General features: G+C 45.1%; 396 protein-coding genes, 4 tRNA genes, 2 rRNA genes, 8 pseudogenes, 4 riboswitches and 2 other annotated features (1 of these 416 running past the window's edge). Of the genes and pseudogenes, 96 read left to right on the top strand and 314 right to left on the bottom strand.

Annotation, left to right across the window (positions count from 1 at the left end):
* The 14 genes from QFZ78_RS32230 to QFZ78_RS32165 form a co-directional block, all read right to left on the bottom strand.
* Window positions 1–110 carry the 5' end (the start) of an Ig-like domain-containing protein gene (locus QFZ78_RS32230; RefSeq protein WP_307553418.1) on the bottom strand. It extends 6,235 nt beyond the left edge of the window, so 110 of the gene's 6,345 nt are visible here — the first part of the coding sequence; the start codon lies at window positions 108–110; its stop codon lies beyond the left edge, outside the window.
* 256 nt (window positions 111–366) lie between these two features.
* Complete coding sequence (locus QFZ78_RS32225; RefSeq protein WP_307553417.1) at window positions 367–1,869, bottom strand: sulfatase-like hydrolase/transferase; 1,503 nt, start codon at window positions 1,867–1,869, stop codon at window positions 367–369.
* Between the two features lie 41 nt (window positions 1,870–1,910).
* The gene (locus tag QFZ78_RS32220; RefSeq protein ID WP_307553416.1) at window positions 1,911–2,786 is read right to left on the bottom strand and encodes an SMP-30/gluconolactonase/LRE family protein; all 876 of its coding nucleotides are present in this window, start codon (window positions 2,784–2,786) and stop codon (window positions 1,911–1,913) included.
* A complete protein-coding gene (locus QFZ78_RS32215; RefSeq protein WP_307553415.1) occupies window positions 2,783–4,093 on the bottom strand; it encodes a neutral/alkaline non-lysosomal ceramidase N-terminal domain-containing protein in 1,311 nt (436 codons plus the stop codon). Before QFZ78_RS32215 ends, QFZ78_RS32220 begins: the two co-directional genes overlap by 4 nt.
* Window positions 4,090–4,866, bottom strand: a complete 777-nt coding sequence (locus tag QFZ78_RS32210) for an IclR family transcriptional regulator (RefSeq protein ID WP_307553414.1) — start codon at window positions 4,864–4,866, stop codon at window positions 4,090–4,092. The genes QFZ78_RS32215 and QFZ78_RS32210 overlap by 4 nt, the downstream gene beginning before the upstream one ends.
* 46 nt (window positions 4,867–4,912) lie before the next feature.
* Entirely contained in the window at window positions 4,913–5,698 is a 786-nt protein-coding gene (locus QFZ78_RS32205) for an AAC(3) family N-acetyltransferase (RefSeq protein WP_307553413.1), read from the bottom strand.
* A gap of 30 nt (window positions 5,699–5,728) precedes the next feature.
* Window positions 5,729–6,112 (bottom strand): RidA family protein, encoded by a 384-nt coding sequence (locus QFZ78_RS32200; RefSeq protein WP_307553411.1) that lies wholly within the window; start codon window positions 6,110–6,112, stop codon window positions 5,729–5,731.
* A gap of 27 nt (window positions 6,113–6,139) precedes the next feature.
* Window positions 6,140–6,973: an amidohydrolase family protein gene (locus tag QFZ78_RS32195; RefSeq protein WP_307553410.1), complete on the bottom strand. Its 834-nt coding sequence runs from the start codon at window positions 6,971–6,973 to the stop codon at window positions 6,140–6,142.
* The gene (locus tag QFZ78_RS32190; RefSeq protein WP_307553409.1) at window positions 6,970–8,073 is read right to left on the bottom strand and encodes a DUF4432 family protein; all 1,104 of its coding nucleotides are present in this window, start codon (window positions 8,071–8,073) and stop codon (window positions 6,970–6,972) included. Before QFZ78_RS32190 ends, QFZ78_RS32195 begins: the two co-directional genes overlap by 4 nt.
* Window positions 8,074–8,099: 26 nt before the next feature.
* Window positions 8,100–9,221, bottom strand: coding sequence for a mandelate racemase/muconate lactonizing enzyme family protein (locus tag QFZ78_RS32185; protein WP_307553408.1), 1,122 nt, complete (start codon window positions 9,219–9,221; stop codon window positions 8,100–8,102).
* Entirely contained in the window at window positions 9,218–9,988 is a 771-nt protein-coding gene (locus QFZ78_RS32180; protein ID WP_307553407.1) for an amidohydrolase family protein, read from the bottom strand. The genes QFZ78_RS32185 and QFZ78_RS32180 overlap by 4 nt, the downstream gene beginning before the upstream one ends.
* Window positions 9,989–10,015: 27 nt before the next feature.
* Window positions 10,016–10,756: an amidohydrolase family protein gene (locus tag QFZ78_RS32175; RefSeq protein WP_307553406.1), complete on the bottom strand. Its 741-nt coding sequence runs from the start codon at window positions 10,754–10,756 to the stop codon at window positions 10,016–10,018.
* On the bottom strand, window positions 10,753–11,781 hold the full coding sequence (locus QFZ78_RS32170) for a Gfo/Idh/MocA family protein (RefSeq protein ID WP_307553405.1): 1,029 nt from the start codon (window positions 11,779–11,781) through the stop codon (window positions 10,753–10,755). The genes QFZ78_RS32175 and QFZ78_RS32170 overlap by 4 nt, the downstream gene beginning before the upstream one ends.
* A gap of 41 nt (window positions 11,782–11,822) precedes the next feature.
* The gene (locus QFZ78_RS32165) at window positions 11,823–12,758 is read right to left on the bottom strand and encodes a hypothetical protein (RefSeq protein WP_307553404.1); all 936 of its coding nucleotides are present in this window, start codon (window positions 12,756–12,758) and stop codon (window positions 11,823–11,825) included.
* 133 nt (window positions 12,759–12,891) lie between these two features.
* Here QFZ78_RS32165 and QFZ78_RS32160 point away from each other — a divergent pair, with 133 nt between their 5' ends.
* From QFZ78_RS32160 to QFZ78_RS32150, 3 genes are all read left to right on the top strand, one after another.
* Window positions 12,892–13,686, top strand: a complete 795-nt coding sequence (locus QFZ78_RS32160; RefSeq protein ID WP_307553403.1) for a creatininase family protein — start codon at window positions 12,892–12,894, stop codon at window positions 13,684–13,686.
* A gap of 47 nt (window positions 13,687–13,733) precedes the next feature.
* Window positions 13,734–15,185 (top strand): aldehyde dehydrogenase family protein, encoded by a 1,452-nt coding sequence (locus tag QFZ78_RS32155; RefSeq protein ID WP_307553402.1) that lies wholly within the window; start codon window positions 13,734–13,736, stop codon window positions 15,183–15,185.
* A 161-nt stretch (window positions 15,186–15,346) separates the two neighbouring features.
* Complete coding sequence (locus QFZ78_RS32150; protein ID WP_307553401.1) at window positions 15,347–17,800, top strand: hypothetical protein; 2,454 nt, start codon at window positions 15,347–15,349, stop codon at window positions 17,798–17,800.
* Between the two features lie 115 nt (window positions 17,801–17,915).
* Here QFZ78_RS32150 and QFZ78_RS32145 read toward each other — a convergent pair whose 3' ends face one another.
* The 29 genes from QFZ78_RS32145 to QFZ78_RS32005 all read right to left on the bottom strand — a co-directional run bounded on the left by QFZ78_RS32145 (window position 17,916) and on the right by QFZ78_RS32005 (window position 57,903).
* A complete protein-coding gene (locus QFZ78_RS32145) occupies window positions 17,916–20,369 on the bottom strand; it encodes a hypothetical protein (RefSeq protein ID WP_307553400.1) in 2,454 nt (817 codons plus the stop codon).
* 28 nt (window positions 20,370–20,397) lie between these two features.
* Window positions 20,398–21,708: an aspartate aminotransferase family protein gene (locus QFZ78_RS32140; protein ID WP_307553399.1), complete on the bottom strand. Its 1,311-nt coding sequence runs from the start codon at window positions 21,706–21,708 to the stop codon at window positions 20,398–20,400.
* Between the two features lie 50 nt (window positions 21,709–21,758).
* On the bottom strand, window positions 21,759–24,629 hold the full coding sequence (locus tag QFZ78_RS32135; protein ID WP_307553398.1) for a family 78 glycoside hydrolase catalytic domain: 2,871 nt from the start codon (window positions 24,627–24,629) through the stop codon (window positions 21,759–21,761).
* Window positions 24,630–24,640: 11 nt separating this feature from the next.
* The gene (locus tag QFZ78_RS32130) at window positions 24,641–25,540 is read right to left on the bottom strand and encodes a Gfo/Idh/MocA family protein (RefSeq protein WP_307553397.1); all 900 of its coding nucleotides are present in this window, start codon (window positions 25,538–25,540) and stop codon (window positions 24,641–24,643) included.
* Window positions 25,516–26,805 (bottom strand): DegT/DnrJ/EryC1/StrS family aminotransferase, encoded by a 1,290-nt coding sequence (locus QFZ78_RS32125; RefSeq protein WP_307553396.1) that lies wholly within the window; start codon window positions 26,803–26,805, stop codon window positions 25,516–25,518. Before QFZ78_RS32125 ends, QFZ78_RS32130 begins: the two co-directional genes overlap by 25 nt.
* A 24-nt stretch (window positions 26,806–26,829) precedes the next feature.
* Window positions 26,830–27,855, bottom strand: coding sequence for a Gfo/Idh/MocA family protein (locus QFZ78_RS32120; protein WP_307553395.1), 1,026 nt, complete (start codon window positions 27,853–27,855; stop codon window positions 26,830–26,832).
* A gap of 103 nt (window positions 27,856–27,958) precedes the next feature.
* Entirely contained in the window at window positions 27,959–29,137 is a 1,179-nt protein-coding gene (locus tag QFZ78_RS32115; protein WP_307553394.1) for an N-acetylglucosamine-6-phosphate deacetylase, read from the bottom strand.
* A gap of 64 nt (window positions 29,138–29,201) precedes the next feature.
* Complete coding sequence (locus tag QFZ78_RS32110) at window positions 29,202–30,782, bottom strand: extracellular solute-binding protein (RefSeq protein ID WP_307553393.1); 1,581 nt, start codon at window positions 30,780–30,782, stop codon at window positions 29,202–29,204.
* 94 nt (window positions 30,783–30,876) lie between these two features.
* Window positions 30,877–31,749 carry a GNAT family N-acetyltransferase gene (locus QFZ78_RS32105; protein ID WP_307553392.1) on the bottom strand — a complete coding sequence of 291 codons (873 nt, stop codon included), beginning with the start codon at window positions 31,747–31,749 and terminating at the stop codon, window positions 30,877–30,879.
* Window positions 31,750–31,780: 31 nt separating this feature from the next.
* Window positions 31,781–32,524, bottom strand: coding sequence for a creatininase family protein (locus QFZ78_RS32100; protein WP_307553391.1), 744 nt, complete (start codon window positions 32,522–32,524; stop codon window positions 31,781–31,783).
* Window positions 32,525–32,528: 4 nt separating this feature from the next.
* On the bottom strand, window positions 32,529–34,217 hold the full coding sequence (locus QFZ78_RS32095) for a polysaccharide deacetylase family protein (protein WP_307553390.1): 1,689 nt from the start codon (window positions 34,215–34,217) through the stop codon (window positions 32,529–32,531).
* A gap of 68 nt (window positions 34,218–34,285) precedes the next feature.
* Window positions 34,286–35,563 (bottom strand): DegT/DnrJ/EryC1/StrS family aminotransferase, encoded by a 1,278-nt coding sequence (locus QFZ78_RS32090; RefSeq protein WP_307553389.1) that lies wholly within the window; start codon window positions 35,561–35,563, stop codon window positions 34,286–34,288.
* 40 nt (window positions 35,564–35,603) lie between these two features.
* Window positions 35,604–36,599 carry a Gfo/Idh/MocA family protein gene (locus QFZ78_RS32085; RefSeq protein ID WP_307553388.1) on the bottom strand — a complete coding sequence of 332 codons (996 nt, stop codon included), beginning with the start codon at window positions 36,597–36,599 and terminating at the stop codon, window positions 35,604–35,606.
* Entirely contained in the window at window positions 36,596–38,350 is a 1,755-nt protein-coding gene (locus QFZ78_RS32080; RefSeq protein WP_307553387.1) for a polysaccharide deacetylase family protein, read from the bottom strand. Before QFZ78_RS32080 ends, QFZ78_RS32085 begins: the two co-directional genes overlap by 4 nt.
* A gap of 54 nt (window positions 38,351–38,404) precedes the next feature.
* Window positions 38,405–42,106, bottom strand: coding sequence for a hypothetical protein (locus QFZ78_RS32075; protein ID WP_307553386.1), 3,702 nt, complete (start codon window positions 42,104–42,106; stop codon window positions 38,405–38,407).
* Window positions 42,107–42,143: 37 nt separating this feature from the next.
* Window positions 42,144–43,259, bottom strand: coding sequence for an alanine racemase (locus QFZ78_RS32070; protein ID WP_307553385.1), 1,116 nt, complete (start codon window positions 43,257–43,259; stop codon window positions 42,144–42,146).
* A 14-nt stretch (window positions 43,260–43,273) separates the two neighbouring features.
* Window positions 43,274–44,032: an SDR family NAD(P)-dependent oxidoreductase gene (locus QFZ78_RS32065; RefSeq protein WP_307553384.1), complete on the bottom strand. Its 759-nt coding sequence runs from the start codon at window positions 44,030–44,032 to the stop codon at window positions 43,274–43,276.
* A 37-nt stretch (window positions 44,033–44,069) separates the two neighbouring features.
* Window positions 44,070–44,465: a Rid family detoxifying hydrolase gene (locus QFZ78_RS32060; protein WP_307553383.1), complete on the bottom strand. Its 396-nt coding sequence runs from the start codon at window positions 44,463–44,465 to the stop codon at window positions 44,070–44,072.
* Between the two features lie 6 nt (window positions 44,466–44,471).
* Entirely contained in the window at window positions 44,472–45,758 is a 1,287-nt protein-coding gene (locus tag QFZ78_RS32055; protein WP_307555985.1) for a M20 family metallopeptidase, read from the bottom strand.
* A 1-nt stretch (window position 45,759) separates the two neighbouring features.
* Window positions 45,760–47,085 (bottom strand): hypothetical protein, encoded by a 1,326-nt coding sequence (locus QFZ78_RS32050; protein WP_307553382.1) that lies wholly within the window; start codon window positions 47,083–47,085, stop codon window positions 45,760–45,762.
* 16 nt (window positions 47,086–47,101) lie between these two features.
* Window positions 47,102–47,938: a sugar phosphate isomerase/epimerase family protein gene (locus tag QFZ78_RS32045; RefSeq protein WP_307555983.1), complete on the bottom strand. Its 837-nt coding sequence runs from the start codon at window positions 47,936–47,938 to the stop codon at window positions 47,102–47,104.
* 107 nt (window positions 47,939–48,045) lie between these two features.
* Complete coding sequence (locus tag QFZ78_RS32040) at window positions 48,046–48,984, bottom strand: GNAT family N-acetyltransferase (RefSeq protein WP_307553381.1); 939 nt, start codon at window positions 48,982–48,984, stop codon at window positions 48,046–48,048.
* Window positions 48,985–49,001: 17 nt separating this feature from the next.
* A complete protein-coding gene (locus tag QFZ78_RS32035) occupies window positions 49,002–50,072 on the bottom strand; it encodes a response regulator transcription factor (protein WP_307553380.1) in 1,071 nt (356 codons plus the stop codon).
* On the bottom strand, window positions 50,065–51,879 hold the full coding sequence (locus QFZ78_RS32030) for a sensor histidine kinase (RefSeq protein ID WP_307553379.1): 1,815 nt from the start codon (window positions 51,877–51,879) through the stop codon (window positions 50,065–50,067). The genes QFZ78_RS32035 and QFZ78_RS32030 overlap by 8 nt, the downstream gene beginning before the upstream one ends.
* Before the next feature lie 115 nt (window positions 51,880–51,994).
* Window positions 51,995–53,968, bottom strand: a complete 1,974-nt coding sequence (locus QFZ78_RS32025; RefSeq protein WP_307553378.1) for a DUF4838 domain-containing protein — start codon at window positions 53,966–53,968, stop codon at window positions 51,995–51,997.
* A gap of 13 nt (window positions 53,969–53,981) precedes the next feature.
* Complete coding sequence (locus QFZ78_RS32020; protein WP_307553377.1) at window positions 53,982–54,848, bottom strand: carbohydrate ABC transporter permease; 867 nt, start codon at window positions 54,846–54,848, stop codon at window positions 53,982–53,984.
* Between the two features lie 31 nt (window positions 54,849–54,879).
* Window positions 54,880–55,848, bottom strand: a complete 969-nt coding sequence (locus QFZ78_RS32015) for an ABC transporter permease (protein ID WP_307553376.1) — start codon at window positions 55,846–55,848, stop codon at window positions 54,880–54,882.
* 110 nt (window positions 55,849–55,958) lie between these two features.
* Complete coding sequence (locus QFZ78_RS32010) at window positions 55,959–57,578, bottom strand: extracellular solute-binding protein (RefSeq protein ID WP_307553375.1); 1,620 nt, start codon at window positions 57,576–57,578, stop codon at window positions 55,959–55,961.
* A 133-nt stretch (window positions 57,579–57,711) separates the two neighbouring features.
* Window positions 57,712–57,903, bottom strand: a complete 192-nt coding sequence (locus QFZ78_RS32005) for a hypothetical protein (RefSeq protein WP_307553374.1) — start codon at window positions 57,901–57,903, stop codon at window positions 57,712–57,714.
* Window positions 57,904–58,192: 289 nt separating this feature from the next.
* Between QFZ78_RS32005 and QFZ78_RS32000 the strand changes: the two genes are divergently transcribed.
* Window positions 58,193–60,775 (top strand): LamG domain-containing protein, encoded by a 2,583-nt coding sequence (locus QFZ78_RS32000; RefSeq protein ID WP_307555981.1) that lies wholly within the window; start codon window positions 58,193–58,195, stop codon window positions 60,773–60,775.
* An 88-nt stretch (window positions 60,776–60,863) separates the two neighbouring features.
* Here the strand turns inward: QFZ78_RS32000 and QFZ78_RS31995 are convergent, their stop codons facing one another.
* From QFZ78_RS31995 to QFZ78_RS31940, 12 genes are all read right to left on the bottom strand, one after another.
* A complete protein-coding gene (locus QFZ78_RS31995; protein WP_307553373.1) occupies window positions 60,864–61,694 on the bottom strand; it encodes a carbohydrate ABC transporter permease in 831 nt (276 codons plus the stop codon).
* Window positions 61,691–62,590, bottom strand: a complete 900-nt coding sequence (locus QFZ78_RS31990) for a carbohydrate ABC transporter permease (RefSeq protein ID WP_307553372.1) — start codon at window positions 62,588–62,590, stop codon at window positions 61,691–61,693. The genes QFZ78_RS31995 and QFZ78_RS31990 overlap by 4 nt, the downstream gene beginning before the upstream one ends.
* Window positions 62,591–62,662: 72 nt before the next feature.
* Complete coding sequence (locus tag QFZ78_RS31985) at window positions 62,663–63,967, bottom strand: ABC transporter substrate-binding protein (RefSeq protein ID WP_307553371.1); 1,305 nt, start codon at window positions 63,965–63,967, stop codon at window positions 62,663–62,665.
* Between the two features lie 61 nt (window positions 63,968–64,028).
* Window positions 64,029–65,795 (bottom strand): histidine kinase, encoded by a 1,767-nt coding sequence (locus QFZ78_RS31980; RefSeq protein ID WP_307553370.1) that lies wholly within the window; start codon window positions 65,793–65,795, stop codon window positions 64,029–64,031.
* Window positions 65,792–66,619: a response regulator transcription factor gene (locus QFZ78_RS31975; protein ID WP_307553369.1), complete on the bottom strand. Its 828-nt coding sequence runs from the start codon at window positions 66,617–66,619 to the stop codon at window positions 65,792–65,794. Before QFZ78_RS31975 ends, QFZ78_RS31980 begins: the two co-directional genes overlap by 4 nt.
* 90 nt (window positions 66,620–66,709) lie before the next feature.
* Window positions 66,710–67,315 carry a FumA C-terminus/TtdB family hydratase beta subunit gene (locus QFZ78_RS31970; RefSeq protein WP_307553368.1) on the bottom strand — a complete coding sequence of 202 codons (606 nt, stop codon included), beginning with the start codon at window positions 67,313–67,315 and terminating at the stop codon, window positions 66,710–66,712.
* Window positions 67,316–67,330: 15 nt separating this feature from the next.
* Window positions 67,331–67,978, bottom strand: a complete 648-nt coding sequence (locus tag QFZ78_RS31965) for a fumarate hydratase (RefSeq protein ID WP_307555979.1) — start codon at window positions 67,976–67,978, stop codon at window positions 67,331–67,333.
* A gap of 1 nt (window position 67,979) precedes the next feature.
* Window positions 67,980–68,237 carry a fumarate hydratase gene (locus tag QFZ78_RS31960; RefSeq protein ID WP_307553367.1) on the bottom strand — a complete coding sequence of 86 codons (258 nt, stop codon included), beginning with the start codon at window positions 68,235–68,237 and terminating at the stop codon, window positions 67,980–67,982.
* A gap of 22 nt (window positions 68,238–68,259) precedes the next feature.
* A complete protein-coding gene (locus tag QFZ78_RS31955) occupies window positions 68,260–68,622 on the bottom strand; it encodes a succinate dehydrogenase/fumarate reductase transmembrane subunit (RefSeq protein WP_307553366.1) in 363 nt (120 codons plus the stop codon).
* Window positions 68,623–68,710: 88 nt separating this feature from the next.
* Window positions 68,711–69,124, bottom strand: coding sequence for a succinate dehydrogenase, cytochrome b556 subunit (sdhC, locus tag QFZ78_RS31950; RefSeq protein ID WP_307553365.1), 414 nt, complete (start codon window positions 69,122–69,124; stop codon window positions 68,711–68,713).
* A gap of 27 nt (window positions 69,125–69,151) precedes the next feature.
* The gene (locus tag QFZ78_RS31945; protein WP_307553364.1) at window positions 69,152–70,888 is read right to left on the bottom strand and encodes an FAD-binding protein; all 1,737 of its coding nucleotides are present in this window, start codon (window positions 70,886–70,888) and stop codon (window positions 69,152–69,154) included.
* Complete coding sequence (locus QFZ78_RS31940) at window positions 70,888–71,610, bottom strand: succinate dehydrogenase/fumarate reductase iron-sulfur subunit (RefSeq protein ID WP_307553363.1); 723 nt, start codon at window positions 71,608–71,610, stop codon at window positions 70,888–70,890. Before QFZ78_RS31940 ends, QFZ78_RS31945 begins: the two co-directional genes overlap by 1 nt.
* A 125-nt stretch (window positions 71,611–71,735) precedes the next feature.
* Between QFZ78_RS31940 and QFZ78_RS31935 the strand changes: the two genes are divergently transcribed.
* The 6 genes from QFZ78_RS31935 (at window position 71,736) to QFZ78_RS31910 (ending at window position 76,969) form a co-directional block, all read left to right on the top strand.
* On the top strand, window positions 71,736–72,482 hold the full coding sequence (locus QFZ78_RS31935; protein ID WP_307553362.1) for a GntR family transcriptional regulator: 747 nt from the start codon (window positions 71,736–71,738) through the stop codon (window positions 72,480–72,482).
* A gap of 32 nt (window positions 72,483–72,514) precedes the next feature.
* The gene (locus QFZ78_RS31930) at window positions 72,515–73,300 is read left to right on the top strand and encodes a sulfite exporter TauE/SafE family protein (protein ID WP_307553361.1); all 786 of its coding nucleotides are present in this window, start codon (window positions 72,515–72,517) and stop codon (window positions 73,298–73,300) included.
* 122 nt (window positions 73,301–73,422) lie between these two features.
* Entirely contained in the window at window positions 73,423–73,701 is a 279-nt protein-coding gene (locus QFZ78_RS31925; RefSeq protein ID WP_307553360.1) for a UxaA family hydrolase, read from the top strand.
* 3 nt (window positions 73,702–73,704) lie between these two features.
* On the top strand, window positions 73,705–74,862 hold the full coding sequence (locus tag QFZ78_RS31920) for a UxaA family hydrolase (RefSeq protein ID WP_307553359.1): 1,158 nt from the start codon (window positions 73,705–73,707) through the stop codon (window positions 74,860–74,862).
* A gap of 204 nt (window positions 74,863–75,066) precedes the next feature.
* On the top strand, window positions 75,067–75,819 hold the full coding sequence (locus QFZ78_RS31915) for a FadR/GntR family transcriptional regulator (protein WP_307553358.1): 753 nt from the start codon (window positions 75,067–75,069) through the stop codon (window positions 75,817–75,819).
* Window positions 75,820–75,919: 100 nt separating this feature from the next.
* Window positions 75,920–76,969, top strand: a complete 1,050-nt coding sequence (locus QFZ78_RS31910) for a YeiH family protein (RefSeq protein WP_307553357.1) — start codon at window positions 75,920–75,922, stop codon at window positions 76,967–76,969.
* 377 nt (window positions 76,970–77,346) lie between these two features.
* Here QFZ78_RS31910 and QFZ78_RS31905 read toward each other — a convergent pair whose 3' ends face one another.
* Window positions 77,347–77,634, bottom strand: coding sequence for a hypothetical protein (locus tag QFZ78_RS31905; protein WP_307553356.1), 288 nt, complete (start codon window positions 77,632–77,634; stop codon window positions 77,347–77,349).
* A gap of 616 nt (window positions 77,635–78,250) precedes the next feature.
* Between QFZ78_RS31905 and QFZ78_RS31900 the strand changes: the two genes are divergently transcribed.
* On the top strand, window positions 78,251–78,814 hold the full coding sequence (locus QFZ78_RS31900; RefSeq protein WP_307553355.1) for a spore coat protein: 564 nt from the start codon (window positions 78,251–78,253) through the stop codon (window positions 78,812–78,814).
* 752 nt (window positions 78,815–79,566) lie between these two features.
* Here QFZ78_RS31900 and QFZ78_RS38670 read toward each other — a convergent pair.
* The 6 genes and pseudogenes from QFZ78_RS38670 to QFZ78_RS31875 form a co-directional block, all read right to left on the bottom strand.
* Entirely contained in the window at window positions 79,567–79,683 is a 117-nt protein-coding gene (locus tag QFZ78_RS38670; protein WP_373461149.1) for a hypothetical protein, read from the bottom strand.
* A complete protein-coding gene (locus tag QFZ78_RS31895) occupies window positions 79,652–79,819 on the bottom strand; it encodes a hypothetical protein (protein WP_307553354.1) in 168 nt (55 codons plus the stop codon). The genes QFZ78_RS38670 and QFZ78_RS31895 overlap by 32 nt, the downstream gene beginning before the upstream one ends.
* A 184-nt stretch (window positions 79,820–80,003) precedes the next feature.
* Window positions 80,004–80,622, bottom strand: a pseudogene (locus QFZ78_RS31890) (ABC transporter ATP-binding protein).
* An 80-nt stretch (window positions 80,623–80,702) separates the two neighbouring features.
* Window positions 80,703–81,404 (bottom strand): RNA polymerase sporulation sigma factor SigK, encoded by a 702-nt coding sequence (sigK, locus tag QFZ78_RS31885; RefSeq protein ID WP_307553353.1) that lies wholly within the window; start codon window positions 81,402–81,404, stop codon window positions 80,703–80,705.
* 209 nt (window positions 81,405–81,613) lie between these two features.
* Window positions 81,614–83,569, bottom strand: coding sequence for an endonuclease MutS2 (locus QFZ78_RS31880; RefSeq protein ID WP_307553352.1), 1,956 nt, complete (start codon window positions 83,567–83,569; stop codon window positions 81,614–81,616).
* A gap of 577 nt (window positions 83,570–84,146) precedes the next feature.
* Window positions 84,147–84,941, bottom strand: a complete 795-nt coding sequence (locus QFZ78_RS31875; RefSeq protein WP_307553351.1) for a helix-turn-helix domain-containing protein — start codon at window positions 84,939–84,941, stop codon at window positions 84,147–84,149.
* A gap of 229 nt (window positions 84,942–85,170) precedes the next feature.
* On the opposite strand from QFZ78_RS31875, the gene QFZ78_RS31870 reads away from it, so the two are divergent.
* The gene (locus tag QFZ78_RS31870) at window positions 85,171–87,741 is read left to right on the top strand and encodes an Ig-like domain-containing protein (protein WP_307553350.1); all 2,571 of its coding nucleotides are present in this window, start codon (window positions 85,171–85,173) and stop codon (window positions 87,739–87,741) included.
* A gap of 416 nt (window positions 87,742–88,157) precedes the next feature.
* On the opposite strand, the gene QFZ78_RS38665 is transcribed toward QFZ78_RS31870, so the two are convergent.
* Both QFZ78_RS38665 and QFZ78_RS31865 read right to left on the bottom strand, forming a co-directional pair.
* The gene (locus tag QFZ78_RS38665) at window positions 88,158–88,277 is read right to left on the bottom strand and encodes an S-layer homology domain-containing protein (RefSeq protein WP_373461148.1); all 120 of its coding nucleotides are present in this window, start codon (window positions 88,275–88,277) and stop codon (window positions 88,158–88,160) included.
* 164 nt (window positions 88,278–88,441) lie between these two features.
* A complete protein-coding gene (locus QFZ78_RS31865) occupies window positions 88,442–88,981 on the bottom strand; it encodes a YbhB/YbcL family Raf kinase inhibitor-like protein (protein ID WP_307553349.1) in 540 nt (179 codons plus the stop codon).
* A 139-nt stretch (window positions 88,982–89,120) separates the two neighbouring features.
* Here QFZ78_RS31865 and QFZ78_RS31860 point away from each other — a divergent pair, with 139 nt between their 5' ends.
* Window positions 89,121–89,999 carry a LysR family transcriptional regulator gene (locus tag QFZ78_RS31860; RefSeq protein ID WP_307553348.1) on the top strand — a complete coding sequence of 293 codons (879 nt, stop codon included), beginning with the start codon at window positions 89,121–89,123 and terminating at the stop codon, window positions 89,997–89,999.
* A gap of 73 nt (window positions 90,000–90,072) precedes the next feature.
* Here QFZ78_RS31860 and QFZ78_RS31855 read toward each other — a convergent pair whose 3' ends face one another.
* From QFZ78_RS31855 to QFZ78_RS31815, 9 genes are all read right to left on the bottom strand, one after another.
* Window positions 90,073–91,680, bottom strand: coding sequence for a response regulator (locus tag QFZ78_RS31855; RefSeq protein ID WP_307553347.1), 1,608 nt, complete (start codon window positions 91,678–91,680; stop codon window positions 90,073–90,075).
* Window positions 91,673–93,514 carry a cache domain-containing sensor histidine kinase gene (locus QFZ78_RS31850; RefSeq protein WP_307553346.1) on the bottom strand — a complete coding sequence of 614 codons (1,842 nt, stop codon included), beginning with the start codon at window positions 93,512–93,514 and terminating at the stop codon, window positions 91,673–91,675. The genes QFZ78_RS31855 and QFZ78_RS31850 overlap by 8 nt, the downstream gene beginning before the upstream one ends.
* Window positions 93,456–94,610, bottom strand: a complete 1,155-nt coding sequence (locus QFZ78_RS31845; protein WP_307553345.1) for an extracellular solute-binding protein — start codon at window positions 94,608–94,610, stop codon at window positions 93,456–93,458. The genes QFZ78_RS31850 and QFZ78_RS31845 overlap by 59 nt, the downstream gene beginning before the upstream one ends.
* Window positions 94,611–94,971: 361 nt before the next feature.
* Window positions 94,972–96,018, bottom strand: a complete 1,047-nt coding sequence (locus QFZ78_RS31840; protein ID WP_307553344.1) for a glycoside hydrolase family 43 protein — start codon at window positions 96,016–96,018, stop codon at window positions 94,972–94,974.
* 29 nt (window positions 96,019–96,047) lie between these two features.
* A complete protein-coding gene (locus QFZ78_RS31835; protein ID WP_307553343.1) occupies window positions 96,048–96,878 on the bottom strand; it encodes a carbohydrate ABC transporter permease in 831 nt (276 codons plus the stop codon).
* Between the two features lie 6 nt (window positions 96,879–96,884).
* Entirely contained in the window at window positions 96,885–97,784 is a 900-nt protein-coding gene (locus QFZ78_RS31830; protein WP_307553342.1) for a carbohydrate ABC transporter permease, read from the bottom strand.
* Window positions 97,785–97,853: 69 nt separating this feature from the next.
* Window positions 97,854–99,182 (bottom strand): ABC transporter substrate-binding protein, encoded by a 1,329-nt coding sequence (locus QFZ78_RS31825; RefSeq protein WP_307553341.1) that lies wholly within the window; start codon window positions 99,180–99,182, stop codon window positions 97,854–97,856.
* A 417-nt stretch (window positions 99,183–99,599) separates the two neighbouring features.
* Window positions 99,600–100,259 carry a FusB/FusC family EF-G-binding protein gene (locus QFZ78_RS31820; protein ID WP_307553340.1) on the bottom strand — a complete coding sequence of 220 codons (660 nt, stop codon included), beginning with the start codon at window positions 100,257–100,259 and terminating at the stop codon, window positions 99,600–99,602.
* A gap of 243 nt (window positions 100,260–100,502) precedes the next feature.
* The gene (locus QFZ78_RS31815; RefSeq protein WP_307553339.1) at window positions 100,503–101,237 is read right to left on the bottom strand and encodes an MBL fold metallo-hydrolase; all 735 of its coding nucleotides are present in this window, start codon (window positions 101,235–101,237) and stop codon (window positions 100,503–100,505) included.
* Window positions 101,238–101,317: 80 nt separating this feature from the next.
* Between QFZ78_RS31815 and QFZ78_RS31810 the strand changes: the two genes are divergently transcribed.
* Both QFZ78_RS31810 and QFZ78_RS31805 read left to right on the top strand, forming a co-directional pair.
* Window positions 101,318–103,060, top strand: coding sequence for a sensor histidine kinase (locus QFZ78_RS31810; RefSeq protein ID WP_307553338.1), 1,743 nt, complete (start codon window positions 101,318–101,320; stop codon window positions 103,058–103,060).
* Between the two features lie 74 nt (window positions 103,061–103,134).
* Window positions 103,135–103,233: riboswitch (purine riboswitch) on the top strand.
* Between the two features lie 58 nt (window positions 103,234–103,291).
* Window positions 103,292–104,725, top strand: coding sequence for an NAD(P)/FAD-dependent oxidoreductase (locus QFZ78_RS31805; protein WP_307553337.1), 1,434 nt, complete (start codon window positions 103,292–103,294; stop codon window positions 104,723–104,725).
* A gap of 241 nt (window positions 104,726–104,966) precedes the next feature.
* Here the strand turns inward: QFZ78_RS31805 and QFZ78_RS31800 are convergent, their stop codons facing one another.
* The 9 genes from QFZ78_RS31800 to QFZ78_RS31760 all read right to left on the bottom strand — a co-directional run bounded on the left by QFZ78_RS31800 (window position 104,967) and on the right by QFZ78_RS31760 (window position 113,723).
* Window positions 104,967–105,443 (bottom strand): MgtC/SapB family protein, encoded by a 477-nt coding sequence (locus QFZ78_RS31800; RefSeq protein ID WP_307555977.1) that lies wholly within the window; start codon window positions 105,441–105,443, stop codon window positions 104,967–104,969.
* Window positions 105,444–105,541: 98 nt separating this feature from the next.
* Window positions 105,542–106,630, bottom strand: coding sequence for a phage baseplate protein (locus tag QFZ78_RS31795; protein ID WP_307553336.1), 1,089 nt, complete (start codon window positions 106,628–106,630; stop codon window positions 105,542–105,544).
* A gap of 3 nt (window positions 106,631–106,633) precedes the next feature.
* On the bottom strand, window positions 106,634–107,431 hold the full coding sequence (locus tag QFZ78_RS31790) for a glycerophosphodiester phosphodiesterase family protein (protein ID WP_307553335.1): 798 nt from the start codon (window positions 107,429–107,431) through the stop codon (window positions 106,634–106,636).
* A gap of 48 nt (window positions 107,432–107,479) precedes the next feature.
* Window positions 107,480–108,808: an ABC transporter substrate-binding protein gene (locus tag QFZ78_RS31785; RefSeq protein WP_307553334.1), complete on the bottom strand. Its 1,329-nt coding sequence runs from the start codon at window positions 108,806–108,808 to the stop codon at window positions 107,480–107,482.
* Window positions 108,809–108,861: 53 nt separating this feature from the next.
* Window positions 108,862–109,629, bottom strand: coding sequence for a carbohydrate ABC transporter permease (locus tag QFZ78_RS31780; protein ID WP_307555975.1), 768 nt, complete (start codon window positions 109,627–109,629; stop codon window positions 108,862–108,864).
* A gap of 101 nt (window positions 109,630–109,730) precedes the next feature.
* A complete protein-coding gene (locus QFZ78_RS31775; RefSeq protein ID WP_307553333.1) occupies window positions 109,731–110,609 on the bottom strand; it encodes a carbohydrate ABC transporter permease in 879 nt (292 codons plus the stop codon).
* A complete protein-coding gene (locus tag QFZ78_RS31770; RefSeq protein WP_307553332.1) occupies window positions 110,602–111,654 on the bottom strand; it encodes an ABC transporter ATP-binding protein in 1,053 nt (350 codons plus the stop codon). The genes QFZ78_RS31775 and QFZ78_RS31770 overlap by 8 nt, the downstream gene beginning before the upstream one ends.
* A 131-nt stretch (window positions 111,655–111,785) precedes the next feature.
* Window positions 111,786–112,880: an alcohol dehydrogenase catalytic domain-containing protein gene (locus QFZ78_RS31765; protein ID WP_307553331.1), complete on the bottom strand. Its 1,095-nt coding sequence runs from the start codon at window positions 112,878–112,880 to the stop codon at window positions 111,786–111,788.
* A gap of 81 nt (window positions 112,881–112,961) precedes the next feature.
* Complete coding sequence (locus QFZ78_RS31760) at window positions 112,962–113,723, bottom strand: DeoR/GlpR family DNA-binding transcription regulator (RefSeq protein ID WP_307553330.1); 762 nt, start codon at window positions 113,721–113,723, stop codon at window positions 112,962–112,964.
* A 676-nt stretch (window positions 113,724–114,399) separates the two neighbouring features.
* Here QFZ78_RS31760 and QFZ78_RS31755 point away from each other — a divergent pair.
* Complete coding sequence (locus tag QFZ78_RS31755) at window positions 114,400–114,762, top strand: LytTR family transcriptional regulator DNA-binding domain-containing protein (RefSeq protein ID WP_307553329.1); 363 nt, start codon at window positions 114,400–114,402, stop codon at window positions 114,760–114,762.
* A 105-nt stretch (window positions 114,763–114,867) separates the two neighbouring features.
* Here the strand turns inward: QFZ78_RS31755 and QFZ78_RS31750 are convergent, their stop codons facing one another.
* The 7 genes from QFZ78_RS31750 to QFZ78_RS31720 all read right to left on the bottom strand — a co-directional run bounded on the left by QFZ78_RS31750 (window position 114,868) and on the right by QFZ78_RS31720 (window position 122,168).
* Window positions 114,868–115,266 (bottom strand): hypothetical protein, encoded by a 399-nt coding sequence (locus QFZ78_RS31750; RefSeq protein ID WP_307553328.1) that lies wholly within the window; start codon window positions 115,264–115,266, stop codon window positions 114,868–114,870.
* A gap of 114 nt (window positions 115,267–115,380) precedes the next feature.
* A complete protein-coding gene (locus QFZ78_RS31745; protein WP_307553327.1) occupies window positions 115,381–116,649 on the bottom strand; it encodes an MFS transporter in 1,269 nt (422 codons plus the stop codon).
* Entirely contained in the window at window positions 116,646–117,095 is a 450-nt protein-coding gene (locus QFZ78_RS31740) for a MarR family winged helix-turn-helix transcriptional regulator (protein WP_307553326.1), read from the bottom strand. Before QFZ78_RS31740 ends, QFZ78_RS31745 begins: the two co-directional genes overlap by 4 nt.
* 366 nt (window positions 117,096–117,461) lie before the next feature.
* A complete protein-coding gene (locus tag QFZ78_RS31735) occupies window positions 117,462–118,547 on the bottom strand; it encodes a lactonase family protein (RefSeq protein WP_307553325.1) in 1,086 nt (361 codons plus the stop codon).
* 137 nt (window positions 118,548–118,684) lie between these two features.
* Window positions 118,685–119,296 (bottom strand): DUF2238 domain-containing protein, encoded by a 612-nt coding sequence (locus QFZ78_RS31730; RefSeq protein WP_307553324.1) that lies wholly within the window; start codon window positions 119,294–119,296, stop codon window positions 118,685–118,687.
* 71 nt (window positions 119,297–119,367) lie between these two features.
* A complete protein-coding gene (locus tag QFZ78_RS31725) occupies window positions 119,368–119,526 on the bottom strand; it encodes a hypothetical protein (protein WP_307553323.1) in 159 nt (52 codons plus the stop codon).
* A 164-nt stretch (window positions 119,527–119,690) separates the two neighbouring features.
* The gene (locus tag QFZ78_RS31720) at window positions 119,691–122,168 is read right to left on the bottom strand and encodes an HAD family hydrolase (RefSeq protein WP_307553322.1); all 2,478 of its coding nucleotides are present in this window, start codon (window positions 122,166–122,168) and stop codon (window positions 119,691–119,693) included.
* A 102-nt stretch (window positions 122,169–122,270) separates the two neighbouring features.
* On the opposite strand from QFZ78_RS31720, the gene QFZ78_RS31715 reads away from it, so the two are divergent.
* Window positions 122,271–123,086 (top strand): glycosyltransferase family 2 protein, encoded by an 816-nt coding sequence (locus QFZ78_RS31715; protein ID WP_307553321.1) that lies wholly within the window; start codon window positions 122,271–122,273, stop codon window positions 123,084–123,086.
* On the opposite strand, the gene QFZ78_RS31710 is transcribed toward QFZ78_RS31715, so the two are convergent.
* Window positions 123,075–123,920 (bottom strand): AraC family transcriptional regulator, encoded by an 846-nt coding sequence (locus QFZ78_RS31710; RefSeq protein ID WP_307553320.1) that lies wholly within the window; start codon window positions 123,918–123,920, stop codon window positions 123,075–123,077. The two genes, QFZ78_RS31715 and QFZ78_RS31710, sit on opposite strands and share 12 nt — an antisense overlap.
* 131 nt (window positions 123,921–124,051) lie before the next feature.
* On the opposite strand from QFZ78_RS31710, the gene QFZ78_RS31705 reads away from it, so the two are divergent.
* From QFZ78_RS31705 to QFZ78_RS31695, 3 genes are all read left to right on the top strand, one after another.
* Window positions 124,052–125,053: a Gfo/Idh/MocA family protein gene (locus QFZ78_RS31705; protein WP_307553319.1), complete on the top strand. Its 1,002-nt coding sequence runs from the start codon at window positions 124,052–124,054 to the stop codon at window positions 125,051–125,053.
* Between the two features lie 33 nt (window positions 125,054–125,086).
* Window positions 125,087–126,025 carry an aldo/keto reductase gene (locus QFZ78_RS31700; protein WP_307553318.1) on the top strand — a complete coding sequence of 313 codons (939 nt, stop codon included), beginning with the start codon at window positions 125,087–125,089 and terminating at the stop codon, window positions 126,023–126,025.
* A gap of 843 nt (window positions 126,026–126,868) precedes the next feature.
* The gene (locus tag QFZ78_RS31695) at window positions 126,869–127,624 is read left to right on the top strand and encodes a DeoR/GlpR family DNA-binding transcription regulator (protein WP_307553317.1); all 756 of its coding nucleotides are present in this window, start codon (window positions 126,869–126,871) and stop codon (window positions 127,622–127,624) included.
* A 58-nt stretch (window positions 127,625–127,682) separates the two neighbouring features.
* Here the strand turns inward: QFZ78_RS31695 and QFZ78_RS31690 are convergent, their stop codons facing one another.
* The 14 genes from QFZ78_RS31690 to QFZ78_RS31625 all read right to left on the bottom strand — a co-directional run bounded on the left by QFZ78_RS31690 (window position 127,683) and on the right by QFZ78_RS31625 (window position 144,326).
* Complete coding sequence (locus QFZ78_RS31690; protein WP_307553316.1) at window positions 127,683–127,877, bottom strand: YbdD/YjiX family protein; 195 nt, start codon at window positions 127,875–127,877, stop codon at window positions 127,683–127,685.
* Window positions 127,878–127,881: 4 nt separating this feature from the next.
* Window positions 127,882–129,942 carry a carbon starvation CstA family protein gene (locus QFZ78_RS31685; protein WP_307553315.1) on the bottom strand — a complete coding sequence of 687 codons (2,061 nt, stop codon included), beginning with the start codon at window positions 129,940–129,942 and terminating at the stop codon, window positions 127,882–127,884.
* A gap of 132 nt (window positions 129,943–130,074) precedes the next feature.
* Window positions 130,075–130,818: a LytR/AlgR family response regulator transcription factor gene (locus QFZ78_RS31680; RefSeq protein WP_307553314.1), complete on the bottom strand. Its 744-nt coding sequence runs from the start codon at window positions 130,816–130,818 to the stop codon at window positions 130,075–130,077.
* Between the two features lie 6 nt (window positions 130,819–130,824).
* Window positions 130,825–132,432 (bottom strand): LytS/YhcK type 5TM receptor domain-containing protein, encoded by a 1,608-nt coding sequence (locus QFZ78_RS31675; RefSeq protein WP_307553313.1) that lies wholly within the window; start codon window positions 132,430–132,432, stop codon window positions 130,825–130,827.
* A 138-nt stretch (window positions 132,433–132,570) separates the two neighbouring features.
* Complete coding sequence (locus tag QFZ78_RS31670; protein WP_307553312.1) at window positions 132,571–133,827, bottom strand: MFS transporter; 1,257 nt, start codon at window positions 133,825–133,827, stop codon at window positions 132,571–132,573.
* Between the two features lie 163 nt (window positions 133,828–133,990).
* Window positions 133,991–135,094: an ROK family protein gene (locus QFZ78_RS31665; protein WP_307553311.1), complete on the bottom strand. Its 1,104-nt coding sequence runs from the start codon at window positions 135,092–135,094 to the stop codon at window positions 133,991–133,993.
* A 40-nt stretch (window positions 135,095–135,134) separates the two neighbouring features.
* Complete coding sequence (gene nagZ / locus QFZ78_RS31660) at window positions 135,135–136,727, bottom strand: beta-N-acetylhexosaminidase (RefSeq protein ID WP_307553310.1); 1,593 nt, start codon at window positions 136,725–136,727, stop codon at window positions 135,135–135,137.
* Between the two features lie 23 nt (window positions 136,728–136,750).
* Window positions 136,751–137,566, bottom strand: coding sequence for a carbohydrate ABC transporter permease (locus QFZ78_RS31655; RefSeq protein WP_307553309.1), 816 nt, complete (start codon window positions 137,564–137,566; stop codon window positions 136,751–136,753).
* Window positions 137,563–138,447, bottom strand: coding sequence for a carbohydrate ABC transporter permease (locus QFZ78_RS31650; RefSeq protein ID WP_307553308.1), 885 nt, complete (start codon window positions 138,445–138,447; stop codon window positions 137,563–137,565). The genes QFZ78_RS31655 and QFZ78_RS31650 overlap by 4 nt, the downstream gene beginning before the upstream one ends.
* A gap of 11 nt (window positions 138,448–138,458) precedes the next feature.
* On the bottom strand, window positions 138,459–139,814 hold the full coding sequence (locus QFZ78_RS31645) for an extracellular solute-binding protein (RefSeq protein ID WP_307553307.1): 1,356 nt from the start codon (window positions 139,812–139,814) through the stop codon (window positions 138,459–138,461).
* A gap of 94 nt (window positions 139,815–139,908) precedes the next feature.
* Window positions 139,909–141,507, bottom strand: coding sequence for a response regulator (locus tag QFZ78_RS31640; protein ID WP_307553306.1), 1,599 nt, complete (start codon window positions 141,505–141,507; stop codon window positions 139,909–139,911).
* Window positions 141,504–143,318: a sensor histidine kinase gene (locus QFZ78_RS31635; protein WP_307553305.1), complete on the bottom strand. Its 1,815-nt coding sequence runs from the start codon at window positions 143,316–143,318 to the stop codon at window positions 141,504–141,506. Before QFZ78_RS31635 ends, QFZ78_RS31640 begins: the two co-directional genes overlap by 4 nt.
* Before the next feature lie 138 nt (window positions 143,319–143,456).
* Window positions 143,457–143,900, bottom strand: coding sequence for an OsmC family protein (locus tag QFZ78_RS31630; RefSeq protein ID WP_307553304.1), 444 nt, complete (start codon window positions 143,898–143,900; stop codon window positions 143,457–143,459).
* 24 nt (window positions 143,901–143,924) lie between these two features.
* The gene (locus QFZ78_RS31625; RefSeq protein ID WP_307553303.1) at window positions 143,925–144,326 is read right to left on the bottom strand and encodes a DMT family transporter; all 402 of its coding nucleotides are present in this window, start codon (window positions 144,324–144,326) and stop codon (window positions 143,925–143,927) included.
* Between the two features lie 1,010 nt (window positions 144,327–145,336).
* Here QFZ78_RS31625 and QFZ78_RS31620 point away from each other — a divergent pair.
* Window positions 145,337–146,035 carry a DUF559 domain-containing protein gene (locus QFZ78_RS31620; RefSeq protein ID WP_307553302.1) on the top strand — a complete coding sequence of 233 codons (699 nt, stop codon included), beginning with the start codon at window positions 145,337–145,339 and terminating at the stop codon, window positions 146,033–146,035.
* A gap of 647 nt (window positions 146,036–146,682) precedes the next feature.
* Here QFZ78_RS31620 and QFZ78_RS31615 read toward each other — a convergent pair.
* Window positions 146,683–148,455 carry a methyl-accepting chemotaxis protein gene (locus QFZ78_RS31615; RefSeq protein WP_307553301.1) on the bottom strand — a complete coding sequence of 591 codons (1,773 nt, stop codon included), beginning with the start codon at window positions 148,453–148,455 and terminating at the stop codon, window positions 146,683–146,685.
* A gap of 263 nt (window positions 148,456–148,718) precedes the next feature.
* On the opposite strand from QFZ78_RS31615, the gene QFZ78_RS31610 reads away from it, so the two are divergent.
* Window positions 148,719–148,979, top strand: coding sequence for a diacylglycerol/lipid kinase family protein (locus QFZ78_RS31610; protein WP_307553300.1), 261 nt, complete (start codon window positions 148,719–148,721; stop codon window positions 148,977–148,979).
* Between the two features lie 85 nt (window positions 148,980–149,064).
* Here QFZ78_RS31610 and lplT read toward each other — a convergent pair whose 3' ends face one another.
* The 4 genes from lplT to QFZ78_RS31590 all read right to left on the bottom strand — a co-directional run bounded on the left by lplT (window position 149,065) and on the right by QFZ78_RS31590 (window position 153,855).
* Entirely contained in the window at window positions 149,065–150,234 is a 1,170-nt protein-coding gene (lplT, locus tag QFZ78_RS31605) for a lysophospholipid transporter LplT (protein WP_307553299.1), read from the bottom strand.
* A 15-nt stretch (window positions 150,235–150,249) separates the two neighbouring features.
* Window positions 150,250–152,409: an AMP-binding protein gene (locus tag QFZ78_RS31600; RefSeq protein WP_307553298.1), complete on the bottom strand. Its 2,160-nt coding sequence runs from the start codon at window positions 152,407–152,409 to the stop codon at window positions 150,250–150,252.
* 289 nt (window positions 152,410–152,698) lie between these two features.
* On the bottom strand, window positions 152,699–153,082 hold the full coding sequence (locus QFZ78_RS31595; protein WP_307553297.1) for a VOC family protein: 384 nt from the start codon (window positions 153,080–153,082) through the stop codon (window positions 152,699–152,701).
* 41 nt (window positions 153,083–153,123) lie between these two features.
* On the bottom strand, window positions 153,124–153,855 hold the full coding sequence (locus QFZ78_RS31590; protein ID WP_307553296.1) for a glycerophosphodiester phosphodiesterase: 732 nt from the start codon (window positions 153,853–153,855) through the stop codon (window positions 153,124–153,126).
* 209 nt (window positions 153,856–154,064) lie between these two features.
* Between QFZ78_RS31590 and QFZ78_RS31585 the strand changes: the two genes are divergently transcribed.
* From QFZ78_RS31585 to serC, 4 genes and pseudogenes are all read left to right on the top strand, one after another.
* Window positions 154,065–155,021, top strand: coding sequence for a carbohydrate ABC transporter permease (locus QFZ78_RS31585; RefSeq protein WP_307553295.1), 957 nt, complete (start codon window positions 154,065–154,067; stop codon window positions 155,019–155,021).
* Window positions 155,018–155,839 carry a carbohydrate ABC transporter permease gene (locus QFZ78_RS31580; RefSeq protein WP_307553294.1) on the top strand — a complete coding sequence of 274 codons (822 nt, stop codon included), beginning with the start codon at window positions 155,018–155,020 and terminating at the stop codon, window positions 155,837–155,839. Before QFZ78_RS31585 ends, QFZ78_RS31580 begins: the two co-directional genes overlap by 4 nt.
* A 95-nt stretch (window positions 155,840–155,934) precedes the next feature.
* Window positions 155,935–157,319, top strand: a pseudogene (locus QFZ78_RS31575) (ABC transporter substrate-binding protein).
* 395 nt (window positions 157,320–157,714) lie between these two features.
* A complete protein-coding gene (gene serC, locus QFZ78_RS31570; protein WP_307553293.1) occupies window positions 157,715–158,803 on the top strand; it encodes a 3-phosphoserine/phosphohydroxythreonine transaminase in 1,089 nt (362 codons plus the stop codon).
* Window positions 158,804–158,900: 97 nt separating this feature from the next.
* Here the strand turns inward: serC and lpdA are convergent, their stop codons facing one another.
* The 4 genes and pseudogenes from lpdA to pdhA all read right to left on the bottom strand — a co-directional run bounded on the left by lpdA (window position 158,901) and on the right by pdhA (window position 163,847).
* On the bottom strand, window positions 158,901–160,316 hold the full coding sequence (gene lpdA, locus QFZ78_RS31565) for a dihydrolipoyl dehydrogenase (protein ID WP_307553292.1): 1,416 nt from the start codon (window positions 160,314–160,316) through the stop codon (window positions 158,901–158,903).
* A 4-nt stretch (window positions 160,317–160,320) separates the two neighbouring features.
* Window positions 160,321–161,656: pseudogene (locus QFZ78_RS31560) on the bottom strand (dihydrolipoamide acetyltransferase family protein).
* Window positions 161,657–161,687: 31 nt separating this feature from the next.
* Complete coding sequence (locus tag QFZ78_RS31555; protein ID WP_307553291.1) at window positions 161,688–162,668, bottom strand: alpha-ketoacid dehydrogenase subunit beta; 981 nt, start codon at window positions 162,666–162,668, stop codon at window positions 161,688–161,690.
* Between the two features lie 96 nt (window positions 162,669–162,764).
* Window positions 162,765–163,847 carry a pyruvate dehydrogenase (acetyl-transferring) E1 component subunit alpha gene (pdhA, locus tag QFZ78_RS31550; protein ID WP_307553290.1) on the bottom strand — a complete coding sequence of 361 codons (1,083 nt, stop codon included), beginning with the start codon at window positions 163,845–163,847 and terminating at the stop codon, window positions 162,765–162,767.
* Between the two features lie 265 nt (window positions 163,848–164,112).
* On the opposite strand from pdhA, the gene QFZ78_RS31545 reads away from it, so the two are divergent.
* Window positions 164,113–164,844 carry an alpha/beta hydrolase gene (locus QFZ78_RS31545; RefSeq protein ID WP_307553289.1) on the top strand — a complete coding sequence of 244 codons (732 nt, stop codon included), beginning with the start codon at window positions 164,113–164,115 and terminating at the stop codon, window positions 164,842–164,844.
* Between the two features lie 57 nt (window positions 164,845–164,901).
* Here QFZ78_RS31545 and QFZ78_RS31540 read toward each other — a convergent pair whose 3' ends face one another.
* On the bottom strand, window positions 164,902–165,726 hold the full coding sequence (locus tag QFZ78_RS31540) for a lipoate--protein ligase family protein (protein WP_307553288.1): 825 nt from the start codon (window positions 165,724–165,726) through the stop codon (window positions 164,902–164,904).
* A gap of 297 nt (window positions 165,727–166,023) precedes the next feature.
* Between QFZ78_RS31540 and QFZ78_RS31535 the strand changes: the two genes are divergently transcribed.
* Window positions 166,024–167,238: an ATP-binding protein gene (locus QFZ78_RS31535; protein ID WP_307555973.1), complete on the top strand. Its 1,215-nt coding sequence runs from the start codon at window positions 166,024–166,026 to the stop codon at window positions 167,236–167,238.
* On the opposite strand, the gene QFZ78_RS31530 is transcribed toward QFZ78_RS31535, so the two are convergent.
* From QFZ78_RS31530 to alaS, 10 genes are all read right to left on the bottom strand, one after another.
* Window positions 167,224–169,038 carry a peptidoglycan D,D-transpeptidase FtsI family protein gene (locus QFZ78_RS31530; protein WP_307553287.1) on the bottom strand — a complete coding sequence of 605 codons (1,815 nt, stop codon included), beginning with the start codon at window positions 169,036–169,038 and terminating at the stop codon, window positions 167,224–167,226. The two genes, QFZ78_RS31535 and QFZ78_RS31530, sit on opposite strands and share 15 nt — an antisense overlap.
* Before the next feature lie 151 nt (window positions 169,039–169,189).
* The gene (locus QFZ78_RS31525; protein WP_307553286.1) at window positions 169,190–171,355 is read right to left on the bottom strand and encodes a methyl-accepting chemotaxis protein; all 2,166 of its coding nucleotides are present in this window, start codon (window positions 171,353–171,355) and stop codon (window positions 169,190–169,192) included.
* Window positions 171,356–171,542: 187 nt separating this feature from the next.
* Complete coding sequence (locus QFZ78_RS31520; protein ID WP_307555971.1) at window positions 171,543–172,826, bottom strand: peptidase U32 family protein; 1,284 nt, start codon at window positions 172,824–172,826, stop codon at window positions 171,543–171,545.
* Window positions 172,827–172,852: 26 nt separating this feature from the next.
* On the bottom strand, window positions 172,853–173,782 hold the full coding sequence (locus tag QFZ78_RS31515) for a peptidase U32 family protein (RefSeq protein WP_307553285.1): 930 nt from the start codon (window positions 173,780–173,782) through the stop codon (window positions 172,853–172,855).
* A gap of 46 nt (window positions 173,783–173,828) precedes the next feature.
* A complete protein-coding gene (gene mltG / locus QFZ78_RS31510; protein ID WP_307555969.1) occupies window positions 173,829–174,926 on the bottom strand; it encodes an endolytic transglycosylase MltG in 1,098 nt (365 codons plus the stop codon).
* A gap of 114 nt (window positions 174,927–175,040) precedes the next feature.
* Complete coding sequence (locus tag QFZ78_RS31505; RefSeq protein ID WP_307553284.1) at window positions 175,041–175,343, bottom strand: DUF1292 domain-containing protein; 303 nt, start codon at window positions 175,341–175,343, stop codon at window positions 175,041–175,043.
* Complete coding sequence (locus QFZ78_RS31500; RefSeq protein ID WP_307553283.1) at window positions 175,340–175,648, bottom strand: DUF1292 domain-containing protein; 309 nt, start codon at window positions 175,646–175,648, stop codon at window positions 175,340–175,342. Before QFZ78_RS31500 ends, QFZ78_RS31505 begins: the two co-directional genes overlap by 4 nt.
* 6 nt (window positions 175,649–175,654) lie before the next feature.
* Window positions 175,655–176,071, bottom strand: coding sequence for a Holliday junction resolvase RuvX (ruvX, locus tag QFZ78_RS31495; RefSeq protein ID WP_171644688.1), 417 nt, complete (start codon window positions 176,069–176,071; stop codon window positions 175,655–175,657).
* 18 nt (window positions 176,072–176,089) lie between these two features.
* Window positions 176,090–176,350 carry an IreB family regulatory phosphoprotein gene (locus QFZ78_RS31490; RefSeq protein WP_028555746.1) on the bottom strand — a complete coding sequence of 87 codons (261 nt, stop codon included), beginning with the start codon at window positions 176,348–176,350 and terminating at the stop codon, window positions 176,090–176,092.
* 112 nt (window positions 176,351–176,462) lie between these two features.
* Window positions 176,463–179,090: an alanine--tRNA ligase gene (alaS, locus tag QFZ78_RS31485; protein WP_307553282.1), complete on the bottom strand. Its 2,628-nt coding sequence runs from the start codon at window positions 179,088–179,090 to the stop codon at window positions 176,463–176,465.
* Between the two features lie 497 nt (window positions 179,091–179,587).
* Between alaS and QFZ78_RS31480 the strand changes: the two genes are divergently transcribed.
* Complete coding sequence (locus QFZ78_RS31480; protein WP_307553281.1) at window positions 179,588–179,818, top strand: DUF3951 domain-containing protein; 231 nt, start codon at window positions 179,588–179,590, stop codon at window positions 179,816–179,818.
* Window positions 179,819–180,038: 220 nt separating this feature from the next.
* On the opposite strand, the gene QFZ78_RS31475 is transcribed toward QFZ78_RS31480, so the two are convergent.
* From QFZ78_RS31475 to cymR, 5 genes are all read right to left on the bottom strand, one after another.
* Window positions 180,039–181,109 (bottom strand): AI-2E family transporter, encoded by a 1,071-nt coding sequence (locus QFZ78_RS31475; protein ID WP_307553280.1) that lies wholly within the window; start codon window positions 181,107–181,109, stop codon window positions 180,039–180,041.
* 157 nt (window positions 181,110–181,266) lie between these two features.
* A complete protein-coding gene (locus tag QFZ78_RS31470) occupies window positions 181,267–181,470 on the bottom strand; it encodes a hypothetical protein (RefSeq protein WP_047676263.1) in 204 nt (67 codons plus the stop codon).
* 7 nt (window positions 181,471–181,477) lie between these two features.
* Window positions 181,478–181,999 (bottom strand): PRC-barrel domain-containing protein, encoded by a 522-nt coding sequence (locus tag QFZ78_RS31465; RefSeq protein WP_307553279.1) that lies wholly within the window; start codon window positions 181,997–181,999, stop codon window positions 181,478–181,480.
* Window positions 182,000–182,027: 28 nt separating this feature from the next.
* Complete coding sequence (locus QFZ78_RS31460; protein ID WP_307553278.1) at window positions 182,028–183,176, bottom strand: cysteine desulfurase family protein; 1,149 nt, start codon at window positions 183,174–183,176, stop codon at window positions 182,028–182,030.
* A gap of 9 nt (window positions 183,177–183,185) precedes the next feature.
* The gene (gene cymR, locus QFZ78_RS31455; RefSeq protein ID WP_029196904.1) at window positions 183,186–183,605 is read right to left on the bottom strand and encodes a cysteine metabolism transcriptional regulator CymR; all 420 of its coding nucleotides are present in this window, start codon (window positions 183,603–183,605) and stop codon (window positions 183,186–183,188) included.
* A gap of 310 nt (window positions 183,606–183,915) precedes the next feature.
* Here cymR and mnmA point away from each other — a divergent pair, with 310 nt between their 5' ends.
* The 3 genes from mnmA to QFZ78_RS31440 all read left to right on the top strand — a co-directional run bounded on the left by mnmA (window position 183,916) and on the right by QFZ78_RS31440 (window position 186,306).
* Window positions 183,916–185,004, top strand: coding sequence for a tRNA 2-thiouridine(34) synthase MnmA (gene mnmA / locus QFZ78_RS31450; RefSeq protein ID WP_307553277.1), 1,089 nt, complete (start codon window positions 183,916–183,918; stop codon window positions 185,002–185,004).
* A gap of 30 nt (window positions 185,005–185,034) precedes the next feature.
* Window positions 185,035–185,736: an AlkZ-related protein gene (locus tag QFZ78_RS31445; protein WP_307553276.1), complete on the top strand. Its 702-nt coding sequence runs from the start codon at window positions 185,035–185,037 to the stop codon at window positions 185,734–185,736.
* 156 nt (window positions 185,737–185,892) lie between these two features.
* Window positions 185,893–186,306: a DUF3889 domain-containing protein gene (locus tag QFZ78_RS31440; RefSeq protein WP_307553275.1), complete on the top strand. Its 414-nt coding sequence runs from the start codon at window positions 185,893–185,895 to the stop codon at window positions 186,304–186,306.
* On the opposite strand, the pseudogene QFZ78_RS31435 reads toward QFZ78_RS31440, so the two are convergent.
* From QFZ78_RS31435 to QFZ78_RS31405, 7 genes and pseudogenes are all read right to left on the bottom strand, one after another.
* Window positions 186,301–187,621 (bottom strand): annotated as a pseudogene (locus tag QFZ78_RS31435) (replication-associated recombination protein A). The gene QFZ78_RS31440 and the pseudogene QFZ78_RS31435 overlap by 6 nt on opposite strands.
* 184 nt (window positions 187,622–187,805) lie before the next feature.
* Window positions 187,806–189,341, bottom strand: a complete 1,536-nt coding sequence (locus tag QFZ78_RS31430; protein WP_307553274.1) for an MFS transporter — start codon at window positions 189,339–189,341, stop codon at window positions 187,806–187,808.
* Window positions 189,342–189,348: 7 nt separating this feature from the next.
* The gene (locus QFZ78_RS31425; RefSeq protein WP_307553273.1) at window positions 189,349–189,888 is read right to left on the bottom strand and encodes a PadR family transcriptional regulator; all 540 of its coding nucleotides are present in this window, start codon (window positions 189,886–189,888) and stop codon (window positions 189,349–189,351) included.
* A 409-nt stretch (window positions 189,889–190,297) separates the two neighbouring features.
* Window positions 190,298–191,053 (bottom strand): tRNA threonylcarbamoyladenosine dehydratase, encoded by a 756-nt coding sequence (locus tag QFZ78_RS31420; protein ID WP_307553272.1) that lies wholly within the window; start codon window positions 191,051–191,053, stop codon window positions 190,298–190,300.
* Between the two features lie 25 nt (window positions 191,054–191,078).
* Entirely contained in the window at window positions 191,079–192,860 is a 1,782-nt protein-coding gene (aspS, locus tag QFZ78_RS31415; RefSeq protein WP_307553271.1) for an aspartate--tRNA ligase, read from the bottom strand.
* A gap of 152 nt (window positions 192,861–193,012) precedes the next feature.
* Window positions 193,013–194,278, bottom strand: a complete 1,266-nt coding sequence (gene hisS, locus QFZ78_RS31410; RefSeq protein ID WP_307553270.1) for a histidine--tRNA ligase — start codon at window positions 194,276–194,278, stop codon at window positions 193,013–193,015.
* A gap of 446 nt (window positions 194,279–194,724) precedes the next feature.
* Window positions 194,725–195,030: a winged helix-turn-helix transcriptional regulator gene (locus QFZ78_RS31405; RefSeq protein WP_056836252.1), complete on the bottom strand. Its 306-nt coding sequence runs from the start codon at window positions 195,028–195,030 to the stop codon at window positions 194,725–194,727.
* Window positions 195,031–195,152: 122 nt separating this feature from the next.
* On the opposite strand from QFZ78_RS31405, the gene QFZ78_RS31400 reads away from it, so the two are divergent.
* A complete protein-coding gene (locus tag QFZ78_RS31400) occupies window positions 195,153–195,545 on the top strand; it encodes a DoxX family protein (RefSeq protein WP_307553269.1) in 393 nt (130 codons plus the stop codon).
* A gap of 290 nt (window positions 195,546–195,835) precedes the next feature.
* On the top strand, window positions 195,836–196,129 hold the full coding sequence (locus QFZ78_RS31395; protein WP_307553268.1) for a hypothetical protein: 294 nt from the start codon (window positions 195,836–195,838) through the stop codon (window positions 196,127–196,129).
* Between the two features lie 105 nt (window positions 196,130–196,234).
* On the opposite strand, the gene QFZ78_RS31390 is transcribed toward QFZ78_RS31395, so the two are convergent.
* The 10 genes and pseudogenes from QFZ78_RS31390 to QFZ78_RS31345 all read right to left on the bottom strand — a co-directional run bounded on the left by QFZ78_RS31390 (window position 196,235) and on the right by QFZ78_RS31345 (window position 208,136).
* Window positions 196,235–198,190 (bottom strand): FAD-dependent oxidoreductase, encoded by a 1,956-nt coding sequence (locus tag QFZ78_RS31390; protein WP_307553267.1) that lies wholly within the window; start codon window positions 198,188–198,190, stop codon window positions 196,235–196,237.
* 205 nt (window positions 198,191–198,395) lie between these two features.
* On the bottom strand, window positions 198,396–198,569 hold the full coding sequence (locus QFZ78_RS31385) for a hypothetical protein (RefSeq protein WP_154669611.1): 174 nt from the start codon (window positions 198,567–198,569) through the stop codon (window positions 198,396–198,398).
* 74 nt (window positions 198,570–198,643) lie between these two features.
* On the bottom strand, window positions 198,644–199,084 hold the full coding sequence (dtd, locus tag QFZ78_RS31380; protein WP_307553266.1) for a D-aminoacyl-tRNA deacylase: 441 nt from the start codon (window positions 199,082–199,084) through the stop codon (window positions 198,644–198,646).
* 34 nt (window positions 199,085–199,118) lie between these two features.
* Window positions 199,119–201,306: pseudogene (locus QFZ78_RS31375) on the bottom strand (RelA/SpoT family protein).
* A 188-nt stretch (window positions 201,307–201,494) separates the two neighbouring features.
* Window positions 201,495–202,007 (bottom strand): adenine phosphoribosyltransferase, encoded by a 513-nt coding sequence (locus QFZ78_RS31370; protein ID WP_307553265.1) that lies wholly within the window; start codon window positions 202,005–202,007, stop codon window positions 201,495–201,497.
* Window positions 202,004–204,451: a single-stranded-DNA-specific exonuclease RecJ gene (recJ, locus tag QFZ78_RS31365; RefSeq protein ID WP_307553264.1), complete on the bottom strand. Its 2,448-nt coding sequence runs from the start codon at window positions 204,449–204,451 to the stop codon at window positions 202,004–202,006. The genes QFZ78_RS31370 and recJ overlap by 4 nt, the downstream gene beginning before the upstream one ends.
* A gap of 66 nt (window positions 204,452–204,517) precedes the next feature.
* Entirely contained in the window at window positions 204,518–205,471 is a 954-nt protein-coding gene (locus QFZ78_RS31360) for a cation diffusion facilitator family transporter (protein ID WP_307553263.1), read from the bottom strand.
* Window positions 205,472–205,536: 65 nt separating this feature from the next.
* A complete protein-coding gene (gene secF / locus QFZ78_RS31355; protein WP_307553262.1) occupies window positions 205,537–206,463 on the bottom strand; it encodes a protein translocase subunit SecF in 927 nt (308 codons plus the stop codon).
* The gene (gene secD, locus QFZ78_RS31350) at window positions 206,453–207,685 is read right to left on the bottom strand and encodes a protein translocase subunit SecD (protein WP_307555967.1); all 1,233 of its coding nucleotides are present in this window, start codon (window positions 207,683–207,685) and stop codon (window positions 206,453–206,455) included. Before secD ends, secF begins: the two co-directional genes overlap by 11 nt.
* A 100-nt stretch (window positions 207,686–207,785) precedes the next feature.
* On the bottom strand, window positions 207,786–208,136 hold the full coding sequence (locus tag QFZ78_RS31345) for a post-transcriptional regulator (RefSeq protein WP_307553261.1): 351 nt from the start codon (window positions 208,134–208,136) through the stop codon (window positions 207,786–207,788).
* A 165-nt stretch (window positions 208,137–208,301) separates the two neighbouring features.
* Here QFZ78_RS31345 and spoVB point away from each other — a divergent pair, with 165 nt between their 5' ends.
* Window positions 208,302–209,867, top strand: coding sequence for a stage V sporulation protein B (gene spoVB, locus QFZ78_RS31340; RefSeq protein ID WP_307553260.1), 1,566 nt, complete (start codon window positions 208,302–208,304; stop codon window positions 209,865–209,867).
* Between the two features lie 8 nt (window positions 209,868–209,875).
* Here the strand turns inward: spoVB and QFZ78_RS31335 are convergent, their stop codons facing one another.
* The 3 genes from QFZ78_RS31335 to QFZ78_RS31325 all read right to left on the bottom strand — a co-directional run bounded on the left by QFZ78_RS31335 (window position 209,876) and on the right by QFZ78_RS31325 (window position 212,007).
* A complete protein-coding gene (locus QFZ78_RS31335) occupies window positions 209,876–210,556 on the bottom strand; it encodes a DUF421 domain-containing protein (RefSeq protein WP_307553259.1) in 681 nt (226 codons plus the stop codon).
* 109 nt (window positions 210,557–210,665) lie between these two features.
* Window positions 210,666–211,541 (bottom strand): SLC13 family permease, encoded by an 876-nt coding sequence (locus tag QFZ78_RS31330; protein WP_307553258.1) that lies wholly within the window; start codon window positions 211,539–211,541, stop codon window positions 210,666–210,668.
* A complete protein-coding gene (locus tag QFZ78_RS31325) occupies window positions 211,507–212,007 on the bottom strand; it encodes an SLC13 family permease (protein WP_307553257.1) in 501 nt (166 codons plus the stop codon). The genes QFZ78_RS31330 and QFZ78_RS31325 overlap by 35 nt, the downstream gene beginning before the upstream one ends.
* Window positions 212,008–212,115: 108 nt before the next feature.
* Here QFZ78_RS31325 and QFZ78_RS31320 point away from each other — a divergent pair, with 108 nt between their 5' ends.
* Window positions 212,116–212,496, top strand: a complete 381-nt coding sequence (locus QFZ78_RS31320) for a TIGR04086 family membrane protein (RefSeq protein WP_307555965.1) — start codon at window positions 212,116–212,118, stop codon at window positions 212,494–212,496.
* Window positions 212,497–212,591: 95 nt separating this feature from the next.
* Window positions 212,592–213,428 carry a phosphatase PAP2 family protein gene (locus QFZ78_RS31315; RefSeq protein WP_307553256.1) on the top strand — a complete coding sequence of 279 codons (837 nt, stop codon included), beginning with the start codon at window positions 212,592–212,594 and terminating at the stop codon, window positions 213,426–213,428.
* 71 nt (window positions 213,429–213,499) lie between these two features.
* Here QFZ78_RS31315 and yajC read toward each other — a convergent pair whose 3' ends face one another.
* The 8 genes from yajC to QFZ78_RS31275 all read right to left on the bottom strand — a co-directional run bounded on the left by yajC (window position 213,500) and on the right by QFZ78_RS31275 (window position 221,871).
* Window positions 213,500–213,811 (bottom strand): preprotein translocase subunit YajC, encoded by a 312-nt coding sequence (gene yajC, locus QFZ78_RS31310; protein WP_307553255.1) that lies wholly within the window; start codon window positions 213,809–213,811, stop codon window positions 213,500–213,502.
* A gap of 15 nt (window positions 213,812–213,826) precedes the next feature.
* Complete coding sequence (gene tgt / locus QFZ78_RS31305) at window positions 213,827–214,966, bottom strand: tRNA guanosine(34) transglycosylase Tgt (protein WP_307553254.1); 1,140 nt, start codon at window positions 214,964–214,966, stop codon at window positions 213,827–213,829.
* Between the two features lie 42 nt (window positions 214,967–215,008).
* Window positions 215,009–216,094, bottom strand: coding sequence for a tRNA preQ1(34) S-adenosylmethionine ribosyltransferase-isomerase QueA (queA, locus tag QFZ78_RS31300; RefSeq protein ID WP_307553253.1), 1,086 nt, complete (start codon window positions 216,092–216,094; stop codon window positions 215,009–215,011).
* A 9-nt stretch (window positions 216,095–216,103) separates the two neighbouring features.
* On the bottom strand, window positions 216,104–218,302 hold the full coding sequence (locus QFZ78_RS31295) for a SpoIID/LytB domain-containing protein (protein ID WP_307553252.1): 2,199 nt from the start codon (window positions 218,300–218,302) through the stop codon (window positions 216,104–216,106).
* Between the two features lie 509 nt (window positions 218,303–218,811).
* Complete coding sequence (gene ruvB / locus QFZ78_RS31290) at window positions 218,812–219,819, bottom strand: Holliday junction branch migration DNA helicase RuvB (protein ID WP_307553251.1); 1,008 nt, start codon at window positions 219,817–219,819, stop codon at window positions 218,812–218,814.
* 117 nt (window positions 219,820–219,936) lie between these two features.
* Window positions 219,937–220,566, bottom strand: coding sequence for a Holliday junction branch migration protein RuvA (gene ruvA / locus QFZ78_RS31285; protein WP_307553250.1), 630 nt, complete (start codon window positions 220,564–220,566; stop codon window positions 219,937–219,939).
* On the bottom strand, window positions 220,563–221,066 hold the full coding sequence (ruvC, locus tag QFZ78_RS31280) for a crossover junction endodeoxyribonuclease RuvC (protein WP_057306137.1): 504 nt from the start codon (window positions 221,064–221,066) through the stop codon (window positions 220,563–220,565). The genes ruvA and ruvC overlap by 4 nt, the downstream gene beginning before the upstream one ends.
* A 124-nt stretch (window positions 221,067–221,190) precedes the next feature.
* Window positions 221,191–221,871 (bottom strand): BofC C-terminal domain-containing protein, encoded by a 681-nt coding sequence (locus tag QFZ78_RS31275; RefSeq protein ID WP_307553249.1) that lies wholly within the window; start codon window positions 221,869–221,871, stop codon window positions 221,191–221,193.
* Between the two features lie 560 nt (window positions 221,872–222,431).
* Between QFZ78_RS31275 and sigW the strand changes: the two genes are divergently transcribed.
* Entirely contained in the window at window positions 222,432–223,043 is a 612-nt protein-coding gene (gene sigW, locus QFZ78_RS31270; RefSeq protein WP_060648579.1) for an RNA polymerase sigma factor SigW, read from the top strand.
* A 72-nt stretch (window positions 223,044–223,115) separates the two neighbouring features.
* Here the strand turns inward: sigW and QFZ78_RS31265 are convergent, their stop codons facing one another.
* The 5 genes from QFZ78_RS31265 to QFZ78_RS31245 all read right to left on the bottom strand — a co-directional run bounded on the left by QFZ78_RS31265 (window position 223,116) and on the right by QFZ78_RS31245 (window position 228,342).
* On the bottom strand, window positions 223,116–224,447 hold the full coding sequence (locus tag QFZ78_RS31265; protein ID WP_307553248.1) for a LysM peptidoglycan-binding domain-containing protein: 1,332 nt from the start codon (window positions 224,445–224,447) through the stop codon (window positions 223,116–223,118).
* 230 nt (window positions 224,448–224,677) lie between these two features.
* Window positions 224,678–225,541 (bottom strand): prephenate dehydratase, encoded by an 864-nt coding sequence (gene pheA / locus QFZ78_RS31260; protein ID WP_307553247.1) that lies wholly within the window; start codon window positions 225,539–225,541, stop codon window positions 224,678–224,680.
* On the bottom strand, window positions 225,538–226,515 hold the full coding sequence (thrB, locus tag QFZ78_RS31255; RefSeq protein ID WP_307553246.1) for a homoserine kinase: 978 nt from the start codon (window positions 226,513–226,515) through the stop codon (window positions 225,538–225,540). Before thrB ends, pheA begins: the two co-directional genes overlap by 4 nt.
* A gap of 27 nt (window positions 226,516–226,542) precedes the next feature.
* The gene (locus QFZ78_RS31250; RefSeq protein WP_307553245.1) at window positions 226,543–227,829 is read right to left on the bottom strand and encodes a homoserine dehydrogenase; all 1,287 of its coding nucleotides are present in this window, start codon (window positions 227,827–227,829) and stop codon (window positions 226,543–226,545) included.
* Window positions 227,830–227,859: 30 nt separating this feature from the next.
* Window positions 227,860–228,342: an ACT domain-containing protein gene (locus QFZ78_RS31245; protein ID WP_307446599.1), complete on the bottom strand. Its 483-nt coding sequence runs from the start codon at window positions 228,340–228,342 to the stop codon at window positions 227,860–227,862.
* Between the two features lie 167 nt (window positions 228,343–228,509).
* On the opposite strand from QFZ78_RS31245, the gene QFZ78_RS31240 reads away from it, so the two are divergent.
* The gene (locus tag QFZ78_RS31240) at window positions 228,510–229,019 is read left to right on the top strand and encodes an NUDIX domain-containing protein (protein WP_307553244.1); all 510 of its coding nucleotides are present in this window, start codon (window positions 228,510–228,512) and stop codon (window positions 229,017–229,019) included.
* Between the two features lie 61 nt (window positions 229,020–229,080).
* On the opposite strand, the gene QFZ78_RS31235 is transcribed toward QFZ78_RS31240, so the two are convergent.
* The 20 genes from QFZ78_RS31235 to QFZ78_RS31140 form a co-directional block, all read right to left on the bottom strand.
* Complete coding sequence (locus tag QFZ78_RS31235; protein ID WP_307555963.1) at window positions 229,081–229,857, bottom strand: C40 family peptidase; 777 nt, start codon at window positions 229,855–229,857, stop codon at window positions 229,081–229,083.
* A 248-nt stretch (window positions 229,858–230,105) separates the two neighbouring features.
* Window positions 230,106–231,179, bottom strand: a complete 1,074-nt coding sequence (locus QFZ78_RS31230) for an anthranilate phosphoribosyltransferase (RefSeq protein ID WP_307553243.1) — start codon at window positions 231,177–231,179, stop codon at window positions 230,106–230,108.
* Between the two features lie 555 nt (window positions 231,180–231,734).
* Window positions 231,735–233,036 carry a GTPase ObgE gene (gene obgE / locus QFZ78_RS31225; protein ID WP_307553242.1) on the bottom strand — a complete coding sequence of 434 codons (1,302 nt, stop codon included), beginning with the start codon at window positions 233,034–233,036 and terminating at the stop codon, window positions 231,735–231,737.
* A 52-nt stretch (window positions 233,037–233,088) separates the two neighbouring features.
* Window positions 233,089–233,883, bottom strand: coding sequence for a Spo0B domain-containing protein (locus QFZ78_RS31220; protein ID WP_307553241.1), 795 nt, complete (start codon window positions 233,881–233,883; stop codon window positions 233,089–233,091).
* Between the two features lie 310 nt (window positions 233,884–234,193).
* The gene (gene rpmA, locus QFZ78_RS31215; RefSeq protein WP_307553240.1) at window positions 234,194–234,505 is read right to left on the bottom strand and encodes a 50S ribosomal protein L27; all 312 of its coding nucleotides are present in this window, start codon (window positions 234,503–234,505) and stop codon (window positions 234,194–234,196) included.
* Window positions 234,506–234,509: 4 nt separating this feature from the next.
* Window positions 234,510–234,863, bottom strand: coding sequence for a ribosomal-processing cysteine protease Prp (locus QFZ78_RS31210; RefSeq protein WP_307553239.1), 354 nt, complete (start codon window positions 234,861–234,863; stop codon window positions 234,510–234,512).
* 11 nt (window positions 234,864–234,874) lie between these two features.
* Window positions 234,875–235,186 (bottom strand): 50S ribosomal protein L21, encoded by a 312-nt coding sequence (gene rplU, locus QFZ78_RS31205; protein ID WP_029194673.1) that lies wholly within the window; start codon window positions 235,184–235,186, stop codon window positions 234,875–234,877.
* Window positions 235,187–235,198: 12 nt separating this feature from the next.
* Window positions 235,199–235,287: a sequence feature (ribosomal protein L21 leader region), on the bottom strand.
* Between the two features lie 52 nt (window positions 235,288–235,339).
* Window positions 235,340–236,503: an Rne/Rng family ribonuclease gene (locus QFZ78_RS31200; RefSeq protein WP_307553238.1), complete on the bottom strand. Its 1,164-nt coding sequence runs from the start codon at window positions 236,501–236,503 to the stop codon at window positions 235,340–235,342.
* 23 nt (window positions 236,504–236,526) lie between these two features.
* A complete protein-coding gene (locus QFZ78_RS31195) occupies window positions 236,527–237,402 on the bottom strand; it encodes a M50 family metallopeptidase (protein ID WP_307553237.1) in 876 nt (291 codons plus the stop codon).
* Window positions 237,395–238,288 (bottom strand): M23 family metallopeptidase, encoded by an 894-nt coding sequence (locus tag QFZ78_RS31190; protein ID WP_307553236.1) that lies wholly within the window; start codon window positions 238,286–238,288, stop codon window positions 237,395–237,397. Before QFZ78_RS31190 ends, QFZ78_RS31195 begins: the two co-directional genes overlap by 8 nt.
* Window positions 238,289–238,399: 111 nt before the next feature.
* On the bottom strand, window positions 238,400–239,548 hold the full coding sequence (locus tag QFZ78_RS31185; protein WP_307553235.1) for an FtsW/RodA/SpoVE family cell cycle protein: 1,149 nt from the start codon (window positions 239,546–239,548) through the stop codon (window positions 238,400–238,402).
* A 7-nt stretch (window positions 239,549–239,555) separates the two neighbouring features.
* Window positions 239,556–240,350: a septum site-determining protein MinD gene (gene minD, locus QFZ78_RS31180; protein ID WP_307553234.1), complete on the bottom strand. Its 795-nt coding sequence runs from the start codon at window positions 240,348–240,350 to the stop codon at window positions 239,556–239,558.
* Window positions 240,351–240,390: 40 nt separating this feature from the next.
* The gene (gene minC / locus QFZ78_RS31175; protein WP_307553233.1) at window positions 240,391–241,050 is read right to left on the bottom strand and encodes a septum site-determining protein MinC; all 660 of its coding nucleotides are present in this window, start codon (window positions 241,048–241,050) and stop codon (window positions 240,391–240,393) included.
* 72 nt (window positions 241,051–241,122) lie between these two features.
* The gene (gene mreD / locus QFZ78_RS31170) at window positions 241,123–241,650 is read right to left on the bottom strand and encodes a rod shape-determining protein MreD (RefSeq protein WP_307553232.1); all 528 of its coding nucleotides are present in this window, start codon (window positions 241,648–241,650) and stop codon (window positions 241,123–241,125) included.
* A gap of 13 nt (window positions 241,651–241,663) precedes the next feature.
* Window positions 241,664–242,527 carry a rod shape-determining protein MreC gene (gene mreC / locus QFZ78_RS31165; RefSeq protein ID WP_307553231.1) on the bottom strand — a complete coding sequence of 288 codons (864 nt, stop codon included), beginning with the start codon at window positions 242,525–242,527 and terminating at the stop codon, window positions 241,664–241,666.
* A 21-nt stretch (window positions 242,528–242,548) separates the two neighbouring features.
* The gene (locus QFZ78_RS31160) at window positions 242,549–243,583 is read right to left on the bottom strand and encodes a rod shape-determining protein (RefSeq protein ID WP_056836326.1); all 1,035 of its coding nucleotides are present in this window, start codon (window positions 243,581–243,583) and stop codon (window positions 242,549–242,551) included.
* A 36-nt stretch (window positions 243,584–243,619) separates the two neighbouring features.
* Window positions 243,620–244,309 carry a RadC family protein gene (gene radC / locus QFZ78_RS31155; protein WP_307553230.1) on the bottom strand — a complete coding sequence of 230 codons (690 nt, stop codon included), beginning with the start codon at window positions 244,307–244,309 and terminating at the stop codon, window positions 243,620–243,622.
* A 111-nt stretch (window positions 244,310–244,420) separates the two neighbouring features.
* On the bottom strand, window positions 244,421–244,870 hold the full coding sequence (locus QFZ78_RS31150) for an RrF2 family transcriptional regulator (protein ID WP_307553229.1): 450 nt from the start codon (window positions 244,868–244,870) through the stop codon (window positions 244,421–244,423).
* Window positions 244,871–244,990: 120 nt separating this feature from the next.
* Window positions 244,991–245,593, bottom strand: coding sequence for a Maf family protein (locus QFZ78_RS31145; protein ID WP_307553228.1), 603 nt, complete (start codon window positions 245,591–245,593; stop codon window positions 244,991–244,993).
* A gap of 55 nt (window positions 245,594–245,648) precedes the next feature.
* Window positions 245,649–245,891 carry a DUF4321 domain-containing protein gene (locus tag QFZ78_RS31140; RefSeq protein ID WP_307446653.1) on the bottom strand — a complete coding sequence of 81 codons (243 nt, stop codon included), beginning with the start codon at window positions 245,889–245,891 and terminating at the stop codon, window positions 245,649–245,651.
* 146 nt (window positions 245,892–246,037) lie between these two features.
* On the opposite strand from QFZ78_RS31140, the gene QFZ78_RS31135 reads away from it, so the two are divergent.
* Window positions 246,038–247,282: an N-acetylmuramoyl-L-alanine amidase gene (locus tag QFZ78_RS31135; RefSeq protein WP_307553227.1), complete on the top strand. Its 1,245-nt coding sequence runs from the start codon at window positions 246,038–246,040 to the stop codon at window positions 247,280–247,282.
* Between the two features lie 49 nt (window positions 247,283–247,331).
* Here QFZ78_RS31135 and QFZ78_RS31130 read toward each other — a convergent pair whose 3' ends face one another.
* The 6 genes and pseudogenes from QFZ78_RS31130 to QFZ78_RS31105 all read right to left on the bottom strand — a co-directional run bounded on the left by QFZ78_RS31130 (window position 247,332) and on the right by QFZ78_RS31105 (window position 256,908).
* On the bottom strand, window positions 247,332–248,681 hold the full coding sequence (locus tag QFZ78_RS31130; protein WP_307553226.1) for an SPOR domain-containing protein: 1,350 nt from the start codon (window positions 248,679–248,681) through the stop codon (window positions 247,332–247,334).
* A 160-nt stretch (window positions 248,682–248,841) separates the two neighbouring features.
* Window positions 248,842–250,230 (bottom strand): UDP-N-acetylmuramate--L-alanine ligase, encoded by a 1,389-nt coding sequence (gene murC, locus QFZ78_RS31125; protein ID WP_307553225.1) that lies wholly within the window; start codon window positions 250,228–250,230, stop codon window positions 248,842–248,844.
* A gap of 7 nt (window positions 250,231–250,237) precedes the next feature.
* Window positions 250,238–251,623 (bottom strand): bifunctional folylpolyglutamate synthase/dihydrofolate synthase, encoded by a 1,386-nt coding sequence (locus QFZ78_RS31120; protein ID WP_307553224.1) that lies wholly within the window; start codon window positions 251,621–251,623, stop codon window positions 250,238–250,240.
* 61 nt (window positions 251,624–251,684) lie between these two features.
* Window positions 251,685–254,354 carry a valine--tRNA ligase gene (locus QFZ78_RS31115; protein ID WP_307553223.1) on the bottom strand — a complete coding sequence of 890 codons (2,670 nt, stop codon included), beginning with the start codon at window positions 254,352–254,354 and terminating at the stop codon, window positions 251,685–251,687.
* A gap of 99 nt (window positions 254,355–254,453) precedes the next feature.
* Window positions 254,454–254,706 (bottom strand) — a binding site (T-box leader).
* Between the two features lie 843 nt (window positions 254,707–255,549).
* Window positions 255,550–255,924: pseudogene (locus QFZ78_RS38790) on the bottom strand (LysM peptidoglycan-binding domain-containing protein); the annotation flags it as partial.
* 96 nt (window positions 255,925–256,020) lie between these two features.
* On the bottom strand, window positions 256,021–256,908 hold the full coding sequence (locus tag QFZ78_RS31105; RefSeq protein WP_307553221.1) for an RluA family pseudouridine synthase: 888 nt from the start codon (window positions 256,906–256,908) through the stop codon (window positions 256,021–256,023).
* Between the two features lie 281 nt (window positions 256,909–257,189).
* Between QFZ78_RS31105 and QFZ78_RS31100 the strand changes: the two genes are divergently transcribed.
* Window positions 257,190–258,698 carry a phosphodiester glycosidase family protein gene (locus QFZ78_RS31100; protein WP_307553220.1) on the top strand — a complete coding sequence of 503 codons (1,509 nt, stop codon included), beginning with the start codon at window positions 257,190–257,192 and terminating at the stop codon, window positions 258,696–258,698.
* Between the two features lie 63 nt (window positions 258,699–258,761).
* On the opposite strand, the gene hemL is transcribed toward QFZ78_RS31100, so the two are convergent.
* Entirely contained in the window at window positions 258,762–260,060 is a 1,299-nt protein-coding gene (gene hemL / locus QFZ78_RS31095) for a glutamate-1-semialdehyde 2,1-aminomutase (protein WP_307553219.1), read from the bottom strand.
* Between the two features lie 70 nt (window positions 260,061–260,130).
* Between hemL and QFZ78_RS31090 the strand changes: the two genes are divergently transcribed.
* On the top strand, window positions 260,131–260,790 hold the full coding sequence (locus tag QFZ78_RS31090; RefSeq protein ID WP_307553218.1) for a Crp/Fnr family transcriptional regulator: 660 nt from the start codon (window positions 260,131–260,133) through the stop codon (window positions 260,788–260,790).
* Here the strand turns inward: QFZ78_RS31090 and hemG are convergent.
* The 15 genes from hemG to lonB form a co-directional block, all read right to left on the bottom strand.
* Complete coding sequence (hemG, locus tag QFZ78_RS31085) at window positions 260,787–262,253, bottom strand: protoporphyrinogen oxidase (protein WP_307553217.1); 1,467 nt, start codon at window positions 262,251–262,253, stop codon at window positions 260,787–260,789. The genes QFZ78_RS31090 and hemG overlap by 4 nt on opposite strands.
* Window positions 262,250–263,197: a ferrochelatase gene (hemH, locus tag QFZ78_RS31080; RefSeq protein ID WP_307553216.1), complete on the bottom strand. Its 948-nt coding sequence runs from the start codon at window positions 263,195–263,197 to the stop codon at window positions 262,250–262,252. Before hemH ends, hemG begins: the two co-directional genes overlap by 4 nt.
* 1 nt (window position 263,198) lies before the next feature.
* The gene (hemE, locus tag QFZ78_RS31075; protein WP_307553215.1) at window positions 263,199–264,263 is read right to left on the bottom strand and encodes a uroporphyrinogen decarboxylase; all 1,065 of its coding nucleotides are present in this window, start codon (window positions 264,261–264,263) and stop codon (window positions 263,199–263,201) included.
* A gap of 211 nt (window positions 264,264–264,474) precedes the next feature.
* Entirely contained in the window at window positions 264,475–265,467 is a 993-nt protein-coding gene (hemB, locus tag QFZ78_RS31070) for a porphobilinogen synthase (RefSeq protein WP_307553214.1), read from the bottom strand.
* Window positions 265,468–265,534: 67 nt separating this feature from the next.
* Entirely contained in the window at window positions 265,535–267,067 is a 1,533-nt protein-coding gene (gene cobA / locus QFZ78_RS31065) for a uroporphyrinogen-III C-methyltransferase (RefSeq protein WP_307553213.1), read from the bottom strand.
* Window positions 267,068–267,072: 5 nt separating this feature from the next.
* Window positions 267,073–268,020: a hydroxymethylbilane synthase gene (hemC, locus tag QFZ78_RS31060; protein WP_307553212.1), complete on the bottom strand. Its 948-nt coding sequence runs from the start codon at window positions 268,018–268,020 to the stop codon at window positions 267,073–267,075.
* 80 nt (window positions 268,021–268,100) lie between these two features.
* Complete coding sequence (locus tag QFZ78_RS31055; RefSeq protein WP_307553211.1) at window positions 268,101–268,772, bottom strand: precorrin-2 dehydrogenase/sirohydrochlorin ferrochelatase family protein; 672 nt, start codon at window positions 268,770–268,772, stop codon at window positions 268,101–268,103.
* Between the two features lie 5 nt (window positions 268,773–268,777).
* Entirely contained in the window at window positions 268,778–269,608 is an 831-nt protein-coding gene (locus QFZ78_RS31050; protein WP_307553210.1) for a cytochrome C assembly family protein, read from the bottom strand.
* Window positions 269,609–269,641: 33 nt separating this feature from the next.
* Window positions 269,642–271,045: a glutamyl-tRNA reductase gene (hemA, locus tag QFZ78_RS31045; protein ID WP_307553209.1), complete on the bottom strand. Its 1,404-nt coding sequence runs from the start codon at window positions 271,043–271,045 to the stop codon at window positions 269,642–269,644.
* 221 nt (window positions 271,046–271,266) lie between these two features.
* Window positions 271,267–271,803, bottom strand: a complete 537-nt coding sequence (locus QFZ78_RS31040; RefSeq protein WP_307553208.1) for an S-adenosylmethionine decarboxylase — start codon at window positions 271,801–271,803, stop codon at window positions 271,267–271,269.
* 126 nt (window positions 271,804–271,929) lie between these two features.
* Window positions 271,930–272,337 (bottom strand): adenosylmethionine decarboxylase, encoded by a 408-nt coding sequence (gene speD, locus QFZ78_RS31035; RefSeq protein ID WP_057306176.1) that lies wholly within the window; start codon window positions 272,335–272,337, stop codon window positions 271,930–271,932.
* Window positions 272,338–272,590: 253 nt separating this feature from the next.
* Complete coding sequence (locus tag QFZ78_RS31030) at window positions 272,591–273,178, bottom strand: non-ribosomal peptide synthetase module (RefSeq protein WP_171644806.1); 588 nt, start codon at window positions 273,176–273,178, stop codon at window positions 272,591–272,593.
* 244 nt (window positions 273,179–273,422) lie between these two features.
* Window positions 273,423–274,082 (bottom strand): ribosome biogenesis GTP-binding protein YihA/YsxC, encoded by a 660-nt coding sequence (gene yihA / locus QFZ78_RS31025; RefSeq protein ID WP_307553207.1) that lies wholly within the window; start codon window positions 274,080–274,082, stop codon window positions 273,423–273,425.
* Between the two features lie 23 nt (window positions 274,083–274,105).
* Window positions 274,106–276,451, bottom strand: coding sequence for an endopeptidase La (gene lon, locus QFZ78_RS31020; protein ID WP_307553206.1), 2,346 nt, complete (start codon window positions 276,449–276,451; stop codon window positions 274,106–274,108).
* 127 nt (window positions 276,452–276,578) lie between these two features.
* Window positions 276,579–278,297: an ATP-dependent protease LonB gene (gene lonB / locus QFZ78_RS31015; protein ID WP_307553205.1), complete on the bottom strand. Its 1,719-nt coding sequence runs from the start codon at window positions 278,295–278,297 to the stop codon at window positions 276,579–276,581.
* Between the two features lie 250 nt (window positions 278,298–278,547).
* Here lonB and QFZ78_RS31010 point away from each other — a divergent pair, with 250 nt between their 5' ends.
* Window positions 278,548–279,222, top strand: a complete 675-nt coding sequence (locus QFZ78_RS31010; RefSeq protein ID WP_307553204.1) for an N-acetylmuramoyl-L-alanine amidase family protein — start codon at window positions 278,548–278,550, stop codon at window positions 279,220–279,222.
* On the opposite strand, the gene QFZ78_RS31005 is transcribed toward QFZ78_RS31010, so the two are convergent.
* The 6 genes from QFZ78_RS31005 to QFZ78_RS30980 all read right to left on the bottom strand — a co-directional run bounded on the left by QFZ78_RS31005 (window position 279,215) and on the right by QFZ78_RS30980 (window position 286,077).
* Window positions 279,215–280,033 carry a divergent polysaccharide deacetylase family protein gene (locus QFZ78_RS31005; RefSeq protein ID WP_307553203.1) on the bottom strand — a complete coding sequence of 273 codons (819 nt, stop codon included), beginning with the start codon at window positions 280,031–280,033 and terminating at the stop codon, window positions 279,215–279,217. The two genes, QFZ78_RS31010 and QFZ78_RS31005, sit on opposite strands and share 8 nt — an antisense overlap.
* Window positions 280,034–280,482: 449 nt before the next feature.
* The gene (gene ispG, locus QFZ78_RS31000; protein ID WP_307446734.1) at window positions 280,483–281,580 is read right to left on the bottom strand and encodes a flavodoxin-dependent (E)-4-hydroxy-3-methylbut-2-enyl-diphosphate synthase; all 1,098 of its coding nucleotides are present in this window, start codon (window positions 281,578–281,580) and stop codon (window positions 280,483–280,485) included.
* Between the two features lie 96 nt (window positions 281,581–281,676).
* Window positions 281,677–282,945 (bottom strand): ATP-dependent protease ATP-binding subunit ClpX, encoded by a 1,269-nt coding sequence (gene clpX, locus QFZ78_RS30995; RefSeq protein ID WP_307553202.1) that lies wholly within the window; start codon window positions 282,943–282,945, stop codon window positions 281,677–281,679.
* A gap of 12 nt (window positions 282,946–282,957) precedes the next feature.
* Window positions 282,958–283,548: an ATP-dependent Clp endopeptidase proteolytic subunit ClpP gene (gene clpP / locus QFZ78_RS30990; RefSeq protein WP_307446742.1), complete on the bottom strand. Its 591-nt coding sequence runs from the start codon at window positions 283,546–283,548 to the stop codon at window positions 282,958–282,960.
* Between the two features lie 199 nt (window positions 283,549–283,747).
* The gene (gene tig / locus QFZ78_RS30985) at window positions 283,748–285,049 is read right to left on the bottom strand and encodes a trigger factor (protein ID WP_307553201.1); all 1,302 of its coding nucleotides are present in this window, start codon (window positions 285,047–285,049) and stop codon (window positions 283,748–283,750) included.
* Between the two features lie 110 nt (window positions 285,050–285,159).
* Window positions 285,160–286,077 (bottom strand): hypothetical protein, encoded by a 918-nt coding sequence (locus tag QFZ78_RS30980; RefSeq protein ID WP_307553200.1) that lies wholly within the window; start codon window positions 286,075–286,077, stop codon window positions 285,160–285,162.
* A 157-nt stretch (window positions 286,078–286,234) separates the two neighbouring features.
* Here QFZ78_RS30980 and QFZ78_RS30975 point away from each other — a divergent pair.
* The 5 genes from QFZ78_RS30975 (at window position 286,235) to QFZ78_RS30955 (ending at window position 289,461) form a co-directional block, all read left to right on the top strand.
* Window positions 286,235–286,308 (top strand) — tRNA-Arg (locus QFZ78_RS30975).
* Window positions 286,309–286,420: 112 nt separating this feature from the next.
* A riboswitch (cobalamin riboswitch) is annotated at window positions 286,421–286,614 on the top strand.
* Between the two features lie 147 nt (window positions 286,615–286,761).
* Entirely contained in the window at window positions 286,762–287,517 is a 756-nt protein-coding gene (locus QFZ78_RS30970; RefSeq protein ID WP_307553199.1) for an energy-coupling factor ABC transporter permease, read from the top strand.
* Window positions 287,518–287,538: 21 nt separating this feature from the next.
* Window positions 287,539–287,823, top strand: coding sequence for an energy-coupling factor ABC transporter substrate-binding protein (locus QFZ78_RS30965; RefSeq protein ID WP_307553198.1), 285 nt, complete (start codon window positions 287,539–287,541; stop codon window positions 287,821–287,823).
* Window positions 287,820–288,608, top strand: coding sequence for a cobalt ECF transporter T component CbiQ (gene cbiQ / locus QFZ78_RS30960; RefSeq protein WP_307553197.1), 789 nt, complete (start codon window positions 287,820–287,822; stop codon window positions 288,606–288,608). Before QFZ78_RS30965 ends, cbiQ begins: the two co-directional genes overlap by 4 nt.
* Window positions 288,609–288,624: 16 nt before the next feature.
* On the top strand, window positions 288,625–289,461 hold the full coding sequence (locus QFZ78_RS30955; protein WP_307553196.1) for an energy-coupling factor ABC transporter ATP-binding protein: 837 nt from the start codon (window positions 288,625–288,627) through the stop codon (window positions 289,459–289,461).
* 371 nt (window positions 289,462–289,832) lie between these two features.
* Here QFZ78_RS30955 and QFZ78_RS30950 read toward each other — a convergent pair whose 3' ends face one another.
* The 4 genes from QFZ78_RS30950 to QFZ78_RS30935 form a co-directional block, all read right to left on the bottom strand.
* Entirely contained in the window at window positions 289,833–290,201 is a 369-nt protein-coding gene (locus tag QFZ78_RS30950; RefSeq protein ID WP_307553195.1) for a (2Fe-2S) ferredoxin domain-containing protein, read from the bottom strand.
* A 32-nt stretch (window positions 290,202–290,233) separates the two neighbouring features.
* A riboswitch (cobalamin riboswitch) is annotated at window positions 290,234–290,436 on the bottom strand.
* Between the two features lie 134 nt (window positions 290,437–290,570).
* Window positions 290,571–290,702: a hypothetical protein gene (locus QFZ78_RS30945; RefSeq protein WP_307553194.1), complete on the bottom strand. Its 132-nt coding sequence runs from the start codon at window positions 290,700–290,702 to the stop codon at window positions 290,571–290,573.
* 164 nt (window positions 290,703–290,866) lie between these two features.
* Window positions 290,867–290,980: a DUF4023 family protein gene (locus tag QFZ78_RS30940; RefSeq protein WP_307553193.1), complete on the bottom strand. Its 114-nt coding sequence runs from the start codon at window positions 290,978–290,980 to the stop codon at window positions 290,867–290,869.
* 46 nt (window positions 290,981–291,026) lie between these two features.
* Window positions 291,027–291,383, bottom strand: a complete 357-nt coding sequence (locus tag QFZ78_RS30935) for a hypothetical protein (RefSeq protein ID WP_307553192.1) — start codon at window positions 291,381–291,383, stop codon at window positions 291,027–291,029.
* Between the two features lie 178 nt (window positions 291,384–291,561).
* Between QFZ78_RS30935 and asnB the strand changes: the two genes are divergently transcribed.
* Window positions 291,562–293,406, top strand: a complete 1,845-nt coding sequence (gene asnB / locus QFZ78_RS30930) for an asparagine synthase (glutamine-hydrolyzing) (protein WP_307553191.1) — start codon at window positions 291,562–291,564, stop codon at window positions 293,404–293,406.
* Between the two features lie 51 nt (window positions 293,407–293,457).
* Here asnB and QFZ78_RS30925 read toward each other — a convergent pair whose 3' ends face one another.
* From QFZ78_RS30925 to QFZ78_RS30915, 3 genes are all read right to left on the bottom strand, one after another.
* On the bottom strand, window positions 293,458–294,105 hold the full coding sequence (locus QFZ78_RS30925; RefSeq protein WP_307553190.1) for an XTP/dITP diphosphatase: 648 nt from the start codon (window positions 294,103–294,105) through the stop codon (window positions 293,458–293,460).
* Window positions 294,089–294,847, bottom strand: coding sequence for a ribonuclease PH (rph, locus tag QFZ78_RS30920; RefSeq protein WP_171644825.1), 759 nt, complete (start codon window positions 294,845–294,847; stop codon window positions 294,089–294,091). Before rph ends, QFZ78_RS30925 begins: the two co-directional genes overlap by 17 nt.
* Window positions 294,848–295,043: 196 nt before the next feature.
* Window positions 295,044–296,006, bottom strand: a complete 963-nt coding sequence (locus tag QFZ78_RS30915) for a GerMN domain-containing protein (protein ID WP_307553189.1) — start codon at window positions 296,004–296,006, stop codon at window positions 295,044–295,046.
* Window positions 296,007–296,335: 329 nt separating this feature from the next.
* Here QFZ78_RS30915 and QFZ78_RS30910 point away from each other — a divergent pair, with 329 nt between their 5' ends.
* Together QFZ78_RS30910 and QFZ78_RS30905 are read left to right on the top strand one after the other, a co-directional pair.
* A complete protein-coding gene (locus tag QFZ78_RS30910; RefSeq protein WP_307553188.1) occupies window positions 296,336–296,530 on the top strand; it encodes a hypothetical protein in 195 nt (64 codons plus the stop codon).
* Window positions 296,531–296,534: 4 nt separating this feature from the next.
* Entirely contained in the window at window positions 296,535–297,299 is a 765-nt protein-coding gene (locus tag QFZ78_RS30905) for a phosphatidylglycerophosphatase A family protein (RefSeq protein WP_307553187.1), read from the top strand.
* 444 nt (window positions 297,300–297,743) lie between these two features.
* Here the strand turns inward: QFZ78_RS30905 and QFZ78_RS30900 are convergent, their stop codons facing one another.
* From QFZ78_RS30900 to QFZ78_RS30890, 3 genes are read right to left on the bottom strand one after another with little or no spacing between them, the layout of a single operon-like run.
* Window positions 297,744–298,721: an MBL fold metallo-hydrolase gene (locus QFZ78_RS30900; protein WP_307553186.1), complete on the bottom strand. Its 978-nt coding sequence runs from the start codon at window positions 298,719–298,721 to the stop codon at window positions 297,744–297,746.
* Window positions 298,722–298,731: 10 nt separating this feature from the next.
* Window positions 298,732–299,463: a class I SAM-dependent methyltransferase gene (locus QFZ78_RS30895; RefSeq protein ID WP_307553185.1), complete on the bottom strand. Its 732-nt coding sequence runs from the start codon at window positions 299,461–299,463 to the stop codon at window positions 298,732–298,734.
* Between the two features lie 19 nt (window positions 299,464–299,482).
* Complete coding sequence (locus QFZ78_RS30890; RefSeq protein ID WP_307553184.1) at window positions 299,483–300,184, bottom strand: DUF6483 family protein; 702 nt, start codon at window positions 300,182–300,184, stop codon at window positions 299,483–299,485.
* 194 nt (window positions 300,185–300,378) lie between these two features.
* Between QFZ78_RS30890 and QFZ78_RS30885 the strand changes: the two genes are divergently transcribed.
* The gene (locus tag QFZ78_RS30885) at window positions 300,379–300,600 is read left to right on the top strand and encodes a helix-turn-helix domain-containing protein (RefSeq protein ID WP_028556998.1); all 222 of its coding nucleotides are present in this window, start codon (window positions 300,379–300,381) and stop codon (window positions 300,598–300,600) included.
* A 202-nt stretch (window positions 300,601–300,802) separates the two neighbouring features.
* Window positions 300,803–300,988: a hypothetical protein gene (locus tag QFZ78_RS30880; RefSeq protein ID WP_307553183.1), complete on the top strand. Its 186-nt coding sequence runs from the start codon at window positions 300,803–300,805 to the stop codon at window positions 300,986–300,988.
* 607 nt (window positions 300,989–301,595) lie between these two features.
* On the opposite strand, the gene QFZ78_RS30875 is transcribed toward QFZ78_RS30880, so the two are convergent.
* Window positions 301,596–303,614: an S-layer homology domain-containing protein gene (locus QFZ78_RS30875; RefSeq protein WP_307555961.1), complete on the bottom strand. Its 2,019-nt coding sequence runs from the start codon at window positions 303,612–303,614 to the stop codon at window positions 301,596–301,598.
* Window positions 303,615–303,847: 233 nt separating this feature from the next.
* Between QFZ78_RS30875 and QFZ78_RS30870 the strand changes: the two genes are divergently transcribed.
* The 11 genes from QFZ78_RS30870 (at window position 303,848) to QFZ78_RS30820 (ending at window position 322,150) form a co-directional block, all read left to right on the top strand.
* Entirely contained in the window at window positions 303,848–308,221 is a 4,374-nt protein-coding gene (locus QFZ78_RS30870) for a DEAD/DEAH box helicase (RefSeq protein ID WP_307553182.1), read from the top strand.
* Between the two features lie 225 nt (window positions 308,222–308,446).
* Window positions 308,447–310,744, top strand: coding sequence for a helix-turn-helix domain-containing protein (locus QFZ78_RS30865; protein ID WP_307553181.1), 2,298 nt, complete (start codon window positions 308,447–308,449; stop codon window positions 310,742–310,744).
* Between the two features lie 182 nt (window positions 310,745–310,926).
* Window positions 310,927–313,572, top strand: coding sequence for an exo-rhamnogalacturonan lyase family protein (locus QFZ78_RS30860; protein ID WP_307553180.1), 2,646 nt, complete (start codon window positions 310,927–310,929; stop codon window positions 313,570–313,572).
* A 3-nt stretch (window positions 313,573–313,575) separates the two neighbouring features.
* Complete coding sequence (locus tag QFZ78_RS30855; RefSeq protein ID WP_373460161.1) at window positions 313,576–314,679, top strand: glycoside hydrolase family 88/105 protein; 1,104 nt, start codon at window positions 313,576–313,578, stop codon at window positions 314,677–314,679.
* Between the two features lie 205 nt (window positions 314,680–314,884).
* The gene (locus QFZ78_RS30850; RefSeq protein ID WP_307553178.1) at window positions 314,885–315,853 is read left to right on the top strand and encodes an ABC transporter permease; all 969 of its coding nucleotides are present in this window, start codon (window positions 314,885–314,887) and stop codon (window positions 315,851–315,853) included.
* Window positions 315,854–315,943: 90 nt separating this feature from the next.
* Window positions 315,944–316,825, top strand: coding sequence for a carbohydrate ABC transporter permease (locus QFZ78_RS30845; RefSeq protein WP_307553177.1), 882 nt, complete (start codon window positions 315,944–315,946; stop codon window positions 316,823–316,825).
* Between the two features lie 133 nt (window positions 316,826–316,958).
* The gene (locus QFZ78_RS30840) at window positions 316,959–318,029 is read left to right on the top strand and encodes an extracellular solute-binding protein (protein ID WP_307553176.1); all 1,071 of its coding nucleotides are present in this window, start codon (window positions 316,959–316,961) and stop codon (window positions 318,027–318,029) included.
* Window positions 318,030–318,051: 22 nt separating this feature from the next.
* Window positions 318,052–318,516, top strand: coding sequence for a type 2 periplasmic-binding domain-containing protein (locus QFZ78_RS30835; RefSeq protein ID WP_307553175.1), 465 nt, complete (start codon window positions 318,052–318,054; stop codon window positions 318,514–318,516).
* A 116-nt stretch (window positions 318,517–318,632) separates the two neighbouring features.
* A complete protein-coding gene (locus QFZ78_RS30830) occupies window positions 318,633–319,832 on the top strand; it encodes an oligogalacturonate lyase family protein (protein ID WP_307553174.1) in 1,200 nt (399 codons plus the stop codon).
* Window positions 319,829–321,415: a sulfatase family protein gene (locus tag QFZ78_RS30825; protein WP_307553173.1), complete on the top strand. Its 1,587-nt coding sequence runs from the start codon at window positions 319,829–319,831 to the stop codon at window positions 321,413–321,415. The genes QFZ78_RS30830 and QFZ78_RS30825 overlap by 4 nt, the downstream gene beginning before the upstream one ends.
* Before the next feature lie 33 nt (window positions 321,416–321,448).
* Window positions 321,449–322,150 carry a DUF1961 family protein gene (locus tag QFZ78_RS30820; protein WP_307553172.1) on the top strand — a complete coding sequence of 234 codons (702 nt, stop codon included), beginning with the start codon at window positions 321,449–321,451 and terminating at the stop codon, window positions 322,148–322,150.
* Window positions 322,151–322,229: 79 nt separating this feature from the next.
* Here the strand turns inward: QFZ78_RS30820 and QFZ78_RS30815 are convergent, their stop codons facing one another.
* The 4 genes from QFZ78_RS30815 to QFZ78_RS30800 all read right to left on the bottom strand — a co-directional run bounded on the left by QFZ78_RS30815 (window position 322,230) and on the right by QFZ78_RS30800 (window position 328,723).
* On the bottom strand, window positions 322,230–324,338 hold the full coding sequence (locus tag QFZ78_RS30815) for a molybdopterin oxidoreductase family protein (protein WP_307553171.1): 2,109 nt from the start codon (window positions 324,336–324,338) through the stop codon (window positions 322,230–322,232).
* Window positions 324,339–324,412: 74 nt separating this feature from the next.
* Complete coding sequence (gene nirD, locus QFZ78_RS30810; RefSeq protein ID WP_307553170.1) at window positions 324,413–324,763, bottom strand: nitrite reductase small subunit NirD; 351 nt, start codon at window positions 324,761–324,763, stop codon at window positions 324,413–324,415.
* A 32-nt stretch (window positions 324,764–324,795) separates the two neighbouring features.
* Window positions 324,796–327,213, bottom strand: a complete 2,418-nt coding sequence (gene nirB / locus QFZ78_RS30805; protein WP_307553169.1) for a nitrite reductase large subunit NirB — start codon at window positions 327,211–327,213, stop codon at window positions 324,796–324,798.
* Between the two features lie 268 nt (window positions 327,214–327,481).
* Window positions 327,482–328,723, bottom strand: a complete 1,242-nt coding sequence (locus QFZ78_RS30800) for a nitrate/nitrite transporter (protein ID WP_307553168.1) — start codon at window positions 328,721–328,723, stop codon at window positions 327,482–327,484.
* Window positions 328,724–329,184: 461 nt separating this feature from the next.
* Here QFZ78_RS30800 and QFZ78_RS30795 point away from each other — a divergent pair, with 461 nt between their 5' ends.
* Together QFZ78_RS30795 and QFZ78_RS30790 are read left to right on the top strand one after the other, a co-directional pair.
* The gene (locus tag QFZ78_RS30795; protein WP_307553167.1) at window positions 329,185–329,835 is read left to right on the top strand and encodes an ANTAR domain-containing response regulator; all 651 of its coding nucleotides are present in this window, start codon (window positions 329,185–329,187) and stop codon (window positions 329,833–329,835) included.
* Window positions 329,832–330,863 (top strand): anthranilate phosphoribosyltransferase, encoded by a 1,032-nt coding sequence (locus QFZ78_RS30790; protein ID WP_307553166.1) that lies wholly within the window; start codon window positions 329,832–329,834, stop codon window positions 330,861–330,863. The genes QFZ78_RS30795 and QFZ78_RS30790 overlap by 4 nt, the downstream gene beginning before the upstream one ends.
* A 51-nt stretch (window positions 330,864–330,914) precedes the next feature.
* On the opposite strand, the gene QFZ78_RS30785 is transcribed toward QFZ78_RS30790, so the two are convergent.
* On the bottom strand, window positions 330,915–331,679 hold the full coding sequence (locus QFZ78_RS30785) for a peptidoglycan-binding protein (protein WP_307553165.1): 765 nt from the start codon (window positions 331,677–331,679) through the stop codon (window positions 330,915–330,917).
* A gap of 219 nt (window positions 331,680–331,898) precedes the next feature.
* Between QFZ78_RS30785 and QFZ78_RS30780 the strand changes: the two genes are divergently transcribed.
* Entirely contained in the window at window positions 331,899–332,888 is a 990-nt protein-coding gene (locus QFZ78_RS30780) for a ketoacyl-ACP synthase III (RefSeq protein ID WP_307553164.1), read from the top strand.
* Here the strand turns inward: QFZ78_RS30780 and QFZ78_RS30775 are convergent.
* The 8 genes from QFZ78_RS30775 to QFZ78_RS30740 all read right to left on the bottom strand — a co-directional run bounded on the left by QFZ78_RS30775 (window position 332,854) and on the right by QFZ78_RS30740 (window position 338,881).
* Window positions 332,854–333,153 (bottom strand): hypothetical protein, encoded by a 300-nt coding sequence (locus tag QFZ78_RS30775; RefSeq protein WP_307553163.1) that lies wholly within the window; start codon window positions 333,151–333,153, stop codon window positions 332,854–332,856. The two genes, QFZ78_RS30780 and QFZ78_RS30775, sit on opposite strands and share 35 nt — an antisense overlap.
* On the bottom strand, window positions 333,153–333,500 hold the full coding sequence (locus QFZ78_RS30770) for an alpha-helical endospore appendage domain-containing protein (RefSeq protein ID WP_307553162.1): 348 nt from the start codon (window positions 333,498–333,500) through the stop codon (window positions 333,153–333,155). The genes QFZ78_RS30775 and QFZ78_RS30770 overlap by 1 nt, the downstream gene beginning before the upstream one ends.
* Window positions 333,501–333,511: 11 nt before the next feature.
* Window positions 333,512–333,802, bottom strand: a complete 291-nt coding sequence (locus tag QFZ78_RS30765) for a nucleoside-diphosphate sugar epimerase (protein WP_307553161.1) — start codon at window positions 333,800–333,802, stop codon at window positions 333,512–333,514.
* 163 nt (window positions 333,803–333,965) lie between these two features.
* Window positions 333,966–334,706, bottom strand: coding sequence for a glycosyltransferase family 2 protein (locus QFZ78_RS30760; protein WP_307553160.1), 741 nt, complete (start codon window positions 334,704–334,706; stop codon window positions 333,966–333,968).
* 6 nt (window positions 334,707–334,712) lie between these two features.
* Entirely contained in the window at window positions 334,713–335,786 is a 1,074-nt protein-coding gene (locus QFZ78_RS30755; protein WP_307553159.1) for a glycosyltransferase family 2 protein, read from the bottom strand.
* Window positions 335,787–335,790: 4 nt separating this feature from the next.
* Window positions 335,791–336,555: a glycosyltransferase family 2 protein gene (locus tag QFZ78_RS30750; protein WP_307553158.1), complete on the bottom strand. Its 765-nt coding sequence runs from the start codon at window positions 336,553–336,555 to the stop codon at window positions 335,791–335,793.
* Between the two features lie 115 nt (window positions 336,556–336,670).
* Window positions 336,671–338,005 (bottom strand): peptidase G2 autoproteolytic cleavage domain-containing protein, encoded by a 1,335-nt coding sequence (locus QFZ78_RS30745; protein ID WP_307553157.1) that lies wholly within the window; start codon window positions 338,003–338,005, stop codon window positions 336,671–336,673.
* Window positions 338,006–338,020: 15 nt separating this feature from the next.
* A complete protein-coding gene (locus QFZ78_RS30740) occupies window positions 338,021–338,881 on the bottom strand; it encodes a sulfotransferase family protein (protein ID WP_307553156.1) in 861 nt (286 codons plus the stop codon).
* 177 nt (window positions 338,882–339,058) lie between these two features.
* On the opposite strand from QFZ78_RS30740, the gene QFZ78_RS30735 reads away from it, so the two are divergent.
* A complete protein-coding gene (locus tag QFZ78_RS30735; protein ID WP_307553155.1) occupies window positions 339,059–339,823 on the top strand; it encodes a sulfotransferase domain-containing protein in 765 nt (254 codons plus the stop codon).
* A gap of 59 nt (window positions 339,824–339,882) precedes the next feature.
* On the opposite strand, the gene QFZ78_RS30730 is transcribed toward QFZ78_RS30735, so the two are convergent.
* The 6 genes from QFZ78_RS30730 to QFZ78_RS30705 all read right to left on the bottom strand — a co-directional run bounded on the left by QFZ78_RS30730 (window position 339,883) and on the right by QFZ78_RS30705 (window position 344,431).
* A complete protein-coding gene (locus QFZ78_RS30730; protein ID WP_307553154.1) occupies window positions 339,883–340,308 on the bottom strand; it encodes a hypothetical protein in 426 nt (141 codons plus the stop codon).
* 207 nt (window positions 340,309–340,515) lie between these two features.
* A complete protein-coding gene (locus QFZ78_RS30725; protein ID WP_307553153.1) occupies window positions 340,516–341,499 on the bottom strand; it encodes a glycosyltransferase family 4 protein in 984 nt (327 codons plus the stop codon).
* A 68-nt stretch (window positions 341,500–341,567) separates the two neighbouring features.
* Window positions 341,568–342,296 carry a glycosyltransferase family 2 protein gene (locus tag QFZ78_RS30720; protein WP_307553152.1) on the bottom strand — a complete coding sequence of 243 codons (729 nt, stop codon included), beginning with the start codon at window positions 342,294–342,296 and terminating at the stop codon, window positions 341,568–341,570.
* On the bottom strand, window positions 342,289–343,281 hold the full coding sequence (locus QFZ78_RS30715) for an SDR family NAD(P)-dependent oxidoreductase (RefSeq protein ID WP_307553151.1): 993 nt from the start codon (window positions 343,279–343,281) through the stop codon (window positions 342,289–342,291). The genes QFZ78_RS30720 and QFZ78_RS30715 overlap by 8 nt, the downstream gene beginning before the upstream one ends.
* Window positions 343,282–343,295: 14 nt before the next feature.
* A complete protein-coding gene (locus tag QFZ78_RS30710) occupies window positions 343,296–343,895 on the bottom strand; it encodes a hypothetical protein (protein WP_307553150.1) in 600 nt (199 codons plus the stop codon).
* Entirely contained in the window at window positions 343,892–344,431 is a 540-nt protein-coding gene (locus QFZ78_RS30705; RefSeq protein WP_307553149.1) for an NAD-dependent epimerase/dehydratase family protein, read from the bottom strand. The genes QFZ78_RS30710 and QFZ78_RS30705 overlap by 4 nt, the downstream gene beginning before the upstream one ends.
* A 280-nt stretch (window positions 344,432–344,711) precedes the next feature.
* Between QFZ78_RS30705 and QFZ78_RS30700 the strand changes: the two genes are divergently transcribed.
* Window positions 344,712–345,785 (top strand): glycosyltransferase family 4 protein, encoded by a 1,074-nt coding sequence (locus tag QFZ78_RS30700; protein WP_307553148.1) that lies wholly within the window; start codon window positions 344,712–344,714, stop codon window positions 345,783–345,785.
* A gap of 65 nt (window positions 345,786–345,850) precedes the next feature.
* Here QFZ78_RS30700 and QFZ78_RS30695 read toward each other — a convergent pair whose 3' ends face one another.
* From QFZ78_RS30695 to QFZ78_RS30610, 18 genes are all read right to left on the bottom strand, one after another.
* Entirely contained in the window at window positions 345,851–346,750 is a 900-nt protein-coding gene (locus tag QFZ78_RS30695; protein WP_307553147.1) for an NAD-dependent epimerase/dehydratase family protein, read from the bottom strand.
* On the bottom strand, window positions 346,747–347,574 hold the full coding sequence (locus QFZ78_RS30690) for an SDR family oxidoreductase (RefSeq protein WP_307553146.1): 828 nt from the start codon (window positions 347,572–347,574) through the stop codon (window positions 346,747–346,749). The genes QFZ78_RS30695 and QFZ78_RS30690 overlap by 4 nt, the downstream gene beginning before the upstream one ends.
* Window positions 347,571–348,557 (bottom strand): polysaccharide biosynthesis protein, encoded by a 987-nt coding sequence (locus QFZ78_RS30685; protein ID WP_307553145.1) that lies wholly within the window; start codon window positions 348,555–348,557, stop codon window positions 347,571–347,573. Before QFZ78_RS30685 ends, QFZ78_RS30690 begins: the two co-directional genes overlap by 4 nt.
* Window positions 348,550–349,650 (bottom strand): non-hydrolyzing UDP-N-acetylglucosamine 2-epimerase, encoded by a 1,101-nt coding sequence (gene wecB / locus QFZ78_RS30680; RefSeq protein ID WP_307553144.1) that lies wholly within the window; start codon window positions 349,648–349,650, stop codon window positions 348,550–348,552. The genes QFZ78_RS30685 and wecB overlap by 8 nt, the downstream gene beginning before the upstream one ends.
* Window positions 349,650–351,461 (bottom strand): glycosyltransferase family 4 protein, encoded by a 1,812-nt coding sequence (locus QFZ78_RS30675; protein WP_307553143.1) that lies wholly within the window; start codon window positions 351,459–351,461, stop codon window positions 349,650–349,652. The genes wecB and QFZ78_RS30675 overlap by 1 nt, the downstream gene beginning before the upstream one ends.
* An 8-nt stretch (window positions 351,462–351,469) precedes the next feature.
* The gene (locus tag QFZ78_RS30670) at window positions 351,470–352,648 is read right to left on the bottom strand and encodes a glycosyltransferase family 2 protein (protein ID WP_307553142.1); all 1,179 of its coding nucleotides are present in this window, start codon (window positions 352,646–352,648) and stop codon (window positions 351,470–351,472) included.
* Window positions 352,649–352,665: 17 nt separating this feature from the next.
* On the bottom strand, window positions 352,666–353,265 hold the full coding sequence (cysC, locus tag QFZ78_RS30665) for an adenylyl-sulfate kinase (RefSeq protein WP_307553141.1): 600 nt from the start codon (window positions 353,263–353,265) through the stop codon (window positions 352,666–352,668).
* Between the two features lie 168 nt (window positions 353,266–353,433).
* Window positions 353,434–353,973, bottom strand: a complete 540-nt coding sequence (locus QFZ78_RS30660; RefSeq protein ID WP_307553140.1) for a GNAT family N-acetyltransferase — start codon at window positions 353,971–353,973, stop codon at window positions 353,434–353,436.
* A 61-nt stretch (window positions 353,974–354,034) separates the two neighbouring features.
* Window positions 354,035–355,168 carry a DegT/DnrJ/EryC1/StrS family aminotransferase gene (locus QFZ78_RS30655; RefSeq protein WP_307553139.1) on the bottom strand — a complete coding sequence of 378 codons (1,134 nt, stop codon included), beginning with the start codon at window positions 355,166–355,168 and terminating at the stop codon, window positions 354,035–354,037.
* Window positions 355,169–355,193: 25 nt separating this feature from the next.
* Window positions 355,194–356,327 carry a glycosyltransferase family protein gene (locus QFZ78_RS30650; protein ID WP_307553138.1) on the bottom strand — a complete coding sequence of 378 codons (1,134 nt, stop codon included), beginning with the start codon at window positions 356,325–356,327 and terminating at the stop codon, window positions 355,194–355,196.
* Window positions 356,328–356,359: 32 nt separating this feature from the next.
* Window positions 356,360–356,605 (bottom strand): hypothetical protein, encoded by a 246-nt coding sequence (locus tag QFZ78_RS30645; protein ID WP_307553137.1) that lies wholly within the window; start codon window positions 356,603–356,605, stop codon window positions 356,360–356,362.
* A 5-nt stretch (window positions 356,606–356,610) separates the two neighbouring features.
* Window positions 356,611–357,990: a glycosyltransferase family 2 protein gene (locus tag QFZ78_RS30640; protein WP_307553136.1), complete on the bottom strand. Its 1,380-nt coding sequence runs from the start codon at window positions 357,988–357,990 to the stop codon at window positions 356,611–356,613.
* 26 nt (window positions 357,991–358,016) lie between these two features.
* Window positions 358,017–358,994 carry a GT-D fold domain-containing protein gene (locus tag QFZ78_RS30635; RefSeq protein ID WP_307553135.1) on the bottom strand — a complete coding sequence of 326 codons (978 nt, stop codon included), beginning with the start codon at window positions 358,992–358,994 and terminating at the stop codon, window positions 358,017–358,019.
* Window positions 358,995–359,106: 112 nt separating this feature from the next.
* Entirely contained in the window at window positions 359,107–360,237 is a 1,131-nt protein-coding gene (locus tag QFZ78_RS30630; RefSeq protein ID WP_307553134.1) for a CgeB family protein, read from the bottom strand.
* A gap of 36 nt (window positions 360,238–360,273) precedes the next feature.
* Complete coding sequence (rfbD, locus tag QFZ78_RS30625) at window positions 360,274–361,116, bottom strand: dTDP-4-dehydrorhamnose reductase (protein ID WP_307553133.1); 843 nt, start codon at window positions 361,114–361,116, stop codon at window positions 360,274–360,276.
* Window positions 361,113–362,126, bottom strand: a complete 1,014-nt coding sequence (rfbB, locus tag QFZ78_RS30620; protein ID WP_307553132.1) for a dTDP-glucose 4,6-dehydratase — start codon at window positions 362,124–362,126, stop codon at window positions 361,113–361,115. The genes rfbD and rfbB overlap by 4 nt, the downstream gene beginning before the upstream one ends.
* A 4-nt stretch (window positions 362,127–362,130) precedes the next feature.
* Window positions 362,131–362,847, bottom strand: a complete 717-nt coding sequence (locus QFZ78_RS30615; RefSeq protein ID WP_307553131.1) for a sugar phosphate nucleotidyltransferase — start codon at window positions 362,845–362,847, stop codon at window positions 362,131–362,133.
* Between the two features lie 150 nt (window positions 362,848–362,997).
* Window positions 362,998–367,797: a WIAG-tail domain gene (locus QFZ78_RS30610; protein ID WP_307553130.1), complete on the bottom strand. Its 4,800-nt coding sequence runs from the start codon at window positions 367,795–367,797 to the stop codon at window positions 362,998–363,000.
* A gap of 285 nt (window positions 367,798–368,082) precedes the next feature.
* Between QFZ78_RS30610 and QFZ78_RS30605 the strand changes: the two genes are divergently transcribed.
* Entirely contained in the window at window positions 368,083–369,183 is a 1,101-nt protein-coding gene (locus QFZ78_RS30605; RefSeq protein WP_307553129.1) for a YheC/YheD family endospore coat-associated protein, read from the top strand.
* Window positions 369,184–369,230: 47 nt separating this feature from the next.
* Here QFZ78_RS30605 and nagZ (QFZ78_RS30600) read toward each other — a convergent pair whose 3' ends face one another.
* A complete protein-coding gene (gene nagZ / locus QFZ78_RS30600) occupies window positions 369,231–370,502 on the bottom strand; it encodes a beta-N-acetylhexosaminidase (RefSeq protein WP_307553128.1) in 1,272 nt (423 codons plus the stop codon).
* A gap of 69 nt (window positions 370,503–370,571) precedes the next feature.
* On the bottom strand, window positions 370,572–370,868 hold the full coding sequence (locus QFZ78_RS30595; RefSeq protein WP_307553127.1) for a transposase: 297 nt from the start codon (window positions 370,866–370,868) through the stop codon (window positions 370,572–370,574).
* Window positions 370,869–371,456: 588 nt separating this feature from the next.
* On the opposite strand from QFZ78_RS30595, the gene asd reads away from it, so the two are divergent.
* Window positions 371,457–372,245, top strand: coding sequence for an archaetidylserine decarboxylase (gene asd, locus QFZ78_RS30590; protein WP_307553126.1), 789 nt, complete (start codon window positions 371,457–371,459; stop codon window positions 372,243–372,245).
* 30 nt (window positions 372,246–372,275) lie between these two features.
* Window positions 372,276–373,535 (top strand): MFS transporter, encoded by a 1,260-nt coding sequence (locus QFZ78_RS30585; RefSeq protein WP_307553125.1) that lies wholly within the window; start codon window positions 372,276–372,278, stop codon window positions 373,533–373,535.
* 556 nt (window positions 373,536–374,091) lie between these two features.
* Here QFZ78_RS30585 and QFZ78_RS30580 read toward each other — a convergent pair.
* Together QFZ78_RS30580 and pdxR are read right to left on the bottom strand one after the other, a co-directional pair.
* The gene (locus tag QFZ78_RS30580) at window positions 374,092–375,531 is read right to left on the bottom strand and encodes an NAD-dependent malic enzyme (protein ID WP_307553124.1); all 1,440 of its coding nucleotides are present in this window, start codon (window positions 375,529–375,531) and stop codon (window positions 374,092–374,094) included.
* An 84-nt stretch (window positions 375,532–375,615) separates the two neighbouring features.
* Window positions 375,616–377,112: a MocR-like pyridoxine biosynthesis transcription factor PdxR gene (gene pdxR / locus QFZ78_RS30575; RefSeq protein WP_307553123.1), complete on the bottom strand. Its 1,497-nt coding sequence runs from the start codon at window positions 377,110–377,112 to the stop codon at window positions 375,616–375,618.
* Between the two features lie 385 nt (window positions 377,113–377,497).
* On the opposite strand from pdxR, the gene QFZ78_RS30570 reads away from it, so the two are divergent.
* The 3 genes from QFZ78_RS30570 (at window position 377,498) to speD (QFZ78_RS30560) (ending at window position 380,116) form a co-directional block, all read left to right on the top strand.
* Window positions 377,498–378,088 carry a GNAT family N-acetyltransferase gene (locus tag QFZ78_RS30570; RefSeq protein WP_307553122.1) on the top strand — a complete coding sequence of 197 codons (591 nt, stop codon included), beginning with the start codon at window positions 377,498–377,500 and terminating at the stop codon, window positions 378,086–378,088.
* 114 nt (window positions 378,089–378,202) lie between these two features.
* The gene (locus QFZ78_RS30565) at window positions 378,203–379,513 is read left to right on the top strand and encodes an aminotransferase class I/II-fold pyridoxal phosphate-dependent enzyme (protein WP_307553121.1); all 1,311 of its coding nucleotides are present in this window, start codon (window positions 378,203–378,205) and stop codon (window positions 379,511–379,513) included.
* A 231-nt stretch (window positions 379,514–379,744) separates the two neighbouring features.
* Entirely contained in the window at window positions 379,745–380,116 is a 372-nt protein-coding gene (gene speD, locus QFZ78_RS30560; RefSeq protein ID WP_307553120.1) for an adenosylmethionine decarboxylase, read from the top strand.
* Window positions 380,117–380,187: 71 nt separating this feature from the next.
* Here the strand turns inward: speD (QFZ78_RS30560) and metK are convergent, their stop codons facing one another.
* From metK to QFZ78_RS30515, 9 genes are all read right to left on the bottom strand, one after another.
* Window positions 380,188–381,396 carry a methionine adenosyltransferase gene (gene metK / locus QFZ78_RS30555; protein WP_373461079.1) on the bottom strand — a complete coding sequence of 403 codons (1,209 nt, stop codon included), beginning with the start codon at window positions 381,394–381,396 and terminating at the stop codon, window positions 380,188–380,190.
* A gap of 31 nt (window positions 381,397–381,427) precedes the next feature.
* Window positions 381,428–382,645 (bottom strand): S-methyl-5-thioribose kinase, encoded by a 1,218-nt coding sequence (gene mtnK, locus QFZ78_RS30550; protein ID WP_307553119.1) that lies wholly within the window; start codon window positions 382,643–382,645, stop codon window positions 381,428–381,430.
* Window positions 382,646–382,904: 259 nt separating this feature from the next.
* Window positions 382,905–382,986, bottom strand: a tRNA-Leu gene (locus tag QFZ78_RS30545).
* 17 nt (window positions 382,987–383,003) lie between these two features.
* A tRNA-Gln gene (locus QFZ78_RS30540) sits at window positions 383,004–383,075 on the bottom strand.
* 16 nt (window positions 383,076–383,091) lie between these two features.
* Window positions 383,092–383,164: transfer RNA gene (locus tag QFZ78_RS30535), tRNA-His, on the bottom strand.
* Window positions 383,165–383,230: 66 nt separating this feature from the next.
* Window positions 383,231–386,146 (bottom strand): 23S ribosomal RNA (locus tag QFZ78_RS30530).
* A 284-nt stretch (window positions 386,147–386,430) separates the two neighbouring features.
* Window positions 386,431–387,972: ribosomal RNA gene (locus QFZ78_RS30525) — 16S ribosomal RNA — on the bottom strand.
* Together the 16S and 23S rRNA genes with 3 tRNA genes alongside form the textbook arrangement of a ribosomal RNA operon.
* Window positions 387,973–388,251: 279 nt before the next feature.
* Entirely contained in the window at window positions 388,252–388,530 is a 279-nt protein-coding gene (locus tag QFZ78_RS30520; RefSeq protein WP_307553118.1) for a hypothetical protein, read from the bottom strand.
* A gap of 148 nt (window positions 388,531–388,678) precedes the next feature.
* Entirely contained in the window at window positions 388,679–390,100 is a 1,422-nt protein-coding gene (locus QFZ78_RS30515; RefSeq protein ID WP_307553117.1) for an S-layer homology domain-containing protein, read from the bottom strand.
* 203 nt (window positions 390,101–390,303) lie between these two features.
* On the opposite strand from QFZ78_RS30515, the gene QFZ78_RS30510 reads away from it, so the two are divergent.
* From QFZ78_RS30510 to QFZ78_RS30495, 4 genes are all read left to right on the top strand, one after another.
* Entirely contained in the window at window positions 390,304–391,959 is a 1,656-nt protein-coding gene (locus QFZ78_RS30510) for an FAD-dependent oxidoreductase (protein ID WP_307553116.1), read from the top strand.
* Between the two features lie 178 nt (window positions 391,960–392,137).
* On the top strand, window positions 392,138–392,914 hold the full coding sequence (locus QFZ78_RS30505; RefSeq protein WP_307553115.1) for a DeoR/GlpR family DNA-binding transcription regulator: 777 nt from the start codon (window positions 392,138–392,140) through the stop codon (window positions 392,912–392,914).
* A complete protein-coding gene (locus QFZ78_RS30500; protein ID WP_307553114.1) occupies window positions 392,907–393,731 on the top strand; it encodes an HAD family hydrolase in 825 nt (274 codons plus the stop codon). The genes QFZ78_RS30505 and QFZ78_RS30500 overlap by 8 nt, the downstream gene beginning before the upstream one ends.
* Window positions 393,728–394,906: an MFS transporter gene (locus tag QFZ78_RS30495; RefSeq protein ID WP_307553113.1), complete on the top strand. Its 1,179-nt coding sequence runs from the start codon at window positions 393,728–393,730 to the stop codon at window positions 394,904–394,906. Before QFZ78_RS30500 ends, QFZ78_RS30495 begins: the two co-directional genes overlap by 4 nt.
* A 46-nt stretch (window positions 394,907–394,952) precedes the next feature.
* Here the strand turns inward: QFZ78_RS30495 and QFZ78_RS30490 are convergent, their stop codons facing one another.
* The 4 genes from QFZ78_RS30490 to QFZ78_RS30475 form a co-directional block, all read right to left on the bottom strand.
* Complete coding sequence (locus tag QFZ78_RS30490) at window positions 394,953–395,498, bottom strand: hypothetical protein (RefSeq protein WP_307553112.1); 546 nt, start codon at window positions 395,496–395,498, stop codon at window positions 394,953–394,955.
* Between the two features lie 48 nt (window positions 395,499–395,546).
* Window positions 395,547–396,968 carry a DEAD/DEAH box helicase gene (locus tag QFZ78_RS30485; RefSeq protein ID WP_307553111.1) on the bottom strand — a complete coding sequence of 474 codons (1,422 nt, stop codon included), beginning with the start codon at window positions 396,966–396,968 and terminating at the stop codon, window positions 395,547–395,549.
* A gap of 111 nt (window positions 396,969–397,079) precedes the next feature.
* Window positions 397,080–397,589, bottom strand: coding sequence for an RNA polymerase sigma factor (locus QFZ78_RS30480; protein WP_307555957.1), 510 nt, complete (start codon window positions 397,587–397,589; stop codon window positions 397,080–397,082).
* 162 nt (window positions 397,590–397,751) lie between these two features.
* A complete protein-coding gene (locus QFZ78_RS30475) occupies window positions 397,752–398,585 on the bottom strand; it encodes an alpha/beta hydrolase family protein (protein WP_307553110.1) in 834 nt (277 codons plus the stop codon).
* Window positions 398,586–398,668: 83 nt separating this feature from the next.
* Between QFZ78_RS30475 and QFZ78_RS30470 the strand changes: the two genes are divergently transcribed.
* On the top strand, window positions 398,669–398,926 hold the full coding sequence (locus tag QFZ78_RS30470) for a DUF2573 family protein (protein WP_307553109.1): 258 nt from the start codon (window positions 398,669–398,671) through the stop codon (window positions 398,924–398,926).
* Window positions 398,927–398,980: 54 nt separating this feature from the next.
* On the opposite strand, the gene QFZ78_RS30465 is transcribed toward QFZ78_RS30470, so the two are convergent.
* Together QFZ78_RS30465 and QFZ78_RS30460 are read right to left on the bottom strand one after the other, a co-directional pair.
* Entirely contained in the window at window positions 398,981–399,757 is a 777-nt protein-coding gene (locus QFZ78_RS30465) for an SDR family NAD(P)-dependent oxidoreductase (RefSeq protein WP_307553108.1), read from the bottom strand.
* A 97-nt stretch (window positions 399,758–399,854) separates the two neighbouring features.
* The gene (locus QFZ78_RS30460; protein ID WP_057307491.1) at window positions 399,855–400,313 is read right to left on the bottom strand and encodes a chemotaxis protein CheX; all 459 of its coding nucleotides are present in this window, start codon (window positions 400,311–400,313) and stop codon (window positions 399,855–399,857) included.
* A 283-nt stretch (window positions 400,314–400,596) separates the two neighbouring features.
* On the opposite strand from QFZ78_RS30460, the gene QFZ78_RS30455 reads away from it, so the two are divergent.
* Both QFZ78_RS30455 and QFZ78_RS30450 read left to right on the top strand, forming a co-directional pair.
* The gene (locus QFZ78_RS30455) at window positions 400,597–402,261 is read left to right on the top strand and encodes a PAS domain-containing sensor histidine kinase (RefSeq protein ID WP_307553107.1); all 1,665 of its coding nucleotides are present in this window, start codon (window positions 400,597–400,599) and stop codon (window positions 402,259–402,261) included.
* Between the two features lie 25 nt (window positions 402,262–402,286).
* A complete protein-coding gene (locus tag QFZ78_RS30450; protein WP_307553106.1) occupies window positions 402,287–403,081 on the top strand; it encodes a TIGR01457 family HAD-type hydrolase in 795 nt (264 codons plus the stop codon).
* A 125-nt stretch (window positions 403,082–403,206) separates the two neighbouring features.
* On the opposite strand, the gene QFZ78_RS30445 is transcribed toward QFZ78_RS30450, so the two are convergent.
* Window positions 403,207–403,785: a PadR family transcriptional regulator gene (locus QFZ78_RS30445; protein ID WP_307553105.1), complete on the bottom strand. Its 579-nt coding sequence runs from the start codon at window positions 403,783–403,785 to the stop codon at window positions 403,207–403,209.
* Between the two features lie 16 nt (window positions 403,786–403,801).
* The gene (locus QFZ78_RS30440; RefSeq protein WP_307553104.1) at window positions 403,802–405,328 is read right to left on the bottom strand and encodes an MDR family MFS transporter; all 1,527 of its coding nucleotides are present in this window, start codon (window positions 405,326–405,328) and stop codon (window positions 403,802–403,804) included.
* Between the two features lie 253 nt (window positions 405,329–405,581).
* Here QFZ78_RS30440 and QFZ78_RS30435 point away from each other — a divergent pair, with 253 nt between their 5' ends.
* Window positions 405,582–406,484, top strand: a complete 903-nt coding sequence (locus tag QFZ78_RS30435) for a LysR family transcriptional regulator (RefSeq protein WP_307553103.1) — start codon at window positions 405,582–405,584, stop codon at window positions 406,482–406,484.
* A gap of 145 nt (window positions 406,485–406,629) precedes the next feature.
* Window positions 406,630–407,436 (top strand): histidinol-phosphatase, encoded by an 807-nt coding sequence (locus tag QFZ78_RS30430; RefSeq protein ID WP_307553102.1) that lies wholly within the window; start codon window positions 406,630–406,632, stop codon window positions 407,434–407,436.
* A 52-nt stretch (window positions 407,437–407,488) separates the two neighbouring features.
* Here QFZ78_RS30430 and QFZ78_RS30425 read toward each other — a convergent pair whose 3' ends face one another.
* The 3 genes from QFZ78_RS30425 to QFZ78_RS30415 form a co-directional block, all read right to left on the bottom strand.
* A complete protein-coding gene (locus QFZ78_RS30425) occupies window positions 407,489–409,801 on the bottom strand; it encodes a bifunctional diguanylate cyclase/phosphodiesterase (RefSeq protein ID WP_307553101.1) in 2,313 nt (770 codons plus the stop codon).
* Between the two features lie 280 nt (window positions 409,802–410,081).
* Window positions 410,082–410,222 carry a hypothetical protein gene (locus QFZ78_RS30420; protein ID WP_307553100.1) on the bottom strand — a complete coding sequence of 47 codons (141 nt, stop codon included), beginning with the start codon at window positions 410,220–410,222 and terminating at the stop codon, window positions 410,082–410,084.
* Window positions 410,219–410,767 carry a GNAT family N-acetyltransferase gene (locus QFZ78_RS30415; protein ID WP_307553099.1) on the bottom strand — a complete coding sequence of 183 codons (549 nt, stop codon included), beginning with the start codon at window positions 410,765–410,767 and terminating at the stop codon, window positions 410,219–410,221. The genes QFZ78_RS30420 and QFZ78_RS30415 overlap by 4 nt, the downstream gene beginning before the upstream one ends.
* Before the next feature lie 98 nt (window positions 410,768–410,865).
* Here QFZ78_RS30415 and QFZ78_RS30410 point away from each other — a divergent pair, with 98 nt between their 5' ends.
* Window positions 410,866–411,906, top strand: coding sequence for a ParB/RepB/Spo0J family partition protein (locus QFZ78_RS30410; RefSeq protein WP_307553098.1), 1,041 nt, complete (start codon window positions 410,866–410,868; stop codon window positions 411,904–411,906).
* 4 nt (window positions 411,907–411,910) lie between these two features.
* Here the strand turns inward: QFZ78_RS30410 and QFZ78_RS30405 are convergent, their stop codons facing one another.
* The 6 genes from QFZ78_RS30405 to QFZ78_RS30380 form a co-directional block, all read right to left on the bottom strand.
* The gene (locus QFZ78_RS30405) at window positions 411,911–412,432 is read right to left on the bottom strand and encodes a GNAT family N-acetyltransferase (protein WP_307553097.1); all 522 of its coding nucleotides are present in this window, start codon (window positions 412,430–412,432) and stop codon (window positions 411,911–411,913) included.
* A 37-nt stretch (window positions 412,433–412,469) separates the two neighbouring features.
* Entirely contained in the window at window positions 412,470–412,928 is a 459-nt protein-coding gene (locus QFZ78_RS30400; protein ID WP_307553096.1) for an aminoglycoside phosphotransferase/kinase family protein, read from the bottom strand.
* 197 nt (window positions 412,929–413,125) lie between these two features.
* Window positions 413,126–416,374: a response regulator gene (locus tag QFZ78_RS30395; RefSeq protein ID WP_307553095.1), complete on the bottom strand. Its 3,249-nt coding sequence runs from the start codon at window positions 416,372–416,374 to the stop codon at window positions 413,126–413,128.
* 31 nt (window positions 416,375–416,405) lie between these two features.
* Window positions 416,406–417,116, bottom strand: a complete 711-nt coding sequence (locus QFZ78_RS30390; protein WP_307553094.1) for a response regulator transcription factor — start codon at window positions 417,114–417,116, stop codon at window positions 416,406–416,408.
* 411 nt (window positions 417,117–417,527) lie between these two features.
* The gene (locus tag QFZ78_RS30385; RefSeq protein ID WP_307553093.1) at window positions 417,528–418,022 is read right to left on the bottom strand and encodes a CYTH domain-containing protein; all 495 of its coding nucleotides are present in this window, start codon (window positions 418,020–418,022) and stop codon (window positions 417,528–417,530) included.
* A gap of 93 nt (window positions 418,023–418,115) precedes the next feature.
* Complete coding sequence (locus QFZ78_RS30380) at window positions 418,116–418,943, bottom strand: AraC family transcriptional regulator (protein ID WP_307553092.1); 828 nt, start codon at window positions 418,941–418,943, stop codon at window positions 418,116–418,118.
* 205 nt (window positions 418,944–419,148) lie between these two features.
* On the opposite strand from QFZ78_RS30380, the gene QFZ78_RS30375 reads away from it, so the two are divergent.
* The gene (locus QFZ78_RS30375; protein WP_483874834.1) at window positions 419,149–420,762 is read left to right on the top strand and encodes a glycoside hydrolase family 2 protein; all 1,614 of its coding nucleotides are present in this window, start codon (window positions 419,149–419,151) and stop codon (window positions 420,760–420,762) included.
* Between the two features lie 86 nt (window positions 420,763–420,848).
* Here QFZ78_RS30375 and QFZ78_RS30370 read toward each other — a convergent pair whose 3' ends face one another.
* The 11 genes from QFZ78_RS30370 to QFZ78_RS30320 form a co-directional block, all read right to left on the bottom strand.
* Window positions 420,849–421,691, bottom strand: coding sequence for a carbohydrate ABC transporter permease (locus QFZ78_RS30370; protein ID WP_307553090.1), 843 nt, complete (start codon window positions 421,689–421,691; stop codon window positions 420,849–420,851).
* Window positions 421,692–421,707: 16 nt separating this feature from the next.
* Window positions 421,708–422,592 (bottom strand): carbohydrate ABC transporter permease, encoded by an 885-nt coding sequence (locus QFZ78_RS30365; protein WP_307553089.1) that lies wholly within the window; start codon window positions 422,590–422,592, stop codon window positions 421,708–421,710.
* 78 nt (window positions 422,593–422,670) lie between these two features.
* Window positions 422,671–424,014, bottom strand: a complete 1,344-nt coding sequence (locus tag QFZ78_RS30360; RefSeq protein ID WP_307553088.1) for an ABC transporter substrate-binding protein — start codon at window positions 424,012–424,014, stop codon at window positions 422,671–422,673.
* A 72-nt stretch (window positions 424,015–424,086) separates the two neighbouring features.
* Entirely contained in the window at window positions 424,087–425,886 is a 1,800-nt protein-coding gene (locus tag QFZ78_RS30355) for a cache domain-containing sensor histidine kinase (RefSeq protein ID WP_307553087.1), read from the bottom strand.
* Entirely contained in the window at window positions 425,876–426,700 is an 825-nt protein-coding gene (locus tag QFZ78_RS30350) for a response regulator transcription factor (RefSeq protein WP_307555954.1), read from the bottom strand. The genes QFZ78_RS30355 and QFZ78_RS30350 overlap by 11 nt, the downstream gene beginning before the upstream one ends.
* 182 nt (window positions 426,701–426,882) lie before the next feature.
* The gene (gene cynS / locus QFZ78_RS30345; protein ID WP_307553086.1) at window positions 426,883–427,326 is read right to left on the bottom strand and encodes a cyanase; all 444 of its coding nucleotides are present in this window, start codon (window positions 427,324–427,326) and stop codon (window positions 426,883–426,885) included.
* Between the two features lie 33 nt (window positions 427,327–427,359).
* A complete protein-coding gene (gene tatC / locus QFZ78_RS30340; protein ID WP_307553085.1) occupies window positions 427,360–428,094 on the bottom strand; it encodes a twin-arginine translocase subunit TatC in 735 nt (244 codons plus the stop codon).
* Window positions 428,095–428,202: 108 nt separating this feature from the next.
* A complete protein-coding gene (gene tatA / locus QFZ78_RS30335) occupies window positions 428,203–428,400 on the bottom strand; it encodes a twin-arginine translocase TatA/TatE family subunit (protein WP_307553084.1) in 198 nt (65 codons plus the stop codon).
* Between the two features lie 45 nt (window positions 428,401–428,445).
* Window positions 428,446–429,267 carry an ABC transporter ATP-binding protein gene (locus QFZ78_RS30330; protein WP_307553083.1) on the bottom strand — a complete coding sequence of 274 codons (822 nt, stop codon included), beginning with the start codon at window positions 429,265–429,267 and terminating at the stop codon, window positions 428,446–428,448.
* A gap of 4 nt (window positions 429,268–429,271) precedes the next feature.
* The gene (gene ntrB / locus QFZ78_RS30325; protein WP_307553082.1) at window positions 429,272–430,126 is read right to left on the bottom strand and encodes a nitrate ABC transporter permease; all 855 of its coding nucleotides are present in this window, start codon (window positions 430,124–430,126) and stop codon (window positions 429,272–429,274) included.
* Window positions 430,127–430,131: 5 nt separating this feature from the next.
* Entirely contained in the window at window positions 430,132–431,406 is a 1,275-nt protein-coding gene (locus QFZ78_RS30320) for a CmpA/NrtA family ABC transporter substrate-binding protein (protein ID WP_307553081.1), read from the bottom strand.
* A gap of 659 nt (window positions 431,407–432,065) precedes the next feature.
* Between QFZ78_RS30320 and QFZ78_RS30315 the strand changes: the two genes are divergently transcribed.
* Window positions 432,066–433,439: an erythromycin esterase family protein gene (locus QFZ78_RS30315; protein ID WP_307553080.1), complete on the top strand. Its 1,374-nt coding sequence runs from the start codon at window positions 432,066–432,068 to the stop codon at window positions 433,437–433,439.
* Between the two features lie 430 nt (window positions 433,440–433,869).
* Here the strand turns inward: QFZ78_RS30315 and QFZ78_RS30310 are convergent, their stop codons facing one another.
* Window positions 433,870–434,628 carry a hydroxypyruvate isomerase family protein gene (locus tag QFZ78_RS30310; protein ID WP_307553079.1) on the bottom strand — a complete coding sequence of 253 codons (759 nt, stop codon included), beginning with the start codon at window positions 434,626–434,628 and terminating at the stop codon, window positions 433,870–433,872.
* A gap of 108 nt (window positions 434,629–434,736) precedes the next feature.
* Here QFZ78_RS30310 and corA point away from each other — a divergent pair, with 108 nt between their 5' ends.
* A complete protein-coding gene (gene corA / locus QFZ78_RS30305) occupies window positions 434,737–435,687 on the top strand; it encodes a magnesium/cobalt transporter CorA (RefSeq protein WP_307553078.1) in 951 nt (316 codons plus the stop codon).
* On the opposite strand, the gene QFZ78_RS30300 is transcribed toward corA, so the two are convergent.
* Window positions 435,680–436,591, bottom strand: coding sequence for a helix-turn-helix domain-containing protein (locus tag QFZ78_RS30300; RefSeq protein ID WP_307553077.1), 912 nt, complete (start codon window positions 436,589–436,591; stop codon window positions 435,680–435,682). The two genes, corA and QFZ78_RS30300, sit on opposite strands and share 8 nt — an antisense overlap.
* Before the next feature lie 128 nt (window positions 436,592–436,719).
* On the opposite strand from QFZ78_RS30300, the gene QFZ78_RS30295 reads away from it, so the two are divergent.
* The gene (locus QFZ78_RS30295) at window positions 436,720–437,826 is read left to right on the top strand and encodes a glycoside hydrolase family 172 protein (RefSeq protein WP_307553076.1); all 1,107 of its coding nucleotides are present in this window, start codon (window positions 436,720–436,722) and stop codon (window positions 437,824–437,826) included.
* A 233-nt stretch (window positions 437,827–438,059) separates the two neighbouring features.
* Here the strand turns inward: QFZ78_RS30295 and QFZ78_RS30290 are convergent, their stop codons facing one another.
* The 5 genes from QFZ78_RS30290 to QFZ78_RS30270 form a co-directional block, all read right to left on the bottom strand.
* Window positions 438,060–439,712: an ABC transporter substrate-binding protein gene (locus QFZ78_RS30290; protein ID WP_307553075.1), complete on the bottom strand. Its 1,653-nt coding sequence runs from the start codon at window positions 439,710–439,712 to the stop codon at window positions 438,060–438,062.
* Between the two features lie 51 nt (window positions 439,713–439,763).
* Window positions 439,764–440,660, bottom strand: coding sequence for a carbohydrate ABC transporter permease (locus QFZ78_RS30285; protein WP_307553074.1), 897 nt, complete (start codon window positions 440,658–440,660; stop codon window positions 439,764–439,766).
* Window positions 440,661–440,684: 24 nt separating this feature from the next.
* Window positions 440,685–441,644: an ABC transporter permease gene (locus QFZ78_RS30280; RefSeq protein WP_307553073.1), complete on the bottom strand. Its 960-nt coding sequence runs from the start codon at window positions 441,642–441,644 to the stop codon at window positions 440,685–440,687.
* A 164-nt stretch (window positions 441,645–441,808) separates the two neighbouring features.
* Complete coding sequence (locus QFZ78_RS30275) at window positions 441,809–444,136, bottom strand: helix-turn-helix domain-containing protein (protein WP_307553072.1); 2,328 nt, start codon at window positions 444,134–444,136, stop codon at window positions 441,809–441,811.
* Between the two features lie 313 nt (window positions 444,137–444,449).
* Complete coding sequence (locus QFZ78_RS30270; protein WP_307553069.1) at window positions 444,450–447,617, bottom strand: ATP-binding cassette domain-containing protein; 3,168 nt, start codon at window positions 447,615–447,617, stop codon at window positions 444,450–444,452.
* Window positions 447,618–447,707: 90 nt separating this feature from the next.
* On the opposite strand from QFZ78_RS30270, the pseudogene QFZ78_RS30265 reads away from it, so the two are divergent.
* From QFZ78_RS30265 to QFZ78_RS30250, 4 genes and pseudogenes are all read left to right on the top strand, one after another.
* A pseudogene (locus tag QFZ78_RS30265) lies at window positions 447,708–448,028 on the top strand (tyrosine-type recombinase/integrase); the annotation flags it as partial.
* Between the two features lie 169 nt (window positions 448,029–448,197).
* Complete coding sequence (locus QFZ78_RS30260) at window positions 448,198–448,386, top strand: SDR family NAD(P)-dependent oxidoreductase (protein WP_373461078.1); 189 nt, start codon at window positions 448,198–448,200, stop codon at window positions 448,384–448,386.
* Window positions 448,383–448,622, top strand: a pseudogene (locus QFZ78_RS30255) (SDR family oxidoreductase); the annotation flags it as partial. The gene QFZ78_RS30260 and the pseudogene QFZ78_RS30255, both read left to right, overlap by 4 nt.
* Before the next feature lie 193 nt (window positions 448,623–448,815).
* Window positions 448,816–449,781: a cation diffusion facilitator family transporter gene (locus tag QFZ78_RS30250; protein ID WP_307553067.1), complete on the top strand. Its 966-nt coding sequence runs from the start codon at window positions 448,816–448,818 to the stop codon at window positions 449,779–449,781.
* Between the two features lie 60 nt (window positions 449,782–449,841).
* On the opposite strand, the gene QFZ78_RS30245 is transcribed toward QFZ78_RS30250, so the two are convergent.
* Window positions 449,842–450,900, bottom strand: a complete 1,059-nt coding sequence (locus QFZ78_RS30245) for a LacI family DNA-binding transcriptional regulator (RefSeq protein WP_307553065.1) — start codon at window positions 450,898–450,900, stop codon at window positions 449,842–449,844.
* Between the two features lie 186 nt (window positions 450,901–451,086).
* On the opposite strand from QFZ78_RS30245, the gene QFZ78_RS30240 reads away from it, so the two are divergent.
* Entirely contained in the window at window positions 451,087–451,974 is an 888-nt protein-coding gene (locus QFZ78_RS30240; RefSeq protein ID WP_307553063.1) for an EamA family transporter, read from the top strand.
* A 102-nt stretch (window positions 451,975–452,076) separates the two neighbouring features.
* On the opposite strand, the gene QFZ78_RS30235 is transcribed toward QFZ78_RS30240, so the two are convergent.
* The 6 genes from QFZ78_RS30235 to QFZ78_RS30210 form a co-directional block, all read right to left on the bottom strand.
* Window positions 452,077–452,883 carry an ABC transporter ATP-binding protein gene (locus QFZ78_RS30235; RefSeq protein WP_307553061.1) on the bottom strand — a complete coding sequence of 269 codons (807 nt, stop codon included), beginning with the start codon at window positions 452,881–452,883 and terminating at the stop codon, window positions 452,077–452,079.
* 3 nt (window positions 452,884–452,886) lie between these two features.
* Window positions 452,887–453,705, bottom strand: coding sequence for an ABC transporter permease (locus QFZ78_RS30230; protein ID WP_307553060.1), 819 nt, complete (start codon window positions 453,703–453,705; stop codon window positions 452,887–452,889).
* 23 nt (window positions 453,706–453,728) lie between these two features.
* Window positions 453,729–454,748: an ABC transporter substrate-binding protein gene (locus QFZ78_RS30225; RefSeq protein ID WP_307553058.1), complete on the bottom strand. Its 1,020-nt coding sequence runs from the start codon at window positions 454,746–454,748 to the stop codon at window positions 453,729–453,731.
* A 64-nt stretch (window positions 454,749–454,812) separates the two neighbouring features.
* Window positions 454,813–454,921, bottom strand: a riboswitch (guanidine-I (ykkC/yxkD leader).
* 725 nt (window positions 454,922–455,646) lie between these two features.
* Window positions 455,647–456,411: a succinate dehydrogenase iron-sulfur subunit gene (gene sdhB, locus QFZ78_RS30220; RefSeq protein WP_307553056.1), complete on the bottom strand. Its 765-nt coding sequence runs from the start codon at window positions 456,409–456,411 to the stop codon at window positions 455,647–455,649.
* Between the two features lie 2 nt (window positions 456,412–456,413).
* Entirely contained in the window at window positions 456,414–458,177 is a 1,764-nt protein-coding gene (gene sdhA / locus QFZ78_RS30215; RefSeq protein WP_307553054.1) for a succinate dehydrogenase flavoprotein subunit, read from the bottom strand.
* Between the two features lie 16 nt (window positions 458,178–458,193).
* On the bottom strand, window positions 458,194–458,850 hold the full coding sequence (locus tag QFZ78_RS30210) for a succinate dehydrogenase cytochrome b558 subunit (protein ID WP_307553052.1): 657 nt from the start codon (window positions 458,848–458,850) through the stop codon (window positions 458,194–458,196).
* Between the two features lie 288 nt (window positions 458,851–459,138).
* On the opposite strand from QFZ78_RS30210, the gene QFZ78_RS30205 reads away from it, so the two are divergent.
* A complete protein-coding gene (locus QFZ78_RS30205; protein ID WP_307553050.1) occupies window positions 459,139–460,035 on the top strand; it encodes a LysR family transcriptional regulator in 897 nt (298 codons plus the stop codon).
* Between the two features lie 130 nt (window positions 460,036–460,165).
* On the top strand, window positions 460,166–460,528 hold the full coding sequence (locus QFZ78_RS30200; RefSeq protein ID WP_307553049.1) for a hypothetical protein: 363 nt from the start codon (window positions 460,166–460,168) through the stop codon (window positions 460,526–460,528).
* Window positions 460,529–460,591: 63 nt separating this feature from the next.
* On the opposite strand, the gene QFZ78_RS30195 is transcribed toward QFZ78_RS30200, so the two are convergent.
* On the bottom strand, window positions 460,592–461,329 hold the full coding sequence (locus QFZ78_RS30195; protein ID WP_307553047.1) for a response regulator transcription factor: 738 nt from the start codon (window positions 461,327–461,329) through the stop codon (window positions 460,592–460,594).
* Window positions 461,330–461,373: the final 44 nt, after the last annotated feature.

Genomic DNA, 461,373 nt, shown 5'->3' with positions numbered 1-461,373 from the left:
CCATCTTCGTTAGAAATACTAGGATGCGCCGAGACGGGTATGACCATCGTCATTACAATGACAATTGCAATGACAATACTAAGTACCTTACGAGTAAAACCTGTCCTCACGTTAAACCCTCCTCATATAATCGTAGTAGACCTATAAGTAGACACTTTCACCCCTTATCGTAAATCTTCCTCTTATTTTGAGGTATGGGTGAAATTTCAGAAGCATGGCATTTTATGAATAAATTTGAAAGAAAGAGAAAAGGGACGACCCCCTCGGCCATCCCTAGTTCATTGCACATGTTTCAATTTACTGTATAAAAAATTCGTTCATTGTACTGCATGTTCGAATTCCAGGGCTTCTTTATGTCATTCATCCTTACACTTCCCTCATTCGTTTGAAAAGCTTTAGCAATCCGTCTTGGTGCTCGTTCATCCATTCCGCTAACTTTCCTCTCATGAACGCGAGTGTGGATGCGTATGTTCGATTAGCGACCAGATTGGACATTTCATGTGGGTCCTGATTAAGGTCGTATAGTTCGTCCAAGTCACCGCAGTTGAAAACGTACTTTAGATTGCCGTGCCGAATCATCCGCTGTGTGAATAGCACATTTTCAAGGCCGGAGCATTCCGTCACGACGCAATCCGGCCAATCGATGTCGGATTCCCCATCCAAAAGCGGCACAAACGAACGACCGTCACGGGAGTTTGCCGTTTCCCGAGGTACCCCAGACAACTCCAGAATCGTGGAATATAAATCGCAGGAGCCGATGAACCGATCTTCTCTTCGTATCTCTTGTTTGGACCCGGCTGGCTTTACGAGCAGCGGAATACGGCAAGTCTCTTCATACATGAAGAACGCTTTATCGCTCAAGCCACCGTGTATGCCAAGCGATTCGCCATGGTCGGCTGAGAAAATGATCGTCGTATGATCAAACAAATCGTTTCGCTTCAAATAATCGAGAAGTCTCCCGATTTGTTCATCAATCGAGCTCATAAAACCGTAATAGTGCTTGACGTAAGGCTCAAAAGCCATCCAATCCTTGGAATTGGCCATCCGGGCTTTATGAATCGACGGCTTATTCTCGTTGTTGTCATAAAAATTAGGCCATGGTTCCAGCTGCTGATCCCTGTATAGATCGAGATGCTTCGTAGGAGCCATATAGGGCTCGTGAGGCCCCCAAAAATTCAAGGCGAAGAAGAACGGGCTCTTGCGCCGACGGAAACGGTCGATGTAATGAATAGCCCTCTCGGTTAAATAAAACTCCACTGTAGATTCGATTGGAGACACGACCTCCGATGCGGTATGTACATCAAAATTGCCGGATAACGTGTTTACTGTTTCGAAGTGGAGATTGTTTTCCTCCAAGTAATGAAGATATTCCGGATATTCGTAACCGCCGTCCCCGTGCCCAGGGAAATCGTCGCCTTCGTACCCCAAGTCGGTAGGCAGGCTGCGGATATTGTATTGAAATTCGGGGAACGTAATTGATTTCTTGCCATATCTACGGAAATCCTCGGTTTCGACAATCTCTTTTCCATGGCCTAGATGCCATTTACCGGTGTATCCAGCACTATAGTCTTGCTTCAAAAGCTGGCGGCTGAGCAGCATTGGGTCATCAGGTAGCTCACGGATCAGACAATGAGCTCCATATGTATTGGCCTGCATTCCGACGTTGAACGGATAATATCCTGTTTGCAAAGACGCTCTGGCCGGCGTACAGATGGGGCAGCTTGCATACGCATTATCAAATACAATGCTCCCTTCCGCCAATAGGTCGAGATTAGGCGTCTGACATACCGTGCCCCCATAGCATTTCATCGTATCGATACGCTGCTGGTCGGTCAAAATCAACAAAATATTTGGGCATTTCTCGTTCATTTCGCCTTTCTCCTTTGCCAACGAATTACGGGCTATGAATTCTACCCTCTGAAGAGATGTATTGGACGGCCCTTGATGCCGATTTTCGCACGGAACAAACCGCCTGCCGATGGTTGTTCTGCTTGGGCATCCTCCGATAAAGGGGAACTGGCCGACGTGATGTACAATTCGTCCATATCCTTACCACCAAAAACGCAAGATGTTACATATTTTACCGGCAATTCAACGACGGCCAATCGCTCTCCCGTAACAGGATTCCACCTGCTCACTTTCCAGCCACCCCATTCAGCCACCCAGATCATACCCTCTTCGTCAGAGGTCATCCCGTCAGGTAAAATATCCGTTCCTTGATAAGGGATCACCGCACGTTTACCGGTCACTAGTCCCGTTTCTATGTCGAAATCAAACGCATCCACTCGGTAGGCAAGTGAATCGATATAGTACATCGTTTTTTCGTCAATGGACCAAGTAATACCGTTGGAGCAACCAATGCCTGAATCCAATTGCCTGTAACTCCCATCCGGATAGAAGACATACAGTGCCCCATCCCGCACATTTCCCTTAGATGCAGTACCCGCAAAAAAACGGCCTTTCGGATCACATTTTCCGTCGTTGAACTGGGTCTGGGGAAGGTGGCTTTCCGGATCGCATACAAACTCCATGGTTTCATCTTCCGGATTGTAAAAAGCCAGTCCCCGGTCACCTGCAATGAGGATGCCTCCGCCCTCCCTTAGTGCAAATGAAGCGACCTTCATCGGCAGCTTTCGTATGCGGTGAACCCCGCTGGAAGGTATATAATCGTGCATTGTTCCTTCGTCGTAATCTATCCAAAGTACCTGTTGCCCGGAGGGGTCCCATACAGGCCCTTCCCCTAAGGAACAATGTGCGTCAACAGCAAGTTCAGCCGTGTATTTCATGGCGTCTCCCCCATTTTCAACTTTAACAATACGGTTTCCGCTGTAGATTCAAACAATTGCTCAATGTTACGATCCCAACGAGACGGATAGCCCCAAGTCCTCCAAGCATCCACTTCGTAGCCCCCCTCATCGTACATGGATCGGCGCGGAATATAACCGATCTGAGAGTGGCAATAACCTAAGGTGATCAAACGAAGTTTGGGGTGACGCTCCTTTAGACGCAGACCATATGCAGCAACGACCTCACCCGGATGACCTAGAAAGTAAATATCGCCGAGTCGAAGTCCGTGAACGCGTGCTTCGATGTTTAGTGGCCAGATTGGTTCATCTGGAAAGCGCTGCAAAAGAAAGTTCGCCCAGCGGGAATCTCCAACATGCTCCCCTTTTGCACGCTCTTCAAGTTCAATTCTCGCGGGGAAATATTCGAAGGTAGGATAACAACTTTCTGTAAAGCCTGCTAGTGTATCATCTATTACAGGCTCCATTTGATGAGCTAATGTGAGCAGCACCTTCCAGGCTAAACTCCGTCCGGCAGCCTCTACATCCTCCCACTGATCTTGGAGAAGATAGCGTTCCTTCTCGCTGCTCACTACGCCTACAACGGCATCAGCCCCACAGCCTTGAAGAAACATCGCTTGGGTCCCCGGGATGCGTTTCTCAATCAAACTCCGTGCCACACCCGGAAATTCTGCAGAAATGAGAAGCCCATTGGTTATGGTGGGGTGACAGGCATAGCTAAACAGGACGAGCTTGCAGCTTCCGTCGGAACGACTAGCTTTCACCACAGGAACATCATGGTCTACTACGCCGTAAGGATTTGCTGCAAATACATTTTGACCGTCAACAATGAGACGTCTGGAAAACGCTAAATCGCTGCTGCCGGTGCCGAAAAATAACGAGACGGGTTCCATGTCGTCCCGGGCGGATCGGCTTACTTCAATAATTGCATCTATAAGTCCATTGAAATAATCCGATGAAAATACCGCGTGCTCAAAGCCCGGAGTCGGCTCCCGATAAAGCGGTGCACAGTGGGTGTGAGTCCAGTGAACCAACACTTGATCAGAACGAAGACCCCATAGATGTTGGAGCCGCTCCTGCAGCGTATCCGTCCAGCTTCGGGTTAAGCCAACTTGATCGACTACGACGACTACATGCTCTTCTTCACGATCCGTGCTTTCCAGCCACATGACCTGGGCACGGAGGTGGTCTCTCACCCCTGTTGACGGTGCCGTCCGGTTGGAAAATCCTCCGAGCCAAATCCCCACGGGAGGTGTAACGGTGCACTCGGAAAAACCTAGCTTTATCATCTTGAACCTCCGAGCGCTGATGAAATCTCCCCTGCCGTATGAATAACCTTAGTGCTGAGCTCGGAAAAACGGGCTGCCGGCATCTCACGAGAAAGGGCGATGATACTGATGGATGCCGTCACATTACCTTCGTAATTCCGTATAGGTGCTCCTATACAGCGTACTCCGAGCACTTCTTCCTCGTCCTCAAGCGCATAGCCTTGCTCCCGTACGGCTTGCAGCATCGCCTTGAATTCGGTCAAAGTAGCGGCCGCCTTTTCCGTTCCTCCTCCTAGCCCTCGAGCCGCAAGGATCTCATCCGTTTGCGGCTCAGGCAGAAAGGCGGCGATAGCCTTGCCTACTGCCGTTAAGTGCAACGGGGAGCGCTTGCCTATATAAGTGTCGAAGCGAATGAAGCTCGTGCCCTCGACTTTTTCCAAATAAACGACATCCAATCCATCCAGCATTGCCAAGTGGACAGGAAAACCTGTATCGTCGCGTAAAGCAGTCATAAAGGGAAGTGCAATCGTGCGGATATTCATATTTTTCAAAACTTGACTGCCTAAATGAAAAAGCCTCAGCGTCGCCCGATATTTACCCTCGGACATCTTCTCGACATACCCTTTCATCTCCAAGTTATCTAGGAGAACAAAAGCGCTGCTTTTAGCTAGGGAAAGTCGTTCATAAATATCGACAAACCGAAGCCCGTCAGGGGATGCGCTTAAAAGCTCAAGAATTTTGAACGCCCGATCAACATTTGGAATTAATTGGGATTTTGATACTCGTTTATTCATTCAAACTCACCTTCTCTATCTCTTTGATGCTGATTAAACCAGCGTTCTATCGCCATAATCTCTCACGACTCTTGCTGCAGCGATAACAAGTTGGATCACTGCAGAGCAGGGCTGCATCGTCCATACGCAAAAGCTCTGTCGTGGCAGATATCACTTCCTCGCCTGATATCCACTGGACTAGAGCTTTGCCAATTAGGCCATCTTGAATGGCGCTGCGCTTCCGCAGTAAAGCCTCAATGACTCCAAAAGCTCGGCTGCACCCAGGAGGATCAAGTAATTCCACCTCCATTTGAACGGAACCGAGAATCGGAATACTAATTGGATAACTCGGACGAAAAGGAATGTCCAAATAGGACATTTTGGCATAAGCTTCACCTACATGGACCGTTGAATTGCTCGTATGACCAACACCAAGCAAAAGAATTCCGCCGCCCATTTTGGCCACTAGATCTAACGGACTGTTTATACCAAGGCCTGGTTTCAAAAAATGATCCTCGCAAAGAGCGACAGCCCCGTCCCCTATCGCAGTAATGGAATGTGTAGGATGTAGTGACCTCACGGCATCGGGACGTTTACGAAGCAGTTCGGATAATATGCCTGTTTTACTTGGGGAAATATCCGGATTAAATCCTTCGTTCTGATAGGTAAACGTAGGCATTACAAGCAAGCCTTCGCTACCGATACAAGATATTAGCGCATCTAGGACGGTATCCGCACCGCCATCAATAGGCCCAAGATTGCGTAAAGAACTATGGACGACAAGACGAGTCCCAGTGCGAATCCCCAAGCTATTAAAAGACTCGATTAGTGATTCTCTCGTGAGTGGCTCCACCATCATACCTCCCCATTCCAGCTTTAGGAACTAATTTTGAATCGGTGCATAGGCAACGACGTCAATTTCCACCAACGCTTTGGGCAAATAACTGCCCACTGTTGTCCTTACAGGTTTGGGATCCGGAAAATAGCTATCATATACTTCATTAAAAGGGACAAAATCAGTCATATCTTTCAGGTGAACGGTCGACTTCACCACATCTTCAAAAGTCGCTCCGCCTGCCTGAAGAATAGCTAGGACATTTTCCAATGTACGCACTGTTTGCTCCTTTATGCCTTCAGCAAGCTCTCCAGTTACGGGATGACGCCCCACTTGACCGGAAACATACACAAAGTCTCCCACCCTTAACCCTTGCGAGTAAGCCCCAACGGGTAACGGCGCTCCATCGGTTAATATGGCTTGCTTTTTCATCTTGCCGCCTCCTTTTATTCTAAGAATTTATACTAAATTCAGCTCTGCCAAAATATCATTGTTCAGCAGCGCTTCCATATCCTCTGTCGTAAAGCCTGGAAAAGGCATTTGTTGGGCGTATTCCGTCATTTTGCGAAGCCCTTTAACCGAGTCTTCAAAGTTGCAAATCGGATAATCCGTTCCGAAGATCAGCTTTTTCCAAACGCCATACTCTTTGCAAAGCATCAAGGAATTATAAAGCTGCCATGGTCTATAGTAAAGTGCCGATACATCCGCGTACACATTTGGATGTTTGCGAATTACACTGATCGTTTCAGCTTCCCACGGATGACCTAGGTGAGCGATAATGATCCGCAGCTCAGGGTAGGCTAGAGCAACTTGTTCCAATTGTTCGGGGTGAGCCCATTTCATGGGAGCCCTTTGGGGAAAGGTCGTACCTTGATGGGTGAGAATTGGAAGCCCGTTGTCCTCACAGAATCGATAAATGCGCAGCATACGCTCATCCATAGGATCGTAGGCTTGATAGATGGGGCTCGTCTTCAAACCCTTCATGCCCAGATTGAAATGGCATTCCTTCAATTCATCCAACGCATTGTAATCATGGGGGTCGACGCATGCAAATCCGATCAGCTTCTGCGGGTCCCTTTGGCAATATTCCGCTACATATTCGTTAGGGACATTAAAGCCCAGATGTCGGCTGCGAAAAGCTAGCACAATACATTTATCCACGGCTTTCATCGCTTCATAGTGTTCATCCGGTGTCGTGCGCTGTACCGGCTTGCCTCTCATTTTGAAGCCCTCTGCTAAATACGCTGGACTGTAATGCTTAGGCTCACCCAAGTGAGTGTGATAATCAATCATAGGTCCTCGCCTCCATCCTGCCATTGTACGTTCCCATCCGGCGTAATCCGTTGCAAATTCCCTTCATAGGCAAAAGCTACCGCGTTAAATGTGATGGATTTCTTTTCGAATGGGGTAAAAAGCGTAGCGGTACCATTGGCAATCGCGCCAGTAAGTCCAGGCAACTCCGACCCTGGAATGCTGCTGAAAGGCTCGATCCCCATCGTGTAGGCCCGACCGAACCAAGGCGCGCCGGTCGTTCCGCCGAACTCTTGCCAAATCCACAGATGCGGCCAAACCTCGAGAGGCCAGCTCATTCCAAACCCCAGTCCGAGCTGTGGGTTACATGCCGCTACCCAACCTTCTTCTAGCTCAGCAGCAAAAAACATATCCGCAGCCAACTGCTCGCGAGGCGGCATTTGTCTTAAATCGACTGGCTGACCGTCTCTTCCCAGCAGAAAGGGCCATTCGCCGGATGTTCCAGGCACAACCCGTCCCGGCAAGTCTTCTCCTCCTGCCGAACGAGTAATACGACAAGGCGGCAAATGCAGCTCCATTTCCGGACCGAGGAAAGGCTCACCAAGCGCTGGATGTTGGCCCCACATGCAATGAACTTCGACAGGGCTTACATTTTCTACCGTTTCACGAATTTGTAAAGCGCCGCTTCCCCGCTTGAGCCGCAGCTCCCTTTCCATACGGAAAGGCAAACGTTGTGTTTCTACACGCATCAAGAGGGCGACCTCGTCGGGCGTATCTAAGATCACTTCATACTCCCAAGCCATCAGACTGGCCTCGCCATGCATGCCCTGCTCAGCCCCCTTGTAAGTAGAAGCCGTACTCCCCGCAGGAAATATCACTTGCCAGCCGCCTGGATAATGGTCTATCCAGTTGCCGCGAGGGTTGGATGTGGTAGGAACCCAGTTCCCCCAAGTCCGCATTCCCCATGGAGCCCGGTACATCACATCTATATCTAAAGGTTTGTATCGAAATTCTACAATACTGCCCCCTTGATCTAATAACAGAGTGACAGCCAATTGTTCATTCTCCAGCACAGCCAGTCGATGCCCTTGATACATGACATCACAGCTGATACGTACACCGTTGCTCCTTGGTAAATACATAGCTTCTCCTCCGATTCCCTCGGGCGTTATTTGACTCGGTAATGCTTGACCTTTTCATCGTCCAACTCCACACCTAAACCAGGCCCCTCGAGAGGTCGCGCCTCGCCTCCTTGGATTGGCAACGGTTCTGCTAAGAGCATGTCTGCATAGAAAAATGGTCCCAAAATATCACAAGGATACTCTTCTGCACCGATCCCTGGAGTAGACATGGCAAGGTGAATCATCGCGCTACTTGCTACACCCAGCTCCAAATTGCTGCCCACCGTGCAGGTAAGTCCGGCTGCTTCCGCAACTGCGGCGGCTTTTCTCGCTGGTCCGATGCCTCCGCCTTTTCCAATATAGAGGGAGAACACATCTGCAGATCTTGATCGTGCCAAAGCCATAGCATCTTGCAGAGAGTACAGACTTTCGTCGGCGATGATCGGCACGTTCACTTGATTTCGCACATCGGCTAACCAAGACATATCCAGCGAAGGTACCGGTTGCTCAGCAAAATATATGCCTTCTTCGGATAGTCTTCTAATCGTAGTAACTGCCGCACGGGGCGTCCAACCGCCATTTGCATCAACGCCTAATCGAATGGATGGTCCAATCGCATTCCGAACTGCTTTTACTCGAGCAATATCGTTCTCAGGTCCTGTTCCAACCTTGACTTTCATGGTGCGAAAACCTTGTTCCATAGCCCATACAGCGATTTCCGCAGCCTGTGCGGGCTCAACTCCCGTAATAGAAAATTTAGTAGGCACGAAATCTCGTACGGGTCCTCCTAAGAGTTGATAGATTGGCAAATTAGCGACTTTCCCCAAAATGTCCCATAAAGCCATTTCCAATGCTGCCTTCGTGAAGACATTATGCGCAATGCGTTTCTGCATTTTTTGCGTTAACCGCTCAATATGTAACGGATTTTCCCCGATCAACAAGGGACCCAAAAAATTGCGGATGAAATGAGCTGCCGTAACGTTATCCTCTCCGCTCCATCCTGGTGTGCAGGACACTTCACCTAGACCGGTGATCCCTTCATCCGTATGAACTTTAACCAATAGAAACGGTGAAACCAGATGGCTTCCCCGACCTGATCGGATCGCACGCTCCGGATGTATGGGAACCTGAACGGGAATCGTTTCGATGCTGGTGATCTTCATATTCATTGCGTGGTCTCCTTCTTATCCATCCCTAATAGACGAAGGGCATTGGGACCTAGAATCTGTGATTTCGCTTCTTCGGGAATATCGAGTAAATCAAATTCTCGGAACCGGTAATCAACATAAGGTTGTTGTGGCTTATGAAATAAACCTCCATCTGTGCCGAATACGATCTGTGTAAGCGGAACTTCAGCCACAATCTGTTCCATGGCAAAAGGAGGCGTTGAACACATGCATAAGTAAACGTTACGGTGCCGTTTTCCTGCAGCAATCGCTTCCGGCCAAAGATCATGCAAACCTGCGTGTCCAAGCAACACTTTAAGCTTAGGATGCCTAACAGCCAGCTCGGCGATTTGCAGGGAGGAGGCGTATGGCGGTGTGCCGTCATGAAAAAGGATAGGAATGCCCAGCTCTGAGGCTATTTCACATACTGGTGCCATAAAGGACTCTAATGGGCTAAACCCCTGCAGCCAGTTGTGCAGCTTCACACCACGCATCCCTAGTTCGGTTACACAGCGGTATACTTCATCAGCTGCTCCTTTTCGCCTAGGGTCTACCGTACAGAACGGAACAAAGCGATCCGGAAATGGCGAGCACCAGTCGGCTAAATAATCGTTGCACGCTTTGGCGTTCTGCCAAAAGCCGTCAATTGTAAATATCACGCTAATGTCGATGCTCAGCTCGTTCATATAGGCAACATACTCTGCAGCCGAAAAAGGATAGGTACCGTCCTCCCGCCTAGCGGGTTGGTGTACGTGAAAATCTATTTTCATTCATATGCCTCCTGTCTGGGAAGTCGCTCATTGGCGAAATCGTTCAGCTAGCAATCTCTCAACATTTCCACCTAAGATGGCAGACTTATCGGAATCGGGCACATCCATGTCTCGTACCTTATCGACTTCAAGACCCATGCGGGCAACAGGGTGATTACTGGAAAAGATCATTCGTTGTGACCCAATCCCTCCATACATGCGCGCCATCCCCCGTTCCGGAAAATCATGGGCTGTGTCGCCGTACAAATTAGGCGCCCGTTCAAATGCCGGCATGACATCCATCCAGAAGTCAGATTTTCCATTTTTCCCCATTATGAAAGGTACTTCTGGATAAGTCAGAGCCAATTCGGTAAGCTGCAAAGGTAGAGCAAACGCAGGAGTCCCTGTATGCACATAGACCGGCGCATGGTGGCGTGCTGCTACTTCGATTAATGGATGAACAAGTTTTTCGAGAATCATAAAACCTTGCAAAGGTGGGTGAAGCTTGACCGCAGCAGCACCTTCTCCCAAGGCCCGCTCTAGCTCAGCTACAGCCCCACCCTCAAACCATGGATTCGCTGTGGCATAAGAGAGAAACCTCCCTTCAAACTGACGGGAAAGTGCTAGCACACGGTCATTGCCCTCTCGGTTATGAACCGCCATCTCACGATCTATCGGGCTAATTAAGGCCATGTCGATCCCGCTTCGATCCATTTGATCGATCAATTGTTCTGGATCTATCTGATGATACTGTCCTACACCAGCAAGCACATGAGCGTCAATAATCACGTTTCTCTCTCCTCACTTATCCGCACCGACTCACCGGTTTCCATAGCTTTTACGAAGGCTAGTGTTAGACGCAGGCTTGAGATACCTTCCCGGCTGCCAGGTATAGGCTTTTGGTGTAACTCTATGGATTCCAGAAATTTCTGTAGCTGAGCCCGAAAACAAGATCTAACTCGGTTCTCGGACAGCTGAACGCGCTCGGTTAACCGATCACTGATCAATACGGCTTCCCCTTTGGCTCGATCTAGATAGGCCATTCCTTTGGGACCAAGAATCTGAAATTCACCAAGAGGAAATCCAGGATAGAACCATCCGATTTCCAGCTTAGCTTGATCTCCATTAGCGAATTCAATCAGAGCTGAATTGTAATTAGGTGAGGGAAACTCCGGTCTGCTAGTCAGACCCCGAGCAGTAATCCTTACTGGAGAGGAGCCTGTCAGGAAAGCAAGGTGATCAGCTGCGTGAGCTCCGTCATGTATACATGGCGGTCCGTGACGTAAGGTGTTTAAAATTCGCTCATAGTGCTCCTGATTACCCTCAGGATCCCACACTTCATCAAATGTGGCTAATCGAATCTGCAGCGGACGCCCAAGACTGTCGCTCTCTATCCATCCCCGCAATGCATCCATTAACGGGCCGTGCCGATAAGTGAAACCTACCTGCAGAAGACGCCCGCTCAAGCGTTCTGCTTCAGCCATTTGTTGGGCAGCTTCAAGCGAAGTAGCCATCGGCTTTTCACAAAGTACATCTTTACCAGCCTGTAAAGCCTCCATGGTGATAACCGGTGTTGCCCAAGGTGGCGTACAAATCAGAACGGCCTGCACTTCTTTGTCTTCTAAAATTCGTTTATGGTCGGTTGTATGATAAGAGCTGCCAAAAGCAGCTCCAGCAGCCGCAGCTCGAACCGGATCTTTATCACAGACCGCCGTTACGTGAACAGACGGGTGCTCAAGAAGAGTCGGAAGATGCTGCCCCATCACAATGTCTCCGCATCCGATCACGGCTAGTTTTACAAGGTTTCCGGACAACTGAATTCCCCCCGCTATTGTTTAAATACCTACCATTAACTTCATTTACGGAGTACCGGGACAGCCAAGCCTGCTGCTCCTGGCTTGGATATGATTGCTTCAGGATAATAGCGCTGTAAAATTTCCAACCCTAATGCAGCCCGTCGTACCTTCTCCTTGCATTGGGCTATTGCCATATGTTCAATGTGCATACCGCTTGGATAGACATTAGCCGCATTGCGAAGCCCGAATTTTACATAAACCGGTGAAACGACCCGGACAATCTCCGGAATTTCGTAAAAGCGAATAGCACCGCCAAAATCGTCCGGTGCTTCCACATAAATATCAATTGGCATATCAACGGCTTCGCGAATTGCCCCCAATCGGGCTAGTGTAAGAGAAGTTGGTACATTGTAGGTGTCTGCGCCGAGCGTCTCCATTTGCTTAATGGAAACAGGGTTTGCTGCTCCAAGTGAGACAGAGCCTTTTACGACCAAATCAACTGGCAGTTGTCCGGCCTTTTTCATTTGGCCCACAATAGCAAGAAGACCCTCATCGGCAATGAGTACTCCCCTCAGTCCCAAACGGCAGCCCCGCTTAATATCTTCGACGGCATAGATTAACTGATCCATCCCTTCATGTCGCAATGCTTGGCCTTTTCCTGCGGGTGTGTGACTAGCTGCCGTAATGTCCCATGTCGTACGGGGCCCTACAAACAGACTGACCTCAACACCATCAGCCTCTGCAAGCTCGAGCATCTCACGAATTTCCGAATCGGTGTTCATCATAATTCCGCTGCCTTGCGATACACGGTGTATGGTTACGCCGTACTCCTTGGCTGTTTCCAAAGTAGCCGCGAGAGCGTTAGGTCCTTCTACACTCGGAATTTCAAATCGAACCTGCGCCCCATCTGCAAAACGTTTAGATGAAGTCGGATGATGATGAGCATCTCCCGTTGGATAACCTAAACTGGCCAAAAACTCACGCGTTTCTTTCATAACAGCACCCCCGGTTTTATTGTAAATAATTCAGAAGAAAAAAATTAGTTCAGTATTTTGAAACCCACTTCAAAAATGATGATATACCAAGTATAATAGGAGTGAGTTCGGGTGTAAAGGAGGATTTTTCCAAATGTATTCGTTTTCAGATCGACCAGGAAGCCTGCTTTTTCAAGAGTTGAACCGGGATGAAATCGGGAAATGGGCCCCTGAAGCAACCATCATCTTACCCGTGGCTGCCATTGAACAACACGGACCGCACTTACCCGTTTGGACGGACTCCCTTCTAGCGGAAAGCATCACCCTTCAAGCAGCAGTACGAGCAAGAGAAGAGATTCCAATCTTGGTCTGCCCCGTCGTGACCTATGGCTCCTCGCACCATCACCTTATCTATCCTGGAGCGATGTCGCTTTCCAACGACACGTTAATTGGGGTGCTGCGCGACCTGACTGACTCTTTAGTGAGCAGCGGTTTTCGCCGAATTTATTTGATCAATTCCCATGGCGGAAATGAAGAATGCGTGCGACTCGCTGCTCGTGAACTTGCACTACGTCACCCCGTTATAGCTGGAGCCGTCTCTTATTGGACAATTGCCTGGGACCAAATCGTACAGGAAGGGCAAGCTGGGAGTTTGGGAATCGTCCCCGGCCACGCCGGTGGTTTCGAAACTTCTTTACTTCTTGCATTACGACCGGATTTAGTGAGAACCGAGTTACTTCCTTTACCAAACCGCCGCAACATCCCTTTAACACCTAGAGATCCCTCTACTGGACCGCTAATTCAACGCCACGGTAGTTGGGCAGCGATTGACGGCTACAGCGACGACGCAGGCTCAGCAAGCGCGGAAAGCGGGCAAAAACTTCTCGAAATCATATCCCGATCCCTTGCTGCTGAATTCGTTAGATTCCATCAACTTAAGCTGAACTAAATCAATTATTCTTAATGATAATCCACTACGGAAGGATGTTGGAATCGTTGAAAAGTTATCATAATCTTATTGCCGGACACTGGGTCGGAACCCAATCCGGACGCCTGCGTCCTAATTTAAATCCTACTAAATCATCAGAGATTTTGGCTGAATTTCCAGACAGCGATGTCCAGGATCTTCAGAATGCTACAACTGCTGCGTCAACTGCTTTCCCCAAATGGCGCAGCATGAGTCTTGTCGCTCGCGGTGAGATTCTATACCGCGCAGCCGAATTGCTTACAGCTCGTGCCGAACTCATTGGCAAAGATTTGGTTTTGGAAGAAGGAAAAACATTACCTGAAGCCATAGGAGAAACGATGCGGGCTGCAGCGATTTTCCGTTACTACGCAGGAGAAGCCCGTCAGGAAACTGGCGAAGTCTACGCTGCATCCGATCCGACCACACTTCTTTACACTCGTCGGGACCCAATTGGCGTAGTCGGTGTCATAACACCATGGAACTTCCCTATTGCAATTCCAGCTTGGAAAATCGCACCCGCACTCATTTACGGCAACACTGTGGTCTGGAAGCCGGCAGATCTAACTCCGCTGACAGCCTATCATTTGGCAAGTGCTCTAGTGGATGCCGGGCTTCCGGAAGGCGTGCTCAATGTCGTGTTCGGTCGAGGATCCGTTCTCGGACCCGCTCTAACCACAGACAATCAAGTGCGTGGAATCTCTTTTACCGGCTCCAATGGTGTTGGTCGCAGCATTGCAATTGCCAGTGCTGAGCTCGGCAAGAAGTATCAGCTAGAAATGGGCGGGAAGAATGCCGTCGTTGTTCTAGCAGATGCTGATTTAGATTTAGCCGTTGAGATGACGATCCGCGGAGCAATGCGCTCTACCGGACAAAAATGTACCGCTACCAGCCGTGTCATCGTTGAAGCTCCATTGATGAGCGCATTCACCGAAGCGCTGGCCGAGCGTTGCCGAAAGCTTACCGTGGGTAACCCGTTCGATTCGCAAACCTACATGGGACCTCTTGCCTCCCTTGAACAGCAAAGAACCGTATTGAACTATATCCAAATCGGAAAAGAAGAAGGAGCTCGACTAGTAACTGGAGGTGATTCTCTCGGTTCTGAAGGTTTCTTTATAACACCAACGGTGTTCACCGATGTGGATCCTAACAGTCGCCTAGCTACCGAAGAGATCTTCGGGCCTGTAGTCTCCGTCGTGCCTGCAGCTAATCTAAGTGATGCCATCTCTCTCGTTAATACAAGTCGATTCGGCCTAAGTACAGCTGTATTCACTCGTGATATTGGTAAGGCCATGCGTTACGTCGATGAGATCGAATGCGGTATCGTGCATGTGAACTCCGAAACAGCCGGCGCGGAACCGCATGTTCCGTTCGGGGGCATGAAGGAATCAAGTTCCAATTCCCGAGAGCAAGGAAAGTCAGCTAAGGAATTTTACACTCAGATCAAGACCGTCTACCTCGACAGACCGTCCATAAAAGAATAAGCAAAGAGTTCCGGCGAGCAACATTTCTACTCCTTCTTGCAACCGACGTCAGTTCCTTGATTCATCGTGTTTAGATGAAGGGATGTGATCATCATGTAAAATTGGTCGCTTATGTCTATAAACTACAACCCTAATATGTGTAAAGGAGTGAGTTATAGCTAATGCAAAAATTAATCAAACCAATGTTCATGAGCTTCATGATTCTGTGCCTATTCCTAACGGCTGCTCTTCCGGCTTATGCAGCAGGTTCAGAATCGGCGATCGCGATAGGACTTAACCCCGGAACAATCGGGTGCCCGCCCGGTACAGAGCAACCGACACTGAGCGCCCAGTACAAGAACCGTGTAGTTGAGGCATTGACTACAACACAGGATGTTTACGGTCAACAGATGCTTGCCAAGCCTGAGGGTCCCACTTTTGACAATGTAAAGGACTTCTTTAATCCCATCATGTACGCGATTGCCCCCGCTGCGCAGGGAGGGTTTTTGACGGATACGGGAGTCTATTACATCCCGTTCGGGCAGCCGCAACAGCTTACAGCCCGCGGAGATTTGGCTTTGACATCAGCCGATGGCAGTCAGATTATCTCGAATAAAGTCGATAACCTTAGTCTTAGCACTAGAATTTATGTAGGTGCGGGTGGTCAAGAGCAATTCGGCTCTTGTTTGGCCAACCTAAGCACTCCTGCATTGTATAAGGGATATCTCCCGGTTCTTCAGCTGCAATACCGAGATCATGACGGACACGAGTATCAGCAGGAGTCGCTCGCGACCAACCTTCCAGGTACCAATCTTGTAGCCAGCTACATAAAAATTACAGCCCAACGCGGCCTTGGAAAAACGGAACACAAGCCTATTAACATCAGATTCCAGGTATGTAGCAACTGTAATCTTCACCAAGAGGGGAATCAACTGATCGACGATCAGGGTCGCACCTATCTGTATTTCAGCCCCGGTGCCACGTTCAGCAATTCTGATTTGGTCTACAACCTTGATAAACTAAATAATGGAATTGGTGATTCCGTCTACATCGTGAGACCGGTCACCCCGATCGCCAATGCACCCGCGGTCCAGGCGGATAAAAGCGGACAGGAACAGGCACGGGCCGATTCTACGACATACTGGGAGAATAGGTTGTCGGAAGGAAATCTCTTCCAAGTCCCTGAGAGTAATATCATGGATGCTCAGCGTAACCTTTTGATTCAGGATCTGCTTATGACTTGGCGCTATAGCTTGGGAAATGCTTACGAGGCCTTTTATCAGCCGGAAAGCAGTACCACAATGGGGACGCTTGGACGCTATGGATACACCAACGTTTATAAACAAGCTCTGCAGGACTTATTGCCCAAATCCAAAGGCATCATCCGTCGCAACTGGGAAATTGGCGAGAAGCTTTCTCATGCAGCTGACTATTACCGATTAACGGGCGACCCTTCTCTGATTATCGAAAATCTGGAGGCGTACAAAGCTTATGCAGTCGATCTGGCAAACCAACATGCTGGCGATCCCAATCATCTGCTGGAACGTCAGCAATACTCCAGTGATGTTCCGAACAAAGTCTATGGACTGCACCAAATCGGGACGGCGCTCTTCGGCTTGCAAAATATGGTTTCCGTATGGAGAGAACTGGGTCAAACAGATCTGGCCAACCAATACGGCCCGATTGCAGACGATCTGCGTGTCTGGTTTGATAAAGCCATAAAACAATCTAGCAATTTAATGCCGGATGGCAGCCTATTCACGCAGGCGATGCTGCTGGATAAGGAAGATCCTTATGACCATCTGCCAGTAACTGTACTGGGCAGTTATTGGAATCTGGTTGCTCATTACGGATTTGCAGCTCAGGCATACGCTCCTGGTACTCCTGAGGCGAAAACAACGCTCCAATATCTCTATAACCATGGATCTCGTCTGATGGGGCTGCTAAAGGTTCGGGACGGCGCGATCAACAGCGTTTACGAGGCTGAGCACATTAAGTTTTTGGCAGATAACGACCAACCCGATCAGATGGTTCTGAGCCTTTACAATCAACTGGCTCACGGCATGACAAGAAACACCTTTATTACCGGCGAAGCGGCTAACGTTGGACCACTTGCCTCCAAATGGCCAAAGCAGTTCGGCATCTGTGCAAAAGACCCCTGCCCGCCGCCTAGCTTTGATACCGGCTGGGGATCAAACGAGTATTACCGGGGAATGTACCTCTCGCCGAACTCCGCCAACAACGGCTTCTTCTTGAGACTATTGCGGCTTATGCTGATCAATGATGTGACTAACAACAAGGGGGAACCGCAAAGCATGCAACTGGCCTTTTCTACGCCGAGGGGCTGGCTTGAGAACGGCAAGAACATTCAAGTTAACGATGCCCCTAGCCTGTTCGGATCTGTCAGCTATACCATTACATCCAATATCAAGCATAATCAAGTCATGGCCAATCTTGATGTGCCAAGCCAAAAACCCATTGGAAACCTCCAGCTGCGGCTTCGGGTTCCTGGAAACAAGCAGCTTATCGGCATCGAGTTGAATGGTCAACCTTACACCAAATTCAATCCTAGCACCGAGACGATTGATCTGACTGGACTTACGGGCAAACTCATTATACGTGCTGACTATCGTTAAAACGGTTATAAATAGGAAAAAAGCCCTCGATACTTCCGTCAGGAGGTATTCGAGGGCTTCTTTATGTTGTTCCGTGGTAATACACGACATCTCCTCCTTGTCACTAAGGCTTTGTTTAAAAGTCCAAAACTTCCGTCATGCCTGGCGCAAGCTCCATCATTCGCCGATGCCCTTCATCAGTATGCTGAAGCACAATCGAGATGCTTTCCTCTCTCCGATTCGTCACATAAAGGCGATCAGGCAGTAAAGAAATCTCTATTATACATGTACCCTCTTGCCCAGTCCCCAAGGTTTCCAGCGTCCATTCACTTGTTCGAAATCCGCTCGTAAACGCGTTCAATCTGCCGCTCCAAAAGTAGGTATGCCCTTCAATCCGATTCATTCCTTCGTATAAGGGGAGTTTGTTCAGGTAAAACTCACTTTCCCTTTTGGCATGGACCGTCAAAGCAGTCGTATTGAAATTCGCAAATATGAACTGCCTTTCACAACCGAGTAACACAACCCCCTCTTCTTCACAAGTAAAAAGGTGCGCGAGCGTCGCAATTTCATTCGTCTCTTCCTTGGTTCGATTTGGCAATGTGACCACCACGAAAGGCTCCAATGTAGTTGGACCTTTGTACGTTTCTTCGCTGCGCCGGTTTAAAATGAGAATATCCTCGACGCCCTTCCATTTCTTATATTCATGCTGATTGATGTACCGTAATCCTTGGGAACCGAACAGTATATATCCGATTTCCTCATCTACCTGTACCCAGTTCGTTGGGTCAAAATCTGTAATCCCATTTGGTTCACGACCGTAAAATCCTTCGTATGAAACGGTTCGATCTGGGAAGTAAATCGTCTTGCGTCCTTGTGCCAAGTCCGGTATTGCACTGTAACGTTCATTACGGATTCCAATCATCCCCGTATTCATTTCAGCAATCTTACAAGATTTCAACACTTGAATACATTCTATATAAACGGTTTTCCCATCTGGCAAAGAAACGAAAGCGACATCCTGACGAAGCTCTTCGACACCACGCATTAGTGAAGCTATCGCACCAAAACCATCCTCATAGTCACGAATGTTTTCCTTCTCGGTTTGCAGAACATATCGCTCGTTCGAGTGTAGGGTTCTCTGCGAATCCACCTCAATCTCAAACTGGGCCGTACCCGTGTAACTAGCGGGCAGTGGCGTGATGCTCCAACATCCTTTTATAGGGATCGTAAGTCCCATCACGCGGTTGCGCCAACTGAAGCTCGAGAAGCTGTTACGCGTCCTGTGAATCACTGAGCAGCCATAAGGATACACATAAACTCCAATCAGCCTAGCATTCATTTCGTCACCATCACTGGGTTCCGCACCTGCCCCTCCAAACAAATGAAGCAGGTAGGAAGCGACCAAATCCTTCGCGGATGTATGCTCCATATCTTTTGCCGTTTGATAACCGGAGATCATGCATTGCTCCCCGTTTTCCTCAAGAAGGCAACCCTGCCCATTACTATTCTGTATGCCTTCAATAATGGCAAGAGCACTGCGCTCTAATAAAGACGCATCTCTGTCCCGATGAATCACATTCATAAAAGCATGGGTGAATTGACGTTCGTGCTGCCTGTTATACCACCAATCCTGACCCTGTACGGGTACAGCTAAGCCGTCAAACTGCGCCCACACTTTTATCGTTCTATTGTAGAGAAGTTCGTTGTTATACAGGATCGTTTCCGCTATGGGTTCATCTCCCATTAAGGAAAAAACGGCATGAATCCCTCGAAGATTAATGCCAGCACAAATATATCCGGGGTGAGCAAACCCATGGTTTTCCGTCGTAAAGTCTGGGTGAAACGTAACGGTTTTTATGGAACGCGGTTCCCTCGCTCGATCGATTGGCGTCGTGATGGCGTTTAGTGACCAAGCTTCAAAGCTTTTTTTCCAACTTTCATGCCGTGGGTGGTCAGGAAACAGCGCAAGTGCCGCTGCAATTCCACCTGCCGTCCAAGCATTTTCCTCGGTCTGTGTGTCGAAATAAGTGCCATTTCGCGGATCTTCTTCGCACCAGCGGTCCGCATAATCGGTCAACACATTTCGGCTCAAACAGCGTGTTTCTTCGTCTAGATCTTCCCAAAGCAGCCACGCCGATAACCCGAAGGAAGCAATTGTCACTCCGATTTGGCTGGCGGGAAAAAACTTTTGCCCTCTCCCCCCCCATTTCGTCAGGCTGCAAAAACGGTTCCTCCCTTCAGCCCGCACACAATCCTCCGGGCCTGTATCATGGGTGAAACCTAAATAGCGGATCGCTGCAATTGCTTTCCGCTTGACCTCTTCTCGAGGGATTCCAGTTAACTTTTCCTCATAATTCGGAAGCTTCGCAAGCAAAGCATAGACGGATGCTGTATAGGCGGTTTCAAGCCCATACCAATAGGCACCGTCAAAAAAATGCCCGCACGAAGGGCGCCCAGACCAATCTGCAAACTGCTTCTCGGCATAAGGCAGCCACTTTTGCAATATGCGGCGTATTCGTGCGGACATCTCGTTTTCGGTAGCTTTGTGCCAAGCGATCGTTCGAATACGCATGCTCTCTTCGTTGGACATGAACGAATCCCCCATCTGCGTTACGATGTTAAAGGCCGCTTAACACAAGGTCAGCGGCATGGAGCGTTTGAGTCACTTCTTTTTCTCCATGGACTGCGGAAACGTACCATAAGCCATTTGGCCTTACTAATACACCTTGCTGCAGCATTCGCTCCGCAAATGTCGCATATTTCCCAGCATCCCGTTTGGAGAACGTAGCGAAATCACTCACCTCCGGAAGGTCGACGAACATCATGTGAAATACCGGCCCTACCTGATTCACTACCCCGGGGATTCCGTGTTTCTGCAGCAGCCCGCGAAGACCGTCGACCAAGGCATTAGCCGTGTTTTCCATCTGTTGAAAAGCAGCTCCTCCGCCTCGTGAAAGCACATCTAAAACCGCTAGGGCCGCTGAAGTGGAGATACAATTGCCGTTCAACGTCCCTAAGTGGCTGACCTCTCCTGTAGCGATTAGATTCATCCATTCCCTCTTACCGGCTATTGCACTTAACGCGATACCGCCAGCTAAAGCTTTTCCCATGACAATTAAATCAGGCAGGATGCCGAAACGACCATGAGCCCCTCCAAGTCCAAGCCGGAATCCAGTAATCACTTCATCGAAAATAAGCGTAATATCGAGCTCTTCGGTCAGCTTCCGCATTGACTCCAAGTAACCAGGCCGAGGCGCGAGGCAGCCAGAGTTGCACATGACAGGCTCTGTAATGACTGCGGCAATCTCATCGTGATGCTTTCTCAGCGTGTCCTCCAGCGCTTGCGGATCGTTCCAAGGCAGCAAGATGACTTCCTGCAGACTAACCTCGCTCTGTCCTCCTGTTCCTGGAAGGATGGCAGCATCTGCATTCGCCTGCCCGGCTCCTTTTTTCATGTCGGCACTCGGGAATGAGGTGAATATAGAATCCGACCATCCGTGGTAATGACCGTGGAACCGTACGATTTTGCGTTTACCGGTATAAGCCCTTGCTACGCGCAACGCAAGCATGACAGCCTCGGTGCCGGAACCGCTGAATGCTGCAAGTTCCGCACCTGGAAGCACCTCTAAGAGACGCTTCGCCAGTTCAATTTCTCCTTTGTGCTGAAGCCCGTATGTGAATCCGCCCTGCATTGCCATGTGGACGCGATCCGTTAGCTCCGGATGGGCATGACCCAGAATAAGGGGTCCATAAGCGAGCAAATAATCGACATATTCATTGCCGTCGACATCACGAATATAGGCGCCGGAAGCACTATCGGCGAATAGCGGAGCAGGCTTCATCGCCGCCCGAAGCGAACTGGCTACTCCCCCAGCTAAATATTGAGAGGATGTTTCATAGTGGGACTTCGATTGAGCATAGCTTTTCATGGGTGTCCCCTCCGTTTATCGCTGTATTTTGTATAAGCTCTACACGTCCTTCATAGCCGTTTCGGCACTCGAATATCAACGTGAATATGAGATGGGGCCTCGACCCGGATCGCGATCTTACCCTGTTCCTCCACTTTCCAAAACACATCGATTCGTCCCTCCACAGGCAGAGGCACACTGCCTCGCGCCCATTCCAAACCGCAAGGGTTCGGTTCAACGATAAGCTCCTGCCAACCCGGGACCCTGCTTCGAACACCGAGAACATAAGCGCTAAAAAAATATCCAGGCGCAGCCGACCAGGCATGACAGTGACTGCGAGAAAGAAACTTCTCATTTTGCCGATTTGTAGAATTCGGGAACATTTCCCAACAAGCCGTTGCGTCATGCTCGATCATCTGCCCGAACCGTGTTCGGATGTCTTCTAACATCTGACTGTAGAGACCTTTTTGGGCTAAAGCTTCATAGTAAAAAAAGGACATGAACGGACTTCCAACCTGCACATACTCAGAAGGTGAATCCACGAGGTAACGATCGATGATCGCTTCACGATCTCCTTTTGCAGCCTCACATAAGGAAGCCACTACCTGGGTTTGCATACTGAAGCGGTCCGACTTACGCCCATCCGCATGGATACAATCCAAATAGGCCTTTCCATCCTCCGACCATAAGTGAAGGTTGATCGCTTTCAACAGCTTTTCGGCAGCCTGATCGTAAATCACTGTTGTTTGTTGGTCACCCGCTAGTTGTGCTAACTCCGAGGCCTCTTGCAGGGCCTTCATCAAAAATAAATTTTGATGTGTGACAACCCCGTCATTAGGCTGATCTATTTCAGCCCAGTCAAAGAAATTCCAACCTTGGAAATCAAATAAACCTTGTTCATTCAGATGAGCTAGATAATGATCTAAGGTAAAACGGATGTGAGGCCAAATCTGCTCTACGAAAGCCACATCAGCCGTACGTTGATAATATTCCTTGCAAGCCGTTACCCAGAAAAACGTCCAATTCGGAATGACGGAGCTCCAACCGCTTGGGACTTGACTGACATAGTATGGTGTTTGTCCTGCAGAGCCCGGTACTAAGCCCAGAGAGTGACGAACGAGCGGTTCCGCATCAAACAAGTAATACCCAATTAATGCTTCGTTGCGAGCGTCTCCAACCCAGAACGTCTGCTCATAGGTGGGACAATCCACAAAGGTATCTTCCATACACAACCGGACAGTACGCTGGCTAATATCCCATATTTTTGTAAGCAGCGCATCGGAGCATTGAAACCGTCCAATGTCTGTAACAGGATAAGTGCTTTGCTTCATTCCAATGTTGTACAGTAGAATGGGCCTTTCACCTTCCATTTCCCCACGACGTACAGTCACCATCAAATAGCGAAGACCTCTGCGAATCGAAGATACATAGGATTGAAAACCATCTCGGCACACATAACGAAGTGTATTGTTTAACTTGTAAGTTTCCTGCCGCCATCCGTCTTCCATAAATTCGAATCCATAAAAGTCTAGGATCGTACCGGCGGGACATTCCGCCTCAAATGTAATAAAACCGGAGGTTAATCGTCCGAAATCGATGATCATTTCCGTATCTTGTCCATTAAACAAGGGTATTTCAGCAGGCATAGGGCTTGCTTTAACGATATTTTGCAGCTGATTCGACACAGCGAGCGCTTCCGTCCGATTTTTCCACACACTTAGCGTAAACACATTATCCTCATCGACGAGCACCTTCGGTACCGGCCGCAGCCACTCTTGAAAGTCAGTTAACTGTTCTTTAGAAGATAACCCCTTCGCCTGGATATAATCAGGATGAGTACACACCACTTTTCGGTCGACGGGGCGGCTGGCAACAACATTATACTCAAACGGCCCTAACGTAACGAACGGGGATTCTGATTCACCAGAGGTATGTGGGGATACGACTTTGAAAGGCTCCTCACAGTCAATTCCCATGTAAAAGCCTACCGCATGATCAGCACCGGTGATGTCCATATAAAACAGGTTGTCGCCTTCCGATAGCTCAACCGCCACATATTTTTCCGGTGCATCTCCGTAGAACTGCTCGGCTGTATAGGTAACTCCCCCTAAGGTAAGGGGACCGAATATACTTGAGTTGGGAAAACCAAGTATAGCTTTCGTCTTTTTCGGAACACGAATGACCGTGGCCAGATATCCGCCAAACGTGACCGCGTTCATGTGACTCTCACTGCCGGGGATCATTTGATTGCGAATGTCGATATAAGCGTTCCATCGAATTGGCTTAACTTTGCTTAAGCGTTCAACTCGCGCAGCATAAATGGGCTCTTCTGTCAGGAAAGGAATATCTCGAGGAACAAGCCGTGTCCACGGTTCCATTCCTACAGGCCCTATTAGGGTTGCCTGCGTCCAATCGGTGTCATCATAGTCAGGATTCACCCATGCGTTATCCCACTGTCTTGCATCGATTCGTTCTGCAAAAGCGTTCTGCGTTGACATCCTTGGCGCACGAGGGTCCTGCCCCAGATGGCGAGACGTCAGCCACGACCCATCCGTACCTATTGCTTTAACCTTCTGATCCTGCGAATGGAGCTCAAGCAGTGCAACCAGGCCGCCCCGTCCCCTCAAATAATAAAAAGTGGACAAGCCGAAATGCTGCACTAGAACAGCAACCGTATTACTCTTTCCAGGCTTTAGAAGCCTTCCAATATCATATACATCATAAAATTGCTCGGAGGGCCACGAGCGAGCAGGGCCACGGCCCAATAGTTCCCCGTTAATGTAAAGCACGTATCGCGAATCAGCTGTGATTGCTATTTTAGCTGAATCCCAACCTTTAGTCGGCACCTCAAACGATTTGCGAAAACATCTCCACTCGTTGCGTGGACTCTCATCACCGTCTGACCAGATCCATTGTGCTAAGCCATCCGCTTGTAATTGCATATGAATTCCCCCTAGAGCGATACGGTTTTTCCGCTTTCTCGACTTTCGTTGACCGCTTCTATGAATCGGATAATTTCCAAAGTCTCCTGCGGGTTAATGCGGGTCTCTCCCGTTCGAAACATATGCAGTATATCCTGCATTAAATTAGCATACTTACGCAGCCCATCAGTGGCTGTGTCAACGTACTCCGAAGCTTTATCACGATGAATCCAAGTTCCATGTGTGCCATTGTGCAGATTCCCCCGTAAAGTTCCGATACGACCGTCTTGCCAGACGGCAGTAACCGTTTCATGACCCTGCCCAGAGAAAGCCGTGACAGAACGGCAGCCGGTTCCAAGTACCCGATAAAGCACGTCGACAAGATGAATGCCGTACCAGTAATAGCCTGGCTGAGTAGGTGTGAACTCGATCGGTCCATAGCAGTCAGCCCCAGTGATGTTACTGCAGTCCTCCTTGCTCAGCGCCATGTTCAAGGCATCCGCATAGCGACGTACTGAACCGCTCATCCATCGAACACCGAACTTCTCTGCCGTATGAGCAATCATTTGTGCTTCCGCCAGACTAACAGCTAAAGGTTTATCGATAAAAACAGGCTTTCCAAAAGGAGCAATCTTGGCAAATTGCTCAGGATGCACCCGACCGTCTACCGAAGTAATAAGTATCGCGTCGCAGCTCGAGGCTACCTCTTCCGGTGATTCCGCAATGTGAACCCCCAGCCCATCTCGAAGCTCGGCTGTATATCCCTCCACGCGCGTTGCACTCGCTTTAAAGTCCGGTGATCCACCGGGAAAAGCCGCAATTATGCGGCCCCCCGAGATATGATTTGGATCATTCGGATCGTTCAAAATTTTGGAGAACACTTTACAATGGGAAGTGTCTAAGCCAATTAAGCCAAGCTTGAGTTCGGCCATGAGATTCCCTCCAGCTTCAGACCTTTACACACTTTAACCACTGCGTTGATGATATCTTGAGTGTCTTCGTCTGTCATAATTGGGCTTACTGGTAGAAGCGTAGTCCGCTGAAGTAAGTCTTCCGCATGCGGGCACATTCCTTTGCTATAGATGACCGGTTTTTGAAACGGATAGTTGAATGGAAAGTTGTCTTTATCCGTTGTTCGCTGATTAAGAATAAAAGATTGCATGTAAATCGGCTCTCCGCCGTACATTTTGAAGCAGAAAATGTTCTCCGCGTTCATCGCTTCCACAAAAGAATCCGCAGCAGCCTTCGTTGCATGCTGCAGGGCAAAAACGCAGTCGACATCACCCTGAAGATCAACCGAAGGACGAATTCGAATGCCTGGAACTTGCTTATTTAAAGCTTCGCGAATAGTTAGGTGATGGCTCCGCATAGCGGATATAACAGTATCAAGCTTTTTCCATTGCTCTATCATGACGGCACCGGTCATTTCATTCATCCGGTAGTTTTGACCGATGAGTGAGAACTGAGGCGTAATTTGATACTTGCCTTTGTCTCGGAAATTACCCTGATCATGGTATCGAGCTGCCCTTTCGAATAATTCCGGTGAATTCGTAACCACAGCTCCGCCTTCTCCAGCAGTGAGAATCTTTTGCATTTGAAAGCTATATACGCCGATATCCCCGATCGTGCCACAGTAGCGTCCCTTATAGGTACAGCCAAGTGATTGCGCAACGTCTTCAATTACCGGAAGATCGTACTTACGAGCAAACGCCATAACGCGGTCCATATCGCAGGGGCTGCCATTAATATGAACAGCGATTATCGCTTTCACTTCGTCATCCATGACCCTTTCCAAATCGTCCACGTCCATATTTAACGTGTCGTCCATATCAACAAACACAGGTACAGCGTTCGCACACACAACCGCTCCCGCTGTTGCTGTGAAAGTGTTTGCTGGAACAATGACTTTATCTCCATAGCCAATGCCGAGCGCCTTTAATGCAACAATAAGTGCCGCTGTACAAGATGAAACGCCAAGAACATAGGAGACATTCAACCGTTCCGCCATAAGTCTCTCAAACTCCTCAACCGCTCCCTGCAAGTCCGGTCCGTAATAGCGGAACGGAGAGCCTGCGGCAACGACCTTGGCTACATGCTCTGTCTCTTCTTCCCCGTAAAGCATTGCACCTCTCAACATCGGCGGAAGCGGTTTACTGCGAACCGGTTCTCCACCATTGATAGCCAATTGCTCTTTCATGGACTATTCCTCCTTGACTGGTTATTATTCAAATGGAACTGGTATCCCGCCCTGCTCAGATGAGCGGTGAATCAACTCAACAAGGCGAACCGCGTCTCTGCCCGCTTCACCCGTCACGGCTGGCTTTCGCCTCTGGCTGATGGATTCAATAAAATCGATGATTTGCATGCTATGATAAGCGGAGTTAAGATTTCGGGGATCAGCACCGGCATTTCCACTTAACTTGTCATTTTCATATTTTGGAAGTGGGATGCCAGGAACCGTCCAATGGGTGATTTCTTGACCTACAATTTTAATAGTGCCCTTTTCTCCGTAAACATTAATACTAGGTGGAAATCCAGGTAATGCGGAGGTTGTGCACATAAGGGTGGCAAAGCCTCCGTTCTCCATGGTTAACGTAGCGAGCCCTATGTCTTCGGATTCCATATGATGCGTTTGCGTCGCTGTTCGCCCAGCTACAGACTTCACCTTACCGGCAAGCCAGAGCAGCAAGTCAATCGAGTGGATACCTTGATTAAGCAGGGCCCCGCCATCTTCAGCTTTCGTTCCCCGCCAATCCGCTTCATCATAATAGGCTTGGGATCGATAAAACGGTCGAGATACCTCTACAAGGAGCAACTTTCCGATATTTCCTTCTTCAATCGTCTGCTTGAGAAGCTGATGATGCGGAAAGAATCGTGTCTGTGACACGACGGATAGAGTCAGTTGTTTCTCCTCAGCTATGCTGATCATCGCCGAAGCCTCATTAACCGACATGGCGATAGGTTTCTCAACCAGCACGTGTTTTCCCGCTTGAAGTGCTTCCATACCGATGTGCCCATGACTGCCGCTGCCTGTCGTAATGCAGACGATATCAATATCCCGATTAGCCAAAATTTCGTGGTAATCGGTCGTCCATCCACAATCATGGCGTTCGCTCGTCTCCCGTGCACGTTGCTCTGTTCTACTGGCAACCGCAACAATCCGAGCATGCTCGATACCGCTTAAAGCTTCTAAATGAACGTCAGCAATGGAACCGCAGCCTATCAGGCCAAACCCCCACTTTTTCATGTTCATTGCCACTTCCCGCTCAGTTCCATCATAGAAAGCACCCTTTCCCCAAATTCATCTTCAGATTAGTCAATTTGAGCGGGTTTGAACATGGTTTTTAGCGTTAAAACATGTCATTTTGTGCTTCAATCGCATATCGGGAAATGCCCTGTTTGTAGGTCTCGCATATGGATATCCCTCCGTTCGCCTCTTTTTTAAAGCGCACAAGATCAGCTGGACCTCCTACTTTCAACCCGCTGCTTGTTGACAATTTCATCAAAGTCGACGGACGAACAGAAGCCATATCCCAAGCTTCATGCAAGGAGCATAGCTTCTTACGAGTCAAATGAGCGATGCCCCATGGCAGCATCTGTGCTGAACCGGCTAGAAGTTGAGGCTCTTCCGCTAAGTGTAGTCGGCCTTCGTTTGTTTTCACAACATGAACGCGATTGTGAGAGTAGTAGTTGCCAGGAGGCATCCCGCTTAGATGCACCGCATCACTTACGAGAATGGCACACTCCTGCTTCACGCGCATGACGACTTTAAGAAAAGATTCAGGCAAGTGAAAACCATCCGCAATTAAAGAGACCCATAGTGAGTCTTGTGCCAGTTGTTCCCATAAGTAATTAGGGTGACGGGGAAGTGTTAAATGAGCTCCGTTTCCAAAATGGGTCGCCATTCGGGCACCGGCAGAGACCGCATCCCGAATTTGCTCCGAAGATGCGGCCGTATGTCCAATAGCGACTATAATGCCGCTTTCAGTGCAGCGACGAATGAAATCAGTTGAACTTGGCCACTCCGGGGACATAGTAACGATCCGAATTCGCCCCCTTGCCGCCTCCTGCCATCGTAAAAATGCATCCCAATTGGGCGCGCAAACATATTCCTGTTTATGAGCTCCTCGAGGACCATTTTCAGGTGAGATGAAGGGTCCCTCTAGATGGATGCCGCCTATTGTGGCATTCGTTGAAGAATCTTCATCGCAGGCCTTAGCAATCGCTGTCATCGCTTCCGAAATGTTAGCCACCGAATTCGTAGTGATCGTCGGAAAAAATGTCGTAACCCCCTCTTTCCACACCTCGTGAACCATCGCATGGACGCGCTCTAAATCCATGGGGAACACGTTTAAATCAATGCCCATGCAGCCATTCATCTGCAGATCAACAAGCCCGGGTGCAATCAACCATTGGTCATTGGAATCACAGTCATCAGGTACGATGCGGATATCAGTAATAATGCCCTTATTCACAGTAACGATGATCGATTCACCAGTTGTATAATGAGTACCCATAATCTCATGCATAGTGTTCTCCTCCTATATAAACAGCCCGTTTATCGATTGCATAAACGGGCTGTTTAACAAATTATTATTTTTTGTAATAGCTTTTATACCATTTCGTTGCCTCTTGAATAACCTGTTCCCCGCCTTGCTTTTTCCAGTCAATTACGAACTTGTCAAATGCGGTTTCGAGAGGTTCACGATCCGTTAACACTTTTATGAACATGTCCATATATAATGAACCGTCTCGATATCCCAACTCAGGCTTCGCTTTCAGTATGTCCGGGGTTGGCATATACATGGACTCATCTTTAAAGAAATTCATCTTCGTATATTCGATCCCCTTCTGGGTCAAGGCGGCAAATTTACCAGCGTTAATGACTAGCGAAGACATACGGGAATCACCAGCTGGGTTAATCATAACTTGGTAAAAGGCCCTTGTGCCTTTGTCCATATTGACTTTTGCATTCGGATCCCATTCGACATTTCCATTCGTTACCTTATAATTGACACCTTCAATCCCATAAGCAAAAAACTTATTTTTAGCCGGATCATCCGAATGGACCCAGTCAAAAAACTTAATAATATCTTCTGGATGGGCAGCATTAGCCGAGATGGTATAGACATTGTTCACACCTGTTCTTTCGGGAACCAGATTCACTTTCCCTTGCGCATTGACTGGGCCTGGCAGCACCCCGACACTGGCCTTCGGATCTGTGAACAAATATTCTTGACCTCCACTAGTCAGAACCTGCACTTGATGAAACCACATGCCCACTTTGCCTTGATGAATCAGGTCTCCCCAATCATTATCCTTCATCGTGAACATGTCTCGGTTAACGTAGCCCTTATCGTAGAGCATTTTGTAAAAACGGATTGCATCCTTCATTTCAGGTACAATCAAATTCGGAACAAAACGTCCATCACGATATTGCCAGGCATCCGGATGGGCACCAAAATATCCGAAGAAGGCTTCGGAGAACGCAAGTCCTTTGCGCATGGCAAAAGGCACCTCATCGCTCGTGTTGCCATCGCCGTTCATATCGAGATTCTTAATTGCATCGAAGAAGGCCAAATAGTCATCCATCGTTTTCGGTTCTATCATGCCTAACTTGTCCAGCCAATCTTTGCGGTATAATAAAACAAGCATGTTCGGAAGTGCTGACATTTTGGGAATTCCGTATACTTTTCCATTTTTGCTTACACGCGGATCTTTCCAGGCTTCAGGAGGAATGTTCTTTTTTAAATTCGGACCATATTTGTCAATGAGCGGCCCGAGTTCTAGAAACACACCGTCCTCGACCGCGTTCGGATGACTCGGATTGTCGATGCGGGACGACCACATAACTTCGGGAATATCACCGGAAGCAAAACGAATGGCAAGCTGTTTGTCATAAATGCTGGAGCTGACCATTTCAAACTTAACATTGTAGGGGGTTCCGGTATATTGACTGAAAAGCCTCGACATTTCCTTGAAATACTTATCGTCCTCGGTTATGTTCTGGGCGTATTGGTTACCGCCGTCCTGCATGAGAATGGTAATGTCAATCGGCTTTTTAGAAGACTTACTTTCAGATTGCTTAAGTGCTTTATCCGCACCTTGGCAAGCTGTTAGCAGGGTGCACGTGCCTATTGCTGTGATAAGAAAAATAAGAAGGCGTTTACTCATGATCCCCTCGTTCCCCCTTCGAAGAAAAGCGGTTTGCATCTCCTCTTATACTAACGAATAAGCTATCATTTCGTAAACACATTTATTAGAATTTTCAGCCTTTTTCAGCACCTGATGTACCATAGATATGCTCCGGTTGCCCAGGATACCGGTTCTCTCCTAAAAACATACGCCAAAACCCTCTCTGTACTTCAAAACCGTACTTTGCCATCAAGGCAGTACCTGATAAGTTCGGTTCGGGAACGTCCAAAAATATGCCTCTGCCTGGGATGCTTCGCAAGACCTCAACAAAGAGCACCTCTGCCGCCAATTCATTGACAGCTGCCCATGGGCCGATCTGCACCGCATCGAAACCAACTCTGGCAAGCAGGTATCCAAGAACAACGCCGTCCTTCTTTACATAAAAGGCCAGTTCTTCATGACGCTTATATAAGGTACTTAGAATTTCACCGCGATTAGCTCCAAAGCTATGTGCATCAAAGGCAATGATCTCATCCAAATTTCCCGGGGTGAGGGGCTTCGCAGACAGGTCCGTGACCAATCGATTAACCGGCATATTAGGTGCCCTGCCTTGATATCTCGTAACTTCATACTCATCCTGAAAACCGAGTGGGATGTAAACCTTCTTACCCATTGGCGTGGCGTCCAGCTTAATACAGTCAACGCCATGTTCCTCTAGGAAAGTAATCGTCTTGTGGAGAAGGGCAGTCCCTATGCCGTATCTTCGTTGAGCCGGATGCACGAGTACCATGCCTACCCAGCCGAATCGGTTCTCATAAGGGATGGCCGTCGCAGTACCCGCTTTCTCTCCTCCCATTTCCGCGAGAAAACAGCCGTCCTTGGCAAAGCGCATATATCCTCGCCAATCGTTCTCCACTTGATTCCAACCAGCTAAATTCTTCAATTCCATGGCAAAAGGAAGATCTTCCTCGATCATGGCCCGAACGCTCAAACCGCTCTCATGCATGAATGTCCCTCACTTCGTGACAGATTGAGCTTTAGTTCTTCAGTTTGCGGATTCTTTCTTTTTCCTTCTCTATTTGTTGCAAATACGCTAAAGAGCATTCTACCATTAAGTCCATCATTTTGAGGCCTTTCTCCGCACTAGCAGCCTCCGGATAACCCCAGTAACCGTCTTCCGTCAATTCTGTAACGTCGAAGTAATCCATGAAGTCCTGGGGTACAGCCGTCGGTGCAGCTTGCGGGACATAGTCCTTTACATGCTCAGGACATAGATGCAGAATATGTGAGGTTTCCTTTTCCCCACCGTGGATATCGAGCTTCGTATGCTCCATCACTTCATGGTGCCGTCCCAAAGCGACCGATGTATGGATGAGAATGACTTCCATCTCTTCTGAGCGGTCTGAGAAGTCTCGATTAAGCTGCCGAATCGTCGGTTTTAGGATCCAGTTGCCACCGTGGCCGTTAACAAGAAGAAGGCGTTTGAAGCCAGAGTATAGCAGGGATTCAGCAATATCTCTTATCACAAGCGCAAGCGTATCAGCCTTGAGATAAACGGTCCCTTTGGCAGCGCGGTGCTCAATAGAAGACGCAATGTTAATTGGAGGCAGTAGATAAGCATCTAGCGTCACAGCTAGTCTCTCGGCCAGCGCCCCGGCAATAATATTGTCTGTCCCGTAAGGAAGATGACTTCCGTGCTGTTCCAGTGCGCCCACTGGCAAAATCGCTGTATCACATTCGGTATTCTGAAAATCATTTCGATTATTATACATCGTTAGCATAAGTTCACCCTCTTTTCAGTTGTACGCACTTAAGGCCAAAGCGTTCTTTGACAAGCTGCTCAGCCCCTGGTTCCTCTTCCGAAAGAATCGGACGCCAAAAAATGGCCTTCTCAGCTCCATGCTCATCGTACTCAGTTCTGATGATGACATCCCCTTTTTCATCCAAACCAGTAATTATCATTTGCCTTCGTTTACGCTCCCAGTTGTTAATTTGCCCCCCGGTCCAGAAAGTGAATCCACGTTCTTTGGCTATATGCACCGTTTGGAGCAACGCCTCACGAACTTCGGGAGAGCTGTGAATACGTCCTTGATGATATAAAAAATGCGCTACACCGCGAACCTTTTCCACCTCCTCTAAAAAGGGGACAATTACGCTCGCATCGGTAAACTGCGGAATATCCTGCGTCAAAAATCCGATTTCCATCACATCATAAAGCCGATTGCTTTCATTGGACCAAGACATTGGAAAATACGGTTGGCAGGTTCCGAAAAGGAACCCAGCCGCACCCGATTTGCTCGGCCCCCGCGTCTGATCCGATTCGATTCCGCATTCTTCACACCACTGGAACAACTCACCCCAGCCTTCAAATCGGGTAAAATGGTTTTTATTGCTGATCACTTTACCCTGGATGTTGTCCCTAAGCCACTCGAATTGCCGATTAAAATCCGTTTGATTCCATCTGCCACCCTCGTTGATATTCGAATTAAAATGAAGGGCAAGCTCATGACCAGCTTCCTCAATTTGCGGGTAAAGCCAAGCACTGTAACCAGGCTTCATCATGCACCAAGAGGAGTGAATACCCGCGGTTGCTAGCGTTTGCAGGGTAGTGTCCGCGTCTTCGTCAAAATTCCGGTCGCTATCATGTGAAATCATGGCTACTCTATCTATACCATCTGGCCAGTAGTCGGAAAAAGGCACAGGTTTTTGTTTTTCAACCATTCGTCCGAGAATATGTGAAACAACGGCTTCCCGCCATAAATCCGCGTACGGATGTGCGAAGTAAGCCATTCCAGTTTCTGTCGTTTTTCTGTCATACTCCCAGTTCATCTCTAGCCCGTCCTCAGCTTTAAGCAACCCATCATTCAAATTCCCAGTCCCATCAGCAGCTGGTGTACCGTCTTCCAGAACGGGGCCAGTTCCCTGCTGCAAACCAACAATCGTTCCCATCACATCGACGCTCCAACGTTCGACCGTTCCTAAACCGATTGTAAATTGTTGCAGCAGTGGTCCCGCTGAAACACCTAGAGGAACATGAGTAATCGTCCCCCATTCCTTGCATGCTTCTGCTGGCTCTTTCTGTTTTACCCAAGGTGAGGCACCTAGAAACCGCAGCGGTCTCGTGTCCCCCATCCCCTCCGGCAAATGCGCATAGCCTGCGGTAAGTGGTTCAGTTCCGGCGAAGCCTAGCCGACGTGCGAGCCCATTTAATCCGGCGAAGGTGACGACTATTCCTCCACGCTCCGCATAACGCCATATGGTGTCATTAGCAGTCTCGTGACTTGGTGCTGCAGCAATGAGGATGAGATCAAACTTGTTCTCCAGAATCTGATGCAACTCATCAATCCATTCGAACGGGATGCCTGCATGGGAAAGCACTTCGCCAACATAAAGCCCGAACGTATTGAGCCCGTAAGTCAATCGCTGCTCAATGGATCGTTTGTCCCGCAGTATCCCGATTCTCGCTATGTTCATTCGTCGTTCTTCCTTTCCAATCAAGTAGGATGACTACGGCTGCCTTCAATCTCGGCAAGATCCTCTCATCAACCGTGAGCCTTGGCGCTTTCTTTGGCTTCCAACGCCTTTAACACTTTAACGGCTGCAGTAGCGATTTCATCCGCTTCTTCATCGGTGAGGATTGGGCTGATCAATGTGATCGTTATTCTACCCAGTAGGTCATCGCATTTTGGACACATGTCTTTTGTATATACGACCGGGTTCTTGAATGGATAATTATACGGAAAATTGTCCTTCTCGGCTGTACGCTGCTCGAAGAAACATGGGATCATATAACAAGGTATACCATCGTACATCGCATGAGTAGAGACATTTTCCGCTTTCATCGCGGCTGCGTATTCTTGTGCCCTTTCCAGCGTAGAATGAACGATGCCAAGTACACAGCCGGTATCGCCGTCATCGTCAACGGCCGCGCGGAACCTCACTTTAGGCATCTCAGCCAAAATGTATGAGCGAATTTTACGGTGATGTCTTCTCATCGTTCCGATCACGGTATCGAGCTTCTTCCACTGTTCGATCATGACGGCTCCGGTCAGCTCGCTCATCCGGTAATTTTGTCCGGACATCACGTATTGGGGTTCGATTTGGAAGCGGTCCTTGTCCCGGAACATGCCTTGGTCGTGATAGCGCACAGCACGTTCGAACAGCTCGGGATTCGAGGTAATGACCGCTCCGCCTTCGCCTGCCGTCAACATTTTATTCATTTGGAAGCTGAACACGCCGATGTCTCCAATTGTGCCGCAAATCTTTCCTTTGTACGTGCAGCCTTGGGATTGGGCTACGTCTTCAATCACGTAGATGTTACGCTTTTTGGCGAACGCCATTATTTTATCCATATCACACGGACTGCCGTTGATGTGTACCACGATGATCGCTTTGACTTCATCATCGTAAACCCGTTCTAGATCGTCAGCATCCAAGTTGAGCGTTTCGTCCATGTCGACGTATACGGGCACTGCATTGCTGCTTACGACGGCTCCTGCCGTTGCGATGAACGTATTTGCCGGCACAATTACCTTGTCGCCGTATCCAATTCCTAGAGCCTTCATAGCAACCACCAAGCCGGCCGTACATGAGGATACGCCCAGCACATACGGGATATTCAAGTCCCGTGCAATCATGTCTTCCAAAGCCTTTACCGCATACTGCATATCCGGACCATAATAGCGGAACGGTGATTTGGCGGCAAGTACCTTCGAGACCGAATTGATTTCCTCTTCTCCGATTAGCATTGAGCCTCGGAAAGGTGGAGGCAGCGGTGTGCTCCTAATCGGTTTTCCGCCGTCGATCGCTAACTTTTCCATATTTCAGTTCCTCCTTCAACTATAAAATCAAAAGTGGTTCTTACACACTTGTTAGCTTTGTGCTCGCACGGTCGATCTTCAGCACGGCCGCATTCGCGCGATAAATGTCCTCCGCCGTCAACCGGTGGGGTTTGCCTGCAATTTGATTCAAGAAATCCTCAGCCAGTGTAGCGGGAGGGATCTTAATCTCCCAGCGAGTCGTCTTGTTATGATGATCGGTAAAGGCAATGAATGGTCCCGGTTGCCCAAGCGGGTCTCCGGATGTCCGAATTTCTGCCCTGCCTTTGGTACCGGAAACAAAGATACGCCCGTCTCCCCAAGATTCGAACGCTTCGGGCATCAACCAATCTGATTTCATCGTAGCGGTTATATGGTCCTCCAAAAGCACGTTGACAACAGCGTTTTCAAACAGACTAGGATACTCCGGAAACCGATTTTTGATCAACATGCTGTTGTGCCCAACAATTTCCTTGCCCGTAAACCACCACAGCATATCAACGTCGTGAATCATCAGATCGATGATCAGACCTCCGTTCAGCGTTTTATCGAAAAACCACGCAGGTCTGGTGGCCGGATGAAGTTTATGAGGCTTCAAGAAGGTGAAATCCTCGATTTCGCCTAGCAGTCCTTCGTCGATCATTGATTTCAGCGTAAATTGGGCCGGTGCAAAGCGAGCGGTCAGCATCATCCCTAGTTTGATTCGCTTCCGGTCGATCACCTGGCGGAGTCTGGTTAACCCGTTCTGGTCGATGACAACCGGTTTATCCGTCATGACATGGATCCCATGTTTTTCTGCCCATTCGATCACGTCGATTTTGCTAACATTTGGTCCGGCGCTGCCAATGATTTCTACTCCCTGTTCAATAAGTTCATCAATGGACTGGAACAATGGTACGCCATAAGAAGCTGCGTACTGTCCTGGGACATTATAATCGCTTTGGTCGAATATTCCTGCAAATTGATGCCCTTCTTTGATCATTTCTTCGATAAATGACTTGATATGGTAGTGCTGGCAACCGACAATAGCAAATTTCATGTTTGTTCAACTCCTATTTTTGATTTGCTCCTCGACATTCGTTTGCAAACAATTCCGAACTTTATTGCAACTACGTCTTCCAGGCTTGCCTGTTCATTCTCGCGAAGCGGCCGCCAGAAAATAGCTTGAGCTGCATGGTCAGCAACGCCCAGGATGACGGAATCGTCTTCCGTCACGCCAATGATGCGTACGGTTCTTCGAGCTCGTTCCCACTCGTTGATCTGACTGCCGGTCCAGAAAGTGAAGCCTCGCTCCCGCGCTTCCTTGACGACTTGTCGAAACGCTTCCCGCACTTCGGGGAACCTTTGAATGCGCCCCTGATGGAATAGGAAATGAGCTACTCCCCGAACAAGACTTACCTGCTCCAAGAAAGGAACAATTACACCCATATCGGTAAATTGGGGAAGGTCCTGTGTAAGGAAACCGATTTCCAGAATATTGTACAGCCTATTCCGTTCATCCGACCAGGCAATCGGGAAATAAGGGTGGCACGTTCCGAACAAGAAGCCGGCATTTCCTTTCTTGCTCGGTCCCCGCGTCTGATCCGATTCGATACCGCAGGCTTCACACCACAAGAACAGCTCTCCCCAACCCTCGAGGAGGGTGATGTGATTTTTGTTGGTTACTGCCTTTTGTACGACGTTATCCTGCAGCCATCGAGCTTGCCGCTTGAAGTCCTCTTGTGTCCAACTTCCGCCTTCATTCACATTTGAGTTGAAATGAAGGGCAAGTTCATGTCCTGCTTCCCTAATCCGCGGATAGACCCATGCGCTATAGCCTGGCTTCATCATGCACCATGTCGATTGGATCCCGTGTTCCTCGAGAATTTCCAAAGTCGCAATGGCGTCTTCGTCCCAATTGCGGTCGCTGTCATGGGATAGCATGGCTATCTTTGAAATGCCTTCAGGCCAATAGTCGACGAATGGCAATATTTTGCCCTTCTGCGCCATTCTTCGCATAATGTGGGAAACGATGGCCTCTCGCCACAAATCAGCGTAAGGATGGGCGAAGTAGGGAGCCCCTGGTTCCGTTATCATGCGGTCGTGCGTCCAATCCAGCTCAACTCGGTCGTCTGCCTTCCACAGTCCTTCATCAACGGGTGCGCTTCCGTCCGGAGCAGGAACTCCGTCGTCGAAGACAGGTGCTGTCCCCTGCTGCAGACCGACGATTGTGCCCAGTAGATCGATACTCCATCGTTCGATTGAGCCTGAGCCGACCTGAAATTGCTGCAGCACCGGTCCGAGCTTCGTGCCCTTCGGCTCGCAGGCGATCGTGCCCCATTCCATACCCCCAGAAAGCGATCCATTCGAGGTATTGACGCCAGGTCCCCAATCGCCCTCTACCGCAAGTTGCTGAGGGCGGCCCCAAGGAACAGCGCCGAGAAATCGGAGCGGTCGGGTGTCTCCTAGGCTTTCAGGCAATTCGGCGTATCCTATCGGTAGTGAGACTGATTTCATATAGCCGAGCCGCCTAGCCAATGCGTTGATTCCCGCGTAACTGACGACGATTCCGCCACGCTCCGCGTAAGCCCAGATCGATTGAGATGTCGCTTCATCATTCGGGGCTGCTGCTACGATAATCAAATCATAGAATCTTTCCAACATATGATGGACGCTGTCCAACCATTCAAACGGAATTCCAGCATGGGAAAGCACTTCCCCTATGTACCGTTCGAACACGTTTAAACCGTATTTATACCTTTGTTCTTCTATGCGCCGATCCAGTAAAATTCCGATTCTCGCGAAGTTCATATTCGGCCCCCTCCATAGAAAAGCTCCAACCTTGCTATTATCTCGCTAACTTGCTTAGCTTAAGTTAAGGCGGAGTATGTTCGAAAGTGTAAACGAATCCCCGATCTTCACGTCCATGTGCACCCTTTTACCTCGATATTCGATGACCTGTTTATTCCCCAATCCAAGCCGCTTATGCGGAGAAGGCCATCCTTCTTCCAACTTTATGAGCGTCATGTCGGAGCTAAACTTCAGAGATCGTCCGTCGATCTGCGGATCAAACAGGTAGTAGGCAGATGGCTTCAAGTAATCCGCAGAATCAATTAGCGCTGCCTGCCTTTTAAATGCTTGTTCCAAGCTCTCGTCGACTCGATCGAGCTCGACTCCAATGGTTCTGGTTTCTGCAATCACTTCGGTTACAACCCCTCGATAAGCAGAAGCGTCCGCTGTCCACTCTCCGTCTGATGTGCGGATAACCGAGTAACGTACAGCTTCAAGTTGAACGAGCTGGTCGTCCCGATAGCGCAGAACCAAAGCCTTGGCATCCGTTTCAAAGATTCGTCCTTGGGAATCACAGTAACGGACCATTTCCCCTTCCGTATAAGAACTGAGTACAATATCATGATGAATCCCATCCCGATACCGAATCTCCATGCCTGTCGACATAGGGTGATGAGGGACTGTGTTCGAGTCCGGCATCAGCGGAAGAACAGATTGCAGGAACGACGTACCCTCAAACGGCTCCAATACGCTAATAAAACCTGTTGTATGGGTTGCTGCATCTACATTGTCTTCATCCCGCCATAATACATAGGGTTCCCATAGGGATTTCTGCATTTCCTCCCCACCCTTTTCTCCAAGGCACAGGATGAGCTCGCGTTGCTCCCCTTTTGGAACGGTATGGATTTTCATGGAAGGAGCACCATATGGGAATGTCCAGGAAATAGGACCATTCACCTTCGCCTTTCGTAAAGCCTTCATCCATCCGAAGCCAGGTTTGCTGTATAAAGGAACATCCGCACCAGCTAGTGTGCCTTCCATCGGCATCCACTCTGATTCCTCGATGCCTTCGAATTGCACGGATTCGGGCTTACAGTCCATTCCTACCGTGTTATAATCAAACGTTTTCCCGCCTGTTAAACCATTAAAATCAACGATATAGGCGTTTTCCTGATCAGGAGCCTGAACGACCCAACACCAACGCTCGTAATGTGTACCTGGGTAAGCAATCGTATTATCAAGTCCCGCCATTTGGAGAATATTACCCTCGTAGTGGCCTTTTTGACGTGAATAGGAAGGCACCTGATCTTTACCATCGACTAAAGCAACTGTACAAGCCGCCGAATGTGTTTCCCACGCCTCATATTTGGGACTGAGCCAAGTAAACGGATATCTACCGCCTGAGGCTTGCAGATGATACCCGTAGCCCCCAATCCACAATCCCAGCTTATCGCCATGTCGGTGTCCGGCGGATGGCTGTCCGTACAGCATCACATGCTTGCTGTTGTGAGCATTGGTCCCTACACGGAACATACTCGTTTCAGAGTCTTGCAGAAGGAAAGAAGGTTGAAGTTGATCGGACTTCGCCTCATATTGCTGGTATTCCTCCCACTCGGCCGCCGTAGCAAGCAATAATAAAGAGTGCTTATTGTTTGTATCTCGAACGCTCCGGAGGCGATATGCGGTTAACTCCTCCTGATCATATCGGGATAAAAGCCCGCCTATTACCGAACGAAGCGATGGCGAACGGCGGTAAATGATTTCATAGGAAGGTGTATAAGTGATTTTGCCTTTCCTTCGATCTTCAGAGATCGGCTCCACATTATCCGCAAGCGTGTCGCCAAACATAGGAATCAGGCTTCCCGAACGCAGCTTCGCAAAAAGTCCAATCACCTGTTTCAGACTGAAATCCGAGTCTTCAAACAGATCGATTCCATTTGGAAAATGCTCCTCATCCGTGAACCCGTAGTTGTTGTTCGCCATCATGGACACTTGCTCACAAATTGCTGCAATATAGCCCAGTGAATCGTAAATATATCGGCCATCTCGGAAAAAGTTATTACGAAACTTCGATTCCAAGCTATATTTTCCACCATATAAAATATGACGCATTAGCTTACCGCTTCCCATATACGAAGCGATAAGCAACTGTAGATAAATCCAACGCAGGGACCAATCGGCGTCGCGGGTTTTCTCAATTTCGCAACTGTACAAAATGTAAGGAATCATTTCGTGGACAGCCGTGTTCACACGGAATGGAGATGTCCTCGTTTTATTTTCTGCATCGGGTTTGGCTGCAAAAAAGCGTTCTAAATCAGGACGAAATTCCTCCCCTGCTTCATAAAGCAGGTCTGCTGCTTCAAAGAAGTTAGATAGCCAGTGGGATTCCGTCGTTGTCGGCTCGGATATTTGCACAGTATCGTAGTAACCCGATCCATAGTTGCCGTTCATATATGGCACAAGCTCGGCAATACGCCCAATCAACAGTAATGCTTTGAAGGCATATTTCGTATCGCCAGTAAGCAGGTAGGCATATGCCAAGTTGTTAATCGCACCGGAGTTCTGCATGCCGGTCGTCTCTTCGCAGATATTTTTATCCTCCAAAACGGAGCAATACGGGTTTCCCATCAACATGGAGAGGATGAATAAACGGTACGAAGCCGTAAACATATACCGTACTCCCGGATTTGGAAATCCTTCTGGTGCTAAGAACCCTTGACCGTCATCGTCCATTATGACATCTTCGCCCGTTGTTGGGTTTTGCAGTGTCATCCCGTTATACCACCATGTTTGGGTAGTAGGGTTATAATATTGGTAAGGCCGCTCTAGACAAAGCTGATATGCAGTCCGCTTGCCGCCTGTAAGAGGATCCCCGAAATATTGCCCCACGGAAAGCGCCCTAGGGTTGCCCACGGGTACCAGCTCGAACAGCTCATCGTCGCTCTTGGCAGCCCAGTAATCTGCAATCTGCAAGATCTCATTTTTCACCCGCCCGCCCCAAAGCGTCGTGTTTGCGGACTTCCGAGCTTGGTCAACGTCGGCTCTAGATAATCTAGCAGTAAAGCCCTTACGTTTCTCGGTCACAAAGCCGTATATGTCTTGAGGAATCTTCCACTTCTCCCATCGCGTAAAAAAGAGCGTACTATCCGCTTGAACCTTTTGCTTCCTCGTCTCGATCTCATCTTCGGTCAGCCCCCGAGTCAGCAGCAAATCACCCATCCCTAAACCCATCGTCGGCCGATCGCCTGGAATACCCGACCACGTAATCAGCGTAGTTTCATCTTCGCTTTTTACCGTACGAACCGCGTTGAACCCGAGGATTCGCTGCTCTGGTGACTCAATCCGCAAGAGCCGTAACGGCATTCTCAAAGATAGGTCTACAAAGCCTTCCGAAGTCGAAATCGAATACGCTATGTCGGGAGGAATCTCCAATTTTTCAATTTCATACAGGAATTCCTCATACACCACGCTGCCATCCTCTTTAAACTTTATCGAAAATGCCCCATGACGTTTCCTACGCGTATGGCCAAAATCGAAAAAAAGCACGACTTCGCCGTCGGCTTCGGGTGGGACAGATTCATAACGCAAATTCAGGCAGAATTGATCCAATTCCGTGTACGCACGGAATGATATAGCGTGATTCGAGTCCTTTAGTTGAACAATCTTCGCTCGGAAACCCAGATCGGCAACCTTAAACTTCCCCGAATGGGGTGCTTCGAAGAAGCTGTTTTGTTCATGTACCAAATAAATGGGATAACGGTTGACAGCTGTTGTCATGATGGACTGCTCTCCTTTCGGCGCCAGAGTCTCTCGATTACTGAACTTTTCCACGCGCATCTACAGTTAGCACCCTTTCCATTCGGCCGTTACGAATGCCGATTAACTGATCATGCATGTTAGTCGTCGTGCAGCAATGGTTCGGGAGAAACAGAAGCTGCTGCCCAACAGATAGCTTCATTCCTTCTGGAACTCTTACTGTTCCATGTTCTTCGCTTAATCGTTCAATGATGACGTCCACACGCCCGTATAACGTTCCATAGCCCTTCCGATGGGGATTTAAATCACTGGAAAAAGTCTTGGAACCCCCATCGATGATGACCATCCCGTCACGCGGAGCGCTCACAACTGTAGCTGCAACATATAGGGCACAGTCGTCAGCTCCGGCTACGCCAAGATCCCGTTGGGTGCCGTCGTTAAACACATAGGAACCGGGACGCATTTCGGTTACACCTATTTGTTCCGCTATAAAGGCTGCTGTTGGGGTCGAACCAACGCTAATTTGTTCGATATGGATCCCGTCTCTCTTCAACATCACCTGCGTCATGACTAACAGTTCGGCTTCGTTTCTGGCTGCAACCCGGAGCTCTTCTGTACTTTTGGAGCCATATGAATTTCCAGCATGAGTCATGAGCCCGGTAACTCTCAAACCGGGAAGACGGCTCATTTCCTTCACTAGTAGCGCTGTTTCTTCGCCAGGCTCTCTGCCGCAGCGACCCAGCCCGGTATTAACGTCAACGTAAACCGCCACTTTGCAGCCCATGGCCTCCCCAAGATGAGACAATCCACGTGCCACCTCGAGGTCATCTGTACTGACTGTCACATCCGCACGAAGCATTAATTGGCGCAAGCGCGCAAGCTTTGTCTTCCCTACAATAGGATAGGCAATGAGGATATCCCGAATTCCTGCATTTGCCATCACTTCCGCTTCACTAAGTTTGGCCACAGTAATCCCGGTTGACCCTAATTGGAGCTGTTTATGGGCAATCCATGTATTTTTGTGTGTTTTTGTATGAGGTCGGAGCTTAACCCCAGCGGTCTTAGCTGATTCTGCCATCCTATGGAGATTGCGCTCCATGATGTCCAAATCTACTAAAACACTAGGTGTTTCGAGTGTTTGAAGAGCCTCTGGCAGTTCATAGATTTCACTCATAATCGATCCTCCTATTACGCAAGTTTGATGACTTGGCCGCCATCAACAACTAGGTTGTGGCCGGTCATGTAACGAGATTCGTCTGATGCTAAAAACAAAGCAGCATCCGCTATCTCTTCCGGCTGTCCGACTCGGCCCATCGGTATCGTCTTGACATAGTCAGCTATGGCCGGAGGGTCGTCAATCAACGACTTCGTAAGTCGAGTTTCTATGAAGCCAGGACATAACGCATTCACTCGGATTCCGTAAGGTGCCAACTCAAGTGCCATGGACATGCTGAGCAGGTTCATACCGCCCTTTGTCACATTGTAATGTGCCTGCATGGCTTCCGCGTTAATACCATTCACACTTGACATATGAATGATAGATCCACCCGTCCGACGTTCCATCATCTCTCGAGCAACTCGCTGACCGGCAAGAAATGAACCCTTCAAATTCACGTTCATGTGGTCATCCCAATCTTCCTCGGTGATGTCTAGGAATGCGCTTAATCCACAAATGCCTGCATTGTTAACCAATATATGTACAGCACCCCAATGTTCAATGACTTCGTCTACCAATCGGTCAACTTGACTCTTCACCTGCACATCAACCTGGGATGTCATAACTTCGCCGCCATCGCTTCTAATAAGGCTCGCTGCCTCTTCTAGGGCGGTAAGGCTTCGTCCTGCAATCGCTACCTTGGCACCTTCTTTAGCGAAACGAATAGCCGTTGCCAATCCAATGCCGAGCGAACCTCCTGTAATGATCGCCACTTTACCTTCAAGCCTCATTGCGATTCCTCCTAGTCAACACCTTATCCAGCGGATCTTAACCCTCCGGTATGACAGCTACAACGTCCACTTCCACGCGTACAGTTAATTGGCTGCCGACCGTCGTGCGAACCGGACGAACGGGTCCAGGAAAAATCTCCTTGTACACACTGTTAAAGCGTTCAAAATCATTTATATCTGCAAGATGTGCCGTTACCTTAACAACATCTTGCAAAGTTGCTCCTGCCGCATTTAGAATCGCTTCCAAGTTGCGAAACACAAGCCGTGTCTGCTCTTCAATCGTACCCTCCACAATCTCTCCCGTTACGGGATCTAACGGACCTTCCCCCGATGTATAAATAAGATTCCCTACCCGAATTCCCTGTGAATAAGGCCCCGTATTTTGTGGCGCTCCGGCAGTGCTAATCTCTTCTTTGACCCACTTGTCTGCCATTTGAAATTACCTCCCGCTTTCTACTCCGCACCATTCAACAATGGCGGTGATATAAATTTTGGTTAGCTTGATCAAGCTCTCAATGTCCACAAACTCGTCTGAAGCATGGGCATTCTCGCCGACCGGTCCAAGGATGACCGCTGGCGTGTCAGAGTGACAATTGAACATAAAAGCGTCACAAGCAAATGGCGCCGTATAAGTTCCAACTGGCATTCCCCATTCCTCTTCCGCCTGTTGCAGCAAAATGTTAGTAAGAGGTGTTTCAGCATGGCTTCCGGGAATAAATCGGGTGATCAGCTCCCAATCGACCTCAAGCCCAGCCAGTTCCGGTTGTGTAATTAAGGTGCGAATCACTCCAATAAATTCTGACTCCAAAGCGGAGAACGACTCACCTGGCAAACATTCGACCCAAATTTCAATCATACAAGTTTCCGGGATCCCGTCTGCCATGCCAGGCTCGAAGCCACCTCCTTGGATCATCGAAAGCACGACCGCAGGACTTTGGGACTCGCCCGTCGGTGTAACGAAACATTTTCGTATCTGCATGTCTTTCTGGTAGCTCTCGATTGCTCGGATAAGGTGTGCCATTCCGTAAACCGGATTTCGCAGCTCCTCACCGCCGAATCCCATGCCCCCTTTGCCTCGAACACAGATCCTCCAGGCAGCTCCACCCATGTGTGAAGCACAGACCCGCAAGTTAGTAGGTTCGGGAACGATCGCAGCATCAGCTCGATTTCCTCGAATCCGCCCTGCCAAAGTTCCGTTGGCACCGCCCATCTCTTCATCGACTACGCTCTCGAAGCTGAGATCACCGAGCAAGTGGATACCTATTTCCTGCAAATATTTAAAAGCAAGCAAGACGGCAGCGATACCGCCTTTCATGTCGTTTGAACCGCGACCATACAAACGGCCCCCTATGATAACAGGTTGGAAGGGGTCTTCTGCCGTTTTGCCGGTAATGCCTGGCACGACGTCCGCGTGAACGGCGAAGAGCAGCGACCTACCTTCGCCATTTCCCATTTTGGAAGCATACAAATTCGGTCTATCTGTATAGTTGCGATCCCCCCAGAAAGCCTGATTTGTCCTCAGTCCATCTACACTAGATAATGCATACAGCTCTGTATCGAAATCGAGCTCCTTTAACACCTTTTCTAGGTATATCTGCATGGGCAATTCATTCCCATTTGGAGGTACATTTTCACTTGGAATGGCTACCATTTCCAAAAGCATCTTCACTAAATGGTCTTTTTGATTCCGTACCCAGCTTTCCAAATCTTGGTCGGTAAATATCACTTTACTCAATGTTATTCCCTCCATCCGAATCGCATAATTGTTGTAAGAGCCCAAGCACCGTGTCGACCATTCGTTCGCCAGAGTCAGGGGCCAGCCGAGTTCGAGACGTCAACCGAGTCTCGTATCCGCCCTGAACGAACGCTTCTCGAGTTGCTACATATCCGTTAACGCCATTCGCATAAGTAGCGATTAGTGTATGGGGGGAGGGTGATCTTTGTTTAAGGTCGTGACCGAATTCCACGAATAATTCACATGGAAAAGCTGCAATCGCAGACGCTCCAATTCGAAGTACTTGAATTTCAACGAACACTTCCGTTTCCTGCCGCTCACTGAGCGTGAGAAGTTGCCTGGCAAAAAAGGAGTCCGCCTCCGTTATTACTTTCTTATTCTCAGGATGTTCAGTCGCACGGAGATGTTCTTCAGCTTTCTGGAGATCCTCTGGTGACGGCTTACGTACAGAAAGCGAAAGCAGCTCGCAACGCCCTTCTACTTGAAGCGAATTCTCCGTGACGGCTTTTTCTCTAGTTTTGATAACTTCACCCGCTAATACTCTCCCCAATTGGCGAAAGGCGTCAGGCTCGGGTCGTAAGGAATGCATAAAATCAAGATGATTAATATTCCCACAAGCCCCGTTAAGAAAAAGACTTATGAACGAATCACCGTAAACCGCTTTCAATACACGGCTAATTTCTCCAGGATAGTCTGCGCTATACCGTTTTCCACCAATCGTGTCAGGATGACAGGCGAAATTCGTTATGACTCCAAGAGGACTGCCGTCCTCACCATCTAGTCGAATCACGAATACGTCTGAATCGATGGGACCTGCCGGCTCTACGATGTCTGGATTGTTAAAACCTGGATTCGTTCGCAGACTTCCATCCCGCATAAAATAACGACGATTAAACGAGATCCCGTCCGCTTCCCCTTTGGCGAAACCAATTTGGGCATTACACTTGTTCTCATAAGCCAAAACTGTTGCATCTGCAGCCTTTTTGACTAAGTACGCTGTGTACTTATCACCATCTGGACCGCGATCCCGATAAATGGGTCCACCTGTATGGGTATGTGTAGCAGCAACCAAAATATGGGATGCTGGAATTCCGGTCCCCTCTGTCACCCGTTTGCGGATGGCAGCCACTTCTTCCTTCTCAATACCGATCGTATCGAGTACGATAATGGCCGTGAAGTTATGACCGTCTCCGATTACAACGGCTTTGACGTACAGGTTGTCTTTGATCCCAATGGCAGGTCTAGGAGTAAAATAACCTGGAATGGCAAACCCCAGCGGGGGTGTGATATCCATTTCATATATGCCGCATTCCATCATGACTCGTTCCTCTCTTTCACATCCGATTGCTAACAGGTATACCAAGCTTCTGCTCGACATAATCCCTGCAGATCGTCAGACTGTTCAGAGGGGTGCTGGTTGACTGATCAATTTCAATCGTCATCCAGCCATCATATTGGATTTCCTCCAAAAGGCGAACAACAGCCGGAAAATCAATAGATCCAAGCCCTAGTTCACAAAAAATCGGCAGCGCCTCGTCCCCGGTCAAAACAGGAAATTTGCTGCGATCAGGTTCGTCCGGAGTGACGTCCTTGATATGCATATAAGCGATTCTATCCTTATATTTCCGCATCACTGCAACAGGATCCATGCCCGCCTTCGTTAGATGGGCTGTATCCGGGCAAAAGAAGACAAAGTTCGGGTCTGTCATTTCCATAATGGCATCGATTTCGTTTTCATCTTGAATTTCCGTATGCAGATGCGGGTGCACACAGGCTTTCACACCTAGATCGTAGCATCGTTTGGCAGATTCATTAATCGCTCTTGCGGCGGTCTTTAATTCCTCTAACGTCGTACCTCCCTCTGTTCGCGGTCCTCTCGGTCCAAGAACAATCCGATCACTGCCGTTCTGAGCGGCAAATCTAGCCACACGCGTATTATATGCCACGGTTTCATGGAATTGCGAAGCATCGCTGAATCGACCCCCACCGTATAATGCGGACAAACCAAGACCATATCGCTCGAATAATGCTTTGAATTCATGAATTCGATCTTCGTATTTCAATGCGATTCTTGTAAAAGTTTCACAAGCTCGGAAGCCCAGAGACGACGCTTCCTCCATCCCTTCAACGAAATCCTCTTCCCATGTAATTAAGTGGCAGGATATTTTCATCTTCAACAGAGTTACTCCTCCTAATAAAGAGCCTTATAAGGTAACATCCTAAGATTATCCTATTTTTTTCTGAATCGGGATGGTATTTTATATGGAAATATGTCATTTCATGAGTGATCTTCTTTGGCATATAGATGGTAGGTTTTCCAAATCGAAAAACCTGTTTTGGCATAGAAATCGACCTCCGTCGTCCAATCGATAACCATCAGGTGATGATTCTGTTCCTGTAATACCCGCATGCCTGCTTGAAGAACTGCTATTCCGTACCCATAACCACGATATGGAGCCGCAATGCCCAGTGGACCGATTCCACCGCATGGCTCTTGAAAACATGGACTCCAGAATTGATTGCCGGCCAGAGTTGGAGAATACTCGTCATTAATACGGTAAAAGCCAATAATCTTACCGGACTTACGCATGAGGACAAACTCTCTGCCTGTCCCCCCTAATGCCAAATACCGGTTCGTCGTCTCTTTCCAACGCCCAGGAAAGTATATGTTCATGAAAGCGAGCAAATCTTCACGATCTGCTTCTCCTGCAACAGACAACGTGACTTCCGGTCCAACATCGTTCTCTACAAGCACCTTCCCACGAAAATCACCTAATAGATCGTAAGTGCTACCGCGTTGCTTAAACCCACGTTTCTCAAACCAGCGTTTCGTACCAACGTATTGGGAGGGTACTCCGGGAAAGAAATGTCCAGAATCCCCGCCTAGGGCAATAGAGCTCATTCCTACGTCCTTTAACGCTTTTTCAGCCAATTTAAGCAATGTATCGCCAATACCTAAATTTCTATAGCGAGAATCAACGAGCAGTATGGAAATATAACCCACACCGAATCGCTGAACTTTGCTTATGACAACCCCCACCGTATAGTCGGACGATTCTTCCTCAACGACAAAAGAACCCTCCGATAAAAAATCCGGGTGGCTCAAACTGTTTTGATGCAATAGACGTGTGCGGAGCGGAAAATCGCTCCCTATCTCCCGATTCCACAGTTCACAAATTCCTTCCAAATGGCTAGGTTTTAGCTTCACTGTTCGCATTTCTAACCTCCTCATCCTTAATTAAGCCCGTTTTGGCATATCTCTAAGGAATGTCGGTAATCTGTCGGAGAAAACTTGTAATACTTTTTGAACACTTTAGCAAAATGAGCGTATTCATTGTAGCCGACCGCATAGGCAACCTCGTACACCTTATTGTTCCGATCACTCAATAGCTCGATCGCCTTGTCCATTCGCAATTTGGCTATATATTGGGTGTAGCTAACGCCCACTTCTTCTTTGAACGACTTACTGAAATACGTAGGCGACATCCCTGCAAGTTCAGCTGCATTCATCATGGAAAACGATTCGTTCGCAAAATTCTGATTGATCTGTTTCACGGATTCCAGCATATTTTTGTGCGAACCCCAATTCCGAATATGCCGGATTTCTTCCGTTGCACATTGCAGCACCAGCTTAATATGTCGGTTCAATAGCTCGGCTTGACCGTTCCATTCATAGTCGGGAAGAGCTTTTAATTTAATTCTGTTGCCGCTCAGACCCGCTATTTCCGCTTGCAGCAAGTAAAACAAGTGAATATACATCTCCTTGAGTCTCGCTGAATTTGCTCGATACGTCTGCAACCGTTCGTGTATCCCTTCAAGCTGCTCCCATACGGCGGTCATGTTGAGGACCCACATGTGTTTCGCCATCGTCTCCGCTTCTACTTTACAAACAGCGATCCATTCACTCCGCTCAACGATGCCTTTACGTTCATTGCCCAGTTTCTTCTCGGTCAAAGAAAGCACTCTTAATACTTCGTCTACATCAAGCGGCTTAAGCAGATAATCGGAGACTCCATGCCTTAGTGCCTGTTTGGCATAGCTAAAATCGCTGTATCCGGAAATGATAATCACTTCAGTCTGAATCCCACGGCTTACGATCTCCTCAGCCAGTCGCAACCCATCCATCACTGGCATTCGAATGTCTGTAATGACAACGTCCTGTATAGATTCGCTAATGAGGTCTAGCGCTTCTTGACCGTTCTCTGCAAATGCACTTACTTCAAATGAAGAAGTCTCCCGTTCAATAATGGCCTTCAAACTACGTTTCACAGAAGGCTCATCATCCACAATGATCACTTTATACATGCCTTTTCCTCCCTGGCAATGTAATGTCCATCTGAGTACCGTTTGGTCCTGACTCTCGGATATATAAGCCGTACGGCTCACCATACGTTAAGCGAAGGCGGCTGTGTACGTTCCACATCCCAAGATTTTCCTCTTGAAACTGATGCTCACGAACCATTTGCTTAATAGTGACCTCCGTAAATAATCGGTTCAACCTGTTCAACGTCTCCTCAGTCATCCCATTCCCTCTGTCAATTAACGAAATGACATACGCCCGATCATCTGTAAAACATCCAGATATTTTCAAATACTCCGGCTTGCGATCATGATCTTCGTAACCGTGCTGAAAGGCGTTTTCCACAAGCGGTTGTAAAATGAGACGTACGGTGGAAACTTGCATCGCTTCACCTTCATCAACATCCCATTCAACTTTGAGGCGTTCATAGCGCTCTTTTTGAATAGACAAGTATGTCTGCATATGCTCAATTTCTTCCAAAAGTGTAACCGTTTTTTGTGGATTCCCGACGTTATAACGGAACATTTTGGCGATGGAGGTCACCATTTTACTAATCGGCCGAACCCCTGCTTCAATGGCATACGAATTCACTACCTCTAACGTGTTATACAGAAAGTGAGGATTAATTTGCGATTGCATGATAAGGAGGCTTGACTCCATTTGCTTGATTTCCATTTCCTTTTGTTTCAACTCAGCTAGATGTACGACTTCAATTAGTCTTTTGATTTCGGAGACCATGTTGTTAAAGCTCCCGAACAAGCTGCCAATTTCTTTGCCATTATGCACAGGAGCACGAACATCCAAATTACCGTCTTCAGCTTTGCGCATAAGCTTCTGCAGAAGGAGCAATGAACGTGTTAAGGAGAGTGTAAAAGTCCCAACCGCAGCTAGAACCAAAATAACTAAAACTAAACCAATTCCAAGCGTAAGATAACGCAGATTCATCAAGCTGCCGATGAGCTCCTCTAGCGGAAGCTCATCCACAATGACCCAGCCTGTAGATTTAAGATCATCGTAAATGACGAGTTTCTTTTTGCCTGATGATTGATCGATATAAAAGCCGCTTTTCTCTTCTCCTTGCAGACCCGTGTAAGTTGGAACTGCCTCATTAACGTACTTTCCCCACAACTTTTCATCCTGGTGATAGATGATTCGATTCTCTGAATCCATCGCCCAAATCAAATCGGAATTACCTAGCTTTACGTTTTCCAACAAACGAGGAATTACTTTATAGTTCACATCAATGATGAGCATTGCTCTTATTTTGTTTTTGGAGATATCCCGCAAATCGCGCGTGATCGTCAGTACATTCGTGGAGTTAACTTTTCGGACACCTTCGATGTTGAAGTTCTTGAATGTCCGGTTCGTTGTACGATTCCCCTTATATTCGCTGAAAGCTTCAAGAGAACCGCGGTCCTCGTAGCTGCTAACGATCAAACCGTCATCCGAGACAATGGAGAGATTAATAATGTCTGTTCGCACTGACAATATATTTAAAAATAGCTCATTGTCTATTTTTCTTTTCATAAGGTACATGTCATAAGTGTCTGCATTTTTTGAATTTAAAAACTGACTCACTAATGGAGAAGTTAAAACAGGTGATGTGATGGTGCTTAACTCCACGAAGTAAGAGTCGAGGTTATCATTAATTTGTTCCACAATTTGACGGCTGTAGTGTATCGCGTTGTTTTCGATACTTTGGGTAGACTTCTCGTACCAGATCATGCCAGAAACTAAAAAAGGGATACAGACAAATCCAAGAACCAGGATGGCCAATTTCACATGCATCGATAGCTTCCTAATCCGGACCATCCTTATCCCACCTAACCGTGTTTAAAACTAATTATACCATGGAAGCGTTTCATTTTGGACAACCTTTTTACGTATAAGGAGTATGTCCGATAAAACTACTTCGGCGGGCAGACACTTAGGTGACTTCTCCGCCGAAATGAGTTTTTGTTTCATCATCAAACATCTTGTGCAGCGTTTGAATATACAGGAAAACATCAAAAACTGGCTGGTACAGATCTTCATTCCGCTGGACATAATCGGATGTCTGTGCCCAAAGTTGTCGCGCTTCCTCCGCCCTGCCATCCGCTCTGGCCTCTAAAGCAAAAGCAAGAAGACTTATGATATTCGCATGTATTTGTAAATAATCCCATGATTTTGCGATCGTTGGATGGAGCTCGGAACCTAGGTTTCTCTCCAAAACAGGTCGAAAAGCGTTCACTACCTCTTGTACAGACCGCAGTTTGTCCGCTGCTTCGCTGCTGACCCTCGGCTTCTCCCCTCTCATATAAGGTGGATCAAATAGGTCTGAGATCGTCTCCAAATAAGTTAAACAAGCTTCACCCTCGTCTCCGAACGAAGCAATGAAATATTCTTTGGCTAATTGTCTAAAGTCCGCTTCATCGTTCCATAATGTTTTTCCAAGCACATACATGCCGAGGCCAGTTGGGAAAAAAGATCGCTGTGTTTGATCACTGATGATTCCGTTTAATCGAAGCAACTTTAAATTTTTCACGTCTTGGCTAATCATATCCGCCATTTGGAAATATCCTGGATCCAGATAATGATCCCACATATGATGATACTCGTAGGTAAAGCCATCCCCGTCAAATAAATGTTGCCACGCTTTCAGGAAGGCGACGTTCTCTCGGATGTTCGTCGGGAACTTCAACCGATTTCGAACAAAAGGTTGGATTTCGATACCCGTTGTATCCGAATCGTAGCTTTGGCTGTAGGTTCGGCTTATCGGTGCGAACAAAAGCATGAAGCGACTCGGATTTTTCAATGTTTCGGTCTCTGGTACCCAAAGTAGATCCAAATATAGCAGGAACACGACTCTGGTGCTCAGATTCCTTAAAGTCAATTCCTCATCCAATTCGTTTAACATCATTAAATAAAAATCTGACGGCAGCGTCTTTACACAGTTTTCACATTCGCAGTGGTTATTGAACGCATCTGCTAACCACAGATGCAGCATATCGATATGGGGGTTATTCTGTGCATGATCAGCTGCGTATTGGACGACCAGCCTTCTCGCTTCTGGATTCGAAAAACATAAATTCGTATTCAACGGTACACCGTGCCATAGCTCCCGTTTGCCATCCACTAAGGCCAAAAAGCGAGATTTATCTTCATCCACCGCATAATCTACTGCATCCCAACCTAAACAAGGAAGTCCAAGCGGTTCTCCTGTCCAGCCGTGACCTACAGCATGGTAGAGAAGACCGCGCTTTTTGATTTCTTTCTCCATTTCGACCGTAAAGGCGTCCACTTGTTCGATTGTAATGGTCTCGGGTTGTTTGTACTTGTTATGCCGATGACCGTACCAGCGGTCAAAAAATGTAAAGGGAGTTTTGAATTCCAAGAAGTAGGAATTGAAGCCTGCTTTCGGCGCCCAATCAATGTTATCAAGCATATTCTCTATGCTCACAGCTCCCTCAATGCAAAGCCCTCGATGCCGATAGGTTGCTTTTTCGTTAACCTTAACATCGATGGTCTCAAGAGCTTTCTTGGGTACATAATCTCCATCTGCTCCAGGTCGTAGAAAGCGGCATCCGGCCTCTTCGAGAAACCTATACACGCCTAACAGAACACTTCGTGGATTGGAACCGGCAATATGGCCCTTTCCTTCTGTTACATCGATATAGATGGCATCGTCCAACTCAGGAGCAGCTAATACTGGCATAGAAATGCCCAATTCACCGAACAAGCCTACCCGAAGGTAAGCCGCTTCACTCTCGGTATGGGTGGCTTCTTTAAGTGAATCAATTCGGTAATCGGGGGACATGAGAAGTAAATATTTCGAAAGCTCTTCAATGGCAAAAAGAATTGTTGGTTGATTATTCTTTGTCACAATCGTCATTATTTTAACCTCTGCATTGTTCAATGCCATGTGCGACCTCCTCCTATTCCTTTAAGGAGCCCACATTGGCACCTTTGACAAAATACTTTTGTATGAATGGATAGACGAAAATAATGGGGCCTGTTGCAAATATAATGACAGCGGACTTCATGGATTCGACGGTGTGTTCTTGAATTTGTGATTGGTCGAACTCGAGTGAAAGTTGACTATCCTGGACGATCCCCCGCAATATAATTTGCAGCGGATACATCTGTTTGTCTCGAATGTAGATCAACGCATCAAAATATGAATTCCACTCGCCTACCGCATGAAAAAGCCCTAACGTCGCGAATACGGGCAGAGATAGCGGGATCGTAATTCGGGCAAAAATCCCGAATTCAGAACATCCATCAATTGAAGCAGCATCGAACAACTCTGCAGAGATTCCCTGAAAGAACGTTTTCATAATAATGACGCCGAACGCGCCCACCGCTCCTGGAATAATTAGAGCCCAGTACGTATTGATCATACCTAAGTTTTTGATTACTAGAAATTTAGGTATTAACGGCACTGAGAAAACGAAAGTCACAATAAGGAGTTTCAATATTAGTTTACGTGCAGGCATCATCGATCTTGAAAGCGCATAAGCCATCGTGGAGGTGAAAAACAAATAAGTAAGCGTCCCCGCAATCGTGATGTAACAAGTAACTGCCATAGCCCTCCACATATGGGATTCTGTAAGAATAATTTGATACACGGACGTATTGAACCCTTTAGGCCACAAGAAGACTTGATCTAACTTCACAAATTCGTTAGAACTTAGAGAAACCGCAAGCACATGCAGCATAGGAGCAAGCATGGATAAGCTAAGCACTGCAAAAAACAAACCATTAATAAAATGAAACAATCGTTCAGATTTATAAATTGGCAATGTACAGTCCCTCCTCTTGCAAAAAGATCCCTTAGTAGATACTCTCACCTGTTACGCGTTTAGCTAATTTGTTCATTCCCAAAATCAATATAAGTCCTACGATCGCTTTGAAAAAGCCGAGGGCTGTCGTATAACTGTATTGTGCCCCTTGAATACCAACGCGATAGATATAGACATCAAATACATCCGCAACGTTCCGGTTAAGCGAGTTGGCATAAATCAACATTTCTTCAACACCGGTATCCAGTATGTGACCGATCCGCAACAGGAGCAAGATGACGAGTGTGGGCATTAAGCTAGGCAGCGTAATGAACCACATTTGCTTCCAGCGGTTCGCACCGTCAACAGTAGCAGCTTCATATATATTAGGGTTGATTCCAGCAATAGCTGCTAAATACAGAATCATGCCCCAGCCAACCTCTTTCCATATGGCAGAACTAACTACAATGGCCCGGAAAAACCGAGAATCTTGCAGGAAGATGATTCTTTCCATACCGAACCATGCGAGGAGATCATTAATCATCCCTTTAGGATCTAGTAGCTGATAGAAAATCCCTCCAACGATGACCCATGACAAGAAGTGAGGGAAATATAACATGGTCTGTATCGTACGTTTGAACAGCATGTGCCTGATTTCGTTCAGGAATAAAGCTAGAATAATCGGTGCTGGAAAACTAAAAATCAACCTATAAAAGCTCATAATGAGCGTGTTTTTAAGAAGATGATAAAAATCATATAACGAAAACATGCTCTTAAAATGCAAAAAGCCTACCCATTCACTACCGAAAACACCTTTGAAAATGTCATATTTTTGAAAAACAATGACATTCCCAAACAAAGGGATATATTTGAATATTGCAAAGTGTATTAATCCAGGCAAGCAAATAAGGAATAGAGCCAGCTTGCGATTGGAACCGATCTTGTTAATTAGAGATGGGATGTTAAAACGTGACAGCTTCCGATTTGGAGCGATATTATTAGTTGGGGAAGTGTTGCTCATCAGAAAACCACCTTTACTTGATTGCTCAGTGCGTATAACGTATTGTCATGAAATGATGGAAATTAGAGATGAAAGGGGAAGTTTTCACTTCCCCCCCAAGTTGATAATCATTATTTCTTTTTGTTTTTAGCATACCAGTCATTTGCTTCCTTGATTGCCTGATCTCCACCGCGTTTTTTCCAATCAGCCACGAAATCGTCAAAGCCTTTGTCAGGATCAATCTTGCCAATCATAATTTGAGTAAGTGTATCTAGGAACAATGAACCTGCAGCGAAACCAAGTTCTGGTTTTGTTTTGATCGACTCTGGCGTTGGCATACTCATACTTGGAATCTCGAATAAGTTCTTCTCTTCGTATCCTATGCCTTTTTTAACCAACTCAGGATCGACTAAACCTTCTCTTTTAACCACTTCAGGATCCATCCGTGTATCGCCAGCCGGGTTCACGAGTGTCTGGTATTGCAGCTTTTCATTCGCGTTAACAGGAGCTTTAGGATCCCAAGTAATTTGACCGTTTGCTTCTGTGTAGTTACGGTCTTTGATACCGTAACGGAAGAAAGTGTCTTTCTTCGCGTTATCCGAGTAAGTCCAGTCAAGGAATTGGATGAAGCGCTCTGGATTTTTCGCGTTTTTGGTCAGAATATACACTTTGGCAATTCCAGTTCCTTTTGGACCGAGTAAATATTTGCCATCGGTTTGTTTCATACCTGGCAGCAAATCGATTTTCGCGCTTTTACCAGCAAATCTGTCCGGCGTCCACTGGTTCAAGTTCCGTAAATCGTGGCTCCAAGTTGCGACTTTATCGTCATAAATTGCCTTCTGCCAATCAGCGTCTTTTACGTTAATGAAATCTTTGTTCATGTAGCCTTTGTCATACAGCATCTTGTAGAACTTCATAGCCTCTTTCATCTTCGGATTAATAATATCCGGGATAAACATGCCGTTTACATCGTGCCAAACAAGCGCTCCATTTTCACCCGGTGAAAGACCGTGAGCATAGAAGAAGAAGTTACTGAATCCAAACAAACCACGAATTTCATAACCGACTTCATCATTTTTTCCATTGCCATTTAGATCGGTAGTTTTCACCTTTTCGAAGAAAGCGAGATACTCTTCCATCGTCTCAGGTTGTTTCATGCCTAATTTATCGAGCCAGTCCTTACGGATCAGAAGTGCTTGAGGGTTAATTGGAGTTAACAGCTTCGGAATCCCATAAATTTTTCCATTCTTGCTCAGAGAGGGAAGAGCCCAAGTCGTATCAGGAACTTTCGCCTTAATATTTTTCCCGTACTTGTCAATCAAATCGTTCAATGGAAGAAATATGCCGTTCTCCACCGCAGTAGAATGCGCAGAGTTAAGAATGGAGTCCGATGTAACAACCTCTGGAATGTCACCAGATGCGAACCGGACCGTCACTTGCTGCGTGTAATCAGCAGATGGGATAAATTCATACTGAATCGTCGTAGGCTGACCAACAAACTCGGAGAATAACCTTGCCATTTCCGTGTGATACAAGTCATCTTTTTTCGCCGTTTTGGTGTAAGCATATCCACCGTCGTTGGACAAAACGTTAAACGTTGCCGGGACTGGCGCCTTGGGTGCTTCGGATACCTTAGCATCTGTTGCTTTAACATCTGTTGCTACAGGCGTATCTTTCGAACATGCTGTAAGCAATGCGGAAATACTCATCGTGACCGTCAGTGTTACGGGTAACCACTTTTTTGATCTCATGTACTTTCCCCCTTCGCCTTGCTTCAAATTGGATGATGCTTGAACGCCTCAGCGTTTCTTCAAGCTTAAAAGAAATAGATTCGTTCGAATATGGAAGAAATAGTTGATGTTATGTGCTTTTATGACTAATTTACTATGTTCTCTCCTCTTTTGGAGTATGAAGTCTTTCCTCTGCCTCTATAACGGCACCTAGGATAATCCATTCATTCTCCGGTACGAAAGGACCGCGATACCCGTGAAGGACGAAGGCCTCCGCTTCATATCCGCCTTCTTTCAGTAGTTGACGTGTATATTTATTATTTTTATTGATTAAGCGCTTCCACAATCGATATCGCCATGAATTTATAAAAAAACACATATACAAGTCAATCCATTTCCGCTATATCTAGAGATGCAGGGAACCTATTTCATGGAAAGGAGGCCTTAAGTAAGGAAGATGAGTTCCAACTCATACAACTAGTTTCGAAGGTCAAGGTTTCAAATGTGCCAATTACACATTGGTCGGATGCACATCAAGTTTGTAGTCATCGTATATTTTAATACTGACTGCCATCAAGAGATGATTGCATCTGGATGTCCCGATCACAAATCCGGAATTGGAGTGTGAAACGGTGATGAGATTGAAGTCTTTCAAATTGTTTAAGAAGTCTGTAATATCCGCTGCTGTTACTCTTCTAACTGTTGCTTCCGCTGTCCTAATTCTCCCTCCTCAGAACGCACTTGCTGCATCCGAATTCACAGTAAATACAGGTACCGTGTTGCAATCCGATTTCGTCGGTAGCGGTACGGAGTACAATCAGAATCTATACTCTACGATTAGCGCAGTAGACGGAATTACTACTGGTAACGTTGGTCTGTTGGAGAGTAAAGTAAGGGCTCTCGATTCGCAGATCGTCCGAATATTCTACGATTCCAGAGGCGAAGATACCGTCAATTATCCGGATTATATGGCTTCCTTCGAGCAAACTGTGGCGTTAGCGCAAAGCTCCGGTGCTGAAGTTAACATCACCTATTGGCATGGTCCTTACACCAATATCACGACGCAGATGCAGGCCTTTGCCAACGAGTTGTACCGTCTGAAAGTGACGCTGGGTTATTCCAACGTCAAGTACGTAACGATTCAGAACGAAGTCAACTCGACCTCGATTACGCAAAGCGATTATGAAACATTCTACCGCACTCTGAACACGCAGCTTACAACGCTTGGAATAAAGAGCGGTATCAAGTTTATCGGTGGCGATCTGTTGCTTACAAATCAACAGTCCTGGTTCGATTACATGGATGACCACATGACCGACATCCTTGATGGCTACTCCATTCACATCTACTGGGATTATGATGATGTGCAGTATGGGATAGATCGTTTAGATGGCGTCCGCACCATTATTAATGGTTTATCGCCGGCTGGGCAGAAGCCAGTGTACATCATGGAGTACGGGGTGCGTGGCGAGAAGACCACTTGCACTTACGACCCGGGTTGCTTAAACGGCACATCTACCCCTATCGGAGATACCATAGTCAGCGCTTATGAGCACGCCGAATTTACGATGAATGCCATGAAGAGGAAGTTCGTTGCCTTGACTAAATGGGATGCTTACAAAGCGAAGTATGATAATGGTACGCAGTACCACAGCGAAATCGGCAGTGGAACAGATGGCTACCCATTGAAGCCAGTGTACAACGCAACGCGGTTGTTCACACACACGGCTAACAGCCACTGGAACCTGGTTAGTGTTACAGGATCGGTTAGCGGCAAGATTGTGAATGCCCTCAAAGATCCAAACTCTAGCAACTTGGCAGTTTACGCACTTAATGACACTGGCGCTACGACAACCATCTCTTTTAACGGAGTTGGCGCTAATACAGCGTTCCGTTTGTTCGTTTGGAATGAGAATGGCGATGGTGGTATTACCGATAAAGGTACCGTTTCAGCTGACTTCATCGGACATACCCAAGTGCGCCTAAATTCGCAAAGTTTTGCAGTGTTTACGACACTAAATGTTACAGACTTGGAGCGTCAAGCTTATTGGAAGTTCAACGAAACCAGTGGTGCAGTTGCGGCTGACAGTACGGAATACGTTCGTAATGGCACAGTAGTAAGCGGTGGCGGTTGGATCGGTGGTAAGATTAGCAACGCCTTGGATTTCAACGGTTCTTCCACTTATGTGACTACTCCTCACATCTTGAACCCAGTTTCCCCTTCGAACTACGGCGCATTTAGTGCATCGGGTTGGGTGAGACCGGACACGGACACCGGCGTTTCACAATACATCCTCCAGCAGGACGGAACCAATGGAAAGGTCTGGTTGTTGCGTTACCAAGACGGTCGCCTGGAAACATTCCTCGGCGGTACTGGAACCTTCTCGACTGGCACAATTCCACTCAATTCGTGGACACACGTTGCCGTGACCTATGATGGTACGACGGTCCGCCTGTTCTTGAATGGTGTACAGGATGGTTCTCGCACGATCGCAATGAATTCTGAACCTACTGGCGGAATGATTATCGGTGCAAGTAAAACTCTCGGCAACCTCTTCAACGGTGGCATCGACGAAGTTTCTATCTACAACCGTCAGCTGACCGCGAATGAGATCAAGGATCAGTACAATAGCACTTGGTGGAAATTCGACGAGACTTCCGGTACTGTAGGCAGCGACTCCGCAAGCTATAGTCAAGCAGCCACATTGATCAATGGTGCTAGCTTCGCTACAGGTCGAGTTGGTAATGCCCTTTACTTGGATGGTGTAAACGACTACGCTACTTCTCCCAATGTTGCAAATCCAGGCACTAGCAGCTTCACTGCAACCGCTTGGGTGAAACATGATGGTACTGCAAGTACAGCGAAATATGTACTACAACAGGATGGAACCAACGGGAAAATTTGGTTGTACCGTGATAGCACAGGCGTTGTAGGAACATTCCTCGGCGGGTTGGCGCTAATCGGTACTACGAACATTCCAGTTAACCAATGGGTCCACCTTGCAGTAACATACGATGGTACGACGGCGAAAGTCTACATGAACGGTGTTCTGGAGAATTCCGCTGCTAGAACCGTCACCTCCGAAGCTAGTGGTATGATCATTGGCGCTAGCAAAACTTTCGGGAACCTTTGGAAGGGTTGGATCGATGATACGCAAGTATTCAATCGCGCACTAAGTAGTACCGAAATCTCGGATCAATACGAGCTGGGACGTTAATTCCAGTAACTGTAATATACGCACAAAGAAGCCAGCCCACTAACTGTGGGGATGGCTTCTTTGTGCATCTTACTCCTCTTACGTTAGCCTAACCTTTTAAAGCTCCCGCCTGCAGCCCGCTGACAAAGTATTTTTGCAAAAATAAGAACATGACGATAACCGGAGCCAATACGAGTATAAATCCGCCAAATAGCAAGCTTAAATCGGTCTGACCAAGGTCTGAGAAAAACTTGTACAGACTTAATGTGACTGTGGGATATTTATTCGAGGTCAGTAGTACAAGGGGCAGCAACAGGTCATCCCATATGTGTACGAATTGAAAAATAAATAGTGTGGCGCTAATCGGCTTCATCAGCGGAAATACAATTTGAACGAATAAACGGATCGTCGAACAGCCTTCTATCTTCGCGGCTTCCTCCAACTCGATGGAGATACCCCGGATAAATCCGACAAACATAAAAATGCTGAACGAGGAAAGCACACCGATATAAACTGCGGAGATGCCGAACAAGCTATTATACATATGAAACTTTTTCAAAACGAAGATAAGCGGGATGAAAGCCGCCTGAATCGGCATCAAAATGAGCGATACATAAAACCAGTATACGGACCGAAAAAACCAGTGATTGATTCTAGCGATAGCGTACGCAGCCATGGCGGAGAAGAAAATGATATACGTTAAACTCATCATGGCAATGGAAAAAGTGACGGCATACGCTTTAAGTATTTCCATTGCTTTAAACGCTCTAACAAGGTTATCCAGTCCGATGCTGAAATCTGGAAAAGATAATGGGTGCTGTTGAATTTGATTATTGGATTTCAGCGAATTGACCACTATTAAATACAATGGGATGCTGTATACAAGAGCTAATAGTAGGACGGATCCTTCGAACAGTCTTTTTTTCATTCGCGGATTCATTCGTAAGCCCTCCCCTCATACTTCTTGGTCACGACGACGAACAATAGCGTAATGACCAACACAAATATGACCAATACGCAGGCTGCCGCCATTCCGTAGGCCAAATCAAGCGATTGAAAAGCGTTTCTGTATATGCGGATTGCCAGCGTCTCGCTAGCACGTGCAGGACCTCCACCCGTCAAGGCAAATGGCAGATCAAACAGCTTGAGTCCGGACGCCAATCCGATCAGCGTGTTTACAGTAATGCCCGGTGCGATCATCGGCAGGATGATGCTGAAAAATTTTCGACTAGGCGAAGCCCCGTCCATGATGGCCGCTTCTTTGATCTCGTTGGGTACGAACTGAAGGGCAGCCAAGTAGACGATCATGATCGGCCCAGTCAGCTGCCAAACCGCTACCAGGATGATGGTGTATGCCACAAAGTCGGGTGAATCAACCCATAAAACTTTTACCTGTTTTCCCATAAGACTGCTGAGAATTTTGTTCATTAACCCGTTATTCGTGTCCAAAATATAGCCCCATACGTACGCCCCTAAAACGATTGGAAGTAGTTTAGGGAAATAAAACAGCGTCCGTATCAAATTTTTCGTCTTGAATGCCTGGTTGACGGCGAGGGCGAGCAGCATACCGATAACATTCGTCAGCAAGGCGATGGCAACTCCCATCCATAGTGTACGATACAACGTCTTGACGAAAGACGCGTCCGAAAATATTCGCTGATAATTTCTGAAGCCAATAAAACGGTACTCGCCCAGTCCGTCCCAATTCGTTAAGCTGTAGTACATGGTTTGAAATATGGGGACGAGCATAAACGTGACGATCATGACAGAAATAGGAAGCAAAAATAGAATGCCGATCCAAAACGTTTTGAGGTTTAATGTTCCTTTGCTTCTCATGTACGCATTCCTCCAAACTTTTAGCAAAAAAGGAGAGAAGCATGAAGTCTTCCCTCCAGCGGAAATATTGGTTTATTTTTTAATTTTATCGTTGTATTCCTTGATCCACTCGTCTGCCGCCTTATTCACATCGCCGCCAAATGTAACACCTTGCGCCGTCTCAGCCAACTTGATGAAAACCGGGTTCGTTATCGGTTTCAGGTTGGCGAATGTAATAACTCTTCCGGATTTCAGCCAATTCTGCGTATCGGCAAATACCGGTTTGACTTCGCCAATGCCAGGCATCGCCGACATATTTTGTTTGGCCTTAATAATCTTGGCGAAATTTTCTTTGCTAAAGAACCAGTTCATGAACGTTTTGGATTCTTCCAGATGCTTCGACTTCGCATTGATCGCCAATCCGTCCTCAATTGTGTAAACGTAGCTGTTATCCTTCTCTGGCGCGTACGGTAAGTTCATGAAACCCCATTTGAAGTTCGGGTTATTCAGATCGATATTTGCCGATGACCACGTTCCGGCCAGCACCATCGCCGCCTGACCTTTCGCAAACGCCTGAAAACCTTGTTCAATGGCATAAGTAAAGCTTCCGGTCAGCACGTATTTATTCAACTTGTTGAAACGGTCATAGCCTTCCAACAAGACATCCCTATTTTTTGCCCAATCTACTTTATTGGTTAGATACGCTGTCTGGAAATCTTTATCCTGAAGCCCCTTATTCCCGAACGTCCAATGGAACACGTTGCCGATGGCCGTCGCCCATTTGCCGGCGTACACTAGGAGCGGTACGTTCTTCGCTTTCAGCTTTTCTCCGGCATCCATCAATTCCTCCCAAGTTTGCGGCGGCTTCGAATAGCCGATAGATTCAAATAGGGGGATGTTGTACGCAAATCCCACGAAACCAAGACCGGTTGGAAATACGACCAATTTCCCGTCCACAGTAACGCCACTGCGAACATCCTCAGAGAAATTTTTGGCTGCTTCCAACTGACTCATATCGTACAGATAACCCGCCTGGTTAGACAATGCGGTTAATTCGTGTTGAGCATTGAGCTGGTAAATGTCCGGCATTTCAGCAGTCGTGATCATCGTTTGCAGCTTTGCATTTCTTTGATCGGCGGGAAGAGTCTCCAATTCCACATTGATTTCCGGATGCACTTTCTTGAATTCGTTGATCATGCTTAATACCATATCCTTGTTGACGATCAAACCTTCAGCGATCTGCATTTTGAGAGTAACTGGATCCTTCTTCACCTCGGGCTTTATGCTGCTTTGCGGCTTGTCTGTGCTGGCATTGGACGATTCGTTGCTTGAACACCCTACCGACAACACTAGCAGCAACGCACAGATGACACCCCATGAAATAGATTTACGGAACAAAGGCACAACCTCCTTTTATATATTATTTTTATTATAAAAGGCTTTCATTTTTCGTTCTATCCTACGGAATTAGCATATCATTCGTACAGATTTGCTGAGAAACATAATCTTGCTTCATTACGACGTACGTACCCTCACTAGATACACTGTGTAAATGGATAGTTGCATTGTCAGACTGAAGTAAAAAACGTTGTGCTGTCACGTATAGCCCGGTTCCCCAATTTTTCAACTCGTCTACGTTGTCCCGGGTCAACTGCAGATCGATCGGCTCCGGAAAACCTCGGCCGTTATCCCTTACTTCAAAGAAAAGTCGGCCGGCATCCTCATAGACTTTTATCAGCAGTTTGGCGTTTTTCTTTATCTGTTCGAACCCGTGAATGAATGCATTCTCGATAATGGGTTGTAGAATGAGCTTATTCACCTTATAAGACATGATCCGGTCCTCGAATTCAATCTGAACGTCCACCCGCTTGCCAATCAACTGCTGCTGTAAAAAGATATAATCTCTCAACCATTTGAGTTCTTCTGCGCACGTCACCTTCTCCCCGGGACGGGTCGTCGTATACCGTAAAATAACGGACAGCGCTACGATCAAATCCGATGATTTATCCGGATCTCCCTCGTATACACGGCATTGAATCAAGTCGAGCATATTATAGATAAAGTGAGGGTTGATTTGCGACTCCAGTGACTTCATTTGGAAATAAAGCTTTTCCTGATATTCCTTCTTCTGATTTTCGAATAGACGCTGAATCTCCGTCGTCATTTCATTGAAAATATCACTTAGCATCCCGAGCTCGTCGGTTGAATATTTTCCGATTTTCACATGAAAATGACCTTCCTTGGCCTTCTCCATCTTGTCCGCCAATATGTACAAAGGCTTTAGCTGACGAGTTACAAACACGATAATCACAGCCAGCATGAGGATGTTAGCAATGACAAATAGCCCGTTGTTCTGGATTAAAGGCACGATGTAACTCCGTGAAAGACGCTCACTAGAGAGATAGGCCCTGACTTCCCAGTTGTAAGGTTGGATCGTTTGCTTAAATATGTGGGAAGCATCCACCGGGATACGCTCGGTATGGTCATTCGTATAAATGGGCTTCTCTTGCGAGTCGGTTACAACCGTTTTGATCAATTTGTTATCTGAAGGCGACTTTAGTAATTGCTCGAACATGGAGGTATTTACAGTTATCAAACTAACACCCAAGAGCCGCAGATCGACCGGGCTGCGAATCACCTGACCAAATGAGATGTAAGTGGATGGATCATCAGCTTGAAAATAGGATCCATGAGCCGTGAACACCGAATTGACCGGACCGTTTGCCTTTATTTGTTGAAACCAGGGTTCTTCCTTGTATGATGACAAGAAGTTTGAAACATGCACTTGTGCGGATCCATTGGAGCGTTGATATATAATATTACCTTGCATAGAGAGGTAGGTGAACATTAACTGAGCATTCATTTGACTGAAGAACTGATTGCTTAGTTGAGTAAATACAGCGTTCACATAGGAGTCATTTGTTAGAGAAGGGTTGTCCGATAACAATTTCAACTTGTCGAGAAGCAAGTTATCGTATTGATAATCGCGGTAAATAGTATCGTTCATTTTCTCTATGGAAACGAGATTTTGACGAAGAGATTGTATGGAATCCCCGAGAATCGTTTCATACTGATGGACAACAATCCCCCGAGTAGTGCCTAGCCAAGAGCGAAACAGGACAATTTCAAAGAATAAGAGAGGAATGCTAATAAATACAATAAAACCAATCACAATCTTTTTGCGGAGGGACGACTTCATATGGGATGGATATAATGAATCCCTCATCTCGAAAACTCATTGGGTTTAATAGAATATTGTTTGTATTCCGAAGCGGATAAACTCGTTTGTTTACGAAATAGCCGGCCAAAGTAGGTGATATTGCCAAAACCTATCATTTTGGCGATGTCGCCGATTTTCATTTCCGTATCGTCCATAAGGGTTTTAGCAAGATTGATGCGAAAACTGTTCAGAAATTGAATTAAGTTCATCCCTACCTTTCTAGAGAATATGCGGCACAAGTGACTCTCACTGACATGTAATCTCTCAGCCAAACTGCTCAGTGTAATAGCATGCATGTACTCTGTACTGATAATTCTTAGCACTTGTAGGACGACCTCATCCGTAATTTTCTTCTCATGAATCAATAAGTTTAACTGCTTTTCTGCATATGCTCCCAGCGGATATTGGGGCAAACCGAACACAGTTGACGTGCTGGCTGTAATCAATCCGATTCGCGCATCTATGTCATCCGCCAGCCGTACCAGCACCTCTTCAAGAATAGAATTGGATATAGGCTTCAATAAGTAATCGAACGCACCGCTGCGAATAGATCGTTGCGTGTACGGGAAATCGGAATAGGCCGATAAAATAATGCATTTCGTTTGCTGCTTCTCTTCCTTGCTTAACCGTTCCAATAGCTCCAAGCCATCCATAAAGGGCATGCGGATATCAATAAAGGCCGCATCCGGTCGCGTTACTTGAATCAACTTCAAACCATCCAAACCGTTGTACGCCTTGCCAACAATCTCGTAGTCATCGTGCAGCCAGGAAATCCGTTTGGCCAACACGTTGCACAATTCCTGTTGATCTTCCACAACTACAATTCGCATACAGAGCACCCCATTCCCGATAGGTAAAATCTGGATACTACTGAAAAGTTAAAAACGGAGCCTGTAATCTCGCTGGCTCCGCTTTGGTTGCTATTTTATACCTAACCGCTCATAAATCTTATCGAGATTATTCACTGCCTGGGTTTTCACATCTTTATACAGATTTCCACCATAGCTGTCCACGGAAACGAGCAGTGGACCGAAGTCTTTAACTCGCAGTTTCCAAATCGCTTCCGGCATTAAATCTTCCCACCACACATCTTCAATTTCTTCAATCTGTGTGGTTTCTAGCGCTGCTGCTCCCCCTACGATGGAGAAATAAACACCGCCCACATTGACACAAGCTTGTGCACCGGGTTGAAGCATACCGCCTTTTCCGGTAATCGCCTTGACGCCGAATCGCTCGAACAATCCTTCTACAAAACGATCCATTCGCGTACTTGTTGTTGTACCAATACATACCTTTTCGTACTTTCCATTTTCCAGTTTTTTGACACCTGGAGCTGTATGAATGGTTACGGCGCCTCTAAGTTGTGGGATTAAATCTTCCGGCGGATCAATCTTATGATCAAACATTCGGATCAGGTTCGCATCGCGAATACCGAAGATATGTCCGTTGACTGTAACGGTATCTCCTACATGAAGCTGCTTAACAAATTCGTCTGTCATAGGCGTTTGAAGATGATGGTGTGCCATGAGAATCTCCCTTCATTAATAACTAATTACAACCGGTTGACTTTCTTCAAAGGTAGCTCTTATCCGGCGTGCAGGCCAGCACATCATATTGACAGCAACCGGATTCATCGTAATATGTGTATCAGCCGTTTCGATATGAACGGCTAGTGCCGTAACAGCTCCTCCCAATCCATTCGGACCAATTCCAGTCAGGTTGATCGCATCTAGCAGTTCTTCTTCAAGTGCCGCAATGGTTGGATCAGGATTAGGTTTACCAATCTCTCTTGCCGCAGCTTTCTTGGCCAATGCCGTACAGAGATCTGCCGTACCGCCCATACCAACACCTACTAAGGTTGGAGGACATGGATTTGCTCCTGAATTGATTACGCAGTCAACAATAAACTTTTTCGCGCCGTTAAGCCCTTCAGCCGGATATAACATTTTGAGATAACTCATATTTTCAGATCCGGAGCCTTTGGGCAGCGCCATTAACTCGATGGACGATCCCTCAATAAATTCCCAATTGAGCACTGGAACTTTCTTACCAATAGCAGTTCCTGTATTTTTACGAGTAATCGTATCGCATACACTTGATCGTAAAGGATGCTCTAGGGTGGCCCTTTTCGTTCCTTCACGAATGGCTTCTTCCAGTCGAATCCCATCGAAACGAACATTTCTGCCAATTTTAATGAAAAAAACAGGTATGCCCGTATCCTGGCATAATCAGCATATTTTCTTCGTCCGCCACATCTATATTTTTTAAGATCGTACTCAAAATTTGTTTTCCGGTCTCATACGTTTCTTTATCATAAGCCCGCTGTACGGCTGCCCGAATATCAGGAGGAAGATCTTTTAATGACCGAATATATATTTCTTTACATGCGTTCTCTATTTCCTTATAAATGTTTTCCTCGACTTGCCAGATCGTTTGCTTGTTGCTCATTCCCATACCCTCCCCCGTTTTGTTAACCCATGGTCATAATTTTAATTAAAGCAGCCCCGCCCCAAAGGGAAAATACAATTCCGACAGTCATCAAACCAAGGCTCCAGCGCTTAATTACACGACTGTTGCTTGTATAATCAAGAACGATATTGCGGACTCCGTTTAACCCATGAAATAACGAAAGAGCTAACAAGCTAAAATCCAAGGCGATATACCCGATTGTACGTAAACGTTCGATTAAATTCGGATAACTTGGATGTACGTCGGGATGAGCATAATGCAAGTTCCACATATGAATCACTATTAAAAAAATAAGGGCGACACCGCTGACTCTTTGAAAAAACCAAGTGAGAACATTTCTTCTTATTTTAGATGTCGTATCCATGGGGATATCTCCTTCCTAATTAGGTATGGTGTCCCCGAAAAGTAATAGGAATAAGCTACAAAGCATAACGTCACTTTTTGGGGTTTAGTTAAAGGAATGCTCGAGTAAACAGCCAAATAAATATACCTACTGCAAGACAACAAATGAGCGCAAACAACTCTTTTTGTCTTTTTACAAAATAACCCATATCCATTAACACCAATCGAATCCCATTTAAAGAATGAATTATAACACCGGCAAGAATGATTAAATCGAAAAAGAGAAAGACAGGATTATGAAACAAAACTTGAAAAACTCCCTGAAAAGCGTCCTCCCCCATGAACATCGCTGTTCCCATCGTGCCAATATGAGCTAATAAATATAATAATAATCCTACTCCGGAAATACGATGAACCAGCCAAGCTTTCATCCCTACGGAATGGCGTCGCAAGACATCTACCTTTAAGACCTGCGGGTCTACGTCAACTAACCTGTGATCTTTGGTTATTTTTACTTCTGGCATCTGTTCACTCTCCTAACATTTGCTAAGTTAACTTGCTGCCACTTTAACTCTGGCAACTTCGCCAAAAATTTCTTCAGGCTGCACATGAGTAAATTCAACAGGATGAATCTCTGTCTCAGGCCCTTTCTGACCTTGTTTTATGAAAATATTTTTGTACCAGTTCACATTATCCGTTACCGGGCAATCAGTCCGATAATGAGAACCTCGACTCTCCGTTCGCGAATAAGAAGCAATGGCAATCATTTGTCCGATTTGCACGATGTTTTTCACATTTAACACTTCATGCCAAGCAAGGTTATAATCACGCACCCCAGCTACACTAATTTGATTAACACGTTCAGCATATTCGGCTAACTTCTCAATGGCTGCTTTAAGATTGGGGCCATTCCTTACGAGACCTACCTTTTCCCACATCAAGTCGCTAACTTCTTTTCGTAATTGAAAAGGATTCTCGCCTTTTTCCCGTTTGAACGGCTGTATCAATTGGTGAACAAACTGATCCACCTGACTTTCAGATACTTGCTGGCGTTTTACCGTTGTCACATATTCAGCAGCCGCATCACCCGCTCGTGCACCGAATACCGTGGAGTCAGCCACTCCGTTACCACCTAGGCGATTGGAACCATGAATCCCACCTGCATCCTCACCAGCTACAAACAATCCGGGTATTCCGCTAAAGCAATCCTTATCTATGGTAACTCCACCCATGTGAAAATGTCCGGTAGGACTTACATCCACTGGCTCCATGCTCAGATCGCGACCAACATCCTTGCATCGATCTACCATTCCCGGGAACATTCTTAATACATTTTCGCGACCCAAGTGGGCAACCGATACTTGAATTCCGCCCAATCGAGTTCCGCGTCCAGCCATTATTTCCATATAAGCTGCCCGTGCCACACGATCCCGCGTAGAGCGCTCCATCTTTTCCGGATCATAATTTTGCATAAATCGTTCACCGAGTGAATTGTAGAGATGGCCACCTGCACCCCGCAGTCCTTCCTCCAAGACTCCGCCATTCAGGCGCGAATTTTCTGCTAGTAGTCCTGTAGGGTGGAATTGCATCATTTCCATATCTATGAAATTAGCCCCTGCCCGATAAGCCATTGCCATGCCGTCCGCGGCTTTTTCCAGGGATGGCGCAGCAATCTTGTACATACTAGCTCCGCCTCCTGTCCCGATAATGACAGCCAGCGATTCTACCACTATAAATTTTCCATTCCGAAGATTTAACATTAAACACCCAGCTATAGCGCTGAGATTGTCGTTATATAGAAGTTCAACAGCACGTACTTCATCCCAACAAATAACACTTTCCTTTGCGTAAAGCTGATCCCTTAGCCGATTTATGATTTCAATGCCCGTTAAATCGCCTCTATGTACAGTTCGGTCAAATGATTGTCCGGCAAAAGCTTTCTGATGTACCGTTCCATCCGGATTGCGGTCAAAAAAGCAACCCATTTTCGTTTCCAGTTCACGAATTCGTTTTGGCGCATCGCTGACCAACGTCCAGGCCAATTCTTGATTGTTGATCATACCGCCGCCCTTAAGGGTATCTTTGAAATGCATATCGATGGAATCGTTCGGATTCAGAACGACATTATAACCGCCCTGAACCATTCTTGTGCATCCGCTTTTTCCTACCAGACCTTTGGCAGCGACAATAATCTTCAATTTCGAATTACTGTCATAAGCATGATGGGCGGCGAATAAACCGGCGCCTCCGCTGCCAAGAATGAGAATATCACATTGGACACGTTCCATTATTTGCTTCCTCCCTTTAATGCAGCGGTAACTGCGCGCGTTTTCAGCTTCTGAATGGACCAAGTAGGAGCTAGCTTTTTCGGGCAAACTTCCATGCAGTTGAACAGAGTATGACATCGAAGAACGCCATCCTCACCAGCAGCCACCTCCATCCGCTGCCCAGTCCCTTGATCCCGTTCATCCGCTACTAGTGTATAGGCTCGATTTAATGCGGCAGGACCGATATAGCTATCGTCCAAAGATACTAACGTACAGGCCGAATAACAGGCTCCACAGGTAATACAATCGATGTTCTGATCAATAATTTCACGACGTCCAGAGTCCGGGGGAATAACGGCAAAGTCAGTTGCTGCTTCTGCAGTTGGTACAAAATATGGTTTGATTCGCTGCCATTGTTTAAAGAACGGATCCATATTCACGGCAAGATCTTTAATGATCGGCAAATTCCTCAGTGGACGCACAGTAATCTCCGAGCCCAACTTTGCAATTTTTGTCCGGCAAGCGAGACCTTCTTTATTATTCATGATCATGCCACAGGATCCGCACATGCCAAGACGGCAAGAGCACCGAAATGAAATCGATTGATCCTGTTCGGTAAGAATAATAAATAGTGCATCCAATACTGTCATATTCTCTTTCGCATCCACCGTATAGGTATCATACCTTGCCTCCGAATCGACATCCGGAAGATAGCGAAGCACTTTGATTTTGACATCTGCCACAAAGGATCCCCCTCATTTCAAAATCTTTTCGTCAATACATTGTATTCAATCGTTATAATTTGTATTATAATGTTATAGAACGATTCGTCAATCATTAATTTTTTGATTAGGAGGCTTATTTTTATATGATAGATCGCACTAGTCACGTCAGCATGTATGCTCAAATTGCAGCCATTCTCGAGTCTGCCATTCAATTGGGAGAGCTTCAACCCGATCAGAAAATCCCTACTGAGGCAGAGCTTATGGAAACATACAATGTAAGCCGTATGACCTCCCGTCAAGCCATTGAAATTTTGCATGAAAAAGGATTAGTGGTCAGAAAGCAAGGGAAAGGAACTTTCGTTATTGGTCCGAAGCTTAAACAAGAGTTAGGCGGCATGGAGGCGTTCTACGATTCTTTTTTGCAAAAAGACCTCGAACCCAAACTTCTTGAAATGAAGGTAACAGATACGCCTGATGATGTCATAAGCATTCTAGGGGAACATTTTACACAATCCCTATTCCTTAAAAGGATCTACTACCGAGATGAAGAAGTTTTTGGTTTCAGCCTCATGTATTTGCCAGTGAACCTGGCATCCATCGTAACTTGGCCATTGGCCGAACAAAATGCTGGCTATACACTGCTTACTAAGCATGGAGGATACACGCTGAAAAATGCTAACCTTACCATTCGTGCCCTATCTGCCAATAAAGAACAAGCTGAACTCTTGAAAATTGCGGCTAAGGAGCCTTTGATCCAATTGTCGCGAACTAGCTTTACTGCAGAAGAGCAGGCCATCGAGCATATCAAGCTTTATTTGCGGGCTGACTTGTGTGAACTGAATATGAATGTACCGGGCAATTCCTTTTTGGTTGATGGGATTAGAAAATAGGACAAATAAGTAACTAATGAGGAGATGATGACATGTCATTTGCTTTGATTCTCATTGGATTTACAGGTGGTATTTTAACGGGGTTGATGTCAGTTGGAGGCGGGTTAATTCTCACTTTTTTATTGCTGCTCATCCCTCCTATCTTCGGACAGGAATACAGCATGCATATGATAGCTGGAATGGTCATTGTGCAGACTCTTTTTTCCTCAAGCTCTGGATTGGTTACTTATTGGAGAAGTCGTCTCATCGATAGATTCCTAATTCGGAATATGGGACCTCCATCTTTGATCGGCGGAGCTTTAGGCAGCGCTTTATCGGAACAGATGAGCAATGAGCTGCTAACCGCCATTTTTGCCATACTTGCCCTGTTTGCAACGGCCTTCATGTTTATGCGTCGGGTTGAAGAGAACTCCACTCCCTACCGAAGTAGAACTTGGGCTATTTGTTTGGGCCTCGGTATCGGATTATTAGGCGGTATGTTTGGATTAGGAGCTGGTTTTTTATATTTACCTGTCATGATGAATATATTTAAAATCGAATCTAGAACTGCTGTTGGTACTGGACTAGCGGTTGGATTACTTCTTGTATTCGGTGCCCTCATCGGAAAAACGGTTGGAACTGCTGGAACAGAATTCCCTTGGTTCGATGGTTTAATTTTAGCCATAGGTGCGATTCCTGGAGGACTAATCGGATCGCGACGCGGGAAAAGGATGAAATCTAAATCTCTTCATTCCATCATGGCTGTTGCGATTATTATTGTTTCGATCAAAATTTGGGCGGATCTACTTCATATATATGGACTCGTACCAAAATTTTGAAAATGGTATTGCTAAAACCAAGTTGTCAGATTATACTGATTTCATAATTGGTATTACCACTTACCACTTACCTATTACCCTTATGATAGGTACCAAAAATCATCTTAAAGGAGGCTTACACGATGCACAAGTTTCTAATTCACAAACAAGGTGATCATGTCGGTGTAGCTACGTCTGACATCGAATCCGGCGAGAAAGTGATCGGCGTCTTTATGGATGACGAATCAACCATTGAGGTTATAGCCAATAGCTCTATCCCTCTTGGTCATAAAGTATCCATAGCCGAGTTGGCTCCAAAAGGTCATGTTCTGGAATACGGCTTGCCAATCGGTTATGCGCCAGACGGTTTTAAAATCGGTGATTATGTTCATACCCATAATATCAAAACTTTGAGGTGGTAGAAGATGACAAAACAACTTTATGGTTATCGTAGAGAAAACGGCGATGTAGGTATTCGCAATCATGTAATTATTCTTCCTGTAGACGATATTTCCAATACGGCTTGTGAAGCGGTAGCTCGCAATATTCAGGGCGTTATGTCCCTTCCCCACGCTTACGGGCGCCTTCAATATGGCAAAGACCTAGAGTTGCATTTCCGCACCATGATCGGTACAGGTTCTAATGCTAACGTAGCTGCAGTGATCGTTATTGGAATTGAGCCGAATTGGACCAAAGTCATTGCTGATGGTATTGCCAAAACCGGAAAGCCAGTTGCCTCTTTCTCCATCGAAGGAACCGGAGATCTGGAAATCATTCGCCAAGCTTCGTGGAAAGCAAAAGAATTCGTTCAATGGGCTTCCGAGTTGCAGCGTGAACCTATCGAATTAAGCGAGCTAAAGGTAAGTATTAAATGCGGTGAGTCCGATACGACGACAGGTCTAGGCTCCTGCCCTACTGTCGGTCAGGCCGTTGACCGTCTGGTCGATGCCGGTGCAACTGTATTCTTTGGGGAAACCTCAGAGCTGACAGGCGGCGAGCATCTGATTGCTGATCGTTGTGCAACTTCAGAAGTCCGCAATAAGTTTATGTCCATTTACGATGATTACATTACGGAAATTAAATCCCAAGGAGTTGACCTGCTGGGTTCTCAACCGACGCAAGGTAACATTGCCGGCGGATTGTCAACGATCGAGGAAAAAGCACTTGGCAATATCGAGAAAACCGGCAGCAAGCCTGTAATTGGTGCTCTTGAACCAGGTGAAATGCCGCAAAACGGGCCTGGACTCTACTTTATGGATACTTCGTCCGCTGCCGCAGAGTGCATCACGCTAATGGCCGCAGGTGGGGCGGTTCTCCACTTCTTCCCTACGGGACAAGGCAATATTATCGGCAATCCGATTGAACCCGTTATCAAAGTTACAGCAAATCCAAAAACAGTAAACACAATGAGTGAACATATCGATGTTGACTGCAGTGGTCTGTTATCTCGTGAAATCAATTTAACTGAAGCTGGCGATCTGCTGATGGATTACCTCTGCCGTGTTGTAAACGGCCGTTTGACTGCTGCAGAAGCGCTTGGACATAAAGAATTCGTTATGACCAAGCTGTATAGAAGCGCTTAAGATACCTGAGTTCACATTCACAGCAATACATCATAGTTGGATGCCCTTCGAGGTATCCAACTATACATTTATTTGTGAGCTCCATCCTTCCGAATATCGTGAAATGGATGTCTTTAGTTTCGCTATTTTGCTATAATGGAGCCGTTCATTCACGAAGTTACGTCTGTCCCTTGTACAGGGTTAAGAGAAAGAAGGTTGGTATGCTTGTTTAAATCGATTAATGAGGAACGTAAAACATTTTCACGCAAAGTGGTCGATCATATCCATGAACTGCTCGCTTCCGGTCAGCTTAAACCGGGTGATAAACTTCCCTCTGAACGTGAGTTGGCGGAAATGATGAATGTCAGTCGGCCAACCATTCGGGAAGCGTTCAAAATTTTATCAGCCATGAATTTACTTAAAATTCGTCAGGGACACGGCGTTTTTGTTGCAGACCAAAGCGCGCGTCTTGACAATTTGGCCTCCTATTTGTTTCTGCAGACCGACACGATATATGAATTATTCGAAGTTCGAAAGATGATTGAAACGGAGAGCGCCGCCAAAGCGGCTAAGCGGGGAACGTCAGACTTCTTGGAACAAATCTACGAAACGACACGAGACTGTTACAATAAAGTTATCGTAGAGCAACAGTTTCAAACCAAAGAAGAACGTGACAAGTTTTTGTCTGAAACCGATCAGCAGTTCCATCTGTCGGTCGCAGAGGCGGCTGGTAATGAAGTTGTCATCCGGGTAATGACGAATTTGATTGATTTGCTGCGGGAAAGCAGGATGCAATCCATAAAAATTCCGGGGCGGGTTGAGCAATCTCTTAAGGAGCATATGTTAATCGCTGAGGCCTTAATTCAACGAAACACAAAGCTGGCCCGTTCTAGGATGTTCGATCATTTGAGCAGTGTCGAGAAAACCCTTCTGCTTGAACTGGAGTTAGCCGCTAAATCAACGGACACGAATATATAGAAGAAAATCTAAAATGCATCGGAATTGTCCAGAGACTCCAGGAAATCGCATTATATTATAGTGCACGTAGAAATGATTACTGCGTTAGGAGATGTTGGACTTGCAAATCCCAAATGTTCAGCCTAGTCCCATTGGAAAAACCGTTATCAATGATTCAGCGAGATGGAAAAAGCCCCTAAAAGGTATCGCTTTGACGGCGACTCTCGCTGTTTTGGCCGGCCGTATAGCGGAAGCTCCATTCTTTTCAATTATGGGCATCATGATTATTTCTATTATGCTAGGTGTATTATGGAAATCCGTGATGGATGTTCCAGCAGATGCAAGTATCGGCATAACGTTCAGCAGCAAGTTTTTACTTCGGGCGGGAATCATTTTGATGGGAGTTCGCTTAAATTTCAATCAAATTTTGGATGCTGGAATACGAGTCGTGTTAATCGACATGATCGTGATTGCATTTACTTTGACTATTATGATCTTCTTGGGTAAATGGTTACGGGTGGATAAGACGTTAGGAGTTTTAATTGCCGTAGGTACAGCGGTTTGCGGAGCGGCTGCCATTGTCGCTGTTGCACCTTTAATAGGCACAAAAAAAGAGCAAACGGCTATTTCCGTTGCTTGTATCGCAATCTTAGGGACACTTGGTGCGGTATTTTATATTTTTCTTTACCCATATTTAGGGCTCGATTCCTATTCATACGGAGTTTTTGCAGGTTCTACCTTGCATGAATTGGCACACGTTATTGCAGCTGGGGCTCCTGGCGGAGATATGGGAAGCGAGACCGCTATACTGGTTAAATTGGGCAGGGTGGCACTCCTTATCCCTGTCGCCCTAGTATTAGGTTATTTTTACCGTTCTACCGAGCGCATGGAAAATGATAAAAAAAGTTGGAGAAAACTCCCTATACCTTGGTTCATTTTCGGGTTTTTGGCCATGAGTTTGGTGAATACGACGGGTTTACTGCCTCAATCGGTTATTCACGTAATGATTGCTGTGAGTGTTTTCTTAATGTCAATAGCAATGGCAGGCCTTGGACTGAGTATTAACATGACAGATTTTAAAAAAGTGGGGAAAAATACGGTTGTTGTAGCCATTGTTGGATTTGCTGCGTTGATAGTTCTGGGGCAAGTACTCGTTGTGGCATTTTACTAGTCTTTCTCATAAACAAGATTCACAAAAGTTGTTCAACATTAACGGAATCCGTCATCATATGATGGATTGCCGTTTTTTTGTTATAGAACTGCTTCACTTTTGCCTATTACCCTTCCGATCCCCAATCACCTTGCTTAAACTCCTTAAAATAACAAAGGAATGCGACGCATAGCAACAAACTGCATACAATTTCTTTAAGTAAAAACATTGGGATCACCCTCACATTTATTTAATTCCGATTGGTTTACTTGTATTAATAATACATGTAATTATTAATTTTGTCAATCAACTATGCTCATGATAGATATGGGGTACTACCACAAATTCATGATTTGTCAGACGAAAAAAGCCACCTTGGCAAGTGGCTTAGTAATCATTTAAACAAGACCCCGATTTTTTATCAGAAATAAAGTTCCTGATTTATGTCGCACGCGATTTCTTTGTTGTATACGTTCTGCTTTAGCCGCATTAATTACCTCTTCATGTCCTTCTCTTACTATACAATTCCATCTGAATGAACACGCGCTGATACTGCTTCCAATTCGCTCAGCAGCTTCTGAAAATGCCTTTAATTCGTAGCTGCCTTGACGGATATGCTTAAGTGTAATTTCTGCTAAAATTGCGTCATCTTCGGGGATCATCCAGTCATCATTTCGTTGTCTCATTATCTCACCTTCATTTCCTTTTTCTCCATTTTCGCCTACTTAGATGCATTTTATTCTCACTCATAGAATTTGTGCCTATTGAGTCGAATATGTCTAAAATCTTGCGGGTTGAGACTGTCGCCCAATTATCTACCGAATCATTGAAAGATGTATGAATTGCTAAGTCCGGATATTCAAGCCGAAATCAATAAGTATAATACTGAGATACTCGACTAATTTTCCTTAAGGATCATAATGAAAGAGTAGTTGCTGAAAGTCAGGCAGCTTCTCGTAGAGCGATTGCAACCTAGTGGGCTGCATGGTAATAGCTTCCTCCAATGTAGTCTTGCCTCGAATGGCGCAAGTTTCTCCTCGATATTCGGTAGCATTGTGATCTATATTTTAATATTTAATTAGATAACAGAGCCTGTAAACCCCACACGATTCCATTTTTGTTGTTGCAGAATACGTTGGAATTTGGTGTATGTATAAATATACAGTAAAATATTTGATAGTTAGCCCCATTGCCAGAAATTGAATAAATTTTTAACTCCAGAACACAATAAACCAGATGAGCATAAAAAATGAGTAATTAGATAGAATATGGTTCAACGAAAATTTTAAGGGAGTGCGTTAAATGAAGCTTAGTATTCAAGAAGCCAATGAATTGAACGAACTACTTATGAGTTGTACCAAGACAATAAACTGCATGGCATTGTTCATCCATCAAGTTAAAGATACAGAGTTAAAGAATTTGATCACAAGTCACCTTTCCACTCATTTACAGGATTACAATATTAAGGTCGAATTCGCTTCTCTACCCAACGGATCCACGGATCAATTGAATTTTCCTCCATTAAAAACCACATCATTATCTATGAACGCTACTAAAAAATATGAAGCCATACAACCTCAAACCAAATTATTCGAACTGGACGATCGGTCGATTGCTACGGCGTACTTACTCACTTTAAATCGTGCTGGTAAAGACAATGCATGGTCAACTTTTAATTGCTCTGTACCACAGTTGCGTTCTTTTTTGGAAGATTCTTTCAAGATGTGTTCCCATCAGTCTTTCGAAGTGCTGGAGTATATGGTTCGTAAGGGATGGTATCAAAACCATGAAGCTCCAACCGAAATGTTGCAAGCCATGGAACAGATCTATCAAAAAGCTCAGCCACTTGTAGCCGACCACCAGTAATGTTGCTTTTGCTAACCGAGTTTAAAAATGAGAATGCAATTAAGGACGCTCAGCGAATAAATGTACTACAACGATATTTAGCCGTGTTGATACAGAATTACTTAAAAGTGATAGCGGACCAAAAGTTCCAGATAGTTTTAGGCAAATAATCAAGCTGCTTAAAAAATGACTATAGAATGAAGATTAGGAATGTTTCGTATTATGAGTTCAGCCAGTATTTAATGGTTGAACTCTTTTTCATTAAGGGGTTTAGTACGGGTAGCCGGGGTAGAACGTCTTTGCCCGTGGAGCTTGAACCATTGTGCTAAACTGTTCACCCCCTACTTGTAGAAATATGTTTGAGGCTGGTTGAGACATTGATCTCGAATAACAAGCGAAGCTATGACACTACAAGCGGGACTAAGGGCTGCCGGCAAATACATTCAAAGCGAAGGTGATCTTATGAATCCTGTTGCTGGTCTAGATATTGCGAAAGGAGAAAGTCAGGGCCAGCCTTACGGCAAAAGCTTCACTGTTTATCATACTCAAGAAGGTTTGAAGGCCTTTCATTGAGGAAGCTACTAATAAACAACCGATGATGATTTCGAGTCTACAGGTCATTACTATCTCCCCCGTCACTAGGTTCCTAGAGGAGCATAACTTCCTGTTTGTTGTGGTTGACTTCGAGCATCACAAGACAAGAGGCATTCAGCTACTATATCTCCGAAACTTGACGAGACAGCACTATACGTTCAACGGTCTATATATTCAAATCAAGTTGCAGTTCCAAGCCTGATTCTGATCCAAATGAATGTTTCAGCATGATAATGCTCTGACTTCCCAACCCCAAAGTACTTTTTAAATAATCTTGAAAAATACGTACGTTCCATATAACTCAGCTTTAACGCAATCATTTCGATATTTGCGTAAAGCTTCGGACTTCGAATCAAAGATTTGCTCTACTTTATCCTCCATTAAACCTGCTTCAACTGCCTTGTTCACAGCTTCTTCGGTCCAAGAAGACACTGTGCTTCCTCTGCCCAAACAGCCTTCTAAATTACTGTGAATGCAAAAAAAGCATACTTAATCAATGATAAATTCACTGATCCAGTATGCTTCAAGTATAATTTCATATTATTTATCGAATACTGCAATTTTAAACACTCTCCAACAACCGCCCATCCCGAAACCTTACAACCCGCTTCTCCTGCTACGCAATCGCATGATCATGCGTGATGAGAATAATCGTCCTACCTTGATCATTCAACCTCGTGAAAATATCCATAAATCTCAATGCCGGTCTTCGAATCCAACGCACCCGTCGGCTCATCCGCCAAAATAATCGCCGGATCTCCAGCCAACGTACGCGCGATCGCAACATGCTGTTGCTGGCCACCGGATAATTCCGAGGCATATGCTCCCTTCGGTCAATTAAATCCACCGCTTCCAACACCTTCATAACAAGCGGCTCCCTTTCCATCCTCATCATCCCCTGATAAATCAGTGGCAGCTCCACATTCTCGTATGCGCTTAATCGCGGTAGCAAATTACAGCTCTGAATAACGAATCCGATCTTCCGATTCCGAATCTCCGCCAACTGGGAATCCTTCAGCTGGTTAATTGCCCTGCCATCTAGAACGTATGTTCTAGTATCTGATACATCCAAACACCCAATGATGTTCATCAGGGTAGACTTCCCCGAGCCTGACGGGCCCATTATCGCTACAAACTCGCCTTGTTCGATCTCCAAAGACATCGTCTAAGGCGCGAATCGTTTCCCCACCCATCACATATTGCTTACAGACATGCTCAATTTGAATTAAGCTCATTCCGTTCGCCTCCATTTCGTGATCCCAAGATCCCAAACAATGAAGTATGCGATTCATTCTAACTCTGTTAGCCCGCCGTTTTACCGCTTCGCCTTATAAAACTCATGATACAGCTTCATGAGCGCCCTTTTCTCAATCCGCGACACATAGGACCGCGAAATGCCCAGCTCCTTCGCAATCTCCCGCTGCGTCCGTTCCTCCCCACCTAACTCTAACCCAAACCTCCCAACAACGACTTCTTTCTCCCGATCGTCCAATATCTCGAGATTACGATAGATTTTGCTCTTCTCTATCTTGAGCTGCACCTTATCCACGACATCATCCGCTTCCGTCCCGAGGATGTCGATCAAGGTAATCTCATTCCCCTCTTTGTCCGTTCCGATGGGATCATGCAGGGACACATCTTTACGCGTTTTCTTCAATGAACGCAGATGCATCAGAATCTCGTTCTCGATACAACGCGCCGCAAAAGTCGCGAGCTTGGTCCCTTTGTTCGGCGAAAACGATTCAATGGCTTTGATCAGACCAATGGTGCCGATCGAAATCAGATCCTCAAGATCTTCCCCTGTGTTATCGAATTTTTTTACTATATGGGCAACTAACCTTAAATTATGCTCAATCAGTTTGTTTCTGGAATGATCATTACCTTCTGCCATGAGCCTGAGATGTGTTTCTTCCTCTGCCTCGGTAAGAGGTTGTGGAAATGCATTATTTTTGACATAGGATACAAGCAAGGTCAATTGCTTGATCAAGATTGCAATAGCACTAAAAATTCCTGCCACTCCAGCCACCCCCTTCAATGTTTGCGGATCATTGCTGTTTGGAGCCTCCGCTTAGCGCTTAGTATTAGTCTATGTAGGTGGTTGCCTAGAAGTGCATGTACCTATTACTTTACATGAGTTAGCCAATTGATTCTGGCTTATCCTCACTACACATAAAATAGTCCCCACCTTTTACTAGGAAGGGACTTTTATGTGCCTCGACAATTCTGCTAGGAGCGTGGTTTCTCGGGCTCTGTTGTAATTTGAAGTCCAGGTACATATTTTCGATGCATTTGTTTTCTTTTTTTACGGTTCTCCTTTGTATCAAAGACAATATCCATATCATAGTCTCCTTCTGGATAAAGCTTCGATTTGGGAATATAGAGGGACAGACGTTTGCGATTAAACGTCATTTTGCTCTTCTGCACTTGAACCAAAATGTCGCCTCGTTCATCCGCTGGCTTGAATACAATCCCTGTCCTCTTCAAAGGATGAATCCAAACACAATCACCTACTTCAAAAGGTTTAGAGGGTGGTTTACTTTCTTTCGGTTTTACGGTTGTTTTCCCCTCATGATAATTCTTTGGTAAACTTTGTCCGTTCTTATCCTTCTCTGGACTTTTTTCCTCTTGAGGAGCCCCACTCCCCAGCTCTTTCATCGTATATGCAGAAGCTCTATGCTCTGCACGCCTAACGATTGTCTCCGGCAGTCCAAAGCGTCTGGCAATTGCAAAGGCGTAGCTATCTCCGGCTTCACCGATTTCGAGTCGGTACAAGGGAATAAGCGTTTCAGCGTTAAACGCCATACGAGCATTCATACATCCTTCCTGCTGGGCAGCGAAGCGTTTGATTTCGTTAAAATGTGTCGTTGCTGCTACAAGCGAGCCTCTTTCCAGCAGCTCCTCCAATACCGCAATAGCTAGCGCAATCCCTTCTCCAGGGTCTGTCCCTGCAGCCATTTCATCAAGCAGCAGCAAGGTATGACCGTTTGCTGCTTGAAGTATTTCTCTCAGACTCTCCATATGAGCGGAGAAAGTGCTCAGCGAATGCTCGATGCTTTGACCATCGCCTACATCTGCCAATATATGTTGGAACAAGCCAAATTCGGTTCCCTTTTCCGCTGGAATAAGCAGACCCGATTGAACCATAAGCGCGAGCAATCCTATGGTCTTTAGGGTAACGGTTTTGCCCCCAGTATTCGGACCTGTAATGATGAGCTGCTTCCAGGCTCCACCGAGTTCGGCATATAAAGGGACACAATTGGATGCCAACATTGGGTGTCTCGCTCCAACTAATTTGACATAAGGTCGTTCAGAGAGTACAGCTGAAATCCCATCGTACGTTCTTGATAATTTGGCTCTAGCAAAAATGAAATCAAAAGTAGCCATCGCTTCCAGATTCCACCGCAGCCGCTCTCCTTGCTCTTCTGCAAGATCGGACAATGACGACAAAATAATCATCCGCTCCCGTTCCTCTTCAGCTTTCCACATTTGCCATTCCACCTGAAGTTCGGCCAGATCAACCGGCTCGACGAAGAGCGTTTGTCCACTCGAAGATTCATCCCATACAGTACCAGGCACCTGCTTGCGCTGCTCACGTTTAACAGGAAGAACATAATGACCATTTCGTTTACTAACCAATTGATCCTGAAGAGCTGCTTTGTACTTGCTTAAGGTTTGCGTCAGTTTTCTCTCGATTCGATCTTCGATTACAGCTAAATGTTTGCGGATATCACCAAGATCGTGGCTTGCTTGATCTGTTAATACGCCATAACGAATACAGCGTTCCAATTCCTTACGAAGCTCTGGACAATCGTACATTGAATTCGCATAGCCGCTTATGGTCGGAGCCGACAATCGTTTCGCGTCCATATATCGTTTCATTTGAGCCACAGCAGTAAGCCATGCGGACAAATGACTGAGCTCCTGTTCGGTATAAACCTTTGACTTGCCGAGCAAAGCTATGAACGGCTCAATACCTTCCATTGCGGATAGCGGCACGCTCGCACCAGTTTTCAACAATTGCGTCGCTTCCTCAGTTTCAAGCAGCCAAGCCCTGACCTGCGCCCGATTGACGCTAGGTTTATGTTTCATCATTAGCTCTCTGCCGGAATTCGATACCGTGTACCCTATAAGCATTTGTTTGATTTTGTCATACTCGAGCTTCTTCAAACTGGATTCGTTCATCGTTCCCGTCCTCCTGTATGCTTATGCCTCAGAGCATAAGTAAAATGAAATTGGCAATCAGTCTTAAAAAAAAGATATAAAAAAACAGGAACAGAACGCATACGCGTCCCATTCCTGTTCGTTTAACGGCACTTAATCGAACAAAAGCTGTTTGTCCTTGCGGAATAGACAAAACCCTTTGCTCTATTAAAAAAAGCGTGCTCGAAAGAGCACGCAGATTTGCCGTCCGGCAGGCGGAAATCGTTATGTCCTTAACTCTTGGTTGACGCGGATTGAATGCAACTTAACAAACATGCCCATAATGCGGACATGCCGATTTTGTTACCCTTCAACTTTTTTTGTAAAGAATTGAATTCCCTACAGCGTCGTTATCCAATTATGAGTTAAGAACACCAACAAACATTAAAATTTCCCCCTGCTATATGAAGTTATTGCTATCATATCTATATTCGGACACCAAAGTCAAGGGGCTTATGTCGTCGTAACGAACATGAACATAGATTTTATCCCACAGATCTGCTTGATGTGGAATTAAGCTTTCCTTTTATTTGAAAGCATCACTTCAGTCGGGAGAACTTTATATCACCTCCTGGGCATTCCTCCTGAAATCATTGGGTGTAATCCCATATTCCTTTTTAAAGGCACGATAAAACGAACGCAAACTGTTAAATCCGGAGTCAAACGCAATCTCTGTGACCGGGTTCGTGGTGGATAGCAGCAGCATCTGGGCAAGGGCTACCCGTCGGCCATTCACATAATCCCGAAATGATGTGTGGAGTTGGTCAGAGAAGATTCGTGAGATATGAAATTTGCTGACCCCTAATTCCCTTGAAAGCATATCCAGGGTTACAGGCTCTAGGAAATGAAGGTCCACATAGGCAAGAATCCTTTGAATACTGTCCAGATCTTGGGTGTACTCTATTTTTTCCAAGGATAATAATGGCAAAACATGTCCTACTATGACAGAGGTGTAAGCCTTAAGCAGACGGTTATCACAATTTTCCATATATCGCTCGTATAATGCTTTCAGCATGATCGGGACGTTATAAACCAAGTGTTCCTTGGGAACCATCGGTTGATTTGGAATATGCTTCATTAAATCTCCCGTAAAATCCCCTGGGAATGCAGCATCGAAAAAAAACAGCAGGATCCGATTGCTCTCTGTTGTTTTGTAGCTATGGGGTTGATTGGGGAAAATAACCACCATGTCTCCTTCAGACAGAACATACTCCTTCTGATTGATGGTAATTTGGATCTTGCCAGATAGGACTATTGTAATTTCAACGTGTTTATGAAGATGAAGGGGATAGGTATTATCGGTAGATATAAATGTGTGAAACGGTTGATGACGATGCTGATATTGGATTTTCACTTCTAAGCCTCCATAAAGGTAATTGGATTTCCCTATAAGCAGTGAAGTGTTTCTCATCTCTTCAATAAAACCTTAGTTCTATACTAGCATATTGGCACAAGTACAAGAATTGGCGCAAAAAAAATTTTTTTTGGCAGGTGCGAAATACTTACAAGGTATAAAATGATGGAAGTAAGCAGCTTGAGGCTTACTACATTTTCCAATAGGGAAGGGAGGATGTATAACAGGGTTGCAGAAGAGTCACGAAAGCTTGCATCCATGTTATACAGAAAACCAGATGAAAAGTAAGGATACGAAATTTAGAAGAGTCATGGCCGTCCTCTTAAGTATTGCGATTGCATTTTCATTGAGCTGGGTACTACCCGGTGGTACGGGTTCAGCCCAATCAAATGAAAGCGGTTTCTATGGAGTACCCCTCGTCGCGTTTCCTGGTGCAGAAGGTGGTGGCGCCTATACCAGTGGTGGTCGTGGCGGTGACGTATACGTCGTAACCAACCTTAAGGATTATAGCGATAATGATGAACCTATCGAAGGGTCCCTTCGTCATGGGATTTTATCCACCCCAGTAGAGGGTCGTACGATTGTTTTTAACGTATCAGGAACGATTGAACTGAAGAATTCCTTAAGATTCAAGAACATCAAAAACCTGACCATCGCCGGGCAAACCGCACCGGGTAACGGCATTACCATTGCAGGATGGGAAACCAATATCAGTAATTCTGAGAACATCATTATCCGGTATATCTCTTTCCGTCCAGGTGCATCGAATGTATTTAACGGCAGTGATTCCATGGATGCCCTGTGGGGAAGAGACAACAAACAATTCATCCTTGATCATTGTTCCTTTAGTTGGAACACGGATGAGACCCTTTCTACATACAGGGGCGAAAACGGTACAATACAGTGGTCTATTATTTCAGAAAGCTTGACGCTCTCGGGACATTCGAAAGGTAGACATGGCTACGGTGGTATAGCAGGCGGAGATAAAACCACCTTCCATCACAATCTTTATTTGAACCATACCTCACGTAATCCAAGACTCGGCGGCGGATATGCCGGTGCAGCAAATGCAGACCATGTAGCCGTGCTTCAATTCTCCAACAACGTTATCTATAACTGGGGCTTTAATGGGGTTTATGGCGGCGGCTATAATTTCACTAATTTTATGAACAATATTGAGATTGCGGGACCGGGCACAAGAGACAGTGTTGTCAATCAGGTTATTGACGCAGGGGAACGTGGGAAGCTTGGCGGTTTCTACATCTCAGGGAATAGGATTAACGGTGAGGAGACAGGCTTGTTGGATGGATCATCAGAATACGTCAAGTTTTCCGGCGACATTAGCGGTAATAATAAAACAACTATCGCAACAGAACCGTATCTATCCGCAGATAGCACAGGAGTCAATAACGGGATTACCAATCCAGCGTTTGACGATTATGTACTAAACGGTGTAGAGGAAGCTAGTGACCAATTGCTGAACATCATTCTACGGCAGGCAGGCGCAACCTATCCGCGTCGTGATGCTATTGATGCAAGAGTGGTTGCAGAAGTGGAAAAAGGACTTGGAAGATATGTCAATACCGAGCATGAAGTTGGCGGATACATATCGGACTTTGGTGTCATTGAAGAACAGCGTGCCGCTGATTTTGATACGAATCACAACGGTATTACCGACGAATGGGAAAAGGAAAAAGGGATCTGGGGCACCGAAGATGCCTATAAAACCATTACAGACAGCGGCTATACCTGGCTTGAGCTTTATATCAACGGTCTTGTAGATAGTGGGCATGTAGCTGAAAACCCTAATGCTGAAATAACGACACCAGCGAACAATGCGCAGTTTGCATTGGGCGAAGCGATACCCGTGAAAATTAAAGCTTCTTCCGAATTCGGACACCGTATAGAAAAGGTAGCGGTATACAATGGTTCTGAATATCTGGGTGACGCTGTATTAAAAGGAAACCATTATGAATATACCATCAAGGGACTTGAGGATGCTTCTTACTTTATTTCCGCAAGAATTATAGATTCAAAAGGAAATGAGACTCAAACTACTGCAGCCAACGTTCATATCAACACCGATAACCGTACATTAGCTGTTGGAGATTGGTCATCGGTTGACATCGGCAAGCCGGACATCCAAGGTTCTGCAAGCCTGACTAATAATGTGATCACTGTAAAAGGAAACGGAAAGCTTGGCATTAGCGAGGGCAGCACGGAACAATCAGAAGAATCGGACGCTTCCAAAGATGATTTTCATTTCGTCTATAAGAAAGTGACTGGAGATATGGAAATCACTGCAAAGCTAGAGGAAATTGGATCCGTTGACAACCATGCATTCACAGGCCTGATGGTTCGCAATGACCTGAAAGATGACAGTGCAACCGCAGCCCTGGGACTTTCCTGGGTGAAGCTCTCAAAAACATACAGCTGGTCAACCTATTTGGCAGGAAGGGAAACACAAGGTGGAGACTTTAATGAATTGACCGAAACACTGGACAGCGCTTCTAATGCCGAAAAGGCGGGCATTCAGCTTGTACCAGACATTCCATTCAAGATCAACGGTGTCGAACAGGGTTACTGGCTCAAGCTTAGCCGCAAGGGCGATACCTTTTATGCTTATGGCTCCATGGACGGTAAAGAATGGACACCGATCGGTGAGAAAACTGTAGCGATGAAGGGTTCAGTGTATGTTGGTTTTGCCGTAGACAGCAATGATGTTTCAAATGATATCGAGCAGTTGAACTATGCGAAGTTCTCAAATGTTAGCTTTATGGATAGCTTAAAATCCAAATAGCAATGAGATTGAAATGGGTGATACCCTGTATGCCATTACAAAACAGTTCTACGGTGACGGGAATTTGAATGCCGATCATTTATGAGGCAAACAAGAATATCATTCATACTCCTGAGTTGATCTTTATAGGACAAGAGCATAACAAATATAACCCTGATTAAACCAGTATTGGTTGATCAGGGTTTTTGTTAGTATCTACACAGTCTTAAGGTTTTACAGTCAATTATTATTTGAGCTCTTCAAATTCCGATCGTTTCTACAGTAATGGATCAAATCTTAAGCGCAGACAGCATTCCACATGTGTGGAGACTTCATATTTGAAATAAGACAAGGGTTATCCCTCAAGCAGTTATAATGCCGCCTAAAGGAAAACCCCGTTATTTAACTATAAATCAGTTCGGACTGACGATTTCACTTTACTTGTTCTCTAGCACCAGCATCTTCAGCAGAACCGTTACAGCCTCTGCCCTTGTTGCTTGGGCGTTCGGATTGAATTGGTATGTACCTGTACCTTCTATAAGGCCAAGCTTCTTTATTGCTGAGCTTCTTTCCGGTATATATCGTTCTGCAAGCTCGAAGTAATCCGAAGCCCGCGAATAGTCTTTTTGAAGAATGGAGGCGATAGCACAATAGAAATAGATATTGCCTATGCCTTTTCCCAGTCTTCATCTTGTCGCGCATTTAACTTTCAAAACATTAATTATCTTTCAAACGTTGCTACTATTACCGCTCTGCCTAGAGTATGGGTGAGCATATTAAAGCCTAGAAAAGCTGGTGTTGCATTAGCCTTAACACCTAAATCCTCAACATCCAAAGCATGAACAATAAAATAATAGCGGTGCGGTCCATCTCCAACGGGTGGCGCAGCACCAATATAACCTGCAAACGAGGCATCGTTGTTCAATTGAATAGCTCCGTTTGGCAAACCAGACCCGTCCTCACTTCCTGCTCCAGATGGCAATTCTGTCACGTTAGCGGGAATATTAGAGACAGACCAATGCCAAAATCCTGATCCAGTAGGAGCATCCGGGTCATACACCGTAACTGCATAACTTTTTGTCCCTTCCGGGGCACCGGACCATTTCAATTCAGGTGAAATATCTTGCCCGCCTTCTACCCCAAATTTTCCTGAAAGCTGTGGAGCGGATAATACATTATTTTCAGGGATATCCGAACTTGTCACATTAAAGCTGGCTACTTCCGGCAATCTTGCAAACGGATTATTTAGCTCATTTTTCATTTTGAACCTCCATGTTATGGGTTTTATATTTGGAGACGACCTCTCCTTGCTTCGAAGTATATCAAATATCAAATCATTGTAAAAATAGATAGTTTGAATTACAATCATTGTAATTTTGAATGATTGGAGAGAGATAAATATGGAACTGAGGCACCTGGAGGCATTTAAGGTTGTTTGCGAACAGTTGCATTTCACGAAAGCGGCGGAACTTCTAAACATAGCACAGCCAACTTTAAGTCAGCAAATCAAAGCGTTAGAGTATGAGATCGGGACGCCTCTGTTTGATCGTATGGGCAAGCGAATTGCAATAACAGAAGCGGGACAGATTCTTTACGAACAGTGTAGCCAAATTTTCAGAAACTTGGACTATGCTCATGATGCGATTAACGACTTGCGCACGATGCAGCGCGGAAAATTAGTCTTGGGAGTACTACCATGTGATTTGGATGAACTTTTGACACCCGTGATGATTGAATTCCATCAAGAGTTTCCTAACATCCAGCTCCTGATTCAAGATTCTAATCGAATTGTTGAGGAAGTATTGGAAGGAAACATCGATATCGGCATTACTATAATTCCTGTTATGGAAGACAGCAAGCTTGTCCGTGTGCCTTTATATACAGAAAAATTTGCAGTGGCAGTATCGAAAAGTAGTGAATTGTCTGTACGCTCGCAAATATGCTTGAAGGAACTCAAAGATTTGAGTCTCGTGATGTTTCCTGATCATCATCATTGCCGCAAGTTGGTAAATTCCTATTGTGAAGACCAGAACTTTGATTTGACCCCAATTATCGAAACATCAACAATGATTTCATTAAAACGATTTGTTAAAAACAATATTGGCGGGACCGTTTTGCCCAAACCGCTTTTGAAAACCTGGGATGACCGATTCTATCATATAATAAATTTGGTTGAGCCTACACCCAAACGAGATATTGGCATCGTGTATCGGTCTGACAGATTCCTAGGTCAAGCTAGTAGAATGTTTATTAGTAAAGTAAAGGAGCAATTCACGTAAAAGTGCCTTCTGCTTGATCGACAATTTGTGCACGCGGCGATATGGTGCCCAGAGCACGTACACAAAAGTTCACCTAATTCACTCCGATATTCTTACCCTCACGGTATTCTGTAGGGGTTCGATTCGTAAGCGTTTTAAACACGCGATTGAAATGCCGAATATTCGTAAAGCCCGTTGAATCCGAGATCACTTGAATTTTTTCATCCGAGTAGAGCAGCATCGTTTTCGCTTTTTCAATTCGTTTTTCCGTAAGAAAATCGATAAAAGACTGACCTTGCTTGCTTTTAAACAAGCTGCTTAAATAGGACGGGCTCAGATAAACGATTTCCGCCATCATGTTTAGGGTGATAGATTCAGCATAGTGTTCTTCGACATATCGCACAACCAATTCAACTGGACTGGTTACAAACTTTTTCTTGCGATTCGCCATGCAAACACTTAAATCACCTAACAGCTTCTGGCAGCGTTCGATCAATTCTTTACTGGACGAAATGGAGTAAATATCCATCAACACCTGCTTCACATCGGTAGCCTGCAGCCACTGTTTAACCACAGCCAAATTGACTGCCTGTTCATAGAAATGCAGCAGCATTTTGCAAATTTGCTGTTGAATGATCTCTGGGTCATGCCATTGTTGGCAAAGCTTGGTTACGAATTGACTTGCTTGGTATTGTACATTAGCCAAATCGCCTTCTTGGACAAACTGATTGAGCAGGTTCCAATCGGAGGAATGCCATTCGAACTTCTCCATTTTCATTTCGGCAATGGTCTCACTTGAAAGCAAGCGATCTCCGCCAATAACCAATCGGTACAATAATGCTAATCCCGCTTCCTTGTAGGATTTAGAAATAGACTCCAAGTCCTTGGCAGGACTGCCTAGTCCAAACGTGATTGTAAAATTGGATTGCCCGCGGATTTCCTTGCGTATTCGGTTCGTTAATTTCTCTATTTCTGAAAACGAGGATTCCCCTTCCTCATGATTGATTAAAGCAACAACCTCGTTATCATGCAAAATAAAAACATGTCCAAGTAGGGATTTGTCGATGCTCTCCTGAATAAATTGCTGCATGTAGACGGTAAACAAAGATGGATTCAATTGGTAATATCTTTCATCTGTTACGGAATCTCGGTCAAGCTTAGCAACCAAACAGCTAGTATTAGGATGTGGAAATAGAATTCCTACATTCTCAAGCAGCTCTGTCTCCGCATGATGAATGCTCCCCGTTAGTAGACCGGCTAATACATGGTGACGCATTTGATTCTGTACTTGTCTATCTTTGGCATTTACTTTATTTTGCTGCTTTTCAAGCGCAAACTCTTCCTGCAGCTTGCCTAGCAAATCATATAATTCTTCTCTTTCGAACGGTTTCATTAAGTAATCTTTTGCTCCTAATCTTAGAGATTCACGAGCGTATTGGAAATCGTTATACCCGCTCATCACAACACAAGCAATCTGCGGATACCTTTCCTTCACAATATACTGCAGCTGGATACCATCCATCCGTGGCATTTTGATATCTGTAATTATCAAATCGGGCTGTAGTTCCTCTATTTTTTCTAAGGCTTCCACGCCATCCATAGCTTCCTCAATAACGATCCATTCAGAGTGCATATCTGCAATCATTAGCCGAATGCCTTTACGAAAAATGGCTTCGTCATCTACGATTAGGATATTAGGCATCCCTTTTACCCCCTTCAAGATGATCTTCTATGAGCGGTAAAGTAAGGAATATGGTTGTTCCTTGTTTAAGACTGCTCTCTATCTTAATGCCATACTGATTGCCATAGCGCAAAGCAATTCTTCGATGTACATTCATTAAACCATGACCGCCTGTGCCCTCCTCAGAGGAGGCAAAATCGAATTTTTTATCCAATAAATGTTGCAATTGAACCGCACTCATACCCGCTCCATCATCTTGAATGGTGATCAGCATATTATCATCCTGCTTCTTTCCTGTAAGGATAATGTTGCCATATCCATTCCCCTTATCAATGCCATGCACAATACTATTCTCAATGATCGGCTGTAAAATAAACCGAATAACGGAATAGGAAAGCAGTTCAGGCTCAATATTTACGTGGAACTGAATTTTATCCTCAAAACGGATTTGCTGTATAGCCATATAGCCTTTCACATGCTCTAGTTCCATATTAAGCGGCACTTGGCTTTTGTGACTATTGATACTGTAACGCAGCAGCTTGCTTAAATTATTAGTCATTTTAACCACTTCACGGTTGCCTTGTATTTCTGCGTACATGCTAATCGAACCTAGGGTATTATATAAAAAATGCGGGTTAATTTGGCTCTGCAAAGCCGATATTTGCGCATTCTTCTCTCTAATTTCCGATTCATAAAGACGATAACCTAAGTCACTTAGCTTTGATACCATGATATTAAACGATTGACTCAGCTGCCCAATCTCATCACGGCTGCTGATGGGAATTGATACATGTAAGTCTCCGACTACAACCTTTTTCATTAAATTACGCAATTCGCTAATCGGATTCGTAATACGCAGGGCGAAAATAGTGAAAATAATGAATGCAAGGAGCAAACAAACCGCTCCGATCAGGATGATATAGTTCCTAACATATACGGTGTCCTGAAGCAAAGTGGCAAGCGGTACCATTTCGATCATCGTCCAGCCCGTAAAGGGTGAAGTATAGTAGGATAAGAGCTCCGTATCATTGTTTTGCTTATAAACAACAGTCCCCGCACCTTTATATGGCAGTAATTTATCGGAATCAATCCAATATTCCATGCTTTTATAGATCATCGATCCCTCGTTATCGACGATCATAATGTTCTTCTTATCGTTGGAAATAGCTTCAATTTTGTTGCGAATCATATTCTTATCCACATCCAGCACTAGATAGCCTAGAACCTTACCCGTATCTACGCTGCGGATTTTTCTGGCAAAGGAATACACCTGGTTATTTGTGTCTAAGGCATTTTTGTTGAAGGTGCCGATATAAACGATTTTTCCTGTCTTGGATACTTTTTCATACCATGGCTCACCTTCAACCCTTTTTAGTGAATAATTAGCTTGCTCCTCCAACATGGCCGTGTAAGTACCGCCAGAAACTCTATAAAGGGTTAACCCTGAAATATCCACTCTTCCATTAGCAAATACCCGCTTCGTAAAATCCTCGATCGTCACCCTTTCATTAAACGAAAGATTCGCATCCGATCGCCCGCCAGTTTCCAAATATTTCAATATTTGCTGTGATTGGTAAGGCAACAGAGTTAACAAATTGAGTTCATTCATATAGGTATCGATATTAGCGGTTAATTCCTTCACGACGTCCATTTGATATTTGCCGGTATTTTTTTGAATCGATGCGGAATAGCTCGTATAAGTCAAATAACTGGCAATTCCGAGCGGAACGGCAATAAGTATAAAGCTAATAACAATAAGCTTAACGGCAATAGGCAGGTTTTGGATCCACTGCAGCCTATTTTGGAGCTGTATTCTGCTGAATCTGAAGATTGGTATTAATGATCTTTTGCGCATTATGCAGCACCTCTTGTGGTGTTGTTTGACCCACCATCATCTTTTCAAACTCACGCACAAGTTCATCATTAATCGTTCCCTGTCGCGGTTGATTTGGAAAATATTTCACATCATCCGCCGAGCTGGCATAGTCCGGACGATATTTAAGCTGCTGAAACTCTTTCGATTCTACAGCTTTCTTCACAGCCGGGATATGACCGGCCTTCGCCCAGCTTGCACCGTGAGCCGCTACCCAATTGGCAAATTTAATGGCTGCTATCTGCTTTTGCTTATCCGGCTTCTCATGATAGGGAAGAGAAAACGTGTGAGAGTCTCCCCAAACCGCTGGATGATCGTAGATTTGAGGTATTTTGGTAACACCAAAATTCAAGTCTGCAGCTTTTTCAAAAGTACCCGTTGCCCAAACGCCCGTAATTAAAATGGCTGCGTTTCCTTTAGCAAAGTTCTGAACCGTATCGTTAATATTAGGATGGATGAGCTTACTAGTATAAAGAGAATTCACAAATTGCAAGGATTGCAGCGCAGAAGGATTATCAATGGCTGCCGCTTTTCCATCGTCGGTATAGAATCGTCCACCATCCATGCTCATCTGATTATAGAAGGAATACCATAACCAGAAGGAGTCAATTCGCACATTCGGCTCAGCCAGAGGAGAGATATGTTCCGGTACACTCGCACGGATTTTTTGTAGAAATTGAATGAACCCTTCTTCACCATTGGATAAAATAGGCTTTTCTTTCTCATCTAGAAGGCCAGCCAGCTTCAGCCAAGTTTTGTTATAGTACATGACTTCTAGATGTGTATCTAGTGGAATTCCTAAATGCTTATCTTCGGCAACCGTGCTTTTCAAAATCGTCGGATTAAAATCGTTCCAATTAACGCCAGCCTCGACAGCCAGTTCATTCAAATCTGTCAAGAAGCCCGCTGGCGCATATTGTGAATATTTGGCTGAGTGAACAATCGCAATATCGGGCGCTTCTTCTGTCACGATTGCCGTTGAGAGCTTAGGATAATAATCACCAGAATTATTGTTAATCTGTTCTATTTTAACGTGATCTTTATTCTCATTATTATATTGCTGGATTAATTCGGCCATAAATTGTCCATCGCCTCCACTAAACGGAGACCAAAAGGTGATTCTCAGCTTATTAGAGCTGACTTCTTCTGAATGGGTGCTCAGCTGTGGACTGCAGCTTATTGTGAAAGAACTCATTAGGATAAGGAGTAATGTGGCGCTTAATCTTGATCGTTGCTTACCGCTCACTTGAATCCCCCGATTAAAAATATAGTATCTTTTAATTATACAAATTAGGGCAGGTGAATCCAATGACCTAATTACTCCAGTAATGGACATATTTTTAGATATCAAGGGCAGATATTCGCATATTTAGCAGAAAACAAAATAAGACTATCCCATAAGGTCATAGACCTTGAGGACAGCCTTGTTTTAACAAATTCTATTCACCGCTAGGCACAACAATTGGAACACCTTCCGCAATCGGAGTCCCAAAATTAGGCGATCCATCAGGATTCCACCCAAAAGGCTGCATACGCACGTTGCGATTCCAGCCAGAGCCTTGCGTTTTCGCGCCATGATACAAAATCCAGTCCTCTTTCCCGTCTGGCGATTTCGCAAAAGAGTTATGACCGGGTCCGAATACTTGATCTGTTTTTGAAAATACGGCTTTATCATGTTTTTTCCATGAGGCAGGATTCAACAAGTCACTTTTCATCTGTGTACTCAGCATTCCTAAACAATAGTCATCGGTCCAACTGCCGCTTGCCGAATAAATAACAAAAATTTGATCCTTATGCATCAATACCTGCGGACCTTCATTAATCGTAGGATTCCCGACCAATTCCCAATCATAGGTGGGTCTTGAGATTTCTACTGGTTTTCCGCTAATCGTGTACGGATTACTCATCGGTGCAATGTACAAATGTTGACTTACATTCACCGTACCTTCCCAGCCGGACCAAATGAAATATAACGTTCCATCTTCTTTTTGCAGTGGTGTTCCATCGATTGCCCATCTGCCAGAAGTATCCATCATTCCCCTATCTATATATTTCCCTAGAGGATCATCTGTCTCCGATTCAAGCACGAACATCCGATGGTTCTCATTCTGACCGTCATCTGCTGCGTAGTAGATATACCATTTTCCTTTATGATAATGTAACTCAGGTGCCCAAATGTTTGAAGTATTAGGTCCTGAAACAGGTGGAAACCAGACGTTTTTATATTCAGCATTTGAAAGCCCTGTTAATGTTTGCGACTTCCATATCCGAATCGAGTTTCCCGTTGTATGCGTATAATAATAGGTCCCATCCTTCGAAGTGACCCATGGATCGGCTCCGTTGTCCAGTATAGGATTCGTAAACGTTTTCGCTTCCTTTGCCCGTGATACCGTACTTTTGGTTTCCTTCACAGCTTCCTCTACAACCCCTTTCGAACATCCCGAAAATAGCAAAATACAACCTAATAAAGCAATCAATATGCGCATATGAAAACCACCTTTGACAGCGTTCCTTTTTACTGTTTAACCCCTGTGGCTGTAATGGATTGAATGAATTGCTTCTGACCAATCAAAAATATAATGAGTGTCGGGATCGTTGATAATGTGGCTAGAGCCATCAATTTACCATAGGAAGCCGTAAAGCTGCCGGTTGCCATAACGGCAACTCCCGCCGTAAGTGTTCTCATTTCCAAGTCTGTAACCGTGAAGAACGGCCATACGTAATCATTGAAAACATTCATAAATGTGAAAATAGCGAGCGTTGTAACAATTGAAACAGAAGAAGGCAGCAGTACGGACGTGAAAACGTGCCATTTATTAGCCCCGTCGATTCTCGCAGCTTCAATAATTTCATGTGGAAAGGATTGGAAAAATTGAATTAACAAAAATACACCGAGAGCCCCACCGGAATACGGCAATATGAGTACATAATACGTATTGATCAAATTCAAATTACTGAAACTCAAATATTGAGGCAGGAATGAAATAATCCCTGGAACCATTAATGAGCTTATGAATAAAGCAAACAATGTTTTTTTGAAAGGAATGTCCAGCTTAGTTAATGCATAAGCAGCCATGGTATCTAGCAATAGAACTAGGACTGTCGCGGCAAAGCCTACAAAGAATGAATTAAAAATCCAGCGAAAGATCGGAACCTCAACATCTCCCCCCACAAAAATAGTATGGAAATTATCCCATGTAAATTCTTGAGGCAGCAAATGAAACACGGGCGCCATCACTTCAGCATCTGTTTTAAATGAATTTGAAAACATCCATAGCATCGGAAGGATAAAAATGATACCTAGCAGCGAAGCCAACAGCACATAAAAAATCTTCGAAGGTTTCATCGTCCTCTACTCCTTTCTATTTGTGACTTTGAATTGAATAATAGAAACAATCATAATCATTAATCCCATTAAAATAGCCATGGCAGAAGCAGAACCAATTTCTCTGGCTGTGTAAGCCGTTTGCAGAATACCTATTAATAAAACCTTCGTCTCTTCAACCTTATCCCCCATCATTAAATTGGGCTGGGCGAAGACGTTATAGGAGGCAATGGTGGAAGTAATTAGTACAAAGATGATTACGGGTCTAATAAACGGGACTGTGATGCTTTTAAGTCTGTCCCAGCCATTGGCTCCATCTATTTTTGCTGCTTCATAAAGATCCTCAGGCACGCCATTCAGTGCATTTACAAAGATAATCATATTGAAGCCAATGGTCCACCAAAGCGTAGCAATAACTAATGCGAACCATACGAAGGGGCTATCCAGCAGCCATGGAACGGGGTCAAACTCACGAATTCCCAGCTTTGCTATAAACATATTGATAAATCCGCCAGTAACATCGAACATTCGCTTCCAAATCACGGCCATTACCGTTGCCGAAACCGCATAGGGAATAAAATAAATCGATCGAAAGAGTGACCGAAGTTTTGCGGGAAGTGCATTTAGCAGCAAAGCAAAGCCTAAGCCTACAATAACTAAAAATGGAACCGAAAAGACGACAAACTTCAAAGTCGCTTCCATCCCAATGAAGAAGAGGTCATTAGGTTGCGTACCCTTCGTAAAAATCTGCTTATAATTGTCTAATCCAACAAACGGATGTACAGGATCCAGTAAATTATATTGCTTGAAACTAATGATAAAGCCATAAATGATTGGAAAGAGCGTAAACGCTAAAAAGGCTAGAAAATACGGCAATATGAATAAGCTTGAAGTCAGCTTTGATTTCCAATTTGATGTTGTTGACAACGGATTCCCTCCTATACTTAGAATTGAAGACGGGTAAAAGATACCCGTCTTCCTTCCTTTCACTATGAATTACTTTTTCATCGCTTGTGTAGATTTGGCTGCTGCATCATCAAGCGCAGCTTTCGGATCCTTCTTACCTTGTAAAGCATTCGCTAATTCTGTCCAAATACTGTCGGAAATGGGACCCCAATTTAATACTTTAGGTGCAAATTGAACATAATCAAAAGACTTAGCAACTTCTGTTTGTTGCTGTGTCATAGCTTTAAACGCCGCGCTGTCACGTACGACTTTGGAAGCAACCGCTTGACCGGACTCTGCCCAATCAATCGAATTGGCAGATACGAATTTCAAGAAATCACCTGCACCTGCAAGAACATTGGCATCTGTCGTTGTTTTAGGAATCACGAAGTTGTGTGATCCGCCGAAAACGGCTTGTTTAACGGTTCCTAATTGTGGAACGGGTGCAACACCATAGTTAATCTTGGCTTTATCGAAAGCATCCTTGGACCAAGGACCATTGAAGTGCATAGCGCTTTTCCCTTGTTGGAACAAGTTAAAGTCACCATCTTGCGCCACAGTAGGAGGGGAAACTTTCATCGTCGATAAGCTTCTCATAAATGTAACGGCTTCTACACCTGCTGGTGAGTTGTAAGCAATATTCCCTTTATCATCTAAAAAGTTTCCGCCATTTTGGAATAGGATGGTCGGGAACAAGAAATTTTGAATCCAGAAAGTTGGCATTGCCGCTCCCCAAACACCTTTGGAAGGATCGGTTAGCTTTTTCGCAGCATCTACAAATTCTTGACGATTAGTTGGAGGCGCAGTAATACCGGCAGCTTTGAACAAATCTTTATTGTAGTACATAATTAATGGATGAACGTCCAAAGGAATGCTGTACCATTTGCCATCTTTTGTTGAGTAATCTACGGTTGCAGCTGGGAAGTTGCTTTTTTCAACACCAACGGATTTTGCGACTTCGTCCAATGGCTGCAGCAAATCTTTCGCAATATACGTAGGGGTTTGGTCAAGATGCATGATCGCTACATCAGGAACTCCTTTTTTCGTTGCGATCGCTGTATCAAGCAGCTTATAGTAATCTCCATTAGGTTGAATCGTCATTTTCACGGTATATTTTTCTTGTGATTTATTGTAATTGTCGACGATTTTTTTCATAAATGGACCATCATTACCTGAGAATGGCGTCCAGAAGTTCACGGTCACTTTTTCCGCGCTTTTTGCAGGTTCAGGTGCTTTGGTTGCTGCCGCTGAAGCTGCTGGTGCTGGTGTTGCCGCAGCTGGAGACGAAGTCGCCGTTTTAGTTGAAGAACAACCTGATAGCACCATTGCCATGGATAGCCCAGCTAAACCAATCATTTGAAACCTTTTCATCTTAACCATGTATATAATCTCCCTTCAATTTGAACACACAATAATGGACTTGCTTCTCTGGCTTGATTTGTGTCAACATTGTAGTGATGATTGAATTTCGCAAGAATTCAGTCTCACTACCGATGAGCGATCAAAAGGAGAACCCACGCCAATGGAGCCTTTTATCGCTCTTCTTTTCAACTCCCCCAACCTTTGAACACTCCAGTTATCCTTACATTCTCTTATATCTCATCACCTCTTCGTTCATTTGTTAACACAACCTAACTATAATGGCTTTGCGAAAGCGTTACCATGACGATATTCAAGGACCATTGGACATATTTTCAGGTAAGCAGCACATTTGAGAAAAGGAGCTGTCCCTTAGGTCTGGATGACCTTCGAGGCAGCTCCTTTATTGATTTTTTCTTCATTTATACAACTCGGCAATTACGGACCAATCAACACGCCCTGTATGAATTTCTCCAACACGGCAACATCGGTTATATTCTTGTTGCAAGCCTCGCTGTTCACACACAAGTAATTGCCGATTGCTCTGTAGTAATCAGGCGTAGCGCTTGCCGGCTTCCATTTGGTCACCGCCGTAAATAACGCAACCTCTTCATGCCGATTACACACAAAGCAAATGCCTTTCTTATTCGTCGGCGTATATTTCCCTTCTATTCCAACGAGCTTCCCGTTCAGATGATAAACGAGAAACAATTTATTCGTCGCGATATCGGTCCAGCCGAGATACGTCACGTACCGATAGTCGATGGCCGTTAAATCGGGTACCTTTAATTTTTTAATTTTGGGAAAAAGCTTCTTCAGCTGATTTTCCGTCACGTGCGCAAATTCCGCCAAATAAGGCTCCAAGGAACGCAAATAGTACTGAAACTCGCCTGCTGTTTGCAGCAGCGTTATATTCCCCAGTGCTTGCTTTTGCAGCCCATTCGCATCCGGAAACACCTCGTTAAGTTTGGCTTGCGCGTTATATCGCACCGACTCCACCACTTTCCGATCGGAAACGGAGTTACAGGTACTTTGCAGCAGATTGACCTGCTTCTTGATATCATTATACTGATGGTTTCTAATGAATGGTTGATTCATTGTTTTTCAGCCCCTTATTTTTGATAAAAATAAAATAAGTTGCAAAGCCCCATTATTAGAAACGATTTAAGCTTCTCGGGCGATCACGACTTCCAAATCACCCCATGCAAAGATCGCCCTAATGTAAGGCTTTGCATGAGTCGTTACTTATTCCGGCAAATTGATTTGCCATATTTACCGCCTCCCTTGTAAGAACTATTATAATGTAGGTCCTTCATTAGCTGCAAGATATACACTGACACACTACGTATACTCTAGCAAAGGCTCAGCCAACCGAAACTTATATTGCTGATGAAATTTCTCCCTTAGCTTCGGTTCCAAATAATCATCCACGTAATGCATAAGAATCATCTTCATTTGAATGGATTCCGGCAGCGTCAGTAGTTCTTCGAGTGACGTATGCGACGGCAGCTGATCATCCTGCATATGACATTCGTGATAAATGGTTTGTACTTCATCGGCGATATTCCGAATGTAGTTTTCATCCAATCTAGTATCCCCGCTAAAGTAAAAGTACGGCTTGCACAGAAGACCGTAACTAAGCATGTCCGGCACATGCAACGTAGGGACAAGTTCGAATTTCACACCCGCTACCGTAAACACACTATCCACACATTCAACGTCAAAATAGTCCTCAAACACGCGTTTTCCCCGCGTTGTCAACTCCAATCCGTGGCGCAAAATTTGCCATAAATCGTCTTTTAAACCGGTAGGTACATAAAGCTTCGGCTTCATTCTGCCCGGATACACCCGGTGATACAAAGCGAGCTTCTGCAAGCCATTCACGTGATCCTCATGCAGATGAGTGATAAAAATATGCTCAATCTGATTGAGCTTCATTCCCAATTGATGCAGCCCAAGGTGATTAGACTCAGGGAAATCTATACATAAATTCGTATCTGCAAAGGTAAGAAGAGCACTATTATGCCCTTGCTCGATACTAAAACCGTCCCCACAACCCAGAAATGTTACTTTCATATAACCTCCATTTTTCGTATGTGATTCGATGTATTTTTATACTATGATAGTTGATAGATATGGCATATTAGGAGGATAACATGAACAAACTACATAAACCGAAGCCAAAAATTCACCTGCGCTCTTCCATCTTTATCCTAATGATTTCCTTAATTATTGTACTACTTACGGATAGCGTATTCTACTATTATACGAAGAGAATGCTAACATCTGAGCTTGAAACCAAGCTGCAGCTTATCGCCGATAACGTCGCCATCTCGATTAAACATTCCAAAACGGGAGAGAAATATGTTGAAAACCTAATCGGTCAAAATCTGCGTACAGCCTCTTTAGCAGCACAATACCGACTCGATCCCGACATTGAGAAAGTAACTAATGAAGAGCTTATTGTTCTCAGTAAGGAGTTAATGGTCGATCATATTACGCTAATGAAACGAAGCGGTGATGATATTATTGGCTATAAATCCTCTGAGCCCAAGGAAATTAACATGAGCACCAAATCCTGGTCCAGAGATTGGTTTCAAGCGTTCAATCAGCTTCTAGACACCAAAGCAACGAATGTACAAAGCGGTCAAGCGCTGCCTCATTATTGGTCAGGACCCATGAATACGTCCATTTCGAACCCTCAGTCTGTTGACAAATGGGGCTATTATTACGATGGTCGCACGAATTATATTCTCGATCCCTACGTGCATGATACGTTCTTCCGAGATTATCAACGGGAAACAGGTGTCGATGCTGTTATTAATGAAATGATTCATGGCTATACCAACCATGGCGTCAAAGAAATTGCCGTTTACAATCCCCCTTTCTTCCTGAAACAACAGGAACAGAATATTAAGGAAGGCTATACCTGGTTCACAGATCGGGAAATATTGTTCGGATCCTATACGATGAAAGATAATCGGGATCAAGAAATGGTTCAAGACGTCATGCAATCGAAGCAAACAAAGGAACTTATTACTAGGATCGACGGAAAAACTTATCTCAAAATGTTCATCCCGCTCCAATTTGATTCTCCAGTCGTTATCGGTCTGACGGCCGATTATGAAACCGTACAAAAATCAATTCAACAACAGCAAGTGAACCTGCTCATTCTAATCGGATCAACTGCACTAATCGCATTCATCCTAGTTATTCTAAGCATTCGCTTCATCAATCGGAATCGTGAAGCGACCGCGGAAAGTATCCAAGAAGTATACGTTGATCATATCGGCTCACTGTTCCGCTCCATGAAAGAACAGCGCCATGATTTCAATAATCATGTGGCTACGATACATTCCCTCGTTCATTTGAAAGAATATAAGGAATTGGATCGTTATACCACTGAGATTATAGGTGAAACGACCGCTTTGAATGACATTATTCAAATTAACGTGCCCGCATTATGCGCGATTGTACAATCTAAGGTTATACAGGCCGTTGAACGCAAAATTACATTCATTCATGAAGTCGGTAATTTAAATCAGATCAACCTTGGAGCTGTCAAAGCGACAGATTTGGTTCGAATCATCAGCAATTTAATCGATAACGCGTTTGATGCTGTTACTGTTTCCAAAAAGGCAGAGGACAAAGAAGTCCGTTTAACGGGTGTTTTGGAAGGAACTTTACTTACATTCAAGGTGATCAACAACGGAGACCCTATCCCAAGCGATCGTCTAAAAAGGTTATTTGAGCCTGGCTTCTCTACGAAACAAGAATCCGGACTCCACGCCGGTTTAGGTTTGAGCATTGTCAAAAAACTAGTGGACAAATATGACGGAACCGTCAATGTCAGCAGCTCAGAAGCCGAAACCAGTTTTACGATTTCCATAGTTGTATAAAGATGATTATACGAACATTATCTATTTGACATCATTTAATGTTCGTATTATGATAGTCAAGGCAGTAAGTAATAGCCACATACGTTTAAATCGTTCGTATATCCTTGAGGATTGGCTTAAGGGTCTCTAGAGGGAGCCATAACTTCCTAGCTACGACGGGTACTTGCTTTCGCATACCCGTGTGGCTGGGTTTTTTTGTGTCCAAAATTGAATGATCCAGAGGAGATTGCAATGAAAACATATGATTTTATCGTTGTTGGTGCAGGACCTGCCGGTATTTTTGCCTGTTATGAAATGACATTGCTTCACCCTAGCGCTAAAGTATTGCTCGTGGACAAAGGCCATGATATATACCATCGCAGTTGTCCGATCCTGGAAAGTAAAATCAAACTGTGTCCTCCCCCAGCAGGCAAAAAGGACTTCTCTGGCTGTCTTCCTGCCTGTTCAATCACGGCTGGCTTCGGCGGTGCGGGCGCTTATAGCGACGGCAAATTCAACATCACCACCGAATTCGGCGGCTGGATGACAGATTATTTGGCACCAACCAAAGTGATCGATCTGATTCGCTATGTGGATAGCATTAATCTACAGCATGGTGCAACCGAGAATATGACGGACCCTACGACTGAAGCTGTAAAAGATATTGAACAGCGCTCCTATGCTGCAGGCTTAAAGCTGCTTCGCGCTCAGGTTAGACATCTGGGAACCGAGCAAAATTTGATGATTTTGAAATCTATCTATGAACATTTGAAAACACGCATCGATATGCAGTTCAAAGCTGAAGTTGAAGATATCCTAACTTTCAAAAGGGAAGACAAGCATGTCATCCAAGGCATTCGGATGAAGGATGGTACTGAAATTCATAGTAATCAAGTGATGTTAGCGCCAGGTAGAGACGGCTCTGCATGGTTAACGCAAGTACTCAAAAAGCGCAGACTCAAAATGTATAACAATCAAGTCGACGTAGGCGTCCGCGTAGAAACGTCGGATGTCGTTATGCGCGAAATCAACGAACATCTTTATGAAGGTAAATTTATTTATAATACATCGGTGGGTACACGAGTACGTACATTCTGTAGCAATCCATCCGGTCATGTTGTGGTCGAGAATCACAGCGGCGTCATGGCAGCGAACGGCCACTCTTACAAGGATCCAGCCCTAGGTTCCAGTAATACGAACTTCGCCCTGCTCGTTTCTCATAAATTCACTGAGCCTTTCGATAAGCCGAATGAATATGCGAGGGAAATATGTAAACATGCGAATGACTTATCCAGCGGCGGCGTTATCGTGCAGAAATTTGGGGACATCACTCGCGGACGCAGGTCAACGGCTGATCGGATTCGCGAAGGCTTCCTTGAGCCGACTTTATCGGAAGCTGTTCCTGGAGATCTAGGACTTGTGCTTCCTTACAATACCATGAAAAGTTTAATTGAAATGATTCATGCGCTTGAAAAGGTAACGCCAGGTATAGCTTCTGAGCATACTCTTTTCTATGGAGTTGAAGCGAAATTCTATTCCGCGCGTCCTAAACTTAATGAAAGTTTTGAAACCGAGATACAAGGCTTGTTCTGTGGTGGTGACGGGGCAGGCATTACAAGAGGGTTGGCCCAAGCTGGGGCTGCAGGTGTCTGGGTGGCACGCAACGTGGTCGGCCGTATAAAGTAAACGATTTAACGTCAGAATCGGAATAAGCATGATGCAAAAATCATCTTGTTGTCTAGCAGATTTACAGCAGTTTTAACGACTCGATTTAAAAAAGAAAAAGGGCAACCCCTTAGGTTATTTTTGACCTTTTGGGATAGCCCTTTCTCATTCTTTTGTTTCTGTCGAAGTAAGGAAAAGTCATTCGACCTCTTTAGCGGAACGTCGTTCCTCTTCATCATGATTTCGAGTGTTTTTCGTACAATTAGCGCATCGACGTTCCCTCAGCTATCCCGCCATTCTCCGCCTGAACGACCTTTGACTTCGCAAGTCGGTTGGTTTCGATATAATTGCCTACTCTGGCCATAACCATTGAGGTTAGCACCGTAAAAACGACGAGTCCGTAGAAGCCGGCACCGATACCAATGCCAACTCCACCTACAAATAAAATCATCGCTGCTGATGTTAGTCCCTTCACTTGAAAGCCGTCCTTCAAAATCACGCCCGCACCCAAAAATCCAAGGCCGGCTACAATTTGGGCCGCTAGACGCATGGGGTCCATCATGGTCCGATTTGTCTCAGAACTGTACTTCTCCACACTGTATATGGAGATAATTGTTAATAACGCACTGGATACACAGACATACATAAATGTTTTAATTCCGGCCGGTTTATTTTTGGTTTCCCTGTCCAATCCAATGATAAAGCCTACAAAAGCACTTATAAGGATACGGAGATACATTTCCAAGTGAGTTGCTGAATAGACGTTATACCACAAATCGCTCAATTCTAGTCCCTTCCTTCAGTGTGCATTCCTCCAGATCAACAACAGAAGCATCATTAAGGATGCTCGCTATTCACAATGGCTTCCGCTGGTAGTAAACGGTCCACGTAATAAATATTTGCCAGCCTGTTAGGCGTGAAATTGGAAGCAAAGCCGAAGCTTAATTGAGCTTTCTGCGGGTGCTTCCTATCTGTTAGATGAATGCCCAGACCCTCCGGTTCTCTGAAAGAGAGCGTATCCCCCGCAGTTATCAACTGCTTGTCAATGACTTCACCCGTATTTAAATCTACTGCTGTAATGTAAGTATTCCCTGTAGGCGCAACCGATCCGCCCGAACCGTAGGAATTACCTTCCAAAAGGTATAAATATCCCCCATAGGAAGCGAAACCTTGAAAAGTACCAACCACAGGTTGAGGAACGTCAGCCAAGGGCTTGTAATGATTCCGTTTGATTTCCTCCAGCTCATATACACCGAAACGGAATGAGCCGTCAATGCGATACCGCATGGTCAACAATCCGCTCTCCGCATCAATATTGACGGTCGTTCGATCCGCACCTTCCACAAGGCGGTGTTTTACTATCTCCGGCGATTCGGAGCTAAGAATCTTCCCATTCTCGAAAGGGAATCTGGCAATTTGCGTTCCCCAGCCGCTGCTGCCTTCTTTGACGGAGTCCGTTTCCGTCCATAAATAGGCAGTTTCACCCACTGTTTCCACACCGATCTGGACCCCATGTCCGAACCCCTTCAAGTACATGTAGCCGAGCTTGTTCCCCTGCATGTCTAGCTGCGTCAATGCCAGATCGCCGTTTGCATCCCTTTTTGCACCGCTAACCACAGCCGTTTCCCCTGGCAGCTGCTGCCCGCCTGCCATCAATTGAACCACATAAATGTGCTGATTCACATTATCGAAAGCAAACGATTGCAGAACCGTACCGTTTTGCAGCGCTTTTTCATGTACCAACTCAGAAGCAGGTTCCGAAAGGACAAACATTTTGGATTTTAATGCATCACGTTCTGCGTGGATAGAGGAAGATGAGAAAGGGAGAACACTTATAACTGCCACTCCAATTACAATTGTCGCAAAATGTCTTGCACCAACGGCCTTCCGAAATGCCTGTTTCATCTTTCCTTTAAAGGTATTCATAGGTCAACTCATCTCCTTGTTTAAAGGTTGTGCAGCGGTTGCTATCTCGTGCCTAATCCGCATAGCCGGGCGCGGGTTATTACAGGTCATTAGAGCTACTCCGCATTCCAACGAATAATACACCTGCTGATCAACGTCTGGGCAGTAACTCCATGACTTAATGCCAAGATCCAGAAAGTCCTTGACGATCTTTGGCGTCAACAGCTTCATACTAATACCTACCACCCACATCTTGGAATAGGTGCCATCGGGTCCGGAATCAAAATTTGTCATCAGCTCTGCCGGGAAACCTTGTGTCTTTAACTGGTAGGAATCGTGTAAATATGCGATGATCGCCGCATCAAAGCTAGTGAATACACAGCGTTGAAGATAGCCGTAATCCTCCAGCATCGCAACCGCTTTATCCGCAACCTCTTTTGCATGACGACTTGGCTTAACCTCTACATTTAAAAGCACTTCCGGATAGGCGTTAAGAAGTGTGCACAGTTCCTCAAGGGTAGGAATCTTCAGCCCCTCAAACACGGGATCAAACCAGGCTCCCGCATCCAATTGTTTAAGCTCAGCCAACGTGTAGTCACTCACTTGACCGGAACCATTCGTTGTGCGATCTAATGTATCATCGTGTATGACAACGACCACGCCATCCTTGGATAGCCGGAGGTCGAACTCCAGCATATCCACTTCTGATTCTAAAGCTTTTTGAAAGGCAAGCAGCGTATTTTCCGGATAATCAGATTTCAATCCTCTATGTGCAGCTACAATGATATCGGTATTATTTTCAAGATGTTCAATCTTGTTCATCTCATCTTCCATCCTTTCCTGAAAGCCGACAATACTAGCCTGCGTGACCTACTTTTTAATAATCCGCTCTGTTTCTTTCTTAAAGGTATCCAGGGTGGCCTCAATATTTTTGTTATCATACATAATGGCCTGGATGGCTTTGTTAAACTCCTGCATAACCTGTGTCCAAGCTACATGCTTATTCGTATCGACCGCATATTGAAGCTGATCATAAGCCACTTTACGATTCGGCTGTTTGGCCCAAAGATCCTTCATTTGCTGGGACTCCACCATCTTTTTAGTAAAAGGAAGATAGCCAGAATCCAAAATAAACTGTAAGCCGCCTTGAGGATCAGTCATGGTCCAACGAATAAACTCCCATGCGGCCTCTTTATTTTTCGAGTTGGACATTAACGCAACATTCGCCCCACCCGTAGGGTTCGCATACACTTGATCCATTGGCAGGAAGGCCGTAACATAATTAAATTTTGCCGTATCTGTTAAACTGCCGATGACACCGGTGGATTGGAACATCATACCGATCTTGCCGCTCGAAAACATTTGGTTGACGATATTGCCTGAATCCTGGGCTGGAGGGTAATATAAGGCACCGGTGCTTTGCATATCCTTCAGGAATTTAAAAACTTTCACGCCTTCCCCATTGTTAAATCCGATTGAGGTATTGGCATCATTGAAAAACTTGCCTTTTGCTTGAGTGATCATAGCAATGGGATACCATGTATCGTATGGCATGCTGTATCCGTAGCGCTTAGTCTCTCCATTTTCTTTAATCACCAGCGCGTTTGCGACTTTATTCAATTCATCCCACGTTTTAGGTACAGCGAGTCCTTTCTCATCCAGCATCGTCTTGTTTATATGTAAAATCGGTGTTGAACGATTTAATGGCAAAGACACCAATTTATCATTGAAAATCGAATGCCCTAGAAGGCCGGCTGTAAAGTCATCCTTGCTTAAACCTGACTTCTTAAGAAAAGGATTCATGTCTTCCAATACCTCTGAATCTGCAAACAGTTGTACATAGGCCCGCTCAAGCATGGCTACATCAGGTCCGGTTTTAGCGGCAACAGCCTGTTGAAGCTTGGTAACGGTTTCATCATAAGAACCCTGAAAGGTTCCAACCACCTCAATTTTATCCTGAGAGGCATTAAAGCGTTTGATCATGGCATCCGTGTATTCGCCGTTTTTGCCGCCTAAGGAATGCCAGAATTGAACGGTTGTTTTACCTCCCGCACCGGTCGGTGTCGTCGGTGCAGTTGTCGAGGATTGGGGATTTGACTTGGGTTCAGTTGTTTGCTGTGGCTGACCGCTGGTACAAGCTGCAAGTAGAGTTGACAGCATAGTCATCGACAACAAAACAGTCGAAAGCGCTTTCTTCATAACGGATGACCTCCAAATAGGTTATAGTTTTTCTAGCAAGGAAAATTCAAGCTTCATTTTATCCCAGAATAAACAAATGCTTTGACGATTTGCTTGGAAGCAAACAGATATACGATAAGAATAGGTACAACCAATACAACGTTTCCTGCCATGATGATATGCCAGTTGCTTATTCCCTCGGTTTCCCTCAACATCGCTATTCCCATCGTTAAAGGCCGAACCTGCGCCGAATCGGTCATGACCAACGGCCAGAAATAATCGTTCCAATGGCTGACAAAGCTGAATAAGGCAATCGTTGCTAAAGCTGGCATTGACATGGGGATCATGATTTTCATAATAATTTTAAATTCACTGGCGTTATCCAATCTGCCTGATTCTATTATTTCCTGTGGAATTTGCATAAAATATTGGCGCAGCAGAAATATCCCAAATGCGTTTGCCATGAAAGGAATAATTTGCGGCAAAAGCGAGTTGATCACTCCCCATTCTGCTAACATCAGGTATACTGGGATAAACGTTACCTGTCCGGGAATCATAAACGCCAGCAAAACCAACGCAAATATAATCTCTTTCCCTGCAAACTTATACTTAGCAAACGCATACGCGGCTGGGATCATCACAATAAACTGCAGGATAATGATGGAGAATGTGATAATAAGAGAGTTTCTTGCATAGGTCAAAAACGGACCCGCCCTCATAGCTTCCACAAAATTAATCCATTGCGGCCATGCTGGAATCCAGGTAGGCGGAAACGCCAATGTTTCTTGAAAGGTCTGCAGCGAAGTTGAAATCATCCATAAAAACGGAAATATAAACACCATCAAAATTGCTGCTTTACATATAAATCCAAATGTCCATTTGATGGATTTCAGATTGAATGTCACCGATTGTACACCCCCTTTGTCTTGGTCATTTCTGCTGATTATTGATAATGAACTCTTTTGGACAGCAATCGGAAATAAATGAACGTCAGAATTGCAATAATCGCCATCAAGACGACGCCAGTAGCCGAAGCGTAACCGATACTATTTGTTCTAAATTCGTAAATATAGTAAACGAGAGTCGTAGTCGCATTATTGGGACCGCCTGCTGTCATGATTTTTACGGTATCAAACACCTTAAAGGAACCGATGGTCATAATGATCAATATAAAAAACAGCTGCGGAGAAATAAGCGGTAAAGTAATCTTGTAGAACATCTTGAACCTGCTAGCGTTATCCAGTGCAGCGGCTTCGTAAATGCTCGGCGGCACGCTTTGAAGCGCAGCAACGATGATTAACGTATAGTATCCGATATTTTGCCAGACGGATACGATAATCACGGAGAGCATTGCTGTATTAGAGCTCTGCAACCACGAAGAAGGCGGGAGACCAATAGCCTTTAGCAGAAAATTCAGTATGCCGTGATTAGGCTCCATAAGCCACATCCATACTAAAGCGACAGACACAATGGAAATGATATGTGGAGTGAAAATTCCGGCTTGCACAACCGCGTTGAAGCGTGTTTTTTTATTTAACCAGATGGCAATCAGCAGAGATAGAAGCATCGTGAGCACGACAACCCCTACCGTGTAGACAACCGTATTGCTTAGAGCCTTGTAGAAATCTTCACGAGTGAATATTTGTGTGAAATTGTCAAAGCCGATGAATTTGCTTCTATCTTTATTCATTAAGTTGTATTTATAAAAACTTAATTGAATTAAATAGATCACCGGATATATGACGAAAAGAATAATGCCTGTCATAGCGGGTAAGACCATCACATAGGGTCGAATCGCTTCCCATATTCGCTTTTTATCCATTTTGCTGCCCTCTCAGCATCTTTAAATAGTTACCAAAACGGGCATCGCTCTCATCGATCCGGTTCTCATCCGCTCCAAAGAAAAAGATCTTAGCCGCATCCACTCCGACATAAACTTTCTGATCAAAAGAAAACAAATCTTCGGTGCATTTGATCATAAACGTATACTCGCTAGATTTGACCTGATAGATCGTTTCAGACCCAAGCATTTCTCTCGTGGCAACCACACCCTGCATAGAAAAATGAAAGTCTCCTGGTTCAGCGGATAGCATGGCACTCTCCGGGCGAAAGCCGAACTTTACCCTGTCTACGCCCAAGTCACCAATATTCATCGGTGGAACTCCGATAAATTGTGCTGCAAAGAGGTTGTTCGGCCGGCGATAAATGACCTCGGGAGGGGCTTCCTGCTGAATCCGTCCGCGATTCATCAGTACAATGGTGTCCGCCATTGACATGGCCTCTACTTGATCATGAGTGACATAAACAAAAGTCGTACCGAGTTTTTTATGCATCTCAATGAGTTCAATCCGCATCTGGACCCTTAGCTTGGCATCGAGATTGGACAGCGGCTCATCCATAAGAAATACGGATGGTTTTTTCACCATGGCGCGGGCCAGAGCCACACGCTGGCGTTGTCCCCCAGATAAAGTGGACGGTTTACGGTCCAGATACTCATATAACCCTACGGTTGCGCTGATTCCCTCTACCAATCGGGTTCTTTCCTCTTTGGCTACCTTATTGTTCTTCAAACCAAATTCAATGTTTTCCCTTACGGACATCGTGGGGTAAATGGCATAGTTTTGAAATACCATGGCTACGCCTCTTTGACCTGGAGCAACTCGTGTTACATCCTTACCGTTGATAAGTACAGATCCTGATGTATGGGGATCAAGCCCGGCAATCATTCGGAGTAGTGTTGTCTTCCCGCAGCCTGACGGACCTACCAATACAGTGAATTTGCCATCCTCAATCTTTAAATCCAAACCTTCAATAATAATGTTTTTGTCAAATGACTGTGTGACTTGTACGAATTCAATGGATGCCAAGAGCAATCCTCCTCACCAATTATTCCCAGACTCAAATATGATTGCGTTTACAAATTGGAATAGGTGTTCAATTGCACTTATTAACAAATATTCAGTTTTATGATACAATCCTATATACGACTTTCACTGTGTCACCAGTGAAAGTCTAGGATTGTTTTTTTCCAGTCCCTGTGAGACATGGCAGATTCCATAGCGCCAGCGAGGTCTTCTGCCGTGCTCACCACCGTATACTTCTCCGGAAGCAATTTTCTTAATGTATCCTGACAATCCGGGCTTTCCATAACTTTCAATACTTGTTTGAAATCGCTCACCGAGCTGCGACTGCTGCCGTGGAGTGTAATTCCCTTCTCCAGCACGTCTCTTGTATTGATCGGTACAAGATCCTCGCTAACCCCCATCGCTATGAGATGACCCCCTGGTTTTAGAATATCAATACCCTGATTGATAGCGCTTTCGCTAAATCGCCCGCCTGTACATTCCACCACGATATCGACTTTCTCACCGGATAGAAAATCGTAGTTCTGCACCATTTCAGTCGTTCCAAAGGTGAATTGATCCAGCTTTTCTCTTACCGCCCCAAAGACGATTAAGCGATCACTGCCGATCTTATACACGTGATGCAGCATGGCTGCGGTCAAATATCCCACCGGTCCATCACCAAACACAGCGATTCGGGCCTGATCCAACAAGGGACTGACTCCTCTTAAAGCTCTGTACGAAACGCTGCATAATTCCGACAATACGGCGATCTCGTCGGGTATCAGATCGGGAATCGGAACCGCGCATTCCTCAGGAAGCACCAATCGGCTCTGGGCGATCCCATCCGTACCGCTTCCTAGAAATTCCGAATGATAGCAATAGTTATCTTCTATCTCATTCCTACATGCCGGACAACATTGCTCAGGTTCGATTCCTCGAAGTAAATAGCCCGGTAAGTTCGGAACAATAAGCACTCGCTGACCTTCAGAGAGTTTGTTTGACTTACTTTCGACCACGATTCCGATGCCTTCATGCAGCAAAGCCATTGGTAGTTTTCTGGCCAACACCTCCGGCTTTCTCTGTCCGCTAAAGTAACGCAGATCGGCGTGACAGATACTGGCAATGGTTGGCTCCACTGCGACTTCTCCCCTTCGAATTTCTCTTTCGACTACCAACTCTTGAATTTCACGCGGCTTAGTCAAGCGTAGAGTTCGTGAATGTACTGCGCCGGTTATTCTGCTGGCCACTAACAAAAACACCTCCAACTGTTTTTCTATATATATGAAATTTCGAGGTTGTACAAGCAACCTCGAAAGAATCATCTTCCGTTAAACAACAATGACATTCACTCCGGAATCCTGAAATTGCTTTCTGTCATATTCCGTAACTTCCTTACCTGTAATTAAAGAATGAATGGCCGAATTCGGAGCAACTGTATGTAGAGACAACTTACCTATTTTCGTGTCATCAGCAACCACAATGACTTCCTGCGCCGCGTTAATCATTCCTTGTTTAGCGAGAACCAGTTGAGCCTCCGGATGCATTAATCCATGTTTAGGGTGTATCGCGGGCGTACCGATAAAAGCTTTGGATACATGCAGCGACCGAAGCACTTGATCCGTAAACATGCCATTTAACATAAAGCTCGAAGGATACAAATCGCCTCCTGTTACCGTAATCTTCACGCCCGGGGCATCACGTAGTTCAGCTGCGATATTAATATCGTTGGTTACAACTGTAATGTTCGAACGATGGATTAATTGCTTCGCAATGTGAAGCGTGGTTGTACCCGAGTCTATGATGATATGATCTCCATCTTCCACCATACTTGCGGCCATTTTGCCAATACGTATCTTTTGTTCGAGCTGTACATTGGACCTTTCATTAAAGGAAGGCTCGTTATGGGTTAATTGCTCCACAATAACCCCGCCGTGAGTTCTTTTGAGCAGGCCTTCCTGTTCAGCCTCCGCCAAATCCCTGCGAATGGTTGCTTCATGAACATCAAATTCTAAGGCTAGTGCTGCCACTGAAGCTACGCGATGCTGTCTTACAAATTCAACAATTCTTATTTTTCTTTCCGCAGCTAACATCGTTTCATGCTCCCTCTCAAACAAACATTAACTTGCAGTGTTATGTTTATTTATGCTTGAATTTGTTCTTTTAAATTATCATTGGCAAACATTTCTGTCAATACTATATTTTATATTCTTTGTTCCAGATCACGCACACGGCTATATTTGTTGCCATTAAAGCATTTATTATAAAAGTTTATTAATGTTTATTTATGCAATGTTATATTAATATTATGTTTGAATATCTTCTTAAAAAAGTGAAAAGCAGAACTTTCCAAGGATTTGTTACTTATGGCAGTTTATCTATTTTTATTAGATGGGAACGACTATAATCCAGTTACAAATCCCTCACCTACAGGTAATACCTATTCTATTATTAACTTGAATACCGGCCTTCAGGTGGAGCGAACATGGACTCGGGCAAAAACGCCAACATATTTTTTAAGGATGCTCTCGTAACAGATACTTGATTTCTTGTCTATGTGAGGGAGTTTGGTTTCGTAAGTATAGGTAATTATTTCCGAGGAAATATGATATCTTTCATCAAAATTTGCAATTTACCAACTATTCCAACTCACAAGGAGGAAATCGTTGGTAATTTTACGTTTAAAACTACTTTTATTCTCTTTTAAAATATGGTAAGATGAAAACGTTCTCAATGTAAGCGTTATCATTTTTAAAGGGGGATTACAAAATGAATGTAGCGCTCGAAACAAGAAATACCTATGAGGACTTCGCACTTGAGAAGGATATTATGTACTTCCGAGTCGGAGAACATGGGCTCGTCTCTTTCCATGGGAAAAACTATCACATTAAAAAACGCATGACCTCTGAGCAAATTCAAGAAATTACTACAAATAGCTCCTTTTTCAAGGTCAACACGGATTGCTATGTGAATACAAGGAAAATTCTACAGATTCAGGATGGCAAAGTGTTCTTCGAAATCAAAGGTGCTGATTCCAAATTTGCATCGATTACGAAGCTACGTCAATTCCGACTGAAAGAAATCGTGCAGCAGCACAAAGCGGAAGCAGTTGCAGGTGAATCAGCAGAATAATGAAAACAGCCTTAAGGCGCAGTGTTGAACCAAACTACAGCGGCCAAGAGGTTATACCAAAAAGGAGCTAACGAGAATCCTCGCTAGCTCCTTTTTGGTCAAATCCTATGAAATTTTTGCAAGTGTTTCTTGTTGATGCTCACGGATAAGAAAGCGTATGTAGTCGACTGTTGTATCTTTCACCTTTTTGGCTTCTTCCAAAGTCGCGAAGCTGTACTCAGCATGATCGGTGCTTTCGTACTTCTTCAGCTCTTCATAGTTCATTCCAAGTGTGGAGAAGTTATAAACCAGTTCGTAGGGTGTCTTAATATCCACATTTTTTACGAAAATATCTTTGGAAAAGAATGAGCCTTGTTTCTCCACTTTAAAAATCACACGAAACGGCTTGTCTTTATCCGACACAAAGCACTTGATAACAACGTCGATTTCCATCGTTTTATAATCCACAACGTTCGTAGGTTCCTGCTTTGGTGTATGCATCCATTTTTTCAAAAAACCCAGCACAAGATTCCCTCCCCAATAACGACATGAATATAACTCATATTGTAGCGGATACACCAACAATTGACAATCCAAAAAATGGTTATTTTTGCAGTAAAAATTAACATTCCCTCTCATTTATGAGGAAGTTCCTATTTCCCCAAGAGATCTTTTAGCGGCTTTCTTCCTATAATTCCAAATAATAATCAGACAAAGCACACCAGTTAACACGCCACAACAGACGAAAGCCCCATTCGCACCATATCGATCTGCGACAAAACCAGCAAAAATGCTTCCTATCGGCGTGGAGCCCGCAAATACAAGTGAATACACACTCATTACGCGAGCGCGATACTCCTCTTTGGCATGCATCTGAAGAGATGAATTACTATTCGTTGCAAATATGATGTTGAAAAATCCGGTTAAAGCTAACAATCCACCGCAGACCCAAACGGAAGTGCTTAGTCCATTTAAGACCAAACAAACCGCAACTACTAAACTAGCTATAATACTTAATTTCAGCATTGGCCCTTGCTTACTGCGAAATGACATTGTGAGCGCCCCCGCGAAAGAACCCACACCCAGACATGACATTAACGTGCCATACGTGGTCTCTCCCATGTGCAGCACACTTTTAGTGAAAACCGGAATGAGTACATTAAAGTTAAAAGCAAGCGTGCCGATCACCGTTACGAGAAGCACAGTCTGTGCTAACAAAGGATCTCTTGCAATGTAGACAATTCCATCTTTAATTTCCTTCATCATGCCATCGCGCGAGTTCTTCTTCCGAACATAGGGTGCTGCTTTAATATGAAACAATCCATACAGAACTGCCAGAAAGCTAACCCCATTGAGCAAAAAACACCACCCAGCACCCAGCCAAGCCATCATCACTGCACCAATCGCAGGACCAACAATCCTTGCCATGTTAAATGTCGTTGAATTGAGAGCTATGGCATTCATGAGATCTTCTTTTCCCACGATTTCTATATTAAACGACTGTCTCGTTGGCATATCCAGCGTATTATTAAGCCCAAGCAGCAGAGCTAGCACAATGATATAGCTGTACTTTACCGTATCTGTCAAGACGAGTATTGCCAACGTAAAGGCTAGAATCATCGCAACCGTTTGCGTAACAAGCAGGATATTCTTCTTTGGAAACTTATCAACGATAATGCCTGCAAACAAGGAAAATAAGAGAATTGGGAGGAACTGACATGCCGCAACAATCCCAAGTTTAAGAGGCGAGCCAGTGATCGTCAGTACGAGCCAAGACTGCCCAATATTTTGCATCCACGTTCCAATGAGCGAGACACACTGACCTAACCAAAGATACCGATAATTACGATGCGTTAAAGCATGAAAATGCTTATCGATAAACAGCGAACTTGCAAGCTTCATATTCATGGCTCCACCTGCTCCTCTGCGAAACGGGACGCATTATCTCCCATTTTCTCCAAAATAGTCAAAGCCAGTAGTTTCTCCTCATCCGTTAAACCAAACGTTAGACGTTCTCGCCAGTCCGTCAGTACCTTCCGCACATCACCTTTAATCAGCAGCGCCTTTTCGGTTAGATGAACTTCGTTGCATCTCTTATCTTTTTTACTGACCGTACGGGTTATGTAGCCTTGCTCTTCTAACTTTTTAAGTGCTTTTGCTGTCGTACCTTTATCAATCTTCAAATAATCCGCTAACTCTTCTTGTGTAAGACCATCTTCTTTATATAGCGCGTTGATGAAAATATGCTGCCCTCTGCCGATGTCGTATTTCTTCAAATGCTCACCAATATACATTTGCCCATAACGGTAAATGAGTGAGACCCACCTTGGTATCGAATTTCTATTTTCGATCATAAACATGTCTCCTTTGTTTGAGCAAAATAGTAGTGATTTTCCGAATCGTTGCACTTGCTACTGTTTTATCATACGCCTGATTAGTTGCATGTGCAACTAATTTCCGAGCCTAAAATTTGATAAATGATAAGAGCGATATTACGGGATTCAGCAATCTCCGAGCTATCGGGCAATAATGAGGAATGAAGCATACATGAATAAGCTCGGAAAGCGCGCCTATTTCTAGACTTAACTGAAATAAGCGCGTTTTCAGAGCCTAACGTTACGAGAACCCTGCAAGGTTGGAACTAGCGTCCAGCCCAGCAGAACAAAAAAAGAGCGAGCACCCAAACAGCCTGCGCTGCGTGGATACTCGCTCTTTATGTCCTAGAGAAACTTGATGCAAACGGGCCGCGATACCGCTACCGTTTGCCCTGTTTCACGCAGCATTCCAGTTTCCGCATCGATGCGGAATACCGTAATGCTGTTCGAGTCCTGGTTCGCCGCGAGGAGGAACTCCCCCTGCGGCGATAAGGCAAAGTTCCTCGGCGTCCGCCCGAGCGTCGCCTGCCAACCCACGACCGACAGCGTGCCGCTTTGTCGGGCAACCTCATAAACCGCGATACTATCGTGTCCGCGGTTAGATGCATACACATAGCGGCCATCCTCGGAGAGATGGATGTCCGCGCATGTGCTCTCGCCGCTGAAGCCTTCCGGCAGCGTCGAAATGCTCTGCAGCGCGGTCAGAACTCCCGCGTCTGCCTCATAGCCCAGCACGGTAACCGTGCTGTCCAGCTCATTGATCGCGTACACGTACCGACTGTCCGCGCTATAAACCAAATGCCGCGGGCCTGCGCCCGGCTTCATCGCCGCATCGCCATGCGGCTGAAGCAAGCCGTTTTCCGCGTCGATGCTGCTAACCACTAGTCGATCAAGGCCCAGATCGGCTGAAATCGCATACCGATTGTTCGGTGCCGGAACAATCGAGTGCGCATGCGGAGCCTCTTGGCGATCCGCACGCGGCCCCAATGGACCTTTATGTTTGACCAACTGTGCATGCTCACCAAGCCGCCCGTCCGCTTCTATCGGATAAATGGTCACGCTGCCGCTTGAATAATTCGCTACATAGACCGTTCGGTTAGTCTGGTCCAAGCTGATATAACAAGGAGCAGATCCGTCGGTAGGCTGCTGATTCAACTTCTCAAGCCTACCGGTGCCAGCTTCTATCGCATAAGATGCCGCGGAGCCTCCAAAACGACCGTTGTACGTTTCTGTCTCACTCACCGCATACAAAATCGTCCGTGCATCATTCAGAGCAAGAAAGGAAGCATTTGGCAAATCCCTATACGATTCCACCAACCTCATTTCACCGCTCAAAGGATTGAACGCATACAAGGAAATCCCATTTGTATTGCGCTCATCTGTATAGGAACCAACATAGACATACAATTCTTTCTGTTCTCCTACTGACATTGGCAACCAGCCTCCACGATAGCGATTTCTGCTATAAGTATTGTCACTTCTTCAGTATTCATTTCCTATGTAATCTCATAAACCTACTCTCACATTTCCCTACTTAATCTCATAATCCTGCTTTTTTTTGCTTTAATTCACACCTGCACCTTACGCCAAACCGCAGTAACAACCATAGCAATAACCGCCCCATACAGAGCAAGCTCCATATCGTGGTGCGTATCCCATTGATCACCTTGTGTTCCTAGGAATAACGTTCCAATCTCAGGAGCAACAATCAGCGCCACCCACATTTCAATAAGCTCATAAAAAGCCCCCATTGCCAACACAATGACACAGGTAATCACATAAAGCCATTTACTGCCTAGCCGTGTCCATGCACTCATCGCTTCCCGAATCGGATAGGCGAGGAGCAATCCAAAGCTGAAATGAACCAAGCGATCATAATGATCACGTTCCGAGTGAAGAATTAGCTTCAACCAAACATCCACCCAATTCTCGTTATACGAATAATGAGCCCCAAACGTATGCAGCAGTAAGAACAAAGCAATCCAAGCATAAGACAAATTCGTAAACGTAAAAAGTTTATATGTACTTACAAGTCCAATTAGCGTTGCCCATATCAGTAGATTTTCCAATACCCAGTTATACCTGCTGTAAGGCTCTACCGCCAGCCAAATCCATATCCCTACAAACATAACGATTATCATTTGCAAAAACCAATTTTTAGTGAATGAAATGGTCTGCATGGTTCAGTCCCCCTTGTTATTACCTCTAAACTCAGGTTACCTCGCCACTGTCTTTTCCAAAAGTACTAACTTCAACTAGTACCTTCTTTAGACGTATTGAACAAATCATATTTCACTTCTGAGAAGTTATGATCGGTAAAAGCATTCAAGTGCTCATCAGTCAGCCACAATCGGAACTGGAAAGTATGCTGGGTAAGATTATAAATGCGCAGGTTTCCTTTTTCAACCAAAAATAGGTTCATCCTTCAAGCTAATAGATCACTAATTAAGATGTTCCATCCATCGATTTGGTTCAAAGACTTAAACGAGGAGAGACTTTGGTCTACGACCAAAGATCCCAACGAGGAGAGACTTTGGTCTACGACCAAAGATCCCTATATTAGGTGCTAATTTCCTAAGGAAGAAGCTCGTAAAAGATCGGCGTTACCTCACTACCCTCATATACATGCAAAATATGGTTCTTATATGCCTTCATCTCAGATAACGTCGCGATCAAGAAAGCGTGAGAGGCATTCCCTGTTCCAGTTCCTGTCCCTGCCCCTTTCTCTGCTTTAATCCCACCATCCCTAACCTGTTCCAAAGTAACATAAGCAAACTGCCCCCAAGGCGCAGCATCCAACCCGATATGCGGATCAATCCAGTAACGAATCTGAAGTCCATGAAACCAAGCCATCTTCAAAGCCTGCTCGGCAAAAGCACCCGTTCCATAAAGATGAATGACACATACGCCATCCTCTTTCACCTTTTGGATCGTCTCAAACAGCATCACCTGGCTGCCGAACCCATCTTGTAGCCGCAAATAGAATGTATATAAATAATACGCAAATCGTCTAGTCACAAGACCCTGCGGCCAATTCGCATTCAAAATCGACGGCCCATAATTACAGGTATTCAAAAATGCTTCCGGCCCTTGCTCGAACCATTCTTCGGCCACATCTTCACAAATCGGTGCAATGTACTCGGTACAGAAATTGTCCTGATGCGTCAAATCCCCCAACAATCTCGCTTCCTCGGGTCTCGGCATATCGAGAACACGGTGCAGCGGCTTGCTCCACTCCACAGGCTGTAGGGATGCGCGCTGCAATCGCCCCTCTTTCTGCTGTAGCAAATAGGCATAATAACCTTGGAACGCTAAAGCACCTTCTTGACATGCCCGTTTCATCGCATACTCTTTGTCAGGACGTTTCAGCTCGGCCGTAATCGGCCTGATTTGACCGAGCTCACCTTCAGCATAACGAAGCGTCGAACCGAAATCGCCCATCATGAGCTCCTCCAAAAAGGCAGGCGTCCTTGCGATACGTTTCCCCTCATCACTTCCCCCGCTACCCGAGCGCAGCATACTACGGATATCCATACCACGCATACTCAGCTCATCCAGCCGATTAGCGCCAACAGCGAGTAAATGCGTCATTTGCGGCTTATGTCCCGCTAAGCTCACTATTTTTTCTAGTGATTTCTGAATGGTTCCGTGAAAGCCAATATCGACCGTTACCAACCGTTCAGGCGAACCAAATTCTTGCTTCAAATAACTTACAAAAAGCTGCCTATGCCGCTTCACAGACGCCAAAATTTTAGTTTGTATGGGTGCACTTCGTAGAAAACCCCCAATTTGATCATAGATGGAGCTTCCATTTTCACCTACTATATACTTGCAAGTTTCAATTCTTTCCTCCAAAAATGCTTCAAAATGAAAATGATCGCTTTCTTCGCAGATATCAAGTACCTCGAATAGCTCGCTTATTTTCAAACCGTGAATGCCTAGCAAAAGTGTTAGCTCATCATCACCAAAGCTCTCCAGTCCCGCCAAAAAAGTAGCTTGTCTGGAAACATAGATCGGCTTTATCTGTAGGTCAACACCTCGAATACGCGCAGCACTTTCAAGCATCGGGGCTAACAAATAAGCTTCTCTCATTAAAGGATGTACAGTCCGGATGCCCTCATCCACACATTGATCAATGACCCACTCACACAGAGCTTGCAAAAATGGTCCAATTACACTGGTACCCAACTTATAAAATACGCGGTCCAGCTCGCCCATTCCAACCGTCATATCCGAGGCTTCTGCTAGCTTCCGCAGGGACTTCCATTCTGGCAGTACATGTCCATGTCTAACATACTCCCAGTGATGCAAGCTCTCGAAATGTTCAGGAACGACGTTGTAGTGTACGCTCCTTATTCCTTCTTTGGAGGCACCTTCCACATCTGCGGCTATATTGTCACCAATATGTACAATTTCGTGACTCTCGAGCTGTGGGTAAAGTTCCTTCAACCGAGCGAATAAATGCCCCGATGACTTCCCTTCATGCTCCTCCGATGAAACAAGCAGCGTATCTACGCTTAATAGATCTAGACCTGACGACGAAAGAATCCAGCGCAGCTGCTCGGAGGATAAATACATATCCGATAACAGTGCTACCGGAATCTGCTTGCTTTTACAAGCAGCTAACAATGACGCCACATGCGGGTTCACATAGCAAACTTCCGCCTCAGTCTCGACTTCTATCTGAGCCATCTTGTCCCTGATACAGACCCCTTCCGGCATCTCAGCATAAATGAGTTCCAAAGTAACCTCGCCAAAGCCCGTTACGGCAGCTTGTCGATCACGGGCATTGTTCTCAGCACGAATCCGCATCTCTTTGAAAGCGGCTGGTGATATGGAAGCCTTCAAGCAGCCAATACGGTGTGCTTTTTCCGCAACAAGAACAAAAACGTCAGAGGGATTTGCACAAGTACGAAATAATAGCGTATCGAAAATATCCAAACTGAGCAGCGAAATGGCGTCAATATCACCAATCAAGCCGCTTAGAAAGCGATCCTTTTTCCATAAATGAAGATCGGTAAAGCTTATACTTGTATGCGGTACCTCCAGCATTAGAAACCTCCTTAAAGTTTTGCTTATTTATCACTTATATTTGAGAAGTACACCGAAATTGAGGTAAGCTTAAAATACCATAATTCGGAGGTGCGCTTTTTCATGTCCTATCAGCCCTTAGTGTCCATCATTATCCCTACGTATAATCGCCAAATTGAACTCGCTGAGCTCGCAGAATCATTATACCGCCAAACGTACAAAAACTTACAAATCATCATCGTTAACGATTGCGGCCCCTCCGTCGATTTCATTCAGGAATTGTACCCGGAACTGGCTATTCAGATCGTCAATATGCCGCAAAACTTGAAGCATGTTCATGCACGCAACCGCGGATTGCAAGAGGTAAAAGGCGATTTCATTATGCTCTGTGATGACGACGATCTGCTGCTTCCGATCCATATCGAGCGCATGCTGCAAGAAATAGAAGGCTATGATCTTGTCTACCCAGACGTAGAAATTTTCGATTATGTTTATGAAAATAACGCCCGTTCCATCACAGATCGGTTCGTTTTTGCTTATGAATTCGATGTGCCTGCGATGCGTAGGTTTTCGACCTTCTTTTCTTCCGGCTGTATATTTCGTCCCGAGGTTATCAACGTTCTGGGCGCTTTTGACACGGAAGTATTTCATTATTGGGACTGGGATTTCTTCTTACGAGCAGCTGAGCAATTCCGCGTGAAACGTGCGCCAATCGCAAGTGTACTCTATGCCTTCTCGCAGCAAGGCAGCAGCAATATGTCGGGTCAATTAGATAACATGCGTCCTTATTTGGACATGCTCTCAGCCAAGCATCAACTCGGTGAATTGCCAACGAAAAACTTCTTCCTCCTGCTGGAAGAACCGGAAGTGAAAGCGCGACAAGCAGTGACCGAAATCATCTGGGACGGGAAACCGATTCGCTCTCGTTTATCCAAATAAACTTTTGGCATAGAAGCTTCGAAACTCGCTTGGCGTCATTCCTTCATGTTCTTGAAACCGCTGGTTGAAATAACTCGCGCTGGCATAACCTGATTCCTTGGCGATGTCTTTGATCGGCCAGTTCTCCTTTTCAATTAAACGCTGCTTAGCGAATTGAATGCGGCAAAGCGTAATGAAGGAGAGCGGGGTCATCGACATAGCTTTACGAAATAATTTACAGAAATAGTAAGTGCTTACGCCTGTGAGCTCCGCCCATTCTTCCAAGATGAACGGTTCACAGGCTTTTTGCTGCATCGAGGGAAGTAAGGCGAGAATGCGATCCACGGATTCCATCCCCCGATTTCCCGTTAAAGGCGCCGCATAGCTCATGAATTCGCACAATATCTTATACGTCAGTGTCGAGAGATTCGTTGTCCGAAGGATGCTATTCGTCTCCGCCTCCAGCAAAAGCTCATGATACGCTTCTTCAAGCTCATTCCATCGCTTTAACGTCCACAAGGTCCGAAGAAATCCTCGCTCCAGCATAAACTCCTTTATATGATTTCCATAAAAATGAACCCACCTTACATCCCATGGATCTTCCTTCGAGCTGTAGTATTTTTGTTCTTGATATGGAAAATACAGAAAAGCATCCCCTTTTTGAATCGGATACTGTTCCCCCTCAATTTCGACGTACCCTTTACCTGAAACGATGAAATGCAAGCTAAATGTCTCACATAACCTCTCGGACCGATAGACAGAATGATTCGGGAGATCACGGTACCAGCCAACAGACTCTGGAAAAATGAAATAAGAAGATTGCTGCAGCCTCGGCAGCATGACATGCCTTTGCATCTTAACTCCTCCTCTTCTAATGACAATATTCCGATACTCGGTGCAATATATTATCATATTCATTTTAAATAACTCGTTTTATAATAACAATATACCGTTATCAAATATTTTACAAAAGGAGAAATGCTGTAATGACAAAGCTTCGTTGGGGGATTTTAGGTTGCGCCAATATAGCCATAAGGGCTTGTATTCCTGGTATCCAGCAGTCTCAGACTGGCATTGTAAGCGCTATTGCCAGCCGCAATCTGCAGAAGTCACAGGAAACTGCAGCTAAGCTAGATATTCCTAAGGCTTACGGCAGTTATGAAGAATTGATCGAGGATCCTGATATTGATGCCTTATACATACCGCTTCCGAACCATCTGCACAAAGAGTGGACGATTCGTGCTGCCCAGGCTGGTAAGCATGTACTGTGCGAGAAGCCAGCTTCTCTTACGGCGGATGATGTTCAAGAAATGGTCACGGCTTGCGAACAAGCAGGTGTGGTTTTTGCCGAAGCTTTCATGTATAGACACCACCCGCGGTACGAGCGGATTAAAGCTATTATGGACTCCGGTGAAATCGGTGATATTCGTGGAATTCATGGTGTTTTTACCTTTAGTAACCCTGGTGATAGCAAAAATGTTCGCTACGTTCGTGAATGGGGTGGCGGTTCAGCCTATGACGTTGGATGTTATCCACTAAGTGCTGCAAGAATGCTGTTGGGCAGGGAACCAGAGGCTGTGACCACTCACGCCTTCTTCTCGCCGGAGCATGATGATGTCGATATGATGATGTCCGGTTTAGTTGAATTTAGCGGCAATGTCGCGTTAACCTTTGACTGCGGAATGTGGGCAGCTTTCCGTAATACGCTCGAAATCGTTGGCGCGCATGGACGTATTGAAGTCCCTTCTGCGTTTGTGACGCCAACAGAGGAATCCGGCAATTTTATCGTCCATGTTAAAAATGAACGCCGTGAAGAAAAGGTTCCTTTTCTCAACCAATACGCGCTGCAAGCGGACGACATGGCTTATGCCGCTTGGGGTGAGAGAGCACCTCGCTTCCCAGCGAGTGATGCTATTAAAAACTTGAAAGTGATCGATGCATGCCTGAAGTCAGCTAGAGATCGCTCACGAATTGTTATTAATCAATAATCATTCATATAAAGAAAGCAGGGATGATTTCATATGAAGCACATTCAGATTAAAGGATTAGATAAACCAGTATCCAAACTGATCATGGGATCTGACTTTTTTAGACTGGATAATGGTCAAGAAGTCAGCGAAATCCTCGGGCATTATCTATCTATCGGTGGAAATACGATTGACACAGCCTTCATCTATTGTGGTGGCCAGAGTGAGCAAGCGCTTGGGATTTGGCTCGATGAAATGGGCAATCGCGATGACATCAATATCTTTACCAAGGGCGCACATCATGATGCTAGCGGGCCCAGAGTGAATGCGGAAGCAATTCGAAGTGATTTGTTCACCAGTCTCGAGAGACTGCACACTGACTATATTGATCTTTATGCGCTTCATCGCGATGACCCGTCAACACCGGTCGGCGTTATCCTCGAAGCGCTGAATGAACATGTGGAAGCTGGTAGAATCCGCGCCTTTGGCGGATCCAACTGGACACATGAACGTCTGCAAGAAGCAGCAGATTATGCTGAGCAGCATGGTCTAATCGGCTTCAGCTTCAGCAGCCCTAACCTTAGCCTAGCTAAAGCGAACGAGCCATTCTGGGCTGGCTGTGTCTCAACCGATGAGCAAGCGCTGCGCTGGCATGAAGCCAAGCAATTCCCACTGCTGTCCTGGTCTTCGCAGGCACGCGGATTTTTCACTGGGCGGTTCACGCCGGAGAACCGCGAAAACGCCGATCTCGTCCGCGTCTTCTACAGTGACGAGAACTGGACGCGGCTGCGCCGCGCCGAACAGCTGGCACAGGAAAAAGGCGTCAGCGCGATCCAAATCGCGCTCGCCTATGTGCTGAGCCAGCCGTTCCCGGCATGCGCCCTCATTGGGCCGCGCAGCGAAGCCGAAATGCTCTCATGCCGTGACGGCGCGCAGCTTGTGCTGTCTGCGCAGGAGCTGGCATGGCTTGATTTGACCGCAGCGACGGTGTAACAGCTGCGCAACCTTTGCGGCACCGTTTGTGTGCCGCTTGAAGCCCCCCGGCCGATATTGGGCCGGGGGGTTTTGTGTGCTTGTGGATAATCACCTGCCGGATTTTGCTTTTCTGGCACTTTCCACTCAAATAGGAGTCTCTGAAGACTCTTATTGGGCAAATTGAGCTTAAATTGGATTAAATCCGAGCAAATAAGAGCCTCTAGAGACTGCTATTTTTGCTTTTCTTGCACTTTCCACTCCAATAAGAGTCTCTGGGGACTCTTATTTAGCAAATTGAGCTTAAATTGGATTAAATCCGAGCAAATAAGAGCCACTAGAGACTGCTATTATTGCTTTTCTTGCACTTTCCACTCAAATAGGAGTCTCTGGGGACTAATTTAGCAAATTGAGCTTAAGATTAAATCCGAGCAAATAAGAGCCTCTAGAGACTGCTATTTTTGCTTTCCTGGCACTTTCCACTCAAATAGGAGTCTCTGAAGACTCTTATTGGGCAAATTGAGCTTAAATTGGATTAAATCCGAGCAGATAAGAGCCTCTAGAGACTGCTATTTTTGCTTTTCTGGCACTTTCCACTCAAATAGGAGTCTCTGAAGACTCTTATTGGGCAAATTGAGCTTAAATTGGATTAAATCCGAGCAAATAAGCGCCTCTAGAGACTGCTATTATCGCTTTTCTGGCACTTTCCGCTCAAATAGGAGTCTCTGGGGACTCTTATCTGGCAGATCATGCTCCTCGCCACCATTCTTCCACCCATCCGATGGACGGCTTATCCGTTGACATGATAAGATATAAGAAAGCGTTATCTACAGGAAGAATAAGGATCTGCTTTTAGGAGGTACCATGGGAAAGACAGACATTCGCCGCGATGCGATTATGCAAGCCATTAAAGATAAAGGCTCCATCGCCTTGATCGATATCGTCAAGCAGTTTGCTGTTTCGGAAGCAACGGCTAGACGGGACCTTGAGATACTCGAACAAGAAAAGCGCTGCATCCGTACCTTTGGAGGCGCCGTGCTTGAAAGCTTGAAGGTCGAAGTCCCTTTTTTCAACAAAATGGACCTCTACACGGATGAGAAGAAAGAAATCGCCGACAAGGCGCTGCGCTATATTGAAGATGGCGATATCATCGGTTTAACCGGCGGTACGACGACGACTTTTATCGCTAAAAAGCTCAATCAATTTAAGAACCTTACCGTTATCACGAATGCGGTTAATATCGCCTATGAGCTGATCGGAACGCCGGGGCTGCAGCTCATCCTTACTGGCGGGGTGATTCGCACCCAAACCTTCGAGTTGTCGGGACCACTCGCCAATGCAACGTTAGACAATCTCAGCATTCGCAAAACATTCATGGGTGTGGACGGTGTCTCGTTATCCCGTGGCATGATGATTTATAATGAGCTGGAAGCCGAGACCAATCGGCGCATGATGAAGCAGTCCATGGAAACTTACCTCGTAGCCGATCATTCCAAGTTCAGCCGCAGCTCCTTGTTTGTCATAGGGGAAGTTCAAGAAACCATAGGTATTATTAGCGATTCAGCCATAACACCGGAAATGAAGCATGCTTTCAAGGAAGCCGGAGCACCATTTCTATGAAAAAATAAAAACGGAGCATCTCGGGTTCATTCCTCCCGTAATGCTCCGTTTCTTTTTATTAACAGCAGCGATTAATTTTTCCGCTTTCATAACGTTCATGAAGGGAAAGCATGTAAAACTCCTTTTCCGTCAAAGGTTTATCATCTGGATGATGATCCTGTTGATGCTTCAAGTATCTTTCATAGTCTGGGATATTGAAAATGACCTTTATTGTCGTGTTAACCTTCTTTGTAAAACTCTTAATTGTTTTCATGGCATCAGGCTCCAAATGTGGATTGTACAAAAGGCGCTTCTTTCAAGTGAGGTTTCTGCTTTTGAATCAAGATATTGTACCATACCCGTAAAGAGATGATAATCATCAGAATGACGACGATACCGAAGAAGATGGTGAGGGCCGCATCGATATAGTTATTTGTCACAATCTGATGCATGACATCCATGTTCTTTGCAGGTGCGATGACTTGGCCTTTGTCAATTCCTTCTTGATATTTCTTCGCTGCCGCTAAAAAACCGATACTTGCGTTTCCGGAAAATGCTTTTTGAAAGCCGGCAGTCAACGTCGTCACGGAGAGGAATGCAAAAGGAAGGATACCTACCCAAGCGTAGCGAGCTTTGCCCATTTTAATCATAATCGTTACTGCTACGGCTAAAGCGATAGCAGCTAGCATTTGATTCGCGATTCCGAATAGCGCCCATAAGGAATTGATACCCCCAAACGGATCGATCGCCCCTTGATACAAGAAGTACCCCCAAGCCGAGCAAACAAGCAGCGAAGCAATGAAATTGTATTTGAAATCTTTTGTTTGGCCAAATGGCTTGTAGAAGTTTCCGATCAAATCCTGCAGCATAAAACGGCCAACCCGTGTACCGGCATCTACAGCTGTTAAGATGAACACAGCTTCAAATAAAATAGCGAAATGGTACCAGAATGCTTTGGCTCCATTTAGGAATTTTGCAAAAATCTCAGCCATACCTACGGCAAGCGTTGGTGCCCCGCCTGTTCGCGAGAGGATCGTCTTTTCACCGATTTCTTTGGCCGTGCTTGTAATCTGATCAGGAGTCAGCGTGAAGCCCCATGATGAGATTTTGGCCGCGACGGCAGCTGGATCCGTTCCGATTACAGCCGGTGAAGAGTTCATCGCGAAGTAAATGCCGGGTTCTAAGGCACATGCCGCGATCAATGCCATAACAGCGACGAAGGATTCTGCGGCCATACCGGCAAAACCGATAAAAGGGGCATGACTTTCTCTATCGATCATTTTCGGAGTCGTACCGGAAGAAATCAAGGAATGAAATCCGGAAACCGCCCCGCAAGCTATGGTAATGAATAGGAATGGGAATAAATTGCCGGAAAATACAGGCCCGGTTCCATCAATAAATTTGGTCACTGCCGGCATTTTCAGCTCCGGTAAAATGACCATAATGCCGCCAGCAAGTAAGATGATAACGCCGATTTTCAAAAAAGAGCTTAAATAATCACGCGGTGCAAGAAGGACCCAAACTGGCAAAATGGAAGCAATGAGGCCATAGACAACCATCATAATGGCGATTTGTGGAGCTGTGAAGGTAAACATCTGGGATAGCATCGGACTTTCCGCTACATACTGTCCTGACCATAAAGCAATCATCAATAAGACGAAACCAATGATGGAGCCTTCGATTACTTTACCAGGTCGAATATAACGCATATAAAAGCCCATAAATATCGCAATCGGCATGGTCATGACGATCGTAAACATGCCCCATGGTGATTCTGCTAACGCTTTCACTACGACGAGTCCAAGAACGGCGACGATAATAATGAGGATCGCTAACGTTGCAATGGACGCTAACGTACCGCTGAATCGACCGACTTCGTCTTTGGCCATTTGACCCAGTGACTTTCCATCTCGACGCATGGATCCAACAAGGGTCACAAAGTCTTGTACGCAGCCAGCAAGAACGGCCCCGACAATAATCCAGAGAATGCTGGGTAAATACCCCATTTGTGCGGCTAATATCGGACCAACCAGCGGTCCTGCTCCGGCGATGGCCGCGAAATGATGGCCAAAAAGCACATATTTGTTAGTCGGGACGTAGTCTTTGGAATCGTTATGAACATGGGCTGGGGTTGCCCGTTGATCATTTAACTCGTAAATTTTCTTAGCAATGAACCGACTGTAAAAACGGTAACCAAAAGCATACGTACAGATAGCGGCAATGATTAACCAAACTGCCGAGATGTTCTCGCCATTCGACAGCGCGAGCATAGCGAAACCAGCTGCACCTAATGCTGCAATCGCACCCCAAATCACATACGAAGTAAATTTGTTTTTCATACCTATCACTCCTAGTAAGTGTTTTCTTCTCCAAATTGACTATTGGTTGATAACGCTTACAAGGAGTATAGCTTGTTTAGTTTCCGAGCGAAATATCTGGAGCGCATCATGCCATATTGGGGCCCTATGATGTTAAATTTCGAGTTTCAAACGCAGCATCTTCACATAATTTCGGCTAACAGGTATGCTGCTTCGCAGTGCGTCATCCATCCGCAGATTATACGCTCCGTTGACCCAAGTCTTCATCTCAGCAATGGAAGCCAGGTTGACGAGATAGCTTTTGTGGCAGCGAAAAAAACCGAATGGCTCCAACTTTTGTTCCAGCTCCACTAACGTATAGGAAACGTTATAGGCTTTATCACGAAGATGAACCTGTACATGTTTGACTTCTTTGCTGATATACATGATGTCCTTCGGTGATACATAGGTAATGCCTTCATCCAATTCTAGCGCTAGTTTTACACTTGTCATTCCGGTGGAAGGATGGACTAGGACGCCCGATCCGTTCTGCATTCGAATTTTACGCAGCTCTCGGAAAACGATAGCTAAGTCTTCTTCGTCGTACGGCTTGAGCATATAGTGAAAAGCACGAAGCTTAAATGCATGAACAGCATATTGATCGTACGCAGTGGAGAACACAACCTTCACCTGCGGATTGATCTCTCGTACGATTTCTGCCACTTGAAGCCCATTAAGATCCGGCATGTCCATATCGAGAAATAAGACATCCGGTGCTTGTTCTTTTACCTTCTTAATTGCATCCATTCCGCTGGTCGCAGGTGTCACCATCTCTACATCTTCGTACTGCTCTAAGAGATAGACTAACTCTTCCCTTGCCGGCGCTTCATCATCAGCAATCACGATATTCCAGCCCACCTACCATCACCTCACCCAGAATCTAATTTTTGTGCCTTCGCCTGACTTACTCTCAATTTCAAGCGGATGCTCTCTTCCGTAATGGTAGATTAGCCGCTGTTCGATATTCCGCAAAGCCATACCGGCGTGTTGTTCCCCATGACTGTGAAGCCTGACGGTTTCTAGGCCAACTCCATTGTCCTCGACAGTAATACGCGCATGCCGCTTTCCGTCGTCCAGTTCCTCCTTCACCATAAGCTTGATCATACCGATTCCCTTCCTGTTTTTGATGCCATGAACAATGGCGTTCTCGACAAGAGGTTGAATCGTAAACGGAGGGATCTGATGATCCAGTAGCCTTTCATCGATTTCAGCATAAAATTCCAATTGATCCCCAAGACGTGATTTAATCAAACTAAGGTAAGACATGACCAATTCATATTCGTCACGTATCGTAATCATCCGTTGGTTACTATGGCTCATGTTTTTGCGCAAAAACTTAGACAAGTGCATCACCATCTGACGGGCCTCTTCCGGTTTAGTACGAATAAACGATTTGACTGTGTTGAGCACATTAAAAAGGAAGTGGGGATTCATCTGCGCTTGCAGCGAACGAATCTCCGCATCGGCCAGCAGCTGCGACTGTCTCTCGGACTCGACAAACGCATACTGCTGAGAAAGCAGACCGGCAAGCGAGGACAACATTCGTCTACGAGATGGATTATCATCCTGCTCTCGGTCGAAATACAAGCGAAATTGCCCAATCGGACGCTGATTCGGAATATGAATGAATAAGTCGATCCAATGCTTTGTTTTTCTTCCCTCCGCTATCCATGCCGAACCGTTCTTACTGAAAAATGCACCCACGGCCTTCATTTCCTCATTCAAAACTTTCGCGATTTCATGTACGGCCTTCTCGAATTCCAATCGCCAAAGCGGCATCGTCATATCCGCAATTTGCAGTGCTTTATGAGCATGCTCTGCGCCGATGCGATCCTCTTCGCGCTCCATCGTGTTGTACAGTACGAAATAAAGGGCTACCCCGATGCTGTTAGCGAGAGTCTGCGGTAAACCAATAAGCGAAACTAGGTTTAATGCATCTCCCCAGGGCTTGGCGAGCGCAAGAATAAGTGCCATTTGCAGAGCTTCAGCCATGAAGCCTACAAGAAAGGCGAGTTGAATGGACGACACCTTGCGGAAGCGTTTCTTGAACGCTTTGCGGCAAAGTCCAGCCAAGACACCTTGTAGAATAGGCGCAATCATACAAGCTACAGCAACAAATCCACCCAAGCTGTAACGATGCAGGCCCGCTGCGACACCAACGATGAGCCCGCTTTTCACACCGCCTAGCAAGCCGGCAATGACGACTCCAACGGTTCGAGCATTGGCAATGGCCGCGGTTGGGGCTACTTCGCCGATCCATGGTGCCGGTCGATATGTGTACTCGGAAACCGTCACACCCGAGTAGGTGGCCAGAATCGCATAAGCAGTGAAAAAGAAAAGAAAACGCCATTGATAGGTCTTGTTACCTTGATAACTCATATAACTGCGCATCCAGCGGCTGCGAGAAAAGGCAAATGCAAGCGCTATCAAGAATCCAACCCTTTCAATCATATCGACGAACAAATGAAGCATCGCTCACACACCTTTTAACATCTTTTAAAATAATCCTAGCAGAAATCGTTTGTCCTTGCAGTAAAAAAGACCATGATTTCTACGTTTGTAGAAACCTTGGTCTTATGTACCCTCTCGATAATCGGGAGGGTTCGTACATCATTCACTACTCGTCTGCGGCACGACAGGTTGCTTATATTTCAACGAAGGCAGCATAATGAAGACCCCAACTAAAAATAAAGCAGCACTTACTAGATAAATGGCTTCAAGCGAGAAGGAAGCTTTGATACTTCCGGCCAAACTCATCGTGATGACCATAGCTCCCATAAACAAAGGATTCAGAATACCATTCACGCGACCCACGAATGATTCCTCCGTGTTGCCAAGAATCATCGTATTGATACCAATTTGGATAGCGGGCATGACGAGACCGGACAGGAATTGCATAACAAGTGCTACCCATAACAGATGTGTCATACCAATGACCGCAAACGCCACGACACTTACGGACATCCCGAGTATAAGCAGCGCTTGCGACGACATTTTTTTGGAAAAGCCCATCGTCAAGCCCCCGCCGATAATCATCGCGACACCATTCGTGGCCATAAACCATTGCAAGTTCTCTTTAGGCAAGCCCAGATTTTCCGTAACAAGAAAGATACCAAGTGGACTGATTAGACCAATCGCAAGACCGGCAACAGCAAAGCAGCCTCCCAAAGTAACAAGCATTTTATTCTTGAGCACATACCGGAAACCTTCGCCCATCTCAGCAAAAATGTGCGTGGATGGAGCTTCCGATCCTTTTTCCGCTTTACGGTCAGCTGGTAGAAAGGTTAGGACAAGAGCGGAAAGCACAAAGCAAATTCCCATGATCGCTATAGCAACTTCGATTCCAAAGGTATAGTACACGAAAGTACCCATAATTGGACCCAAAATCATAAAGATTGCCATCATCGATTGAAACAATGACATCCCCATTTGCATTTGAGATTCCGGCACATGAACCTTGAACAGCTTCATCCCGGACGGTTGAGAGAATTGGGACAGGATGGACGACACTAATGTGGCAAAAAAGATCGCCTTCCATGAACCATAATACAGGGTAATCATAATGACAAACACCGAGGCAGCACTGAGAATATCGCACCAGACCATCGTGAGCTTAGGTCTCCATCGATCTGCAAAGGCACCGCCAATGAAAGAGAAAATAAATATCGGCGCAAACTCGGCAACGGAAATCAAGGAAACCGAGTAAGGATCGTTATTCGTCATGTCGGTTACGTAGAGAAGAATCGCGAAGTTACGAATCCAAATCCCGATTTGGAGGAAGAGACCCGATAACATAATGGACTGCACAAAACGATTGGCAAAAAAAGAACGCATCGTTGGCGCAGAATTAGATACTGCTTGAGACATAGAAAAAAAACACCCCTTCGACAATAGATTGGTCTATAAAACGTCAACTTCATTCCGACGTAACCGGAACTCAGAAAGTTTCATAAGCCTCATCAAATGTAACGAAAAAGGTGCTTAACGTCTAGTGCAATTTGTCATATGACCGGTCATAAAGTGAAATGACTCAGCGCCCATCCCTCGACATGAGCAGTGCTGCGCCTACAGCTCCTGCGGAGGATCCAAGAGCGGATGTTACGAATCGAACCGGGCTTAGAATCGAAGGCAGGCAGCGATCCTCGATGATTTCGCGCATCGGACCTAGGAGCGGCTCGCCGATGTGCGAAGCTCCGCCGCCAATAATGACCACCTGCGGATTGAGGAGGTGGAGAATGCTCACGAGCCCAATGCCGAGGGCTCGTCCCGCTTCGCGCAGGATGCCGCTTGCCTCGGCATCCCCTTCCGCGGCTGCGGCCGCGACCAACCGCGCATCGACGCGGTCAGGGTCGCCTCCCGCAAGCCTCGTGAGGGCGCCGGCAGCGTCGCCGTCGCCTCCCGCAACGCGGCGCACGTGCTCGGCGCCGCGGCGGCCAATGGCGGTGCCTGACGCGTAGAGCTCCAGGCACCCCACATTCCCGCAGAGGCAGCGTGGCCCATTTCCATCAATGGAAATGTGACCAAGCTCCCCTGCGTTATGGTTAACTCCGGCGATCAAGCGGCCGCCGGAAATGATGCCCCCGCCGATCCCTGTGGAGATCGTCACGAATATACAGTCCGGCGCGCCCTCGCCCGCGCCGGCCAGCCATTCGCCAACCGCTGCGGCGGTGGCGTCGTTCTCGAGCCGGACCTCACAAGCGAAGCGGTCCGACAACACGGCGGCGACAGCAACGTCGCGCCAGCCGAGATTCGTGGCGAAGGTGACGACACCGTTCGCCGTATCAAGCGTGCCAGCGGTGGCGACGCCAATACCGCGGAGAGCACTGCGGCTGCCGGGCACAGCCGCGAGAATCCCCTCGATCAGGTTACCCAGCCGATCGAGCACAGCTACCTCCCCCTGCTGCGCAAGGGTGGGGATCTCTTCTCGCGCGATGATGCTGCCATCGTACGCGACCAAGGCGGCCAGCATCTTCGTGCCTCCCAGATCTACCCCAACAAAATACTCCCGAACGAAGACATCTTGTTCTTCTCCGATGTTTTTCATACCTTTTTCTTGTTCGATGCCGTTACCCTTTACAAAAACATCTTGCTTATTTTCCTGCTCCAATGTCATCTCTTTTTCCCCTTTCCCCATCAATCCAGCCTCCAACCAAGCGGATACTCCTCCGACAATGTCACAGGCAGCCTTCCAACCCTTTCTCTTTCCCAAGAAGCACATTCGCGAGAGAAACCATCGCAAGCGGACGGTTTTCATAACAAGCATAATAAGTCTTTACCTCAGGAAATTCAAGTAAATCATAAGGATTTCTCCCAGCAGCCACGATAACATACGGTTCTTCCATTTGAACTAATTCTTTAACCAACCTGGTTTGTCCTGCTGAGAATGTTGCATTGTATGTGACAATGACAATTTGCTTGTTACCCTCACAAGCTTCTAGAACCGATGCTACCTCCGTATCCGAAGGATACAGCCCCAAATAAACCTCCTGAACAGGCTTTCCGGCTATCTCAGATAAGACACTGCCCAGTGTACCGCTCCGCTCCACAACTTCATCAATTTCAGTTCCCGTTTGTACTTCTGTCCAAATAACTAAAGTAGGCTCGTTCAGATCCAGCACTTTACCTACTTCATCCTTAACCCGCGTAATACTTTTGCGGCTCAGTTCTTTGGCGAGCAGTTGATGCTCGGGTTTAGAAATAGGTTCGGTCGGGATGGGTGCTAGCGTATCATAGCGAATTTCTCGCTTATATTTATAGGTCATTATCCGCAGCACAGACTCATCAATTCGCGACTCCGGAATACGTCCACTTTCCACCGCAGCTATAACCGCTTCAATGGCAGACACTTGGCGATCCAGTAAATGACTAACCAGAATAAGATCCGATCCAGCCTCAATGGCACGTACAGCGCCTTCCGCCACACCAATCCCTTCTGAGATCGCCTTCATCTCCAGGCAGTCTGTTACAATTAACCCTTTGAACTGAAGTTTCTCACGAAGTAATTCCGTTAAAATGCGATATGACAACGTCGATGGAACACCATTCTCTTCTAGTGCCGCGAAGACGACATGCGCCGTCATAATCGCATCTACTCCGCCTTCAATCGCTTTAATGAAAGGGGCTAGCTCTAGCTCCATCAACCGCTCCATACTATGGGGCACAACGGGTAGGTCATGATGAGAATCCTCTGACGTATCACCGTGCCCTGGGAAATGCTTGACTGTAGCTATAACGCCCATATCCTGCAAGCCTTTCACCGCATGTGTGCCCATATCACCCACTAGCGCAGCTGTTTCACCATAAGAGCGCACGCCGATAACAGGGTTTAATCGATTATTATTGATATCTAAACAAGGGGCGAAGTTCATGTTCACACCCATTTGGCGTAATTCTTTACCCATCACTTTTGAGCTGGCATAAACACCTGCGGGAGCAAAAGCAGCCCCTAAAGCCATGTTCCCTGGCAGTAGAGTTGCTCCTTTTTCAATACGGGAAACCATACCACCCTCTTGATCTACGGCAATGAATAACGGCTGTCCGCCGCTGCGAAGACTCATCGTTTGCAATTCGGATGACAAATGAGCCAATTGGTGAGCATCCTTTACATTTCGACGAAAATAGATGACACCGCCAAGTCCGTATTCCTCAATTAATTGGGTAATGGACGCATTTGGTTCCAAAGATTCAAAACCGCAAATAAACATTTGACCTACTTTTTGGCGCAAGGTTAAAGGATGTTGGTTATTACGTGATGAAGATGACATCATTACACGCTCCTTGAATGAGTGAGTTAAGATTTAATGCTTTCAATGATACGTTTCTGCAAAATAAAATAGATCAGCATAACTGGAATAACACTAAACATAATTGCTGCACAGAGCGAACCGTAGTTCATATTCAATTGGTCGTAAAAGGCTACCATGCTCACAGGAAGCGTCCTAAACTTTTCCTTCGTTAGAAATAGATTGGCCATCATAAACTCATTCCAATTGCTAAGGAAATTGAGCATAAAAACCGTGACAAGTGAAGGTATCGTAATAGGTAAAATGACTCGCCACAAAAGTCCGTAGATGGATAGTCCATCCATGATCCCCGCTTCTTCTAACTCACTCGGTATGGATTTCAAAAAAGCACTACAAATAAACACAGTCAAAGGTAAACCCATCGTTACATATGGCAGGATCAAGGCTAGCGGTGTGTTATATACGTACATGCTGCGAAGGAGCATATATAGCGGGACAAGCAAGGAACCTGCGGGCACAAGCAAAGCAAGCATCAATATACGCTTCAAGAACTTGCTTAATCGTGGAAATTCCATTCGTGTTAAGGCGTACGCCGTTGCCGTACCAAGAAGCAGCGTCGCCACGGCGGATATCACAGAAATCACTAAACTGTTCGTAAAATAGTGACCCACATGCGCACCAGTCCAGGCATTCCAATAATTCGAAAACGAGAGTTGCTCTGGAAGGGACCACGGCGAGGCAATGATTTCTTTATTTGTTTTAAATGAGGAGTTCAATACCCAAAGAAGAGGAAACAAAATAATGCCTATGTACAACATGAGTACAGCATGGAGGAAGACACGGCGATAGCGAATTTCCTTCAAAATCGCACCTCCTCCTGCTTCCTTGTGAACCAGCCAAACAAGGATGTTAACATGCCGGTTAGCAGGAGAATAAGTACGGCAATTCCGTTTGCATACCCATATTCACCAATGCGATAAGCTTTTTTATACAAATACGTGGCCATCACTTCTGTAATTCCATACGGATTACCGCCAGTCATCACAAAGACGATGTCTAAGGCCTTCATAGCTCCGGTAATCGATAGCAAAATCATGACCATAATGACGGGACGCAGCAGCGGAAGCGTAATCGACCAAGCCTCTCGCAGGCTTGTCGCCCCGTCTAACTCAGCCGCTTCCAAGATATTTTTGGGGATAGCATAGATCGCCGATAAAACCAGCACGACATAGAATCCAATCCACTGCCATGCGTTGGTAACAAGCACAGAGAGCATCGCTGTCGCTTCCTCTGCTAACCAAACATGCTGCCAAGTCATTAGCCCTACAGCTTCTAAGGCTTGATTGAGCAACCCTGCCTGCGGGTGATAGATAAACCCCCACAATACACCAACCACAGCTGTTGAAAGAACTGTCGGGAGGAAAATCATCGTTTTGTAGAAGCTAGTCCATCGTCTAACTTTGCTTACCAGAAGCGCTAAACCGAGTATAAAGGGGATTTGCAATCCAACAGAAAAACCAATGAAATACAGGTTATTCCGCACAGCCATCCAGAAATATTTGTCCTGGACAGCAGTAACGAAATTATCCAAACCATTAAATCTCGCCGGCGATACTCCGTTCCACTCTGTGAAACCGTAGCGCAGCGACATGATCATGGGATATAAGAAAAAGATTACGAATAGCAGCAGTGTCGGTATCGTAAAAAGCGCATAAGCAAATGGATTTCTTCCTATCTTATTCATGTCTCATCCTACTAGTTGGTATGGGTTTCTTCCTTATTCGAAGCCTCTTGCTGCTTCTGTATGTCCGCCATTAAGGAGGCCGGATCTGTTCTTCCGCCTATTAATTCTTGCATACCGCGTTCCAATTTTTCTCGAACTTTCGTTTGAATGCGTGAATCGAATGCGGGGAAGGCACCTTTACTGGTTTCAAATACATTCAGAATTTCCGTAATGAGCGGGTTTACATTGCTCGTATCCTGCAGCTTCATGGCAGGTGGCATACCTTCTTCGACGAGCTGTCTTTTTTGCATGGATTCGTTATACATTTGCCTGATAAACTCCATAATGGCCTCTAGCTGATCTGGTGTCGCTTTCTTAGAGAAGCCATAAGCATTAGACCATCCGCCATTGATATAGCCATCACCTGGGCCTCCCATAGCCGGGAAATTCATGAAGCCTACATCCTTTACAATGGACGACTTCTCAGGGTCAAGCAGTGGCGTATTCGCCCAACTGCCATCGAACATGAAAGCTGCTTCACCGCTGCTAAATTTATTTTGCTGCTCGGCATATGAAAGTGCTAAGCTGCCCTCCTGGAGATACCCCTTTTGAATCAACGTATAATACTTATCAAAAGCATCCATAACATCCGGATCCGTCCATCGTCTACTTCCATCCAAAAAGCCCATAACAGAATCTGGACCGGCCGTGCGCACCCACATCGTATTGATCATCATGTTAATGACCCAGGAATCTTTAGCCGTCAATGCAAATGGCGTTATTTTCTGAGCCTTTAGTATCGCGGCAGCCGTGAGCAGTTCTTCCCACGTTTGAGGTGGTTTTATGTGATGATCCGCCAAAATCTTTTTGTTGTAGTACAAGCCCTCGACATACCCTGCCATCGGAATGCCATAAATTTTACCGTTAACCGTAAACTCCTCGAAGCTATAAAACTTATTGATTAATCCTAGCTCATTCAGAATCGGCGTAAGATCAAGCAGCCTACCCGCTTTGACGTAATCCTTCGTATCCGTTCCGCCAAACAAGTCGAATATTTCTGGTGGATTCCCAGCTGCCATCTCTGCTCTCAGCTTCTCGAAGCGATTGACCTTATCCTCCACCCCATCTAACGTAATGGATAAGCCAGGCATCTTCGACTCCGTTGCTTTCACTACATCCTGCAGCATCGCGAAGCGCTTCTTCTGTGTATCTTTCACCTGCGTATGACGAAGTGTCAGTAGGATCGGCTCTCCTTTTATCCCCGCGGGGTTGGGAGTCTCGCCTGTATGAAGGTTTTGTTCCTTACTCGAAGTTAAGCCGTTGCAAGCAGACACGATGAACGTCATAGCCACTACCACTGCTGCCGAAATCAACGTTCCTTTTCTCATCTTTATTGATCTCCTTTTTGCTTACCATCTAAGTATAAATTAACGGTTGTTTGTCCTAAAGACCCACAAATTCCTAATACAGGGGCAAAATTCTCTACTTCGCTTCTTTGCGCTTTTCGCGAAACTCCGAGGGAATCTCGCCAGTAAATTTTTGAAATACTTTGGTAAAATATCGCCGTTCGATGTATCCCACTGATTTCCCGATGTCGGTAATACTTTTATCACTGTGCAGCAGCATCGACTTCGCCAATTCCATCCGATGTTTCGTGACATATTCAACGAAGGTTTCTCCAAAATGCTGCTTAAATAATAAACTAAAATAGCTGGAGCTAATCCCTAGGGAGCTCGCTATATCCTCGATCCCGAAATCATTCGAGTAGTGTGTTCTTATGTATTCCTTCGCCGCTGTCATGAGCAGCTCGCTGTTTTTCTTCTTATTCGTCCCCTCCAGCCCAAGTGCTACAAGCTGTACCATAACCTGAAGCAAATGTTGAATGCTCTCGCTTTTATCTAGTTGACACCAGATCTGTTCTTCCTCCTGAAAATCAAGGGAATTCATTTCTCGCAGTTCGCGGAGCAGATGAAGAATGAGGAAATGCAGCATCTGATAGGCTCTGGCAAAAGAGCTGTCAGACAAACCTTCAAGCATCAATTTCAAGCGCTTTAAAGCATCCTCTGTTTTGAGACGGTTCAGCTGTTTAAGGCTTGTTACAATTTCCTCCACCAAATACCATATGGAGCTGTTCGCATCAGCTGGCTCTTTGGACTCTTTATACAACAGCACGGATTCCTGCTTCCCCAGATTAAGCTGCATGAATCGCTGAAGCTTTCGATACGCCTCAGAGAGTTGACGTAGTCCCACCGCTGACGGGAAGATGCCGACGCTAATGCCTAATTTAACGGATTGTGAAACGTTATGCTGCAGTTGAGCAGCTATTTCATTTAACTTCACCAATGCGGTGCTTTCGTCAGTTTCATCCCATTGTATGATTACACACCACTCGCCTTCGCGGATCTGGAGTACTGTGAACTTCAATTTCTCGTCCGTTAACGAATCTTGCAATACATTTCGTACTGCGAAATTCCATAGCTTCCGCTCCTGCTCCGTCCAAGGCAGTGATTTCTGCGAGTAATCATCCACGTCGATCATCGCAAATAAATAGGTCAACGTTTCAAAGTCCCTATCATCAATTGGAAGCAGCGTATTTGGCGTAATTTCCGTATAATTCATCAAAACATCCTGAAGGATCTTCTCATAGGCCAAATTTTTCATTTTGCCCCACTTTTGCTGCTCCTCTTGCTCACTTAGCTTCTTAACTCTGATTTCATTCGCCAATTTGCTTATCGAATTCTCTAACTCTTCATAGTTAATAGGCTTCAATATATAATCGCTCACGCCAACTCGCATTAACGAACGTACATATTCGAAATCTTGATAACCCGTCACCATAAGCACCGTACAATCCACATTGATATCTCGCAGCTTCTGAACGAACGTAATTCCATCCATTAGCGGCATACGAATATCACTCATGACCAAATCCGGCACATGCTGACAGCTAAGTTCCAGTGCCTCAACCCCGTTCTTGGCCGTTCCAACAATATCAATCCCCAGTTCATTCCAAGGTATAACCGCCTGCAAATTACGCAAAATGTTAGGCTCATCATCTGCCAAGATCGCTTTTAGTCTCATAAGCCTTCCCCCTTATTTTTTGGGATCACGATCTTCATTGTCGTGCCGTGACCTTCTTGACTGCAGATGAACATGCCATAATGTGCGCCATATTGGATCCGTATACGGTCAGCTACATTGCTGACACCAAGTCCTCTTCGTTCTTCATTCGCGCTTAATATTTCGTGAAACGGCGTCTCTAGCTCTGTTTTGTAATGGAATTTAGCTAATTTCTCCGCACTTATACCGATGCCGTTATCCGTCACATAAAGAGCAATTCGTTCTCCTTCATCCACAACCTTAATGGCGATCATGCCCATATAATCTATGGGTTCAAAACCATGCTGCAAACTATTCTCTACCAATGGTTGGAGAGTAAGCTTGAGAATGTAATAATCCAAAAGCTCAGGCGGAGCTTGAATGTCATATTGAAATTGATCTTCAAATCGGAATTCCTGAATTTCGAGGTAGCTTTTCAGATGCTCAAGCTCTTGCTTTAGTGAAATCTCTTCTCTGTTTTCCATCCCAATCCGTAACAGATTCCCCAATCGATACACCATTTGGCTGACTTTCTTCCCTTGGTTTTGGATTGCTAGCACATTGATGGATTCGAGTGTATTAAAAAGAAAATGCGGCTTGATCTGGGCTTGCAGCAGCATAAGCTCGGCCTTATTTTTACGGTCCTGCTGACGTTTGACTTCTTCCAGAAGATCCTCCACACGCACAACCAAGCTGTTAAACCCTCTAGCGAGAGCGGACGTTTCATCCTTACCGCTTTCCTCCATACGGGTCGTCAGATCGCCGCGTTCAACCTTTTTCATTGAAGAAAGCATACGCAGAATCAACTGAACGATTCGCCTTACAAAAACCAGATTGTATACAAGTGCAAAAAATAAACAGACGAACGTAATCCCTGCGACCAGCTTCATAATCGTCTCAATTTCCCCGGCTACATACTTCCATGAGGTGATCGACACGACGCTCCAATCTTGAACACCCATCTGATTAATATTCAAATGATAGAGTGAAATTAAGCTTTTTTCATTCTGAAAATCCGCCTGGAAACTGTTATTGTTTAGCTGCAGATCCAATTTGCCTGGCAGCAGCTGCAGTACATTGGCACCTTCTAAATTTTGCTTATTATCATAAAAAATAAGTCCGCTTTTATTAACGAGTAAATAACGCTTCGAGCTTTCCTCATTCGTATGGAATGATTTGAAAATTTGATCAAGCTCATTGAATTTGAACTTCAACAGCATGAACCCCAGGTTGTCCATCGTCCAGAAATCTTTGACCAATCTCGCTTGATAAAATTCCCCGCGGCCCGTCCCGAACTCCTTATATTCGGAAGGTCCAATCCAGAGTGGACTTCCGTTCAATTCCTGTATGTGCTGAAATGCGATACTTTGCGTCAGCGCTTTCCACGGCAAAGTGCTTCCACCCCCGCGCCCCGCACTAAACGATTTGCCGGCATTATTATAAATCGCGACGGATTGCACTGGTGAATAGGTTAATATGGAGCCGCGCAGCAAGGTATCAAAGGTATTCAAGTCATAAGACGAGAGCGTATTTTCATTCGGCTTCACCTCATCGATCGTTCGATAAATACCCTGAATACTCTCTTTTACCATCCAAAAGTCCGAAAAGTAATTGGCTTCCTTAAACATGTAATAAATGTTACGAGAAATCGCCTGCAAAGTGACCTCGGTCAAATCCCCGTACTTCTTCTCAATTAGCTGTTGAGATACCGTATAAACGGCGGAGCCTAGTACGAACAAAGGAATAATAATGAACATTAAAAAACCGATAAACACTTTTTTGTTCAAATTCATCGACGATGGCAGACTCCTTCCAAACTGAATCAGGCACCATCCTAATGTTGGCGCCTTTACACTGCTTACTATTAATTATAAATGACCCGCATTTTATGCTCCTAGGGATAGGTTTGGCTGTTATAGGGATAAAATCCTCTACTCCTTCAATAGAAGAATTTCAGGTTCCACAATGACCTCAACATTCCCTTTTAATGCTTTACTGATCATACAAGTCTGCTCAGCACGATAGGCCGCTTTGCTTATTTTATCCGTAAGCTCTTGTGAAGTATGAGCTGGGATACTGATTCGCGGCCGGTGAATGATTTTATCCACCTTCATCGCCGGACTGCTATGGACGAATATCTCTGAGTTCAGCTCGATCGATGCAATACCTTGACGCTTCAGCAGCATGCTTAGTGTGATTAAAAAGCAGGTCGCTGCCGCGCCAAGCAGCATCTCCTCCGGATTCGTCCCGATGCCAGGACCATCTAATTGGCTTGGCACTGAAATCGCCGAGACTAGGTTACCTGCTCGAATGTGACCTGTGCCGTCCAAGCCTCCGGACCACTCAGCCTTAAGTTCAAAACGATGCTCGCTCATAGGTTTTTAGCGCCTCACTTTCATCTATTCCTTCGTGTCTAAGTTTATTGCCGTTGAAGAATTTTGCGCTTGCGAGGCCTTCGATTGACCTTCGTCCCCACTGCTGCTTATATGTAGACCAATAACCCCTAAGATGATGAGAACAATGGAAAGCACCTTCAGTGTGGAAACCGATTCATTGAACCACCATATGCCGATGATCGTGATGAGTGCTGTCCCTACTCCAGACCATATGGCGTAGGCCAAACTGACATCGAGCTGCTTTAAAGCCAGCGTCAGTAAGGTGAAGCATAGAATATAGCAGATGCCCATAACAATAGCCGGACCTATCCTTGTAAAGCCTGACGACATCTTCATAGCCGTCGTTCCCACTACTTCAAATATGATTGCCAGCAGTAAAAATGTCCAATTCATATTCCAAATCATAGCAACCATCCTTTACATATACACTGTTAATTATAATTGTAAAGGAATACGCTTTGTTTCACCAGTAAGCAAAAATCGTTCTCACTCCTGGTATCAGGACGAGAACGATTTTGTTTTTTTGCAATAGAAAAAGGCCATCCTTATCCCTAAAATAGATAAAAACAGCCTTATACTTGCTATCATTGATATCTATGAAAATGCATAATTAATGTGTTGGAATCAAAACAATGAAAGCCCTACCTCTCTTCCATCCTTGCGGCTCCAATGACCGCGCCAGTACGAATTGCTTAACAAACACCTGCTGCCGAAACACTTGACGTAGCCTCGGGTTTACCATAAATGAGCTGGTTTTTACTGCACATTGGGAGAAAAACAAACAAGGAGAGGGGGTTACTTTCTTCTCGCTAATCGTTCGTGTGGGGTAAATGAGGTTTGGTTTTAAGTGTTTATATGGTTCATTTCAATCAATTCATAAATTATATACGAAATTTCATTGAATGTCAATATATAAATATACTCTTCTTTTAGCATACGTACACGCTATCTATACCCTATGCCCTTGCTTAGCCCATTCAATTTGTATAAGCCTAATATCACCACTTAAAACATGCTAACCTAAACTCACCATTCAAAACGTAAAAGCCAGACCTCAACAATTAAAAGTAGAGTTACTTGCCATCGGTCAATGTAAATTCCAAACCTCGCCATTCAAAAGCAGATTTACCAGCCATCGGATAACGTAAATTTCAAACCTCACCATTCAAAGCAGAGTTACCAGCCATCGGACACGTAATTTCAAAGTTAGGGTCGCTACTATCTCTTTAAAGGTTCTTATGATATTATCTGTTAAAGACAGTAGATATTGAGCACATAGAACAAATTGCTATACAAGACACATACTCTTAGATATAAACACTAAAATACGGCTGTGAAGCACACGCCGCTTTTCTAGTTCAGCACTTTGCTGATCTCGAGAAGCGGCTTATTTATTTCTTTGGGAGGTCATGTAAATGAACGATCTTATGTACACTGCACATGAAAATTACCTATCTCAGCATCTAGCTATCAGAAAGGGGGAACGGTTGCGAAGGCTCAAAGAAGGCCATGGCCATGCTGAAAAAGCATTTCTTCATCAGGTTTGGTGGCCAGCATTCGGTAACTTTAACGACCTGCACCCCGAGTATGAAGTGAAAGACTTTCGGGACGGTACCCGATTCCTAGACTTCGCCTTTCTACGTCACTCCCTTAAGCTAGCTATCGAAATTGATGGTTACGGTGCGCACTCTTCCCAAATAAGCCGCAACCAATTTGCCGACCAATGCAATCGCCAAAATCACCTCATTATCGATGGATGGAAAATTTTACGCTTCTCATATGATGATGTCAAAGATCGCCCTCGCATGTGTGAACAAACCCTGCAGCAGTTTATGGGGCGTTACCTTGGCGGGACGTCTTTATCAGAATTTAAAATCGATTTCATAGAGAAAGAAATAATTCGTATGGCCTTGACGATTGGAAGAGCTCTTAAGCCAAGTGATGTAAGCCAGTTGCTTCATTTTAGTTCAAGAAAAGCCTGCCGAATTCTGAAATCGATGTCTGAAAGATCACTCCTTAAGCCGGCTGGTGAGGGCATAAAATGCGTTAGAGGTTACAATATTCACAAGAATACACAGGCGATTTGGGAAGCTAATAACCAAGTTAAATATTAACTCTTAAACGTGGCTGCTGCAAAACCCGTATTTCGCCTGCTTCCAACAGCTGAGAGGTCCTTTTCAGACGTCTCGCGCCTCTTTCACTCCGTACGAGCCTTCGAGACAGCCGTTTCTGCATTCTCAGGCTGCAAACCCGCTAACTTGCCTGCTCTCAGCAGCTGAGAGGTCCTTTTCAGACATCTCGCACCTCTTTCACCCCATTCGGGCCTCCGAGACAGCCATTTCTGCCGTCTCAGGACCAAAACCCGCTAACTCGCCTGCTCACAGCAGTTGAGAGGTCCTTTTCAGACATCTCGCACATCTTTCACCCCATTCGGGCCTCCGAGACAGCCTTTTCTGCCTTCTCAGGACGAAAACCCGCTAACTCGCCTGCTCTCAGCAGTTGAGAGGTCCTTTTCAGACGTCTCGCGGCACTTTCGCTCCATTCGGGCCTCCGAGACAGCCTTATCGGCCTTCTCAGGCTGCAAACCCGCTATTTTGCCTGCTCTCAGCAGCTGAGAAGTCTTTTACAGACTTCTCACGCGACTTTCGCTCCATTCGGGCCTCCGAGACAGCCTTTTCTGCCGCCCCTTAGCGATGAATACATCCGTTTCCGCGGCAGCCCAAACAAAAAAACCGCAGGCAAACCGCCCGCGGTCATCTTACTACACCGTAAATTTCTGCAAAGAAATTTGTAATTCCTCGGCAAGTCCTGCCAAGGCTTTGGCCGAATTCTCAATTTCCTCGGTCGTGGCCATTTGCTGCTGACTGGCAGCCGATGTCTCTTGACTGACGGAAATCCCTGTTTCCGAAACAGCACTCACGATTCCCATCACATGTTCTATGCGTAAATTAGCATCAACAAGCTGGTGAATATTCGTGTTCACACTTTCCACTTTCGCATTCACTTTCTCAACGGATGATTCGATATGTACGAAGGATTCTTGTGCCTTCCCCGAAATCGATAATCCAACTTCCATTTTGCCTGCTCCTGCATGCATGGAGCTTACAGCGTGATTGATCTGTCTTTGAATCGTGGAAACAAGCTCCGTAATGTTGCGTGCAGACGAAGATGATTGCTCAGCAAGCTTACGCACTTCTCCTGCTACAACCGCGAACCCGCGACCCGCTTCTCCAGCACGAGCTGCTTCAATAGCAGCATTCAAAGAGAGAAGATTCGTTTGAGTGGAAATTTCGTTGATCACATTGACAATCTCACCGATTTTGTGAGCATTCTTACCTAATGCTTCTATCACATCGTTGACTTCACGAACAGCATCGGAGATTTCCGTCATTTGACCGGCAATCGAGACAACGGATTGTTTGCCGTTTTGTGCGGCTTGAGTTGCTTGTTCTGCGAGCTCAGCAACCTCTTGGGCTGACTCATCAATGAGCTTCGTACTTGTCAGCATTTGCTGAACAGCCTCGTTTGCTTGATTCACGCCAGCAAACTGCTTATCGAAATCTTCGGATAGCTTCTGGCTGGATGTCGCTACCTGCCTCGCAGCCATGGAGCTTTGCTCCGAACTCGCCAGAAGTTCTTCCGAACTCGCCGAGAGTGTCAACGCATTGTCTGCAATCTGTTTGACTAAGCTTCGCAAGCTTTCGGTCATGACATTAAAGGAGCCTGTCAATTTACCGACCTCATCCTCATAAGGGTAGTCACCTTTAACAGAGAGATCACCGCTTGCCGCTTTCTCCATATGCTCCTGCAATCTGCGAATTGGCGTCGTAATAATCATATTTAAAGCTAGTGCATTTACCGTCATTATGATGATTGCGATAACAATGGTAAGGATAATGACCCAGTGTGACTTCTTTGAGTCTGCGCTGCTTGAACGCTGGAATTGTTCAGCAGCAAACTCTTTGAGTACAACCAATTTGTCCAACGCTTCTATCGTTTTATCACCTTGAGGTGAAACCTCATTGTTATATACTTGGTAGGCTACTTGATTATTTTGGGTAGCATGATCAATGGTTCTGACTACAACCTCACGGTACTTTAGATTCAGTTCCTCAAAGCTTTTAAAAGCGTCAGTTTCCTCTTGATTTAAGGCAATTCCCGCTAATTTAGTAACCAGTTCTTTATTCTTTGCACTGTTTTCATCTAATTTAACTTTTAATTTAACCTTGTATTTCACATCGGTCGAAAGCATCATCTCCAGCAGATTGGCTTCGGTTTCATTAAAATTTGATTTCAATTGATTAATCCATTTGACAGATAGCAGACTTTCCTCGTACATTCTAGTAGAATTACTAGACATCTTATCCATAAAATAATAACCCGTAATACCTACAATTAGTAGGAACAAAATAGCGATTGCGTTCATTAATAGTAGTTTAAAGCGTAGTTTAAGGTTTCGAAGGATGGACAGGTTGGCTTTCACGTTTCTTACGTTCTTAAAGTTACTCACATTCAATTTCTTTTTGAATTTCAAAGTTTCCCGTTCTCCTCCCGAGTGATAGATCTTGTAGTCTTACTTACTTGTCCTGTAAACTACTAAACCATTTCATTTGCACGTGTGATAAACCTTACATAATTTTTTCAATTAACCTACGGTTTATTCTACAAAACAGCGTTCACGATGTAAAGACAAAATAAGGCAAAAAAGATACATAAATCAAGAAATTACGCATATAATTTATTCCATTTTCGTGATAGATCGGAGTTAAATGAAATGAGAAGTTGACGGCACGGTTCATGAATTGCCCTGATATGCGGCTGGCTGCAGTCGCTAATATCCCCTTTTACGGTGGCTCCATACAAATATGCCCTGCTGCCTCTCCTCACGACGGCGTAGCCGATATTGTCGTGATTCAAAGCAGAGGGCGATACCGATTGCTGCCGATTCTTTTCACAGTTTATCAAGGTAAGCATATCCAGCATCCTGCTGTTTCTTTCTATAAAGGAACGTCGATTTCACTTCGTACACAAAATCCTTTACTCGTCCAAGCGGACTGAGAATTCGCCGGGTCAACACCGCTCCAAATCGAGATTGTACCCTCTGCATTAACTGTTATCGGGTCATCTCTGAATGAAGGTTAACTTACACGACGATTTTCAAGCGTTGACGCTGTATAAACAGGTATCCTACGAAGCCAGCGAGTATAACAGCAATTCCCGTGATCGAGAAATCAGGCGATACTCCATCCTTGGATATTTGTGTATATATGCCTACACCTGCGAGCATCATGGAATTTTCGAGGAAATTTTGAACAGCAATTGTTTTGCCAGCCCCCACCATTCCCTGTCCTTTATCTTGAAGCACGGTATTCATCGGTACGATAAATACGCCGCCGCTGAAGCCTACAAGAAGCAGAAGACCTATGGTGACATATAAGTTAGTAATAAGCGGGAACAGCAATATACTGATAATCATTACAATCCCAAATAGATAGGAATTATAATATTTATGTGCTGGAATCAATTTGGGCGTCATGAGAGCGCCAACCATAATACCTATGCCCGTGACGGCAACAAGCATCGAAATCTGATCGACAGACTGTATACCTAGATGTGCCGGCACCCATGCAATAATCGCAAGACGGACGACGGAAGAAGTCATCCAGAATGAGCCCGTACCTACCAGTGAAAAGCGGGTCGTGCGATCTTTTAACAAGAGCTTCATATCCGTTAGGAATGACCCGGCCTCTTTGACGTAGCGTAGGCTCGAATTGCCTGAAATTCTAGGAATTTGCAGCGTTAAAAGTAATGAAATCAAGTATAGCGCGAAGCAAGCAGCAATAGACCCTGTAAGCGAGATTTTCGCCAAAACTCCGCCACACACGGAGCCAGTGAGAATAGCCATAATCGTATAGCCCTCAATACGTGCATTGGCTTTCAGCAGCTCGCTTTCCGAATGCGTAAGGGAAGGCAGGATGCCATATTTGGCCGGTGAATAAACCGCGGCTCCTATCCCGACAATGCCATAACTGACAGCAGGATCGAGATTCAGGAATAGGGCTATAATTCCAATGGCTTTGATGGCGTTTCCGACGAGAAGGACTTGGGATTTCGCATTTTTATCTGCAAAAGCCCCAACGAACGGTGCCAAAATGACGAAGGCAATAAGAAAGCAGGCTTGCACAACGCCAATATAATAATCAGGGAATGCCTGTTGTTTAATGATCGCCAGAGTAATGAAGAGAATCATATTATCGGCAAAAGCGGAAAGAAATTGCGTTAGATACAGCGTCTGAAGTGGATTCATTTTCATAACTTTTCGCTCCCTTTAGGTTTCATGATCATCCTTCAAAGCCGATCGCTTGATCGACACATAGTCTACTTTTCCACTTCCTAGAAGCGGCAATTTTTCCGCATAACGAACCTCCGAAGGCATGTAGAATGAGGGATGACCTTGCTGTTTCATCGACTCTCTGATTTGCTGTAGCTGGACACCGAGGATATTATGATAGACAACAATTCGCTCCCCTTTACGCATATCCGGCACACTAACCGCTGCGCATATCGCCTCGGGCGGCAAGCTTGCCGTCACAAGCTCCTCCACCATCGGCAGTGACACTTTCTCCCCACCAATTTTGGCAAAAGACTGCAACCTAGCTTGAATCGAGATATACCCTTGATCATCCATTTGCACAACATCTCCGCAGCTATACCACTCTGGGCAAGGGACGAAGCCTTGACCATGAATGAGATAACCTTTCATCACATTCGGCCCCTTCACCAACAAGTTACCGCCAAGCTCAATTCCTTCCACCTTTTCCAAACGGTAATCCATACCTGGCATGATTCGCCCCACTGTACCCTTCTTTGCGTACATAGGTGTGTTAAGCGATATGACGGGCGCTGTCTCCGTTGTCCCATACCCCTCTAGAATACGAATCCCGAATTTATCGGACCAGGTTTGACGGACTTCCTCCTTCAACTTCTCAGCACCAGCCACGACATACTTGAGGGAGTGGGCAAAATCATACGGATGTGCAGTTCTCGCATAAGCCGAAAGAAATGTTGAAGTTCCAAACAGAATCGTAATATTGCGATCGTAGACTAGCTCCGGAATGACTTTATAATGTAAGGGATTAGGGTAAAGCACGACTTTCATACCCGAAAGGATGGGCAGCATCGTTCCTGCGGTCAATCCAAAGGAGTGAAACATCGGCATCGCGCCCAGCACAATATCCGACCCGTTAAAGGCAATAACTGCCTTAGCCTGCTGAATATTAGCGAATATATTACGGTGTGTAAGAACGACACCCTTCGGTTTACTCTCACTGCCTGATGTAAAAAGAACAACCTCGTTCTTTCCTGAGCCAACCGGTCCTTGAACTTTCCGTATATAGTGAATAATACCGGCAATTTTATGTTTAAAAGTGATACTTTGTTTAACATCTTCGAGATAAACAATCTTGAAAGTACCGCTTGCGGTATCGATAAAATCGGCAAGTCCCGCTTTGTCGATGAACGCTTTGGACGTAATAATCGTCTTCACCGCGGCTGTTTCGCATGCATCCAACATCGTCTGCTTACCAGCAGAATAATTCAATACAGCTGGTGTTACTCCTAATCGGAATAATGAAAACAAGGTGACTACATGTGCCGCAGCATTAGGCAATAAAACGGCAGCACGCTTCTGTTCCTTAAGAAGCTGCTTTAGAAGCCCCGCCATTGTATACGTTGTGATCAGTAATTTGCGGTATGTTAAAGCGGAGTCACTTATGATATCTTCACAAATCACGGTAGAAATGCCATGAAGTTTGGCAGCTATCAGCATCTCGTTGAATAAATTAAGCTCAGGCTTCATTCGGCTTTCCAGCAAATGATTCTGCATACGGCTGCGTATGATATCCGTCGCCCGCTCTTTCTGAATTCGCTTCGAAATATGTTCACTCATGGGCACTTGAAAAGCTTCCCCAAACGTGATGCTCACTGCCGGAAACCAGATCTGCTTCAATTTGCCGCGTAGATAAGATAATTTCGAATGCTCCAGTCCATTAATCGCAATTGGAATCATGCATGCCTGTGATCTCAGAGCAATGTAACCAATCCCACCATACACCTTCATCATGCCCCCGGTTGTTGTGATTCGCCCTTCTGGAAAAACAACAAGCGGTATACTGTTTTGCACGGTTTTCAGCATCTTTCGCACGGAGTAAGGGTTCAACGGATCTACCGAAATATGCGTCCGAAAAAGGAGCAGCCAAGCAAAACGCTTAGCAATCCTTGTGTTTACAACAAATGCCACTTCCTTCGGCAGTATCAGAGCTAAGAGCACAGCATCCAGTAATGATACGTGATTAGGAATAAGCACCGTTTTCTCCGTCAAGTCGAGCCGCTCCATCCCCCTAACCCTAACCTTAAAACTTGTCATCAAGACTGGACGCAATAAGGGAAGTAACAGCTTTAACAGAGCAACAAACAACCATTTGATCATTGGGACTCCTCCTAAGAGCTTTGCTTTAGCAAAGCTATCATCGTAAGCATGGTCTGAGCTTCGCTTTGGCAAAGCTCTCTCGTAAGCATCAACTGAGCTTTGCTTTGGCTAAACTGGATTCGTACGCACAAGCTTTTGGGCTTCTCTTAATACCTGATCATAACTCCATTGTATGCATTTGCCTGGAATCTGATAGTACTAACTTTGCGTAGTACCAGCTTCTTGGAGGATTTTTTTCAATAAAAAAAGACCCATGCATCCAACTGCATAGGTCTCTCTCTAAAAGCATTTAATTTCCATTAGGGACGTCACTGGTAATTGCCAAGGTATTTCCCTCTGTATCCCGAAAGAAAGCCATCCAAATATCGAAGCTGCCCATATTAGCTACCACATGCGGCTCACTAATAAAGGACACTCCTCGTTCTAGAAAAGCCTCATAGACCTGATTAATGTCCCCAACCTTATAATAAATAACAGATCCAGGATGATTAAACTCAGGTTTTTCAGGAAGGCTTAGCATCAATCGAACGCCATTGCAATCAAAAAAAGCCATTTGAGAAGCTTGAAACAAAAACTTCATGCCTAATGTGTCGCGGTAAAAGGCAACTGCTCTAGGAATGTCAGCTGCATTTACTGAGATTTGTCCAATTTGAGTTAAGCTGTTATCGCTCATACGTTTCCCCTCCCAAACTATTATACCCATATTTTACCACACTACAGGTTCAATAGTTCTCTAAGTCTAGCAGGGTAATCGGTAATTATTCCTGAAACACCGGATGCAATCAGCCTATGATAATCGGCCAAGTCATTTACCGTATAAGGATAAACAGCAAGCCCAGAGGATACTGCCGCAGCAACATCTTCTTGCTCAATGCATTGGTGATGAGGATGCAACGAAAACACATCTACACCTATTTGCCCTGCATAAGTAGTATGATCCATAAGGTTTGCAGCGTATAACAAACCAACCTTCGCCCCAGGCTCAGCCTGCTTAATTCGGCGAATCACCTTGTGATCAAAAGAAGAAATGACCACATCTTCCATTCGGCTGCTTTCACGCAAAAATGCTAGAAGCGCCTTCTCCATTCGTCCTTCATAAGCATGCTTCACTTCCACATTGATAAAGAACCCTCGCGGCAATAAATCGAATACTTCATGCAAAAGTGGTAACCGTTCCCCCGCGAACGCCTCAGAGAACCAAGAGCCAGCATCCAACGACTTCAATTCACTCCAACTGTGATCACAAATAAGCCCGGAACCATTCGTCGTTCGATCGAGCGTAGCATCATGACAGACGACAATCTCTCCGTCTTTCGTTATATGTACATCTAGTTCGATGCCTTCTGCCCCTTGCTCCAAAGCTAATGCAAAAGAAGCTAGCGTATTTTCCGGTGCTTCCCCAGCCGCTCCGCGATGTCCAATTACAATCGGTTTATGTTTGTTCATTGTTAACACTCCCAACATGTAAGCTTCTTCAACTATGCTCAAATTATAGATGAAATGACTCGCTCTTGCCCAGTATTTATTCGTAAAGGTTACGTAAATTTGTTGGAAAAATACACAATAAGTTAATCTCTATTTAACACGGGTCAAATAAAGCATCGTTAAGCTAATAACATAGTACAAGTCTAATAATGTTCGTGAAGGAGCACCACATGAATACGATGAATAGAGATTTACCGCTTTCAACAACCAAGCCAAAAGCAAAAGCGGGGCAACCTCCCCGTGCGCTTATCCATCAGAAATGGGCGGAAACGCTGCTTGGTTATGTTTTCTTACTCCCTTCGATTTTGCTGTTTGCTATCTTTCTTTTTTACCCCCTGCTTCAAACCTTCTATCTGAGCTTTCATGAGACGGATCCGCGAGGGAGAGTTGCTTCTTACGTCGGTTTCGATAACTTCATTGCTATCTTCACTTCCGAGCGATTTTATAAAAGTTTGGAAGTCACAGGTCTTTTTACACTTCTTACGGTGCCAACCGGCATTGCTCTTGCGCTTTTACTCGCCGCACTAACACACAATCATTTGAAGGGAATGCGGATCTTTCAATTCATCTTCTCGCTGCCTGTTGTTCTGTCAGTTGGAACCTCTGCGGTGATCTGGATGATGCTTTTTCACCCGAGTGTCGGGATGTTGAATTACTTGCTGAGCATTGTTGGCTTAGAGCCAGTAGCTTGGTTAACAGATCCAAGATGGGCACTGCTTTCCGTCTCTATGATGACAGTTTGGATGAATCTTGGATTTACTTACATCGTCCTTCTCAGTGGCCTGCAAGGAATACCAGAAGAAATTTATGATAGCGCCAAAATCGACGGATCAGGTCCATTCCGTACCTTTATCCAAATCGTATTCCCCTTGCTTTCACCGACGGTATTCTTCGTCACCATTGTGTCGATCATTGGTGCTTTTCAGTCCTTCGGACAGATTCACATTTTGACCAAAGGCGGACCTGTTAATTCCACAGATGTCCTTGTATACAGCTTGTATCAAGATGCCTTCATCAACTTCCGATTCGGGACTGGTAGTGCTCAGGCCCTTGTCCTGTTCACCATCATCCTTATTTTCACCTTTGTGCAATTTAAAGTTTTTGAAAGGAATGTGCACTATCAATGACCCATCGATTACAAAATACCTTCGTGTATGTTCTGTTAATCATATTCGCTGCACTCGTGCTCTACCCTATTTTTTATACGTTTACCGCAGCATTCATGACACCTGAGGAAGCATCGGCCTATCCGCCCCGCTTCTGGCCGAGCAGCTTTTATATCGGCAGTATAGTCGCCGTGTTCCAATTAGTCCCCATCGGCAAATTTATAGCCAACAGTTTGGTCGTTTCGATCATCATTACGGCTGGACAGCTCATTACATCCAGCATGGCCGCTTACGCCTTTGCTAACATTCGTTTCAAGGGTAAAGCTGTCTTCTTCGCGTTATTCATGGCCACCATGATGATTCCGTGGGAAGTCACCATCATTCCCAACTATTTGACGGTCAAAAAATGGGACTGGCTCGATAGCATTCAGGGCTTAACCGTTCCATTCCTGGCGACTGCTTTCGGCACCTTTCTGCTGCGCCAATTTTTCTTACAGCTGCCTAAGGAGCTGTTCGAAGCAGCGCGGATTGATGGTTGTGGACACTTCCGCTGCTTTTTCCGAATTGTCCTGCCCCTAGGCCGCCCAGCACTTGCAACGCTAGCCGTCTATGCGTTCCTAAACTCGTGGAACATGTACTTATGGCCGCTTCTCATCACCAACAGCGAGGAAATGCGAACGGTTCAGATTGGCATTGCCATGCTTCAATTCGAAGAATTAACCGTTTGGAACTTGGTCTTAGCAGGCGTAACTATCGTCTTGCTGCCTTCACTATTGCTTTTAGTACTCGGTTTGAAGCAGCTCGTTCGAGGGCTTACTGCTGGTGCTGTGAAAGGTTAGTCCCCATGTGTGATGGCTGCTCTGTTCAGCAATAAGCTGACCCAGATTTCCATAAATAAAAATTAAAGAAACCAAAAGGGAGAGAAACAAAAAAAATGAAGACATTGAAAATGAGAAGTTCAGCTATCGCAATAACAGCACTCATGGTGCTATTGACTAGCGCATGCGGCAAGGCTGAAACGACGACATCTGGCAGTACAGCAGATATCAAAGCATCCGCTTCTCCTGCTGCCGTAGAAACAAAAAAACAGGCTGAACCAGTTAAAGTTATCTGGTGGCACTCGATGAGCGGTGAGCTCGGCAAAGCTGTAGATAAACTTGTAACAGACTTCAACTCTTCCCAGAAAGATGTTCAAGTTGAAGCTGTTTTTCAAGGCACATACGATGAAAGCTTAAATAAAATGAAAGCTTCTATGGATAGCAAAAGCGGACCTTCTCTTATTCAAGTATACGAAATCGGCTCTCGTTTCATGATCGACTCCAAGGCCATTACGCCAGTTCAAAAGTATGTCGATGCTGATCAATTTGATCTCACCCAACTTGAAGATAATATTCTGAATTACTATAAATTCGATGGCAAACTGTATTCCATGCCTTTCAACACATCGAATCCGATTCTTTATTACAACAAAGACATGTTTAAAGCTGCCGGTCTTGATCCTGAAAAGCCGCCAACAACTTTTGAAGAGGTTGCCAAAGCTTCTCAAACATTAAGCAAAGACGGTAAAGCAGGCGCATCCTTCGCCATCTACGGATGGTTTATGGAGCAATTCTTTGCTGGACAAGGTGCCGAATACCTTAACAATGGTAACGGTCGTACAGCCGTAGCTACGGAATCCATGGTCAATAGTGAATCAGGCGTGAAGACTTTGATGTGGTGGAAGCAAATGGTTGACAGCAAAACAGCTACTAACCTAGGACGCAAGACAGACGATACGAAGAAAGCGTTCTTGGCTGGACAAGTCGCTATGACATTAGACTCCACAGCCTCACTCCGCGGGATCGTGAGCGGTGCTGACGGTAAGTCGGAACCAGCACCCTGCCTAAACCAACTGATGCGAAGGATGGCGGTGTTGTTGTCGGTGGTGCAAGTCTCTATATCTTAAACAACAAATCCGAAGCTGAACAAAAAGGTGCATGGGAGTTCATCAAATTCCTGACAAAACCACAAACACAAGCTTGGTGGCACGTTAACACTGGCTACTTCCCAATTACGAAGAAAGCTTACGACGAGCAGCTGGTGAAGGATAACCTTGCCAAATATCCGCAATTCCAAACTGCAATTGATCAACTGCACAATACAAAAGCTAATAAAGCCACACAAGGTGCTGTAATGGGTGTATTCCCAGAAGCGCGTCAGCTTGTAGAAACGGCGATCGAAGAAGCTCTAACAGGTAAGAAGGCGCCGAAAGAAGCGTTGGATGGTGCTGCGAAGAGTATCACGGAGAAAATTGCCGCTTATAACAAGACAGTGAAGTAACTTGGAAACAACCAGCAGAACTCTCCAAAACGATTGACCTTTTCTGCGAATAGGCTTATACTTCTACTCAATATCCATACCAGATCGTGCCTATGATGAGATTCCAACTCGGAGGCGTTTTCGCCAAGAACAACCCTTTGCGCTCAGCAAAGTCAGTCATTCTAAGTTAACCGGCACCGCCCGTTACCGCGGAACCAAGTGGAGAAGCATTCACCCGAATGTTTCTTAAATTGGGTGGCACCGCGAGCAAACGCTCCTCGTCCCAATCGGATGAGGGCGTTTTTTGTTATTTTCGGGGCCCCCGCAAAGTATTGGGAATAAGCTTCGAAGGGTACACATCACTTTGTGGGGTAATTTTGTTTTTTTAACCACATACAAATGGGAGGTAACTAGAAATGACGAAACGACGGTACAATTTTAACCCAGGACCCGCTGCACTGCCTTTGGAGGTACTTGAAGAGGCCCAAGAGCAATTTGTGGACTATCAAGGGACAGGTATCTCACTCCTCGAAATGTCTCATCGAAGCCGCACAGTTGAGGATCTGAATCAAGAAACCCAGCAGCTTCTTCTGAAACTGCTCGGCCTGCCTAGCGGATATGAGGTGCTTTTTATGGGTGGAGGGGCTAGCACACAGTTTGCTCTCCTTCCGTTAAACTTTTTGAACACGAATCAAACGGCCAACTATGCATTAACTGGGAGCTTTTCGGAAAAAGCTTATAAGGAAGCTGCTTATGTCGGGCTCACACATGTCGCGGCAAGCTCCAAAGACCAGCAATGGCGCAGTATTCCTGAGTTATCTGCAGCTAAGCTAGTACCTGATTCGGCATACATTCATATCACCATGAACAATACGATTGAAGGTTCCCGTTACAACCAAATTCCGGAAGTGGGCAGCACGCCGCTTGTAGCCGATTTAACGAGTGAAATCCTCAGCAGAAAGCTGGATCTAGAGAGGTTTTCGATGATTTATGCCGGCGCCCAGAAAAATCTGGGTCCAGCAGGCGTTACAGTTGCCATCATCCGAGAAGAGTGGTTGGAGAAAGCATCCAAGAAGATCCCTGAGATCATGCGCTATGAAACATTCGCCAAAAACAAGTCACTGTTCAATACGCCGCCTGTTCACGCCATTTACATGATGAATTTGGTGTTAAAATGGGCTGTAAACAAAGGCGGTGTTGAGCAATTAGAACAGCTTAATCGCATAAAGTCTGGCCTCATATATGATGTTATTGATCATAGCGGCGGATTCTACAACGGAATCATTGAAGTTAACGATCGCTCTCATATGAATATCACTTGGCGCATGGCCAATGAAGGAATAGAGCGTCAGTTTATCGAAGAATCAGAGGCTAACGGCTTTGAAGGTTTGGCCGGTCATCGAAGTGTCGGAGGTCTGCGTGCTTCGGCATACAATGCAGTACCATTCGAGGCTTGTCAGGCTTTAGCCGATTTCATGATAGATTTTGCACGAAGAAACGGTTAGATCATAAAGAAAAATAAAAGAGTCCCGTAGAGCGGCTAATGCCTAACTCTCGGGACTTTTTATCTAAAGGTAAGAGAAACTTAAGGAATAATGCTGCTTATTTACCAAGTTGGTGAATCGGGTGACCAAGCGCACCTTCCGCGGCATCCATGATCATTTCTGTCAAAGTTGGATGTGCATGAATGGTAAGTGCGATGTCCTCCAAGTTAGCGCCCATCTCAACCGCAAGAGCAAGCTCACCGATTAAGTTCGAAGCTTCCGGACCAACGATTTGACCACCAAGCAATTGGCCTGTTTCTTTGTCGCCGACAAGCTTCACGAAGCCTTGACCTGCGTTCAAAGAGTTAGCGCGACCATTAGCTGCATAAGGGAATTTACCAATCGTTACATTGATGCCTTGTGCTTTAGCTTCTGTTTCACTTAGACCTACGCCAGCAATTTCCGGATCAGAGAATACAACAGCAGGCATTGCTTTGTAATCTACGATGCTGGAGTGACCCGCGATCGCTTCAGCAGCCACTTTAGCTTCATAGGAAGCTTTGTGTGCCAATGAAAGACCAGGTACAACATCACCAATCGCGAAGATATGCTGGATGCTCGTTCTACCTTGGTTATCGACCTCGATCAAACCGCGATCTGTCATTTTCAAGTTGATGAGATCAAGACCAAGCTCGCCATCTGTGTTCGGACGACGACCAACGGTTACTAATACGTAATCCGCTGTTACTTGTTTCTCTTCCCCTTTTACTGTAAACGTAACCGTTACGTCATTTTCTGTCTTCGTGCAGGATTGTGCCAGTGCTTCGGTGTGAACCTCTACGCCAACTTTCTCCAGATTGCGCGCAACAAGCTTCGTCAATTCTTTCTCGAAGCCTGGAAGCACATGATCGGAACCTTCAAGCACAGTTACCTTTGTACCGAATTTCGCATAGGTTTGACCTAGCTCAATTCCGATGTAGCCGCCGCCGATAACGATCATGCTTTTCGGAATTTCAGGCAAGTTCAACGCTTCCGTAGAAGAAATGATTCTTCCGCCGTAAGGGAATGCTTTCAGCTCGATCGGACGGGAACCGGTCGCGATAATGCAGTGCTTGAAGCGGTAGCGAGGCGCTTCTGCATCATTGAACACACGTGCTTCATGCTCATTGATGAACATCACTTCGCCTTGGAAAGTTTGGATCTTGTTGCCTTTGAGCAGCGCGCTAACGCCGCCCGTTTGTTTCGCAACAATGCTGTTTTTCCATGCTTGTACCTTCGCAAAGTCCACTTTCACGTTCTGGACAGAGATACCCATGCTGTCAGCGTGCTGTGCATGCTCATACGTGTGAGCTGCGGAGATCAAAGCTTTGGACGGGATACAGCCGCGGTTCAAGCACACGCCGCCCCATTCTGCTTTATCAACAATCAGAACGCTTTGCCCAAGCTGAGCAGCACGGATGGCAGCTACGTAACCGCCGGGACCTGCACCAATGACCAACAAATCAATATCTAAAGAAGCATCTCCTACTACCATGCTGTTACACCTCCAAGACGAGAAGCTCTGGATCAGCCAGAAGCTGTTTGATGTAGTTCAGGAAGCTTTGTGCTGTGGCTCCATCCACGATACGGTGGTCGAAGCTCAAGGAAAGCGCCATAACAGATGCTGCAACGATTTGCCCATTTTTCACAACTGGTTTCTCTGTGATACGACCTGCACCTAGGATTGCAACTTCAGGGAAGTTGATAACTGGTGTGAAGAACATACCCCCTACGGAACCAATGTTCGTAATGGAGATCGTGCCGCCCTTCATTTCGTTAGGAGCCAATTTGCCTTCGCGTCCGCGTAAGGCAAGGTCTTTAATCGAAGAAGCGATCGACCATATATTTTTGCGGTCTGCATCATGGATAACAGGAACGAGCAATCCGTTGTCTGTATCTGTTGCAATTCCGATGTTGTAGTACTTTTTGTAGACAATTTCTTGTTTCTCTTCGTCGATCATCGCGTTGAGCGCTGGGAATTGACGGCAAGCCGCAACCAATGCTTTCACGATGAAAGGTAGGTAAGTCAGCTTCACGCCTTTTTTCTCGGCGAGTGGCTTCGTGCGCTCACGAAGTGCGACAAGTGCCGATACGTCGATTTCGTCCATCAATGTCACGTGCGGAGCCGTGTACACGGATTTCACCATAGCGTTCGCGATAATTTTACGGATTCCTTTGAACGGAACCCGGTCCCTCGACGCGATCGCCTACGACAACCTGCTGCGCTGCCGCCGCAGGTGCATTTCCACCAGCTGCTACTGATGACACAGCTGGTTCTGCTGCTGCTTCAGGAGCCGCGGCAGTGCCCGCTCCGTTAAAGCCAAGCACGTCCTCACGTGTTACGCGGCCGTGCTTACCTGTAGGCGTCACCTCTGCCAGTGTGATGCCTTGCTCTCTTGCAAGCTTGCGTACGCTAGGCGTCGCAAGGACTTCGCGGCCCGCGCCAGCGCTTGGCGCGGCTGCTGCTGGAACTGATGACGCGGCGGGCGCTGCTGTAGGGGCCGGTGCTGCCGCCACGGGGGTAGCAGCTGGAGCCGCTGCAGGCGCAGCGTGGCTGTCGGTCTTATGATGCATGGATTCAGCAGGCAGCTCGCCTGTCACTTCAATCGTCATAACGAGCTCGCCAATATTACAAACTTGTCCTTCTTTAACGGCAACTGCAACAACCTTACCTTCAACTGGACAAGGAACTTCAACGACTGCTTTATCGTTCTGTACTTCCATAAGAATCGTTTCGTCTGTTACGGTGTCACCCGCTTTAACCAACAGCTTTACGATCTCGCCTTCATGAATGCCTTCACCAAGCTCTGGGAACTTGTATTCAAACAAAGCCACGTGCACAACCTCCTATTACCTTCGACTGTGATTAGAATTCGAGTACTTGATTAATGCCTGCAATGACACTTGCTGGACTAGGCAACCAAGCGTCTTCGATTTGTGCAAACGGATAGATTGTATCTGGCGGAGCAATACGCAAAACAGGAGCTTCCAGATGCAGAATCGCTTTTTCATTAATCTGTGCAATTACCTCAGCGGCTACACCGGATGTTTTTTGCGCTTCTTGCACGATAATCGCACGGTTTGTTTTCTTAATTGAAGTTACAATGGTTTCGATATCAAGCGGAATTAGGGTACGAAGATCGATAACTTCAACTTTCACACCTTGTGTTTTCTCGATTTCTTCAGCTGCTTTCACAGATGTGTGAACCATAGCCCCATAAGTAATAATCGTCACATCGGAGCCTTCGCGAACAACATTCGCTTTACCAAGCTCAATGGTGTATTCGCCTTCCGGTACTTCAGCACGGAATGCGCGGTATAAATTTAAATGCTCCATGAAGAAGACAGGGTCATTATCGCGAATCGCGGAAATGAGCAGTCCCTTCGCATCATAAGGGTTGGAAGGAACAACAACTTTAATACCAGGAGTTTGTACAAGTAAGCCTTCGAGTGCATCCGTGTGCAGCTCAGCTGCTTTTACACCACCACCAAAAGGTGTCCGGAATACGATTGGAGAGTTGTAACGGCCGCCAGAACGGTAACGCATACGAGCTGCTTGCACGCAAATTTGGTCAAGCGCTTCATAAATAAAGCCTACGAATTGAATTTCAGCGATCGGACGAAAGCCTTGAATACCAAGACCAACTGCAAGCCCGCCAATAGCAGACTCAGCAAGAGGCGTATCGAATACGCGCTCTTCGCCGAATTCTTTTTGTAAACCTTCCGTAGCACGGAATACGCCACCAACATGGCCAACGTCTTCGCCGAACAAAATTACATTAGGATCTCTTTCCAGTTCAACGCGCATTGCGTCTTTTATCGCTTGAATCATCGTCATTTGTGCCATGACTTCTCCGTGCCTCCTAATTGTTTTCGTGAGAAAACTTGCTTCGTAAGCTTAAGCTTAGTTTATCGCCAGAAAAACTGGCATCGTAAGCCTAATTTATTTAAACGCTTGCTTCTGTTCTTCGAGATGTGCCGGTGTTACTTCGAACATAGAGTCAATTAGGCCTGGAACAGTCATTTTCTCTGTTTCTTCCGCTTTTTTGATATGTTCAGCAACAGTTGCTTTCGCTTCTTCTTTCACTTGAGCTTCTTCTTCTTCGCTCCAGAGACCTTTTTTAGTCAAGAACAGACGCATACGCGTAAGTGGATCCTTAGGCTCCCAGTCGCTCTCTTCATCTTTGGTCCGATATTTCGTCGTGTCATCCGCCAAGGAATGCGGACGGTAACGGTAGGTTAATGCTTCAATCAACGTAGCGCCTTCGCCTCTGCGTCCTCTTTCAGCAGCTTCGGTAACCGCTTGAACAACAGCCAATACGTCCATTCCGTCAACTTGCACGCCTTTGATACCGGCAGCAATTGCTTTATGCGCAACAGAAAGCGCAGCTGTTTGCTTCGAATAAGGAGTCGTAATTGCGTAACCGTTGTTTTGTACAAAATAAATGACAGGCAGCTTGAATGCTCCTGCAAAGTTCATGCCTTCGTAGAAATCGCCTTCGGAGCTTCCTCCGTCGCCTGTGTAGGTAATCGCTACACGCGGTTGGTTACGTTTCTTGAATGCCATAGCCACACCGGTAGCATGTAAAATTTGAGCTCCGATGATGATTTGCGGCATAAGTACGTGTACATCCTGCGGAATTTGTCCGCCATGCTGATGGCCACGGGAATACAAAAACGCTTGATAAAGCGGAAGTCCGTGCCAAACGAGTTGTGGCATATCACGGTAACCCGGGCAAATGAAATCGTCTTTATTTAATGCAAACTCACTACCGATCATCGAAGCTTCTTGTCCGGATACCGGAGCATAGAAACCAAGACGTCCTTGGCGACCAAGATTAACTGCTCTTTCGTCCCATACGCGGGTGAATACCATTCTTCTCATTAATTCTTTCAATTGGTCGTCACTAAGTTTAGGCATTTTGTCGGAATTAACAATGGTGCCGTCTGGAGCTAGAACCTGTAAAGGCTCAACCTTCTCTGTGGTCACTTCATAATTCGCTTGGCTGACAAGTGGCTTACTCATACCATTTCACCTCTTATATGATTTTGATGCCTGCTAGCTTCACTTCTGTTATAGTATTATTATAAACCTGTTTTTGTGAATTGTACACCAGCATCCCTGTGCTATATGACCTTTTTTCACCGGAGTGAATAGTACAGTTCCCGAAAATATATAATACAGTTAACATAAAATTTACAACTGCTATAATACACATTACCCTCTAAACGACAAGCTTACACTTGCTGCACCAAATTAGGTCCAAAGAGAAATTTAAAGGAGCACAACCATGTCGGATGACTCTCGCTTTTATAAAAGAACAATTGTGAAAGATGAACTCACCTCTGTCCTTCTCGGAGAAAATCGCTCCCTGCGAATTTATCTCCCTCCCGGTTACAATGAACTGCTCTCCTATCCGGTCATTTATTGCCAAGATGGTGAACAATTCTTTAATTTCGGCCGAATTGCGACTACGATCACTCGCTGTATTCTGGATGAAGGCTTGGAGCCCGCCATTGTTGTCGGTGTTGATGTGAATAATCGTAACCGCACTTCGGAATATGCGCCTGAGGGTGAACGCCATGACGCGTACTGCCGTTTTTTTGCAGAGGAACTCCTCCCTTATGTAGAAAGCCGATATCCGATTCGATCCGAACGGAACGAACGCATTGTGGCGGGTGATTCCCTTGGGGGGACCGTGTCCTTGCATCTCGCCTTAGATTATCCTAGCCTTTTTTGCCGTGTTATATCCTTATCGGGCGCATTTTTCGACATTACCAGAGAACGTATCAAAGCGGAGGACGACTTGTCCTGGCTAGAGCTGTATATGCTAATTGGCTTGGATGAAACAGATGTAAAAACGGAACGAGGGACTTTTGATTTCGTAAGAGAAAACCGACTGGCCAAAGCTGAGATGGAAAATAAAAATGTCGCCCTGCATTATATCGAGAAGCCTGGCAAACATTTATGGGGATTTTGGCAAGGAGAGTTGGACGCGGCTCTGCATTATTTTCTAGCATGATAACGGTAAAAAGCGGTCCACTTTCCGTCTCCTGACGTGAAGTTGGGCCGCTTTTATTTATTCTTTAATCGCATAACGCTGCTTCAAAAGCTCCATCATACCCAATAACTCATCTTCACTCGGATAGCCCGGGATATCCCTAGGACTCTGCACTTTCACACCTTTGGAAGCCATCACTTGTACGAAATTGTCCGTGAAACGCGTTGCACTTAACTCTATTTGTAAGCATTCCGATAAACTCGCCATACTCCCCGGCGCCACTACCGGATAGTCGTTTGGTGATGCTGAGCCCGCCGCGCGTTCGTAAAAGCCTCTGGCCAAAGTTGCTTTTGCTTCACCTTGACCTTCCACGATTATGAACGCTTGAACCGATAAGGCAAGCTGTTGTCTGCGTTGTGCTATACCGCAAAACTTGCGTCCACCGACACTTAAATCGAATTCCCCCGGACAAAATGAACCCATCACTTCCCCCTGATCGATACGGTTCGTAATTGCGCTCATGACATCTCTTATCAAAGCTACCATCAGATCGAAATCCTTGCGATGCTCCATGTCCCCTGCGTTTTTTGGTAACAACAGGGATACATTCACGACGCCCAAATCGAGAGGCACCGCTGCACCCCCAGAGTTCCTTACAGCCGTATCATAGCCTTGACTTAGCAACCATTCGTTAGCTTCTGCCGCTTTCGGTAGGCGACTATCTCTCTGTCCCATTACAAAGGCTCGCGGGTGCCTCCATATGTGAAGAATCGGTGGTGCTGCTTTCCCTATTGCTCGGCATAAAAGTTCTTCCAGAGCAAATGCATATAGAATAGGTTGCGTTGCGGTTTCACCGGATCGATCAAGAATAACCATTGAAGCTGGTAGTTCTAAAGTCATCATTTGCTTAATCTCCTGAGCCTACAATTTGAATCCATGTACAGAATTGTAAGCGATACAAACTTAAGCTGCAATAAAAAGCATGTACGGAAAGAGGAACATTTTGCTTGAAAAATGGATTACAGCAAAATTTCCGTCAGAACTTGTCAAAAAACATCAAAATTTTGGAAAGAAATCAAAGGAATTTCAAGTTTTCTGTCGAAATAAAAAATAAACCCAAATTTTTCAATTAAGTAGGCGAGATCATTGAATGTATTTGACGACTTACTACTCAATATACTTGTTTTAACTCTCCCCATTATGCTATGTCATATTTTATGGCTAGATCGGCCCGGTCCCATCAGCTTTAATCCTTCAAATAGAGCATTTATCTTGCCTATTTATTCATTAGCAGCCATATTTTGCATGTCCCATCCTTTTTTCACGATAACAGGCAACAACTTTGATCTGCGCACGATTCCTGTACTAGTTGCTTTCCTTTACAGTGGCATACGTTCAGGACTTACGGTCTCCGCAGTAATAATAGCCTATACCTACTACATGGATGGTTCCGACTTTTTATGGATTGTTTCCTTGTCGGCTCTGCTCGTACCCTTCATCCTGGCTTTCATTGCCCTAAGCAATTGGAAGTACCGAACCCCCAAAGTGATGTTTCCCAGTCTTCTGGCTTTTATTAGCGCTCTAGCTACTTTCTGCATGACGATGCTATATCGCATCGATTCGAATGTATCCGTAGATAGAAGCTTTCTGCTATACGGCTTACTGTTCTGTATTGTTCACATGCTGACGATGTGGCTGATAACCTATTTAATTGTTCGTATCCGAGAAAATATTGCGATGCGCCAAGAAGTCCAGCGTTCAGAGAAGCTGAATGTATTAAGTGAACTAGCTGCTTCGGTTGCCCACGAAATTCGCAACCCTATGACAGTTGCCCGCGGCTTTATGCAAATACTCAGCCAGTCTCAAGTTACTGAAGAGAAAAAGAAGCTCTATACCACTATGGTAATTGAAGAAATTGACCGAGCCCAAAGTATTATTTCCGACTACTTATCTTTCGCTAAGCCGCAAGCCGAGAAGCTCGAAGAGTTGGATGTTTCCACTTTGTCTCACAAAATAAGCAATCTCATAAATCCTTACGCGTCAATGAGCGGTGTAGAAATTCATATTGACATGGAGTCTTCTCTTCTGATTAAAGCCAACAGCGAAAAAATGATTCAATGCCTAGTTAATTTAACGAAAAACGGCATCGAGGCTATGCCTAGCGGAGGCACTCTGTTAATAACTGGCTTCAAGAAAAGCGCTAAAGTTATTTTACAAATTAAAGATACCGGTATTGGTATGACTCCTGAGCAGGTGAACCGTCTCGGAACGCCCTTCTACTCTACGAAAAATAAAGGCACCGGGCTTGGCATGATGGTCTCCTATAGAATCATCAAAACATTTGGCGGGCTCATAGAAGTAACAAGCCAGCCAGACCAGGGAACTTGCTTCACGATTTCATTACCTACCGTTTGAGTCACTTGCCAAAATATCCATAATCCCTTTGAATAAAGGGATGGACTTATTGCTCTCAGCAGGCTCCATGTTCTTAATGACAACAGAAACGGCATATTTCGGTGATTCAACAGGGCCATAACCAATAAACCACTGATTCACCTTTTCTTGCTTGCCATTCTCGATTTGTGCCGTACCGGATTTCCCAGCCAGCTTCCACTTCGCATCCTCTAAGCCTTGTCCCGTTCCAACGGTTACCACTTCTCTCATCCAGTTTACTAATGTATGACTGGTCGCTGCAGAAACCCGCCCCGCCTCGGAATCTAATAATTGAACAGGAAATTTCTCCATCACACGATCCGTTTGATACCGAATTTCTTGAACTACTCTTGGTGAATAACCCTTCCCACCATTCAGCAAGGTAACAATCATATTAGACGCCTGTAAAGGGGTCATCCTGACATCTCTTTGACCAATGGCTGTTTGCATAAGCACTCCCTCGTCATTATGTGGAGTATGGGCCCCAAATAGCTGTCCGTTCTCTTCTGTATCCAATTGACGGAGCATTTGCTCATCGTCTGTCTTCCCCGTCCAGCCCACTTCATTCAATACACCAAGCTTATGTGCATAGCTTTCCAACTCAGCAGGCGTCAGTCGCTGCATCACTCGGGCAAACACAATATTACAGGATTGCGCAAAGCCCTGCTCTAAAGTTAAAGGCCCGTGTCCATCTCTTCTCCAGCACGTAAAGCCATATTTCCCAAGCGCACCTTCACAATTGAAAGTTTCTTTGGGATCGACGATCCCTTTATCCAACGCTGCTGCGGCTACAATTGTTTTGAAAATCGAGCCAGGCGCCGTCGCCTTGAGCGCATAATTACTCCAGTTATTGCTAGCGAGATCGACTTCTGTCTGATCAAAGTTGGGTCTGCTCGCCATCGCGATGATATCTCCTTGTGCCACTTCCTGAACAACAGCCGCACCTTCGCGTATATTTAGCTTATCCATAAGGATCTCAATTCGCTGCTGCACGCTTAAATCCAGTGTCGTCACTAATTTGACGGGATAGAAGGTATTATCCGGTGCAATCATTCGGGCATCTAGACCAGCTAACGGTCTTTTTCCTGCGTCCGTAAAATAAGAGATTGACGTCTCACCAACGCCTCGAAGCCACAGATCGAACGTTTTCTCCAGTCCAGCACCTCCGATTTTCGAGGTTAGCGCAACCTTTCCTTTCTCCAGATCAGCACCGTAGATACTCATCACTCTATCCGGATTTTGCCCAATAAACCCAATCAATTGACGCGCTGTCATGCCTGATGGATAGCGATCCTCCATCTTCACGACTTTCAAATAAGGTAAGCCGAGAGCATTAATTTGCTCCTCCTGCTGATCGCTTAACTCTACAGGCTTCCCTCCCTCAGCAGTGCGCCACACTTGCGGCTCTTTCAAATCACCAGAGAAAGCAAGCCAATGATCTGTATTCGTCCGCAAAATCCGGGCCAATTGATTTACTTGTTGCGGCTCACCATGGTATTCGCTATTTATAGGAAATGCCACAAGGGCTTTAATCATTTTTCCCGTCATGGGCAATAGATCACGATCTAAGATTTCCCCTCGCCCGCTTTCCAGCACTAGTGCCCGTTGCCTCTGTACGACCGAGTTTTTGACCAAATTAACTCCTCGTGAGGAATAGTTTTCCGTTGTCGCTATTTGTATCCAAAAAAGCTTGCCAACGATCCCTATAAACAAAAGTAAGATCGTGAGGAGAACAAGAAAGATTCGACGTTTTTCAGAAGACGATAATTGTTTAATCCTCATGCTACTGACTCCTTTTAACTAACAATGACTAGTGTTGCTTTCAGTATCGTCATTCCTGATCATGGTCAAACTGTCCGATCCACGTTAATGCTCAATAAAACAGAAAAAATCCACCCTCCTAATTGGAGAGTGGACTGCGTATTCTATGATACTAAACTTCGAATTTGGATAAAGTGTCGTTAAGCGATTTGGACAGCTGATCCAGCTTGTCCGACAGTTTAACTAAACCGTCACTGATACTAAGTTGTTCTGAACTCAATGAAGCAACTTCTTCCGATGTAGCTAGGGATTCCTCAGCTACCGCGCTGACATTCGTCATTGCATCGGAAAGTACAACTTGTGATTGCTCCAGTGTGGAGATCGAATCACTTACCGTGCTTAGCTGTGTAATGAATCCACCCATGTGATTCGTTACTTGTTTGAAGATGGTGTCGGCTTCTTTTACAGCTAATATTTGTTCTTGGAAAATGGGTGTTGCCGTTGAAAGCACTTTCACCGTCTCATCGATTTCTTTCGTGATGGTTTCTGTAATTTGACCTACGACATCAATGGATTGTCTGGATTGATCCGCTAGTTTACGAATCTCATCTGCAACCACCATGAAGCCTTTACCAGCTGCACCAGCACGTGCGGCCTCAATTGTCGCATTTAAAGACAAAATATTCGTTTGCTTCGTCATATTATTAAGAACATCCAAGATTTTACGAATAGAACGGGTACTGTCCTTCAAATTATCGACTTTATCAACCATCGAGCGAATCATTTCTTCTGTCAGGTTCGTTTTTGAAATAAGTTCCGTCATATACTTCGTACCTTGCTCACTGGAGCTTTGAACATCCGCAGCAGCCGTTCCCATCTCGAGGTTGGCTTCGATTACCTGCTTCATTTGCTCGCCAATATGATAAGTTAACTCATTGCCTCTCTCAGACTCCGTTGCCAATCCTCCGGCACCATTGGAAATCTCATCCGTCGCGACTGCAATTTCTCTTGCAGCTGTAGCCGTTACCTTCGAGGAATTCGTTAATTCTTGTGCGGTTTCGAAAACAGCTTGAGCAGAAGAGCTGGTTTGTTGAACCAAGGTTGTAATCTGCTGCATCATCACATCAAAGCTGGCACCTAGTTGTCCTATTTCATCTTGTGTTTTGTAGTTAGCACGCACCGTAAGTTTCCCTTTAGCACCTTGCTGCATCAGGTTACGTAGATTAATCAGAGGACGTCCGATCATTCTAGCTACGAATAATCCGATTAGCACAGCGGCAATAGCCGCAAACAAGGCGATTAGAAGCGTATAATTGAAGATTTGCTTAGCATCCTTCACAAGAGCGCTCACAGGTATATCACCAACAAGATTCCAACCGGATATGGACGATTTATAATAGGCTACCAAGTGATCATCGCTCGTTATAAAAGAGCCGTGTTCTTCTTCTAATTGTTCTTTCGTCAATTTGACGTCAGAATCTTTTTCTAATTCCGAGATTTCTTTATTAGCTATGTATTTGTTTTCTGTATTCGTAATGACAACCTTACTATCATCACCTAATGACATCCCAGTAATCTCTTTAGTGAGTAAATCTGTATTAAGCTCTATCAGAAGAATGGCTGATGTGGTATTCGTAAGTGTATTTCTCATCACTCGACCAATAGCAAATGTATTGGACGAGCCGCTGGAATACCCTTTGACTTTACTATCTAACCAAGCCACTTTTCCACCGTTCTCAACAGTCTTATTAAACCAATCATTTCCGCTTGAATTCTCGCTAAATGACGAACCGCCTGAACCTGTGATAACGATCAATTTACCATCAGGTCTGTAAAGATGAAGCGTTTTAATTGCTTTGTTCGAGAAAGTCACCACATTCAATTTCTCCGTCAATTGACGAGTAACATCAAGAGCTTCGTAGGAGGATGGATCTAACGTAGGAATTGACCCAAGCAAATCCTGCAGATCCTTGTTAAGCATAATTTGTAGAGATACTTCATCAAAAGTTTGATAAAGAAAATCTAGTTTTTGCCCCGCCTGTGTTACGGTTTGAAGACTGGATTCAGACACTTTGTTCTTAATCACATTTTTCGATACCGTGTAAGAAATCAAACCCACAGTAAGGACGAAAAAAAGAATACTTACAAAAAACATTAAAAACAGCTTCATACCTACGGATTTCACAGGATTTTCTACCTTGACTTGCTTCATTTCTTTAAAAGCGATCGAACCCATTTGCTTAGATTTGTTGCTTGCCACACCTACAATACGACCCCATGGAACATTACGAATTGCTTGAACTACTTTGTCTAAAATACTTTGAAGTTTCTGATTCATTTGTTCACCGCCATTAGTTTCTACTTCCTGCATATACCAGACTTTTGAACTAGAATGTAAAGGGTTCACTTTACGTTTTTAAATAATTTCGACACACTTTACCATTATCCTTCAAAATCCGATCTAAAATAAATAAAAAAAGAAACTTTCTCCAATTTACTCGAGTTTGAAGAAAGTTTCCATGAACTTATTTTCCTGTTTTCTTACGCATCATATCCCATTTTTTTACAGCTTTATCCGTTTGTAATTTGATCATTTGAAGTGGATGTCTAGCTGCATCTAATTCTAAGCCATCTTCATTTCTTATGACCCCAACCTTTTGCTTAAAATGCGTACCATCCGGTCCAAAAAATTCAATTTCTTGGCCAGTCTTGAAATGATTTCTTTGCTGTATGAGCGCCGTGCCCGATTCAGCATCATACCCCATAACCAGACCAACAAAATCATATCCAACCACTTTATCTTCTGGCTCAAAAATATGATCCTCATGCCCTGGCGCCTCATAGAAGAAGCCGGAGTTCAAAGGTCGGTTTGCTGCTTTATATATTTCATCCTGCCACAAAGGGTTGACCTCGAAATGCTCTGGATCGGCAAAGTAGGCATCAATGGCTTGGCGGTAGGCATTAACAACCGTAGCCACATAATGAATGCTCTTCATCCTGCCCTCAATCTTGAAGCTGTCTACGCCAGATTCGATCATCTCTGCAATATGTTCAATCATGCTCAGATCCTTCGAGCCCATTGTGAAAGCATCATCTTCCTCGCCAAACATCGGCAAATCCGTAGCCAAAGGAGCAGAGAGTGGTTGATCCTTGGCAAATAAATCGTACTTCCAACGGCATGATTGCGAGCAGCCGCCGCGATTGGAATCTCGATCCGTGAAATGATTAGAAAGCACACATCGGCCCGAGTACGAGCTGCACATTGCCCCATGTATGAAAGCTTCAATCTCTACATCGACATGAGCTTTAATCTGATCGATTTCTTCCATGCTGACTTCGCGGGCAAGAACAACTCGTTCAATACCCTGGTCTTTCCAGAACTTCACGGTTTGCCAGTTCATAACGGATTGCTGTGTGCTCACATGAACTTCCAACTTAGGAGCTACTCTTCTGCACGTCTCCATAATAATTGGATCAGCTGCAATAATAGCAGAGATCCCAACCTCTTGAAGTCCTCTCAAATAATCATCAAGGCCTTCTATATCCTCATTATGAGCATAAATATTCGTTGCTACGAATACTTTTGCCCCATATTGATTGGCAAACTCTACGGCTTCGCGCATTTCCTCCTGCGAAAAGTTATCCGCGTTGGAACGGAGACCATACTTCTGGCCACCGATGTAAACCGCATCCGCTCCGTAATGGATCGCAAATTTCAGCTTCTCTAAATTGCCTGCTGGAGCCAGTAATTCCGGCTTGTTAAGCCTAACACGCTTTCCTCTAGCTCGGGCTTCTATGGCTGTCGTCATCACGATAACGCACCTTCTTTCATCTATCAATATACCTGTTCTTTGTAGAAAAACCCATATGACAATTCGCGTTCAGGATCTTGCAGCTTAACTATCGCATCCAACCATTCCTGTTGAAAGATATATCCTTCAGGATCAGCTGCATAAGCATCAATGACAGCCCGATAGCTTCTCACTACTGTTTCGTTATAAAGAGAAGATTTCAAAAGACCTTCGATTTTCAAGCTATCTATTTGACCGTCCATAAGCTCAGGTAAATTTTCCAACATACATATATCTTCAGAACTCATAATGTGCGTGCCATTACTATCTTCGTATATAGGATAACGCTGATCACGGCGTTCATGCTCAATGAGGAAAAGCCCTCGCTCCATGGAACGATCCTGCTCAGCTGCATCTTTCCCTTGGTGCTCGATATAATTCTTCACTAACTCACGCTTAGAATGATATATATTGGTGATGCCATGTACTTGAACTTCAACAGCCAACTCCGCATGCTCTTTAAAAGCCAAAACCTGCTCCATATTCAATTCTCTAGCTAGGACCACACGGGTAGCTCCTTGCTTAGCCCAATAATTCGCAGTCGCGTAATTGGTTGATGTCATCTCTGCATTCCAGTGCAGTGTTAGCGGCTTAGGTAAATTACGGGCAGTCATGAGTACCGCTGGATCGCCGAAAATGATTGCATCCACACCGTATTCCTGTAATTTGGCTAAATAATCATGCAGCCCTTCAAGGGCATTATTGTCGAAAATATTGTTTACAGCTACATATACACTAGCCTTCTGTTCATGTGCCCAGGACACAGCTTCCTGTATCTCTTCAAGTTTCACTTCTCCCGGCAGGCGCATGCCGTAGCGCGCTTCGCCAATAATAACCGCATCTGCGCCTGCTTCGATCAATCTTTTCAGTTCTGCCACAGTGCTGCAGCTTACTACTAACTCTGGTTTTTTCAATTGCTTACCCTACCTTCTATCAGCTTACTATCATAAGTTCGAACTACTAATTCGCGACCTTCTTGCTTTCTGTAATATTCTTCTTATGCTCTTCAAAAGTTTCTGCGAACAAATGCCCTTTGGTCCCATCCTTCTTAGTTACGTAGAATAAATACTTCGTCTCTTCCGGATAAATAGCTGCTTTCATCGAGGCAAGACTCGGACTCGCGATCGGTCCCGGTGGTAAACCTGTATTCAAATACGTGTTATAAGGACTTTGTATTTGAAGATCCTTCTCCAGCAATCTCTCTTTGGACTTATCGAATAAATATTGCACGGTTGCATCAATTTGAAGAGGCATATTCTTCTTTAACCGGTTCTGGATAACGCCGGATACAAGTGCACGCTCTTCATTTACAACCACTTCACGTTCAATTAAAGATGCAATGGTCAACATCTGGTGGATGTCAAGTCCGCGCTCCTTGAGCTTGTCCTTCCAGTCTGATGGAAGTGTCGCCAGCTTCTTATCCAGCTCCTGCAGTGTTCGCTCAATGAACTCTTGTTCCGTGGAGTCCTTCTTAAACTCGTATGTTTCTGGGAACAGATACCCTTCGAGACGATGTTTGATGCTTTTATTATCAGGAAGCGTTGCGATCGTTTCCCCTTTGAGCCCAGCAGGCGCATCCGCCAACTGTAGAAAAACTTCCTTTTTCCAAGGAGTCTGCTCATTTAATTTGGCTGCAATTTGATCAATGGTATAGCCCTCAGGGATTGTAATACGGATGACCTCTTCCTTCACAGTCTCCCCTTTATTCAGTTTATTGATCATTTCTTCGAATGTCATGCCCGGCTTCATACTGTACTCGCCTGCTTGAAGTCTGGAGCCCTGTTTCTTCACCTTTAAATAATACGTAAAAACCGAAGAATTTTTAATAAGTCCCTTCGTTTCAAGCTCCTTGGCGATCTGTAAAGACCCTGCGCCTTGTGGAATTGAAACTCTTACTTCTTGCTCTGAAGCCTCTACAGGCTGGAGCGCATTCGCAATATACAATCCGATGCCGCCTGCAGTTCCAATGATAATAAGCAGCAATAGTCCAAAGACAAGAAGGATGAGCTTAAGCTTACTTCTTCTAGGCTTATTCTGTTCATTCTCTTGTTCAAGCATGTTGTTCACAATAATCCTCCTAAGAATTTTCGTAAGAAAACTGAGTTCGTAAGCATTTCTATACCCCAAAGCAAACAAAAACGAGCGGATGCGCTCCGCTCGGTTGTATGCTTCTTACAATTCATCCTGTTCTGGAAATACCATCTCGTCGTAGAGCTCTGAAACGATTTCCCATTCCTCGTCATCCTCGATGGTTTCCAATTCATACTGTCCGTCACTATCTGTCGTCACTCGGAAAACAGCAACCTCGTCTTCCTTCTTGAGTTCATCAGATTGCAGAACAGCATACGTATAATTTCCATAAACGAATTCTTTAAGAAGATGATACACCGTTGATTCATTTTGCTCATCAAACAAAATAATATCATCCCCGTAAGTTTTGCGCAATAAGTCAGAAGGCGTCGTACTCATGCTCATGCTTCTTCTTCCTCATCGAATTCTGCCATTAAGGTATTGAATGTTTCTTCAACAATATTCCATTCTTCTTCATCTTCGATGGTGAACAGCTTCAAATCCTCGCCGTCCTCATCCTCTTCATAGCGAAATGCGTACACTTCATCAGATTCTTCATCTCCGCCGTCAGTAGGCACGACCATCATATACTTCTTGTCAGAACCGTCCACTTCGAATTTCATGATAACCTCGAACTCTTCTTCGTTGCCTTCATCGTCCGGGATGTAAATGATTTCTGGTTGTTCCTCACGCAATTCTTCTTTGGACATGTTCGTTCACCTCTTCATATTGGCATCCATGTAACCTTGCAGGATGAGCTGTGCGGCCATTTTATCAATAACCAGCTTGCGTTTCTTCCGACTCACATCAGCTTCAAGAAGTGTGCGTGTCGCAGCTACGGTCGTTAACCGCTCATCCCACAAGTGTACAGGTACACTTAGTTTTTGCTCTAATTCTTGTGAAAATGCGATAGCAAGCTCACCGCGTGGCCCTATTGTATTATTCATATTTTTGGGTAAGCCTACCACTATTTGAGTAACACCATACTGTTTGACAATAGCCTCCAGCCGAGCGATGTCTTCCCCAGGCTTCCGACGATGTATGACTTCAAGCCCTTGAGCCGTCCAACCAAGCTCATCGCTCATCGCTACACCAATCGTTTTGTCCCCATAATCCAAACCTATCCATCTCATGCCGGTTCTCTTTTCCTTCTATTTGTGTTGACCCAGATAAGCACGAACTAATTCTTCAATGAGTTCGTCCCGTTCCCGTTTACGAATGAGGCTCCGAGCATTGTTATGCCGTGGAATATAGGCAGGATCTCCGGAAAGCAAGTACCCGACAATCTGGTTGATCGGATTATACCCTTTTTCCTGAAGAGCATCGTACACCGCTAATAACACGTCTTTCGGCGAAGTCTCAATTTCTTCTGCTTTTACGTTAAACTTCATCGTTTTATCCATGGAACTCATCAGGAGCACCTCACTTTCCTTGTGATACCATTGTAAAATATTTGAAAACCAATCCATGTATACTGGTTATATTCTCTATGGGTTTAAAAATTCCTGTCCCACAGAAAAATAATTATGCAAATTGGGAAAGAAGTCCTTCAACTCCGGACAATGCAGCTTGCAATTTGGATGCATCCTTACCACCTGCTTGCGCCATATCCGGACGACCGCCTCCGCTACCTCCAACAGCTTGAGCCACTTCTTTAATGATTTTGCCAGCGTGGAAGCCTTTAGCCACAAGATCTGGCGTTACAGCAGCTACCAAATTGACTTTGTCATCAGCAACAGCGCCGAGTACGATAACAGCGGAACCGAGCTTCGTCTTCATCTCATCCACAATATTGCGAAGCGAATCCATATCTGCTGCGTTGACTTGTGCAGCCAACACCGAAACCCCTGCTATTTGCTTCACTTGGTCTGTAAGTGAACCCGCTTCGATTCGCCCAAGTTTGCTGCGCAGTGACTCGTTTTCACGTGTCAGTTCCTTCACTTGCTGAAGCGTAGCTTCCACACGTTTAGGTACATCTTGAACATTTGATTTGAGCAAGCCCGCGGATTCTTTCAATAGTTGTAACTGTTGATCAAGGTATTCATACGCACTGCGGCCAGAGACCGCTTCGATCCGACGAACACCTGAACCGATACCGGACTCGCTGACGATCTTGAATAAGCCAATTTGACCTGTATTCTGAACGTGGCAACCGCCGCACAGCTCTAAGCTGTAATCGCCCACTTGCACAACGCGCACGATATCACCATATTTCTCACCGAACAATGCCATAGCTCCCATTGCTTTCGCGTCAGCGATTGCTTTGAGTGAAATATCCACATTCGTGTTGTTCCAAATTTGACGGTTCACACGCTGTTCCACATCCTGCAGTTCTTCGCTGCTAATGCTTCCGAAATGCGAGAAGTCAAACCGTAAACGGTCAGGTTCAACCAAAGACCCCGCTTGGTTAACATGCGTTCCAAGTACTTCCTTAAGCGCTTTGTGCAGCAAATGTGTAGCTGTATGGTTCTTAATGATGTCCCCACGCTCCGCAGCTGCAACAATAGCTTCTACCGAATCACCTTTGCGAAGTACACCCGACACAACAAGAACTTTGTGAACGTGCTGACCATGAGGCGCTTTGATAACATCTTCAACCTTCAATGACACTTGGTTACTTCGAATTATACCATAGTCACTTACCTGACCGCCGCTTTCAGCATAGAAAGGAGTCCGATCCAATACGACCTGACAAGTCTCACCAACTCCGACAATGTCTACGAGTTCATTCTCGTGAACGATCGCCACAATACTAGCAGTAACTACCAATTCATTATATCCAACAAATTCGCTTTTAATCGTCAAATCAGACAACGGTCCGCCTTGTACCTTCATGCCGCCTTCTTTATGACTGGCCGCTCTAGCACGGTCACGTTGTTCCTGCATGGAAGTATCAAACCCTGCGCGGTCAACCGTTAAACCCTTCTCAGAAGCAAAATCTTCGGTCAAATCGAAGGGGAAGCCATACGTATCATACAGCTTGAAAGCATCCGGTCCGCTGATCTGATTCGTCCCCGCTTGACGTGTCTTTTCTACCATCTCGGCCAGAATGATCAAGCCATCACTTAACGTTTCATGGAAACGCTCCTCTTCGGTTCGGATGACCTTTTCGATAAATTCTCGTTTATCTACAACTTCCGTGTAGTAAACGCCCATTATTTCTCCAACGGTTGGTACCAGCTTATGAAGGAATGGCTTATCAAGACCAAGTACTTTGCCGTATCGTACAGCGCGGCGCAGCAAACGGCGGATAACATAACCGCGGCCTTCATTAGAAGGCAGCACACCATCACCAACGGAGAAAGCAACTGTGCGGATATGGTCAGCGATGACTTTGAGTGCAACATCGTGCTCATCGTTCACATGATATTTCACACCCGTAAGCTCACATGTTTTATCAATAATCGGCTTAAACAAATCCGTGTCAAAGTTTGAGTCTACATCTTGCAGAATCGAAGCAAAACGTTCTAATCCTGCACCGGTATCAATATTTTTGTTAGGGAGCGGTGTATAGCTGCCGTCCTTATTATGGTTGAATTGCGTAAATACAAGGTTCCATACTTCTAGGAAACGCTCATTTTCCCCACCTGGCCAGCATTCCGGATCAGACAAATCACCGTATTTATCACCGCGATCATAGAAAATCTCTGTACAAGGACCACATGGACCCTCGCCAATATCCCAGAAATTATCTTCTTTGAGCTTATAAATACGATCTTCGGGTATACCAATTTGTTTGTTCCAAATTTCAAAAGCTTCCTCATCATCTTCATGCACAGTGACAGAAATACGATTCGGATCAAAGCCGATCCATTGCGGATCAGTCAAAAACTCCCAAGCCCATGGAATGACTTCTTTTTTAAAATAGTCTCCGATGGAGAAATTCCCCAGCATCTCAAAGAACGTATGATGTCTGCGTGTTTTACCTACATTTTCAATATCATTCGTACGAATACATTTCTGGGCATTCGTAATCCGTGGATTTTCTGGAATTTCGCGTCCATCCAAATACGGCTTTAAAGGAGCAATCCCCGCATTAATCCACAAGAGTGAGGGGTCATTATGTGGGACGAGCGATGAACTTGGCTCTATCTTATGCCCTTTACTTGCAAAGAATTGCAACCACTTGGAACGTATTTCACTTGCTTTCATCTTTTTCAAGCCTCCATATTTATCAATTGTTCGAAAAACAAACAAAAAACGCCCCTGTAACATACAGGGACGAATAATCGCGGTACCACCCTGGTTATTGTGTTCGGTTCACCCTTGCTTATACCAAGAGGAAACAAACGCAATCTCCTTGTGCGGATCTTTAACGGGTCCAACCGGTGGAGTTCATCCACACTCCGAAACGAGCTTTGGGCCATCCTAGCATCGAAAGGTTCTCACAGCCGCCACTCAGTAATAATACTGCTCTAGCGGAACCTTCTCTCTGACGATGGACTATGGCTTACTAAAGTTTCATCAACGCTTTCAATTCAGATATAGATAAGGCAAATTATAACTATATGCTAGTACCCTGTCAATATTCATGTAAAGTTTTGGGCTCTTAGTCCATTCAATTCAAAGAAAATTAATGGAACCAACCCTTTAAGGGAATCGTACCTACAATATACTCGTTCCTTATATGATCCTCGGAGGTGTTTCAATTGGATTTTTCAACCCTCACCCTACTCGGGTTAATCACACCCATCTTTGTATTAGTCATCTACATCATGACCAAGACTCTCATCAAAAAGGAGATACCCGATAGCCGTTATAATCCTTTTGATTATATAACTGGTCAAACCCAAGCCCCATTTCAAGAACAAAAAGAGCAAAAAGAAGAAAAGGACGACCAGGGAGACGACAAAGATAAAAACTTAAAAAATCATAGTTGACAATCATTCTCAATGAAAGTATACTAATTTTAATGATAATGATTTTCATTATCGAACCAAGACATAAGGCAAGAATTCGTATACTTATTCCGTAGCCCATTCGATGGTTTACGCATGGCCACACCTTTCATATCCTCAACCCTCGTGCAGAACCCCTCTGAACCATGATCTCGCAAATCATGGCTCAGAGGGGTTCTGTGCGTCCACACCTAATGAAACCTCATGTCGTGGGCTTATGAACATAGTGAAGGAAAATATGTTGAATGATAACCTTCATGACGGCAAAGAAAGGTACAGCTAATATTAACCCCACAATACCTGCGACTTCCCCACCTACAAGTAAGGCGAAGATGATAAATAACGGATGCATATGCAGCGTTCTTCCTACCACCTGAGGAGAGATTACGTTGCCTTCGAGAATTTGTACGGCTAAATTAACAAGCGCAACTAATAACAACATTTTCAAAGAGATCGTTGAAGCCATAATGATTGCCGGCGCTGCTCCAAAAAAGGGCCCCAAGTAAGGAATAATATTAAACACCGCCACAACGCTAGCGAGCAGCAAGGCATATTGCATGCCAATAAGCCAATACCCCAAATAGGCAAGAGCTCCTATAATCAAGCAAACTAACAGTTGACCACGGATATAATTACCAAGTGCAGTGTCAATATCAATGAGCAACTTGATTGTTTTCTTACGATGCTCACGCGGCACAATTGCCAGGGCTGTTTTCTCAATAATTTGAAAATCCTTTAAGATATAGAACGCAACGAACGGTACGATGAAAGCAATGAACAGCATATTGATGGTATTTCCAATCTGATTCATGTAGTTCGAGATGGCCATGGAAATGCTATTTTCCAGCTTCGTAAGTGAATGATTAAATCCATTGCGCACACTGTCGGGCAGCAGTTGATTTTGATTAAAGCCATCTACAAGCGACTGCGCACGCATAGCCATTTGCGGCATATGCTCATTCAGTTCCGCTATTTGGGACACAAACATCGGTGTCATATTCATGATAATAACGGTCAGAGATGAGAGAAAGACACTATAAATAAGCAGTACAGCAATGGTTCTTGGCACTTTCCGCTGGTTAAGAATATTCACGATCGGGTTTAAAATGTACGAAATAATCACTGCTATAAAAAATGGCGTCACGATGGCTTTGATAAAGGTAAATACGCTAAACATGATTGGCTTTATTTGGAGAAGCATATACAAGCTGGCCAGAACAAGCAGGAGGTAGACCAGCCCGACAAACCATTTATTTTTCCAAAAGCGTTCCATTCTCTTCACCTCTGTTAATCCTTATAAACATATGCTCATACAGTATATGTACAACCTGTCCAAATTAACCCGTTAAATCATGAGCTAAACAAGAAAAAACGCTACTTCTTAAGCGCCCTGCGCTTAAAAAATAACGTTTTGTAATGTGTATTAACGATTAATTTGCATGTTCGTGGACATGAGGAATTTCTTCCTCAAAAAATAAATCATCCAAAGAACTCAACGTACCGTCTTCCTCTACTTGATACACGGACATCTTGTCTCCGTTAACACTGAGTTCAATAAAGCAACCCCAGCAGTAGAATTGATGGGAACCGATTTTTCCAATATCTTTGGAATTACAGTTTGGACAACGCATAATGCTCACCCTATTCTTCTTTGGATACGAAGAGTTCTTCTACTTCCTGAGCGCAATGTACAGGCACTATGATGGCATCTTCCCCTTTGGTTGCCGCCACCGGCATGGGAAGCCATCTTCGCCCTTCCTTTAAATCAGAAATAAACCCTTCGGACAATTCATAACCTACTATTTGTTTACCCCAATTCTGGTTTAAATAAACATCTTCTACCACGCCTAATTTGTGTCCTCCCACCGTAATGACGGGAAGACCTTTAATTTTGCGGCTTCCTTCAAGAAAAGCATGGCACTCTTCCACATGCTCAAACTCGCGAATGACACTTTCGTTCGGTATGGTAATGGCATCTTCTCCGGCAGAGACGATTCCCTCCCACGGTATATAACGTAAGGAGGAGAACCAATGCTTCACTTCGAGCATGATACCTCGTATGTTCCAATCAGGGCCTACCAACAAATCTTTAACTTGACCTATTTGTTTTCCGGAATCTACCGTAATAACGGGAAGCCCGATCAAATCATGCGCTTTGCGCAAGTTCTATTCCTCCTAGAACCACCCGGTACTATATAGTACGCAACCGCTTGACAATGGTTGCAATTTTCTGGGCAGCTGTTTCGATTTGTTCTTTAGAATTCCCCATTCCAAAACTAAATCGAACCGCGGAGGCCGTAACATTTTCTGGGAGCTTCATAGCTTGTAATACGTGTGATACTTCAAGTGAACCTGACGTACATGCAGAACCGCTTGCAGCAGCCACTTCTTCTAAATCCAGATTCATAAGAAGTGTTTCTGTTGAGATACCTGGGAAGCTGATGTTCAGAATATGCGGGATACACTGTTCCTTGTGGCCATTAATCGTAAAGTTATCGCAGCCTAATTGCTGCTCAAGTATGCTTATCATAAGCCCGCGAAACTCTGTGACATTGGATTTCATGCTATCCAGCATGGGGAGAGTAACTTCCACAGCTTTAGCAAAGCCTGCAATTGCTGCTACATTCTCCGTACCTGCGCGGCGCTTTCTCTCCTGAGAGCCGCCATAGACGTGAGGTGTCAACCTCGTGTTCTTCGATACAAATAATGCGCCTGCACCTTTGGGTCCGTATATCTTATGAGCCGAGAAACTCATTAAATCAACAGGAAGTTCATGAACATTCAGCGGAAATTTACCTAAAGCTTGCACCGCATCTACATGAAAAGGAATTTGCCGACTCCGCGCTAGATGGCCTACTTGCTCGATCGGTTGAATCGTACCCACTTCATTATTCACATACATCATGGAAATGAGAGCTGTGTCAGGACGAATAGCCGCTTCCACATCTTCTATTTGAATAAGACCGGTCGGATCTACTGGAAGGTAAGTCACCTCGTACCCGAGGCTCTCCAGTCGCTCACAGGGATGCAAAACAGCATGATGTTCGATCTCCGTCGTAATGATATGCTTCCTGCCATCCTTGTTTGCATTCATGATCCCAAAGATCGCCATGTTATTGCTTTCGGTCCCTCCGCTTGTAAAAATAAGCTCAGCAGGTAAACAGCCTAACGATTTCGCCATAGCGTCCCGAAACCGGTTGAGTGCTGTTCTAGTAGCTCTGCCGAAGCTATGTGTACTCGAAGGATTCCCAAAAAAGGCTGTATAGAATGGAAGCATTGCTTCCATTACTTCAGGATGCACGGGTGTAGTTGCTGCATGATCAAGATAAATGGGATTCATAGGACACCCTTAAATGTAAAACATGTAGTTGTCGTTCTTACCTTGGTCTTCGAAAGAAATCAAGTTAGCAAGTGTAGTAGAATCAAGCACGTCCGCAATACTATCGCGAATGCGAATCCACAGATCACGCTTAGCCGGATCATCTTCCTCGGTGAAATCGACAGGACTGATTGGTCCTTCTAAAACACGAATAACCTCGCCTGCTGTTACTAGTTCAGCGGATTTGGAGAGAATATATCCACCGTAAGCACCACGAATACTTTTGACCAATCCTGCATTGCGAAGCGGAGCTACAAGTTGTTCCAGATAATGCTCAGAAAGCTGATGCTTTTCGGCAATACTTTTGAGTGAAGTCGGTCCTTCACCAAATCGATTGGCCAGCTCCATCATGATCGTTAAACCATAGCGGCCTTTTGTAGAAATTTTCAAAGTTACACCTCATTCAACATTATATGCCATCAAGGAGTCTGATCGATATTGCAAAAACTTCTGTTGCCTACCATCTATTTTATCCACGTTCAGACACTATGGTCTTCCCTATCTTGGTACACAGCGTTTCCATTTTTCGCAAAAACATTCCTAAACATCCGTATATCGTATATATGGTATCATAAATTCCTTGTTCTGTGGGGGAAAAACAATGACATTCTCATGAAATATTTTAATTTTGAACAATAGAGAGGTATAATAGTAAGAGTTTTAAAAAAAGTCCCACAAGATAGAAAAGAGGTTCGCAGCTATGAGTAAAAAAACACGTGTCATTTTGGGAATGTCCGGAGGTGTCGATTCTTCGGTTGCTGCGCTGTTGCTTAAGGAACAGGGCTACGAGGTTATTGGCATTTTCATGAAAAATTGGGACGATACCGATGAGTTTGGCCATTGTACCGCAGAAGAAGATGCAGAGGATGTTAGAAGAGTGTGCGATCAGCTCGACATCCCTTTCTATACAGTTAATTTCGAAAAGCAATATTACGACAAAGTTTTCGCCTACTTCTTAGATGAGTACACCAAGGGCCGCACGCCGAATCCGGATGTGATGTGTAACCGGGAAATAAAATTCGGGGAATTGCTTCAGAAGGTCATTGATCTAGGCGGGGATTACATTGCAACAGGTCACTATGCACAAGTGAAAGAGCAAGATGGTGAATATGTGCTTTTGCGTGGTAATGATGCCAACAAAGATCAAACGTACTTCCTTAACGTACTCAATCAGCAGCAGCTGTCCAAAGCCATGTTCCCGATTGGCCACCTACCGAAACCAAAGGTTCGTGAAATTGCTGAAGCAGCAGGTCTAGCCACAGCTAAAAAGAAAGACAGCACTGGAATTTGCTTTATCGGAGAGCGCGACTTTAAACAGTTCCTCAGCCAATACTTGCCTGCAAAGCCCGGCAATATGGTCGATATTCGTAACGGTGAAGTCAAAGGGCGTCACGACGGTTTGATGTACTACACCCTGGGTCAAAGACAAGGACTTGGTATTGGCGGTTCAGGCTCGGGGGAGCCATGGTTCGTTGTAGATAAAGATTTGAACAACAATCAATTGCTTGTTGTTCAAGGTGAGCAGTATCCGGGGCTATATTCTAAGGGCTTAACAGCCACAGATGTGAACTGGATATCATCAACCAAACCTGTGGGCACATATGCCTGCACAGCCAAATTCCGTTACCGTCAGCCCGACCAAGGCGTAGTCCTGACGTTTATGGAGGATGGCACATGTGAAGTTGTCTTCGATAAACCACAAAAAGCCGTAACGCCGGGGCAATCCGTTGTTTTCTATGATGGAGACGTGTGTTTAGGCGGCGGAGTTATTGATAAGGTTCATAAGTAAGTTTGATTGTCGGATATAGGAGTAGGAAGGATGATCGTTTTGGTCAAAGTGAATGATGTTGGTTGGAAAGCTGCTGCTTATGAGGATGTTACGAAGATCGTGAAAGAGGTAGGTATTCTCCCGCTCTCTTCGTTCATACCGGATCATCCTTCCCTTGAATCTATAACTGTGCACGAACAATGGCATACCGGGCTAGAGACAGATCCTTGGCTATGGCGAGATCGTCTGCCTGGCGACGGCATTGCCGCTTATGGTCGCTTTTTTGCAAAGAAGCCTCTGTTGATTTCTGCCGAGCTCTTCCCATTGATTAAGAATTTGTTAGACGAGCCTTATTCTGTTGAGGAACGTTATGCAGATGGAGAGCTTCCCAAATCGGCTGTCGAACTTTTCCAAGCCGTTGAAGAGAACGAAGGCATCGATGTGAAGGAGCTTCGCTCCAAAATCGGGATGAAAGCCAAGGAGTCGAAAAATGAATTCGACCGAGCACTGATAGAACTACAAAGTAAAACAGATATCCTTATAGCTGGTATAAGCGAACGCCTGAATGCCAATGGCACCAAGAACGGCTGGAACAGCACCTGCTATATGACTGCCAAGCATTGGATGGAGCTTCATGGGATTAAGGCGAATGCACTTCCAACTCCGGAAGCAAAAAGTCAACTCAGAGCGTTGCTTCAAGAACGGTTTAGTGCTGCCGCGGGTGTTTATCTGGGTAAGATTTTTAAATTATAGGAATGATCATTAATAGGAGCCCTGAGGGCTCCTATTTCTGTTTTCAGCACGGTGCCAGCAAACATATAATCCGGCATCTTGTAGAAATTTACCGTTTGCCCTTCAAGTATGCAGGCTTACTTCTAAGCACAGGATAATCGCGAAAGGTGTGAGAGAATGGGTAGATTCTTAGTCGTACTTCTGATTATTTGGGTTGGTTGGTCCGGAAGTTTGCAAACAAGGGCAGAGGCAAGTACAGGGGCAAGTACAGAGATAGGTACAGAGATAAGTATACAGGTAAATACAGAAGAAATTATAATAGAATATATGCCTGAGCAAGATCCTGAATATGCTAAATGGAGCCGTCTTGCCTTTCAGGAAGCTGGGAAAATATACACTTTATTAGATTATAAATATTTAGGGCGGTCGACTATCGCACCCGGTGTTGCACAGCAGCAGTTTCGCTTCTGGGTAAGACATCAGGGTGTCGAATTTCCGCTGATTGTTTCGATTCGGTACGATCCTATTACAGAGAGGGTTTTCACAATCGATATGGAACAAGAAAAAAGAGGGAACCTACTGATTTTATAAACCTGTAGGTGTCCCTCTTCTTTTATGCTGATTGAGCTTCATCTTTTCTTCTGTCCCCTGCTCACTAGCTGCAAAGATAATCTCATTTCGTATTTCGTCGGGTAAGTACTGCTGCTTCACATAGTGTCCTGGGTAATTATGCGGATACATGTAACCTTTATGTCCGAGCTGATCGGCACCTTTATAGTGCGTATCACGCAGATGAAGGCGGTACATTCGCAGATTTCACTTGGTCCATCAACTGTTCCGCACGAGAGATGGCCATCGGTATCGAATTAGACTTTGGACTCTCCACAGCGAATAAAATTGCCTGGGAAATGATGTATTTGGATTCCGGCCAGCCAATCTTATGATAGGCGTCCATGGCCGTCACGGACTGCACCATTGCCTGCGGGTTGGCAAGGCCGATATCTTCGCTGCAGGCGACGATAAGACGCCGCAGGAACGTCATAGGATCCATGCCGAGCTTCTCGACGGCATATAGGAACCAGAACAGCGCGGCATCACTGGAGCCGCGCACGCTCTTGTGAAAAGCGGACAAGACGTCGTATTGTGTCGACTCGTCCGCTTTCACGATGGGGCGGCGGATCGACTCTTCCGCCACCTCGAGCGTAATCTGAACCGTTCCATCCGGTTCAGGTGAAGTTGTGAGCGCTGCAAGCTCCAGCGCGTTAAGCGAACGGCGGATGTCGCCATTAGCCATCCGCGCAATGTGCTCCAGCGCCTCCTCGTCTACGTGGAGGCGCATGAACCCGAGCCCCTTCACGGGGTCGGCGATGGCTATTCGCATGGCGATGAGCGCATGCTCCGCCGTGAGAGGCTCGAGCTGAAACAGCGTCGAGCGCGACAGCAGAGCCCCGTTCACATGGTGAAACGGGTTCTCTGTCGTCGCACCGATGAAGATGAGGATGCCCTGCTCTACCGCAGGTAGCAGCGCATCCTGCCGCGAGGTGTTGAAGCGATGCACCTCGTCCAAGAAAAGAGTCGTCTTACGACCGTACATCGCTTTATTGGTCTTTGCTAGCTCGATAATTTCTCGCACATCTTTGACCGAAGCGTCTACGGCGTTCAGCTTCATGAACTCACCCTGTGTTCGGTTCGCAATGATGTTGGCCAATGTTGTTTTGCCGGTGCCCGGGGGTCCATAGAGCAAGATTGAGGTCACTTGATCGGCCTCAATCGCTCGTCTTAGCAGCTTTCCTTTTCCGACGATTTGCTCCTGGCCAATATACTCATCGAGCGATGTTGGCCGCATACGATCAGCTAACAGCTTTCCTGTTGGTTCTTGTGAAGAAGCATATGTAAACAAGTCCATAAGTTGATTATCCTTTACTTTGCATTGAAAGATATAAACTCTATTATAACCCGCACACGAAATCATGTCATGTTTTGTAAGTAAACTGCTACTGCTGGTTTCAGAGAAGTTGTCGAATCCATATACGGTCGAGTAAGAAAAGATCCCCCTGATACGAAACCAGGAGGATCTTTCTTGATACTATTTATACAGACTGAGGAGTTGCTTTGTCATTCTGCGGTTCCGGACGCTGGACAGGTACCGTGAAGCGAAGTGGCCCTGCTATGAATGTAGCCGCAAGTCCGACAATACCGAACACGATACTTATGATAAAACCATGGTTAATCGCTGTTCCCAGTGAATCTCGGAGGAAATTCATCGTTTCCCTAGGGAATGCAGCTCCCGCTCGGATCAAATGTTCTGGATTAGCTAAAGTCGTTAATTGATTAAGAGGCATGTTGTGCTCAGCAGCGCCAACTTGAATGAGATTGTTGTATTTAGTGTTGACAATAGTCGCCATAATCGAAGCTCCGAGAACCCCTCCTATATTACGCCAAAAGCCAATGATGGAGGAGCTGACTCCTATATATTTGGGATCTACGCTAAGAGCAACTGCATTCTGAGCAACACTCATTAAAGGTCCAATTGCCCCTACGCCAAGTATAACCATCAGGGTAATCATATACAGATTACCTGCGTCATGACTGACTACACTTAACAAATAACTAATGACAATACCCGTAATCATACTGAACGCGATAACTGCACGGAAGCTAAAATAACGTTGAAGGAAACCAAACAATACAGCCCCCACCATTAAAGAAAACATCATCGGGGTCAGAAGAACATTTGAATTCGCCCGACCTAGCACTGCAGTTGAGAAAATAGGCAAGTAAGCAATAGCCGAGAACATAATCGCTCCTTGGCAGAGACAAGCTAACATCATGCCGAGAACCATTCGGTTTTTGAATAAAGGTAAAGGCAGCATGGGTTCTTGGGCCCTGCGTTCAACCATAATGAAAAGAAAACCTACAACAACGGCAACAGCTAACAAACTTATGATTTGCCAGGACGCCCATGTATAATCTTTACCACCGAACTCTAATGCGAGCATGAGTGAAACAGTAGAGATAATGAGTAATAGCGTCCCTAAATAATCAATTTTCGGACGACGAGTCGAACGAGTTTCCTTAAGAGCAACAAGTAAAACAAAGAATGAGAGTAAACCCAGTGGCAAATTAACATAGAAACACCAGCGCCAACCCCAGGTTTCGGCGAGCAAGGTGCCTATTTGCGGTCCCGCTACGGATGATAGGCCGAATATCCCAGCAAATACCCCTGACAGCTTAGCCCCCTCTTTGGGATCTGAAAAAAGCGTATAAATAATGGTGAAACTAATGGGAAAAATAGCTCCTGAACCTATCCCCTGAATCGCTCTATATACGATCAGCTGCGTCATATCCTGGGCCGTACCACAGAGTGCCGAACCGATCAAAAATATGGATATTCCAATCAAATAAAAGAGCTTTCTGCCAAACATATCCGACAGCTTTCCGAAAACAAGCATCGTGCTCGTAGATGCAAGCATATACGCTGTGAATACCCAACTGATCTTATCGAAACCATTAATATCGCCTATGATATGACTTATAGCAGCCGCCGTAATTGTATTATCTAACGCAGACATCAAAAGCCCTAAAGCCATTGCCAGTATAATAAAACCTGTTTTTTTATTACCCACTATCGTTTTACCCCTTTTCCACTTTTAAATTACTCAACCGTTCTATTCCGGCCATTAATGTTCGCATAGTACTTTCCGTATTTTCGATACCAATTTGAATACAAAGCTCCTGCGTCTGGGACATTAATGACTTTGACTTACCGTTCTCATACATTTTCCGCAAACGCTCAAGATCATCTTTCGCACTCAATACGCCATTTTCCAAATATTCAATAATGACCTCAACCTCAATAAATTCTCCAAAAAACAAGCGAGTCATCGCATCAGACTTGAATTCATTGGCTTGCATGGGACTGTACATGTAGGCTTTGAAATGCTTTTGGCCTTCCTCCGTTATGGAGTAGACATTCTTATTCGGTCTTCCATCCTGGATAACACTTTCCTTGGTAATGAGACCTTCCTTCTCCATCTTGCTAAGCGTAGGATAAATCGTGCCAAAGCTTGCATTGTAAAAATAGGAAAATACCGTCTCAAACATATGCTTGATGTCGTATCCCGATAGACTGCGTTTCATTAAAATTCCTAAAATGACATCCTGACTAGTCATGCTGTAAGTCCTCCTTTTTCATGTGTGCTTCGTTATTAACAATTTATCGGATTACATATATCGAGTCAACATATAAATGTTTGATATATACAATACTGATATAACATTTATTGATTTAACCTTTACAATACCCTCCGGAGCCTTATGAAAGGGAACGTAGATGCGTTATTTTGCTAAAAAGTCGTTGTAAGACTGGTGAAGCGGAACGTCAATGCCTTATTTCCTTTATGAAAGCCGTATTCCGTCTAAATGGCAAAATAGCGCATCCTATTTCCACTTAGAGGCAAATAGGCAGGAATTCGATAAACAACGCATCGTAGTTCCCTTATTTTCGTCCGAGCCCCTAGGCATTGAATAATCAGGGCAAATAAAAAAACGGATGCCCATCTTCCAATGGGCATCCGTTTTTTTATTTCTTCTTCAAACCAATTTCCAATAGTTCTTTCACAGCCACACTCACCATGATTAGTCCTGCCACAGGCGGAACAAAAGCATTGCTCGCCGGTGGTTGTTTCGCTTTGCGAATTTCTGGTGCGTTCTCGGGAACGATTTGCTGCGTGACATCTTCGCGGGGTTTCATCGGCGCTTCCGTCGAAAATACGACCTTCACGCCCTTTTTGATCCCTTCCTTGCGCAGTTTTTGACGAACCACACGTGCAATAGGATCCATGCTCGTTTTGGAGATATCCGCTACTTTGAACTGTGACGGATCCATTTTATTGGCTGCGCCCATGCTAGAAACGATTGGGATCTTCCGCTCCAGACACTGCTTGATCAGATGGATTTTATAAGAGATGGTATCACTTGCGTCCAATACGTAATCGATTGGATATGCGAATACTTCCTCGTACGTTTCCTCTGTGTAAAACATCCTCAGCGCGATGACATCGCAATCCGGGTTAATTAATTTGATTCGATCGCGCATCAGGTCTGCCTTAGGCTGACCTACCGTTGTCGTAAGCGCATGAATCTGACGATTAATATTCGTGATGTCGACAACATCTTTGTCGATCAGAATAAGACGTCCAACCCCTGTACGCGCTAGTGCTTCAGCAGCGATTGAACCTACACCGCCAATGCCTAGCACGGCAACCGTGCTATTTTTCATGATTTCAAGGCCCTCAGGGCCAATCGCTAGCTCAGTTCGAGAAAATTGGTGAAGCATAGAGACACTTCCTCTTTCAATGTTCTTAGGCTTTAGCAGCAGGCTGCTTAAGCGCTAAGCGAATCGACAGCTGTTCGAGCTGTTTGTCGTCTACAGTACCCGGTGCATCGGTTAACAAGTCAGTTGCGCTTGCTGTTTTCGGGAATGCAATCGTTTCTCTCAAATTCGTGCGGCCTGTGATCAGCATCACCAAACGGTCGAAGCCAAAAGCAAATCCGCCGTGCGGAGGTGTTCCATACTCAAAGGCTTCAAGTAGGAAGCCGAATTTCTCAACAGCTTCCTCTTTGGAGAAGCCAAGCGCACCGAACATTTTCTCCTGCACTTCACGTTGGTAAATACGCATCGAACCGCCGCCCACTTCATATCCGTTCAAGACAAGATCGTAAGCTTGAGCACGAATTTGACCTGGGTCTGTATCAAAGAAATGTACATCTTCTTCATTTGGTCGTGTGAACGGATGATGCTCAGCAACATAACGTTTGGCTTCTTCATCATAGCCAAGAAGTGGGAAGTCCACAACCCAAGCATATTTGAACTTCGAGTCATCGATAAGTCCAAGCTCACGACCGATTTTCAGACGAAGGTTACCAAGTACATCGGCAACAACTTTTTTCTTATCAGCGGAGAATAGAAGCAAATCCCCTTCTTCTACGCCCAAACGCTCTGTTAATGCAGCGATTTCAGCTTCATTGAAGAATTTCACGATAGGCCCTTTGAATTCGCCGTCTTTCACTTGAATCCAAGCTAAGCCTTTTGCGCCATAACGTGCTGCGAATGGCAAGAGGTCATCGATTTCTTTACGACTCCATGTGCCGCAACCTTTCGCGTTCAAAGCTTTTACTTGACCGCCGCCTTTAACGACGTTTGCAAACACTTGAACACCTGAAGTTTCAACGATATCAGAAACATCTTCAAGTTCTAGACCAAAACGAAGATCCGGTTTATCCGAACCATATTTCGCCATGGCATCCGCATACGTAATACGTTGGAATGGACGCGGGATTTCGACTTGTGCTGTTTCTTGCATTAATTTGACTACGAGTTCTTCCAAGATTTCAAGCAGTTGATCTTGAGAAATGAAGGAAGTCTCAATGTCGACTTGAGTAAATTCAGGCTGACGGTCTGCACGAAGATCCTCATCGCGGAAACAGCGTGCGATTTGGTAGTAACGCTCTAAACCACTAACCATCAACAATTGCTTAAAGATTTGCGGGGATTGCGGAAGTGCGAAAAATTCGCCCGGATGCACGCGGCTTGGCACCAAGTAATCGCGAGCGCCTTCCGGTGTGCTTTTTGTCAAAATCGGTGTTTCAACTTCAACAAATCCTTGATCATCTAAGAAATTACGGAATACTTTGGACGCTTTGGAGCGAAGCATTAATGTTTTTTGCATTTCCGGACGACGCAGGTCCAGATAACGATATTTCAAACGTACGGCTTCATCCACATCTACGCCGTCTTCGATGAAGAAAGGAGGTGTTTTGGCTGCATTCATAATTTCGATTTCAGTCACCTGAATCTCAATTTCACCCGTTGTAATATTTTTGTTGACTGTTTCGGCATCACGTTCTACAACTTTCCCTTTAACAGCAAGCACGTATTCATTACGAGCGCGGTCAGCAATGGCAAGTGCATCCCCTGAGAAGTCTGGGTTAAATACAGTCTGTACAAGCCCGCTGCGATCGCGTAGATCGATGAATAGAACGCCACCTAAGTCACGTCTTCTTTGCACCCACCCGTTTAGTGTAACTGTCTGTCCTACCTGAGCTTTAGTAAGCTGCCCACAATGATGTGTTTTGAGCATCATGATTATTTTTCCTCCTAATATAGGGATCTTTGAGTGTAGCTCAAAGTCTCTCCTTTGTAGGGATCTTTGAGTGTAGCTCAAAGTCTCTCCTTTGTCGGGATCTTTGAGTGGAACTCAAAGTCTCTCCTTTGTTTTTATGCTTCTAAAACTATCTATTCGAAAAGTGTCTTTGCAGCGTTCGAGGCAAGATCGGCTAAACTCACAGTCAGTTGACTGCCTGTATCCATCTTCTTCATCGTAATTTCGCCGCGCACCAATTCGTCATCTCCAAGAATCGCCACATAGGTGGCTTGAAAACGGTCAGCAGATTTCATTTGTGCCTTCATTTTACGACCTTGGTAATCCTTCTCTGCTTTCAGTCCTTGCACTCTAAGCTGGTGCAGCAGCTTCGTTACTTCCTTCTCCGCTGCGTCTCCTAGACCGATCAAATATACATCCAACGGCTCTGGCTTCGGAATATCGACACCTTGCGCCTGCAGTACGAGCAGAATACGCTCAAGGCCAAGACCCAAGCCAACTCCCGGCTGATCGTTGCCATGGCCGCCAATCTGCTCAACTAGACCATTGTATCGTCCGCCTCCGCCAATCGTATCAATCGCGCCGATCCCGGCTGCTTTGTACTCAAATGCTGTATGCGTGTAGTAATCAAGACCGCGAACAAGGCGCGGATTAATCCGATACGGGATTTCCATCGCTGTTAAATGCTCTTGGACCAGCGCGAAATGCGACGTGCACTCTTCATCCAAATAATCTAAAATTTCTGGAGCGCCTTCGCCATACTTTTGATCCACTTTGCAATCAAGAATTCGCATCGGATTACGATCAAATCTAGACTGACAATCTTTACAAAGCAAATGCTTGACAGGTGCGAAGAACTCCTGCAGCTTCTCACGGTAAACCGTTCTAACCGCTGGTGTGCCAACGGAATTAATTTCAACGGTTACTTCCTTAAGACCAATTTCTTTATAGAACGTATAACCAAGCGCAACCACTTCAGCGTCAATGCTTGGATCAACGGATCCGAAAGCTTCAATGCCGAACTGATGGAACTGGCGAAATCTCCCAGCCTGTGGCTGCTCATAGCGAAACATAGGTCCTACGTAATAAAGTTTCGTTAAATCGGGAATCCCGTAAAGCTTATTCTCTACATAAGCCCTAACAACACCAGCTGTTCCCTCGGGGCGAAGCGTCATACTGCGGTCCCCTTTATCGAGAAAGGTGTACATCTCTTTGCCCACGATATCTGTCGTTTCTCCGACGCCTCTAATGAACAATTCGGTATCCTCAAATATCGGCGAACGAATTTCTTTGTAATTAAATCTTTGGCACAAGTCTCTTGCTTTGCTCTCTAGGTACTGCCACTTCTCCACCTCACCGGGAAGAAGATCCTGTGTGCCTTTTGGCTTTTGAATGCTCATGTGCTGGGCCTCCTCTTATCTGTCGTTCCTGTCAAATAACAACAAAAAAATCTCCCACCCCCGACTAACGTCAGGGACGAGAGATTTGATTAACAAATTCACCCGTGGTACCACCCACATTCAGAAATGCTGCTATCGATTGCCAGAGGCAACGAAACAGACTTCTGCTCTTTACGGTTAACGCCCGCTATACGCACAGCTGCTACTAGGCAAATTGACATCAGCCAATATGCTATTCCCAGCCGGTCCTCGGGGAGGTCTTTTCGTTCGCTCATCATAGGAAGCTTGCAGCCTAGACTTCCTTCTCTGCTTATGTGGGGGCGACTTACTTTGTCCCTTCAACGGATCACAAAATTATCGAATTACAATATTGTTTATTGTAAACATTGGCAGATACAAAGTCAAGAGATAGAAGTACTAACCCTCCTATAGCTCCACTATATTAGTTAATGTAAGTCCGCCCATTTTTGCAACTCGTCCATAACGGGTTTAAGCCCTTTTCCTTTGGCGGTTAATTCATACTCAATCCGAACTGGCGTTTCTGGGTATACATGACGGATGATGATCTCTGCAGCCTCGAGCTCCTTGAATCTCTCCGAAAGCATGCGATCACTCATACTCGGGATGAGAACTGATATATCTTTAAAGCGCTTCGGTCCAGAAAGCAAGACATGAACAATAAGTCCTGTCCAACGCTTTCCTAGAAGTTCAAAAGCATTCTCGAATTTGGGACACAGTTGATAGTCTTCCATATAAATCATCTCCTTATAAACAATTTTAGCATAGTCGCTTGACAAAAGTAAGTGCTTCGTAATAATATACTAACATAAAGTAAGTCATTAAATAAAGTATATTAATAGAGGAGTTGTTAGTAATGGCGTTAGGTCTACTTATTATTCGTTTAGTGATCGGTTTATCATTCGCGGCGCATGGTTCACAAAAAGTATTTGGATGGTTTGGTGGCTATGGTCCCAAAGGTACGGGAGGTTTCTTCGATTCAATAGGAATCAAACCAGGTGTGCTCATGGCTGTTCTTGCAGGTTTAGCGGAAATTGCAGGTGGGCTTCTCTTCGCCGCAGGTCTTTGGACACCATTAGGTGCTGCTCTTATCGTACTAACTATGCTTGTTGCTATCATTAAAGTTCATGCCAAAAACGGTTACTGGGTAACTTCCAATGGTTATGAATACAATTTAACGCTTATTGCTATCGCTGTTGGTGTTGCCCTTATCGGAGCCGGTGAATATTCCTTAGATGCTTTGATGTAAAAATGTTATTAGGCCGTCCAGCACAAGCTGTGACGGTTTTTTTGTGCAAAGAAAATAGCCTGCAGCACAAGGGCTGCAGGCCTCAAGTAAATATATTTTAAAGGGGGTCGACGTTTATTATATCCCTACTTGATTAAAGAGATATGAAAATTAAATTACAATTTCATTACAGCATTTTCTCCGTATTTTCAATCATTTTCATTTATTTTCACCGTATATTCAGACCATTTTCACATATAGATGTACAACAAGGCAGATGGCCTTGAATTTATCATCAGGAGGCTGTAACAATGACAATACAAAACGAGTTTCAAGAGGAACGGCAAGATCTAGTGGTGCTCTTCTCTGAAGATTCCGAAACCGAAGCCGAAGTTGAAGAAGAAGTAGCTGAAGAAACAGCCGAAGAAGAGGCCATTGAAGAATCGGACGAAGCTCAGGAAGCGGAAGAAGAAGCATCTGATGAGGAAGAAGTTGAAGCTGAGGATGTGTCCGAGGAGGATGCCGAAGCGGAAAGTGAAGAATCAGCCGAAGAAGATTCGGAAGATTCGGTGCAAGCAGAAGAGGATGCTGCGGACGCAGACTGAACAGCGTAAGAATGTAAGCGTACTCACAAAAACTTCCTTAGCTTCGAAAAGTTAAGAGCCCTAGTGCCACATCTATAAGCGGCATTAAGGCTCTTATTTGTTGTTCTATGGCTTACCAGTAACGCCAACTTTTAAATCTTTAATAAGCAAATATGTGTCCGCATTCGTTAACTTTTGCTTGTCGGCAATAAGTTTAACGGTCGTTTCTGTTAGCAGCTTATTCTCCACTAACTTGGATTGCGCTTCAGTAGATGTAGCTTTCAACCCTAACGCTTGTGTGATTGTATAGCTGGCTTGTTCTAGTGTCAACGGTATTTTATCTGCATTTTGCAGATTCACTATAGCTTGACTAACATCACCGATCCAGGCATCTGACTTCATCTTCTTAGCGCCGCTGACAAGATTGACCATCCGTTTTGGATTAGCCGCTTCATCCAAGAGGAAGTTATTAGAGTACGCCCCGGATGCCAATCCGAGCATTAAAGCCGTTTTGAGACCTTCATATGCTTTATGCTCCATAAAAGGTTCCGGCTTCAGCTCAATCGGCTTAATCTCCATCCCTTGGGCATTCAACTGCTCCTGCAGCTTCGCTATCGCCTCTTTGGAGGCCGACATTTGGCGGAACGTCAGCTTCTCCAGCTGGGCTAGCTTCGCCGCAGTGCCTGCCGCCTGGCCTACCGCCATGCCGTTCGGGATCACACGCGCACTTCCATGAGGCAATGTATCATAGCTCGCTGCTTTACTAGCGACCAGCAAACCATCCACTTTGAGCGGCACGATGCTGCGAAACGGAATCGCATACTGCGTCGGATCGCAGACGACATTGCCGTTATCCGTTGGCGATGTCCGCTGAATGTCAACCGGATACGAACCAAAACCAATTCGATCCCACTGATCGCCATTCGTACATACATCTACGATATTCAGCCGATATTCCCCTTGAATATGCCGCGTTTCGCGGACATACAATTCCGATGCTGTGCCGTCCAGTTCAACCCCGGCAAACTCAGGGAACGTTTGTTTCATGTAAGCGACGACATTCGGCAGCTCTTTGTTCGCAATGTCAATCGCTTCCTGCACCGACTTGGGATCGAACGTATCCACATTAAAAATTTGCAATGAATTTACGAGTGCCGTGTTATCGTTCTGTCTGCCCATATTCAAACCGCGCATCTTTGCACGTTCTTTGTTAACTGGCGGATAGCTACTCATCTCTCCGTAACCCCAGACGCTGACCTCGTTCACACCGGTGCCGTCGGAATTATCGTTGTTCAGGCGCTTCGCCATTTTGTCCCATATCTCAGACGTAACGTTCTTGAGTTTGAACACCAAGGTCACAGCCATCCGCGACTTGGGATCGCCCAGATCCTCGCGACCAAATGTGAATGGTACGCCTGCAGCTGCGGCAAAATCCGCATCCTGTGTAGCGTCAATTACAGCACCAGCTCTCACGGTCTGTTTGCTGCCGTCAGCAAGTGTCAACACAGCACCCTGCACGTGTACGCTTCCACTTGTGGCTGGGCCGAGCACAGGTTCAATCTTTTGTGTATGTAAAAGGATGTCGATATTTTTCTCAGCGCTGACCAACTGGTTGAACACATTCGCTGCCGTGTTGACATCGAAGGAATCGCCTTCAATCCGATTATACCATTCGGAGAAAAACCCCTTGTTGAAGACTTCCTCCTTGCCAAGCGGATTCACTTTGGGCATGTAGTTCATGTCAATCGTATTCAGACCACCAAGCGTCATCAAACCGCCCAACATCTCCCGATTGCGTCCGTCCACGAGCAGCGTGTTAAGCCCGTTGCGTGCTGCCGATACAGCTGCTGCAAGGCCTTCCGGATCTGTCCCTACGACGATGACATCGTATGTTTCCTTCGCCTTTTTGACGGATTTAACTTTTTCCAGCTCCTGTTTCGTGGCGCTATGCGCACCATGTGAAAGGTGTTTATATTGATAATACAAGGATGCAGCAGCTGCCAGCACCGCGAGTAGAATCAAACTCCCCATCAACCAAATCCAACCTTTGGATGTGGAATTGTAACGATTCGAATTTGCCATTAGAACGAAAGCACCCACCTTGTCTTCTACTTTTCATACGGCTTACCGAATAAAGGTTTTGATAAGCTTCTGGAAACAGTCAATTAAATAATAGCCAAAAAACATCACTTGTTAGTTTATCACATTTTGAACGTGTAGAGAAATTTTACGGCATGAACAAATAAAGCCGCGCATAGCTGAACGAGCAGCACGCGTGGCTTTATGGTTACCGATAGGATTTTTTGGGAATGCTTTTCATCTTTTCTTGCTCGGATGTGAATTCTGCACTAATTTCTACATCAGCTAGCGCAGGTGCTTGACTCATCCGCTCAGCAAGTGTGGTATGGAGCAGTTGCTGCTCCGGTGCCGTCATGGCTCTGTGTTTGATCGATTGACGCATCTGGGTGCTCCTAACCGCTAGTCTATACAGATTAAGTATAACCAGTCAGCTAGCTTATTATCCTTCGGAGCAACCTATTTGCTATCAATAACCAACGTAACTGGTCCCCAATTCGTCAATGATACATCCATCATTTCGCCAAAAGCACCCGTTTCCACTTGTATGCCTAGGGAACTTAGCAGCTCATTAAACTTATCATAAAGCGGCTCAGCAAGCTCTGGTCTTGCCGCCGACATGAAATTAGGCCGTTTCCCTTTACGGCAATCCCCATACAAAGTAAACTGCGAAACGGATAAAATTTGTCCTCCCGTCTCCAAGACAGAAAGATTCATTTTACCGGTTTCATCTTCAAAAATACGCAGCCCAGCCACTTTATCCGCCAGGTACTTCGCATCCTGCTCTGTATCATCATGGGTAATTCCGACTAGCAGCATCAAGCCCAGTTCAATACGACCAATGGTTGTATCATTGACAGTTACTTTGGCACGCTTACAACGTTGAACAACTACTCTCATTGCCTGTGGAATCTCCTTACCTTTATAACATCGGCTAGCTTTGCATAATACGCTGAACGGAATAAACATCTTTGACACGTTTAATTTTCTCAACAACGGACTGCAGATGGTCAATATTTTTGATTAAAATGGTCATATGAATTGTAGCCATCTTGTTCTTATCTGATCGACCGGATACAGCGGAAATCATCGTTTTACTTTCTGAAACAGCTTGCAGTACTTCATTTAAGAAGCCGCGGCGGTCATGACCTGTGATTTCAATCTCTACATTAAAATTGGATTCGACAGCTTCGGCCCAATCGACCTCAATGACCCGTTCCTCTTCCCCCATACTTGAAGGTATGTTCGTACAATCAGAACGATGCACGGACACGCCGCGCCCTCTAGTGATGTACCCAATTATCAGATCGCCAGGTACCGGATTACAGCAGCGAGCGAAGCGTACAAGCAAATTATCGACGCCTTTGACACGTACACCGTTAGTTGGACGGCTTTTGCGCTCGGATGAAGTCGGAGCCTTGACCTCCTTGACCTCACTAGTAAGCTTCAGCACCTGTGCTTCCTCAGCTTCCTTACGCAGCTTCTCCGTTAACTTCGTACATATTTGTGCAGCTGTAATACCGCCAAAGCCGACGGCTGACAGCATATCTTCAATATCGCTAAAATTAAACTTCTTCGCGGCTTCAAGCATTTTATCGTCGCTCATCAATGTCGGTGGATCGATCGCCAATCGTTTGAGCTCGCGCTCAATCATGTCTTTCCCTTTTTCGACGTTCTCTTCGCGCTTCTCTTTCTTAAACCACTGCTTGATCTTACTTCGAGCATGGGAGGACTGCGCGATTTTAATCCAATCCTGACTAGGTCCGTAAGAGTGCTTAGAAGTTAGAATTTCAATAATATCCCCGGTTTTCAACTTGTGGTCCAAGGGAACGATCCGGGAATTTACTTTGGCACCAATTGTGCGATTGCCGACTTCAGTGTGAATCCGATAAGCAAAATCCAGAGGTACAGAACCGGCAGGAAGCTCGATTACTTCTCCTTTTGGCGTAAAGACGAAAACAAGATCTGAGAAGAAATCCATCTTCATGGATTCCATAAATTCGGAGGCGTCATTGGTCTCGTGCTGCAGCTCCAGAATTTCACGGAACCAGCTCATTTTGTCCTCAAAAGTGCCCGAAGGTACAACTGAACCGCCTTCTTTGTAGGCCCAATGCGCAGCGATACCGAACTCTGACGTCCTATGCATCTCCCATGTGCGAATCTGTACTTCTAACGGTTCTCCCTTAGGACCAATCACCGTCGTGTGTAAAGATTGATACATATTCGGCTTTGGCATCGCAATATAATCTTTGAAGCGTCCAGGCATCGGTTTCCACAAAGTATGAATAATACCTAAAGAAGCGTAGCAGTCCTTGATACCATCGACAATAACACGAAGTGCCATGAGATCGTAAATCTCATTGAATTGCTTGCCGCGGGAGCTCATTTTTTTATAAATACTGTAAAGGTGCTTAGGTCTTCCGGAAATATCTCCCTGAATGCCCATTTCTTCGAGCTTTTCTTTAATGCTGTGAATAACGTCCTCGATATATTGCTCACGCTCTGTACGCTTCTTCTGCATGAGGTTAACGATCCGGTAATACTGCTGCGGATTCAAATAACGAAGAGCAATATCCTCCATTTCCCACTTAATCGTGGAAATACCGAGTCGATGCGCAATCGGACAGAAGATCTCCAGCGTTTCCTCCGCAATACGGCGCTGGCTCTCTTCGGATTGGTACTTCAATGTGCGCATATTGTGCAAACGATCCGCCAATTTAATCAGAATGACTCGAATATCCTGCGCCATGGCAACAAACATTTTACGGTAGTTCTCGTTCTGCTGCTCCTCTTTGGACTTGAACTTGATCCGTTCCAACTTCGTCAAGCCCATCCACTAGCATCGCGCAAGTTTTCCCGAATTTATCTAGAACAGTTTCCAGTGAAACTGTTGTATCTTCAACGACATCGTGCAGAAGCGCAGCAATGATGGATGTGACATCCATCTGCATGTTCACCAATATATCTGCAACAGCGAGTGGATGCAGAATATAGGGCTCACCTGATTTGCGTACTTGGCCATGATGGGCTTCATCCGCGAATTCATAGGCCTCCCGAATCCTCTGCAAATCATTCTCTTTCAGATAGGTGGCGGCCTTCTCCAGCAGCTGCTCTATACCCATGCATCTACCCATTCCCTTTAATCGATTTTTATTCATTATGCCTGCAAGGCAGGCTCCACGTCAACTGTTCACACCATGCATTCGACAAAAAGCAGCATTTTCTACCCATTCACTGAAAGTATTCCTGAAATATTAGCTTTCATTGTATAAAAAAGAATCGAACACGAACATTCGATTCTTAACTTTACTTAATATTGAACTAAGGAAACCACGTCAATCCCATTAAACTTACTTCTACCGTCTAAATAGGATAACTCGATCAAGAACGCAGCCCCTACAACTTCTCCGCCAAGCTGCTTAATCAGGTCGATCGATGTTTGAATCGTTCCACCTGTTGCAAGCAAATCATCCGCAATCAGTACCTTTTGACCTGGTTGAATAGCATCTTTATGCATGGCTAATTTATCCTTGCCATATTCAAGAGCATAGTCAGCCTCAATCGTCTCGCCAGGCAATTTACCACTCTTACGAATCGGAATAAAGCCTAATCCAAGTGAATAAGCGAGCGGAGCGCCAATGACGAAGCCGCGTGCTTCAGGACCCGCAATAACATCGATTTGTTTCTCTTTAATTAATGCTTTCATCTGATCGATAGCTTCTCTATAAACCGGTCCATTTTGCAGTAACGTTGTGATGTCCTTGAAACGAATGCCTGGTTGTGGAAAATCCGGGATAACGCGAATGTGTTCTTTGAAATTCATATAATTTCCTCCAAAATGTGATTTTCTTTTTTTATTTGATCGGCTATCCATTCCTCCAGCTCTTTGGCTGAGGAGTACATGACAATGGATTCAACTTCCTGGCGATGCAATCTATGTTGATACAAGCGGGATGCTGTTAGATCTCTCTTAGCCGGTGACGCATGTAGTTTAACTAGGCCGCCTTGTTTCTCAACAAAACCAAGTTCTTCAAAAACGGATAAAATAAATTGAATCATTGCTGGAGAAAGACCCGATCGTTTACTAAACGAGGTCATTAATCGTACATCCTGAACATTCAGCGATCCTTCTTTTTGCAAAGTGCCATACAGCATTTTAAACATGTCTCGAGATGGCAGCGTACTGCCGCTGTCAGGCCCTAACTCTGCAAATACTGGATAACAGCGCATCATTCCACAGGCTTGATGAAGCACACTCTGCAAGCTTGCAACGCTGCGTGGGATCGTGTACAAGATAATATCCTGCATGTTAGCAAATCCCAATTGACGGGCTGATTCGTTACCCGGTCGTAATTGTTCGCTATCTTGAACAATCCAGTAGGGCACTGAGCCACCTAACTGAAACGCAGTTGAAGTGAATAAGGCTGCATCTGCTTCATCAAATAGAACGATAGCTGGAGTGAGTGTGCGGTTACCATTCCCCGCAGCAATCGTGTTCTGAAGTACGCTAAGCTTTGTGCTCAATTGTCCCGCTCCACGCCAATCAAACAGCTGCATATGCGTTATACGAAGATCCTGCATCATGATTTGAGGCTTCCTCACACCGTTCCACTCGTTGATTGAAAGCTCTCCAAGCACATCTACCTTAGCAGCAGGTGCGATCAGACCAGCCAAGCTTCCTTTGCCGAAACCGACAGCTTCCACTGAGCAGCTTACTTCTTCCTTCATCTGGGAGAGAGCTAGCTTGAGATGCTGTTTCTCCTTGCCCATCGTCCGGATATCGCCGAGCGATAAATCGGTGAACATGAACCTCGGCGCAGGATTACCCATTCCGAATGGCGCGAGCTTCTCTAACTGCTCAATACTTGCAATCGGAACATCTGACAAGCTGCACGCCGCATCTGCTTTCAGAAGTGGAATGAAATCCTGTTCCGTTAGTGCAGCAGCTGCTAGTTCATTCAGCTTATGAGTGAATGCCTCCAGATGGCTGCTATTCAAACTCATCCCCGCAGCCGCTTGATGGCCACCGTAGTGGTCAAGCATCTCATCACAAGCCGTCAGCGCTTTGTGTAAATCAAAGCCGGCAATCGAGCGAGCAGAACCTTTGGCCATACCCGTCTGTGGATCAATGCTAAGCACTAAGGTCGGACGGTAAAATCTCTCTACGATCTTGGATGCAACAATACCGACAACACCGACGTTCCACTGTTCCTTAGCGACAACTATCACTTTATCTAAACCTTTGGCTTGCTGCTGCTCGGCTAGAACAAAAGCTTCTTTCACCATTTCTTCTACAATAAGTTGACGTTCTTTATTCAGCATATCCAGTTCAAAGGCAATTTGCTCCGCTTCTTTCTCATCCGATGTTGTGAGCAGCTTCACGGCAATATCTGCGGCTTCCAATCGGCCGCTTGCATTAATTCTTGGTGCTAGCGAGAAACCAATGTGAGATGCGGTCACTTCCTTATTATCAATCCCGGATACACCAATAAGTGAACGAAATCCTGCGTAGGTAGAATCCTGCATACGCAGCAGTCCCTGCTTCACAATTAAACGATTCTCCCCCGTGAGAGGCATTAAATCTGCAACCGTACCAAGCGCTGCAAACTCCAACAGTTCTTCAGGCAATCGATCAAGTATGGCATGAGCCAATTTAAAAGCAACGCCAACGCCTGCAAGGTGTTTATAAGGGTAAGGGCAACCTGGCTTCTTTGGATTAATGACAGCTAAAGCTTGAGGCAGTATCTCAGGTGGCTCATGATGATCCGTTACGATAACATCTAGGCCTATTTCCTGACAATAGGCTATTTCCTGAACAGCACTAATGCCTGTGTCAACCGTGATTAATAGCGTGACGCCTTGTTCTTTGGCTAATTCGATCGCAGAGCGATTTAGCCCATAGCCTTCTCGAATGCGATGAGGGATATACGTATCGAAACGAGCGCCTAGGCCTTTTAACAAATGGGCCATCAATGAGGTGCTGCTTACACCATCGGCATCGTAATCACCATATACACGTATGAATTCATCATTCTGAAGAGCTTTTCGGATCCGTTCTACAGCTGGGAGCATCCCGTCAAGCAGATACGGGTCATAATAATAGTGGACTCCGCCATGCAAGAATTGTTCAGCATCTGGCACGGTGCGTATATCTCGAAGAACAAGCATCCTGGCAACGAGCGGGTCTATCTGCAGCTCGCGCACAAATGTTTCAACGAGCATTTCATCCGCATTTCCTATGCTCCATCTTGCCTTCGGTGCTAGCACTCGGTGTGTCCTCCTTAGAGTTTTCCGTATGGAAAACTTTCTTCGTAAACATAATTTTAGCGCTATTTAGTGAATAACGGATGGAACTTCATTTAACTCGGTATCCGTATTATTTTTGTAAGGATATCCTGCATCATAGGGGCTTACCTGAACAAAAACATCAGAAATATGATGGAATCGTTTCATCAACTGCTGCTTGATCTTTTTGGAGACTTCATGCCCTTCCCATACAGATACCCTTGGATTTACGCTAATTTTGATATCAACAACGACATAATGGCCATGTTCCCTTGCCTGCAAGTCATCGACGGTTATTACACCTTTTATCATCTGTACGGCAGCAATCAGTTCTGCAGCATCTTCCTGCAGCAGGACATAATCGATTTTTGTATGTAAGGCTTCTTTAAGTAACGAATACCCCATCTTCAGCACCATGAGAGATATAAATAATCCCGCAAGTGAATCCAAATAATAAAGAAAAGATAGGTTTAGGTAATTGCCCATTAAAGCTCCTAACACACCAATGAGAGCTACAATAGAAGAGTATATATCGGAACGGTGACCCCAGCTATTAGCAATTAATTCCTGAGATTCTAAACGCTTTCCCATCCTGTATGTATATTGAAACATAATCTCTTTTACCAAGAGCGAAATCCCAATTGCAACAAGTGCGTATAACTTAGGAGCATGCTCTACGTCAACCCATATGGATTTGATGGTAGAGATGCCCAGTTCAACACCCAGGACTAGAATAACGATCGACAGCAAAATAGATGTGATAGATACCTTCTTATCTTGACGATTAGGATTTGCTTCTTGAGGCGCCGCTTCTGCTGTTCTTCGTTTAATTAATGCAGAAGATGAACTTACTGCCTCAGAGGCTGAATGTACCGCGTCAGCGAGAAGTGCTTTACTCTGCGACATAAACCCAACAATAACCTTGAGACAGGCAAGAGCTAAATTGCCGGAAATACCTACCCAGACAGTGAGTTCTGTCTTTTGAAAACGCTCGTCATTCACGTGGACACTCCCCCTGAACGGATACAAAGGCCGCGCAACATTCACGCGGCCGGTTATTATGGTTATTACGCTGCAGCTTTCTTTTTAGAACTACGCAAAGAGTTTCTTTTCAATAAATACCAAATTGAACATGCTATGAAAATAGACGAATAAGCTCCACTTGTTAGACCGATTAATTTCGCAAGTGCGAAAAGTTTAATGGACTCACTACCGAATATATATATACACCCTGCGGCTAACAATACGACTAATACGGTATTGACATTACGCGCCATCGTTTGCCAGATACTATCGTTGACCAACGCAACGAGATCTTCGTCCGTTTTGATTTTAGCAAATCGCAGATTTTCACGAATACGGTCAAAAATAACGATTTTATCATTGATAGAATAACCAATTGTGGTCAAAACTGCCGCTAGAAACGGTAAGTTTACTTCAAAGCGGAAAATCGCAAACATAGCGATAACCATAAAAGCATCATGAAGTATGGCAATAATCGCTGCTAAGGCAAAGCGCCATTCGAAACGAATACTGACATACAAACAAATCAAAACGCTGGAAATGGCAATGGCATAAACCGCTTTAAGCAATAGTTCCTTCGCTAATTGTGGATCAACTGTGTTGATTTCTTTGGAAACCTCAGAACCATAAGCCGTTGCGAATGCTTTTTGGATCTTATCAACCGTCTCATCATTCAAAACATCATCGAATCGGATGGAGACACGATCACTGTTATTACCGCCGATTGTTGGATCCGCAAAGTTCGATTTTACATCGCCATTCGTTTGAAGAGTATGCAATATTTCTTCAACCTTGGCACTGTCTAGTTGTTTGCCAACGACAAGATCAATATTTGTTCCTGCTTTGAAATCAACGCCGAAATTCATGCCAGAAAACAGCATAACGAACAGACCAATAGCAAGAAGTGCAATCGAAATAATGAAATACTTATTGCGATTTTTCACAAAATCATACTGTTTCTTAAAGCCCACGGATATCTGCCTCCTTCACACCGAAATAACTTGGCTTTTTCAGCAAGTTGCCCCGTATGATAAGATGCAGCAGCCATCTGGAGAACAATACGTTCGTTAAGATACTGATAATAATACTCATCATCGTAATAACCGCGAATCCGCGAATTGCGCCGTTTCCGACGTAGTACAGAACTATACCAGCAATCAAATTCGTTACGTTAGCATCCATAATTGTACGGAAAGAATGTTTCGAACCTGATTTCAATGATGAAAGAATGCTCTTGCCGGCACGTATTTCCTCACGAATTCTTTCATAAGTAATAATGTTCGCATCGACCGCCATACCCGCTCCTAAGACGAGGGCCGCAATACCTGGCAGCGTTAGTGTTGCATCCATAAAGTCGAATATTGCCAATAGTACCCATACATAAGTAATCAGTGTAAAGGCAGCCACTACACCTGGTGCACGGTAATACGCTACCATGAAGATAAAGATTAAGATCGAAGCAATCAAACCAGCTCTAGCTGTTTGATGCAGCGATGCTTTACCTAAAGTGGCATCCACACGCTGAATATATTTCTCTGTTAATTTTAACGGCATAGCCCCCAAGTTAATCATTTTCGCTACAGTAGTTGCTCCCGCAACACTTGTTTGAGTAATGATAGCGGAGTCACTATCAATCGGAAAATTCACTGAGGCTGAAGATTCCAGTTTTTCATCCAAATAAATGGATAACGTACTACCAGTAAGCTTGGTCGTAACTTCTTTAAACTTCTCTCTGCTCTTCATCTTGATTTCAACAATCGGTTGATTCGTATTCGGATCGTAGCTAACTTTAGCAGCGTTCTCAACAAAATCAGTTCCGTTCATATAAACCGTTCCATCCGGACCTCTAAAGGTAAGAACAGCAGGCTTGGATAATAAGCTTCTGACTTCTTCCTCATTTTCAACACCCGCAAGACGTACACGAATGCGATCTGATCCTTCCGGATAAACCTCAGGTTCGGCTACACCAAATGAGTCAGCACGTTTGGCAAGGCTTTCTGCCGCTTCAGAAAGCGTCTCCTTTGTAAGCGGTTGACCAGCTGCCAAGGGCTCTGCGGTGTACAAAATTTCAAACCCGCCTTTTAAATCCAATCCAAGCTTAATTCGATCTACTAGACTAGGGCTTGTTGCTCCGATCGCTCCGAGAACAACAACAACCGTTAGAATAAAGAACGATATTCTTTTCCAATCCACCATCTCTTGCTTGTCTCCCTTCCATACTCAATATGCCTATTATACTCAGGTCTGAAAATCGAGTCAATTTAAGTCGTTTCATGAAAAAATAAGCCCATTCTTAGAATTGGGCTCCTCTATACATACTAATCGTCATCCAGTTCATGAACGCCGTTGATTTGAGCGACAAAATGTCATTTACGATTTGATGAAGCGAAGGGACACCCGTTTTGCGGTATTTGTCGCTAACGCAATCCCATATATCTTTACCACTCACGTGCTCGTAGCCAAGCATAACAAATTCTTCAACTTTGCTTAAACATAAGCTTTCGATAAGCTCATTAAGTTCCAGATCAGTAAGGGAAACCTGTTCTTCCTCAGAGTCAATGGATGCTGTCTCGCTAGCCTCTACCTGTTCATTCTTCTTGTCCTCAGGATGATGAGGTACTTGATCGTTATCTTCTCCGTTCATTGGGAGAACCTCCTAAGGTGTGATTTACCTTTACTCATTAGAATAATTCGATATTCATCCACCATTTTCCTGCCAAACTGTGACCTGTCCACAAAATGTTAGCATGAGCTTGGCCAACCCTCGCATAGTCATAGGATATGACACGTATCGGAAGAGGGAATGGCAGTGACCAAGCAGTCGTTTATTAGAGGCACGATGATCCTGTTAGCCGCAGGCATTTTGAACCGTATTCTTGGCTTTATACCTAGGATTACTTTACCACGTGTCATCGGTGCTGAAGGTATCGGTATTTATCATATGGGTTGGCCATTCTTGTCCGTTATCTTAACTATTATAACAGGCGGGATACCTGTTGCGATTGCCAAGTTGATAGCAGAAGCAGAGGCTGAACACAACGAAACGAGAATACGCAGCATTCTAAAAATCTCGTTAGCTATTACCATCAGTCTCAGTGTCGTATTTACGATCGCTTGTGTCGTAGGAGCTTCGTGGATTACATCTCATTTATTAACAGACTCACGAGTTTACTACACGTTCCTTTGTATGAGTCCAATGATCCCGATCATCGGTATCTCCGCTGTTTATCGCGGCTATTTTCAGGGAAGACAGAATATGATCCCTACCGCTACTTCTCAAATTATGGAGACACTCATCCGTATTGTCATGGTTCTCGTTTGTTCGTATGTAATGATCCCCTATGGGATCGAATATGCAGCAGCTGGTGCGATGACGGGTGTCCTAGCGGGAGAAATTGGCGGCCTAGTCGTCTTAGCCATCCATTTCAAGTACGACAAGAAAACATCTCCTAAAGCCCCTATTGCGCAAATTGGAACGAATAAAACGAATGGCAGACTTTCTAATTTTCGTAGAATTATGCGAATTTCAATCCCTATAACAGGAAGTAAATTGATTGGGGCAAGCTCCTATCTGCTGGAATCCATTCTGATTGCACAAAGTCTAGCTATTGCGGGTATCTCAACTTCATTGGCAACAGCCCAATACGGCGCCTTACAAGGGATGATTATCCCTATTATACTTCTGCCTAGCGCACTTACGATGTCATTGTCGGTCTCTCTCGTTCCCTCCTTAAGCGAAGCAGCCGCCCGCAAAGATATCAAAACCATTCACATGCGGCTGCATCAATCCTTAAAGCTGGCTTTAGTAACTGGTGCTCCATTTGCTGTCCTTATGTTCGTTCTTGCAGAACCGATCTGTACATATATGTACAATCAACCTGAAGTAGGAGTCATGCTGAAAATGATGGCTCCTATCGCCATATTTATTTATTTTCAAGCTCCGTTACAGTCCGCCTTACAGGCTTTGAACAAGCCAGGATCCGCTTTAATCAACACCTTGATTGGCTCATCTGTTAAGCTTATTCTCATATATTGGCTAGCCAGCAAGCCGGAAATGGGTATTCACGGAGCTGTTTTCGCCATTAATGTGAATATCGTCTTGGTAACGCTTCTGCATTGGAATAGTGTTGTACGCCTGTTGAAATTCCGCATGGAAGGCAGTGATTTCGGTAAAATCGGGGCAGCTATGGCGCTTTCCGGGCTTTGCAGCTACTTCATCATGTATACGTCTTGGACATCAACCGATTGGCTTCGTTTTGTAACCTCTTTTGTCATAGGGTTTATCGTATATTTAGTGTTCATCACTCTATTTCGTCTAATTAGCTTAAAGGATATAAGCCGGCTTATGAACATGGGCAAAAAAATCATACGCTGATGAGCAGCTTATCTTTTACGATCCAAAAACATTCGCCCTCTATGATCAATGGAGCAATAAAACACTTCTTTAAAATCACGGGCTCCTTTAACTTGGAGTTGATTTTTCAGCCAAAATCTGGTTTTCCCTATTTTCTCCAAATTCGCATCCTGCACTTTACCATCCATAATGAGAGGCAGCGGAAGTCCTTCATAGCGAATCGCACCCTTCACTCCATCATTGACTTCAGCTGTCTCTTTTACTTCTCTTTCCACTACACTTAATTTCCCCGAAGGTTCTAACACCGCGAACTCCACATCTGCCACATTCATAATCTTATTTTGTCTTAGCTGCAGCATCAAATCATCTAAATTATATCGATGCTTCTTCATTTCCTCTCGGTCAATCATTCCCTTGTTGATTAAGACGCTCGGCCTTCCGTCAAAGAGAATTCGAACGGTTCTACTTTTTAATGTAATAAACGCAATGAAGATTTGAATAAGTACCAGCGTTGCCATTGGGACAAGCCCATCCATAAGTGGTTTGCTGGAATCTTCAAGAACAAAGACCGCAATTTCTGCAATCATAATCGAGATCACAAGATCAAACAGCGAAAGTTTACCAATTTCACGTTTTCCCATGAGCCTTAACATGAGAAAAACGACAAAGTAGATCAGCACGGTACGTAAAAAAATGGTCAGAATATCCATTGTTAGCCTCCCCTGATCTAAGCTCTTGCTTGTTCTCGGAGTTCAATGGTATTCTGACCGCTCATGCACTTCATCATGCAGAATTTACGTATTCAATTGTTGGCAATTCCTACAGAAATAACTTGAAATAAATTGTAGCTGCTATGAATAAAAGCAAAGAAATCGGAGCGGCCACGATAAAATATCCGCGTTGTGTTAGCCCTCCCCCCTCCTGATCAGAAAGAGCGGCCGCATACATGCTAGTCATAGAACTTAGAAGAGTGACCCCGCTGCCAATGGCAGTTCCAACGATTAAAGACCACCATAATGATGTAATTGTTGTGATGTCGGCTGCACTTGGCAGCATGCTACCCATATGCTTGACGACTGGAATCATGGCAGCCGTATAAGGAATGTAGTCCATCATGGCAGAGCCAAAGCCGGTAAGCCATAACAGAAGGATGGATAAGAAGGGAATGTTTCCTTGACTGATTTCTAAACCTCTCACTGCAATAAATCCGGTAATTCCGGCATACGTTAAACCACCGATCATGATGAATAATCCAAAGAAAAAGAGCAATTGTGTCTCTCTCAAGCCTTGCCATATGGAAAGATAGTCTCTACGTTTCACCAATTGGAATAGTTCTTTGTAATTTAATGCCAATAAGGTTACTGCCCCACATGCAGCAATGTACGAAGCTTTCCATCCTAGTACGCCTTGAAGTAACAAAGCTAACAACGTAAGTCCGATGATTAAACAGCTCCCAACAAGAAATCCTCGATCTGAAGCCAAATTAGAGGCGGGTTGTAAAGTAAGCAGCTCTCTTTTATATGATTCTGCTACAATCATCTTCTTCCCGTAAATCAACCATATCACGAGATATACAATGGCTAACAAGATGATTACAAGAGGCCCGAGCTTTATTAGCATCTCCCCTGTTGATATATTCTCTGCAGCTCCAATCATTCGGTTAGGCAAAATTCCCCATGAGCGTTGCAGCTCCACCAATATTCACCGATAAGAGGATGCTAATCAGAAAAGGAACTGGAGATAATTTCATCATTTTTGTCGTCTTCAGCAAAATGGGTACAAGCACGGCTATAGCTAGCAAACCATCCAAAAGCGCTGATACTATCGCTGAAAGGACTGACAAACTTAGTAGAACCGTAATTGGCTGTAATCGAAACTTTCGTAGGATATGACTTGCCGAATAAGCGATAATTCCTGTTTTCAGAAAAACGCCAGAAATAATAAATAAGCTTGTGATAAGTAAAAGAACATGCCAGTTTGCGTAACTTGTAACTGCCTTGCCAAGAGGAACAATCCCCAACATTATCATCAGAAGGGCTCCACCTAATGCTGTATACATCCGATCCCATTTCTCAATCAAGATACAAACATAAGCCGCGGCAAAAATGATCAAGGCAATGATAGCTTGCCATAAAACTGGACCTTGAGAAAATTCCGTCATAATTATCCCCTTCCCTAGAACAGTCTGTACTAATTCTATGTGCTTGGCCATACAATGATGTTAATGAAACGAACGAATATACGAAAGGATTGGTGGCCTGTGAACCCTATGAAAACGGTCAGTCAGGTTCGAATAACGTCTCCTTTATTTTCCGGACTTGTTTATTCATTAAGTATGATGACAATTGGAACAATAGTGACGTCCTTATTTCTACTTTTAACCAGCACACAAGAAAGCTCTCTGCATATGTTAACTACGATTATTCATGCAGTTTCTCTATTTATTGGAGGCTGGGTTTCAGGCAAAAGAGCTGGAAACCGCGGCTGGTATCACGGGGGTATTGTTGGCTTTGTCTATTTTATCCTCATTTTTTTGGTTGGTTTTCTTGCTTTCGATGCCGGTTTAAATCTTCAATCCCTTCAATTACTTAGCATTCTATTCGTGTCAGGAGCATTGGGCGGAATACTCGGCGTTAACACGCAAAAATAAGACGTTTCCGTGAAGATATCACTTTCCCCCTTAGATTGTGGTATAATATCATAGTTATTGCCACAAATAATTTCCAATATTAGGGGGAAAACACCATGAGCCCTTTTCAATCTATGACGCATGCTACAGTCTATATAGTTATTACTATCTTTATTTTCCTGATCGCTGCGACACGAAAGAATCCATTTAATATTGCCGGAAGCTTTGTTCAAGAAATATTTACCTCTCGTAAGTATGTCCTTCACTTTGTTGCACTGATTACCATACTTTTTTTTAATAAAGTCGAGATGTGGGTTGAAAAAGAGATCGATATAAAAGCGGATTTCACCAAATCGATCTATAGCATTGAAGGTAACTTCGTTGCATCCATTCAGCACTTTTTCCATAATGATACGTTGACTTTAATTAGCAGCTATTTTTATGTGGTCGTTTTTCCCGCTGTAATGATAACATCGATTGCACTTTATACGTACCAGAAAAATTATAGACTCTTTTACGCCATTTGTTACGCACTCATGTTCAACTATATGATTGCCATTCCATTCTATCTGTTTTTCCCAGTCAACGAAGTATGGTCGTTTCATCCTACTGTTAAGCTGTTGATTCTCGATGTATTCCCAACTTTTGAACAAGACTATCGCCCACTTTCTGGACTTGATAATTGTTTTCCAAGCTTACACACATCGATCTCGGTTTCGATGGCTGTAATTGCAGTGAAGAGTCGCAATACGTTTTGGAAAATATTCGTGCCTTGTTCTTCGGCATTCATCATCTTCACGATCTTTTATCTAGGTATCCACTGGTTATCTGATATGTGTGCCGGTGTTGTGCTTGGTGTTGTAGCAGCTAGAGTAGGCTTACGTATTTCCGATGGCCGTCTCGTTCTTGGCGAACAAGCTCTGCTTAAGCGATTAAAGAATAATGAACTATAATACCTGTCTTATATCTTTGTAAAAAGTCAAATAAAAAGCGAGAACCTGATTGAAGGATCTCGCTTTTTATTTTATTCCTTTGCTGCAGTTTGAGAAACAGCATTGACAGCAGAACGATCAAATGTCATTTTCGTCGCATCGTTAACACGAAGTACACAAATGTCGTCCGTGATTTCCATAATCGTTCCGTGAAGCCCGCCAATCGTAACGACCTTATCCCCTTTTTTCAATCCTCCAAGCATTTGACTACGTGTTTTCTGTCTTTTTTGCTGTGGACGAATAAGTAGGAAGTAGAGAACTACGAACATGAGCACTAATGGCCCGTATGTATACAAATATCCTACCGCACCTGTGTCGGCAGCTCCTTCAGCCAATAGAAACATAGGTATCCTCCTCTCTTAGAATCCTCTTTCATTATCATTCAGCCCATAAGCTGCAAAGAAGTCATCGCGGAAATCAAGTAAACGATCTTCCTTTATAGCTTCTCTGACTTCTCGCATAAGCTGTAGTAGAAAGTGAAGGTTATGAATTGTGGTCAATCTGATTCCGAAGGTCTCATCCGCTTTAATTAAATGACGAATATAAGCTCGGCTGTAGTTCGTACAGGTATAACAAGAACATTTGGGATCCAACGGACCAAAGTCAGTCGCATGCTTAGCATTACGGATAACAAGCCGGCCTTCGCTAGTCATACAAGTCCCATTCCTGGCTATCCTTGTTGGCAGTACGCAATCGAACATATCGATACCGCGGATAGAGCCTTCAATTAATGCATCTGGGGAACCTACGCCCATCAGATAGCGAGGTTTGTTCGCAGGCATAAGAGGTGTTGTGTAATCAAGCACTTCATACATCAAATGCTTAGGTTCTCCAACACTCAGTCCACCAATAGCATACCCCGGGAAATCCATGGAAGTCAACTGCTCGGCACTCATCTTACGAAGATCTTCGTGCATGCCTCCTTGAATGATGGCGAACAATCCCTGATCATTCGGTCTGCTATGACTTTGCAGACAACGCTCGGCCCACCGCGTCGTACGCTCAAGTGATTTCTTCACATATTCATACTCTGCGGGAAAAGGAGGACATTCGTCAAAAGCCATCATAATATCTGAACCAAGTGCATTCTGAATTTCCATTGCCTTCTCCGGGGAGAGAAAAAGCTTGTCCCCATTCAAGTGGGATTTAAACTGTACGCCTTCTTCCGTAATCTTACGCATGTTACTTAGACTGAATACTTGGAACCCGCCGCTGTCTGTCAAAATAGGTCGGTCCCAATTCATGAATTTGTGCAAACCACCAGCGGCTTTCACTATATCATGACCCGGTCTGATGAAGAGATGATAAGTATTACTTAAAATAATATGAGCATCCATCGTCTTCAATTCCTCAGGGCTCATCGTTTTTACCGTTGCCTGTGTGCCAACTGGCATGAAAGCTGGCGTTTCAATGACACCGTGAGGGGTGTGAACGCGTCCAAGACGTGCTCCGGATTGTTTACATGTTTTGATTGGTTCATAAGTAACTGCTGCTGCCAATACATCCACTTCCTATTCTAATCGTCTTTCTGATAATTGAACTTAGTAAATTAACATAGCATCTCCAAAACTAAAAAAACGATATTGCTCGCGGACAGCTTCTTTATAAGCTTGCAACACATTCGTTCGCCCAGCTAATGCGCTAATAAGCATAAGCAGGGTTGACTTAGGTAAGTGGAAATTCGTTAACAAGGCATCCACCACACCGAATGTATACCCCGGATAAATAAAAATTGAAGTCCAGCCCTGTGAAGGCTGAATAACTAATTGTTCGACAGCATCGTTACCTGCTTGCTTGCGACTCAAGCCAGCTGCAGTTTCTAACGTACGAGCTGATGTAGTCCCCACGGCAATCACACGCTTACCATTCATTTTGGTTTCGTTAATTAGTGCTGCCGTTTCAGATGACAGTATGTAATACTCCTCGTGCATATGGTGTTCTTCAATCGTGTCCACAGATACAGGACGGAATGTCCCGAGCCCTACATGTAGGGTAACAAATGCAAGACGAACACCTTTGGCTTGAAGTTTATCCAAGTAAGCTTCGGTAAAGTGCAGCCCTGCCGTTGGTGCAGCAGCTGAGCCTTCATGCCTTGCATATACCGTCTGATAGCGTTCCCGCTCTGACAACTGCTCCTTAATATAGGGAGGAAGCGGCATCTCGCCCAACCGGTCTAGAATCTCATTGAAAATGCCTATATAACTAAACTGGAGGACACGACCACCCATATCTCCAACTTCCACAACTTCCGCTGTTAACAGAGGTTGTTCTCCACTGGTTGTGTTGCCGTTCACGCCGAAAACCGCTACTGCCCCTAATTGCATGCGTTTCCCTGGCTTTACCAAGGCTTCCCAACGATCCTCACCTAGGGGCTTCAGGAGCAAAATCTCCACTTTGGCGCCGGTGTCTTTCTTCGTACCAAAAAGCCGTGCTGGAATGACTCGCGTGTCATTCATCACGAGTAAATCCCCGGCTTCTACATAATCAATTAGCTGTTCAAAAGTCCGGTGACTAATCTCACCTGATTGTTTGTTCAACGTAAGCAGTCTAGACGCTGTTCGATTAAGCAGCGGCGTCTGGGCAATCAACGATTCAGGTAGTTCAAAATCGAAAGCTTGTACATCCATGTTATGTATTCATTCCTTAGTTATGTTGACTCCAGCATAATAAGACTGAAGTATTTTCTTATAATCGTAGCCTAATTCGGCATAGCCTCTTGCACCCCATTGAGACATGCCAAGTCCGTGTCCAAAGCCTGTTCCACGGAAAATGAACTGATTGCCTTGACCTGCCGTTTGTGGATTAGGAGGGGTCACAGGGGGTACCAACGAAGACGTCGGTTTCGACTGTCCCGCTGTGCCAAGAGCCGTTAAATCGGTTATCTTCAAGGCTGTAGGCTGTGATTGACCACCAGACAGCACATAGACCGAATCAGAGCCAGCACTACTTGTCTCACTACTTCCTGCACCAGCAATCGTTAGGCCAATAGGATCTGGGGTATTACCAGTATAACTTCCTGCTTGTACAATTTCAAACCGGGTGCTGGGTAATCCCCCAAGTGCCGCACGTAAAGCATCAGGATAAGGCACCTTCACCACAACACCGTTCGCTTTCAGTTCGGTCACCCTCCCTGAAGGTCCTCGCTTCGATATTTCAAGTGATTGCAAATCTCCGCTTACAACTACATTGGCTGCCGCTAATTTACTTTTAATCTCATTACCTGTGTAAGGACCTCTAATCCAAGAATAGGCATTCGATTCTTTTTCTTGGCCCAACACTAATACTTTCTCTTTATTGGAAAGCTGAGCAATCGAAGGATTAGCAGCATTATCTACATAAGGTGCCGTACGGACATTTACACCTTGTTCCGTGGCCTCGTAGTAGGAGGCGCCCTCTTTACCCTTCTGACCACTGTCTTTGAGATACATGCTGTGTACGTAGCCCGTGCGACCATCGGTTAATTGAATACGATACCAGATCGCCTTCCCTTTTTCAGCACCATCATCCGGACTTGGCACACTACGCAAATAAGTTAATGGATTCCCCCATACTTCAGAGGGATCCGCAGTCATCCCGCCTGAATTCGAAGAAAACACAGGCGATATCAGACCATTTTTATCTGATAATACTTCGTCTTTCGTCGCATCAACAGCTTGTATTCCTGCTGCAAATTCCTTTTGTATTCCATAGTAAACCTGATCTAACGTTGTATCCGTGACTTGTGCAATCTCATACTTATTTCCCTGTTTGATTGCAAACGTACGAGCAGCTACAGCTTGTGCCTTCAACGCTTCTGTTGGCCAACTAGAACTAAGCTCAGAGCCTAAGACAGCATATAAATATTGCTCCATCGGAACTTCATTCACTAAAGCTAACCTACCATGATAGGTACTTATCTCCATATCTCCGCGGTAACTAAGGTTAGCCCGCTCCTTGATGGCAATTCCCTGACTCTTCGGATGGATTACCGTCTTTTGATCACCTGCTGCCGCGGCATAATGAAGTACCGAAGCGGAGCCATTCGTGGAAGCCGTCACATCCGATCTGCGAATCAAATAGGATGATTTCGTATTCACAGGTTGTAAAGCCAAGTTAGGAGCTGCGCGTAACGCTGCTTGCTTCACTGCCTCTAACTGTCCTCCAGCAGCTTCATTACCTACCCATACGCTATAGGTTAGTTTACCTTCCGCATCTTCTTGCAGCGCAATATCTGCTTCGAGTCCTGCTTGGTTAAATATAAGCAATTGCTGCAGAGCAGCCGCCTCATCAGCATACGTACCCGCACTCCAATGCAGTGGACCTTTAACTACAGGAGGAGCCAATTTCGTTAACGCCGAAACGGTTGTATCTTTAAGTGCTTGCGCTGCAGCACCTTCGGCTTCTTCCTTAGAGGGGAAGCTGCCGTAATAAACTTGGTATACCGTTCTTCCTTGTTTCACTCTACTTAACACATAGCTATCTTCGGGCATCGCAGCTAATTTAGCATTCAAGGCCTTGGCTGCTAGGTAATCTATCGTTTCGAGCATAATTACACTATACTGATCAATCGATAGTCGAATCGAAGCATCCGGAATCGAGACCCACGGTTTAGCAGCAGTCCCCGCTGAATTACGTACAGCAATATCCAGACCGCCAGACGCAGTAAGGGTTACTACCGGTTCTACTTTTCTATATTTGGTTGAATCTATCAAAAGTGCAACACGAATCTGATCCAAATGTTTGATCCCCTCTGCATTTGCATGGGGCACCAGCGCAGGGAATGTTCCAAAGGTCAAAGCAGCCATCGTTAATAAAGCTATTCTCTTAGGGGTAAGCAGCTTATTTCTCCAATTCATTCGACACAATTTCCTTTCTTTCGCAGCATTCTACTACATTAGACTCTAGAAATTGGAAGAAGTTTTGTTTGATAGAATTTAATATAGGCAAAAAACATCGTAGATTCATTGCTGCATCAAGCGTAACATGTCAAAACAACGGATTTCCCCCATACTCCTCCTCATGGTAAAAAATACAACAATTCTACTGCTGAAGATCAAATTGGCAGATGTGGACTTAAACTGTTGTACTTTGTATAACAATCGCTGAGTAAAACCATTTAAACCCCTAAATTGTTGCAGAAAGTACAACAATGAAATAATTTGTGCTCGAGCTTCAGAGATTCTCTCTCATACACCCTTCAAATTGTAGAAAGTGCAAAAAGCTTCTTGCTCTGCAAGCTCGACTGGAAAAATAACCTTTCTTGCTCAGTAAGCTCGACGAAAGAACAATCTCTAGCGAAAACAAAACTCAGTTGAAACAAAAAAAATCTTTTGCCCGCCTTTCAGCTGCGGCAAAAGATCACGAATTACCGTTGTTCCGGCACCGGTAAACCTAAATGATGATAGGCCTGAGGCGTTACCATCCGGCCTCTAGGGGTACGCTGCAAGAATCCAATTTGCAGCAAATACGGCTCGTAGACGTCTTCGATCGTCTGACTCTCTTCGCCGATGGTGGCGGCAATCGTTTCGAGCCCTACTGGGCCGCCTTGGAAGCTTTGAATGATGGCGCGCAGCATCTTATGATCAATCTCATCAAGTCCAAGGTCATCGACCTGTATGAGCTTGAGTGACTCTTTGGCGATGTCCAGCGTGATAATGCCATCGCCCTTCACTTGCGCGAAGTCGCGCACCCGCTTCAGCAAGCGGTTCGCGATTCGCGGTGTTCCCCGCGAGCGCATGCCGATCTCGCGCGCGGCTTCACCGACGATGCCGACCTGTAGGATGTCGGCCGTTCGGCTGACGATGTAGGTGAGCTCCTCCACCGTATAAAACTCCAGCCGACTGACGACCCCAAAACGGTCGCGCAGCGGCGCAGAAAGCAGTCCGACGCGTGTCGTAGCGCCGATCAAGGTAAACGCCGGCAAGTCTAGACGCACCGAGCGTGCGCTAGGCCCCTTGCCGATGATAATATCAAGGGCAAAGTCCTCCATCGCCGGATACAGCACCTCTTCCACCGTACGGTGGAGGCGGTGAATTTCGTCGATGAAAAGCACATCACCCTCCTGCAAATTCGTCAGGATGGCAGCTAAATCGCCCGGCCGCTCAATCGCAGGGCCGGAGGTCGTTCTTATGTTCACGCCAAGCTCGTTGGCGATGATGTTGGACAGCGTTGTTTTGCCGAGGCCAGGCGGCCCATACAGCAGCACATGATCAAGCGCTTCCTTACGCTGCTTGGCAGCTTCAATATAGATCTTGAGGTTCTCCTTCGCCTGCTTCTGGCCGATATATTCGGCCAAATAACGAGGACGTAGGCTGTACTCAATCGTGTTGTCCTCCATCATTAAATTAGCCGATATAATCCGGTCATTGTCCATGTTGATCCTCCTAAGAGTTTTGCTAAAGCAAAACTGACTTCGTAAGCATTCGCTGAGTTTTGCTTTAGCAAAACTGACTTCGTAAGCACTGGCTAAGTCATGCCCAATCCACTTCCACTACATCGTATACAAAGCTTGCAGCGCAAGCTTCATCAACACATCAACAGAATCAGACGGATTCGCTTTTGGCTTCACTTGCAACCAAGCACGATCAGCTTCAGCTTCCGTGTAGCCAAGCGTCATCAACGCTTCCTTCGCTTCACTCCAGGCATGACCGCCATCGCTCAGCTGCGCTGATCCAACCACGCTTAAAGCTACCGCAGCTTCCGGACTTGAGAAGCTCACCGAACCCAATTTGTCCTTCAGATCCAATATAATCCGCTGTGCTGTTTTCTTTCCGATGCCAGGGAGCTTTGTCAGGAAAGCTAGATTCTCCTGGCTAATTGCTAGAATCACAGCCTCTGGTCTTCCGCCCGCAGCAAGAATGCCCAGCGCAACCTTTGGTCCAATACCCGATACATCGAGCAATAAGCGGAACAAGGACTGTTCATCCCTTGATATAAAGCCGAATAGCAAATGAGCATCTTCACGTACATGATAATGAATGAACATCGTGACAGCTTCATCTTCCTTATGCGGCAGTGCATAGGGATTCGGACAAAACACACGATAACCTACGCCATTTACATCCAGTACCGCAAAGTCGCTCTCGCGTGCAGCAACTTTCCCTCTTAAGAAATCTATCATCTTTTCCTGACCTCATTTATCCTAGATTGCAAAGCAGAAGAATGCGCATGGCAAATAGCAATAGCAAGTGCATCAGCCACATCATCAGGCTTAGGCACTTGGGACAGTTTTAGTAATATTTTGACCATTTCCTGTACTTGGTGTTTCTCAGCTTTCCCGTAGCCAACAACGGATTGTTTGACTTGAAGCGGTGTATATTCAGCAATCGACAACCCAGCCTGAACACCTGCAAGAATCATGACGCCCCGCGCTTGTCCTACTGTAAATGCCGTCGTTACATTCCGATTAAAGAACAATTTCTCTATCGACATCGCGTCCGGTTTATACTTCTCTATTAATTGCGTCGTAGCATCATAGACATCTTTCAGCCTGATCCCAGGGTCCGTATGTGCTTCGGTTTGAATTGAACCATACTGCACAGGAATGAGCTTACTTCCGATCTTATCAATAAAGCCAAAACCAACAATCGCGATCCCCGGATCAATACCTAGAATACGCACTGTAATTTCTCTCCCATCTTAAAAAAAAGCGAACATATGTAGTCATTTCATTATAGCAGATAACAAAAAAAAGAGATAGACTCAGGAACCTCCCGATCTACCTCTTCATTCTACTATCACTTAATTATGGTCTTGTCATAGCCCGTTCAGTCTCTTGGGGCGGCATGGCATAATCGCTGAAAGTTGATAATACGCTATTATACTCCTCCAAATCAGTGACTCGGATCCCTTCATGGAGCTGCTCCACCGTTTCGCGTGGCAGACTACTTTCTAAATGCTTAATGTTCAATTGAAAAAATGTTCGAATCACATTATCCTTGGCTGGGGTTCCATTAAATAGGGACAGATTGCTGCTGCCATCGATGCCGAATACCGCCTTTTCCTTGCATGCCGGCGATAAATCATCGATACTCTCGGTAAAGGTGACATCTCCATTCGCACCTATGCTCAGCAACCAATTAGGGTGCTTCATTTGCATTTTCAATAATTCTTGAGGGGTCTGCAAGCCCAACTGACTGCGCTCCTCGCCACAAACATATGTCTTAAGCAAATAGCTCTCCCTGCTATCCGTTATACTTTTCAACGTTGTCGTTGCTTCTTGAAGACGTTGATCGTCCACCGGTGTAAGTCCAGCAAAGGTCGATCTAACGACTCCGCTGGGGCTATCACCAGCACTTAGAAGGCTCCCAGTTGCATATAATATATAGCTAACCACAACGACGGCAAAGAACATTCCTAAGGTCAACCAACTACGTTTCCAACGCAGCTTTCTTTTCAAATGCTTCAAAAGTTGTCGTACATTCACCGATATCCCCTTCTATTCTCGTTTTTCCGTATTGTTTCCATTTGCATGAGACACTATACATCATTTACCATAGAGGGAGAGTATGAAACCAATCAAGACGGACGGTGAAGCCCTTATCATGAACGGTAGAAAACGAATCAAACGTACAACACTCCTAATTATAGGAGTAGTCCTGTTATGGGGGGCAGTCGCTATTTGGAATGAAGCACAAAAAAATGAATCAGGTGTAACCTCACCGCGGTCAACCTCAGCCTCATATCCATCTCCATCTCAGAAAAGTCACCAAACATCCATGAATTATGTAACAAATGGATATAAAATGAGCTCTCCCTAGCTTTATAATTTGACTGTAGCCACAGAAATGATATAGTCAGAAGTAGATGAAATATTCTCATACTATCCAGGGAAACCGATATATATTTGAAAAGGCAAATGCAAAGCTTACGATACCAGTTTTCTTGCGAAAACTATAAACGGAGAGACTTTGAGCAAGCTCAAAGATCCCAAAGCAGAGAGACTTTGAGCAAGCTCAAAGATCCCTATATTAGGAGGGGAACAGCATGAATGTGGCAGAACTTCAATTAATTCAATTATCCAGACGGGGCGACCGCAACGCTTTCGTGGAGCTAGTCGAGTTATACCGTAACAAAATACAGAAACTTGCTTTTCGTATGCTGCATAACAGGCCTGATTCAGAGGACATTGTTCAAGAAACATTCATTCGTGTTTATTTGAACTTAAACCACTTTGATGAAAGCCAGAACTTCTCTACTTGGATTTATCGAATTGGTAAAAATGTCGCCATTGACTTGCTGCGCAAAAAAAGGCCTGTTCAATCCTTAGATGCCGAGTTGAACGATTATGACGATGATTACAGCTACTACAGTAAGCTTGCAAGTCAAGATCAGTCTCCTGAGCACGTTGTTCTCCAAACAGAAGTTCAAGAGCATATGCATACATCCATTAATAAATTAGCTGACAAATATAGAAGTATCATTACGTTATACTATCTGGAAGAGCTCTCCCTTCAGGAAATAAGCGATAAACTGAACTTACCGATTACAACAGTGAAAACTCGTTTACATCGCGGACGTGAACTGCTTCGCAAAAAATGGGGTATGAATTTCGTTGTCGGTTTAATGACCTTTTTCACATTGGGTATGATTGCCTAATCCTTAGCATAACGAAACTAAGAAGCCTCCTAATCCACAAATCCTGTGGTTTAGGAGGCTTCTTCTTCATTTTCAGAAATTAATCCAAGGTGCGTTTTGCTTAGCATCCTGCTTTTCAGAAGCCCTCTGCTGCCGTTTCAAGAAAGCATTGAGTGCTCCTGTACCTGACAATTTCACTTTTTTTGAAGAACTGTCGCTGCTTGACCGATCTGCCTTTTTATCAGAACGGATGTCAATTTCAACGATTTCTTCTGTATCAGTCTCTTTCGCAAGCTCATGCGTATGGACTTGCGGCATAAGAGGCGACTCATAAGGAGCTTGGTAATGAGCTCCTGCATAAGGAATACCATAAGGAGCCTGCTGGTAGTCATATGGATTATGTGCAGTCTGTTGCATGTCATAAGGAGCCTGCTGGTAGTCATACGGATTATGTGCAGTCTGTTGCATGTCATAGGGAGAAGCTGGTGGATATATCCCAGGAATTGTAGGAAAGCCATGCTGATAACCATCCCACGGACTTTCAACTGTTCCGGTTGGATAACCCGCCGGGAATGTCGTCCACGGCTGTTCGATCATCGATTGGCCTCCGCAGCCACAACCATCATGACTCATTGGATAGGAGGTTTGCTCTGCATGATGTGGAAATTGTTCATATGGTGACTGCTGATACGGTGAATAAGCTGGATATGTTGGCACTTCTTGTTGCTCGGAACCTGGATAGGCAAATACCTCAGTCGCTTTAATGTGAAACTGCTGGAAAGGATGAACCGCTTGCTGCTCGTAAGGTGCATTGAGACCAATAACCCCAGGCTCAGGTGTAGGAATGACTGGCGCAGATGCCATTGGCGAAGGTACGAACGGTTGCTCAGCCAACGGCATTGATTCTACATAGGGCGCTGACGGCGCTGATGGCACTGACGGCATTTGACTTATCGGTTCTTCTGCAATAGGCATAAATGGTTGCTGATATGAATCTGCAACAGCCCATGGCTGAGCTGATGGGACTTGCGCAAATGGCTCTGTTGATGGTTTAGACATCGATAATGGCTTAATTCCTACCTGCTCATGATGCATCTTGGGCACATATACAATTTCTCCTGTCATAAGCACATTGGGGTTCTTCAGATGTGGATTCGCTTTAATCATCTCTTGAAGGGATACATCCCAAGCCTTACCAAGCTTCCATAAGCTATCTCCCTGCTGGACAACGTGTTTATAGACGTAATCTGAAGCAGGTGGATCTACTGGCTTCGGTTTGGAAGGTATTTTCACCTTCATACCGACGTCAAGATGATCCGGTTGTTCAATTTGCGGGTTAAGCGCGATGACTTGGTCCAATGTGGTTTGATATTTTTTTGCAAGCTCGTACAGGGTATCGCCCTTTTTGACAATGTGGATTTTCAACACCATACCTCCTTAGAGTTTTCGTTAGAAAACTTACTTCGTAAGCATAAACTCGAGTTTTCGTTAGAAATTTGGCCTTTGTAAGCATAATCTCGAGTTCTCGCAAGAAAACTTGCTTCGTAAGCATTCGCTTAGTCACAATGATATTACAGTTTATGCAGGTTCCTAGGCTTTTGCCCCTTTTGGACAAAAAAAATCCCTCGCGTAATGAACGCAAGGGAAGTATGGTATTAACTTGTGTACGAATAACTCGGATAACAACCCAAAATTCGAACCTGACAACCAATCGCTTCAATTTCTTGAATGGCAGATGGCAGGAGAACTGAATCCAGGGAACCAGCAATATCGATATAGAAATAATAAGTACCGAGCTTCTTCTTCGTCGGCTTAGATTCAATCTTTGAAAGATTAATTCTGCGCCACGCGAAGGCAGAGAGCACCTGATGCAGGGCACCTGGGTAATCTTCAGGCAAGGTGACAAGAATGGTTGTTTTCATGTCTTCCGAGGACTTCAGTTCTGACGCTTCGGTACCAACCAGCAAAAACCGGGTCATATTGTCTTTATGATCCTGAATTTCCCTTTGCAGCATAGGAACTTCGTAGTTTGTAGATGCAATAGCCGTTCCGATAGCAGCCACGGTCGGGTCCTGCAGCGTCGATACTATTCGTACTCCCTCTGCCGTGGAGCTTACTTGCTCAAACTCTGCTTCGCTCAAATACTGCTTCATAAATCTACTGCACTGTGCAGGGACGACCTGATGAGATAATACCTTACGAATATGTCCATATGGATTCGAAGCTTCCGTTTGTCCGTCAGGATTCGAATACCCAATGAGATTCATATCAATGGGAAAAACCCACTCCGCCCGAATGGGCAGATCAACCTCGTGAACGAGCCAGTCGACATGCAAATGAACGGAACCTTCAAGCGTATTTTCAATGGGAATGACACCTAATTCCGTTTCGCCTGACGCTGTCGCATTGAACACTTCAGAAATTAGCTTGTATGAAACGTAAGTAAAGTCTTCACCCAAAAAATGACGGGTAGCTTCTTCCGAAAAGGTACTTGGTCCTAGGATGGCAACCCGCTTCATGCAAGAACCTCCCCTTCAACGAAGGATAACAGATCCCCGTCACCTTCTTGCAGTAGAATTGCCGCCACGCCTTCTCCACTCGGCTTTAGCCATAGCGTTTGCGCTTCAATACCTTCCTTAGCAAGCGTATCCTTCAGGAATGCCTCCAGCTCCTCTTTCTGGCCGCTTCGTGCATCCACTAGCGCAAGCATCGTCGGTCCAGCTCCGCTAAGTGCAACCCCTAGCGCACCGTGGTTCTCCGCTTGCTCAAGCAGCGTCTTCATGCCGGGAATGAGCTCTGCACGGTAAGGCTGATGCAGCGCGTCCTTCATGGCATGGCGGATCATTCCCAAGTTGCAGGTAGCTAGCGCGGCAACAAGCAAGGAAGAATGGCTGAGGTTGAACACCGCATCCTTCATGGCTACTTGCTTCGGCATGACGCTTCTCGCCTTCTCAGTAGAAAGCTGGAATGCTGGTATCGCCACCAGCACTTCCAAATTAACGTCTGGCTCTATTCGAATAGATTCGGCTTTCTCACCGTCCCAGAATGCAACCACGATCCCGCCGAACAAGCTAGCCCCGACATTGTCTGGGTGCTTCTCCAGGCGGCTCGCGATTTGGAACAGCTCATACTGCGTGAGCTTGTTGCCGATTAGGGCATTGGCGCCGGCAAGCGCACCAACAATGGCTGACGCGCTGCTGCCTAGACCGCGTGTGAGTGGAATATCGCTATACATGGTAATGTCCAGCTCAGGGTGAGAAACGTCCGCCTGTTCAAATACCATTTGCGCGACTTTATAAATTAAATTGGACTTGTCCGTTGGAATTCCGTACATCTGATCACCGATTAAATGAATCGTCGTTTCATCCGAGATCGCCATGTCAATCCAGGCATATAAGTTCAAGGCCATCCCCAGTGAGTCAAAGCCAGGACCTAAGTTTGCCGTGCTTGCCGGAACTTTCACTCTTACCTTTTGCACTGCCTTATAACTCATTTCGAAATTGCGCCTCTTTTCAATAATTTAGCCTTCTACGCGATAAACACTTTTGATGGCGTGAATAACATCCATAGATTCGAATTGTCTCAGCACATTTTTCATACTGGCTTGGTTCGCATCATGTGTGATAATAATAATTTCAGCCTTCGGATTGGACTGGTTCGGGTGCTGGAATACAGACTCCAAACTAACTTCGTGATGAGCAAAAATTTGTGTAATTTGTGCAAGTACGCCCGCTTTATCTTCAACGTGCAGAAGAATAAAGTTTTTGGAAGCAATCTGTTCGTCCGTCTTTAACTTCATTTCTTTGTAAGGTGCCAGTACCGTACGTCCATTCACGCCCAGTCTCAAGTTACGCACAACGGCAACCAAATCCGCTACGACGGATGTTGCCGTCGGCAGTTCGCCTGCTCCAGCACCGTAGAACATTGTTTCGCCTACTGCTTCGCCTGTTACATACACAGCATTGAATACACCATTCACGGAAGCAAGCGGATGCGAGTTTTTCACCATTGTAGGTTGTACACTCACAGAGATATGACCATCATGATTTTCAGCAATTCCAAGCAGCTTCACTTCGTAGCCTAATTTTTTGCCATATTGAATATCTTCTTTAGATACTTTCGATATGCCTTTTACTTCTACATCACTCAGAGCAACATTGGCGTGAAAGCCAAGTGTCGATAAAATGGTCATCTTACGAGCTGCATCCAACCCCTCAACATCAGATGTTGGGTCTGCTTCTGCGTAGCCAAGATCCTGTGCTTCTTTCAAGACATCAGCATAAGCAGCGCCTTCTTGACTCATTTTGGTCAAAATGTAATTGGTTGTGCCGTTCACGATGCCCATAATCTTCGTAATACGGTCAGAGGAGAAGCCCTCTACGAGTGCACGAATGATCGGAATGCCGCCGGCAACACTAGCTTCGTAAAATACGTCGCAGCCGTGTTCAGCAGCTTTTGCCAAAATTTCAGCACCATGCATGGCCATAAGATCTTTATTCGCCGTCACGATGTGCTTGCCATTGCCTAGCGCAGTTAAAATATGCTCTTTGGTAGCAGCAATTCCGCCCATAACTTCAACGACAACATCAATCTCGCTATCGCCAATAACGTCCCATACTTGTTCAGTCAGTTTGTTTGCATCCACTGAGATGTTGCGAAGCTTTGATTTATCTTGTACTAAAATTTTTGAAATTTCAATGGATGAGCCTGTTTGACGCTGCAAATCCTCTTGATGACCTTCGATAATGCGGACTACACCTGTTCCTACTGTACCTAATCCGAGTAAACCAACCTTGATGGGTTTCATGTATCTTACCTCCTGAATAGTTTTTCTAACTTAACTGCCCTGACCAATGACCATGGCACGCTTGACCCCTTCTTGCGCTTGAAGTCGATTAATCATTTGACGGATCTCCTCCCCCATCGAGGAGGTCTCTACGGAAATGACGACATTCGCCATACCCTGTAGAGGAATAGTCTGATGTATCGTTAATACATTCCCATCCAAATTAGCAATGAGAGCCAGCACACGAGACAGAATCCCGGACCGATGCTCCAAATCCATGGATATTGTGATAATGCGTTCTCGTTCCAGTTTGCTGAGAGGATGAATTCCATCCTTATACTTATAGAAAGCGCTGCGGCTGAGTCCGACTTGTTCAACGGCATCGTGAATTGTTTTTACTTCACCCCGTGCAAGCAATTCCTTAGCTTGAGCTGTCTTGAGTACTCCTTCTGGCAATATATCTTCCCGGACTAAGTAGTACCTCTCAGGACCGGTGTGCTTGATCGTTTGTAAAAACTCTTTGCTTTCCGGCACTTCACCACCGTCCTCTCTGGAAAGACCAATGTTCCTCTATAGAGGACATTATATCGAATCACACGGATTGAAGCAATAGGCAATTCACATCTTATTCTTTCATCTTTTGCAGCATCTAACTTCACTATGATAAGCTGATAGTACTAGATTAGAAAGGGATCGCCTCCATGATTACATTACGCATGATGTCTACGGCTCTCCTATGGAACAGCCAGAACGAATTACTAATGATGAAACGCTCCTTAACGCGTTCGCTATCACCAGGTTTATGGGCAGCTATTGGCGGTCACCTGGAGCCAAGTGAATTGAATAACCCGCGGGCAGCCTGTTTGCGCGAAGTGTGGGAGGAGACTGGCATTGAGCATGATGAAATCCAAGGGCTGCGCATGCAGTATGTCTTACTTCGATTAAATGGACAAGAAGTTCGCCAGCAATTTTTTTATATCGGAACGACGGATGTGAACCCGCGAATCGTCACACCCGAAGGGGATCTACATTGGATTCCAAAAGAACATGTGCTGGAACGCCCAATCCCTTTTATTTTTCGATGCTTGCTTGAACATTATTTCAGCGTAGGCCTTACTGGGCACCCCTGGGTAGGCTCAGCAGGAATTCAACTGGACACAGGTGAACCTACTATTCACTGGAACCCATTAGTAGATCCCTTGCAGACTTAATAAGAATAGCAAAAAAGGCAGACATCGATTTCTCGAGTTCTGCCTTTTTGTACGGCTCATATTATAACGCACTGCCTCCAAATAAGAAACGATACTCCCAGTGGCGATTGTCGATAGAATCTATCCGAACACCACCACTGTCTTTGGAGTATGTCGACAAGATTTGTCCATTTCCTAAGTAAATAGCCACGTGCGTAATGGTCTGTGTAGACTTATTAATACCGCTGTAATTCGATTGGCTTGTCCCTTTGTAAGACATGAAGAACATGAGATCTCCAGGCTTCAGATCCTGCCAATTTGTTTTGGCATGCCCGAGAGATTTCACATAACTCCCTTGACCTCTAGAATCACTTGGCAGCTTCTTTCCAATGCCATCCAAGAAAGCTTGCCGAACAAAGTCAGAGCAATCAAACGTTCTTGTATTATCACGACTTGATCCATATTCATAGGGCGTGCCTAGATACTTCTTACCCGCAGCAATAATTTTTTGAACATTTGCACTTGTTGAGCCTCCAGTACCACTGCCGGTGTTGGAATCACCAGGCGATGTAACACCTGATGCTTGTATGTATTTGGCGCTTGTGCTTATGTAGCCCTCACGGCCATCAGAGGCTTTCACTTTGTACCACCAACTGTTCACTTTGGACAGGATGGTAACTTTCTCGCCTTCCTTCAAGTACCGGATACGCGTAGAATTCACATCCGCACTTTGGCGAAGACTGACACTGTTAATAATTCGACCAGTTGATGCAGCCGAAGCTTCTTTAGGTAAAGGAATTGTGACAGCGCCAAAGATAAGTGCTGGTACAAGTACGAGGGTCAGTAGTTGTTTTTTCATCATGTTGGCCTCCTAGTATTTTGGGTTGCATAACGAGAATCATTAGCATGAATAACTAGCATCTTCTTCCGTTAAGCCAGACTACCTAGCTCCGAAAGCTGTTATCCTTCATATGTGTTCGTAATATAGGCTTTCTTTTAGTGGGTAGGAGCACAAATTAGTTGGCAATATACCTCTAATTCACTAGTAGATGGAAACAAAAAAAGCCTCCCCTTAGCTGAATTAAATACAGCACACAGGAAAGACCTTTATCCAATTTTGGCGGAGGAGTCACGTATTTTCGGATGATCCTGAAGCGTAAAGTGGTGACTCTGATCCACCCATCGCTGCATGACTTTTTGGGCTTCTTTTCTTTGCAGCAGCGAATCTGCTAGTTGAAAGCCTTCTTCATAACTGCCTACTTTATCAAACCAAGTCAATCGAAGTCCTGTATTAAAAATGACATGATCACGTTCACGCTTCAATTCCTCTGAATCTTCTCCAGCAATAATGCGCCGCACCATGGCAACCTGATCATCTTTACTTAAAGGCAGCAGGGGCTCACTCAGAAAACCAAATTTCTGCGGTTCAACCAATCGCGATTCATCTCCCCAAGGGGTTACGATCCTTATTGTACTGTTCTGGTAGATTGGCAAATCCTCGGATCCTTCAATTCCATTGACAATATACACATTTTGAAAGCCAGATCGGATCGATATGGGAATCAGAGATTCCATCGCTTTTCGCTGATTGACGCCTATAATCATATTCATTGAACGTACGGGATTTATGACTTTCTCAACGGTATTCATCACTGTTCGCAATCCTAACTGCTCGCGAACCTGTTTCAGTTTCCCAAGCGGCGGACAAAGCTGATCTGTATGAAGAAACCCAATATGCAGGTGAAATAACATCGTTTCCCATGCTTTCACTGACACATCTATCGCGACGCCAAAGCTTTCTAATAGTTCTTTCATAGCGGTCCCCTGTCTCGGCGGAAGTGAATCACTTCCATGCAGTACCTGGGAGAAACCCACAGAAGCAAGCAAGAGGCTAACTGGCAGCGTGACGGGAAAATATTGCCGGCCTTCCGTTGGTCCCGCACAATTGAGTGAATCCGCAAAAGTATGGTAATTCAATGAGTAGCTGCGAAAAACATCAATGAATGCCATCAACTCTTCGTCAGCTTCCCCTTTCATACATAGGGCCATTAAGAAAGCTGCGCATTGAGCGTCTGTGGAATCTCCTCTAGCCATCTCATGTGCGGCTTCTACAGCTTCCTCATAAGATAAATCACGTGATCCTTGCATACCTGTTCCTATCGCTTGAATCCATCTTTTCATCAAATTCCTCCTTCCTCATGTAGTTGCACTTCAATGAGTGTTATATTTACTGACATATTATTGTGTTTATTAGTAAAATCGTAATCCTTTTCTTTTTATGTGTCAAGTTTTATGACATTAATTCGCATTCTAACGTAAAAAGGAAGGCTAAGGCCATAAAAAATACAACAATTCCAGCCAAAAACAGCTCTACGGCATGGAAAAGGGCTAAATTGTTGTACAACATACAACATCCTGAGGCTTTTCAAGAAAGAAATCAATGAAATTGTTGTACACTGTACAACTTGCGTATCTAAATCCCCATTTCTTCCAAGAACCGGAAAACTGAAGTCAAAACAAAGAAATCAAAACACAGAAAAACTGCACAGAAAAACATAGTCATATTACCGAATCATTATTTTACCGACTCATTAAGCATGTATCCACCAATCTCACTCAGCTCAGCAAAATCCATAGCTTACCATGCTAAATAAGGAGTAAGCCCTGACTTGCCCCCCAATTTCAACTTCTTAACGCAAAAAAACACTCATCCTTAGGATAAGTGTTTCCCTTGTTCTAGTGCTTCTCATCAAATTCGAAGTCAAAATCACCAATTTGGATCGTCTGCCCATGGACAGCTCCACGTTTACGCAATTCATCATCAATCCCAATATTACGCAAAATACGAGCAAAGCGAGCGATGCCGTCCTGTGTGCTGAAGTTCGTTCGTTTAATCAACTTCTCAATTGAAGGACTTTCAACAATGAATACATCGTTTTCTCGACGAATCGTGTAATCATTCTCCTCGCGTTTCTCGAAGCGATACACTTTACGCTCTTCTTTATCAGCTACACCCTCTACTTCAGGAGCATTCGGGATACTTTCTACAATGTCTGAGATCTTGTAGAGAAGCTCCTGTACACCGCCTCGTGTCAAAGCAGAGATCGGATAAACCTCAAACTCTTTGCCATCTGCCGCCATCTGCTCCTTGAATAAGGCCAGATTGTCCTCTGATTCCGGCATATCCATCTTGTTGGCAACAACAATTTGCGGACGCTGCTCCAGCTTGGCATTATATAGCTTAATTTCCTCATTAATCTTGAGGAAATCTTCGTAAGGATCGCGGCCGTCTGCTGCAGACATGTCCACGACATGCACAATCACTCGCGTCCGTTCCACGTGACGCAAGAACTCATGACCGAGTCCCACGCCCTCGTGGGCCCCTTCAATAAGACCAGGAAGGTCCGCCATGACGAAGCTGCGTCCATCACCAACATCCACAACCCCGAGGTTCGGGGTAAGGGTTGTAAAGTGATACGCCGCAATTTTCGGTTTTGCGGCAGAGACAACCGACAATAGCGTGGATTTTCCAACGCTTGGGAAGCCTACTAAGCCGACGTCGGCCATGACCTTCATCTCAAGTACGACCCAACGCTCCACGCCTTCCTCGCCGTTCTCAGCAATTTCTGGCGCTGTTACGCGTGCTGTTGCGAAGCGTGTGTTGCCCCGGCCGCCGCGACCGCCCTTGGCCACAACAACCTCTTGACCATGACGCGTCAAGTCGGCGATAACCTCCCCAGTATCATCATCGATGATGGTTGTGCCCGGCGGGATGCGAACAACCATATCCTCTGCATTAGCGCCATGCATCGACTTGTTACGGCCCTTTTCGCCGCGCTCTGCTTTAAAGTGCTTCTGATAGCGGAAATCCATCAGTGTTCGTAGACCCTCGTCTACACGGAAAACAACATCGCCGCCATTTCCCCCGTCGCCACCTGCTGGTCCGCCCTCTGGTACATATTTCTCACGGCGGAAAGCAACTAAACCATCGCCACCGTCGCCACCTTTAACAAATATCTTCGCTTTATCAACAAACATTTCTACACCTCAACTAAGGAGAGACTTTGGTCTTGGACCAAAGATCCCTTTATTATGTACGAAACGGTAACCGCAATGTGATGACCGCTTCTTCCTCTTGCCAATCATTATGCACCAGTGAATAAGAATTTACTTTCGATAGTAAGGTTTCCTTCACGGCTTTTTCAAGTTGCTCCCGGTTATAGGGGCCTTGATATACAAAATCAAGCAGTAAGCCATCTTCTTGAACATCAAATTCCAAGCTGAGTGTACCACTTTCACCGTCACTTGCCGCAGCATGCTCTTGAACGCATTCCACGGTTTGGCGTACCAATCTTTCGATGAGGCCGTCATGCAGAGGAAGTTGTCCAAGATTGATTTCTTGATCTAATTCAACTTCCAGCTCCAATGATTTCGACTGGACGCGAAAGAGTAGCAAGAAAGCAATTAACGATGGAACACCTAACTTGGAGAGATTACTTTCCTGCTGCATAGTCATTTTTATTTTTTCCATATAAGGCTGTAAATTATCAAACTTCTTTAACTGAATATAACCAAACAAAATTTGGGTATCGTTCATCCAATCGTGACGTAAGCGATTTATGACCTGAATTAACCTCTGTTGAGCCTGTTGTTCCTGTTGACGGAGCTCTTGGCTCCATTTCTCTTCCAATCTACTCGCTTCCAACTTGAAGGCGGTATAACCGCAAAAGACTATGATCAGTAGTAAAGCGCCCCTGACAATCCAGGGTTCCACAAACATCATTCCCGTCAGTCCTATGAGCACAAGTGCTAATAAATAAACTTGCGTACTGCCCGCTCGCTTCATTTCCCGTTCGCTCCGTTCTCCTGCTTTGTAACCGTTCATCCAGTATATCATGATGTACTAGCAAACTTCACCAAACAAATGAGAAAACCTCTGCCCTTCGAGATGCGTGACCGCGTTTATTTAGATGAGAGACTTTGGTCTCCGACCAAAGATCCCTATATTACAGATGAGAGACTTTGGTCTCCGACCAAAGATCCCTATATTACAGATGAGAGACTTTGGTCTCCGACCAAAGATCCCTATATTACAGATGAGAGACTTTGGTCTCCGACCAAAGATCCCTATATTAGGTTTGTTTCGAATTAGAAAAAAATCCCTGGGCGGGCTTATCGCTCGCCAGGGATTCATATTACGCTTCTAAAGCTGCAGCCACAGGAGCTACATCAACTGGGTATACGCTCACTTTTTTGCGATCGCGGCCCAAACGCTCGAATTTCACTACGCCTTGTACCAAAGCGAAAAGTGTATCATCCGAACCGATGCCTACGTTCGTTCCTGGGTGAATTTTCGTGCCGCGTTGGCGGTAGAGAATGCTTCCCGCAGTAACGGTTTGACCGTCAGCACGTTTAGCGCCAAGGCGCTTAGCGTGTGAGTCACGTCCGTTCTTTGTGGAACCCACCCCTTTTTTGGAAGCGAAAAACTGGAGATCCAATTTCAACATGGTGTTATCCTCCTTTGTGATAGATTGTTTCAATCGTTATATAGTCACCGTAATTGTCTGCAATGGTTTGTAGCATGACGACCATCGATTCTAGAATCAATTGGACCTTATTCCATGTCTCCGGAACAGATCGTGTACTTTCTGGTATTGTAACATCCATCAAGCCTCGTTCTATCTCGTGAATGGGAATCACGCCCGTCAGTGATTCAATCGAATTATAAGTACCGAACGTTACCGCCGATACTGCAGCGCAGACTAAGTCTTTGCCAGGTACGTCATATTCAGCATGGCCTTCCACTACAAAAGATGAGATCTGAGGTGAATCCGGTGCAAGACGCTCTATGGTCACATAGATCATAAGGCTGCCTCTTACGCTTGGATTTTCTCAACTACTACTCTTGTGTACGGTTGACGATGACCTTGCTTTTTGTGATAGTTCTTTTTCGGCTTGTACTTATAAACGATGACTTTAGCGCCTTTGCCGTGTTTTTCCACTTTCGCGGAAACTGAAGCACCAGCAACCAACGGAGCACCTACTACTAAGCCACTCTCTTTGGAAACCAAGAACACACGATCAAAAGAAACAACTTCACCTTCAGCTGCGTTCAATTTTTCGATGTAAAGAACATCGCCCTCTTGAACTTTGTACTGTTTACCACCTGTTTCAATAATTGCGTACATTTTCATTACCTCCTCATGTCTCAGACTCGCCTTGTCCAGGTGACGGTTAGGATCACATCCAAATCCGTGCTTAGACCCGATTCGTGCGGTTACAGCATGCCTAAACAACACACTCCGAGTATTATATCACAGAAACATTTTGTAATGCAATTATTATTTCCGCTTTCGCGTCATCTCAAGCAGGCCTAGCTTGGTCCAACCGACAATAATCGTTTTGGAGCGATCCTTACGCACGGCTTGTGTGATGTTCTCCATCACGGCTGCTCGATTCACTTCCGAACTCATGTCTATAAAATCAACAATAATAATGCCTCTTATATTACGAAGACGCAGAAGCCTTGGAATTTCACTGGCCGCTTCTCGATTAATATCGGTGACAGTCTGTTCTAAATCAATGGATCCGGTATACCTTCCTGTATTCACATCAATCACGGTAAGTGCTTCGGTTTGATCAAATATTAAATATCCGCCGCTAGGCAGCCAAATTTTACGCCTAAAGCTCTGATTCAGCTCTTCCGTGATACCAAACTGATCAAACAACGGTATCTTGCGGTCATAATAAGCTACGCGTCCCCGCCAACTTGGCTGCTGTTTACGCAGTAACTGTTTCATCTCTTCGTACACTTTAACGTCATTTAGCCAAACTTCTTGAACGTCATCCGTTATGACATCTCGGGCTAATCTAGGAAGAAGATCAAGATCCTGATATAGCTGTGCTGGCGCATGTGCCTCTTCCATTTTGGACACGATGGCATACCATAATTCTCGTAAATTTTGCAAATCATCACGAATAGCTTCTTCGCTTTGACCAATAGCACCCGTTCGTATAATAACACCTTCACCAGGAAGCAAGCTGCCCTCGGCAAGCTGTTTGAGGCGCTGCCGTTCTGCGTCCAAATCAATTTTACGGGATATAGCAATATAATCGGCGTCTGGCATATAAACAATCCAGCGGCCAGGAATAGAAATATGAGTTGTTACTCTTGCGCCTTTGGTTCCCTGCGGATCCTTCGTCACCTGCACCATCAGCGTCTGACCGACTTCGGCGAGCTCCGTTATTGAGGGTTTAATCTTAGGCTGCTTGTCCAAGTGGACGGGTAGGAGGTCGTCTATATATAGAAAGGCATTCTTCGCAAGACCGATATCGACGAATGCCGCCTGCATGCCGGGAAGGACGTTGACGATGCGACCCATGTAGATGCTGCCTGCTCTTTGAGAATCAAGCGGATACTGCGTATCATACTCAACAAGACGACTTTCTTCAAGCAATGCCGCTTGTGTAAGATCAGGTGCGCAGTGAATTATAAGTTGCTTCATACACGTTCACCTCAACAGTTATTTTACATGAAAAGATCGGAAACTGCACTCCCCGGTTTTTTTCCATCCAAATAACCGCTCACTAATTGCTGTTCCGGCAATACGGCTTGTATGCGCCCCGTTTCTCCTACGATATAGATTAAATGATATTTTTCCCGCATAAAAAGCTTCAGTGTTTCCGCCATAGTGCGATGTCTCGTAATGACAATCGGCTGTGCTAATGTCCCACGGCTCAATAGTTGACTCATACGGTTCCCGCGTCCAATAAGAAAGCGAAAAAAGTGGTAGGGAAGCTGCCGATAAGCATACCAGTTGGATACAAGCAAGAAAATGCCGATGACTAATATATTGAGCGGGAGGTGTCCGCTGATCAGTTGGATAATGGCTATGACTATAATAGCCAGACTTAAGATCATACTGATCCATGCTGTATATAAAATCGTATTATGGTAGGACAATAAATACCCTAACAATGACTGCATCACTTTGCCACCATCGAGCGGCATGACGGGAATGAGATTAAATAAGCCAATCATCAAATTAGCTTCGATGAAGTAATCCCACCAACTGCTTGCGCCCACATCCACCCATTTCATTAAAAGTGCAACGAGAATCATCCATACGTGCTGAAGCGGCCCAGCTAGAGAGACAATCAACTCTTCACGCGTCGGAGCCGTTCCAAGCTCATCAACGACCAAGACGCCTCCAAAAGGCAGAAGCTGTACTTCCCGCACCCTCCACCCAAAGCCGTTAGCAGCAGCCAAATGACCCATCTCGTGAACCAGTACGATGCCAAATAACGTAGCAGCCTCCAGAAAGTAGCCTGTAATGGCAGAGCCAATCATAATGAGTGTAAATAAGGGGTGGAATCGATACGTAGTTCCGGCCCATTTAATCAAAGCTGATCACATCCGATGGATTAACGGGATGCCCATCCTTCGTAACGGCAAAGTACAGCGTTCCCTTCGCAGGATCCTTCTTGGAAGCCTTACCGATGGGTTCACCAACTTTCATCCAGTCTCCTACCTCGACATTGGCCTCGCTCAATCCGCCGTACAAAGATTGAAGACCTCCTGGATGGCGTATCACAATCGTTAGGCCCGTTTCTGCAGCTACACCGGAGAAAATGACCTGACCTGTATCCAATGCATAAACCGGTGCAAATTCAATGGTATTCAAATGAACTCCCAAGTGGGAAGTTCCATCATATCGCGTAAGAATACTTCCCTTTGCAGGAGAAAAAAAGGTGCGCTTGGAGGCATTCACTCTTATGGCCTCAGTTCCTTCTCGGTTGAAACTGGGAATGAACGAAGGTGACCCACCAAACTTATCGCTATACCAAGCTGACAGTGACGAGAAATCGTACGACTGTGTAAGCGAAGAGGTCACGATTTGCTTCCCTTGATTTGCCCAGGGCTGATTAAGCTGGAACATCCCGTACAGCGCTGCAAACAAAACACAGCTGATGAACAGCTTGACCGCAATCTTACTAGGAGAAGGCGGTGCTAACAACCCTCTTTCACCATCCCTCAGATAATCTCGCCCCACTAATGCTGTGTCATTTAATAATTTTTGCCGCCATGCATACTCTGGATCCTCCATTCTTCGTTTCCATTCAGAATCCACATAGAGAGGTACTTCGGAATGATGATGTATGGGCAACGAATTCTCCCTAAATCGAGAGGGTCTCACCGGACTTCCACTCCCGTTAGAAAGATCAGACGTTTCGCGCAAATTGCGAAGTCGTTCTATCCTACGCTGTTTCACTTTATCTTTGACTTCCATGGAAGCCCCTCCCTATCGTTTACCTTTGTACAGCCTATGAGAAGAGGGACAAGATTATGTGGACAAAAAAAGCCCCTGACCAAGGTCAGGGGCACTGTAATTTATATATGTTTAGAAAAATTCAGGTTCACGTTCCTGATGCAGCTTTACGCTCATCACGAGGCCTAATGAAAGCATGTTAATCAGTAGAGAAGTTCCCCCATAACTGACGAATGGGAGAGTGATTCCCGTTAACGGCATGATACCAATCATCATCCCGACATTTTCAAAAATTTGAAAGACGAACATAGAAACCACACCTACCACAATATAAGCTCCACTAAGCTGAGTACTCTGGATCGAGATGAGGATCATGCGGTAAATGAGTAAAAAATAGATCAACAATAGAACCGCTGACCCGCGGAAACCGAATTCCTCACCAACAACGACGAAAATCGAATCGGAATACGCGAATGGAATGAAATTACTATGAACAGAAGTACCTTTCAGAAAACCTTCGCCTTCCAACCCTCCTGAACCGATCGCCCTTACTGCATTACGGACTTGATAATTATCATCATCAGACACATCTTGCGGATAAAGGAATGTATCGATACGATCCATCCAATGACTAAAACCATAACCCTTAAGCATATCAAACAAGGATTGATGGAAATAATTATATAATGTCAAGAACAAGAATCCAGCGCCTATGAGTACAACGGTGCTAAGTAAGACATGCGAATATTTAATATTACCAATCCAAATCATACCCAAAAGAATGATCACAAAAATGATCGCATTCCCTAGATCAGGTTGAATGAGGACCAAGATAAACGGGATCAACACAGCCACACCGACTGGGATAATATCATTCTTGATTTGCAGTAAATCGCCTTTACGTCTTGCCAACAGTGCAGTTACAGCCACGATTAGAATTAATTTCACTAACTCCGCTGGTTGAAAGGTTAAGCCGCCCGGGAGCTCAAACCAGCCACGCGCCCCATGAATTTTCGTCCCAAAAAAGTAGACTGCGACCAAAGAAACGATGCCGATACCATAAAGATAGGGAGCGATTCTGATTAGTACTCGATAATCAAATAAACTGCTTGCAACGAACGCTGCTAGACCAACACCATATAAGACGAGTATTTTCGTAATACTAACGTTAATTTTAGGATGATCAATAGATGCACTATATACAAGCATCGTACTAATGACCATAAAGGCAAACAAAATGACAACAATAGGAATATCTATGTTTTTAAGTTTGGCAAGCATTGGACGATCAACCTATTCCGATAAACTTTTTCATACGTTTGACCCAGCCGCTTTTGTCCTCCAACTGCATGAGAGGGACCGTGTCACCCAATATGCGACGAGCAATGTTGCGGTAAGCAATGGCTGCGCGCGAAGACGGATTCATCACGGTAGGTTCCCCTAAGTTGGCTGCTTTGATCACATGCTCGTCATCTGGAACTATCCCTAACAAATCTATGGCGAGTACCGAGCATATTTCATCAATATCCAGCATCTCGCCTTTCTTCATCATCAATGGACGAATGCGATTAATAACTAACTTAGGTGAGGAGATTTTCTCATTCTCTAGCAAACCGATAATGCGGTCAGCATCACGTACAGCCGCATTTTCCGGTGTGGTAACAACGATCGCTTTGTCTGCTCCGGCTACGGCATTCTTGAAGCCTTGTTCGATGCCTGCTGGACAGTCGATAATGACAAATTCAAAATCTTTTTTGAGCTCCAAAATAATATCCCTTACTTGTTCTGGCGATACAGAATGCTTATCCTTCGTTTGAGCAGCTGGCAAAAGATAAAGCTCATCAAAGCGCTTATCCTTAATTAATGCTTGCGGCAAACGGCAACGGCCTTCTGCAACATCCACAAGGTCGTAAATAATTCGGTTTTCCAGACCCATGACCACATCCAGATTGCGCAGTCCAATGTCGGTATCTACCATGCAAACTTTTTTCCCTAAAAGCGCTAGTGCCGTTCCAAGATTCGCAGATGTCGTTGTTTTACCAACGCCGCCTTTTCCTGAAGTGACGACGATTGCCTCTCCCATATTTTCTCACCCCACACGCTATTTTCACACATACAAACGATTATTTTAGATTCGGTTCCGGCCAAATACGATGAAGCTGGTGCAGCTTGTCGATTTCCATTTTACCTTCTTTTACATAAGCAAATTCCATGAAAGCCTCATCGATTCCCCATTCATCTGGTGGACGGCTAATGATTCCGGCAATCCTAAGTTGCGTGGGACGCATATGAGAAGCAGCAATAATCGCATTCTCATCACCGTCAACACCCGCATGAGCCATGCCGCGAAGCGACCCCATTATATAAATGTTCCCTGTAGATGTAATCGTTCCGCCAGGATTAACATCGCCTAAATATAATAAATCACCCTCGTTGTGTAGGGTTTGTCCCGACCGAATCATTCCTTTGAGCGTTGTCATAGAAACCGCAGACTCTTCTGCAGCTTCCTCTTTTGACGTCTCACTTTCGATCGATTGGATTAGCAGGTTGCCTTTTTGCCTGATGACGGACCGAATCTCTTCCTTCTGTTCTTCAGTCGCTTCTCTGCTGCCTAATTTAACGTGCACATGAATAATCGGTCCAGTCAATATTTGTTGATGCGTTTTCTCAAGCTTGTGCTGCAGCTCTTTCAGCAAGATTTGCCATTCGCATGCATCATTTAGCAAAAAAACAAGGCCATCCTTGACCCCTTTTATCATCACATGGTGCTTTGTAACAGACATAATTGCGATACGACCTCCCAACCTATACATTTCGGTTCATGTCCTGAATTCTCCTGCTTGGAGCCTGGAAAATTAATCTTCGTTTCCGGACGGCACAATCCGCTTTCCTTCAAGCAGCTTGCGGATCGGAACGTAGCAAATCAAGGCGACAAGCAGATTAAATAGAACACTCGGAAGCATGTAATGGGTGAGAGCAAACTTCAAATCAATATCAATGAGTTTGAACAACCGATTGATACCATAGTTAATAAACTCAAACAAGAGCAAACCAACGCCTGTTATGAGTAAGTTATAAAAAATCAAATTTGGCTGCCTTCGCTGCGCCAGTCCGGCCAAATAGCCAGTAAGCCCCATACCGAAGGAATATACACCTAGCATCGATCCATAATAGTTAAAGTCATGCAATAGTCCGAACAAAAGCCCATAAATTAAAGCAGTATGACGATGATGAAAAAGTCCGATAAACAAAATGAATACAAGTGTTAAATGGGGTGTAACATTAACGTTAGATTGCCATGATGAAGGGATCAGCCAAACAAGCAAGGTTCCTTGCAGGATAAACAAACCGAGTAAAATGAGCCACAATAGATGTCGAATCACTTAACGGCTCACCTCATTTCACTTCCGGGACTTCGACAACAAACACTTCACGGATACGATTGAACGAAGCTTTGGGCTTCACCATAACCTTGTATGTAATGCCGAATTCCCCTGGACCTATGGAAGAGATTGTCCCTACCTCAATGCCCTTAGGAAATACTTGCCCCATGCCTGATGTAATGATGGTTTCTCCGATTTTCATATCGTCAGCATGTTCGACCTTGTTCATCACAAGCTCGCCGGTTTTGGAGTCATAAGACTCAATCATCCCGAAAGGTTGACTCTCATTCCCCTTCACCGTGACAGCAATCGCCTTAGAGTTATTATCAGTATCATTGGTTTCCGTGAGTAATTGAACATTGGAATGGAAACCAAACACCTTACTCACCCTGCCGACCAACCCATCTACGGTCATGACGGCCATATTCTCTTTGATGCCATCTTTATCGCCTAAATTAATGGTAACCGTGCTATTATACGGATCCGGATCAATGGTTACAACCTCAGCAATGCGATACGTATACACGTTAGCTTGACGCTGTCTTTCTGTGAAGCCAAGAGCCTCCATTAATCGCTTGTTTTGTGATTCTAGCTCATTCAAACGCTGTGTATCTCGTGCATACTGCGTAAGAGTTAGTTTCAGCGTCTTATTTTCCTCGTAGATGACTCTTAGTTGACGGATGTCTTCAAAGAAACCCGCTACGTGCGCAGCGGGCTTGTAGAAGAGTCCTTGCGTCCATGATACCGAGTCTTTGACGAATTTCTCCGGCCACGTCATGGGTGCCCGGTTCCCGAGTGTCAGTCCCATCAAAATAAAAAAGCAGACTAGACCGAACATCAGAAAAATCAACCTCTTGTTGCCCATAAATTTAAACAAATTAGCACCTTCTAACGAATATTAACGCTTATATCTCGAACTGGACCCTGATCTGTTCTTGAACAAATGGATATTTTCCAAAGCGCGACCCGTTCCAATCGCCACACAATCTAGCGGGTTCTCAGCGACGAGTACTGGCATTCCGGTTTCTCTGGCAAGCAGGCGGTCAAGATTACGCAGTAAGCCGCCGCCACCCGTCAGCACTATTCCGCGATCCATAATATCCGCTGATAATTCAGGTGGACATTTCTCGAGAGTAACCTTCACAGCCTCAACGATCGCATTTACCGTGTCTGTCAATGATTCCGTAATTTCATCGGAACTAACACTTAGCGTTTTCGGTAATCCGGAAACAAGATCGCGCCCTCGTATTTCGAGGGACTCTGGCTTGTCCATAGGAAGTGCCGACCCGATTTCCAGCTTAAGCGTTTCGGATGTACGTTCCCCGATCATCAAATTATACGTACGTTTAATGTATTGAGTGATGGCTTCGTCCATTTCATCGCCTGCAATTCGGATGGAACGACTCGTTACAATCCCTCCAAGAGAGATGACAGCAACCTCCGTTGTCCCCCCTCCAATGTCGACAACCATGCTTCCTGTTGGTTCCCACACGGGCAGATCGGCACCGATCGCTGCTGCGAAAGGTTCTTCAATCGTGTAAGCCTCGCGCGCTCCAGCCTGCTTCGTTGCATCTTCAACAGCACGCTTCTCAACAGCTGTGATGCCTGAAGGCACACAAACCATCACATTCGGGTGACGCGGGAACAACCAACGCTGCTTCTGTGCTTGTCTTAAGAAGTAGCGAATCATCGTCGCGGTGGTCTCAAAATCGGCAATAACCCCATCTTTCATCGGACGAATCGCACGAATGTTGCCTGGTGTACGACCGATCATTTTTTTAGCGGCGTCTCCGACAGCCTCGATTGTTTTTGTATCAGTACGTAGAGCAACCACGGAAGGCTCCCTAACGACAATTCCTCTGCCTTTTACATAAACCAGTGTATTCGCTGTACCTAAATCAATTCCTAAATCTTTCGTAAAACCACCGAACATGGCAGTTGCTCCTTTCCTATTGCGATATCTATTATATTACATAAAGCCTTGTTCCTTCAAACTTATGAATCTCTGATCACCAATGATAACATGATCTAGCACTTCAATACCAATAATAGTTCCTGCCTCCATTAGCCGATGCGTGAGTTGAATATCCTCCGGACTTGGAGTTGGATCACCGCTTGGATGATTGTGTACACAGATGATCGAAGCACTGCTGCGTTTGATTGCCGCGCGAAACACTTCACGAGGATGAACAATGGAAGCGTTCAGGCTGCCCATCGATAATGTTTCCTGCGCAAGCAAATGGTTCTTCGTATTGAGAAATAAGCAGACGAAATGTTCTTTCTGCAAATAGCGAAGATCCTCACTCACTAAATCTGCGATATCCTTGGGAGAACGAATCGTAACTCGCTCTGCAAATGCACTCTTAGCCAGTCTGCGTCCGAGCTCAATCCCGGCTTGAATTTGTAAAGCCTTCGCATCACCAATTCCCTTGATTTGGGTAAGCTGATCTTTGCTCATGTCAACAAGGCTGCGCAGCCCGCCGCTTTCGCTTAATATACGACCTGCTAGACGCAGCGCTGACTCCGACACAGTTCCTGTTCGAAGTAAAATGGCCAGCAATTCTTCGTGACTTAATGCCCCTGCTCCGTATTGGAGCATGCGCTCTCTTGGTCTTTCCTCCTGCGGTACTTCTCGTAACATCAAGCTTGTGACTTCCATGAATTCCCCTCTTTCATTATGTAGGTTGTGTTACTTAAACGCATCCCATTCATACGGATAAGTGCTCATAAAACAAAATAAAGCCCGCGGATTTGTAAGATCCGAGGGCTTCTAGGACAATTGCTCTTTATTCGATTGTGGACATTCTAACGCTCTGATTTGTTCCAGCATACTGCCGATGGTATGTCCATCAAAGTATATTTCCATCTGCTTCTCTGCGTCAATGAAAACCTTCCCCATCAATAGATCCATTTTGGATGAAATGACGCAGGTCTTATTCTCATCACCAGAGCACCAGCTCGGCTTCAAGGAACCTTGACAAGTTAAACGGTAAATTTCGCCGAGTGTCACCTCGTCCGGATTGCAGCTAAGTATGAATCCGCCACCGATTCCTTCTTTGGTCGAAACGTAACCTGCTTTTCGTAGAAAGCCCATAACTTTACGTATACGAGCAGAATGGGTAGATACATTCACAGCAATTTCTTCGCTGGTTGCCATATGATCCGGTAAATGAGCCAGAAATACGAGACTGTGGACGGCTATTGTAAATTCGCTGTTCATGGCAAATACCTCCCTGAAGAATGCGAAGTCATGTCGCTTACTGTCATTGTAACCGTTACAGATTACACAGTCAATGTATGAGTCCTACTTTGGACATATATTCCAGCCTGGATCTGATGATTATAAAACTTGGATTTCAAAACTTAGTAGTAGGTCACTGAGCAGCGAAAGCGGCAATCCAACAACAGTAAAGTAATCACCTTCAATAGATTCCACGATCGTTGCCCCGATCCCTTGAATCGCATAAGAACCAGCTTTGTCCTTAGGTTCTCCTGTGGCGATATAACGTAAAATTTGTGCGTCAGACATGGACTTCATCTTCACATGTGTCACACGGTGTGAGACGACCTGCTTACCTGTAGCCGCGTCTACACAAGCAACTCCACTGTAAACCTGATGCGTACTGCCTTGAAGGGATTTAAGCATCCGGAAAGAATCCTGTTCATCCACCGGTTTACCTAAAACTTCATCTTGATAGACAACAACGGTGTCAGAACCGATGATGATTCCTTCTTTTTCACTGGCTTCAAACATGTCTAATACAGTTGAGGCTTTACGCAAAGAGAGCACTTCTACGAGCTCAGCAGGCGATATTTTTTCTTCGACGGTCTCATCTGCGTCACTAACCCGAATGATATAGGGTAAACCAAGTGATTGAATAAGTTCCTGCCTCCGCGGCGAAGACGAAGCAAGAATAAGTCTTTGTTTAGGGGAATTACTCAAAAGAAACAACTCCTAGCTGATTGTAATATGAATAGGCTTTCCAAAGGCAATCCAGTCACACCTTACGATACAGGAGGTACGCCCCCACTAATCCAAGAATACTGCACAGGTTTAGCTTCACCAAAAGATGGAACTCATATTTCACGACTTGTAAATCGGCCTTGGGCTCCCACGAAATTTGGGCCGTTTTGGTCAAAAATGCGAGAGCAGGCACTGCAGCCAGCAGCTGGCCTATGATAATCCCGGTAATTAAACCGACGATTAAAAATACGATCAATGTGAAGGTACCTTTTTTCATTCCTGTCATCCTCTCTTTATGTACAAGCCCTATTATACGGGTAGACTCTTCTTTTTTCCAAGTAAAAATATGATAGGATGGTGATTCTTACCAGCTTACAACGTAAGCCGATCCTAGTAAGATAGTTAGCGGAGGTATTTCAACTTATGACTCTACTTAAAAGACTTATCCTTTTATCCTTATTACTTACATTTGTATTTCCTTATCAAGCATTCGCTTACAAAGTTGTCCTAGATGCCGGACATGGGGGAAGTGACCCTGGAGCGATCGGTGTAAACGGTCTCCGTGAAAAAGATGTCAATTGGGACATTACCCAGAAGGTGCGGGACGAGCTAATCGCAAAAGGTTACGAAGTTGTCTTAACAAGAACAGATGACTCCTATTGGTCGCTCGCACAGCGCGTCGAATTTACAAATACGCTACAAGCGGATTTATTCGTATCTATCCACGCTAATGCACATCCGAGCGCGAAGGCGAACGGAACCATGGTTCTCTACTACGATAATGATTATCCACAAGAGGATTATCCAGCAAGTGAAGCAATGAAACAATTAACTCCGTACAACAAAGACCTCGCACAGCGAGTTTTGGATTCACTAGTCGCTGCTGTCGGTACCAAAAACCTAGGTCTCATTCCAAGTGCTGTTTATGTAGCCAGAATGGGAACAATTCCGAGTATTCTCGTAGAAACCGCCTTCCTTAGCCAAACAAGTGACGCAGCTTTGCTTGCAAGCGATTCGGTTCGGTCTAAAATGGCTTCAGGCATTGCAAATGGGATTGCTGCTTATACGCCGCCCCTTTTTACAGATTCACTTGGTCATTGGGCCAGAGATGCGATTTTGCGGATGAAGAATAAAGGAGTCATTGAAGGTATTGCTAATCGTTATGAACCGGAACGTGCTTTAACAAGAGCAGAATTTCTCACATTAATGGATCGGGTATTTACATTCAGCAAGTTGAAAGCTGTCTGTGAGCCGAGCGGAACCGTGACAGCCATCGTTTATGGTTGCCAAGCTCCGGCTGAGCAAAATTACAAAGACTTGCCGTCTTCCCATTGGGCAAGCCCTGTATTTGCCAAAGCCAAAAACTTAAACCTCCTGCAAGGCTACTCTGATGGAACGATTAGACCCAATCAATCGATTACGAGAGGTGAAGTCGCTTTTCTCTTCGATCGTCTTTTGCAAATGTCGTCTACCACGACGAATAACCCGCCTGTTGCAGCATCATCTGCATCTTTCAACGATGTACCTGAGACATTATGGAGTGCTAAGGCCATTTATGCGCTAAGAAATAAGGGCATCATTGATGGTATAACGGATACCGCGTTTAAACCTAGTCAAACTCTTACCCGTGCAGAGATTGCTGCCTTGCTCAATCGCTATTACAAATAAAAAGCAGTGTGTCCAAACTCTTGAGAGCTTTGGGTACACTGCTTTTTCATTAGGACACGCTTATTTTCTTAAGCAGCTCTCTCTGAGCAATAATATACTGCATCATGGACGATTGTGCTTGCCATAGCATAGCCGCGGAAGGTGTCTTCTTGTACTCTTCCATGGATTGAACCGCACTGTTGATCGATGTGGTCATTTTTTGCATGAATGGCTTCGTGTCATCACCTACCCCCTCGCTAATAGAGGCCGACAATGTCGTAAGGAGCTGATGCGAAGAACGAATCGATTGCAGCGACGTTTCAGCAAGCGGGGTTGGCTTCGTCTCATCCAAATGAACGAGCGCTAATCCATTTATCGTATTCACTAGTTTATCACCTTCGGCAATGAAGGTTGGAACCGACTCCGGTTTCGAGCCGCTCCAACGAATGCCTGTGGCCGCAGGGATATCCATATTTTTCATATAAACCTCAATGGTTTTATCCGTTGTTTGCACTTGTTCTCTTAATGCGAGAGCGTCATCTCGGTTTTTGGCAAATCCGACGAATACAGTTAGCTTATCTGTGGTGTCAAGCGCAGTGGCTAACCCTTTCTTCTTCAGAGTATCTTGGATAGCCTGGGCTCCCTGTAAGTTACTAAATACACCATTTTGAAGGAACGTATACGATTTCGCAGGAATTTGAACCGCTGTGACTGCTGAGGCAGCAGCCGGAATAGCAGGTGCTTGATCTGTAGACGTTTTAGTTGCTCCTGTTGACGCTTTCGATGGGACCGCTGCTTGTACATTAGGCGAAGGAACGGTTATCGTATTTGTAATCGATGCCGTATCTTTGGTCTCACGATCACTTGAAAACATGGAGAGAACAAAGAAGCCAAATGCAATGCCCGTCACTACCGCTCCTGCCACTGATGTTGCAATTCGAATCCAAGGTGTACCCGTTGATTTTGCGTATCTGGCACCTGTCCCCGGTTCCTTATAAGGTTCCTTAGACGCCCAGGATGACCACTCATCCCGATGTCTGTCCGAAATAGGCTCAGCTCTCTCTGTTGACTGATGTCCAACAGCTGGATTCTCACGGGCAGTCTGTGACTCACGAATGATGCGTTCCACTCGCTCTCCTTCCGTTTCAATCTGACTATTCCAGCTTCCAAAGTCCGTCGTGAACGTATTTAAAGCATGAGGTTCAAATAAATGTTCGACTTGCTCCCTCTCCGCTTGATGATAAGGAGTAACCTCATCCGACGTATGACGGTCAATCGTAGAATCTATAACCTTAAATTCTTCCTGATAGAGTGGTATCACTTTCTCTTCTTGATCAGGTACTCGCGATGCTCTACGGGTTGATTCCGGGTTTTCTTGTGGATCGAAACGGTAGGTTATTCTTGCTTTATTCTTGTTCATCTCTCAATCACTCCTCGTAAAATTTATTTGGAAACGGGCATAACGCCGCGTCGTCTTGTCCAAATCTTCTGTTACTAGATTATGATTGAGAGAGCCCCATTATGTTTCTTTCAGCAAAAAAAGACCGCTTCCAGCCATTTGGCTTGCAGCGATCTTTCTTCTAACTAGTTGGTTCGTACTTTTTACGCAGCGATTTCGCTAAACCGTCAGCTGCTTTCCAGATGTCGCCCGCTCCCATGGTTAACACCAAGTCACCAGGCTGCACATGCTGAATCAAATAGGTGAGTACCTCATCCCGAGTTGCAATATGCTGAACATTCGGGTTGCTGTTACTGCGGATCAATTCAACCAGTTTGGCTGAATCTATCCCCTCAATCCGCTGCTCGCCGGCAGGTGAGTAAATATCGGTAATAATAACCTCATCAGCTTCATCAAATGAGCGGCTGAACTGTTCAAATAAATAATAGGTTCGCGTATAGCGTTGTGGTTGAAATACAGCTATGATGCGTTTCCCTGTTGCCTTTGCTGCGGAAATGGTTGCTTGAATCTCCGTAGGATGATGCGCGTAGTCATCAATGACCAACATGTTCGCAACTTCTCCCAGCACTTGAAACCTACGCTTTGCACCGCGGAATTCCTGAATAGCTTCTGCAATTTTCTCGAAAGCAAGCCCTGCTTCCAGACAGGTGATAAGCGTCGCTAGTGCATTATATACGTTGTGTTTACCTGGTACGGACAAGCTAACCTGACCAAGTGCCGCCCCTTTGAACTGTACAGTAAACGTAACCTTACGGTCGCCTAATGTAATATCTGTTGCGACATAATCAGCCTCAGTATCTATGCCATACGTAATAACTTCGCTTTGAATATGCGGAATCATTTCACGTAAGAACTCATCATCATGACAAACAATAGCTCTACCTCCAGGTCTAACTTGACTGAGGAATTGCTTGTAAGCTTTCTTCAAATTCTCGAAATCACCATTATAATTCTCCAAGTGATCCGCTTCGATATTGTTAACAAGTGCGAGGGTAGGGTGATATTGAAGGAAGGTTCCATCACTCTCGTCCGCTTCTGCTACGACGAATTCGCCTTTACCAGCTTTGGCGTTGCTACCTACATTCATGATCTCGCCACCGATGATGTAGGTCGGATCTATTCCACAAATTTCCATGACTAAAGCAATCATTGATGATGTTGTTGTTTTGCCGTGGGCTCCAGCTACGGCGATACCTTTGCGTTCATTCATGAGCCGAGCAAGCATTTGTGAGCGATGAATAATCGGAATATTCAATTGTTCCGCTGCTTGCATTTCTACATTGTCTTTGGCCAAAGCGGTTGAATATACTACCAAATCGGCCCCTGACACATTCCTAGCTTCATGTCCGATGAAAACTTGAGCACCCTTCGCTTTCAGCTTTTCTGTAAGCTCTTGCTGCGCCAGATCGGAACCAGATATCCGGTATCCCATTTCCAGCATGACTTTGGCAATGGCACTCATGCCGTATCCGCCGATGCCTATAAAATGTACGTGTTCTGCTTGACTCACGCCGTTCTCACCATCCTTTTTCAGAATCGGTTTGATAGGTAATCCAAGAACGAACATCAGAGATTAAATACAGCGTGCCGGATACGACCGCCAGATCATCCTGCTCAGTTCTACTTGTTAGTGTTTCTAAGGCTCGCTTCCAATCTCGCTCGACAATGATATCTACCTCACGGTTCATCTCGCGCAGCAGCCCTCTTGCAATCTCAGCGAGCATAGAAGCGTCACCTTTTTTATGAAAATCGGGTTCCGTAATAATAAGAGTATCCACCAATGGTAGTATATGCCTTAAGTAGCCTGTATGATTCTTCGTCGAGAGCATTCCTACCATCATATGAAGTTTACGGTAAGTATATACACTTTGGAGCGCGGAAGCCAGTGTTGCGGCCCCTTCGGGGTTGTGAGCGCCATCGAGTAATATACGAGGTTCGCTCGAAACCATCTCAAGCCTGCCCGGCCAACGTGTCTCCTTGAGTCCTTTGAACAGATCCTCATCATCTACGATGCAGGCATAATATTGACGAAGAACTTCAAGCGTCATTACGGCCACGGCTGCGTTCTTTAATTGGTGCTCTCCGTTTAACGTAATCGGTACACCATTAATATTTCGAAACGGCCCGCTAAAATCAAATGTTTGGCTATCTAGCTCACTTGTCACATTCGTGTAATTGAATTGTCCACCAAGTGAGTAGAGTGTTGCTTTTTTCGCCTTGGCTGTTTGATCGATCACACTCCAAACCTCATGCGGCTCAACAGCTGTAATAACAGGTACACCAGCTTTAATAATACCCGCTTTATCTGCTGCGACTAATTCGAGTGTATCCCCCAAGATTTCCATATGGTCATGGCCTACATTCGTAATAATGGTTACGACGGGATTCACAATATTCGTGCTATCCAGCCTTCCCCCGAGACCTGTTTCCCATACGACGTAATCGGGATATGCCACTTTGCCGAAATGCATGATCGCAAGCGCAGTCGAAATTTCAAACATAGACGGAGGACCGACTTCAGTCTCTGCGATTTCGTCAACGATTGGCTTCATTTCATTCACCAGTCTGAGCAGCACGTCGTCCGGAATGTCGGCTCCATTCACTTGGATACGATTCGTATATTTTTCCAAATAAGGAGACGTGAATGTTCCAACGTCATATCCACAAGCTTGCAAAACAGAAGATAGATAGGCACATGTAGAGCCTTTGCCATTCGTCCCAGCCACATGAATGAATTTCAGCCTACGTTCGGGGTGACCCAGTTTCTCCATCAGCAACTGCATTCGTTGAAGCCCCGGTTTCATACCGAGCTTCTCCATCCGGCCGACAATCCAGGCAATGGCTTCTTGCGCTGTCTGGAATTCAGCCGAAGGGGTGTCTTTGATTTTATCCATCGATTTCATCCTCATTTACTATATGAATCAGCTTGTTTTCGTAACTAGGCAATCGTTTGATTTACTGCAATTATCCTTTTAACTCCGCTAATCGCGCAATCACTTTGTCTCGCTTATCGGCATAATCAGCAAGCTTTGCCTTTTCTTCCTCAATGACCTTAGCTGGCGCCTTGGCAACAAAGCCCTCATTGCCTAGTTTTTTCTCGATACGCTCTACTTCACCGTGCAAAGATTGTAATTCTTTATCCAAGCGCGTCAGCTCTTGCGCAATGTCGATAAGACCAGCCAGCGGCAAGAAAAGCTCAGCTCCTGTAATGATAGCTGTCATAGCTTTCTCTGGTGCTGCCATTTCAGCGTCAATTTGGAGTAGAGAAGTATTACAGAAACGCTTCAGGTATTCCTCATTGCTGCGGAGAATACTCAGCGTATCGCTGCTAGCTGGCTTTACAAGCAGTTCAACTTTCTTACTCATAGGCACATTCACTTCGGCCCGAATATTACGAACAGAACGAATAACGTCCATCAACAGTTCCATCTCGCGAACAGCGTCAGGCGATTCGAAAGCCTCATTCTCTACTGGCCAAGAGGCAAGCGTAATCGTCTCACCCACATGCGGCAGATGCTGCCAAATCTCTTCCGAAATGAACGGCATGAATGGATGAATCAAACGTTGCGTATGGTCAAGTACATACGCAAGTACGGACTGAGTTTTACTCTTAGCAGACGCATCTGTCCCGTATAAGCTTAATTTACTGAACTCAATGTACCAATCACAGAGATCATCCCAGATGAAATTGTACAGCAATCGGCCAGTTTCACCGAATTCATAGCTGTCGATGAGACGAGTCACGTCACGAACAGTTTCATTCAGACGGTGCAGAATCCAGCGGTCTGCCGTGCCTAGTTGACCTGTAAGATCAATATCTGCTGCGGTTACACCTTCGAGATTCATTAAAGCAAAGCGAGATGCATTCCAGATCTTATTCGCAAAATTCCGCGCCTGCTCCACACGTTCCCAACGGAAACGTAGATCTTGCCCCGGTGTGCTGCTCGTCGAAATCATATAGCGCATAGCATCAGCGCCGTATTTCTCGATTACTTCAAGCGGATCGACTCCATTGCCAAGAGATTTTGACATTTTGCGGCCTTCGGAATCCCGTACGAGACCATGCATCAATACATCTTTAAACGGAATTTGATCCGTAAATTCAAGTGCGGTGAAGATCATCCTTGCTACCCAGAAATAAATGATGTCATAGCCGGTAACCAGTACATTCGTCGGATAGAAACGCTTCATATCCTCAGTCTCATTCGGCCAGCCAAGTGTAGAGAACGGCCACAATGCGGAACTAAACCATGTATCAAGCACATCGTTGTCTTGGTTCAAATTCGTGCTTTGGCAGTGCGAGCAAGCCGTAGCATCCTCACGTGTTACCGTGATTTGGCCACAATCCGCGCAGTGCCAGGCAGGAATGCGATGTCCCCACCACAACTGACGGGAAATACACCAATCACGCACGTTTTCAATCCAGTTTAAGTAAATTTTCTCGAAACGATCCGGAACGAAGTTAACACCTTTACCTGTTTTTTGTGCATCAATCGCTTGATCAGCAAGCGGCTGCATTTTCACAAACCATTGCGTTGATAAATAAGGCTCGATCACTGCGCCGCTGCGCTCGCTATGACCTACTTGATGAACGTGTTCCTCTATTTTGATAAGAACACCTTGCTCCTTCAAGTCAGCGACAATTTGCTTGCGGCATTCAAAACGATCTTTCCCCTGGTAAGGACCCGCATTCGCGTTCATCGTGCCGGTTTCGTCCATAACCAGAATTTGCGGTAGGTCGTGACGCTTCCCGACTTCGAAGTCATTCGGATCGTGAGCCGGTGTAATTTTTACGGCGCCGCTTCCGAACTCTTTTTCAACATAATCATCCGCAATGATCGGAATCTCGCGATTCACGATCGGGAGAAGCAGCGTTTTGCCGATGAGATGCTGGTAGCGCTCATCCTTCGGATGAACAGCAACCGCTGTATCGCCAAGCATCGTCTCAGGACGTGTTGTGGCAACAACGATTGAACCTGTTCCGTCGGTTGTTTTGTATTCTAAGTGATAGAGGGCGCCTTGCACCTCTTTATATTCTACCTCAATGTCAGATAGCGCTGTACGAGCCGCTGGATCCCAGTTAATAATATAATTCCCGCGATAGATGAGGCCTTTCTCATAAAGACTTACGAATACTTCACGAACAGCTTGTGATAAGCCCTCATCCAAGGTGAATCGCTCACGCGAATAGTCCAACGAGAAGCCCATTTTGGCCCATTGCTCACGAATTGTATTCGCATATAGCTCTTTCCACTCCCACACCTTCTCCAAGAACTTCTCGCGTCCGAGATCATAACGTGATTGTCCTTGCTCGCGGAGCTTTTGCTCTACCCTTGTTTGGGTAGCAATACCCGCATGATCAGATCCAGGCAGCCATAGTGCGTCATAACCCTGCATCCTTTTGGTACGAATTAAAATATCCTGCAGTGTAAAATCAAGCGCATGCCCGATATGCAGCATACCTGTTACGTTCGGAGGCGGAATCACAATGGTGTAGGTTTCTGCATCAGGACGGGTGCCCGCTTTGAAAAATTCATTTTTAATCCAGTAATCGTACCACTTGCGCTCAGCTTCTTTTGGATCGTACGTAGTAGGCATTTGCAATTGTTCTTTGGTCTCATTAGCTTCAGTCATAAGATTACCTCCATTACTATTATCTCTGTTAAACAGGCTTATAAGGCCTGTAAGTCATCTTACATCGGCGTCCATTCAAACAAAAAAAGCCCTCCGCCCGCAAAGGACGAAAGGCTTGCTTCCGTGGTACCACCTTCATTCCGCGCAGCTTCAAAAGAAGCGCGTGGCTCTCAAACAGATAACGGCTGCGGCCGGCGAATGCTAATGCTGCTCACCGCATAAACGGGCGCATACAATCACACTCACAACTCCAGGGCGACTTCGTTCGGTTGCTTCCTATGGAACCTTTCAGCGCTACCAGTTCCACTCTCTGAAGGGCTTACCGCCTACTACTCCCTATCAACGTTTCCAATATTACTCAAAATGGTTTATATCATATGATATCGAACATTTGAAATAGAGTCAATATATCATTCCAGTATTACCTTTTATGCATAAAATATGCTTGCTTCCGAAAGATGTTACGAAAATGAATAAGAGCCCCCAGCCGCTATAAGCAGCCAAAGGCTCTTGCCTATGTATCTGTTATTTATCTAGGCAGATAAATAACCTGCCCAACTGAAATTTCCTGATCATTCATACGATTCAGAAGTTGAAGCTCACGCGGGTTGAGTTGATACCGTTTGGCAATCGAATCCAACGTATCTTCTTTCTGAACAATGCACATTTTTAGTTTCCTAAACTCTTGCGTTCCTGTGTTGCTTTGAAGAAATAGCCGCTTCCACTCCACGGCATCTATTCGCGTCTCTTCCGCAAGCGCAGCTTGCGCTTCCGCTTCTGCATTCCTCTTATCGGTGAGATACGAGCCTGCCTTAGAAAGAAGCGATTTAATACCGTACGGGTTGATGTCCACAGCCTCATCCGCCTTTTTGCCAAAGGCGACTTTGAGTTCTTTCTTGTCTTCCGTAACCACCGTGCTTTCTTGATGGGGTGTCACCTTTAATTCGGTTTGTTCAATCTCCACTACAACTAGACCATCGTCAGAACCAGCCTCTTGAATGGGAGCCACATTAGGAAGAGCATCAGAATAAGACGCTACATTTACGGGTTCTCGTATGGTTGGAACTGCCAGTGGTTCCTGTTCGGGCTGTGGCTGATAGGTCATAGGCGGCTCGAACCTTGGGATGTTAACCTCATGAACGAAAGTAACTTCCTCTTCTTCCTGCCAGCTCTCCAGCGGAACCGAAACAATTTCGACGCCTTGCAGGGAAAGAACACCTGTAACGTTCAGACTTCTGGCCGATAAAAGATCAATATCAAAATTTTCAATCTCAACCTGAATATCTTCCACACGATGAATGCGATTTAAAGGTAATGTGATCTCGACTGGAATCAGGTGCTCTAGTGATCTGGGGGTACTTCCTTCTTCACTGAAATAATTGCCCGTGAGCAGCAAGTTTCCTTTCAGGATTGCCTGATCATCCAAAGTAATTACCTGAATATGAGGAAGCAATTCTACATCATTTAATTCTTGTATCCCCGCCAAATCTTCTTGCAAATGAACGCGTTCATAGATATCGAATCTTAAACCTGGTTGTTGTTCAGACACCGAATTAATCCTCCCTTCCATCAAATCCAGATGCTGGACAGCATTCGGATTGTTTGGCCATTTACTTGTTTGTCTCTAAAAGTATATGGGTGGGAAGGGCTAGGCATGACTACATTTTTACAGGACTGAAACTTCTTCTAGTAAAAGATTGAAATCTTGCGGTAGAGGAGCATGCACGATGACCTGCTTTTGAGTAACAGGATGATCGAACAAAAGCCTCTCTCCATGCAGGGCTTGTCGATGAAACAACCGCGATGAACCCCCATAAAGGGAATCCCCTACTAATGGGTGGCCTAAGTGACTAAGATGGACCCTAATTTGATGGGTTCTCCCTGTTTCTAGTTCCAATTCCACGAAGGCTGCTTTCTTCATTTGCTGTAAAACCCGATAATGCGTTACCGCTTGATCGCCGCTAGGTGAAACTCTCCGCTTGCCTGAGATATAACGATCTTTACCAATAGGTTCATCTATCGATCCTTGTTTTACTCGGAATACGCCTTCAGCTAGCGCCACATAGCGTCTATCAATCCGTTTATCGCGCATTGCCTCATCAAGAAGCACATGCGCCCACTCATTTTTGGCATAAAGTACAGCTCCGGTCGTATCTTGATCTAAACGATGTATATGCCGAACCCCGCAAGCCTGGCCAGTGGATTCAAAATAGAAGGCTACCGCAGAAGCCAATGTACCGCTTTGTCCTGCTTCTGCTGGATGAACAGACATGCCTGCCGGTTTATTAACAACAAGGCAAAAGTCGTCCTCATACAAAATGCCAAGATCATAAGGCTCAGGTTTGAAAGCAGCCTTCTCTTCAGGAAACGCATGAAGTCGAATTTTGTCATCCTGAATCCGAATAAGGCCTTGAGAGGCGAGTCGAAGAAAGTACTTTCTAGGAACTGGCAGTTTAGCTGCTAATTCTTCTATTGCCCCTGGTTTAAGAGGTTTCCATAACGGATTTGGAACGGGGAGTTCCAACCATTCACCGCTGCGCTTCCACTCTGTCATGTAAGTGTTCCTTTACGAAAAGATAAATAGATGACGAGCAAAAATAGTAGAAACACAAAAACAACTGCCATTAGATCTATTGGAAAATCAAAAAAGTAATATCGTTTCATAGAATTCATTACTCCTTAAGAAAATAGGGATTATGTACACTTTATTTTAACAATTACCATTAACAATTGCATACAAAAATATGATAATATAAATCTTGTATTGTTTTTTTTCGACATTACTTATTAAATATTAAATTCCAAATAGATTAATAGAGCAGGAGAGGAACAACCTTGGGTAGTTCAATATTAGAGCATTTTCGGAGTTATAGTTGGCTGAAACGCACTTTTCTCGTTATTGCTGTTTGTACTTTTCTTAGTTCAAGCTTCTTATTTCTAACCACACCTGGAGAATATATACGCGAATATTTGGCTAAAACCGTTATTACGACGCAGCATCGTGATTGGGCTTGGATTTTCGTTGGTGCAGAGCGTAGAGATCAGATGGTTCTCGAGGTGCAAAATTTGACCGAAATCAACTCTGTTGAAAAACAAGATTTGCGAGCGGTTCAATTCAACAAAAATCGTTCCACAGAAAGTCTCGTGAAAGTCGAAGATATTTCTGGTCAGTTTTGGAAAGGCAAAAAAATGTATGTCTATGACCCACGAACAATTCGTGTAATAGTACCCGCTAAGCAAGGTGAAGGGGAAAGAATCACAGCCATGGTAGAGCGCACTGGCGCTGTCGCGGGCGTAAATGGTGGAGGCTTCAACGATCCAGACGGACTTGGAAACGGATTTGCGCCAATTGGTGTTATTATGTCCGGCGGAGAAATTCTTTATACAGACCAAGAAGGCAGCATTCCTCAACAGATTGTTGGATTCACCAAAGAAGGCACACTCATTATCGGGAAATATGCGATTGACGACTTGCTTAAACTTGGTGTCACTGACGCCGTATCCTTCTATCCGCGTGTTATTGCTAACGGAAAACCGCTTATTACTAGCGGTGACGGAGGCTGGGGACGCGCACCTCGTACAGCTGTGGGACAAAAAGCCGACGGAACGGTTATCTTCATCGTGATCGACGGCCGACAAACGCACAGTGTAGGCGCGACGCTTAAAGAAGTTCAGGATCTTTTTCTCGCAGATGGCGTCATTAATGCAGGCTTCTTGGATGGCGGAGCTTCCTCCGAGATGGTATACAACGATGAGCTGATTACGAAACCCTCAAGTCGTTATGGGGAGCGTCGCTTACCTTCTGCTTTTCTAGTATTTGATCATCCTGACCAAGTAAAGGTGGAAAATGTTTGGGAAGGACTTAAGACAATCGATCCAGGCGGAGCCTATGACCACCCTGATTTCCTGAAGGAACAAGCAACTAAAAAGGCGAATCCGCCTAAAGCAACAACTACACCAAAATCAACTGCAACTCCAACAACGTCAACCAAACCTGAATCCAGCAATGAAACTGGTAAGAATGGTACGTCTAATTCACCTTCAGGATCAGGTACTGGTACTGTCAAACCAAGTCCGTCAGTGAAGCCTGAAACTTCACCGACACCTTCTACGATGCCAAGTCCTTCTCCTAGTACAGGCACTGGCTCTGGAACAGGTACAGGCACTGGCAATACCGGCACAGGTTCTGGCACAGGCACAGGAGGCTCCTCACCAGGAGCTTCCACATCATCAAAGCCGAGCCCGACGCCTACACCAAGTACAAGCCCTAACCAAGGGCAAACAAACAATGGGAATAGTGCACTGCCATCTCCAACCGTTGCTCCAACCACAAAAACAAACTAAATCTTCTACATAAATAAGCAAAAGACCTGGCCGCGTTGGCCAGGTCTTTGTATGTTCGCAAACTTATAATTGCTTCAACGCTTCACGATGTGCATCGATTGTGGCAGCGATATCTTCATCGGAATGAACCGTAGATACAAACATCCCTTCGAATTGCGAAGGTGCAACCGAAACTCCCAAATCGAGCATATGGCCGAAATAAGCGTTAAACTTAGCTAGATCAGACGTTTTGGCTGTTTCGTAATTCGTAACAGCCTTCTCGGTGAAGAATGGACATATCATAGATCCTACTCGGTTAATTGTGCTTGCAACACCAAATTCAGCAGCATTCTCAGCGAATCCAGCTTCCAGCTTCGCGGACTTGCGTTCCAGTTCCTCATAGACATTGGGCTCACCCAATAAGGATAACGTTGCGAAGCCTGCAGCCATCGCTAGTGGATTGCCGGATAATGTACCTGCCTGATAGATTGGACCTGCAGGAGCAATCTGCTCCATGATGTCCAGTCGGCCTCCATAAGCGCCAACAGGAAGTCCTCCGCCAATAACCTTACCTAGACATGTTAAATCAGGTGTAACGCCGTACAAGCCCTGAGCGCAGTGTTTATGCACACGAAAGCCAGTCATCACTTCATCGAAGATTAGCAGAGTTCCATATTGTTGAGTAATGGAACGTAATCCTTGTAAAAACCCTTCAGCTGGAGGCACTACTCCCATATTACCTGCAATCGGCTCAACGATTAAAGCCGCGATTTCTTCCCCAAACTTTTCAAACACTAATTTAACGGATGCCAAATCATTGTAAGGCACGGTGATCGTATTCGAGGCCACGCTATTCGGGACTCCTGGACTGTCTGGAAGGCCAAGTGTGGCTACACCGGAGCCAGCCTTGATCAATAATGCATCCGCATGACCATGGTAGCTTCCTTCGAATTTCACGATCTTGTCGCGCTTTGTAAAACCGCGGGCTAACCGTAGGGCGCTCATGGTCGCTTCCGTCCCTGAATTCACCATGCGAACCATGTCAATAGACGGCACCCGTTCAATGACCAGCTTTGCCATTTCCGTTTCTAGAAGCGTCGGAGCACCGAAGCTTGTCCCTTTTTCCGCCGCACCTTTAATGGCTTCCAGCACAACAGGGTGAGCATGTCCTACGATTAATGGACCCCAAGATCCTACATAATCGATAAAGGTATTGCCGTCAATATCCGTTACGCGAGAACCTGAGCCTTTCTCCATGAACAAAGGTGTTAAACCAACCGACTTAAAGGCACGAACAGGACTGTTCACTCCACCTGGAATGATCTTCTTTGCTTCTTGAAAGGCGGCCGAAGAGCGCGTGTCGATTCTACTCGAATTTTCCATAATTTCATACCCCCAGTAATCTATCTATGATAAAATGAGTTGACTTACTACAAATAAAGGCGGTACCCCTATGATCGATATCATCAAAAAAGTACCTTTATTCTCCCAATTGAATGAAGAACAATTCAACGCTCTAGCTCAGATTTGTACAAGACGTTCCTTTACAAGGAGTACCGTCCTATTTTCCGAAAAAGAAGTCGGCTCCGTCTTTTATATGGTCCTCAGCGGCTCTGTCAAAATTTTCACAACAAGCAGCTCCGGTGAGGAAAAAATATTGTCCATCTGCAATTCAGGCGAAAGCTTTGGTGAACTTTCATTGATTGATGGCAAGCCGCGCTCTGCTTCGGCTCAAACTTTGGAGGACAGTGTGCTTCTCACATTAACAGGACAAAATTTCCTTGATCTGCTACGCACTCATTTTGACATTACACTCGGCATTATGCAAGAGCTCAGCAGTCGACTGCGCGATACGAATCAACAAGTATTCGACTTGACCTTCCTAGACGCGAAAACGCGTGTCATCAAAAGCTTGATCAAAATGGCCAATAAGCATGGGTTGCGTAATGGAACTATGATTACGATTAAGCTCGTGCTTAACTTTGATGAAATATCTCAACTAGCCGGCGTACAAAAGGTGACGCTCATGCAGGTGATTCGTGATCTGGAAGAAAAACAAATCTTGACCATTTCATCATCAGATTTCAAATTAGATCTGGCCAAGCTTCGTTAAATCGAACTGGCTGTTTCTACGGCTTCCTGTGACTGGTTATGGATCAGGTCCGCAAGCTGCCACGCAGCCTCTTTACCTTGCCTTATACAGTCAGGGAGACCTACTCCATGAAACCCGGCACCTACAATTAGAACATGAGGCATAGCTGCAGCAAGCTTCTCACGGAACTGCGCAACCTGCTCCAGATGACCCACTGGATATTGTGGCATGGAATGCATGAGGCGAGTTACATCCGTAAAGAGCGGCTCCGCCTTTAGTCCTAACAATTCCCTCAAATCATGACGAGCTTTGCTAATCAGTTGTTCATCCGACCACTCCGGCCACTCTTGCTCACCTGCACGACCGATATAACAGCGCAGAAGCACCTTCCCGTCTGGGGCTGTATGCAGCCATTTAGCAGATGTTAAGGTACACGCAGTTATCGTCCTGCCCTCGGTTTTTGGCACTAGAAAGCCCGAGGCATCCAGTTCAAAAGGGATGTCTTTGCGATCGAAAGCCATAATAACATTCGCCACGGAAATATAGTCAATCTTCTTAAGCTGCTCTGCTGCAGGCAAATCTGCTAACAACTGGGCTGCCTGATAAGTAGGCGTAGTTAAGATAACACCATCTACTATTTCACTATGCCCATCCTCAAAGATAACCTCGGCTTGCTGCTGCCCCATTTTACGAACGGATAGAACCCCAACGCCATTTCGTAGATCCACAGTCTTCAAGGCGTCTTCTAAGCCCGAAACCAACGTCTGAAGCCCCTTCTTAAACGTCACAAAAAGCGAGTTACGAACCGCAGATGGTAAGTGAGCACTTTCTTCACTCACATTTTTGCGGCTGGCCATCATCCCTAGAATTAAACTTCGATGCTTCTGCTCCATCGCTCGAAACTGCGGGAACGTTGCTTTCAAACTAAGCTTAAACGTATCACCTGCATAAATCCCCGCTAGAAGCGGTTCCACGATACGCTGAAGAACTTCTTTCCCTAAACGGCGCTCCAGAAAATGCCCAAGAGATTCATCCGTCGATAATTCACGCTTAGGAAGGATCAAATCAAGTGCAGCTCGCATTTTACCTAATGGAGAAATGAGGCCCGTCTTCATGAACGGTGTCATTTGCGTTGGTATGCCGAGCACTAAGCCAGGCGGCATACGGTGCAGCTTGCCTTGTCGCACAATGTAGGTCTTTTTCGCCCCAGGATTCGTTCCTGTAAGCTCATGTTCAAGCCCGAGATCATAAGCCAAATCAATAATAGGGCGCTTTCGTGCAAGGAAGGAATCCGGCCCTTTTTCAATAACGAAACCCTCTCGCTCTATGGTATGAATTTTCCCGCCAAATGTCGGGGACTTCTCCACCACAGAAAGACGATAAGGAGCTCCCGCTGACTCCAACCTTTTCTTTAAGTAAAAAGCTGCGCTAAGCCCCGTAATCCCCCCGCCAACAATCATGTAGTGAGGAATCCTAGTACTCATGATAAACGGGTGACCTCTTTCCATTTCTTGTATACAACATCACTCAATGTTTCCAGGTACAGAGGGTCTGTATTTAGCGATTCTGTTCGTTCCAAATGCAGTCCAAGCTCCTTGGCCAGGGCCTGTGCTTCAATATCAATATCGTAGAGAACCTCCAGATGATCCGAAACAAAGCCGATCGGACATAGGAGAACATTCTTGACACTTTCCTCTTGATTGATCTTACGTAAAACATCCAAGATATCCGGACCTAGCCACGGCATCGCTGTTTGCCCGGCGCTTTGCCAACCGAACTGCCAATTCGTCAAACCTACACGTTCAGCAATGACTTTGGAAGTGGCAAGCAATTGATCTGGGTATGGGTCTTTCATTTCAAGTATTTTCTCAGGCAAGCTATGCGCAGTAAAGATAACACGTACATCATTTCGATTCACATCGGAGAATTTCGCCAAGGCTTTGTCAACACGTGTGCTAAGGGCATCAAGCAGTTTAGGATGAAGATGGTAGTCAAGAACGAAATCAATCTTCAAACCCAGTGACTCTGCCTTATCTTTCGCTCTTTTCACGTACCCGCCAACGCTCATAGTGGAATAGTGAGGGGCTAGAACGACTCCCACAGCCTCAGTAATACCTTCCTTAACCATTTGTTCCACACCGTCTTCTACATAAGGCTGAGCATGCTTCAGGCCCTGATAACAGACGAATTCAAGATCTGGGTGTTCTTGACGAAGTGTATTCTCCAGGCCTTTAACCTGCTTGTTCGTATTTTCACGCAGCGGGAAGAACCCTCCGACAATTGCCTCATAACGAACAGTTAATTCATGCAGCTGCTCAGGAGTTGGAGGATGCCCACGTCTAATATGTGTGTAATAAGCTTCAACTTGATCCAAACTTTCCGGAGTACCATAAGACATGACTAGAACACCAATACGCTGATTCGCCATGCTAAACACCACTCTTTTCTGCTTGCTGCATTAATACGGAATGTGAGTAAGTATGAATGAATGTAGTCAAATCCTTTAACTTCTCAAGCGATGCCTCTGGGAATAAGCCATGGCCAAGGTTAAAGATATAACCTGGTTGCTGGATACCCTCATCGATAATGGCTTTCGCCTGTTGCTCAATAACGCTCATCGGAGCTGTTAAAATATAGGGATCCAAGTTTCCTTGCACGGCAAAGCGCTCGCCAACTCTCCCGCGGCCTACAGAAATTGGAATCCGCCAATCTAGACCAATGACATCCGCTTGGATGTCTTTGAGATAAGGAAGTAACTCCCCTGAACTCACGCCTGGGAAATAAATCTTTGGCTCCTTCAAGTCCGCAAGTTCTTTGAATATTCGCGTCATTGTCGGCAGCACATACATTTGAAAATCCGCTGGAGAAAGCGCGCCAACCCAGCTATCAAATACTTGAACAGCCTTGGCACCCGCAGCAATATGCGCTCGCAAGTACGTAATAACCATATCACCAAGCTTCTCCATTAAGGCAAACCAGACGATTGGTTCAGAGTACATAAGCTGCTTCGTACGAATATAGCTTTTGGATGGTCTACCTTCAATCAAGTAGCTCGCAATCGTAAATGGCGCACCCGCAAAAGAGATGAGGGGAACCTCAAGCTCCTTATCTAAGATTCGGATCGTTTGAATAATATGCGATAAATCTTTCTCCACATCTATAGGACGCAGGCGCTCAACATCTTGTGCTGTCCGAACTGGCGTATGAATCACAGGACCCACATCTTTGACAATATCAAAATCGATCCCAAGTGAAGCAACGGGATTCATAATGTCCGAATATAAGATGGCCGCATCAACACCCAACTTTTTAATGGGCATCATGGTAACTTCCGCAGCCAGCTCTGGTTGCTGACAAATTTCGAGCAGTGAGTACTTTTCTTTGATTTTCCGATAATCCGGATCGTAACGTCCAGCTTGACGCATATACCACACGGGCAGCGTATCTACTTGTTCTTTTCGGCATGCTTTAATAAAATTATCGTTGTAGGTCATGAGGCACCTTCCTCTTTTTCCGAAACACTCGGTTTCCATCTATTCTCATTCATTATGCCCTAATTATACCCCTGTCACAACTGAAGAAAGCTTATGTTTTGCGACAAAAGTATGACAAAAGAACCATCCGCACTAAGACTACATGCTGATCGTTTCCTCCGGAAACTGCTCGCCTCTGCATCTTAGGTGAATGGTTCTATTTGGAAATTAGCTATTTTTTCAAATATCGAGCAATATCTTTTGCAAAATAAGTCAAGATGATATCAGCACCAGCACGTTTGAAGCTCGTCATTGTTTCCATCACGATAGCCTCTTCATTAACCCAGCCCTGCATGGCCGCAGCCTTAATCATCGAATATTCCGCACTCACATTATAGGCAACAACCGGCAAATCGAAGTTATCCTTCAGCATCCGAATGATGTCCATATAAGCAAGAGCTGGTTTCACCATAAGGAAATCAGCGCCCTCTGCAACGTCACTTTCCGCTTCACGCAAGGCTTCGCGCCCGTTGGCTGGATCCATTTGATACGTCTTGCGGTCACCGAATTGCGGTGTTGAATCCACAGCATCTCGGAATGGACCGTAGTAAGCCGATGCATATTTAACGGAATAGGCCATAATCGGTGTATTCTCGTAGCCAGCTTCATCTAATCCTGAACGAATAGCATGTACATAACCGTCCATCATGTTGGAAGGAGCAATAATATCAGCACCTGCTTTGGCTTGCGATACAGCCGTACGAACCAACAGCTCCAAGGAAGCATCATTTGCCACATCCGCCTGTCCAGTAACCGGATGATGATGAATAACACCACAGTGACCTGTATCCGTAAACTGACAAAGACACGTATCGGCAATAATGAGCAAATTCGGGTTCAATTCTTTAATAAAACGAGCCGCTTGCTGCACAATGCCATCATCCATGAAAGCGGAAGTTCCTGTCGCATCTTTATGATCCGGAACACCAAACAAAAGAATAGCTTGAATGCCAAGCTTTGTAATTTCTTCGATCTCTTCTTGTACTCTGTCTAAAGAAAAATGATAAACACCTGGCATCGAAGCAATTTCTGACTTGATGTTCGTACCATGTGTAACAAAGATCGGTTGTACAACATCGTGAACAGTCACTTGATTTTCACGCACCAGATTACGAATAGCTGCATTGCCGCGTAAGCGGCGATTACGAACGATAGGGAAACTCATGAAGAATTCCGCCTCCTTATTGGCGATCAAATGCAGCTCCTAAGAAGCTGCATCTGTGGCATTTTTATTATTTAGGTTGAGAAATACTTTGTACTAATGAAGCAACGGTAGCCTCTTCAGCCATATACGTAATTGGCAGTCCACATTGACTTGCCGTCTCTGCAGTTTTGGGTCCAATACAAGCAATTTCAACCCCTTGCAGCAAGGATAGCGGTTCTTCCACACCCAGCTGGCGCAAGGCTTCAAGTAAATTTGTAACCGTAGATGAGCTTGTAAAAGTTATAATATGAATGCTTTGATTTTGCAAAAGATGAATGATTTCATCCCCATCTTCTGTCACGAGTACATTCTCATAAACATCGACCTCAGTTACTTCAAGACCGAGCTCTTTGAGCTTAACAGGCAAATATTCACGGGCCAGGTCAGCCGTAGGTAATAGCACCTTCTGACCGGCTTTCAAATCAGCTTGAATAGCTTCCAGGATACCCTCTCCTTGATATTTGGCCGGGAGTACATCCGCAATGATGCCACGCTCAGCTAGCGCCTCGGCTGTCTTCGGGCCAACGGCTGCAATGCGAGCCTTCCCCATTTTGCGTACATCAATCCCTTTTTCACGCAGCCTGCGGAAAAAATACTCCACTCCGTTTACGCTTGTCAGTAACACCCAGTCAAATTCATCAAGCTTGTCTAGCGCCAGATCCAATGCTTGAATGGCCTCAGGGCGACTTGGCGGTTGTAATCGAATAACAGGGAATTCGACCGCTTCTCCACCCATGTCATCAATTAAATCCACTAGCTCACTTGCTTGACTTCTAGCTCTAGTGACAAGCACTCGACGCCCGAAGAGCGGTTTCTTCTCTATCCAGGCCAGCTTCTCACGCAGCTTAACAACTTCTCCAACAATAATAACGGCTGGTGATTTGAAATTAGCTGCTCTTACCTTCTCCGTAATATCGGCCAACGTTCCCGTAAGCGTTTGTTGATCCGCCCATGTTCCCCACCTGACGAGCGCAACAGGCATTTCTGGCGGTTTGCCGCAGCGAATCAATTCGCGACAAATTTGTTCAAGATTCGCTACACCCATTAAGAAGACCATGGTGCCAATCGCCTTAGCCAGATTCTCCCAGTCCAAACTGGAATAAGTCTTATTCGGGTATTCATGACCGGTAATAATCGCAAAGGACGATGTGAAGTCGCGATGGGTGACTGGAATACCCGCATAGGCAGGAACTGCAATCGAGGATGTGATACCTGGAATAATATCGAAGGTCACATCGTTATCTGCGAGCAGCTCCGCTTCCTCGCCAACTCGACCGAAGATGCTGGGATCGCCGCCTTTAAGTCGAGTCACAACTTTCCCCTGAAGAGCCAGATCTACGAGCAATTGATTAATTTCTTCTTGCTTTAATATATGTTTGTCCGGAAGCTTGCCGACAAAGATCAACTCTGCTTCCGGTCTACGATGCTTGAGTAGACGAGGGTTGGCCAGCCGGTCATAAACGATGACATCGGCTTTCTGAATGGCTTCCATACCGCGAACCGAGATGAGTTTAGGATCTCCGGGACCTGCACCAACGAGATAGACTCTTCCTTTGTTCACGATGCTCACTTCCTTACCTCAGCTAGGATACGTTCAGCGCCTTGCGCAATAAGCTTATCAGCAACAAGCAAACCAAGCGCTTCCGGATCGCTCCCGGAAGCTGTTTCCTTGAGCATGGTCACGCCGTCCGGCGTACCGACCATGCCCGTTAAAGTGAGCAGCGGCAACTCTGATCCGCTGCTGTCTTCGCTTATGCTCGCGTAAGCGCCGAGCGGCACCTGGCAGCCTCCGTTGAGTCTGCCAAGGAAAGCCCGCTCTGCTCGCACCGCGAGCGCGGTTGGCTCATGCTGGAACCTGCTCAGCAGGTCCAGCATGAAGGCGTCGCCGCCCCGGCACTCGATGCACAGCGCCCCCTGCCCTACGGCAGGGAGGCAGATCTCGGGCGGCAAGTACGCGCTGATGCGATCCTGCCAGCCGATCCGGTGTAAACCGGCCGCGGCAAGCAGAATCGCATCGAAGTTCTCATCATCGAGCTTCCGCAGCCTCGAATCAATGTTCCCGCGGACCGACTCGATGCGGAGGTCCGGGCGGAGGTGCTGCAGCTGGCTGGCGCGCCGCAGCGAGCTGGTGCCGACGAGCGCGCCTTGCGGCAGCTCGTCCAGGGAGCGGTGCCCGCGTGTGATCAGCGCATCGCGCGGATCCTCACGCTTCGGCACCGCTCCGACGACCAGCCCTTCGGGTAGCTCGAAGGGCATATCTTTCATGCTGTGGACGGCCATGTCGATATCGCCGTCCACGAGTGCCTGTTCGATTTCCTTGACGAACAGACCCTTACCGCCTACCTTGGACAAGGTGACATCCAAGATGCGGTCGCCCTTCGTGACAATTTTCTTAATTTCAAATTGACAAGCGATCCCATGTTCAGCTGCCAGCTGTTTTAAGAGCTCCACAACTTGCCCTGTCTGAGTTAGTGCCAACGCGCTTTGCCTAGTTCCTACGATGATTGTTCTCATCTCTACCCGCCTCCCTATACTTGCTGCCCGATATCCTTGATAGCTGACCAAGCAGATAGATCCGTACCTCTATCTCCAACTTACCCCTGCATCCAAGGTTCTTTCTCTAAGGTTATGTAGAGCTTCTCTTTCCAACTCTCAAACGTACCCTCGCGTATTTTGGCGAGAACGTCCCATTCGAGCATCTCTTTAAACATACTTTGTCTAGCTTGTTTATCGGCCACCCTACTCTGAATCAATAGCCGCAAATCACTAAGGAAATCGAGGTAAGTTTCATACTCCTCGCCATAAACGTTGTCTAATTCTTGAGCAATTTTACGGGCAGCCGAAGGGCTAGCTCCACCTGTTGAAACCGCAATAACTAACTTCCCTCTTCGAACAACAGAAGGCACGATGAAGGAGCTCAATTGAGGTTGATCGACAACGTTGACTAGCTTCCCCTGTCGGGATGCTACCTCATGAACGAGAGCATTAACGTACGCAACATTCGTTGCAGCTACAACCAAGGTGTACGGCACAAGATCTGCGCTTTCATCGATCATGATCGATGGATCAAACGGTTGCCTATACAGAACCACTTCAGCTTGGTTCTCCATCTCCATAAGTCCCTTAGTAAATTCTGCGCTTACAATCGTTACATGGGCACCTGCTTGCAGCAGTGATTTCACCTTTCGTTCAGCCACAGCCCCGCCGCCGACAACTAAACATCGGCGTCCAGACAGATTCATCATAATTGGATAGGGATGATTCATCGTCGTTAACTCCATATCCAGCCATGAAAACCTGAAACCAAATTAGAAACCACGAAATTGAGAACAACAATCAAGAATGCCGCGAGGTTCCAAGCTGCCAGTTTATTGCCCGAAATTCGCATAGAATGCTGCTGAAATAAATAGAAAGCGTACGCTGCCAGTACAAAAAATGAATTAATCACCTTAGGATCATAAAGTAAATTACGATCTCCTTCTAGTACAACCCAGACCACACCCAAACTTAAAGCCATAAGAAGCAAGGGTGCCCCGATAATAACGGAGAGATAGGTGTAATGTTCAATTTTCTCAAGTGAAGGTAATCTCATAACCGTTTGAGAAAATTTCTTCGCCTTCAACATTTTGTGTAAGAACACATACATGCCTGAGAAAATAGCTGCAATCGAGAAGGCCACGTAGCTGCCAATCGCTAAGGTAATATGGATAAATAATAGCTCATCATTGATGTCCCAATCGGGCTTAATTGGCGTTACATTCGGATTACTGAATACATTCAAAGCCAAAATGGCAAAACCGAGCACATTCACAAAAAATACAAACAATTCAATGCGGAAAAATCGGTTAATCAACAGTGAAATCGTGACAATCAACCACGAAAACATAAAAAGTACGTCCGACCGGGCAAACGCCCATTCCGTTAAATGACCATACAAGTTAATTCCTAAGTAAGCGGTTTGTAGAACCCATACAAACAAAAGCAGCCCCGTCCCCATCCGTTTCGCGCTTCGGTTCGCATTAGCGAAATCCGAAAAGTAAAACAATAGGCTCAGGGCATACATATAAATCATCGCATCAAACAACCAGCTACGTGTTACCATGGCACCTCTCCTAGGCGATTAGCGCCCTTTTCTTCAAGATTGGGCTAGAACATCAGCGTTCTGTAAACTAAGCACGGACAACTTATCATCCAGCATCTGCTTAGCTTCAACTGCTTTATGCCCGGCTTCTAGTTCCTGTGCTAACTGATTGGCTTGCTCTTGTTGTTCAAGGGTCTCTTCCAGGGCAAACAGTTTCGTGAATAGCTCAAGCGCGTCATCACCATGACGCTCACCCGCCATTTCCTTAATGCGAAGGATCGGGTCTCTCAGCACTTGATTCACAATACTTTTCGTCAATTTACGAATAACTTTAATTTCACGTTCATCTAGGTCAGGCAGCTTCTTTAACATATTATCCATTGTCTCTTCATGGATCTGGCTCGCTTTTGTCTGAAGAGCGCTAATAACTGGACTTACACCTAGCGTCTTCGTCCATTGTTCGAAAACACCCATTTCAGACTCAATCATTGTTTCAATCTTTGCTGCTTCTTTCTTTCTCTCTTGCAAATGTTTATCTACGATATTCTCCAGATCATCGATATCATAAAGAAAAACATTAGGTAAGCCGCTAATTTGTGGATCTAGATCACGTGGGACCGCAATGTCCATCATGAAAAGCGGACGTGATTTTCTCTTTTGAACATAGGACTGAATATCATTCTTCGTAAGAACATATCCCGGAGCGCCCGTTGAACTTATAATAATATCCACTTCCGCTAAATGCTCCAGCATGTTATCGATGGTACATGGAGTGCCGTTAAATTTCTCAGCCAATTCTACTGCACGTTCAAACGTTCGGTTAACCACGATAACTTTGTTAGCGCCATTTGCATAAAGGTGCTTCACTGTGAGTTCGCTCATTTTACCAGCACCAATAATCATAACCGTCTTGTTCATGTAAGTACCAAATATTCGTTTACCAAGTTCCACAGCGGCGTAGCTGACGGAAACTGGATTATTGCTAATGCCTGTTTCGGAGTGTGCTTTTTTGGCAAGTGTCACGGATTGCTTAAACAATGTATTGAAATAAGCCCCGGTTGCTTTCATATTTTGAGATGATAAAAAAGCATCCCGCACTTGTCCTAGAATTTGGGTTTCCCCAATAACCATAGAATCTAAACCGCTTGTTACGCGGAATAAATGTTCAATCGCTTTTTCATTTTCATACATATATAAATGCTTTTGGAATTGATCCTTACTGACTTGGAACCAACGTTCAATGAAGTGAGTCAAGTAATGACTGCACATCTGCGGCCGATCCACAACAGCGTAGATTTCCGTGCGATTGCAGGTGGCGACAATTACACACTCCAATATGCTTTTCGTGTCTTTCAATTCTGCCAATGCCTTAGGTAAATCCTGATCGGAAAAAGCGAACTTTTCCCGAATTTCTACCGGGGCCGTACGATAATTCAAGCCAAGTGCGATAATATGCAAAGGTACCACCTGCCTTTCCGTCTATTTCTATGAACCATTATAGCACAGCAAAACAAGCAATCCGACAAATTTTTTGTATAATTTATGAATGCTTCATTCTGCTCGTTAGTTTTAACAGCATTTCGTTTCTATATACCTAATATAGGGATCTTTGAGCGTAGCTCAAAGTCTCTCCGCTTAGGGATCTTTGGCTCCACTCAAAAAAAGATCCCTATATATTCTTATTGAAGTCCTTTTTTTCGTATAAAAGAGGTTAAATTTCGATCTAGCTCAGTTAGCTTCGTATTTTGGGACGAGACAATATCGCCATTCGAAGCCATGAGTTTCTCATACAGTTCGTATAGACTCTTGTACTGAAGCCAAACATCCTTCAAAACCTGGATCTCATCTGCCTTTAACGTTCGCTCTCCCCCCACCTGCAGACGCTTCAAGTACTGCGTTAGCTGGGTCATACTGTCCAGTGAAGTCAGATATTCACTTCCTCCCGCAGCAAGCACCAGGCGTTCATGCGTATAACTTGCCGAGTATAGAGCTTGCCCCACAGCATCCAATCCTTCGGTATCTTTGCTTTGGGCAGCTTCCTCCAGATAGCTCTTCAGAAGTTCCATCTGAAACAGAGATACTTGATACAGTAGATGAGTAGCGTCGTGCTCTTCTTTATGAGGACCAAGTATTTGAACGAGCTGATAGATAGGCCAGATGATGAGAAAAAGTACAATACTGTAAATCACTGCTTTTCTAACTATTTTCTGTTTCAAATCCGTTCCCCCAGTTCATGTTTGCTTCATGCTCGGACATGTGTCGCAATAACATTGTATGGGTATCTGGACAAACAAATAACCACGGATTTCTCCGTGGTTATCGTTATTGTTATGCGCAGATTTTTATTTAACAAGCTCTGCTTGCTTCATTTCAGGAGTTTCTACTTGCAGTTCACCCATTCCGCGAACTAATTTCTTCGCATAGAATGTTTCTGGTTTCAATACGGATACCATAAAGTCAATTGCTAATTGAGGGTCCACTGTCTCACCGCAAGTATAACAGTCAAGCGCGGCAAAACCTCTCTCAGGATAAGTATGAATGGAGAGATGACTCTCGGACAACATAACAAGTACAGTTGCTCCTTGTGGTTCAAATTGCTTGGATTGTACAGATAGTACGGTTGCTCCGCATACCTCGGCAGCTTCTACCATCTGAGCCTGCAGCCAATCTGCATTGTTCAGAAGTTCGAAATCTACCCCCCAAGTATCTACAGCAACGTGTCTTCCGAAAGTTGAGTATTCTGTTTCCATCTTTCGGTTCCCCCTTCCTAGGAATAAAATGTCTGAAAAAAATTTCATCCGCTAGGACCTACGTCATTCACTTCCCGAGGGTATAATCTCTCGCAACATTCAATGTCCTGAGTGAATCCTGGTTCCTATATTGTTTCAACGAGAATAAAAATAACATCTATCGACGAGAAATGCAATAGTTTTTTTTGTCAAATGCTTTAAAACAAAAAAGACCCTAAAAAGGGTCTATTGTAATTGTGGGTATATGTGATGGTTAAGCCTCCAATATAAACAAACGATGCGTTAGCTCATTGAGGCGAGTGTCGATCTGTTGATGTTCTTCCTGTTGTTGCAGCATATTACGCAAATCTAGAAGATGGTTAATTTGATCGTAGATCATTTCAATCTCTTGCTCGACTTCTCTCTTTTGGAACATTTGCTGCATGAGACCAATGGTGTCTTTGTACTCATAAATAACGGTCAACAATTGCCCTTTGACTTCCTCGATTTTAACGACGGTTCCACGTTCATAGTAGTAAACCATTGTATAACTAGGGTAAATTCGGTTTACTGTTGCGCTTCCTTTAAACTCTGATACCGCTTTACGCATCAAATTAGCAAGTAAGGTGTTACTTAATCTGCAGGATCCTGTGCATTCATATAGGCCCGATTTCTTCTCAAATGAAAGGACGATTTCCTGACCTGCTCCATCTTGAAAAACAACCTCTTGGTTGCCATTTTCCAAGACTTTCACTTGCAATGTCACTTGATGATCCACAAACATTTGAAAAAACCTGAACATCTCGGCTTCTGTTAACTGGAGGCAGGTTTTGACATATTCAGTCGCTAACCTTTGTGCCATAAAAATCCCTCGATTCTTTGTTTTCAAGCCATTAACTATTACCTTGTTTATTATTATACTACATGCGTCTCTAATATTCCTGCGTGCATTTCATTATAATCAGCCAAATATTCTGAAAAAACCAAGGAATTACGGAATGCCAGCAAATTTTCCCCAGTAAACCTCGCTTTCCCGTGTGCTTCTTCTTGATTTTCTCTGTCTTTTGACGTCCTCCCCATCATTACACAAAAAACCGCCCTATGAATCAGGACGGTTCTTGTTCTTTATCTTGTTCTTGCTCAATCACGAGTTCAGCAGCTTCTTCAGGCTCTGGCTCTCCATATGCAATGGCTTGCTCTAGAATCCCCCACAGCTCGTCCTTGCCGAGCCCAAGCTCCGAGGAAAACATCAACGGCTGGACACCCTTATCCATCCCCAGTGTCTCTCGAACAATCTTGATATGCTTTGGCCATCTGCTTTTCGGGATCTTGTCGGCCTTGGTCGCAACGACGATGACTGGCACATCATTATGTCTTAGCCACTCGTACATAGCTTGATCATCTTTGGAAGGAGGATGACGTAAATCAACTAATTGCATAACAAGGCGCAGTGTTTCTCGATTCATTAAGTAGCTCTCAATGAACTTCCCCCACTGCTCCCGTTTCGTTTTTGAAACTTTGGCGTATCCATAACCTGGAAGATCTACGAAATATAAGTCCTGGTTGATTTTATAATAGTTAAGCGTTTGGGTTTTGCCGGGTTGTGAGCTGGTTCTGGCCAAATTTTTGCGGGAGATCAAACAGTTAATAAGTGAGGATTTCCCGACATTAGAACGCCCTGCCAGAGCAATCTCTGGCAAGGCATCCTCTGGATATTGGCTAGGCCCAACCGCACTGATAATAAACTCAGCTTGATTGACTTTCATGGATGTTCAACTACTTTCTATCGTTATCCGACTTGCACGGGAGGCTTATTTTTGACAAGCGCATGTTCAAGCACTTGATCCATATGGCTGACTGGAATAAAGGTCATCTCGGCGCGGACACTTTCTGGAATTTCGACGATGTCTTTCTCATTATCCTGAGGCAGCAGGATGGTACGGATACCAGCTCGATGTGCAGCGAGTGCCTTTTCTTTGAGCCCTCCGATTGGAAGTACTCTGCCGCGCAACGTAATTTCACCTGTCATAGCAACTACTCGAGAAACTGGAATATTCGTCAATGCTGAAATCAATGCCGTAGCCATCGTAATTCCTGCGGATGGACCATCCTTTGGAATGGCACCTTCAGGGATGTGAATATGGATATCGTTCTTCTCATGAAAGTCAGGCGCAATGCCTAACACATCAGCCCGTGAGCGTGTATAACTGAAAGCAGCTTGTGCCGATTCCTTCATCACATCACCAAGTTTACCCGTCAAAGTCAATTTGCCTGTTCCAGGCATTACGGTGACCTCAATGACTAAGGTATCTCCGCCAACTTCCGTCCAAGCAAGGCCTGTCACAGCACCTATTTGATCTTTCTCTTCGGCTACATTATAGCGGAACTTGCTCGGTCCTAGATAGTCCTTCAAGTTTTCTTCTGTTACATGTACCGGTGTAGTTGGGTCAGATACGATCTTTTTAGCTGCTTTGCGATTCATACCTGCAACTTGCTGCTCTAAATTACGAACGCCCGCTTCTCGTGTATATTCACGTACGATTTTCATTAAGGCATCTTCATCCACAACAAGTTGTTCTTCTTCTAAACCATGATCACGCTTCTGCTTAGGGAGCAAATACTTTTTCGCAATTTGCAGCTTCTCAATCTCTGTGTAGCCAGGAATGTAGAGAACTTCCATCCGATCCAACAGAGGGCGAGGAATATTGTGAACGGCATTCGCCGTTGTCACGAACATGACATTGGACAAGTCAAACGGAACTTCAATGAAATGATCACTAAAAGTGCTATTCTGCTCGGGATCAAGAACTTCAAGCAATGCCGAAGCCGGATCTCCGCGGAAATCCATGGCCATTTTATCAATTTCGTCTAGCAAGAAAACAGGATTATTCGTACCAGCGTTCTTCATCCCCTGGATTATCCGTCCCGGCATAGCCCCAACATACGTACGACGATGACCACGAATTTCGGCTTCATCTCTGACCCCGCCAAGAGAAATACGAATGAACTGTCTTCCCATGGATCTAGCAATCGAACGAGCAATGGAGGTTTTACCAACGCCCGGAGGTCCAACTAAACAAAGGATAGGTCCTTTCAGCTTCTTAACAAGCTTCTGTACCGCTAAGTACTCGAGTACGCGCTCCTTTGGCTTCTCAAGTCCGAAGTGATCCTCGTTCAAGATTTCCTCAGCCTTATCTAAATCCAAGTCATCATCCGTATTTTTGGACCAAGGCAGTCCTAGCAGCCAGTCAATATAGTTGCGGATGACGCCTCCCTCAGCAGAAGTCGCTGGCATCTTCTCTAGGCGGTCGATTTCCTTCTCAACCTTCTCGCGGACTTTATCTGGCAATTCAGCTTCCGTCAACTGGTTGCGTAGGTCATCCACTTCGCCAGCACGGCCTTCCTTATCGCCAAGTTCCTTTTGGATTGCTTTCATCTGTTCGCGAAGGTAGTACTCCTTCTGCGTTTTCTCCATTTGTTTCTTAACACGTTGACTAATTTTACGTTCGAGTTCAAGCACTTCTCGCTCATTATTCAAGATATTGAGCATTTTCTCGAGACGTTCACGTACATCTACGGTCTCCAAAATCTCTTGTTTATCCTTTATTTTGAGCGATAAATGGCTGCATATAACATCTGCTAAACGGCCTGGTTCATCAATGTCCGAAACAGCAGCAAGCGTTTCTGGTGTAACCTTTTTCGATAAATTAATGTAATGCTCGAATTGGCTTAGTACACTTCGCATGAGTGCATCGATCTCAGGATCGGTGATTTCTTGCTCCGGTAATTCCTTAGCCGTGACTTCATAATATTCATCATTCACAAGGTATTCAACAATTTCAGCACGCAAAACGCCTTCTACCAAGACACGAATCGTACCATTCGGTAGTTTCAGCATTTGCCTTACCTTAGCAATTGTCCCGATGCGATAAATATCCTCTTTGGCAGGTTCTTCTATGTTGATCTCTGATTGAGAGCAGAGGAGAATCATGCTGTCATCCACCATTGCCCGCTCTAGTGCTTTAACCGACTTTTCTCGCCCTACATCCAGATGTAGAACCATGCTCGGATAAACCAGCAGTCCCCTTAGAGGCAATAGCGGCAATCTGCGCACCTTGATTTTTCCGGGTCCCATCCTCTGCACCTCCTAATATATGGATCTTTCAACTGTACCCCTCGTTGCCCTTTACATTTTATCAAAACTGCAAACAAAACACCAACTGGCACTCTGACGTATCATGTAAGGTTATCTCAACTCTGATTTAGGAGTCAATTGTATGTTGTGAATTAGCATGTAAAATAGGTAAAGACGAAGCTGGAATTGTCCTTTCCGAAGCAAAAGGCAAGTGAATCACATTATCATGAAGCTCTAAGCCTAATGCAACTTCCAACACTTCCTCGATCGAGTCAGCAGCGAGCACCTCTACCCCCGGCAAATTAGCAAACATTTCTTGCCAGTTTTCTTTAGGGATAATGACTTTGGTAGCTCCCGCTTGGAATGCAGCTTCGACCTTTGCTACAACGCCGCCAACGGGTTTAACTTTACCATGAATACTCATTTCCCCCGTCATTGCCAATTTATTATCCACAGGTATTTTATGTATTGCAGATGCAATAGCTGTCGCCATGGAAATGCCTGCAGAAGGTCCATCGATAGGCACCCCGCCTGGGAAATTAATATGCAGATCATAATCTGACGTATTAAACCCAAGTTTGCGAAGGACGGTCAGCACATTTTCCACCGAACCGCGCGCCATACTCTTTCTGCGAATGGTTCGCGAGCCTCCTCCCATTTCCTCTTCATCTACAACACCCGTAATATTAAATTTGCCAGTACCCGCAGCGGCAATTGGTATTGCGGTCACTTCAATCTCAAGTAGTGTACCCAAATTAGGACCATACACAGCTAATCCATTGACGAATCCAATTTGCGGTTGTGCTGGTATTTTCCGCTCTGGTCTAGGTGGAATTTGCGATGAATTGACAACCCACTCAATGTCGGCTGCGGTAATCTCATCTCGCTTATCCGTTAAGGCAATACCCGCGGCAAGCTGAATCACATTCACAGCCTCTCTGCCGTTGGTTGCATATTTCGTTACAACTTGAACAGCAGCTTCACATTTCTTGAAGCCAATCTTATCAAGTGCTTTACGAGCAATTTCGCCTACCTCACTTGGTAAAAGAGGACGGAAATAAATTTCCAAGCAGCGCGAACGGATAGCTGGAGGAATCTCGCTTGGAGTACGTGTTGTAGCCCCTACTAAACGGAAATCAGCGGGTAGACCATTTTGAAATATATCATGAATATAGCCTGGAATATTCGCATCTTCAGAACTATAATACGCACTCTCCAAAAATACTTTGCGATCTTCCAGCACCTTTAATAATTTGTTCATTTGTGTGGGGTGTAATTCACCGATCTCATCGATAAATAGAATCCCGCCATGCGCTTTTGTTACAGCACCTGGTTTAGGTTGTGGAATTCCCGCAACCCCCATTGCACCAGCACCTTGATAAATAGGATCATGAACTGATCCGATTAACGGATCGGCAATTCCTCTTTCGTCAAAGCGTGCTGTCGTGGCATCGATTTCTGTAAATTTGGAATCCGGACGGAAGGGTGACTCCTGATTCTTCTTAGCTTCCTCTAGAACGACACGAGCCGCAGCTGTTTTGCCAACACCAGGCGGACCATAAATTATGACATGCTGCGGATTGGGACCGCATAGTGCAGCTTTTAAGGCTTTCAATCCTTCAATCTGGCCAACGATATCCTGCATGGAGGACGGTCTTGTTTTCTCCGAGAGTGGTTTTGTTAGCGAAATGGATCTTAGTTTTCTTAATTTCTCCAATTCTTTCCTGGACTCTCTATCGACAGCAGACCGGTTCGTCTGTTGATTGCGCAGCAAATTCCAGAAATACAACCCAATCACAACGGCAAAGAAAACTTGAATTACCATAAGAATAATACTTAAACTCATTTGTCATACCTCCTAAGAGCTTTGCTTTGGCAAAACTGTCATCGTAAGCATATGCTTAGTTTTTGGAAGAAAACTACTTCGCAAGTTATTTGCGGCCTTCGTCAAACAGCTCAACTTTTTTGTCATAACTTCCATTATTCCCGTGTAAAAGAAGGTTAATCCAATTCATGCAAACTTTTGCGTGACGTATGATAGCCCCCTTACAGAAGAAGGATAAGCTTAGATATTCATGCAAAAGGATGTGGTTCGCTTGAAGCAAAGCTTGATGATTTTATTACTTTTCCTTTGCCTTTGTATGACATCAGATGCGTACGCTTTAGCTAATAATCCCTTGATGCCTAATGCTGATATCATTATCGACGTAGGGCACGGGGGCATAGATAGCGGAGCTTTACACGGTAAATATCAAGAAAAAGATATGAATTTAGCCATATCCAAAAAAACATACAAGCTGCTTAAGAAAAGGGGCTATCGAGTCATCATCAACAGGACGGAGGACTACGCTTTAAGTGAAGATAACAAGTGGTCGTTCGGTGGAAGACACCGTAAGGATTTAGCGCAGCGTTCCGGAATCGCCAACACCATTAAGCCCAAAATAATGTTAAGCATGCATATTAATTGGTCAAGTAAATCCGATCGTAGAGGCCCTCTTGTTATTTATCAAAATCAATCGGACAGCATTTTGCTTGCTCAACTTTTGCAGGATTCCCTAAATCGTCTTTATGGAACGGAAGAACTGGCTGTTCTCGGCAAAAAATATTATGTGCTTAAGCACACGAAATGCCCGTCTGTTATCGTTGAATTAGGATTTATTTCGAATAAAGCAGACCGCAAGCTGCTGAATGACTCTCATCATCAAGCCAAGCTAGCAAAAGCCATTACTCAAGCGGTAGATCAATACTTTGCTATGATCCATCCTAGTTAGTATTTAGTTTCATTGTTTGTGAAATCGGAACAAAGACAGCTTCCTTTTGAATGATCGGAATGGCCTCTTTAATGACTTGGGCTGTTTTTTTCCCTGGTGGACCCACATGTCCAATCGCGATGACCAGGTCTCGTTGATGGACTAACTTTTTAAACTTCACCATTTGCTTACTGATGTGACTGTACGTGTAAAGATCATCGAAGAAAAGTTGATTCTCAGAATAAGGAACTCCACTTTGGCCCGCTAGCTTGCCGATTAGGCTTTTTGTAGAAGTACGGCTATCTAATAAAATGAGATTTTTTTCTTTGCAGATTTCAACGAGAATTTTCATCACTCTCTTATCCGCAGTAGCCTTGGATCCCATATGATTATTAATTCCTATTACATAGGGAATATCTTCGATTGCTGCTACGATCCGTTTGTGAATCTCATCATTCGATAAGTCAGTAGTAATGGCTCCTGGACCTAACCAACTCTTCTTGCCTCGCACAGGTTCCATTGGTAGGTGTAGAATGACTTCATGCCCCTTATCGTGTGCTAATTGCGCATCTTGTTTGGTAGAGGGCAGGAAAGGCATGACAGCGACAGTGAAAGGGATGGGTAGATTCATCATCTCATTAGTGCCTTCCATATTATTGCCAAAGTCATCAATGACAATAGCAACCTTCTTGCTCTTAATTTCAGCCGCATGTTGTGTTGGCATTGCTACATCTGAAGCACCCGTATGCCATGGTAAGAGAAGCAAAAAAATCCCTACGATTACCGTAAGGGTAATGTGACGAACAGTCCTATACTTGTTTTGCAAATTCATAGCATTCTCCTTGTTTGCAATTAATCGTTAGAAAAACTTACTTCAATTGAACAAGCTTTCCAGTTTTACTCATTATGCTTCTCTTGCGTAACAAATATGCGTAAAAGGAATAAACGGTTTTGGGGGGCTGGTGCGGGAGTTAGTGCGGGAGTTAGTGCGGGAGAGTTGGTCCGGGAAATAATGCAAGTATTGATGTGGATATGGGTGCGGGTACGGGAATTAATACAGGAGCCAAATACAGGTGCAGGAAAATAGCGCACCCATGTTCCGCTAATTCAATTTTCTAGCGCATATTTCCAAAATAGCGCACTGTGGTTCCCTTTACCGGGGTATCAGTAACAATCCCATACAATCATAGGCTCTGAATATCCAACAGATAGCACAAAAAAGCCGTTAAAAGCACCTCACCGAGGTACCTTTAACGGCTTACTTCTTTAACATATATGCGATTAATGCTTACGTCCTGGAATAACACCAGTTTTTTCATAAGAATCTACGATGATATCAATTTCTTTCTTTAACTCATTAAGCAGTTCTGCTTCAGGAACCTTGCGAATCATTTCTCCATAACGGAAAAGCATGCCTTCACCACGAGCTCCTGCAATACCGATGTCAGCTTCACGCGCTTCCCCAGGACCATTCACTGCACAGCCAAGGACAGATACCTTAATCGGCACTTTGATCTTTGCAATATAGTCCTCGACCTCGTTAGCGATTGAGAACAAGTCGATATCCAAGCGACCGCAAGTAGGACAAGAAACAAGAGTAGCAGCATTGGTAATCAAGCCAAATGTTTTGAGCAGCTCGCGAGCTACTTTAATCTCTTCTACTGGGTCCGCGCTAAGCGAAATACGCAGTGTATTACCGAGTCCCATATTGAGCAGTGTTCCGATACCTGCCGCACTCTTCACGGCCCCTGTAAAGAGCGTGCCAGCTTCTGTAATCCCGAGGTGAAGTGGGTAGTTGAATGCTTTAGCCGCTTGGGAATAAGCTGCAATCGCCATAGGAACATCGGAAGCTTTGAGTGAAACGATAATATCGTGGAAATCAAGCTCTTCCAGAACGTTAATGTGGAACAAGGCACTTTCAACCATAGCCTCAGGCGTTGGGTACCCATACTTTTCGAGAAGATGATTCTCTAGTGAGCCAGCATTGACCCCAATACGAATTGGAATACCACGTTCCTTACAAGCTTTAACAACCGCTTCTACCTTCTCGCGGCGGCCGATATTACCTGGATTGATACGCACTTTATCGATGCCATTCTCAATAGCAGCAAGCGCTAAGCGATGGTCAAAATGAATATCTGCAACGAGTGGTATATGAATTTGTTTTTTGATTTCTTTAATGGCCTCAGCGGCTTCCTTGTTGTTCACGGTGACACGAACGATTTGGCATCCAGCTTCTTCCAGACGAAGGATTTCTGCAACTGTCGCCTTCACATCCGCTGTCTTCGTTGTACACATACTTTGCATGATGACTTCATTACTGCCACCGATCGTCAAATCGCCTACACGAACGGCCCGCGTATCTTTTCTATGGAACATTATAGTTTCTCTCCCCATGACACCAAACATCCTCCGCTCCAATCCCATTAACAGGGGATCGGATTGGAGGCTGTGTGTAATTTGTGAAATTATGGGTTACGCACTTTCTTCTTTCTTCTTACCAGTCGTCTGCGCACCATCTTTGGTCGTCAAAACAGGAGTGATCTTGTTTTGAACTGTTTCCTTAGATACCACACATGTCGTGACGTCTGTTCTCGAAGGGACTTCGAACATCACATCAAGCATAATGCTCTCAATGATGGCTCTCAGGCCGCGCGCGCCAGTATTACGTTTGATAGCTTCTTTAGCAATGGCATCAAGTGCCTCTGCGTCAAATTCGAGTGAGACGTTATCCATCTCAAGCATCTTCTGGTATTGCTTCACGAGCGCATTTTTAGGCTCCGAAAGAATACGCACAAGGGCTGGTTCATCCAGCGGCTCTAGTGTAGAGATGACCGGTAAACGACCCACGAATTCCGGGATTAAGCCGAATCGTAAGAGATCTTCCGGAAGCACCATGGATAAGTACTCGCCTGGTTTCAAATCTACTTTAGCCCCATCTGTGCTAAAGCCAATTACTTTTTTACCGATTCTGCGTTTGATAATTTGCTCAAGTCCATCAAAAGCTCCGCCGCAAATAAACAGAATGTTGGTTGTATCAATTTGAATGAATTCTTGATGCGGATGCTTACGTCCACCTTGAGGAGGAACTGAGGCAACCGTACCTTCAAGAATTTTGAGTAAAGCTTGTTGAACACCTTCACCGGAAACGTCTCTTGTAATGGACGGGTTCTCGGATTTACGTGCCACTTTATCGATCTCGTCAATATAGATAATGCCGCGTTCGGCTTTTTCTACATCATAATCTGCAGCTTGAATCAGTTTGAGCAAAATATTCTCAACGTCTTCGCCCACATAACCAGCTTCTGTTAATGAAGTGGCATCCGCGATTGCAAAAGGAACATTCAGAATTTTGGCCAGCGTTTGCGCTAGCAACGTTTTACCGCTTCCTGTAGGTCCTAAAAGTACGATGTTACTTTTTTGAAGCTCAACATCTTCCAATTTGTTTTGCGAATTAATACGCTTATAGTGGTTATAAACCGCTACAGCCAATGATTTTTTCGCTTGATCCTGCCCGATTACGTACTGATCCAAAATATTGCGAATTTCTTTTGGTTTCGGAACATCTTTCAGATCAAGCTCTTCTTCATGCCCTAATTCTTCTTCCACAATCTCCGTGCAAAGCTCTATACATTCATCACAAATGTAAACTCCCGGACCTGCAACAAGTTTGCGAACTTGGTCTTGGGATTTTCCACAAAAGGAACATTTGAGTTGGCCTTTTTCATCGTTAAATTTAAACATGGGATCACTCCTTTATTTCAAGTCGTTTCGAGTGATAACCTCGTCGATTAACCCGTATGTCTTCGCTTCATAAGCGCTCATAAAGTTATCTCGGTCGGTGTCTCTTTCGATCTTTTCAAGCGGCTGTCCCGTCCGGTCCACATAGATCTGGTTGAGTTTTTGTTTCGTTTTGATAATCCAATCCGCGTGGATTTTGATATCGGTTGCTTGACCTCTTACACCGCCGAGCGGTTGGTGAATCATAACTTCTGCATTCGGCAGCGCGTATCGCTTACCTTTGGCACCTGCTGTTAATAGCAGAGAACCCATACTTGCAGCCATACCTACACAAATCGTAGATACATCTGGTTTAATAAACTGCATGGTATCGAAGATACCCATTCCAGCTGTTACAGATCCACCTGGTGAATTGATATATAAGTGGATATCCTTATCGGGATCCTGAGCTGATAAAAAGAGCAGCTGGGCAATGACCAAATTAGCCACATCGTCATCAATAGCGCTCCCAATGAAGATAATGCGGTCCTTTAATAAACGCGAGTAGATATCGTAAGAACGTTCCCCACGAGCCTCTTGTTCAACAACCATAGGAATAAGACTCATTGTACCAACTCCTTTTGCGGCAATAGCCAAGTTCTCTCAATTGAGATTCAGATACAGTTTAACACGTTTGAACAGCAAAGTCATTTTTTCAGAGAACTGCTATGTATGAGGGTATTTCTTATGGTCTTGGACAGATTGGGGGCTAAAATAGGGTAAAAGAAAGGCACGTTGCTTACGTACGTGCCTTTACTTACCTTATTTATACAGCTGCGGAAACATGCTTGCTATTTTCAAGCAAGAAGTCAACCGTTTTTCTAATCACAAGATCGTTGCTCAGACCTTCTAGGCTGCCGTTTGAAGTAAACAGTTCACGAAGTTCTGCTGTTGTTTTTTGGTAGGATTGTGCATATTTCTCAAGCTCCGTGTCAACTTCTTCATCGGAAACTGTGATTTTTTCTGCAGCTGCGATGGCTTCAAGAACAAGGTTGTTACGAACACGCTTATCAGCATCTTCTCTCATTTGTTCTTTTAGCACGCTCTCGTTTTGACCGGAGAACTGGAAGTAGATCTCAAGAGTCATGCCTTGCGAGCGAAGACGTCTTTCGAATTCCTTCACCATAACATCTAGCTCTGCTTCTACCATGGAAGCTGGAATTTCAACATCAGCATTAGTTGCAGCTTTTTCAACAACAGCTGTTTCCAGAGCAGCCTCTGAATCTTTTTCTTTGCGCTCTTGAAGACGTTTTTTCAGTTCTTCTTTGTACTCTACAAGTGTATCGTACTCGCTCACATCTTTAGCAAACTCATCATCAAGCTCTGGCAAGTTTTTGCGTTTAATATCGTGAATTTTCACTTTAAACACAGCTGCTTTGCCTTTCAAATCTTCGGAGTGGTAGTTTTCAGGGAAGCTAACGTTAACTTCTTTCTCTTCGCCTTTACCAAGACCGACGAGTTGCTCTTCGAAACCTGGAATGAAGGAGTTGGAACCAAGCTCAAGGGAGTATTTCTCCGCTTTACCGCCTTCGAATGCTTCACCATCAACGAATCCTTCGAAATCAAGGACAACAACATCACCATTTGCTGCTTGTCCTTCTTCAAGAACAACCAATTCAGCATGACGTTGTTGCAAACGAGTAAGCTCTTCATTCAATTCTTCATCGGTAACTTCTGCGCTTACTGCTTCAACTTCGATACCTTTGTATTCGCCAAGTGTTACTTCAGGCTTAACAGTTACTTTAGCTTTGAACTTCAGTACTTGTCCTTTGCCGAATTGCTCAACGTCTACTTCAGGACGATCGACAGGCTCGATTTTAACCTCTTCAATCGCTTCCACATAAACTTCTGGCAAAATGATATCTAAAGCATCTTGATACAAGCTTTCTACACCAAATTTAGCTTCAAATATTGAACGAGGCACTTTCCCTTTACGGAATCCTGGAACATTCACTTTTGCTGATACCTTTTTAAATGCTTTATCCAAAGCATCTGCTACGCGGTCTGCGCCAACTTCCACTTCAAGAACGCCTACGTTCTTCTCTATTTTTTCCCAACTTGCTTTCATTTTATGCTTTCCCCTCCAAAAATGTACGATGACATATTTTCACGTTACTCTCATTACAACCATTCTATTATACCATATAAGATTTTCATTTCAAGGCAACCTTTCTTGCCTTATGATGGATCCGGATTAAACTGCTTCACAAACGCTTGAAGCACAAGGTTAGCTCGCTTCCACTGCAGCTTCATGGAATCAACAATCCCGTAATTGTCTAGTAATTCTTCCCGATTCACACTGCCAAATAATTTCTCTTGTAGAATAGCATGCAAGGCAGATGCCCATACATCAACAGCGCCTTCTTCCGCATTCTGTAAATCCGTATAGATCGATGTCCCATAGGCATAGGCTAGAAATTCCTGCCAAGTCTGCTTGGCAAAATAAACAAAATCAGGTTGGCTTATTTCACTAATGTCCCCGACCCTGCGAATCATATCACGAATGCGTGATGGAAAATCCTCCGGGCACATCGGTGTCTCTTCGATCTCGACAAGGATCTTTTCCCCATTCTTAGGGAACTCGATAAATCCACGCTCACCCATCTGTTTAAGAGCCTGTAAAGCTTTAAACTGAATGTGAGGGTGCCGCGGCTTCTCACCTAGCCACTCCTTTACACGTTGGCTTACGTCAGATTGATCAATAAACGCCAATTGTTCAAGGGCATTGACTTGCTGCTCTAATGTACCGTCTCTTAGCATATTCAGAAGCTTAAGCGCAAAAGCGCCATCATCGGCTGTCTTTTCTTGTATGTACTGCCGTAATAGATCCGTTTCTTCCTCTGGATCATCTTCCAATGGAGACGTCATTGGGAACATGGATTCCGGATACATGGTATACAGCCAATTCCTCAGGGCTTCCCATTGTTCGGTTTTGTGATGGTCTACTGTCGGAAATTGCAGTAGAAAGGTTAGCAATTGGAGTGCATCACTATACTGCTCTGTTTTTAGAAACCGAGTCAGCTCCTCTTCGTAATATTGCTCTGTTTTCGGAAAAAGAATTAAGTTATTGATGGATGGGTCCGTTATGATGATCACCTCAGAAATCTTGGTCTCGCTGGTGACAGTTTACTTGATTGTCCAAGTGATTGCAAAATAAACATTTAAAATAGGGTTGACTTCACTTGAAACTATATGATAATATAACTCTTGCTTCGCTAAACGGATCACATCCGCAAGGTAAGAAGAGGTCTATGTCTCAGTAGCTCAGCTGGATAGAGCACACGCCTTCTAAGCGTGCGGTCGGGGGTTCGAATCCCTCCTGGGACGTTTATGTACGGCAAAGGATCGCGAGAAATCGCGGTTTTTTTTGTTTATAAGAAAAATAAAATTCACTATGCTACGAATCTTTCATATTGTGCTATACTCTTTTCAATTACATATTTTTTCGAATAAATGAGGTGCCCTTGCGTAGCAAGCAAGGGGTAACAGGGAATCGGGTGCAAATCCCGAGCGGTCCCGCCACTGTATTCGGGGAGTTTCTTTCTATCATGTCACTTGATGCATATTCAGGGAAGGCAGAAAGAATACGATGATCCGAGAGCCAGGAGACCTACCTTCATTTATGCACCCAGAAACCTTCGCGGAAAGGAGCGGTGTACGTCAAGTCTCTCGACATGTAGCTTATATTTGTCGTTTATTCGTACGTACCCACGACCAATCCATCAGGATTGGTCTTTTTTGTTTGTTATTCGAACTTCAATTAGGAGGAATTAAAAAAACATGCAAACAAAATCACGAAAGACAAAGGTCGTTAGCTTCTTACTAGTGGTTATAGGGTTAGCCCTTTATCTATTCATTAATGAACCGCAAACCGTCTACGGCATGCACATTATGGAAGGATTTCTCCCCGTAGGTTGGGCTATATTTTGGTGGGCAGCCTTCCTTCCGTTCTTCTTTCTTGGTGTCCGAGCACTTATCAAAATTACGAAAGAACATCCAGAGCTCAAAATTATGCTCGGTCTTGCTGCTGCGTTCACTTTCGTACTTTCAGCACTAAAGATTCCTTCTGTGACCGGAAGCAGTTCTCATCCAACAGGTACAGGTTTAGGAGCTGTAATGTTTGGACCGCTCCCTATGAGCGTCCTAGGATCGATTGTATTGTTATTTCAAGCGGTTTTACTTGCTCATGGAGGACTTACGACTCTCGGGGCAAATGCATTCTCAATGGCCCTCTCCGGTCCAGTAGTTGGTTACTTCATATATAAGTTCATGATGAAAACAACCTGCAAACAAAAATGGTCGATATTTTTGGCAGCTGCTCTTGCCGACTTATCCACATACATTGTTACTTCTGTCCAATTAGCTCTTGCATTCCCGGCTGAACAAGGTGGATTTATGGCATCCTTCTTGAAATTCGGCGGTATTTTTGCCATTACGCAAATCCCTCTTGCCATTAGTGAAGGCATTTTAACCGTATTAATATGGAATTGGTTACAATCTTACAGCCCTAAAGAACTATCTATCCTACAACACTAAAATGAAAGGAGCTTCTGAGCAATGAAAACTCGTACTTTAAATACCCTTATGCTGATTGCTGTTGTATTACTGGCAGTTTTGCCCCTTATTTTCGTACAAGGCGAATTTGGAGGAGCTGATGATGCCGCTGAACAATTAATTCAGAGTATTCAACCTTCCTATACGCCATGGTTCTCTTCTTTATTTGAGCTCCCAGCTGAGACAGAAAGTATGCTATTCGCCTTACAAGCGGCCATTGGCGCTGGCTTCATCGGGTTTGCCTTTGGCTTTTTCAAAGGGAAAGCGTCTAAATCCAAAAACCAATGATAAAACGAATCGATTCGCTATCTTATAAAAATGCCTTACGCCCCCTGTCACCGATGTGGAAGTGCGGTTTTGCAGTTATCATGCTGCTGTTTTCTTATCTAACGCATCCACCCGTCCAGGTGCTTATAGCGTTATGGATGACTCTATGGACGGTTGGCTACGCTCGCGTTCCGATCAAATATTATGTAACTGTCATCGGTGCTGCATGCCTTTTTTTTGTGGGGAGTGTACCCGCATTAGTCGTAGAGATCCGTCCTCTGCCAGAAGCCATGCCTGATATTCATGAGGTGGCGGCCTTTATATTCATGGACTGGAAATTGTCCGTTACTTCAACAGGTCTTTTGCTAATTGGAAAATTATTCATTCGTATTATAGCGAGCTTAAGTTGCGTGTCCTTTATTATGTTCAGCACTCCTTTTTCTGAATTGCTGCAAGTCTTACAAAAAGTTCGTGTTCCCAAGCTGGTTCTGGAAATTATGCTTATTATGTATCGGTTTCTGTTCATCCTATTTGAAATAGCCAATAACATGTATCTAGCTCAGCAATCAAGAGGCGGTCAGACCGGTTTCCAAAATAGATTAAAGGATACAGCCATTATAATTGTTCAAATGTTTATCAAAACGATGCAGCGGTATAAATCATTGTCAAATGGCCTTGTCTCCCGAGGTTTTACGGATGACATTCATATGGTGCCTTACCGAGCTAATCCTGTACCTTTTCGATATAAATTGGAAAGTTATGTAGGGTTCACACTCTTACTGCTGCTCGAAATTTGGCTGCATTGAAATTGGAGGAGTACCGATGAGCACGATTTTAGAAACCTTAGAAGTAAGTTTCAGCTATCCCTCTTCACAGACCATGGCTTTAAACAAATTAAAGCTCCGCATCCCCGAGGGAAAAAAAACGGCCATTTGCGGTCATAACGGTTCTGGCAAATCGACTTTATTTCTTCATGCTATTGGCATTCATTCACCTTCATCGGGTCAAGTTTTATGGAAGAACGAACCTTTAACTTACACTCGCAAAGAACTCAAACAATTACGTCAAGATGTTGGACTTGTGTTTCAAGACCCTGAACAGCAGCTCATTTTGAATACTCCTTATGAGGATGTCACCTACGGACTGCGGAATGCTGCCATTCCTGAACTTGAGATTACTCGCCGAGCAGAAGCTATATTACAAACGATGGGACTCGAACACTTAGCGCACACACCCATTCACCACTTGAGCCTCGGTCAAAAGAAACGAGTAGCCCTAGCCGGTGTGCTGGTGCTTGAACCAAAGCTTCTACTTCTTGATGAACCAACGGCCTATCTAGATCGTATATCGGAGCAACAGTTAGTCGAGGAGATCAACCGTATACATAGCCGCGGAATCACGTTAGTCATGGCTACCCATGATATGAACCTAGCCTATTCATGGGCTGATTGGATTCTGGTGATGGATCAAGGACAGTGCGTCATGGAAGGCACACCAGATGAAATATTCAAAGATAGCAAGGCTATTAAAGACCTTGGTCTTGATAGGCCAATGCTGCTAGATTTGTGGGAAGCATTGCCTGAAGCTAACCGTCAGGGCGTATCCGCACCCAAGAATGTGCGTGATTTTACAACATTATTACAAAAAGTCCATTTATAATTATCATCAACGAATATATATAAAGTTAAAAGTGGCTGTCCCAACATTGATAAAATAGTTAGAGGGACAGCTTCTTCATGTATACATGCGTGCATCCATCTATCAATGGTAGGCCCTCTCGTTCCGTTCATTCAATGCTTAGCTCTTTTCATCCACTTTAGTGGCCTGCCGTTCCATTATGAACAAGTATGACGAATAAGCGCGGAAAACGCGCTTATTCTGGAGGCACGAATAGGTAAGGAGTAAGCTTTATTTACCTCTTACCTATAACATATAAATTCTGACCAAAAAGGACCTCCCCCTATTACGGAAGTCCTTATGGTTACGTGCTTTAAGGAAGATATCCCTCTTTTTAAACTTTCATTCATTGATTATTTGCTTTGTATGCGACTAATGCCCTTATTTCCTTTTCCGGTTGGCACAAAGCTTTCCTCAAAGCTATAAATCATATGTTCTTCGAGTGGTTTCCCCTCTAGTAAATGCTCTCTAACAAGCCTTCTCCCAGTCTCTGGTGTCATTTCCTTGTACCAAATCCCTTGCGGATACACCGTGACAACACCTGCATCCTGACAGCGGCCATTACATCTAGTCCGAGTTGTATGTATAAGATGCTCGGCTCCGTGCTTCGAAATTTCATCTCGGATGGCTAGCGTTGTTTCATCTCCTGAATGTTTCAGGCAAGATCCCCCGTTACAGATAAGTACATGATGTTGGACTGTTGATAGATCCCACGTACTCATAAGAACACCTCCCTATCTCCCGTAGGTATATAACTGTGCTGCTGAAATAGGCAGGTCTCCTGGCTTCAGGATCTTCATCATACGTCAGCCTTCCCAATCGGTCGATCAGTGGCATAGAGACGTTGACTCCTCTGTTACAGTGGCGGGACCGCGTCGGCTTCTAACCGATCTTCCCTTTTAAGCTTACCCTACGCTTTGAAAGCGGAATGTAAGCACCTATTTCGAATATGAAATTGTACCCGAGTTTATTGAAATCTTTTAAACTCAATCATCATCTTACCTCATAGTCTACTTACAGACAAGGAAAAAGCCCCCACCAAATGGTAGGGACTACATCGGAAGCTGTATTCACGAATTCAAATCATTAACTTAAACGGAAGGCCGATTCGGCTGGTGATGTCCGGGCTCTGTTGAATCCAGGTTGGACTGTATACGAGAAGATTGCTTCGAATGATCGATTGTGCTTTGTGTCCTTTGTTCCATACTTTTCTTTTTGCTCATGATGGGGTTAATCCTCCTGTAAGTTGAAATAATGATCACTTGATTAGTATGGAGAGATACCGCCTCTAATATGCTGTTTATAATACCCATAAAGAACGAAGGAAAAGAAAAGCAAAAGCCTGCAAGGAAATCTCCCTGCAGGCTCTTGGTGGTGCCATTAGACATTAGTGCTTGTTGTTCGGCATATTACTTTCCGGACGTCCGTCCCCTTGTGTCTTGAGATTCTTCTTGGCTTTTCTCTGCTTTTCGTGCAGCTTGCTAATGAAATGACTATCCATGAGCATTCGCCTCCTGAAGAAAGAATGGCACTACCTCTTTAGAATGTCACACGAGGTCTAAATTTAAACGCATGGCAAGATTAAGAATCGCGCCTCTTGCTTCTGCATCTGTTTTGACTTTTTCGTACAATTCCTCAAAATTAGTGCGGTTTTGAATAAATTCCGGTTCGGTTTTGATAGCTGTTTGTGTCCAGTTGATCAAGACATTCTCGGCTTGGGTAAGTTCATTGTAAGCACGATGCAAGCCGACACGCTCAATAATTTCTTCCATCTCTGCTTGCCCAACTTCTTTCCCTTCCTCTTTTAATTCCGCAATCCGTTTATCCGCTTGGTTACTAATTTGCAGGAAATGCTCTCTTGAGGCTAGATAATCAATTTGTGCTTTAGAGTGTTTCTTTTTCATTGTCATCACCTTTGTCATTTAGTAAGTAAGAATTGGGTTTATTGTATCAGGCCTGTCCATAAAACACAAAATCCGTCCGGTTGACTGCGCCCATCCACTTTTGGACAGACATTATATACCTTGAGTTTGCATACCTTTTATCATCATGCTCTCTTTATAAGGAAAGGAAGGAACGTCTATGTGCGGAATAACGGGTTGGATAGATTGGCGGAAAGACTTGACCGGGTACCCGTCCATTCTAGAAAATATGACGGAAACGCTCCATTTGCGTGGACCTGATGCTTCTGGTACTTGGATTTCACAGCATTGTGCCCTCGGCCATCGGCGTCTTAGTGTAATGGATCCGGAAAACGGCGCTCAGCCCATGGTACGGAAACAAGGAGACTACACGTATACGATCGTATATAATGGCGAACTCTATAACGCACCTGAACTCAAAAAGGAGCTCGAACTTCGTGGACATCATTTCCGCACGACCTGTGATACAGAGGTGCTGCTTGTTGCCTTTATTGAGTGGGGAAGAGCTTGTGTAGATCGACTTAATGGCATTTTCGCTTTCGCGGCCTGGAATGATCAAGAACAATCCCTTTATTTGGTCAGAGATCGGCTTGGCGTAAAGCCGCTTTTTTATTCTCATCAAAATAGTGTGCTTCTATTCGGTTCTGAGCCGAAGGCCATACTCGCACACCCCGACTTCGAAGCAGAGGTTGGTGCGGAAGGCTTGGCCGAAATCTTCGCAGTAGGTCCTGCTCGCACACCTGGTCATGGGATTTATCGCAACATGTCAGAGCTCAAACCAGGACAATGCGCTGTATTTGACCGCAACGGCTTATCCATTCGTACGTATTGGAAGCTCGAAAGCCACCAGCACTCCGACGATATCGCTGCTACGGCATTGCAAGTTCAACAACTACTTAGAGACACATCCCAGCGTCAACTTGTGTCTGATGTACCCATCTGTACTCTTCTATCGGGTGGTCTTGACTCTAGTGCGCTTACTGCACTTGCCTCTGCTCATTACAAGAATAGCGGGCAAGGCGCTCTGCATACCTTTTCCGTTGATTACAAAGATAATGACAAGCATTTTAAAGCAAACATATTCCAGCCAAATTCCGACGCACCTTGGATTAAACGGATGACGGAGCATCTAGGAACCGAGCATCATTATATTGAATTCGACACACCCGAGCTTGTGGAATCACTGAAAACAGCGGTATTTGCCCGCGATACACCAGGGATGGCTGATGTCGATGGGTCTCTTTATTTATTTTGCCGTGAGATCAAAAAAGAAGCGACGGTTGCCATATCCGGCGAAGCTGCTGACGAAATATTCGGTGGATACCCTTGGTTCCACAATGAAGAAGCTTTGGCTGCGGGCACGTTCCCTTGGTCTTTAAAACTGAACAATCGAGTCGACCTGCTTGCTCCCGATTTTGTAGATTGGATCAAACCAGTCGAGTATGTCAGTAATCGATACCAGCAAGCGCTCAGCGAAGTGCCGCGGTTAGCTGGGGAAACGCAGCAGCAGAACCGCATGCGAGAAATGTCTTACTTAAACATTACCCGCTTCATGCCGACACTTCTAGATCGAAAGGATCGAATGAGTATGGCCGTCGGACTTGAAGTTCGCGTCCCCTTCTGCGATCACCGTCTTGTCGAGTATGTCTGGAATATTCCCTGGGAAATCAAAACATCGGGTGATCGGGAGAAAGGTATTTTGCGCAAAGCGCTCCAAGGTGTTCTTCCTGACGATGTGCTAACTCGCAAGAAAAGTCCTTACCCAAAGACACACAATCCTAATTATTTAGCAGCGGTGAGAAAATGGGTGTTGGAAATTCTGGATGACCCTAGCTCACCCTTACTTCCCTTCATTGATGTTAAGAAAATCCGCGCACTTGCCAGTTCAGAGTCGAATGATTTCGATCTCCCTTGGTTTGGTCAGTTGATGACAGGCCCTCAACTATTTGCCTATTTGGCACAAGTGGATACCTGGTTACGTTCCTATAAAATTTCCATCCGATAAAAAAAAACCTGCTACCCACCAATGAAGTGGAAGCAGGTTTTCTTCATGCTATTACCCGTTCTGATCAGGAAGTCTATCCAAGAACATACGCAAAGCTTTGGCTCGATGGCTCATCTCATTCTTCTCTTCCATCGTTAATTCAGCCATCGTTCTCCCAAGAGCAGGGATATAAAATAAGGGATCATAGCCGAAGCCGCTTTCGCCACGTTCTTCCCCAATAATATACCCATGGCAAGAGTCCTCCGCTTCAATCACTTCATTCGCTACAGGATCGATGAGTGTAAGCGCACAGACAAAGGAAGCTTCGCTCAAAAGCTTTGGGTGCTCTGCGTCAGCAGGTAATCCGTCTACAGAATCTACCTCGCTTAATGCTTGCAGCAGCTTAGCATTATTGTCCGCATCTGTAGCGTTCTCTCCAGCGTACCTGGCTGAATAAACACCCGGTTCACCGTTTAAAGCCGCTACACACAGCCCAGAGTCATCGGCAAGGACCGGCACATGAAGATGTGCCGAAATAATCTGCGCTTTAATCCGTGCATTTTCTGAAAACGTCGTTCCGCTCTCCACGATTTCCGGAAGATCGGTATAATCCGTTAAGCAGCGAACTTTGTAGCCTTTTGCGCCAAAAAGCTTCTCAAACTCTTTTACTTTGCCCTCATTACGCGTTGCAATGACAACGAAATTACTTTGTAGCAGCATGATGTACACCTCGAATGCGATCAGCGATCGGGCCTAATACTTTAGACTGCTCTTCAATCATCGTATGGATGCCTGTTTCAGCAAGAGCAAGCAGTTCATCCAGTTCCTTACGGGAAAAAGGAGCATCCTCGCCCGTTCCTTGAATTTCTACGAATTGACCCTGCCCCGTCATCACGACGTTCATATCTACTTTAGCGTGTGAATCCTCTTCATAATTCAGATCCAGCCGCGGTGTTTGGCCGATAACACCAACACTCACAGAAGCCAGAAAGTCGTTAATCGGGAACTTGGCTAATTTTTTGTCTGTCGCCAGCTTATCGATGGCAAATGCCATAGCAACAAAAGCACCGGTAATTGACGTTGTACGAGTACCGCCATCCGCTTGAATAACATCGCAATCCAGCGTGATGGATCTTTCGCCTAAAGCTTCCAAATTCACCACGGAACGAAGCGCACGGCCAATAAGACGCTGAATCTCCATGGTACGTCCACCAAGCTTACCTTTGGCAGCTTCACGCTGATTTCTAACCTGCGTAGCTCGAGGCAGCATCGAATATTCGGCTGTTACCCATCCTTTCCCTTGACCTTTCATAAAAGGTGGGACGCGCTCTTCAATTGTCGCTGTACAAATCACTTTGGTATCCCCGACCTCAATAAGCACCGAGCCTTCCGCGTGTTTTATATAATGAGGGGTTATTTTCATAGGTCGCAGTTCTTGATTCGTTCTTCCGCCAATTCTCATAAATGTTGTTCTCCTCCTGTTGCTTCCATCAGAAGCTTTGTTCCTACGCCCCATTGTAACAAAGTAGTCAGCGAAAAGCATCCTAAGTCAAAAACAATGATGCCGAACATTGATTATAATGCTGAGAAAACCCCTATGCAAGCGACTTGTCAGAGACAGCGCCTTGCATAGAGGTCGTTAGAACCGGGCAAGCTTTTTAAAGCTTAGCCGGATTAATATGAGTTGTTTTAGTTACAGGTTTCACAGCGCCATCCACTTTAATTTGGACTTGCTTAAAGCTTGTGTTCTCAGTCAATGAAAGAATAACAGATTGCATAGCTTCAGCGGATGCTTTCTGATCAGCGCCAAGGAATTTATTGGAGAAGTCAACGGTTATAACACCATCCGATGGCTTAATGCTCTTCACTTCCGTTGTAGCATTCAGAACAGCAGCCAGACCCTTCTTCTGATCAGGACCTTTGATCAACTGTTCGACAACCGCTTTCGCGACATCATCCGTCCTTTTGACGAGCCTTGTAACAGGTACATAATATTTGTAATTTTGATCATTTTGATTCAAGAAATAGAGTGTAACCGGTGTGGATTGACCAAATTCAGCATCCTCAGCCTTCTCGATGTTGATCCCCATAGAGCGTGCAAGCGGTGTATCCAGCGGTGTCTTCCCTTTCGGCATCTCTTTCAGATCTTTTCCATCTACGCGCAGCTGTACTTTCTCTACGGTTGGGAAGCTCGTCAGATTCCAAGTGATAGCCTCCAAAATCTTTCTCTCATTCGGTCCATCGTAATTGAGAAACTCCTTAGAGAAATCAACTATGGCACGCTTGTCTGATGTAACATTCAAACTAACAACCTTCGTACCTTTAGGCAGCAGCGCTTGGAAACCCGATGGAAGCAAACTTGCAACCGGACCTCCGTCCACCATGTACTCGAGAGTCGTTTTGGCAACAGAAACCGTTTTTGGTAATCCAAGACTAAGTGGAGCAACGAATCCTTTAGCATCTTTCACATAAACCGTCATCTGTGATGAATTGTCCTCGATCATATCGATCGTAACGGCCGCTGATGTCGTCTTCGCGTCAGCTTCCGCACCCGTTGTCGGAGGTGCATCGATGTCACTTTTCTTCCCAGTGCCCAGAACCGAACATCCCGTGGTCAGCAAGGCAATTTACCCCCGCGATAGCGGCTGAACGAATCCAATGTTGATGTTTCATTAGCTTATTTCCTCCTCCAAGTTTTCGCAGAAGCTTTCTGAAGCATCTGCCCTGTATTTTCTTTGTATGGCCTGTACAATGCTTTTTCGTATTATTATGTATACGAGGCTTTGTCCGATTTATAACTACTTTTTGTCCACATTTGAAAAAAAGTCATGCACCAGGTTTTAAACCTGTAGCACATTGAAACAAAAATCCTGGGAGTTAATCCTTCGGCATCTTTTAAAGATATGCTATACTCAAAAATAAAGAATTGACTTAATTTGGAGGCGCTTCAATGAGAACATTCCTTAAAGAAAAAGCAAACATTTTCAACGAATTCCGTGAAGAGGTTTTTAGTCACTATTCCCAAGCTGTCATCGAAGACGCCGTTGCTCGCTTACTCGTCGAAATCAAAGGAATTAAGAAAATTCCCTATGAAACGATCACAACGACTCTACTTGGAGTATTAAGCAATAACAGAAACCTATAACGTTATGTCCACGCTCATGGAGCTCCAAAAGAAGGTCAAACATGATTCCGAGCTTCTAGCTAGTATGAAGGATCCTGCCTATAATGTTCATCGCACCATTGCTATGTCCATCTGTGGACTATATGGCAGCGGCGCGATTTCTCTTTTTGGATTTATGGATTGCAAATTCCGTTTCTTCTTTCCGAACAAACGTCCTAAATCTTTCATTTCCAAAGGGATCTGTGCCATTGTTGCTTCAACTGCAAGTTCAATCATTTCTGAGAATGTGAAAGAGGACTATACCACACGTAACCTGGCTCTGTTCGAGTCGAGAGGCGTGGCTTTGGAGGATATGGTGGATATTCTGGATCAGCTTCAGCGTCCTTACAATCCGAATATGGAGCGCAGCCTTTGTGAAGAGCATGTTCTTGCCGTATTACGAAAACAGCAAACATTCCACGCCCTTCAATTGGCGATCAAAATTGATACAGCCGTCGAAGCCGGAGAATTTAACCCCCAATATAATCATATTGTTGGACAAGACGAAGGGCTTTTCGGGGTTGATGAAAGCATCGCAACAGCCGTTCCACTCATGTATGGGACCATTGCACTCACGAATTTCGGATACTTAGACAAAGAGAAAATCGGGATTATTAAAGACCTCGACAGCGATCATTCTGAAGGAAAATGCAATACATTTATCGATGATATGGTATGCGGTGTCGTAGCAGCCGCCTGTGGCCGTTTGGCGCATAATAATATTCCTACTTATAGTAAGCCTTTGAAGTGAGTAAGTAGAAGATGCTGGTTATTGAAGAGTTGCCGTAGAGTGCTGAGTTGTAGGGAGAATTGATTAAGTGCTGTAAGGAATCGAGCGAGAGGCTTTAGGAATAGCCAAGGATACTGAGTGTTCGTCGGAACCCTTTTAACGGAACGTGAATGCCTTATTTGCCCTAAAACGCCCATTTTCATGAGTAAGAGGAACGAGGATTCGCTAATTCCCTATTTTCATACAAAAAGCCTAATTTTCTTGAAAATAGCGTACTCTAATTCCGTTAGAATCGAGATACATGCATTTTCCCAAAAATAGCGGATTCTAGTTCCGCTATAATCGAAATACCTTCGTTTTCCTAAGATATAGCGGATGCAAGTTCCCATGGAATGGACGATGCACTTCCCCTGAAAATAATAAAGCCTCCAAAACCACATAACGGGTCTTGGAGGCCTTCTGTATTTACTTCGATATCGCGATATATTGAATGAGCTCCGCAGCTGGGTCTACCTGCTGGATGCGGCCTTCTGCTTCCAGCAGGATGAGGTGAGCGATCGTCTCCGACAGCGCGAACCTCATCTGGTGTATGCTCAGCCGGTCGCCGAACGTCGCACGGCACACCTCATAAGCGCTAAGCGGCGCGCTTAATTCCCCCTCCATGAGCGCAAGCCGCTCATGATGATGGCGCACAAGCTCCTCTGCGCGTGCGCCAAAGCCGGACCATGGCTCCCGGTGCCCCGGGTAAGCCATCTTCACAGGCAGCCTGCCGATCTCCTGCAGGCTGCTGAGGTACGCGCCGAGCGGGTTTTCTTCCACCTGCGGGAGGAAGGAAACGTTCGGCGATATTTGCGGCAGGACATGGTCGCCGCAAAAGATCACCTCCGCCGCGGCGTCGTAGAAGCATAGATGACCCGCGGCGTGGCCGGGAGTCTCGATGGCTTCGTACACGCGGTCTCCGAGGCGCACAGGCCCTTCACGCAGCACCGTTACCTGCGGCTGCGGCGACACCAGAGAGACGAAGCTCACCATGTGCTTCGTCATCTCGATCAGCCCGGCTTCCGGGAAGCCGTGCCGGGCAAAGAGCGTCAGGAGCAGCGCCGACATCGGCTGCTCCGGGCCCCACAGGAGCTGCACCTGCGCTAGGCCGGTCTCCGAGAGGAGAACCGGCGCGCCCGTGCGCTCCTGGAACCAACCCGCCATCCCGTAGTGGTCGGGATGGTGATGGGTGAGCACGATCTGTTCCACGTGCTCGAAACCGATCCCGCGCTCCTGCAGCACCTGCTGCCAGAGCGCTTCCGCATCCGGGGTGCGGAGCCCCGGATCAATCACGGTATACCCGCCCCTGCCGCGTACGAGGTAAGCATTCACCCACCGCAGAGGGAAAGGCAGCGGAACCTTCACTTGCGTGATCTCATCCGTATGTTCAGTCACGATGTTCATTTCCGAGTACTCATCCTTCCTTATGCCCTACAAAAATCAACCGGCTTGATGCTTCAGCATCATAAGCCTGTCCATCATATTCACCGTATACATGATCAATATGTAATCCCGCTTTTAACAGCATAGCTTCGAATGTTGTTCGATCATATAACTTCACCTGCTCCAGATATTGCCGATCAGCAGTACCCTTTTGCGAAATCACAATCCGTTTACGCACACAGCCATCTTCAATGGTTCTTGCTTCACGAATCCATAGATCTTCTTCCCTCCGCTCCGATTGAGGAACGAGATTCGATTGAACATAAACCGGATTCAAGAAATCGATGATGAAACGGCCGCCCTCTTTTAGAAGCCGATGAATTTCATGAAGCACCTTCTCGTTTTGTTCATCCTCATCAAAATAGCCAAACGAAGTAAACAAATTCACGACAGCATCGTATTGCCGGTCAAGCGGTACTTCACGCATATCACCGCGCAGCCATGATACTTGCTTTCCAGCATCTAGCTTAAAAGCCTCATTCAAAAGTACCTCGGATAAATCCACGCCCGTTACGTCGTAACCGAACTCAGCCAGCGCCATAGAATGGCGGCCCATGCCGCAGCATAAATCAAGCACTTCCGCTCCTTGTTTCAGCCCCAGCCAATCAATCATCTTCTTCACTTCATGATAAGCACCTTGCAAATCTCTGTGTTTATAAACAATTAAATAATCATTCCCAAAACTTTCCTGATACCAAGCCATTTCTTCACACCTTCAGTTTCTACGATTTATACATGTTAGGAATATCAAATGATTGCAATTTTTGCTTCACAATACGCAAACCGTCAAACGCTTCTTCTTTGCTAAAATTGCCTGCTTGCAGGAGTTCTTCTTCCATAGCCATTAATTTTTCGTAAAAGATTACACCTTGTTCGAGCACTACGGATTGGTCCGGATGATCCTCCATATAATGGAATAAAACATCCTCTACTTTGGCGTAATTGCCCTGTTTCTCATAATGCGCGAAAAGAAGCCCCTTGATCTCCTCCGGAATGATCCATCCTTGAAGACGTTCCAAGCTCTGGTTCAATCGGGATGTGATCTCATCGTTCACTTCATCCATAGGTTCAACTTCAGGTGAGAGCGATAGGTGAAGCAGCAAATCAACAGATTTGAGATAGGCATGATAAGCCTCGTCAGTCTGGTCATGCCGCTGAAGCAGGTCACCTTGTCCTGCAAACATATCACTAAGCACCAGTGCTTTCGCGGTATCCAAGCTGCCATGATAGGACAATAAATCAAGGATATCCTTACTCGATAAAGCCTGCAAAGAGCGAATATTCAGCCCCAATAGATGGCGACTTGCTTCATCCAGCTGCTGCTGGGCATCTTCTAAAGGGATGTGTTCCTTATTAAAAAGTATGCGATGCAGCACCACGGTCATTTGCTCAATCTGCCGCATAAAATAATCCCGCTTGAACATCTTTTGAGCCTCCTTTGTCAAAAGAAATGCTTCATTTTAGCTTACCACGCCTCGGTAGGAAACTCAAAAGCGGATATCGCCTATTTTTGAGCATATACCGCACCATTGACAACAGCCCTTCATAAACTAATTTTGACTGTATCCCTAAACCTTGTAATTCCCAATACCCGAGCAAGGAGGGGTGACACACATCCATGGGCAGCGACCACAAAAACAAATTTCTACTTACTAACCGCGAAAGAGAAGTATTCGAACTCTTAGTACAAGACAAAACCACGAAAGATATCGCGCAGCAGCTTTTCATAAGCGAAAAGACTGTGAGAAATCACATTTCCAACGTCATGCAAAAGCTGAACGTAAAGGGTCGTTCACAAGCGGTTGTAGAACTGATCAAGCTTGGGGAATTAAAGATCTGATTCCATCAGCAGAGGGATCCATGTAAGCCTTTGAGCCTCCTTATGGAGGATTCAAGGGCTTTTATGTTTCGCAGAATAGTTAGAAATCATAGTTAGCACCAAATATTGAAAGTTTTGTTAACCCGACATTTCGACAACAAGTGACGTCAAGCATGTACTATGATACATATACAATTCACTCTTAAGGAGGTAATTATGTTAAATGGTTGAAGCAACCAATGATCAAAAAAATATATTTTCACTTTCAAAGCTTCTGAATATAGAACCCAAAATTCTGCTTAGACTTTGCCATTATATTGAATCCAGAGGACATTTCTTTACGAAATCAGATGAGGGTACCATTCAATTTAATGATAGAGATATCGCTGTTATCCTAGCCCATTACTGAAGGGCTTTTTTCTTTGTGCTACGGTATAAAACAATTAACGTAATTTATGTAGTCCTTCATAAGGGCCACTTAGATTCGATTCGCTATATATAGAATGAACAATCAATCTAATAAAACTTATAGCACTCTTCGACAGAGTCTGAGAAGCTGAAAATCGACTACTCAGCAGACTGTCCCGCGCGTCCATGCAGATTAAGCTCGAAAATCGTGCTTAATCTGGAGCACACGAATAAAAAAGTAGCTGCCAAAAAAAAAGCCAAAGATGCCTGTGAGATAAACAATGCACGCAGAGTTTGCCGACCTGTGACGCAATGATGAAAAGTATCGTTACAGCATTAACATGATGATTGAACTCCCTTTCAACAATGTAATACATCGTTCCATCAACCTTTTATGAACAGTTATTTGCCCAATCTCCCTCGAAACGATGCAAAACATCGATGCAGCAATCGCAATGCTACCTTAACTTGAATCTAACGATGAAATACATCATTGCAGCAAAAGTGGCTGTGCAAAAAGTCGCCGAAGATGACTGTGAAATAGGCTTTACGGCAAAACAAAACCAAAAAAGAAGCCCCATAAATCTGTGTGGGCTTCTTTTCGCATATTATTTAATCGTGATGGAGGTTACGAGCTTGTTAACACCTTTAAGCTGGATCAGATTCCCTTCCTTAAATAGGGCCAAGTTGCCGGAAAGCGTGACACCAGAGGATACCTGATAGATTGTTGTTTGTTCCCTACCATTAATGGTTTGAGTGATGGAAATCGTTGCAAGTTCACCTTGGGCATTGAGGGTAGTTCCTTTTAACTTTCCTAAAAGGTCAAACGGTAAATTCGCATCGATCATTTTGGTGACTTCAATGTAAATGACTTTATTATCAGAGGTGCGGATATCGACTTCATCGCCTACTTTTAAATCAACTGCTCTGACCTTCACGCCGTTCCGATAAACAACGACATCCGGATGAAGTGTGAATACGGTTGTGACTCCCGACTTCGTGAGCTTCAGTTCATTGTTGCTCACCACGGCGCTTACCGTACCGTTGTTTGTAATGGGTTGAACCATTTTGGTCACTTCAATATAAATGACTTTATTTTCGGTCGTTCGAATATTGACTTCGTCTCCAACTTTCAAATCGGTAGCATTGACTTTCAATCCATTGCGATAGACGATAACATCCGAGTGAAGTGTTAACTCAAATGTAACACCTGACTTCTGAAGCTTAAGCACGTTATTGCTGACAACTGCGCTAACGGTCCCGCTATTCGTAATGGCTTGTGCCGTTTGCGTTACTTCAATGAAAATGACTTTATTGTCGGATGTGCGAACATTCACCTCATCGCCAACCAGCAGAGAGGAAGCATTGACTTTCACGCCATTCCGATAAATAACCACATCTGGATGCAGGGTGTATGAAGTGGTAACTCCTGATTTCGTAAGCTTCAGCACATTGTTACTAACGGTCGCGCTAACGGTCCCGCTGCTTGAAATAGGTACAATCGATTTGGTGACTTCGATGTAAATGACCTTATTATCCGAGGTGCGAATATTAACTTCATCACCAACTTTTAGCTCATTCGCACTCACTTTAATGCCGTTGCGATAAACGACGACATTCGGATGAAGCGGTAGTCTAGAGGTAGCTCCAGCCTTCGTTAGCGTCAATGTATTATTCGTAACGGCCGCACTTACAGTGCCGCTGTAGATTATGGATTGCACGGCATTGGTCACTTCGATGAATACAATTTGACCATTAAATGTGCGTGCTTTCACTACGTCTCCAACTTGCAAAGCAGATGCGTTGACTTTAGCCCCGTTCCGATAAATGAAAACGTCTGGATGCAGCGGATAGGTTGATGTTGTGCCTGAACTCGTAATACTAAGCGTGTTGTTGGTAACAACCCGGCTTACAGTTCCATTCATTGTGTTATTCCCTTGGTCTGGCATTTGACCGCCCGTACGATCTAACAAAGCTGCGAGCTGAGCCCGTGTTACCGGTTGATTAGGCCTAAACGTGTTGTCTTCGAAACCATCGACCAAACCTTTCTCGATGGCAACAGCTACATAACCCACAGCGCCTGCAGGAATTTGTTTCGCATCTTTAAATGGCAGCGTCGTGTTCATCTTCGCCTTCGCCTGAGCTTCCAACTTCAACGCTTTAACTAAAAGTGTCGTCGCCCAAAGCCGGTCAGCTTCCTTTTGAGGCTGAACCATATCATCATTTTCCGAGAATAAATCATTTTCTAAAGCTACAGCTACATAACCGACTGCCCAAGAAGGAACTTTATCCGCATCTTTAAAATTAAGACGAGTGCTCATTTCTGCTGCTGATTCTGCTTGGCTGCGAAGTCCCATCAGACGAACCGCAGCCGTAATCGCTTCAATGCGTGAAACGGTATTGTGCGGTTTAAAAGTACCATCCTCATACCCTTCAAACACACGCTTCGATGCTAAGCTCGCGATATAGCGCATCGCCCACTCCGCACTTTGCAAATCGTCAAAGGTAAGATGAATCTCAACCTTACTGTCATCTTTTTTATTTCCATTATCTTTGGCTAGAACGGCTGTGCCGCTTCCCATGATCATAACGCAAGCAAGACCCGTCGCTATTACTTTTTTGAGCATCACGCTTCACGCACTCTCCTTCTTTATTTGAATACTACATGTATCAGAAGAATTCGTTAGTATGGTTATTTTTAGGAGGGTATCCTTTTATTTTCCATTGATAAATTTTCCTTTATCCAGCCAATACAATGATCAAGTGAATCTTAACTAATTTAGCATACGAGAAGTAAATAAACTGTCATATTCTGTACCGCTGGCGATGACCCTCACAATATGCTATGTTGGAAGAAATTGTGAGCAAGGGAGCGAAGGCAATGACGGACATAGCGCTGGATCTATCTCATTTTCATCCCATTCTGAGGACTTGGTTTGCTTCTCGTTTCGGTGAACCAACAGATGTTCAGAAGCAGGCGTGGAAACAAATACGTTCTGGCACACACACTCTCATCTCTTCCCCAACAGGCTCAGGTAAAACGCTGGCAGCTCTACTGCCTTGTTTGGACGGAGTTATCAAAAAGAAGCAGGAACTTGAGGAAATTTACACAGCCGGTGTTCGCGTGCTTGTCGTGACACCACTCAAAGCGCTGAATAACGATATTCATGATCATTTGATTCATTTTATGGCCGAAATTGAGGAGACTGCTTCCTCTTTCGAAAAGGAAACCGCCTGGAGGGGACTCACGATTGGGGTTCGTACCGGCGATACCAAACAAAGCACTCGGGCATCGATGCTGAAACAGCCGCCAGATCTGCTGGTGACCACGCCAGAATCGTTGTATTTGCTGCTGACTTCCCCGCGCGCAAGAGAAATGCTAAAGAGCGTGGAACAGATCGTCGTCGACGAAATCCACGATCTGGCAGCGGACAAGCGCGGTATGCACTTATCGCTCACGCTGGAACGGCTGAACGCGTGGTGCGGGCGATCCGTCCAGCGGATCGGCGTATCAGCCACGCAAAAGCCTATCGAGCGGGTCGCTCGTTATCTCGGCGGCTGGGAAGCTGACCAGCCGCGGCATGTAGCTATTATCGAGAGCAAAGCCGAGAAGCAGTACGCACTTCAGGTGACGATGCCGGAACCTGCCCGGGCTGGGGCTGATCAAGAGGCGATATGGACGCCTCTTGTCGAGCGCCTGCTGCAGCTCATGGAAGGCTGCAGCACGGTGCTTATCTTCGCAAATAGCCGTAGGCTTTGCGAACGACTGACCTTGCGACTCAATGACCATGTCGGTCATGAGATCGCGAGTAGCCACCACGGCAGCGTCGCCCGCGAGAAGCGGCTCGAGGTCGAGCGCTTGCTCAAGGCTGGCGAGCTTCGCTGCCTGGTTGCCACGTCGTCGCTGGAGCTCGGCATCGACGTCGGCCATGTCGATCTGGTGATCCAGATCGACTCGCCTTTCACCGCTGCCGCAGGCATTCAGCGGATCGGCCGGGCCGGCCACGCCGTCGGCAGCGTCAGCCGCGGTGTGCTGCTTGCGCGCAGCCGCAGTCTGCTGCCGGAGCTGGCCGTGCTCAGCCGGCGGATCGCGGCGCGCGACATCGAGGCCATCCGCATCCCGCGGGGCAGCCTCGATGTCCTCGCGCAGCAGCTCGTCGCTATGGTAGCCATGGGAGACGAGCTGGATGTGACGCGCCTAGAGCGCCTGCTCGCGCAGAGCGACTCCTTCCGCGAGCTGCCGCGCGAACGCTGGCTCGCAATGCTTGAGGTGCTCGCAGGACTGTACCCCTTCGTGCGTCCGCTCATCGCATGGGATCGCGAAACTGGCCGCTTAGAACGGTTGGCTGCCACACAGATGGCCGCGCTCACCGGCGCGGGCACAATCCCTCAGAGCACGGCCTATCCCGTGCATCACAATGAAACCGGACTTCACCTCGGTGAGCTAGATGAAGAGTTCATCCACGAATCGTCTATCGGCGACGTGTTTCAATTGGGTACGGCTTCTTGGCGCATCGTCCGCAAGCGTCCAGAGCGCATTTATGTCCAGGAAGCCGATAACCGTTACAGCGAAGTCCCCTTCTGGCGCGGGGAAACCGGCGGAAAGTCGTTTGAACTCGGCGTTCAAACAGGGCAGTTATGGCGAGAGCTGCGTGATCGTTTGCAGCCGCTTCCTCACACTCAAGCTGATCTCAACGTCCAAGACTGGCTCATGGATCATTTTCACTTTGATTCGGAGGCTAGCCATGCTCTCATCGGTATCGTTCGCAATCAAATCGCTGTAAATACAGTTCCAACAGATACAACGGTTGTCATAGAAACCTTTGCGGATGAAAACAATCAAACACACTACATTTTGCACAGCCTATTCGGTCGCAAGCTGAACCGTACTTGGTTAATGGCCATTGATCGGCACCTTAAACAAAAAGGGCTAACCGCTATCTATACCAATGCGAAAGACAATGGCATCGAGCTTATTTTCCCCAGCTTCCAGGAATCGATTTTGCAGGCCATCATGTCCATCTCTTCTATAGAAGCGGAACAGTTCATCATTGAAGCTGTAGCCGAATCCGGTATGTTTGGTGCTGCTTTCCAACGACTGGCAGAAACATCCTTGCTTCTTTCCCGCAGCTTCACACGTATCCCCGCTTGGATTAAGCGACTGCGCGGACAAGAACTCATGAAGGAAGCACTACCATTCAAAGAACGCTTTCCTTTGTTTCAGGAAGCCATGCGAGAATGCCTGGAGGAGCATGTCGATATTCAGCAGCTTCAGCGCATTATAGAAGCTATTCATACAGGAAGTATCCAATTTGCCGTTCATCGCAACCATTTCCCATCGCCGCTCGCTGCGCAATTCAAGTTCGACTACGTGTCGCAGAAATTATATGAATCCGATGCGTTAACGCAGGATTTACAGGTTGAATTACTTGGCTTTAGCCGCCAAATGGCAGCCGATATTTTCGGATCAGAGGCGATCCGCAGCGCTGTTAGCCCTCAAGTCATCGAGGCAGAGGAACATAAACTCGCCCTGACGGATGATCCTTTAGCTTCTGCACAAGAGGTGTTTCGTTATTTGAAAGAACGTGGCGATTCCTCATTGGCTGAACTCGTCAAGGCTAGTTCAGCCTCCCATACAATCGTTTCAGCATGGATCAATGAGCTCCTTGGGCAAGGAAAGGCAGCAACTGCCTTCTTCACCAAAGAAACACGATATATTTGCAGTGATGAATTGGAATTCTATTCTTCACTCTCGGATTCTACGGTTGCCAGATCGTTCGTGTTTCAAAGATTTGCCGACGGGAAGCTCTCTTTCACAACTGCTGAATTGGCAGCCCGTTTTGAGGTAGAAGCTGACATCGCAGCCGATTGGGTTCAGAGTGCCGTTCAATCCAGTGCGTTAACTGTCGCACCTTTTGCTGATCCAGAAATCGAAGAGCTGTGGACGAGCAGCAAGGTCGCTTCACGATTAATTCGTCTGTCCCTTCAGTCCTATCGACGTAGTGGCGAGGCTGTATCCCCTTCCACCTATATGACGCATATGCCGCTTAGGCGCAAACTCGCAGATAGAACTGACGTTCCAGGAATGGAACTGCTTCGCGAAATTATTGAAGATTTGCAAGGCTTCTTCCTGCCCGTCTCACTGTGGGAGTCTGTCCTATTTCCGACTCGCCAGCTATCGTACCGCAAACAGGACCTAGACACCTTATGTTCTTCAGGTCAAATTGTCTGGATAGGCCGCAAAGAGCCCGACGAAAAGGAAGGCCGCATTGCCTTCTTTCTGGCAGAAAGCAGCTCTCTGTATGAGCCCTGCCTCACAATCGCAAACCAAAGACCAGCCTCACACCCTGAGCTCCTAAGCCTTTTGCAGGAAAAAGGGGCCATCTTTCTGAGCAAGCTGGGTATTGAAACAGGGCGAGCTCCATCTTCGTTATTAGAGGAGCTGCTGCAATTAGTGTGGGATGGACAGGCAGCCAACGACCAATTCGCTCCGCTTCGACTACATGCCGCAGGAGCTTCTAAGAAACCGGATAAATTCCAGTCAGGCCTTGGCCGCTGGTATCCTCTCGATTCCCTGCTTAGCCCTGCCTTCGATAAGCAAGCGTCCGCCATGCAGTGGACGCATCATCTGCTGGAGCGTTTTGGCATCATCACCAAAGATCTCGTCTCTGCTCACTGTCCGTTTCCATGGGAAGCCATTCAGACAGCGCTTCGTCAGTTGGAAGAGTGGGGACTTGTTGTTCGCGGGCTATTCATTACCGATTTACATGCTCTGCAGTTCGCATCCAAAGAATTCATCACTCTCCTGTACCAACAAACAGGTAACACTTCCGAGAGTCAACAAAAATTCACGCTTTTAAGTGCTGTTGATCCGGCTAATCCCTTTGGACTGATAGTCCCATGGCCTGAGGTTTCGAACATTTCATTTTCACGTAAAAGCGGCAATTACTTAGCCCTCAAAGGCAGTGAGTGGTTGTATTGGATCGAAAATAATGGCAAGCGAATTTATCAGATTGCACCAACAACGAACCAAAATGTCGATCAGATGACCATCGTCCACGAGTTAAAAAGTATGTTTCGCCAGTTCCTTAAACAACATCAACTACGTAAAATCGTTATCGAAACGTGGAACGGTGTACGTATCGCAGAAGCGCCCGAACAGGAATATTTAAAACTTCTAGGCGCAGAAAAAGACCGCACCAACTTAGTGCTTTGGCCAAGCCAATTAAGCTGAGTGCGGCCTACTCTTACCTTCTGCTTTAACTGCGGTTGTAGAAGCACATGGATATCGGTTACCTAGCTGGACATGACACGATAATTGAATTATGATCAAAAGTCAATTCTCGATTAACCATTCACATGGTATTATATGAAGGAACCTTTTATCGATGTAGGGTTACAGCTGCAAATTATCCATATTCATACAGGTTTAAAAGAAGAAATCAGGGGGAATTAAATCGTGTTCAGAAGTAAGCGCTTCCGAGACAATTGGATTTTAATTCTGATCATCTCCAGTATTCCCGGACTTATCTTCGGCGGCGTGATTTATTGGCTTGCCGGCGATCGTCTTGAGAACGAGCTGCTTCAGATGCACAATAAACAGATTCAACTAAGAGCAGCCAATATTGACGAGCAGTTCGCTTACTTGGAGACGTCGGTTATGCATTGGGGATTTGATCCAAGTTTCAGTTACTCATCAGCGAGTTTAAATCTATCGTATGATTTCGAGATTGCTCGCAACATCACACAGACATTAGCTAATATGAAAGGCGCCAATCCACTGGCTACGGAAACAGAATTATTCTTGGAAGGGGCAGCGCCCGTAAGGTTTCATCCGCAATACGAGGCATTAACCAGTGCTGTACAGATCGACGGATACAGGAAATTGCTCGCGAATGATAAGAAGGTTTTCTGGTCCCAGCATACTTCGGAGTCCGGACTTCCGCGTGATAACTCATTGTCGTTAATGGTAAAAATACCTGAAACCGACGAGAATCCGTTTGGGGTCATCGCAGTTCGGATCGATACCGCGAAGGTCGCCAAACTGCTGCAAACGTTAGCCCCATATAACGACGGGGGTACGTTTCTGTTGGAGGAAAATGGCGATCAATTGCTGTCTAGCTCAGGGAAAGGAACAGCATCGCAGCTAGATGAAGCTATTAAGAGAGAGGTACTTGCCAGTAAGACGAAATCAGGATCATTCCTGTTTGATTGGAACCAAACGAAATACACTGTAGCCTTCGGCACCATGTCGCGCGTCGGTACCTCTTGGACTTATGTCACTGCGTCGCCAATTAGCGCAATTACCAAGCCAGTCGTTTTTATTTCTCAATTGATCTTGACGCTAAGCATCGGGATGCTGCTGCTCGCGTTCGTGTTATCTTGGTTGGCTTCACGGCGTATCTATTCACCTATCGCACAGTTAGTCAGCTTACTGACTGGAAATACGGCTTTAGCGACACTCCGGAAAGAACAAAATGATGATTTTAAGATTATTGAGAAAGAATGGCTGCATCTGACTAGAGAGAGCATGACACTTCAGAATAAGTTGGAGCAGCAGCTTCCTCACCTCAAGGAGGGCTTCCTGCTTCAACTTGTCCAAGGGTATCTCTATTCCTACTCTGAGCAAGCTCTTCTTGAGAGGATGCGCAATTTCGGCTGGTCGGTGGATAATCGGCAATATGCCGTGCTGTACATTCAATTAAGCGGATTTGAAAACTTGGAAGGACGCTTCTCGTCTGGCGATGAAGGACTCGTCACTTTCGTTGCTGCCAATATTACGATGGAGCTCGCATCGAGCCATTTCGAGCAAGCAGAAGTGATGAATTTCCACGATTTGTCTGTCGGTCTCCTCATCATCGTTCCGGAAGAAACCGATCAGAAGGAAGCGATCAGATCCTTTAGTCAAGAACTGACTCATGGGATTCATCACGTGCTCAACATGTACGTATCGGTCACGATCGGCAGTCTCGCTTTGTCCGTCGTTCATGTGCCCTCCCGCTTCGAGGAAGCGATGCAGGCGTCAAGCATGCGCCGTTTCGAAAGCCGGAACCAAATTATCGACCTGGAATCTCTGGATGAGCATGATAAAGAGAACCACGAGATTCATTATCCATTCGCGCTCGAAAGAGAGGTCATTCAAGCGATTCGAACCGGGCAGAATGAAGAAGCAAAGCAGCTCATTCAGGCTTTCTTGGAAGAACTGCTTGAACGCGGAGCCAAGGTGATCGACATTCAGCAAGGAATGCTCCAATTGCTCGGCAGCATTCTGCATGCCATTCGGCTTACGGGTATGGATCCGAACCGCATTTTCAAATCGGCAAATTTGTACGAACAATTGATGCAGTTCGGAGATCCGCAGAAAATGATTGCTTGGTTCAACGACAAAGTAGTATGCCCCTTCATGAAAGAACTGGAATCGCGATCCGACGTGGAAGTGAAAAGGACTGTGGAAACTGCGATGATTTATCTTCAGAACAATTACATGAAGGAAATATCTCTGGACAGCTGCGCCGACTACGCGGGCACGAATACGGTTGCGTTAAGCAAAGCGTTCAAGCAGGTCAGCGGTAAAAATTTTATTGACTATTTAACCGAGCTGCGTATTGAAAAAGCGAAGGAGCTTTTGCGTGACACGGATATGAAAATCAACGATATCGCCGAAAAGGCTGGATATCAGCCTAGCTATTTTAACCGGATCTTTAAGAAACAAGAAGGCATAACGCCAAGCCAATATCGGGAAATAAACCGAAAATAATAGCATCATGCCCAAACCGCCAGTAATGGCGGTTTGTTTTTTGGTTGAAAAAAAGTCTTAATCCCGCAAAAAAGTGAAATGTCCCGTCATGTATGGAGTTAGAAAGTGTGGTTGAAGGAAATTCCCATAGATACTAATCTTGAACCAAGACCTAAACAAATTCGGAGAGGGGGAAAGAAAACATGGGAGAGAAAAAGCAACTCCGCATGCATTGGTTGGAGGAAGAACTACCAAACTCTTGCGGTGTTACGTGGGGAGTACCTTGGCACATAGGTGAATTAAATCGGTCGCAAGCTGGTACTTTCACCCTTATTGACCCGTCAGGAAGCCCGCTCGCGCTTCAAAGCTGGCCAACCGCTTATTGGCCTGACGGCAGCGTGAAATGGACAGCGCACGCCGCATCGTTCGATAAACCTGAAAGTGAAGGCTATACACTACAAGCCGCCGATGAACAGTCTATAGCGATCCATGCGAGATCCCGTATGAAGGTTTCTCAATCGGCTGATGCAGTGACTGTCGATACCGGAGTCATCCGGTGTATCGTCGGAAAACAAGGAAAGTCATTCATCCGCGCTCTATATCACGGGGAGAAGCTGATCAGCTCGGATGGTTCACTCGTCTGTATTCGCGAAGAACGACGAACGACATCGAGTGGACGTCTTTACCAGGAAGAATCGTTTCGTGGCGAGGTCACATCCGTAACGATCGAACAGGAGGGCCCTTCACGGGTCGTACTCATGGTGGAGGGCGAGCATATCTCCAAGAAAGCCGATCGTTCCTGGCTCCCCTTCCGGCTGCGTCTGTATTTCTACGCCAATCAAGCATCGATTCGGATTGTCCACACCTCATTGTTCAATGGAGATCCACAGGAGGACTTCGTGAAAGGGCTTGGCATCTCTTTTGCTTTGCCGCTGAAAGCCCCCCTTTATAACAGGTACGTTCGTTTTGCGGGCGATACAGGCTTTTTCAGTGAATCGCCCCGGCATTTGTCGACATGGCGGACGAAAGGCGTCTACATGGACATGTTCTGGCGTCAGCAAGCTGGGGAAGCGATTGCATTTGATCATGAGAAAGATGCGAAATTCAAAGCGCTGCTTGATGATTCCGCTGCCTGGGACAGCTTTAAGTTGATGCAGCTTTCCGCCGACTCCTATTCTGTCGTCAAGCAAACATATGAAGAATGCAGCCCAGTGAAGGCCGTCAGTGGTAACCGTGCGAAAGGGCTCGTATATGCCGGAGACACTCACGGCGGGCTTGCAGCAGGGCTGCGCAATTTTTGGCAAAAGCATCCATCGTCTTTGGAAGTAACCGGTATGACGAAAAATGAAGCCAAGCTAACACTCTGGTTCTGGTCGCCGGATGCGGCAGCTATGGATATGCGTCATTACGATACAACAACGTATGTGGAATCCGCCTATGAGGGATCGGAAGAGCTGCGCAGTACACCATATGGAATCGGAAATACGAACGAGCTTATGCTGTGGTGCTGCGATGGGACACCCGCTGCTGCCGACCTTGCAAACATGACTAGCCATGTTCAAACCCCGCCGCAGCTCTTATGTGAGCCTGCACGTTATCATGATACGAACGTATTCGGTATCTGGAGCTTGCCTGACCGCAGCACGCCTGCTAAAGTTTGGATCGAAGATCAACTCGACGCCTGTTTGAGCTTCTACAAGCAAGAGGTTGAGGGACGGCGATGGTACGGTTTCTGGGATTATGGAGATTTCATGCATACGTACGATGCCGTACGGCATGAATGGAGATACGACGTAGGCGGGTTTGCCTGGCAGAACACCGAGCTTGTGCCGAACATCTGGCTTTGGCTCTCGTTCTTGCGGTCGGGACGTGCAGATTTGTTCCGCATGGCGGAAGCCATGACGCGTCATACGAGTGAAGTGGATGTCTATCATTTGGGAGAATATGCAGGGCTCGGGTCTCGGCATAATGTTGTTCACTGGGGTTGCGGATGCAAGGAAGCGCGCATAGCAATGGCGGGTTTACATCGTTACTATTACTTCTTGACTGCAGATGAACGTATTGGAGATATTTTGAAGGAAGTGGCCGATGCTGATTTCGCCACCGTCGGAATCGATCCGATGAGAGCTTATTTCCCGAAGGACGAGCATCCTACCCACGTGAGGAGCGGTCCGGACTGGGCAGCCTTCAGCTCGAATTGGATGTCGCAATGGGAACGCTTTGAGAATTCGAAATACCGAGATAAGATCCTGCAAGGGATTAAGAATTTGAAGGCCGCACCGTTCCGGCTCTTATCAGGCACGACATTCGGATACGATCCGAATACTGGGATTCTTACTCATATCAGCGACGGCAACTACGGATATCATATGGTCATTTCCTTCGGAGCGCCGCAAGTATGGATAGAGCTTTCGCAACTGCTCTCCGATCCTGAATGGGATGACATGCTCGTAGAATTCGGGGAATTTTATTACCTAGAACCTGAGGAAAAGTTAGCCCGAACGAATGGGGTCATCGATCATACTAAATTCAGCTGGCCGATGTTTGCGGCATCGATGGCGGCTTACGCAGCCAACCGACGAAGTAATGCTGCTCTGGCTGCGATAACATGGCAGATCATGCTGGAGAATCGTCTGCCGGGGGGCAGCGAGGACGCGACGCGAACCTATCAAGTGCCGGAGCACGCGTATGTCCGACCTATTCAAGAACTGCCGAGCATCACAACAAATGTAACGTCGCAATGGTCCTTGAACGCGATCATGTGCCTGGAGCTAATCGGGAACGAACTGCCGACGGAGCTGAATGCTGAATATCTGAGCGCTTCCTATACCGCGGATCAGAAGAAATAATCGATGCCGTCTAAGATTTCAAATTCCAATGTTCGAGGAGGAACTGTTTTGAAATACGTAACGATCAATGAAACGGATATTAAACAAGCCATCGAGCGGCTAGTAACCAGAACGTTTCAGATGGATATGACATGGGATTGGCCTGCCGGAGTCGCTTTCTACGGCGTTGGCCAAGCTTATCTGGCTACTGGAGAATCAAAGTATTTGGATCAATTGCAAGCGTGGATCGATGAGCAGTTGGAGGAAGGCATTCCTAGGTTAACCGTCAACGCTGTATCCATAGGTCATACCTTGCTTACACTGTACGATCAAACCAAATCGGAACGTTATCTGGATATAGCAGTCCAAATGGCGGAGTTCTTGAGAACAGATGCGGTACGATTCGCGGATGGCGTGTTTCAGCACACCGTATCGCAAAATTACGATTTTCCGCAGCAGGCTTGGGTCGATACGATGTTTATGGCTGGATATTTTCTCATCCGCATTGGCACTTTACTTGAAAGAAACGAATGGCTGGAGGATGGCTTACTGCAGTACCATGCACACGAGCGCTTCTTGCAGGATCGTGAAACAAATCTATATGTTCATGGTTGGGATCATATCGCCCAGAACAACATGTCCGCTGTCTATTGGGCGCGTGGCAATTCATGGGCAGCATATACGATGTCGGAAGCGCTGCATATCGTAGAAGTCACACATCCGTCCTATATGAAAATGTACGATTCGCTGCGTGATCAACTTAGCAGCATCGTCCGGCTCCAATCTGATCATGGGCTCTGGCACACCGTTCTGAATGATCCGACCTCTTATGAGGAAACATCGGGCTCTGCGGGTCTTGCCGCCGGATTGATTCGATACAACGAAGCCATCGGCGCCCCTATGTACAATAAATATATTCAAAAGGCCGTGCCTGCCGTATTATCGAAAATTTCGAATAACGGTACAGTGTTGGACGTTTCGGCTGGAACGGCTGTAATGAAAGACGCCGATGGCTACAAAGGGGTCGCCCATGAACGGATTCAAGGCTGGGGACAGGGTCTGGCCTTAGTATTCCTCTCTTCGCTTCTAACGTACAAATGGTTGAAAGACATTTCACAAACCGAATAAAGGAATGTTCAACCCATTGTTTTCTCGGTGTTATCCCTTATAAAAAAAGCTGATTCATGGTGATAATACTTTTTTTCTAACTTCATACTTTTTTGAGAAAGCGGTTTCAAAATAGTGTTGTTGTCAGAAATATTTGAATCTTATAGTGTTTATCTTACAAAGCCACAAGCTAAAATTTCAATTCAATTTGCGAAGGAGTGAGAACATGATCAAAGCATCAGGGGCTGAACAGCACATAGCGCCTGTCCCATCCGTAGGAAATTCCAAGCGCAATACGCTAATAGGCAAAGTTCTAAGAGATAAATATTTATTGCTGCTGCTGCTGCCGGGATTGGCCTACTTTATTATTTTTAAATATGTTCCGATGTGGGGGGTCCTCCTTGCCTTCAAAAACTATCAGCCTTACGTCGGTTTTTTTAAAAGCGAGTGGGTCGGACTAGATAATTTTAAGCAATTTTTTCAAGACCCCGTATTTTTCAGATTGATACGCAATACGCTTTTGCTTGGTTTGTATGATATGGTGTTTTTCTTCCCGGCGCCTATCATACTGGCGGTATTGTTAAACGAAGTCCGCAAATCTTTTTACAAACGCTTTATCCAATCACTGATTTATATCCCCCATTTTATTTCGATGGTTATTGTTGCAAGTATTTCCTATCTTCTTTTGACGACAGAAGGTGGAGTCATCAATGAAATGATGCTTAAGCTATTCGGGTATAAAATCGACTTTCTGACAAGTGAAAACTGGTTTCGTCCCCTGATTATCACACAGAGTATTTGGAAAGAGATGGGTTGGGGAACGATCATCTTCCTCGCAGCGCTTGCGGGGGTGGATCAAGAGCAGTATGAAGCGGCCATCGTCGATGGAGCAAACCGTTTTCGCCAACTTTGGCACATTACGCTGCCGGCCATTCAAGGAACGATCATTATCGTGCTGATTCTGCGAATGGGTCACTTTATGGATCGTGGATTTGAACAAGTCCTATTAATGATCAACCCACTAAACCGGCCTGTGGCCGAAGTGTTTGACACTTATGTTTACACGGCGGGGATCGTACAGGGCGCTTTCAGCTACAGCGCGGCGGTAGGGTTATTTAAAGCCATCATCGGTGTCATTCTCGTCTTTTCAACTAATTATTTAGCCAAAAGGGCTGGGCACTCCGGTATATTTTGATACTTACGAAGAAAGTTTTGCTATCGCAAAACTCAGCACATGCTTACGAAGAAAGTTTTGCTATCGCAAAACTCTTAGGGGGAGAGTACTATGAACACGCGTCATTCGTCAGTAGGCGAAAAACTGTTTGATATTGCCAATTATCTCTTTCTTGCTCTCGTTGCCCTTACTATGGTTCTTCCGGTTATGTATATCGTGGCGGGGTCGTTCGCAAGCGATCTTGAGATAGGAAGCAGATCCTTTTTCCTAATTCCCAAAGAAATCACATTCGATGCTTACAAGTTCGTATTTAAAGATAATACGTTACCGCGAAGTTTATTCGTATCCGTATTTATAACCGTAGGGGGAACTCTTGTAAATCTATTGTTTACCTTTACGATGGCCTATGCTTTATCGCGGCGGCACATGATCGGCCGAAATGTCGTCTTGAACCTAATCATCTTCACGATGGTGTTTAGCGGCGGGATTATCCCAACTTATCTGGTTGTTAAAGGCTTAGGACTATTGAACACCTACTGGGCGGTCATGCTGCCTGTCGCCATCAACGCCTTTAACTTGATTGTCGTGAAATCATTTTTCCAAGAAATTCCGGGCGAACTGATTGAATCGGCCCGAATAGACGGGTGTAATGATATAGGCGTGCTGTGGCGAATTGTTTTACCGCTTTCCAAACCGGTTATCGCAACATTCGCGCTTTTCTACGCCGTTGCCCATTGGAATGATTTCTTTCATGCGCTGATCTATCTATCAGACGCCAAAATGTGGCCGATGCAGGTTCTATTGAGGCAAATTGTACTTTTGGCATCAGGCGCGCTAGAGATGGGGACGTATGATCCTACTTATGTAAAACCACCGGATCAATCGATTAAAATGGCGATCATCGTTGTGGGTACATTACCGATCTTGATGGTTTACCCGTTTATTCAAAAGTATTTTGCCAAAGGGGTTTTAATTGGTGCGGTAAAAGGGTAACGCTTTTATAGCGACGGGGGACTATTTTCGGATTGTCGCAGCATCGGTCCAAATCCAGTAAGTGTTTGACGACAGGTGCATGCTTCATCATAAACAAGTATATTTTTGATAAGACAAAGGGAGGAAAAAGAATATGAATTGGGAAAAAAAGAAAAAACCATTGCTTGCCACTACTAGCATCATAGTAGCAGTTACAGTTATAGCGGGGTGCAGCTCGGGTACTGACGGGTCTAAAGCAACTGATACACCTAAGACGACCTCAGGAGCGACAACCGCTGCAAAAGAGAAGCCATTCCCTATCAGTATCATGTTGAAGAGCTACTACAATGATACGGCTACCCCAGAAAGTAAAGTATGGAAAAAAGTTGAAGAACATACGAACACGAAGCTTGATTTCCAATTTGTTCCTGATGCAAGCTATAACGATAAACTGAACATAACGCTTGCTTCCGGTTCCATTCCTTCTCTTCTATTTGTAAATAATGCGAAATTGCCCGCTGTTGCCAACGCTATCAAAGGAGGCGCATTCTGGGAAATAGGCCCTTATCTCAAAGATTATCCGAATCTTAAACAAGCGAACCCAACTGTACTTAACAATACGTCGGTAAACGGTAAATTCTATGGCCTCTATGTATCCCGCCCGATCGGACGAATGGGGATCAGCTACCGTAAGGATTGGCTTGATAATTTAGGCATGAAGGAACCGAAGACGATCGATGAATTTTACGCGATGTTAAAGGCATTCGCCACCAATGACCCTGATAAAAACGGCAAAAACGATACGTATGGCATGGTCGTAACTAGATATACGGGTCCCTTTGATATTATGCAAACTTGGTTCGGTGCTCCGAATAAGTGGGCTGAGAAAGACGGCAAGTTGATACCCGCCCATTTGACTCCAGAATATATGGAAGCACTCAAATTTTTCAAAAAACTGTATAACGAGAAGTTAATCAATCAAGATTTTGCGGTATATGATTCAGCGAAATGGAATGATCCGATTATTAACGGACAAGCGGGTGTAGCGGTTGACGTTACGGAACGTTCCTATCAAATTGAAGAGAAAATGAAACAAGTCAATCCGAAGGGCAGTATAGATATCATTGGAGCTGTAAGCGGCCCTACCGGTCTTCACAATCAACCGACAGCCGGACACAACGGCATGTTCCTCATCTCGAAATCCAGCGTTAAAAACAGAAGCTGACCTGAAGAAAGTGCTTACTTTCTTGGATAAGACCAACGATAAAGATATGCAAGCGTTACTCAACTTTGGTATTGAAGGTGTTCATTATAAAGTGGAAGACGGCAAACAGTCTATTCTTATCGTTCCAACTGATCCAATGGCTCCTGATATTAATAACAAGAATATGAACCAGATCTTATCTTCGATTCCGTACATTATCAATGACATGTTCAAACCGTCTACACCGCTTCGCACGAAGTCGATCGAAGTGCAAAAGGCAAATGAGAAAATCATTGTTACCAATCCCGGAGAACCATTTACAACGGCAACCTATACGCAAAAAGGCGCGCAATTGGATCAAATGGTGGAAGACGCACGAATTAAATTTATTGTCGGCAAAATCGATGAAGCCGGCTTTAAAGCCGACATGGATTTGTGGAAAAAGAGCGGCGGCGATGACTATACAAAAGAAATAAGCGAAGCCTTCGCTGCAAGCAAGGCTAAATAAGTTAAGCCAGTAGAACTGCTTTTAGAGGATATGTCCAGTCGCTCAATAGGACTGGACTTTTTCTCTAAAAGGTTCAGGTTGAAATTTATATCGGTATAACGAAAGGAGCGATTGCGATGACAATGGCAAGATTCAGAGGCGGTAAAGGAACAGTTTGGCCTTCGGAACGACGCAGTTATACAGATCTGATAACGGGCGTAACGGTAACTCAGTTAACGAATCACTGCTCGCACAGTCACCATATCTATTTTACGAATAACGGCTTCTATGGGGATGGGAAGTTGATCTTCGGATCGGATCGTGAGAATGTTACCAATCTGTACAGCATGGATCTGCACGATGGGGTGATTACCCAATTAACGGATTTGGAACGCGGCCGTGAATCTCGAATTCAAGGGACCTTTCTTCATCCCGATGGACATGAGGCTTATTTCTATTATGACAATTCAATTATGGCAATCAACTTGGAAACGATGGAAGAAAGGATTCTCTATACGATTCCCGAGGACTATAAATTCGGCAGCTTGAGCTGTACCGCAGACGGACAGTGGTTATGTTTTGGTCTGAATAAGGATTTAACTCAAAGTATCGTGATGGATACCAAGAATGGTTACTTGGGTTTTGAAGCGTATTTCCGTGCGAAGCCGCACAGTATGATTATGGCGGTTTCCCCTGTCAACGGGAAAGTGAAAAAGCTTCATGAGGACCAGCTGTGGATCGGCCACGTCAATACGTCGCCAACGCAAGCGCATCTGCTGACATTTTGTCATGAAGGGCCCTGGGAACAGATAGATCATCGGATTTGGGTGCTGGATATCGCCACCGGACATTCTTGGCAGGTTAAGGATAAGAAGCCTAATGAATATGTCGGCCACGAATATTGGCTGTCAGACGGCATTCATATCGGCTACCACGGGTTTACCAATTCTCTTGAAGATCACACCGGGAAAATAATTGGGGCTGTCCTTTTTGATAACAGTCATGTCCAGCAGTACGAATTTCCTTTTCAAAATATGCATGTACATTCAAATGATCTATCGCTTGTTATCGGTGACGGTCAGCAAACGAGCGCTTATCATGGGCAGCAATTTCAAGATACGCTGCAGGTATGGCGGAATGACGGATCCGGGTTTAAAGGTCCACGTATACTATGTAAGCATCGTGGAAGTTTCCATTCTCAAATTCTTCACGTTCATCCGAGACTAAGCCCGGACGGTAAGCATGTGCTATTTACGAGTGATATGTCGGGATATGGTAACTTGTACATGGTCGACATGCCGGAATTCGAATCTTTACCCGAGATGCCAGTTACATGAAGACACAACCGAATCTACTTCTCATCTTTACGGACCAGCAGCGATGGGATACGTTGGGGGTTTACGGCAATAAAACGATTCAAACCCCACATTTGGATCGATTGGCGCAGGAAGGGGCCGTTTTCGAAAATGCGATTACCCCTTACCCTCTCTGTGCTCCTGCCAGAGCCTGCACGATGACGGGATTTGCCGCGGGAAAGACGAATGTGTTTAACAACGAATCAGCCCCTGCTATTGCCGCCGATGAGTCGATTGCAGCTTATTTGTCCAAAGCAGGATATCACAATCAGGCGATCGGAAAGATGCATTTTACACCGGATGAGCAAACGTATGGCATGGATCATCTCATTTTATCGGAAGAAATGAGGGGGGTACGTACGGCTGAACGGATACAGGATATCCGTTTTGATGATTATGACCGATACCTGATGGAGCATGATGCCTGGGGGTGGGAGAAACCTCCAGAGATCGGTTATAACGAACTAAAGCCGCTTGTGAACGGCCTACCCAAAGAGCTTCATATCACACAATGGTGCGGGGATCGAACGGTAGAGTGGCTAAAAACGGAAAGACCCTCTAACAAACCTTTTTTCTTATGGACGTCGTTCGTCAAGCCTCATGCTCCTTTCGATTGTCCTTCACACTTGACGGATTTATATGCTCCGGAAGAAATGCCGAGGCCTTGGGTTTCCGATAAGGATGGAACGTCGAAAAATCCTTATTTGAAATCGCATCGTCAAGCAATGGAAGCCGATCTGTACTCGGAGCACGCTAATCTCACAAACAGGGCTTATTATTATGCCAACATTACGTTTATCGATGAACAAATAGGTCGGATCATGCAAACGCTAGAGGAAGAGGGGCTGGCGGATAATACACTTGTTATTTTCACATCGGATCATGGAGAACTGCTCGGCGACCACCGATTATGGTTTAAAAACTTAGGGCACGAGGGCAGTTTGCACATCCCGATGTTAATAAGGTGGCCCGGCGTTATTCATCCGGGTACCCGCTGTGATCAATTGACTACCTTGCTTGATATTTTCCCTACTCTGGTTAATCGGACCAGTGAAAATCGCAATTACGACGGAAGGTCTGGTTTGGATCTATTGGAACTGCTCACGGAACCATCCTCGGTTCGCCGAGATGTAGTCTGTTCTGAATTCTATGTGGCACCCAACTATATGCTCCATGTCCGCAGCAAAGAGTGGAAATACCTCTTTTATCAGAATGGCGGCTACGAAGAGCTGTATAATCTCCTTAGAGATCCGCATGAGCTTATTGATTTGGCGGATGATCCCGACTTTCAGCATGTTAAAAAAGAGCATCAGATGGCAGCCGTTGATTGGGTCAAAAACTATGGAAATCCTGAAATTGCACTCGATGAAACAGGCTATAAATTGAAAGTCATTCCTTTTCAGCCTCAAGAAGCCAAAACTAACCCAAGGCCGTTCTCGCGAATGCCATGGGATTCCAGAGTTCCGCCTTCGCTGCTTCCTGAACAGCAGCGCTCCTGGTTTTGGAAGGCGTTGGGCGGAGATTGGAGCAGCCTTATAACCTTGTTTGGATCAAAAGATAAGTAATTCACCAATAGATGAGTGAGGGTGACGTACAACATGGATTGGAATGAAATATTCCTGCTAGATGAGCTTATATATCAAAATCCTTTAGCCGTTGAAAGCGATGTGCTTGATTTCAAAATGGAAGGGCAGGCTGTTGCCAGTTTTCCACTGAATCGAATGCGGATGGAAAATAAGCTTGACCCAAAGCTTGGGCAAAAATCCAATTTCGTTTATTGGTGTCCGGTTGAATTTCCAGACAACATCGCGATCACTTGGGATTTTTGGCCGATTCATGAGCCGGGGCTTTGCATCTTGTTTTTTGCCGCAAAAGGGATACGGGGTGAAGATTTGTTTGACAGCCGGCTTTCCGTAAGAACAGGTGTGTACGACCAATATCACCATGGAGATATCGATGCTTTCCATGTATCCTACTTCAGACGCAAGGAAGAAGAGGAGCGGAGTTTTCATACGTGCAATCTGCGTAAAAGCTATGGCTTTCATCTGGTTTCGCAGGGCGGAGATCCGATCCCGTCCGTTACCGATGCCAAAGGTCCATACCGGATGAAATTGTTTAAATGGGGAAGTGAAATTTTATTCGCCATCAATGATCTGACTGTCTTGCATTGGACCGATGACGGGAAAACATGTGGAAAGCCCCTTACCGGAGGAAAAATCGGCTTTCGCCAGATGGCTCCTCTTATAGCCGAATACGCCAATCTTACTGTATATTCGATTTCAAAAAAGCATGCTTGGTAAAATCATACCTCTCTATTACCCACAAAAACAGACCGCACCAGCTTAGTTTTTTGGCCAAGCCAACTAAGCTGCGTGCGGTCTACTCGACACGTTCCACTTTAACTGCGCATATTTTAAACTCCGGCATCCGACTTGTGGGATCCAGCGCATCATTTGTTAATTGATTAATCGAATGCTCATCGCCCCAATGAAAGGGTACAAAAACCGTACGAGGCTGAATACCTTCCGTCACTTTAACTTCGAAAATCAAGGATCCACGGCGGCTTGTAATGCGGATCTTGTTATCCAAACTCAGTCCAATTCTCTTAGCGAGCCATGGATGAATCTCGGCAATGGGAACGGGAGCCTTCTTATTCAACGCTTCCGTTCGACGTGTTTGAGCGCCGCTTAAATAATGATTCGCCAGCCTCCCCGTTGTCAATACAAAGGGATAGTCCGAATCGATTGGTTCTGCCGGCATTTTGGGCTTAATACCGAACAATCTGGCTTTACCATCAGAATGATTAAAATGATTCTCAAATAATAGCGGTGTACCCGGATGGTTAGGAGCAGGACACGGCCAGAATATGCCTTTCTCCTCCTGAAGCCGCTCATACGTAATGCCGCTGTAATCCGCTTTCCCTCCAGCCGTAGCTGCTGCTAACTCGCGAAACACATCTTCAATACCCGCATATTGAAAATAGGTGCCCCTGCCCAACGCTTCCGCTAGCTGACAAATAATGTGGAAATCAAGTCTGCTGTTTCCCGGAAGCTCCATCGCTTTCTGACGATGAAACACGCGTCCTTCCAAATTGGTCATCGTACCCTCTGCTTCCGCAAAGGATGACCCTGGTAACAAATAATGGGCATAACGCGCCGTTTCGGTTTCGAACATGTCAACGACAACAAGCAACTCCAGCTTCTGCAGCGCCCGCTCCACCATCCGATTATTAGGGCTGGATACGAGCGGATTCGATCCGAGGACGATTAAGGCTTTGATTTCACCTTCATCTATCTTTTGCAGCAGTTCATAAGCAGAAACCCCTTTGCCCGGCAGTTCACTCGGATCGATTCCCCATACCTTGGCAACATGCTCACGTGCAGCTGGGTCTTCGATCAAACGATAGCCCGGCAGTTGGTCCGCCTTTTGCCCATGCTCGCGTCCACCTTGCCCGTTCGCTTGGCCAGTTACGGCGCCATATCCGCAGCCTTTGCGCCCTATTTTACCTGTGATCAAGGATAAATTAATGTAATTCAGCGTGTTCTCTACACCGTTCACTTGCTGTTCCAAGCCGCGCGCTGTAAGCACAATCCCCGTCTCTGCCTTCGCGAATCCACGAGCAATCGTACGAGTTACAGCTTCCAGAACGCCAGTTAGCTCCTCCACTCTCGCTGGGGTGAAAGGCTTAACAGCCTCCTTCAACTGCTCAAACCCAACGGTACGTTCTTCAATAAATCGATGATGGACGAGCTTCTCCTCCACCATGACATGTAGGAGTCCGTTTATAAATACAGAGTCGAATCCCGGTTGTAGACGAACATGGATATCCGCTACCTTCGAAGTCATCGTATTACGCGGATCAATCGTAACGATCACTGCGCCTTTTTTCTTCGCTTCAAGTAAATAAGGCATCATCGTCGGTTGGCATTCCGCAATATTCGTTCCTGCAAGAATGATATATTTGGCATTTGGAACTTCCGTCAGGGGCATGGTCATCCCGCGATCGATCCCGAAAGCCTGATTACTGGCTGCTGCCGCCGAGGACATACAGTATCTGCCATTGTAATCAATGTATTTGGACCTAAGCGCTACGCGGGTAAACTTACCAAGTAAGTAACTAACTTCATTGGTAAGTGAACCTCCGCCATACACGCCAATGGCATCAGGGCCATATGTCGCTTGCAGTCCTTGAATTCGTTCAGCAATGTCTGCAAACGCATGGTCCCAAGAGACAGTACGCCACCTCCGTGGCTCACCAATCTCCCTAGTCAATGGCTCAAGAATCCGATCGGCATGAAGCACATGATCCAGTGCATTCAAACCTTTCTGGCAAAGACGGCTAGTCGCTACAGGAAAGTTCGGGCTTGGTTTGATCGTGAGACCAGACGTCTTCTCACTCGGCATAATCTCCAATCCGCACTGCATGCTGCAAAAGCAGCAATGGGAGGAGGGTTGTTCTTTAGGTAATGTTAATAGTGCTGATTTCAACGCACCCCACCCCCGATGATAAAGCTCTCTATGAAATCTCAATGCATCTTAATGTGCTTGTGTAGTCAACAAATCTAGCAGGCTAATTCTTTGTTTATCGGAAATCCAATAAACACCGTACCTTCATGAACTTTCGTTGAATACGTTTGTACACACCCCGTATCCGGAGCTTGAACGAGACCGGAAGGGAGATGAATCTTGCGATCATGCATCGGACAGAAGACGTGATCATCACAAACAATTCCTTCTGCCAGGACGCCCTCTTTATGCGGACAGCGGTTCTGAATCGCATGAAGCTTGCCGCTTTTCAGCTTGAAAAGTGCAACCTCTTCCCCTTGATAACGAATCGTTTTCCCTGTGTTTAAAGCTAAATCCTCATAAGATACTGCCTGCACCCATACCATTTGCTCTTCTTGTGTTTTCATTGATTTGCTCCTCCCGGGCTTTTCTTCTTTGTCTAATTAAGCTCTACGACTTCATACAGGTCACGCTGAATTTTTTTGCTATCAATCGCTTGTTTCCAAGGGTCCTTCGTCACAGAAAGTGCTTGATCCATCCGAGCACACAATTGTTTGCGCTCTTCTTCATTTTCTACGACTTCGCGAATATGCTCGATACCAAGTCGGTGTACCCACTCACTTGTGCGCTCACCATACTTACCGGATTCACGATAGTACTGCAGATAAGCTTCCGTATATTCGATAATTTCCTGTTCCGTTTTGACAGTGGTCAAGAGATCACCAACACGTACCTTGACACCGCCGTTTCCTCCGGCGTAAAGCTCCCAACCGCCATCCACTGAAACCACTCCTAAGTCTTTAATTCCTGACTCGGCGCAATTTCGCGGACATCCTGATACAGCCAGCTTCACTTTGGCAGGCGTATTCAAACGTTCGAATCGTTTCTCCAGCTCGATACCTACGCCCATCGCGTCGCCCGTGCCGAATCTGCAGAAGGTTTCACCCACACAAGTTTTAACCGTACGTAAGGCTTTTCCGTAAGCATAACCGGAAGGCATATCTAGAGCTTCCCACATCGCGGTAAGATCTTCTTTCTTCACACCTAGTAAGTCTAGACGTTGTCCGCCTGTAAACTTCACAGTAGGGACATTAAATTTCTCGGCCACTTCTGCAATCCGTTTCAATTCAGTAGGATTCGTTACTCCGCCATAAATCCGTGGAACAACCGAATACGTACCATCCTTCTGAATGTTGGCGTGCATACGCTCATTAACAAAGCGTGAGGTACTATCGTCCTTATAAGTCTCAGGGCTTACCATGCCTAAGTAATAGTTAAGCGCAGGGCGGCATTTCGAGCAGCCTTCTTCATTTTTCCAACCAAGCACGTTCATTACTTCACGTACATGGGATAAACCTTTTTCACGAATTGCTGTAACGACTTCATCCCGTGTATGGTCTGTACAAGCGCAAATCGTCTCTTTCGCAGCATTCTTATCATAAGAAGCACCTAGAGTAAATGCCAACAAATCACTAACCAGTGGTTTACAACCGCCGCAAGAGCGAGAAGCAGTCGTACAATTTTTCACTTCATCAACAGTTGTTAATCCTTGTTCCTTGATCGCTGAACAAATCGTTCCTTTTGTAACCCCATTACAACCGCAAATAATAGCATCGTCTTTCATTTCAGCAACACCCGATGCCGCTCCGCCTCCGGATGAATCCGTTAAAATAGCCGTTTTTTCCAAGCCAGTAATATCTGTTTCTTCTCGAATCATTTGCATAAGTCTCGTACCATCCGCCGTATCTCCGAAGAGAACAGCACCGATGATCTTATTGTCTTTAACGACAACCTTCTTATAAACGCCTGTGAATTCATCATGAATGCGGATGGCTTTCGATCCTTCCTCATCGCCAAACTGTCCGCCTGAGAATACGTCAACACCAGATACTTTAAGCTTCGTATAAAGGATCGATCCTTCATAAGGAGCCGTTTCCACGCCTGCCAAATGTTTAGCAAGTACAGCCCCTTGCTCGTAGAGCGGTGCTACCAATCCGTAAGCAATCCCTCGGTGCATGGCGCATTCCCCAACCGCATAAACATTTGGAACACTCGTTTGCAAATAATCATTCACGATAATACCGGGATTACACTCAACTCCGGACTTCTTCGCAAGCTCTACATTGGGACGAATACCTACAGCCATTACGATAAGATCTGCCTCAGCAACGGTACCATCTTTGAATTTCAATCCAGTTACGCGCTTATCGCCCACGATCTCAGCGGATTGCTTCTCGAGCAAGAAGTTGATGCCTTGTTCTTCAAGTGCCGCTTGCAGCAATTTGGAAGCCGTACGATCGAGTTGACGCTCCATAATTGTATCTAAGATGTGAACAACATCGACCTTCATCCCTAAGTTGAGGAAGCCCCTAGCTGCCTCTAATCCAAGCAAACCGCCACCGATCACGATCGCTTTTTTATACTTTTTAGCGGACTCTATCATAATCTCACAATCACGAATGGTCCGGTAAGCCATAACCCCTTCTTTATCAGCTCCAGGTAAAGGAATCATGAAAGGATTGGACCCTGTAGCCAAAATTAATTTATCGTAGGAAACCGTTAGCCCTTTATCGCTCGTTACCGTCTGAGCGGCCGTATCGATGTCAGTAACCGTTTGGTTTGTGTGCAAGATAATATGGTTATTCGCATACCACTCATAAGGATGAATGACGATATCCTCTACTTTGGAATCTCCGGCAAGTACATAGGACAACAAGATTCTGTTATAGTTCGGATGCGGTTCACTTCCAAAAATCGTAACCTCATATTTGTCAGGTGCAAGTTTAAGCAAATGTTCAACAGCGTTAACACCCGCCATTCCATTTCCTACTAATACCAATTTTTCTTTTTGAGTCATTGCCATCTTCCTCTCTAATATGTCTATCTCTATATCCCATTTGTGCGGTTCCATTCCCGATTAAAAAAGGGTCACTGGGAGCAGCGAATCTAGTCTGCGCCCCCAAATGACAAAATTGGGATATGGAGCTTGAGTAGTTCGACTTGAACTACCAAAGACGGTAAGTCGTAAACGTCTTTGCGCATGCAGCCTGGACACTCAAGCTGCATGAGCAAAAACTTTTACTCTTATGCCGCTGGCCATAAGACCAGCGGCTTGAACTTTTTACTTAAGCATGCACACTATCCATAGAAGCTGGAGCTACCTTCACTTTGCCGCCTTCGCCTATCCATGTACGTTTCCATTGTCCTTGCACAATAGCGATCAACAAGAGACATGAAATCGCAATAGCACTTAGGATTAGGAAACCTGGTGTAAAAGAGCCTGTCGATAGTTTCAGGTTACCGAGAATCTTGGGTAAGAAGAAACCGCCCAATCCCCCTGCTGCCCCTACGACTCCTGTTATAACACCAAGTTCCGTCTTGAAACGCTGTGGAACAAGTTGGAAAACCGATCCATTCCCCATACCGAAAGCCATCATGGCGACGAAGAGCATGACTGTTGTTAAGGAAAGTGATGGAAGTGTGGAAATACCAGCCATCATCAAAGCTACAACGCCGTACAGGACCATTAACATCCGAATGCCGCCTATCTTATCAGCAAGCCATCCGCCTACCGGGCGGAAGAAGCTCCCACCGATCACGCATATTGTTGTAAAGTCAGCCGCTTTAACTGGAGCTAAACCGTATTGTGTGTTAAAGAAGATGGTCAAGTACGATGCCATTCCAACGAAACCACCGAAGGTTACACTGTATAAAATACAGAATAGCCATGAATCTTTTTGTTTCAATACCTTGCCATATTCGGCAATTGTCTTAGGCGCAGGCTTATTAGGACTATCCTTCGCCAACAGACTGAAGATGATAAGCGTTAGAGCAATTGGTATCATCGCTATGCCAAAAACAATATGCCAATCACCATAATGTTGAGCTAGTCGGTTTGCGAATAAGGTCGCGAAGATCGTACCGCTATTCCCTGCTCCCGCGATTCCCATTGCTAACCCTTGATACTGCGGCGGATACCAGCTGCTAGCCAGCGGCAGAGCAGCGGCAAAACTTGCTCCGGCAATACCGAGCATCAAAGCCACGAAGTACATATCACCCATGGTGTTAGCGAATTGCCAGCCCCAGAACAATGGTATTAAAGTTAACGTTAATCCGATTTGCCCTGTAAGCTTTGGACCGATTTTATCTGTTAACACACCAAGTACTAATCGAAGAATGGATCCGCCCAAAACAGGCAATGCGACGAGATTCGCTTTCTCTGCTGCATTCAGCTGAAAATCATTGGCGAGAATGACCGCTAGTGGCCCAAGAAGAACCCAAACCATGAAGCTCATATCAAAATATAAGAATGAACTGAACAATGACCCTTTGTGCCCGACTTGCATAAAACTTTTCCGATCAACCATGCATTCCCTCTCCTTTTGCGAGGCTTTTCGCCTTCTTTTTTTTCCTACCCAGACGTGTTTGACTGACTGTTCTTTAACAGAAAAGGCCGACAAACATACCCCATGCGGGATGCTTATCGGCCTCATTGCCACTGCTGCCACATCATCGTGAACAGCATGTTAGATATTTCAGTAAACAGAACATAAATAGCCTATCCGGTTACGTATTTGTAAGGGGATAGGCGCCATTGCCTTCGTTAGAGGCACATCATTGTGCCGATTTCTAACTTTATTATAGTACGACATTTTCGACATGTCAATAAACATAACACAAAAATTTTATATGTGAGATTCCTTCTACCATATCGACAAAATTTAGGGTCATATGCTATAGTAATGCCGTATAATAAATCATTTTATCATTAAAACCTTACATGAAGTTGCCATGATATAAGAAGCTACCCACGATAGGAGGTACTCAAATGTTACAATCATTTATACTGATCGACGAGTTTAAACAAACTCGCTCAGCTACCTCCTCCTCGTCGTCGACTACCGAGCTGAATGTTACGGACAATGAAAAGGAATCCTTGCCTGAAGCGATGCTGAAGGATTTGGGATTTCGCATATATGTAGCATCTAATGAAAAAGAAATTTCATTTATGATCCCCAAAGTCGATGCGGTATTATTATCAGTAGGGCCTGATCAAGTAGAACCATGGCGGTCTCGTGTGCTTGCTCATCGCAGCCTTCCCCTTTTCTGGTGGTGTGATGCTCGCACTTTTCCTTCTAATGAATGTAGAATGGACACGGGTATTGATGGTTTGATCGGTTCAACGATGAGTCCTCTAGAAATTCACTGTGCGCTGCTTCTTGGTGTGAATCATTACTTCCAACGAACCGAATGGCTACAAGAGCGCGAACAGCTTCTCTCCAAACTGGAGGAGCGCAAATGGGTCGATCAGGCTAAGCGAATTTTATGTGAAATCAAGGGTATCTCTGAAGCAGAAGCTTATGATTTTTTGCGTAAACAAGCCATGAATGAACGTAAACGTATGGTAGATGTTGCTACCTCCATCGTCAAGGTGTATCAGATACTAAAGGATCAGAAACAAGGAGGCCGCAAACGATGATATCCTTATTAAAAGAAGTAGGCCGCGGAAAACGCGGAGCCAGAGATCTTACCTATGAAGAGGCTTCCCAAGCAGCGGAGCTCATACTAACCGGAGCCGCTACACAAGCTCAAATGGGGGCTTTTCTCGTTGCAGAACGCATCAAAATGGAATCCCCCGAAGAGTTGAAAGCCTTCATCGATGCCTTGCGCCAGCGTATCCAAACCTATCCAATACCAGGCAGCATGGATTGCGCAGGACCTTATGATGGACGCTCACGTACGTTCATCGCGACTTTACCGACTGCGTTCGTTCTCGCGGCTTGCGGACTTCCCACTACACTGCACGGCAGTCCTAGCATGCCACCAAAATGGGGCATCACGCTGTCCGATGTGCTAGCGGCTCTTGAAGTACCCGCGCTTGACGCGTCACGTGAAGCGCTCATATCAGCTGCAGCGCGAACAGGCTTCCTGTTCGCACCGACGGAGAACTGGTGTGCACCGCTTGGCGAGCTGCGCGAACTTCGCAAGGAACTCGGTCTGCGAACCGTGTTCAACACAGCAGAGAAACTGCTGCGCTTTACGGAAGCTCCCTTCATGGCTGTCGGTGTGTTTCACGGTACTGTGTTCGAGAAAATCACCAATTTATTAATCGAATTAGGCGTCTCTCACGGTATTGTTGTGCAGGGTATGGAAGGCTCCGAAGACCTTTCCGTAGACAAGCGCACACGGACGTACCTCATTCAAGAGGGCGCCAGTGAATTATTCATTGTTGATCCTGAGATTTACGAATTAATGGTCGAGGTGCCGGAGATTGAATGGACCGCTCAGCTGCAAGGAGAAACGGCATTATCCGTTCTTCGCGGAGAAGCCGAGCTCCCCTATCTGAATATGGTTTTATTGAACAGTGCCGTGCGTCTGTGGGTTTCCAAGAAGGCAGGGTCCATTGAAGAAGGTATTTATTTGGCCCGACATGCGATTGAGCAAGGGGCTGCCCTGCAAAAATTCACCGAGTGGACGGAAGCGATTAAGCCGGTATCCGCCACTTAATTTTATACTTATGAAAAAAGAGCCCCAAAGGGCTCTTTTTCATTTTCATTTTCATTTTCCAATAAACTGCTGGGTAAACATTTTACCACACGGACCGCCGTTTACGATGCCGATCCCAATATGGGTGTAATCTTTGCTGAGTATATTCGCTTTGTGTCCTGGAGAATTCATCAACGCCTCGTGAGCAGCTTGTACACTTTGATTGCAAGCAATATTCTCTCCCGCCGCGTTATACGTAATACCAAATTTCTCCATCATATCGAATGGCGAACCATACGTCGGTGAATCGTGGGAGAAGTATTTGTTATCGACCATATCTTGGCTTTTTAGTCGAGCCGTTTTGGTTAGCGGCAGGTCAACAGCTAGTGGGGAAAGTCCCACAGCGGCGCGCTCCTTATTAACCAATTCCAGCATTTGCTGCTCGTCCACCGTTAATTCCGTAGTCGATGGGACTTGCGGTTTAGGTGTAGGCTTAGGTGCAGCTGGTGGAGGAGTTGGTGTCGGTGTCGGCTTCTTGGCAATTTTTAAATTACCGTAAGCCCACAGGATGGATTGCAGCGTTTGATCATCCACATTCCCAGTCGCAGGAAGGCCGTATCTGCTTTGAAACGCTTTAACACCTGATTGGGTTTGATTACCATAGTAGCCCGTAATAGGTCCGCTATAGTAGCCAAGTGACTTCAGCATCCCCTGCACCGCATAGACATCAGGTCCCTTAGCCCCTTTGCCATAGGCAAAAGCGGTGGTTGTGGATGAGCAGAACAATGCGATACAGATTAGAATAATCCAGACATGCTTCTTTTTACCTTGTAACATGCGTTTACGTTCACTCCCCGTCATCAGCATCATTCGTCGCACAGTCGACGATAGCATTAGAATGACCAAATTCACGACTATTATCCATAATAATGAAATATGGTTGGATATCGTTTCAAGGTATGGGAAGTCATTGACATTACCCTGAGTATCCGATAAAGTATACTTATATTTAGTACCTAGTACTACTATCAGATCCTAAAAAGGAGTGAATCATTGATGGCAGTCTCTTCCCCTTTACAAGCTCGAATCACAGCAATCGGCGGCTACGTGCCCCATCGCATACTAAGCAACGCGGATCTTCAGGAAATGGTCGATACGAATGATGAATGGATCGTTCAACGCACAGGGATTCGGGAACGTAGAATTGCAGAAGCGAATGAATTCACAAGTCATTTATGTATAGCAGCCGTACAAAATATGCTCACTAGATATCCGACTTCACTGAACGATGTTGATTTAATCATTGTCGCTACCCATACACCGGATCTGCCTTCCACCCCAGTCGCTTGCCAGATTCAAGCCCATTTCGGCATCCCTGAAACAGGTGCCTACGACCTCAATGCCACCTGCTCCGGGTTTGCTTATGCCTTGCATACAGCAAGCGGCCTTGTCGCTGCGGGGGTACACCGCAAGGTTCTCGTAGTCGGCGGGGATTCCTTATCCAAAATTACAGACTATACGGACCGTTCCACCTGCATTCTTTTCGGTGATGGTGCCGGAGCTGTGATTGTTGAAAGGGAAGAAGAAAATCCTGCTTTCCTTGCCCACTATCTTGGGTCGGACGGTACAGGCAGCAAGCACGTATACCGAACCGGACTTGCCTCTGAATTGAACGGAACACCATTAACGGGTGAAGGCAAGCTCGTCCAGAACGGCCGCGAGGTGTATAAATACGCCGTAACGACTGTCCCGCAGGGAATCGAGAAGCTGCTCACAAAAAGCCGGTTACCCATTACGGCTATTGATTGGTTCATTCCGCATAGCGCTAACCTTCGGATTATTGAATCAGTCTGTGAAAAGAGCGGTATTCCATTCGAAAAAGCGCTGTACAGCCTGGAATACTACGGCAATACTTCCGCGGCTTCCATTCCTCTCGCTCTAGATTTGGGCATCAAAGAGGGTAAGGTCACGGCCGGTGATACGCTGCTGATTTTTGGTTTTGGCGGGGGTCTTACTCACGCGGGTTTAATCCTTCGTTGGGGATGAATCCGCGAGTGACATTCTTGCTGGTCCAAGGCTTGCCGGGCGTTCCTAAACGGCGTGGACGTGGACTTTGTTTCGTTATTTTCTGAATCATCGAGCGCTGGTATTCACTTATCGTCTTGAGATTCTCAGCCATATGGACAGCAAGCTGATCGGAGACCGCTACTTGATCCGCTATCGTCTCTATGATTCGGCATAAGGCTCGCTGGCTTCTAGCCAGCGAGGTTAGCATATGCAATTCAATTCTCTCACGATTCGATGCTTTCATTATTTCTCATCCTCACCAAACGAAAATAAGTTACCCATTCCGTTCGAACCGTCTCCCCCCACTCCTTCTCCCGAGTCATTTTGTCCAAGAAGAGCCTGCATATGTCGGTTTAAGGAGTTCTCCATCTTCGTCAAGCCATCGATAAGCTCAATCACATACTCATGAATCTCTCCGGTTTGCTTCATCTGATTTTCGTGCCCCTCTAAACTCGTAGAATTAATATGATTGCAAATCCAGTTGCGCGATTTCTCCGCCTCTAAGGCTCTTGCTTCTAGTATTAAAGCAATATCACGCTGCAACTTTGCTGTAGCATCCAGCATTTGCAGGTACAGATCATTTCTATTCAAGTCGTATCCCTCTATTCCTCATTATCAGGCTCTTTTATTTCTTTCATGACAATTTCCGTTTGCTGTGCGATAGCCTCTTCCAAATTAGCTAGGCTGTTTAAATAAGCAGTTATATTTTTGGTCAATTGTAAGGCTTGTTCCTGCAGCATGACCAAGCCTTCAAAATGAGGATGCGAGTCAGGTATATCGTTGGCTATCGAGGCCATTTGCGTCGAAACACTTCGCTTCGCCTCCAAGATTCTAGACATCTCGCTATGCGAGCCTGCAATGTGAGAAATAATCATTGTGACTTGCTGTTCCACACCATCTCTCCTCCATAAATACTTTTCACCCTCTAACCTATGCCTGCGCCATTCAAAAAGTGCTTTAATGCTTAATGGAATTTCGTCGTCCAATCGAAGCCGGCGCATTCCCTAATACCAGCAACCCTCATCATTCCATCAATTTGCACATTTTCCAGTCCTTCTATGAATGATTTTCTATGAAGCTATGGGGATCGACACCCCATTTTTCAATAAATTTTTGATGATTTTGAAGTAGAAGTTCTTTGACCTTTTCGTCCCCTTCCTTTTGAAAACTGACACTGCCATGATGATAAATGAACACGTCACCCGAAATCATCAATCTATAACCGGCCTGCCTTGCTCGGTAGCAATAATCGTCATCCTCAAAATGTCCTGGTGAAAATCTTTCATCCATCATACCAACCCGCTCCAGAACTTCTCTTTTAAAAAGATAACAAAATCCAACTAAACGGTTCACTTCCTCCCACTTGGCAGGGTTAGCTGTATTCATCTTTGAAACCATGTCATCTATAGAGGAAAATGCCTCTGTAATTTGTTGTTTTCCACTTGCATAATTTGTCATAGGTCCAACAATGCCAATTTCCGCGCTGCTGTATAAACATTGCAGCATATTATCTAACCAATTGGTAGTTACAATCGTGTCATTATTCAAAAGCAATATTGTATCTCCACTTGCAATGGTTAGTCCCAAATTACAAGCTATTGGAAACCCCCTATTAAAAGGAAGGGAAATAAATCGTACTTCCTCTTGTACGCATAGTTCCGTTGATCCATCCTGAGATCCATTATCCACTACAATGATTTCGTAAGGGGACAAGGTATGCTTACGAATAGAATGTAAACAATCTTGTAACACCGATCTCCCATTGTAATTAGCAATGATGATGCTTGTCATTTGCATGAGACATCATCCCCCTCTTAGCAATTTGCGATTTCGAAAGTTATCCGGAAACGTCAGGCGATTTCCTTTAAAGCTTTTTGCATATTTAAGCGCCTCGACATGATCACCAATTATCATATTGGCTACTGGATTGCTTGAACTTGTATTATGCTTGTTTCGCCGATTTTTAGAAATAACATTAATGCTGTAAGGCGCACCGATACGAAGACCATTAAGAATAGCACTCGCCTGAGCCTTTGGTGGGACTGATAAATCAGCATAGCCAACCGTATTTAATGCATGTCTAGAGATAGCGTGGGGGACAGAGGTTAGCGAGTTAACCTGGAGATCAGGACGTCTCAACGACCGATTTAGAAACTCCTTTACATGCGAAACTGCATCACGCTCAGAAAACAAAGGAATATAAGGCATAATATTGTTCAAAGCAACATCCATTCCTTGATCAACTGCATATATGAATGGAACAAGTTCTTCTGCCCTCAGTGGTATATCCCCATCTATAAATAATAAAATTTCAGATTGAGCGACTTTGGCACCCAGGCTTCTTCCAATATCATGACCTAGTGGATGGGGATAATAGATGATTGTTGCATGAGATAGCTGCCTTGCTTTCTGATAGGTTTGATCCTGTGAACCGTTCACAACAATTATTATTTCATCGAATGGTAAACGGTTTAACTGTTCAATCAATCCCTGCATGGTTGCTTCTTCATTCATAACCGTCATAATGACAGCAACCGATTTATTCGTAGGAAGTAGAACCCAGTCGTACTTTGGCATACCCAATTTCAAGCAATACCCTTCTACATATCCTCGTGCTGCACGATGATAAGTATCCCATTTTTTGGGATCAAACACATTATTTCTCAATTTTTCAACCCATAACGCATTCAGTGCCTTTTTCTGATACCCTGCATGCTCAATACTTTGGGAACATGCATCTTGCTTTCCTGCTTCTCTTCCCCATCTTGCAAATGAAACTGTGCGGTGATGGAAAGTGCGGCTTGCTCTTTTGCTATTTATAAGCTTTTTCTTTACCTTTCTTCGAACTATGGGTTGCTTTACAACTTGTTTACGCATACCATCACCTCACAATTTCCCTGCGTCTCATGAAATCCGTTTGATTCCCTCGCTCATTGGTTTGTTCAAGCAGCCAACCAATAGCTTCCAAATGATCGCCTGTAATGAGATCCATCAGAGGATCATTTCTACCTTTTCTTTTACGCTTTATGGGATTGGCTCGAACATTAATATAATGTACAGCTTTGACATTAAGACCTCTGTGAATGGCCATTGCTTGTGCAAGCGGAGGAACCGCTAACGCCTCATGTCCTATTAATTCCAGAGCTCTTCTGCTAATTGCATGCGGTATAGTTGTCATGGAAGCGCCTCTCAGCTCTTGATGGGACAAAATCGTATTTAGTGTATGCTTGGCAAGAACCACACTATGAACATCCGATTTATGAACAAAACCCAAATAACTGTTTAGCGCCACATCTACTCCGCCTAAAACCGCATGAACGAGAGTCTTCAAGTTTGAAGCGCGCACTACAAAGTCTCCATCCATGAATAATAGAATGTCTCCTTTGGCCTGCATCGCGCCAATACTTCGACCCACATCGTGACCAAGAGGTTCATCAAAGTGAATCACCTTAGCACCGGAGCTTACTGCTATACCTCTCGATCCATCCGTTGAGCCGTTATCAACGACTATGACTTCTGTTTGAGGGTGAACTCGATAGGCTTCACGGATCACTCTGGACAGCGTCCTTTTTTCGTTCATAACAGGAATAATGACCGAAACCTTAGGCGTCACACTATTACGATAAGGTGATTTTGAACGTTTCATAGGCATGCAACTCCTGTTAGCACATATTTTCGCTTTTGCCATTTAGCTTATTCAGCTAAGACTTCTAAGGACAGGGTATATGCCTTTTGTCATGGAAAATGGCATATGCCTTTACTTAACGGACCAGGACCAGAATTTGATTAGGGAGCGTTCTTCTCAAGACGTAATAGCCGCTCTCGACGGATGTAGCGATACCGTTGTGGTTCGGCCTGCAATATCCCCCTGCTCGGCAGGTTCCATCGTCACGCACAAGTAGCTTGCCAAGCAATCCTACTGCTACCCATTCCGGTCTTTCCAAACGAGACGTATATTCCTCAGCAGGGTGCCAAGCCGGATTCAAAAGAGGCCGCCTTACCATACGCTCCGGTGTTATGACCGTACCTGTTTCTCCGAATTCGGCGGGATTGATTACATCCTCATATAAAATTCTCCCCCATTCATCCGTCAAAAATTTGTGTTTCCACCTGAGCTCCCCGCTGTCGGATAAAAAAGCAGGGGTTGCGCTAGTGATTCCGATTACGAAAAAATCCGAAGAAACGGCAATACGGACTTTATCTTCCTCAACCGTTACGAAATACCCCGGTTCGATCGGCTTTCCATCAACGGTTTCAAACATTTCCGCATAATCCGCCGCCGGACTACTGACCGTTCCATCTATTTTCACGTTGCCGTTGCTCAATATTTTTGCAGCTAAGCCAGGTGTGGCGGCACTTGTCCCATTCGCCAAATACCAAGAGTACGACAGCTCGTTTGCAGACCCAAATTGTCCCATAATATGAACACCTTCTAAATTGTTTGTTGAGGTGCTTTGGCCTTCCGCATGAGAGACGAAGCTGTTTGCAATCGTAGAGACTCCCTGTGCGTGGGAGGTGAAGCCGCTTGCAGTCGTAAGGGCTCCTTCGGCGTGTGAGCTTTGGCCGCTCGCCGTCGTCTGGTTGCCTTCGGCGTGAGACAAATCTCCGCCTGCATTCGTACTTTGGCCTTCCGCATGGGCGGCCAAGCCGCCTGCTGCCGTTAAATTCCCTTCGGCATGGGACGCTCTTCCAATGGCGGAGTTATTCTCCCCCTCCGCATGAGAGCTCTGGCCGGAAGCTGTTGTTTCTAGCCCTTCGGCGTGGGAATCCAAACCGCTAGCCTCCGTCAATTCGCCTTCCGCATGGGCATTTAATCCGCTTGCAACCGTCAATAACCCTTCGGCATGGGAATGATCCCCGAACGAACGGGTGCTTCTCCCTTCCGCGTGAGAATAGAGTCCGATGGCGTTGGCAGCCCCGCCTTCCGCATGAGAAGCGGGACCCGTGGCCCGAGTTAAATATCCCTCCGCGTGTGATGCTGTCGCGTTAGCGACCGTTTGGAGTCCTTCCGCATGGGAAGATCCGCCACTTGCTATCGTATTATTTCCCTCAGCTTCAGAACAAGCTCCCAAAGCTTGAGCGTTGCAAAATGCCATATCCTCCATCTCCTTCTACTTAAGAGAAATAATCTGACCGGTGTACTGTTCAAACAATTGTTTGACACACTGATGCATCAATTCATCCGTCAAAAAATCCGGATATGATATAGCTGACATGCACAATTGATATGTGTTGAGGGTAAGAGCGGATACATGATTCGATTCAATTAAGGCTTTTTCTCCGGTTTTACTGTGACGAAGCTGAGGTTTTATTATACGTGACATTTCCTTTTCAACCTGTTTCTCAGGTTGAGGCCAAGGAATGCTCAAACGATTTGCCGCTTGTTTCAAAGTCCCTTCCCAATCCTCTATCATCTGATCATAATGGATGACAACTCGTTGGTTGGACTCGGTCCAATATAAAGAGGATAGTGTACGGAACGTCCATATATGGAGCGCATGGTCTAATGAAATCTGAGGATCACACCGGTAAAGGGAATGGGCTACATCGAGTGGATTTCGTATAACAATGACATAGCTCGCTATCATCTTTAATTCCTGAAGCAATTCTTCCCATATCGGAAGCAAGGAGCAAGTTCTAGGATCTTTCCATCCCCACAAAGACTTATGAAAAAAGTTATCAGAAATATACTTCTTCAGTTGCTCTTTCAACACAACAAGCTCTGAACGACTCTTCCAATCTGGAGGAAGCAAATTCAAACCCTCCCAACTCCATCCCAGTTTCTTAAAGATTAGTTGTTGGATGCCGACAATATGTTTGTTTTCCCAGAAACCATCGGGATTCGTGTTGTCTGGAGGTATAAAGTCTAGAGGACCACCAAGATGAACACCGAGAAGCTCCAACTCCTTCGTTACTAACGATGTTCCGGAACGACCAGAACCTATGATTCCAATAGCACGTGACGAGTTCATAACGAATCATCCCTCCTCATAAACGTTTTGCACGAATCCATATAAGTTACTTTATGAATCCTGATAGGTTTCGCTTGGACTATCCATCAGAAAATAGTTGAATATACCTTCCCATCTTTGAGAACTTTCATAGAATAATTTATCAAGAAAATAAAGAATTGGTAGGGGGGAAACAGGATGTCACAGAGTTCAAAGCCGAACATGATTGCACCGTTTATTATGAATTCCATTCCCAAAAGCGGAACGTATTTGATGTCTCAAATTTTGAAGGGTATGCCGGGAGTATCACAGGGGGCTCATCTATACGCCGGAATTGAACAATTGAATAACCATCGCCAAGCGCTAAATAATACGAAACCAAACGAGTTTATACTCGGACATATTTATCACTCCCCCGAGTGGGTGAACATGATGCAACATTTCAGTATGAAGCAAGTTTTTTTATACCGCGATCCACGCGATATTGTCGTTTCTTTTGTTCACTTTATCCATCGTCTGCCACAACACAACTTATATCCTATTCTCATGAGGAACGGAATTACACATAAAGAACAATTGTTGACTGTGATTAACGGAGTGCATACCCCACAGCTTTACTATCCTAGTATTTCGGAAATGATCGGCTTTTTTGAGGGATGGATCCATACCCCGAACGTATTGAGTATAAAGTACGAACAGTTGACAGCATCACGGGAATCCCAGCTCAACACGATAAGGCAAATTGCCGAATTTCTATGGAAAGGCCTAGCCCCACCGATTCCCCTTGTTCAACTGGCCACAATGATGCAGGACAATATAGACCCCCAACAATCACCAACGTTTCGCCAAGGTTCTATCGGGGATTGGCGCCAAGAATTTGATGCTGAAGTTAGAGAGTCTTTCAAGCGCGTTGCAGGAAACTTACTCATTACCCTTGGCTATGAGCGCGACAAAAAATGGTAACGATTCGAAAAAGTGGCTACTATCCCTCGATAGCAGCCATTTTTTATTCAGTTCTTATTTTAAAAAATCCGATATGCGGTGCCCGAGAAGGTAACAGGACCAAGAACTGAGGCATTGTTCAATGCGGGGTTATTCACAACTCTAGCCAGGATCCGGTATGGCAAGACAACTCCTACAGGAACGTTATTCTCGACCATTTGAAACGTTGCTATTCTGTTCTCATTCACAGCCACTGTCGAAGATTGCGCAGCAAATATAATTTGAGTGCCACGAGTTATTTGAAATAAAACCTCAGGTAAACCAGCTGTGGACGTGAAACCGACGGTACCGATCAATTCGATACGGTTGGCGGTTTGACTCACATCCAAAGCAAATCCGAACTCTGCGAGAATAATGCCTCCTGGTGCCGCAGGAATCGGCCTGTTAAGTGAACCAGTAGTATTTCCCGGTACACTTGATCCAAAGTTGATAACTTCTGCTGCCATGTAAATTCCTCCTAGTTTAAAGTTAAATTAACAATTATGACTTCTTTTCCATTTATATTGCCGTACTCATTGGCATCCCTACCTTTCTATCGATCTACTCTAGTATATGAATCTTATTTTCTCTCGACTGAGACATACATCATATTTGTTAAAAAAAGGCAAAAAAAAAGAAAGGCGATAGAGTGAAACCCCGATATGCCTTCCTTTTTAACCTTTCGCAAGAAATTCGCGAACAGCCGATTCGAATTGTTCTGCGCTCCGCTGCCATGTCCACTTGATCGCTTCCTTTTCTCCTGCTTCCGCTATTCGAACCAATAGCTTTCGGTCCATAATGAGTTTATGAATATCTGCTACGAGCCGATTCTCATAGCGGTATGAGAGCATACAGTTTTCCTCGTGTTTGCAAATATCCATGTTACCTCCTGAATAGGTACTCACCAATGCCGCGCCTGTTCTCATAGCTTCGAGAGCAACCAGATTAGCCGTTTCATAAATACTTGTCGTAACGAAAATGTGAGAAATGTTATAAAGGTAATTTATTTCCGCATCGTTCTTAGGTGTAAACACCTTGAACATCGGATTCGTTCGGATCGATTGAAGAAATGGGGAAGTCGCTGCTTCCATCGGCGGGGCAATAAAATGGATTTGTGCTCCAGGATGGAGCTGTTTGATCCTGCTCAGACTATGGATCAAGTAGTCCTGATCCCTCTGAAATATGAACCCGCCCTCAGGCTTGCGCAATATAGCAGATATAACTAGATTCGCCTGCGAATGCCGGATATGATGATTTTTGAATACCGAATCCACCCCGACAGGCACAACCTTTCCTTGTATACCGTGAAGCAAGGCGATTAGCTGTTGCTGCCAATTGGACAGCACGATTAACTTATCCGTAGCATGGTACGAAGGAAAGCTAATTTCATTCTCCTTCCAAAATATAGGCTCATAACAAAGGCTAAATCTCACATGCATACCTTTTCCCTGTTGACTAGCCACTCGGACTGCAGGAATTGTCGTGTAAAAATTGGATACAATGACATCAGCCATCGGATAATCGTCCGCTTGAATAATAGCTGATTTCGCACGAACGATCGAAGCCAAAATATTGTCAAATTCTACGATCCCGTTGGAAGGCATGAGAATCGTCACTTGATGCCCTCTACGAACGAGGCCGTTGGCAATTTCGACCAAAGTCCTTTGAGCCCCCCCGCGATTTAACGTCAAAATCACGAACGTGAATTTCATAATCCACCCAACTCTCATTTTAATTTTTCAATTAGTTTAGTCAGTTTCTCTTTGTATTTCTGTTGAATGAACCACATCTCTTCTTCAACTGTACTATAATGCTTCTTCGTTCCCATTTCGTCATGAATTCGATATAGTGTAAGCGGTTCATTTAAGAAGTGAAAATGTTGTCCTTCCACCAGCAAACGCAACCACATATCATAATCCTGGGTGTAAAGAAATGATTGATCAAACCAGCCTATCTGGGGTATAAGCCCTTTCTTGAGGATAACCGTACATCCGTTAATAGGGTTTCCAACTAGAAATCGACTGTAGAAAGCGATGATATTCGGAAATACAAGGTTAACCGACTGTTTAAAGATGTGATTGTGCTCATTCAATGCATGCCAATTCGTATAACTGATCGAGGCGTTCACTTGCTGCATAAACTGCATTTGTCTTGCAATTTTATTCGGGAGAAAGAGATCGTCTGAGCTTAGCCAGGCAATAAATTCTCCTTTTGCCTCCTTAATTCCCTGATTCAAGGCACTGCCCGTGCCACCATTGGACTTCCGGATATAGCGAATCCTGTCCATGTACGGCTTTATTTTCTCCACATATAAATTAGATCCGTCGTCAACCACAATAACCTCCACATTTGGATAAGTTTGATTAGTTGCACTGATAATGGCATGCCCAATATAGGGACAATTATAGAAGGGTATGATGACGGAAACTTTAGGCACTTTGATTACGTTATTCATAAAGAATCTTGCCCTTAAGGAGCAGTTGTTTAATTTCTTCCACCGACATCAAGTCGTCTCTGGAGCAATATTGGTTGATGGAAACGGGTTGACAATGCGAATACTGATTGTTGGCACCGCTATTGGTTGTTGGAGGGAGAATAACAAAATATTGGCTGTTATAATGTACAGTGCTGCTGCTTTCGTGCTCTGAGAACAGGATTTCGTGAATTTTCTCACCGGGACGGATTCCTTGCTCCACAATTTGCATATTTTCTGTTTTCCCTTCGATATCCGCTATAGCCTCCGCCAAATCGAGAATGCGGCAGGCTGGCATTTTCAAGACAAAAATCTCCCCCCCTTTACTCGAGGCAACCGCTTGAAATAACAAACCGACAGAATCTTGAAGAGTGAGGAAAAATCGCGTCATCCCTTTATGTGTAATACCGATTGGCAATTGATCCCGAATTTGCTTTTGGAAAATATGGACTACGCTGCCGTTAGACCCAAGTACATTGCCACCACGTACGCAGACGAATTTGGTGTTCGTCTTTTCTAGATTAGCAGAAATGATTAACTTCTCACCGATTGCTTTTGTTAAGCCATAGAAATTATAAGGGTTAGCCGCCTTATCGGTGGACACATATACAACCGTTTGCACTTGATTGTGAATCGCCGCTTCGATGACGTTCTGAGTACCATCAACGTTCGTTTTTAAAGCCTCGTGCGGCTGGTTTTCACAGATCGGCACATGCTTCAATGCAGCGAGGTGAAACAGGTAATGTACCCCTTTGCATGCTTCAACTAGAGCCTCTTTATCTCTGATATCGCCGATCTGGAAACTTAGTCTAGAATCTTGAAACTGCTGCTTCATAGCGACCTGTTTCATTTCGTTTCGGGAATATATGATAATTTGTTTAGGAGCTTGCCGCAGTAGTTGTTTGACCAGTTCATGCCCCCATGATCCTGTACCTCCGGTAATCAAAATCACTCTGTTCTCAAACATGGATCACAACCTCCTTAATAAAAAATGGGACTCCCAAGCGTACAACGGGAAAATTCAAAAGTTGATAAATAAATGAGTTTATCTTCTTTCCACTTCAAATATTCGAAAACATAGGGACACTCTATCTTTCTAAGCCTTCGTTTCTCACAGTAGTACTTGTTACCATCAGGATCACAGTATAGTAACCAATTGATAGGTTCTTGCACTTCGAACACATCGTGGCCGATGGTATCCCCCAATGGAAGGCTCGATAAGACCTCCTCTGAAAGTTCTACGATATCCGTAACCTTCAATTTCAACAGGGTAAATACAGACCATGATTCAATGGGATAAAGCTGCGCATACATCCATAAATACACCTTTGAACTAGGTCCTTTTACCAGTAATACCCCAGGACTATGGATCAGGAAAGAGGTTGAACTGTTTACCTCCCTGCCCATCGGATACAGCTGAAGGAGTATATCCTCAATAATAACGACGCGTTCCCACTTCCATTTAAAAAAGTGAAAGGTATCCTCGTTGACTACAGGTCGTTTGCATCCGTCCTCCAACAAGTAGATTCCGTTCGATAAATTGCCTTTAACAAGAATGCCATCAGGAATCTTGTTTCTCATATAGCTTCCCCTTCATCCGTCTTGTAGCCTTCATACGTTTCATTCAAGCCTGCGAGAAGCTCGTACTGCGGACTCCATCCTAAAAGACCCATCGCCTTGCAATTGTTTAGGCAGTTGCGTCTAATGTTCCCGCTCCGCCCAGAGACCCGTTCAATCCGAATGGGTTTGCTGTGAATGTCCTGCATCATTTCGGCCAATCGATTGACTGAAGTGCCGCTTGCGGTACTAACGTGAACCATATCCTTATCCCCTTGTCGAACTGCTGCCAAATTGACTGCAACGACATCCTGTACATAAATGAAGTCGCGTGTCTGCTCACCGTCTCCATGAATACCAATGGGCTCTTCTTTAAATATACATGACAGAAATTGTGCGGCCACTCTACCTTCTCCTTTCACCGTTTGCCTCGGACCATAAACATTAGCATAGCGGAGAATTATATAGGGGATTCCATGTAGCCGATGAAATAACCGAACATACGACACGGCCGTCAACTTAGATATTCCGTATCCCGAAATGGGCGGAGTCGGATCCATCCGGCCTTAGATTCTCAACGGAAGCAGAGACTAACGCATCGACTAGATGAGAACCAATGAAGTCTGCCCCCCCCCGGTAACAACCACCTTCAAGTATCTCCCTCCTTGCAAAGTAGTAACGCGTACATGATATGGTATGAGCAGGAAACGGGTATAGAAACGGTTATCCATCTATCTTTCATAAAAAATATACAATGAAATAGCCGTTCGAACAGTCCGCAGAAAGTGTGAGACATATAATGGAATAGCGTTAAATGAGTGTGAGGAGGAGACCGAAGATATGAGACTACTTTTCATCTTTTATATTCCTAGTGGAGGCGTTGAAACCTTAAACCGCCAACGCTGCAGAGCCCTAAAGGAACGAGGAGTGGAATGTCACTGCTTATATTTGCGCCCAGGGACCGGGGTGCAGAATGCGCATAACATCCCTACCTTTATCACGAATGACGAATTCGAAATCCAAAAAATTGTGAGGGACGGAAATTATACCGCAATTATTGTTGTTTCTGCATATTATCTTATACCTATAATCCGGCAGACTCCTTATAATGGAATCATTATTTTCGAGGTTCAAGGCTTCGGTTTAAAGGAGCAAGCACGAGGTGCCATGATACATGCAAAGCCTTTCATAACGCCGCATACAAATGCACTTCTAAACCCCAAAACCCCCCACATCAAAGCACTCTTCCGGGAACTTTACCCCACCGTCAATCAATATGAGTTCAACAATTGTATGGACGTTAAACATTTTACCTACCGTTCTCTTCCAAAAAAAGATTTCCCCATCATCGCCTGGTTTGGTAGAATTGAAGACAACAAAAATTGGAGCGAATTTTTGCACATCGGGCATCGACTTGTTCAGCGATATCCCACGCTTAAGCTATGGATGTTCGAAGACCATACTCTTTCAACACCAGAAGAAAGAGACAAATTTCAAAAGCTTGCAGTAGCCTTATCGTTAGAGAATCGTCTTGTGCTCCGTTCCAATGTGCCTTATGCCCACATGCCGGAATATTTCTCGATGATTGGAGATTCTGGAGGCTTTATGTGTTCAACCTCCAAATCAGAAGGAGCGCCTTATGCGATAATTGAAGCGATGAGCTGCCGATGTCCGGTATTGACGACCGATTTGGACGGTGTCCAAAGTTCTGTTATTCATAATGTAACCGGGAAATATTACACGCTAGGAAACATCGCTGAAGCCGTCCAGCAGGGTGTTCAGATTATGGAAGACAAGACTCTCCGCGCCACAATTCTTAACAAAGCCCAGCAACATATCGTCACCAATTTTGCGCCCGAGCCATATTGCAAACAATTTTTGAGCATGTTAAGCGATTTGAGGGGGAACAAATAACCCCTCCTCTACTCGGACTTATACAGCAAAAAGCAGCTTGCCTCACTTTGGCAAGCTGCTTTTTGCTACTGTTGTTCTCTGAAAAACGTTAACATATCCTGCAGCGACCTTTCGAATGGAATCATCGGCTTCCAATCAAATGCCGACATTTTCCCATTATCGACCGGCTCCGGCACGAACGGAAGCGGTCTATGTTTCACTTGAATTTGCAGCTTAATCGTAGTCATTGCCTGAAAACAGGCAAGTGCTGCAGCCAAGGTGCGAACACTACCTGAACCAAGCTGATAGATTTCACCGCTAACCCCGTGAAACAGTATGCTCTCATACGCGTTAACTGCATCTCTGACATCGAGAAAGTCCCGCTGCTCCAGCAGCGACGTGAATGAAAACGGTGGCACATCCCTTCCTCGCTCTAAGTCGGTGACGGCCTTGGCCAGAAGACCGCAAATACCGTTCGAATGTCCTGGTCCAATTAAGTTGGAAGGTTGTGCAATGAGAATCCGCTGCTTGTAAAATCGCCCCCATTCCTGCGAGGCTATCACTTGAAACCATTTGCTGAGTGCATAAGGATGTAGTGCGCTTGAATTAGTGCTCAAGCTGGATCCAAGAGCTGACCCAACGACAAGAATCGGGCAATCTCGCTTTATCTCCCTAAGTGCATCCAACAAATATAAGGTAGAGACAAAATTTGCTTCCATATAAGAAACCGGGTCAAGCCACGATTCCGGAACAGAATTTCGCCCTGCCAAATGTAGGGCATAGTCGGGCATCGTTTCACGCACCACTGCATATACCTGATCCTTGTCGGTAAGGTCACATTTCTTCCACTCCACATGTGGTGCACCGCTGTCGACTACGTTTCGGGCCAATGCCGTGATACGCATTCCTTTACCGTGAAAATGGCGACATGCATGGCGGCCAGTAAACCCGTTTGCACCGGTAATCAGAATGTTTGCATTTTTCAATTCAATCGCATCCAACTACGCAATTCTAACAGCATTTCACGGTAGTCGGGCACTTGGTAACGATAATCCGTTCTAACAGATTTCAATGTTCGATCCTGTATCGGTGTATCATCCGGGACTACTGTCACATCGTTTTTCTCGAATATTTCCTGAAACAAAAGAAGCAGATCACGCTTACTTATTTTCCCATGTGATGCTAAATGGATTAAACCCGTAACGCCATCCCGCAGCATATCATCGACAGCTTTTGCCAATTGCAAAGTCGTTACACCGTTCCACAACACTTGCGTATAGCCACTCACTGCTCCTCGCTGTTGCATGAACCAATGCAGTAAACCAATGCCATGACTGCGGATTTCCGGTCCAACAATCGAAGTTCGTATCGTCAAATGCTTATCACTAATGACCTCACCCAATATTTTCGTTTTCGCATAAACCGATGTCCAATCCGGTAAATCCGTCTCTATATAATCGCCCCGTTTTCCTGAAAATACACAATCTGTACTGATGTGAATCAACTTACTTCCCCTCCGTTCCAAGATCGTTCGAAGCTGGTGCGGAAGCATACTGTTGATTTTAAACGAATCGAGCTCGTTGCAGCTGGCATTGTCATTGAGCAAAGCGACGCAGTTGATGACAGCATCCGGTTGAACAGTATCTATGATGCTTTCCAACCCGGCTTGATCTCTTACATCCAAAACAATACCCTGGGGGTCTACCGCCTCCCGTGTCGTGTAGAACACCGAATGAGAAGTGCGTCTCTTAAAGTATTGATTTAGCATGTGACCTGCCATACCGTTCCCCCCGATAATCAAAAGCCTCATGGTAATAGCCCACCTTTCATCAAGAGACGTTCAATATCCGTTTTCGACATCAAATTTTGGCTGGAACAATAAACGTTAGTAGAAACCGGTTCATACGAAACGTATGCCTGCTTCACTTTCAAAACATCTTTAGCCGGAAGGATAACAAGAAATCGCTCGTTATAATGAACAGCCGTCTGCCTCTCGTATTCGGAAAGCATCGATTCATGAAGCTTCTCCCCGGGTCGAATGCCGATCTCCTGAATGTCCACATTAGACTTCCCATAAAACTCCATGATGACTTGTGCCAATTCCACTATGCGGCATGAGGTCATCAACATTGCGAATATTTCCCCACCTTGGCCTTTCTCTGAAGCCTCTAGCAGCTGCTCTATTGCTTCCTCAAGTGTAATAAAGAAACGCGTCATTTCTTTATGTGTGATGCCCACAGGTCCCCCCTTGTTGATTTGGTCTTTAAAAATTTGAATCACACTTCCGTTTGACCCTAGGATATTGCCTCCTCTAACGCAAATGAATCGTGTGTGCGGGCTGAGCAAGTTGGCGTATATCATTAGCTTTTCTCCGATCTCTTTCGTCATGCCATAAAAGTTCGAAGGTGTTACTGCTTTATCTGTGGAAACGTTAATTACTTTCTTCACTTGGTTTTCGATCGCCGCTTCAATAACAATCTGGGTTCCTAAAATGTTCGTTTTCAAAGCTTCGTTGGGTTGATCTTCGCATACGGGTACATGCTTGAGTGCTGCCAAGTGAAATATATAATCGGCGCCTTTACAGGCCTTTATCAAAGCATCCTTGTCTCGAATATCGCCAATGCAAAACGTAAGCCTTGGATCATTGAAAATCCGCTGCATAGCGACCTGTCGAGACTCATTTCTCGAATATATGATAATTTTTTTCGGCGATTGCAGCAGCAATTGTACAACGAGTTCATACCCCCAAGATCCAGTTCCGCCCGTTATGAAAATTGTTTTATTATTATACAATGATCTTTCTACCTCCTAATAAATACTTAATTACTTTAGAAGACACATCTGGATCGGTATATCCTTTCGGAATTTCCCAATCGGTGGGCTGCTTGGTCATAATTTGAGTGGCGCGAACAATTTGTTCGGCATTCAAGCCCGAGACAACATTGCTGCCGCAGTCTATCGTTTCCGGTCTCTCCGTGGTATTGCGAATCGTTACAGTCGGTACATGAAACAGACAACATTCTTCCTGAACTGTACCGCTGTCCGTCAAAACACATAAGGCATTTTTTTCCAAATGAACGAAATCAAAAAAGCCAAACGGCTCATAAAACTCGACCATTGGATGCATATTGAGAAGTAACGGTGAATCTGTACCCAAACGAGACTTTGTTCTGGGGTGGAGGCTACAAATGACCCTGTGTTGAAGCGACTCCGTTACAAGGTTAATGCCTTTCAATATCTCCTCTAAGTGAACGGGATTATCCACATTCTCTGCCCGATGCACGGTAACAAGTAAAAATTGTTTGGGGATCAGCTTTAATTGCTCTAAGATGCCGCTCCCAAAAATCCGATCTTCGTAATGGTTCAAAACTTCATAAATCGGATTTCCGCTAACCATAATGCGGTTTACAGCAATACCTTCACGAAGTAAGTTGGCTTTGCTCTGCTCGGTATAAGGCATATTGATACTGGACACTGCATCGATAATTTTACGGTTTTTCTCCTCGGGTACCGACCAATCGAAACATCGGTTCCCTGCTTCCATATGAATGACGGGAATGCCCATTCGTTCTGATAGGATTGCACTTAAAGCACTGTTCGTATCACCCAAGACAAGGACCCGGTCCGGCAGCTCCTTTAAGAATATTTCCTCTAACTTCTCGAACATGACGGACAACTGTCCACCTAAGGAATGCTGCTTGGGGTCAAGCAAGTAATCCGGAGTTCGGAGCCCGAGCTCTTGGAAAAAGACATCGCTAAGCGAATGAGTGAAGTTTTGTCTAGTATGAATCAAGATATGCTTTGAAGCATACTGATCGAGCTTTTTGATAATTAAGCTGAGTCTAATAATTTCAGGTCTTGTTCCAAGAACCGTTGCAATTTTCATTATTTGATTCCTCCTTCATACAAAATCGGTTTTCCAAGCAGGCATGCTGCAAATTCTCGGGGGTTGATATGGACAACCTTCTCCGAGTTCCATTTCATGTATTGAAATATATAAGTGCTCTCGATTTTGCGCAGTTGACCTTTTTCCCCATAGTAGAGGTCTCTGTTTGGTGTGCGGTACACTCGCCCATGAACGACTTCCCCTCTTGCCAGCGTTTGGTCGTCAATAGGTTCTCCTTTAGGGAGTGCATGGATTAGCGTATCGGGAATCGAAACGACGTCATTGATATTAAATTTTAACCTATCGAATATGGAGTGAGTTGCAATTGAACGCAGCTTCTGCGCGTTCCACATATAAATCCCGGATGACGTTCCCTTGACAAGCAGATGGCTGGGAGCATTAGGGATGAAATGACCCACTTGGTTAATTCCCCTTCCGGTCGGATACAAGTTCAGAATCATATCCTCCAGCACCAGCACTTGTTCCCACTTGAAGCGATAAAAGTAGAAGGATTCCCCGTTCATAAACGGACGTTTCATTCCGTCTTCTAGCAAGAATACCGCCGGAGAACTTCCCTTGACCAACATCCCGTCAGGAATTTTATTGTTGACGGCCTCATGCTGTCGTATTACAGCCACCACCTTTTCCTCTATTTTCTCGATTAACGGAAGAAGTTTACTACGATAACGTTCCATTCCAAAATGCAAACTCGCCTTCGAACGGCGCCTTTCCTCTGTCTTTCCATTTGCTTCCTGCAGGAGGGCCACTTTCGTCTTTGCAGTCAAATCATCGATATCCCCCGGTGCAGCGAGTAGCGCTTCTTCACCGACTTCTGTTAAGATTTCGGATAGGCCACCGGATCGATAGGCAACAATCGGCTTACCGAATATGAGGCCTTCCATCGCTGTCAAGCCGAACCCTTCAGCGATAAGACTTGGTACGACCAGCACATCGAGAGCCGGATACAATGTATAAATATTGCCTTCAAAACCACTTATGTGAAACCGATCCGAGAAAGCCGATTGCCGAATCTGTAGCATACAGCGGGAGAAATAGTCCGTATAAGTCTGGTTACCGGTAATCAGAAAATGTACATCGTTCATTTGCTTGCAGAGTTTCAAGCCCATCTGCACAAAATGCTCCAATCCTTTATGAGGTACGATATCTGAGGAGATATATCCAATTAGCTTCTGATGTGGTCGAATTCCCAGCAGTACTCGTCTCTGCTCCCGCCAATGCAGCCAGGTCCCTGGTTGAAGCTCCTCCGGCAGCCAGGTCGGCTTCAGTAGGAATCGTTTAGAGCCATCAGCTCTTCCGCCAAAAGGAGCCAGAACGGCTTCGGAAATGCCAACAATCCAATCCGAATTACGTTCAATGACTTGAATGGAATGATGGGTATACGGATTTTGTCCAATAACCTCCGTTATGACCCAAGTTGTAGGAATACCAAGCTTCTTAGCGGCTATAGCAGGGAGTGGATTGACGCTCGTATTCGTGACGACCAGCTGAGGGTTGTGAACGTGTAGCAGATTGACTAGTACAGGAAGACCGCTCTGAATAAGCTGCTGCATTTCATCTAATATTCCGGCATGAGGCCTCCAGAGGGAAGCAGTTCTCTGGAATTCTTGAACAATAACGGAAATCCCTGATGCCCGAGCTTTCTTAGCCAGGACTCCTTCGTTCGGCACAACGAGGATACATCGGAAATATCGCCCGAACTCCCTGCTCAGCTGCAGCAAATACTTTTCAGCTCCAGTTATATAAGTCAAGCAGCATACGTGGGAGAATAACATCACAGTGTTCATTTGCATGAATGACCTCACCTTTTCAACAACATCTGAATATATCGAGCTTGCTCCTGGATATAAATTTCTAATTCTTGAATACGAATTAACTGCTGCTGAATGTAAATTTCCCTTTGATCGATAAACTTCTGCTGCTCGTCGATGTACTTCTGCTTACTGCTTACCAGATCACGAAGCTTGGCGAGTTCTGCCTTCGCCAAGGATGATTCTTTTCCCGCATAACCCAAAACGCCATGAAGTAGCTGCAGCTGTTTTATGTCGCTCAAACCCTCATTCTTTGCTAGAATTTTTTTCCATTGCGGCATGGTTACGCCATCAATACTTCGCTGTGGCCATTCGGCCATCAACTGCAAAATACGGGGTATGTTATGCGTTTTGATATAATGCTCCATTAACAAATAGCGAAACTGCAGTTTCTCTGTTATTGCGAGCTGCTCCTCAAATTTCATGGAATAAGGGTCATAGTTGACAAACACTGCGGGTTGCAACACGTGACTACGCTCAATTTGGGCATATTTGTGGATCAGGTTAGATAGCAGCGTGAATGTATGCCCGATGGAGTCTGGCAGTCGGGTACCGTGCTCTTCGCCGATTACCTTCTCAACAAAGCCAATGGGGTAATGCTTCGCGATCCGAACCCACAAGTCCCAATCGTAAAATCGGCTCAAAATAACGTGGGGATCATACAGACCTACCTTCTCAATAACGCCTCGTCTAACCATGACCGAAAGATTTGGAATATGGTTATTCATTTGGGTCATGGCCGCTGCGTTATAAGGGGAACCGATCTTCGTTTTTGATCCGTCCGGCCAACATATATGAGCCTGCCCATAAGCCATACCCAGTTGCGGATTCCATTGGAGCTTGTGTACCAATACGGCGAAATGGTCTGGAGTAAGAATAGCGTCATCATAAGCAAACGCTAATAATTGCCCCTTGGATTGCTGATAAGCTTGCCCGATGCTGTAGGCGGGCAGCCCTATATTCCGCTTCAAACGGATGTGTTTAATCCGTGCGTCTTGTTTCGCGTAGCTTTCAATAAGCTCCTTGCTGCCGTCTACTGAGGCATCATCGATAATCAACAGCTCGAAATTACGGTAGGTCTGCTTCAGCACGCTTTGTATCGCTCTTTCCAAGTGCCCGTCATACAGGCGAGAAAATGTTGGCAAAAAGACGGAAATCAAAGCACTCATGTTCATACCGCCTTCACTTAAAATATTTTATTATGAATAAGATAGGTTATAACCGCTTCGACGCATTCACTTACTGTTTGGTGGTCTGTCCGGAGTGTAATTTCCGGTTGAGATGGAATTTCATATGGGGCGGATACTCCTGTAAAGTTTGTAATTTCTCCTTGTCTCGCTTTGCGATAAAGACCTTTCGGATCTCTTCTTTCACATTCTACAATCGGACAGTCAACATATATCTCGATAAATTCACCGGGCTGGAACAAAGCACGCACCAGATCACGGTCTGCTTGATAAGGGGAGATGAACGCAGATAAAACAATGACTCCAGCGTCAACGAATAATTTCGATACTTCACCGATGCGCCTTATATTTTCCGTGCGATCGCTCGGCCCAAATCCCAAGTCTCGGTTCAGACCCATACGGATGTTGTCACCATCCAATATATAAGAATGAAGTCTGAGCCTGAACAGTTCCTTCTCTACCTCAACCGCCAGCGTCGATTTACCCGAGCCGGAAAGCCCGGTGAACCAAAGCACACAGCTTTTGTGTCCGTTCAGCGAATGACGATCCCCCATCTTGAAATGGGTCGGCTGGTAAACTACATTTGGGTTAGAGGTCATAATCATCTTCCTTTGTTTGGATATACTTTTATTTGTATGCAAACAGCGAGAGTGTGGAAACGGACCATATACCCGAGTGGGACAAATATGGTTTAAAACCTACTCCATTTTTGCATCCCTTATTATTGTGACGATCGTGGTCAAGCGCACATATGTTGAAAAAGGCCACTAAGTGACCTTTTTTGTTAACCATTCCTGTCGGGTAATCCCCATAATCATCACATCATGGAAAGAGCCATTCGAATAATGATGCTGTCGTAAGACTCCCTCCATTTGAAATCCGCCTTTCTCTTTCACACGAATAGATCCTTTGTTATAGTCGATTGCGTAGGCATACACTCGATTCAGTCCCAAGTCAACAAATGCATACTCTAGAAGAAGACCTATCATTTCCGAAGCAATTCCCTTCCCCCACATAGATTGGTCCCCTACTATCGTCGTTCCGATCTCTGCTTTTTGGTTGGCAAGATCGATATCCACCAAACTAATCATACCGAAGGGAAGATTGGAATCTTTAGATACACAAACAAAAAATTGTTTAGAACGATCTTCTATTATTCGCTCAAACCACTTTTTCTGGCCGGATGCAGCAAGCAAAGCTTTATTGAAGAAGGATCGTCGAATTTCGGATTGATTTCTCCAAGCTGCAATGAGCGGAAGATCCTCTACTTCTAAACAGCGTAAGGAGATCCTTTGTCCTTCAAGCATTGGGATGGTCACCTCCTAAGAGTTTTCCTTTAGGAAAACTTTCTTCGTAAGCAGAAGCTTCCTATGGTTGAAAGCTTCTTACACAGTCCACAACCCGTTCCAAATCCTCATCTGTCAGATTGGGATGAATTGGAAGTGTAATGATTCTTTTCCATATTTCATTCGATACAGGAACCTCTGCTTTTAGGTGGATATAGCATGGGTGCAGGTGACAAGGATAGTAATGCACACCGGGTGCTATGTTGAGATCCTTCATATGGCCAATAAGTCGATCTCTAGCATCCTCTGTTTGAAGCTTTACTTGGAACAAATGCCAAGAACTGCGGGCATAATCCTTTTCCTTTGGCAATTCCACCCACGACAAATCCTTGAAATGCTCCTGATAATATTCGACTACTTCTCGACGACGGCCATTTAATTGATCCAGTCTTTTTAGCTGTACAATACCAATTGCAGCTTGCATATCGCTCATATGGTACTTATATCCAACTTGATCCACGAAATATTGCCAAGCATACACCCTTTCAGAGGAAGAACGCATCCATGTATCCTTGGAAATACCAACCCAACGCTTCTCTTTCAATTTGCGCGTAATCCATTCCTGATTGGTTGTAATGCCGCCACCTTCACCACAGGTCAAATTTTTGACAGCATGATAGCTGAAGCAGGTTAGATTGCCTGAAGAACCGATCTTGTTCCCCTTGTATTCAGCGCCACAAGCATGCGCTGCATCTTCAATAACTTTAATGCCTTTGGAGTCTGCCAATGCTTGAATCGCATCCATATCACAAGGATGACCGGCAAGATGGACAACGATAATGGCCTTTGTTTTATTCGTAATTTTTCGTTCAATATCTTGAACGGATATGTTCATTGTATCTGTCTCCACATCAGCAAATACAGGTGTCGCTCCTACATAGCTAACTGCATGAACTGTAGATATAAACGTAATCGGCGGAACAATGACCTCATCGCCAGGACCAATATTCAGTACCTCAAGAGCAAGATGCAGCGCTGCGGTTCCAGAATTGAGAGCAACCATGAAGCGACTTCCCGCATATTTTGCAAATTCTTGTTCAAATTGTTCTGTTTTGGGACCGAGTCCGAGCCATCCGGATCGCATCACTTCCACTACAGCATCGATTTCTTCTTGCCCAATACTTGGTTGTAACACAGGGATGTGCTTGCTGTTCAAGAATCATTTCTCCTTTCGGTATGCTCTACACATGCAATATATGATTCCGCCAATTTACAACAGATTGTTCCAGAGAAAAGTGCTGTCTGCTGTAAGCTCCTGCCTGCTCTTTAATTTTATTGCGCATTACCGCATCTTCGATCATTCGTTTCATACCTAAGTACCAACCCTCTGTTGTCTGCGGCACTAGGTAACCGGTCTCTTCTTGGACTATACAATCGGAGTAAGCTGGTGCATGCGTATATATCCCAGGAATTAAACAGCCTGAATACTCACGAAATTTGTTATTTGTTTTGCATAAATTAAATAAGGAATCTGTTAAAGGAGCCAAACCAAAATCCCAGGATGTTCGGTACAGAGTCTGCATAAATTGACGATACTCGTAGTCAGTGGAAAGAAATGAGACGCCTGGAAGCCCTTGTAATCCTGGAGGGATAAATCCCAGGAATTCCACTCTTATTCGAGGCCCATACTCTTGCAAGATTTTAATAATAGCGGGTACGACTGGCTTGAAATCTTCGTCCTTGGCTGTCCCCTCATAGCCAAATACAATGTTACCGTCATTTCGCACAGGTTTAGGCCCGGCTGCATCTAGCAACTCAAAATCTACACTAGCTGGAAAGCACACCACATTCGGATTGAAATGAAGTCGAATATAATCCGCAAAATAGGGGGAAATGACTTGCACTACTTTTGAAAAGGTTAAAAAACGAATAAAGGTCTCTCGCCGATCCGGGTCCTGGTAATAATTGGTCAATGTGCCTGCAGAGGGAATATGCAGAAAATTATCGTCAATGACATAAACAGTCTGTTTCCCCATTTCGTGTGCGGCTTCTAGCCATTTGTAGGCAAGGGGTTCTACATTTCGAATAAAAATAACAATTTGAGCAGAAGCTATGTCTTCTCTGGTTACAAAATCCTCTGTAACCAGCCGATAATTATATATTCCCAATTTCTTCATCAATCTAAAAGGCTGTAGTAATATGATCTCTAGTGATGGAAAAGATTTTACTTGTGCTATTATAAGAGCAATAGGCCAAAGGGTATGTTGCAGACCAAGTTGAACGCCATTCTGATAGCCTTGTTCATAGCCTTCCCTTTTCCCTTTTCTTCGTCCACCAAGATAAGAATACGATTGGGCTCGATTTTTGGTGTTCATGATAACCCCCTCTACTTGACCTCCTATTGCAGCTATTCCGAAATGTTGATTTGCCCTGCTTGCTCTACGCCTTGTGCATATCCAACATTGAAGCCTTCGTTATATGCTTGGTCGAAACCTTTGTTATACCCTTTGTTATACAGTGGTCTGTATACCTTTCTTTTTTTCATTTTCTTAACGACTGATCTTCTTGCTTTGATGTTTGTTTTTATATTTCGTTTCTTAACTTTAAGGGTCCGTTTTCTTCTAGTCGCTAACAAGCTCCTCTTACGGATCATTCAATTCACCTCCTAAAAAGCGTCCGAATAGTAGGACAAGGAATGATCGGATTTCCTGTTACATACATACTGGCAATTTCATAACTAATGGGGACAGTCCATCGTTGATCCAAATGCCATGTTCGATGAGCAGCAGGAGAAAGAATCGATCGCAGTTTACCCTCTTGAAGCTGATAATGACCACCATCGGGAGTTGTCACGATAATATTATCCCTTAAGTTTATCTCAGTAATAGTTGGATCATTTAGACTGGCGAGTTTCAATAACACATCAGCAGCAGAAAGAGGCGGACCCATATGCCAGCATTTCAAATCGAGCTGTGATACCTGTGTAATGGGTACCTGAATGGGGCTGTTAATCGGATACCGCACACCGTATTCAACCCAATATGCTGTAGGATCTTCCCCTTTTACAATTACACAGTTTGCATAGAACCGACACATCCCAGCTGCTGCGTCCTCGTCATTTTGCCTTGCTTCCATGAGAGCGCGGGATGGATCTCCCCATTTATCAAAATAATAAATCTGGTTTTTCTCATAGACAGGTGCAAACTGTTCTTTTAGGCTCTTCATTGTCATGCTGCCATAATGATGGACGAACGTATCTCCAGCTACAACAAGTTGTAGTCCAAGAAGCTCCGCCCGTAATCCGTAATCGTCATCTTCACAATTACCGATTTCGAATCCTTCATCAAAATATCCGATTCGTTCAAATACATCTCGACGCATGATCAAGCAAAAAGCAGTGATTCGGGATATTGATTTCCAGCGAGATGAGTCAGAGCGATTGTAACTAAGAGCGAATTGTTGCATCTCCTCGACAGTACTATAGTTTGTAGGAATAAGTTGCTCTCCACTAATATAATTACTTACAGGGCCTGCTAAACCTATGGTTGCATCTTGCCCAACACAGGCCAATAAGTTATTCAACCAATAGGGCGTTACCACTGTGTCATTATTCAAAAGTACTAATGAAGTACCTCTTGCCATCAAAAGCCCTTGATTGACAGCACCTGCAAAGCCTAGATTATGATCGAAGAAACGAAATCGAATTCCGGTTGTATCCGATATTAAATAGTCCAATGTCCCGTCGGTCGACCCATTATCAATAATAATCAGCTCGTAGGGCTCTGGCGTATAAGCACGAATACTTTCTATACATTCAATAAGGAACGCTTTTTGGTTATATGTTGGAATAATGATACTGGTCCCTTCAAACAGTGGACGTTTACCTTCTGTCCCTTCGCGGTTTCCACTGTTGAAACCATCTTCGTATCCTTTATCGAAGCCCACCCGGCACCCATCTTTAAATCCTTGGCGAAAGGAAGAATGAACAGGCTTCAGCTTTGACTGAATCTTGTTTTTTTTAATATAACTTGCTTTCATGGCTCTTCTTCCCCTTCTTTCCTTACTTACAAAGGTGCTTCGCCATTACTGATTTTATCTGACAGATGCCCGAAATCGATGGCAACTTTTCCAAGCTCTGTTGCGATACGCTGTACAATAACAACTGCTGGAATGCCTGCAGAAACTAGTGCCAAATCAAAATCTCGAGCATAAATTTCATTCATAACTCGATGCACATCATGAATTCCTTGGACTGGGAAGATCGCATCAACAATGTGGATGCCTTTTGCCATGAGCTTCTCTTTCAATCCCTCCGTTGTATTCCCTACAAGCAGAACACGCTGTCCGGTCAACAAATCCATAAGAAAACCTTCTACATATAAGGAATAATTAATTGTAGAAAGTGTCAAAGCCATACTACGGTAAGGGATACCGTAATTTTCAAAAATAGATATAGCTAATGGAAGGAACGTTCGAAATCTCGATCTCGGAATTCCCACAATGGATGACTGCATCACAGATTGAAGCAGCATATCTTTAGCAGCATAATCTGGCAAATCAACTCCTGCGTAATTTAAAAAAGTACCATCTTTATGAAGTTGATCTGAACTTTGTATCCCTTGTGCCATGGTGAGCAGTTCACCGTCACCTAGACGAATAATAGAAAGGGGTTTGCGAAACTCCAAGGCATTACGGATCAGCTCATAAATATCCACAGTCGGAAGAACAGGAACCATTTGCTGGTGAAAATGTTCAAGTCCCGCTGCAATAATAGAATCAACTGAAATGCTAGGCAGAATGACATTTACGGGCAGCAATTGATCTACAATAGCATCACCGCCTTGAAACACTCCTTTATCAAAGGCCGTATCATACCCGCTATTGTAACCTTCATTGTAACCAATGTTGTAGCCAACGTTATAATTTGTCTGGTGATTGGATTCGACGGATTTGTGAACCGATCTCGCTCTTCGCCGAGCGCTTCGCCGAGCTTTACCAAGGTTTTTTTTAGAAAGCTTCGGCTTTTTCATTTGAAGCTGCATCGTACACCTCCTGCTTTACATACGTTGACGAACCCCTTCGTTATTGTATTCTTATATGAATTGAAAGAAACGGTTACAAGTGTCTATTTCCTAGCTATACCTTCTATTCCACCTATTCAAATAGAATAGACATCATTTGATCCAGGCGATGCGCATAAGTATGCTGTCGCAATGTTCGGTTATATGCCTTAAACGCAATCTCTCTTCGTTCTTCTTCATGAGTCAAATAGTAGTCGAGTTGATAGACCAGTTCCTCTGGTGAGGAATAGGTAACAATCTCCTGATTAGGAACATACATTTGTGATACCTCAGATCGTAGGTCCACTAGCTGTAGGGTGGAGCAGCCATTAATTTCAAAGGTACGAGGATTTACGGAACAAGCCTGTAGAAGCATACTGTTATTATTTGTCTCATCATCCACCGGTCTATGAAGATTAATAACAATTTTGGCACCATTGTAATAACGAGATGTATCCTCAGGGGTCATCCAGTTTCCAAGTCGGATGGAAGAAGAAAGCAGTTGGTATTGCTGTAATCGGTCCCACCACCAACCAGAAAGGAGCGTTCTTTTACCCTTTAAATAATGGGCAATTTGATCGACATACCAGACACGGTTCCAAAAAGCCGTACCAATAAAACAAATATCCGTTTGAAAGCTAAGCTGAGCTGCACACGGATAGAAGGCTTTCGTATTTACTGCAAAAGGAAAGTAATAGACGTTTGTACAACCAATCGACTGATACAAGCTCACACAGTTTAATTCCAGTGTAAACACGTAATCATAATGAGGAGCAATACCAATCGTCCAATCTGTATAGTATGGATCGTCTGTAAACCAAACTGCCGTGCGGAACCCACGTTGTCTAAGCTCATCTACCTGTTCAAGCGGTAATATAACACCGTTTAACACTAGAACAATGTCTGGCATATATAGTGTCGCTGCAGCTACAACAGATTCAGCCGGACTCACAGACACTACCTCAGATACAACACTTCTCAATCCTTCTATGATAGCTTGATCAAGTGCTGGATAAGGGTCGCCAATGCCTGCAGTGACATAGAGTACTTTATAGGGACGAATTGGAAAGAGCCTCTCACCCAATTGAGTATAAATACCGTTTGATCTGCCTATTCGGTATCCCTCGTTCCAGCCCGCTACACTTCCATCTCTGCTGCCAGCCTCGAATCCTTTATGCCATGTAACAACGGGCTTACCGCTCTTGCGAACGGTTTTGACGCTCATGATCCACACCTGCTTCCGTTACCAATTCTTGGTGCTCTATGCACCATTCCTTTTAAAAGCTTGTAACGCAGAACGCCAATCCCTTAATGGAGTGAGCCCATTCATGCGAATCGCTGCACAATCCAAAGCAGAATTAGCAGGTCTAAGAGCAGATTGCTCAAATTGATGGGAAAGAATGGGCAGCACTTGCACATGGTCAAAGCCCATTTCCTGTACAATAGCTTGAGCAAGCTCAAAGCGCGAACAAACTCCCTCGTTAACTACGTGATAAATCCCATAGCTTTCCTTACTTAGCAGCTCCGTAATAAATGCTGCGAGATCCACAACATAAGTAGGAGAGCCGTAGCAATCCGTTACGACAGATATTTCATTTTGACTTCGAGCCAGCTTACAAATGGTGTTGACGAAACTTCGCTGACCCATACCGTACAACCATGCCGTTCGAACGATGAAATGTTTGCTACAGTACAACTCTACAAATTTTTCGCCGAGCAGTTTGGTAGAGCCATATATATTTATGGGTGAAGGACAATCCGATTCGATGTAGGGTTCCTTTTTCATGCCATCAAATACATAATCGCTGCTAATGTGTACCAGTTTGGCACCCACTAATTCTGCAGCTTCAGCTATATTCCGCGTTCCGAATGCATTAATCTGAAATGCTGTATCAGCATGCTTCTCTGACAAATCCACATCTGTATAAGCAGCTGTATGGATGATTACATCCGGCCGATGTATAAGGATCGTTTCCTTTACTTTATTAGGGATAGTGATGTCAAGCTCAGCTCTTGAAAGAGGCACTACTTCATGCGCAGCAGTTAAGAATGACACCAAGGTCGAACCCAGTTGGCCGACAGCGCCCGTAATTAGTATTTTCAACAATGATCACCCCTAATAGGGTCCAATCCATAACCGCGATGAGAGCCTTCAGCTATTTCCCTTAACCACTGTTCATGATTAACATACCATTGTATGGTCTTTTTGATGCCTTGTTCGAATGGAGTTGATGGTTTCCAACCAAGCTCATTCCTAATCTTTGCAGCGTCAATTGCATACCTCCTATCATGACCGAGCCGATCCTTAACGTAATGGATGAGATTCTCCGTTTTCCCTAATTCATCCAAGATACGACGAATGATATCGATGTTCGTATATTCATTATTACCGCCCACATTATACACTTCGCCGGGTGTTCCGCCATGAAGCACCAGGTCAATCGCATTACAATGGTCTTCGACGTAAAGCCAATCTCGAACGTTAAGGCCGTCACCATAAAGAGGAACCCTTTGATCGTTCAAGACTTTTAAAATCGAAAGAGGAATAAGCTTCTCTGGGAATTGATTCGGACCGTAGTTATTGGAGCAACGGGTAATCATAGCGGGGAAATTATAGGTATGATAATAAGCACGTACCAGCATATCTGCTCCTGCTTTACTAGCCGAATAAGGGCTATTTGGTGCTAATGATGTAGTTTCTGTAAAGTACCCCATTTGTCCGAGAGACCCATAAACTTCATCCGTAGAAATTTGGACAAACCGCTTTACATCATGCTGTATAGCCGCTTCTAGCAAGGTGTGAGTTCCCTGGATATTCGTTCTTACAAAACGGAGTGGATCTTCAATACTCCGATCTACATGGGACTCTGCAGCAAAGTGCACGACCGCATCAATACCTTCGCCAAATATAACGGACAATAGCGATTCATTACAGATGTCCCCTTGAATAAAATGATAATTCGGCAGATGCTCCACTTCAGAGACATTGTCCTTGTGTGCGGCATAAGTGAGCAAATCCAAATTGTATACCTGGTATTCAGGGTATTTGTTCATCATGTATAAGATGAAATTACTACCAATGAAGCCCATACCTCCGGTTATGAGTAGTCTCATCCTGCTATTCTCCTTCCATTAGCTTTGAGCCGGCGTCATGCAAAGATTGAATGGTTCCGGCATCCGTCCACCAACCTTCTAAGATGTTGTATGTGAGTGTGCCTTCTTCCGCATAACAATTGTTTACATCTGTAATCTCCAGCTCACCCCTGACTGATGGCTTTATCGTTTGAATAATTTGAAATACGCCAAAGTCATACATATAAATGCCTGTAACACAAAAATTAGATTGTGGATGCTTCGGCTTTTCCTCGATGGAGACGATACGACTTCCCTTGATATGGGGAACACCATATCTCCGGGAGTCTTCGACTTCCTTCAGAAGCAGCATGGCCCCACGTTCTTGAGCTTCATATGCCTGAACATAATCCGTCAAAGGATCCTCAAACAAATTGTCTCCTAGTATGACTACAAATTTATCCTTCGGTTGTATGAAACCGTTAGCGAGAAATAGAGCTTCCGCTATCCCTCCTGCTTTCTCTTGTATTTTATAAGTAAGATTGACACCCCAATCCTCTCCGCCACCTAAGAAATTCACGTACATACCCGCGGACTGCTTCCCAATGACGAGTAGGATGTCATGAATACCGGCTTCCTTCATTTTCCGAATGGAATAATGTATCATAGGATGCTTGCCAACGGGCAACAGATGCTTATTGACCAATTTTGTTAATGGCCATAAACGCGTTCCCGTACCTCCTGCCAAAATGACACCTTTCATGAGGTCATGTTCCTTTCATCTGAATTGATGCTTAGTAGAAACACCTACTCATAGATATATGTAAATTTACCTTTCGTGGTCTGTACCAATACCCAAAATTCGTGAAATAACAGCTATAGAATAAAAAAAAGCCACCATAGGGTGGCAGGATTATGCTTTGGAGCCAATAGCAATCCAGTTCACAATGCCTTGCAAGTCAGGTGAAAATTTGGCTCGAACGACGGAAACTACCGCTGTATCTTTTAATTTTTGTTTCGCAACAATGTAACAAGCAGGGTGATTGGATATCGCCGTAATGACATAATGTTCATCAGCAAAAGGTTCATCAAAAGTGACTAACACTTCCACGAGTTCATCCTGTCCTTTGAATTGAAATGGAATGAGACCGAACTGCTGCAGGGATGCAGGCTTTGCTGCTGGTACGTGCATCGTTTTGAAAGACAGGTTCTCTGCTTGAATCGCACCTGGAGCAATATGCCTAGATTCGATAATGTCTGCTGCCAGTTTTTCGCTTGTAATCGAGCCGTCTGCGATGTGTTGAACAGTCACCGATCTACTAGCTAGTTTGCTTCCATCCACACTACTTTCAGCAAGTTTCTCGCTTGTAATCGAGCCATCTGCAATATGGGAGCTAGTCACCGCCCCATACCCCAACTTGCTGCTTTCTACGCTGCCATCTGCTATGTGATCACCTGTCACAGATCCAGTCGCCAGCTTACTGCTGTCTACACTAGCTTCCGCTAGTTTTGACGTCGTGATGGTGCTATCGGCGATATGCTTAGCAATGATGGAACCATCCAGCAGCTTACTACCGTCCACACTTCCTGCTGCCAGCTTAGATGTTGTAATCGAGCCATCTTCCAAGTGATTGCTAACTATAGATCCGTTTGCTAACTTGGTGCCGTCTATACTGCCTTTTGCCAGCTTTGACGTCGTGATGGTACCATCTGCCACGTGGCGTTCGGTTATGGCTCCACTCAGCAGCTTGCTGCTATCCACTATGCCTTCTGCCAGATGTTCACCGGTCACAGTGCCCACGGCTAGCTTGCTACCATCTACACTACCTGCAGCAAGCTTCGAGCCTGATACTGCTCCATCGACAAGATGCTCTTCGCTCACCGAGCAAACGGCCAGTTTATTACCGTCCACACTGCCTGCGGCTAATTTCGATCCATCAACAGCACCCTCCATAATATGAGTGCTGTTCACCGATCCTTCCATCAGCTTTCTTCCATCCACACTGCCAATGGTCAAGTGATAGTTACTAATGATGCCGGACGCAAGCTTACTTCCATCAATGCTGCCTGCGGCTAGCTTCGCGCCGTACAAGGCGCCATCTGCAAGATGATCGCCACTGACTGCGCCTGCGGCCAGCTTGCTTCCGTCTACACTACTTGCAGCCAGCTTGCTTCCGTCAACTGCGCCGTCGACGAGGTGCCCATTGCCTATCGAGTTCGGGGTCAGCTTACTGCCATCGACACTCCCCCATGCCAGCTTCATATTATCCACTGCACCGTCAGCAAGATGATAACTGCTTATAGCTCCAGCAACTAGCTTGCTCCCATCTATACTGCCTGATGCCAACTTTACGCTGGTCACAATTCCTGCTGCCAGATGCTCGCTGCTAATTGCACCTTCAGCAATTTTGCTGCCATCCACACTGCTAATTGAAAGCTTCGTACCGTTTACTGCCCCTGGCGCGATATGATCACTATTCACAGCACCAGACACCAGCTTGCTGCTGTCCACACTGCTCTTCGCTAGTTTTGCTCCGTTCACTGCACCGTCAATGAGGTGTTCGCTTCCTACAGCACCTAGGCTTAGCTTGCTGCTATCCACGCTGCCGTCCATCAGTTTCGTTCCATCTACAGCTCCTGTCACCAAGTGTTCCCGACCTACTACTCCGAATGCCAACTTCGAACCATCCACCATATGGTCAGCGAGATGTTCACGGTTGATCGCACCAGCCAACACTTTACTGCTATCGACACTGCCTGGAGCCAACTTGGTAACATCCACAACATGGTCGGAAAGATGCTCATTGCTCACTGCACCTGCAGTCAGCTTGCTTCCATCCACACTTCCCGTTGCCAACTTTGCTCCATATACCGAACTATCAGCAAGATGGTAATTACTCACAGCACCAAGTGTCAACTTGCTGCCGTCCACCGAATTAGCGGCAAGCTTTTCACTATCAACAGAGCTGGATGCTAGATGTTCGCCGCTGACCGCTCCCAACGCCAGCTTCGCTCCAATAACGCTGCTCGCAGCCAAATGTTCATGTGTTATAACACCTGGCATTAATTTGGTTCCATCCACGCTTTCCTTAGCCAACTTCACACCGTTCACAGCCCCATCGGCAAGGTGCTCATTATTTATTGTTCGTGCAGCCAATTTGGAACCAATAATGGATCCATCAGCTAGATGCCGCGCATTTAAAGCACCGGTAACCAGTTTACTTCCATGGATGCTTTCATTAGCAAGCTTTGCTGCAGTTACCGCACCATCGGCGATGTGTTCACTGCTGACCGCTTTACTGGAAATTTTACGTCCGGTCACACTGTTATCAGCTAGCTTAGACTCTGTTACGGCACTCTCACCTAATTTATCACTCGTAACCGCCTGGTTTTGAATAATCCAAGCAGAAACCGATCCAGCCTGTAAATGCTGAGTTCCTACGGATCCGCTTGCCAACTTCTCTTCCGTGACAGCGTCTTGAGCCAGCGTCTCCGTCGTTATTGACTTTTCAATAAGCTTGCTGCCTTCCAGACTTCGATCTGCGAATATGCCAAGTGTGATAGATCCCTGAGCCAAATGCTCAGAAGTAATCGCTCCGGTCTTAATATGGAAACCGTCGATAATATTTTCCTGAAGGTGCCGAATTTCAATGGACATAGATGCGATTTTACTACTCGTTACAGCTTCTTCAGCGATTTTACTTGTTGTAATCGTCTGTTCCTGTACATGTCGTGTCGTAATCGCTTCGTCAGCGATATGTTTACGATGAATAGCTAATTCATTGATTTGTTCCTGACCGATTGCCCGCTCTGTTACATGTTCGGAACGTATGACACCCTGCCCAAGCTTATCACCGGAAATAACGCCATCTTTTAGATGCTCCGCGCCAATCGAATTCAATTGTATGTGGGTTCCTGATACGGCTCCGCTCACTAAATGCTCACTACCAATGATTTCTTCCTGCAAATGAACCCCATGAATCGTGCTCAGCGCAATTTTCTGTGAAGTGACACTCTTATCCTTCAGTTTAGACGAATCTACACTCTCATTAGCCAGCTTCTCCGTTGTGACAGATCCCGATTCCAATTTGGAACTGGAGATAATGTTATTCCCCAGATGCTCACTCTGAATGGCTTGCTGATCAATATGCCTTCCCTCAACAATGCTTTCCCCCAATTTAGCCGATGTAATTGATTCATCTTGGAGTTTAGCACTGGAGATGATGTTATCGGCAAGATGCCAATTCTGAACAGCATGCTGCCGAATATGCCGTTCTTCTATAATGCTTTCTCCCAATTTAGCAGATGTAACCGATTCATCTTGAAGCTTAGCACTAGAAATCGCATTGTCCGTTAAATGATCACTATCAATGGCTTTCGGGTTAATGTGCCGTCCTTCAATGATATGGTTAGCCAATTTATCGGATGTAATCGCACCGTCTAGTATGAGCGTCGAATAAATTGCGCCATTCGCAATATGCTCCGCATGAATCGAGCTTGCTGTGATATGACGGCTGGTGATTGCTTCATCGGTAATATGTTCACCATAAATGGAGGATTCCTGCAAATGTTTCGTCTCAATCGCTAGTGGAGCAATCTTCCCGCTCGATACAGCCATATCCGCAAGTTGATCGTGATTAACAGATTCCCACGCCAGCTTCTCTGTTGTGATTGACTCATTTTGCAAATGACAGTTCTCAATAGCAAGATCAGCAATATGCGTTGCTTCAATTTGTCGCGGAGCAATGTTATGACTCTGAACACTGCCATTAGCCAAGTGTTCTCCATAAATACTTTGTGGTTGAAAATGAACAGAGGTAATGCTCGCATTGGCGATTTTCTCTTCGGTCACTGCCTGATCTCTTAACTTATCCGTTGTGACGGAAGCATCCGTCAGCTTGGCGGTATCAATAATATAATTGGACAAATGCTTGGCTTGCACGGCGCCACTATGAATTTTCTCTCCCGTTATAGCTTGATTATCAATGAGTTCGCTCGTAATGATCAGTTCAGATAAATGTTGGGGAAGAATGGAACCGTGAGCAATTTTTAAGGAATCAATGGTTTGGTCGGCCAGTTTATCCGCTGTGATACTATTGTCCATCATTTTACTGCCCGGAATGGATTGATCCTGAATTTTATCACCCAAGATACTATGTGGAGCAATATGTTCATCGTTGATCGCTTGATTAGCAATCTTATCTCTTGTTACACTTCCCGGAGCAAGCTTCGAATGCTCGATTGCAAAATCCTTCAGAGCTTTCGTGCCGATACTGAGTGGTTTAATTTTGCTCTCATCGACAGAGCGATTTGCAATTTTCTCCCAAGTAATCGCTTCTTCGACAATATCATCTGTATAGACGACAGGGTTTACAAATTTCCCCGTTTTCCTTTCAGAGAGCAATAGCAGCGGTGGTGGGGGAGCGGTGGAAGTAGTGGAAACCTTCATTAGATTGGATTGCTTGCTAATTTTGGTCGTTTCTACTGGAGATTTCACATTCCCTTTGGCTGGCGGATGCGGATCACTCGTTTCCGTTTTCTGAACGGGCTCCGTTTTCTCAGCTTTCTCGACTTTCTCGGCTTTCTCGGCTTTCTCTTGCTTGACTGGAGCTGATGCTGGTTCAATTTCATCTATCCAATCCAGTTCGTTCACCCTGCTGGAGTTCACTTTTTGCACATAAGGTCTTACTCTGCTGCTCTTACGCTTACTCATAGACTCCTCTCCATTCTCCAAGAATTAGTCACTTGTAACATATTCAGTCTCCACCCGATAGGTACGCTAGCCCGAAAAAATGTGCGCTAACCTAGATAAATGGTCAAATCCACTAACTACTCTCTATACATATGCGGATTAAAAGGCAAAGCTTGGGCATTTGTTCCATTTCTACTTGGAAAGTATCAGCATCCGTACAAACAAGCAACCCTGCTTTTCCATAAACTGAGAAGGAGTCACAATTGCACAACACCCAAGCCCTCTGAAGGAGAAGGAGTGAAGTAGATGGCGAATCCCTATGTGGGTATTTTAGTCAACGATTCCTTACACGCAGGCATTCCCCTAGGGAACACACAGTATGAAGCTACTCAATATTATGATGAAGCTGGCAAGCAATACGGTGTAACTCCTTGTTATTTCCGCCTCCAGGATGTCCAAATCGATAAAATGAAGGTACACGCTTATGTACAAGAAGGTCCTTGCTTTGAGCTAAAATGGTTGGATCTTCCCAAGGTTATCCACAATCGAGCGATTTATTTGGACCATGCTTCTTATCAGAAACTGGAGGAATGGACAAAACGAGGCGTAATCTTATTTAATAGATGGAACCGCTATAGCAAACTGAGAATTCACGATCTTTTGCTGAAAAATGCTAGCATTCGCCCCCATCTGCCAGGGACTTATCCGGCTACCTTGAAAAATATGAAAATCATGATGTCAGCCTACGATTCTCTCATTATTAAACCAACCAATTCTAGCATCGGTCGTGGTGTGATGAAAATGGATCGCCATGTTAGGAGCTGGAAGCTCATTTACCCGGCAAGTATGAAGATCAGTAACCGAATCTGGCGGACAGTAAGCTTCCGTCATTACCTTCCTTTGACCTTACGACGCAAAATCCAAAGCCACACCTACATGATTCAGCAGCGCCTGCCTCTGGCTACATTTGATGGCCGACCATTCGATCTTCGCATCTCTGCTCAGCGCGGGGCATCTGGCGAATGGGGAATAACCGGTATAGTTGCGAAAGTCGCATCACGCGAACTCTTTCTCACCAATGTAGCGCAGGGTGGAGAAGTGCGAACTTTACCCGATATTCTATCTACCGAATACCCTCACCTTAATCAAGAGGAAGTATTACACCAAATTTCCGACTTCTCCCTGCGTGTCGCTCGGCATCTTAGTACAGAACTGCCCTACCTAGCTGATATCGGGCTCGATGTAGGGATCACATGCGACGGATTTCCATTATTTATTGAATGTAATGGGAAAGATCAACGCTACAGCTTCCTTGAAGCCAACATGCAGGAGGTATGGAAAGCTACTTATTTTAATCCTATCGCCTACGCAAAATTCTTGTTAGATGGCGGCGTCCCCCCACTTTAATCGCGCAAAAAAAACACCGTGCTGCGAATGTATCCGCAGGAACGGTGTTATTTGTTTGCTATTGTCCCTAGTACGCTCTGAACCTCAGCGTTCAGTTTTTTCGTATCTGGAACTTTAATCGGACGATCATGCAGTTGATATTTCTGCTTCACCTTCGTAACTTGATGAACACTTTGATTGATTGTTTCCATCGGTATTCGCCCCGATTGAACGGCTTTTCGCAGTGCGTCTATGACCGTGACGACCTTCTCATACTCATGTCCGACCATAACGATATTCGTCCCCGCAAGAACAGACTTCACGGCTGCCTCACCCAGATCATAATTCTTGATGATGGCCCCCATCGTCATATCATCTGTCATGATGAGTCCCTCAAACCCCATTTCCTTACGCAAAAGATCTGTCATAATCTTTCTCGACATCGAAGCAGGATTCTGAGCATCCACTTTAGGCAGCAGAATATGAGCGACCATGACCGCATCAGCCTGATGCTTGAAAGCTTCTGCGAACGGAACCAGCTCAAGCTTACGCAAGCGGGCGAGGTCATTTTGGACGATCGGCAGTCCCACATGCGAATCTACCGAAGTATCACCATGCCCTGGAAAATGCTTTACAACAGGGACAACCTGCTGATTCTGTAGTCCTTTCATCATTTGAACACCAAAGCTGCTCACAATAGAAGCATTAGATCCGAATGAACGATCACCAATGACCGGATTGTTAGGGTTACTATTGACATCCAGATCGGGTGCGAAATCCATATTTAAGCCATAGGCATTTAGTTCTTTCCCAAGTAGTTGGCCGATATTATAAGCGAGCACAGGACGACCCGTTTTACCGATGTCTTTGCTGGTCGGTGTTTTCATAATCTCATCCGGCAACCGTGTCACTCTGCCGCCTTCTTCATCTACACCCAACCAAAGCGGAAGCTTATTCACGGTATTCGTCTGTTTCAATTCATTAACTAGCCCTACCAGCTGAGTCGTATTTTTCACATTAGGCTTGTATAATATAATCCCGCCAACGTGATAAGTTTCTATCAGCTCGCGTGCATGTACATTCATACTGTACTCATCGATTCCCGCTATAATCATTTGTCCTAACTTTTCTTCCAGCGTCATCGCCACAACACCGCTTGTTGCGACTGGCGTTGGCGTTGATGTCGGTGTCGGTGTAGCTTCCACTCTCGGCGGTGTCGCGGCGGGTGCTGAGGAAGATGGATTGTCTCCCGGGCGGGACGACGAACAGCCAGTTAAGAGCAGTGAAAACGCAGCTGCGAGCACCGCGCCTCTGATCAACAAAGGTATATCTCGTTTCATCTTCATCTACCTTCCCTTTTGGACCTAAACTTCTTAACGATGTTCTACCTAAAATTGTTGCAAGACCGATTATTCGCTCCTAAGCTCCTTCAGCGTCCATCTCAGTAACGTATAGATTCCATAACACCCCAAGAAAGCTCCGCTTAACAGGAATAACACATTCTGAAAAATGCCGTGAATATTCGTCATAAATACCGTCTCATCTCTTAAAATCTCATATATAGCGAGCACGCTGATAATACCAAACACATAGGCACACCCCACTGCCAGCATATGATATATAATTCGGCACATTGTGAACAGCCAAGCACTTATTAGCATACTAATTGGAATTAGAATACTAAGTACCACGATTATTATGGACATTGTGTGATTTCACCTCATCAACAGCATTGACGGTTTCCTTTCCGGAAATACCAAAGGCATATGGATCCATTTTGTGATATGATTATATGGAAAATAAAGCGTTTACATAAAGGCTTCTCCTGCTAGGATCCGGGGTCGCATCCATCACAAGGAAAAGAGGTCTATTAATGAAGAAGAATAGCGTCTTACAGTATTCGCTGCCCTTAGATGCTTCCTTTGAGCTAATCGCAAGCTGCAAGTCCTGTACGAGTATTTCTGATCATTCATCTCGAACCCCTGTCCAATGTATCAAGTTCGCCGGCTCCTCTGTTCCCATCTCCGTTAACCTCGCTACTTGCTATACCTGCGGGGATTATAAGCAAAGCTAGCATATTCCACCTCAAACAGCCATTAGGCTGTTTTTTTCTTGCGCATACCTTGCATTCCTTCCTCATTCGACAATTGATTCTTTTACCTTTCTGTGGCAAGATTAGCGAAGAACCATATATAGGGATCTTTGATCTTAATCAAAGTCTCTCCGCATGAAGGGATCTTTGATCCGTGATCACTGCTTCCCCTAAACACGAATGAACAGGAGTTTTTTAATCTATGTCTAAACCATTTTTTCGATTGCTAACGGAGCTGTCTTCACGCAAATGGGTGTCCCAAGTGACAGGTGCTTTTGCCAGATCCAAAGCAAGCCGGATCTTCATTCCTCGCTTTGCCCAAACCTACGGAATACGCATCGAAGATGCTGAGAAGCATTTACAGGATTATAAATCTTTGAATGATTTCTTCACACGCAGATTAAAGCCAGGGTTACGCCCTATTCACGAAGATCTAACTCGTGTTGTAAGTCCTGTTGATGCCAGCATTACAGGTATTGGTGACATCAAGGATGGCTTGATTGTGAATGTCAAAGGTCAAGACTACACGATAGAAGAGCTGCTTAATCGTTCCCCTCGTACGGTCAACTATAAGAATGGCTTTTATTTTGTTCTATATCTTAGTCCTACAGACTACCACCGCATTCATTCGCCGATTTCAGGTGATGTGCTTGAGAGCGAGCATGTGCTTGGGAAAGTATATCCTGTGAATGAGTTTGGCCTTCGTCATATGAAGAGAGTACTCAGTCGTAACGAACGGTTAATTACCTTTATCCAGCACAATGCCGGTGAAGTTGCTGTAGTGAAAGTTGGAGCCCTTAACGTAAGTTCTATTCAATATGTGAAGCCTCTTCCCAAAACGCTTGAGCGAGGTCAAGAACTAGCTTACTTCGAGTTTGGTTCAACAGTTGTTCTCCTTTTTGAAGATGATATGTTTGAGCCTCGCCCAGATCTGCAGCTCGGTTCTAAAGTGAAAATGGGAGAAGACCTCGGCCGTTTCCTAGAAAAATAAAGGGGATCTGTCACTGGAGAGGAGAGAACCATGGCGTCCATTACAGCATCATCTCCCGAACAAAGCTCCAAGAGCTTAAATAGTACCGGAGACGTCAAACCTACCGTATATCGTATTTTATTCGCAATTGGGCTTGTCCATTTACTCAACGATTCGATTCAATCTGTCATTCCAGCTATCTTTCCCATACTAAAAAGCGAGATGGGACTTAGCTATACACAGATTGGTTGGGTACAGTTCGCCATTAACTTCACGGCTTCCATTATGCAGCCGGTTGTCGGCTTATACACAGATCGCAAGCCTTCACCCTACATGCTGCCGATTGGCATGGCCTCCACCCTTACGGGTATGCTGCTGCTCGCATTCGCACATTCGTATTGGGTCGTGTTATTGTCTGTTTGCTTTGTAGGTCTTGGATCAGCCGCCTTCCACCCAGAGGGATCTCGTGTCTCTCACATGGCCGCGGGGAGTCGCAAAGGTCTAGCTCAGTCCATTTTCCAAGTTGGCGGTAACGCCGGTCAATCTTTGGCCCCCATGATGACCAAATGGATTTTCATTCCACTTGGATTATTCGGTTCCATATGGTTCACTGGCGTAGCTGCAGTAGCTATCGCTGTGCAATTATATATTGCTCGCTGGTATAAATCCGTGCTGCTTGCCACACCGGTTAAAGCGAAGACCATCGTACAACGTACCGTTAACCCACAGCGGCGCAAGCAAGTCATGTTTGCGATTTGCCTACTAATTTTTCTTGTGTTCGTCCGTTCTTGGTATGGAGCAGCAATGAGCGGCTACTTTGCCTTCTTCTTGCAAGATACATACGGCATGTCAATCGACCGCGCACAGGACTTTATCTTCTTGTTCCTAGCGGCAGGAGCGGTTGGAACATTTTTTGGCGGTCCGCTGGCAGACCGCTTCGGTAAGCGTAATGTCATTTTCTTTTCCATGCTTGGTTCAGCCCCGTTTGCTTTGCTGTTGCCGCATGTGTCGATAACTTGGGCTTACATTTTACTTGTGATTATAGGAATCATTCTATTATCCAGCTTTTCTGTTACCGTAGTGTATGCCCAAATGCTATTCCCTGGGAAAGTCGGGACCGTATCTGGCTTAATTACAGGCTTAGCTTTTGGAATGGGCGGCATCGGGAGTGTCGTCCTTGGCAATCTCTGCGACACCATAGGCACGGCGCGTGTTATGGAAATGTGTGCATTTCTACCGCTCCTTGGCATCCTGACATTCCTTCTCCCTTCGGATCGCAAGTTAAAACAATGGACAGAAGAAACTAACTAGCAATAAGACCTTGTTAGGCTAGCTGAATACATCAGCTGCTGAAACAAGGTTTTTTTCTATACATATAGAAACCGGGGTGGCTTCTTGCATTCCCTTGATGATATTGATTATCTTGCTGCTACAACCCCCTACCTTGTTGACTGCTAAGCCATTACCTTGCAACCTGCAAACCCATTACTGTCGTGACATACCAACACTTCCTTCAGCCTTATCCCCCTCCTTCCTCCGCCAGGCTTTAGGAACTGTTCAAACACATTTGCTGCGAAATCTGCAGTTAATTTTTAATGAGCTGCTTTTTCATCAGCGATTAACTGCTTTTCCTACATCAAATTCACCCGAAAACGCCCTTTTGAACACGTTAAAGCGAAATTAGCTGCACATTTTGCAGGTAATTCAAAAAAAAGGACGTTAATTAATAATTTTGATGCACTAACTGCATCATATGTGGTTTTGAGCATCACTCAGCTAGCTTCCAGATTACCCCAAAACTTGGCAGGAACGAAAAAACAGTTCGGATCACCTCATCGAGGTGCACCGAACTGCTAATTATAACGACTTATTCGTGGTGTGCATCATGTGTCTCACGCTGGTTGCGGCGACGGGCCACACCGGATTCATAAGCTGCTTCCATGACCGCTTCTCTTACCTTCTCAACAACAGCCGTGTTGAACACACTTGGAATAATGTAATATTCGTTCAATTCATCTTCATTTACTACAGATGCAATAGCTTTGGCTGCAGCCAACTTCATTTCTTGCGTGATGCGCGAAGCGCGGCAGTCCAGCACACCGCGGAAAATCCCCGGGAAGCAAAGAACATTATTAATTTGATTCGGGTAATCTGACCGGCCGGTTGCCATCACACGAACATAAGGCTCAGCTTCTTCTGGCGTAATTTCCGGAGTTGGGTTTGCCATCGCGAACACGATCGGATCAGTACCCATTCTCTTCACATCATCAGCCTTAAGTACACCCGGCCCGGATAACCCAATGAAAATATCAGCACCTGATATAACATCAGACAGTAGTCCTTTTTGTAAAAATGGATTCGTATTGGCTGCATACCATTCCCAAGCTGAATTCGAATAGCTCTCTCCGCGTACGATTGCGCCTTGTCGATCTACACCGATAACATTTGTAACACCGGCAGCTAAAAGCATCTTCGTACAGGCAATCCCCGCAGCTCCAATGCCCGTGATAACTACTTTACAATCTTCCAAATTCTTGCCCACGAGCTTAACAGCATTGAGAAGCCCTGCAAGAATAACTACTGCCGTTCCATGCTGATCGTCGTGGAACACAGGAATATCTAGTTCATTGATTAATCTTTCCTCAATTTCAAAACAACGCGGCGATGAAATATCTTCTAAATTAATACCACCGAATGCTGGTGCAATCGCTTTTACCGTACGAATAATTTCTTCGGTATCTTGCGTGTCCAAACAAATTGGGAACGCATCTACACCTGCCATCTGCTTGAACAGCATGGCCTTCCCTTCCATCACCGGCATCGCCGCTTCCGGACCAATATTTCCTAAACCGAGGACCGCTGTGCCATCCGACACAACAGCAACCGTATTCCGTTTTATCGTCAATGAGTGTGCTTTCGCTGGGTCTTCATGAATTGCCATACAAACCCGAGCAACCCCCGGTGTATATACACGGGATAGGTCGTCCCGATTTTTAATAGGCATTTTCGGAGTAACTTCGATCTTGCCACCCAAATGCATGAGAAACGTTTGGTCTGAAACGTTAATTAACCGAACGCCAGGAATCTCCTTCAATACTTTAGTAATGGATTCCGTATGTTCAGGGTCGCTTACTTTTACCGTAATATCGCGCGTCGTTGTTGTTTTACTAGCTCGTGTTACGTCAATCGCGACAATATCGCCGCCTGCTTCACCTATAGCTGTAGCAATTTTCCCAAAAGTGACCAATTCTTTATGTATTTCCAAACGCACAATAACGCTTGTGCCTCCACCATTTAACCCCGCCATAATAAGGATCACTCCTAAGAAGATAATTAATTGACCATCATGTTAGATCATAACATACAATGTCAATCCTGCCAAAAATCATATTCATCGTGTGCGGCAATCATTAACATGCCTTAAAAGAGCTACACCGCAGCGAATCTCCTCCTCGGTTAGATGTGCAAAACCGAAGATTGCCCCAGCTCGCTCTGGGGGGAGGCCGTAAGTCGCTGCGTCGCTCCACGAGACGCCAGCTTCACGGCATGCGGCTGCATAGGAGGCATAGCTGCGGGGGTCGCCCCGCCACCAGCCGAACAAATGCAGCCCGCTATCACTCTCCACCCACTCGAAGAGGGTGGAGAGCTCCTCCTGCAGCAGCTCTTGCAGGAGCAAGAACTTGCTCGCGTACACCCGCCGCATACGGCGCAGGTGACGCTCATAGCCGCCGCTCACCATGAAAGCGGCGAGCGATCGCTGTTCGAGCAGCCCCGAAGGGTGCGGCTCGTAAAGCCGCTTCGCGGCTACAAAAGCGCCCTGCAGCGCCTCCGGCAGCACGACGTACCCGATGCGCAGCTCCTGCAGCATCGTTTTGGAGAAGGTGCCGATGTAAACCACTCGGCCCTCATCTTGGTCTAGCACCTTGAGCGGCTCAATCGGCCGCCCGCGGTGCCTGAACTCGCTGTCATAATCGTCTTCGACGATGACAGCGCCCTGCTCTGCCGCCCAGCGCAGAAGCTGCTGGCGGCGCTCTAAGCCCAGCACCGCCCCCGTAGGGAACTGGCGGCTGGGTGTCACGAACAGCAGCCGTGCGTTCCACGGCTGCGGCACGAGCCCTTGCCCGTCCACCGCCGCGTGGACAGGGACTCCGCCAGCCGCCAGCACAGCGCGGCTCACGCCTTGATACCCCGGGCGCTCCAGTATGACTGGATCGCCTTCATTCACGAGCACTTGGGTCAGAAGCGCTATCGCTTGCATCGACCCATTGACGATTACGATGCGCTCAGGCGGCGCATCGATTCCCCGCATCCGCCTCAGGTGCTGTGCGATCGCTTCGCGAAGCGCATAATGCCCCTCGGCGATGTAGGCCTCCTCCTCCGGCGACTCCGTCATCCGCCGCACCTGCTCGTACATCCCGCGGTTCCACAGCTCCCGCGGAAACTCATTCATTTGCGGTCGACCCACCGCAAACGAAATCTTTCGCCCCTGTCCTTGTCTCTGCACTTGTCCCTGCACTTGCACTTGCCCCTGTCCCTGCAATTGCCCCTGCCCTACCCAATCCCCATCACGAACCCGCATCCCCCAAGCCGACAGTCGAATCTCCTTCCTGCTAACGTGCTCCTTCTTCTCCTGCCCGCTAGCATATACAACAAAAGTCCCTCTTCCTATATCAGCCTGCAAGTAGCCCTCAGCAATCAACATCTCATACACCTGATTAACGGTTCCACGAGACAATCCAAACAAAGCTGCCAGTTCACGGCTCGACAGGAGCTTCGTATGTAACTTCAGTCTATTCGCAAGTATTTCATCATGAAGAGCATGATACAATGCGGCATACTTACTCGCATATCTCGTTCGATAGGAATGGTAGGGTAAATGAAACTCCATGCTTACTCCTCCGATCATTATAGTGAGAATTCGTTTTCCTGCAAATGAAGTAATCGATGATTATCTAGGACAATCTTCTGCAAAAAATGAGGCAACCTACGTTTGTTAGTTACCCTCAGAATTGATTTAGGGGGAACCTAGGTGCGCTATTTCTTGCAAAATGCTTGTTTCGCTCTCAAAAGGGAACGACGTTCCGCGTAATCGCCTCCACTCGAGGAAACAAAGCAATTAGCGCATCGACGTTCCCTCACAGCAAGAAATACGATATCACCATAAAATTGGTACATCTAAATATAACAAAATTGGATCTTTCTATTAATCCACTTTTCTATTATGCTATCTAAAATCTCATAAATATGACCTTACGACAAGGAGAACATGCCAAATGAATCTACAACCTCTTATTTTAGAAGGAGATCGAGTCGCCCTACTACCTATGCAAAAATCCCATATAACCGGCCTACTAGAAGCAGCAGCCGACCCTAACATATGGGCATATATGACGCCGCTTCTTAGTTCCGCAGATGTGGAGAAGTTTGTTCACCAAGCACTTGAAGAACAAAAGGCAGGACTGGGTATCCCTTACAGCGTCTACGACAAGCATACCGATGCTTTCGTAGGCAGCACACGTCTCTTCGATATCTCAGCCCAACATCGGAATCTAGAGATCGGTCATACCTGGTACAATTCCCAAGTATGGCGCACGCGCGTTAATACCGAATGTAAATATTTACTGCTGAACCACTGTTTCGAAACATTAAACCTTCTCCGTGTCCAACTAAAAACGGACCTACGGAACGAACGCTCTCAAACGGCTATTGCTCGATTAGGCGCCCAAAAAGAAGGTATTCTCCGTCAACATCGTATACTTCACGATGGTTATATACGTGACACGGTTATGTTTAGCATCCTCGATACCGAATGGCCCGAAGTTAAACAGCGATTAGAAGGTTTTTTAAATAAAGTTGGTGTGTAATTCCATCTCGAAAATAATCCGAAAATATTTATTTCGCGCAGTGACGTACACTTGTTAAAGTGGTATAATAACTGCAAAAAATGAATAGCTCATTGGAAGGAATGACCCACTCTTATGAATCCTCTGGCACGACAGTTAAACGAGACCCTGGAACGTGAAAATTCTCACGTGCATGACATGCTTTCTGCATTAGGTAGATCGATTTACTTCCCGAAAGAAGGCATTCTCAGCCAATCTGCTGAAGCAAAGGCCAAAGCCAAGAAATACAATGCTACTATCGGTATTGCTATCGAAAATGGTCAACCTATGCATCTGAAGGTCATTCAAGACACACTCTCCACCTACGCACCAAAAGATATATATGAATACGCACCACCTGCAGGTAAACCTGAACTTCGTACAGCGTGGCGCAAAAAAATGCTCGAGGAAAATCCCGAGATTGGCAATAAACTGATCGGTAATCCGATTGTTACAAATGCCTTAACCCACGGTCTTAGCATTGCCGCTGACCTTTTCGCAGATGTAGGCGACGCAGTAATTATACCGGATAAAAACTGGGAAAATTACGAGCTCACTTTCGAAATCCGCCGCGGCGCCCAAATCGTGAATTACCCGTTATATAACGAGCAGCAGAAATTTAATGCAGCTGGACTTCGTGAAGCTCTTTTTGCTCAAAAGTCCAAAGGCAAAGCGATCGTTGTCTTGAATTTCCCGAACAACCCGACAGGCTATACACCTGGGGCTGAAGAGGGGAAAGAAATTACTGCTGCCATCAAAGATGCTGCTGAAGCAGGCATCAACGTCATCGTACTTACGGACGACGCATACTTCGGTCTTTTCTTCGAGGGTTCTCTGCACGAGTCCTTATTCGGTCAATTGGCTGACATCCACCCGCGCGTGCTCGCTGTCAAAATCGACGGAGCCACCAAAGAAGAATACGTCTGGGGCTTCCGTGTAGGCTTCATTACGTATGCAGGCCAAAGCGAAGCACTTCTCAGCGCCTTGGAGCAGAAAACAATGGGGATCATCCGTGCGACCATTTCCAGCGGTCCTCACCCGTCTCAAACATTCGTGCTTCATGCGCTTAACTCTCCAGAGTTTGGTCAACAGAAACAAGAGAAATACGAGATCATGAAAGGCCGCGCTAACCGCACCAAGTCCATACTGGACAGCGGAAAGTTCGATGATGCATGGGACTACTACCCCTTCAATTCCGGTTACTTCATGTGCTTGAAGCTCAAAACTGTTGATGCCGAAGCCTTACGTGTACATTTGCTGAATCAGCATGGTGTAGGGACGATCGCCCTCGGATCTACTGACCTCCGCGTTGCTTTCTCCTGTATTGAAGAAGGCAGCCTCGAGGAGCTATTCAACCTTATTTATCAAAGCGTTAGAGAAATAGAAACCGTCTCTGCAAGCAAATAATGTGAACAAAAAAGAGCACTTCCTAACCTCAAGTTAGAGAGTGCTCTTTTTGTTCTTCTCTTTTTGTTCTTCTCTTTTCGTTCTATCACAATAGGAAAACAATCCTCTTAATTCGGCATTTTCGAACAGCCTTTTCATGGTTTTTCAATTGAATTAGACACTCTACTAGATCACTCTTCATTTTTAATCATAAAATAATTATGAAGTTGAAAATTTGAAGGGGTGATAGATTTGCAATACTCAACATATGGCAGACATACGGTTGTTGACGTTTGGGGGGTAGATTCCAGTTTTCTAGATAATGTTGATTTTTTACGGCTAATTATGGTGAATGCAGCTGAGAAGAGTGGTGCTACCGTGTTGTCAGTAATCCATAAACAATTCGATCCAAGTGGCTGTTCAATACTTGTTCTATTATCTGAAAGTCATCTTTCTATTCACACATATCCGGATGCAGGTTTTGCAGCAATAGATGGTTACACCTGCGGAAAGAGAGTAGACCCTAAAATAGCAGTCGATTATTTAGTAGATATATTAAAACCCAAGAAAATGTATACAAAAACATTAATTCGCGGTTCTAATGAAATAGATGTCTTAGATTAATATAAAAAGCCTCTTGCGAATGAAGAGGCTTTTTGTATTGAATCATATACATAATGTTATTGATCATGCCCCTAATGCCCTATTGCTGCATCTTTTTGCAACATTTCCACTTTATCTGTCTGTTCCCAAGGAAACTCAACATCCGTACGTCCAAAATGTCCATACGCTGCCGTGCTCTGATAGATTGGTCGACGTAGATTTAACATCTTAATAATACCTGCCGGACGAAGATCAAAGTGATTGCGAACTAACTGAATAAGCTTGTCATCTTCAATGATTCCCGTACCAAATGTTTCGATAGCTATACTAACAGGATGTGCTACTCCAATAGCATAAGCAATCTGAATTTCACACTTTTGAGCTAAACCTGCCGCAACAATGTTTTTTGCTACATAACGCGCGGCATAAGCAGCTGAACGGTCAACTTTGGTGGGATCTTTACCCGAAAATGCACCTCCACCATGACGAGCATAGCCGCCATAAGTATCGGCAATAATTTTACGACCCGTTAATCCTGCATCTCCCTCTGGACCACCGATCACAAATCGGCCTGTTGGATTAATAAAATATTTTGTTTTCTCATCTATCAAATCAGTTGGAATGACAGGCAAAATCACAAATTCATACATATCTTTTTTAATTTGCTCTAGGGACACTTCAGGATCATGTTGAGCTGAGATTACGATCGTATCGATACGGATGGGGCGATCGCCTTCATATTCTACGCTGACCTGTACCTTCCCGTCAGGACGTAGATAAGGTACTGTACCATTCTTGCGTACTTGAGCCAATTGATACGCCAGTTTATGGGATAGAGCTATTGGCATTGGCATCAATTCCTTGGTTTCACTACAAGCATATCCGAAAATCAACCCTTGATCACCGGCACCCGTTTCTTCCATATCTCCTTCATTCAACTTGCCTTCGCGGATTTCCAAGGCTTGGTTGACCCCCATTGCAATATCAGGAGATTGTTCATTGATGGCGATTAAGACTGCACATGAATTGGCATCGAAACCGAATTCAGCTCGTGTATATCCAATGTTACTAAGTGTTTTTCGAACAACTTTTTGATAATCAATAACCGCATTCGCCGTAATCTCGCCGGTTACAAGAACAAACCCCCGACCCACACAACATTCACAACCAACGCGTGCATAAGGATCTATCTGGTATATAGCATCAAGTATACCATCAGAAATTTGGTCACATAGTTTATCAGGATGGCCTTCAGTCACCGATTCAGAAGTAAAGAGATGGTTTCTTTTTTTAATCGTCATATACATGACCTCCCAACTAATAATCCTCTTTTTATAACTCCCCCCACCCTGCTATCTGTCTAACGCGGGATGTAATGTCGCTGATTCTTTGCACTTGCCGTCTTTCTAGTACCAATTCTTGTCCGATTGAGAGCGCTAACTTTTCAGCTTTTGCCCGCAAACTAGGATCATTTATACTTTCCATGTCCCATACATGTGATAGACCTATGATTCTACGAATCATTTTACAACCCGCATAGCCCGCAGCATCCTCAAGTATTTGGAGTAAGTAATGATCTACGTATCCCGGAATTACCGCCATTCTTTCTTTAGATTCCTTTTCCCATAAATCCCCAAATTCTATTTCAAAATATGACCATATTTGTTCAATCATCGTAAGAAGATACGCTTGATATTCCAATCGTTCCTGCGAGTCCGGAGTATGTCCTTCGTGGGAGGCAAAGCTAAGTAATAGATTTCCTATCACAGCGCCGATATCAAATCCAATAGGTCCATAAAAAGCAAATTCCGGATCAATCACCTTCGTATCCTCTTTCGTTACCATGATGCTGCCGGTATGAAGGTCCCCATGGATGAGTGCCTGGGCATGAGTGAGAAAACCTTCTTTTAATTGTGCGACCTCAAGTTTCAGTTGGTTATTCTGCCAAATTTCAACCACCTTATCTGCTATCAATGGATTAAATTGATTAGTTTCTGAAGCGAAATAAGGATCCGTAAAAATGAGATTTTCGGATATCTTACACATTTCCGGATTTGAGAACTGAATCACTTTTTCCTTTTTCACTTGAGATGGTAATGCAAAATCAGACGTCAAATACAAAGTTCGTGCTAGAAAAGTGCCCATATGACATGCAAAATGAGGATAGCGTTCATGGGCAACCAATCCTTTACGCATATTCAGGTAGTTCGACAAATCTTCCATCACAGTTAATGCCATCGTACTATCATAATGATAGACAGTAGGCACTAAACCTGGGCAAATAGAATGTTGAATAATCAATGCCTGACTTTCAATTCGTGCCCGGTCAAGGGTCAATGGCCAAGATTCCCCAACCACCCGCGCATACGGTAGCGCCTGCTTCATTATGATGCTTTTTCCCGAACTTTTGTCTGTAATACGAAAGACGAGATTCAAATTTCCATCGCCAATCTCTTGGCAAACCAGCTGTGCATTTGTCATAAACATGTTTCTTAACTTTCGAGCGTAATTCAATGCTCTGTATACATTAAGGGCTTGGTACTGAAGCATACTACCATTCCTCCTTTCTTCCTCAGTAGAAAAGTAATACTATTCTATTAATAATCGAAGAAAGAGAATTTGGTGTATGCAAAAAGCCAAAATAGTAAAACAGACTACATATTTAGGCCACTCTAAGAGAATTTATTGGTGGAACCGAAATGTTGGCAACGAAATGGACCTTCTTTTAGCTATATTGATAATTGGGGAACCTAGTATAATAACACAAAAAAACCCTTAACTAGTAAGGGTTTCTTGCTTAAAATTGGGATGCGGTCGGAGGGATTTGAACCCTCACGCCTTGTGAGCGCCACCCCCTCAAGATGGTGTGTCTGCCGTTCCACCACGACCGCTTATGAAAATTAGAAAACTGGGGATCTAGGATTTGAACCTAGGCATGACGGAGTCAAAGTCCGTTGCCTTACCGCTTGGCTAATCCCCATTATTGAAGGGAAAAGGGCGACCGATGGGACTTGAACCCACGAATGCTGGATCCACAAACCAGTGCGTTAACCCCTTCGCCACGATCGCCACAGTAGGGATTTATTCCCTGAAGACTAGATACGAAACTTGCGTAAAGTTAGAATTTTAGGTTTATTGGTTAAGCCCTCGACCGATTAGTATTCGTCAGCTGCATGCATTGCTGCACTTCCACCTCGAACCTATCAACCTCGTCGTCTACAAGGGGTCTTACATACTGGGAAATCTCATCTTGAGGGGGGCTTCGCGCTTAGATGCTTTCAGCGCTTATCCCCTCCGTACATAGCTACCCAGCGATGCCTCTGGCGAGACAACTGGTACACCAGCGGTACGTCCATCCCGGTCCTCTCGTACTAAGGACAGCTCCTCTCAAATTTCCTACGCCCGCGACAGATAGGGACCGAACTGTCTCACGACGTTCTGAACCCAGCTCGCGTACCGCTTTAATGGGCGAACAGCCCAACCCTTGGGACCTACTTCAGCCCCAGGATGCGATGAGCCGACATCGAGGTGCCAAACCTCCCCGTCGATGTGGACTCTTGGGGGAGATAAGCCTGTTATCCCCAGGGTAGCTTTTATCCGTTGAGCGATGGCCCTTCCATTCGGTACCACCGGATCACTAAGTCCGACTTTCGTCCCTGCTCGACTTGTAGGTCTCGCAGTCAAGCTCCCTTATGCCTTTGCACTCTGCGAATGATTTCCAACCATTCTGAGGGAACCTTTAAACGCCTCCGTTACATTTTAGGAGGCGACCGCCCCAGTCAAACTGCCCACCTGACACTGTCCCCATACCGGATTACGGTACCAGGTTAGAACTCCGATACGATCAGGGTGGTATCCCAACGATGCCTCCACCCAAGCTGGCGCTCAGGCTTCAAAGGCTCCCACCTATCCTGTACAGATCGTACCAAAGTCCAATATCAAGCTGCAGTAAAGCTCCATGGGGTCTTTCCGTCTTGTCGCGGGTAACCTGCATCTTCACAGGTATTAAAATTTCACCGGATCTCTCGTTGAGACAGCGCCCAAGTCGTTACGCCATTCGTGCGGGTCAGAATTTACCTGACAAGGAATTTCGCTACCTTAGGACCGTTATAGTTACGGCCGCCGTTTACTGGGGCTTCAATTCATAGCTTCGGGCTTGCGCCCTAACCACTCCTCTTAACCTTCCAGCACCGGGCAGGCGTCAGCCCGTATACTTCGCCTTGCGGCTTCGCACAGACCTGTGTTTTTGCTAAACAGTCGCTTGGGCCTTTTCACTGCGGCCCCCTCGGGCTATTCACCCTACCGAGGCACCCCTTCTCCCGAAGTTACGGGGTCATTTTGCCGAGTTCCTTAACGAGAGTTCTTCCGCGCGCCTTAGAATTCTCTTCTCACCCACCTGTGTCGGTTTGCGGTACGGGCACCTTCGCCTGGCTAGAAGCTTTTCTTGGCAGTGTGAACTCATGACCTTCGGTACTTAAATTTCCCTCCCCATCACAGCCCAGCCTTACGATGTGCGGATTTGCCTACACATCAGCCTCACTGCTTGGACGAGCATCCATCAGCTCGCGTCACTATCCTTCTGCGTCACTCCATCGCTCATAACGGCTACGGTGGTACAGGAATTTCCACCTGTTGTCCATCGACTACGCCTTTCGGCCTCGCCTTAGGTCCCGACTTACCCTGAGCGGACGAGCCTTCCTCAGGAACCCTTAGGTTTTCGGCGGATCAGATTCTCACTGATCTTTTCGTTACTTATACCGGCATTCTCACTTGTATGCGCTCCACCTGTCCTTACGGTCAGAATTCTACGTACATACAACGCTCCCCTACCCATGCACATTGTGCAAGCCATAGCTTCGGTGGCGTGTTTAGCCCCGTTACATTTTCGGCGCAGAGTCACTCGACCAGTGAGCTATTACGCACTCTTTCAATGGTGGCTGCTTCTAAGCCAACATCCTGGTTGTCTGTGCAACTCCACATCCTTTCCCACTTAACACACACTTGGGGACCTTAGCTGATGGTCTGGGCTGTTTCCCTTTTGACAATGGATCTTAGCACTCACTGTCTGACTCCCGGATTTAAGTTTGTGGCATTCAGAGTTTGACTGGACTTGGTAACCCTTGGCGGGCCCCGCACCCAATCAGTGCTTTACCTCCACAACTCAACATCCGAGGCTAGCCCTAAAGCTATTTCGGGGAGAACCAGCTATCTCCGAGTTCGATTGGAATTTCTCCGCTACCCCCACCTCATCCCCGCATTTTTCAACATGCGTGGGTTCGGGCCTCCAGTGAGTGTTACCTCACCTTCACCCTGGACAGGGGTAGATCACACGGTTTCGGGTCTACGTCCACGTACTAAAGCGCCCTATTCAGACTCGCTTTCGCTGCGGCTCCGCCTTTTCAGCTTAACCTCGCACGGGAACGTAACTCGCCGGTTCATTCTACAAAAGGCACGCCATCACCCATATAGAGGGCTCTGACTTCTTGTAAGCACACGGTTTCAGGTTCTTTTTCACTCCGCTTCCGCGGTGCTTTTCACCTTTCCCTCACGGTACTGCTTCACTATCGGTCACTAGGGAGTATTTAGCCTTGGCAGATGGTCCTGCCGGATTCCGACGGGGTTTCACGTGACCCGCCGTACTCAGGATACCTCTAGGGGTTTCGTTCGATTTTGGCTACGGGGCTTTTACCCTCTATGCCGGACCTTTCCAGATCACTTCGCCTACCGAACTAACCCCACAACGAGGTCCTACAACCCCAAGGAGCAAGCTCCTTGGTTTGGGCTATTCCGCTTTCGCTCGCCGCTACTGACGGAATCACTTTTGTTTTCTTTTCCTCCAGGTACTTAGATGTTTCAGTTCCCTGGGTATGCCTCTACTATTGCTATGTATTCACAATAGAGTAACTGCGCATTACCACAGCTGGGTTCCCCCATTCGGACATCCCCGGATCAAAGCCTGCTTACGGCTCCCCGAGGCATTTCGTCGTTCGCCACGTCCTTCTTCGGCTCCTAGTGCCTAGGCATCCTCCGTGTGCTCTTTCTAGCTTAACCATTTATAGGGACCTTTAGCGTTAGCTAAAGTCTCTCCTAAGCTGAAAAAACTTTAAAGATTTTTGCAAGATTCGTTAGAATCAAGCAACCTAAGTTCTTACTTTACGTTTTGTTTCGTTATCTAGTTTTCAAGGAACAACTGTAATGCTTTTGAAAGATTGCTCTTTCAAAACTGAACACGAGTGAGTAAGCGATTTGTATCCTATACTGAGAGACTTTGATCTACGATCAAAGATCCCTATATTAGATACTTGACTGGATCTATCAGATCCGAGTCTCCATAGAAAGGAGGTGATCCAGCCGCACCTTCCGATACGGCTACCTTGTTACGACTTCACCCCAATCATCTACCCCACCTTCGGCGGCTGGCTCCCTTGCGGGTTACCCCACCGACTTCGGGTGTTGTAAACTCTCGTGGTGTGACGGGCGGTGTGTACAAGACCCGGGAACGTATTCACCGCGGCATGCTGATCCGCGATTACTAGCAATTCCGACTTCATGCAGGCGAGTTGCAGCCTGCAATCCGAACTGAGATCGGCTTATAAGGATTGGCTCCACCTCGCGGCTTCGCTTCCCGTTGTACCGACCATTGTAGTACGTGTGTAGCCCAGGTCATAAGGGGCATGATGATTTGACGTCATCCCCACCTTCCTCCGGTTTGTCACCGGCAGTCATCTTAGAGTGCCCACCCAAAGTGCTGGCAACTAAGATCAAGGGTTGCGCTCGTTGCGGGACTTAACCCAACATCTCACGACACGAGCTGACGACAACCATGCACCACCTGTCTCCAATGCTCCGAAGAGGGCACCTATCTCTAGGTGTTACATCGGGATGTCAAGACCTGGTAAGGTTCTTCGCGTTGCTTCGAATTAAACCACATACTCCACTGCTTGTGCGGGTCCCCGTCAATTCCTTTGAGTTTCACTCTTGCGAGCGTACTCCCCAGGCGGCATACTTACTGTGTTAACTTCGGCACCGAGGAATCGAATCCCCAACACCTAGTATGCATCGTTTACGGCGTGGACTACCAGGGTATCTAATCCTGTTTGCTCCCCACGCTTTCGCGCCTCAGCGTCAGTTATAGGCCAGAAAGTCGCCTTCGCCACTGGTGTTCCTCCACATCTCTACGCATTTCACCGCTACACGTGGAATTCCACTTTCCTCTCCTACACTCAAGTCAACCAGTTTTGGATGCGAACCGGGGTTGAGCCCCGGGCTTAAACACCCAACTTAATTGACCGCCTGCGCGCGCTTTACGCCCAATAATTCCGGACAACGCTTGCCCCCTACGTATTACCGCGGCTGCTGGCACGTAGTTAGCCGGGGCTTTCTTCTCCTATACCGTCACACAAAGAGCAGTTACTCTCCTTGCTGTTCGTCTAGGGCAACAGAGCTTTACGATCCGAAAACCTTCATCACTCACGCGGCGTTGCTCCGTCAGACTTGCGTCCATTGCGGAAGATTCCCTACTGCTGCCTCCCGTAGGAGTCTGGGCCGTGTCTCAGTCCCAGTGTGGCCGTTCACCCTCTCAGGTCGGCTACGCATCGTCGCCTTGGTAGGCCGTTACCCTACCAACTAGCTAATGCGCCGCAGGCCCATCTATAAGCCACAGATTGCTCCGTGTTTCATGATTCTCTCATGCGAGAAAACCAGTTATCCGGTCTTAGCTATCGTTTCCGATAGTTATCCCGATCTTATAGGCAGGTTACCTACGTGTTACTCACCCGTCCGCCGCTAACTTATCCCGAAGGATAAGTCCGCTCGACTTGCATGTATTAGGCACGCCGCCAGCGTTCGTCCTGAGCCAGGATCAAACTCTCCATAATAGAAAAGCTGAAATGCTCATTGACTTGCTAGCGAGATTTTACAATCTCTTTTTTGAACGATTTCTCGTTCGTGCTTACTCACTCGTTGTTCAGTTTTCAAAGATCAATTTCTTTCGTTCTTCCGCCCTACTCTCTCGGCCGGATTTATAATATAGCATAGTCGCCTAACCAAATGCAAGCTTTTTTTACTTTTTTCGATAAAAAATTCAGCTCCATTTTGGCCGGAAAATGAATATATCATGCTGAGATCAATCATGCAACCGCCTATTTTTACCAACTTCAAGTTCTTACACGATCCAACATCGTTTCAACAAGCTCTTGCTCAAAATGCTCTTTAAGCGAATCGTTGCTGTGACTAATAGAAAGTTGTATCTCTTTAAATTCTCCAACCAAATTTTGAATGTCTGTCAGTTTCCCCTCTTGGGCCAATCGTCCTGTAAGCTCAATCACATGATAAGCAATTGCTTGATACGCATCGGCAAAGCTTTGGTCAACATCAGCAGCAGCCCGATAATCTGCATAATATCGTTTAAACGTTTGAATGAGTGTTTCGTCCATCTGTCAACTCTCTCCTTTCAAGATAGGAGTCAGTTTGCCTCCAGGAAAGGAAAAATATGCAGCATATAAAAGCAAAAGCTCCCGCTGTCTGGCAGCAAGGAGCTTTTCGCATGATTCATGCCTTTTTCATTTTTTCTGTAGGGGAAAATTATTTGACTTCAATTGAAGTAATAACTTGATTATATCCTTTTAACTGAACCGGATGATTTTGCACTAGTTGAGTACGGTCGCCAGTTATTACTACATTCGGAGATACGTTGTAGATTGTTGCTGTGTTATTTTGCGTTAATGAAACTGTTGCGATCTTACCTTGTGCGTCTGGTGTCGAATAGTTAAATAGGCCAATTACATCAATTGCTTGATTATCTTGAGCCAACTTCGTCACTTGTATAGTAACTTGGTTACCGGAAGTTGTGATATTGACTACATCGCCAACTTGAAGCAAGGCAGCAGGTACCTGTACACCACCACGATAAATAACTACATTAGAGCTAATTGTGTATGGAGTTGTTGTTCCTGCTGAATTCGTCAAAGTCAACACATTATTGTTGTTGTAAACTGCAGCACTAATCGTCCCGCTTGTGACGTTATTTTGTTGAGCCATTTTCGTTACTTCAATATAATTAACAATATTATTAAAACCATCAACTTTAATTTCATCGCCTACTTGCAGTTGAGCAGGGCTTACTTGTACACCACCACGTAGTATGAATACATTTGGGTGAAGGGTGTACGGAGTTGATACGCCATTTTTAGTAAGCGTAAGAACGTTATTAGCAACTACGGCGTTCACAGTTCCAGTGCTGATGCTTTGATCTTCGTCAGGCAGTTGGTTGCCTGCACGATCCAATAAAGCAGCCAATTGAGCGCGTGTTACGTTTTGAGTTGGTTTAAATGTGTTATCCTCAAACCCGTCAATCAGACCTTTTTCGATCGCTACAGCTACATAACCTACAGAACCGGCCGGGATTTTGTTTGCATCTTTAAATTGAAGTGTTGTATTCATTTTCGCTTTTGCTTCAGCTTCCAATTTCAAAGATTTGACCAAGAGTGTAGTCGCCCACAGACGATCTGCAGGTTGATTCGGTTTAACGGAATCTTCACTTTCAGAGAACAAATCATTTTCAAGAGCTACAGCTACATAACCTACAGCCCATGCAGGAATTTGATTCGCATCTTTAAAGTTCAGCTTCGTTTGCATTTCAGCAGCAGATTCTGCTTGTTCACGTAATCCCATATTACGAACGGCTGCTACAATTGCTTGAATGCGCGGAACCGCAATGTCAGGCTTAAATGATCCATCTTCAAATCCTTCAAATACGCGTTTGGAAGATAAACTTGCTATGTAACGCAATGCCCATTTCGCGCCTTCCATATCGTTGAAGTTCAGATTAATGTTGATGTTCGTATTAACTTTATTATGGTTGTTGCTTTTGTTTTCATATTTAAAATCTTTCTTATCATCACGGTCATGATCATTGCCTTTAGCGAACGCTGCAGCTCCGCCCCCCATTACCATTGTAAGTACAAGACCTGTTGCTACTGCTTTTTTCATTAAGTTCTTCTTCATTGTCAAATTCTCTCTCCCTTATTCATATGATGGAGCCTTCGCGAAGGGTTCCTGTGTTATGCTACAAGAATTCGCCCATCCGATTATCTTTTTGGGGGTGTACATCAAAATCTTTTATATCATCTTAATTTCTGAGTCTATTAAATCCACTATCAAACTGCTAAACTTAAGCCATATCAGACTATCGCAAAAGGAGTTTACACATGCGTCTACGGAATCCTCGAGTTCAACTTATTATCGCTTTAGCCGTTCTGCTTATTGTTTTGTCCGCAATTTCGTATAGCAAGGTTTGGCTTAAACAAGGGAATATCGAGCCAGAAGCTGTTTCTGAGCCAGCCATCACGCATCCAGACACTCCAATCGTAAGCGTTGCCCCCACAGCACCTGTTGTCGCAACAAATAATGAGAGCGTTAATACGTATCCTACTGAACACATCGATGTCGTTGTAATCGGCAGTGAGCTTGAAGGTCTTTACCTTGCCAGAGCTGCAGCAGATGAAGGCTTGAAGGTTAAAGTATTGGATCCTCATAAAGCTTTTGGAGGTCAGATTCTCCAAAGTCAAATGCTCTTTCTCGATGAAACCCGCGACGATCAAGGACATTTACTTGTACAAGGCCGTGCCAAAGAATTATTCGACGGTTTCAGAAATGCCAAAATTCGTAAGCTTCCTGAGTTCTCTACATATATGAATAAACTAATTAGAGATATTCCTTTGGAATCTGGCATTGTCATTAATGAGATTGAACAAACGAATACTTCTGATCAAATGCACAAAATCGCTTCTATCGTTTACAGTACAGAAAAGAAGGAAAAGAAGAAAATCACAGCCACCTATTGGGTGGACAACAGCGATTATGCCGCGTTAATCAGTCGATTGGACGTCAAGCGATTGCCAGGTCTTGAGAAGTTCTATGGTCAAAAAGAGATCGAGTATATGAGTGCTGGCATGATGATGAAGTTCAAAAATGTCGACTGGAAAAAGTTTAACACCGCATTTAATCTATTAAAGCAGGAAGAAAAATCGAAACAATTCGGTGGCGGTTACGTAAGTGATAGCTTCGCTATTGGGCTAAGCGGAATGACTAAAGCCTATCATCCTTCCAATGATCGAGTCTTTCTAAGAGGTTTAAATGCGGTACATCAACGGGATGGGGAAGTACTCATTAACGCCCTTCTTGTTTATACCGTTGATCCTTCAAAACCAGAGTCCATCCAAGAGGCTGTTAATTTGGGTAATAAAGAAACTGCTCTGATTCTCAATCACTTCCGTAAAACGTTACCGGGTTGGGAACATGCTGAATTAGGCGAATTTCCTACGTATCCCTATGTCCGAGAATATAATCACTATGAAATGGACTATGTTTTAAAACCATCTGATCTCCTTTCAGGCACGATGTTTTGGGATAATGTCAGCATTGGTGGATATCCGCTTGATTTGCAGGGCACAAGCGCTAACAAGTGGGGTATTGAAATGGGGCGTCCGGATAAATACGGTATGCCACTGCGCAGCTTTTTGCTGAAAAATTATGAGAATGTCATCGCGGCCGGAAAAAATGTAGGTTCATCGGCTATCGCCTACGGAAGCACAAGGATTCAACCGAATACTAGTCTAGCTGCAGAGTCTATCGGAGTTATTTTAGGTCAACTGCATGGTAAGCAAAAGCTGAGGGAAATAAAACCTGATGAAATGGCCAAACTCCAGCAGTACTTAGCTCACCACTATCAAATCAAGGTTACGGGTGTAGTAGGTACGAATAAAATTACCGGTTGGAACGAAGAAGAAATTAGAAAGCTCGACTCCGGAGAAATTATATATCCTAGCTATATTAAAACCAGAAAAAATCCTGCGAGTAAATAATCAGATAAATGATCAGAAAACCGTGCATTCGTTCCTCGAACGAGTACACGGTCTTTTTTTGCAAAAAATCGTTAGATTTCTCGCAACAAAATAGTTGAAATCATGCATGTTCAGCATTATAATAAGCCATATACTTATTATTACTTATAATCACTTAAGCGAAAGGAGTTAATCCCCCTTGTTTCAGGAAGAAAGACTTATTTCAATCGTCGAATACTTAAAATCAAATAAACGAATTACTGTCGATCTTATTTGTGAGCTCTACGATGTTTCGCGGGACACAGCTAGACGTGACATGGTTAAGCTCGAAGAGCAAGGGACTATTGTTCGAACGCGCGGCGGTGCCATACTCCCTACCCTTTCCAAAGAAGTTGGAGATTATGATCAACGATTGCAAGCCGAGTCTTCCTCGAAGCTAACGATTGGCAAGACAGCTGCGGCACTCATTCAAGACGGTGATTATATCATGATGGATGCCTCAACCACAGTCCTACATGCTGCCACTGCACTAAGCTCCAAGCAGAATGTCGTCGTGACAAGCTCAATTGAAATTGCTGCTATTCTCACTCGTAAAGATGAAACGATCATCCATATTCTTGGCGGTGTACTGGATAACAAGCACCATAGTGTATACGGAGCGAAAGCGATCGAGATGTTAAATGACTATCATGTCGATAAACTGCTCATCGGTACTTGCGGAATTACAGAAGAAGGGCTGTCTGCTCCCAACGAAGAGGATTGTTATCTGGTGAGAGCCATGATGCAGCATGCGGACCAAGTTATCGTATTAGCGGATCATTCCAAATTCGGAAAGCGATTATTTCATCGCGTAGTGGGATTCGAGAGTATTGACATCCTTGTAACGGATCAGGCATTAAGCACTGAAATGAAAGAGAAATTACTTGCATGTGATGTGGAAATCGTATTAGCAGGAGGAGAAGACCAACATGATTAAACTTATCGTAAGTGATTTGGACGGCACATTACTCGATCACAATAAGAAAGTCAGTTCTAGAGAATTAGCTGCACTATTGAAAGTCAAAGAAGCTGGTATTAGACTTTGTTTGGCATCAGGAAGAATGAACATTGAAATGCAGCAGGTATTGGCGGAAATTGGTCATCGCGCCTATTCCGTATCGCAAAATGGTGCATTCATCCACTTAGAGGACGGTACGTTCATGAAATCCCAGCTTTTTCAACCTGATTTGGCTTATCAAGTTTACCAGCTTCTTAAGGATTTTGATCTCGTCAAGCTCGTTTGCTCGGGCGAAGCAAATTATATCACGAATTTGACTCCTGCTTCCGATGAGGTGCAATCCCGAACATTCCAACCTTTTATTGTCAAAGAAGATGTGGAGCAGTCTTTGAAAGGGGACTTTGCTGTTTGTAAGTTCTCGATGTTTGGAAAAATAGAAACTCTCTTGGAGCTTAAGGCTCTTATGGAGGATAAGCTTGGGGATCAGCTTGAAATGTTCATTTCTGACAAAGATTGTCTTGACATTATGCCTCTCGCTGTTTCAAAGGGCAGCTCTCTGCTTGTCCTTATTGAAAAATTGGGATTGCAGCCAGAAGAGATCGCCTGCTTCGGGGATTCTTTCAACGATGTATCGATGTTCGGCATCACTCCTCATAGTTTTGCTATGAAAGGTGCTCATCCAGAAGTCAAACAAAAGGCATCGTACCATGTTGATTCTGTTGCAGAAGCCATTGGTCATGTATTTGCTTATAACGAGAAATATGCATTAGAACAAAAAGGAAGCACCGCCTTATGAAAAGACTACTTATTATGGGGTGCTTGTCCTACCTATTAACAGGCTGTACCCACGTTATATTTGGCGCTGTTTTGCCTGAATTACTTGCTCATTACGATCGTAGTTACAGTGACGGCGGAATGCTAGTCTTCCTAGAATTCGGTGGTTTCCTTCTAGGTGTACTCTGCATGCCTAGTCTTATTCGTCGCATCAGTCGCAGAAGTACCATTACAGCGGCTTTTGGTCTTCTCTTTTTCGCCATGATCGCCATTGTCCTACTGCCTCCATGGCCGATTACGGTTTGTCTCTCTTTCATAGCCGGTGTCGCTTTCGGACTCGTCGAATCCTGCATTAGCACCTTTGTATTAATGGCAGCAAAGGATAATCAAGCGATTGCTTTCAACAAGCTCGAGGTTTTCTTCGGACTTGGGGCGTTATTTATGCCAATTATATCAAGTATCCTTATTGCCGGCGGCTTATGGAAATATGGATTCCTGCTTTTAGGTTTAAGTGCATTAGCTACGGGTATCGTCTGGTCAAAGCTTTCCTTAGGCGAGCATGATACGTTATTAGCTCATAAAGCGGATCGCATGCAGCGAACAGAGAAACTCCCTGCACTGACGAAGAGCTCCTTGACGTTTCTTCTTCTACTCATGATCGTTTTCTTCTTATATGTAGGAATGGAAAATACCATCGTTAATTTCTTGCCTTCCATCTTTACCGATCAATTACATGCTTCCAGCTCCGTTTCCTCTCTCGCTGTAACTGCCTTTTGGCTAGCGATGGTGATAGGCCGTATTTTCGCCGGTGTGGTAGCCGAGAAAATGACTTATTTCCGTTACTTAGCTATCTCCTTTGCAGGTAGTCTGCTTACAGTTCTGATATGGGTGTTTAGCACGAACCTATGGAGCAGCTTCGCAGTTGTACTATTACTTGGATTATTCATGTCCGGTATGTTCGCTGTAGCTCTCATTTATGCGAATCAACTGCTTCCGGGGCGTACAGAGCAAACAACGAGTACGCTAATCGCAGCAGGGGGATTAGGAGGTTCTATTCTGCCCTTAGGTGTCGGTTGGGGGATGGACCGTTTTCATGTTGGCGTGTCGATTTGGTTTGTACTGATTGGTATGTGTGTCGTGTTAGGCATCATTTTATACTCTCGGAGATGGAACGTTCAAACCACAAAGTCTGTATAAAGTTAAAAAAAAGCTGAAACCCTTAGTGGATTCAGCTTTTTCTATGTTATCGCAACGGCTTTAATTGGATGATGATAGCTTTTTCCTCGAACAGTACATTCTTTACACCAATCAGTTTTGGCAAGTGATCTTCAATAGGGAGTTTAAAAGGCGAAAGTTGAACCCATTCACTTGGTACTTGCATGCCTTTAATACTCGTATTTCTATGTTGTACGACTAAATTCGGCGGGTTCCAAGCAAGGGTGAACATCATTTGGGCACCGATGGGTATCTTCTCCCGCCACCTAACATTTACGTCAGCCACAAGGTTCGAACCTTGTAGTGTAAGCTTCGCCCCTTCAATTCGAAAATCATTAGGGAGAACCTGATGTGCAGCTAACTGCTTCTTTACCACTTCATTAAGGTCTTGTTCGGTTAGCTGTACCTCAAGCTTCCGGTTCTTGACGATGTCTGTGATCTTACTGCTGATCGTGATTTCATTATAATCCAGGTTTAAATCTTCGGTTGGTTTAACATGCCGAACGGCGATCGCAAGTAGCGCCGTAAGGATGAAGCCCACAGCTATGGCGAAAATAAAAAGTTTTCTCAGCACGTCTCACACCCCGCAGATAACAATTTGTTGTTGCCCTCGTAGATAGGGCTACTCTTTGTTCTGCTGCTTTTCTTTGAGCCAGCGAGGAGCGCCCTTGCTCTTGCGATCTCGCTCGCGCTGGGCTTTACTCACGGTCTTGCCACCAGCGGCCGTGTTCGCCTGCGCCGCCGGGGCAGCGCTGCTCTGGCCGCGCGCGTCAGTCGCCGCGGCGCTAGTGCGCACCGCGCCCGCTGGCGCGGCAGCATCCTGCGCGCCGGCGGAGCTGCGCGTAGGTGCTGCGCCGCTCGGGCGGGCAGCTTCGCGGCGGCTGCGCATCGTCGCCGCACTGCGGTCCTGGGCCGGGTCGACGAGCCGGCCTTCGAACATCGCCTTCGGCGCGATCGTGATGCCGAGCTGCTTCTCGAATTTGTCGAGAATGAACTGCTCCTTCGGCGTCACGATAGAGATGGTCGTACCCTCGCGGCCCATCCGACCGGTCCTGCCTACGCGGTGGAGATAATACTCCGCGTTGGTCGCAGGATCCAAGTGGAAGACGTGGGTTACGCCTTCAATATCAAGTCCTCTTGCGGCAACGTCCGTTGCGAGCAGCAATTGAAATTTCCCATCCCGGAAATTCCCCATTACTCTGGCCCGGTCTTGTTTGCTGGCTTCTCCGTACAAGGCTTCAACAGATAGACCAACGTATTGCAGTTTGGCCACCACTTGGGCAATATCGTCCGTGACGTTGATAAACACGATAGCGGATGTAGGCTTAATCAGACGTACAAGTCTTCTCAACGTATCAATCTTTTCACGTTCCTGACACACCACATACATGTGTTCCAATGTTTCGGCTGTACGCTGATTCGGATTGATTTTGATAATCACAGGATCTTTGAGCCATCTCCCCGCAGCTTGCTCAGTGCTTTGCGGAATCGTCGCGGAAACAAACACCATCTGACTGGACTTAAGCATTCCTTTAAGGACGGCTTCAACATCCTGCATGGAACCTAGCTCGAACACTTGGTCCACTTCATCAACAATTCCCATTTTCACATGATGTAAAGTAAGCTTCTTTATTTTCATAAGTTCAAGCAAACGACCCGGCGTACCAACAACAATATGAGGGTGTAGGCGAAGCTTTTCTACTTGTCTAACAATGGCCGCTCCACCGATAAGAGATTGAGAACGAATCGGTCCTCCGTCCGTGAACTTCTCAATTTCCTGCATGATTTGCATACCAAGTTCTCTGGTAGGAACGACTACAAGCACCTGCAATTGTTTTTGCGTAGAATCGATTCGCTCCAATGCTGGAAGCAAATAGGCTAATGTTTTGCCCGTACCCGTTTGAGACTGAATGATGGCATCTTTCCCTTGCTTTAACACAGGAATACCTTCGGCTTGAATCGGTGTTGGCTCACCAATCCCTAATTCTTGCAATTTATCTAAATAGGACTGCGCGATCTGCAGTTGTTCAAAGCTTGTACTCAATTTACAAAAACCCCTTTTCTCATCCAATCTAATGTCCTTATTATATGCCACGCCGTAAAACGATACAAATCGCCAACCACTGAAAGCAGAAATAAGAGTCCATAAGGACTCTTATCCGCCAGATCCCCACTCTTCAAGCAGTCTCTGCTTAATCACATCACGTGCCCGGAACAAGCGTTGTCGAACGACTCCCTCCGTTACACCAAGCTCATTAGCCATATCTTTGTAAGATAAATTATGGATCCATTTCATCGCAATAATTTGTCTGTAGGAAGGGCTAAGCTGATTGATGTAGGTGATTATAGCCTCGCGCATTAGCTTCAGCTCTACTTCTTGATCCAGTGGAACCGGGTATTCAGATGTTGGTGCCGCTTCTTTGATACAGAGCATGAGTTCAGCTTCCAGCTCATCCCGGTTACGCTTGTGCTTACGAAGATGATTGAGTGTCACATTCCGAGTTAACTTCTTAACCCAACTTTCATATTTATCAATTTCAGTCAATAAAGGCGCTTTGCGAACAGCCCTAAGAAATGACTCCTGAATAATGTCTTCGACAGCCGCATGATCCCTTAATATGAAGTAAATCATGGGATAAACGAGGAGATAGAACTCCTGGTATATCTGCTCCTGCTCGCTCTTATCTAATGTATAAAAATCACTGCTGAATATCAGTCTCAGAGACTTCGAATTAAACGCCCCCTAGCCTACCAGGTAGAACCAACGTATTGTGTTCCTACCTTATTTTAGGTCATAAAACGGGAGTAAACAATAATAATAATTAATTTAGGTGGAAAAAACTTCCTGCTTACTTCGTTCAAGCTTCTCATTGAGCCATGTAAATATGTCATCCAGAGCCTTTTCATCTTCTTTCCGAGGAAACCGATGTTCAAGTCCTGTATATAAAGCCATCGTATAATCTTTGCCAGCTTGATCCAGAGAGTTAGCCAATTTTCTTGCATGTCCTATGTCCACTTGCGAATCATTCGTACCATGAATAATATAGATAGGCGTGTTGATTTCATTTACCCAACATGCTGGCGACCGATCGATGTAAGCCTCGACTTGTTTCTTCGGATGTCCGACAACCCGTTTGAGCATCCGCCGCAAATCCACACGCTGCTCATAGGTATCCAACATGTCACTTACACCTCCCCAAACGACAACAGGACCAACCCCGCTGCACTCTCGGGCTGCACGCATGGCCATAACAGCACCTCTGGAAAATCCAATCAATGGTATGGGACCTGGCAATACTTCCTCTAAAGATTGCACCACTGGAATAGCATGAAACAAATCGAACCGGTCTTCCCCGCCAAAATCCTCACGTCCTTCCCCACCTTCATTCCCCCGATAATAAGGAGCAAAGACGACGTAACCGCGTTTAGCCATCGATATAATTCTTCGTTTGCGAACCATCCCAACACGTTTAATGCCTCCGCGGCAGTAAATGACAGCAGGTCGTGGACTTGTTCCATCAGGAACAGCTAAAAGACCTTTCACTTTTAGGCCTTGACTAATATAAGTAAGGATATAAAGAGATATATGCTTCACGAAACAGCGAATTTGCTCTTTTCCTACTAGTTGACCATCTCGGATATCGTCTAGTTCTATGGACATGGGTTCCCCCTATTTTGACAGCTGTCTTATCATCATATAAACTAAATGTACTCCACCTATTTTCCATCCGAAGGGATGAAACTATGAATACAGATTTTGAGAACGAATTTAATTCCTTAGTGTTCAAAACTGCTGAACTCATCACGGGCGATACTTCCCCTGAAATGCTTGAGAAAATTAAGATTTGGGCATTTTTTAATCATGTTCATAAGTCGCTGCCGGCTCTAACCTCCCACTGGAATCAAACGCATCCAGAAGGCAAAGCCGAAGTGCGTCGCATTTTCGAAGAAATTCGAGATTTGAACCAGGCCTTACAAGCGAAAAATCCGGAACAGACTTAATCATCCATCCATGAAAGAAAAAAAGCGGAATCCCAATCTATAACTGGGAGCCGCTTATTTTTTATTTAAAATACCAGATGCCAAGCGATCGAACATTCGCGGGAATAGATGAAATATTTTGATCCCCATTCCAGCCACAAAAGGAAGATCTTTCTCAGGAATATTTCTTTCTATCGCATGCATGAGTTCTTTAACGACTTTCTCCGGTTTAAGCATAAACCAAGCCACATTTTTAACATAGTTACCGCTCGGATCTGCTTTATCAAAGAAAGGTGTTGAGATGGGGCCCGGGTTAATCGCTGTTATAGAAATCCCAGATCTTATAAGCTCCTGCCGCAAGCTGTTCGTGAAACCTAACACTGCGTGCTTAGTCGCGGAATAACCCGTGGATTTGGCCGAACCAATCTTACCCGCCATAGAAGCCACGTTCACAATATGACCGCTCCCGGCCTTCAGCATATGAGGCAATACAGCTTGGGTACATCGGACTATGCCCATGTAATTTACATTCATCATTTCTTCAAAATGAGCAAGCGGCGCTTCCGCAAACGACTCAAATATCCCATAACCCGCGTTATTAATCAAAATATCGATACGACCAAATTTGGCTATAATTTGTCCTACAACATCATGAACCTGCTCTGTATTCGTTACATCCATCTCGTAAAAGGCATGCTGACCTTGCAAGCCCGAAGCAATTTCTTCAAGTTTTTTTGTACTGCGTGCAGTTAATATAGGAATGGCTCCTTTGGCTGCAAATTGCTGTGCCATAACGGCCCCAATGCCGCTCGAAGCTCCTGTAATTAAGACGATTTTGTTCGCAATGTTCAAGCTTACCTTCTCCTTATTGCGCAGTTTACAAAAAAATGGAGATACCGCTTAAGCAGCACTCCAGTTCATTTTAACATATGTATCTATAATAGGTCTCTTACGTGATTAATACTTGAATGTCCAGCTCGCCAATGTTATCCATGATCAAAGGTATGGTCAATGCTCTCTTCGGCACAAATCCAGCAGCTGTTGCAGATTGAACAATTTTCGGCGGTGTAATATCCACCCTTACCCCTTGATTGAAAAGCATTGTGCTTGCATTCCCACTAATCATATTACCAAGCTCAGAGATGGCGCTCTTACCCATTTCGTCCATTTCTGTAATAACAAATCCACCCATCATGGCAGAAACCATTTTCAAAGCAACATCCTCAGCTAAGCCGAAAACAATATCGCCTTCCATCTGCCCGGTCATCCCGATTTGGATCCAGATATACTTTTCCACAAATTTGACGTCTTTGACGCCGAGCTGCCCCGTTGTTGGGCGAATGTTAGCAACTTGCTCGATGACAATTCTAGCCGACTCCAAAAAGGGATTAATGTACTCAGCCTTCATAGCTCCGCTCCGATCTCATTTGTGAATAAGTTCCGCAGAAAAACGACCTTTTTCAACATTATACCTAAAAAATTAGGACAAGTATACTGTCTTTTTCGATAAAATAGTTCCTTCTACTCAGATACACAATCTCATCCTACCTTCATACTTATATTGTCGAACAACGATGCTTTGTTCATGCAAAAAGGAAAATGCAACATGAATATGGAAGATTATATATATTCGTGTCGAATCCTGATAAGCTTATGGGAGAAAATTCCTTAAAGGAGCGTTGGAAGTCTGTATGATAAAACAGCATATTACTGCTCGAAATTGGAGTTTATATCAATTTGCGCTAGTTTATCATATTATTGCCCTATTTTTGATCGGGGTAAATTTCTACTTTATACATCCTCTTGCTTATATGCAAGATAACCGATTGATAGGCCTATTTATCGATGTCATCCTATTTGGCTCGATTTTCGGATTAGCTTTATTTGGCATTAAACTAGTTAATAAAAGAGTATTGACCATTAACGAAACCGCGAAACGATATAAATCACTTTACGATAATCATCCTGATTCTATTATCTCGTTTAGCTTGGACGGCGAGGTATTGTCCGCTAATCATGGATTGGAAAGTCTTCTAGGACTAGCTCGCGAGACCTCGATGTTAACTTCCTTCATTCCTATGATCAATCCCCCGGATCTTCTCAAGGCATTGCATCATTTCCAAGTGGCTTCAGCCGGGATGCCGCAAAATTTCGAGGCTGCCTTTGTTCATCAGAAAGGTTACCCTATCCAATCCAATGTAACGTTCGTCCCGACGATGGTAGATGGCAGTATTGTAGGAGTTTTCGCCATTCTTAAAGATTTGACTGAAGTCAAGGAACAGAAGAAGGTCATCGATAAGCTCTATAAACAAAATCAACTCATTCTCAATTCCGTTTCAGAAGGTATTTACGGGATTGATAGGAGTGGTCGCACCATTTTCTGGAATAAGGCCGCTGAGGCGATAACCGGGTGGAAAGTAGATGAAATGCTGGGCCGGCAAATTCATAATCTTATTCGACCCGTTAAGAGCGATGGTACGCTTTATTCACCTGAGGAAAGCCCTATTTTGAATACGATTCTGAATCACGAAATTTCTGACATGAAAGAGGATATGTTCTGGAGAAAAGATGAAACCACCTTCCCCGTCATGTACATGTCTAGTCCTATGCTGGAGGGCAAAGGTGAACTCCTAGGTACGGTTATTACTTTCAGAGATATTACCGAGCTGAAAAAGACGCAGGAGCTGCTAATTAAATCAGACAAGCTGTCTGCTGTTGGGCAGTTGGCTGCTGGCGTTGCGCATGAAATCCGGAATCCGTTAACGGCATTGAAGGGATTCTTGCAGTTGCTCAAGACGAATGATGCCAAAGAGAAATATTACATAGAAATCATGCAAAATGAACTGAAGCGTATTGAATTTATTGTGAATGAGTTCTTGCTTGTATCCAAGCCGCAGGCGACACATTTCGTAACTCAGACCTTAGATTCCATTGTCACAAGCACAATTGAACTTCTTCAACCTCAAGCACTGCTTGGAAATATTCAGATTGAAGCAGAACTTACGTCAGATCTGCCGCCTGTCTCCTGTGATGAACATCAGCTTAAGCAGGTTTTCATCAATATTATGAAAAATGCGTTGGAAGCTATGCCGCAAGGTGGTACAATGCGTATTCAAGCTCTACTGGACAATAACCGAAGCAGCATAATCATACGTTTCATCGATCAGGGGTGCGGTATATCACCCGAGCGGCTGCCCAAGCTTGGAGAACCATTTTATAGTACGAAGGAAAAAGGAACAGGACTAGGTCTTATGGTCTGTTATCGAATTATCGAAGCACACGGCGGCTTTATGGAAATTCGTAGTAAATTAGAAGAAGGAACGACGGTAGAGATCACCCTTCCTTCCACGCAATAAACACATGAAAGGGAGTATTAGCAAGATGAAAGGTTTTCTCATTGATTTAGACGGTACACTGTACCAGGGGCATGAACCGATTCCCCATGCGGCGGCATTCATTGATTGGCTGCACCAGCACCAATTGCCCTATTTACTCGTGACGAACAATTCGTCTCGCACGCCAGAACAGGTTGCCGAGCATCTGCAAGAGCTCGGCATAAAGGTGCCAGCGGCGGCCGTCTATACTTCCTCACAGGCGGCCGCTCAGTACTTGACCGAGCAGCGCGGAGGTCACCGCGTGCATATGGTCGGCGAAGCCGGACTACGGATCGCCTTGGAGGCGTCCGGCTTCGCCGTAGGTACTGAGACGACGCCGGATTACGTCGTCCAAGGCATTGACCGCAGCTTCTCCTACGAGAAGCTGACCGAAGCGGTCCGCCATCTGAAGCATGGCGCGACCTATGTGTTAACCAATCCCGACCGCATGCTGCCGTCGGATGGTGGGCTTATGCCAGGAGCTGGCTCCCTGGCAGCTTCGATCACCGCCGCCTCGGGCGTGGAGCCCGTGGTGATCGGCAAGCCTTCGCCGATCATCATGGCTTACGCCATCGAGCGGCTCGGGCTGCCTGCCGCCGATGTCTGGGTCATCGGCGATAACGTGCATACCGACATCCGCGGAGGCAGGTTGGCGGGATGCCGCACGGCGCTTGTGTTGACCGGTGTCGCCACGGCGGATAACGTGCAAGAGCAGCTGGCGTCGGCGGGCTTGACGCCGGACTTGATCTGCGATGATTTGCAGCACTTCATCGAGCAGTTAAACGGAAGTGGCAGCATATAATGTGAACATTCACATCCAACTAGGAGTGGGATAATCGAGTGAAATAGCTACTTGTGAAATAGAAGATCGCCACTTGCAAATAAAAAGCCGCAACTGTACTCAACAAGAGCAGTTGCGGCTTTCTTCTATTCAATACGGTCCCAGTCAACTTCCAGCGGGGAATTCTTCTCTTGCAAGCGGCCCTCTCTCGCATCCTTCTGCAGCTGCTCCAGCCATTTTAACTCGCTAAATGCACGTTTATAGGTTCCTATTAACATCTGTAAGACAACTCTTGGAACAATGGAAATGTGTTCTTCATACAAGCTTTTCATCTTGTTCATAATGATTTTTTGGGCCAAAATCTTATTCTCAAGAATGTCGGCAATCTTCGCCTGATCCCCATGCACGGAGAAAGGCAGAGCGACATAAAGCGGATGGTAGTGCTTGATTTCTTCATGCAATTGTTCCACTAATAGTTCTTGAAATTTTAATTTCCCGGCTGCGGTAATTTGATAGATCGTTTTCTCCGGACGATTCGTGTCCCGTACAACCTCATGTGCTTCTACGAGTTCATCCTTATGGAGTTGATCCATCGCATAATACAGCGAGCCGTCTTGCAGCTTCATGTAATTGTTCATGCCTCTTTCTTTCATCGTCTGCCGAATTTCATAGGTATGCCGGTTAGCTTCCATCAGCAGCCCGAGAATGACGAGCTTCATCGACATGATGTTAACCTCCTAGTTAGTGTCCTATAGGAGCGCTTTCTTTGACCGGAGCACTTCCCACTTCAAGTTTAGCATTACCCATGAATAAGATGAACACAAGACCGATTACAGCCAGAACGATGGTCGTTTGGAAAACAACGGCAATGGAGTCAGCCAACGCTGTAAGGAGCTTGTGTAGAACTTCGGCTGGAATGTTTGCTCGAACCTCCGGCTGAAGCAGAATTCGCGCATCTTGGAACTTCTCAGCCATAGCTGGATCCTGAAGGGATGTTGTGATGTTATCTCTTAGCGAGTTGACTTGAATGCTGCCAAACACCGCCACCCCGATGGCTGAACCTACGGAACGGAAGAAACCAACCAGTGAAGTCACTGTGCCTCTGAGGCGAAAGTCTATTTTATGGAGCGCAGACATCGATGTAATCGGGAAGCAAGCTCCGAGCCCAAGACCAAGGAGAATCATATAGGTTGTAATTAGCCAGCGCTTGGAATCGATGGAGAGTCCGCCTAAAAGCGAAGTTGCCAGCAGCAGTAACACGATGGAAACAAGCATGACATTGCGATAAGAGAACTTACCGATGAAGCGCCCGCCGAGTGCACTGCTGACAACGACACCCAGCATCATTGGGGTTAAAGTAGAACCTGCACTTGTAGCAGAGCCTTCAAATACACCTTGAATGAATAAAGGTATGTATGTGCCGGCTGAGATCAAAACTGCACCATAAGCGAAGCTGACACCCATGCTAGCGGTGAATAGGCGATTTTTGAACAAATCAAGCGGGATAATCGGTTCTGCTGCATATTTTTCAATCATAATAAATGTACCTAAGAGAACAGCAAAACCTGCAAACAACCCAATGATTTGTAAGGAATCCCAAGCATATTCTTTACCGCCAAGTTCCAACGCGAACATGAGGGAGATAATCGACGCTGTTAGAAAAATAGTACCGCCCCAATCGATCTTCGCCTTGCTGTGTTCGACGGATTCGTGATAAGAGAAAATGATTAATAGTAAGGACACAATGCCGAGGGGGAGATTTATAAAGAAAATCCATTCCCAAGTCACATGATCGGTGAAGTACGCACCAATGATCGGCCCCAGTACGCTGGATAGTCCGAATACAGCCCCGAACAACCCTTGCATTTTACCCCGTTTCTCTGGCGGGAAAATATCAAAAATAATCGCGAAAGTTATCGGCATAAGGGCACCGCCCCCGATACCTTGAATGGCGCGGTAGATGATGAGCTCAGTCATCGATCCCGCCGTTCCACATAAGGCTGAGCCAATCATAAATACAATGATACCGATAATAAAAAATAGTTTTCGGCCATACATATCGGATAGTTTACCGAAAATAGGCATGGCAGCCACATTCGCAATTAAATACGCAGAAAAAACCCAGACGAATTGGCTGAAACCGCCTAGTTTGGACACGATCGTTGGCATCGCTGTTGAAACAATGGTCTGATCCAGCGAAGCCAGTAAGAGTCCCATCATCAACGCCACAACGGTCCACGTTGTATTTGACTTACGGGTTAACGACATAAAGTGAATCTCCTTCATCCTTTATTTCATATATATAAAGTATTATAATCAAATTTGAGTATTTAGCAACGGAAATTGGTTGTGTTCGTCCGAACTTCCTCGCTAGAATGTGCTTGGTTGTCCAACTTTATCCTGAAATGTTGCCGATTCCGGTCTTCCTATCATATAATAGGGTTACAAAAGGTTTTTATGTCCTTTACAATTCCGATAAATTTTATTTGTATCTTTACTATAAAAAGCAGGAGGTATGCTCATGAATATGAACCAGTTAGAAACATTGCTCACCATATCCAAAACAATGAGCTTTCGAAAAGCTGGCGAAATTCTTAACTTGACCCAACCTGCCGTTTCCGCGCAAATAAAGAGCCTTGAAGACGAATTCGGCACAATTCTCATTGATCGCAATCAGCCCGTTACATTAACCGATAGTGGCAAGCTGTTCTTGGAGCATGCAGAAAAAATGCTGCGGATCGCCAGTGATCTCAAGCAGCGGTTGTCTGACTTACATCATATACCGCAAGGTCATATCCATATTGGCACGACAACGTCAATTGCCATGCAGATTTTACCGAGGGTGCTGTCCTATTTCCAAGACCAGTTCCCACTGATCAAGACGACCATTCACTCGATGACCTCTTCCCAAATTATGACTTCGGTGGAGAATAGCCAAATTGATATTGGCATTACGTATTTGTTCGAAAAAAATCAAGCCTTAGAAACTTCGGTGCTTTATTATGATACTTTCGAGCTGATTGTTTCCACACAGCATCCACTTAGCCGATTTGCCCATTTATCTATTGAGAAGCTGCGCAACATTCCATTCATTATGCTTTCTCCGGAAACAGCCGGCCGACGATTCGTTGATCAAATCTTCAAAGCTTATGATGTCTCCCCACATATTGTGATGGAGCTCTCCAGCAGCGAAGAAGTGAAGCGCATGGTGGAGCTAAATCTCGGGGTCGCTATCATCTCCAAGCTTTCTGTCGCAGATGAACTGCGACATGGAACTTTGAAAATGGTCAAAGTGAACGAATTGGATATTACGCACCCTGTAGGTGTAGTATATAAGTCAGGACGCTACTTGAATTCTGCGATGCAGCAGTTCCTTCGTGATCTAAAAGGAATGCCGGAAACCCAGTTTCTCGGCTCAGAATAAAATATGACTGCTTGCGATGCCAGTTTTGCTAAAGCAAAACTCTAAGGTTCATGCTTACGTTGCCAGTTTTGCTAAAGCAAAACTCTAAAGTTCATGCTTGCGATGCCAGTTTTGCTAAAGCAAAACTCTAAGGAGGTTATTTACGATGAAATTCGACCTACATACCCATCATGACCGATGTGGACACGCTAAAGATAAAATTCGCGACTATATCGAAGCCGCTATTGCCGGCGGATTGCAAGTCATCGGGATTTCTGACCATTCCCCTTATTTTGGGAGCCCAGATGATCAGGCTCAACCTTTAATCGCTATGGCTAAGAGTGAATTCCCCCGTTATATCGAGGAAGTTCTGCAACTAAAAAAAGAATATGAAGGTAAAATTGATGTGCTTCTAGGTGTTGAATCCGATTACTTCCCAGATCATGTCGAGATCTACCGTCAAGAGTATGCAAAATACCCGTTCGATTATATTATTGGCTCTGTTCATCTATCTGGCGGTGTCAGTATCTTCAACCGCAACAGGTGGAAAAAACTAAATGAAGAGCAGAAGATCCAGCATAAAGAAGAGTATTATAACCTTATTGCGGAATCAGCACGTTCCGGCATGTTCCAAATTCTCGGGCATATCGATGCAATGAAAGGCTTCTATCCTGCCTTCTCTGATATCGCTACACCTTTGGTTAATGAAACGTTGAAAATCATTGGAGAAGCTGGTGTAGCGATTGAAATCAATACTTCAGGAAAGACGAAGGACGTAGGCGGCTGGTACCCTTCCAATGAAATATTGGAGCAAGCGCTGCATTATGGTGTTGAAGTGACCTTCGGCTCAGATGCTCATCTGCCAAGCCGAGTTGCTGATGATTGGGAAGAAGTTAGCAAGACGTTAAAAGAGATTGGCTTCAACCATTGGGTCTATTTCAAAAATAAACAAAAACAAATCGTTCAACTTTAAAACAGAAAAAATCTCCTTCGCTGCTTTCAGCGGGGGAGATTTTTTCTGTTCTCTATTCAATATGGCCAGATGGGTTTGATTCAAGAAAAGCAAGCTTATGCTGTAAACATTGCTGTAACACAGGCAGAGCTTGCTCGGCAGTCATTGGCCGGAAGAAGTAATAGCCTTGAATTTGACTGCAGCCATTAGCGACTAAGAAGCCCGCCTGTTCTTCTGTTTCAACACCTTCCGCAATAATTTGCAGTTGAAACGAATTGGCTACAGAAATAATTGCTTTAATCATTGCTCGATCCTTATCATCCGTCTGTACGCCGCGGACAAACGATTGGTCCAATTTGATTTTGGTGACTGGGAACCTTTTCAAATAACTTAGAGAGGAGTAATGTGTACCGAAATCGTCAACGGATATCGCAATGCCCAGCCCTCGAAGCTTGCTAAGTGCATCTAGCTGTTCATCCTGCATCGCGAAATTCTCGGTTATTTCCATCTCCAAATACTTGGCTTCCAGGCCTGTCTGATCTAAAATTTGTATCACTTTATCAACAAAACGTTCATCATTCAGCTGTTTGACCGAGAGATTGACCGAAATCACTAAAGGTTCATTCGTCATGCTGTGCCAAGCCTTCATCTGCTTGCAAGCACCTCTCAAAACCCACTCACCAATACTAGCAATTGTACCAATTTCTTCTGCTAGAGGAATGAAGTCAGCTGGAGAAATATAACCTTTGGTCGTATGATTCCAACGTAGGAGTGCTTCCACACCAATAATTTTACCTAATAAACAATCTACCTGCGGTTGATACACGATTTCGAGTTCATTCCGCTCAAGTGACTGGCGCAGATGATTTCCCATCTCCAGCTTTGTTAGGGAATTCATTGCCATCTGCTGATTAAAGAAGCTGTATGAGCTGCCGCTCTCTTTTTTGGCTATGTACATGGCAATATCCGCATTTTTGAGCAATGCTTCCCAAGTTACACCCCCATACGGATACTGCACGATACCAATACTGGCGCTAATGAAAAAAGAGCGATTCGATAACAAACAAGGCGGCTTTAAGATATCTATTAATTGTTCACAGAAGAGCTGAATCTCCTTCTCACTTGGACAATCTTCTAGCAGGATGGCAAACTCGTCCCCACCAAATCTGGCAAACGTATGATAGGAAAGATTAGATTGTCCAATACGATTAGCAACTTCCTGCAGCATAAGATCGCCCATATGATGACCATGCGAATCATTAACCATCTTGAAGTTATCCAGATCAAAGAAAAGCATAGCAAGGGATGTATGATTAATTTCGTTGTGTACAATTTGTTCTTTTAAGATCATCTGAAAATGGGCTCGATTATGTATGCCTGTCAGAACATCATGATAAGCCATGTACGATAGCATTTGTTCGGATTCCCGCAAGCGTTTGGTTGAATCGTATAATTCTTGCTGTCCTGCCAAAAGTTCTTCATTCGCAGAAGTCAAATCCTCATTTGCAAACTGTAACTCTTGTGTGCGCTCATTTACCGCTCGATATAACTTATCCCGCTGTCTAACGCTATACAGGATAAAGATGAGACCAATTAGCAGAACAAGTATAAAAGAGCTGCGTATTAATATGATTTGATGCTTAATACTCTGAACAGCACTTGCTTGCGGCAGCGCAGCAAGCTCCCATTTCGTATCCGTATGTTCAATGGTGGCTATCATTGGATTTTCTTGAAAAACAGAATCGTCACCAAAGAACGCTGTCTCTCCAGGATTGCGGATGGAAATCTGTAAATCCCCTGTATCTACATTCTTAATTCCTGCTTCGACAAGCAGATGGTCCAGATTTACACCAACAGATACGAACCCCCAAAAAACACCATCTTGATAGATTGGCTTTCGAGCGACTAAACCATTAATGCCTTGTAGTAATTGAAATGGGCCATTCATTGTCATTTTTTTAGTCTGCAAAGCTCTTAAAACTTGCTGTTGAATATTGGCACGAGGATCCTGCAGCAAATCCCAATTATATATACTTTCGTTGCCCTGAATCGGATATACGAACTTCATAACTCCTTTAGGCGCAATAATTAAATTAAACGTTGATCCCTGAGCCCCATGATAAAGAGATGCCATGTATGCCATGACTTCTTTATCGTCTTTGTTTTGCAAGTAACTCGCATCCACATAAGCTTCCAAGCTTACCATCATATTAAAATTACGGTCAATAACGGATTGTAAAGCCAATGCTCTTGAGGATAATTGGGACTGTTCCGTAATTTCAAGCTCATGGAGTAAGGAGTCCTTATACTTATTAAGAACAAACTCTGACGATGAAACTAATATGACGAAAATTAGAGCTATTATCGTGTTTTGAATCATTTTCATGCTACTCTACTCCTAAGTCATATAAAAGTTTTATGTCACAATTCGACATCATCAGACTCTATTATTTCATCTCTAAACCTTCTGATGCAATCTTTTTATTGAAGTTGGTATTACTTCGCAAAAATGAATGAGAAATAACAAGAAGGACCTAGCCTAGATTGGCTGGGTCCCTTCTTGTTTTCCGATTTTACAACGCTCCATTAATGCAGCTGAGAAAGGTCCCATCAACCCATACAAGAAAATATGAATTGAGACAACGGAGGATACATCCGCGCGGCCCTCACCCGAACTCTTTTTCAAAGGGAAGCATGAAAATGCTAGGCACCGAGCGTATACCCGCCGATACAATCAAGGTAAAGAAGGTCACCAAGACGACAATCCAGCCGTAATGCAGTTTGGTGCGTTTTGCTAAAGTTCTCACTTTATTAACTCCCATTCCTCTGCCAAAATCCCATAAACCTCATGATCATGAAAGGTGTTATAACTGAACCCGGCCTGTCTAATTGTTCCTTCATGTTTGAATTTCAGCCTCACTGGAACTGCGCGGCTCTTGAAGTTATCCGTACGAGCTCTTATTTCGATCCGGTTTAATTTCAACTCTTTCAAGGAGTAGCTCACCATACATCTACAAGAATCCGTCATGATCCCTTTCCCCTGATACCCCTCTGCAAGCCAATATCCAATCGATGTTATCTGATTGCCCCAATCAATTTCGTGAAGGCTAATACAACCTACGATCTCATTCTGATAAAAAATACCGCAATTAATGCCATTGTTTTTTGCAAAGCGGCTAAGTTCTGATTCTATAAAAGCCCTTGTGTCTTCTACTTTAGTTGTTTTATCAACCCATGGAAGCCATTTCGCTAAATAAGCACGATTCTGATTGACCAAATGGAATAAGGCATCCGCATGCCTAACTTCTAGTATCTTTAATTCGAGTTCATCACTTATTTTACATGTAAACATGATTGACCTCCGATCTTGCACTATGATTGGCATTTCCACGATTTTGTTCCTTGTTATATAATAATTCAAAGACAACCTGAACGAATGGAGAAATGAATATGGATATACATGAAATTCCCATGCATTTAATTGACGAGGATACGGACCAGCCCAGATATCAATTCGATGAAGAGGCGCTCCAAGAATTAATGAAAAGCATCGAGGAGATTGGCTTACTCTCTCCAATTAAAGTGAGGACAACGGCTGACAACCGGTACAAAATTATTTACGGGAATCGGAGATACAAAGCTAGCAAAATGCTGGGACGCCCCACCATGTCCTGTATTGTATCAACCGTAACAGATGAGTTGGAGATTTATTTGGAACAGATTGCGGAGAATCTGACAAGGGAAGGCTTTTCACCCATTGAAGAAGCCGAGGCCTTCCACAAACTTATGAATGATTCCAAATTCAGTTCCTCTATTAAATACCTTTCTAGCAAACTGGGCAAGCCAGAAACATACATTAAAAACAAATGTGATTTGTTAAAGTTTGGAAATTCAGTTAAGAAGCTGATCGTAAGCGGTACAGAAATTCGCAAAGACAAGCTGACCGAGGATCAGCTGCTGCCTATCAAAGATTTACCGATCGAACACCGTGATCCGCTAGCTTTGATTATTGCCAGAGATGAAATGCCTGTCAGTGATGTCAAAAAGATTGCTCGAATGTTCAAAGATAAAGATATTTCAGAAAGCACAAAAGGGAAACTTCTCTATAAAACAGGTCATGATCTGGTAGAAACTTGGTCCGTCTTTCAAAACAACCGAGCAGAACGGGCCAAGCCTGCAGCTGCAAAAGCTTCGACAAAAGTGGAGAAAGCGGAGAAATCCAAGGAAGTAGTCTCGGACAATAAAACAGAAATGCCGATTCAAAGCGGGCTGCCTGCAGCTTCAACTAGTCCAACAACTAGCCCAATTCAAGCCAAACTTCTGCAAATGCTTAGCGCATTTCCTGCAGCTAGTGATATTCAAGTTGAAGCCTTAGACGTCGATGTCCATGATAAAGAACAATTTCTGAATGATCTCAATACCTTAGTCGGTAATTTGGAAAAGCATTTGGATGCGTGGAAAAAAGTTAGAGAACTTGCCGTTACCCACTAACATCCTAGTCCTGCAATTCAAGTACTCCAAGCTTCTTCGCATAGCAATGCCTTAGAAGACCGCCATACATCGGGCGGGTGAATTGAAGTGTGAAACCTGCAGCTTCTAAGTTTTTCCGACTTATCTCATTGTCAGGATGAACGGTCGCGTAGAGGTATAACATACCTTGTTCCTGCGCCCGCTGTTCCCTCAAAGCATGAAAATGCCGCTGCAGTCCTTGTCCCCTGACCGATTCATGGACAATAGATCCTTCTAGAGAAGCAACTCTTGGTAGATCTGCTTCCGGCACTCCAAACTCTCGTCCGAGATTATTGGCACTTAGACCGGGAAATGCGATAACCGTATAGGCAACAAGCTTTTCACCTTGAAAAGTGCCATACATCTCCCCCTTGTCTTGGACATATTCGTATAGTGCCTCCAAGCGGTCCATCGAATAAAGCGCATCAGAAGGAAGACGTGACACCACGTCCATCATTAATGCTTGCACTTGCAGTATATCTTGTTGCCATAAACGCCTTATTTCCAAGTTTGTAATCCTCCTCATGTTCCGTTGACCAAGTAGGTCACCATGGGTTGCTGAAACCAAGTCTCATTTCGTCCGTCATTGTCTTGAGCTTTAATCTCAATCCTGCATACCATGGTGGCGTATTGGATAGATCACTGTCCTCCAAAGCTGTTAAGATTCTCGAAAAGCTATAGAGCTTAGAGAACCTTAGGAACTTTGGAAAGTGTTCTATCATTTGCTTGTCTAATGGACATATCGCCGTATAGCCTCTCAGAAAGCATTCTATCTGACTGCTGAAAACCCTCTCTGTATTATCCAACACGTCGGCAAGAGCTGCAACAATATCCATCGCATACCAATGATTCATAGCATCATCATAATCAAAATCATGAAATTGCGACGTACTTGCATGCCAGAAATTGTTATCCAGTTGAAAATCATAATGAATGAGACCATAATCATGTCTAGTTTGCTTTAAAGAATTAAGCCAAATCCTCGCAGTAAATTTTTCTCTCAAATCTTCCCTCTGAGTAACAAACGAATCCTCGCGAATGTAATGACACACATAGGAACGTCGCCAACGGTCCTTGCTTCGATTCTTATTGGACGAATGGATGAGCAGCTAATTTGTTCATCATACTGCCGAGGTTATCATTCAACAATGGCTGGAATTATCACGTTTGTATCTGAAATTGATATTAGCAGTTCCACTCACTAAGAGGCTTCATTTGGGATAAATGTGATAATACGCTCTATTTCCGCTGCCACTTCAATGAGCTGATCATGGAAATCTTCTTTTTGCACAACGGCAAGTTCTAGGTAACTTGCAGCTTCATGCAAACGATTTGCGGAAATACTTCCGGCAACTCCGATAAGTGTATGTATGGCCCTTTTGACAGCCTTCCAATCCTCATCAACGATACTTAGCGTTAGTTGCTCGACAAAAGTTGTATAATTTTTCTTAAACAACTGAAGCATGACAATCAGAATGCTTTCTTTTCCTTCTAGACGGGCAAGTGCAGCTTGCCAATCTATCGCTTCAATGTGCCTATAAAAATGGATTGTGTTCGTCTGACTAGCACCTATTGAAGTAGAGAGTTCTATCCATTTACTAATCACACTAAAGAGACGCTTTATATCCAACGGCTTACTAATGACGTCATTCATGCCGTATCGGATATAATCCTCATGATCCTGTTTAACAACGTTGGCCGTCAGTCCAATGATGGGGATATTCATATAGTTCGGGATTTGACGAATGTGTGCTGTCGCTTCAACACCATCCATGATCGGCATGTGAATATCCATCAAAATCAAGTCGTATTCGTCGATTTCCAATTTTCCAATGGCTTCCTGACCATTTTCCGCTATCGTGATCTCAAATCCATGCTCCTCTAGAAACTCCATGGCAACCTGCTGATTAATTTCGTTATCTTCCACGAGAAGAATTCGCCCTTTCTTACTAACTCTGGAGGACTTGGCCTGCAAAGATCTCCCGCTTCTGGGAGATTGGTTGTGCGGATTAAACAGGGATTCCAATGTTTGATAAAGCTCTAAACGGCAAATCGGTTTAACCATGACGGCATCAGGTCTTGCGCTAATCGGAAGCTTCAGCATTTCTTCTTTACCAAGCGGTGAAGTTAAGCATATAACAAGCGTTTGCTCTCTTTGGATCGACTCGATAAATGTGTTCCATGTATCTATGCCATACATATCTTCAATTTCCATATCAAGCAGGATACAATCGTACTTGTCGTCCTCGTTCTCCAACCCCTTCATCCGTTCAAACATATCTTTCCAGGAAGGCACCTCTGAAACGATTAAGGCAAACGACTCTAACGTGTCCCGTAAGCTGCTGCGCATCAGGGGATGATCTTCGACCAGTAAAACTTGATACGTTATATGCTCTTTTGTTAAGTCCCATTCATCAGGATCAGCGAGTTCTATGACTTGAAAAGGAAGTGTAAATTTAAATCTGCTTCCTTTACCCTCTACACTCTCAGCTGTTAAAGACCCGCCCATAAGCCCAATCAAATGTTGGCTGATCGTAAGTCCTAAACCAGTTCCCCCATATTCACGACTCGTAGATCCATCTGCCTGAGAAAAAGGATCAAAAATAAAGGCTAAACGATCTGAAGATATACCTATTCCACTATCCTCTACGGTAAAGCTAAGCTTAATTTCTTCTTTGGACGTGTGTGGTTCCAACTCAATTTGGAGCATCACATAGCCCTCTGAAGTAAATTTGATCGCATTGCTGCAAAGATTAAGCAGTACTTGCTTTAATCTTAGCGGATCCCCGAGAATATGGTTGGGAAGTTCAGCGGCTGTATTAAAAATAAGCTCGATTTGGCGACTATCGGATAAGACACTTAGTATGCTGGAGAGATCCTTAAGAAGCTCATCTAACTGAAAGCTGGTACGTTCTACTTCGAGTTTTCCCGCTTCTACTTTGGAAAGGTCAAGAACATCATTAATAATGCCTAATAGCGTATGGGAAGAAGATTTTATTTTATACAGATAATCCTTTTGATGGTCAGAGAGCGTGGTTTTCCCGAGAAGTTGGGAAAGACCAATGATACCGTTCAGGGGAGTTCTAATTTCATGACTCATTTTGGCAATAAATTGGCTTTTAGCTTGATTCGCTTGATCGGCGGCATGCCGCATGGTTACCTCTGTGAAATCATGAACCGTTCCAACAATACCTTCCAATTCACCACTCGCATCATGGTAGGCTGAAAGGGTAACACAATAATCTCGAAGCTCACCCGTAGAGGACGGAATACGCATTTCAAATCGTACGTTACCACTATTCAGGATAACTTCTTGGAAATGGGAATCCCAACGAATTTGCTCGGCATCCGGGAGAAACTCGGTTATTTTTTTACCCAACATGTCTGCAGCTGTCGCCTGGGTCATCAGGGATACAATTTGATTAACGGAGGTAATCTTGCCTTCCTTCGTGAACCCAAGAATTCCTTCCTGTGAATTCTCAACGAGGATACGATAACGTGCTTCACTCTCCTGAATCCGCCGCTCTGCTGCTGTTCTCTCTGTAATATCTGTCGTAGAGCCGATGACTTCGACCACCTGCTCACCTTCAAATATAGGCTGTAAAGTTGTAAAGGCGATCTTACCCTTTATTTGATACTCATAAGCAACTTTGTTCCCCTTCCATGCTTCTTCAAATTTCCCAACTACAAATGTTGTGAATTCAGTGGTAAAACCTTTGATTGATTGTATATTTCTACCTAATAAATCTTGTGGATGTAGTCCGAGATTTCGTAACAACCTGCCATCAACCATAGAATAAATGAATTGATTATGAATTTTCTTAAGTTTAAATGTAATGCCGGGCTGCAGCCGAAGAATGTCCACTAACTCTTGTTGAATATGACTTACCTGACTCCTTAGCTCCTCTGCCTTTAGGAAATAGCGGATTAGCGCTGCTGCGAATAAGCCCCCTCCCAAATGCAGAAGTAAAGCTGGAATGACTAACCGGGCAACAGGAATATGATAGATGAGTACCATATCAACGAACAAAATGCTGATAGGACACATAATTAAAAATGTCCATTTTCTCCAATAGCCGTGAATGTAATGATTGGTTAGCGCGGTTCCCGCAAATATGAGCAGTCCCAGTGTAGAGATTCGAAAGAAAACAGAAGGATCTATCAGCGTCCTGCCAATAATCATAATCATGGTGGCAATAAAACCAGAGATTCCTCCACCAATGAATGTAGCCATCAGAATGGCAATCGCTTTTAAATCCAATATATGTCTTGCAGTTACATGTACGCCAAGAAAAGTTAGAATGACACCATAGATCCCATGCATCAGACCTGCTATTAGGCGATATTTCCATCTTGATGTGGCTTTTAATCTAGGAGAATAGAAAATCTCGATAGACAAGAAAATAAAAACAGCTAGTATCGAGAAATTGTTCAGTAGATCTTTGAGCACTGCTATTCACCTCACCGCTTAATTACACACCTTAAATCGCTGAAAGATGCACAAATTTATAACCAACACCCCAGACGGTTTTAATATACTGAGGTTCCTTTGGATTCTGTTCTATTTTTCTACGGAGATTCGTAATATGTACATCAATGGCGCGATCATTCACGATTTCGCCCATCCGATATAAAGTATCTATGAGCTCATCGCGTCTAAACACTCTGCCAGGATAGTGAATAAAACGTTTCATAATTTCAAATTCCGAATTGGTGATATCAATTTTTTGATCTTTGATCACAATCAACCTGCGCTCTACATCCAGAGTAAAGTCAGGATATTGTGACTCTGATTCTGTCCCTTCCGACACACCGCAAGCAGGAACCTGTATGTCCGCCATACGAAGCGAGGCTTTGATCCGTGCTTTTAACTCTTGCATGCTAAATGGCTTACAAAGATAGTCATCAGCCCCAATATTAAAGGCCTCTACCTTCTCCTTAATGTTTGTTTTTGTCGATATCACAATAATAGGAACGGAACTTAGCCCCCTAATGGCCCCGCATAGCTCTAACCCCTCATAATCTGGCAAAACAAGATCTAATAAAATCACATGAGGCTGAAAATGAATGATTTCCCTCAAACCGTCATGTCCATTTACGGATTGCTTCACTTCAAATTGATCTTCCGAAAGATACATGCTTATCATTTGTCCAATAATGATGTCGTCTTCGATAATAAGCACCTTAATCACTAATACCCCTCCTTTATACCTATTTTGTTTCTCTCACCTATTATAATATGTCGAATTATGGCAGGTCTACACTATTTTTTACCAGAAATATGAAAAACAAAAACGCCACAGAACCGATAGTCCCTGTCATGGCGTTAGGATGACTCTTATGTATTCGCAATTCGATTGCATGCAATTCTATCAAAAATCTCGGGTACTTCGCTTGCTTCTACCGGTGCTAAACATTATTTTTCCTAATACTTCACTAATGAATCTAACACTTCCACTCTTCTGAAAAAAGTGAAAAGACCAAGCTCTGACCGCACTCGGGTCATAAACTAGGCCTTCATCTTATAGTTGTTACATATTCTCTCAGACATGCTTGCTATTCATGGCAATCATTTAAGGAAATCGAACCAACTTCGTTATTTCTTATGGTTTCGTTTGCAGTTTTACCCACATAGACTTATTTCGGAATTCTTCCTCCGCTCCCAACTCTCTCCCAAACCATGAAGGTACTTTAAAGAGCCGCGCAGCTTCAACATCTGGAAACTCGACCTCGACAACCAGGAGATCTACTTGTTTATATTCATCAATTTCAAAATGGAGCCCCTGAACATCAACCGTGGTGCGAATCTTCTCCAATGGGATTAACCCCGTACGTTCAAGCAGCTGCTTATAGATAGGCTCCGATATGTTATATTCAATCTCTTCCCGAACCAAGCCATGTCCCGATTTGTACGTATGTGTAAAATGCGACAATCCAGAACTATCCACCAGCTGGCGCACTCTGATTTCTTGATCCTCCGAGAAGGCCAAATAGGTTTGATAGATGTACTGCTTTGAAACTAGCGTTATCTCATTATTGTCCAGTTCAGCCGCAGGGAACGCGGGTAATAGGAACTTTCTTTCGATTTCGGCACTCATTGGTGTGACCCCTTTCCAAATAAATCATGTTTTCTTCATCATTTTACCACGCTATCATGAAAAAGACTCCCCTAAAGGAAGCTTTCCCCCTTCTCATCGATTAGACTGATTCAAAGATCGGAATCGAGCTGGAGATACCTCATTCCACGCCCGAAACATTTTACCAAAATGAAATTCATCGGCAAATCCGCATGCAGTTGCAATAGCTTTCATGGGTTCTTCTGTTAGCAGCAGCAGTGTTTTGGCTTTCTCATTGCGAATCCGGTTCAAGTACTCTTTGGGTGAAACGCCTACTTGCTGCATGAACATTTTTCGTAACTGGGAGACGGAGATATGGAATGTTCGCGCGAGTTCTTCCATCCTCAGGGGCCGATTATAGCAGGTTTCTATCCAAAACTTCGCTTGTTGAAATGCTTTCATATACGGGTCCGTTGACGTGTTCGTATCCCTCATGAAATGAATCAATCGTGAAAGGACATATTGGAATTCAGCCTGTCTTTCGTGCGGGTCTGGGCTCTGTAACGTCCCTATCTGCTTGAACTGCTCTTGAATCCAGACTGCTTGCTCCGGAGAATACAACTTATTAAAAGGCAATTGAAGTGAGTCCAAATGAACGGGCTGCAGCCAGGTTTGGTTCTCATAGGGGATGTCGAAAGCATCAAACAGAAGCATACGAATATAGAGCGGTTTTTCCACAGATGATGTCATGGTCAACGTAAAACCCGGCTTTAAGTAGAAGAGCATACCCGATTGTACCTTCAGTATCTCTTCATCAAATGAATGTGTAAATTCTCCTTCTCCACTCATAATCCAGTAAAAAGAATGAACATCTGTTGTATTCCGAATGTCTTTCCAGCCTGGAACAGGAAGCTTCTCATAGGTCAGACGAAGATGATACATCCGGTGCTCTTTCGTTTCCATTCATTCACCACCTTCAAAGCGATTTTGACAAATATTAAAGTTCTTTATCCATAGAAAATAGCCTTTCTTCCATGATACGCTTTACTAAACATACATGAAAGGGGCTTTTCCTTTGATTCGTACTTTTCAACAACACTCTCTACGCCATACCCGACTTCTTGATGGATTGTGGGACTTCATAACGGATCCAGGAAATGTAGGGATAATGGAACAATGGCATGCCAAGTTTCCATCCGATTCCCGAAAGCTTGTGGTTCCTTCTTGCTGGAATAACGAATTAGGCTATTACGATTATATCGGCGCTGCGTGGTATCGCACGTATTTCGACACCGCACAGGAAGCCAATATTCGACTGTGCTTTGAAGGAATTCTCCATCATGCCGATGTTTATGTTGACGGTCATCACCTCGGTTACCACTTTGGCGGCTACACCCAGTTCTCCAAGGTCATCCCTCATCTAGCGAAGGGAAAGCATGAATTAATTATTCGTGTAGACAGCACCCTTGATTGGCAGACACTGCCCACAGATATCGCAGATTGGTACTCTTATGGTGGAATCATACGTTCTGTCGAGCTTCAGGAGCTTCCTGATGTTTATATTGAATCTTTGAAAATCGATTATCAACTAGAGGGCGATACCGCAGATATCCAGCTGGAAGTAAAGTTAAACTCCTTGAGCTCGGTTGATAGTCAAATTATTGTTAGTGCCTCTACAGAAGGACTAGCTTTCTCAGAATCACCTGTCCATATCGCGGCGGGCCAATCTTCACAGCTTTCGCTCCGAGGAAGCCTCGAAAACATCCGTAAATGGGATGTTGGACATCCCGAATTATATATGTTCACGGTCCAAGCAGGAGAAGATGATCTTATCGATCGGACAGGATTCCGCACCATAGAAGTCCATAACGGCCAAATCCTCCTAAATGGCAAAGCGCTGTATTTGCAAGGAGTGAATCGACACGAAGAGCATCCCGAATGGGGATTTGCTTTTCCGCCTAAGCTCATGCTGAAGGATTTGGATATTTTGACCGATATGGGCTGCAACATCGTTCGCGGTTCACACTATCCACAAACCCAGTTCTGGATCGATTTGCTTGATGAGCATGGCCTGCTCCTGTGGAGCGAGATCCCGATGTGGGGCTGTTTTATGAGCAAAGAAACGCTGGCTAGTCCCCTATTCGCAGAACGCGGCTTGCAAATGTTAGACGAAATGATAAGCCGTGATTATCATCACCCTTCGATCATTTTCTGGGGGGCCCATAACGAAATAGATACTCGCACGGATGAAGCACTTACGCTTACTAAGAAATTCGTTAGCAAAATTCGCAGCATGGATACCAGCCGCCTAGTTACGTACGCCACGATGCATCCTGAGGAAGACATTGTGCTATCCTATTTCGATGTCATCGGAATCAACAAATATTACGGCTGGTATCAAGGAAACGTGAACGTATTCCGTGACATGCTTCAGCAGTATTATCAAAATGCAGAATCACAAGGCGCCAGTGGTAAGCCCGTCATCATGAGCGAGTTTGGCGCTGCTGGCATCTTCGGAGATGCAGGCTGGGAGCCACGCTTGTTCAGTGAAGATTATCAAGCTGACGTTGTGCAGCAGGCTTTACAGATCTTCCGCGAGGATCCCCGCATCGTCGGCACACTGATTTGGCACTTCGCCGACATTCGCGTCGATGTGCGCAGTGACCGTCCTTACTTCCGTGATCGGGCGCGGAGTTTTAACAACAAGGGGCTGCTCAATGAATATCGCAAGCCTAAGCTGGCTTACCGATTGGTGAAGGAAATTTATCGATCTAAGAATTAGCTACTAAAAAGTAAAATCGTAGAAAAGACGTTCAAACCAGGCAATCACCCGGTTTGAACGTCTTTTTTGCTTCCCGTTTGTATGGACTAGCCTTTGAGTGATCCCGCTGTTATACCAGAAATAATCCGTTTATTGAAAATGGAGATTACAAGGATTGACGGAAGGGTTGTCATCACAATGGCCGCAAACATCGGTGCAAAATCCGTTGCGTATTGACCCTGAAAACTCAAAAGTCCAATAGGAAGTGTCATTTTATTGGCATCGTTAATGAATGTTAGTACAACCAGTAGTTCATTCCAGATTCCAGCAAAGTTTATAATGCCAACCGTCATAAGCGCCGGTATTAATAAAGGCATCAAAACTCGCCAATAAACACCGTAAACCGTACAGCCATCAATAATGGCCGCTTCCATAATTTCTTTGGGAATGGAACTCATAAAACCGCTTAGCACCAGCACCGATGTAGGTAGAGCAAAGGCAACATAAATAAGAATCAAGCCGATTTGCGAATTCATCAGATTTAATTTAGAGAAGAATATAACCAAAGGAATGAGTGTTGCTTGCAGCGGAACCATCAAACCGATCAGAAAATAAACTAATGTGCCTTTCGATGCTTTCCACTTTAATTTAATAATCGCAAAAGAGGCCATTGAACCTATTAGTAAGACTAGAAGTAAAGTGACCGTCGTAACGAGTACCGAATTATAAAAATAACGGCCTGTCCCCCCTGTAATCCATGCATTTATGTAGTTTCCCCACAGCCAATGCAGTGGAAGTTCCCAAGGACGTTCAAAAATTTCCGGTGTTTTCTTGAGTGAATTTACAATAAGCCAAAACAGAGGATAAATATAGACAAGCGTCCCTAATCCCAAAAATAAATAAGTGAACAGCTTTTGAATGGGGCGAATCATTTTTGAACCTTGCTCCATACGCGTACCTCCTTCCTTAATCTTCGATATCTTTGGTAGAAATTAATTTATTAATAACAAACGTAACGATTAAGCACATAACTAGTAAGATGACAGCTAATGAATTACCGTAGCCATATTCCAACTGACCAAAAGAACGTTTTTGCAAATAACCGACCAGTGTTTGTGATACATTGGCAGGTCCCCCACCCGTCATGACATAAACAAGATCAAAAAACCTTAAGGAACCAATAGAAATGAGAATGGCATTCACTTTAATAATCGGTTTAAGCAATGGCATGGTGATATGCCATACCAATTTCCATCCGATAGCACCTTCAAGACGCGCGGCCTCATAGATTTCCTCGGAAATATTCTGTATCGCAGCAATGAACAGGATCATGGTATACCCAATAAATTGCCAAGATACAACCGCTGTAACTGCCCACATCACCGTTTTGGGTTCAGACAACCACAGGTGCTTTAGTGAATCTAGCCCCAGCCAATCAAGTAAATTATTAATAATACCGATCTGCGGATGATATATAAATGTCCACATCATACCCACGGCGACACTCGATAGGAATGCTGGCATAATGAAAACAAGCTTAAAGAAATCTTTCCCTCGTACGTTTCCTGTCAGAATCAAGGCCAGAAAAAAACCAAATGGCAGTTGAATCACCAAACTTGTCACCAAGAGAAATAACACGTTACGGATCGTTATAAAAAAAATATCATCATCTGAAAACATACGCGTATAATTGTCCAACCCTATAAACTTCATCGGATTCAGAACATCCCAATCAAAAAAGCTCAAATAAATCGATGCGATGATGGGGATGAAAACAATAGCCGAATATAGAAACAGGGCAGGGGTTATAAAGAATGCAATAGTCGAGCCTTTTCTCAGCATTTTATCCATAAACAACCACTCCATTATTGTTTTGATGAAAAAAGGGAGAAGAATATCTTCCCCCACCCATAAGAAAATTTTATTGATCTAGCGGTTTTTCTCCGTATAAGCTTGCAAGCTCTTGAACGCATCTTCCGGTGATTTGCCTGCTAAGATAGATTGGATCGTGTTGTTATATTCGTCCCCAATCTTCGCACCCAGTCCCACATCATAAAAGATGAACATCCCTTTCATTGTGGACATTTGATCTTTTAATTCTTTACTTAACGCTGGCACTTTAGCTGGATCTAAAGTAACTTTAGTAGCTGGAATGTCTCCTTGCTCTTCACCAACACGTTTTTGTGTTTTGTCCTCGGACCATACTTTCAGATATTTAACAGCTGCTTCTTTGTCTTTTGCCGTTGAACTTATCACTAAGTTAAATGCAGGTTGACCCAACCAAGTGTCAATATCCCCTTTTCCATTCGGAAATGTTGGGAATTTAGCAATGCCCACGACATCCTTCACCTTGGAATCGGTATTTACCAACGTATTGATTGCCCAACTGCCAGTAACCATCATGGCCGCTTGCCCATTTTGGAACATGCTCGTCATTGCACTGTTGTCGATACTAAGGAACCCTTCTGGGAACGCCTTCATTTTTGTTAATTCTTGCAATACACGCCCTGTTTCAATGTAAGAAGGATCAAGCCAAGTTCCTTTGCCCTCCATTAATGCATTAAATGGTGCGTCGCCGCCAATCCGATTGGCTACAAATTCACTAAATAAGGCACTAACCCAAGCATCTTTGGCACCCATGGCAATCGGTGTCACTTTATTTTTAACCAACACATCAATCACATGCTTTAACTCATCGTACGTCTTAGGTACCTCAAGTTTATACTTTTTGAAAATGTCTTTATTGTAGTACATAGTAGCTGCCGCGAAATTAACCGGAACACCATAAATTTTGTCATTGAATGTTAATAAATTAAACGCTCCAGAGATAAAGCGATCTTTCCACGCTGGATCTTTATCCAGATATTCATTAAGCGCCAGCACTTTTCCTGAATCCGCATACGTTTTTAATTTTCCGGCAGCATGCAGAGTGAACACATCCGGCGCTTCATTTCCAGCGATTTGAGCATTTAATTTCGGATAAAAAGCTGTACTAGGAAGATGTGATACTTCAAAAGTCGCGTTCACATCTGTTCTTGCATTAAATTCTGCAAGCAGATCTTTCTGAATATTGATCCCTTTGTTTTCCGGCTCTAACCAATCAAATTCTTTCATTTTTATCTTATCTTTTGGCTTTGCAGCCGCTTCTGTTACTTTTGGAGCATCACTAGCTTTGGGTGCCTCACTTGCTTTCTCGGTCCCGCAAGCAGACAATACTGCAGTGAGTGCAAAAATAGTAGTGATTGATGCTGAAAGCCTTTTAACCTTTTTCATTTAAACCCTCCTCTATCATGTTTTACAATCTAAGCTTAGATGAAATGGGTTCAAACGAGTATGCGGTATTGCCTACTTCTTGGTTGAATCTGCCGACCTCTTCTCATCTTTTCGCGGTAAGGTTAACGTGATCACTGTGCCTTGCCCTATAAAGCTATCAATCTGCAAGCCGAATCTCTTTCCGTAATGCAATTGAACCCGCTGATGGACATTAATCAATCCAATCCCCATACCTGAATCATCAACAGTCACTTGCAAATTTTCCCGAATCTGCGCTAGTCTTTCAGCCTCGATACCGTTTCCGTTATCACTTATGGTGATGATAAATAAGTCATCTTCAAAAAAACCGCGAATATCAATAAGCCCTTGGTCAATCTTCATTTCCATACCATGAATAATCGCATTTTCCACCAACGGCTGCAGAATAAATCGCGGAACTAACAAGGGCAGCGCCATCGCATCTATGTCGATAGAAATGGTAATTTTATCTCCATATCGATAGTGCTGAATATAGACATACTTATTGACGTTGTCCAATTCCTTGTCGAGGGGAATGTACTCTTTTCCCTTGATTCCTTCCCGCATTAAATCACCCAACGCTTTGGATAATTTCCCTACTTCAGGAACGTTATTCATGCGCGCAAGCCAATTGATTGTTTCTAGTGTATTAAAGAGAAAATGAGGGTTAATTTGGAACATTAAGTATTTTAACTGCGACTGTTGTTTCAACAATTCCTCTTGATAAACGGTATTGATTAAATGATGAATACGATCAATCATCCGGTTAAAGTTTCGACTCATAACCCCTATCTCATTGCGGGAATTGTAATTAAATTGAATATCAAAGCGATCTTTCTCCACGTCTTTCATCATCGCGGAGAGCTGACGAATAGGTTTAGATATACTGTTCGACACAAAATAGGCGATTAATAAAGCAACGACAATACAGATAATGAAGATAACAAACATCCAATTTTTCAATTCAATAGACGTTTGGGAGTATTTAGCATCCGGAATGACACTGACGATCTTCCAATCGGTATTCCCGATGGCATGATAAGTAATGATATAGTTAATCCCGTCCATCATCTCGCTAGTATGATCTTGTTCAGGTCCATGCAACACGCGATTTATATACGGGTAATCGGGGGTCGTATTGATCAAGGATTTATTCGAATGTGAAATGATTCTTCCATTCTGATTGATAATATACATTTCGCCTTCATTGTTTAATTTCGTTTGCGCAAAAACCGAATATAAAGCGTCTTCTTTAAGATGAAGTTCAAAATAACCGATTTTCTTCAGGTTTCCTACATCAAACATAGAACTTCTAGCTGTAATCGTTAGCTGCTTGGGGTTCGTATTCATCCAAACTAAATTGCCCTCATTCTCTTTCAGTACATCCCAATCGTGTATGTCCAAATCATTGGATTTCAAGACATTTCCGGATGGAAAGACATCTTTATTTAAAGCGTAAAGGCTGATGTCCTGTATGTCTTCGCTATCAATGATGGCACCATCCAACAAGAGCTTAATTTTGTTGATTTCGTCTAAATATTCCAACTGACTCTGAAAGCCTAGATTGGCTTTTTTAAGAGCATCCCTTATTTCTTTATTCGTAAAAAGGGAATAATACACCCGCTTGACTTCCTTCATCTTGAATTCAATATTTTTGCTTACTTCGGTTAACAAATCAGTGGTGTAAGCGTTTGTTTTTTCCTGTATGAGCGATCGAGATTTTTGATAAGTTAACGTGCCGATCACAGCTAATGGAATAAGGTTCAAAATAAGGAAGGACACTAGTAATTTTTTTTGAATCTTCATGTCTAGTATCCATTGCCGCAACCTGCTTGCTGGCTGGTTACGCATCATTTAAGTGTCCACCTCGTTCATCATGCCTAACAAATAATTGCTTACGAAAATCGTTTGGCGTTTGCCCATAATGTTTTTTAAACATTTGTCCAAAATACCTGGAATCTCGAATTCCCACCCGACTAGCTATTTCAAATACTTTAACCTGGGGGTCTGCTAGCATATCCACAGCTTTTTGCATACGAATTCGGGTGAGTGTATCCGAGAAGTTTTCTCCCGTTTCCTTCTTAAATAAGCGGCTCAAATAATCTGGATGATAATGAAGCATGTCCGCAACTTTGGCAATGGTCATTTCCTGCATGTAATTTAATTCTATATATTCAATGATTTGAGCAATCACTTCATTTAATTTTGATATATCACTATCCGGTACCAACATGCCTTGCAGGGTAAACGAATATTCCTTCAGCTGATGCCGCAGACCAAGCTCTAACGCATTTCGCTGACGGTCTTCTTGAATCACTTGTTTAGCTTTTCTGCAAGCCAACATGATTTCATCTGGATCGGTAGGTTTTAATACAAAACCGACTGCCCCCAATTTTATTGCTGACATTGCGTAATCCAACTGGTGGTACGCCGTAATAAACACCCATTTGATGGATGGATTCTCTACTTGTATCAGCTCCATTAAGGCTAGTCCGTCTATACCAGGCATCTTAATATCAGTCAATACTAGATCTGGATGAACAGCTCGAATCAGCTCAAGTGCCTCCAATCCATTAGCCCCTAACCCTACTAAATCAAAGCCTTCTTCTTCCCAATCTAAAGACTGCAAGCCCATTCGAGTGATCGGCTCATCATCAGCAATAATCATCCTAATCACGTATAATCCTCCCACCTGAAGTAAGTGAGTTCATTATCATTGTTTTTGTTTAATAGATCAATGAATATTTGCCACCAAGTTTAATTTATAATAAATATGCCAAAAACGCCCTCATCCATTTGGACGAGAAGCGCTTCTACTCGGTGTGCCATGAGACACATAATCGTTATGCTTTAAAACTTCTTATACGGCAGAAACTTGCCGTTTAATGTGACGATTACACGATCGCCATTCGGATCTTCTCTCTTGTCAATATGCATCTCATAGTCAATGGCGCTCATAATACCATCCCCGAACTTCTCGTTCAGAATTTCTTTAAAAGCAGGACCATACACCATGATAATCTCATATAACCTATATAACGCTGGCTCCGAAGGGGGCATCTGTATGGCGTTCCCGCGAAACGGAGGTATCGTCAACGAAGCAGTAACTTCCGGACTCAACGCCAAGATTTCACCGACTTTGGCTGCTTGCTCAGGTGCCATCGTCGCTTGACCCAATAAAGCAGTCGCAACCCAAACCTCAGCTGCCCCGACTCGCTCAGCAATTTCCTGCCAAGATAGCTTCTTCTCGGCTTTAGCCCGCAAAATAATCATTGTGCTGTTTGTTCTGTCCATCTTCACACAACCTCCGATATAAACAGATAAGGGTTATACCAACTGCTTTTGGGTTAGTCCCGTTTTGACTTGTTTACGAATTACCCCTGCAGATAACAGGATGCTGATTTCATACAGTAATAACATCGGTAAAATAACGAGAACATCGGACAATAAATCGGGAGGTGACAAAACAACCGACATTACGATGAGTATGAAGTAGGCATATTTCCGCGATTTTCTTAGCAGTTGTGGTTTGAGCAACCCAAGGTATGTCAAAAACATGACAACCGCTGGAAGTTCAAATAATACAGCGATGGGAACCGTTAATCTAAACATGAATGTAAAATATCCGCTCACTGTATACATCGTTTGAAACTGATTTTCCGCCAACCCTATCAAAAAATTCATGACCATTGGAAAGAGGATGAAGAAACTAAAACTTAGGCCCGTAATAAACAAAAAAAACAAACCAGGAATAAACGCGAGCGTGGCTTTTTTTGCATTCTCAGGCATCGCCGGAACCATGAATTTCCATACTTGGTATGTGATTAAAGGGATCGTCAAACACAGTGCAGAAGTGGCAGCTATTGCGAAATACACCCAAACCACATCACCTGGACTGAGAATCGTTAATTTTCCATTGACACCCTTTATGAGAAATTGATAAATATCCCCCACGAATAAAAAAGAAAAGAGGAAAAACACAAGAAAGCCAACTCCGCTAACGATGATACGTATACGAAGCTCTTCCATGTGATCAACCAATGACATTGTTTTATCCATCATCTGTCGCCCCCATCTCTTTTCCAGTCATGCTAGCTTTAAACGTTACCATTAAAAAAATGAAGGGACTTATGATTCCGTCCCCACATTTTTCATGTTTTAAGTCATTTTTCATACTTTGTGATCAGATGTTTTCCCTTCTATTTCCTTTTCATCAAGACTCTGAAAGACCTCACGGGAACCTTTTTTAAATTCCGACAACGTCCTTCCGAAAGCACTGCCAATCTCAGGCAGCTTGCGTGGCCCAAAAATGACAAGAGCAATAATGAGAATTAATATCAGACCGGGAACCCCTATATTACTTATCATTTTGTCACCCCTCCATGTATAATGTCATCTAGACTTACTGGTGTCTTACCTCATTTCAACGGCCGATTTGCCGTGAAGATACTCCAGCAATTCATCTTTCAGGTCGTTATAAACGGACTGATGAATCACTTCGCGCCGTACACGGGGACGTTTGATCGGAACGGTGATGACCGTCTCCACGGTTGCGGACGGGCCATTAGTCATCACTACGATCCGGTCGGATAAAAGAATCGCTTCATCAATATCGTGGGTCACCATGATAACGGTATCTGTACCGCCCTTAGAACTGTCATCGCCATTACCGTCTTCCGTGGGCTTCCACAGGCTGACAAGCTCATCTTGAAGACTGGCCCGCGTGAGTGCGTCCAACGCGCCGAAGGGTTCATCAAGAAGAAGCACCTGGGGGCCAACCGCGAATGCGCGTGCAATGGCTGCGCGCTGCTTCATACCGCCGGAGATCTCATCTGGCCGCTTATGCCGGTGCTTCCACAATCCGACCACACTGAGATAATGCTCGACAATAGCGTTCTTTTCAACCCGTGAACGATCGGGAAAAACGGCGTCTACAACCTCGTAAACATTCCCCCATACCGTGAGCCACGGCAAGAGAGAGTAGTTCTGAAAGACGACGCCTCTGTCGGGACCGGGACCGGTAACAGGCGACCCGCCCAGGAGTACCTTACCGGTCGTTTGTTTCTCCAGTCCGGCGACGATATTGAGAATCGTCGATTTACCGCACCCCGAGTGTCCGATCAAGGAAACGAACTCTCCTCTTTCGATGTTCAAGTTGATATTTTGGAGGACTTGGAAATCGCCCTTCTTTGTTGGATATACCTTGCTGATGTTCTCTAAGCTCAGATAGGACATTCCGTCACCCCCCATAGTTGAATCGTTTTTCGATATAATGAAAGCCTCGATCCAAAACAAGACCGACTAGGCCGATGAGCACGATAGCGGAGATGACCCGTTCCAGACTGAGCGCATTCCAGCTATCCCAGACGAAGAACCCGATACCAGTTCCGCCTGAAAGCATTTCTGCTGCGACGATCACCATCCAGGCGATTCCAAGACTCAGCCGCAGACCGGTAAGGATATACGGCAAAGAGAAGGGAATAAGCACCTTTGTCAGGTACTTCCATCTCGAAAAGCGGAAGACCGCAGCTACGTTTCGGTGGTCCTTAGGAACCGACGCGACGCCGAGGGCAGTGTTCACGACCGTCGGCCACAGCGACGTGATGAAGATAATAAAGATCGTGGCCGGACCAACCGAATGAAATACGGCCAGCCCAATGGGGAACCAGGCCAACGGGGACACTGGTCTGAGCACTTGGACAATCGGGCCTAAGAGATTTCTAAAGAATGGCGTCGCACCCATGACGATCCCTAGCGGCACCGCAACTAGCGCGCCCAATAGGAATCCGGTGAACACCCGCATCAGCGAGGCGACAAACTGCAGCCCAATCCCCTTATCGTTAGGTCCGTAGTTATAAAACGGGTTGGCGACAAGCTCCCAGAAAGTGGCTAGCGTACTCATGGGACCAGGAAGTGCTTTACCTGAGAAGCGGCTCGTCACCTCCCACAACAGAATGAGGAGCGCCATGCTCCCGATCAAGTAACCTGTCTTGTGCAGCCCGTTCGTCAGGCCGTTCTTCCAGTGGGGGGGGAAAGCGAGACGTTTCGCTGATAACACCGTATGCGTGACACTTTGTTCCATTTGCTTACTCATCGCGATCAACCTCCGTATTGTTTTAACGAACCAGCCGGATCTTTCGGGTCAAATGTAGCGCCATCCAATTTAAGCTGGAACGGCTTCATGTCGTCGTCGGGAATGGCTATCTTCATTTCGCCCGCGACCTCGCGGTACAGGTCTTTCATGATCAGCTTGTCGGCAATCTCCTCGTATTTCGGGTGTTCGTTCAAGTATTTGAACCGGACGTACTGGCTCATAAAGAACATGGCATGAGCTTTGCGCGGAAAGTTCACACTACCGTCCTTGTGAAAAAGCATGTAGTCGTCCTTGTAGACGTGTTCGCCCAGGTCAGCGCCAAGATCGTATTTACCGAGCAAGCGATTCTCGATCGTTTCGGCTGGGGCGTTAACGTAGGCCTGATGGCCGATCACCTTGGCAGCCTCTTTGCGGTTATCCAAATTATCGAGCCACTTCGACGCTTCGAGGATGGCCTTCATGACGGCCTTCACCTCATCGGTGCGGCCACTCCAAGCCTTGTTGAGGACGAGAGCCTTCTCGGGGTGATCCTTCCAGATGTCCTGGGTGGAAATATGAGTGAATCCTATTTTCTGCGCGACAGCCACTCCACCCCAAGGTTCACCCACGCAGTACCCATCCATATTGCCCACTTTCATGTTGGCAACCATCTGCGGCGGCGGGATCGTGATGATCTTTACCTTGGTCTGGTTTATTCCAGCCGCCCCCAACCAGTAGCGAAGCCACAGGTCATGCGTTCCCCCGGGGAAGGTCATGGCAAAAGTCGTCTCGCGCTCTGCCATTTTCTTTTCGATAATACGCTTGGCCGCCTTCAGGTCTCGAAAGCCGGCATCTTTGAACTCGTTGGAAAGTGTAATCGCCTGTCCGTTCGTGTTGAGCATCATCGCGATCGGCAACTCGCTGCCGGCCGTACCGCCGACCCCAGTGTAGACGGAGAACGGCATACCGAAGAGACAGTGAGACGCATTCAGATCTCCGGAGAGCAATTTATCACGTACCGCAGCCCATGAAGCTTCCTTGGTAACTTCCACGTCCACGCCGTATTTCTTAAAGAGGCCGAGTTCTTTAGCCATGACGACCGAAGCACAATCCGTCAGCGGAATGAAACCAATCTTGATCTTATTTCCCAGCATTGGGGTTGCGCTGTTTGAAACAGTCTTTATCTGTTCAGTCTTATTTACTCCGCATGCGGCAAGCAGGGCGCTAGGTACCAGCAATGCGGCTCCAGCCATACCCGTCTTTTTCAAGAAATCTAGTCTCGTCATCTTATTCTCGCTCATCGGATCTCTCCCTCATCATCGTCAAGTGAAACAATTTGATTTCTTCGTTTATAAACTTAAATAAAATTGCAAGCTTCATTTGTTCCCTTCCTGTGAAATCCCCTTTCCTATCGACCGAAAAATCTCTCTCTAAGCGCTCTTATCCGCCCCCCTAGATCAAAAAGAGCCCTGCACAAACTCTCCCCATTCTGTCCCATAGCCAATCATGCGACGCGAATTGAAAAAAAGTGAATGCAGGGCTCCATTGCCCTAAGTAATGCCGACCTAATTGTCAACATCACCTATGTTACTATTCATAACATAAATAACTAAATATTAACTACTCTGTTCCTCGTAGGTGTTTTATATTTATTATTCTATCCAAAAAATACAATTAGTCAAGACATTTGTGTTATGTTATTTAACATGATTTTCAAATATATTACATAAACATAACATATAAGTTACATCGCGAAATAAACTTAGACAGTTACGATCCTGATGCAAGATTACTTCAGTCAGTTATAACACTTTTCCTGCCGATCGAATGATATACGATCCTCAAACAAAAAAAGGGACCTAGCCAACGGGGCCAGGTCCAAAGTTTATATTAAAAAAGGGGGGTCTTGTTAATTATAATACACCTACTTTGTTAGAGAACTGTAACAGGAATGTTCCAATTGTGTTACAAAAAAGCGATTCTATTCGAATCGCTTTTTTGTAATGGATTTTTTGTACATACTACAGAATGTAAATCTTTAGGAATAGGGGTTAAACAAGTGAAAGTTAATGACGCAATTGTGGAACAAATCAAACAGCAAGCTGTGAAGCTGAGTACCTTCGAAGATTTGGATGTATTGGTGGAAGCAATCGGAGATAAAAGGTACATTTTACTGGGTGAGGCTACGCATGGAACCTCGGAATTTTATAAGCTGCGTATGGAATTAAGCCGTAAGTTGATTGAAACGAAAGGATTTTCTTTTATTGCTGTTGAGGGCGACTGGCCTTCCTGCTATGAGGTTAACCGTTATGTGAAGCAATACAAAGATACTAAGCCGAACTCCCGTCAGGTCTTGGAAGAAGCTTTTAATCGCTGGCCAACGTGGATGTGGGCGAATGAAGAAGTTCTCGAGTTGATGGATTGGCTTAAACAGCACAATGAAGATAAACCGCAGGAACAGCGAGTCGGGTTCTATGGTCTAGACGTCTATAGTTTATGGGAGTCACTGGAAGAGATCGAACGTTATTTGAAGGAAAAAGGCACGCCAGAGCAATTAGCTTTAGCGCGGGAGGCTTTTAAGTGCTTCGACTCTTACGAGAAGGAAGGACAAAATTATGGGGTTTCGGCGGCTTTTTACGGCGAAAGCTGTAAGGATGAGGTTGTGAAGCTGCTTCAAGCGCTTCACGCGAAACGCGTGCGGTACGAAGAAGACAGCGAAGCAGCTCTAAGCGCGGAATTGAACGCGCTTGTTGCTGTGAACGCTGAGGATTACTACCGCACGATGGTTCGTCACGACGCGGACTCGTGGAACGTCCGCGACCGACACATGGTCAGCGCGCTGCGCCGCCTCGTCGACCACCACGGCCCAGACGCCAAAGTCATCGTCTGGGAGCACAACACGCACGTCGGCGACGCGCGTGCAACAGATATGATGGCCGACGGTATGGTGAACGTCGGCCAGCTCTTGCGCGAAGCGCACGGCGAAGCCGATGTGTTCGCTATCGGCTTCGGCACTTACCGCGGCACGGTCATCGCCGCGACATCCTGGGGCGCGCCGATGGCGACGATGCAAGTACCACCTGCCCAGCCGGGCAGCTGGGAGGAGCTTATGCATCGCGCCGGCGCGCATGATCAGATCCTCCTGCTGCACAAGGAGGATCCTATTCTCGGGCACGAGGTGCTGGGGCACCGTGCCATCGGGGTCGTGTACCGCCCTGCTCATGAGAGAGGGAATTATGTTCCCTCTCTTATGGCTCGGCGGTACGACGCCTTCGTGCATGTGGATGAAAGCCATGCGCTTCATCCGCTTACCCTAAAAAAAGTGCTTGTGTGAACTCACACAAGCACTACCTATAACAAAAGCATATCCGCCTACAGCTTCACCTATAAATACAACTTTATTGATGCTATTTCCACATGCCCCCTGCAAATGTTGCATAACAGAGACCGTCGATTCATTCATCCAATCTTGCTCTGCATTGAGGTATGTTAAATCGGGATCAATCGTCAACTATGCACAATTGAAGTTGCTGGATGAATAAATCCCTAATGTGTTCAGAAATGTTGTACAAACTGCAACTTCAAGTTGCGAAATAGCCTTTGGGCTTGTGAATTGGTAGAAAATACAACATTGGTAACCACAATAGCCTATTTGCCCTCAAGAAAGCTGAATGACTCTAAAATCGAACTTTGGAGTTTTGATATCCGTTGTGAGGAGGCATAATGAATCAATCGACAGTCTCTAACACACAACCAGCAGCCTTTCACTTGTCATTAATAAGACGTTTTAATCCAACACTCGGTTCCTCCAACGGAAAATACTCTAAACCGATATAGCCAGTGAACCCAGTTTCATCAATGGCCTTGAAAATCTGCTCGTAATTCAACTCGCCATTACTCAGCTCATGTCGCCCTGGATTGCCAGCTGCATGAAAATGGCCTATCAAAGCTATATTTTCACGAATATTCGTAATCAGATGACCTTCGGTAATTTGTTGGTGATAAATATCGAACAGCACTTTCACATGTTGGCTCCCCACCTGCTTCACAATATCGAATGCTTCTTCAGATGAAGCTAAGAAATATCCTTGATGGTTCACAAGTGTGTTCAGCGGCTCTACCAATAATGTTATCCCTTCCCGCTCCAACAACGGCACGCATGCTTTTAGTCCATCAACTAATGACTGACGCTGCGCTTCTCTGGACACGCCTTCTAGTTCCTGACCCACTTGTGAAATGAGCTGAGTGCAATTTAATCGCTTCGCTGCCTCAATGGATTCGGCAAGTCCAACTAGATAAGTTTCACGCATGCTTTCATCGACTAAGCTCACAAATTTGGTACAAAAGGCAGCAACCGAAACACCAGTAGTCTTCACAACACGCGCGACTTCATCCAAATCTTTATTCCACCATGACCAGAATTCAATGGTATTATAGCCAATTTGCTTCACTTCCTTAACACTTTGAGCAAAATCATGCTTGCTATAAACCGCATCCATACAAACGGAGAGCCTCATTGTCATCCTTCTTCCCAAATATACTTTTTTGTGCTGGGGACCAAGCATTTCTGAACTCTCCCTATTGTATGGTAAAATTAAGCAGATGAAAATATGATCCAAGGAGTTTTATTTATGATTCGTTCCCTTGCTATTACCATGGACTTCAATGTGCTCCATAATGTCCCCTTCGAGGAGCTTCTAGGCCCGAACATTAAGTGGTATTGGGTCGACTTTCATAATCCGAGCGAGAAGGAAGCGCTGCATCTGAAAGAGCATTTCCATTTTCATCCGCTGACCATAGAGGACTGCTTTTTCTTACTGCAAAGACCAAAGATGGATCACTACGAGAACGTTCACTTTTTTGTCATGCATGCGATTAATGCCATGACGCTGGACGCGGAAGAAGTGGACATGTTTCTAGGAAGCAATTACATTGTGACCTTTCATTTGCATGAATCAAGGGAAATTGAAGATGCTTGGAGCCGAATCTCTGAACAAGAACACTTGCGGAATGAAGGTCATATTTATGCGGCTTATTTAATTCTTGATAATTTGGTGGATCAATATTTCCCTAGTGTCTACCAAATCGAAGATCAATTGGATGATATCGAAAATAATTTTGATGCCGAATCCATTGAGACCTTGATGAAACATATTTTTGGTATTCGGGCCAAATTGCTAAAATTACGTCGCACCATCGTGCCCATGCGTGACTTGCTGTATAGGGTCATCAATACAGATCGAATCGAGCATCTTCGCGAGCAGTTAGTCTTTTTCACGGATATTCATGATCATCTGCTCAAATTGTCTGAAATGATTGATTCAAACCGAGAAATGACGGCTGATATGAGGGATAGCTACATCTCTCTAAATTCCAACCGAATGAATACCATCATGAAAACGTTGACCGTAATCACAACGATCTTCATGCCATTAACGTTCATTGCTGGTCTTTATGGGATGAACTTCGCTTATATGCCTGAGCTGAAGTGGCAAGGGGGTTATTTTGGAATTCTCTTGATCATGTTCGGAATTGGATTCGGCATGTTCGCTTGGTTTTGGAAAAAGGGCTGGTTTAAATAGAAGACCTTACTGATTCTGAGCGATGCTCATCACGGAATTCCTTCCTAAAGCCAGCAGGTGAAACCCCCACTTTTTTCTTAAAAGCTCGACTGAATGCATGAATACCGGAAAATCCTAATTGATCTGCGATTTCCTGAAGCGGCATTAAGGTATGCCTGATCATATTCTTGGCTCGCTCCAGCCGGATTCTCTGGTGATATTGGATCGGACTTACATCGAATACTTTATTAAACAAATGGATCAAATAGTATTTACTGATATGGAATCGCTCCGATAGCTCATCCAATTTCAACTCACGGTGAACGTGAGCCGCGATATAACGTTCCATATCCAATAAGAGCTCTTGGTGAAGATTGTTTTCAAATAATCGTCCGCTCCATGCATGCTCCCTCACTACAGCTGTAATTAACTCCAGCAGACTGCCCTTTAGACGCCATTCATATAATGGCAGCTTCGCTTCAAATTCCGCTATGATTCCAAAAAGCTGCTGCTCCACGCGACTCGGCTCCCTTAATCGAATATGATTCGGGAGATCAATGAGTGCGCCCGACAGTTCATCCTTACGAAACCAACTTCGCTCCGTCTCATCCATATCTTGTAACATTTTAAACGATACCTTGACGTCCTCACTATCCTCCTGCTCGAATAAATCAAAATGCACGTGCGGTTGCCGAATCGGCTTACCACCTACGAGCTGGATGGAGTGCCTCTGTCCAGGCTTAAACAGAAACAAGTCTCCTGGTTTGCCTTCATAGGTCTTGTCCTCGATAGTTACATCAGCCCGACCCTCCATTAGATATAACAGCTCGTAGTCCCAAAGCATTCTTTCTTTTAACATCCAAGGAGATTGTATGATACTATCCATCGCAATACGTACGTATGGGGAGACAGTTTGAAAGCTCACAGAAAGAATCCTTCCTTTTCAGCAATAATGGTTAACTTTTAACTAACTTTGGCTAAATGAACGCGCTTACCTTCATTATATAATGTTTTCAAGCTCGCATAACTATAATGATAGAGGTGGATGTTCCTATGTCGCAATATCAAGGCTTTATCCCTGAACTCTCTGCAGCTCCATTCCTGACACAAGGCCGAACCCGCTGGATCACGGCGGAGAATCCGACCGGAGAGAAGGGAGAAGGAGGGAAAGCAGCAAGCAATTTAGGTATTGCCCGCAAAGGCAGGCCGTGCATCACTTTACCTCAAGGAGAAACGATCGTTTTAGCTGATATTCAAGGAACTGGTATCCTGCAGCACTTCTGGATCACATGTACGAACGCTACCTCCAAGGGGAATTTTGTCCTAAGAGATTTAGTGCTCCGCTTCTACTGGGATGATGAAGCCTCACCTTCCGTGGAGGTGCCGCTTGGCGATTTCTTTTGCAACGGGTTCGGTGAACGCTGTAAGGTGAATTCGCAGCCGATCGTCGTGAATCCCACAGGCGGCATGAACTGCTACTTCCCTATGCCTTTCCGACAATCAGCCAAAATTACGATTGAGAATCAGCACGCCGAGGATATTCACGGCTTTTTCTATCAGTTTCATTATACACTCGTAGATTTGCTCCCGGAGAATACGGCTTATTTTCACGCTCAGTGGAGAAGAGAGAATATCACAACGGAAGGCAAAGATTACACGATTTTGGACGGAGTCAAGGGCAAGGGGAAATATGTTGGCACCTATTTGGCATGGGCGGCATTAGAACGTTATTGGTGGGGTGAGGGGGAAATTAAATTTTATTTGGACGGAGATGAAGAATGGCCGACGCTCTGCGGGACAGGGACGGAGGATTATTTCGGTGGAGCCTGGTGCTTTTACGAAAAAGAAAACGGGATCCCCGTCGAGGTGCCGTACAGCACTCCCTATCTAGGATACCCGTTCTATTCCAAAACGGATTCGACCCTCAAAGAGAAGTTCGGCGAAGATTCCGTGCCTATGCATGGACTGTATCGCTGGCATCTTCCAGACCCCATCCATTTTGAGAACGATCTGCGCGTCACGATTCAACAGATTGGACATAACAGCAGAGAGCTTTTCGAACGAACCGACGATGTTTCCTCCGTTGCCTATTGGTATCAGATGGAGCCTCATGCGGATTTCCCCATACTTCTTCCCGTTCACCGGAGATGGCCGCGATAGTTAAACTGGTTCTGAACAATCGGTGAAATCGGAATTATTATCCTGCTTTTACTAGCCATCATCAAACCAGGAGAAAAAGTTAAACCAAAGATATAAAAAAAGAACCTATGGACAGAATTAAAAAACCGGGGATCAATGGCGAACTTAATCGCCATTGATCCCCGGTTCTGCAATCGTTCAAACTTCCCTAAGTGAGCGTTATGTGCTTCGCTTTATACGAACCGCCAATAAATCTACTTCTTCTTCGCGTCATAGGCAGCTTGGTAAATTTCCAGATAACGCTTCAGGTTCATATTATCCAAATTTTTCAGGTAGCCATCCCATTCTTTCTCCAGATTCGCATCTCCGATGATGAAACGTGCAGTCATCTCTTTGACATGATCGGTAATCGTCTTCTCTAGATCGGCTAGCTCCATCGCCTGCTCGTTCGTGAAGAACAGCTGTGGCAGAACAGTATCCAGCTTCTGCTTATAAGGTTCGTATTTGTTTTTCGTTTCATTGTACAAAATAACTTCCAATGGATTTTTCGGATCGGCGACCAAGCCTAAGCGGAAATCATTCGTTCTAAGCGATGGTCCGGTTTGAGACCATTTCACATTTTGCACATTTTGCAGCTTGGCTTCGGTATATTTCCAAATGGCTTGCTTGCCATTGATACCGATCTCACCTTGAGTCGCATATTTCCATTCCACATCTGGACGCCCCTCTGCGTTACGCAGCGTCATCTCCTGCGTATACATCAGATCCGCTAGGCGGAAAGCGGCTTCTGGATTTTTACTCGCTTTCGTAATGACGTAACGCCCTTGAGAGACGCTATTGGTATACGGCGCAACTTGCAAGCCTTTCGGCCCTTTGAGCACTGGAACGGCGGTAACCTCAAGCCATCTTCCGCTCGGTCCGTTAAAAGCTGTGAACGTCCCATTATGCTGGGCTATCGCTGCACCCAATATATTAATATTGGGGTTCTCCCCCATCTGCTTCGCTTGATCCCGATCCTGTGTGAAGGACTGCGGCGCGATCAAACCTTCGGCATACAGCTTGTTTAAGTACTTCAGGCCCTCTTGCCATTCCGGCTTGTTATAAGGCACATCGACCTTGCCGTTATTAAGGTACAAACGATTGGTATTATTAGGGTTTAGTATAAAAGCATTCATAAGGAACGAATCGATATTTACTGCTGGTCCCACCGCTGCACCTGCAAGCGGAATCTCATCGGCTTTTCCGTTGCCATTCGGATCCTTTGTTTTAAACTCCTTTAGCACCTTGTACAGCTCATCCGTCGTGGTTGGCACAGCAAGTCCCAATTTATCCAGCCATGGCTTGTAAATCCACATTTTTTGCCCCATCGAACAGTGGAAACACTCGTTCACGAGCGGCAGTCCATATATTTTACCACCCGGCGCCGTAATAGCATCTTTCACTCCAACAACCTGCTCAAACATCTTCTTGGTCTCGACACCATACTTAGCAATATAGGGCGTTAGATCGAGGAAATCCCCTTGGCTGCCATAGATCAGCTGCTGCGTAGGGCTAACGTCAAAGCCCATAATCACATCAGGCAAATCTCCGCTTCCTAGCACCAAATTAAGCTTTTCTACCGCTGATTTCTCCGGGGCAACATCCCATTCAATATGAATGTTCGTCTTCTCCTCTAGGTACTTCGTATATTCATTCGTTGCAAAGTCTTCAACAAATGCACTACCCTTTACTAGAACCTTTAAGGTCGTTTTTTCCTTCGTGATAGGTAATTCCCCTGCTGCAGTCACCCGATCCTCTGACACTTTAGGAGTCGCATCTGATTGCGCTGCTTCCTTATCTGAACAACCGCTTAATACCGAGACTGTACACAAGGCTAACCCTAAGCTTACTACCATCCATTTTTTCATCTAAAAGAACCCTCCCTAGAATTTATTCGTTATAAATTTTTCATTTAATAACTAACCCTTCAACGAACCGATCATGACCCCTTTAACAAAATGCTTCTGTACAAAAGGGTAAATCATCATGAGTGGCAGCGATGAGACGACAATCAGAGAGTATTTAAGCAGTGCACGTAAGCCCTCCCGATTCGCTTCCTGTCCCAGATCGGACAGCATGGCGGGATCTACCTCATTCTGAATGAGTATTTCCCTAAGTACAAGCTGGAGCGGATATAAGCTCGGCTGCTTTAAATAGATCAGCGCATTGAAATATTGATTCCAATAGCCTACCGCCGAATACAGAGTAATGACAGCAATGATGGGACCGGACAGCGGAATAACAACATTCCATACAAACTTGAAATCGTTACAGCCGTCCAGCTGAGCGGCCTCCAGCAGTTCATCCGGTATCGTCGTTTTGAAATAGGTTCTCGTAATAATGACATTGAATACGCTCATCGCCCCTGGCAAAATCATCGACCAGATCGTATTGAGCATGCCGAGATCTTTGACCAGCAGGTAGCTCGGAATGAGTCCGCCGGAAAACATGGTGGTGAACACCAGTAAAAGCATGACAGCATTTTTCCCATACAAGTCTCTACGTGCAAGTGGATAAGCCGCCATAATCGTTAGCGCGACATTGATTACCGTACCCAGAACCGTATAAATAACAGAATTACGAAACGAGCTCCAGATCAGCTTATGTTTAAATACAGCCTCATACCCGTCAAGTGTAGGTTGAACGGGCCACAGCCACACCTTCCCCGAGATGACCGCATCTGGGCTGCTAAAGGATGCGCTTACAATAAACACTAGCGGATACATCACAATAATAAGAAACAAGGTAAGCACCGTGTAGTTGATAACATTAAACCAACGGTCATTGCTAGCCTCACGAATGTTAGCATGCTCCATGATGACGACCTCCCCCTATATGCCTTACCATAGGCTTTCCTGTTTAGCTTTCTTCGCCATTTGGTTGACCAAAATCAGTAGAATCAAACCAATGACCGATTTGAATAAATTGATGGCCGTGGAATAAGAGTAATTCATCGCCTGGGAGGCAAGCCCGACCTTATAAACAAACGTATCAATGACTTCCGAGGTGCGCACATTAAGCGGATTCTGTAATAGCAGCACTTTCTCGAAGCCCAGATCCAGAATATGACCGGTGTTCAAAATAAGCAAAATAATCATTACTGGCATGATGCTCGGCAGATCGATATGCAGCATACGCTGAAATTTACTTGCTCCATCAATGACAGCCGCTTCATGCTGTGCGGGATCAACACCCGCTAAAGCTGCTAAATAAATGATGCAGGAAAAGCCTACATTTTGCCAAATACCAGACCAGACATAGATCGAGCTGAAATATTCCGGCTTGGCCATAAAATTGATCGGATCGATGCCCAATTGACCGAGCAGCATGTTCACTAATCCATTGCGGGGGTCGAGCAGCTCCATAACGATCCCTACCATCACGACGATGGATATAAAATGGGGAGCGTAAGTGATCATCTGTACGGATTTTTTGAACAGCTGGTTTTTCACATAATTTAATGATAGGGCCAGAATAATCGGAAAGGGAATTCCGGCAAGTAAGCTGTACAAGCTGATGATCAACGTGTTTTTCATCAATTTTCCAAATTCATAAGAGTTGAAAAATCGGATGAAGTGCTTCAAGCCGACCCACTCGCTCCCAGCGACTCCCTTGGATGCAATATAATCCTTGAAGGCAATCTGCGCCCCATACATCGGATAATATTTAAACACGAGGACATAGATGACTGGAAGTGCAAGCAGGGCATACAATTGCCAGCTTTTCTTCATTTGCTTCCTAGCGGCAAGCAGCAGATTGTTTGTACCCGTGCCTGTTTTGGTTAATACAACCTCTTTCATTGTGCGCTCTTCCCCCTTTCAATTGATACCTTAACGATACAAGGAATTGCCTCAAGCCGTAAATTAGAAAGCGCTTTCTTTATGTGCAAATATTAAGAATCAGCCATGTGCACTTCGAAATTGATGTGCAAAAGTAAAGAATACGGCACCTGAGTGCCGCATTCTTATCCGTGCAATTTCTTATAGGAGGTCGCACTGACGCCATGCAGCCGCTTGAATGCCCGACAAAACGTATTGGAGGAGCTATAGCCAACCTTATCGGAAATTTCAAGAATGGTTAGCTCCGTTGTCTGCAGCAGATCTTTGGCCCGATCCATGCGCAGATTTTCCAAATAGTCGGAGAAATTAATGCCCGTTTGCTCTTTGAAGAATTGGGAGAGATACACCTTCGAAATGCGAAACCGATCGGCCACTACATCCAGACAAAGCTCACTGTCCATATATACGTTCTGCAGCATGCCAAGAATACTTTGGATCAGCTGTACATTTTGACTTTTCTTATGATCGTTCACGCTTTCACATATCCATTGATAAGTTGCGCGGATCGATTGATAATTTTTGCGCATATTTTCATAGGAATCAATCTCGCTGCTCAGTGACTGGATCCGCCTGTAAACCTCCTGCTGATCGAGCTCCATTTGCGGCAGCAGCTTCACAAGACTACCCCACATTTCGAACAAGAACAACTGCATAACCGCGAAGGAAAGGTGCCTCAGTTCGAAATTTTCATGGTATATCTCACCAAGCGTATGCTGAACCTCAGGATGATCCCCCGCTTTGGCTAAATTGATTAAGCGGATCTCCACATCCTGCGGAAAATAATAGTTGTTCATATCCGTCGGGAGCTCGTCATACCATACGATTTCATTCTCATTTTTCCATAACTGCACGTTCAATGCTTCTCTGGCCTGTTCATAAGATCTGGAGATGCTGGTGAGACTATCACATATACCGCCTACACCATAGACGGACACCAGCTTCAACTGGCTTTTCATCTCCTCATTGGCTTCCTTCAGCTTTTGCTCGATTGGCTCCTTGTAGAGTTCCGGTTGCTCAGTTCGATAACAGAAAAGCACCCCGAATTGATCCTCCGCGATATCGTAAACAAAGCCTTCCTGATCGATCGTCCTTCTCAACATTTCTTTAGCCAGTAAACGCTTCATATCCAGTTCTTCCAACAGGTCATCATTATAGCCGTTATCGAAGCCTCGCAAATGAACAACCGCGACCCGATAGGACATCCCTTGAAGGTCCATACCTACATGCTTTAACAGTGCATCTGCATCACGTGCCGAAATAAATTGCCCGTTCAACAGCCGCTGAAAATACGCTGCCCTCAGCAAAGGAACCTGCTGCTCTATCTCCGACTTCATCCTATGGTTATTGTGGAACAAACCGGTTACCGTTTCTCCGATTAATCCAAAAGCATCCCTCTGGTGCGAGATCACGTCCGCTTTTTCCAGAATCAAGTTTACGATATTTCGTAACGGTTTACTGTTGCGATAAGCCAGCACATACGCGATAAAGACACCCACGATAAGAAAGACGAACGTCAAAGAGAAGATGATTTTCTGAATATATCGGACCTTCTCTAGTACAACAAAAGTTGGCTGTCCCACCAGATACGTCCAACCGTTATAGGAGGATTTGGTATAAGTAATCATCATCTGCTTCGATTGCAGCGATTGCTCGATTACGCCCTTATCACCAATAAGATTGCCGATCTCGATCGGTAAGGGGGCTTTACTCGCCGAAAGCTCACTGATGATTTTCCCCTCACCATCCACAATATAGGCCCATCCCCCTTCGGAAATGTTGAGCCCTTGAAACAGCTTTTGGATTTCCTTCTGATCAATCATGACAGCAATAGCGCCCTGGGGATTGCCAGGGTACCCAAGCGATTGCATATATGTCAGCATGGAATAGGGTACACCCTGTACGATGACTTCCTCAGACGCAAAAGTTTTGCGGGTATGAAATTGCTTAGCGACGAAGTCATACCATGAATCATAATCATGCTTGCTGTAATGAGCTACCCGATCAAAAAAATGCTGAAAAGAGTAAGTAGCCCCCGGGGTTAATACCATTTCACTATTTTTGAACAAGACATAATAATTAAATATGAAATTGTTAGACATCCTGTAATCGTACAAGCTTTTATTCGTATCCAAAACCCGGTACGTATTCGTCCCCTCAAAAGGATCAGTGACAGACTGAAACCGCATAATTCTCGTATCGGCCGATAACTGCTGAGTGATGGAGGCGATTTCCTCCAGTCTTCGATCGAGGATATCCTTACTCTGCTCCAGCAGGTTCATATGACTCGCGGTTGCTTCGCTTTCGATTAGCGCCGTCGTCTTCTGATAAATGACCCAGCCAATAATCATCGGCAGCATCAGAAAAATAAGATAAGGAACGAGAATACGCGCAAACACGCGGTGCCTTCTTTTGTTAACGTTAACATTAACGCTTCTCTCTCTCTTGAACAGCATAGTAAATGTCCCCCATTTCATTCACGATTCCATGTTGCGATCATATTGAGAGTAATCATTGTGCATGATTTGCATTTTTGTATGCGTTTGCAATCTGTTGTGGCGTTCATCCCAAAAGGACTAAGCAGTTATTTCTAGTATACCTTGCTGTGCTGGTAATCGGAAGCTTGAAATATATCGCTAGATATGAAATGAGACTTTTTGTGCTTAACAAAAAAAAGGAACCCAGCCAACGGGGCGTGGGTTACGAGACTTTGATGATTAATCGAACGATCCGTCTATCTGCAATCATTTCACGCTATGCTAGAGTATTTCACTTCAGGCAATGATAAACCGCCATCATATCTCGTTTATTCAACTCACGAATACGATTGAAGATAGGAATATCTGCAACTGCCTCAGTTAGTAAGCTTTCAGCAACAACATCACTTACTTTGCCAGTAAGCCATGTTTGTACATCTATACGATCGACGATTTCCTTGCGCCCTTCATCATTGATGCCACTTACATAACAGCTAACACATGGCACCGATAATTTAAATACGCCTTCATGGAGACCATCCTCTGAAATTACTTTCTTCCCGTTACAGAATGGACATGGATGACTTGCTTTAATTTTATTAATTTGGGTAACAATTTTATTGTAGCCAAACACTTCATAGACATAAGTTAGTTTTTTATATTTCCCATTGGTGAAATACTTATCAATAATGGTTTCTCTAGTTTCAGCAATATTGGCAAAATCACAGATGGTAATCAAGTTATTACTGCTGATCGCCTCGAGGTTACCTTTAATCTTGTCCCAAAATGGTACGGCATTTTGTAAAACCACTTCATAGCCCACAAAGCTTGCAAGCTCCAGTTCAAGCATTTTCAGCGCAACTTGTGTTTCCCTAGGAAGTAAGGAGACATCTTCCGTAAGTGCAAGATCGCCGCCAACAATTGATTTTAGTTTTTCTAGTTCCGGTAACTTCCCTACAGTTTTAATGACCTGATCAATCGATTGTTGAATAATCTCACGAATATCCGTGTCACCAAATTTTAGCTTTTTATGATGATTTAACACGGTCCCTTGACAAACTGGGCAGTTAATCATTTCTTTTGAGGCTTTCATTTGCTCTTTAAGTGGAATGTTCTTCGAAATAACCATATAACGCCCAAGGATGAGATTAAAACCCTCCCATGTTCTTGAAGCCTTCCCTGCTTTATCATAAAACGACTTTTCCCAATACCCATATAAGAACGTATTTTTTTCTGCCTCTGACATCTCATTATAGCTTTTGCTCATATCGTGGCCAAGTTCGTTCTTTATCTCTTCAAATAAGAAGTGCAATTTGGCGTGCTGATAATATTTCAAGACATCCATGACTTCTGGAAGTAACATGCCGTCCCAGAATGGCACTGTTTTGTCTTGAATGAGAACATCCATATCAAATCGTTCTATAACTCGACGACCCGAACAACTTGGACAATGATTATCTTGATAATAGAAATCGAAGCTTCTTGTATCTTTATTGGTCGGATGAGCAGCCACAATATGGTTGATCAGTCCCCCTATTTCATATAGAAAACTATATTGACTATACAGGTGTCGTTCAAGATCGATGGCGATGACAGGTGCAATCTTATCAGATTCATATTCACCATAAATCAGATGTGCCATGGATGATAAGCTTTTTAGGATACCACCTTTATAGACGTTTTCAGCCTTTTTAAAATAGTCCAACTGATTTTCTTGTAAGTAGTGAATACCATTTTGCTGCTTAAGTGTGGAAGAAATATGCAAGGGGGCCTTGCTATCTTCTTTATACTTGTGACGACGATAATAATCATCATGACTGAGAACATCCAGATGTTCTACAGGTGCAAGTTGTCTTTTGCCAAAATCAACGATAAAATCAGAGCTTTCGAGCATATAGGCATTATGTTCAATCATCAGGATGGAGACCGATTCATCTTGCAGAATGTCTCTAACACTATCAATGAATTGGTTTAAAATATTTTGCGATAAACCTTTTGAAGGCTCGTCGAAAATAAAAAGCGTATGCGGGTTTCTTGAGTTGGCAAACAGCTCAGATACTAAATGGACACATTGAAATTCTCCTGTCGATAAGGACTGTGTTTTTCTTTCCAACGTCAAATAACCAAGCCCAAGTTTGATCAATAAGCTCAAGCGTTTATGAGCGATGTCTTCACCCGGCAGTTCATCAATAATATCTTCAATCGAGCGCTGAAAAATATCATCAATATCCTCACTATATTTCGTGAGTTTCTTTTTTATATCAAGAAACGTCGCAATGGTTGACCGACTGGAAATCGATTGGTTTCGATCTTGCCCAACCACGACCAGTTTATCTTTTGGATAACGCTTTTGAAAATCTTTCACTATACACTCATTAACAAGTGTAGATTTACCACATCCCGACTCACCCGTAAAGGTTACAAGTCTATTTTGGGGAATCTGAATTTCAGCCATTTGAATATTACGACAATAAAGATCATGAAACTGATAGTAGTCTGTTGGCATTGCCTTATTTAGTTCACAATGGATGGGTTGTGGACGTGGTGATTCTTCTACAATTTTCCCACCGTATTTACCACTACCAGGTCCAAAGAACAATTGTTCATCCGATGTGTCCAGCACCGTGTCAGAATGGTCAATGAGCCAAATTTGATTCTTATACCCCAATTGTTTAATCTCATCTAAAATTTTCAATAATGTTTGGTGATCAAGACCCACGGAGATTTCATCAATGATAATAACCGTATTTTCACTAGTTGCCATGAATTCTGCCAAGTACATTCGTGTTATTTCTCCACCTGACAAAGTACCCATTATGCGATTTAGTGTTAAGTAGCCTATATTCATATTGATAATATTTTGGAGAATATGCTGCTTCGCTTCACTAATGTGTAATTCCTCTGCGAGAGAAAGAATCGTTTCAATGCTTAAGTTATTGATATCGGAAATACTATGTGGTTGATTCAATAATTCCATCTTATATTGCTCAACTTCTTGATTGTAGCGCCTACCCTTGCACTTTGGACAATCGACATTTTGGGTCATACTGCGCCCTTTACAATCTGGACACCAGCCTAAGGCATTATTAAAGGAAAAAACTTCTGGAGAAAGATTAAATTTTTCAGCAAGAGTAACACGAATCTCTTTAAACACGCCAGTATGTGTGCCAATGGTTGAACGAGGATTGGATGAAATTGATGATTTTCCGAGAAAAAGGACTAAAGGCATTTCTTCCATCTTGATGGCACTGAAATTGGTTTCCATAATTTCAGGAAATAAATACTGATATTCTGCCTTTGGCAATAAAGAAACGAGACGCTTCTTGGATTCTTCACCAATGGTTTGACAAAAAGTTGTTTTACCAGATCCAGACAAACCAGCAATACCTAACGATTTATCTACTGGTAGTGCTGCATCTAATAGGTTAATATTGTTCGAAATTAATCGATTTATTTTCATATGTACATCCTCTCTATTCTTTTAAACTTAGTCTTTCCATGTTATCACAGAGTTAAATGTATGAATTGATTTTTTGGGACGGAAGAAGAAGCTAAAACTTTCTTTAGAGCTATTGATGGTCACAGACATGAAATTATTTTAGTGTTAGCAATTCGTTGCGGTATGCGTATGGGTGAAATTCATGCGTTGAGATTTTCAGATATCGATCTGAAAAAGGGGATTATATCTGTGAGGCATATCATGGACTCTGAAAGGAATTTGCAAAATCCTACCAAGACTCCCTTCAGGAATGAAAAACTACAACCAAATGGCCCATATAAGGGTTATTTGTCATACACAAAAAAAAAGGAACCCAGCCAACGGGGCCGGGTTCAAAAGTTTATATTAAAAAGGGGGTCTTGGTTATTATAATACCTCGCCAACATTATGAAACCATAACAGGAACATTTCAATTATGTTACAAATTAGAAAGCGCTTTATTTCCTTACCTTTCCTACAATTTCACCACTAAGATTCGATCCCGCAAAGCCGGGGTAATGACCTAATAAATGTATTCCATTCATTTAGGAGGTTTTTTCCAATGACCGCACAAGAACAAAACCATCCAGACTCATACGATATTTCGAAGAAAGTCGCCATTGTGACCGGCGCATCCTCCGGCATTGGTTTGGCTTCCGCTGTACGTTTGGCTGAAAAAGGGTTCAAAATCTGGCTGCTCAACCGCCCTGGCGGTGAACTTGAAGCAGCGGTGGCCAAAGTGCAGGTGTAAACGCCATCTGTCCGGGAGCGATCGAAACGAATATTGATGAGAATACGGAACGCAGACCCGAGCTGGAAGAAATCACGATCCCTATTGAATTTCCCGAAGGAGAACATCCGCTCCGACACAATTCCGGAACAGCTAGTCAAGTCGCGAATCTGGTGCTGTTCCTCGCTTCGAATCAATCCGACCACATTACCGGAACTTCCGTCATCGACGGCGCCGAATCTTTAATTCATGGATGATAAAGGAGAACTTCCCATGCAGATCCCAACTGGAAACATAGTTACAGATGAGCCTGAGAAATCAGGCTTTTACTATGCCAAACACGACCTCTCAAGGGTCTTCATATACTCTTTATACAAAATCAGTTGCACCTTACGAAGGTCTGGCATATAATATTCTTAATTAGAATTATTATAAATAAGGAGGGAACGTATGAGTATCGAATACGACTATCATCATCTCCATCATGTTAAAGAACAGAGCAAATCCAGAAAAACGTTATGGGTGACTCTCATACTGACCGCCTTTTTCACTATTGTAGAAATTGTAGGTGGGGTGCTCTCGAATTCCCTTGCTTTGCTATCCGACTCTGCCCATATGATCTCCGACGTCATTGCTTTGGGACTAAGTATGGTCGCTTTGAAGCTGGCTACTCGTCAGCCTAATGCTCGATTCACCTTTGGTTTCCTTCGGTTTGAGATTATCGCGTCTTTTCTGAATGGATTAGCCCTTTGTATCATTGCTTTGGGAATTTTCATCGAGGGGATTCAACGTATCATTGACCCGCAGCCTATTCGCCTGGCGCTTATGCTTGGAATTGCCTCCATCGGTTTCGTTGTCAATCTTGTGCTTACTTTGGTTCTTCATAACAGTGTGAAAGAAGAAGACAATCTGAATGTGAAAAGTGCGCTGTGGCACTTTTTTGGCGATTTACTCAGCTCGGTAGGTGTCATTATCTCATCTATTATCATTTATTACACAGGTCTTCTCTTGTTCGATCCTCTGATTTCGATGGTGATTGGCGGCATTATTTTTACTGGTGGAAGCAAAATCATTCGAGAATCATATCTGATTCTGATGGAATCCGTGCCTGAGCGCTTCAACTTAGATGAAATACGCAGCGAGATCGCGCGTGTTGAAGGTGTCGAAGATGTGCATGAAATGCATCTGTGGGCGATTTCGACTGATCATTACTCTTTAACTGCGCATGTGTTCATTAATCCTAACATTCAGCCCTTCTGTGTTATTCTTGCAATTAATGAAACGTTGAAAAGTAAATATGGTATCGAGCATTCAACCATCCAAATTGAACATGCCAACATTAATCCACATGGGGATTATGGCAAAGAGTTCTTGAAGCATCAAAGACAATCGAATGGAAATGGGCTTCAAATCTAATAAGGGATATGCCAAAAAGACCGCTATACTTCTCATCTTAACGAGAGTATAACGGTCTTTTCATGTTGTTGTAGACTTCCGGACAATCATCTCCAAATCAATAAATAGCTCATGTCCATGAATACGCGGTAGGTGCTCGTCCAGCAGCTGTGTATTCTCCTCGTCCAAGTCTTCACCAATCTGCCGCATCAGAAAAGCGGCAACTAATCTCGTTTGCAAATCGACAGGCATGTCAAAGCTTGTGATAGAGGGAAAGCTGGCTTTAGAAAACAGTTCATTGTCCATTCCAATCAACTGCACATCCTCTGGCACGCGAATACCTCGCTCATGACACACAGCTAGAAGCTCCAACGCTAACGCATCATTAAAGGTGTAAATGCCGATAGGTCGCTGCTCGCCGCTTATGCGAAGAGCTTCCTCCAGTGTACCTTCGATACCGAGCTCTCCCGCATCCAGAAGCGCATGAACTGTCGACTCGGCTTTATCGCCTAACCCTGCCATAAACCCTTGAATACGCTGCTCATTGGCCCCCATCCCTTTACGCCTGCCGGCATAAATGATGGAGCGGCAGCCGTTTGTGAGGAAATGCTGCACAGCTTCCGTCGAAGCCTTCGCAAAATCCAAATTAATCGCCAGCTTGACGATGTCGCTAGGCCAACCCCAGCCATTAAAGATAACCAGCGGCGTGCCCTCACCGACTAATTGCTGGGTCGATTGCATACTCATCGCTAAACCATGGCTCACTAAACCGTCTACTCTTCGCTGCAGCAAGTGCTCCAGGTGACGCTTCTCGATCACTGGATCCATACCCGCTGCTGAAAATACGGATAAATGGTAGCCGAAACTATGTACTTTCTGCTCAAGCTTCTCTGCAAATCGGCCATAATAGCCGCCAAAATGCGGTATGATAAGCCCTAGCTCATAGGATCGGCGCCGGCTAAGGTTCGTTGCCATCACATTGCGGCGATAACCCAGCTGTATGACGGCATCCTCCACTTTGCGTATCGTCTCCGGCGACATCGGCACCTTTCTCCGATTTAAAACATTAGAAACTGTCGCAATGGAAACGCCCGCTTCGGAAGCAACATCTACAATGGTGGGCTGTTTACTTCTCTTCATAGGAAATCCCTCATTCTTGAAATGCTTTAACTCATTTTATCGATAAGCAAATCGCTCGTCAAATTTCGATAATCTGTGCATTCCTACAGCAATTCGCTATAATGAATAGATTCGTGTATTCGAAAAAGCAATTGCTTGGGGGTGCATGCAGCCCTATGAAACGAAAACGTAAGGAGTTCACACATCATGTGGTTTATTGCTGCAGTCGGCAGTGCCGTACTATTTGGTCTAACCGGCTTTTTTATGAAAGCGAGTCAAATGCGCCAAGGCTCCACACCGCATCTATTGCTCGGACTCTATCTCACAGGAACACTTGGCTTCACTGTGAACAGTCTATGGGAAGGCTCCCTCTTCTTAGACGATTGGCGTGTTTGGTTAGCTGGCATCATCATTGGCGTGGGGTCAGGCTGGGGCAATGTCGTGTTCATGAAGGCGCTCGATAACGGTCCGGCAAGCTTGACAGCACCGCTAATGAACTTAAATATTTTGTTAGTCATTCTCATGTCCGTCACAATCTACGGTGAACGTATACATAGCACGGAAGCCGGCGGCATCGTCCTGCTCATTGCTTCAGCGGTACTTGTATCCATTAAGCTCAAAGAGCCTCTTACCATCAAAGAGAAGAAATGGTTCGCACTCGTTGCACTCGGCGGACTTCTTTTCTTCTTCCGCAACGGCGGCTTAAAAGTTACTGCCGAGCTAGCATTAGCGAATACGCCTATTCTACTCATCAGTTATCTGCTCTCCGCCATTTGGTTCGCCATTGCCGCAGCTAGCCACACCAAGAAGCAGCAAAAGCCTGTCCAACAAGGACTCATCGCAACCTATGATGGGTCACCAAGTCGTACAGGACTTCTATGGGGACTGCTTTCTGGCTGCTTCTCTTACGGTGGCCTTCAGCTTTACTCCGTTGCGCTGCAAATGGGGCCAGGTTCCATCGTCGCACCCATTTTCTCGACCTATGGTCTTGTCGTCGTTGTCGGCTCTGTGCTCGTTTATAAAGAAAAGCTGACAATCCTGCAAGGTCTCGCCTTAACACTTCTATTCGCAGGTCTCATATTCGTAAAGCTGTAAGATAAATTCACTATAAATTCGCGATTCATGCCAAAGAAGGTGATGAGAATTATTCATCACCTTCTTTTTTTTCGTTTATTTTGCCTACGATTTCAGTGCGGGTTAGTCCTCATGATCCCCTATAAGTGAAATAATTTGTTTCTTCAGTTTAATAAACGACTCCGTATCTTTACACTCCAAGGTCTCTCGAAGTCCTTGTGGAATCACGATTTCTTGGCGAATCCTTCCTGGATGCGCCTGCATCACATACACGCGCTGAGATAAGAAAATAGCCTCCTCGATGTCATGGGTAATGAAAACGACGGTGGTTTTTTCCTTTTCCCAAATACGCAGCAACAGCTCCTGCATCGAATTCTTCGTCTGCGGATCGAGCGCACCAAATGGCTCATCCATCAGCAGGACTTCCGGATTGTTCGCGAGGGCCCGAGCGATGGCGACCCGCTGCTTCATGCCGCCCGAAAGCTCTTTCGGCAGCGATCTGGCGAACTTCTGCAGCCCGACAAGCTCCATGAAGTGATCGGAAATGGCCCTCTTTTCGAATAAAGGAACGCCTTTGAGTGTCAGTCCGAACTCGATATTCTCCCTCACAGAAAGCCAAGGGAATAAGGTGTACGATTGGAATACCATCCCACGGTCAGCGCCAGGACCATCAATTTCATGACCGGAAATGCTTAACGTACCTGTCGTCAATGGCTCTAAACCCGCAAGAATTCGGAGCAGAGAGGACTTGCCACAGCCTGATGGACCTACAAAACTGACAAACTCATGCGCATCCACATGGAATGAAACCCGATCCAACGCAACAAACTGGGATTTCTTTGTGCTATACACTTTCGTTACATCCGTCGCCATAATTTTGCTCACAGCCATAGCTCTGTCATTAGAGGGCTCCCTATTCAAAGCATGCATGATTTAACGCCCTCCTTCCAACCACGGGAAAAATCTGCGGTGACAATAAGCAAATGTGCGATCCGTTAGTAATCCAAGCAAGCCAATGGCGATAATTCCTACGAAAATCAGATCCGTATTGAGGAACCGCTGTGCTTTCATAATAGAGAACCCTAGTCCACTGCTAGCCGCAACCAATTCAGCTACAACGAGATAAGTCCAAGCCCAACCGATGATTAATCGCATGGTGTTCATTAAATCCGGCAGTAGTGCAGGAATAAGCACCTTTTCGATCACTTGCCAGCGGTTCGCACCAAGGGTATAGGAGGTTTGAAGCAAATCATTGGATACCGAACGTGTATTATCGGCAACCATCAGCATGAGCTGGAAGAAGCAGCCGATGAAGATGACGATCACCTTCGCCCATTCACCAATCCCTGCCCATACCATAATAAGCGGGATGAAAGCCGTCGCTGGCATATACCGGATAAACTCTGTTGGAGGAACGAGCAGCGCTTCAGCGAAGCGAAACGTACCAGCCAGGATGCCAAGCGGAATACCCAGTAAACAAGCAAGCAGGAAGCCCGCCCCTACTCGAAAAATACTTATGCCAACATGGTTCCAGAAGACAGAACTCTGAAGTTGAATTGCAAACTGACGAAGTACTTGATCCGGTGTAGGTAAGAACGTACGATTTACAAAGCCGCCATAGCTGAGCACACTCCAGAAGAGCAGAGCTATCACAACAATGAGCACGACACCGGATGTATAAGTTCTACGGCTAATATCGCCCCGTATGGCAAACAAAGTTGATTTGCGCCTTTTTTTCACCATGGTGTCCATTTAGAGCCCTCGCTCTCCAGTTGTTATTTCTTACGTTCCTTCAGCACTTCTTCTACAAAGTGTCCATCTAAGAAGCTTTCCGCCTTCGGAATGGAAGTCAGCATATCTAATCCCTTTAAGAACTCGGCCGTCTTCTGCGAAGTAAAGTGTAGGGATTCTAAGTTATCGCCCTTTTGGAAAGCTTTCACATTATCTTCAAGTTGGAAAATTTTCACGCTATCCACGCCAGCTTTATATTCATCAACCGGCGTCTCTGCTGCTTTTGCCATTATATTCAATGACTCTTCTGGATTGGCCTTCCAGTAATCCAAAGCGTCGAACCAAGCGTTGATGATTTTTTTCACATCTTCCGGACGATTCTTCGTTATTTCTTCTTTGAAAACTAGCAGATCAGGGATAAGTCCGGGTGTATCCTTGGAGGAAAATAATAACTTACCTTTGCCCTCTTGAATCGCCTTGCTTAGGAATGGCTCCCATAGTACCGCGGCGTCCAGGTTGCCTGAAATGAAAGCAGGTCCTGCATCGTTAACTGTCATATTCGTATAAGCAACATCTTTCTCGGCAAGCCCGGCCTTTTCAAGTGCAGTTAGCATCAGAAGGTGATCAACCGTTCCCAGCTCAGTCGCTACTTTCTTCCCCTTCAAATCCTTCAATGAATGAATGCTCGGCTTCACAACAACACCGTCTCCGCCATTGGAGTTATCGTTCACCAGCACTGCCTTGAGTTTAATTCCTTTACTTGCTGGAGCAAGTGTATCACTTAACGTTTGGCTGTTCGCATCGACTTTACCAGACGCTAATGCTGATAAGGAATCGCTATATACCGGGAACCAAATGAGATCAACATTAACCCCATTTTTCTCAAAGAACCCCTTTTCCTTCACTAAATACCACACAAACCAACCTGGCCATGGACTGAGTGCTAATTTAATCGGTTCTCCGCTTTTTCCTGTAGTGCCAGTTGCCCCTTTGCTCGTACATCCGCTAACTACTGTAAAAATCAATAACAACGCCATCATCAGGAATACCACTCTTTGTCTCATTCCGATCTCCCTCTCCATTTGTAATGGTAAAAAGAAAAGCCCGGAACGATATCATATTCTGATATCCTCCCGGGCTTTTATCCCTCCGTGTGCACGATGAAGCTCACCGTGTGTCTTCTCTTGGACCTGACCAACAGCCTTCATTCTGTCGCGGAACCCTAGAAAACAAGTTTGCTATGAGGTTGGTACTTCGATGTCTTACATTTGTCTTAATCATACTTACATCCGAGTTGTATGTCAATATATATAACACAAATTAATAATTGGTTGTCAAAATAGCTGTATGTGTAATAATATATAACATATATAACTACTAACCGGAGGTGTATACGATGTACTCGATTCATTTCCATATTACGATGTTAGATAATCAACTTGTTCTACCTAAACCTGTTACATCAACGAGCCCTTCTATTTCTGGTATTCAAGAAGGACACCTTTTATCCGAGCATCCTCTCCTGATTTCCCCTATAAATAATCAAGCAGCCACTCAAGCTGATAGCCTGCCCGCTGACTAGCCTCTAATCTTACAGAGACCATCAGGGCTATCCTCCTGATGGTCTATTTCTGTGAGCGGGGTTTCCATCGAAAATACCGTATCCCCCTCTCCGTGGTTACCAAAGTTGTATTTTCTGCAACAATTCCCACTCCCAAAGGCTACTTTGCATGTTAAAGTTGCAGTTTGTACAACACTTTGAGCCCTTTTGTTGCAAAATGGCTTGTATAGGGCCCAATTGTTGTATATTATGCAACAACGAAGGGAGCGAGGCGCGATATAGGCAGCTATTGTTGCACTTTATACAACATCATCCATTGAGAGTCTGAATTAATACTTTTAGCGTTATAAAAAAGCCCGACACCCTGAAAAGATCAGGGCATCGGGCTTGGGCGATTTCGTTTACACGCCTAACCATTTTTTGAACATATGTTTCGTTGTATCTGCATTCAGTGCTGCGATTGAAGTCGTCAGCGGAATGCCTTTCGGACAGGAGCGTACGCAGTTCTGCGAGTTACCGCAGCCTTCGATACCGCCATCTGTCATCAACGTATCCAGACGCTCGTCTTTGTTCATTTCACCCGTTGGATGCGCATTGAACAGTCGAACTTGAGAAAGCGATGCTGGCCCGATAAAGGAGTTCTTATCATTTACGTTCGGACAAGCCTCAAGACAAACGCCGCATGTCATACATTTGGAAAGCTCGTAAGCCCATTGACGCTTCGACTCCGCCATACGAGGTCCTGGTCCAAGATCATACGTACCGTCGATTGGAACCCATGCTTTTACTTTCTTCAAAGCAGTGAACATGCGCCCACGGTCGATAACAAGGTCACGCATAACAGGGAACGTGCTCATTGGAGCTACGCGAATCGGCTGCTCCAATTTATCAACCAGAGCCGAACAAGCTTGACGCGGCTTACCGTTGATCACCATGGAACAAGCTCCGCATACTTCCTCGAGACAGTTGGATTCCCAGCATACAGGTGTCGTCTTGTCACCTTTGGCATTCTTCGGATTACGCTGTACTTCCATCAAACCGCTGATGACATTCATATTGGAGCGATAAGGAATTTCAAATTCCTCGGTATAAGGTTTGGAATCTGGACTCTCTTGACGAGTCACGATAAACTTCACTGTCTTTTGTGCGCTTAGTGTCTCAGCCATGATTAATGTCCTCCCTTTTTCTTCTCCGTGGAGTAGTCACGTTTCCGCGGTGCAATCAAAGATACATCGATTTCTTCATAGCTGATTTTCGGACCATCTGGCGTCCAATCGGCAATTGTTGTTTTCATGAAGTTCTCATCATCACGTTCAGTGAATTCTGGCTTGTAATGCGCGCCGCGGCTCTCGTTACGCAGCAAGGCGCCAAGTGTCATCGCTTCAGCCAACTCGAACATGTTCCAGAGCTGACGTGTGAACGCAACCCCTTGATTGTTCCAACGAGCTGTATCTGTGATGTTGATGTTGTTGTATCTTTCTTTCAAATCCTTGATCTTACCAATGGTATCTTCGAGACGATCATTGTAACGAACAACCGTCATGTTGGCATTCATCATGTCGCCAAGCTCTTTATGCAGAACATAGGCATTCTCCGTACCATTGTTCATTTTGAGCAAGTTCTCATAACGATCTGTATGACGCTTCTTCTCGCGATCGTATACGATCGAGGAAGTATCATCAGCGTGCTTCTCTAAGCCGCGGATATACTCAACCGCTTTAGGACCGGAAACCATCCCATCATAGATGGCCGAAACGAGCGAGTTCGCTCCGAGACGGTTCGCACCATGATGCTGATACTCACACTCACCAGCAGCGAACAAGCCGGGAATGTTCGTCATCATGTTGTAATCGACCCAGATTCCGCCCATGGAATAGTGAACCGCAGGGAAAATCTTCATCGGAATTTTACGCGGATCATCGCCCATGAATTTCTCGTAGATTTCCATAATTCCGCCGAGCTTAATATCAAGCTCCTTCGGATCTTTATGAGAAAGATCGAGGTAAACCATGTTCTCGCCGTTAATACCAAGCTTCTGGTCTACGCACACCGAGAAGATCTCGCGAGTTGCAATATCACGTGGCACCAAGTTACCGTATGCCGGATATTTCTCTTCGAGGAAGTACCAAGGCTTCCCGTCTTTGTATGTCCAAATACGTCCGCCTTCACCACGCGCAGATTCAGACATCAAGCGAAGCTTGTCATCTCCGGGAATCGCTGTTGGGTGAATTTGAATCATCTCGCCATTCGCATATTTAACGCCTTGTTGGTAAACAGCACTTGCTGCTGTGCCTGTATTAATAACCGAGTTCGTTGTTTTGCCGAAAATGATACCAGGACCGCCTGTAGCTAAGATGACCGCATCGGATGGGAATGTTTGAATTTCCATGCTCCGCAAATCTTGAGCTGCAATACCACGGCACGTGCCATCATCATCGAGAACGGAACCTAGGAACTCCCAATGCTCGAATTTCGTTACTAGACCAGCTGTTTCCCAGCGGCGTACTTGCTCATCAAGTGCGTACAAGAGCTGCTGCCCTGTAGTAGCGCCTGCGAATGCCGTACGATGATATTTCGTTCCACCGAAACGACGGAAGTCGAGAAGACCTTCTGGTGTACGGTTGAACATAACGCCCATACGGTCCATCAAGTGAATAATACCTGGAGCCGCATCGCATAAAGCTTTAACAGGTGGTTGATTTGCTAAGAAATCTCCACCGTAAACTGTATCATCAAAGTGCTCCCACGTGGAGTCACCTTCACCCTTCGTATTCACCGCTCCGTTAATGCCGCCTTGCGCACATACGGAGTGGGAACGTTTAACAGGAACCAAGGAGAACAATTGCACGTGAACTCCGGCCTCTGCTGCCTTAATTGTCGCCATGAGTCCCGCAAGGCCTCCACCGACGACGATAACTTTTGAATTAGCCACTTCTGTTCACCCTCCCTTATTTCCCCGTATGCGCTTCTACTGGAAGCTGCTGAAATTGAGTATCTGTAAATGCGACCAGAGTCATAATAAACATAATGGACATCACGACAAACAAAGCCATCCAGATATACGAGGAAAAGCGTTGTGCGCGAGGGCCAACCGTGATTCCCCAGCTAACGAGGAACGACCACATACCGTTACTGAAGTGGAATGCCGCGGAGACTGTACCAATCACATAGATCGTGAACATAACCGGATTCGTCGCGATATCATGCATCGTTCGGCCAAGCTCTTCATGCGCTACGTTGCCGAAAGCAACCTGCAAACGCGTTTCGAAGAAATGCCAAGCAACGAACAAGAAGGTGATAACACCAGTAACACGTTGGAGCAAGAACATTTGATTACGGAAGTAACCATACTGCGACACGTTATTGCGAGCTTGATACGCTACATACAAGCCATAAACCGCATGGTAAAGAAGCGGCAGCCAGATGCCGAAAATTTCAAGAAAAAGCACTAGCGGCAAACTGTTCAGCCACATCACCATTTCTACGAAAGCAGCCGGACCCTTTGTTGCCTCATAGTTTGAGAGCAGATGCTCGACGAGAAAGAAGCCCACTGGAATTACGCCAAGCAAAGAGTGGATCTTCCGAAAATAATACGAATTACCCATAATTGAACCAATTCCCCCCTCTTAAAAATTTATTCATCATTTATCCGACATTATCAGACAAGACAAGCCACATATCATTGTACTCTCGCCGCAAACGAGCGTCAACCCATAATCATCCAAGCCTATTTTGCCAAACCAGTGAATGATTATACACCTTCGTCCAAGAAATGTGAATAAAAAGTGACATGTACATCGTACCTCTTTCACGCTTATAATGGAAGTGCCGTTTTTTTATATACACTTATAACTTACACACATATGCATGGCGCAAAAGGAGTCGATAGAAGCATGGAACTCTTGGATGTTTTCGCTGTTGTTGTCGAACAAGTAAGCCTCAATAAAGCATCTCAGCTATTAAACATCTCTCAACCAGCTCTCTCTCGCAAAATAATGAAGCTCGAGGAAGAGTTGGGTGTAGAACTATTTATCCGCAAAGGTAAAAGGCTGGAGCTGACCAAAGTCGGTCAAATTTGCTATGACCATGCTTTGGAACTGCGTCATCTCGAGCGAAAGTTCAAGCAAGCGATCCAAACCTACAAAGCAGCTGGCAGCCACACTTCAATTACCATAGGAGCGAGCCTGACAACGCTGCAAACAACACTCCCAGATCTTATCACAGATTACTTGCAGGATTACCCGCTGACGGAAATTAAGCTTCTTACAGGTAAGACGCACGAGATCGTTACCATGGCGAAAGAAAATAAAGTGGATATCGGCATCGTTGCTTCCCAGATTAATGCTTCCAGCCTTCATTGCGAACCATTATTTGATGATCACTTATGTCTGGTGCTTCCTCTTGGGCATCCGCTTATCGATCGCGCCACCATCACGATGAACGATTTAAATGAATTGCCAATGATCCTCTTTTCCAAAGGCACTTGGTATCGCATCTTGATGGATGAGCTATTTAACCGTTTTACCATATTACCCAACGTGCAAATGGAGATCGATTCCTTCGAAGCCATCATCCGACTCGTTTCAACCTGTAAAACAGCAACCTTGCTTCCAAGATCCTATTTACGTGAAGATTTAATTCGTAATAATGAATTGATTTTGCGTAATCTGGTCGAGTTAGAACAGACGAAACGAACGACTTCCCTCATTTACTCCGACCATACAGCGGATAATATGGCGTCTATGAAGTTTATAACTCAAGCGGTCAATTACTTCGCCAAACAAAAATAAAACCTCTCAATCTACTAATTGTCTCTATTATATTTACACATTTTCTATTAAATAGGTAAAACTACTTCACGGGCAACCCTTTTTCGACATCTACTAGGAGCAGATAGAGAAAAAGGAGGTGACCACTAAGATGCCAACCAAAAAACGAAGTGTCCCTACTCGTAGAGATTTGGGTCTAAGAGGCAAAACTTACGCTCGGGTTCCTCTTAACAAAAAAATCGGACCCAGACAAACACTAACCAGGTTTACCGTCCTTTGGGTAAATAACGCTGGTGTTCCATTCGTTACTTCGGGCTTTACTTGTAGAGCCTCATCTACAGGAGGAACCCTCATCGCTACAGCTAATTTCGATGCCTTTGGAACTGCTGTATTCAGTACAATTAACACTCCGACAACACGCACCTTGGTTCTTAGAACTTTCGATGAAGACGGTAACTTATTCCGTACACGTACCGTTCGTTCTGGAGTTTCCGCTTACGCCATCATTGGTTAATGCAAAAAAGCGGTAAATGGGGGGGGCACCCACTTACCGCTTTTTCATCATTATTCAAATCTTCTAATAAATAAATTTGTAGCCTACACCCCAAACCGTCCGAATCCACTTAGGTTCTTTGGGATTGTCCTCGATCTTTTTACGAAGGTTAGCAATATGTACATCAATGGCCCGATCCGTTACTAAACAGTCAAATCCGCGAACCGTTTGCAGTAAATCTTCTCGGCTATAGACGCGACCTGGATGATTCACGAAGCATTTCATAATTTCGAATTCCGAATATGTCGTCTCTACTAAAACACCATGAACACGCATAGAGCGTGTATTCGGATTGAGCGTAATCTTCTTATCGATATCCAAGACTGCCTCTAATACCGCAGTTGTTGATCCTCCAACTGCTTCCTTTACTTGTCGGGTATTCACACTCGATTTCAAATACAAGTTGGAGCGCCGAATGAGAGCGTGAACTCTCGCACTCATCTCATGCATACTGAAAGGTTTACACATATAGTCGTCCGCACCAACACCAAGAGCGTTAACTCGTTCAACGACTTTACTTTTCATCGAGACGATCATAATAGGTATTTTCGAGGTTTCCCGAACTTGTCTGCATAACGCAAGACCATCCATATCAGGCAGCATCAGATCAAGCAAAATGACATCTGGATCAAACTGGGTGACAGCGGCAATGCCTTCTGCCCCATTCGCCTTCCTAATGACATGAAATCCTTCTTCACTTAAATACATAGTGACCATATCGCCGATCATGGCATCGTCTTCAATTATTAATACCTTATACATGGGGAGTCCACCTTCAGTTAGAAATTCTCTTGCTGTATATGTAC

The sequence above is a fragment of the Paenibacillus sp. V4I5 genome (genome assembly GCF_030817255.1).
Classification (GTDB): Bacteria; Bacillota; Bacilli; order Paenibacillales; family NBRC-103111; genus Paenibacillus_E.
This window is presented reverse-complemented; position numbering and strand designations above follow the sequence as displayed.

Coding starts and splice junctions, on each gene's coding strand:
- QFZ78_RS30840 (WP_307553176.1), top strand. CDS start 316,959: ATGAATTGGGAAAAAAAGAAAAAACCATTGCTTGCCACTACTAGCATC.
- QFZ78_RS31220 (WP_307553241.1), bottom strand. CDS start 233,883: ATGAACGGTTACAAAGCAGGAGAACGGAGCGAACGGGAAATGAAGCGA.
- QFZ78_RS30285 (WP_307553074.1), bottom strand. CDS start 440,660: ATGGAGCATGCTAACATTCGTGAGGCTAGCAATGACCGTTGGTTTAAT.
- QFZ78_RS31685 (WP_307553315.1), bottom strand. CDS start 129,942: ATGAAAAACAAATTTACTTCGTATGTGATTTGGGGTGCGATTGCAGCA.
- QFZ78_RS31670 (WP_307553312.1), bottom strand. CDS start 133,827: ATGTCTCAAGCAGTATCTAATTCTGCGCCAACGATGCGTTCTTTTTTT.
- QFZ78_RS32050 (WP_307553382.1), bottom strand. CDS start 47,085: ATGATGGAATGCGGCATATATGAAATGGATATCACACCCCCGCTGGGG.
- QFZ78_RS31535 (WP_307555973.1), top strand. CDS start 166,024: ATGCTATGTCATATTTTATGGCTAGATCGGCCCGGTCCCATCAGCTTT.
- QFZ78_RS30845 (WP_307553177.1), top strand. CDS start 315,944: ATGAACACGCGTCATTCGTCAGTAGGCGAAAAACTGTTTGATATTGCC.
- obgE (WP_307553242.1), bottom strand. CDS start 233,036: ATGTTTGTTGATAAAGCGAAGATATTTGTTAAAGGTGGCGACGGTGGC.
- QFZ78_RS31120 (WP_307553224.1), bottom strand. CDS start 251,623: ATGAAATCGATGGATAAAATCAAAGACACCCCTTCGGCTGAATTCCAG.
- QFZ78_RS31545 (WP_307553289.1), top strand. CDS start 164,113: ATGTCGGATGACTCTCGCTTTTATAAAAGAACAATTGTGAAAGATGAA.
- QFZ78_RS30790 (WP_307553166.1), top strand. CDS start 329,832: ATGATATCCTTATTAAAAGAAGTAGGCCGCGGAAAACGCGGAGCCAGA.
- QFZ78_RS30700 (WP_307553148.1), top strand. CDS start 344,712: ATGAGACTACTTTTCATCTTTTATATTCCTAGTGGAGGCGTTGAAACC.
- thrB (WP_307553246.1), bottom strand. CDS start 226,515: ATGAGTTATAAGGCAGTGCAAAAGGTAAGAGTGAAAGTTCCGGCAAGC.
- QFZ78_RS31970 (WP_307553368.1), bottom strand. CDS start 67,315: ATGGCACACCATCATCTTCAAACGCCTATGACAGACGAATTTGTTAAG.
- QFZ78_RS30750 (WP_307553158.1), bottom strand. CDS start 336,555: ATGAAACGTTCAAAATCACCTTATCGTAATAGTGTGACGCCTAAGGTT.
- QFZ78_RS30195 (WP_307553047.1), bottom strand. CDS start 461,329: ATGTATAAGGTATTAATAATTGAAGACGATGCCATGATCGGCGATATG.
- QFZ78_RS31505 (WP_307553284.1), bottom strand. CDS start 175,343: ATGAGCATGAGTACGACGCCTTCTGACTTATTGCGCAAAACTTACGGG.
- QFZ78_RS30415 (WP_307553099.1), bottom strand. CDS start 410,767: ATGTTTACATGTAAAATAAGTGATGAACTCGAATTAAAGATACTAGAA.
- QFZ78_RS32140 (WP_307553399.1), bottom strand. CDS start 21,708: ATGAAAAGCTATGCTCAATCGAAGTCCCACTATGAAACATCCTCTCAA.
- QFZ78_RS31090 (WP_307553218.1), top strand. CDS start 260,131: ATGATCGATATCATCAAAAAAGTACCTTTATTCTCCCAATTGAATGAA.
- QFZ78_RS30235 (WP_307553061.1), bottom strand. CDS start 452,883: ATGCATGCTTTGAATAGGGAGCCCTCTAATGACAGAGCTATGGCTGTG.
- QFZ78_RS32190 (WP_307553409.1), bottom strand. CDS start 8,073: ATGTATTTACCAAGGAGCAACGGTGTACGTATCAGCTGTGATGTCATG.
- QFZ78_RS30310 (WP_307553079.1), bottom strand. CDS start 434,628: ATGACAATGAGGCTCTCCGTTTGTATGGATGCGGTTTATAGCAAGCAT.
- QFZ78_RS31405 (WP_056836252.1), bottom strand. CDS start 195,030: ATGGAAGACTATCAACTGTGTCCCAAATTCGAGAATGCTTTTGAACTT.
- QFZ78_RS31600 (WP_307553298.1), bottom strand. CDS start 152,409: ATGATCAAATGGTTGTTTGTTGCTCTGTTAAAGCTGTTACTTCCCTTA.
- QFZ78_RS31720 (WP_307553322.1), bottom strand. CDS start 122,168: ATGCTGGAGGTACCGCATACAAGTATAAGCTTTACCGATCTTCATTTA.
- aspS (WP_307553271.1), bottom strand. CDS start 192,860: ATGATGCTCAAAACACATCATTGTGGGCAGCTTACTAAAGCTCAGGTA.
- QFZ78_RS32000 (WP_307555981.1), top strand. CDS start 58,193: ATGAGATTGAAGTCTTTCAAATTGTTTAAGAAGTCTGTAATATCCGCT.
- queA (WP_307553253.1), bottom strand. CDS start 216,094: ATGGATGTACAAGCTTTCGATTTTGAACTACCTGAATCGTTGATTGCC.
- QFZ78_RS31390 (WP_307553267.1), bottom strand. CDS start 198,190: ATGGCAAATTCGAATCGTTACAATTCCACATCCAAAGGTTGGATTTGG.
- QFZ78_RS30735 (WP_307553155.1), top strand. CDS start 339,059: ATGTCACAGAGTTCAAAGCCGAACATGATTGCACCGTTTATTATGAAT.
- QFZ78_RS30660 (WP_307553140.1), bottom strand. CDS start 353,973: ATGCTTGAAGGACAAAGGATCTCCTTACGCTGTTTAGAAGTAGAGGAT.
- QFZ78_RS31475 (WP_307553280.1), bottom strand. CDS start 181,109: ATGGAACGCTTTTGGAAAAATAAATGGTTTGTCGGGCTGGTCTACCTC.
- QFZ78_RS30690 (WP_307553146.1), bottom strand. CDS start 347,574: ATGAGGCTTTTGATTATCGGGGGGAACGGTATGGCAGGTCACATGCTA.
- minD (WP_307553234.1), bottom strand. CDS start 240,350: ATGGGAGAGGCAATCGTCGTCACTTCAGGAAAAGGCGGCGTTGGTAAA.
- QFZ78_RS30905 (WP_307553187.1), top strand. CDS start 296,535: ATGTCCACGCTCATGGAGCTCCAAAAGAAGGTCAAACATGATTCCGAG.
- QFZ78_RS30675 (WP_307553143.1), bottom strand. CDS start 351,461: ATGCAAATGAACACTGTGATGTTATTCTCCCACGTATGCTGCTTGACT.
- QFZ78_RS31610 (WP_307553300.1), top strand. CDS start 148,719: ATGAATTGCCCTGATATGCGGCTGGCTGCAGTCGCTAATATCCCCTTT.
- QFZ78_RS31760 (WP_307553330.1), bottom strand. CDS start 113,723: ATGTTAGCTGCGGAAAGAAAAATAAGAATTGTTGAATTTGTAAGACAG.
- QFZ78_RS30830 (WP_307553174.1), top strand. CDS start 318,633: ATGACAATGGCAAGATTCAGAGGCGGTAAAGGAACAGTTTGGCCTTCG.
- QFZ78_RS31555 (WP_307553291.1), bottom strand. CDS start 162,668: ATGGCACAAATGACGATGATTCAAGCGATAAAAGACGCAATGCGCGTT.
- QFZ78_RS31150 (WP_307553229.1), bottom strand. CDS start 244,870: ATGAACAGCGAATTTACAATAGCCGTCCACAGTCTCGTATTTCTGGCT.
- QFZ78_RS31810 (WP_307553338.1), top strand. CDS start 101,318: ATGAACAAACTACATAAACCGAAGCCAAAAATTCACCTGCGCTCTTCC.
- QFZ78_RS32115 (WP_307553394.1), bottom strand. CDS start 29,137: ATGCATGAGATTATGGGTACTCATTATACAACTGGTGAATCGATCATC.
- QFZ78_RS31790 (WP_307553335.1), bottom strand. CDS start 107,431: ATGAACAAGATTGAACATCTTGAAAATAATACCGATATCATTGTAGCT.
- QFZ78_RS31715 (WP_307553321.1), top strand. CDS start 122,271: ATGTCCTATCAGCCCTTAGTGTCCATCATTATCCCTACGTATAATCGC.
- QFZ78_RS31190 (WP_307553236.1), bottom strand. CDS start 238,288: ATGGAAGTCAAAGATAAAGTGAAACAGCGTAGGATAGAACGACTTCGC.
- QFZ78_RS30470 (WP_307553109.1), top strand. CDS start 398,669: ATGAATACAGATTTTGAGAACGAATTTAATTCCTTAGTGTTCAAAACT.
- QFZ78_RS30355 (WP_307553087.1), bottom strand. CDS start 425,886: ATGATGCGTAACCAGCCAGCAAGCAGGTTGCGGCAATGGATACTAGAC.
- QFZ78_RS31345 (WP_307553261.1), bottom strand. CDS start 208,136: ATGAACGGAGAAGATAACGATCAAGTACCTCATCATCCTGAGGACAAG.
- QFZ78_RS30740 (WP_307553156.1), bottom strand. CDS start 338,881: ATGAACTCGTCACGTGCTATTGGAATCATAGGTTCTGGTCGTTCCGGA.
- QFZ78_RS30365 (WP_307553089.1), bottom strand. CDS start 422,592: ATGGATAAAATGCTGAGAAAAGGCTCGACTATTGCATTCTTTATAACC.
- dtd (WP_307553266.1), bottom strand. CDS start 199,084: ATGAGAGTAGTTGTTCAACGTTGTAAGCGTGCCAAAGTAACTGTCAAT.
- cbiQ (WP_307553197.1), top strand. CDS start 287,820: ATGATAAAACGAATCGATTCGCTATCTTATAAAAATGCCTTACGCCCC.
- QFZ78_RS31640 (WP_307553306.1), bottom strand. CDS start 141,507: ATGAGACTAAAAGCGATCTTGGCAGATGATGAGCCTAACATTTTGCGT.
- hemH (WP_307553216.1), bottom strand. CDS start 263,197: ATGGCGAATCAGCGTATTGGTGTTCTAGTCATGTCTTATGGTACTCCG.
- QFZ78_RS31530 (WP_307553287.1), bottom strand. CDS start 169,038: ATGAGGATTAAACAATTATCGTCTTCTGAAAAACGTCGAATCTTTCTT.
- QFZ78_RS32185 (WP_307553408.1), bottom strand. CDS start 9,221: ATGAATATGAAGATCACCAGCATCGAAACGATTCCCGTTCAGGTTCCC.
- QFZ78_RS31030 (WP_171644806.1), bottom strand. CDS start 273,178: ATGGCACAAAGGTTAGCGACTGAATATGTCAAAACCTGCCTCCAGTTA.
- QFZ78_RS31845 (WP_307553345.1), bottom strand. CDS start 94,610: ATGGCCGAATTAATCCAGCAATATAATAATGAGAATAAAGATCACGTT.
- QFZ78_RS31735 (WP_307553325.1), bottom strand. CDS start 118,547: ATGTCAGTAGGAGAACAGAAAGAATTGTATGTCTATGTTGGTTCCTAT.
- yajC (WP_307553255.1), bottom strand. CDS start 213,811: ATGTTTCTATTGGCTGAAGGAGCTGCCGACACAGGTGCGGTAGGATAT.
- QFZ78_RS30730 (WP_307553154.1), bottom strand. CDS start 340,308: ATGGCAGCAGAAGTTATCAACTTTGGATCAAGTGTACCGGGAAATACT.
- QFZ78_RS31130 (WP_307553226.1), bottom strand. CDS start 248,681: ATGAACAAGAATAAAGCAAGAATAACCTACCGTTTCGATCCACAAGAA.
- QFZ78_RS30380 (WP_307553092.1), bottom strand. CDS start 418,943: ATGGAAACGAAAGAGCACCGGATGTATCATCTTCGTCTGACCTATGAG.
- QFZ78_RS31855 (WP_307553347.1), bottom strand. CDS start 91,680: ATGCCTAATATCCTAATCGTAGATGACGAAGCCATTTTTCGTAAAGGC.
- QFZ78_RS31980 (WP_307553370.1), bottom strand. CDS start 65,795: ATGAGGGATTCATTATATCCATCCCATATGAAGTCGTCCCTCCGCAAA.
- QFZ78_RS30475 (WP_307553110.1), bottom strand. CDS start 398,585: ATGTCCATAGAACTAGACGATATCCGAGATGGTCAACTAGTAGGAAAA.
- QFZ78_RS30515 (WP_307553117.1), bottom strand. CDS start 390,100: ATGAAGAAGAACTTAATGAAAAAAGCAGTAGCAACAGGTCTTGTACTT.
- QFZ78_RS38670 (WP_373461149.1), bottom strand. CDS start 79,683: ATGGAACGTACGTATTTTTCAAGATTATTTAAAAAGTACTTTGGGGTT.
- QFZ78_RS30945 (WP_307553194.1), bottom strand. CDS start 290,702: ATGAGCAAAAAGAAAAGTATGGAACAAAGGACACAAAGCACAATCGAT.
- hemC (WP_307553212.1), bottom strand. CDS start 268,020: ATGAGAACAATCATCGTAGGAACTAGGCAAAGCGCGTTGGCACTAACT.
- QFZ78_RS31880 (WP_307553352.1), bottom strand. CDS start 83,569: ATGAACGAATCCAGTTTGAAGAAGCTCGAGTATGACAAAATCAAACAA.
- QFZ78_RS30745 (WP_307553157.1), bottom strand. CDS start 338,005: ATGGCATTTTGCAACGCTCAAGCTTTGGGAGCTTGTTCTGAAGCTGAG.
- QFZ78_RS32110 (WP_307553393.1), bottom strand. CDS start 30,782: ATGAGTAAACGCCTTCTTATTTTTCTTATCACAGCAATAGGCACGTGC.
- QFZ78_RS30715 (WP_307553151.1), bottom strand. CDS start 343,281: ATGTTTGAGAACAGAGTGATTTTGATTACCGGAGGTACAGGATCATGG.
- QFZ78_RS30250 (WP_307553067.1), top strand. CDS start 448,816: ATGAGTATCGAATACGACTATCATCATCTCCATCATGTTAAAGAACAG.
- QFZ78_RS30610 (WP_307553130.1), bottom strand. CDS start 367,797: ATGAGTAAGCGTAAGAGCAGCAGAGTAAGACCTTATGTGCAAAAAGTG.
- QFZ78_RS31825 (WP_307553341.1), bottom strand. CDS start 99,182: ATGGTTAAGATGAAAAGGTTTCAAATGATTGGTTTAGCTGGGCTATCC.
- QFZ78_RS30200 (WP_307553049.1), top strand. CDS start 460,166: ATGCCAACCAAAAAACGAAGTGTCCCTACTCGTAGAGATTTGGGTCTA.
- QFZ78_RS31800 (WP_307555977.1), bottom strand. CDS start 105,443: ATGTATCTCCGTATCCTTATAAGTGCTTTTGTAGGCTTTATCATTGGA.
- QFZ78_RS31460 (WP_307553278.1), bottom strand. CDS start 183,176: ATGAATCCCATTTATCTTGATCATGCAGCAACTACACCCGTGCATCCT.
- lplT (WP_307553299.1), bottom strand. CDS start 150,234: ATGAAAATGAATCCACTTCAGACGCTGTATCTAACGCAATTTCTTTCC.
- QFZ78_RS30800 (WP_307553168.1), bottom strand. CDS start 328,723: ATGGTTGATCGGAAAAGTTTTATGCAAGTCGGGCACAAAGGGTCATTG.
- QFZ78_RS31210 (WP_307553239.1), bottom strand. CDS start 234,863: ATGATCTATGTGACCATAGAGCGTCTTGCACCGGATTCACCTCAGATC.
- QFZ78_RS30210 (WP_307553052.1), bottom strand. CDS start 458,850: ATGGGTAATTCGTATTATTTTCGGAAGATCCACTCTTTGCTTGGCGTA.
- QFZ78_RS30780 (WP_307553164.1), top strand. CDS start 331,899: ATGGCAGTCTCTTCCCCTTTACAAGCTCGAATCACAGCAATCGGCGGC.
- QFZ78_RS30370 (WP_307553090.1), bottom strand. CDS start 421,691: ATGGAGCAAGGTTCAAAAATGATTCGCCCCATTCAAAAGCTGTTCACT.
- QFZ78_RS30225 (WP_307553058.1), bottom strand. CDS start 454,748: ATGAGACAAAGAGTGGTATTCCTGATGATGGCGTTGTTATTGATTTTT.
- QFZ78_RS30425 (WP_307553101.1), bottom strand. CDS start 409,801: ATGAAAATGATTCAAAACACGATAATAGCTCTAATTTTCGTCATATTA.
- QFZ78_RS31590 (WP_307553296.1), bottom strand. CDS start 153,855: ATGAACAAACATAAACCGATTGTAATTGGACATCGCGGAGCGGCTGGG.
- QFZ78_RS30970 (WP_307553199.1), top strand. CDS start 286,762: ATGCAAACAAAATCACGAAAGACAAAGGTCGTTAGCTTCTTACTAGTG.
- QFZ78_RS32165 (WP_307553404.1), bottom strand. CDS start 12,758: ATGAAAGAAACGCGTGAGTTTTTGGCCAGTTTAGGTTATCCAACGGGA.
- QFZ78_RS31700 (WP_307553318.1), top strand. CDS start 125,087: ATGAAGCACATTCAGATTAAAGGATTAGATAAACCAGTATCCAAACTG.
- QFZ78_RS31740 (WP_307553326.1), bottom strand. CDS start 117,095: ATGATCGAAAATAGAAATTCGATACCAAGGTGGGTCTCACTCATTTAC.
- QFZ78_RS30860 (WP_307553180.1), top strand. CDS start 310,927: ATGGGAGAGAAAAAGCAACTCCGCATGCATTGGTTGGAGGAAGAACTA.
- tatA (WP_307553084.1), bottom strand. CDS start 428,400: ATGATAAGTAATATAGGGGTTCCCGGTCTGATATTAATTCTCATTATT.
- lpdA (WP_307553292.1), bottom strand. CDS start 160,316: ATGGTAGTAGGAGATGCTTCTTTAGATATTGATTTGTTGGTCATTGGT.
- QFZ78_RS31595 (WP_307553297.1), bottom strand. CDS start 153,082: ATGAGCGATAACAGCTTAACTCAAATTGGACAAATCTCAGTAAATGCA.
- ispG (WP_307446734.1), bottom strand. CDS start 281,580: ATGTTCCATAGAAAAGATACGCGGGCCGTTCGTGTAGGCGATTTGACG.
- hemB (WP_307553214.1), bottom strand. CDS start 265,467: ATGAGTTTCCCTATCGTTCGTAATCGCCGCTTACGCGGCAATGCAGCT.
- QFZ78_RS31540 (WP_307553288.1), bottom strand. CDS start 165,726: ATGATGACTTTAGAACTACCAGCTTCAATGGTTATTCTTGATCGATCC.
- nirB (WP_307553169.1), bottom strand. CDS start 327,213: ATGACTCAAAAAGAAAAATTGGTATTAGTAGGAAATGGAATGGCGGGT.
- QFZ78_RS30440 (WP_307553104.1), bottom strand. CDS start 405,328: ATGTCGTTAACCCGTAAGTCAAATACAACGTGGACCGTTGTGGCGTTG.
- QFZ78_RS30350 (WP_307555954.1), bottom strand. CDS start 426,700: ATGATTATTGCTGATGATGAGCCGATCACTCGAATGGGCTTGCAGTCT.
- nirD (WP_307553170.1), bottom strand. CDS start 324,763: ATGAAAACACAAGAAGAGCAAATGGTATGGGTGCAGGCAGTATCTTAT.
- QFZ78_RS30570 (WP_307553122.1), top strand. CDS start 377,498: ATGAATCTACAACCTCTTATTTTAGAAGGAGATCGAGTCGCCCTACTA.
- QFZ78_RS32010 (WP_307553375.1), bottom strand. CDS start 57,578: ATGAGATCAAAAAAGTGGTTACCCGTAACACTGACGGTCACGATGAGT.
- QFZ78_RS30950 (WP_307553195.1), bottom strand. CDS start 290,201: ATGAGTACGTGGGATCTATCAACAGTCCAACATCATGTACTTATCTGT.
- QFZ78_RS31835 (WP_307553343.1), bottom strand. CDS start 96,878: ATGAAACCTTCGAAGATTTTTTATGTGCTGTTGGCTTCGCTGCTAGGT.
- QFZ78_RS30825 (WP_307553173.1), top strand. CDS start 319,829: ATGAAGACACAACCGAATCTACTTCTCATCTTTACGGACCAGCAGCGA.
- QFZ78_RS32215 (WP_307553415.1), bottom strand. CDS start 4,093: ATGATAAAGCTAGGTTTTTCCGAGTGCACCGTTACACCTCCCGTGGGG.
- pdhA (WP_307553290.1), bottom strand. CDS start 163,847: ATGAGTAAGCCACTTGTCAGCCAAGCGAATTATGAAGTGACCACAGAG.
- QFZ78_RS31860 (WP_307553348.1), top strand. CDS start 89,121: ATGGAACTGAGGCACCTGGAGGCATTTAAGGTTGTTTGCGAACAGTTG.
- QFZ78_RS31710 (WP_307553320.1), bottom strand. CDS start 123,920: ATGCAAAGGCATGTCATGCTGCCGAGGCTGCAGCAATCTTCTTATTTC.
- QFZ78_RS30445 (WP_307553105.1), bottom strand. CDS start 403,785: ATGTCGATGAAGCTCGTCATTCTCGGGCTGCTGATGGAAGCTAACCGG.
- QFZ78_RS31400 (WP_307553269.1), top strand. CDS start 195,153: ATGGCGTTAGGTCTACTTATTATTCGTTTAGTGATCGGTTTATCATTC.
- QFZ78_RS30635 (WP_307553135.1), bottom strand. CDS start 358,994: ATGCAGCTTCAAATGAAAAAGCCGAAGCTTTCTAAAAAAAACCTTGGT.
- hemL (WP_307553219.1), bottom strand. CDS start 260,060: ATGGAAAATTCGAGTAGAATCGACACGCGCTCTTCGGCCGCCTTTCAA.
- QFZ78_RS31185 (WP_307553235.1), bottom strand. CDS start 239,548: ATGCTTGCCAAACTTAAAAACATAGATATTCCTATTGTTGTCATTTTG.
- QFZ78_RS30895 (WP_307553185.1), bottom strand. CDS start 299,463: ATGGCTTGGTATCAGGAAAGTTTTGGGAATGATTATTTAATTGTTTAT.
- QFZ78_RS31945 (WP_307553364.1), bottom strand. CDS start 70,888: ATGGAACGTGTCCAATGTGATATTCTCATTCTTGGCAGCGGAGGCGCC.
- QFZ78_RS30330 (WP_307553083.1), bottom strand. CDS start 429,267: ATGTCCTATCTGAGCTTAGAGAACATCAGCAAGGTATATCCAACAAAG.
- QFZ78_RS32200 (WP_307553411.1), bottom strand. CDS start 6,112: ATGAAAAAGCAAGCCATATTAACCGATGGAGCGCCGTTACCCGTTGGG.
- QFZ78_RS31520 (WP_307555971.1), bottom strand. CDS start 172,826: ATGACGACAGCCATAGAAGCCCGAGCTAGAGGAAAGCGTGTTAGGCTT.
- QFZ78_RS31500 (WP_307553283.1), bottom strand. CDS start 175,648: ATGTCCAAAGAAGAATTGCGTGAGGAACAACCAGAAATCATTTACATC.
- QFZ78_RS30205 (WP_307553050.1), top strand. CDS start 459,139: ATGGAACTCTTGGATGTTTTCGCTGTTGTTGTCGAACAAGTAAGCCTC.
- QFZ78_RS31325 (WP_307553257.1), bottom strand. CDS start 212,007: ATGACGGAATTTTCTCAAGGTCCAGTTTTATGGCAAGCTATCATTGCC.
- QFZ78_RS32100 (WP_307553391.1), bottom strand. CDS start 32,524: ATGCTAACGATGTATAATAATCGAAATGATTTTCAGAATACCGAATGT.
- QFZ78_RS31620 (WP_307553302.1), top strand. CDS start 145,337: ATGAACGATCTTATGTACACTGCACATGAAAATTACCTATCTCAGCAT.
- QFZ78_RS30290 (WP_307553075.1), bottom strand. CDS start 439,712: ATGAAAAAATGGATGGTAGTAAGCTTAGGGTTAGCCTTGTGTACAGTC.
- QFZ78_RS30580 (WP_307553124.1), bottom strand. CDS start 375,531: ATGGCGGGGTTAAATGGTGGAGGCACAAGCGTTATTGTGCGTTTGGAA.
- asnB (WP_307553191.1), top strand. CDS start 291,562: ATGTGCGGAATAACGGGTTGGATAGATTGGCGGAAAGACTTGACCGGG.
- asd (WP_307553126.1), top strand. CDS start 371,457: ATGTCTAAACCATTTTTTCGATTGCTAACGGAGCTGTCTTCACGCAAA.
- QFZ78_RS31815 (WP_307553339.1), bottom strand. CDS start 101,237: ATGAAAGTAACATTTCTGGGTTGTGGGGACGGTTTTAGTATCGAGCAA.
- QFZ78_RS31525 (WP_307553286.1), bottom strand. CDS start 171,355: ATGAATCAGAAACTTCAAAGTATTTTAGACAAAGTAGTTCAAGCAATT.
- QFZ78_RS31785 (WP_307553334.1), bottom strand. CDS start 108,808: ATGAAGAAAGCGCTTTCGACTGTTTTGTTGTCGATGACTATGCTGTCA.
- QFZ78_RS32090 (WP_307553389.1), bottom strand. CDS start 35,563: ATGGAAAAGTTAGCGATCGACGGCGGAAAACCGATTAGGAGCACACCG.
- serC (WP_307553293.1), top strand. CDS start 157,715: ATGACGAAACGACGGTACAATTTTAACCCAGGACCCGCTGCACTGCCT.
- QFZ78_RS31650 (WP_307553308.1), bottom strand. CDS start 138,447: ATGAATAAGATAGGAAGAAATCCATTTGCTTATGCGCTTTTTACGATA.
- QFZ78_RS30850 (WP_307553178.1), top strand. CDS start 314,885: ATGATCAAAGCATCAGGGGCTGAACAGCACATAGCGCCTGTCCCATCC.
- rph (WP_171644825.1), bottom strand. CDS start 294,847: ATGAGAATTGGCGGAAGAACGAATCAAGAACTGCGACCTATGAAAATA.
- QFZ78_RS31690 (WP_307553316.1), bottom strand. CDS start 127,877: ATGAAAACAATTAAGAGTTTTACAAAGAAGGTTAACACGACAATAAAG.
- QFZ78_RS30270 (WP_307553069.1), bottom strand. CDS start 447,617: ATGAAAATAAATCGATTAATTTCGAACAATATTAACCTATTAGATGCA.
- QFZ78_RS30430 (WP_307553102.1), top strand. CDS start 406,630: ATGAAATTCGACCTACATACCCATCATGACCGATGTGGACACGCTAAA.
- lonB (WP_307553205.1), bottom strand. CDS start 278,297: ATGAGTTTAAGTATTATTCTTATGGTAATTCAAGTTTTCTTTGCCGTT.
- QFZ78_RS31930 (WP_307553361.1), top strand. CDS start 72,515: ATGTCATTTGCTTTGATTCTCATTGGATTTACAGGTGGTATTTTAACG.
- QFZ78_RS30785 (WP_307553165.1), bottom strand. CDS start 331,679: ATGTTACAAGGTAAAAAGAAGCATGTCTGGATTATTCTAATCTGTATC.
- QFZ78_RS30760 (WP_307553160.1), bottom strand. CDS start 334,706: ATGCAAATGACAAGCATCATCATTGCTAATTACAATGGGAGATCGGTG.
- minC (WP_307553233.1), bottom strand. CDS start 241,050: ATGTCTGTTACAAAGCACCATGTGATGATAAAAGGGGTCAAGGATGGC.
- QFZ78_RS30755 (WP_307553159.1), bottom strand. CDS start 335,786: ATGCGTAAACAAGTTGTAAAGCAACCCATAGTTCGAAGAAAGGTAAAG.
- QFZ78_RS32045 (WP_307555983.1), bottom strand. CDS start 47,938: ATGAAAATATCCTGCCACTTAATTACATGGGAAGAGGATTTCGTTGAA.
- QFZ78_RS31990 (WP_307553372.1), bottom strand. CDS start 62,590: ATGAGAAGCAAAGGAACATTAAACCTCAAAACGTTTTGGATCGGCATT.
- hemE (WP_307553215.1), bottom strand. CDS start 264,263: ATGACCTACAACGATAATTTTATTAAAGCATGCCGAAAAGAACAAGTA.
- QFZ78_RS32075 (WP_307553386.1), bottom strand. CDS start 42,106: ATGACAACAGCTGTCAACCGTTATCCCATTTATTTGGTACATGAACAA.
- QFZ78_RS30495 (WP_307553113.1), top strand. CDS start 393,728: ATGAAAAGACTACTTATTATGGGGTGCTTGTCCTACCTATTAACAGGC.
- QFZ78_RS31585 (WP_307553295.1), top strand. CDS start 154,065: ATGAATACGATGAATAGAGATTTACCGCTTTCAACAACCAAGCCAAAA.
- QFZ78_RS31440 (WP_307553275.1), top strand. CDS start 185,893: ATGGGTAGATTCTTAGTCGTACTTCTGATTATTTGGGTTGGTTGGTCC.
- QFZ78_RS30375 (WP_483874834.1), top strand. CDS start 419,149: ATGGAACAATGGCATGCCAAGTTTCCATCCGATTCCCGAAAGCTTGTG.
- nagZ (WP_307553310.1), bottom strand. CDS start 136,727: ATGATGTCATCTTCATCACGTAATAACCAACATCCTTTAACCTTGCGC.
- QFZ78_RS30775 (WP_307553163.1), bottom strand. CDS start 333,153: ATGAAAGCATCGAATCGTGAGAGAATTGAATTGCATATGCTAACCTCG.
- QFZ78_RS31780 (WP_307555975.1), bottom strand. CDS start 109,629: ATGGTGTTTATATTTCCGTTTTTATGGATGATTTCAACTTCGCTGCAG.
- QFZ78_RS31160 (WP_056836326.1), bottom strand. CDS start 243,583: ATGTTCGGTGGTTTTACGAAAGATTTAGGAATTGATTTAGGTACAGCG.
- lon (WP_307553206.1), bottom strand. CDS start 276,451: ATGGGACCCGGAAAAATCAAGGTGCGCAGATTGCCGCTATTGCCTCTA.
- clpP (WP_307446742.1), bottom strand. CDS start 283,548: ATGAGTCTTATTCCTATGGTTGTTGAACAAGAGGCTCGTGGGGAACGT.
- metK (WP_373461079.1), bottom strand. CDS start 381,396: ATGACGATTAAAAAAAGAAACCATCTCTTTACTTCTGAATCGGTGACT.
- cysC (WP_307553141.1), bottom strand. CDS start 353,265: ATGACCTCTAACCCAAATGTAGTTTACCAGCCGACCCATTTCAAGATG.
- QFZ78_RS30935 (WP_307553192.1), bottom strand. CDS start 291,383: ATGAAAAAGAAACACTCTAAAGCACAAATTGATTATCTAGCCTCAAGA.
- QFZ78_RS31975 (WP_307553369.1), bottom strand. CDS start 66,619: ATGCGAATTGTAGTTGTGGAAGATCAACAGGAATTGTGCAACGTGTTG.
- QFZ78_RS31695 (WP_307553317.1), top strand. CDS start 126,869: ATGGGAAAGACAGACATTCGCCGCGATGCGATTATGCAAGCCATTAAA.
- QFZ78_RS31840 (WP_307553344.1), bottom strand. CDS start 96,018: ATGCGCATATTGATTGCTTTATTAGGTTGTATTTTGCTATTTTCGGGA.
- QFZ78_RS30585 (WP_307553125.1), top strand. CDS start 372,276: ATGGCGTCCATTACAGCATCATCTCCCGAACAAAGCTCCAAGAGCTTA.
- QFZ78_RS30670 (WP_307553142.1), bottom strand. CDS start 352,648: ATGAGTGCTTTGATTTCCGTCTTTTTGCCAACATTTTCTCGCCTGTAT.
- tig (WP_307553201.1), bottom strand. CDS start 285,049: ATGAAAGCAAGTTGGGAAAAAATAGAGAAGAACGTAGGCGTTCTTGAA.
- QFZ78_RS30295 (WP_307553076.1), top strand. CDS start 436,720: ATGTCGCAATATCAAGGCTTTATCCCTGAACTCTCTGCAGCTCCATTC.
- QFZ78_RS31805 (WP_307553337.1), top strand. CDS start 103,292: ATGAAAACATATGATTTTATCGTTGTTGGTGCAGGACCTGCCGGTATT.
- QFZ78_RS32095 (WP_307553390.1), bottom strand. CDS start 34,217: ATGAACATAGCGAGAATCGGGATACTGCGGGACAAACGATCCATTGAG.
- QFZ78_RS31865 (WP_307553349.1), bottom strand. CDS start 88,981: ATGAAAAATGAGCTAAATAATCCGTTTGCAAGATTGCCGGAAGTAGCC.
- QFZ78_RS31335 (WP_307553259.1), bottom strand. CDS start 210,556: ATGGATATTCTGACCATTTTTTTACGTACCGTGCTGATCTACTTTGTC.
- speD (WP_057306176.1), bottom strand. CDS start 272,337: ATGGAAACAGAATACTCAACTTTCGGAAGACACGTTGCTGTAGATACT.
- ruvX (WP_171644688.1), bottom strand. CDS start 176,071: ATGAGATGGATAGGTTTGGATTATGGGGACAAAACGATTGGTGTAGCG.
- QFZ78_RS31705 (WP_307553319.1), top strand. CDS start 124,052: ATGACAAAGCTTCGTTGGGGGATTTTAGGTTGCGCCAATATAGCCATA.
- QFZ78_RS30510 (WP_307553116.1), top strand. CDS start 390,304: ATGCGTCTACGGAATCCTCGAGTTCAACTTATTATCGCTTTAGCCGTT.
- hemG (WP_307553217.1), bottom strand. CDS start 262,253: ATGAGTACTAGGATTCCTCACTACATGATTGTTGGCGGGGGGATTACG.
- QFZ78_RS31250 (WP_307553245.1), bottom strand. CDS start 227,829: ATGAAACCCATCAAGGTTGGTTTACTCGGATTAGGTACAGTAGGAACA.
- QFZ78_RS32070 (WP_307553385.1), bottom strand. CDS start 43,259: ATGAGTGAAATCTATGAACTGCCAGAGGCTCTTCAAACACTCGAAACA.
- QFZ78_RS31240 (WP_307553244.1), top strand. CDS start 228,510: ATGATTACATTACGCATGATGTCTACGGCTCTCCTATGGAACAGCCAG.
- clpX (WP_307553202.1), bottom strand. CDS start 282,945: ATGTTTAAATTTAACGATGAAAAAGGCCAACTCAAATGTTCCTTTTGT.
- QFZ78_RS30385 (WP_307553093.1), bottom strand. CDS start 418,022: ATGAGTGCCGAAATCGAAAGAAAGTTCCTATTACCCGCGTTCCCTGCG.
- QFZ78_RS30500 (WP_307553114.1), top strand. CDS start 392,907: ATGATTAAACTTATCGTAAGTGATTTGGACGGCACATTACTCGATCAC.
- QFZ78_RS31200 (WP_307553238.1), bottom strand. CDS start 236,503: ATGAAGCAACTTATAATTCACTGCGCACCTGATCTTACACAAGCGGCA.
- QFZ78_RS31370 (WP_307553265.1), bottom strand. CDS start 202,007: ATGAATTTCAAAGAACACATTCGCGTTATCCCGGATTTTCCACAACCA.
- QFZ78_RS31315 (WP_307553256.1), top strand. CDS start 212,592: ATGAGCCCTTTTCAATCTATGACGCATGCTACAGTCTATATAGTTATT.
- QFZ78_RS30925 (WP_307553190.1), bottom strand. CDS start 294,105: ATGCTGCTACAAAGTAATTTCGTTGTCATTGCAACGCGTAATGAGGGC.
- pdxR (WP_307553123.1), bottom strand. CDS start 377,112: ATGGAGTTTCATTTACCCTACCATTCCTATCGAACGAGATATGCGAGT.
- mnmA (WP_307553277.1), top strand. CDS start 183,916: ATGAGTAAAAAAACACGTGTCATTTTGGGAATGTCCGGAGGTGTCGAT.
- QFZ78_RS32220 (WP_307553416.1), bottom strand. CDS start 2,786: ATGAAATACACGGCTGAACTTGCTGTTGACGCACATTGTTCCTTAGGG.
- QFZ78_RS30260 (WP_373461078.1), top strand. CDS start 448,198: ATGACCGCACAAGAACAAAACCATCCAGACTCATACGATATTTCGAAG.
- QFZ78_RS30900 (WP_307553186.1), bottom strand. CDS start 298,721: ATGAACATCGTGACTGAACATACGGATGAGATCACGCAAGTGAAGGTT.
- QFZ78_RS32180 (WP_307553407.1), bottom strand. CDS start 9,988: ATGAAAATAGATTTTCACGTACACCAACCCGCTAGGCGGGAGGACGGT.
- corA (WP_307553078.1), top strand. CDS start 434,737: ATGATTCGTTCCCTTGCTATTACCATGGACTTCAATGTGCTCCATAAT.
- QFZ78_RS30435 (WP_307553103.1), top strand. CDS start 405,582: ATGAATATGAACCAGTTAGAAACATTGCTCACCATATCCAAAACAATG.
- QFZ78_RS30940 (WP_307553193.1), bottom strand. CDS start 290,980: ATGGATAGTCATTTCATTAGCAAGCTGCACGAAAAGCAGAGAAAAGCC.
- QFZ78_RS30595 (WP_307553127.1), bottom strand. CDS start 370,868: ATGTCCATAATAATCGTGGTACTTAGTATTCTAATTCCAATTAGTATG.
- QFZ78_RS31850 (WP_307553346.1), bottom strand. CDS start 93,514: ATGCGCAAAAGATCATTAATACCAATCTTCAGATTCAGCAGAATACAG.
- QFZ78_RS32145 (WP_307553400.1), bottom strand. CDS start 20,369: ATGTCCAACGAAGAGAGCATGCGTATTCGAACGATCGCTTGGCACAAA.
- QFZ78_RS32085 (WP_307553388.1), bottom strand. CDS start 36,599: ATGAAATTTGCTATTGTCGGTTGCCAGCACTACCATATCAAGTCATTT.
- QFZ78_RS31320 (WP_307555965.1), top strand. CDS start 212,116: ATGAAAACGGTCAGTCAGGTTCGAATAACGTCTCCTTTATTTTCCGGA.
- QFZ78_RS32160 (WP_307553403.1), top strand. CDS start 12,892: ATGTATTCGTTTTCAGATCGACCAGGAAGCCTGCTTTTTCAAGAGTTG.
- QFZ78_RS30890 (WP_307553184.1), bottom strand. CDS start 300,184: ATGTTCAAGCGGGATTATTTTATGCGGCAGATTGAGCAAATGACCGTG.
- QFZ78_RS30640 (WP_307553136.1), bottom strand. CDS start 357,990: ATGAAAGCAAGTTATATTAAAAAAAACAAGATTCAGTCAAAGCTGAAG.
- QFZ78_RS32080 (WP_307553387.1), bottom strand. CDS start 38,350: ATGAACTTCGCGAGAATCGGAATTTTACTGGATCGGCGCATAGAAGAA.
- QFZ78_RS30880 (WP_307553183.1), top strand. CDS start 300,803: ATGGTTGAAGCAACCAATGATCAAAAAAATATATTTTCACTTTCAAAG.
- QFZ78_RS30245 (WP_307553065.1), bottom strand. CDS start 450,900: ATGAAGAGAAGTAAACAGCCCACCATTGTAGATGTTGCTTCCGAAGCG.
- ntrB (WP_307553082.1), bottom strand. CDS start 430,126: ATGAGTAAGCAAATGGAACAAAGTGTCACGCATACGGTGTTATCAGCG.
- QFZ78_RS30720 (WP_307553152.1), bottom strand. CDS start 342,296: ATGAATAACGTAATCAAAGTGCCTAAAGTTTCCGTCATCATACCCTTC.
- QFZ78_RS30710 (WP_307553150.1), bottom strand. CDS start 343,895: ATGAGAAACAAGATTCCTGATGGCATTCTTGTTAAAGGCAATTTATCG.
- QFZ78_RS31730 (WP_307553324.1), bottom strand. CDS start 119,296: ATGCAGACCATTTCATTCACTAAAAATTGGTTTTTGCAAATGATAATC.
- rplU (WP_029194673.1), bottom strand. CDS start 235,186: ATGTACGCAATTATTGAAACAGGTGGTAAACAGTACAAAGTTCAAGAG.
- rfbB (WP_307553132.1), bottom strand. CDS start 362,126: ATGAGACTACTCATAACCGGAGGTATGGGCTTCATTGGTAGTAATTTC.
- QFZ78_RS32035 (WP_307553380.1), bottom strand. CDS start 50,072: ATGTATAAAGTGATCATTGTGGATGATGAGCCTTCTGTGAAACGTAGT.
- QFZ78_RS30615 (WP_307553131.1), bottom strand. CDS start 362,847: ATGAAAGGTGTCATTTTGGCAGGAGGTACGGGAACGCGTTTATGGCCA.
- QFZ78_RS32125 (WP_307553396.1), bottom strand. CDS start 26,805: ATGAAAGAGCAATTGGCTATCAATGGTGGAGAACCGGTTCGCAGTAAA.
- QFZ78_RS31230 (WP_307553243.1), bottom strand. CDS start 231,179: ATGAAAAGATGGATTCAAGCGATAGGAACAGGTATGCAAGGATCACGT.
- QFZ78_RS31935 (WP_307553362.1), top strand. CDS start 71,736: ATGATAGATCGCACTAGTCACGTCAGCATGTATGCTCAAATTGCAGCC.
- QFZ78_RS30910 (WP_307553188.1), top strand. CDS start 296,336: ATGAGAACATTCCTTAAAGAAAAAGCAAACATTTTCAACGAATTCCGT.
- QFZ78_RS30955 (WP_307553196.1), top strand. CDS start 288,625: ATGAGCACGATTTTAGAAACCTTAGAAGTAAGTTTCAGCTATCCCTCT.
- QFZ78_RS31955 (WP_307553366.1), bottom strand. CDS start 68,622: ATGGATACGACATCTAAAATAAGAAGAAATGTTCTCACTTGGTTTTTT.
- wecB (WP_307553144.1), bottom strand. CDS start 349,650: ATGAAAATTGCAACGGTTCTTGGAACAAGACCTGAAATTATTAGACTC.
- QFZ78_RS30650 (WP_307553138.1), bottom strand. CDS start 356,327: ATGAACACCAAAAATCGAGCCCAATCGTATTCTTATCTTGGTGGACGA.
- QFZ78_RS31395 (WP_307553268.1), top strand. CDS start 195,836: ATGACAATACAAAACGAGTTTCAAGAGGAACGGCAAGATCTAGTGGTG.
- QFZ78_RS31745 (WP_307553327.1), bottom strand. CDS start 116,649: ATGAATATGAAGCTTGCAAGTTCGCTGTTTATCGATAAGCATTTTCAT.
- QFZ78_RS31925 (WP_307553360.1), top strand. CDS start 73,423: ATGCACAAGTTTCTAATTCACAAACAAGGTGATCATGTCGGTGTAGCT.
- QFZ78_RS30450 (WP_307553106.1), top strand. CDS start 402,287: ATGAAAGGTTTTCTCATTGATTTAGACGGTACACTGTACCAGGGGCAT.
- pheA (WP_307553247.1), bottom strand. CDS start 225,541: ATGAAGCGGGTTGCCATCCTAGGACCAAGTACCTTTTCGGAAGAAGCT.
- QFZ78_RS32195 (WP_307553410.1), bottom strand. CDS start 6,973: ATGATTGATTATCACACTCACTTGGGTGAGCCTAAGCATTACAGTCCA.
- QFZ78_RS30275 (WP_307553072.1), bottom strand. CDS start 444,136: ATGCTGTTCAAGAGAGAGAGAAGCGTTAATGTTAACGTTAACAAAAGA.
- QFZ78_RS30520 (WP_307553118.1), bottom strand. CDS start 388,530: ATGGACGAAACACTCATTCAAACGTTTAAACGATATTATGCAGATTAT.
- rpmA (WP_307553240.1), bottom strand. CDS start 234,505: ATGTTGAAATTGGATCTCCAGTTTTTCGCTTCCAAAAAAGGGGTGGGT.
- QFZ78_RS30795 (WP_307553167.1), top strand. CDS start 329,185: ATGTTACAATCATTTATACTGATCGACGAGTTTAAACAAACTCGCTCA.
- QFZ78_RS30410 (WP_307553098.1), top strand. CDS start 410,866: ATGGATATACATGAAATTCCCATGCATTTAATTGACGAGGATACGGAC.
- QFZ78_RS31135 (WP_307553227.1), top strand. CDS start 246,038: ATGACTCTACTTAAAAGACTTATCCTTTTATCCTTATTACTTACATTT.
- QFZ78_RS30965 (WP_307553198.1), top strand. CDS start 287,539: ATGAAAACTCGTACTTTAAATACCCTTATGCTGATTGCTGTTGTATTA.
- QFZ78_RS32105 (WP_307553392.1), bottom strand. CDS start 31,749: ATGCATGAGAGCGGTTTGAGCGTTCGGGCCATGATCGAGGAAGATCTT.
- QFZ78_RS30360 (WP_307553088.1), bottom strand. CDS start 424,014: ATGAAAAAGGTTAAAAGGCTTTCAGCATCAATCACTACTATTTTTGCA.
- QFZ78_RS31295 (WP_307553252.1), bottom strand. CDS start 218,302: ATGAATTGGAGAAATAAGCTGCTTACCCCTAAGAGAATAGCTTTATTA.
- radC (WP_307553230.1), bottom strand. CDS start 244,309: ATGGAAGTCACAAGCTTGATGTTACGAGAAGTACCGCAGGAGGAAAGA.
- QFZ78_RS32130 (WP_307553397.1), bottom strand. CDS start 25,540: ATGGCCGAACTCAAGCTTGGCTTAATTGGCTTAGACACTTCCCATTGT.
- sdhB (WP_307553056.1), bottom strand. CDS start 456,411: ATGGCTGAGACACTAAGCGCACAAAAGACAGTGAAGTTTATCGTGACT.
- QFZ78_RS30645 (WP_307553137.1), bottom strand. CDS start 356,605: ATGATCCGTAAGAGGAGCTTGTTAGCGACTAGAAGAAAACGGACCCTT.
- alaS (WP_307553282.1), bottom strand. CDS start 179,090: ATGAAAGCAAGTGAAATACGTTCCAAGTGGTTGCAATTCTTTGCAAGT.
- QFZ78_RS30460 (WP_057307491.1), bottom strand. CDS start 400,313: ATGAAGGCTGAGTACATTAATCCCTTTTTGGAGTCGGCTAGAATTGTC.
- QFZ78_RS32120 (WP_307553395.1), bottom strand. CDS start 27,855: ATGAAAAAGTGGGGGTTTGGCCTGATAGGCTGCGGTTCCATTGCTGAC.
- ruvB (WP_307553251.1), bottom strand. CDS start 219,819: ATGGACAATGACCGGATTATATCGGCTAATTTAATGATGGAGGACAAC.
- QFZ78_RS32025 (WP_307553378.1), bottom strand. CDS start 53,968: ATGGCATTGAACAATGCAGAGGTTAAAATAATGACGATTGTGACAAAG.
- QFZ78_RS31635 (WP_307553305.1), bottom strand. CDS start 143,318: ATGAATTTGAACAAAAAAGTGTTTATCGGTTTTTTAATGTTCATTATT.
- QFZ78_RS30230 (WP_307553060.1), bottom strand. CDS start 453,705: ATGGACACCATGGTGAAAAAAAGGCGCAAATCAACTTTGTTTGCCATA.
- QFZ78_RS32040 (WP_307553381.1), bottom strand. CDS start 48,984: ATGCGAACAGTGAAGCTAAAACCTAGCCATTTGGAAGGAATTTGTGAA.
- QFZ78_RS31385 (WP_154669611.1), bottom strand. CDS start 198,569: ATGCGTCAATCGATCAAACACAGAGCCATGACGGCACCGGAGCAGCAA.
- QFZ78_RS31905 (WP_307553356.1), bottom strand. CDS start 77,634: ATGAGACAACGAAATGATGACTGGATGATCCCCGAAGATGACGCAATT.
- QFZ78_RS31820 (WP_307553340.1), bottom strand. CDS start 100,259: ATGAATCAACCATTCATTAGAAACCATCAGTATAATGATATCAAGAAG.
- QFZ78_RS31775 (WP_307553333.1), bottom strand. CDS start 110,609: ATGGATAAAAAGCGAATATGGGAAGCGATTCGACCCTATGTGATGGTC.
- QFZ78_RS30820 (WP_307553172.1), top strand. CDS start 321,449: ATGGATTGGAATGAAATATTCCTGCTAGATGAGCTTATATATCAAAAT.
- QFZ78_RS31580 (WP_307553294.1), top strand. CDS start 155,018: ATGACCCATCGATTACAAAATACCTTCGTGTATGTTCTGTTAATCATA.
- QFZ78_RS32225 (WP_307553417.1), bottom strand. CDS start 1,869: ATGAACGAGAAATGCCCAAATATTTTGTTGATTTTGACCGACCAGCAG.
- QFZ78_RS31425 (WP_307553273.1), bottom strand. CDS start 189,888: ATGACTAGTCAGGATGTCATTTTAGGAATTTTAATGAAACGCAGTCTA.
- QFZ78_RS30240 (WP_307553063.1), top strand. CDS start 451,087: ATGTGGTTTATTGCTGCAGTCGGCAGTGCCGTACTATTTGGTCTAACC.
- QFZ78_RS31630 (WP_307553304.1), bottom strand. CDS start 143,900: ATGAGCGAGCATCGTTTTGAACTTAAGGCTGAGTGGTCCGGAGGCTTG.
- QFZ78_RS31675 (WP_307553313.1), bottom strand. CDS start 132,432: ATGCTTCATTTGTTCGTCGATATGATTGAAAGGGTTGGATTCTTGATA.
- QFZ78_RS30565 (WP_307553121.1), top strand. CDS start 378,203: ATGAATCCTCTGGCACGACAGTTAAACGAGACCCTGGAACGTGAAAAT.
- QFZ78_RS30630 (WP_307553134.1), bottom strand. CDS start 360,237: ATGAGCGTCAAAACCGTTCGCAAGAGCGGTAAGCCCGTTGTTACATGG.
- tatC (WP_307553085.1), bottom strand. CDS start 428,094: ATGATGGATAAAACAATGTCATTGGTTGATCACATGGAAGAGCTTCGT.
- QFZ78_RS31490 (WP_028555746.1), bottom strand. CDS start 176,350: ATGAGTTCCATGGATAAAACGATGAAGTTTAACGTAAAAGCAGAAGAA.
- QFZ78_RS31420 (WP_307553272.1), bottom strand. CDS start 191,053: ATGCTTCACCAATTTTCTCGAACTGAGCTAGCGATTGGCCCTGAGGGC.
- QFZ78_RS31920 (WP_307553359.1), top strand. CDS start 73,705: ATGACAAAACAACTTTATGGTTATCGTAGAGAAAACGGCGATGTAGGT.
- QFZ78_RS32135 (WP_307553398.1), bottom strand. CDS start 24,629: ATGCAATTACAAGCGGATGGCTTAGCACAATGGATCTGGTCAGACGGT.
- QFZ78_RS32150 (WP_307553401.1), top strand. CDS start 15,347: ATGCAAAAATTAATCAAACCAATGTTCATGAGCTTCATGATTCTGTGC.
- QFZ78_RS31445 (WP_307553276.1), top strand. CDS start 185,035: ATGATCGTTTTGGTCAAAGTGAATGATGTTGGTTGGAAAGCTGCTGCT.
- QFZ78_RS30705 (WP_307553149.1), bottom strand. CDS start 344,431: ATGGATCCGACTCCGCCCATTTCGGGATACGGAATATCTAAGTTGACG.
- QFZ78_RS32210 (WP_307553414.1), bottom strand. CDS start 4,866: ATGAATAAACGAGTATCAAAATCCCAATTAATTCCAAATGTTGATCGG.
- QFZ78_RS30320 (WP_307553081.1), bottom strand. CDS start 431,406: ATGAGCGAGAATAAGATGACGAGACTAGATTTCTTGAAAAAGACGGGT.
- mltG (WP_307555969.1), bottom strand. CDS start 174,926: ATGCTTGAACAAGAGAATGAACAGAATAAGCCTAGAAGAAGTAAGCTT.
- QFZ78_RS30280 (WP_307553073.1), bottom strand. CDS start 441,644: ATGAAAGAGGTTGTATTAACCAAAACAGGCACGGGTACAAACAATCTG.
- QFZ78_RS32030 (WP_307553379.1), bottom strand. CDS start 51,879: ATGGTCCGGATTAGGAAGCTATCGATGCATGTGAAATTGGCCATCCTG.
- QFZ78_RS30455 (WP_307553107.1), top strand. CDS start 400,597: ATGATAAAACAGCATATTACTGCTCGAAATTGGAGTTTATATCAATTT.
- mtnK (WP_307553119.1), bottom strand. CDS start 382,645: ATGCTTCAGTACCAAGCCCTTAATGTATACAGAGCATTGAATTACGCT.
- hisS (WP_307553270.1), bottom strand. CDS start 194,278: ATGAGCATTCAAAAGCCAAAAGGCACACAGGATCTTCTTCCCGGTGAG.
- sdhC (WP_307553365.1), bottom strand. CDS start 69,124: ATGCCAGAAGTAAAAATAACCAAAGATCACAGGTTAGTTGACGTAGAC.
- QFZ78_RS31005 (WP_307553203.1), bottom strand. CDS start 280,033: ATGAATTTGCAAAACAAGTATAGGACTGTTCGTCACATTACCCTTACG.
- ruvA (WP_307553250.1), bottom strand. CDS start 220,566: ATGATAGATTTCTTAAGAGGGAAAGTTGCTGCACGCGAGAGCGACTTT.
- QFZ78_RS31795 (WP_307553336.1), bottom strand. CDS start 106,630: ATGAATACCTTTAAAGGAAAGATGAAACAGGCATTTCGGAAGGCCGTT.
- QFZ78_RS32060 (WP_307553383.1), bottom strand. CDS start 44,465: ATGGCAGACAAGTGGGTCAAAGAAGAGATTAGCACTGCCGGAGCGCCA.
- QFZ78_RS31995 (WP_307553373.1), bottom strand. CDS start 61,694: ATGAATCCGCGAATGAAAAAAAGACTGTTCGAAGGATCCGTCCTACTA.
- QFZ78_RS31665 (WP_307553311.1), bottom strand. CDS start 135,094: ATGGGGAAAGGGGAAAAAGAGATGACATTGGAGCAGGAAAATAAGCAA.
- sigW (WP_060648579.1), top strand. CDS start 222,432: ATGAATGTGGCAGAACTTCAATTAATTCAATTATCCAGACGGGGCGAC.
- QFZ78_RS31755 (WP_307553329.1), top strand. CDS start 114,400: ATGAATGTAGCGCTCGAAACAAGAAATACCTATGAGGACTTCGCACTT.
- yihA (WP_307553207.1), bottom strand. CDS start 274,082: ATGAAAGTCAATCAAGCTGAGTTTATTATCAGTGCGGTTGGGCCTAGC.
- QFZ78_RS30605 (WP_307553129.1), top strand. CDS start 368,083: ATGGCGAATCCCTATGTGGGTATTTTAGTCAACGATTCCTTACACGCA.
- QFZ78_RS31115 (WP_307553223.1), bottom strand. CDS start 254,354: ATGACTGAAGCTAATGAGACCAAAGAACAATTGCAAATGCCTACTACG.
- QFZ78_RS30855 (WP_373460161.1), top strand. CDS start 313,576: ATGCCGTCTAAGATTTCAAATTCCAATGTTCGAGGAGGAACTGTTTTG.
- QFZ78_RS30875 (WP_307555961.1), bottom strand. CDS start 303,614: ATGCTCAAAAAAGTAATAGCGACGGGTCTTGCTTGCGTTATGATCATG.
- QFZ78_RS30885 (WP_028556998.1), top strand. CDS start 300,379: ATGGGCAGCGACCACAAAAACAAATTTCTACTTACTAACCGCGAAAGA.
- QFZ78_RS31105 (WP_307553221.1), bottom strand. CDS start 256,908: ATGACAGAGTGGAAGCGCAGCGGTGAATGGTTGGAACTCCCCGTTCCA.
- QFZ78_RS31625 (WP_307553303.1), bottom strand. CDS start 144,326: ATGATTTGGAATATGAATTGGACATTTTTACTGCTGGCAATCATATTT.
- nagZ (WP_307553128.1), bottom strand. CDS start 370,502: ATGAAACGAGATATACCTTTGTTGATCAGAGGCGCGGTGCTCGCAGCT.
- QFZ78_RS31140 (WP_307446653.1), bottom strand. CDS start 245,891: ATGAAAAAAGGTACCTTCACATTGATCGTATTTTTAATCGTCGGTTTA.
- QFZ78_RS31235 (WP_307555963.1), bottom strand. CDS start 229,857: ATGAAAAAACAACTACTGACCCTCGTACTTGTACCAGCACTTATCTTT.
- QFZ78_RS31645 (WP_307553307.1), bottom strand. CDS start 139,814: ATGAGAAAAGGAACGTTGATTTCGGCAGCAGTGGTAGTGGCTATGACG.
- QFZ78_RS32065 (WP_307553384.1), bottom strand. CDS start 44,032: ATGAGGCTTGAAGGTAAAGTGGCGATCATTACAGGAGGTTCGCTCGGC.
- QFZ78_RS31055 (WP_307553211.1), bottom strand. CDS start 268,772: ATGAATCATCCCTATCCAATTATGATGAATCTGTCTGGACGCCGATGT.
- QFZ78_RS32015 (WP_307553376.1), bottom strand. CDS start 55,848: ATGAGCAACACTTCCCCAACTAATAATATCGCTCCAAATCGGAAGCTG.
- QFZ78_RS31900 (WP_307553355.1), top strand. CDS start 78,251: ATGAAGCTTAGTATTCAAGAAGCCAATGAATTGAACGAACTACTTATG.
- QFZ78_RS31050 (WP_307553210.1), bottom strand. CDS start 269,608: ATGGTAACACGTAGCTGGTTGTTTGATGCGATGATTTATATGTATGCC.
- QFZ78_RS31960 (WP_307553367.1), bottom strand. CDS start 68,237: ATGAGCAACAAGCAAACGATCTGGCAAGTCGAGGAAAACATTTATAAG.
- cynS (WP_307553086.1), bottom strand. CDS start 427,326: ATGGACAGAACAAACAGCACAATGATTATTTTGCGGGCTAAAGCCGAG.